Genomic DNA, 461373 nt, shown 5'->3' with positions numbered 1-461373 from the left:
TCACATTTGAACCCACAGGTACTCTGTTTAGTATCATGTTTTTAGCAGGCATAAACCGATGACCGCGACTGCGCAGCAGCTTGAATATCTCAAAAACAGCATTAAAAGCGTTCCTGATTACCCAAAACCAGGAATTCTGTTCCGTGACGTGACCAGCTTGCTGGAAGATCCGAAAGCATATGCCACCAGCATTGCGCTGTTAGTTTCTCGTTTCAAAGACGCCGGGATCACCAAAGTGGTGGGTACCGAAGCGCGTGGCTTCCTGTTTGGCGCCCCGGTTGCGCTGGAGCTGGGCGTTGGGTTCATCCCGGTGCGTAAACCACGGAAACTGCCGCGTGAAACCATCGCCGAAAGCTACGAGCTGGAATACGGCACCGACAGCCTTGAAATCCACGTAGATGCCATCAAACCGGGCGATAAAGTGCTGGTGGTGGACGATCTGCTGGCAACCGGCGGCACCATTGAAGCGACGGTGAAACTGATTCGTCGTCTCGGCGGTGAAGTGACCGATGCCGCTTTCGTTATCAACCTGTTTGACCTTGGCGGCGAGCAGCGCCTGGAAAACATGGGCGTGAAAAGCTTCTGCCTTGTGCCTTTCCCGGGCCACTAAGTTCACCTCTATTGCCATACAGTGACAAGCCTCGCTCGCCTATCGAGCCGGGCTTTCGTTCAGAGACAAACGCCCAAAAAACGTGGTTTTTAGGCGTTGGGGCAAGTTAAAAGTTCATATCCTTTGTCTTTTTAAAGCGAAGAGAATGCTTTTAAAGCGCCAATCTACAGTCAGATATCACAGGCCTCGCCCATCGGGCGGGGCTTATGTTAGCATTACCCCCTCGATTCACCTTTCCCGCGAACCAGAGCCTAACTCCAGATGAGCTACCAGGTCTTAGCCCGCAAATGGCGCCCACAAACTTTTGCTGATGTTGTCGGCCAGCAACACGTACTGACCGCGCTGGCTAATGGTTTGTCGCTGGGCCGCATCCACCATGCGTACCTTTTTTCCGGCACCCGAGGTGTGGGGAAAACCTCAATCGCTCGTCTGCTGGCGAAAGGACTGAATTGTGAAACCGGTATTACCGCAACCCCGTGTGGCGTCTGCGATAACTGCCGTGAAATAGAACAGGGCCGCTTTGTCGACCTGATTGAGATAGACGCCGCCTCGCGCACCAAAGTAGAAGATACCCGCGATCTGCTGGACAACGTGCAGTACGCCCCCGCGCGTGGCCGCTTTAAAGTCTACCTTATCGACGAAGTACACATGCTCTCGCGCCACAGCTTTAACGCGCTGCTTAAGACGCTGGAAGAGCCGCCTCCGCACGTAAAATTCCTGCTGGCCACCACCGATCCGCAAAAGCTGCCGGTGACCATTCTTTCCCGCTGCCTGCAATTCCACCTGAAAGCGCTGGATGTCGAACAGATCCGCCATCAGTTGGAGCACATTCTTGGTGAAGAAAAGGTCGTGAGCGAACCCCGAGCGCTGCAGCTGTTAGCCCGCGCGGCGGACGGCAGCCTGCGCGATGCGCTAAGCCTGACCGACCAGGCGATTGCCAGCGGCGACGGGCAGGTTACCACTGCGGCAGTCAGTGCGATGCTTGGCACCCTTGATGATGACCAGGCGCTGTCGCTAATTGAAGCTGTCGTTCAGGCCGACGGCCAGCGCGTAATGGCGTTGTTGAACGACGCGGCCTCGCGTGGCGTGGAGTGGGAAGCGCTGTTGGTAGAAATGTCCGCCCTGCTGCACCGCGTGGCGATGGTGCAGCTTTCTCCGTCTGCCCTTGGCAGCGATATGGCGGCCATCGAACAGCGTATGCGCGAGCTTGCCCGCGTTGTTCCGCCTGCCGACGTGCAGCTTTATTACCAGACGCTGTTGATTGGCCGCAAAGAGCTGCCGTGGGCGCCGGATCGCCGAATGGGCGTAGAAATGACGCTGCTGCGCGCGCTGGCTTTCCATCCGCGCAAGCCGCTGCCTGAGCCGGAAGTGCCCCGCCAGGCGGCAAGCATTCCGGTGGTGAATCCGGTTTCGCACCCGCCAGCAGCAAGGCCGCAGCAGGCGGCCCCGCCGCCGGACAGGGAAGCCCCTCCGCTGCCGGACGCCACCAGCCAAATCCTTCAGGCGCGCAGCCAACTGATGCGCCAGCAGGAGGCTGATAAAGCAAAAAAGAATGAGCCGGCAGCGCAACGACTAGCGCGGCCGGCAAAAAGCTCCGCGCTGGAACGTTTGGCCTCGGTGACCGAACGCGTTCAGGCGCGCCCTGCGCCATCGGCGCTGGAAAAACCGGCGAAGCCTGAAGCTTATCGCTGGAAGGCACAAAATCCGACGGAAGTCGCCCCTGAGCCGGTAGCTACGCCCAAGGCGCTGAAAAAAGCGCTCGAGCATGAAAAAACGCCAGAGCTGGCGCAGAAACTGGCCGAAGAGGCTATTGAGCGCGACGAATGGGCGGCGGAAATCAATCAACTGGTGCTGCCAAAACTGGTGCAACAGCTGGCGCTTAACGCCTGGAAAGAGGTGGACGGCAATCGGGTTTGTCTGCATTTGCGTCCGGGTCAGCGTCACCTGAATTCGCCCTCGGCGCAAAAAACGCTGTCAGATGCCATGAGTTCGCGCCATGGCGAAGCGATAGAACTGACTATTATTGAAGATGAGAATCTGGCGCGCCGCACGCCGCTTGAGTGGCGTCAGGCTATCTACGAAGAGAAGCTGGCACAGGCGCGCGAGGCGATGAGCAACGACAGCAATATTCAGACTCTGCAAAGGTTCTTTGATGCAGAGCTGGATGAAGATAGTATTCGCCCTGTTTGATATGCCTCGTTTTGCGCGGCATAGTGTGAAACCCTGATAGCCACTCTCGCATTCTGCGAGGGCTGGCCCGATGAAAGAGAGAAGATTATGTTTGGAAAAGGCGGTCTGGGTAACCTGATGAAGCAGGCCCAGCAGATGCAGGAAAAAATGGCCCAGGCTCAGGAAGAAATCGCCAACATGGAAGTCACCGGCGAGTCCGGCGCGGGCCTGGTGAAAGTGACCATCAACGGGGCACACAACTGCCGCCGTGTCGAAATCGACCCAAGCCTGATGGAAGACGACAAAGAGATGGTTGAAGACCTGGTTGCCGCAGCCTTCAACGATGCCGCTCGCCGTATCGGTGAAGCGCAGAAAGAAAAAATGGCCGGCGTCTCCAGCGGTATGCAGCTGCCACCGGGCTTTAAAATGCCATTCTGATGCTTTCCCGCCTTCTCCCTCCCGGGAGAAGGCCGTTTTACTCCTCTTCGTCCAGCGCCTGATAGCTCTCCGCCAGAAAATCAATCAACGCCCGCACCGCCGGTAATTGCCCTCGCCGTGAAGGGAAGACCACATGCACAATCTCCATTCTGGCTCGCCATTCAGGCAGAACGTGAACCAGCTTTCCCAGCGCCAGCGCGTCATTAAGCATTAGCTTCGGGAGCTGCACGACGCCAATACCGTTAAGCGCCGCGGTGCGCAGGGCTATCATATCCGTCGTAACAAAACGGGGCCTGTGGTGAACGATCACTTCTTGCTGTTCGGGGCCAAACAGACACCAGCGGTAGGTTTGCTGCGGCTTGTCCAGCGCCAGGCTTGGCCAGTGAGCAAGATCTGTGGGGGCCCCAGGCATACCCTGGCGGGCGACCAGGTCCGGGCTGGCAACCAGACACATGCTGCGGGTGGCCAGCTTGCGCATCACCAGATCGCTGTCTTCCAGCGGTAAAGGCCGCACGCGAATTGCCAGATCAACGTTTTCGTTCAGCACATCCACGCGGCGGTTGGTTTCCTCGAGCTGAATAACAATCTGCGGATAAAGGCGCATAAAGCGCGCCAGCATATCGCCCACATGGACATGCAGCAGCGCTATCGGGCAGGTGAGGCGGATCAGCCCTCTCGGCTCTGACTTTAGCGTGTCGATGGCTTCCTGCGCCGCTTCAGCTTCGATCATCATCGCTTTGCAGTGGCGGTAGAAGATCTGCCCGGCTTCGGTCACCGTGAAGCTGCGAGTCGAGCGCTGCAGCAGGCGGGTTTCAAGCCGTTCTTCCAGCAGCGCAATGCGGCGGCTCAGGCGGGATTTTGGAATACCGACAACCCGGCTGGCGGGTGAAAAACCACCATTGTCCACCACCTGCACGAAGTACCACAGGTCGTTCAAGTCCTGCATTTGTATTGTCCTGTTTATGGAACACTGAGTCTACTTTAGCACTCTACCGGGCTGAGCGTCTGACGGGTAAGCTTTATCCCATCAGAAACATCCCTTTTGGAGAGGATCATGAAATCAATTCTTGGCGTTTATACCGCACCGGCTTCCCACTGGGTGGGGGATGGTTTCCCGGTTCGTTCGCTGTTTTCGTACTCAAAATTTGCCGAGCAGCTTAGCCCGTTCCTGCTGCTGGACTATGCGGGTCCGGCGGAATTTAAGCCGAGCAATAAAGGCCAGCGCGGCGTGGATCAGCACCCGCATCGCGGCTTTGAAACCGTCACCATCGTCTACAAAGGCGAAGTCGCCCACCGCGATAATGCAGGCAACGGCGGCGTTATTGGCCCGGGGGACGTGCAGTGGATGACCGCCGGGAGCGGGATCCTGCATGAGGAATATCATTCTCCTGCATTTAGCGAAGCGGGCGGCAGCCTGGAGATGGTACAGCTGTGGGTCAACCTGCCTGCAAAAGACAAAATGACCGCGCCTGGCTACCAGCCGATTACCGACGCTGATATTCCGGTGGCCGATTTGCCGGACAATGCCGGTAAGGTTCGGGTGATTGCCGGTGAGTTTAACGGGACCAAAGGCCCGGCCCGGACTTTCTCGCCTATGAGCATCTGGGATATGCGTCTGACCCCGCAGGGCGTCACTCAGCTGGCGGTGAAAGACGGCTGGAACACGGCGCTGGTTGTGCTGAAAGGCACGGTACTGGTCAACGGTGAAGAGGTGGCGCGCGAAGCGCAGCTGGTGGTGCTGGATGCTAAAGGCGACAGCGTGACCCTTGAGGCCAATAATGACGCGGTGGTTCTGCTGCTTAGCGGCGAGCCTCTGAATGAGCCGGTGGTTGGTCACGGCCCGTTCGTGATGAACACCAAAGAGGAAATTCATCAGGCCATCGATGATTTTAATCAGGGCCGTTTCGGCAAAGACATCGCGTAAACTTTTCCCCCGGCGAGCCATCGTGCGGGGGATATCTTTTCCTATACCCATCCGCAGGGCTAATGTTAGGCTATAGCCCACTTTTTTCTCACAAGCCCGAGCGATGCAAACCAGTCCTTTACTCTCAGCCCTTATGGAATCCCTGCGCTGCCTGCCCGGCGTTGGCCCGAAATCTGCCCAGCGTATGGCGTTTGCCCTGCTGCAGCGCGACCGCAGCGGCGGTATGCGTCTGGCTCAGGCGCTGACCCGCGCCATGTCCGAGATTGGCCACTGTGCGGATTGCCGTACCTTCACCGAGCAGGAAGTTTGCTCCATTTGCTCCAACCCACGTCGCCAGGAAAACGGCCAGATTTGCGTGGTGGAAAGCCCGGCGGATATTCACGCCATCGAGCAAACCGGCCAGTTCTCAGGCCGCTATTTTGTGCTGATGGGGCACCTGTCGCCGCTGGACGGCATCGGCCCGAACGACATCGGGCTCGATCGCCTTGAACACCGTCTTGCCAGCGAGCCGATGAAAGAAGTTATTCTCGCCACCAACCCAACGGTGGAGGGCGAGGCTACGGCGAACTACATTGCCGAACTCTGTGCCCAGTACGGCGTTGAAGCCAGCCGTATCGCTCACGGTGTTCCGGTGGGCGGCGAGCTGGAAATGGTGGATGGCACCACGCTCTCGCACTCGCTGGTCGGCCGCCATAAGATTAATTTTTAATCGTCCGGAGGAGGTTTTTGCCTCCTCCGCTTGAAAAGGCACAAATCGCTACCATATCCCCCTCAACGCTTTCTTCATCCCGTATGATTTTGTTGAGGTATCAATGACCATGAAAGGACAAGAGACCCGCGGTTTTCAGTCAGAGGTAAAACAGCTTCTGCACCTGATGATCCACTCTCTGTATTCAAACAAAGAAATCTTCCTGCGTGAGCTGATCTCCAACGCCTCCGATGCGGCAGACAAGCTGCGCTTCCGCGCCCTGTCTAATGCCAGCCTTTACGAAGGTGACGGTGAACTGCGCGTTCGTGTCTCTTTTGATAAAGATAATCGCACCCTGACCATCGCCGATAACGGCATCGGGATGACCCGCGATGAAGTTATCGAGCATCTGGGCACCATTGCTAAATCCGGTACCAAGGCTTTCCTCGAGTCTATGGGCTCTGACCAGGCTAAAGACAGCCAGCTGATTGGCCAGTTCGGCGTAGGCTTCTACTCCGCGTTTATCGTGGCGGACAAAGTCACCGTTCGCACCCGCGCCGCCGGTGCCAGTGCAGAGCAGGGCGTGTTTTGGGAATCTGAAGGCGCGGGTGAATACACCGTGGCCGACATCGAGAAAGCCGATCGCGGCACCGAAATCACGCTGCACCTGCGTGAAGGTGAAGATGAGTTCCTGGACGACTGGCGCGTTCGTTCCATCATCAGCAAATATTCTGACCATATCGCTCTGCCGGTTGAGATTGAACAGCAAGAAGAAAAAGACGGTGAAACCATCGTTAGCTGGGAAAAAATCAACAAAGCTCAGGCGCTGTGGACCCGCAGCAAATCAGAAGTCAGCGACGACGAATACAAAGAGTTCTACAAGCACATCGCCCACGACTTTACCGACCCTATTTCCTGGAGTCACAACCGCGTGGAAGGTAAGCAGGAGTACACCAGCCTGCTGTACATCCCTTCCCAGGCACCGTGGGATATGTGGAACCGTGACCACAAGCATGGGCTGAAACTCTACGTACAGCGCGTGTTTATCATGGACGATGCCGAGCAGTTCATGCCGAACTACCTGCGCTTCGTCCGCGGCCTGATAGATTCTAACGATCTGCCGCTGAACGTGTCCCGTGAAATCCTGCAGGACAGCCGAGTGACCCAGAACCTGCGTAGCGCGCTGACCAAACGCGTGCTGCAGATGCTGGACAAACTGGCGAAAGACGACGCCGAGAAGTACCAGACCTTCTGGAAAAACTTTGGCCTCGTGCTGAAAGAGGGCCCGGCGGAGGATAACGCGAACCAGGAAGCTATCGCTAAACTGCTGCGCTTCGCGACCACGCACAACGACTCCTCCGCACAGACCGTGTCGCTGGAAGAGTATGTCTCCCGCATGAAAGAAGGCCAGGAGAAGATTTACTACATCACCGCAGACAGCTACGCGGCGGCGAAGAGCAGCCCGCACCTGGAATTGCTGCGTAAGAAAGGCATCGAAGTTCTGCTGCTTTCCGATCGCATCGACGAATGGATGATGAGCTACCTGACCGAATTCGACGGCAAAGCGTTCCAGTCAGTCAGCAAGACCGACGAGTCGCTGGATAAACTGACGGACGAAGAGACCGAAGAAGCGAAAGAAGCCGAGAAAGCCCTGGAGCCGTTTGTGGATCGCGTGAAAACCCTGCTGGGCGAGCGCGTGAAGGAAGTACGTCTTACTCACCGCCTGACAGATACGCCGGCGATCGTGACCACCGACAGCAACGACATGAGCACCCAGATGGCGAAATTGTTTGCCGCTGCGGGCCAGGAAGTGCCGGAAGTGAAATACATCTTCGAGCTTAACCCTGAGCATGCGCTGGTGAAACGCGCGGCGGACACGCAGGATGACGCGCAGTTCGGCGAGTGGGTTGAACTGCTGCTTGACCAGGCGCTGTTAGCCGAACGCGGTCAACTGGAAGATCCTAACCAGTTCATCCGCCGCATGAACCAGCTGCTGGTTTCTTAAGTCGGGTTGACTATCTGACAAAAACCACCTGCCTCGGCAGGTGGTTTTTTTGTTGGGATTAAAGCCCGACGCTTATGCGTACCCCGGTTCCGGAGTGCTCAAAATCATAAGTCGACCACGGGTCGGTTTGTGCCCGTCGGCTAAGAGGATCGGCTTTCCCGAACATGTCCGGCAAATGTTTATTTTCGCTCGAACCCACGCATACCTTGCCGTAGCAAAGCTTATTATCCTGAGTGGAAAACGGTGAATCACTGCTTGTTAATCCGGAAATATCTGCCGCCATCAGCGGGGTTGATATTAAAAAGATTGAGAGAATGAGTCGGATTAATTTGCGTAACAGGGTGGTGAACATGAATACTCCAGGCATAATGTGTCTCCATAAATAATTATTAACAGTCCTTTCCCGAAGCGATCGGGAATGCCTTTGCTCACGAATGACAGGCAGGGGGGCTCCCCCGAAGAGTGAACGGTGTAAGCGGATTATTATGATTTTAAATTTAATTCAGCGGCCTGCGCTCGCAGGCTAGTACCACTGCAGTTTGCTTTCCCAGCCTTTAAGTTCCATACACTGATAAAACAGGCTATCCCGGCTGTCGTGATTGACATCCATGACGTAGCTTTCAATCTCTGGTCTTTTCACTGCCTTTGTTTTCTCCCCCCCGCAGTCCTCTTTTTTACCGCATGTCTCGTAATATGTGGTGTACTTGGTTCGCTGCGCTACCTCATTTCTCACCGGGTATTTCTGCTCGGCCTGAGTCTCACAGCTGGCTCTGGCGGTGGTGTATTCCTCGGCATTGCCGCGCGTTTTTACCCACTGTGAAGCACAACCACTCAACAGCACACAACACATCAGGATTGGGGTAAATTTGTTCATGACTCGTGCTCTTCCTCATAGCGAAATAGATCTCCTGGTTGACAGTCCAGCGCCTTACAAAGCCGCTCAACGGTATCGAGCTTGATGCCTTTAATTTTGCCATTTTTCATCAATGACAAATTGGCTTCGGTAATATCAATGGCGGCGGCCAGTTCCTTTGAACGTATTTTTCTTTTGGCCATCATGACATCAAGCGTAATTACAATTGCCACATAAAAACCTTAAATGTAGAGCGCGTTTTCTTCGTGGATCTTAATGGATTCGCGAATCATCCAGGCGAAAGCACAGAGAATGATTCCAACGACCACTTCATAAACGCCGTTAGTTGAGAGCCCCAGAGAGAAGACAAATATTTTTTCCCCTGATGGCAAATCCAGTGACACAGCCAGGCTCTGCAATGTCCAGCTCAGCTGGTACACAAAGGGACTGACGATGTTCAGTATACCTGCCGCCCACAACAGCTTGAAGTTGCGTGCGGTCCAGAGCTCATTTCGCGATAAGCGCAGGAAAAAGAGACCGGTGAGAAGCCAAACCAGCGCGGTGATGAGAATCGGCAGCAGGTTAAGCAGAAACAGCAGGGCGACAGGAAGGGTTGAAAGTTTAAAGCCCGGGTCGGCCAGCAGCGGTTGGCTGTCCGAAAGCGCCTGTAGGATCCCGTTCAGCAAAACCTCGCGGTGAAAGAGCCACATGTAGAGTTCGCCCACGGCGTAGGCAAGGCACAGCCCCCAGGCAAGTATCGCCGTACTCTTGCCGACATAGCTAAGGCGAGTCAATGAACGTTGCTGATGTTTGGCGGTGGGTTGTTTCATATTTAGTTGTCCTTAACAAAATGAGATTTCCTGCATAGTATGTCAGCTAAAATTATCGCAATACAATAATTTTTTTCTGTTGTAAGTAAAGTTATTGCCGTTGCTGTCCTTTGAACTGGAGGGGGGAAGGTTTGTAGCTGAAGCGATTCTGAAGCACAGAACGAGTGAAAAATCGTCCGTAATGAGCAGGGCAAATCGGCCTGACAGGACCGCCATCCCAGCCGTTTCCTTGTGATGATACCGCCTTTAGTGGTATGGTTTTCGCCTCAAATTCGATTGAATAATTAAATGTATGGGGAATTACGCAATGCGTATCATTCTGCTCGGCGCGCCGGGCGCAGGTAAAGGGACTCAGGCTCAGTTCATCATGGAGAAATACGGTATTCCGCAAATCTCCACCGGTGATATGCTGCGTGCCGCGGTCAAATCTGGTTCAGAACTGGGTAAACAGGCCAAAGACATCATGGATGCTGGCAAGCTGGTGACCGATGAACTGGTTATCGCCCTGGTTAAAGAGCGCATTGCGCAGGAAGACTGCCGTAACGGTTTCCTGCTGGACGGTTTTCCACGCACTATCCCGCAGGCAGATGCCATGAAAGAAGCGGGTATCAAGGTTGACTTCGTGCTGGAGTTCGACGTACCGGACGAACTGATCGTTGACCGTATCGTTGGTCGCCGTGTACACGCTGCTTCCGGCCGCGTTTACCACATCAAATTCAACCCGCCTAAGGTTGAAGGTAAAGACGACGTGACCGGCGAAGAGCTGACCACCCGTAAAGACGATCAGGAAGAAACCGTGCGTAAGCGCCTGGTGGAATACCATCAGATGACCGCGCCGCTGATCGGCTACTACTCTAAAGAAGCGCAGGCGGGTAACACCCAATACGCTAAAGTTGACGGCACCCAGGCCGTGGCTGACGTTCGCGCAGAGCTGGAAAAAATCCTCGGATAATTTCCCGTAGCGATAATAAATACCAGGGCATGCCCTGGTATTTTTTTGCCCATATTTTCCCCTTTCACTGTAATCGGTTCTCGTTTCACTCTTTTACGTTACAATTGACGGCAATTTATAGATAAGGGGTGGGAATGAATCAGGAAAAAATTGGCATCTTACTGGCTAACCTTGGTACGCCGAGCGCCCCGACGCCGGCGGCGGTCAACCGCTATCTTCGTCAGTTCCTGAGCGATAAGCGCGTGGTGGATACGCCCCGCCTGCTGTGGTGGCCACTGCTGCGCGGCGTCATTTTGCCGCTGCGTTCACCGCGGGTGGCCAAACTCTATCAGTCCATCTGGATGGAAGAAGGCTCGCCTTTGATGGTGTACAGCCGTCGGCAGGAAAAAGCGCTGGCACAGCAGCTGCCGGATACGCCGGTTGCGCTGGGGATGAGCTACGGCGAACCATCGCTGAAAAGCGCCGTGGACGATCTTCTGGCGCAGAACGTGACGCACATCGTGGTGCTGCCGCTTTATCCTCAGTTTTCCTGCTCAACCGTTGCGGCGGTATGGGACGAGCTGGGGCGGATCTTTGCCGATTATCGCAGCCTGCCTTCTATCTCCCTGATTCGCGACTACGCGACAGAGCCTGCGTATATCAACGCGCTGGCGGCCTCAGTCAAACGCTCTTTTGCCGAACACGGTGAGCCGGACGTGCTGCTGCTGTCCTATCACGGTATTCCGCAGCGCTACGCCAATGAAGGTGATGATTACCCGCAGCGCTGCCGCGACACCACTCGCGAGCTGCTGAGTGCCCTTGAACTGCCGCCGGAAAAGGTGATGATGACGTACCAGTCGCGTTTTGGCCGCGAACCGTGGCTGATGCCGTACACCGACGAAACGTTGAAAATGCTGGCCGAAAAGGGCGTGAAGCACATTCAGGTGATGTGTCCGGGCTTCTCCGCTGACTGCCTGGAAACGCTGGAAGAGATGGCGGTGCAGAACCGGGAAGTGTTTATCGAAGCGGGCGGCACAAAATACGAGTACATTCCTGCGCTGAACGACGATCCGGCCCATATCGCGATGATGATGAGTCTGGTAGAGCGGTATCGCAAATAGAATCCTGAGGCGGGGAATGCTACTATTCTCCGCCTCATTATCCAGCCCGTAACGACACCATGAAATTTCCCGGTAAACGCAAATCCAAACACTACTTCCCCGTCAGCGCCCGTGACCCGCTCTTACAGCAAACTCAGCCTGAAACCGAAAGCGGTTCCTCCTGGGTGGTCGGCATCGATCAAACGCTGGTGGATATTGAAGCCAAAGTGGACGATGAATTTGTACGGCGCTACGGGCTGAGTTTTGGTCATTCTCTGGTGATTGAGGATGATGTGGCCGATGCGCTCTACAAAGAACTGGCCGATAACAACCTGATTACCCACCAGTTTGCCGGGGGCACCATCGGCAATACTATGCACAATTACTCGGTGCTGGCCGATGACCGCTCGGTGCTGCTCGGCGTGATGTGCCGTAATGTCGAGATCGGCAGCTACGCCTACCGCTACCTCTGCAATACCTCCAGCCGGACCGATCTTAACTATTTGCAGGGCGTGGACGGCCCGATTGGCCGCTGCTTTACGCTGATTGGTGACCAGGGGGAGCGTACTTTTGCCATCAGCCCGGGCCACATGAACCAGCTGCGTGCAGAAAGCATTCCGGAAGAGGTGATTGCCGGGGCGTCCGCCCTGGTGTTGACCTCTTATCTGGTGCGCTGCAAGCCGGGCGAGCCGATGCCGGATGCCACCATGCAGGCCATTGCCTGGGCGAAGAAACACAACGTGCCGGTGGTGCTGACCCTGGGCACTAAATACGTGATTGCCGAGAACCCGGCCTGGTGGCAGGCCTTCCTGAGCGAGCATGTTTCCATCCTGGCGATGAATGAAGAAGAAGGTGAAGCCTTAACCGGTGAAAGCGATCCGCTGCTGGCCGCCGACAAGGCGCTGGACTGGGTTGATCTGGTGCTTTGTACTGCCGGGCCGGTAGGCCTTTATATGGCTGGCTATACCGAAGAAACCGCGAAGCGCAAAACCCAGCATCCACTTCTGCCAGGCGCGATTGCCGAATTCAACCAGTTTGAATTTAGCCGCGCGATGCGCCTGAAAGACTGCGCTGAACCGCTGCGAATCTACTCCCACATCGCGCCATACATGGGCGGCCCGGAGAAGATCATGAACACCAACGGCGCAGGGGACGGGGCGCTTGCTGCGCTGCTGCACGATATCACCGCAAACAATTACCACCGCAGTAACGTGCCTAACTCCAGCAAGCATAAGCTGACCTGGCTGACATATTCCTCGCTGGCCCAGGTGTGCAAATATGCTAACCGCGTAAGCTATCAGGTATTAAATCAGCATTCTCCACGACTGACGCGCGGCCTGCCCGAGCGGGAAGACAGCCTCGAAGAGTCTTACTGGGAACGTTGATTTTTGCGTAAGATGTTATCGAAAGCCGGAAGCATAGCTTCCGGCTTTTTTATACGCTAGTGCGGGTAAAACTGATTTTATACGCTAGTGCCGGTAAGGTTTATTTTACACGCTAGTGCCGGTAAAAATCAGTGAGGTACATAATGAAAATTACTTCCCCCGAACAATTGGCTATTTTCCTGAAGGACGCTCGCAAACAGGGAAAACAAACACAGGCGTCGGTGGCAGAGAAAGTCGGTTTACGCCAGGATACTGTCTCAAAATTTGAGAACAACCCAGCCAAAACTCAAATTGATACGTTATTTAAAATACTATCGTCTATGAATATGGAATTTCATATTGAGACGAAATCCAGCCAGGGGAGCTCTGAAGTCTGGAAAGAGGAGTGGTAAATGAAATGTTTATCTGTGTATATGAATGGGTATCTGGTGGGGCAATTAGTACAAGAGAATAGCGGTTCTAATATTTTCCAGTAAGATCCTCAGTGGGTTAAGACGCCAGGCGCGCGTCCAATATCACTTTCCATGCCGTTACGCATAGCAGAATATACAGGTGAAGTCGTTTTTAACTTTTTCGACAATTTGCTGCCGGATAATCGTGAAATTCGCGAGCGGATCGCCAGTCGTTATCAGACTGGTTCTCTGCAGCCCTTCGACTTACTTTATGAAGTGGGCCGTGACTGTGTCGGGGCATTAATATTACAGCCACCGGAAGATGCCATTCAGGACATAGAACAGATAAACAGTGAAACGCTTGATGCGGAAAAGCTGGACGCCATTCTGATGGGTTATTTAAATCCTTCCCGACATCTTCAGCAAGAAATGTATGATTTTCGTATTTCAATCGCGGGTGCACAGGAAAAGACGGCACTGCTGCGTTATCAGAACGATTGGCAATTGCCTAAAGGCATCACTCCCACCACCCACATATTTAAGTTACCTGTTGGCGAAATTCAGGGGCACAGTTTTACGCTGGATCTTCTTGATAGCGTGGAGAATGAATGGCTTTGCATGCAACTGGCAGGGTTGTATGGTCTGAAAGTTCCAACATGCGAAATCATCACAACCCGTAATATTAAGGCGCTGGCCGTGGAGCGTTTCGATCGCCGTTTTGTGGATAATAATCGCTGGATTGCCCGTCTTCCACAGGAAGATATTTGCCAGGCTTTAGGCTTTCCATCGACGAAAAAATATGAAAGCGACGGCGGGCCAGGCATTGAATCTATTATGAAATTTCTGCTGGGTTCAGATAATGCGGAGCAGGATCGAGATAATTTTATGCGCAGTCATATTCTTTTCTGGCTGCTGGCGGCAAGTGATGGTCATGCCAAAAACTATTCTGTTGCGATTATGCCCGGTGGTGGGTATAGCCTGACGCCGCTATATGACATTATGTCCTGTTATCCACTTATTGGCGGGCGTGGGCTTGCGAAGCAGGATATAAAAATGGCGATGTCTCTGGCATCCACTGACAAAGGCAGAAAATATGAGTGGGATACTATTTTTCCCCGCAACTTTCTTGCTACGGCTAAAAAATGTGGTTTTAGTGAAGCGAGAATGTCGGCGCTTATCGACGAGTTTTATCAAAAAACGCCAGCAGTTCTGAGTAAAGCAAGAGCATTATTGCCAAAAAACTTTCCAAAGCCTATCAGCGATGCCATCTTCAATGGTTTGGAAAACGCCGCCCGACGACTGGCATTATAGAGAACAGGGTGGCGTGATATCGCCACCCTGATATTGATTAACCTGTCACTACTTCCTGTGCCACCGGCGGCACCAGCAGCCCCAGCATGGTATTGGCAATCTCCCTTTCTCCCATGACGACCTGATTAGCCCCACGCTCGGTGATGTAATCCACTTCGTCGTCGTAGTGCGCGCGGGCGATGATTTCGATATCCGGGCATTTTGCTCTGGCCATCGCGACGATTTCACCCGCCTCGTAGCCGTTAGGGATAGTCAGCAGCAGCCAGCGGGCGCAGTCCAGATGCGCCAGATTCATGATCTCTTCGTTAGCGGCATTGCCCAGCACGGCGCGGATACCGCGCTCGCGCAGGTCGTCAACGCGGCTGCGGGAGGTTTCAATCACGACCAATGGTATGCCTTCGGCAAGCAGCTTTTCGCCAAGCAGGCTGCCGACGCGGCCATAGCCGACCAGCAGCGCGTGGTTGCAGATATCCACCGGGATTTGCTTCTCTTCCTCGATAGCCTCTTCCAGCGTCTGCTCGTCCAGGGTTTCTGTTTTCTCAAGGTAGCGCTCAAGGATGGCAAACAGAATCGGGTTCAGCATAATCGACAGGATTGCGCCCGCCAGCACCAGATTTTGCCCGGTTTGTGGCAGCAGGTTGAGCGCCATGCCGAGGCCGGCCAGGATAAAGGCGAACTCACCGATTTGCGCGAGGCTGGTGGCGATGGTCAGCGCGGTACGCTGGGAGTGGCCAAACATGCGCACCAGCAGGAACGCGGCCAGCGATTTACCGAAGATGATGATGGCCAGCGTGCCCAGCACCGCCAGCGGTTCCTGAATCAGAATCAGCGGATCAAACAGCATGCCGACGGAAACAAAGAACAGCACTGCAAAGGCGTCTCGCAGCGGCAACGTGTCGTGCGCCGCGCGGTGGCTCAGCTCGGACTCATTCAACACCATACCGGCAAAGAAGGCGCCCAGCGCAAAGGAGACGTCAAATAATTCAACCGCGCCAAAGGCGATACCCAGCGCCAGCGCCAGCACGGAGAGGGTGAACAGTTCACGGGAGCCTGTCGCTGCGCTACGTGCCAGAATCCACGGCACCAGGCGGCGGCCAACCAGCATCATCAGAGCGATAAACGCCGCGACCTTCCCGATGGTGATTGCCATATCCAGGCTGAGGGAAACCAGCCCGACGTTGCCTTTTTCCATCATGCCGGCGACGGCGGGCAGCAGCACCAGGGTAAGCACCATCACCAGATCTTCGACAATCAGCCAGCCGATGGCAATTTGCCCTCGCTGGGTATCAATTAGCTGCCTTTCTTCAAGGGCGCGCAGCAGCACGACGGTACTTGCCGTCGACAAACAAAGCCCGAAGACGATACCGGTCATCAACGACCAGCCCATCAGCCAGGAGAGCGCCATGCCCAGCAGCGTCGCGACGCCAATCTGCGCGATTGCACCGGGGATGGCGATGGCCTTTACCGCCATCAAATCCTTCAATGAAAAATGCAGCCCGACGCCGAACATCAGCAGAATCACGCCTAATTCCGCCAGCTCAGGGGCAAGTTTGGTATCAGCAACAAAACCTGGAGTGAAAGGTCCAGCCAGCACGCCAGCTAATAAATAGCCCACCAGCGGAGATATGCGCAGCTTGTTAGCCAGCATACCCAGTAAAAAAGCGAGCACGAGACCACCAACAATGGTGGTGATAAGCGGTGTGGCGTGATGCATTCCGTCTCCTTTGGTTGGCCGATGTTCCAAAACGTTCTGTTACACAGTTTATGACAATTTCTTTATCGACGTTTATGAATAATTGTTGAATTTTTAATAAAAAACGCATTTCGATAAAAAAAACGTCCTGAGTAGCATTTAAGTCAGTTATGTGGGGTGACAACCAGAAGGATATGGCGACAGGAGGCGGCCAAAGCAATACTTTGGCCGCTAAAATCTACGCTTTGTGGCGATTATCGGGCAGGAATATTGTCATAATGCCGAGTAACGGCAGGAAGGCACATATTTTGTAGACCAACTCGATGCTTGTATGGTCAGCAATTAACCCGAGCACGGCGGCGCCAAGGCCACCCATCCCAAAGGCAAATCCGAAAAAGAGCCCTGAAACCATACCGATACGGCCAGGAAGTAGCTCCTGGGCATACACCAGGATAGCCGAGAAAGCGGAGGCCAAAATAAAGCCAATGATGACCGTCAGGACGCCCGTCCAGTAAAGTGATGCGTAGGGTAAAACAAGCGTAAATGGCGCAACGCCGAGGATAGAGCCCCAAATCACGTATTTTCTGCCAATTTTATCCCCCACGGGACCGCCGATCACCGTCCCCGCCGCGACGGCAAACAGGAAGGCGAACAGGTGGAACTGGGCATTTTGTACGGATAATCCGAATTTTTGCATCAGGTAGAAGGTGAAGTAGCTGCTGATGCTCGCCATATAGAAGTATTTAGAGAAGATCAGCAGCAGCAAAATAGAGACCGCCAGAATAACTTTGTTGCGCGGCAGTGGGTTGACCACCGGCGCGGCAGGGCGGCTTTTTGCGATTTTATGCTGAGCGGCGTACCAGCGGCTAATTTGTAGCAGAACCACGATAGCCAGCAGGGCTGCGAGCACGAACCAGGCCACGTTACCTTTGCCGTAAGGCGCGATAATAATCGCTGCCAGCAATGGCCCGAGAGAACTGCCGAAGTTGCCGCCTACCTGGAAGAGCGACTGCGCAAGCCCGTGGCGGCCACCGGATGCCATACGCGCCACGCGCGAGGACTCAGGGTGGAATACTGACGAGCCGGTGCCTACCAGCGCCGCTGCTACCAGCACTGCGGGGAAGCTGCCCGCCAGCGCCAGCAGCACCAGCCCGCAAAGGGTAAAGCACATGCCTACCGGCAGCGACCACGGCATCGGGTATTTATCGGTGTAGTAGCCCACCAGCGGCTGCAGCAACGATGAAGAGAGCTGGAAGGTCAGGGTTATCATCCCGATTTGCATAAAGCTCAGGGAAAACTCGGCCTGTAGCAGCGGGTAGATAGCCAGAATCAGCGACTGAATCATGTCGTTGAGCAGGTGGGAGAGGCTTATAGCGCCGAGGATCCCAAATGCGGTGCGCGCTTTTTTTTGCTCCGGGGGCGTGCCCGGCTGGGTGAGGGTTTGAGAGCTTGCCATAATTACCTGTACGAACGGTTATTGTTTTTAGAGCGGGCGACGCAGGAAATCGTCCGGAAGAAATTCTTACCCTGCTAACATACTCGCGCAGGGGATTTGAAGAAAGTCGCATTTCGGAAAAGATAGCTGTCTATCCTGATGGCTATCTGTTATTTCTGCGCAGTTACATTTTGACATGGAGATTTGCAATGCGGTTTGCTGCTAAAACAATAACCACGGCGCTGCTGGTGGCATTGAGTTTAACCAGCGCTTCAGCGCTGGCCTGGGAAAAAGACAAGACCTATAAAATTACCATTCTTCACACTAACGATCATCACGGCCACTTCTGGCGCAACGAGTACTCGGAGTACGGCCTGGCGGCGCAAAAAACGCTGGTCGACAGCGTGCGTAAAGAGGTCGCAGCCGAGGGCGGCAGCGTGTTATTGCTGTCAGGCGGTGATATCAACACCGGCGTGCCGGAATCCGACCTGCAGGATGCAGAACCGGACTTTCGCGGCATGAGCCTGATTGGCTATGACGCCATGGCCGTCGGTAACCATGAGTTCGACAACCCGCTATCCGTGCTGCGTCAGCAGGAAAAATGGGCGAAGTTCCCGCTGCTGTCCGCCAACATTTATCAAAAAAGCACCGGCGAGCGCCTGTTTAAGCCCTACGCGATTTTTAAACCTCAGGGTATCAAAGTGGCGGTTATCGGTCTGACCACTGACGACACGGCCAAAATCGGTAACCCGGAATATTTCACCGATATCGAATTCCGTAAGCCTGCGGATGAAGCCAAACTGGTGATTCAGGAACTGCAGGGCACCGAAAAACCTGACGTGATTATTGCCGCGACCCATATGGGCCACTACGACGACGGCAACCACGGCTCAAATGCGCCGGGGGATGTCGAAATGGCAAGAAGCCTGCCTGCCGGGGCGCTGACGATGATTGTGGGTGGTCACTCACAGGATCCGGTCTGCATGGCGCAGGAAAATCAGAAGCAGAAAGATTATGTGCCGGGCACGCCTTGCGCGCCGGACAGGCAAAACGGCACCTGGATTGTGCAGGCGCATGAGTGGGGGAAATACGTCGGACGGGCGGACTTTGAGTTCCGCAACGGCGAGATGAAACTGGTGCACTATCAGTTGATCCCGATTAACCTGAAAAAGAAAATCACCTACGACAACGGGCAAAGTGAGCGCGTACTTTACACGCCAGAAATCGCTGAAAATCAGCAGATGCTCTCCCTGCTGACGCCGTTCCAGAACAAAGGCCAGGCCGCGCTGAAGGTGAAAGTGGGCAGCGTGAACGGGTATCTGGAAGGAGACCGCAGCAAAGTACGCTTTGTGCAGACTAACCTGGCGCGCGTATTGCTGGCGGCACAGATGGCGCGAACCAACGCGGACTTTGCGGTAATGAGCGGCGGCGGCGTGCGTGATTCCATCGAAGCCGGGAATATTACCTATAAAGATGTGCTAAAGGTGCAGCCGTTCGGTAATACCGTGGTTTATATCGACATGAACGGCAAAGACGTTGAGGAATACCTGACGGCGGTGGCGCAGAAAACCCCGGACTCTGGCGCTTACCCGCAGTTCTCTAACGTCAGCTTCACCTCAACCGGCGGCAAGCTGAGCAACCTGAAAATCAAAGACCAGCCGATTGATCCGGCCAAAACCTACCGCATGGCCACGCTGAGCTTCAACGGCACCGGCGGCGACGGTTACCCGGAAATCGATAAAAAGCCGGGGTACGTCAACACCGGTTTTGTGGATGCGGAAGTCCTGAAACAGTACATCGAACAGAACTCCCCGCTGGACGTAAATGCTTACCAACCTAAGGGCGAGGTAAGCTGGAACTAAGCGTTAATCGCGGCGGGCGATATCGGCGAAGCTGGCATCCAGCAGCTTCGCCAGGTCGTTTGCCGCGAGTTCAATATCCAGCCCGCGCTTGCCCCCGGAAATGTAGATGCTGGCGAACGCCTGGGCCGGCGCATCAATCACCGTTGGCAGGCGCTTTTTCTGCCCCAGCGGGCTGATGCCGCCCACCAGATAACCGGTGATCCGCTGCGCCACCATCGGGTCCGCCATTTCAACTTTCTTCACGCCCAGCGCTTTCGCGACCTTTTTCAGATCGAGTTGCCCGGCTACCGGCGTCACCGCCACGGCCAGGTGTTTCATGTCGCCATTGAGCGCGACCAGCAGCGTTTTATACACCTGGTCGGCATTCAGCCCCAGCTTACGGACCACTTCGTCCCCAAAGTTGGTTTCCAGCGGATCGTGCTCATAGGCATGAATTTGAAAGCTGATTTTGTTTTTTTCGAGGAGTTTTACCGCGGGAGTCATGGTTTCCTTCTTTATTCGTTGTTTTGAAAACGCACAAAATAGTAATCATAGTGATATACTTGACGAGTAATATAGCGCTACACAATAGTGATGGCGTTAACCATCACATTGAGCGACAATTCAGCTTCGGTTGCTTCGGCAGCCGGGATAAACAGAATAATAAATGAAATTCCTCTTTGACGGGCCAATAGAAATATTGGCCATTTTTTTACCCTTTTTTTAGCATTTCCGGCAGGTTACCTTCGCCGTACAGGTGCAATGCCCCGACGGCAACCACGTAGCGCCCGGCGGGCAGCTGTTGGAGAAACGCCTGCCACTGGCGGTTTCGCCGATGCATTAACACGTCATATAGCTCGTCGCCAAAGGTGTTGGGTAACGCAATGTTGCCCTGCTGCGGCGGCGTTTCCAGCCACCAGCCAATCATTATCTGCAGCAGCCGGGCGTTGGTGTGCCAGTGCTCCAGCGTGTCATTCAGCAGCGGCAGCCCGCCCTCAGGCAACCCCTTCAGCAGATCTATCTGACTTTGTGCGCCTTCCAGCTCGGTGACCGGCACGCCATAGCGCTGTGCGGCTTCCAGCAGCTGATAGTCGATGCCGTAGTCAGGGCGAAGGCCAAGGCGCTGCGCCTGGTGGGCCTGTAAAATCAACGCCACCTGCCATGCCGGCTGGTGTTCAATGCTGCCCGGCGAAATACCTAACTCGCCGCACAGGCTCAGCACCTGCTGGTAATCACCCGGCGCCATACGTGATTCCAGGGCAATGTCTTCAGCAATTTCACTGAACGGCGAATCGCCTGAGCGGATGTCCGCCTCGACGATCAGCGCATCTGCCGCGCGAAGTTTGTCCACCAGGCGGGCGGAAAGCGGAGCCATGTCCCGGGTGCCCATATGAATGCTGCCCACGAGGTGCAAATGGCGCTTGCCGGGGAGCGTGATATCAAGGGCAGGCCAGGGATAAGTGGAGGCGGTCAGGCTGGAAAGCAGTGCGCTAAGACGTTGGAACAAACCCATATCGCGATTCCCTGGCTAAAAAGCCATGCTAACGCCCTGGGCTGGAAGGGGAAAGTAAAAAGTCGGCCTTCCGCTCAAAAGGAGAAGAAGGCCGCAGAAAGGTTAGTCTTTCGGTTTAAAGCGCAGCAGGCGGTTGGCGTTACTGACCACGGTGATGGAAGACAGCGCCATCGCAGCGCCGGCCACCACCGGGTTGAGCAGCGTGCCGGTCAGCGGGTAGAGCACGCCGGCGGCAATTGGAATGCCAAGCGAGTTGTACACGAACGCCCCCATCAGGTTTTGCTTCATGTTCCGCAGCGTGGCTTTGGAAATGGCCAGCGCGTCGGCAACGCCCATCAGGCTATGGCGCATCAGGGTAATGGCGGCAGTTTCAATGGCGACGTCACTGCCGCCGCCCATGGCAATCCCCACCTCGGCCTGAGCCAGCGCCGGGGCATCGTTAATGCCGTCGCCGACCATCGCCACCTGGCGGCCCTGCAGCTGTAGCTGTTTGATGGCGTCAGCTTTGCCGTCCGGCAGCACGCCCGCAATCACCTCATCAATGCCAACCTCTTTGGCGATAGCGTTGGCGGTCACCGGGTTATCGCCGGTGAGCATGACCAGGCGATAGCCGTTGCGGTGCAGGCGCTGGAGCGCCCTGACGCTGTCGCTGCGAAGCGGGTCGCGTATGGCCAACAGCGCCATGAGCTGGCCGTCTACCGCCAGCAGGACCGGGGTTGCGCCCAGGCGAGCCTGAGCATCAATGCTGTCGGCAAGCGACCGGGTGTCCACCCCCTGCTCGTCGAGCAACGCTTTGTTGCCCAGCAGCAGTTTGTGCCCGTCCACGTCACCGCTGACGCCAAGCCCACGCAAAGTACGGAACGACGTCACTTCCGGCAGCGTTGAACTGCCTGCTTTTTCAATAATGGCGCGAGCCAGCGGGTGGCTTGAACCCTGCTCAAGCGCGGCTGCCAGACGTATAGCCTGCGCTTCATCCACCCCGGCGCGGGTTTCCACGGCAACCACCTGCGGTTTGCCTTCGGTCAGCGTGCCGGTTTTGTCAAAGACCACGGTATCCAGCGTGCTGGCGCGCTGCAGGGCATCGGCATCACGAACCAAAACGCCAAACTCGGCGGCACGGCCCACGCCTGAAATAATCGACATCGGCGTGGCAAGGCCCAGGGCGCAAGGGCAGGCGATAATCAGCACCGTGGTGGCAATGACCAGGGTGTAAACAATTTGCGGGGCAGGGCCGACGAAGTACCAAATGGCGGCGCTGATCAGCGCGATAGCGACGACGACCGGCACAAACACGGCAGAAATTTTATCCGCAAGCTGGCCAATCTCCGGCTTGCTGCTCTGCGCCTGTCGAACCATGCGGATAATGCGCGACAGCGTGGTATGGCTCCCGGTTGCGGTGGCGGTGAACAGCACGCTGCCGTCCTGCACCACGGTACCGGCATGAACACCGTCGCCGTTCGATTTTTGCATCGGGACCGGTTCGCCGGTGAGCATGGCTTCATCGAACCAGGCCTCACCCTGGGTGATTTCCCCGTCAACCGGCACGCGGTCGCCGGTGGTCAGGCGCAGCGTCATTCCGGCGGTGACTTCCGCCAGCGGTAAAGTTTTCTCGCCTTCTTCCGTCACCACTCGCGCGGTCGGCGGCGTCAGGTCCAGCAGGCGTTCAAGGGCTTTAGAAGAGCGCTGACGTGCGCGCTGCTCCAGCATATGGCCGAGGTTTATCAGGCCGATGATCATCGCGCTGGCCTCGTAGTAGAGGTGGCGGGCTTCCATCGGGAAGTGCTGCGGCCAGATATTCACGGTAATCGAGTAGAGCCAGGCCGCGCCGGTGCCGAGGGCGACGAGGGTATCCATGGTGGCAGCACGGTTCATCAGGCTGCGCCAGGCGCTACGGTAAAAATGGCCGCCGGCAAAAACCATCACCGCAAGGGTAATGATGCCGATGGTCAGCCACAGGGAGCGGTTGCTCTCGGTGACCATCATGTTGTCGCCGAGCATGCCCCAGACCATCACCGGGATCCCGACGGCGAGGGCGACAATCGCCTGCCAGCGGAAGCGTTTCATGGCGGCGTTCGCCGTTTCTTGCTGGCGCTCGCGGCGTTTCCTGTCGTCTTCAATCGCTTCGGCACCGTAGCCGGCATTTTCCACGGCTTTGACCAGCGATTCAGCGGAGGCGGTGCCCATCACCAGCGCACTGCGCTCCGCAAGGTTAACCCGTGCCTGGCTGACGCCCGGTACATTTTGTAAGGCATTTTGCACCCGGGAGACGCAGCTGGCGCAGCTCATACCGCCGATCAGCAACTGCTGGCTGTCATCGTCGGTAGACGCTGCCGGAAGCGAAGGGGCGACCGCTGTCAGTGCTTCCGACGGAGTTGATGACTCTGCCAGCGGTTCAGCCTTTGGGTGGCTGGCGACTTCTGCGCCGTATCCCGCTTGTTGGACGGTTTCCACTAACGCTTCCGGCGTAGCGCTGCCGGTGACGCGGGCGTGGGTTTGGGTGACTTCAGCCTGTTCAACGTCTGCACGCTGTTCGAGGCTCTCTTTGACGCGTTTAACACAGTGGCCGCAGGTCAGGCCATCCAGATTCAGATCCACAATGTGTGACATCGCGAGACTCCTGTATGATGGTGAGGTGAAATATTGACCGAAAGGATGATTCGGTTAACTATGAGAGAGGTTAAACCTTCCATCAAGGGGAAGGTCAAGGAGCAAAAATGAATATTAGCGATGTGGCGAAAAAAACCGGGCTAACCAGCAAGGCGATTCGTTTTTACGAAGAGAAAGGGCTGGTCACGCCGCCGTTTCGCGCCGACAACGGCTACCGCAGCTATACGCAAAAGCATCTCGATGAGCTGACGCTGCTGCGCCAGGCCCGTCAGGTCGGGTTTAATCTGGAAGAGTGCAAAGAACTGGTGAGCCTGTTTAACGATCCGGCCAGGCACAGCGCGGACGTGAAAGCGCGTACCTTGCAGAAAGTCGCGGATATCGAGCGGCACATTATTGAGCTGCAGAATATGCGCCAGCATTTGCTCACCCTGGCAGATGCCTGCCCGGGCGATGACAGCGCCGATTGCCCGATCATCGACAATCTTGCCGGCTGCTGCCATCGCCACGAGATAAACTAAACCGCTTTAATTTTTAGCGTAATGCCTTCCACGGCCAGCACCACAACCTCACAGCCCGCCGGTAAATCTTCATCGGCGGTCACTGGCCAGCTGCTGTCGGCCACGCGCACATGTCCCCGGCCGTTGACCAGCGCCGCTTCCAGGCGGAAACGGCGGCCAACCAGCTGCTGACCACGTTGGTTGAGCACTTCACCCGGAATTTGCTGCTTGCGGCTGGACAGCCAGCGCCACCAGAGAAAGGCGGCGACCAGCGTCAGCAGGGCAAAACAGACGCCCTGCGTTTCCCAGCCGAGGGGCAGCAGCCAGACCAGCAGGCCGGTGATGACCGCCGCCACGCCGCTCCACAGCAAATAGCCGCTGGCGCCGAGCATCTCCGCCGCCAGCAGCAGTCCGCCAAGCGCAAGCCAGAAGACGTGTGGGTGCGCGAGAATGCTGTCGATCATTTTTTACGCTCGGTACCGCTCTGGGCGATAAGTTCGCTGATCCCGGCGATGGAGCCCATCAGGCTGGAGGCATCCAGCGGCATCAGTACCACTTTGCTGTTATTGGCCGACCCGATTTGCTGCAGCGCGTCGGTGTATTTCTGGGCGACGAAGTAGTTCACCGCCTGAATATCCCCTTTCGCGATAGCTTCGGACACCATCTGCGTGGCGCGGGCTTCTGCCTCAGCGCTACGCTCGCGGGCTTCCGCCTCGAGGAAGGCAGACTGACGCTCACCTTCGGCTTTCAGGATCTTCGACTGCTTCTCACCTTCAGCTTTGACGATCTCCGCCTGACGGATCCCTTCGGCTTCAAGAATGTAGGCGCGCTTGGTTCGTTCGGCTTTCATCTGGGCGTTCATGGCATCAATCAGCTCGGCCGGTGGCCGCACGTCGCGGATTTCGATACGGGTGATTTTAATGCCCCACGGGTTGGTGGCTTCATCCACAATGTGCAGCAGGCGGGTGTTGATGTTGTCGCGCTGGGACAACATCTCATCCAGCTCCATCGAGCCGAGCACGGTACGGATGTTGGTCATCGTCAGGTTGATTATCGCCAGCTCAAGGTTGCTGACTTCATAGGCGGCGCGCGGGGCGTCAACCACCTGAATAAAGCACACGGCGTCAATGGCGACGTTGGCGTTATCTTTAGAAATGACTTCCTGGGAAGGGATGTCGAGCACCTGTTCCATCATGTTGATCTTGCGGCCCACGCGATCCATAAACGGCACCACAAGATTCAGGCCTGGCATCAGGGTTTTGGTATAGCGGCCAAAGCGTTCGACGGTCCATTGAAAGCCCTGGGGCACGATTTTTACCCCGGCCGCCACAATCACCAGCGCCACGAGAATTAATACGGGGATCACGATAAGCATCAAAAACACCTCCTGTTTGTTTTGTACTCAGTCTAACTGCTTAACCTGAAACATTCAGCAACATACCTGTGCCCGATGAGAATTAATTGCTGCTTTCCTTTTTATCATTCCTTAATGGAATGATTTTCATGGAGTAAGTTCATTTCACGCATGGTGTTCGCAGGCGTAGTATCGAATGCTTCGGCAGCCCGCGTTATCAGGCGGGCGGTATTTGGCAAGAACACTTATCCCGGTGAGGAAGCAATGGGGACAATAATAGCTGAGCAGCATCAGGCGAATAACAGCCACTGGCAGAAAATCGTGGAAGAATTAATTTCACCCATGGCGATTGATATTGACGGCAACGGCCCGGCAGATATTCGGGTGAACAATCCAGACTTCTTCAAGCGAATATTACAGGAAGGTTCTCTCGGCCTGGGGGAAAGCTATATGGACGGCTGGTGGGACTGCGACCGGCTGGATATTTTATTTACCCATATTTTGCGCCACGGTCTGGACAGCAAAATGCCGAAGCATGTCTCCGACCTGCTGCGTATCGCCGGGGCCAGAGTGTTTAATTTGCAGTCCCGTAAGCGGGCCTGGATAGTCGGCAAAGAGCATTACGATATTGGTAACGATCTGTTTGCCGCGATGCTCGATCCCTATATGCAATATTCCTGCGGTTACTGGAAAGAGGCGGGCAATCTGGCAGAGGCCCAGCGTAACAAGCTGCATATGATCTGCGAAAAACTGCAGCTAAAAGCGGGCATGAAGCTGCTGGATATCGGCTGCGGCTGGGGCGGCCTGGCGCAATATGCGGCGCAGGAATATGGCGTCTCCGTCGTCGGCGTGACCATTTCGGCGGAACAGCAAAAAATGGCGCAGGATCGCTGCCGGGGTCTGGACGTGGAGATCCTGCTGCAGGACTATCGCGACCTCAACAGCAAATTTGATCGCATTGTTTCCGTCGGCATGTTCGAGCACGTCGGACCGAAAAACTACAACACCTATTTTGCAGTCGCTGCGCGTAATTTAAAACCTGATGGCCTTTTCCTGCTGCATACCATTGGTTCAAATGAAACGGATTTAAACGTCGACCCGTGGATCAATAAGTACATATTCCCTAACGGCTGTTTACCCTCGGTGCGCCATATCGCCAGCGCCAGTGAAAAACATTTTATTATGGAAGACTGGCACAATATCGGGGCGGATTACGACAGAACGCTGATGGCCTGGTACGATAATTTTCTCCGCTGCTGGCCTAATATCTCGCGTAATTATGACGAGCGTTTCAAACGGATGTTTACCTATTATCTGAACGCCTGTGCCGGCGCATTTCGCGCGCGGAATATTCAGCTTTGGCAGGTGCTGCTGAGCCCGAACGGCGTGGACGGCGGGATCCGCGTTTACCGATAAAAAAAGGCCGGAATATCCGGCCTTTTGTTTTTAGCAGATTAATACATCAACGCATAAATCTGGCGGCGATATTTGGATGCCAGCGCGTCACCGGTGCCCAGCGCGGCCAGAATCTCCATCATCATCTTGCGCGCCTGGCCGTCGGCGGCACCCAGGTCTTTTTTCAGATGGGTATAAAGCAGCTCCAGCGCTTCTTCATTCCGGCCAACCTGATGAAGCTGCAGCGCTAGCTGACTGGCGAGCTGGGCGTTGTCCGGCTCGTTTTGTACCTGCTGCTGCAACTGCTGAATTTCCGGCGTGTCGGCAGCCTGTTTCAGCAGCTCAATCTGGGAAACCAGCGCCTGATAGCGGGTGTCCTGGTCCTGCAGAGGCACGGTTTTCAGCACCGCTTCGGCGTCTTCGCTGCGGTTCAGGGCAATCTGTACTTCCGCCAGCAGCAGGCCAATTTCGCTATTCTGGCCGGACAGCTGCCACGCATCTTTCAGCAGCGGCAGGGCTTCGGCGTGTTTGCCTTCCTGCATCAGTTCTACGGCCTGCTGGGCTTTCAGCTCTTCTTCCCGCGGCAGCACTTTGTCGAGCAGGGCGCGAATCGCTTCTTCCGGCTGCGGCCCCTGGAAGCCGTCTACCGGCTGACCATTCTGGAAGAGGTATACGGTAGGAATAGAGCGCAGGCCAAACTGCGAGGCCACCATCTGCTCGGCGTCACAGTCAACTTTGGCGAGAATAAACTGGCCGCTGTATTGGGCGGCGAGCTTGTCCAGTACCGGCGTTAACTGCTCGCAATGCTGGCTGCGGGCAGACCAGAAATAAAACAGCACGGGTTTAGCCATGGACTGTTCCAGCGTCTGGTGCAGGTTCGCTTCAGTAATGTTGATAATGTTTTCTGCGGACATGGGCGATTCTCTGTTAAGCATTTGTTTTTTTACATGGGGGCTGAGGCCGGGACTTCAACTCAGCTCCGTAAAATTTTGTCCATTACGCACGCTGGCAGCAGGCGGCGCAGCACGGTTATAACGTGGGTCACCACGGTCACCGGATAGCGCAACTTCGGCCTTGGGCTTTCAAAAGCATGGCGCACTTTGGCCACCACCGCCTCCGGGCCGAGGGTAAACCGGGCGGCGATGCCGGGGTTCTCTACCGGCTTGTCGCTCTGGGTTTGATTGACGTTATCGGTGAAGCGGGTGCGGATTGGCCCCGGCTCAATCAGGCTGACTTTAATCCCGCTGTGGCGAAGCTCCATGCGCAGCGCGTCCGACCAGGCTTCCAGCGCATATTTACTGGCGGCGTAGGCTCCGCGCCCCGGCGTGGAAATCAGCCCCATTACCGAACTGGTCATCACGATGCGGCCTTCCTGATGAGGCTGCATGGCCGGCAGCAGCAGCATGGTGAGCTGGTGCGTGCCGAAGAAGTTGGTGGAGAACTGCTGCTCAAGCTGTTCACGGGAGATGGCGTTCAGCGGGCCATACACGCCGTAACCGCCGTTATTAAACAGCCCGTACAGGCGGTTGCCGGTGATGGCAATCACTTCGGCGGCGGCGCGTTTGACGCTTTCCGGATCATCAAGATCGAGCTGAATGCCGGTAAACCCAAGCTGATTCATACGCTCTACGTCTGCCGGTTTGCGGCAGGCGGCGAGAATGTTATAGCCAAGCTTCTGTAACTCCTGCGCGCTGGCTAAGCCAATCCCGCTGGAGCAGCCTGTAATTAAAACAGATTTTTGCATAACTTTACCCGAAGGGCGCCCCGATTATTTATCAGTCGTGTTTAACTATCTCGTCATGCCTGACGCTGCGACGCCGATTATTTAGAGAGTAACGGAGTCAGCCGCGTCGCCATCCAGTCGGCGATAAACGGCTGAGCATCCCGATTAGGGTGAATGCCGTCATCCTGCATCCATTGCGGTTTCAGATAGACCTCCTCCATAAAGAACGGGAGCAAAGGAATATCAAACTCTTTGGCAAGCTGCGGATAAATAGCGCTAAACGCCTCATTATAGCGGCGTCCGTAGTTGGCGGGCAGGCGAATTTGCATCAGCAGCGGTTGGGCATTGGCGGCCTTCACATCGGTGATGACCTGGTTAAGGGTTTTTTCTACCTCTTGAGGCTGGAACCCCCGCAGGCCATCGTTGCCGCCAAGCTCCACCAGCACCCAGCGGGGCTGATGCTGTTTTAGCAGCGCCGGCAGGCGAGCCAGGCCCTGCGCCGCGGTATCACCGCTGATGCTCGCATTCACGACTTTTGTACCCTGCGGCTGCCATTTGGCATCCAGCAGTGCGGGCCAGGCGCTGGTGGCCGCCATACGGTAACCGGCGCTCAGACTATCGCCTAAAATCAATAACGTGTCCGCCGCAGCGGCGCGGAAAGTCATCAAAGCCAGAAACAGGAAGGGCAAATGCCAGCGGAAAACATTGTTGAAGTTCATCATCTTAGTAAGTCCGTGGGTCAGGGTGAACACGAGCTTTCCATCCTTACCGGAGTTGAGCTGGTTGTCAAACCGGCCGAAACCATCGCCCTGATTGGCGAGTCGGGATCGGGCAAGTCCACGCTGCTGGCGATTCTGGCCGGGCTCGATGACGGCACGGACGGCGAAGTCCACCTTTGCGGGCAGCCGCTGCACAGCATGGATGAAGAGGCGAGGGCGGCGCTGCGCGCCAGTAACGTCGGGTTTGTATTTCAGTCCTTTATGCTGGTGCCCACCCTTAATGCCCTGGAAAACGTGGAGCTTCCCTCGCTGCTGCGCGGTGAAAACAGTTCGTCCAGCCGCGCGCAGGCTAAAGCGCTGCTGGAACAACTGGGCTTAGGCAAACGGCTGGATCACTTGCCGGCACAACTCTCCGGGGGCGAGCAGCAGCGCGTGGCGCTGGCTCGGGCGTTTAACGGCAAACCGGGCGTGCTGTTTGCCGACGAGCCCACCGGCAACCTCGACAGGCAAACCGGGGACCGCATCGCAGACCTGCTGTTTTCCCTCAACCGTGATTTCGCCACCACGCTTATCCTGGTCACCCACGACGAGCAGCTTGCGGCCCGCTGTGACCGCCGGTTGAGGCTGCGCGAAGGCAAATTGTGGGAGGAAGCATGATAGCCCGCTGGTTCTGGCGCGAGTGGCGCTCCCCCTCGCTGCTGATTGTCTGGCTGGCGCTGAGCCTGGCGGTGGCCTGCGTGCTGGCGCTCGGCAGCATCAGCGACAGAATGGAAAAAGGCCTCAGCCAGCAAAGCCGCGAGTATATGGCGGGCGATCGGACGTTGCGTAGCGCGCGTGCCGTACCGGACGAGTGGCTGACCCAGGCCCAAAGCGATGGCTTAAAGGTCGGCAAACAGCTGAGCTTCGCCACCATGACCTTTGCCGGTGACACGCCGCAGTTGGCCGATGTGAAAGCGGTGGATGGCGTTTACCCGATGTACGGCGAGCTGGAAACCAACCCGCCGGGCCTGAAGCCCGAGCCGGGTACCGCGCTCCTTGCGCCTCGCCTGCTGGCGTTGCTCAACCTGAAAGTGGGCGACAATATTGACGTGGGCGATGCCACGCTGCGCATTGCCGGGCAGGTGATTCAGGAGCCGGACGCCGGGTTTAACCCGTTCCAGATTGCGCCCCGCCTGATGATGAACCTGGCCGACGTTGAGAAGACCGGGGCGGTGCAGCCCGGGAGCCGCATCAGCTGGCGCTACAAATTTGGCGGCAACCCGCAGCAGCTAGCGCAGTACGAAAATTTTCTGCTGCCGAAGCTGAAGCCGGAGCAGCGCTGGATTGGCATGGAGCAGGACGAAGGCGCCCTGGGCAAATCCCTGGAACGTTCTCAGCAGTTCCTGCTGCTTTCCGCTCTGCTGACGCTGCTGCTGGCCGTGGCGGCGATTGCCGTGGCGATGAGCCACTACTGCCGCAGCCGCTACGATCTGGTGGCTATTCTGAAAACCCTGGGGGCGGGCAGGGCGGCGCTGCGGAAGCTGATTATCGGCCAGTGGCTGATGGTGCTGGTGCTCTCGGCGATTGCCGGGGGAGCCGTCGGGTTGCTGTTTGAAGCCGCGCTGATGCAGCTGTTGAAGCCGGTGTTGCCTGCCGCGTTGCCGCCGGCGAGCCTCTGGCCGTGGGTGTGGGCTGTCGGGGCCATGGTCACTATTTCGGTGCTGGTGGGGCTGCGGCCGTACCGGCTGCTGCTGGCCACTCAGCCACTGCGCGTGCTGCGCCGTGACGCCGTGGCCAACGTCTGGCCGCTGAAGATTTATCTGCCGGTGATAAGCGTCGTAGTGGTGCTGCTGCTGGCGTTGCTCATGGGCGGCAGTGCGCTGCTGTGGGCGGTGCTGGCGGGTACGCTGGTGCTGGCGGCGCTGTGCGGCCTCGTCGGCTGGGGCGTCCTGAAGCTGCTTAAGAAACTGACGCTAAAAAACCTGGCCCTGCGCCTGGCGGTCAACCGCCTGCTGCGCCAGCCGTGGGCGACGCTCAGCCAGCTGGCGGCGTTCTCGCTGTCGTTTATGCTGCTGGCGCTGCTGCTCGTGCTGCGGGGCGATTTGCTGGACAGATGGCAGCAGCAGCTGCCGCCGGAAAGCCCGAACTACTTCCTGGTGAACATTGCCCCGGAGCAGGTTCAGCCGGTGAAAACCTTCCTTGCCGACCATCAGGTGATCCCGGATTCGTTCTACCCCATCGTGCGGGCGCGGATGACGGCGATTAACGGCCAGTCCACCGAGGGTAACCCGGACGAGGCGCTGAACCGCGAGCTGAATCTGACCTGGCAGAGCCAGAGGCCGGATCATAACCCGATCCTGGCGGGAAGCTGGCCGCCGAAGGCCGGGGAAGTGTCAATGGACGACGGCGTGGCGAAGCGGCTGAACATCAGGCTCGGCGACAGCGTGACCTTCATGGGAGATACCCAGGACTTCACCGCGAAGGTGACCAGCCTGCGCAAAGTGGACTGGGAAAGCCTGCGGCCAAACTTCTACTTCATTTTCCCGCCGGGGGCGCTGGACGGGCAGCCGCAGAGCTGGCTCACCAGCTTCCGCTGGGAGGGGAGTAATGGCCTGCTGACCCAGCTTAACCGTGAGTTCCCGACCGTCAGCCTGCTGGATATCGGGGCTATCCTGAAACAAATCGACCAGGTGCTGGAGCAGGTCAGCCGCGCGCTTGAGGTGATGGTAGTGCTGGTGACCGCCTGCGGCCTCCTGCTGCTTCTGGCTCAGGTGCAGGTTGGCATGCGCCAGCGTCATCAGGAACTGGTGGTTTACCGGACGCTGGGGGCGGGGAAAAAACTGCTCAGAACCACGCTGTGGTGTGAGTTTGCCGTGCTGGGGCTGGTATCCGGCCTGGTGGCGGCCATCGGCGCTGAAACGGCACTTGGCGTGCTGCAAACGCGGGTGTTCGACTTCCCCTGGGAGCCTGATTTGCGTCTGTGGGTAGTGCTGCCGGTGACCGGGGCGATATTGCTGTCGCTGTGTGGCGGCTGGCTGGGCGTTCGTTTACTGAAAGGCAAGGCGCTTTTCCGCCAGTTTGTCGTCTGAGAAAGCCGGGCAGGGACGCCCGGCTACCGCTATAAAATTGTTTATATTTCGCTGTTTATTGCGTTAGAACATATTTTCTGCATTTATTGCTGTTTTTTTAATATCTATTAAGAAAAGACTGATGGATAACCGCACGAATTAATAAAAATCCCTCAGAAATCGGACTTAATAAGCGTTAATATGCCCGCGCTTATAATAAATACGGTTACTAAGGATCCACATGAAAGCAAATTTGCGCGCTTTACCATTACTGATTGGGGCCGGCCTGCTTGCAGGTATGGCGTCGTTCGCTGCTAACGCAGAAATCACCGTCCTGAAGCAAGATCCGCAGGCCGGGAACCCGCTCAGCCGCCTCAATTTCACCGTGGGCGGCAGTATTCGTCCACAGTTTAATATGATGTCCGGCGACGGCGATAAAGGCTCCTATAAGCGTAATGGCTTTGACGGCGGCACCCGTTTCCGCTTCGCGGCTGATTATTATCTGTTCGATGATATTAGCTGGATCAGCTATTACGAGCTGGGCGTAAATATTCCGGCGGTATTTGAGTGGGACAACCACTATGCAGAAGGCGCGAACAATACCACTCGCCGTATGCTGTACACCGGCCTGAAAAGCAAAACCTGGGGTCAGCTGACCTACGGCCAGCAAAACAGCATCTACTATGATGTGGTTGGCGCGAAAACCGATATCTGGGACTACGACATGATCGGTCAGGCTCCGGGTAACGGCATGAACGGCGACTACGACGGCTCTTACCGTTCCCGCAACATGCTGAAGTACAAAAATACCTTCGGCGATGCGGACGTGTACGCTTCTTACCTGTTTGAAGATCACGACATCCGTGCTACCACCGGCATGCGCTACAAGCGTAAAGGCGGCGGCTCTCTGGGCGTGGATTACCACATCACCAAAGACCTGACCTGGGGTACCGCATGGAACTACACCCGGGCCGATATGCGTAACCCGACCGACGGGGATAGCAAGTCTTACAACCAGAACATCTACGGGACTGCGCTGAGCTGGAAACCGGACAACTGGACGTTTAGCTTCGGCGGCGGCTGGTATCAGAACTTCCTGACCACCAAGCTGAAAGACGTCAACAACTACTTCTCCGGCGACGCGTGGGGCATCGAGTACTTTGCGGGTTACACCATCCCGGTTGGCCAGTACGCGGTTAAATCCGTGCAGCCATACTTCATGGGTGACCGTCTGCAGTACGTCACCGGCCGCAGCTACCAGCGCATCGACAACGGTGTGGGCGTGAGCTTCAAGCTGGATTACGGCTTCCAGGTGGACTACGAGCACGTCTTCACCTCCAGCACCGACAACCTGGGCGACATGAACCTGGTGCGTCTGCGCTACGATTTCTAATCGTGCCTCTGGCGGGTGGCAGCGCTGCTGCCCGCCTCATTCAGCGTTTCCTGCCTTATTTTTTACCTATTCAGAAACGGGTATGCATGTTCGGGCCTTGAAGGTCTTGCGCCACTGTGTGGGCGTGGTTTTAAAGCGCAGCCGGAAGTGATGCCGGAGCGTTTCCGCTGAGCCAAATCCAGACTGTTCTGCAACCTGATCAATGCTGAGTTTCTCGCTTTCCAGCAGCGCACAAGCTTTTTCCAGCCGGAGGCTGAGCATCCACTCGCCCGGCGTGGTGCCGGTGGTATCTTTGAACCGGCGGATAAAGGTCCGGCGGCTCATGCCCGCTTGCCTGGCCAGCTGCTCGATCACCATGGGCGCATTGAGATGGTGGCGCAAGTCGTCCAGCAAGGGCGCCAGGCTGTTGGTGCGGCGTTTAGGGACGGGCTGCTGAACCCACTGTGCCTGGCTGCCTTCCCGTAGCGGGGGCGTAATCATGCGGCGTGCAGTCCGGTTGGCGATTTCAATCCCGTAATCACGACGAATAAGATGCAGACACAGGTCAACCCCGGCGGCGCCGCCCGCGGAGGTGATCAGACTGCCCTCATCGACATAGATCATGCTGTGTTCCACCTGCACCGCAGGGAACCTGTCCGCGAGGATCTCGGTGCTGTTCCAGTGGGCGGTGGCTCGCTTGCCGTTCAGTAATCCTGTTTCGCAGAGAATAAAACTGCCGGCGCAAATCGACACTATCCGGGCCCCGTTTTGGTGGGCACTTTGCAAGGCGGCAATCAGCGGCTCCGGGGCCGGTTCAAAAACATTTCGCCAGCCGGGAATGACAATCGTCCCGGCATCGGCCAGCAGCTCCAGTCCGCCATCCACCACTAAACGCACCCCGCCCTGGGCGTCAAAGACGCCATTTTCTAACGACGCGACGCGCAAATCATAGAGAGGCTGGCCGAGCTCTTCATCCACGCGGCCAAAAGCTTCGACGGCAATCCCGAACTCAAAGGTGCAGAGACACTGATAGGCCAGCACAACCAGCCGTCTATTTTTCGGTGTAAAAGCGGGGGAGTGAACCTGAGAGAGGATTGGCATGGCTGTCCTGTCGCTGAAAATGGCACGATCTTGACGATAACTGACCTGGGCGTCGATTTCTACTCCCCCCTGAATCTTTCATGCTGGCATCTTCTTAACGTTTTGCAGGAAATCAGTATGAAAAATAGTTTAGCGCTGATGGCGGTCTGTTTGGCCGCGTTGATGTCGGGCCTGGAGATATCCAGCGTCCCGGTTATCTTGCCGGTGCTGGAAAAGCAGATGCAGGCCAATTTTCGCGAACTGCAGTGGATTATGAACGCTTATACCCTCTCCTGTACGGCGGTATTAATGGCCACGGGAACATTGGCGGATAAATATGGCCGCAAGCGTATTTTTATTATCAGCATTATTGGGTTTGGCCTGACGTCGGTTCTCTGTGGCCTGGCCCGGACGCCGGAATGGCTTATTGTGGGGCGCTTTTTGCAGGGACTGAGCGGCGGGGCGATGTTAACCAGCCTGATTGCCATCCTGTCGGTTCAGTTTCCGGCGGGAAAAGCGCGCAGCCGGGCGTTTTCCGCCTGGGGGATCACATTTGGTTTTGGCCTGGGCTTTGGCCCCGTCATCGGCGGCGTGCTGGAGGCGTGGTTTAGCTGGCAATGGGTATTTCTGATCCACGGCGTTATCGCGCTGCTCACCCTGGCTCTGACCCTGAAAAATGTTATCGAGTCGCGGGAAAACACCACGAAACCGCTGGATGTCGCTGGCCTGATGACGTTGAGCATAGGAGTGGTGGGGGCGACATGGCTCATCACCCAGGGCGGGAATATCGGGTGGACCAGCCGTGAAGCCCAGTTAACCATGCTGGGCACTTTTATCAGCCTGGGGCTGTTCGTCATCATTGAGCTTCGCCACCCGCATCCTATGTTTGATTTCTCCGTCTTTCGGATCAGACCTTTTTCCGGCGCGCTGATGGGGTCTGTGGGGATGAATTTCAGTTTCTGGCCGCTGATGATTTATCTGCCGGTTTATTATCAGATTGGGAAAGGCTACAGCATTATGGAGACCGGTATGGCGCTGCTGGCCTACACCCTGCCCACATTGTTAATGCCGCCCGTCGGTGAGAGGCTGGTACTGCGCTTTGGCGCCGCACGCCTCATCCCGCTGGGACTGGCTTCCATCGGCCTGGGATTTGTGCTGATGAGACTGGCCGTCATCTATCACGTCAGTTTGCTCCCCGGCGCAATACTTTCGGGCATGGCGCTGGGGTTAATCAATACCCCGGTCACCAACACCACCACGAGTTCCGTGGCCGCTAACCGCGTGGGCATGGCTTCCGGGATTGATATCAGTTCGCGCTTAATTACCCTCGCCATCAATATTGCGCTAATGGGGAGCCTGCTGGTGGCGGGGATAGCCGAAAGTTTGCAGAGCCAGATCGACAGCGTGAGCGAAAGGTATGCCCTGGCAGAGCAAATCGCCGGCGGCACCAGAGCCACGCTCGACAGCGAGCTTATTATTCAGGCGCTGAATGACGGTTTTTCTGGCGTGCTGGCCTACGGCGCCGTGGGCGTGGGCTGTTTGTCTCTGGCAAGTTATTTGCTGTTCAACGTCAAAACAAACGTGAAGCGCAAACGGGCGGCATCCTGCCCTGAGTAAGCCCATCCCAAAGCAAAGCGGGTTTTCCGCTTTGCTTTGTCGTGATTCGCAAAAGCTCAGCCCATGCCCGCCGCGCCTTCTCCCGTGGGCAAGATGAAATATTTTCAATTACCCCTGCTGGCGGAATGTGCCATCTTATTCTGTCCAGTTGGATCAACGACTTAGTAAGCGGCCCGTGAAAGAGGCTCGCCTCAGGACACCACACATCATTCTGTAAGGGAGAATACCCATGGGAAATCGTTTCGGCTGGCGCGTGGCGACCGGCGCTTTACTTCTGGCCAGCGGCCTGCAGTTTGCTCAGGCCAACAGCGACCCGCATACCATCGTCTTCGGCGTGGCGCCGGGGCCTTACGGCGACATGGTCAAACAGGCCATCGCCCCGTCGCTAAAAGAGAAAGGCTATAAAGTCGTGGTGCGTGAGTTCAGCGACTACGTGCAGCCCAACATGGCGCTGGCCAACGGCAGCATCGACGCCAACCTGTTCCAGCACTCGCTGTACTTCGACAAATTCACCGCCGACAAAAACCTCAAGCTGGCGAAGCTGATTACCGTGCCAACCGCCGGGATGGGCATTTATTCCCATAAGGTCAAAAGCCTGGCCGAGCTGAAGCAGGGCGACATTGTCACCCTGTCTAACGACCCGACCAACCTCGCCCGTGGCCTGCGCTTCCTGCAGTCGATGGAGCTAATCACCATCAAAGAGAACATTGACCCGACCAAAGCCTCCGAGCGCGACATCGCCACCAACCCGAAAGGCCTGGTATTTAAATCGCTGGAAGCCGCACAGCTGCCGCGCACGCTGGACAGCGCCAGCGCCGCGCTGGTCAACGGTAACTTTGCCATTGCGGCCGGGCTAAAACTCTCCTCTGCGCTCAAACAGGAACACCTGGACGAGAACCTCAAAAACATCATCGCGGTGCGTGCCGAAGATGCGGATAAACCGTTCGCCAAAGATATCGTGGAAACCGTGCAGTCCCCGGCCTACGAAAAAGCGATCGACGATCCGCAGAATATTTTCAACGCCTTCCAGAAACCTGACTGGATGGTTGCCGCCGATAAAAAGTAACCAGAGCAAAGCGGGCAGGCGGGATGCCTGCCTTTTGTCGCTGATTTGAGGTTGTCATGATTGAGATTGAAAAGGTCTGCGTGGACTTCCCCACGGGCCGGAACCAGACCAGCCGGGCGGTGAACGATGTTTCGCTGCACATTGGCGCCGGTGAGATTTTTGGCATTGTTGGCACCAGCGGCGCCGGGAAAAGTACCTTATTGCGTACCCTGAATGCGCTCCAGCGCCCGAGTGAGGGTAGCGTAAAAATTGCTGGCACTGAGGTAACCGCGCTGCAGGGGGCCGAACTGCGCAAAGCGCGGCAGCGCATTGGCATGATTTTCCAGCACTTTAATCTGATGCACACCCGGACGGTCAGGCAGAACGTGGCGTTCAGCCTCAAAGCTGCGGGCTGGGAGCGCAGTAAAATCGGCCCCCGCGTGGCCGAAATTCTTGAGCTGGTGGGCCTGGCCGACAAAGCGAACCGCTACCCGGTGCAGCTGAGCGGCGGGCAGAAACAGCGCGTGGGTATTGCGCGCGCCATCGCTAACCATCCGGATGTTTTGCTCTGCGATGAACCGACCTCCGCGCTGGATCTGGAAACCTCCGCCACCATTCTGGCGCTGCTGAAAAAGATCAACCAGCAGCTGGGGATCACCATCGTGCTGATCACCCACGAGATGAACGTGATCAAAACGATATGCGACCGCGTAGCGGTGATGTCCGGCGGAGAAGTGGTGGAGTCCGGCGAGGTGTTCGACATCTTCGCGCATCCGCAGCATGAATTTACCCGCCAGCTGGTGTCCCACACGCTGAACCTGACGCTGCCGGTGCGCCTGCTGGACAACATGCGCGGCGCGCTGCTGAAAATCATGTTCGTCGGCGACTCGGCCGAACAGCCGGTGCTCTCCTTCGCGGCGGTGAAATACGGCGTGGCGGTGAACATTCTGCACGGCAAAATTGAGTACATCAGCGACCGGGCGCTGGGCATTCTGGTGGTGGCGATCACCGCCCCCGGCAACCCGGCTGCGGTGGGGGATGCCATCGACCATATTCGGAAACATACGGCCTGTGTGGAGGTGCTGAATGGATGATTTAGTCGCGGACCTGACGATTGCCTTTGGCGAAACCTTCCAGATGCTGGGCATTTCCACGCTGCTGGCGATTATCGGCGGCCTGCCGCTGGGCTTTTTGATCTTCGTCACCGACCGCCACCTGTTCTGGCAGAACCGCACGCTGAACATCATCAGCTCGGTGCTGGTGAACATCGTCCGCTCGGTGCCGTTCGTCATTCTATTGGTGCTGCTGTTGCCGCTGACGCAGTTCCTGCTCGGCAACACCATCGGGCCGATAGCGGCCTCCGTGCCGCTGTCGGTGGCGGCGATTGCGTTTTATGCCCGCCTGGTGGACGGCGCGCTGCGGGATGTGGACAAAGGCATTATTGAGGCGGCGGAGGCCTTTGGCGCCAGCCCGATGCGCATCATCTGCACCGTGCTGCTGCCGGAAGCCAGCGCCGGGTTGCTGCGCGGGTTAACCATAACCCTGGTCAGCCTGATCGGTTACTCGGCGATGGCGGGGATTGTCGGTGGCGGCGGCGTGGGTGACCTTGCGATCCGCTTCGGCTATTACCGCTACGAAACCCAGGTCATGGTGGTCACGGTTGTGGCGCTGATTGTGCTGGTACAGATCGTGCAAATGTTTGGCGACTATCTCGCCAAACGCGCGGACAAGCGCGACAGGCATTAACCTTCTTTCTGGCCGGGCATCCGTCCGGCCTGCATGATTTTTAGCTGCCGGAGAGGTTCTGTTCCCGGCGGTTTTCTTGCTGAGAAGCCCCCAAACTGCAATTCCCCAACGCGTTTCATTTTCCTGCGAGTCGCCTCGAAGTTTGCATATTTGTCCAATTTTTCAGCTATATGGCTGTGTGGTCATCCAGTATGCTTGGGGATATGAACAAGTGATGAGTCCGGTGAAGGCCGGAGGAAGAAGCGCCCCCGAATGGTGGTGAGACACCAGACGGGGGCTAACCACAACCGTTAAAAGGAGTAACAGTATGGCTAACGAAGATAGTACCACACAGGCAAGCCCGGAAATCACTTCTCACGATCCGGCATTTGCGGGCGATATCGCAACCCTGCTAGAAAAGCCGCAGGGTGCGGCGATGGATCTTTTCCAGGTGCTGGATATCTGCGAGCAGTACGCCGAGCATTTGCTTGAAAACAAAAATCAAACGGAACGCATGGCGCTCTGCGGCCGGCTGCTCGCCGGGCTGGAAGTATTAAAAAGCGCGCTACAAGCCCCGCTGCCGGACTACCTGATAGAGAAGCTGACGCTCAAAGAGAGCGAGGCCAGCATCTGTTACAACCCGATAGCCACCGACTCCGAAACGCTCCGCGAGTACTGCGCGGCGTTAACCATCGTCCTGCTGAACCACCAGGAATCCCCGGAGCAAAGGCAGCAGATGGCCGGGATCCTGTATGAGCTTATTACCGTGCTGGCAGAGGATTTAAAAGCCCCGAGGTTTGTTCGCTCCCTGGACGGGGGTTTGAATATGATCCAGGGCGGGGCTTTGAATTTGGTTCATTGAGTTTTTGGGTTTAATGGCAGCCTTCCCCCAGAGGGGGAGGGCGGTGTCCGCTTTGAGTGAAAAGCGGGCGCAGCACTTTCACTCAATTCTCGTCACATTAACTCACGTAATATAATGTATATGGAGCTTGGGGGCTACTTTCCGTACTTCACCCAATATTTCATAATGTGGTTCAAGGTCAGTAATAAGATGAACACTAACATTTGATCCAAAATTATTTGCTGCAGCTATTCCATCCAAGAATAGACTTAAGTGTTCGGAACCATAGAATGATCTGTAGTCAAAAGTATCTATTTTTTCAACATGAATGGCATTCCCTTTTAGCCATATTACCTCGTTTAATGCGCCCAGTGTTTTATGAAGATTATTAATGTATTCATCAGGTTTAACGGATGTCTTTAACATACTTTGTGAGCCATCAACTACAAGCACTATTTGACGCGGTTCTTCTACCGTAGAAAACTCATTGAGTATTGAGGTAAGTGACTTTCCTAAGGAGCTGGTATTTTGTGGTTTAAAATTATCAAGAAGTGTATAGCTTCTAGTAAACTTAACCTCATCGTAATTTAACAGCACCAACTGACCATTGGGGCCGATGGAATCATTATAAGCTTCAGCAACACCATCGAAATGTCTTTTATGAGAGAACAAAAACTCCTCATTGCCCATCTTACGCTGTTTGCACTCAACTATGGCACGAACTATATTCGGTGTGAGAGCATCTGTGTGTCCCTGAACAACCACAATGTCAGGATGAACATTTTTTCCTGATGTGCTGATATATGTAGGTTGGTAAATAATCTGCCCCAGTGGTTTAGAATTTCTTTCCGCAACCACTACTTTTGTCCCCAGTTCAAGCAAGGAAGCGCCGTCTGAGGACTGAGCTAGTGTAAATCCACGAGACTCAAATAGTTGAAGGGTAATTATCAAACACCACAGTTCGTAAATTTGCCAGCGGAATTTCCAGAATGGTAAAGACAGAATATCTTCTAGCTTTATACGGTTATCAAATTCATCTACTAATGGTTTTAACTCTGCAAAGTCTCCTTGTTGCCAAAGGTTTTTATTCTGTATGGCAGATAGAGAAGGAATTGCGTCTGTAGCTCCATAGTATCCATCATGAATTGATCCATCTTCCTTGACGTGCTTACACATATCATGAATTCTCGATGCAACACTTTCGGGGTCTGCATTTTTAGGTTTGGGGGGCATGGGGGCATCCCTAATATAACCTTTTCCATCATTATGTTCACGACAGGCATTAGCAAATTCATTACACAAATTGTTAAATTTAAATTTATCAAAGGTCTTGCCTATCAGCTTTTTATATTTCCTGAATGCATCAGGGTTTATTGCTATTGGCTGCCCATTCATATTAAAGTTCCATTCGATATCGAGGGCATGCTTTGATGTTCTAATCAATGTACGTTCGCAATACGTCCAAATATCTTGGAACATTTGAGACAGTGGTTCCATTGTCTCAAGCATAGCTGTCAGATATTCCTGAGCTGTGATTTTTTTACTCTCGTCGGAATTGATAAATTTCTCGTCTGGTATACCTAGTTTATTTGCAAGTACAACTAGCAATTCACGATCTCGTGGAGAAGGGCCATACCCCTGTGCTACTCCAAGGTTCTCTGTGTACCACAGTTGTCTATGGATTTCTGCGCATTCTTTTATTGCCATGGTTACCCTCATAATTTTCAATTAAGCTCGATGAAGCTGAAGATTTTTTCTAATTTATCTTAATGTTTAACTTGATCATTATCTGGAGCGAAAAGCCACCTGATCTGGAATGACACCCGCTTACATAAACATTCCATGTATCCACTACGAAGCCTTTTCGAAGGCCCTAGAACTGAAACTCTCTTTCATTTTCTCCAGCGTTCAATAACTTGTGCAAAAGCCACGTCGCGCCAGAGTGATTTCCACTCATTATGAACTTTCACACTTTGGGAGTGGGGTTCTGGCGCAGGTAGTGGCATCTTAATCACCGCTGGAAGTAAAACCGCATCACCAACTACTACACATTCCCCTGGAGCCAAGTTTGGCAAAAGTTCGGTGATACCATTGGCATTATCAGGGAACAGGCGTCGCACGTAGGACTGATCGGCATCATTAGTCAGCCGTAGCGAAATGAAGTTATTGCATTGAGCAAAAATTGTTTCTGAGACTTCTGATGGACGCTGACTTACTACCATCAGGCTCAAGCCATATTTTCTGCCTTCTTTTGCTATGCGTTCAATAGATTTCCTTGATGCCCTATAGGATGCATGCCCGTCCCGAGGTACATAATTGTGTGCTTCTTCGCAAACTAACATAACCGGGATGTCATTGAGCTTGCCGATGGCATGCTGTAGCTTTGAATAATGGAAGCAAAAGTCGAAAATCAGACGAGAGATAAGACTGACCGTAACGCTAAGAACTTCAAATGGTACCCCGCTTAAGTCAATGACAGTGACGTTCGATTTATCTAGGTAGCCAATGAATTGCTTCATCAGCGTCTCGAAATCCTCTGTAACATGTGCATTCCCGTTAACTTTCTTGGCATCCAACAGGAACCGGAGACGTTTATCTGTAAGCTTGGAATCTAGACGCGAAGCAAACCTGTTGAATTCGCCACTAAAAGGCCCGACGGTTGCCTTAGTTGCTCCTGCAGATGAGGTTGCGATAAAATTGTGAATTTTGTCAAAATAAATCGTTCGATCGGTAACTAGAGTTCCATCAGCCAGCTTAGGTTTATCCTCACCAACCTGCCGACCAATGACCTCTCGATTTAGGTTTTCAATATAGTAGTAGACTTCCTTCATCGAGAAATAGACGGGCGTATCATATGTTACTTCTGGAACTGTCGGGTTATGTTTTTCTTTATTTAATACAACCGCATGCTTGAACTGACTTACCTGATTATGAGAGTTATTCTCATTACTTTCGATGAACATGCTTTCAAGTTCTTCGGAGTTCATTAGCCAGTATGGCAGTTGGAGGGAGTCAATATCAAGCCGGGTCAGAGTGAAGGACTCTTCGTCATTTAAGCTGAACGCTGCAGAATATTCATCGTGAATATCAAATATAACTATATGAGAGTTATTTTGACGACCCTTATTGCTGTTTTTATTCTCAGCTATTCCAACAATCCTCTGTAAGACACTCGCAACGGTGCATGACTTGCCGGTGCCCGTAGATCCTACGATGGCAATATGCTTACTGAAAAATCTGTTACCACAGATCATGAGATCGGTATCTTTATTCATAGAAAGCTTGCCGAGTGGGAAATCATGCTCGCTATCAGCAGAGAATATTTTGTCTAAGGTACCATTGTCTGCGATAAAAGCATGCTCTGTGGGTACCGGTAATAGGAGGCTACTGCGGTCAAAATTTTTATCATCCAATAGAGTTCCGATTGCTTGGCACTCAATCTGAAAGCTCCAAGCCGGCTTACCTTCCGGCGTTGTGGTGTTAGTACCTTTGATATTACGGATAGTGACAATAGTAAAATCATGATTACCCTGAGAAATTTTTAAAAGGCGTCCAACCTGAAGATGTTCTTTACTCGTTTCAAATACCTCCAGACTATCAACAGCAACGACAACAGCTTCTGGCGCGCATGACAGTACAGATCCAATTTTAGTAAGCATTACTAATCCCCATCATATATTTTATTTCATCAAATTTTTCGGCACCCAAAGCCTCAAGATTTACATCCCGAAGATCTAGGCACGATACATCTCCATCTCCGATTACAAAAAAGTCATCTGCCTTAATTTTTAGCTGTAGTTTTCTGTAATCGTCCCAACGAATAAAGCGCAGGACAAACTCTTTTTTATCTCGGGTAACAATAGGTTCGCTGAAAAATCTCTTCTCTGAGAATGTATTAACGGGGCGTCCGAGATTTGGGATCACATCCTTACCTACTAACCGTTCTGCTATTTCATCAAATATGGATTGAGAAACATCCAGCACGAAGATGGGAGTATGTGTATGCGTCTGTTTAAAGTGGTATTTATCAATAAAGGATTTTATAAACAGGACTATTTGGGCATCAAAATCTTCCAGGAGAGCTGGAAAAATAATTAGAAAACGCAGGCGGGAATTTATATTCAGATTCTCTTTTAACTGTTTACGTCTCGAATCCAAAATTTTTTGTCGCGATTTTAATGCAAGTGTCCATTGAGATACCGCTGTAGTTCGAATTCGGCGTAATTCTTCCAAAAAAGATTTTTTGGTGATTTTCCTCAATGTTTCATCATGTTTGATACTCAGGTCACCAATTATCTGAATAGCATTTGGGTAGAATAATGTTTCTACTTCGTTCTGGCTGAAGCCCAAGGCAACAAGCAGTTTTATATTTTCCTCCACCAAATCATCATACTTTGGTGTAATCGTGATGCAAAATACGTCCAGAAAGGCATTAACATCGACATCCGCAGCATCTTCTGTCAGTTTTTTTAGTTCTTTATTATTTGAATTCAGAGCATTATTCAGATCTTCGGCAGAGATAAGGACTGAGGCTGTGTTTGGGAGGTGCGCGAAAAGATGATAGTTTATTCTAGCGGTTGGATTTGACTTAAAGTGTTTCATCATTTGAAGTAGAGGATCATACAGCATACTTGGCGTATACTTAGATTGCGCCTCATGATATTTACACTGTATGGCTTTTATACCCGTGAAGGTAGCCACCTCAATATCTTCAACGATTCCTTCAATTGTAATTTCTGCTTCGTCTGCAGCCTTAAGCAGTTCAGCGATTGTCATATTAAACTGATACAGAAATCCTTGGATAGTGTAATCGGCCGAACGTCCCATTTTGACCCCTGTAAGTTAACAACTATAGATGCAAGCGGTATATTTACATTGCGTAACACTACAATTTCAAAACTAAAATTCGGCTAGATTGGTAAACCAGCATTCGATGGCTTGGCACAGGTAGATGTTAACAACGTCTGTTCCTAGCACTAAGTTGGCTAAAAAATTTATCCAGAAGTAAACGTTAACCCCTCAGCAAATTCCCCAAACACAAAACTACCCCAATTCCCCAACCCACCACTAGCCCCCAAAACTCACAGTTGCCCTTTCTCAAACGATTGGCTAGTATCGCTCCAGCTTCTCGCCAGCCGTAAACGTTAACGTTATCCAACGTACATATTCTCCCCGGCATTCGGGGTAATTGTACTTGGGTAATATCATGGCACTGTTTGCATCCCCCCTTGTTTCGTACCGCAGGCCCCACGTTCTGGGCTTTATCCTCTATTTCATTGTCGGCCTGGTTGACGGCGCGATTGTGCCGTTTTTCCCGCTGTGGGCGCAGCAGTCTGCCGCTATTCCGGTGGAGTTTATTGGCCTGCTGTTCGGCTGCTATGCCGGGGGCGAACTGCTGGCCGCGCCGTTTATCGGCGGCATTGCCGATCGCGTGGGCAGAAGGCCCGTTTTGATTATTTCGGCGACCGGCGTTGGGGCGGGCTTTATCGCGCTGTTCTTTGCTCACGGCGTCTTTGCGGCTGCCGCAGTGCTGATCGTCATTGGCCTGTTTGAGTCGGTGCTGCACCCGACTATCTACACCATTGTGGCCGACGCCACGCCCGCGGCGGAGCACCGCCGCCAGTTCAGCATCATGCGCGTGTGTTCCGGGGCGGGCGCCATTGCCGGGCCGCTGTTGGGCACGGGGCTGGTGCAGGAGGGACTGGGCTACGTCTTCCTGGCCGGAGGTTCGGTGATGGTGGCCGGCGGTCTGATGCTGGCGGTTTGCCTGTCGGAAACACGTTCGTTAGCCGCTGATGCGGAAGATGAGGCCGACGAAGAAGAGGGGCTCAGCGCGCTGCTGCCCGCGTTCCGGGACCGCCGTCTGGCCGTCCTGCTGATATGGGTGCTGCTGCTGGGCGTGGCCGGGAGCTGGGTGGAGGCCGTTATGCCGCTGTATGCCAGCAATCAGATGGGGATGAGTGCGGCCAGTATCGGTTATCTGTTCGCGTTTGGGGCGGGGATTAACACGGTCGGCCAGCTCGCCTTAACGAAGCTGTTTGCCCGCCGCTCGCCGTTATTTATCACCCTCAGCGCAGGCTCGGCGCTGATTACTGCCTTTGTTTTGCTATTGGCACATCCACACGTCGTCACGCTGGGGATGGTGGTCTGCCTCTATTCGCTGTCCCAGATGATGACCGGCCCGCTGATCCCGACGGCGGTGAATAAGTTAGCCCCGGCGCGGCTCCGCGCGACGTACATGGCGGCGCTTTCGGTGGTGAGCGATCTGCAGGGCTCGGTGGGGCCAGCCACCGGCACGGCACTGTTTGCGCTGGCGTTTACGTTGCCGTGGGCGGTGGGTATTCCGCTGGTCGGGCTGGCGGTGACTGGACTAGGGCTGACGCTCGCCGCCGGGGAAAAATCGGCTACTCGTTAACGCTGCGCAGCCAGGACTCGACCTGCTGATAATCACCCCGGAAGACGATCTGGTCGGCCTTCTGGCTGAGCTGATAGCGGTACATCGGGTCGTAATACTCTTTCAGCAGCGGCGACAGCCAGGCCAGATGGCCTTCGCAGGAGCCGGTTTTCCGCTGGGTTAACAAGGCTTCGTCCAGCCTGGCGGTGAACTGCTGGAAGCGTTCCATGCCCAGGCGGCGGCGGATGGCAAACAGGCCGTGGTGCAGGTACTCGGCGTAATCACGCCAGGCGGTTTCTTCCTCGCTGACGGATAAAAACGCCTCGCTCATCTGCCGGAAGTATTCGTTTTTGAGGCGCTCCAGCCGCAGCTCGAACGGATCGTCGATGGCCACAATTGGCGAGCGCAGCATCTGTTCCCTGAAGGCTTCGGGAATATGGCGGGAGCCAATCATCCGGCCTTCATCCTCCACAACCAGCGTTTGGGGCTCGGTCGGGCTGATTTTCAGCAGGGTGACGGCGAGGTTGTTTTCGAAGCTGGCCTGAGAAGGCTGGGCCACAATCGTGCGGCCGAACGACGACCCGCGATGGTGCGCCAGGCCTTCAAGGTCAACGCCCGTCGGCAGCGAGCGGATCAGGATGGTTTTGCCGCAGCCGGTGTTGCCGCTGACGATAATCATCGGCCACTGAGAACGGGTGTCGATCACCTGCATGGCGCGCTGGCGCAGGGCTTTGTAGCCGCCGGTGACCAGCGGGTACTCGAGGCCGCTCTCCCGCAGCCACTGCTGCACGATGTGGCTGCGCATCCCGCCCCGGGCGCAGCACAAATAGCCCTCGGGCTGCCGGCGGCAGCTCTCCAGCCAGCGTTCGATTCGGCTGGCTTTTCGCTCGCCGCTAACCAGCCGGTGCCCCAGGTCGACGGCGGCCTGCTGGCCCTGCTGCTTATAGCATGTCCCGACCTGCGCGCGTTCCTCGTCCAGCATCAGCGGTAAGTTATGCGCGGCGGGCATTGAACCCTGAGCGAACTCTACCGGGGCGCGAACGTCTATCAGCGGGATGTCATTGCACAGCAGGCGGTCGTAGTCCTGCGTGTTGGGGCGTTTTTCCATGGCATAACCTTAGAGCCTTTCCCATCAGGCTATTTTATTTGCCATTTTGGCCATGGGCAGGGTTCAAAATCCTCACGTACTGCGTGTACGCTCCGGTTTTTCCACGCTGTCCATATCCAAACTGGCGGCAACAATGGACGCCTACTGGGATAGGCTCTGAGTCTCAAGCGGCGAAACGGGGGGATTGTGCGCTTCTGGTCGGGCAAAGAAAAGGGGCAGGGGGAAATGGGTCTGACCCTCTAATGTCAAACAGAGGGTCATACGAGGTGCGATTTTACTTCACCAGCTTGCTCTGCGCCCAGGCAATGCCGCTGGCGTATTCCGCCGGCAGCAGGGGAACCAGGGCTTCCAGCGAGGCGCTCAGGCGGCCGGTATCGCTGTCGTTCAGGTTGAGGTGCCCGACTTTGCGGCCCGGACGAACCTCTTTGTCGTACCAGTGCAGGTGCACCAGCGGCAGCTTGAGCCAGGCGTAGTTCAGGTCGGTGCCGATCAGGTTCACCATCACCGACGGCGCATTCACCACCGGCTGCGGCAGCGGCAAATCCACGATGGCGCGCAGGTGCAGCTCGAACTGGCTGATGGAGGCGCCGTTTTGCGTCCAGTGCCCGCTGTTGTGCACGCGCGGAGCCAGCTCGTTGATCAGCAGGCCGGCAGGGGTGACGAAGCACTCCATCGCCATCACGCCGACGTAGCCCAGCTCGTGCATGATGGCGGTAAGCATGGTTTCGGCCTGGCGCTGCTGCTCGGCGTTGGCCTGCGGGAAGGCGACGCTGGTGCGCAGAATGCCGTCCTGGTGCAGGTTATGGGTCAGCGGGTAGAACACCGTGCTGCCGTCGTGGCCGCGGGCGCCCACCAGAGACACTTCACCGGAGAAGTTGATGCCCTGCTCGACGATGCATTCGCCGTAGCACTCTTCCGGCAGCTGGTCGGTTTCATCGGCACGTAAGCGCCACTGGCCGCGGCCGTCGTAGCCCCCCACCCGGCGTTTCACAATCGCCAGAGAGCCCAGCTGGCTGAATACCTCAGGCCATTCGTGGCTGCCGGCAAGCAGCTGCCACGGGGCGGTGGCCAGGCCGAGCTTATCGAACAGCTGCTTTTGCGTCAGGCGGTCGGCGATGATCGGGAAGATATCGCGGTTAACGAAGGCGTTATGGCGCGCCAGTTCGCGGGTGAGCGCGGTTTCCGGCCAGCGCTCAATCTCGGCGGTGATCACGCTCTGAGCGAACGGCACGGCTTCCGGCTCGGCGTCCAGCCCGACAGGGTAAACGGCGATGCCCAGCGGTTCACCGGCCTGGCGGAGCATACGTCCCAGTTGACCGTTACCTAATACACAAACGCGTTTCATGCTTCGCTCCGTGGGTCCGGATTATCGAGCACTTCGTCGGTCTGGGTTTGACGCCAGGTCGCCAGGCGCTGGCTCAGTTCGGCATCATGCAGGGCCAGAATCTGCGCGGCCAGCAGGGCGGCGTTGGCGGCCCCGGCTTTACCGATGGCCAGCGTGCCGACCGGAATGCCGCGCGGCATCTGGACGATAGAATACAGGCTGTCCACGCCGCTAAGGGCGGCGCTTTGGACCGGCACACCCAGCACCGGGACCAGGGTTTTCGCGGCCAGCATACCCGGCAGGTGCGCTGCGCCCCCGGCTCCGGCGATAATAACCTGGTAGCCATTGGCTTCGGCCTGCTCGGCGAAGCTGAAAAGCTTGTCCGGCGTGCGGTGGGCGGAGACGACTTCGACATGGTGAGGGACATTCAGGGCGGTAAGGATTTCCGCGGCGAACTGCATGGTGGCCCAGTCACTTTTGGAACCCATAACAATGGCGATACGCGCCGGGGTGTGCTCAGAAGACATGCGTCTCAAAACTCCTGTGGGTGTGCAGACATCATCGGGCGTCGGGCGCCCGTTCAGAAGGGCTCAGAGAATAGCACGAACTTCCGGCAAGGAAAACGGTTGCGTGGTTAACGAATCGGCAAAAAAGCGGGCTTTGTTATCAGAAAGGAAAGTGGATCAGCTCGACGTTTTCCGCCGTCACTTTGATCATCGACCCTGCTTCATGCCATGCGCCTAATACGCAGCGGAAAGCGGGGTGCCCGTTAGCCTCGAGTTCGTGAATCGCCGGGCGGTGCGTGTGCCCGTGAATCAGCCATTGAACCTGGTGACGGGTGAGGGTGTCGACCACGGCCTGCGGATTAACGTCCATAATGGCCATCGACTTGCTGCTGTTGGCGGCCTTGCTGCCGGCGCGCATCCGGGCGGCAATGCGTTTGCGGATAAACAGGGGGAAGGCAAGAAACAGCGCCTGAAGCCAGGGCTGGTGAACCTTACGGCGAAACGCCTGGTAGCCTTCGTCGTCGGTACACAGCGTGTCGCCGTGCATGATCAGCACTTTGCGGCCATACAGGTCGAGCAGCTTCTCTTCGGGTAGCAGCGTCATGCCGCTGGCTTTGGCAAAGCGTTTGCCGAGCAGGAAGTCGCGGTTGCCGTGAATGAAGTAGCAGGGCACGCCTGAATCAACCAGGGCTTTGATCGCGGCGGCGATTTGCGAGTGCAGCGGTTCCGGGTCGTCATCGCCAATCCAGGCTTCAAACAGGTCGCCGAGGATGTAAAGCGCATCTGCCCGACGGGCTTCCCCGGCCAAAAAACGCAGAAAACCGGCGGTAATCGCCGGTTCTTCTGAGCAGAGGTGTAAATCTGCAATAAACAGCGTCGACATTATTCGCTTACGGTTACGCTTTCGATAATAACGTCTTCTTTCGGTACATCCTGGTGCATACCGCTGCGGCCGGTGGAAACGCCTTTGATTTTCTCAACCACGTCCATACCTTCAACCACTTCTGCGAACACGCAGTAGCCCCAACCCTGCAGGCTTTCGCCGCTGAAGTTCAGGAAGTCGTTATCGGCCACGTTGATGAAGAACTGTGCGGTTGCAGAGTGCGGAGCCTGGGTACGAGCCATTGCCAGCGTACCACGGGTGTTTTTCAGGCCGTTATTCGCTTCGTTCTGAATGGTGTCTTTGGTCGCTTTCTGCTTCATACCCGGTTCGAAACCGCCGCCCTGGATCATAAAGCCGTTGATCACACGGTGGAAAATGGTGTTGTTGTAGAAGCCTTCGCGGCAGTAGTCCAGGAAGTTTTTAACGGTAACAGGCGCTTTATCATCAAAAGTTTTGATGACGATGTCGCCGTGATTAGTGTGAAAAGTAACCATGCTTGCATCCTATGAGTGTCAGAGAGTACGGCGGCAAACGGTGCCGTCGTACCAGCACGCTGTTATAGCATAACGCTACATCATAGTCAGTAATGCAAAGCAGACTGCCGTCGGGGAAAATAATCGGGTAAGATAACCGGGAGTATTCTTCCACACGCTTACATGGAATCCCCTGATGTTAAAAATATTTAATACACTGACTCGCCAAAAAGAGGAATTCAAACCTATTCATGCCGGAAAGGTAGGCATGTACGTGTGTGGTATCACCGTTTACGATCTCTGTCACATCGGCCATGGCCGTACTTTTGTTGCGTTTGACGTGGTGGCGCGCTACCTGCGTTCCCTGGGCTATGAGCTGAACTACGTGCGTAACATCACCGACATTGACGATAAAATCATTAAGCGCGCCCATGAAAATGGCGAAGACTTTGTAGCGCTGGTCGACCGCATGGTCGTGGAAATGCACAAAGATTTCGACGCGCTGAACATTTTACGCCCGAACAGCGAGCCGCGTGCGACCAAACACATTCCGGAAATCATCGAAATTGTTGAACAGCTGCTGGCCCGCGATCACGCCTATGTGGCGGAAAACGGCGACGTGATGTTCTCGGTGCTAACCGACCCGAATTACGGCCTGCTGTCTCGCCAGGATCTGGAGCAGCTTCAGGCCGGCGCGCGCGTGGACGTGGTTGACGTGAAGCGCAACCCGATGGACTTCGTGCTGTGGAAAATGTCCAAGCCGGGCGAGCCGGCGTGGACTTCTCCGTGGGGTGAAGGCCGTCCGGGCTGGCACATCGAATGTTCCGCCATGAACTGCAAAGAACTGGGCAACCACTTTGACATTCACGGCGGCGGCTCTGACCTGATGTTCCCGCACCACGAGAACGAAATCGCGCAGTCTACCTGTGCCCATGACGGCGAGTACGTTAACACCTGGATGCACTCCGGGATGGTGATGGTTGACCGCGAGAAGATGTCCAAATCCCTGGGCAACTTCTTCACCGTGCGTGACGTGCTGAAGTATTACGACGCGGAAACCGTGCGTTACTTCCTGATGTCCGGCCACTACCGCAGCCAGCTCAACTACAGCGAAGAGAACCTGAAACAGGCCCGCTCGGCGCTGGAGCGTCTGTACACCTCGCTGCGCGGGACCGACAGCAGAGTGGCGCCAGCCGGGGGCGAAGCCTTCGAGGCCCGCTTCCGTGAAGCGATGGACGATGACTTCAACACCCCGGAAGCCTACTCCGTGCTGTTCGATATGGCTCGCGAAGTGAACCGCCTGAAAGCGGAAGATCTGGCGGCGGCAAACGGACTGGCAGCGGCGCTGCGTAAGCTCTCCGCAATTCTGGGCCTGCTGGAGCAGGATCCGGAACAGTTCCTGCAGGGCGGCGCGCAGGCGGACGACGGCGAAGTGGCGGAAATCGAAGCGCTGATCAAGCAGCGTAACGATGCGCGTCAGTCGAAAGACTGGGCGCTGGCGGACCAGGCGCGTGACCGTCTGAACGAGATGGGCATCGTGCTGGAAGACGGCGCGGCCGGCACGACCTGGCGCCGTAAGTAAGATTCAGAACGTGAAAAAGCGGCTCAGTGAGCCGCTTTTTTTTTGATAACACAGAGGGAAAAGCGTGGTTTTCCCTCTGTGTGGTTATCAGCCGAAAATCATCAAAATGATTTTCCTTATTACTGAATTTAATTCCTATGGCAATGCTGCGTTTGTCTGGGATTTCTCGATACCATGAAGCGGCTCAGTGAGCCGCTTTTTTATGGCTGGCCGCTGTGGCGCGGCCTTTTTGGCAGGTGCTTTATTCCGGGGCTGAGGTGCGAATCAGGTAATCAAACGCGCTCAGGGAAGCTTTCGCGCCTTCACCGGTGGCGATGATGATCTGTTTGTAAGGCACGGTGGTGCAGTCGCCCGCGGCGAACACGCCTTTCACGGTGGTTTCGCATTTCGCGTCGATGATGATTTCACCCATGCGGTTGCGCTCCACGCTGCCTTCCAGCCAGGTGGTGTTCGGCAGCAGGCCGATTTGCACGAAGATACCGGCCAGGGCAACGTCATGCACGCTTTCGGTCACGCGGTCTTTATACTGCAGGCCGGTCACTTTGCTGCCGTCGCCTTTCACTTCCAGCGTCTGGGCGTTCAGCACGATGTCGACGTTTTTCAGGCTGCGCACTTTGTTCTGCAGCACCTGGTCGGCCTTCATTTCCGGGGCAAATTCCAGCAGGGTAACGTGCTCGACGATGCCCGCCAGGTCAATGGCCGCTTCCACGCCGGAGTTCCCGCCGCCGATCACCGCCACGCGCTTGCCTTTAAACAGCGGGCCGTCGCAGTGCGGGCAGTAGGTCACGCCCTTGGTGCGGTACTGATCTTCACCCGGCACGTTCATGTTGCGCCATTTGGCGCCGGTTGCCACGATGATGCTGCGGGCTTTCAGCGTTGCGCCTGATGCGGTTTGGATCTGGTGCAGGCCGCCTTCGGTTTTGGCCGGGATCAGCTTGCTGGCGCTTTGGGTGTCAATCACGTCCACATCGTAATCGTCAACGTGGGCTTTCAGCGCCCCCGCCAGCTTCTGGCCTTCAGTTTTTGGTACGGAAATGTAGTTTTCGATATCCACGGTATCCAGCACCTGGCCGCCGAAGCGCTCGCCCATCAGGCCGGTACGGATGCCTTTACGCGCCGCATATACCGCCGCCGCCGCGCCCGCAGGGCCGCTGCCGACGATCAGTACGTCATAAGCTTCACGCTGGTTCAGCGCGTCCGCCGCGCGTTTTTCCGCGCCAGTGTCAATTTTGCCCACAATTTCAGCCAGCGTCATGCGGCCCTGGCCAAACTCTTTGCCGTTCAGGTAGACGGCAGGCACGCCCATCACGTTGCGTTCCTGAATTTCATTCTGGTAAACGCCGCCGTCGATAGCGGTGTGGGTGATGCGCGGGTTCAACACGCTCATCAGGTTCAGCGCCTGCACAACGTCCGGGCAATTGTGGCAGGAGAGGGAATAATAGGTTTCGAAGTGGAAGTCGCCGTCGATCTCACGGATTTGCGCCAGCAGCTCCTGAGATTCTTTGGACGGGTGACCGCCGACCTGGAGCAGTGCCAGCACCAGGGAAGTGAATTCGTGACCCAGCGGGGAGCCTGCAAAGCGCGGGCCCTGGCTTGAGCCTGGATTAGTGATCAAAAACGACGGCTTGCGCACCGGCAGGTCGTTATTAATGCTGAAAGAAACTTTGTCGGATAACTCAGCGATTTCTGCCAGCAGTTCTTTTACTTCAGATGATTTCGCGCCGTCGTCCAGCGTGGCAATCAACTCAACAGGTTTCGTTAGTCTCTCAAGATAGGCTTTGAGCTGGGTTTTCATTGTTGTGTCGAGCATGGTCAATCTCCCTGGTAGCGAGAAAAAACGGCTACCTGGGTAGCCGAAACATTGCTGAGAAAGCGGGAAAAAGCGTGGGTTTCCCGCTTTGTGGTTATCAGCCGAAAACCAATAAATTGATTTCCTTGTTTATTGGTTATTGCTCTCTTTTATCTCTTCTTTTGCGGCAGTATTAGCAAAAGCCTGAGCGGCTGCCGGAGCAGCCGTAATAAAAGAGGGAACGCGGGTAAAACTTAGATTTTGCCGACCAGGTCCAGAGATGGTGCCAGAGTCGCTTCGCCTTCTTTCCATTTAGCCGGGCAAACTTCACCTGGGTGAGAAGCTACGTACTGAGCAGCTTTCACTTTGCGCAGCAGGTCAGAAGCGTCACGGCCAATACCTTCGGCAGTCACTTCGATAGCCTGGATGATGCCCTGTGGGTCAACAACGAAGGTTGCGCGGTCTGCCAGACCTTCGTCTTCACGCATGTTTTCGAAGTTACGGGTCAGCGCGCCGGTTGGGTCGCCGATCATCGCGTATTTGATTTTGGCGATGGTTTCAGAGCTGGCGTGCCACGCTTTGTGGGTGAAGTGGGTGTCGGTAGAAACGGAATACACGTCTACGCCCAGTTTCTGCAGTTCTTCGTAGTGGTCAGCCACGTCGCCCAGCTCGGTCGGGCAGACAAAAGTAAAGTCAGCCGGGTAGAAGAAGAAAATGCTCCAGCGGCCTTCGGTATCTTTTTCCGTGACTTCAACGAATTCACCGTTTTTAAAAGCCTGGTTTTTGAATGGTTTGATTTTGGTATTAATTAATGACATCTAAACTTCCTCCGTTTTGTGATGGGAGAAAGGTACCGAATTTTAGCCACGGGCTCTAATGGGTAGGTTTAATTGAATCAAGAGGTATTTCCTAACATCTTTGCCGCGGGCATAAAAAAGGCCACCCGTTGCGAGGGTGGCCGGTGTTGCGCGTTACAATTCCACTTTAAAAAATTATAACAGCGGCGAAATTACAGCACTTAAGCGCTAAAAAGGTCAATTCCCCGGTTCGTTGTAGTAGCGATGGTTGTAATCGTTAGAAACTATTAAAGGCCTTCAGTCCTAAAATGCAGGGCTATTGTCGAAAGTACGACATCAAGCGCAAAGTAATGTCAGATGAATTGCAGCCATGTGACGGTGAGGTTAAATTACCGGCTGTTATTTTTCTGCATGAATAATCGCGCCAGGCTGCGCGATAGTTGAGGTATTGGCGTTGTCCGAATTGCTTTCTTTGGTGCTGTTTTTGGCGGCTATTGCCGTGTATGCGGTAAAGGCCGGCCGAAATATCTGGTGGCTGTCGGTAATCTTACTGATGCTCGGTCTGTTTATCGTACTCAACGTGACGCTGCTGGCCAGTAATTATTTTACCGGCGAAGGCATTAACGACGCGGTGCTCTATACGCTCACCAGCAGCATGACCGGCGCGGGCGTCGGCAAATACATTCTGCCCGGGCTGGGGCTCGCCGTCGGGTTGATTGTGATTTTTGGCGGTCTGACCTGGATTTTACGCCGAAAGAACCATCCTCATCATTTGGGTTACAGCGTCCTGGCGCTGTCTCTGGCCCTGTTTTCGATAAAAACTACGCCCGCTTACCAGCAGGTGGTGTCGCTGATTAAATCCCAGACCCGTACCGGCACCTCTGACTTTGCCGACTGGTATAAAGTGCCGGAAGGCACCATTAAGCAGCCAAAACTCAACCTGGTGTATATCTACGGCGAAAGTCTGGAGCGCACTTATTTTGATGAGCAGGCGTTTCCCGGCCTGGCGCCAGAGCTGAACGCCCTGAAAAGCCAGGCGATAGATTTCAGCCACAGCGGCCAGATGCCGGGAATGGACTACACGATTGCGGGCATTGTGGCCTCGCAGTGTGGGATCCCGCTGTTTGCGCCTTTCGAGGGGAACTCCTCGGCGTCGATGTCGAGCTTCTTCCCGAAGAACATCTGCCTCGGCGATATTCTCAAAGCGTCCGGCTATCAAAACTACTTTATCCAGGGCGCAGACCTGCGCTTTGCGGGTAAAGACATTTTCTTGCAGTCCCACGGCTTCGAGCATATGTACGGCGCGCAGGAGCTGAAGGGGATGGTGGCCGACCCGAACTACCGGAATAACTGGGGCTTTTACGACGATACGGTGCTGGACGAAGCTTATGACAAATTTATCGAGCTTTCTAAGGCCGGGAAACGCTTCTCGCTGTTTACCCTGACCGTCGACACCCATCACCCGGACGGCTTTATCTCGCGGACCTGTAACCGTCGCAGCTACAGCTTCGATGGCAAAGAAAACCGTTCTTTTAGCGCCGTGGCCTGCAGCCAGGAACATATCGCGGCGCTGATAGAAAAAATTAAAGCCTCGCCGTATTTCCGTCACACCGTGATCGTAGTTTCGTCCGATCACCTGGCGATGAATAACACCGCGTATAAGTACTTGACCAAACAGGACAGGCAGAACCTGTTCTTTGTCATTCGCGGCGATAAACCGCAGGCGGAAATAAAAGCCGTGAAGCGCAATACGATGGATAACGGCGCGACGGTGCTGGATATTCTCGGCGGCGGGAACTACATCGGCCTGGGGCGCAGTAGCCTGTCCGGCGAGTCGCTGTCGATGGTCTTTACCAACCTGAAAGAAAAGGTTACTGAATGGAAGCCGGACGTGATCGATCTGTGGAACTTCCCGAAAACCATCAGCCGGTACAGCATCGATCAGAAGAAGAACACCTTCAGCTATTCCGGGGCGCACTTCAAACTGCCGCTGTTGCTGAAAATCGGCAAAGGCAAAATTGAACCGCTGCCGGAAAGCGAATATTCCGCGCCGCTCCGCTACCAGCTGGCGGATTTTAAAAACGACGACCGGTTTATCTGGGCCGACCGCTGCTACAAAATGGCGCGCCTGTGGGAACCGCAGCTCGCGCTTTCAACCGGGCTGTGCGTGGCCCAGGGGCAGCTTGGCGGGGAGCCAACGGTGCGGCTGGTGGACAAACCGCTGGACGAGTACAACGTACAGTTTGACGGGCAAACGCTGAGTAATGAGCGTTTCAAAAATAACGTGGCTCTGCTGAAGGCGGATGAAAACAGCATTCGCTACCGGGCGGACAGCTTTATCTTTAACGTGGCCGGGGCGCCGCAGAGCGTGAAGCAGTTCAGCGGTATTTCGCGCCCGGAAGCCTGGGGCCGCTGGTCAAACGCCAACATGGCACCGGTGGTGACCATTGAGTATCAGGCTCCGCTGCCGACAACGTTCGATTTGGTCCTGGTGGCCAAAGCCTTTGGGCCAAACGTCGGCGAGCCGGTTTCGGTTAAGGTCGGTGATGAAGAGCAGACCATCACCTTCGGGGACCAGCTTTCCACCGTCACGCTGCGCTTTGATAACCCGGCTGGCAGCAAGGTGCTGACCATTGCGCCGCCGCAGCCGCAGCTGTCCAACGAAGGCAATATTCTGGGGCATGAGCCGCGTAAGCTTGGCGTGGGGCTGGCAGAGCTGAAAATTGTGCCGGTGGGCGGCTAACCCGTTCCCGGGCAGGGAACGGGCGGGGCAGGTCAGAGAATGTCGAGAACCTGTTCAGGCGGGCGGCCAAGGCGGGCTTTCCCGTTGGCAAGCACGATTGGGCGTTCGATAAGTTTCGGGTGCTCAATCATCGCCTGGATGAGCGCTTCTTCGCTGAGGCTGGTGTCGTCCAGCTTTAGCTCTTTGTAAAGGTCTTCTTTGCGGCGCATCAGTTCCCGCGCGCTGGCAAAGCCCAGTTTCTTCAGCAGCGATTTGACGGTGGCTGCGTCCGGGGGCGTTTCCAGATAGAGCACCACGTCTGGCTCAACCCCCTTTTCCTTGAGCAGGTTCAGCGTTTCACGGCTCTTTGAGCAGCGTGGGTTGTGATAAATTTCGACCTTCGTGGACATACGAACTCCTGTTACATCTTCATATAAGGTTTAAAGCGCTGCTGTAGCTGGCGCAACTGATCGATCCGGGCGTCATACCTGGCCTGTTGCAGACTGCCGAGTTTCACCTGCGAGCTGGCGCTGCTGAGCAGTGAGATAGCCTGGTCCAGGCGGCCATTGAGCTCCATGACTTCGGCTCGGGCGGCCAGCTCCTGATCGCGGTTGCCTGATTTCCCCTGCGCCTGCGCCAGTAAATCCCAGCCGTTGGTATCGTCAGGGTGGGCGAAGGTGTAGCGGTTCAACTGTGTGATTGCCGCCGCTGTTTGCCCGCCTTCAAGGTAAGCGTTGGCGAGGTTCAACTGCAGCACCGGGTTATTCTTCAGGTCCGGGGCGTTTTTCAGCCGATTGATAGCGTCATTGGCTTTGTGCTGGCCGAGGTCGATATCGGTGGCGAGATCGAGATACCACGGGTTAGCCGGCTGGGCGCTAATCAGCGGTTGAAGTGCTTTTCTGGCCTCATCATACTTATCCGCCTGCAAGGCCTGCAGCGCACGACCATACTGGGCTGCATTTTGCTCCCGCACGTTGCCTTTCGACCAGGCATCCAGCAGATCCGGGGTCAGCTGATTGCGGCCCGAGTTATACATCCCCAGGGTGCGAACCTTCGCCATATAGAAATTCTCTGAGGACTGCACAACCACCGGACGCATTTGGTTGGCGCGGTTGCGGGCATCCGCGAGGCGGCTTTCCGGCAGCGGGTGGGTGAGCAGAATTTCCGGTGGACGAGAAGAGTAGCGCGCCTGATCGAGCAATTTTTCGAGGAAGCCTGGCATCGCCTGAGGATCAAAGCCCGAGCGCTGCAGCACCTGAATACCGATGCGGTCGGCTTCCTGCTCATTCTGCTGCGTAAAGCTGATCATGCCTTGCTGAGTCCCGGCCAGCGTCCCGGACAAGGCAGCCATCCCGGCCTGCGGGCTGGCCATCGCCAGCAGGATTGAGCCTAAGGCACCCACCCAGGTGAGCGGCGCGTTTTTCTTTTGATCTTCCATCGCACGCGCCAGGTGGCGCTGGGTTACGTGGGAGATTTCGTGTGCCATAACAGAGGCCAGCTGGCTTTCCGTATCGGCATAACGGAACAGCGCCGAGTGCAGCACCACATTGCCGCCAAAGAAGGCGAAGGCGTTAATTTCGTCGTTGTTGATTAAGAAGAAGTGGAACGGGGTCTTCACCGAGTTGGCGTGGCTAACCAGCCGCATGCCCAGCGAATTAATGTATTGCGTAAGCAGCGGATCGTTAATCAGCGGTGCGCTGCCGCGCAGCTGACGGACGTAAAAATCGCCCATCTGCATTTCCTGCGCGATAGACAGCGTGCTGCCTGCGGATGTCCCCATGTCGGGAAGCTGGTCAGTCACATCCGCGCTTACAGGGAGCGCGCTTCCCGCCAGCAGTGCGGCCGTAAGTGTTGCAATCAGGGTCTTTTTCAACTGCCTAACCATAACTACTGTCCCGTTTAGTCGTTGTCAGATTTTGACACGATGAGTACAAGTTTGTTCGCTTAAAGAAGTGTACTGTAGGGCGTTGAAGCTGCGAAGATTTTATTTGGTGGATTATCCCTTTGTAATCCGCCGTAAAAAGCAAAGTCTTTACGGTGACATTTCGATACAATTCGGCATCAAAAAAAACTTCACGGAAGGGATGTATGCTCGACATGTTGTTGCAGTGGTATCGCCGTCGCTTCAGCGACCCGGAGGCGATTGCCCTGTTGGTTATTCTGGTGGCGGGTTTTTGCATCCTGTTCTTCCTGCACGGTCTGTTGGCTCCTCTGCTGGTGGCCATCGTTCTGGCCTATTTGCTTGAGTGGCCGACGGTACGTCTCGAGCGTATCGGCTGTTCCCGAACATGGGCCACCACCATCGTGCTGGTGCTGTTTGTCGGCATTTTGCTGCTGATGGTGCTGTTTGTGGCACCTGTAGCCTGGCAGCAGGGCATCAACCTGATTCGCGATATGCCAGGGATGCTCAACAAGCTCTCTGATTTTGCGGCAACGCTGCCTAAGCGTTATCCGGCGCTGGTGGATGCGGGCATTATTGATGCCATGGCCGAGAACGTGCGCGGTCGGCTGTCAGGCATGGGCGATCAGGTGGTGAAATTCTCGCTGGCATCGCTGGTTGGGCTGCTGACGCTGGCGATTTACCTGATCCTGGTGCCGCTGATGGTGTTCTTCCTGGTGAAGGACAAAGAGCAGATGCTGAATGCCGTGCGTCGTGTTTTGCCGCGTAACCGCGGGCTGGCCGGGCAAGTCTGGCTGGAGATGAACCAGCAAATTACCAACTATATCCGCGGCAAAGTGCTGGAGATGATCGTCGTAGGCGTGGCGACCTATATCGGCTTTATTGTCTTCGGGCTGAATTATTCGCTGCTGCTGGCGGTGCTGGTTGGCTTCTCGGTGCTGATTCCCTACATCGGCGCGTTTGTGGTCACTATTCCGGTTATCGGTGTGGCGCTGTTCCAGTTTGGTCTGGGCACCGAATTTTGGACGCTGTTTGGCGTGTACCTGATTATTCAGGCGCTGGACGGCAACCTGCTGGTGCCGGTGCTGTTCTCAGAGGCGGTGAATCTTCATCCGCTGGTGATTATTCTGTCGGTGGTGATTTTCGGTGGGCTGTGGGGATTCTGGGGCGTGTTTTTCGCTATCCCGCTGGCAACGCTGATTAAAGCCGTGGTTCACGCCTGGCCGGATGCTTCGGTGGTAGATGACGTCGTGAGCAGGGAATAACCGCCAGAAAAAAGCCGACTGAAATGTCGGCTTTTTTATCTGTTCTTAGGCGTTTTCAGTTAGCCAGTTCACAACGATGTCGTGGTGGTTGCTGGTTTTGAAATCGTCAAACACCTTTTCCACTTTACCGTCGCCGTCCAGCAGGAAGCTGATACGGTGAATGCCGTCATAGGTTTTGCCCATAAAAGATTTCTCGCCCCACACGCCAAACCGATCGCAGACCTGATGGTCTTCATCAGAAAGCAGGGTGAAGTTAAGCAGCTCTTTCTCGGCAAAACGGGAAAGTTTTTCCGGCTTGTCGGTGCTGATACCCAGCACTTCCACGCCACGCTTTTTCAACTCATCCATGTTGTCGCGCAAACCACATGCCTGCACGGTGCAGCCTGGTGTCATCGCTTTTGGATAGAAATAAACCAGAACTCTCTGTCCCTGGAAGTCGGTTAAATTTACTTGTTCGCCGTCCTGATCGGGCAAGCTAAATTTCGGTGCAATATCACCGGCTTTCAGTGGGCTCATCAGTACTCTCCGTCTTTAATCATCTTGCTGTGGGTTAACCACGTTAATAGTGCCTTCTGCTTTCAATTCTGTACATAGGGCTTTAAACGCTTGCTCGATAATTGTCGCATCCTGTGAACCTGGACTGTGGGCGGTTATCTGAATATACAGGCGCGGTCCCACGCCGTTTTCAGCAGGCTGAGTGCGGGAGACAAGCTCGGCAATGTTCATCTGATGGGTATCAAACAGGTGGGTAAATCGCTCAATCAGGTGCGGCGAGTCCGCCACTTCAACCTGCACCCAAACCGTGGCGGGCGTGGCCGGCCTTTCCTGGGCGGTTGTGCGTTTCATCACAATTAACAGATCGAGTTCCGCGCCCTTTAGCGGCAGGGTCGATTCGATCAGGGTTATCGCGTTCCAGGTGCCTGAAAGCAGCATGATAAAAGTGAACTCTTCACCCAGCATAGCCAGACGGCTGTCTTCGATATTACAGCCGCAGCTGCTTACGTGGCGGGTAATAGTATTGACGATACCTGGACGGTCCGCCCCCAGGGCGGTGATAACCAAATAATGGTGTGATGAGGGTGTCAAGCGTGTTCTTCCTGTCAATCGGTGAGATTCACATTAGGAAAGCATAAAAAAAGTAAGCTGCCAACCGCTTAGCGCCTTCTGGCGGCTTGCTTTTGCTATGGCACCAAACGTAACATTGGAGAACATGTTTGCACAGAGGGTGGCTAATGTTTACGGGAAGTGTTGTCGCGATAATTACGCCGATGGATGAGAAAGGTAATGTCTGCCGGTCCAGCCTGAAAAAACTGATTGATTACCATGTCGCCAGCGGAACTTCGGCGATTGTCTCGGTAGGGACTACCGGCGAATCGGCTACCTTAAGCCACGACGAACACGTCGACGTAGTGAAGCTTACCGTGGAACTGGCTGACGGGCGTATCCCGATTATTGCCGGTACCGGGGCTAACGCCACCTCCGAAGCGATTTCCCTGACACATCACCTGCAGGACAGCGGCATTGTGGGCTGCCTGACGGTCACCCCGTATTACAACCGTCCTACTCAGGAAGGGCTATTCCAGCACTTTAAAGCGATCGCTGAAAGCACCCATCTGCCGCAGATGCTGTATAACGTGCCGTCTCGTACCGGCTGTGACATGCTGCCGGAAACCGTTGGCCGCCTGGCGAAAATCAAAAATATTATTGGTATCAAAGAAGCCACCGGGAACTTAAGCCGCGTAAACCAGATCAAAGAGCTGGTTGAAGATGACTTCATCCTGGTGAGCGGGGATGACGCCAGCGCGCTGGACTTTATTCAACTTGGTGGACACGGTGTAATTTCCGTAACCGCAAACGTAGCCGCGCGTGAAATGGCGGAAATGTGTAAACTGGCCACCTCAGGGCAATTTGCACAGGCTCGCGAAATTAATCAGCGTCTGATGCCGCTGCACCATAAATTGTTTGTAGAACCCAACCCTATTCCGGTGAAATGGGCCGCGAGGGAGTTGGGTCTTGTGGCAACCGATACCTTACGCCTGCCGATGACGCCGCTGACCGACGCCAGTCGCCCGGTGATTATCAGTGCGCTTAAGCATGCCGGTCTGCTGTAAAGCTTAGGGAGATTTGATGGCTTACTCAGTACAGAAGTCGACGGTGGCAAAAGTTGCTGTTGTTTCGCTCGCCATGCTGTTAGCGGCGTGCAGTTCCGATCAGCGTTACAAGCGTCAGGTTAGCGGCGATGAGTCCTACCTGGATGCGACCCCACTTGCGGAAATCCACTCTCCGGCCGGGATGATCCTGCCGATTCAGAATGGCGACTACAACATTCCGGTCACCAACGGCAGCGGTGCTGTAGGCAAGCAGCTGGATATTCGTCCGCCGGCGCAGGCGCTGGCATTGGTGAACGGGGCTCGCACTCAGTTCACCGGTGATACCGCTACGCTGCAGGTGGAAGCCAATAAGGCGAGCGGGCTGTGGCCTCAGGTGGTGAGCATTCTGCAATCTGAGAACTACGCTATCGCTCAGCGCAACGATGCCAGCCAAACCCTGACAACCGATTGGGTTCAGTGGAACCGCGCTGACGAAGATGTGCAGTACCGCGGCCGTTACCAGATTAGCGTGCAGCCTCAGGGCTACCAGCAGTCCGTTGTAGTTAAACTGCTGAACCTGGAGCAGGGCGGCAAGCCGGTGGCGGATGCTTCATCTCTGCAGCGCTACAGCGCGCAAATGCTGAACATCATCAGTGCGGGTCTCGATAAGTCTGAAACCACGCGCCAGAATGCACAGGACAACCGCAGCTCCGCGCAGCTTGATGTGCAAAGCGCGGCGGATGATACCGGGCTGCCAATGCTGGTCGTCCGTGCGCCGTTCAACGTGGTGTGGAACCGCCTGCCGGCTGCGCTTGAGAAAGCGGGCATGAAAGTTACCGATACCACCCGTTCTCAGGGCAATATCGCGGTAACTTATAAAGCGCTGTCTGACAGCAGCTGGAGTGACCTGGGGGCGAAAGATCCTGGGTTGACCAACGGCGACTATAAGCTGCAGGTTGGCGACCTCGATAACCGCAGCAGCCTGCAGTTCATCGACCCGAAAGGGCACCCGCTGACGCAGTCTCAGAATGATGCCCTGGTAGCCGTATTCCAGGCCGCATTCAGCAAGTAACACAGCAGGGCCGGTTAATTCCGGCCCTTCTTATTTAGGCCTATGTAGATACCCCAAATAATTCGAGCTGCAGGAAGGCGCCACCAACGCACATGCAGCTTGAAGTATGACGGGTAAACCCCTCCGATTGCGCAAGCGATCGCTATACCTGGAGTAAGAAAGATGCAAAAGCAAGCTGAGTTGTATCGCGGCAAAGCGAAGACCGTTTACAGTACGGAAAACCCGGATCTGTTGGTGCTCGAATTCCGTAACGATACGTCAGCAGGTGACGGTGCACGCATCGAGCAGTTCGATCGTAAAGGCATGGTAAACAACAAGTTTAACCATTTCATTATGGCCAAACTGGAAGAAGCGGGTATCCCGACCCAGATGGAAGCGCTGCTTTCTGATAACGAAGTGCTGGTGAAGAAGCTCGACATGGTGCCGGTGGAATGCGTGATTCGTAACCGCGCTGCGGGTTCACTGGTGAAGCGCCTTGGTATTGAAGAAGGTATTGAGCTGAACCCACCGCTGTTCGATCTGTTCCTGAAAAACGACGCCATGCATGACCCGATGGTCAATGAATCTTACTGCGAAACCTTTGGTTGGGTGAGCAAAGAGAATCTGGCCCGCATGCGCGAGCTGAGCTACAAAGCCAACGACGTGCTGAGCAAGCTGTTTGACGACGCTGGCCTGATCCTCGTTGACTTCAAGCTGGAGTTTGGCCTGTTCAAAGGTGAAGTGGTGCTGGGCGACGAATTCTCCCCGGACGGCAGCCGCCTGTGGGACAAGCAAACGCTTGATAAAATGGATAAAGACCGTTTCCGCCAGAGCCTGGGTGGCCTGATTGAAGCGTATGAGGAAGTTGCTCACCGTCTCGGCGTAAAATTAGACTAACCACGCAATCGTTTACGTTGCGCAATAGGGTGCGTTTTTGCGCACCCTGTTTTTTCGCTGCCAGTTCTTATGGTAATCCTGCCGGTAACCACCTACGATCTATACTCTAAATAATTCAAGTTGCAGGAAGGCGGCAAGGCCGTGAGTCCTCAGGAGCATAGCTAACTATGTGACTGAGGTGAACGGATGCGGCCAACGCACCTGCGGCTTGAAGTATGACGAGTATTTCATTACATGTTGTGAATGAGGGTGAACGTATGCGTTGGCAAGGACGTCGCGAAAGCGACAACGTAGAAGACAGGCGCAATGACGCCTCCGGCCCGGGTATGAGCATGGGCGGCGGTGGTTTTCGCATCCCACGCGGGAAAGGTGGCCTGGTGCTGCTGGTCGTGGTCATTGTGGCAAGCTATTACGGCGTCGATCTTACTTCCTTCCTGTCCGGCGAGCCGCCGGCTTCTCAGCAGTCTTCTCAGCAGCGCACTATTAGCCCGAAAGATGATGAAGCCGCAAAATTCACCTCGGTAATTTTGGCCACGACCGAAGATACCTGGGGAGAGATTTTTCAGAAAATGGGGCGCACCTACCAGCAGCCTAAACTGGTGATGTATCGCGGGGCAACGCGTACCGGTTGCGGGACCGGTCAGTCCGTGATGGGGCCGTTCTATTGCCCGGCGGACAGTACCGTTTATATCGACCTCTCTTTCTACGATGATATGCGCAACAAGCTTGGTGCGGGTGGGGATTTCGCCCAGGGCTACGTCATTGCTCACGAAGTCGGCCACCATGTGCAGAAGCTGCTGGGCATTGAGCCAAAAGTTCGCCAGCTCCAGCAGAATGCTTCTCAGGCCGAAGGTAACCGCCTGTCAGTGAAAATGGAACTTCAGGCCGACTGCTTCGCCGGCGTCTGGGGGAACAGCATGCAGAAACAGCAGGTGCTCGATGCGGGCGATCTTCAGGAAGCGCTCAATGCCGCCGAAGCTATTGGCGACGACCGCCTGCAGCAGCAAAGCCAGGGCCGGGTGGTGCCGGACAGCTTTACCCACGGCACCTCAGAGCAGCGCTATACCTGGTTCAAGCGTGGATTCGACAGCGGCGATCCGGCCCAGTGCAACACGTTTGGCAATGCGCTTCGCTAATCGATGACCGCAGGGACATTTATAGCGTCGATAGAGCAGGCCACAGCGCACATGCAGCAGACGGGCATCCGTAGGTTGTTGGTGCTGGCCGGGGAGAGTCAATGGAGCAGCCAGCAGGTTGCCAGGCTGTCGACTTCTTTACCCGGAGACTGGCTGTGGGTTGGCCCTTCGCCTGAGCTGCCTTTCCACTGCGCGCCCTCGGCGGTGCGCAGCATGCTGGGGCGTGAGTTTCAGCATGCCGTTTTTGATGCAAGGCGCGGGCTGGACGCCGCCGCCCTGGCTGCGCTGTCCGGTATGCTAAAAGCGGGCAGCTGGCTGCTGTTGCTGACGCCGGACTGGTCGCGCTGGGCTTCGCTAGCGGATGAAGATTCCAGCCGCTGGAGCGATGCCCCTCAGGCTATCCCGACCCCCCATTTTGTTTCCCACCTCCAGCGCTGCATAAAGCAGGACGCAGAAGCCGGACTGTGGCAGCAGCATGAACCGTTTACCCTTAATCGCTTTGCTTTTCGTCCTTCCTGGCAGCCCGCCAGCGGCGCGCCGGAGCAGGAGCAGGCTGTCATCCTCGATAATTTGTCCGGGATGGGGCGCGGCGTGGCGGTGGTGACGGCGGCCAGGGGCCGGGGTAAATCGGCCCTGGCAGGTATGCTGGTCAAGCGGATTTCGGGCGCTTGCCTGGTGACGGCTCCGGCGAAGGCTGCCACCGACGTGCTGGCAAGCTATGCCGGGGAAAGCTTTCATTTTATGGCCCCGGACGCGCTGGCCGCAGAGTGTGAATTACCGGCGTATGACTGGCTGATTGTGGACGAGGCGGCCGCTATTCCGGCCCCGCTGTTACGCCAGCTAATAGAGCGCTTTCCCCGCGTTTTGCTCACCACCACGGTGCAAGGGTACGAGGGAACCGGGCGCGGCTTTGTACTGAAATTCTGCGCGGCGTTTCCGGCACTCAAGCGCTTCACGCTGAACACGCCGATCCGCTGGGCGCGAAACGATCCCCTGGAGCAGGTCATTGACAGGATCATGCTGTTCGATGAGCCGGATCTTGAACAATTCCCGCCGGGGGATCCTGTTTTACAGGTTGTTGAGCCGGCAGACTGGCCGCGCCAATCTGAGCAGTTAGAGCAGATGTACCGGCTGCTTTCGGGGGCGCATTACCGCACCTCGCCGCTCGACTGGCGGCGGATGCTCGACGCGCCCGGCCAGCATTTTATCGCGGCCAATATCAAAGCGCAGTGCGCAGGGGCCTTGTGGATGGTTGCAGAGGGCGGGCTCGATGAAAATCTCAGCCGCAGCGTGTGGGCCGGGTTCCGGCGCCCCAGGGGTAATCTGGTGGCGCAGTCGCTGGCGGCACACGGTGGAAGCCCGCTGGCCGCTACGCTTCGCGGGCTGCGTATCAGCCGCATTGCGGTTCACCCTCTGCGCCAGCGCGAGCATATTGGTGCCAGCATGATTGAGCGCGCGCGGCAGGCGGTGAATCTTCGATATGATTATCTCTCGGTCAGCTTCGGCTATACCGATGAACTGTGGCGCTTCTGGCAGCGCTGTGGTTTTGAGCTGGTTCGAATAGGTGCTCACCGGGAGGCCAGCAGCGGCTGCTACAGCGCCATGGCGCTATTGCCGCTCACGCCGGAAGGCCGGTCGCTGATGGAAAATGAACGGCAGAGGCTGCGGCGAGACTGGCCGTGGCAGAAAGCCTGGCTGGAATTGTCTTTGCCCTTGCCCGAGGCTTCCTCGTCGGCTTTGCTCCCTGAAGACTGGACGGAGTTATCCGGTTTTGCCTTTGCCCATCGTCCACTGGAGGCTTGCCTGGGGGCGTTGAATCGCCTTTTGCTGGCGTCTGGTTTATCACTCCATGCGCTGCGTGGACGTTTGCAGCAGCGGGAGAGCAGCGAGAGACTTAGCCAGCGGCTGGGGCTTTCGGGCAAGAAAGCGCTGCTGACGCTGATGCGTGAGGAAACCCGACACGCGCTGGAAGACCTTGACTCATCGCGCGCGACTGAGCTGCACAGCGGCATTATGCAATTGCAAAAATTCCACTAACTTGTTCAATGAAACGGCATGGTCATCCCCATGCAGCGGCGTATAGTTGTCTCCATTAACCAGGAGAAAGCCATGAAACATGACCATTTTGTTGTCCAGAGTCCCGCGGCACCGGCCAGCCAGCTGATACTGCTGTGCCACGGCGTAGGCGACACGGCCAAAGCCATGGGGGAAATTGGGAGCTGGTTTGCGCCAGAGTTTCCTGACGCCCTGGTGGTCAGTCTTAGCGGCCCGGCTGAAAGCGGCGCTGGCCGGGAGTGGTTTTCCGTGGCAGGCGTGACGGAAGAAAACCGCCAGCAGCGCGTGGATGCTGTGATGCCAGCTTTTATTGAAACCGTGCGTTACTGGCAGCAGCAAAGCGGCGTGCCGCCCACGGCCACCGCGCTGATCGGCTTTTCGCAAGGGGCCATCATGGCGCTGGAAAGTATCAAGGCGCAGCCAGGTCTTGCGGCGCGGGTCATTGCCTTTAGCGGGCGCTATGCGGTGCTGCCGCAGCAGGCCTCCACCAGCACCACTATCCACCTGATCCACGGGGATAACGACAAAGTCATCCATGCGACGCATGCGGTGGATGCTGCCGAGAAGTTACTTAGCCTGGGTGGGGACGTCACGCTGGATCTGATTGACTCCCTGGGGCATGCCATCGATGACCGCAGCATGAAGGCGGCGCTGGATCACCTGCGTTACACCGTGCCGAAGCACTATTTTGATGAGGCTCTGAGCGGTGGGGCACCGAAAGATGATGATCTGATTGAGCTGCTGTAAATGATTGACCCTCACGCCGGAATCGCCCGGCGTGAGGGCTGCGGTTATTTCTTCTTAGGCCAGTCGTCCTCGTCGTCCCACTTATCGTTAAAATCACGGTGTGGCGGAAGCTCAGGCTTGTCTGCCATGTACTTCTTCGGGTCGATTCGGCTCAGGTCTTTAATGACGTTAATAAAAATCCCCAGTAATAACACCAGGACGATAATCCACCAGTAATGCGATAGCCATTCCATGCTGATACCTCTTCAGTTGGCTGCCCGTCAGGCGACAAGCTGTTCCATAATGCGCTGATACATCCGGGCCAGTAGCTGCAGGTCGGCGGCGTTGACGCATTCATTGATTTTATGAATGGTGGCATTCACCGGCCCCAGTTCAACGACCTGAGCCCCCATGCGGGCGATAAAGCGCCCGTCCGATGTACCGCCCGTGGTTAACAGCTGCGGTTTAATTTCATTATAGTGCTCAACGGCGTTCACTACCGCATCGACCAGCTTACCGCGTGAGGTCAGGAACGGCTGGCCGGAGAGCCACCACTCGACGGTATAGCGTAGTTCGTACTTATCCAGCAGGGCGATAACGCGCTGCTTGATGTCTTCGTCGGTCAGCTCGGTGCTGAAGCGGAAGTTAAACTGAACAAACATGTCGCCCGGAATAACGTTGTTGCTGCCGGTCCCGGCCTTCACGTTGGCGATTTGCATGCTGGTGGCCGGGAAGAACTCGTTGCCTTTATCCCATTCAATTCCCGTCAGCTCTGCGAGCATTGGGGCCGCGCGATGTACCGGGTTATCTGCCAGATGCGGGTATGCAACGTGGCCCTGTACGCCGTGGATGGTCAGGTTACAGGTCAGAGAGCCGCGGCGGCCATTTTTCACCACGTCGCCAACGACTTCGGTACTGGATGGTTCACCAACCAGGCAGTAATCCAGACGCTCACGGCGCGCCATCAGCGCTTCAACAACCTTCACGGTGCCGTTGGTTGCGCTGGCTTCTTCATCGGATGTGATCAGGAACGCCAGGCGGCCCTTATGATTTGGATGCTGGGCCACAAAACGTTCAGCCGCAACGACCATCGCCGCCAGCGAACCTTTCATGTCCGCCGCACCGCGGCCAAACAGCATACCGTCGCGAATGGTGGGTTCAAACGGCGGGTTGATCCAGCGATCAGCATCCCCTGACGGCACCACATCGGTGTGCCCGGCAAACGCCAGCGTCTCACCCTGCCCACGCCAGGCCCAGAAGTTCTGGGTATCGCCAAAATCCATGTGTTCAACGGTAAAACCAATCGCGCGCAGGCGCTCAATCAGCAGCGCCTGGCAACCGGCATCATCGGGGCTCAGGGAAGGACGACGAATAAGCTGTTGCGTCAGCTCAATAACCGGGCAGGACATAAGACTATACCTCGTTGATAAACTGCTGATAATGAGTTTCGTTGAAACCCAGCAGCATAGGCTGACCGGGCGCGCAGAGCAATGGGCGTTTGATGATTGCCGGCATCTCCAGCATCAGTGCCGCTGCGCTTTGTGCGTCGTTAATAGACGCACGGTGGGCTTCATCCAGCTTGCGCCATGTTGTGCCGCGAGTATTTAACAGCGCTTCCCAGCCGAGCTCTGCGATAAAGCCGTTCAACAGCGCGGCGTCCAGCCCGTCAGCACGATAGTCGTGAAACTGGTAATCCACCCCCTGAGCGTCTAAAAAGCGGCGGGCCTTTTTGATGGTGTCGCAGTTTTTAATGCCGTACATGGTTATCATAGTGGCAGTCGGTTCCGTTTTAGCTTTTCAAAGTGCAACCATTTTGCCGCAGGTGAAGGTAATTATCGAGCCAGGATTCAGCGGTAAACCATTATTCTGCTAACGATATATTTGTGATATTGCTCAACAGTTGAGCGCTCAAAAAAGGTTCAACTGCATGATATATCCGCGTATACTTGCGCCAACATCAAGAGAGGCGGTTATGATCGAGCACGAATTAGGGCAGTGGAAAGACTTCATCGAAGATATGTTGCGCAAATAAGCGTTCCGGCATAAAAAGCAGCGGCGCGATATCCTGGGACTGAATACTCTGCGAACATCAACAAAAAGGCGACCCGTAAAAGGTCGCCTTTTTTGTGGCTTAATGCACGCGGCGTTTAGTCGTGATGCTCTTTGAGCGGGAAGCGTCTGCGCACCAGGACAAAGAACAACGGTACAAAGAAAATGGCCAGAACGGTAGCGGAGATCATTCCGCCCATTACGCCCGTACCTACCGCATGCTGGCTGCCGGAGCCCGCCCCGGTGCTGGTCGCCATCGGCAGCACCCCGAAAATAAACGCCAGGGATGTCATCAATATCGGGCGCAGTCGCTGCCGGCAGGCCTCAAGTGTGGCGGCGACAAGATCCTGTCCTTTGGCGTTCAGGTCGTTGGCAAATTCGACAATCAAAATGGCGTTTTTCGCCGAAAGGCCGATCACCGTCAGCAGCCCAACCTGGAAGTAAACATCATTTTCAAGACCCCGCATCCAGGTGGCGAGCAGGGCGCCGATCACCCCCAGCGGCACCACCAGCATGACGGAGAACGGCACTGACCAGCTCTCGTACAGCGCCGCAAGGCACAGGAACACCACCAGCAGCGAAATGGCATACAGCGCTGGGGCCTGCGCACCGGAGAGGCGTTCCTGGTAGGACATACCCGTCCACTCAAGGCCGAAGCCGTTTGGCAGTTGGCTGACCAGCTGTTCCATAATGTCCATTGCCGTGCCGGTGCTTAGCCCCGGCGCGGCTTCACCCACGATTTCCAGGGCTGAATAGCCGTTGTAGCGCTCAAGTCGAGGTGAGCCGGTTTCCCAGCGGGATGTCGCGAAGGCGGAGAACGGCACCATCCCGCCGGTTTTATTGCGCACATACCAGCTGTTGATGTCGTCCGGCAGCATGCGGTATTTCGCCGCCGCCTGGACGTACACTTTCTTCACGCGCCCGCGATCCATAAAGTCATTCACATAGCTTGAGCCCCAGGCGGTTTGCAGGGTGTTGTTGATGTCGTCAATTGAGACACCCAGCGCCTGGGCCTTACGCTGGTCGATATCAATTTGCAGCTGCGGGCTGTCGTCGAGGCCGTTGTGGCGAACTCGCGTGAGCTGCGGGTTGTTGCCGGCCATCTCTAATAGCTGGTCACGGGCTTGCATTAGCGCATCGTGCCCCGCGCCGCCGTGATCTTGTAGCTCCATATCAAAACCTGCGGCGTTGCCGAGGCCGTTAATCGCAGGCGGGCTGCTGGCAATGACTCGCGCTTCTTTGATCTTATTGAAGGCTTTGGTTGCTCGTTCGATGATGGCAAACGAACTGCCGTCTGTGCTGCGTTCGTCCCAGTCCTTCAGGCGAATAAACATCCGCGCCACGTTTTGCCCGTTCCCGCCGGGGCCCGCGCCAATGGTGGAAAACACCGAAACGACGTTGTCTTTCTCTTCGGTGAGGTAGTACTTCTCCACCTGCTGCACCACTTTGCTCGTCTGCTGCTGAGTTGCGCCGCTGGGAAGCTGCACTGAAGTGGTGAACACGCCTCGATCTTCCTGAGGCAGGAATGACGTCGGCAGTTTAAGGAACAGGAACACCATGCCGCCAAGCAGCAGGGCATAAATCATCATCCAGCGCAGGCTGCGGGCGAGGATTCTGGCCACGCCGTTTTCGTAGCGTTCGGCGCTGCGGTTAAAGGTACGGTTAAACCAGCCAAAGAAGCCTTTCTGGCCGTGATGTTCGCCTTTGTGCAGCGGCTTAAGAATGGTTGCACACAGGGCTGGCGTGAGGATCATCGCGACCAGCACCGACAGCACCATGGCGGCAACGATAGTGACCGAGAACTGGCGGTAAATAGCTCCGGTAGTGCCGCCAAAGAAGGCCATCGGCACAAACACGGCGGACAGCACCATGGCGATGCCGACCAGCGCCCCCTGGATTTGGCCCATTGATTTGCGGGTAGCCTCCCGGGGGGAGAGACCTTCCTCGCTCATAATTCGCTCGACGTTTTCTACCACCACGATGGCGTCATCAACCAGCAGGCCGATGGCCAGCACGGTAGCAAACATTGTCAGCGTATTAATGCTGTAGCCGAAGACATACAGCACGGCAAAGGTTCCGAGCAGCACCACGGGGACGGCAATGGTTGGGATCAGCGTGGCGCGGAAGTTTTGCAGGAACAGATACATGACCAGGAACACCAGCAAAATGGCTTCCAGCAGCGTTTTTACCACATCGGTAATCGAGGCTTTAACAAACGGGGAAGTTTCGTAGGCGATTTTTGCTTCCAGACCGTGGGGGAAAAACTGCGAAAGCTCTTCGATTTTGGCGCGGGCCAGCTTGTCGGTTTCCATTTCGTTGGCACCGGAAGCCAGCTTAATGCCCAGGCCTGAAGCTGGCTGCCCGTTATAGGTGCTCAGGAAATCATACTTCTCTGCCCCCATTTCAACGTCTGCCACATTCCCCAGCGTCACCAGGGAGCCATCCTGATTCACTCTCAGCGTGATGTCTTTGAACTGCTGCGGCGTTTGCAGGAGCGACTGCGCGTTGATGGTGGCGTTTAGCGCCTGTTTGTCCAGCGCCGGGGTGCCGCCAAGCTGGCCGACGGCAATCTGAGCATTCTGGGATTTGATGGCGGTGACCACGTCCTGGGTCGTCATCTGATAGTTAGTGAGCTTATTTGGATCGAGCCAGATACGCATGGAGTACTGCGAACCGTAGGCATCCACGCTGCCGACGCCGTTCACGCGGCTCATCGGGTCCTGCACGTTACTGGCGACGTAGTCGGCGATGTCCTGCTTATCCATGCTGCCGTCGGTGGAAACAAACGCCACCATCAGGATGTTGGTATCACCGGTTTTATTTACCGTGACGCCCTGGGTCTGTACGTCCTGTGGAAGCTTTCTCACCGCTGACTGTAGCTGGTTTTGTACCTGCTGTACCGCTGAGTCCGGGTCGGTCCCGGCCTTAAAGCTCAGGGTAATGGTTGCCTGACCGGCGCTGCTGCTTTGGGACGACATATACATCATGTTGTCCAGGCCGGTCATGCTTTGCTCTATGACCTGGGTAACCGTGTTCTCCAGGGTTTGTGCGGAAGCGCCAGGGTAGTTCGCGGTGATCCTTACGTTAGGCGGCGCGAGGTCGGGATATTGCTCGACGGGTAGCGAAAAAATAGCCAACGCCCCGGTCAGGCAAAGCAGAATTGCAAGCACCCAGGCAAAAATGGGGCGAGAAATGAAAAAATTCGCCATGCGGTCAGGACCCCTTAAAAGCTTCTAATTGTTATCAATAACCGCATCACTGTAGCTTTAACCGCTTAGTCAAACGTGGAGAAATTTAGGAGATAGTGTAAATATGCTTTGGAATTGGCAGGATTTGTAACCGTACCTTTTATTGGGTCGTTTTAACCCCGATTTTCCAAAAAAAGTACGGTTGCCGCTACGCGAGACCTGACCTGCAGCTTACGAAGCAGGTTGCGGATATGCACTTTTACCGTCTCTTCTGAAATATGCAGGCCGCTGGCGATTTGCTTGTTTGACAGGCCGCGAGCCACCTCAGACAACACATCCAGTTCGCGCTCAGTGAGGATAGCAAAGGGATCGCTACTCTGCCGCTCGCTGCCGCGGTTATTCAGGTACTCGCGAACCTGGTCGCTGAACGCCTTTTCCCCCTTCAGGCATTGGTGGATTTCCTGCAGCAAAGTCTCCGGATCGCTGTCTTTCAGCAGGTAGCCATCGGCCCCGGCATCAATCAGCGTAAAGATATCGCTGCGGGCGTCGGAAACGGTGAGGATCACCACGCGAGCGCTGATGCCGTCCCTGCGCAGGGCGTTGAGCGTATCCAGGCCACTCAGCCCTTTCATATTCAGGTCAAGCAGAATGAGGTCCGGTGCCAGCCGGTTAGCTAAACTGATGGCTTCTGCGCCGCTACTGGCTTCTCCCACCACGGCAAAAGTGTTGTCCAGCTCAAGAAGCTGGCGGATCCCGCGTCGCATCAGCGGGTGATCGTCCACGATTAAAACCTGGTATCTCGTTTTCTCTGACATTACTAACTCCTGAATAAAGCTAATTATTGTTATGGTTCCCGGCGTCAGCCGGAGTCGGGGAGGTAAAGTGAACCTCTACTCGCGTTCCGCCCTCTGGCGGGCGGGATATTGTCAGCTGGCCGCCAAGTCGACCTGCGCGTTCGTGCATGATATTTAGCCCGTAGTGGCCTTCGGGTTCTTCAAGGCTGGCGATGCCGTACCCGTTGTCACACACTGAGGCGTAATGCTCGCCGCTGTTTTCCGAGCGGCAAATAACCTCAATATGGCTCGCATTCGCGTGCTTAATCGCATTCAGTACCGCCTCACGGATGATTTGCAGCAGATGGATTTGCCGGGAAGCGTCCAGCACCTGCGTGGGCAGGCTGCACTTCAGGCTAATTTCTCCCTGAGTTTGCTCGCGCAGTGGTTCGAGCAGCTCCTGTAGCGCGGCGGGCAAATCTGCCTGCTGCAGCGTCAGGCGGAAGGTGGTGAGCAGCTCGCGTAGCTGGCGGTAGGCGTCATTTAAGGCCTGGGAAAAATCCCCGACAATCCGCTGTGCGGGCTGATTTTCCTCAGGAACCGCGCGCTTGAGCAGCGTCAGCTGGATACGAAGATAAGAGAGGACCTGTGCCAGAGAGTCATGCAGCTCCCGGGCAATCGTGGCTCGCTCTTCCATCAGCAGCAGTTGCTGGTAGTGTTTCTGCGCCTGATTAAAGTACACGCCTCGTCCCAGCATGGTGGCAACGCTTTTCATCAGCTGCGGGGAAGGGGCTTTACCCGGTGATTGCCAGCGCAGCGTACCAAAAGCGCTGTCCTGCTGAACCAGCGGCAGGGTATGCCATTTTTCTTCCGGCACCGGGGAGCCTTCCGTCAGGCACCAGTTTTCACCGACCTGCATTTCCAGGGCGCTAACCCCTTCATGTTGGTGGATTATTTGCAGGATCTGCACGAAGCAGTCGCGGTTGATGGTGCTGACGTTCAGCGCCTGGGAGCAACTGTAAAGCACTTCGAGCATACGGTTGGCTTCCTGCAGCCGCACGGTCTTTTGCGCCACCTGTTCTTCTAAAGAGCGGTAGAGTTTTTGCAGCTCATCCGCCATGCGGATAAAAGCCTGGGCCAGTGAACCCAGCTCATTGGGTAATGAGCGGTCGAGATTGGGCGGCGTAAACTCGCCGCGCTCAATGGCTTTACTCGCCTCCACCATGGTATTTAGCGGCATGACAACCTGCTGGCGGATGCGGCGCAAAGTAAAGAACACCAGGGTAAAAATGGCGATAAAACCGACCACCGAAGCCGAGACCACCTGCATCATTTTTCGCTCGGCATAATGCTGTAGCGCCAGCACAAACAGGTCGATTTGTTCAACGTAGGCGGCAATGTTGTAGCGGTACCAGTCGATGTCTTCGTTCAGAATATGCTGCTGCATTTGCTGCCAGGCAAGTTGCAGCGCGTTATAGCGGGTTTTCACCTCATCAGGCACCCAAAACCGGTTGAGCTGCTGCAATGTCGGGGAGTCCAGCGACTGCTGATACTGCTGTAAATGCGCCGCAATAGCCCTGGGGTTACTTTGAAGATCGTAACCCAGACGGTAGCTCTGCATCCGCAGCGAGCCCGCAATATTCACCGCTTCCGCATCTTTCAGGCTGCTGGCGAGCGTCAGCATCGCGATGCCGGTTGACAGCAACGACAGCAAAACAATCGAAAAGAAAGCACGGGCAAGGCTGGTGGAGACCGAGCGTTTGACTGTCACTGGGTAATAACCCTTTAAAGTATACGGTGGAGCGAAACCTACCAGAATCTGCCCTATACGCAAACGTCTGACGGTGACTTTTGCACCCCAGCGCGAAAAATGCTGCCGTATTTAACGCGAGCTTTGCCACATCATAACCTCTGTCTTACATCTGCTGATTCGTCCCCGTTGGGCCTAAACCGTTCACCTCTTTGATCCGACAACGGTATTTACCCCTTTAGGGGGATGCTCTTGTAACCCCTCGTCACATACCTTAAGTACCGTAAAAACCGCAGAAATCACGCGGATAAAAAGAAAGACATTTTTACCCGGTGACGACCTGGCCGGGCATTTTGAGCAAGGATCTGCCCAATGGCTAAACTGACCCGTCGCGGCCTGCTGACCGGGGGCTGGCACAGTTCTACTCCCACCATTCGCCCTCCCTGGAGCGGCGATGAAAACCATTTTCTTCTGGACTGCACGCGCTGCGACAGCTGCATTACCGCCTGTCACAGCCGGGTGCTTCGCCGTGGCCAGGGCGGCTACCCTGAAATCGACTTTCGCCGGGGCGAGTGTACCTTCTGCTATGCGTGCGCGGACGCCTGCCCCCAGCGGCTTTTTGCCCCGCAATCTGTGCAACCCTGGTCACTGACATTACAGCTCAGCGAAACCTGCCTGGCCTGGCATCAGGTGGAATGTCGCAGCTGTGAAGATGCCTGTGAGCCGCAGGCCATCCGGTTCTTACCCACTCTTCAGGACGTTTCCCGCCCACAGATTTCTTCGTCTGCCTGTCACGGCTGCGGCGCTTGTGTGGCCGGTTGCCCGACGTCAGCCATAACCCTGAGGCCACAAAATGCACACTGACTGGCACGTATGCGGCCTGGTGGTTCAGGCCAAACCTGAACATGTTGCTGCCGTACGCAGCGCGATCAACGCCCTGCCGGGTAGCGAGGTTGCGGTTGACGATATCGACAGCGGCAAACTTGCGGTGGTTATCGAGGCAGCCCAAAGCAGCACGCTGCTGGAACAAATTGAGCGGGCACGCAATATCTCCGGCGTGCTGGCGGTGTCGCTGGTTTATCACCAGCAGAACGAACAAGGTGAGGAAGCACCATGAAACTCAGTCGTCGTAGCTTTATGAAAGCGAATGCCGTTGCCGCAGCTGCCGCGGCGGCGGGCCTAAGCGTACCGGGCGTGGCTCGTGCGGTGGTAGGCAAATCCGATGCCATTAAATGGGACAAAGCCCCGTGCCGCTTCTGCGGTACCGGCTGCGGCGTGCTGGTGGGGACCCAAAATGGCCGCGTCGTCGCAAGCCAGGGCGATCCGGAAGCGCCGGTCAACCGTGGTCTGAACTGCATTAAGGGCTACTTCCTGTCAAAAATCATGTACGGGAAAGATCGCCTCACCCAGCCGCTGCTGCGCATGAAAGACGGGCAGTACCACAAAGAGGGCGAATTCCAGCCAATAAGCTGGGAAAAAGCCTTCGACGTAATGGAAGAGAAATTCAAGGCCACCCTGAAAGATAAAGGCCCGGACGGCATAGGTATGTTTGGCTCCGGCCAGTGGACGGTGTGGGAAGGCTACGCTGCGGCAAAGCTTTTTAAGGCTGGCTTCCGTTCCAACAACATCGATCCGAACGCGCGCCACTGTATGGCATCTGCGGTTGTGGGCTTTATGCGCACTTTTGGCATGGATGAGCCGATGGGCTGCTATGACGATATCGAGCAGGCGGATGCCTTTGTGCTTTGGGGCTCCAACATGGCGGAAATGCACCCGGTTCTCTGGTCGCGAATTGCTAACCGCCGCCTGTCCGATGAAAACGTCAATGTCGCCGTACTGTCGACCTTCCAGCACCGCAGTTTTGAGCTGGCGGACAATGGCATGGTTTTCACACCGCAAAGCGATCTGGTTATCCTGAACTACATCGCCAACTACATCATTCAGAACAATGCGGTTAACGAGTCGTTCTTCAAGCAGCACGTTAATCTGCGCCGGGGCGTGACGGATATTGGCTATGGGCTGCGCCCGACGCATCCGCTGGAAAAAGCCGCGAAGAATCCGGGCTCTGACGCCTCAGAACCCATGAGCTTCGACGAGTACAAAGCGTTTGTCGCCGAGTACACGCTGGAGAAAACCGCTGAAATGAGCGGAGTGCCGAAAGACCAGCTTGAAGCGCTCGCGAAGCTCTATGCCGACCCGAATAAGAAAGTTATTTCCTATTGGACGATGGGCTTTAACCAGCACACGCGCGGCGTCTGGGCCAATAACCTGGTTTACAACCTGCACTTGCTGACCGGGAAAATTTCTCAGCCGGGCTGCGGGCCGTTCTCGCTGACCGGCCAGCCGTCCGCCTGCGGCACCGCGCGTGAAGTGGGTACATTTGCCCACCGCTTACCGGCAGACATGGTCGTCACCAACGAAAAACACCGGGAAATCGTCGAAAAAACGTGGCGGCTACCCGCCGGCACTATTCCATCAAAAGTGGGTTTACACGCCGTTGCGCAGGACCGGGCGCTGAAAGACGGCAAGCTCAACGTGTACTGGGTGATGTGCAACAACAACATGCAGGCCGGGCCGAATATCACCGAGGAGCGTATGCCGGGCTGGCGCGACCCGCGTAACTTTATCATCGTCTCAGATCCTTACCCGACCATCAGCGCGTTAACGGCTGACCTGATCCTGCCGACGGCAATGTGGGTGGAAAAAGAGGGGGCCTACGGCAACGCGGAGCGCCGCACCCAGTTCTGGCGTCAGCAAGTGAGCGCGCCGGGAGAGGCGAAGTCCGATCTCTGGCAGCTGGTGACCTTCGCTAAACGCTTCAAGGTAGAGGATGTCTGGCCTGCCGAACTGGTAGATCAGAAACCTGAGTATCGAGGCAAAACCCTGTTCGACGTACTGTTCGCCAGTGATGCAGTGCGCCAATACCCGCTGACCGAACTGGCGGCTGAGCAGTTAAACGACGAATCCCGCGAGCTGGGCTTCTACCTGCAAAAAGGCCTGTTTGAGGAGTATGCCAGCTTTGGCCGCGGGCACGGGCACGATCTGGCCCCGTTTGACGATTACCACAAAGCCCGGGGTTTACGCTGGCCGGTGGTCGACGGGAAAGAAACCCAGTGGCGCTACAGCGAGGGCCACGATCCGTACGTTAAGGCCGGGGAAGGCTACAGGTTTTACGGCAAACCGGACGGGAAAGCGGTGATCTTTGCGCTGCCGTTCGAGCCAGCGGCGGAAGCACCGGACCAGGAGTACGACCTGTGGCTTTCTACTGGCCGTGTGCTCGAACACTGGCACACCGGCAGCATGACGCGCCGCGTGCCGGAGCTGCACCGTGCCTTCCCGGAGGCCGTCACGTTTGTGCATCCGTTGGATGCGCAGGAGCGTGGTCTGCGCCGTGGCGACAAAGTGAAGGTGATTTCTCGCCGCGGCGAAGTGGTTTCCATCGTCGAAACCCGTGGCCGCAACAAGCCGCCTCGGGGCCTGGTCTACATGCCGTTCTTCGACGCCGCGCAGCTGGTGAATAACCTGACGCTCGACGCCACCGACCCGCTCTCCAAAGAGGCGGATTTCAAGAAGTGCGCCGTGAAGCTGGCGAAGGTGTAACGCGCAATGTCCCGCGCCGACAAAACTCAACCGGCCCGCCGCCGCTTTTTGCGTGATGTTGCGCGAGCGGCGGGGGGGCTGGCGGCCGTCGCCGTGGTTCTGGGTTTGCAGCAGCGAACTTCCCGCGCGCAGGGCGTGCGGCTGCGTCCGCCGGGCGCGCTGGATGAAGAGGCATTTTCACGCGCCTGTGTCCGCTGCGGGCAGTGCCTGCAGGCTTGCCCTTACGACACCCTGAAGCTGGCAACGCTTGCTTCCGGGCTGGCGGCGGGCACGCCGTACTTTGTCGCGCGGGACGTGCCCTGCGAGATGTGCGAAGACGTTCCCTGCGCCAAAGTTTGCCCAAGCGGCGCGCTGGACGCAGATATCGCCTCCATCGACGACGCGCGAATGGGGCTGGCGGTTCTGCTGGATCACGAAAATTGCCTGAACTATCAGGGTCTGCGCTGCGATGTTTGCTACCGCGTTTGTCCGTCTATCGACCGGGCCATCACCCTTGAGATGGAGCGCAACATGCGTACCGGCAAACACGCTCGATTCTTGCCAACGGTGCACAGCGACGCTTGCACCGGCTGCGGGAAATGTGAGCAGGCCTGCGTGCTGGACCAGGCGGCAATCAAAGTGCTGCCGCGCTCGCTGGCCAGAGGGGAGGCAGGGAAGCATTACCGCTTTGGCTGGCTGGAGTCGAGCAATGGCAAACCATAAGCAGGATGCTGGGCGCGATGCCGCAGCGAAAAAGGGCTGGTGGCACAGCCGCAAATGGCTGCTGATGCGCCGTTTTTCACAGGCCTTGGTTTTAAGTTTGTTTCTCTGCGGCCCGCTTTTCGGCGTATGGGTTCTGCACGGGAACTACAGCAGCAGCCTGCTGCTGGACAGGGTGCCGCTGAGCGATCCCCTGATGGTGCTGCAAAGCCTGCTGAGCGGCCACTTGCCTTCGGCCGTGGCGCTGAGTGGCGCAGGAATTGTGCTGGTCGGGTACGCGCTGCTGGGCAAGCGGATTTTTTGCGGATGGGTCTGTCCACTCAATCCGTTAACGGACTTGGCTGCGTGGCTGCGGCGGAAAACGGGCTTTAACGCTTCGGCTTCACTGCCGCGCTGGCTGCGCTACCTGCTGCTGGCGATAGTGCTGGCAGGCAGCGCCTTGACCGGCACGCTCATCTGGGAATGGGTTAACCCTGTTTCACTGATGGGGCGAGGGCTGATCTTTGGCTTTGGGGCGGGTATCTGGCTGCTGATCGCGCTGTTTCTCTTCGATTTATTGCTGGTTGAACACGGCTGGTGTGGCCATCTCTGCCCGCTTGGGGCGCTGTATGGTGCAGTCGGCAGCAAAGGTGCACTTGAAGTTAGCACCGGCGGGCGTGAGCGCTGCACCCGCTGTATGGATTGTTTTCACGTTTGCCCGGAGCCGCAGGTGATGCGCGCCCCGGTACTGGATAAGCACAGCCCGGCGCGGATCTCGAGCCGCGACTGCCTGAACTGCGGTCGCTGCATCGACATCTGCCCCGAGGATGTTTTCAAAATAACAATACGATGGAGCTCGGGAGTTAAATCATGAAAAGCCATGGCCTGACAAAGGCGTTGTTTCAGTGTGGAGCGGCATTAACTCTGGTGGTCAGCGGCGCACTTTGGGCGGCAAGCAGCGTGGATCTCAATCAATCGCCAGAGGTGTCCGGCACGCCGGAAGGCGCCGTGCTAATGCCAAAGCAGCAGCCGCGGATGGCGCTGAACTATGTTAATCAACCGCCGATGATCCCGCACAGCGTTGACGGCTACCAGGTCACGACGACCAGCAACCGCTGCCTGCAGTGTCACGGCGTTGAGAGCTACCGTATCACGGGGGCACCGCGCGTCAGCCCAACGCACTTTATGGATAGCGACGGTAAAGTGCTGTCGAATGTAGCGCCTCGCCGCTATTTCTGCCTGCAATGCCATGTGCCTCAGGCGGATGTCGCCCCGATTGTTGGAAATACCTTCGAGCCATCCAAAGGGTTTGGGAAATAAGTTATGGATAAATCAACTCGTAAACCCGGCATCATTAAGCGCGTGTGGCAGTGGTGGCGCAGACCGAGCCGGTTAGCGCTCGGCACATTGCTGCTTATCGGCTTTGCCGCCGGGATACTCTTTTGGGGCGGTTTCAACACCGGGATGGAAATGTCCAACCGCGAAGAGTTCTGCATCGGCTGCCACGAAATGCGCAATAACGTGTATGAGGAATACATGGGCACGGTGCATTACAACAACCGCAGCGGCGTACGCGCGACTTGCCCGGATTGCCATGTGCCGCACGAATGGGTGCCAAAAATGATCCGTAAAATTCAGGCCAGCAAGGAGCTGTACGCCAAGGCCTTTGGGCTGATAGACACGCCTCAGAAATTTTACGATCACCGTCTGGCGATGGCGCAAAACGAGTGGCGGCGGATGAAAAACAATAACTCTCAGGAGTGTCGAAACTGCCATAACTTCGACTATATGGATTTCAGCGCGCAGAAAACCGTGGCGGCCAAAATGCACGATGAGGCAATCAAAGATGGCAAAACCTGCATTGATTGCCATAAGGGGATAGCGCATAAACTGCCGGATATGCGAGAGGTTGAGGCGGGGTATTGAGAAAACTGAGGCGATTTAAGCCGGAACCGTGCTGTGCTTTATGTCCCGCACTAACTTAAGCCGCAGAATCGTTTCTGTTTTTTTACCCTCTCCCTGGAAGGGAGAGGGAATAAAAAACGCTCCGTCACCTGTTTTCTCCCAGAGGGAGAGGGGATAAAGAATATTTCCGCTATCTGTTTTCTCCCTCTCCTCTTTGGGGAGAGGGCCGGGGTGAGGGAGAACTGAACGATAAGTGAACGGAACCACCATCTGGTCAACATAAAGAAAATCACACCCAAAAAACACACCTAACGTAACGCGACAACGCTCACAGAACGGCATATCATTATCGGCTCCCTTACCGCCTTGTGGAGACCCTATGTCGTTACGTATTGACGTCATCAAAGATAAAGTCCTGTCTGATAACTACTTCATCCTGCGCAATATTACCTATGACCTGTCTCGCAATGGGGCCGAAAGCGTGCGCCATAAACGCGAGGTGTATGATCGGGGCAACGGCGCAACCATCCTGCTCTATAACCGTGAAAAGAAAAGCGTGGTGTTAACGCGCCAGTTCCGCGTCGCGACTTGGGTTAACGGGAATGAAGATGGCATGCTGATAGAAGCCTGCGCCGGGCTGCTGGATGCCGACGAGCCAGAGGTTTGTGCCCGCAAAGAGGCCATGGAAGAAACGGGTTTTCAGGTGGGGGAAGTGGAGAAAGTCTTTGAACTGTATATGTCTCCCGGCGGCGTGACCGAAATCGTCTATTTCTATCTGGCGGAATACAGCGAGGCGCAGCGAGAAGGGGCCGGCGGCGGCGTGGAGGATGAAGATATCGACGTGCTGGAAATCCCTTTCAGCCAGGCAATGGCGATGGTGAATAACGGTGAAATTCGCGACGGAAAGACGGTGATACTGCTGCAACAGCTGCAGTTGCGCAATATCATGGGGTAAAGTTCCATAAAATCAGGTTATTGTGATTTTTAATATTGCGATAAATCTATCCGACAAATCCGATTGAGCAGGCTGTCTCGTGAGCCGAAGATACGTCGCACCATCGTACGTTTTTCACGCTTCGCTTCTTAGGGCAGCCTTCAATGTTCAATCGGATATCCTCTTTACTCATGCTTGCACTGCTGGTGGCTAAGGCTGCGTTCGCGGCGCCGGCACAAAAGCAGTTTTCCGACTGGCAGGTGACCTGCAATAACCAGAACTTTTGCAGTGCCCGTAATACCGGGCTGCATCAGGGGCTGGTGATGACGATTACTCGAGGGGCCGGGGCCCGCACTGACGCCAGTTTGCGCATCGACCTGGGGAATATGGAGAGCGTGGACGTCAAAGTCCCGCCTGTGGCGCCGCGGCTGCGGCTCGACGACACGCCTGTTGTTATCCAGCCCAACGAATGGAAAGTGTCGCCTCATCATCTGATGACCAATAACCCGGAAGCGATTAACGGCCTGTTAAACGCCATTGTGAACGGCGATAAAATCACCCTTGCCGAAGGAATGGGCGTCATTTCACTCAGTGGGCTCAAAGCGGCGCTGCTGTTTATCGACAGCCAGCAAAAACGCATTGGCAGTGAAACCGCATGGATTAAAAAAGGTGACGGGCCTCCTCTGAGCGTGCCCCCGGCCCCGCCGCTAAAAGACGTGGCCGCAGCAGCAGCAGCATCAACGCCGCTTTCACACGATGAACTGAACGATCTGCTGGATTATGGCACATGGCGGATGAATAACAGCCAGTGTTCGCTTGATCCTCTGCGCCGTGAAGTGCGCGTTTTCCCTCTGACCGACGACAAGGCTCTGATGCTGACCAGCTGTGAGGCGGGAGCCTATAACGTGGTGTCCCTGGCCTGGGTGATTTCCCGGCAAAAGCCGTTTGTTGCCAGGACGATTCACCTGCGCTTGCCCTTTATGCCGGACAGCGGCAGCGCCGAGCTGGAGCTAATGAACGCGGGATTCGATGAGTCCGGCAAAGAGTTAACGACTTTGGCGAAGGGGCGTGGGCCGGGTGATTGCGGGGTAGCCACGCGCTGGCGCTATGACGGGCAGCGTTTTCGACTGGTTCGCTATGCAGAAGAGCCTGCCTGCGACGACTGGCATAAAGCGGGCGGCTGGCCCACGCTGTGGGTCACTAAGTAGGTTGGATTCATTGAGGTAAACGAGCACCCTCCCCCCGCAAGGAGAGGGCTGGATGACAGGAACTATTTCTTGCCGAGCGTTTTTTTCGCCGTTGCCACGATGTTCTCCACCGTAAAGCCAAAGAACGGGAACAACTTCCCGGCAGGGGCGGACTCCCCGAAGGTTGTCATGCCCACAATCCCGCCTTTGAGGCCGACATATTTGTACCAGTAATCGGCGATACCGGCTTCTACCGCCACGCGAGCGCGGACTGCATAAGGCAGGACGGACTCCTGATACTCCTCATCCTGGGCATCGAAAACGTCGGTGGACGGCATCGACACCACGCGCACCTTATGCCCTTCTTTGCTCAATGCTGCCGCGGCCTCGACGGTGATTTCAATCTCCGAGCCCGTGGCAATCAGGATGAGATCCGGCTTGCCGTCGCTGTCCTTCAGAATATACCCGCCGCGGCCGATGGCTTTCAGTTGCTCAGGGGTACGATCCATCTGAGCAAGATTCTGGCGAGACAGGATCAGCGCAGTTGGGCCGGTCTGGCGCTCAAGCGCGGATTTCCAGGCTACCGCGGCCTCGACCTGGTCACAGGGACGCCAGGTGCTGAAGTTTGGCGTCAGGCGCAGGCTGGCTAATTGCTCGACGGCCTGATGGGTTGGGCCATCTTCCCCAAGCCCGATGGAATCATGGGTATAAACCATGATCTGCCGGGCCTTCATCAGCGCCGCCATACGCGCCGCATTCCGGGCGTACTCCACAAACATCAGGAAGGTGGCGGTGTAAGGGATAAAGCCACCGTGCAGGGCGATGCCGTTGGCGATGGCGGTCATGCCGAATTCGCGCACGCCGTAGTGGATATAATTCCCTGCGGTGTCTTCTTTAATCGACTTCGAGCCTTTCCAGATGGTCAGGTTACTTGGGGCGAGGTCGGCGGAGCCGCCAAGCAGTTCCGGCAGCGACGGGCCGAAGGCGTTAAGGGCATTCTGAGACGCTTTGCGGGTCGCGATTTTGTCCGGGTTAGCCTGCAGTTGCTCAATATAGTGCTGGGCGGTTTTTTGCCAGCTATCCGGCAATTTGCCTTCGGTACGGCGCTTGAATTCGGCGCTTAGGGTAGGGTGCGCCTTGGCGTAGGCGGCGAATTTTTCTTTCCATGCGACTTCCGCTTTTTCACCCGCTTCTTTCGCGTCCCAGGCGCGGTAAACGTCTGTCGGGATCTCAAACGGTGGGTATTTCCAGCCGAGTTGCTTACGTGCCAGGGCGACTTCTTCTTCACCTAACGGAGCGCCGTGCGCTTCTTCTTTGCCCGCTTTGTTTGGTGAGCCAAAGCCAATCACGGTACGGCAAATGATCAAGGACGGTTTGTCCTTCACGCTCTGGGCTTCTTTAATGGCTTTGCTCAACGCTGCCGGGTCGTGGCCGTCTATCTCATGGATAACGTGCCAGTGATAGGCTTCAAAGCGTTTGGCCGTGTCGTCGGTAAACCAGCCGTCGGTTTCCCCGTCGATGGAAATCCCATTGTGGTCGTAGAAACCAATCAGCTTGCCCAGGCCCAGCGTTCCGGCAAGAGAAGAGACTTCATGAGAAATCCCTTCCATCAGGCAACCGTCGCCCATAAACACATAGGTGTAGTGGTCGACGATGTCATGCCCGGGTTGGTTGAACTGCGCGGCCAGCGTGCGTTCGGCAATGGCCATCCCCACGGCGTTGGCTAACCCCTGGCCCAGCGGGCCGGTGGTGGTTTCAACGCCGGGGGTATAGCCCACTTCCGGGTGGCCCGGCGTTTTGGAGTGAAGCTGGCGGAAGTTTTTCAACTCATCCAGCGGCAGGTCATAGCCGCTCAGGTGCAGCAGGCTGTAAAGCAGCATCGACGCATGGCCGTTCGACAGCACAAAGCGGTCGCGGTTGGCCCAGTGCGGGTTAGACGGGTTGTGGCTGAGGAAGTCATTCCACAGCACCTCGGCGATATCGGCCATGCCCATCGGTGCACCGGGGTGGCCGGAGTTGGCTTTCTGTACCGCATCCATACTGAGGGCGCGAATGGCGTTGGCAAGCTCTTTACGTGATGACATGTTTCACTCCAGGTCTTGTTAAAGTTTGGCGGCGAGCAGGTCTTCCAGTTTGCGTTGATCTATGGCGAACAGGCGGATCCCTTCGGCCAGTTTTTCTACGGCCATAGCATCCTGGCTATGTTCCCAACGGAATTCCGCTTCGCTCATTGGCGCCGGGCGGCGGAAGCCCTGTGAGAAGGGGATCAGCTTGCGGACAACTTCTTCTTCGCTGTCCTGCAGCTGCTGCAGCAGGTTGGGGGCGATGGTCAGTCGGTCGCAGCCCGCCAGCGCGAGGATTTGTTCCTTACGACGGAAGCTGGCGCCCATGACGATGGTTTCATAGTTATGTTGCTTGAAGTAGTCGTAGATATTGCGCACGGATTTCACGCCCGGATCTTCTTCGACGATATACGGATCCATCGGTTTACGGGCTTGATACCAGTCGTAAATACGCCCCACAAACGGGGAAATCAGGAAGACGCCCGCTTCGGCGCAGGCGCGCGCCTGAGCAAAAGAGAACAGCAGCGTCAGGTTGCAGTTGATACCTTCTTTCTGCAACTCTTCCGCCGCCCGGATCCCTTCCCAGGTTGACGCCAGCTTGATAAGAATGCGGGATTGATCGATCCCTTGCTCGGCGTACAGCTCTACCAGGCGACGGGCCTTGCTGATGCTCTTCTCTTTGTCATAGGACAAACGCGCATCCACTTCGGTGGACACGCGCCCCGGAATGCTTTTCAGAATTTCCGCACCGACATTGACCGCCAGTTTGTCACTGGCTTCGGCCACTATCTGTTCCCTGTTGCCGCCACGCTGTTTGCCATAGGCCAGGGCGTCATCAATAAGCGGCTGATATTGCTCAAGCTCTGCGGCTTTTAACAACAGTGAAGGGTTGGTGGTGGCGTCTTCAGGCTGGTAGTGGCGAATAGAGTCGATATCACCGCTGTCGGCAACTACGGTGGTGTACTGCTTAATGCTGTCTAGCTGATTCATTACTATCTCCTTGAAAAAGCAACGTCTTACCTGAGCGTTCCGTGTCGCTCGCCGTGAAAATTTGCGCTTTGCATAACCCAAGAGCATAGCAGATGGGGGCGATGACGGGGCGGCCGCTAACATTGCTTCTATAGTTAGCTAACAATAATCACGCCTAATCTTAATAGTATGGCTACCTTCAAAGTTTGCGAAACGTGCCCGCGTGATACTAGGCGGCTAACGTAACAATAAAGAAGACCCAAAAAGGAACGATGCAATGGATGAACAACTGAAGCAAAGTGCCCTCGATTTCCATGAGTTTCCAGTCCCGGGGAAAATCCAGGTTTCTCCGACCAAACCCCTGGCAACCCAGCGCGATCTGGCACTGGCGTATTCGCCGGGCGTAGCGGCGCCCTGTCTTGAAATTGAAAAGGATCCCCTCGCTGCTTACAAGTACACCGCGCGCGGCAATCTTGTGGGCGTGGTCTCTAACGGTACTGCGGTCCTTGGGCTGGGCAATATTGGCGCACTGGCCGGTAAACCGGTGATGGAAGGCAAGGGCGTGCTGTTTAAAAAATTCGCCGGTATTGACGTCTTCGACATCGAAATTGATGAGATGGATCCGGACAAGCTTATCGACGTGGTCGCCGCACTGGAGCCGACTTTCGGCGGTATTAACCTGGAAGATATCAAGGCGCCGGAGTGTTTCTACATCGAGCAAAAACTGCGCGAACGTATGAATATTCCTGTCTTCCATGATGACCAGCACGGTACCGCTATCATTTGTACCGCCGCGGTGCTGAACGGCCTGCGAGTGGTTGAAAAGAATATTTCCGATGTGCGTCTGGTGGTGTCTGGGGCGGGAGCCTCGGCCATTGCCTGTATGAATCTGCTGGTCGCGCTGGGCATGCAGAAACACAACATTGTGGTTTGTGACTCGAAGGGCGTTATCTATAAAGGCCGCGAAGAGAACATGGCGGAAACCAAAGCCGCCTATGCCGTGGAGGACAGCGGTAAGCGGACCCTGGACGATGTGATTGAGGGCGCGGACATCTTCCTTGGCTGTTCCGGCCCGAAAGTGCTGACCCAGGACATGGTGAAGAAGATGGGCAAGGCACCGCTGATTCTGGCGCTGGCCAACCCTGAACCGGAAATTCTGCCGCCGCTGGCAAAAGCCGTGCGTCCTGAGGCTATTATCTGTACCGGCCGCTCGGACTACCCGAACCAGGTGAACAACGTGCTGTGTTTCCCGTTCATCTTCCGTGGCGCGCTGGACGTAGGCGCCACGGCGATTAACGAAGAGATGAAACTGGCTGCGGTACATGCCATTGCGGAACTGGCTCACGCCGAACAAAGCGACGTGGTGGCCTCCGCCTACGGTGAACAGGAACTGACGTTCGGTCCGGAATACATTATTCCTAAGCCATTTGACCCGCGTCTGATCGTGAAAATTGCCCCCGCGGTAGCTAAGGCGGCGATGGACTCCGGCGTGGCCACTCGCCCGATTCAGGATTTCAATGCCTACAGCGAGAAGCTGGAGGAGTTTGTCTACAAAACTAACCTGTTTATGAAGCCGATCTTCTCCCAGGCGCGTAAAGAGCCGAAGCGCGTGGTGTTGAGCGAAGGGGAGGAGGCGCGTGTCCTGCATGCCACGCAGGAGCTGATTACTTTGGGGCTGGCGAAGCCTATTCTGATTGGTCGCCCAAGCGTCATCGAAATGCGCATCAAAAAGCTGGGCCTGCAAATTCAGCCGGGCAAAGATTTTGAGATAGTGAATAACGAATCCGATCCGCGTTTTAAAGAGTACTGGCACGAGTACTACAACATTATGAAGCGCCGGGGGATCACCCAGGAGCAGGCACAGCGGGCGGTGATCAGCAACACCACGGTGATTGGGGCTATCATGGTGCATCGTGGGGAAGCTGATGCGCTGATATGCGGGACAATTGGCGAATACCACGAGCACTTTGATGTGGTAGAGAAGCTGTTTGGCTACCGCGAAGGCGTCAAGGCTGCCGGGGCGATGAACGCGCTGCTGCTGCCGAGCGGCAACACCTTTATCGCTGATACCTATGTGAACGACGACCCAACGCCGGAAGAGCTGACGGAAATCACGCTGCTGGCGGCGGAAACGGTGCGCCGCTTCGGCATTGAGCCGAAAGTCGCGCTACTGTCCCACTCCAACTACGGTTCATCCAACAGCAAAGCGGCCTGCAAAATGCGTAAAACGCTGGAGCTGGTGCGCGAGCGTGCGCCTGACCTGGAAATTGACGGGGAGATGCATGGGGACGCCGCGTTGGTCGAAAGTATTCGCCATGAGCGTATGCCGGACAGCCCGTTGAAAGGCTCTGCCAACATCCTGATCATGCCGAACGTTGAGGCGGCGCGTATTAGCTATAACCTGCTGCGCGTGTCGAGTTCTGAAGGGGTGACCGTTGGGCCAGTGCTTATGGGCGTGGCGAAGCCGGTTCATGTGTTGACGCCGATTGCCTCTGTGCGCCGGATTGTGAATATGGTGGCGCTGGCGGTTGTGGAGGCGCAAACAGCGCCGCTGTGATTGAACGCCCCCTCACCCTGGCGGGGGAGGGGGAAACCGAGTCAAGGGAGCACTAAACATCCCCTCTTCCTTGCAGGGAGAGGGTTAGGGTGAAGGTAAAAAAGCGAAAGCTACACCCACTCCTTCACCGGCAGGAAATCACTATACAGGGCAGCCTCCGGGCTGCCTTCTTCTGGCTGGTAGTCATACTCCCAGCGCACCAGCGGCGGCATCGACATTAAAATCGATTCGGTTCGCCCGCCGGTTTGCAGGCCAAACAGCGTGCCGCGATCCCACACCAGATTAAACTCTACGTAGCGCCCGCGGCGATAAAGCTGGAAGTCCCGCTCTCGCTCGCCGAACGGAATATCTTTGCGACGTTCAACAATCGGAAGATACGCGTCCAGATACCCCTGCCCAACGGCCTGAATAAAGCGGAAGCCGTAATCGAAATCGGGCTTATTCAAATCGTCGAAGAATAAGCCGCCGATACCGCGCTGCTCATTGCGGTGTTTGATAAAGAAGTAGTCGTCACACCATTTTTTGTAGCGGGGGAAAACGTCGTCACCAAACGGCTGACACAGGTCATACGCCGTGCGATGCCAGTGCACCGCATCCTCTTCAAAGCCGTAGTAAGGCGTTAAGTCGAAGCCGCCGCCAAACCACCAGACCGGATCGGAGCCCGGTTTTTCAGCAATAAAGAAGCGCACGTTGGCATGGCTGGTCGGCACATAAGGATTGTTCGGGTGTACTACCAGCGAAACGCCCATGGCCTGAAAACTTCTGCCCGCCAGTTCCGGGCGGTGGGCCGTGGCCGATGCCGGCATGGCGTCGCCGTGAACGTGAGAAAAGTTAACGCCTGCCTGTTCAAACACCGCGCCGCCGCGCAGAACCCGACTGCGCCCGCCGCCGCCGCCTTCTCGCTGCCAGTTGTCTTCCTGGAAGACGGCGCCATCAAGGGCGGAAAGCTGCTGACATATAGTGTCCTGCAGGGAGAGCAGGAATTGTTTTACGGCGTGGATATCGGGCTCAGTCATAAAAATTAACGCTTCTTACCGTGGACTTTATGGTTATCAAACCAGTTGAAATAGCTCATCACGCCGGAGGCAATGGCGGTGGCAATTTTCTGGCGGAAGGCGGTAGTGCCGAGTAGCTTTTCTTCGCCCGGGTTGGTGATAAACGACGTTTCTACCAGCACGGACGGAATAGACGGCGACTTCAGCACCACAAAGGCGGCCTGTTCGGTGTTGCGGCTGTGCAGCTTATGCACCGGCTTAATCTGTTTCAGAATATGCGAGCCGAGCGTGAGGCTGTTTTTGATGGTGTCGGTCTGCACTAAATCGAACAGCACCTGCTGCAGGTAGTGGTCTTTGTCTTTAACTTTGCTGCCCGCGACGTCATCCGCGGCGTTCTCTCTGTCCGAAAGATATTTCGCCATGGCGCTACTTGCGCCGCGGTTGGAAAGGGCGAATACCGAAGCGCCTGCCGCTGTTGGGCTGGTGAAACCGTCTGCGTGGATCGACATAAACAGATCTGCGCCGTGCTGGTGAGCTATTTCAACGCGATCGTACAGAGGAATAAATTCGTCCGTTGTGCGGGTCAGCCTTGCGTCGATCCCCTTGCTGCGCAGGATGCTGCGCACATTTTTAGCAATGGCCAGGACCACATGCTTTTCTTTCGACCCGTTGTGGCCGATAGCGCCGGTATCAATCCCGCCGTGGCCCGGGTCGAGCATAACGATGCGCTTTGCCCCGGATTTTTTAGCCACTTTGCTGTGGGAATTAGAGGTTTTAAGCGATGTGGCCTCTTCCTTTGCCAGCGCTTTGTTCATGCCGGTTAGCGTCAACGCCGCTAAACCTGTGAGCAGGACCTGGCGGCGCGTCGTAAGTTGCTTTAGCGATTTAATTTTGCTCATGCGGATGAATTATTTATCTTATGGAGTCCAGATGGGAAGTTATAACGTATCGGCATCATGCAAACGACACTCTGGCGTCAGAAATGTATATCCATTCGTTTCATTTCGTGACTGGTCGGAGATTATGCCATTTTTTTCGCGCTTTTGCGGCAGTTATTGGCTTAACGGACGATTAACGCCATAATCAAACTTTTACGGCTTAAGGTGGCTAATACCATGGAAATTCGCGTTTTTCGCCAGGAAGATTTCGAAGAGGTCATTACCCTTTGGGAGCGCTGCGATTTACTGCGCCCATGGAATGACCCGGAAATGGACATTGAACGTAAGTTGCACCACGATGCGGACCTGTTTTTAGTCGCTGAGGTGGGCGGTGAGATCGTCGGTTCGTTGATGGGCGGCTATGACGGCCATCGGGGGTCAGCCTATTACCTGGGCGTGCACCCGGAGTTTCGGGGCCGTGGCATTGCTAACGCCTTGCTGAACCGGCTGGAAAAGAAGCTGATTGCCCGCGGCTGCCCGAAGATTCATATCATGGTGCGCGAAGAGAACGATCTGGTTATCGGCCTCTATGAAAAGCTCGATTACGAGCACCAGGACACCATTTTGCTCGGCAAGCGGCTGATAGAAGATCAGGAATATTAATTTTCAAATGTGTCTATGCCATGTATTTGCCTGCTGATTATGATTCACAGGGCAATTTAAAAGCACCGCTGCTGTTCTGGGCGGTGTTGTTGTTACAGGCCCGCACCTGGGGTTTGCTGGTGCTGGCGGGGGCCTCTCGCCAGCAGGGCGATGCGCTGCTGGGCCTGTTTTATCCCGATCGAGATAATTTCTGGCTGGGGCTGATCCCCGGTATTCCTGCCGCGCTGGCCTTTTTGCTCAGCGGGCGGCGCCATCTTTGGCCTCGATTCTGGCGGGCGTTTCGCTGGGTCTTGATTGCGGCTCAGGTCGGACTGCTGGTGTGGCAGGTTGTACTGCTAACCGGTGACGAAACGCTGTCCGGCACCACCATTGTTTTGCTGACGGCCGATCTGTTCGCGCTTTGGTGGCTGGTGGCTAACCGCCGGCTGCGGGATTACTTTGCCCTGAAAAACGAGTTAAGCGGCACTTTTTGACATCCCCGTACTCCAAAGGCCGTTACCATTTTTTGAAAAGGAATGATCAATGAAATCTCTGCGCCTGATGCTGTTAGGCCTGCCGCTGGTTCTGAGCGGGTGTTCCACGCTTTCTTCCGTTAACTGGTCTGCCGCTTATCCGTGGAACTGGTTTGGCTCTTCCGTTGAGGTGAGCGAGCAGGGCGTGGGAAAACTGACCTCTGCCAGCGCAATGGATGAGAAGACCGTGAGCGAGGGATTGAATGACAATTATCGCCTGCGCAGCGGCATGAAAACCGAAAACGGCACCATTGTGCGCTACTTTGAGGCGATGAAGGACAAAGACGTGAAGCTGGTGGTGAACGGTGAAAAAGGCACCGTGAGCCGCGTGGATGTGATGGATAATGACATTAAAACCGCCAGCGGGGTGAAGATTGGCACGCCTTTCAGCGATCTGTATGACAAGGCGTTTGGGGTCTGTGAAAAAGGCACCGGCGACGATGCGGAAAGCGTTATCTGTCAGGCGCCGAACAGCCAGCACATCAGCTACCTGTTTAAAGGCGAGTGGCACGGGCCGGAAGGGCTGATGCCGTCGGATGATACGCTAAAGAAATGGACGCTTAACAAAATTATCTGGCGTCGATAAAATCTGCGCCAGGTTTGCGCCGCCGCAAGTCGGCGTGAATGAATCAGGTTAGAATAGCCCGATAAATGCCACCTCCGGTGGTACGTAACTATGATGCCACCCTGGGTGGCATTTTTTCAGGAGGAATCATGTCTCGGGTTCAAAGCGGCATTCTGCCGGAACATTGTCGTGCCGCCGTTTGGTTGGAAGCTTCTGTCCAGGGCGACTTCAGCGCGATTAGCGCAGGGTGCAAAACCTTTATTGAGGCGTTGAACGCTTTCCAGGAAAAATTCCCTGACGCGATGCTGGGGGCAACCGTCGGCTTCGGGTACGATCTGTGGCGCGACCTCAGCAAGGGCGAAGGTGCTGCCGAGCTGAAAAACTTTACGCCATTAGGTAAAGGCCTGGCGCCTGCAACCCAGCACGATGTGATGATCCACATTCTTTCTCTGCGCCATGACGTCAACTTCTCCGTGGCTCAGGCTGCGCTGGCTGCGTTTGGCGATGCGCTTAAAATTGAAGAAGAAATTCACGGCTTCCGCTGGGTGGAAGAGCGCGATCTCAGCGGCTTCGTTGATGGAACGGAAAACCCGCAGGGCGAGGAGAATCGGCGCCAGGTGGCGGTTATCAATGAAGGCGTGGATGCGGGCGGCAGCTACGTGCTGGTACAGCGCTGGGAACACAACCTCAAGCAGCTTAACCGCCTGAGCGTTCACGACCAGGAGATGATCTTCGGCCGTACCAAACAGGAAAACGAAGAGATTGACGGCGAAGCACGGCCGGCAACGTCTCACCTGAGCCGGGTCGATCTGAAAGAAGACGGCAAGGGGCTGAAGATTGTGCGTCAGAGCCTGCCTTACGGCACCGCCAGCGGCGTTCACGGTCTCTATTTCATCGCCTATTGCGCGCGTTTGCATAACATTGAGCAGCAACTGCTGAGCATGTTTGGCGACACCGACGGTAAACGTGACGGTATGCTGCGCTTCACTAAGCCGGTCACCGGCGGCTATTACTTCGCGCCGTCGCTCGATAAATTACTGAGCCTGTAATCTCCCCCGGCGTAGCGTTTGCTACGCCGTTTTCTTATATCCCTTTCTTCTTGTAAATCGCCAAACGGTATATAAAAGCGTTACAGCTTTATCGCTCGTTATAAATACACTGACTGTCATGACATTTATGGCATTCATCACATTTATAAGGGCGAAGCATGGCAATCAGGTCTGTTAAAAAAGTATGGAACGCGCTCGCTGTCTCTTTGCTGCTGGCAGGCTCTGCCCATGCAACAGAGCTGCTGAATAGCTCTTATGATGTGTCCCGTGAGCTGTTTGCCGCACTGAATCCGCCGTTTGAAAAACAGTGGGCGCAGGAGAATAACGGCGACAAACTGACGATAAAACAATCTCATGCCGGGTCATCAAAACAGGCGCTGGCAATTTTACAGGGCTTAAAAGCTGACGTTGTAACTTATAACCAGGTGACCGATGTGCAGATCCTGCACGATAAAGGCAACCTGATCCCGGCAGACTGGCAGAGCCGTCTGGGGAACAACAGCTCACCTTTCTATTCCACCATGGCTTTCCTGGTGCGCAAGGGCAATCCGAAGAACATCCACGACTGGAGCGACCTGGTGCGCCCGGACGTGAAGCTCATTTTCCCAAATCCGAAAACCTCGGGCAACGCCCGCTATACCTATCTGGCGGCCTGGGGCGCGGCAGACAAAGCTGACGGCGGCGATAAAGCCAAAACCGAGCAATTCATGACGCAATTTCTGAAAAACGTCGAGGTGTTCGATACGGGCGGCCGCGGGGCGACAACGTCATTTGTCGAACGTGGGCTGGGCGACGTGCTGATCTCTTTCGAGTCAGAAGTGAATAACATCCGTAACCAGTACGCTAAAGACGGTTATGAAGTGGTGGTGCCGAAGGTCAACATTCTGGCCGAATTCCCCGTCGCATGGGTGGATAAAAACGTGAAGGCCAACGGCACGGAGAAAGCAGCCAAAGCCTATCTGAACTATCTCTACAGCCCTCAGGCGCAGACGATCATCACTGATTACTACTACCGCGTGAATAACCCGCAGGTGATGGACAAGCTGAAAGACAAATTCCCGCAGACCGAACTGTTCCGCGTTGAAGATGCATTCGGCGGCTGGCCTGAAGTGATGAAAACGCATTTTGCGACCGGCGGGGAGCTGGATAAGCTGTTAGCGGCGGGGCGTAGTTGATGTTTGCCAGCCGTTCAAAACGCGTGTTGCCGGGGTTTACGCTTAGCCTCGGCACCAGCCTGCTGTTTGTTTGCCTGATTCTGCTGCTGCCGCTCAGCGCGCTGGTCATGCAGCTTGCACAAATGTCGTTCTCCCAGTACTGGGACGTTATCACCAACCCGCAGGTGGTTGCGGCCTATAAAGTCACGCTGCTTTCCGCCGCGCTGGCCTCGGTGTTTAACGGTGTGTTTGGTTTATTAATGGCGTGGATCCTGACTCGCTACCAGTTTCCGGGCCGTAGCCTGCTTGATGCGCTGATGGATTTACCTTTTGCGCTGCCCACTGCGGTGGCGGGTTTAACCCTCGCCGGGCTGTTCTCCGTAAACGGTTGGTACGGCGAGTGGCTGGCGCAGTTTGGCATTAAAGTGACCTATACCTGGCTGGGGATCGCGGTGGCGATGGCGTTTACCAGTATTCCGTTTGTGGTGCGGACCGTGCAGCCCGTGCTGGAAGAGCTGGGGCCAGAGTACGAAGAAGCCGCAGAAACGCTCGGCGCTACCCGCTGGCAGAGCTTTCGCCGCGTGGTGCTGCCGGAGCTTTCTCCGGCGCTGATGGCGGGTGTGGCGCTCTCCTTCACCCGTAGCCTGGGTGAGTTTGGCGCAGTTATATTCATCGCCGGGAACATCGCCTGGAAGACGGAAGTCACCTCGCTGATGATCTTCGTGCGCCTGCAGGAATTTGATTACCCGGCGGCCAGCGCCATTGCGTCAGTGATTCTGGCGGCGTCGCTGCTTCTGCTGTTCACCATTAATACGCTGCAGAGTCGCTTTGGTCGACGCGTGGTAGGTCACTGATGACGGACGTAACCGCTTTGAAAAGCTATAACCGTCCCCGCATTAACTGGGGAAAATGGACGCTGATCGCCATCGGCGTGCTGGTCTCTTTCTTGATTCTGGTGGTGCCGGTCGCCTCTATCTTTGCTGAGGCCTTTTCCAAAGGGCTGATGCCTGCGCTGCAAAATATCGCCAACCCGGACATGCTGCACGCCATCTGGCTGACGGTGATGATTGCGCTGATTACCGTGCCGGTGAACCTGGTGTTCGGTACGCTGCTGGCCTGGCTGGTGACGCGCTTTAACTTCCCTGGCCGCCAGCTGTTGCTGACGCTGCTGGATATTCCGTTTGCCGTTTCCCCGGTTGTTGCGGGGCTGGTTTACCTGCTGTTTTATGGCTCTAACGGCCCGCTGGCGGGGTTCCTGGACGCCCATAACCTGCAAATCATGTTTGCCTGGCCGGGGATGGTACTGGTGACTATCTTCGTGACCTGCCCGTTTGTGGTACGTGAACTGGTGCCGGTGATGTTGAGCCAGGGCAGCCAGGAGGATGAAGCCGCGATTTTACTGGGCGCTTCCGGCTGGCAGATGTTCCGCCGCGTGACGCTGCCCAATATCCGCTGGGCGCTGCTTTATGGCGTGGTGCTGACCAACGCCCGAGCCATCGGTGAATTTGGTGCGGTGTCGGTGGTGTCTGGTTCGATTCGCGGTGAGACCTTCTCACTGCCGTTACAGATTGAGTTACTGCAGCAGGATTACAACACCGTCGGCTCGTTTACCGCTGCCGCTTTGTTGACCCTGATGGCAGTGCTGACCTTGTTCTTAAAGAGTGCGGTGCAGTGGCGCCTGAATAATCAGGAAAAGCGCCTGAAGCAGGAGGAAAATCATGAGCATTGATATTGCCAATATTAAGAAGTCATTTGGACGCACCCAGGTGCTGAACGATATCTCGCTGGATATCCCTTCTGGTCAGATGGTGGCGCTGCTCGGGCCGTCCGGCTCCGGTAAAACCACGCTGCTGCGTATCATTGCCGGGCTGGAGCATCAGAACAGCGGGCATATTAGCTTCCACGGTACCGATGTCAGCCGTATGCATGCCCGTGACCGCAAAGTCGGCTTTGTGTTTCAGCACTATGCGCTGTTCCGCCACATGTCGGTATTTGACAACATTGCCTTTGGCTTAACGGTGCTGCCGCGTCGCGAACGCCCATCTGCCGCCGCGATCAAACAGAAAGTGACGAAACTGCTGGAGATGGTGCAGCTTTCCCATCTTGCTGACCGCTACCCGGCGCAGCTGTCTGGCGGGCAAAAGCAGCGTGTTGCCCTGGCGCGTGCGCTGGCGGTGGAGCCGCAAATCCTGTTACTGGACGAACCCTTTGGCGCCCTGGATGCTCAGGTCCGAAAAGAGCTGCGCCGCTGGCTGCGTGAGCTGCACGAAGAGTTAAAGTTCACCAGCGTGTTTGTGACTCACGATCAGGAAGAGGCGATGGAAGTTGCCGACCGCGTGGTGGTGATGAGCCAGGGCAATATTGAGCAAGTCGATACGCCTGATCAGGTCTGGCGTGAGCCCGCGACCCGCTTCGTACTGGAGTTCCTCGGCGAGGTTAATCGCCTGAAGGGCGTGATTCGAGGGAGCCAGTTCCACGTCGGCGCCCACCGCTGGCCGCTGGGGTTCACTCCGGCGCACCAGGGGGAAGTTGATTTGTTCCTGCGGCCGTGGGAAGTGGACGTCAGCCGCCGCACGAATCTTGATTCACCTCTGCCGGTGCAGGTGCTGGAAGTCAGCCCACGCGGACATTACATGCAGCTAGTCGTACAGCCGCTGGGCTGGTATGACGAACCGCTAACGGTGGTTTTGAAGGAGCAGCAAATTCCGCAGCGCGGCGAGCGCCTGTTTGTGGGATTACAAAACGCGCGCCTGTACGAAGGGGCCAACCGTATTCAGGGTGTAGACCTGGCGCAGTCTGCCTGATAATTTACCCCGACAGGACACGCACTAGCGGCCCACTGAGGCCGCTTTTTCATTTATTGCGGGCAGGCAAGTGATCACTTTAGAAAGCACAATTGGCAATACCCCTCTGGTTCGGCTGCAGCGCAGCGGGCTGACGAACGGCAGCGAAATTTGGGTCAAGCTCGAGGGCAACAACCCTGCTGGCTCGGTAAAAGACCGCGCGGCGCTGTCGATGATTGTTCAGGCGGAAAAGCGCGGGGAAATTCAACCCGGCGATACGCTGATTGAGGCAACCAGCGGCAATACCGGCATTGCGCTGGCGATGATTGCCGCGCTCAAAGGCTACCGCATGAAGCTGCTGATGCCGGACAACATGAGTATGGAGCGCAAGGCGGCGATGCAGGCCTATGGCGCCGAGCTGATTCTGGTCAGCAAAGCACAGGGCATGGAGGGCGCGCGTGAGCTGGCTCAGCAAATGGCCGATCGCGGCGAAGGTAAAATCCTCGACCAGTTTAATAACCCGGATAACCCGCTGGCGCATTACACGACTACCGGGCCAGAGATCTGGCGCCAGACCGAAGGGCGAATCACGCACTTTGTTTCCAGCATGGGCACCACGGGCACGATTACCGGCGTGAGCCGCTTTATGCGCGAGCAAAGCAGGCCGGTGAAAATTGTCGGGCTACAGCCGGAAGAGGGCAGCAGCATTCCGGGCATCCGCCGCTGGCCAGAAGAGTGGTTGCCGAAGATCTTCAACCCGACGCTGGTGGATGAGGTCATCGATATGGCGCAGACGGAAGCCGAGCAGACTATGCGCCGCCTGGCGATTGAAGAGGGGATTTTCTGCGGCGTGAGCTCCGGCGGGGCGGTGGCAGGTGCGCTGCGCGTAGCCAAAGCGAACCCTGGTTCCGTGGTGGTGGCTATTATTTGTGACAGAGGCGATCGCTATCTTTCTACCGGCGTGTTCGGGGAAGAGAGTTACGTTCAGGGCGCGGGGATCTGATGCTGTAAGCCAGGAAAAGGTCGCCTGAGGCGATCTTTTCCTGATAGCCGGCTACTTCACAACCGGGTTTTTATGCAGGCTCAATGCCTTCATAAACGCATCATCAAGCTGCAAATGCTGTTTTACCAGCTCAGGCGGCGTGCTGGCCAGCCACTGGTTGAGCGAAATATCCGCGTAATAGTCGCTTTTAAACAGCTCGAGGAAGCGCAGGGTCGTGGAGCCGGTGTTCTCGATATAGTGGCCCATAGCAAAGGGGACGTAGCCCACATCACCGGCGCGATAATCGAATGTTCTGGCCTGGCCCGAAGAGGCGAACACGCCCATTCTGCCTTCCCCTTCAAGATAGTACTGCCATTCATCGTTATTCGGGTGCCAGTGAAGTTCACGCAGCCCGCCGGGCTCTATTTCCACCAGCGCTGCCGCGATAGTTTTCGACACCGGGAAATTAGATGAATCGGTTATTCTGACGGTGCCGCCGGGAGCTTTGATGGGATCCTGCGCCAGCATATGGTGGGTGAAATTAATCTCTGATTTAGCCGCGCCATTAATACTGTCTGAGGTAAGGCTGCCCGGAACTGTACCCGCAAAAATATATTCATCGGCAGGTGAAGGCAGTTTTGAAAATGTGGAAACGGGAACCTGGAAGTTTTTCGCCAGTATCTCCGGTGGAATATGTTTAAACCAGTCGGATAACAGGAATGTACTGTCTTCATCAAATCCACCGTCGTCAAAGGCCAAAAGAAATTCACAGCCGTCAGGCCCGATACCTTGAATGGAGTGAGGAATACCCGGCGGGAAATACCATAAATCACCGACGCCAATATCGTCCACAAACCAGCCACCTTTTGCATCGAACGCCGTCACCCGCGCGTTGCCGTAGGTCATATAGGCCCATTCACCCTCTTTATGCCAGTGAAGTTCCCGGATGCCTCCGGCGTTCAGGCGCATGTCTACGCCGGCGATAGTGGTGGAAATGCCCAGCTCCCGCTTGGTGACCTGTCGGGTCCAGCCGCCGGTGCCTTTTCTGACATGGGCGTCGCTGAAGGAATAGCGCAGATTTGGCAGCGTGCCGCTGTCGGTAGAAGGAGGATTGACGATATCAGGGTTTTCAGCTTCCCGGATGGGGTCATGAGGGCCGGGATCTCGTACGCTTGCCGGGTAGGATTTTACTTTGTCATCGTGGGCATGGGCCTGCCCTGTCGCTAATACAACGGTGCCGCCTGCGGCAAAGGCCATGAAGCTTCTTCTGGATATATCTTTCATATAATCGCTTCCTTATATTCATGCAGAGTGAGGTTTATTCTCCGGAAGGAAATTTTGTTATAGGTGACGTTATGAGATTTGACCTGATCAAATTGTAAAATTGACTGGAGGAGATAATGTAAATAAAGGGCGTTGAGGATATATTCTTGACGGCTAAGGGGCGAATTGTTGATGGAGTGTTTAAGTGAGCGTTATTGATAAATGGCTAACCAGCACTAATCGGTAATAATGTTTTATTCATCACTCGGTTTATATATTTTAAAAAATGTAACGTCAGAAAGAAAATATTACTTTTGCCGTTGATTCGATAAATTTGAATGATGGCAGCTGCATACCTGTTATTGCCTGAATAAAGAAGCCGGTACTTACCCTGGTTGTGCTGCCCGGGTCTGGCTATAATGGCCGCTCAGCAATTCAGACCTCAGCGGTCTGGCGGGCAAGGGGAAAAAATGAGTCAGGATAACGATATTCAGTCGGTATTGTTTCAGGATGCAGGCAGGGCGTTACAGGCAGATATTGTGGCGGTACAGTCCCAGGTGGTGTACGGCAGCGTCGGTAACAGTATCGCGGTACCGGCTATTCAGCAGCATGGCTGGCGGGTCATGGCCGTTCCTACGGTGTTGTTCAGCAATACGCCGCACTACGATACGTTTTATGGCGGCGTGATCCCGGCCGACTGGTTTAGCGGTTATCTGCGAGCGCTCGAAGAACGCGATGCGTTACGCGAACTGAAGGCGGTGACGACAGGGTATATGGGCAGCGCGGAACAAATCCAGCTGCTGGCAGAATGGCTGCGCCAAAGGCGTGAAAGCCATCCTGAGCTGTTGATTCTTGTCGATCCGGTGATGGGGGACACTGACAGCGGTATTTACGTCAAGGCCGGTATTCCTGAAGCCTATCGCACGGCGCTGCTGCCCCATGCACAGGGGATAACGCCCAATCTCTTTGAACTGCATATCCTGACCGGGATGCCCTGCGATACGCTGGAGCAGGCCGTGATGGCCGCCCGAAGCCTTCTCTCAGACACGTTACGCTGGGTGGTAATAACCAGCGCGCCGGGAAACAGCGTTGATACGATTTCTGTGGTGACCGTGACCGCAAATGAGGTCGATGTGACCAGCCATGCGCGCGTAGTGACCGACCTGAAAGGAACCGGGGATTTGTTCTGCGCCGAGCTGGTAAGCCGAATTCTCGAAGGCAAGCCGGTGGCGATTGCCGCGGGAGAAGCTGCGCACCGGGTGTTTGAAGTGATGATCTGGACTCAGGCGCAGCAGTCAGATGAGCTGATTCTACCTCGCTGAATAGCGGCCAATAAAAAAGGCACCCAAAGGTGCCTTTTTCTCTGCATGAATCTTACTTCTTGATGCGGATAACCGGGGTTTCGCCCACGGTCACGCTACCCGTCAGTTTGATCAGCTCTTTGATTTCGTCCATGTTGGAGATAACAACCGGAGTCAGGGTAGACTTGGCTTTCTCTTCCAGCAGCGGCAGGTCGAACTCAATAACCACGTCGCCTTTCTTCACGCGCTGGCCTTCTTCCGCGATGCGCTTGAAGCCTTCGCCTTTCAGCTCAACGGTGTCGATACCAAAGTGAACAAACAGCTCAATGCCGCTATCGGATTCGATAGAGAAGGCATGGTTGGTTTCGAAGATTTTACCGATGGTGCCGTCAACCGGAGCAACCATTTTGTTGCCGGTTGGTTTGATAGCGATCCCATCACCAACGATTTTTTCAGCAAACACGACGTCCGGCACGTCTTCAATGTTAACAATTTCGCCAGACAGTGGAGCAACGATCTCAATGGTTCCGGTGTCGCTATTGCCTTTGTCACCGAACAGTTTACTAAATAACCCCATTAGCCTTCTCTCCTAAGCAGTAATTTGGGCAGCATCTCGTGAATTAGCAGATTGTTTTTTCTTCAATGAACTTGTTAACCAGCGTCATTAACTCGTCCGTTGTCGGTTGAGCAAGAGCCTGCTCTGCTAACACTTTCGCATCTTCGAAGTTCGTGTTACGAATAATCTTCTTGATACGTGGGATAGAAATGGCGCTCATACTGAATTCGTCCAGGCCCATCCCTAGCAACAGAAGTGTAGCACGTTCGTCGCCCGCAAGCTCACCACACATACCGGTCCATTTACCTTCTGCATGAGAAGCATCAATAACTTGCTTAATCAGAGTCAGTACGGACGGTGACATCGGCTGGTAAAGATGTGAAATCATATCATTACCGCGGTCAACTGCCAGGGTGTACTGAGTTAAATCGTTGGTGCCGATGCTGAAGAAGTCGACTTCTTTGGCCAGATGACGAGCAATCGTCGCGGCTGCAGGGGTTTCGACCATCACACCGATTTCGATAGATTCATCGAACGCTTTGCCTTCGTCACGCAGTTCCTGCTTGAAGATCTCAATTTCTTTTCTCAGTGCACGCACTTCTTCAACGGAGATGATCATCGGGAACATGATGCGCAGCTTGCCAAAAGCAGAGGCGCGAAGAATGGCGCGAACCTGGTCACGCAGGATCTCTTTGCGATCCATGGCGATACGAATGGCACGCCAGCCCAGGAACGGGTTCTCTTCTTTAGGGAAGTTCATGTACGGCAGCTCTTTGTCGCCGCCGATGTCCATGGTACGGACGATAACCGCCTGGGAGCCACAGGCTTCAGCCACGGCTTTGTAGGCAGCAAACTGCTCTTCTTCAGTTGGCAGTGAGTCACGATCCATAAACAGGAATTCGGTACGGTACAGACCTACACCTTCTGCGCCGTTACGCTCAGCGCCGTCGATGTCACGAACGGTACCAATGTTGGCACACACTTCGACCTGGTGACCGTCGAGGGTGATAGCTGGCAGATCTTTCAGCTTAGCCAGCTCTGCTTTTTCAGAGGCAACCTGCTGTTGAACGGCGCGCAGCTCTTCGATCTGTTCGTTGGTTGGGTTAACGTAAACTTTGTTGTTAACCGCATCGAGGATCAGATAGTCGTCGTTTTTCACGTCGGAGGTCACGCTACCGGTGCCCACAATCGCTGGCAGCTCAAGGGAGCGGGCCATGATGGAGGTGTGGGAGGTGCGTCCGCCGATGTCGGTGATGAAACCCAGCACCTTTTTCAGGTTCAGCTGTGCGGTTTCAGACGGCGTCAGATCTTTGGCAACCAGGATAACTTCATCCTTAATTGCGCTTAAATCGATAATGTTCAGGCCGAGAATGTTCTGCAACAGACGTTTACCGATATCACGCACGTCAGCCGCACGCTCTTTCAGGTATTCGTCATCCAGCTCTTCCAGAGCTGTTGCCTGGCCTTCAATCACTTCGTATGCCGCAGCATCTGCAGTGACCAGCTTGTCTTTGATAAGGGCTATGATTTCCTGCTCGAGCTCTTCGTCTTCCAGCAACATAATGTGGCCTTCGAAGATAGCTTCCTTTTCTTCACCGAAGGTCTCGCCAGCTTTAATTTTGATCGCTTCTAACTGCTCGGATGCTTTGGCGCGCCCGCTGAGGAAACGTTCAACTTCCTGCTCAACTTTGTCGGCAGAAATTTTCTTCCGGTCGATGACAATTTCATCTTCTTTCAGCAAAAGTGCTTTGCCGAAAGCGATACCCGGGGATGCTAAAATGCCTGAAATCATAACCCTACCTTACTTGTGACTGATATTTACGAAGAACCCAGAACTTACTCGAGTTCAGCCATCAGTTTTACTAAATGCTCAACGGCTTTCTGCTCATCTTCACCTTCGGCGGAGAGAGTCACTACGGTACCCTGAGTCAGGCCCAGAGTTTGCAGTTTGAACAGGCTCTTAGCGCTGGCGCTTTTGCCGTTGGAAGTCACAGTGATTTCGGAAGTGAAGCCTTTAGCTTCTTTAACAAACTGAGCAGCAGGGCGGGTATGCAGACCGTTCGGAGCGGTAATAGTTACTTCTTGCTGGAACATTGTATTTCCCCAACTTATAGGTTTAGTGTTGTGGAACTAAAGTCTAGCCTGGCGGCCACACTTTAGCCTGTAACGTTAGCGCCATCGTAAGATGAAACGAGGCACTGGATGCATGGGAACCGTGAAAAAAACGCCAACAGCGTTTCACAGATTCTTCATCATTATGCCGTGAAAAGCAGATAGGCACCAAATCGTTAAATCGATTCAGCAGGTGCATCTCACAGCTTGATTAATTTCGCGCATCAAAATAATTGCTGGTTAAATACCAGACCTGCGGGGGTAAGCGCAATGCCGATGAGGGTGAAAGTTTGATGTATGCCACAAAAAAGCACCCTCGCGGGTGCTTTTTTAAGCATATATCAAATACTGGCATTACTGTTGCAGTTCTTTCTCAGTGAACAGATCGGCAAACAAAGCAGTACTCAAATAGCGCTCCCCGGAGGACGGAAGGATAACCACAATATTCTTATTGGTAAAGGCTTCGTCTTCCTGAAGTTTTAGCGCAGCGGCAACGGCGGCGCCGGAGGAGATCCCCGCGAGGATCCCTTCTTCGTCCATCAGGCGGCGAGCGGTAGCAATGGCTTCATCGTTGCTGATGGTAACCACTTTGTCGATAAGTTTAAGGTCGAGGTTGCCAGGGATAAAACCGGCCCCGATGCCCTGAATTTTATGCGGCCCAGGCTTCAGCTCTTCACCCGCCAGCGCCTGGGTAATGACCGGGGAATCCGTCGGCTCTACAGCCACGCTAATCAGCGAGGTTTTACCTTTGGTGTTCTTGATGTAGCGGCTCACGCCCGTCAGCGTACCACCGGTACCGACGCCGGCGATAAACACATCCACTTCACCGTCGGTATCTTCCCAGATTTCCGGGCCGGTGGTTTTTTCGTGAATTTCCGGGTTAGCTGGGTTGCTGAACTGCTGAAGCAGCAGGTATTTAGCCGGATCGCTGGCGACAATATCTTCGGCTTTCTGGATGGCGCCTTTCATGCCTTTAGCGCCTTCGGTCAGCACCAGGTTTGCGCCCAGCGCTTTTAACAGCTTACGGCGTTCAATGCTCATGGTTTCCGGCATGGTCAGCGTGAGCTTGTAACCGCGCGCTGCCGCAACGTAGGCCAGAGCGATACCGGTGTTACCACTGGTAGGTTCGACTAACTCCACGCCAGGTTTCAGCACGCCGCGTTTTTCGGCATCCCAAATCATGTTGGCACCAATACGGCATTTGACGCTAAAGCTTGGGTTACGGGACTCCACCTTAGCCAGAATGCGTCCGTTGCCGATACGGTTCAGGCGAACCAGCGGCGTATGGCCGATTGTCAGGGAGTTGTCTTCATAAATTTTGCTCATGGCTCGTCCTTAACTGTCTGAATTTTGGGATACCGGTTCAGCATACCCGCTCAGGAAATATGCGGAAGTAAGGAAATAGCATATCTATATGTGGAAGGGAAATAAGCCAATGCAACATGGAATAAGCAATGGCATAAGCGGCTTCCCCTTCCCGAGGATGTTACTTCCACATGGCGTGTTTTGCCCGGTAGCAGTCCACCCACATGGCTGTCGCGCCGCAGACGGCAACCGGCATGATAAACAGGTTCAGGACAGGGATTAGCGTGAACAGGCTCACCAGCGCACCAAACTGCATGTTGACTATCTTTTTCTCTCGAAGCGCTATGCGCATCTGTTTGAACGGCACCTTATGGTTATCAAAAGGGTAGTCGCAGTATTGAATAGCCAGCATCCAGGCGCTGAACAGGAACCACAATACCGGGGCGAGGGTTTGACCAATACCGGGAATAAAGTAAAGCAGGAGCAGGACTACCGCGCGCGGCAGATACCAGGCCAGCTTTTGCCACTCGCGCTTCATGATGCGCGGCAGATCTTTCATTATGTCGAGCACGCCCGTATCCGGAGGCGTGCCCCCCGTGAGGCGAGCCTCAAGCTGCTCAGCCAGCAGACCGCTAAACGGTGCGGCAATCAGGTTCGCGATTGTCGAAAAGAAGTAGCCAAACACCAATAGCACAGAGAGCGTTACCAGCGGCCAGAGCACGTAACTCAGCCATTGGAGCCAGTCCGGGACGTGGCCCATCATCGCCGGGATCCAGACGTCAAGGCGCGTGAACAGCCACCAAAAAGCGCCGCCGAGCAAGATGATATTGACCAGCAGTGGCAACAGAACATAGCGCTTGATGCCCGGTTCGCGAACCAGTTTCCAGCCCTGGGAAAAATAATAAACGCCACTACGAGGCGTGGTTCCGGAAGATGAAACCATAATCTGAGCAGACTCCTTATCAGGTCAATGCAGTTAGCTGCTTCGCTATCATAACTGACTGCATTCAGAAAAACTCGCCAGGAATTGGTCGAAAAATCAGCAAAAAGGTGCGCTTAGGCTATCTTTATGGTGAGAAAACCGTGCTCGCACTTGCACTTGAGCAGATGGGCAAATACTCTTAGTGAGTAAATGTTTGCCGCGGTGGCAAGGTGTTAGAACAACAGAGAATATAATGATGCAGGATTTGCGTCTGATATTAATCATTGTTGGCGCAATCGCCATAATAGCCTTACTGGTACACGGTCTGTGGACCAGTCGTAAGGAACGCTCGTCCGTGTTCCGCGATCGCCCTTTGAAACGTATGAAGTCGAAGCGTGACGAATACGAAGAAGAGGACGATGAGGAAGAGGAAGGCGTCGGTGAAGTGCGCGTGCGTCGTACTACGCCTGTGCCGGAGTCTGCCTCCCGTGAAACGAGTGCGCCACGTCAGCCTCAGGCTCCTCAGCACAACTATGAGCCGCCGTATGCGTCAGCAGAACCTCGTCCTGCCCCGCAGCCGCGTCAGCCTGAGCCGGTCACCCCGCGCCACGTTGAGCCTGCTCCTCAGCATGTTGAACCCGTACGCCCTGTAGCGGCTCCTGCGCCAGCCCCGGCGGCAGTGCCTGAGCAACCGCCTGTTGCCCCAGTTCAGCCCGCGCCACAGTTCACTGCAGAACCTGCGCCAGAACCTGTCGTGGCTGAACCCGCCCCACAGCCTGCGCCGGTGAAGAAAGAGACGGTGATTGTCATGAACGTGGCCGCCCATGCGGGCACGATGCTGAACGGCGAATTGCTGTTAAACAGCATTCAGCAGGCCGGTTTCAAGTTTGGTGAGATGAATATTTTCCACCGCCATCTCAGCCCTGATGGCAGCGGTCCGGTACTGTTTAGCCTTGCGAACATGGTTAAACCTGGATCCTTCGATCCTGAGAATATGGCCGACTTCGCCACGCCGGGCGTGACCATCTTTATGCAGGTGCCGTCCTACGGCAACGCCGCACAAAACTTTAAGCTGATGCTGCAGTCTGCGCAGCACATCGCCGATGAGGTCGGTGGCGTGGTGCTCGACGATCAGCGTCGCATGATGACTCCGCAAAAACTGCGCGAGTACCAGGACAGGATCCGCGAGGTTGTTGAAGCCAACGCCTGAATCCTGGCCTGAATTTTCCTCCTAAACCCCCGCCTGTCGGGGGTTTTTTATCATTGATGGTGCGATATGGACTCAATCGAACAACAACTTAATCACCTGCGAACCACGCTTCGCCATCATGAATATCTGTACCATGTGCAGGATAATCCCGAAATTCCCGATGCGGAATATGACCGGCTGATGCGCGAACTCCGTGCGCTTGAAGAAGCGCACCCGGAACTCATTACCCAGGATTCACCGACCCAGCGAGTCGGGGCGGCGCCGCTGAGTGAGTTTACCCAGGTGCGGCATGAAGTGCCGATGCTATCCCTTGATAACGTTTTCGACGAAGCCAGCTACCTGGCGTTTAACAAACGCGTGCTGGACAGGCTGAAAAGCAGCGATGCCCTGACGTTTTGCTGTGAACTAAAACTGGATGGCCTGGCGGTAAGTCTCCTGTATGAAGACGGGGTTCTGGTGCGGGCCGCGACCCGAGGGGATGGCACAACGGGTGAAAACATCACTGCTAACGTCCGGACCATTCGCGCAATACCTCTCAAACTTCAGGGGGACAATATTCCTCGTCGTCTTGAAGTGCGGGGCGAAGTCTTCTTGCCGCAGGCAGGTTTCGAAAAAATTAACGAAGAGGCGCGCCGCACCGGCGGGAAAGTATTTGCTAACCCGCGCAATGCTGCGGCTGGTTCGCTGCGCCAGCTAGATCCCCGTATTACCGCTAAGCGCCCGCTGACCTTCTTCTGCTACGGCGTGGGGCTGCTGGAGGGCGGTGAACTGCCAGCCAGCCACATGGCGCGTTTGCAACAGTTTAAGGCCTGGGGATTGCCGGTCAGCGACCGCATTCGCCTGTGCAGCACGCCGGAAGAGGTGCTGGCGTTTTATCATCAGGTAGAAGCCGATCGCCCAACGCTGGGCTTCGATATTGACGGCGTGGTTATCAAAGTTGACTCGCTTGCGCTGCAGGAAACGCTGGGTTTTGTCGCGAGAGCGCCGCGCTGGGCCGTTGCGTTCAAGTTCCCGGCACAGGAACAGATGACCACGGTGCGTGACGTGGAGTTCCAGGTAGGACGTACTGGCGCAATCACGCCCGTAGCTCGCCTGGAGCCGGTGCAGGTCGCCGGGGTGCTGGTGAGTAATGCGACGTTGCACAACGCCGATGAAATAGAGCGTCTTGGCCTGCGCATAGGCGACAGAGTGGTTATCCGTCGGGCCGGGGATGTTATCCCGCAGGTTGTTGGCGTGGTGGAAACGGAGCGCCCGGAGAATACTCAGGAAATCATCTTCCCGACGCATTGCCCGGTTTGTGGTTCAGACGTTGAGCGAGTAGAAGGTGAGGCCGTCGCCCGCTGTACCGGGGGCCTGATTTGCGGTGCCCAGCGCAAAGAGGCGCTGAAACACTTTGTGTCCCGCCGGGCGATGGACGTTGACGGCATGGGAGACAAAATCATCGATCAACTGGTGGAAAAAGAGTATGTCGCCACCCCAGCCGATCTGTTTACGCTGTCGGCGGGCAAGCTCACCGGGCTGGATCGTATGGGGCCTAAATCTGCGCAAAACGTTGTTGATGCGTTGGAAAAAGCCAAAGAGACGACTTTTGCACGCTTCCTGTATGCCTTAGGCATCCGTGAAGTCGGAGAAGCCACCGCCGCAGGGCTGGCAGCGCACTTCGGTACGCTGGATGCGCTTATCTCGGCCAGCATTGAGGAACTGCAAAAAGTGCCGGATGTCGGCATTGTTGTGGCGACGCACACCTTTAACTTCTTTGCTGAAGAGAGCAACCGGGATGTTATCCGCCAGCTTACCGAAGAAGCCGGGGTTCACTGGCCCGCGCCTGTGGTTGTCAAAGCGGAAGAAATCGATAGCCCGTTTGCTGGAAAAACCGTGGTGCTTACCGGCTCGCTGAGTATTCTTTCCCGCGACGAAGCCAAAGACCGGCTGACGGCGCTGGGCGCAAAAGTAGCCGGCAGCGTGTCGAAAAAAACCGATCTGGTTATTGCCGGAGAAGCGGCGGGCTCCAAGCTTGTTAAGGCGCAGGAGCTGGGTATTACGGTTATCGATGAAGCGGAAATGATTCGTTTACTGGGTGACTAATGGACAAAGAACAGCTTATTGAGATAGCCAACACGGCGATGCCGTTTGGTAAATACAAAGGCCGGATGCTGATTGATTTACCGGAGGAGTATTTGCTGTGGTTTTCCCGCAAAGGGGAGTTTCCGGCGGGGCATCTCGGTGAGCTGATGGCTCTGACGCTGCTGATTAAAGTTGAAGGGCTGGACAACCTGGTCCGGCCCCTCAAGCGGCACTAGGTTCTGATGGCTGCAGTCTGCTTTTCACCGGCTGCAGCCGCTTTTCTTTGGTAACGCCGGGCCATACCGGCGCACACCATCAGCTGGATCTGGTGGAAGATCATCAGCGGCAGCACCATCATCCCTACGGCAGCGACCGGAAACAGAATGTTGGCCATGGGGATGCCGTTGGCCAGGCTCTTTTTCGACCCGCAGAAAACAATCGTAATTTCATCCGCTTTGCTAAAGCCAAAGCGCCGCGCCACAAAGATATTCACCGTTATCACAATGGCCAGCAGCACGAGGCTGGACACCACGATAAACAACAACGAACCAGCCCCAACCTTATGCCAGATGCCGTGCGTTACGGCTTCACTGAAGGCGGAATAGACCACCAGAAGAATGGAAGTCTGGTCGGTTTTGCCGATCCATTTCTTATTCTTCGCCACCCAGGCGCCAATCCAGGGCCGCATCAGGTGCCCGGCGACGAACGGCACCAAAAGTTGCAGCATAATACTGCCTACCTGGTGCAGGCTACCGCTTGCGCCCTGAACGTGCATGACCAGACCGACCAGCAACGGCGAAAGAAAAATGCCCAGCAGGCTTGAGGCAGAGGCCGAGCAGATAGCCGCCGCCACGTTGCCTCCGGCAATGGAGGTAAAGGCGATGGCCGACTGCACCGTGGCGGGCAAAATGCAGAGATAAAGGAAACCGCTGTAGAGCTCTGGGCTGACACTGACCGGTTTCCACCAGCTAAACAGCACGCCAAGAACCGGGAACAGGATGAATGTGCTGCACATCACCCACAGATGCAGCCGCCAGTGACTGCCGCCGGAGATCACCGCCTCGCGAGACAGTTTTGCGCCATGCATAAAGAACAACAGGGCGATGGCGGCGGTGGTCAGCCCTTCAAAGAAGCCGACAAAGCTGCCCTTCGCCGGGAAAAAAGAGGCCAGCAGCACGGTGCAAACCAGCGTCAAAGTAAAGGGGTCGACAATGCGGAGCAATTTCATAGCCATTCCTCAAAGGTGAAGGGCGCTATTGTGTTTCCGCTAATTTCAGAAATAAAATTGATTTATTAAATGCATTGATGAAGAAAATAGATGAATTATTCTTTGCGTCAGCTTCGCGTGTTCGTTGCGGTAGCCCATGCCGGCAGTTTCAGCCGGGCAGGGGAGAGCATTGGGCTGAGCCAGTCGGCCGTCAGCCACAGCCTGAAAGAGCTGGAGGCCGAGCTGGGTGTTAAGCTGCTTGACCGTACGACCCGGGAAGTGGTGCTCACCCCTGCGGGAGAGTTGCTGGCTCCTCGCCTGGAGCGGCTGCTGGAGGAGCTGACCACAACGCTGCTGGATGCGCGGGTGGTGGGGCATCAGCTTAGCGGCACGGTTCGTGTGGCTGCCAGCCAGACGTTATCCGCGCACCTCATGCCGCAATCTATCGCCGCCAGTGCAGAAGCTTATCCGAATATTCGATTTATGCTGCATGATGCTTCACAGCAGTGGGTTCTGCAGAGTATCCGCCAGGGGGAAGTTGATTTTGGCGTGGTTATCGACCCGGTGCAGGCCAGCGATCTGGAGTGTGAAACGGTGCTGTCTGAGCCTTTTCTCCTGCTGTGCCGCAGCGATCATCCGTTCGCTAAGGCGGAGCAGGTAGGCTGGTCCGCGCTGCAGGGCCAAAACCTGGTGCTGCAAGATTATGCCTCGGGCAGCCGGCCATTGATTGATGAGGCTTTTGTCCGCCAGGGGATCGAGGTGAACGTTGTTCAGCAGATTGGGCACCCCGCAACGCTGTATCCGATGGTAGAAGCGGGCATCGGCCTAAGCGTCTTGCCCGCGCTGGCGCTGCCTTTGCCTGAAGGGAGGCCGCTTACCGTCAAGCGGTTAACGCCGGTAATAAACCGACAGCTGATGCTGGTCAGGCGAAAGAACCGCTCGCTTTCTCGTGCGGCGGAAGCTATCTGGAAAGAGGTGCGGGAGCAGGCCAGGCTGTTAACCCTGGCCCGAATTGGCGATCCGCTCTTTATGGACGACTAGATATAAATATCGATCTGGTGGTCGTCGGAAGGCTTGTTCACGCCCGTGGCTTTGATCTGCTGCTGCTCTTGTTTTTGCTGGGCTTCTTCAGCCTGTTTGCGCTGAAGCTGGGCCAACTGAGTCTGCAGCATTTTAATCTCGGCCTGAAGGAGCTCGACTTGTTTTTTCTTCTCTTCAGGAGTGCGATCCTGCGTGATGGACGCTTCTTTGAGCTTGTTCGTCAGATCGCTAATTTTTTTCGTGATTTGAGCGATTTGCGCTGCGGTGCTGTTATCTGAGCTGCCGGAGGCGCTGCTGCCGCTGACATCACTAGACTGAATGCCTACCGGAGCGGAACTGCTGATGGTTGTCATTATAATGCCTTCAGAGTAATAGAATAGGTGAAGCCTATATCGGCCTGGTGGCGAAGAAGTTGAAGGTTTTTTCGAAAGGAATAAATCGCAGATAGCAAAAAGGCGCCTTTAGGGCGCCTTTCTACATTGGTGGGTCGTGCAGGATGACTCGCTGTGCTCGCCCTTCGGGCCGTCGCCGCAAACGGCTCCGTTGTCTCACTACGTTCGACTCGAACCTGCTGCATGCTCGAACCCTGCCCGAATCGCAGATAGCAAAAAGGCGCCTTTAGGGCGCCTTTCTACATTGGTGGGTCGTGCAGGATGACTCGCTGTGCTCGCCCTTCGGGCCGTCGTCGCAAACGGCTCCGTTGTCTCACTACGTTCGACTCGAACCTGCTGCAGGCTACTCGTCTCGTCCTGAGACTCACCCTTTGGGCCAACGTAGAACGTTGTTCAAAATTGTTCCCGACAATTTTGTCAAACCTTCCGAATCGCAGATAGCAAAAAGGCGCCTTTAGGGCGCCTTTCTACATTGGTGGGTCGTGCAGGATTCGAACCTGCGACCAATTGATTAAAAGTCAACTGCTCTACCAACTGAGCTAACGACCCGATGGTGGGTGATGACGGGCTCGAACCGCCGACCCCCTCCGTGTAAAGGAGGTGCTCTACCAACTGAGCTAATCACCCAAACTTCGGTACTGCTAATTCTGTAAGAGGAGATGGTGGGTGATGACGGGCTCGAACCGCCGACCCCCTCCGTGTAAAGGAGATGCTCTACCAACTGAGCTAATCACCCATCTCTAAATCTCTTACTTTACATTCCAGGTCACTCTTAAAGAGTGGTGGGTGATGACGGGCTCGAACCGCCGACCCCCTCCGTGTAAAGGAGATGCTCTACCAACTGAGCTAATCACCCCCGGTTTGTGGAGTCGCATTATAGGGACAGTTGAAAATGAGTCAACGCATTTTCTAAAGTTTTTATTCGTTCGTCTTAAAATTAAACGATGCGATCAAGAAACAGGCATTGGCGTTTGATTTATCATCAAATTCTCTACTTTCCGGCTATCTACAGGCATCAACATTGAGGAATTAGCGCACAGTGATAGAATGTTGCCTGTTAATTTTCCCTGGCAATTGCCGCTTTGCCGGCAAATATGTGTAACTAAGGCCGTTTAATGAAAATCAAAACTCGCTTTGCGCCAAGCCCAACAGGCTATCTGCACGTTGGCGGTGCCCGTACTGCTCTCTACTCCTGGCTTTTTGCTCGTCATAACAAAGGCGAGTTTGTGCTGCGTATAGAAGACACCGACCTCGAGCGTTCAACCCCGGAAGCCATCGAAGCGATTATGGACGGGATGAACTGGCTGAGCCTGCAGTGGGATGAGGGCCCGTACTATCAGACCAAGCGTTTTGATCGTTACAACCAGGCTATCGACGAAATGCTGGCCGCGGGCACGGCGTATAAGTGCTATTGCTCTAAAGAGCGCCTTGAGGCATTGCGTGAAGAGCAGATGGCCAATAACGAGAAGCCTCGTTATGACGGCCGTTGCCGCCACAGCCACGAGCACCATGCCGATGACGAACCGTGCGTTGTGCGTTTTGCCAACCCACAGGAAGGTTCCGTCATCTTTGATGACCAGATTCGTGGCCCGATCGAATTCAGCAACCAGGAGCTGGACGATCTGATCATTCGCCGTACCGACGGTTCTCCAACCTATAACTTCTGTGTGGTGGTGGACGACTGGGATATGGAGATCACCCACGTTATCCGTGGTGAAGACCATATCAACAACACGCCGCGCCAGATCAATATCCTGAAGGCTTTGAACGCGCCGGTTCCTCTTTATGCTCACGTTTCGATGATCAACGGCGACGACGGTAAAAAACTGTCTAAGCGCCACGGGGCGGTTAGCGTGATGCAGTACCGCGACGACGGCTACCTGCCGGAAGCGCTGCTTAACTATCTGGTGCGTCTGGGCTGGTCCCACGGTGACCAGGAGATCTTCTCTCGTGAAGAGATGATTGAGATGTTCAGCCTGAACGCGGTAAGCAAGTCAGCCAGCGCTTTCAATACTGAAAAACTGCAGTGGCTGAACCACCATTACATCAATACGCTGGAGCCAGAGTACGTGGCAACGCACCTGCAATGGCATATCGAGCAGGAAAACATTGATACGCGCAACGGTCCGCAGCTTTCAGAGCTGGTGAAACTACTGGGCGAGCGCTGTAAAACCCTGAAAGAGATGGCGCAGACCTGCCGCTACTTCTACGAAGACTTCAGCGAGTTTGACGCCGATGCTGCGAAGAAGCACCTGCGCCCGGTTGCGCGTCAGCCGCTGGAAGTGGTGCGTGACAAACTGGCCGCGCTGAGCGACTGGAACGCAGAAAACGTTCACCACGCTATTCAGGCCACAGCCGATGAGCTGGAAGTCGGGATGGGGAAAGTTGGGATGCCGCTGCGTGTCGCCGTGACCGGCGCTGGCCAGTCTCCTGGCCTTGATGTGACCGTGCATGCGATTGGTAAACAGCGTTCCGTGGCCCGCATCAACAAAGCCCTCGATTTTATCAGCGAGCGTGAAGCTCAGCAGTAAGCGTCGCAGAAAGCAAAAAGCCGGGGCTGAGTCACCGGCTTTTTTATTTATTCATCCTTTTGGATGCCGAGGCGTTTTAGCAGACCTTCGCTTCCTTCACGCTCAAGAATCGCGGTCATTTTTTTCTGTTCTTCTTTGGATAAAGTACGCAGGGCGTTCAGCATCAGCTGTTCCAGCGGCGTTCGCAGGACGCTATACGATGCCGCTCTCTCACTCATTTTGCGGGTGTTGTAGATAAACGTTTTCACCTGCTCTGAGATATAAATAAATCTTGCTTTACCGCCCGGGACGCCACGTTTATCAGAGGTTTCCCAGTTATGCTTCAGTACCCATTTGTTGATCGTCTGGCGAGTGTAACCCGTCATTTCCGCCAGTTCGTCGGCGGTCATTTTTTCCTTGAACATCTGCAATCCTTTATTTTCCCTGGCGTCGACAGGAAATCGCCGGGCAATTACTCGTTATCGCGGATACCCAGGCGCGTAAGTAAACCGGCAATTCCGTCTCGCAGCAGCATGGCAGACATCTTTTTCTGCTCGCTGTCGGACATTTGCTGGACTGAGTTAATCAGCAGATTTTCCAGTGAGGCGTCCGTTGTGCCATAGCGGGGGGTATTATCCGTCACTCGCCGGGTGCTGTTGATAAACTCCCTGACCTGCTCATCGATATGGATCAGCCGCGCCTTGCCGCCCTGAACGCCGGGCTTAGGTGAGGTCTCCCAATTTTCTTTACGAACCCACTTATTGATGGTCTGGCGGCTGTAGCCGGTGATAACGGCCAGTTCTTCAGGTGTCATTCTTTCCTTGAGCACAGTGATTCCTTTTCATTGCGGCCGAAACGGCTTTATTAGTGGTTCATTTTATTGAACTGACTAACGTGAAACTGTGACAGAATTAACCACATCGGGATGATATGCAACCTGGAATTGCCTGAGGCGATGGCTTTTTAGGCGATTGATCGCGGAAGAACAAATTGCCGTTGACACGCTATGTGGGGTTTCATATTATGCCGCCCGTCAACACGACAAGGTCTTTACGGTTTGGGGCTATAGCTCAGCTGGGAGAGCGCTTGCATGGCATGCAAGAGGTCAGCGGTTCGATCCCGCTTAGCTCCACCAAATCTTCACCAGCAGATTGGTACCGTAAAATCAGCACCTGTCAGTGGGGCTATAGCTCAGCTGGGAGAGCGCTTGCATGGCATGCAAGAGGTCAGCGGTTCGATCCCGCTTAGCTCCACCAAAATTTAAAACCCTCGCTTCGGCGGGGGTTTTTGCTTTTCAGGCTAAAAAATTCTTGCTTTTAACTTCCCCTCGGTAAAAAACGCTCTACTTATGTCGGCTTGTTCTATTATTTCTGCAGTACGGTAAGATTGCTTTTTACACATGCCTTAAACTTGATTCGCTCAATAAATAAACGTACCCTAACCAGCGAAAAACACTGTTTCAACAACTACATAAAGTTAACACCAGGGCCTATGATTATTTACAAGACGATAAGAAAAATAGCGATTTCCCTGGCGTTGTGTTTGCTCCTTATTCCATTTTCTCGTTATATTTCACCCACAACCCTCGTGGATGGACATAAAACCTATCTCGCCTATCTGCCGTTAAGTTTTATAATGGCAATGATTATTATTTATGGGCGACATGCTGTTTTTCCGTTAACGCTAGGGTCGTTGATTATTTACAGTTGGCTGCTGGATTTATCGCTTGGGCCGCTGGTTGCTTTTATTTTCTGTCTGCTATTTCCTTTACTGCTTGCCGGTTTAATTACCCGCTACTACGTGGGGCGACGCTGGCGTTTCGGGCTACCCAATAAAGGGATGGGGCAGCGTATTTTCTGGCTTGGTTTTGCTGCGCCGTTCACCATTAAGCTGCTGATGTACCTCATGGGTAAAGCCATTGCGTATCCGCCTGAGCTGGCGCCCTTCTTTGGCGGCGGTTCGGTAATCTATATGATTGTCGATGTGCTGAATCTTGTCGTGGCCTCGCTTATCTTCACGCCGCTTTTCTATTACCCTCTACGTATGGTGCTGAACCCACATTTTGCAGCCGGATTCTGGCGGCGCTGCGTGCGGCACTACAGGCAGGATAAGCACCGATTTTATACACCATGCTGGCTGGTTGCCTGGGCACTGTACCTGGTACTGATGTGCTCGCCGTGGCAAAGTGAGCTGATTTCCGGCTATCTGGTCCCGGTTATCTTTGTGCTGTTTACCCTCGGGATACGTCGCCTTGACGCAAGGCTGGTGTCGCTGCTGTGGGGTATTTCGGCGTGGGTGTTATTAACTTACAACACCAGTTTTTTGCAGGGCGTAAATACGCAATATGCGCTGTCCTTTATTCTGTCAGTCTTTATCTCCTTTACCGTATGCCTTTTGTATATGGCTATTTCCTATCATAAAAATGAATGGATGAAGCGCGTTTATCACCTGCAAGCACAGACCGATCCCTTAACAAAATTACCTAATTTACGCGCGCTGGAGGAACATATCCTCACCTATCCAACCGGCGCACTTTGCTGCCTGCGAATGGCGAACTTTGAGTTCCTTAGCCGACATTACGGCATGATGATGCGTATTTACTGCAAGAAAACCATTGCCAGAGAATTACAACCCTGGCTGCTGGAAGGGGAGAAGATATTTCAGCTGCCGGGCAGTGAGCTGCTTTTGTTTTTGCAAGAAGAGGAAACAGAAGCCCGTCTGACCTATTTTGTTGAGCAACTGAACAATAAAAAAATCCCCTGGCACAATACTTCCCTTGAAATTGAATACGGGGCTTCCTGGGGGATCGTTGATTCCCCGAAAGAACTGCAGCGTATGTTGGGGCAATTAAGTTATCTGGCAGAAAAAGCCAGCGACACCCAGCGCGTGCTGGGGCTTGATTCAAGACTGCAGGCTGTCTCCGGGCAGACAACCGAGCGGGTATTGCTGCTACAAAAGATTAAGCGAGCCATCGATGAAGAAGCCTTCCAGCTCTTCGCGCAGCCGATTGTCAACCGCGAGGGGAAAGGCTATCACGAAATTCTCAGCCGACTGTTGATTGACGGCCAGAACATCACTCCGGATAAATTTATTCCGATTGTCGCCGAATTTAACCTCAGCACCCGTTTTGACATGATGGTGATGAAGATGTTGCTGGCCTGGCTTGCAAATCACCCGGGCGACATGCTGCAGACGCGTTTTTCGGTCAACTTGATGCCGCTAACGCTAATGCAAAAAGAGATTGCCCAGCAGATTGTCGACCTGTTTGAGGCTTACAAGGTGCCGACCAGTGCGGTAGTGATTGAAGTCACCGAAGAGCAGGCGTTTTCAAACTCGGAGACATCTAACCAAAATATCGCGCTGCTGCGTGAGAAAGGTTTTAAGATCGCTATCGATGATTTTGGAACAGGCTACGCTAACTATGAACGCCTGAAGAACCTGCAGGCGGATATCATTAAAATAGATGGCTGCTTTGTTCGCGACATCACCAGCGATGTGATGGACAAACTGATAGTGAAGTCCATTTGCAAACTGGCCGCGGCCAGGTCGCTTAGCGTCGTCGCAGAGTATGTTGAAACGGAAGAGCAGCGCGACGTCCTGCTGCAGCTTGGCGTCCAGTTCCTGCAGGGGTATCTGGTGGGGAAACCCGAGCCTCTGCAGCAGTTGAAGCACTGACGCTCTCCCTGGCACCATAAAAAGGAATCACCGTGAGCACGTCGTTGATTAGCCATGTCCGTTTGCCGATGGTAAAAACACTGCGCATTACCCATGTGTGTTTTCTGTCGCTCTTTCTGCTGATCACTTTTCTTTTCTGGCAGCAGGGCGAGCTGTTCAACCACGGTTATCGCACCAGCCAGCTCAGCCACCTCGAAAGCGTTATCGCCAGACTTGAAAGTAAATCTCAATATCAGATGGACAACCTGCGTTATCTGCGGCGGATGTTCATTGAAACGCTGAATGAACCGCAGTTCACTCCGCTATCGCAGCTGGCTTCCCGGGCCAGCAATAAAGAGATGCTGTCGCCGCTGCATATACAAAGCCTGCCGATCCCCGATAGCGTTCAGCCTTTCAAAAACAAGCCAAAAGAAGAGAGGGAAAAAATCACGCAGCGGGAATATCAGGCTCTGCGTGATATTCAGGATCTCTTTCCGCTGGCTGGCGGGAGCAACCGTCTTTCGTCCAGCATTTACTACATGTCGCGATCCGGCGCATTTATTGCGTCTCTCTCTCCTGATGTGAATAAACTGCTTATCGACAGCGCTAACCCGCTGGCAATGCAGGGGTCGTTTGTTCTCGGCTCGCCGCTGTTAAACCCGCGGCGTGAGCCATTCTGGACGCGGCAAAATATTGCCGATACCGGCAAAACGCTGATTAATGGCTCCCTTCCGGTGGATTTTGACGATCGATGGATTGGGCTGTTTGGTATCGCGGTCACGACCGAAACGCTTCGACTGTATCTCTCCAGCGCCTTGCCGGACGACACGCAAAGCGCTTATCTGCTTTTTGATGAACAGATGAACCCGCTGACCAGCCCCGTTGGCTCGCAAAATGGCTATCGCCTCAGCGAGCCGCAGCGACAGGCGATTCTTGAAAAGCTGACCGATGAATCCCGGGGCACTTTACGCTTTGGCTACGCCTATGCCACTTTCGGGCGTGTCACAGGGACCGGGGCAATTCTTGTCAGCATCCAGACTATCCGGCAGGGGCTGCACGAGGATTTTGGGCGGTTTAGCGTTCTGCTGGTGGTGATGTGGTTGACCGTCATTCTTATTCTGCTTGGCTCACACCGGATGATTTGTCGGCTGATTCGCAACATGGGCCATTTACAGCAGGAAATGCACCGGCACGCGCTGCACGATGACCTGACCGGCGTATTAAATCGGCGTGGTTTCTTTGAGACAACCGGTCGCATCAGCCCGCAATATGTGGATTACTCCCTGATTCAGCTGGATCTCGACCATTTCAAAAAAGTGAATGACCGCTTTGGGCATCAGGTCGGCGACCGGGTGCTTATCCATGCCACGCGCTGCATCCAGCAGGCGATCCGCACCCAGGATATCGTCGGGCGTATCGGCGGCGAAGAGTTTTGTATTTACCTGCCTAACACCGATCTGCATGCGGCGATTGCCGTGGCGCAGCGGGTTCGCAAGATGCTGGTGAACACACCTCTTAAGCTGGAGGACAGCTCTTCGCTATTGGTGACGGCCTCGCTGGGTGTCGCTTCCCATGAAGAAGCTCCTGAGGGGAGCCTGGAACACATTCAGAGCCAGGCGGATATTCGTCTGTACATGGCGAAACAGCAGGGGCGCAACAGAGTGTGCTGGGGCGATGAGGCTGAATCGCAGGCATAAAAAAAGCCGGTGACCCGCACCGGCTTTTTGATAGGCAATAATCAGATAACCAGCGCGGCTATCGATGCCGACAGGATACTCACCAGCGTAGAGCCGTAAACCAGCTTCAGGCCGAAGCGGGAAACCACGTTGCCTTGCTCTTCGTTCAGGCCTTTAATTGCCCCGGCGATAATACCGATAGAAGAGAAGTTAGCGAAGGAAACCAGGAACACGGACAGGATGCCTTCGGCGCGTGGAGACAGGGTGCTGGCAATCTTCTGCAGATCCATCATGGCAACGAATTCGTTGGAAACCAGTTTGGTTGCCATGATACTGCCGACCTGCAGCGCTTCGCCTGATGGCACGCCCATTACCCAGGCTACCGGGTAGAAAATGTAGCCCAGAATACCCTGGAAGGAGATACCCAGCACGGCTGCGAACAGCGCGTTCAGGCCAGAAATCAGAGCGATGAAGCCAATCAGCATCGCGGCAACGATAATCGCCACCTTGAAACCTGCCAGAATGTACTCGCCGAGCATTTCGAAGAAGCTTTGACCTTCGTGCAGGTTAGACATCTGCAGGTTTTCTTCTTTCTCATCCACGCGGTACGGGTTAATCAGCGACAGCACGATAAAGGTACTGAACATGTTCAGCACCAGCGCGGCAACCACGTATTTTGGCTGCAGCATGGTCATGTACGCACCCACAATTGACATGGACACGGTAGACATAGCGGTTGCCGCCATGGTGTACATGCGGTTGCGCGACATCTTGCCGAGAATATCCTTATAGGCGATGAAGTTTTCTGACTGTCCCAGAATCAGCGAGCTTACGGCGTTAAAGGATTCCAGCTTACCCATACCGTTGACTTTAGAAAGCACGGTACCGATGGCGCGGATAACAATCGGCAGAATACGAATGTGCTGCAGAATACCGATCAGCGCAGAAATAAAGACGATAGGGCACAGCACCTTCAGGAAGAAGAAAGCCAGGCCTTCGTCGTTCATTTTGCCGAAGACAAAGTTTGTCCCTTCGTTAGCGAAGCCGAGCAGTTTCTCGAACATCTCGGAGAAACCTTTTACGAAGCCCAGGCCGACGTCGGAGGTCAGGAAGAACCAGGCCAGTAACACTTCGATCACTAACAGTTGAATGACAAAGCGAATACGAATTTGCTTGCGGTTAGGGCTAACCAGCAAAGCCAGCAGCGCGACCACAGCAAGCGCTAAAACAAAGTGCAAAACGCGGGACATATTTGCTCCAAATATGAGGCAGGTTTAATTTCGTTGCACATTCTATGTAACAAGCAATAAGAAAACGAGATCAATTCCACACTATAGTGATGACCTGTGACGGAACGCAAAAATAGTGATCCACTATACATTTCTGCTATGTTAAGTAAAGAAGCTAAAAGTTACGTTAAGATGGCTTGTCGTCAGTTTACACGTTGGCCAAATGTTAATCCGTTAACCGGCATCCAGATTCACCATCTCACGCCTCCTGCATATCGTTTTCGGCTATCAGAGAAATCAATTTCCCCGCACTAAATGAACTTGATAACCATTCTCACTTTGATAGCATGAAACATAGCAAAGGCTATATCTCAGAGGCAGAAGATGACAAGCAGTCGCATTGACAGCAATACCGGACGCACCGCGCGCAAGCTGCGATTGGCGTTGATGGGGCCGGCGTTTATCGCCGCTATCGGCTACATCGATCCCGGTAACTTCGCCACCAATATCCAGGCCGGGGCGAGCTATGGCTATCAACTGCTGTGGGTGGTGGTATGGGCAAACCTGATGGCGGCGCTGATTCAGGTACTCTCGGCCAAACTGGGGATCGCCACCGGCAAGAACCTCGCGGAGCAAATTCGCGATCATTACCCTCGTCCTCTGGTGTGGATTTACTGGGTTCAGGCAGAAATCATCGCCATGGCGACGGATCTCGCGGAGTTTATCGGGGCGGCTATTGGCTTTAAGCTGATTCTGGGCGTCTCTTTGTTACAGGGGGCGGTACTGACCGGGATAGCCACTTTCCTGATTTTGATGCTGCAAAGTCGCGGGCAAAAGCCGCTGGAAAAAGTCATTGGCGGGCTGCTGCTGTTTGTGGCCGCGGCCTACATCGTTGAGCTGGTTTTCTCCCAGCCGAAGGTTGCGGCGCTGGGCAAAGGGATGCTTATCCCAAGTCTGCCGACCTCTGAGGCGGTCTATCTTGCCGCCGGCGTTCTGGGGGCGACTATCATGCCGCATGTGATTTATCTGCACTCTTCCCTGACTCAGCACCTGCACGCGGGCAACCGGGCTGAGCGCTATTCCGCCACTAAATGGGACGTGGCGATAGCGATGACGATTGCCGGCTTCGTCAACCTGGCGATGATGGCAACTGCCGCAGCGGCGTTTCACTTCACCGGGCATACCGGCGTTGCCGAGCTGGAAGATGCCTATAAAACGCTGGAACCGCTGCTGAGCCATGCCGCTGCTACGATTTTCGGACTTAGCCTTGTGGCGGCCGGTTTGTCATCCACGGTGGTCGGGACGCTTGCCGGGCAGGTGGTCATGCAGGGGTTTGTGCGGTTCTACATCCCGCTGTGGGTACGTCGGGCTATTACCATGGCGCCGTCTTTCGTGGTGATCATGATGGGGCTCGACCCAACGCGCATTCTGGTCATGAGTCAGGTTCTGCTGAGCTTCGGCATTGCCCTGGCGCTGGTGCCGCTGCTGGTGTTTACCAGCGACAAAAAGCTGATGGGTGACCTGGTTAACGTGCGCTGGGTGAAGCTGGTCGGCTGGGCGATAGTGGCGGTGGTGGTGACGCTCAACCTGTGGTTAATTTTCGGGACGCTGTTTGGCAACTAATCTTGCCAAATAAAGAGAAAAGGGCTGGATTATCCAGCCCTTTTTGTCAGTGGTGGTGACCGTGGCCCCGGCCTCTGCCGCGATGATCATCGCGGTCGTTCCAGCCTTCACGGTAGCCGCGTTCGTAGCTACTCCGACCGCGGTCCCAGCCTCGATCCCAGCCACGGTGATGGTGCCAGCCGCGATCGCGCCATTCATAGTTCCGGTGCCAGTAGTCGCGGTCGCGCCATCTGCCGCCATCCCAGTAGTTACCGCGATAATCGCGATCGCCAATCTGTAATTTAACCGACGGCAGCAGGGTGATTTCACCCGCGTTAGCCACCATCGGCGCCGCGGCCAGTAAGGCAAGGGCAAGCATTAGTGACCTGAACATACTTTCTCTCCCTGGTTCTCAGAGCCGTGTTGCGGCTTGTTAACACAATATTACAAACCGACAAACGGGCCGATGAACTACACAATTCCTAAATCGTGTGACGCAGCATTTTTTGCACAAATACCGGCGTGAACCCGGGAGGGAGGGTAAGCGTTTACACTAAAATTTCCTCGATTTCGGCTCGTTCCTGCTCGCTGAAATGCCGTTGGCTTAACATGCCAACGGCGTCCTCTATCTGGCTGGTTTTACTCGCGCCAATAAGTACCGAAGTCACCTTGTCATCACGCAGCACCCAGGCCAGCGCCATTTGCGACAGCTTCTGCCCGCGTTTCTCTGCCAGGGCATTCAGCCGGCGCACTTTTGCCAGCTTCTCTTCCGTAATCTGATCGGGATTCAGGAAACGACTGCCGCTGGCGGCGCGTGAATCTACGGGGATACCGCCCAGATAGCGGTCGGTAAGCTGACCACCGGCGAGCGGGGAAAAAGCGATACTGCCGACGCCTTTTTCCTGCAGCAGATCCAGCAGGCCGCCTTCAACCCAGCGCTCAAACAGGGAATAGCGTGGCTGGTGGATAAGGCACGGAGTTCCGAGCTCGTTCAGGATATTAATGGCTTGCTCCGCCCGATCTGCCGGATAGTTAGAGATCCCGACATACAGCGCTTTGCCCTGACGAACCACATGGTCGAGGGCGCGCATGGTCTCTTCCAGCGGCGTTTCAGGATCCGGGCGGTGGTGATAGAAGATATCGACATACTCAAGCCCCAGACGTTTCAGGCTCTGATCGAGACTCGAAATCAGATATTTGCGCGAACCCCAGTCGCCGTAAGGCCCGTCCCACATGGTGTAGCCCGCTTTGGTTGAGATAATCAGCTCGTCGCGCCAGGCCTGAAAGTCTTCCCGTAGAATGCGCCCAAAATTCGCCTCAGCCGAACCGGGCGGTGGCCCGTAATTATTGGCAAGATCAAAGTGAGTAATGCCAAGATCAAAGGCCTTTCTCAGCAGTTGACGGCTGGTTTCCAGCAGCGTTTCGTCGCCAAAATTGTGCCAAAGGCCAAGGGAAATTGCGGGCAGTTTCAGGCCGCTGCGACCGCAGCGGCGGTACTCCATAGACGTATAGCGTTCGGGGTTGGGCTGCCAGGTCATTGTTATCATCCTTTCGGGTAGCAGAGCATTGAGTGTATGCGTTTTCACAACGTCAATGTGCATCAGAGTCCGCAGTAATGCACTGTAAATTCCGCGTGCCACCCCTTAAATCGGATATATTCTCGACACCGATCCCGGTTACTCAATACTCACAGCAAGCCCTCATAGAAGGAAAATCCTATGCGCTACTGTGTGGCAGACTATCTTGTTGACCGGCTTAACGAAGGTGGGATCGATTATCTCTTCGGCGTCCCCGGTGACTACAACCTTGTTTTCCTGGATCACGTTATTGCGCATCCGAGGCTTGCCTGGGTGGGCTGCGCTAATGAGCTGAACGCCGCCTACGCCGCAGACGGTTATGCCCGCTGCAAAGGCGCTGCGGCGCTGCTTACCACGTTTGGCGTGGGGGAACTGAGCGCGCTTAACGGCGTGGCGGGCAGCTATGCCGAGCACCTGCCCATCATTCATATCGTTGGCGCCCCCAATAGCCGCGCCCAGCAGCGCGGCGAACTGCTTCATCACACCTTAGGTGACGGAGATTTTCGTCACTTTCTGCGTATTGCCGAAGAAGTCTCTGTCGCACAGGCTTCGCTCACGCCCGCCAATGCCTGTAGCGAAATTGACCGTGTAATACTCGAAGCCCTGAGGCAGCAGCGTCCTGGTTACCTGTTACTGCCGAGCGACGTCGCGGAGGCGCCGGCAACGCGCCCCTCAACGCGGCTGATTGCCAGTGAAACGGCGGCTGAACCGGCAGTTCTGGAAGCGTTCCGCCAGTGTGCGCAGGCAAAAATTGCCGAAAGCCGAAGCGTGGCGCTGCTGGCCGACTTTCTCGCCCTGCGTTACGGGCAGCAAAAAACGCTCCAGCAGTGGATGGCGAGCGCGCCCATCCCTCACGCTACGCTGCTGATGGGGAAGGGGCTGTTCGATGAAAGTCAGCCCGGTTTTCTGGGCACCTACAGCGGGGCGGCCAGCCCGCCGCAGGTGAAGCAGGGGATTGAAAGCGCGGGGCTGGTTATCTGTGTGGGCGTGAAATTCACCGATACCATCACCGCCGGTTTCAGCCAGAAGTTAAGCCAGCAGCAGACGATCGAGGTTCAGCCGGAGTCGGTGCGGGTCGGTGAGCGCTGGTTTAGCGGAATCTCCATGGCGCAGGCCATCGCCATTTTGCAGCCGCTGTGTGCTAAGCAGTCGGCTTCCTGGCCCGAGGCCACGCAAAGGCCACCGCGGCTTCCAGCCTGCGACAGTGACTGGCTGGACCAGCACGCTTTCTGGCAAACCCTGCAAGACGCCTTACAGCCTGGCGATATCATTCTGGCCGACCAGGGCACGGCGGCGTTTGGTGCCGCAGCCTTAACCCTGCCGGCGGGCGTGACGTTCATCGTCCAGCCGCTGTGGGGATCGATCGGTTTTACGCTACCTGCGGCGTTTGGGGCGCAAACCGCATGGCCGAACAGGCGCGTGCTTCTGCTGATAGGCGACGGTTCAGCCCAACTGACTATTCAGGAGCTGGGCAGCATGCAGCGCGACGGCCAGAAGCCGGTCATCCTGTTGTTGAATAACGATGGTTACACGGTTGAGCGGGCGATCCATGGCCCGGAACAGCGCTACAACGATATCGCCGCGTGGGACTGGACGCGCCTGCCGCAGGCGATGAACGTGGATAGCCTGGCCGAATGCTGGCGGGTCACCGAAACGTCTCAGCTTGCTGCAGTGCTGGAGAAACTGGCCAGCCCGGAGAGGCTGGCGCTGGTGGAAGTGGTTCTGCCGAAGCAGGACATTCCCGAGCTGCTTAGGGCTGTCACCACCTCACTGGGTAAACGCAACTCGGAAATGGAGCATTAGCGGTTTGGCCGCCCGGCCATCATCAACGGTTTACCCGCCAGCAGGAGCCAGGCGGGTAACATCACGATGCACAGCAAGGGCAGGAGTTTAACGTCCGGCACTACGGCCATCGCCATAAACAGGCTCAGCCAGCCGTCACGCGTCACCACAAGTACCATGCCAAGGACGGCACAGGAGAGCGTAATCGCGGCGGGAACCGCCTCAACGTGCTGGTGCAGCATCATCCCCAACGCCACGCCCACAAAAACAGCCGGGAAGATACGTCCGCCCCGAAAACCGCTGGCGGCGGCGATAACCAGCGCGGCCAGTTTCACTACGGCAAACAGCAGCAGCGACGATACTGAAAAACCGGAGATAGCCAACTGCCGCATCTCATCCAGGCCTTTAAACATCGTGATTTCGCCGCCGATTATCCCCAGCAGACCCAGCAAAAATCCGCCAGCGCCGAGAATAAGCACCGGATTTTTTAGCTGGTGCATCAGACGGTGCAGCCTCGGCAGGCACCAGACGCCGACCATGCCCATCGCAATGGCGATAGCCGCGACAACCGCGCCGCTGAATAGATCTTCAATGTGCATTTCGGGGTAGCTGGCAACCGGCAGGGCAAAGTGCGGTTGAAAGAAAATGCTGGTGGTTAAGGCGCCCGCCGACGCGGCCATCAGCGGCGCGAACAGTCTGTCCCAAAGCGGGACTTCATTATTTCCCCCCAGGGTTTGCGAAAAGATAAGCGCGGCGGCGACCGGCGTGCCGAATAATGCGCCAACGGTGCCTGCCGCGGCGAGGATAGTCCAGTCCAGCGGGCTAACCTTCGGCAAAACGCGGGCGCCAAGCGCCACCGCGAGTGCAATATTCACCGCCATAATCGGGTGCTCTGGCCCCAGGCTTACGCCGCCGGCAAGGCCTATCACCAGGGCCATAATCAGGCCCGGAATGGCCATTGTCGGCACGGGCGCCCCGATAAGCGGTTCGGTAGCCGGATCTGGCCCGCCGTGGCCCGGCAAAAACCGGATAACCAGCCCGACCGCGACGCCGGTCAGGGTTAAAATAAGCAGTATCCAAAATGGGGATTGAGGATCGTACCCGCGCCCGGCCGGCAGCGTCACCCACAGGTACTCCTGCAGCACAGCGGCGACCTTCATGATGACAATTAACACCAGGCTGGATAAGACGCCAATAATCAGAGCCGGAATGGAAAGTACCAGCATTGTTCTGGCTCGCGGATGGAGCATAGTCAATCCTTACAATAGGGAGTCGCACGGCGCAAAAACGGAAAGTCTTAAGCCGCATTGCAAATAGGGCTGAAACGGTAAAGCCAGAATGTGACCTGGTTCAACAATCGCGCCGCACCTGGATGATGGTCGTTGTTGTTTCGGCTGGCTAATTTTACAGTGTTGCCAGAACTTATTCTGACTTTAGCGGAGCTGTTTGAGAATGACAAAATATGCTTTGGTGGGAGATGTCGGCGGCACCAATGCACGTCTGGCGCTATGCGATTTGAACACGGGCGATATTTCACAGGCCAGGACTTACTCCGGCCTGGATTTTCCAAGCCTGGAAGCGGTGATTCAGCACTATCTCAAAGAACATAACATCAGCGTGCAGTCAGGCTGTGTGGCAATTGCCTGCCCGGTAAACGGGGACTGGGTGGAAATGACCAACCACACCTGGGCGTTTTCCACCGCCGAAATGAAGCAAAACCTGGGCTTCGATCATCTGGAAATTATCAACGACTTTACCGGCGTTTCCATGGCGATTCCGGCGCTGAAAAAAGAGCATCTGATCCAGTTCGGCGGCGGCGAGCCTGTGGCAGGCAAACCGGTTGTGGTTTACGGCGCGGGCACCGGGCTGGGCGTGTCTCACCTGGTTCACGTCGACAAACGCTGGATCAGCCTGCCGGGCGAAGGTGGACACTCAGATTTCGCGGCGAACAGCGAAGAAGAGGGCATTATTCTGGAGCAGCTGCGCAACGAACTTGGGCACGTCTCCAACGAGCGCATTCTCTCCGGACCGGGCCTGCTCAACCTCTATCGCGCCATTGTTAAGGCCGACGGTCGCGAACCGGAAAACTACCAGCCGAAGGACATTACCGAAAAAGCGGTGGACGACACCTGCACCGACTGCCGTCGCGCGCTGTCGCTGTTCTGCGTGATCCTGGGGCGTTTCGGCGGTAACCTGGCGCTGAACATGAGCACTTTTGGCGGCGTGTATATCGCCGGCGGTATCGTGCCGCGCTTCCTGGAGTTCTTTAAGGCTTCCGGCTTCCGCGGTGGGTTTGAAGACAAAGGCCGCTTCAAAGAGTTCGTGAAGGATATTCCCGTTTATCTCATCGTTCACGATAAGCCAGGGCTGCTGGGCGCCGGGGCACACCTGCGCCAGACGCTGGGGCACGTCCTGTAATAGCTTGCGGGCGCATTGCGCCCGCAAGATTCCCTTCTCTACAGACGCATCAACTGCCTGAACTCTTTCACCTTGCTGCGGCTCACCGGTACCTGAAAATCCAGGTCACGCAGGCGCAGAATATAGGTATTGTTAAACCACGGCTCTATTTCACGGATTTTGCTCAGGTTCACTACATAAGAGCGATGGCAGCGGAAGAAGTGGCTCTCCGGCAGGCGGCTGCAAAATTCGGTGATGTTCATCGGCATGACGTAAGACTCGCGGCGCGTATAGACGAAGGTCATCTTCTCGTGGGCTTCCGCGTAGTAAATGTCGTTGATGTCGGTAACGATAATTCGCTCGTCCTTGATCAGGTTTATCGTCGTGGCATCGCGGTTTTCGTGGTTTGCGGCAGGCTGTGAGGTTTGCTGCTGATAAGCGGCCTCAAGCTTCTGCAGCATGCCAATAATACGCGACTCCTGATAAGGCTTCAGAATGTAGTCAAACGCTTCCAGCTCAAAGGCTTCCACCGCATGCTCTTTCCAGGCGGTAATAAACACGATGAACGGCCTGTGGGCAAATTTGCTGATGTTCTGCGCCAGCAGCACGCCGTCCAGCGACGGAATATTGATGTCGAGGAAAATGGCGTCAACTTCGTGATGCTGCAGATACTTCAGCACGTCCATACCATCGTCGAAAGAGGCGACAATCTCCATTTCGCTGTGGTTTTTAATAAGCCAGCTCAGCTCCTGCTGCGCCAGAAACTCGTCTTCTACGATAATGACCTTCATGCTTCTCTCCCTTCCAGTGGGCGGGGCGCGGCGGTAGGAATAAAGCGCGGCACGTAAAAGGCGATTTCAGTACCGGGCTCCAGACGGCGGATGATCAGCCCTTCGCCGTAGAGTAACTGCACTCGGTGATGTACGTTCAGCAGGCCAATTTTGTTCCCCGGCATCTCGTTATTCTCCACGCGCTCGACCACTTTAGGATCGATCCCGTGGCCGGTATCGCGCACGGCAATGCGCACCCGGTTGCCGCTCTCTTCAATACTTATCGTCACCACGCCCTTACCTTTACAGGGCTGAATGCCGTGAACAATGGCATTTTCTACCAGCGGCTGGATAAGCAGGCTTGGAATGCGGCAATTGACCTCTTCATCAATGTTATAAATCACCGTCAGCTTGTCGCCAAAGCGCGCCTGCTCAATGGCAATGTAATCCTTGATTTGATAAAGCTCCTTGCGGATATCAATCAGCTCGTCGTCGTTCAGTTCGATGTTATAGCGCAGGTAGCGTGACAGGTTGACGATAAGCTGGCGCGCGGTGTCCGGATTCATACGGATTGAGGAGGATATCGCATTCAGCGCATTGAACAAGAAATGCGGGTTTATCTTGCTTTGCAGCGCCCTGAGTTCGGCTTTGTTGGCCATTTCGCGCAGCTGCTCCGCGCGGGAAACCTCAAGCTGCGTAGAGATAATCTGCGACAGGCCAACGGCCATTTCCTGAAGCGTGGATGTGATCTGGTGGGCGTGGCGGTAATAGATTTTCAGGGTGCCGGTCACCACGCCTTTCTCCCACAGCGGGATGATGATTAAGGAGTGAATTTCCGGCGTGCGCCAGGCTTCATCATCGTTGCGAATGATTATGCGCCCCTCTTTCAATGCCTGACGGGTGCGAGGGCTGAAAGCCTGGTCGTTCTGGTGGTAGTTATTTTCCCCCAGCCCGACATAGGCCAGCACTTTTTCGGTATCGGTGATGGCGACCGCATCCGCATCGATGTCGTGACGGATGATCTGGCAAACCTGGCGCAGCGACTCGCTGTTAACCTTGCGGAACAGCGGCAGCGTTTTGTTGGCGATGTCCAGCGCCAGTTTGGCCTGGCGAGCGGCGCTGGCCTCTTTCTCGCCCTCAACGCTTTGCACCAGCAGGATAATAAAACCGATAGACACCGTGCCGAGGATCATCGGCACGCCGATTTTGGAGACGATATCGAGGCCGAGGGCGGTGCTTGGCGCCCAGAGCACAACCAGAATCATGGTCATCGTTTCACACAGCATGCCGCCGATGATCCCCACCCGCCAGTGCTTCTCTTTCGGCACCTTGCGGTTGATCCAGCCTGAGATAATCCCGGCCAGAATACTGGTGATAAAGCAGGGGATAGCGGTGATGCCGCCGATATCGATCAGGTAGCGGTGCGTCCCGGCGATAAGCCCGGTAATAATGCCCACCCAGGGGCCAAACAGGATCCCGCCGGACATCACCGCGATAATACGCACGTTGACCAGCGAACCTTCAACGGGCACGCCTGACCAGGTACTGAACAAGGCAAACATTGAGAAAATAGCGGTGACCGCCAGCAGCTCTTTAGGCGTATGGGCGCTTTTGTGCAGTAATTCGCGGAACAGACGAATGCGAATCAGGAAGAAAAGGCAAATAAGCATCAGCGCCGCGCGATCGAACACCGCCAGCAGCATAGTAAAAATTTCGTGCACGGGTCACTCGCGTGGCTCAGAAGGGAAGCGCCAATGATAAGGAAATTTGGCGGGGGTTTCCAGTTGAGGGCCGGTCTCAGCCTGAATCGTCGGCTTATTTCGTCCAGTAACATCCGCAATTACGCAGGGGCGGATTAGGTTCCGCTCACCCGGCCTGAGGGGGCCGGGTTTTCTGGCGGGTGGGTTTAATCTTCGAAGTACCAGTATCCCTGGTTAATCAGCCCCGTCAGCTAGCGGATGAATTCGTTATCCTCAGCGGCTGCACCCAGTTCCGTTTTTGTCAGCCGGGTATAGCGGCACATTGCCACGGCCGCAGCCCGATCGGTGACTTCCAGCGGTTCGCTATTGACGAAGAAATGCTCGCCAACCTGTAGTACCCGAAGCCCGCTCAGGCGAACCAGCTCTTCTCCGCCAGCCAGCGCGGCGGCCACTTCCTCCGGCTCGTAAGGCGGCTCTGCGGAGGCAATATCCAGCTCATGTCGCGGCGTGGTCACAAAACTGCCGAACCACTGATTGAACGCTTCCGGCTGGCTAATCAACGCCGTCATCATGCTGCGCAGGCGTTCCAGCTCATAACTTTCAACCTTGCCCGGGTTTGCCCGGCAGGTCAGATCCGGGTCGCTGTAGTGATCGCCGCCGAGGTCATTTTCCAGCACATAATCGGCAAAACTGCTGATTAAATCGCGGCTGTTCGGCCCGCGGAAGCCCACTGAATAGTTCAGGGCAGTTTCATGGGTAAAGCCGTCGTGCGGGAAGCCCGGTGGAATGTAGAGGATATCTCCGGGGGCTAAATCTTCGTCGATAATCGGCGTGAACGGCTCAACGTGCAGCAGCGCCGGGTGCGGGCAAAACTGCTTCAGCGGCAGTTTATCACCCACGCGCCAGCGGCGGCTGCCCATGCCCTGGATAATAAACACGTCATAGTTGTCAATATGCGGGCCAACGCCGCCCCCCGGTACGGAAAACGAGATCATCAGGTCGTCTAAACGCCAGTCCGGCAACACGCGGAAAGGGCGCACCAGCGCGGCGGCGGGTTCGTGCCAGTGGTTAACGGCCTGGGCCAGCAGCGACCAGCCGGTGTCGCCGAGATTATCAAAGTGTTCGAAGGGGCCGTTACTGGCGTGCCACTTCCCGTCTTTAAAACTGACCAGCCTGCTGTCGACTTCGTTCTCCATCGCCAGACCGGCAAGCTCGTCGGGCGTAATAGGATCGACAAAGTTAGGCAGCGCGTTTTTGAGCACCACCGGCTTTTTCTGCCAGTAAGTTTCCATAAACTCTGGCCAGTTGAAATTGAGTTGATAATCCACGGTTATTTACCCCTGTGCGGAAGGAGGCCGATTATAGAGAGCGACGCCTTTCGCCGACCTTGTCATGGGTCAATCTGCCGCGACATTCCCGCTTTTTCTCCAGCCTTAAAACGGCGGGGCTATCGGTTTTTTCTGATTTTATTTTAACGGTAAAATGGCTTGTAGCCCTTGCTGCGTCTGGTTTTATCAGGTTTTACACAGGGTTAAAGAAAATTTAGCCTGGAACCGGAACCGAATTCCTGCCACTGACTAAGCGGAGAACGTGTTTGACTGTTAAGGGGTAACAGCATGGGATTAGGAATATCGGCTTTTATCAAGCCAGGGCGAGCTATCAGCGACCGTGAAATTACCGATTTACAGCAGGGGCGGTCACGCGCCTCAGCGATAAAACAAGGCAAGGCTCCACCCACGCAAACCGCGTCAGGATCGCTGCACGCCGAGTCTGGCGCTACGCCGGCCCCCGGTGGGCTAAGGCAAAGTGCGGCAAACACGCAGACCTCGCAAAAAGGGATGTTCAGCCGTTTTTTAGGGCGGCACCGCGGCGGACAAGACGCCGCGCAAATTACGGTTCCCGTCACGGCAAGTGCATCGCGCGCCAGCAGCCCGAGTCTCTATAGTCAGGCCAGCGCGAATGCTTCACGCGCCACCAGTCCAAGCCTCTACAGCCAGCCCAGCGCCAGCTCCGCCAGCGTTTACAGCCAGCCGGATGTTTCTGACCCGAACGCCATCCCCAGTAATGAGGTGGGGACGCCCGGTAGCCACTTTGCCGAACTGCCGCCGGAGATTGAGCCTGAAAAGAACATGCTGCTGGAAACCCGGCTGTCGCTCGATAAAAAAGGGCGTCTCGACATTGAGACGCCCGCCACGTCCGCACCTCTGCACGCCCTGATGGAAAAAACTATCGGTCACGATCGCCTGCGTTACCAAAACCATCTGGCCAGCGACGACGGCCATCAGCATGTATTGCTGGATAAAGAGGGGCGACTGATGACGCTGCGCAGCCAGCCCGGCGCTTTTATCGCCATCAGCCACAGCCAGCAAAAAATAGAGTGGCGAGAAGTACACCAGCCCCATCGGGGATTTATGCGCCGCCAAAGCCTGGAGCCTGCCGGGCAGCATCTTTCCTGGCACGATCGCCAGACCGTCGATATTGGCGGGGAGAAAGTACGCCTGCCGGAAACGGGTATCCGCGACCGCCTGACGGACAGCGTCACCGACGGCGACGGCACGCGCTACCGCCTGCACGACAAAAAACTCTACAGTTTTGACAGCGCCGCCAATGCCTGGCAATCGCTTTCCGGCGAGGACGACAAGCTCTCCTCCCTGTCGCGCCAGAGCGACGGCATGCTATGGCGGGTGAATGACGACAAACAGCTTGGCAGCGCCGTCGGCGACACGATCAAAGTCAATTTTGAGCACAAAATCGACCACTATGCGGTGGGCCCGAAGCGCGATGCCCTGGTGTTGATGAGTGATGATGAGAAGAAGCCGCAGGTGGCCTGGGTCGCCAACCTGGCGGCGACCGATCCTCAGCCCAGGACGCTGACGCTGCCTGAAAACATGACGCTGAAAAAAACGGCCCTGCATGGCCCGCTGCTGTTTGCCCTGGACAACAATGGCCGGCTGCTCTGCGGTGACAAACCCGACGAACACAGCACGGGGCTAACCTTCGGGGATGCGCGGCATAAACCGCTGCTGGATAACATCACGCAATACGTTACCGCGACGGTTGAGGAAGATGCGAAAATTGAAGATATGCTGGCCGACGAAACCGACCGGCTGCACCTTATCGTCAAGGATAAGTACGACCAAAAGCACGCCATCACCTTCCACTGGCACGGCGGCGATCTGAAGCCGCAAAGCAGCTGGAACCTTAGCGACAGCATGGTGCTGGACTACCAAAAAGGCCTGCCGCAGGTCACGCCTGCCGCCCAGGATGTGGTGGATCTCGGGCGGCTCGGCAAGCTGGCTTTGCACGACGGAAAAGTGCATTACTTCAACGAAACCACCGGCCTGTGGGCCGCTTCCGACGAAAAAGCAGACAAGCTGCAGTGCGGCCTCGACGGCCAGCCGTGGCTGATGAAAGATGGTGAACTCAAGCGCCTCAAGGTGAACCTGAGCAGCAACAAAGTCGACCACGGCAGCAACGTTTTTGCGCTGCCACAGGTGATCAAAAGCGTCAGCGCCGATCTGGCCACGGCCGGGCTGGACAAAGCGGAAAAGGCGCAGGCGTTTACGGTGATCGACAGCCGCCGCTATCTGGCGGTGAACGAAAAAGGCGATATCGGCTTCCACCACATAGACACCACCACTCGCCGCAATCAACGTGCCACCCAGACCCTAAGCCAGGCAGCCTTGCGGGAGAAAATTGAGACGCTGGTGCCCGGCAGCGCGGGGAAAGAAGATGCGGCAAAAGTCAGCGATCTCGCCCTCGGGGAAGACAAACAGCTTTGGCTGTTAAGCAAAGAGGGGAGCCTGTTTAGCCTGCCGGAAAATCACTGGAACAGCGGCAAAACCGACGGATTAGCGAAGGCCGTTTTGCCGGCAAATGAGGACGGCAGCCAGCCTGAGCTCAGCGCGCTACAAACCTCGGCGAAAGGGCAAGTCAGCGCGCTGGATAAGCAGGGCAACACGTTTATCTTCAAGGCCGGGGCCTGGGAAAAAGGCGAACCGGCGACTGCGCCGGCGGCGGAGCCCAACATGGCGCGACAGAATTACGAGCGCCTGACTAAAGCGTCAAAAGACTGGCGTTTACCGGGCACCGGGATCACCTTCAAACGCGAAGTTAACTTCCTTGGCCAGACCGGACAGGACGGCAAACAGGTTCGAACCTCGTTCCGCACCCGCCTGAGCACGTTTGCCTTCCGCCCCTCGCTGGAATGGCCGCGCCCGATAAAAACCGCCGCTTACTCTATTCAGCACCGCTACGCCGGGCGTGAAGGACTGAAGGACGTTTACCAGCAGCAGGGGGATTTGACCCAGCGGCTGAAGGCGCTCTCCCGGCAACCGGCCAGAGCTGCCCCACGCCCTGGCCTAAGCCAGCGCCTCGAGACCATGAGCGGGGAAGCGGCGCGCCAGTGGCAGCCGCAGGAAAAGGCGCTGCTGGAAGAGATGAGCAGCTTTGCACGCCAGTTGTCGGACAGCAGCACGCATTACTGTGAGCAGATAGGCCAGCACTATGGCGTACGCGATGAACGTCGGCAGGGGGCGACACCGTCTCGCTTTGGCCTGAACAATAGCCACAGCGGGGCGCTGAACCCGTCTAGCAGCCGCCAGGATAACCTTACCGGGCAACTGGGCGAACTGCTGCGGCGCTTCCCTGCGGATAAAAGCAACCACGCGGGGGCGATTATTGCCGAGCTGGAGGCCCGGCAAATCACCCTTAACCATCAGAAAGAACAGGTGCCGATGGGGCGCCAGCGCGATATCCATGACGATATCGGGCTGGTGAAATCCAGGGTGATGCTGGACGTGCTGGCGCTGAAATCCCTGCATGATTCGGTGGATGATCTGCAGCAGGCCACGCTGCTGAGCGAGCCTCAGCGGTCGGCCAAAATGGCGGAAATTGCCGCCAACGTTGCCCGGCTGAGGGACAGCGAATGGGGCGGGAACGTGATTAAAACGGTGACCACCCAGGGCTTCGGCAACCACAAATCGCTGGAGGCCAACTACGACGCCATCAAGGCGATGACGAAGGCGTTCAGTAAAGAAAACCACGGCGTCAACATCAACACCAAAACCGTGATGCAGGCGGAAAGCCAGCGCGAAATGCAGGACAAAATGGTTTCCACCGTGCTCTCTCTGGAGAGCGGCGAAAACCTGGCATTCAGCCGTACCTATGGGGCTTCCGCGACTGCGACGGTGGCGCCGGGTACTCAGGTTGTGGCGGGCGTTGGCGGCAAAGTGGGGGCTGACCGTGGCTACACCATGAGTTTTTCTCGCGGCGATACGGGGATTAACGTTAGCTTCGGACGAACCGGTGCCGTCTCGGCAACCGGCATCGTGGGCGTCGGTTACAACGTCCTGACTGACTACAACAAAACCCACAAAGTCTACCTCGATGGCGACCATAAACACCCGCTGTCACAGGGGGTTCGCCTGGGCGGTGGCGTCACGCTGGGTGGGCAGCTTCAGTCCCAGCACGGCGTCTCGTTTGAACTGGCAGAACACGAAATTCCTGGTTTCATCGAACAACTGGGCAGCGGCACGCTGGATCCGCTGGAGTTTCTGAACCGGGGGGCCAACCACAGCGTGAAGAGCGGCGCGACCCAGAGCTTCAGCGTGGACATCAACGCGGCCGCGCTGGCGAGCGTCGGCTTTCCGTTTACCGACAGCCACGAGAAAGATTTCCCTACCAGCGCCCGCCTGGGCGGCGGTGTTTATGCCAACACTAACCTGCTGGCAGGCAGCCGCGAGCGGACCGACTCCCGCAACGCCGAAGGGCAGGGCGTCAGCCACAGCGACCATCGCCTGAGGGCGTTTAACCAGATGAACGCCGGGGCCAACATTGCCATTCCGGTCAGCACCACCATTCAGCCGAAGCACAAAGATCCCTTCTCGGTGGGCGTCGGGGTAGGAGCCAGCGTGCAGCTGTCGATCAATAACCGGACGACGCACAGTCTTACCGTTGATTTAAAAAATGCGCAACCGGTGGAAGGCGTTCACCTGGAAAAACTGATGACCACGCTGGGCAAACAGTTTACCGACAGCGCCTCCACGCAGCTGCTGGCCAAACTCAAAGAGGAGCCGAAAGAAGGGGAACTGCCGATGTCCGTGGCCGACAAACTCAGCCAACTGGATGCTCATTTCACCCGCTGGTATCCGCCTGCAGATAACGCAAAGGCGCGCCGCCCGCTGCTTGATACGCTGCAGCAGCTTACCGCCCGGCAGCAGCAGGCCGACTCGCTTTCCGTGCAGAATACGCTGCCGGAACCGAGCAATGCCGAAGTGGATGCGCTTATCACCGGGCTACGCGGCGAGTTTACCGATCTCCCCAGCCGCCAGTTGCTGGATGAGCTCACGCCGGTGGAGGGGGCCCCGCGCTTGCCGATGTCCGCAGGAGAGCGGCTGGGTAAACTGGAAAGCCACTTTGCCCGCTTTATTCCGCCGTCTCGGCACCATGAGCTCACGGGGAACGGCCCCCAGGCGGCGCTGCAGTCGCTACAGCAAACCGTGCGTCAGCAAAATGCCGTGCTTAACCAGCAGCAACTGGTGAATAAGGCGGAGTACCAGTCAACCTATAAGAACCTTTCGCGCATCGACAGTAACGGTTTGTTCCACTTTGTTCGCCACTTTATGGAAGGCGAGTTTTCGCCGAGTAACGCCGATCGCATTACCCAGATGATGGGCGAGGATTACCGACTGAAAGCGCTTCTGCGGGGGCTGCAGGATAACAGCAGTGCCCAGGCGGTGGTCTCTCTTGAGCTGAAAACCAAGCCGCGGGAGAAGCTAGCCGACCAGTGGGCAAACCACGCGGTCACTCAGGACTCGATTGTCGACCTGCTTAAGGACCGCGACAAGCTGCGCCTGAAATCTATCGCCTTTACCAAAACGCAGAGTAAATCCGATGGGTTCTCCACGCCGTCATTTTTACTCGGCGGCTCTAACGGCGTATCGCTGTCGATGAATGAAAACCTGGGCACCATCAACTTCAGCTACGGCGACGACGACAGCGCGCCGCTCAGCTACACCGTGGACGGTGGCGTCGCTCAGGCAGAAAAAGAGGTGAAATCGGCGCTGAAAGATGCCGCTGAGGCAGGATTTATGGTGAAAGGAGGATAAGGAAATGACGATGCAGCAACGACTTCAACAGTGGCTTGATGCCTGGGGAAAACAACAAAAGATCTCGCTTCGCCTTGAAGAGGGGGTTTGCCTGCTGACGGATTCGCAGCAGCAAGAGGCCGCGGTGATTGAACTGCCGCCAGAGAGCAGCGCGGTGGTGCTGCACTGCCGGGTAGGGGAACTGACCGGGCAGGATGCGGCGCTGCTGCCGAACCTGCTGGCGATGAACTTTGAAATGAACGCGATGCGCGGCTGCTGGCTGGCGCTCGATGGCAACAACGCGGTGCGCCTGTGTACCCAGTGTGAGATGTCCGTCCTCGACGCAGAGCGGTTTGTGGCCTGGCTAAACGCATTTATCAGCCAGAGTGGGGAGGTCAGGGCATTTATTACCGAACTGCCTTCGCTGCTGGAGACGGCAGCGCCGCGTTAAAATGGGCTGAAATAAAAAACCGGGAAATATCCCGGTTTTTTATTGGCCAGCAGCTGTGTTGCTGGCGAAAAGATCCTCTTCGCGCCGCGCGGGCTGCTGCTTTTGCAGAATTTTGTATATGCGCTGAACGTCATCGGCATACCGCTGGCGAAGCTGATGACGCTTTTCCGACGGGCCGGTATTGTACATGCCGACGGTGTTCCAGGAGCGGCCATACTGGCGGAACAGCCCGTGTAAAACCCACGCGCCGGTAGCGATGCAGGTACAGGGGTCGTGCAGCAGATTGTCGCGCGTCACGCCCAGCTGCTTCAGCCGACCAAAATGCACGCTGTTCACCTGCATCATGCACACGTCTTCGGTGTGGTTTGAGTTGGCGGCGTTTACCGAAGAGAGGCTAAATTTTGACTCTTTCCAGGCGATGGCCTCCAGCAATGCCGGGGATATCCCAAAGGCATGTCCCACGCGGGTAAAGCATTCGGCCTGCGCGAGAGCCGGGAGGCTAAGCAGCAAAAGCCCCCAGCGCCACTGTTTAGTCTGCATCGCGTTATCTCCTTTCATTCTAACTGGCAATGTGTGGCGAAAAACGCGCCTGGGTTCCCCATTTTTTGCCACATCAGGAACTCTTTGACCCTGCCTCTCACTCAGTTGAACATCCCGGACGTGGGCGAAACTGAGCGTCATTGCGAGGTTAAGAGACGGCCGGTTATTGCTACTGGGTATCACTTAGGGGAGTGTGTTGTATGCAGATATCATCAGGACCGGGTGGGTTCTCACCTCTTTTGCCGGAAAACCATTTTCCAGGCCTGGACGGGGCGTCACCGGACTCGCAGAACGGCAGTAACAGCGTTACCGCCAAACTGCTGCTGAATAACGGCGGGAACACGCTGGCGATTCCGCTGGCGCTGAATTTTGCCAATGCGGGGGCGGCGGACAAGCCGTCGGCGATCAACTTTGGCGACTCACCGGCCAATAACAACAGCCCGGCAACTAACCCGGCGAACGCTTCGTCAAGCGGCAGCAGCGGTTCCGCCGACAGCATGATGCAGGAGCTTCAGCAGATGCTGCAGCAGTTCCTGAAAGAGCTGATGCAGCTTTTCCACATGAATACCGGGCAAAGTAAGGGGGATGACGATTCCTCTTCGCCGGCGAGCGGCATTGGTTCCGGCTCCGGCTCAGGTTCTGGCATGGGCAGCAGCGGCAGCGATGGTGCCGGAGATGCTGGCCGCCCGTTGAACAACTTCGCAGCAGCGCCTTCTGGCGGGCCGGCGGGTGCGTCGGGGCCGTCTGCGGATAGCCTGCCGCCCGGCGACACTAGCCTGAAAACCAGCGATCCTACGCTGCAAAAAATCGTTTCCCAGTTCGGGGGGGAATATGAAAAAGCTTCCGCAGAAACCGGCGTTCCGGCCAAACTTTTAGCCGCGCTGACGATGCAGGAGTCCGGTGGCGACGTGAATGCGAAATCCACCAACCCGGGCAACGGCCTGACCGACAGCGGCATGAACCAGATCAACCCGGACACTTACCGGGCGATGCAAAGCAAATACCCGGACAAACTCGGCAGCGACATGAACTCCCCGGCTAACCAGATCATGTGCTCGGCGTTGATGCTCAAAGAGGGTAAAGAGAAATTCGGCAGCTATGATGCCGCGCTTCGCGCCTATAACTCCGGCGACGATCAGGTGAACCTCCACAACTTATCCAGCGTCTCCTTGGGTGACCCTAACTACGTTAACGAAGTGAACAGCCACATGGCGAAATTTGCCTGATAGCCATGCCTTAATTTTATCCGTTACTTTACAAAACGGAGTAATTCTGCGGCCACTTCTTTAAAAAGAGGTGGCTGCATTTTAGTTACAAAGCAGTTTATTTCTTTGACAAGCTAAAAAGGCGTGATTAATCGCAATAACTACGACCAGGAATGTTCCCAATTAAACATAAATACTAAAAGTGAAATATATTTCAAAAAGAAAAGGGTGTTTCTGTTAAGGTGCTTCAGTGTAAATAATCGTAAATATATATTATCGACTTTGCCGATTGTGAGGAAATGCTGTCGGAGAATCCGTCGGTCGCCATACGCCTGCCGGGCAAAACTTCATTTTTTTGGCTGGACATGAGTAAAATCCAGAGTCTTGTCTGTTTTTAATTAATTTATTCTTATAAATCATTTATTTAATTTATTAATAAAATATTTGGATTCTTATTAATACATTTAGACATATATAGCAAAACCCACATTTTTTTTCAGTCGGCTTCACGAAATTAACCTCAGTAAGCAACATTCCCTGAGGTTTTTTTCACGACAAAAATGGCCTGCTATCCAGACATCGGAACAGTTAAACCTGTATTCCGTTGTAGGGATATCCCTACGCGGGGCTAAAATTTTGTCTGATTGTGAAACCGCAGCTCGGTGATAGGTTATCCCTGCTTCTCATAAACAAAACTCATTCATTTAGCGTGCCACCGTATTTTCTCACGGCGGCAGGCGGCAATCATTTTATGGTTCACGTTTATGGTTCATAAGTGGGACTCATACGCCAGACCTTGAATAAGCCAGGCAGCGGGGGATTTATGAAAGAAAACAGTTCGAATCATTGGGAGATAAAGCATATTCCTGTCGATATCGACTTGAATATGCCGCGGTCGGCAGCCGCATTACCCGCGTCTGAAAACGTGCACGACGGGCTGGATATTTGGCTGCAAACGTTAGCCCCTCTAAAGGTTGATTTGGTGCTGGAAGGCGAAACGGGCACCGGCAAAGACACCTTTGCCCGCCGTATTTACGACCATTCTGGCTGTCGTGGCGCTTTTGTACCGATTAACTGCGCGGCGATCCCCGAAACGCTGGCCGAAAGCGAACTGTTCGGCGTGACGGCGGGGGCCTACACCGGCGCGACCCACTCCCGTGCCGGCTACATAGAAAGCGCCAATAATGGCGTACTGTTTCTGGATGAAATTGACAGCATGTCGTTGAGCCTGCAGGCCAAGCTGCTGCGGGTATTAGAAACCCGCACCGTTGGGCGCCTGGGCAGCACGCAGTCTATTTCGCTTAACCTGCGGGTGATTGTGGCCTCGCAAAAACCTCTTGCTCAGCTCATGGAGCAAAAACTGTTCCGCCAGGATCTCTTCTTCCGCCTGACGACGGTCAAAATTTCGCTTCCGGCGCTGCGTGAGCGTGTGGAATGCATTATCCCGCTGTTCCGCCGGTTTGCGCAGGAATCGGCGGTTCGGCTGAATCGTGCGCTGCCGCCGATGTCGCAGCACCTTAGCGAAGCGCTGCTGATGCACCGCTGGCCGGGGAATATTCGTGAATTAAAAGGCGCGGCCGAACGGTTTGTGCTGGGGCTGCCGGCCCTGGGACAGGTTTCGCACCCGGAGATGCGTTCCGTGCGGCTGCGAGAGCGGCTGCGGCGGATCGAATACAGCCTGATAGAAGATTGCCTATCCCGGCATGAAAATCGGGTTGTGAGCGCCGCACATGAACTGGGCATTCCAAGAAGAACGCTCTATCAAAGAATTAAATCATTGACTGAAAAGGAAAATTAATTTTTTAAGTTTTTTTGGAACTGCCGCTTACGCCGCGCCACTTAATCCGTGAATGACACAACATTTGCTGTTTAATTAACGAGGAGTAAACATCATGCCATCAGTAAACACCGGTAACAACGCAGGCGCAAGCAGCAGCCTGGCAGATAGCTTCCAGTCTCAGATGGACTCTATCGAAAACAAATCAATGCAGGATTCTCTGGACAAAGCTGAACGTGACCGTAAGAACGCCTACGTGTCCGGCTACCAGAACTCCGCCACCACTATGATCAGTTCTCTGGCACAGAACAAAATTTCCTTCTAATGCTAATCAGGGATTCGCCCCGGCGTGGATCCCTGATCTTTTCTTTTGCTGGCGGAAACTCTCATATGCACATTCTTAATCCTGCGACAGGTATGCCTTTGCCAGAACCCGACTCTTTGGGCGTTGCATCCGGCCCGGCCGCTCAGTCTTCCATCCCGTTCGGTAACAACGTCGCGACCCAAAGCGATGCCGCTTTCTTTTCAGCCGCGTTGCAACAGCCGGAAGCGGCCTCGGCTATGGGTGGCGTGGGGGGGAAACCTGCCGCGATGTTTGAAAAAGCCTCCGGCATGTTCAAACAAATGGAAGGCGACCAGAAACAGATGAATAACGTGCTGCGTAAAGCCGCGCGTTCCACCGATCCACTGGTGCTTAACCAGGTGGATGACCAGCTCTCTAACTATTACCTGGAGAGCATGATGAACGCCAAGATAGTCTCGAAGAGCATTTCGGGGCTCGATAAACTGACCAATCTGCAGTAATCCATCATGCAACGACGCTGGCGAAAAATCCTGCAGCCCTGGCTGCTGGTCCTGCTGCTGGCAGGCTGCGACTCACAGGTCATTCTGAACACTGGCCTGACGGAAAATGATGCCAATGACATCATTTCTGAACTGTCGAAATACAAAATTGAAGCCGACAAGCAAATTGATAAAACCGGCGTGACCGTGCTGGTGGCTCAGGACAATATTGAACGCTCCGTCCGCATTCTTAACGCCAATGGTTTACCGCATAAAGCGCGAACTAACCTGGGCGAGGTATTCCAGAAAAACGGCATTATTTCCAGCCCGCTCGAAGAGCGCGCTCGCTATATTTATGCGCTTTCTCAGGAGCTGGAATCTACGCTTTCACAAATTGATGGCGTGGTGGTGGCTCGAGTGAACGTTGTCCTGCCTGAACGCGTGGCGCCCGGTGAGCCGGTGCAGCCCGCCTCGGCGTCGGTGTTTATTAAATACACCCCGGAGATGGATCCCGACAGCATTGAGCCGAGAATTCGCCGGCTGGTAGCCGCGAGTATTCCCGGGCTTTCGGGGAAAAATGACGGTGCGCTGTCCGTGGTATTTGTCCCCGCTGCGGCCTATCACGACCGCGTGGAACTGGTGACCTTAGGGCCTTTCCAGCTGACGCTGTCGCAGTATGCCACGGTCAGAACCCTGTTCTTCTCGCTGATGGGTCTGTTACTGCTGCTCGGCGGTATTTTCACCCTTTTACCGAAATTAAAGGCGATGAAGCGCGGCAAAAATTCAGGCTCGACTGAACTGGCCGTCGTGCCCCCAGAGCGTCGGTAACGCCGGTGGTTACCTGGGATCGTGCGCTGACGGCGAACTGGCTCCGCTGGTGGCTGGAGGGATTCTGGCGGCAGGCGGATGCCAGTTGGTTCGGGTTGCCCTGGTTCAGCCTCGACGAGGCGAGGCGTCAGAGCCTGATGCTCAAGTCGCCGCAGGCCCTACCGGCCATGCTGGTGCTGGAGGAATGCCTGCCGGAAACGCCTGACACGCGCCTGTTGGCCCTGGTTACGCTTGACTTAGCCCAGCGTGAAACGCTTTTTGCGCTGGTGGCCGAAGTTTGCCAGCGAGGGAGCGGGGCAGGGCAGCTCACTGAACCTCAGCGGGTGTGGTGCGAACGTCTGACCCGAGGTTTACGCCCCGGCGTCTGGTTGCCCGCAAGTCTTAGTTTTAGCGAAGAGCCAAACCTCGCGGTGCTCTGCCTGCTGCGTCCGATTATAACGCCTGCGGCGTGGCAGCGGCTGCGGTTTAGTTTTCCTCAGGCCGTCATCGCGCGATGTGAAGCGATGCTTGTGGATGAAACGGTGCCGCCGCTAAATCGCCTGCAGGCGCTGTGGGACGGTGCGATCTGGCAGGCTCAACAGCCCCGAACGCCAGCGCTGAACGATTTTTCACGGGAGCAATAAAGCATGTGGATTGGCCGTAAACTCGCCTTAGAAGAGGACAGCCAGGTTATTGAAGGCGTTCTGCTGCCTCACTCCGCTTTGCAGGCCCAGCGGCAGGCGCAGAGCCTGGTGGAACAGGCTATGCTCAAGAGTGAAGCCCTGCTGGAGGAAGCCCGCCTACGGGCTGAACAGATGCTCGCCGAGGCGCAGGCCGACGCCGAACGCCTGGCCGCCAGCCGCTGTGAAGAAGTCGAACGTGATTTCTGGCTGCGGGCCGAACCCTTTTTTAGCGACTGGCAGGCCGAGCGGGAGGCGCAAAGTGCCGAGATTGTCAGCCAGGCGCAGGCGCTCATTACGGCCGTTTTTGAACAGCTGTTTGGCGGCCTGAGCGAACAGCAAAAACTCACGGCGTTGCTGACTCAGCTCCAGAATTCGAGCGCCCGAGCAACGGACGTCACGCTTTTTCACCCCTCACAGTATGAAGCCCCGCTGGCAAGCTGGCTGGCCGCACGCCCTCAGTTAGGCTGGACGCGCTGCGCCGACGACGCCCTGGCGGCCGAAACGCTGCTGCTGCAAACCGCCCAGGGCGAATTCAGCATTAGCTGGGCTTCGCTCCAGCAGCATTTGCTGCGCCTCGCCAGCTAAACCGTCGCAAAAACGTCCCCGCCTGGAAGTTAATTTTCCCGCGACGGGAACCGTCGCCTTTCTGCCGCCACTTATCATGCGATTTCAACGCGAGGAGAAACGTATGAGCAATTCCTTTGATATTCAGCGCAATCTCGACAGCCAACTGTCCCGTCTGCACCACTCGGTTGCCGAGCTGGCGCAGAGCACGCTCGGCCAGCCCGCGCCAAGCATGGGTGACATGGTGGAATTTAAAAACGCCCTGATGAAAGAGGCGGCAGCAACCTTCACCGACAGCCAACTGGGGTCGCTCAAGCATAGCCTGAGCAAGGAGATTATCGACTCTATCAACTAGTTATGCCGTCGACGGCTTATTCGTAAGCCGTTGTTTAACGCAGTTTGTCCCCCTGGCGGCTACCTCATTTGGCCGTCGATTACAGGAGAGTGAGTCGTTGAATCAGCACGTTCGTTTACTACGCTCAGCCATGTTCGTCCTGGCCGCAACCGCCGGCTGCTACAGCGCAGCCGTGAGCGCCCAAACGCCTGCCGACTGGCAAAATGGCGCCTATGCCTATTCTGCCCAGGGCACGCCGCTGCGCACCGTCTTGCAGGATTTCGCCAGCAGCCACGGCGTGAACCTGCGTTTAGGAGATGTGCCCGACAGCGTGGTGGACGGACGCCTGCGTTCCGACAGCGGCGTGGCCTTCCTCGACCGCCTGGCGCTGCAGTACCGCTTCCAGTGGTTTGTCTATAACGGCTCGCTGTTCGTCAGCCCGCAGTCGGCAGAAACCTCGAAGCGCATCAGCGTTTCGGCCGATGCCGCGCCGGATCTCAAGCAGGCGCTGCGTGATGTCGGGCTGCTGGAAGATAAATTCGGCTACGGCGAGCTGCCGGACGACGGCGTGGTGATTGTCACCGGGCCGCCGGAGTACGTCGCGCTGGTGGCGGATTTTAGCGCCAAAGATAAAGACAAAAAGCAGAACAAAGAGATGATGGCGTTCCCGCTGAAGTACGCCTCGGTAGCCGACCGCGAAATTAAATACCGTGAGAAAACGCTGCTGGTGCCCGGGGTGGCAACCATCCTCAACGAATTACTGGGCAAGAAGAGCACCCGCTCTTCGCAAGGGATTGTCCCCGGCGGAGAAGGCAGCTCGCGTGAAGCCCTGAACAAATCATTCCAGGAACAATCGGACAACATTCTCTCCGGGCTGATTCAGGGCCAGGACAGCCGTATGCGTGGCGCAGGCGGCGATGACGAAGGGGAAATGAACCCGCTGGTCTCGGCCGATGTGCGCAACAACGCCCTGCTGGTCCGGGACGATCCTAAACGCCGCGAGCAGTATCAGGCGCTGATCTCTCAGATTGACGTGCCGCAAAAGCTGGTGGAAATCGACGCCATGATTATTGATGTCGACCGCCACGCGTTTTCAAAGTTCTCCAGCAACCTCAGCGGCACATTCGGCAATATCACCGCGGGCTCTTCCATGCTGCAGGGGGCGGGCACGCTATTCGTGACCGACTACAGCCGCTTCTTTGCCCAGATCCAGGCGATGGAAGGCGAGGGCAACGCCTCCATCGTTGCCAACCCGTCGATTCTGACGCTGGAAAACCAGCCCGCAGTGATCGACATGAGCGATACCGCTTTTATTACCGCGACCGGTGAACGCGTGGCGACCATTGAACCCGTGACCGCCGGAACCAGCCTGCAGGTGGTGCCGCGCGCCATTGGCAATGGGCCAACCAGTACGGTGCAGTTAGTGGTGGATGTGGAAGACGGCAAAGTCCAGGTCAACGATGACGGCGTGGCAACCGGCGCGAAGCGCGCCACGGTCAGCACTCAGGCGCTGGTTCAGCAGAACGGCTCGCTGGTGATGGGCGGCTTCCACTCCCGCGAAACCGGTGACACCGACCACCGCATTCCTCTGCTCGGCGACATTCCTTACCTGGGGAAATTCTTCTCTTACACCAGCCACGAGACGTCGCAGCGCGAGCGCTTGTTCATCATCACCCCGCACCTGGTGGGTGACCAGGTGGACCCGACGCGCTACATCGACGAGCAGGATCGCCAGCAACTCTCGGCGGCGATGAATGAGGTCCAGCTCCGTCAGCGCTACAGCTCGATGAAAGGTGATATCGAAAACGCTATGCGGGATCTGGCGGAAGACAAAGTGCCTACGGGGTTCCAGGCGGGCGGTGAAGGTATGGGCATTGGCCAACTGTGCAACGTGGGGCCGGGGCTTTCATCAGACAGTTCCCACAGCCAGTGGTACAGCAATGCGTCGATACAAATCAGCGTCGGGCTGATCCGCAATATCAGCGGCAAGCCGCAGCGCTTTGACGAGTCCAGCTGCCGCGATGATGACGTGCTGGCCGTGGCCGCATGGCCGGGTGGAAACCTTGCGCCAGGCCAGTCGGCAGAAGTGTATATCGCCTATCGCACGCGGGGAGAAGGGCGTCGTAGCCGCCAGTCGCTGCTGACCTCTTCATCGTCGTTGCCGGTGAACGCATCAAGATCGCGCAGCTATCTCCTGCCGCCGCGCCCAGTACTGCACTAAGGAGTCACGATGAAACCTTCGATTTTATTACTGCTGGCGCTGGCGTTTGTCCTCAGCGGCTGCGCTACCCGCAATGATAACGGCTGTGACAGCGTGGCGTGCCGCCCGCTGTCGGACAGCCACCACCTGACCATCTGGTGGCCGAACGATATGCGTAACGGTGTGCAGGATTACACGCAGATGCCGGTGCGTTGAGTGCGCTCGCGGGCGTGGCTGTTTCACGCCTGCTTTTGAAAAAAGCATTTTTTTCCTGATGTCAGGCAGTTTTGTGGAACCGAAGCCGGTTTCTTTTCACTTAACAGGCGTCTTAATACTGCGACCCAGCAGGGCTGGTCGCCTGTATCAACCCCGAAGTCATGTTGAGGTAATCTAATGAGTACGATTGGAAATATGCTAAATCTGGCCACTGCATTACCGCAGATGGCGCTGAACGCAACCCCAGAAGGTATGGCCGCTAACCTGTTGAAAAACGTTGGCGATCAGATGGTGAACGACATTGCCTCCAGGCTGACCAACCTGCTGTTCTCCGGCGGCATGAACGGAAACAATAACAACACCTTTATGTCTCCGCAGAGTCAGGGCGGCGCGAGCATGGGCAACACGCTGGCGATGAGCAATATGCAGCAGATGCTCCAGCAGGTTATCCAGCAAATGGGCGTGAATTCACAGAACACGCCGTTCAACAGCCTGGCGGGGGCGGGCAACATGAACGCTTTCAACAGCGGCATGAGCAACGGCCTGCAGTCACCTTCTACCGGCATTGGCCTGGTTCAGCTGCCGATCTCCACCACCAGCGCGAACAGCGCAAACAGCTTCAACCAACTGGGTAACAGTATGGGCAGCCAGCTGGGCAGCAAAATGGGCCTGCAGGCGCTGGATGACGTGAAGTCAGACACCAGCGGCCTGAGCGCCATGTTGGGCGGCGGCGGTAAAGTTGACGGCGGCTCGAAAGAGACCCGCGCTGAAATCGGTAAATTTATGGATCAGCACCCGGAAATTTACGGCAAGCCGCAGAGCGCGGGTGCCGGTATGCCGGGCCTGGTGCACATCGGGAAAGGCCCATCCAGCTGGGAAGACGCGCTGAAAAACAGCAAACCGCTGAGCGGCGATTCGCTGAAAGCCTTCCAGTCCGCGAAAAACGATCTGAAAACCTCCATGGTGGGGGGCTCTATTCCTGGCTCCGCTACGACACCGGGCAACGGCTCTTCCAGCCTGCTGATGAACGCCGATGCGCAGCTGTTTAACGGCAATATCATCAAGGACGCCTTGAAGCATCACCACGGCGCGCTGATGAACCTGGCAAGCGCCGCGCTGGCCTAAGGGATTGTGTAGTCATCCACAGATGTTCTTTTTGACGCGTGGTGCAGGCTAACTTCACCCCGCGTGTTTCGCGAAACTCTTCTTCGCCCTCTGTTTGACCGGTTTTTCTGCGTTAATCGCGTGGAGGCCGGTCTTTTTTTGTCTCGATCATGCTCGCGCATACGAGTGCAGAAAAATTATTCGACTCTCACTTTAAGAGCTGTCTCTTAGTCACAAATACGTTCAATTATGTTGATATGGGTGGGGTTCCGTTCACCTTAAGTACAAGTTCATATGTTGACATCGGACACGGTGAACGTGTCAGGTGGCATTACGCCATGCCCCCTGACCACCCCCGGCGCCCGGCAAGCTCATCGCCGCTGAAGCGGTAAACCCACCGGCTATCACCCAAACATTCGGGGTCGTTCGCGATTCGTTCCCGACGATCGCTCTCTTTCGCTGTTCCCGACAGCTCAACCCCGCCTGAGTTGGGTCATAGCCGGGGGCGATGAGAGCCGGGAACAAGGGCGTGGCTGTAAGTCTTGAAGCGGCTATAACGTTCCGTGTGGCTGCGGGTTAAAAGCGAGGCATGGTTCCGGCTTAAATCGCCTCCGTTTTCTCTCCGACTGGCCAGGGTCCGGACGTCGGGAACGGCCGGAGGCTGAGAGCGTAGGGAACGCATCTCAGCCGACCCAGGACTGGGAGATAAAACGGAGGTCTGCCGCTTCAGCGGTCGATTTATTTGGCCGGGAGTCCGGGTTCTTAGGGGAGCGACGGTGGCTCCCCTGAGACGTTCACCGGTTCGGTGGTGACATATGATACAGGGCTGGAAGTGAACGGAGTCTTAGCCGGGCTTGGCATAATCGAGGGTATTCGCCGACAGGCGATCCCCCCGTTACTCCTCAAACTCAATCGTCTCGCCCTTCAGGCGGCCCTCAAGCTTGCGCAGCAGGCGGTAAATAGCGGCCACCGCTTTTAGCGTATCGCGTGGGATATAGGCGCCTTCTTCGGTGGTGCGGTAAAGATTACGGGTGAGCCAGACGTAGCGAACCACCGGGATATTGGCGGCATGGGCCAGTTTGATCAGCGCTTTGGCGTCTTCGTCCTGCGCTTTAAACAGCAGCACCGGCAGCGGTGTTTCGTCCGGGAGATAGCGCAGCCCCACGGCGAAGTGCGTCGGGTTCACCAGCAGAACATCGGCTTTTTCCATCTCCTGCGGGGTCACTTTTTTTGCCGGTGCATTGAGAATTTCATGGGCGACGTGTTTGCGGTGGCCCTTGGTGTGTGGGTCCCCCTCCATCTGCTTATACTCGTTTTTTACGTCCTCGTGGCTCATGCGGTTCTGCTTGAGGAAGAAGTATTTCTGCAGCGCAAAGTCGGCCACCGAAAATACCAGCATCACGCCAACGATGGTGTGGGCGAGGGTTTCCAGGATCGCTACGCCCGCATGCCAGAAGCCGTCCAGCGTGCCGCCTGAAAGATTGGCCATTTGCGACAGGCGAGGCTTGATCAGCAGCCAGAACACCACCGAAAGGGTGATGGCCTTCAGCAGGCTGTTGAGGATCTGAATAAACTGCTTCACCGAAAACATCTCTTTGAATTTATTCAGCGGGTTTAGCGCCTCAAGCTTCGGGGCCAGCGCGGCGATGGCAAACAGCGGGCCAAACTGGATCCAGCCGGCGGCGATGCGCAGCAGAATGACGGTGCCAACCGTCATCATAAAAAACACCCCGACAGTGAGCAGCGCGGCACCGCCAACTTCCCCTAACGCCTGGTTGAAGGGGCTGCTGAGGCGCATCAGCGGCAGCAGCATCAGCGCCTGCAGCTTCGCCATGCTGGCTTCCATCATGGAAAAAATAAGCTGCAAAACGCCAAACATAATCAGCAGTTTGGGAATGTCCTGGCTTTGGCTGACTTGGCCTTTTTTGCGGGCCTCCTGAAGTTTATGGGGGCTGGCCTTCTCTGTTTTTTCACTCACGGCTTGGCACCCTCCGAAGCGGCGTTACCAGGTGGTTTGACGGGCGGGCAGAATATCCGCCAGGTGCGGGATCAAATCGCGCAGGCTGCTGAACTGGTGGCCGGCGAAATACTCCAGCGTGGGCAGGTAAAAGATAAAGAACAGCAGCCCGGCGATGCACTTCAGCGGCACGGTCAGCACCGTGGCCTGCAGCTGCGGGCTGTAGATGCTGAGCACGCCGACGGCGAAATCGAGGAACAGCAGGAGCAACACCAGCGGGCCGGCGTACAGAATGGTGTCGATAAACATCTGCTTCACCTGGCCGAGGAACACAAGGAACCCCTGCTCGCGGAAGTCGGGCAGCCAGCTGTCCACCGGCCACAGCCGGTAGCTGTCCCAGATAACCTGGGTGGCCAGGGAAAGGCCAAAGTTAACTACCAGCACCATTATCGACCACTGCAAAAGCATGTAGCCGAGCGGCGTTTCGTCTGCGCCCAGCGCCGGGTTAAGCTGGCCGCCGCTGAGCGCCCCGCGTTGGTTATCAAACAGCACGCCCACCGACTCAAACAGCCAGAAGGGAAGCGCCAACAGGTAACCAAGAAAAATCCCCAGCACCACTTCTTTCAGCATCATGGCGACAATCCCCCACGGGGTATGGGGGGCATGGCTCAGCATGGGCACAATGGTTGGCGTGACAAACAGCGCCAGCGGGACAACAACCGCCGTGCGGATCATGCCTTTCAGAGCAGAGAACGCAAACAGCGGCGTCAGCAGCACGCACGGGTATATGCGGGCTATCGCCAGCCCGAGCCCCAGCATACCGTTGAATATCGGCGTCAGTTCGGCGGCAATCATCGCAGGGTTCCGGAGGCGGCCATCATGGTAAAGGCCGACTGCGCCAGCTCCACCATTTGCAGGCCAATCCAGCGGCCGCTCAGCGCCAGCGTGGTGCCAACCGCGACCAGTTTGATGGCAAAGGGCAGGGTCTGATCCTGGAGCTGAAACACCGCCTGCAGCAGGGACACCACAATGCCCACCAGCACGGCCACCACCAGCGGCGGGGCGGAGAGCACAACCACCATCAGTACCGCCTGCTTAAACATGTAGATCATGTCCATAACGTCCTCACATATAGCTGTAGAAAAGGCCGTCCAGCAGGCGCGTCCAGCCGCTCACCATGACAAAAAGCAGAATTTTAAGCGGCAAAGAGATGGTCATCGGCGACACCATCTGCATCCCCAGCGCCAGCAGCACGTTGGAGACGATCAGGTCCACCACCAGGAAAGGGATAAAAATTAAAAAGGCGATCTTAAAGCCGTTTTGCAGCTCGGACAGTACGAACGCCGGGATCAGGATCAGCAGGTTGTCGCGCTGGTGGACTATCTTCTCCGACAGATCCTTCGGCCACATGCGCTGGCTGTTTTCCATCAGGTGGGTTTCCAGATCCGGGTCGCTGTTGCGCAGCATGAAGTCAGTCAGCGGCTTAATGCCGTACTGCAGGCTGTTTTCTAAGCGCTCGGCGCTGGTGGTATCGAGAGGCTTCTCCTTGAAGCGGGTTTGCATCCCGTCAAACACCGGCGCCATTACGAACAGCGTGGCGGCCAGCGCGATGCCGTAAAGCGCCATGTTGGGCGGCGTTTGCTGCACCCCGATGGCGTTACGCGTCAGCATCAGCACCATGGAAATCTTGAGAAAGCTGGTGGTTATCATCAGTAGCAGGGGCAGCAGCGAAATAGCGCCCAGCAGGATGGCCAGCGCCAAGGGATTAAATGAGCTGATATTCTCGGCCATCACACGGGTTCCATGGCCGTACCCGTCTGGCGCAGCATGCGGGTTATCTGGAAGCCGAGCGTGCCGTTAACATCCACCAGTTCACCTTTTGCCAGCAGGCTGTTGCCGTGGCACAACAGTGCCTCACCCGGCGTGACGTGCTGCACTAAGACCGTTGACCCCGCGTCCAGCTGCTGTAGCTCGCCGAGCGTCAGCTGCAAGTTGCCGCAGCGGATGGTCAAATCCAGCGACAAGTCGTCGAAACTCCCCCGTGTTGTTTGCCATTCCCCGGCGGGTACCACTTCTTCGCCGTCCTGCTGATCGTCGTACTCCAGGGGGGCGTTCGGGTAAGTCATGGTTAGCTCCTCGCTAAACGTAATGTGTAGTAAGTCTCTGTGAGTCGTTTCGCTCGCCAGTTCCAGGTGAACCTGAAATTGTCGTCGCGCCAGCGGCATCACGCCGCGCCCTTCCGGCGAAAAGAAAGTCTCGGCGGGCAGAAGTAAATCCCCGCCAGCCAGGCGGCGGGCGGCGCCTGCGGAAAGCCGGAGCTTGCCAACGGTCAGCGGTAACTGAAGCGGAAGTTCAGGGTTAAGCGGGGCCATCAGCCGCTGCCAGGCCGGGTGCTGAGCAAGCTGATGCAGCGTGGCCCAGGAGAGCGACAGCAGCGTGCTGGCATAGGCTTCGCCGAGGAATACCTCGAGGCGAAGCGTAAGGTCAGGCTTTGCTTGTTCGTCTGCAGGCTGCAGAAACGCAAATAGCCCGGCCAGCTGAGGGCTGAGCTGCTGGCTGAAGTAGGGCCAGTACCAGGCACTGTCCTCGGTGGAAACGCCAGGCAACGCCGGGCAATCGGCCATCAGTCCCAGCACCGGCAGCGGATCGCTAAAAAACAGCGTGCCTGCGGCACAGCGGAAGGCTTCAGGCTGTGTCCCGGGCTAAGTCTGCGTTCGGAAGGGCAGGAGGCGGAGTTCGCCGGCCATTTCCTCCCTGAAGAACGGGAGCCGCCAGCCGCTGCCGATCCAGCGCCGCAGGCGGGCTTCATCCGACGACTGAGCGGCAATCAGCAGACGTTTCATACCGCCTCCCGCCGCTTGAAGCGGAGGCGAACTTTTTTCCCAAGACGGCCGCTGAGCGCGCCTTGTCCGTCCTGTTCAAAGCCGCGAACTTTGTCCCAGGCATGAGCAGAAAAACCGAGTGCAATATCCAGCCCATCGCCACTGGCCGGGGTAATTTGCGCCACCACTTCGCCTAAATCTGGCAGCAGCAGGCTAAAGCGGGCGGGCAGGCTTTCCTGCTGTTCAATGCCCTGCACCAGGTGCGATTCCAGCATGGCCTGCAGGGCAGAAGCCTGGGGCTCACTGGCCTGCTGCGGCTGTTCGGTACCGCCGAGGGAGCCGTCAAACAGGTTGAGCGACAGGATAGGCATCACCGGGGCTGGCTCATCGTCGGACAGGAGGTCGCTAAACTCTTTTTCATCCCGCGACAGCTTCTGGCGATCGCTGGCCCGGCTAAAGGAGGAGGCACTTCGGGCAGGCATTGGCGGCATTGTGGGCATGCTATTTACCGGCGTGCGCGGTGCGCGAGGGGCTGGCGTTTGCGGTGCGTTCTCCGGCTGGTGATGCGGCTGCGGGGCCGGGTGAGACTGCTGCCAAAGCTTCGGCTGCGGGTGAGCGTTTTTTAGCGCGTGGTGAATCATAAAGCGTTCCCCTGATTTTGGTTGAGCAAATACTCCATTTTTTCTATTTCCCGCTGGCAGCGCTGCACGGCCGACTGCGCGGCGGTCAGGCGTGCCTGCTGCTGCTGCACTTCTTCGTGCAGCTGGTGTATTTGCTGAATGTGTTGGATAACGCCCGCGCGGGTGGATTTCTCCACATCCAGCGTTTCCCGCAGGTCGTTAAGCGGCTGCGTGACGCCGGCGTGCCGGGGCACGAAATCATTGCGCAGCTGCAAATAGCCGATTTTCTGCTCTGCCAGCTGCCGTTCACCCTGTTCGACGGCTTCCTGGCAGTGCCGAAGCTGCTGCTCATGCTGACGTTGTTCGCTTTCACTGCGGCGTAAGCGCCGCCGCCTGATGGGCAGCAGAAGCGTCAGTACCTGCTCGAGGGCAACCTGCTGCGGATCGGGTGCAAGCGGGGTTTCTACCTCACTATGACGGCGCATATGCAATGACCTCCTGCAGCTGCTGGCGGGTGTCGGTAAAGTCGCTTGGGGCATGGTTGGCCTGGCGTAAAAACGCGTTGATTGCCGACTGAGACTGCACCGCGGCGTCGGTCATCGGGTCATTTCCCGGCTGGTATTCACCAAGGCGGATGAGCATTTCGACCTGCTGGTAAGCCGACATCATCTGGCGCAGCGTGCTGGCTTCGGCAATGTGTTCGCGAGGGACGACGTTGCTCATGGTTCGGCTCAGGCTGGCCAGCACGTCCACGGCAGGGTAGTGCCCGCGCTCCGCCAGGCGGCGGGTTAAGACAATGTGGCCGTCTATCAGCGAGCGGACTTCGTCGGCCACGGGATCGTTCATCGAGTCCTGTTCAATCAGCACTGAGTAAAGGGCGGTGATAGAGCCGCGCGAGGTTTTCCCGGCGCGTTCGAGCAGCCCCGGTAGCAGGGTATAGACCGACGGTGGCAGGCCGCCCCGGCCGGGCGGTTCCCCGAGCGCCAGGCCAATTTCACGCTGTGCGCGGGCAAAACGCGTCAGCGAGTCGATAATCAGCAGGACGTTTTTACCTTTGTTACGGAACGCTTCGGCAATGGCCGTGGCGGTAAACGCCGCGCGGGCGCGTTCCATGCTGCTGCGGTCAGAGGTGGAGCAAACCAGCACGGTGCGTGACCGCAGCTCGGCGTCCAGCTCGTGGTCGAGGAATTCGCGAAGTTCGCGGCCACGTTCGCCAATCAGGCCAAACACAATGGCATCGCACGGCGTGTTACGCGCCATTTCGGCCAGAAGGGTTGTTTTACCGCAGCCAGCGCCGGCGAAGACGCCCACGCGCTGGCCCACGCCAATCGTCAGCACGCCATCGATGGAGCGAATCCCCGTCGGCAGCGGAGTATCAATTCGCGGCCTGTCCGTGGGCGGAGGAGCATCACCGAGCACGCCACGGGCGTCCGGTGTCTCGCTGGCCAGCGCAAAAGCGGAAAGGCTATCTTCGTCAATGGCGCGGCCAAAGCCGTCCAGCACGCTGCCAAATAAGCTGTCCGACACGCTAATAGAGTGGGGCTGGAACAGCGGCGTGACGCGAGCGCCCTGGGCGATGCCGTCCAGCGGCCCCAGGGCGGAAAGCAAAGTGTGGCGAGGGTTAAAGCCGACAACTTCGGCCATCACTTCGGTGTCGCCGCTGCGGCTGATAAGACACAGGTCGCCGATGCGCGCCTGCGGCAAGCTGCTTTCCAGCAGAATTCCGCTGATGCCGGTGATGCGGCCATAAGCGCTGACGGCGGAAAGCTGGCTCAGGCTGCTATGGCGCTGGGCAAACCAGGCGTTGAGGTCGGTCTGATAGCGCACCATTACCATTTCACCGCGATGTTTTCCTTGCCGCCGAACTGTACGCTGTCGGCGGTAATGCCGGTCAGGCGCAGGCCGTTGCGTTCGTCTCCCACAAACAGGCGCTGCCCGTCCTCGGTCACGATGTTGGCGTGCGGCCCGGCGGTAATTTGCACGATATGGAAAGGCAGCACGGCCTCGCGCACTTTCGTCTGATTAGTGAGCGCCACCTTGAGCTGATAATCGCCGCGGATGCTGTCCACCATGCGGCTGACAATCGGCAGCTGGTTTTCCTGCAGGTCACCGGTGAGCGTAATGCCCTGCGGCGTACTGGCCAGCTGTACTTTGTTATAGAGCTCGCGCTCGCGCAGATCCTGCTCCACCACGCTGCGCAGCTCGTTGCTATTGGTAATGGCTGGCTTAATTTGCGGCTCCTCGTCGCTGTTCTGCTGGGCGATGCCGGGCTGGAGCACCCAACTGAAGATGGTAAAGGTCAGCAGCATCAGGCTGGACAGCGTGAAGATTTGCGCCCAGCGAGGCAGGATCCTTGCCAGCAGTGAACGACGAGCCGCCGGAGCCGGCTTGCTTTGCATCCCGCCGATAGGTTCGCGCAGGGTGGGGGCCGGTTCGTCCGGGCTGGTCACAGGCAACGGCGGCGGCGGGCGGTTATCCCACTCGTCGTCAGCGGCAGCGAGCGTCAGCCAGACGCCGCCGACGGCGAAGATTTCACCGGGCTGCCAGAGTTGCTGTGCGCTCAGGCGTTCACCGTGGCGGTGGCAAACGGTGCCCTCCATCGGCGTGAGCATCCAGCCTTCGGCGCTGCGGCTTAACAGGGCGTGGCTGGCTTTAATGCCGCCATCATTGAGCTGCAAATCGCTGTCGGCGGCGTTGCCCAACTGCCAGCGTTCGCCGCTTAACGGCAGCGCCGCGCCTTCATGTAATCCGTTTAATACTCTCAGCTCATACATGGCAGCACCCTTTATGCAGTGAAGGCGTCAAGCGCGTTTTCGTGAATATCGATGCGCCCCAGCACGTTGACCGGCAGGTTGAATTGCAGCTCGGCGAACGACAGCACGGGAACGTGGTGGAATTCGTCCTGGATAAGCAGGCGCAACGGGCTACGTAAATCCTGGGCGGACAGCAGCACGCTGGTTTGCCGCTGGAACAGGGGGAATACTTCCCGCAGCTGTTCCAGCAGCAGGGCGTGCTTGTCCTGACTGAGGGCGAAGAAGGTTTCGTTCTGCGTCTGACGCAGGCTGTCGCGCAGGATCTCTTCGGTTTCCGGCGTCAGCAGCCATACCTGGATGCCGCCGTCGTGGCTGTACTGGTGGCAAATGTGTTCTTTGATATCGATCCGAACCTGGTCGACCAGCAGGCCCACATCGCGCTCGTGCTGGCCATGAACAATCAGCGATTCGGTAATGCTTCGTACCGAACGTAGCGAAATACGTTCGGCTACCAGACGCTGGAGTACGGCGCTCAGGCGGGTGATCGGGAAGATGCGCTGGAACTCCTGCGCCAGCTCCGGCAGATCCATCTCCAGCCAGGAGATAATGGCGCGGGTCTCCTGTAGGCCGATAAAGCGCGGGCCGCTGGCGAAGAGCGCCTCTTCCATGCGGGCCAGCAGCAGCTGGTGCGAACTCCAGGACTCCATCTGGAATTTATCCAGCAGCGGATCGTTTTCTTCCAGCCACGCCCAGCCTTTTTCCTGAGGATAGGTTTCGGTGCTGAGTTCGGTGCCGGTCTCTTCCTGGGCCAGCAAACGGTAGTCCAGCGCCCGCTTACCTGAGGTAAAGGTGCCAATCACTTTAGGCACTTCATACACCAGAAAACGAAATTCATCGTTGGGCTGGTACGGCGAAAAATCGATGTTGAAGACCGGCAGCGTGAAGCCGTACTGGTTCACAATCCGGTTGCGCAGGCGGCGAATGTCTTCGATAAGCGCCATTGCCTCCGGATCACCGGCGCGAGCGGATGAGAAGCTGAGGACAAACAGGCGGCTGGGGTTGAAGGTACGGATATCTTCTTCGCCGTTGGCTTCCGGGGCGACAATTTCACCCCCGGTGCCGGAGGCCGCCGCGCGTTTGGCACGCCACAGCTGGAACAGCCCCGAACCCAGGGTAATTATTCCGAGCACGATAAACACCGCCGTCGGCATCCCCGGCAGCAGGCTGAAGCAGAACATGCCTATGGCGGACATGATCCATGCCTTGGGCTGGTTGGTTAGCTGGTCGCTTATTTCGCGGCCAATGTTGTTGTTGGGGATGTCCTCGTTGGCCGACACGCGGGTGATCATCATCCCGGCGGTCAGAGAGATGAGCATCGCCGGGATCTGGTCAATCAGGCCGTCGCCGATGGTCAGAATTGAGTAGACATTGGCGGCGTCGCCCGCGGCCATGCCGAGCTGCAGCACGCCAATACAAAAGCCGCCCACCATGTTGATGCTGAGGATCACAATCCCGGCGATGGCATCGCCTTTCACAAACTTCATGGCGCCGTCCATCGCCCCGAAAAGCTGGCTCTCTTTCGCCAGGTCTTCACGTTTACTTTTTGCCTGCTGGACGTTAATCAGCCCGGCGCGCAGGTCGCTGTCGATAGACATCTGCTTGCCCGGCATGGCATCGAGGGTAAAGCGGGCGGCAACTTCGGCGATACGCTCCGATCCTTTGGTGATAACCAGGAAGTTCACCACCGTCAGGATCAGGAACACCACCAGCCCTACCGCGAGATTGCCGCCGACCACAAAGTTGCCGAAGGCGGTGACGATGTGCCCGGCGTTTTGCTGCAGCAGAATTTGGCGCGTGGTGGAGATAGACAGCCCCAGGCGGAACATCGTGGTCAGCAGCAGCACCGCCGGAAACGTGGTGAACGCCAGCGGTTTAGGCAGGTACATCGCCGTCATGATAAGCAGGCACGACACGCTGATGTTGACCGCAATCAATACGTCAATCAGCCCCAGCGGCAGCGGGATGATCAGCATGAACACCACCGCCAGCGCGATGAAAGCCCCGACCACTTCGGAGCGTTGCATGGCGGTTATTGCCAGCCGGTTAAGAAGGTTAAACAAAGCGTTCATGGGCTATTCAATCCTGGTGAAGTCCGTTTACTGCGCGAGCTGGCTGCGTTTTTCCCAGGCGGCGTATTCGCCGTTCAGGGTGCGCAGCAGAAGCAGGGCGTTGCTGCGGGTTTCATCGTTCCCGCCCCAAATTTTCTCCGGCAGCGCCTGAAGCAGCGTCAGCAGACCGTTGAAAAAGAGCGACTGCTGCAAGGGTTTTTCGCCCACCACCTGAAGACCAAGCTGGGTCAGATCCCGGGAATAGAATCCGTTGCGGCACATGCTGAGCAAAGAGCGCGTCATGACATCGGCACCCATTGTGACGTGGGAATATTTGCTCTTCAGGCGGTCGAGGAACTGGGCCACTTCCGACAGCGTGTGCGTAATCGCGCGGGTATCGTTCAGCCCGGAAAGCAGGCGGCGCAGGGCCGTCGGCGGGGCGGAAGGCGCCAGGGCGGCGATGTCATCGGACAGTGCGCGCTGCAAGGTGCGCAGGGCGGGCACGAAGCCGTCGACGCCAAATTTATCCAACAGCACGTCCATGATGTTGTCGGCGGACTGCTGGTTGATAACACCGCTGTAATAGAGCTGGCGCATTTCGCGCTTCTGCGCCGGATCGCTGCTGAACGCGGCAATCGCCGGGGCGGTATTCACCCCAGCGTTAATTTTTTCCGGGTGCTGCTGCTGCAGGTCGGCAAGCATTTGCTCGACCCGTGCCGCCAGCGCCGGGTTGCTGCCGTTGCGCAGACGCATCGCCATCAGGCTGAGGGTCACAAACGCAGAGGCGGGGTCGTGATTGGCCTGTTCCAGCAAATCATCCAGCGTCGGGGCCTTCCCTTCGGCACCCGACAACATGCGTTCAAAGGCGGATTCTTGCTCGGCCTGCTCCTTACCTGACGGGCTTTCCAGCAGGCGGCCAAGCTCAACAAGATGAGTGACCTTGATAGCCGCCACGGAGATGCGGCGCAGCTGGGTCGCTTGCGTGCGCTGCTCTTCATGCTTGATTTTTTGTTCGATGCTTTCCGCAAAAGTTGACGCCATCGACTCCTGGGCTGCACCGGGCCGCTGTGGCGCGGGCGCTGCACGAGTGGCGGACGATGAACTGCTCGCCGCGCTCTTGTCATTGTTAGTGTCGCTGATTAGCTCATCGACCAGCGCGTCCGCCTGTTCGGTTTCAAGACGCAGGTTGTGGTGATGGTGGTGCTGGGGGATTCTCATGTTCATTGCGGTGTGCCTTACCCGATTCGCCTGTCAGTGTGTGGGTTAAGGCCTGGGGCGGTTCCCGGGAAAATAAAAAAATTCCTCCGCCAGGACATGTGTAAAAAGTTGCACAAACCGGTTTTCAGACTGTGTGTGTTTTTGCTCATATTAATCTGATTTTTAAAATTTAGTTGTTAATAATCAGTGTGTTGAGTTGGTGTTTTTCGCTGGCATGGCGCTTGCTATAGGACGAACTCCTGAATCTATTCAATAAAAAGGTGTTCACTATGTCAGCGATGTTTGATTTCGAATCACAGGTTTTCCCGGATGCGCAGTCTGCTTTTGAGTCCAACGTCGTGCAGGGCGAGTTTCCGGTGGTTAACTGGGAGCGCGTAATGCGCGACAACGAACAGAGGCTGTACAATTTTATTCGTAAACGCGTGGCAAACTTTGCCGATATAGAAGACCTCGTGCAGAACACCTGGTATGAGGTGATTCGCAATAAGCACAAGTTTTGCGGCACGTCTCGCCCGGAAACCTGGATGTTCGGGATTGCGGTAAATCTGGTGAAAAATCACTATAAATCCGTCAAAGTGAGCTACCTGCACGATGAGTTAAACGATGATGTGCTCGGTACGCTGCTGCATTCGGAGCAGCCGGAAGGGGTGACTGAGGGTAAGGACATCCTGTCGAAAGTGTTGCAGCGTATTGCGCAACTCCCTGAAGATTATCAGCAATTATTACAGCTGATCGTGGATCACGATATCAGTTACCAGGAAGCGGCTGACCGGATGACTATTCCTATTGGCACCGTGCGTTCCCGTCTTTCCCGTCTCCGACAGTCTTTGAAACAGGATCTGGGGTGGGACAGCCTGAACTGAGCGAGCGGTGCTTCGTTACTCCCTGAACGAGAAGAATCACACTCTATGAAACAAGACGGCGGGCCGCACCCTCGGCCCAATGACACTCAGGAATTGCTGAGCGCCGCTTTCAATAGCATGCGCGAGCTGGTTTTCATTGTTGACAGGGATTTCAATATTGTTTTTGCCAACCACAAGGCGCTCAGTCTTTGCCTGCCGGAAAATGCCGGTCAGGCAAGGGCCGGGCAGCTTGTGGGCGAAAATATTTTTACCCGGCTGCGCGGCTATGGCGATCTGCCGCTGCTGGCGGTGGTTGAGCAGCAGCTGGAGCAGCCGGAACATTCGCAATACGGCGATAAGATTAACGCCCGGTTTCAGGCGGCAACGCAGGCTATTCCGGTTGAAGTTTGCCCGAGCCGCTTCGAGTTTCAGCGGCAGAGCTGGGTGATGATGGTGGTATGCGATACTCGCTATCGCAACGATATTCATCGTTTTTACTACGACCGTGAAAACGAACTTCGCGACATTCTGGACAATATGCCGGATGCGATTCTGCGCGTGGACAGCGAACAGCGGCTGCTCTATGCCAACGAAACGGCGCTGCAGTGTATGCCCAAGAGCGCCGCGGCTATCGGGCTGAAGATGAATTCGCTTATCGGCGATTCCACGTTAATGGAGCAGATCAGCTGGTCGCTCCAGCTGGTGCTTCGCAAGCATATTCAGCTGGAGGCCGTGCTGCACGGCGTGCGCTCGGACTTGCGGGTGTCGAGGATCTACCAGGCGCGTTTTATTCCTGAGTTTACGCTGCAGCAGACGCTGAAGTCCGTGCTGGTGATAGCTCGCCCTGCCTCCCGGCAATATTTTGCCGAACAGCAGGTGCGGCAGACGCACGATCAACTGCGGCAGATGACCCAAAAGCTGCAAAGCAGCGTTGAAAACGAACGCAAGCATATGGCGCGGGAGATCCACGATGAGCTGGGGCAGCATCTGACTTCACTACGGGTGGGGATATCACTGCTGGGCCAGAACCATCCTGCGTTGCAGCATGAAGTCGAACCGCTGACGCAGCTGGTGGATGGCACCATCAAAGTGGTACGGGATATCGCCACCCAACTGCGCCCGGCGGTGCTGAACATGGGGCTAAAGCCCGCGCTTATCTGGCTGCGGGACCAATTCAACAAGCACCGTTCCGGCGTGTGTACTCTGACTATTCAGCCGCTGCCGGTGTCGCTATGTGACGATGAGGTGACCGCCATTTTTCGCGTGGTACAGGAGTCGCTCACTAACGTTCAGCGGCATGCAAAAGCGCGGGAAGTGGAGGTGAAAGTCCTGACGCGGGGCAAAGTCGTGCTGATTTGTATTAATGATGACGGGCAAGGATTTGACCCCGGCCAGGTATCCGACGGGGCCTTTGGATTATTGAGTATGCGGGAACGCTGCATGATGAAAGGCTGGACGTTTAACATCCACAGTGCGCCGGGCAAAGGGAGCTGCGTGCATATCGAGATCCCTTACGCCCTGCCGGCACCGGCTAAAGTTTATGATAGCGAATAGCAAACTTGATGATGTCGGCGTTGTTGTCGAACTGCATTTTTTCCATCATCCGGGTCTTGTGGGTGCTGACCGTTTTGTTGCTGATGCTCAGCGCTTCCGCAATCCCGTTGATATTTTCGCCGCTGCTCAGCAGGCGGAGGATCTGTTTCTCTCGCTGGGATAGCGTGGCGTAGCGGCGAAGCTGGTCGTTTTCCTGAGTTGAAAAGACGATGGCTTCCGCCAGCGAGGGGTCGATGTAGCGCTGGCGGGAGGCGACGCGATGGATAGCGTGCAGCAGCGTTTGCGGCGCCTGGTCTTTAGTAATGAACCCGTGGGCGCCGCTGGCGAGGACCATTTGGGCGATCTGTGGCTCGTTGTGCATGCTCAGTACCAGCACCGGTAGCATCGGCCACAGGCGGGTGATTTGCTGGACCAGCTCCGGCCCGGAGTCGCCGGGCATGGAGAGATCCAGCAGCAGCACATCTACGTCGATTTCCGTTAGCAGCGATAGCACCGTTTTGCCACAGCCCGCTTCCGCCACCACTTTGATTTTCTTATCCAGTGAAAAAATCTGTTTCAGGCCCTCGCGCATCAAAATGTGATCGTCCGCGAGGAGGAGTCTGATTGCCATACCGTCTGTCATCCATAATTTATAGTTATTAAATCGTTCTTTTTTATAAAAATAATTATCACGCACGAATTGCAAAGACGTGTCTTAAATGAACATAGCAGCCTCGCTGCGGCGAATCTAGCTTTGCCGGGGGCGATAAGGTTGCAGCTTGTTACAAGTTCTCCCCGGAACCCGCTTCGTCTGCCGGCCACTCACGCCCCATGTTCCTGACTGAGACAGGTGAAAATCATGGTGATTGCTGAGCAGCTCTACCACAAACTCCAGCCGCTGTTTAACCAGCTGAATATTCCCGGAATTGTTTTCAACGCCCGGGGCTACTACTCGTTAACGCTCGACGATGGCCAGACGGTTTTTCTGGAACTGACGGAAAACATGACGCTGGCGATGGTGGGGCTGCTTGCGCTGCCGGACAACCCCGGCGAGGCGCTGCTTCTCGAGCTATTACAGGCCAACCTGAACATTGATCGGCAGCCGGCCATCACCGTTGCCGCCGATAAAGACCGTGCGCAGTTGGTAGTCTGGGCGGCGTTGCCGCTGGACGAGCTGCATCTCGACACGCTGCTTCCCTTGTTTGAGCGTTTGAGCTGGACGCTGTCGGTGATTGGCCGCTGGTGCCAGCCTGCCGCGCCGCGCGAACGGCAGGCTACGCCGGAGGCAGAAAAAGACCGGCTTCAGCGCCGTCAGGTTGAAGCGCTGCTGCTGCGACGTTAACGTTATACAAAGGGGAAAAGATGAGTACTATCTCTGCCAGCCATGTGGCGCCACATATCGCCATTGAATATCACCGCCCGGAAGACTACCTCGCCGCTGAAAGCGCGTTGCGAAAGCTACTCAGTCGGCCTAATGGCAGGAGCCTGGTGGATGAACTACGTAACCTCAGCACCCAGGGTCGCTACGTTAAAGTGAAGGTGACGGCGATGGCGAATACGGTTGCCCGCCCGGTGCTGACCGAGTTTCAGGTTCGCCGGTTTCACCTTTCCAGCAGCGAATACGATAAGGCGCACAATAAAAAAGCGACGCACCTGGCCCAAAAACAGCCGCTCGGTAAGAAAGGCGAGGGGACCAGCGTCAGCGTCGACTGGAACCCGCGGCAGTCCGTGGCTATCGACGCCCACGGCCGCCCAAGCCTGCTGGACGATACCTCGTTGGCCTTTGTGTCGCTTGCCCATGAACTGGTTCACGGCTACCGCATGATGAAGGGGACATACACCGGGGGGACGTCGGACCGCTACGATACAGGCTCTCCGGCCGGGCAGGAGGAGTCCCGCGCGGTGGGCATCGGCAAGTATGCGGGTGAAGCGCTGTCCGAAAACGGTATTCGCCAGGAGCACGGCCTGCCGCTGCGCGGGCAGTACGCCGCAGGGTAAATTCTTTCGCGGCAGGAACCACCGCGCCACTCTCCCCACTTAACCTTTTGACTCAACAACTAAAGTGGGGAGATATCATGCCGTTAAACAACGTTGATACCAGCCTGCGGGTCGATCCCGGCCTGATAAGCGGTAACTCAAACCGACGGGTATCCATGCGCATCGCGCTGGAGCCTGACAACCCTCAGCATTTCGATTGCACCGTGAACGTGTCGTCGCGCCGGGCAGACGCGCTCTATTACGCCAATAAGGCGATAGATGATACCTGGCGCATTCTGGACATGGGGTCGGGCAACCAAAAGAACCACGTTCGCGCCACGATGGCCGAATCCTATAAGCGAACGCTTCTGTCGCAGAAGGGAACGGGCAACGGGGATTACACCGTGCGCGCCTGGGAGGCCGCTAAGTTTCGGGCGGGCAACTGCGGCGAAATGGCGGCGGTGAATGCGCTATTGCTGGCGAACTCCCGCGTCAAACAGCCGGTTTCCGTGGTGCACAATCGCGACGTAGACCACGCCTTTGTTATCATCGGCGATCCGCGCGCAAATGGGAGATCGGTGGTGTCAGATCCCTGGCCGGAATTTGGCCGAGCCATGCGAATAGAAGACGCGAAATTCGGTGATAGTTACCACGTACTGCATACGTATCCTGTTGGCCACAGGGATGATGATGTCCGTGAGAAGCTGCTCCGGGGCGAAAAAGCGACGCAGGCGGAAGTGGATAAAGCGTTCCGCAAGGCGGCGCCAAAACTCGCCAAGCTTAGCCCGGAACAGCTGCGGGATTCGGTGGTGGCGGGGCCAGGATACGTGCAGCGCCACGCCTCCAATAACCTGGGCATTCAGTACGATGGCGCCGACAGCCGCGGCGTTGTGCAGCATTTTGACCAGTCGCTGTCCGTCGGGCAGATGCGTTCCAGAATGAACGGGCCTCAGGCGGCGGCAGAAGCCCAGCAGCGCGCAACGCCTGCGCCCACCTTCACCAGTAACGATAGGCCTCGCCAGCGTACGGAATCGTTCGCCGCGGAATCTTCTTCCCGAGGGCGCCGTCCGAGAACGGCATCCAATGCGGTACCACCCACTGCGCCTCGCCGCCGGGCAAACTCCGTCGATATTCGCCCGGCCCCGATGCCCATTTATGCCCCACCGCCTCCCGCTCCGGGAGGGATGTACAGCACCGTTCCCTTGCCGGCTCATGGTCCCGCGTTCAACTCCGGCCCGCCACCTGCAGCCGCGCCGGTATACAGCTACGGCCCGCCGCCCGCAGCCGCGCCGGTATACAGCTATGGCCCACCGCCGATGCACGCCCACGCGCCGATGCACGCCATGGCAAGCCGACCGGCTTACCGTGAACCGCCGGTTATTCCGCCAGACGTCTACGGCACCGCCCCGGCCCCGGCCCGAACGCGGCCTCGTTCTAACTCCGTCACGGCCGCATTCCGGCGAATTTTAGGGAACTAATAATGCCTGCACCTTCAAAACTAGCGCAAATTTTGCAGCCGCTGCTGACCGATGAGCTGGGGCAGAGAGCCGAGCTTGAGAGCGCGGAAGGCTATTCCGTTGAGCTTGGCGAGGGCGTGACGCTGGAGATCAGCGAATCTCCGGTTGGGCACCTGTTGCTGAGCTGTGTGCTGCCCACGCAGCCAACCCGGCTGAGCGACACCGACACGCTCAGGGTGCTGCTGCAGGCCAATCTGCTGGGGATGGACTATCCGCCGGTACTCACCGGGCTGCTGCCCGATCGGCAGCAGGTTGTGCAGTGGAGCAGCCTGCCGTTTCATCAGCTGGAGCCGGAAGTGCTTCAACGGCTGTTTAACCGTTTTGCGCTACAGGCCGAAAAGCTGGCCGCGTGGTTGGTTTAAAAACAATCCTCACGTTTTAACCGCCCTGAGGCGGTTAAAACGTTTTCCTGAATACACTTCCCGGAAGAGGAAAAGCACCGGGGGCAGCGGGATAAAAGTAAAACAATAGTGGCTGTTTATACAGTATCTCGTCATAATTCGAGCCACAGACGCAGGTCTGTGACTTAAATTATTCAGAGAAAGAAGTGAAGTTATGGCTTTGTCGTCGGCGCAAAAAGCGCAAATCGGTGCCTGGTATAAGGCGTTACAGCAGCAGATCCCGGATTTTATTCCGCGAGCGCCTCAGCGGCAGATGATAGCCGAGGTGGCGAAGACCCTTGCCGGTGAAGAAGGGCGGCATCTGGCTATCGAAGCGCCGACCGGCGTCGGCAAAACCCTCTCTTACCTGATCCCCGGCATTGCTATTGCCAGAGGGGATCAAAAAACCCTGGTGGTCAGCACCGCCAACGTGGCGCTGCAGGACCAGATTTTCAGTAAAGACCTGCCGCTGCTGCGCAAAATCATTCCCGACCTGAAGTTTACCGCCGCCTTTGGCCGTGGGCGTTACGTGTGCCCGCGGAACCTGGCCGCGCTGGCGACAGATAACTTTACGCAGGGCGATCTGCTGGCGTTTCTGGACGATGAGATGTCGCCGACCAGCAAAGCCGAACAGCAGCGCTGCGCCAAACTTAAAGCCAGCCTCGACGGCTATAAATGGGATGGGCTGCGGGATCATACCGATGAGGCGATTGACGACGATCTCTGGCGGCGGCTGAGCACCGACAAAGCCAGCTGCCTGGGGAGAAACTGCCACTGGTATAAAGAGTGCCCGTTCTTTGTGGCGCGCCGGGAAATCGACGAGGCGGAAGTGGTCGTGGCTAACCACGCGCTGGTTATGGCGGCGCTGGAAAGTGATGCGGTGCTGCCGGAAGCGAAAAATCTGCTGCTGGTGCTGGACGAAGGCCATCATCTGGCGGACGTTGCCCGCGACGCGCTGGAGATGAGCGCGGAGGTAACGCCGGGCTACAGTCGTCTGCAGCTCGACCTGTTCAGTAAGCTGGTAGAAACCTGCATGGCGCAGTTCCGCCCTAAAAGCCCGCCGCCGCTGACCGCGCCTGAACGTCTGACCAATCACTGTGACGAAGTGTACGAGCTGCTGCAGTCGTTCAGCACGATTGTTAGCCTTTGGCTGCCGGGAGAGCGAGAAGGCGAACACCGCTTTGAAATGGGCGTCCTGCCCGAAGAAGTGATGGCCATTTGCCAGCGCCTGGCGAAGCTGATGGAGGCGCTGCGCGGCCTGTCGGAAGCGCTGCTAAACGATCTGAGCGAAAAAACCGCCAGCCACGACATCGTGCGTCTGCATCGGGCGCTGCTGCAAATGAACCGGGCGTTAGGCTTTTTTGAAGCGCAGAGCAAGCTGTGGAAGCTGGCGGCGATGGAACAGGCCTCCGGTGCGCCGGTGTCCAAGTGGGTGACGCGTGAAATTCGCGAGGGGCAGCCGCATCTGTTCTTCCACTGCGTGGGGATCCGCGTCAGCGATCAGCTGGAGAAAATGCTGTGGCGCAAGGTGCCGCACGTTATCGTCACCTCCGCCACGCTGCGCTCGCTCAACCGCTTTGACCGCCTGCAGGAGATGAGCGGCCTGCGTGAGAAAGCGGGAGATCGGTTTATCCATCTGGACTCGCCGTTTAATCATATTGAGCAGGGGAAAATCGTGATCCCCAAAATGCGCTTTGAGCCGCTGATGGAGCATGAGGCGCAGCACATTGCCGAGATGGCAGCCTTCTTCCGGGCGCAGCTGGCACAGGGCGAGCACAAAGCGATGCTGGTGCTGTTTGCCAGCGGCCGCGCTATGCAGCAGTTTTTAACCCACGTCACCGACCTGCGGCTGATGCTACTGGTGCAGGGCGATCAGCCCCGGTACCGTCTGGTTGAGCTGCATCGCCAGCGCGTTCAGGCCGGGGAAACCAGCGTGCTTATTGGCCTGCAATCTTTTGCCGAAGGGCTGGATCTGAAAGGCGAGCTACTGACCCAGGTGCATATTCATAAGATTGCTTTCCCGCCGGTAGACAGCCCGGTGGTCGTCACCGAGGGAGAGTGGCTGAAAAGCCTCAACCGCTATCCTTTTGAAGTACAGAGTTTACCCAGCGCCTCTTTTAACCTGATTCAACAAGTTGGGCGTTTAATTCGCAGCCACGCCTGCTATGGTGAGATAGTCATTTACGACCGCCGCCTGCTGAGTAAACGCTACGGCGAGCGTCTGCTGGCCGCGCTGCCGGTATTCCCGATTGAACAGCCGGAAGCGCCGGAAGCCAAAGTGATAATAACGACGCCGAAACACACTGTACGGCGCAAACGTGTGAGCAAGAAATAGCAAGGAGAGTCTGAATGGACTATCGCAAAATCATTAAAGAAATTGGCCGTGGGAAAAACCATGCCAGAGATCTCGATTTTGATACCGCACGCGGGTTGTATAGCCATATGCTGAAGGGCGAAGTGCCCGATCTTGAGCTGGGTGGGGTGCTGATTGCCCTGCGTATTAAGGGCGAAGGCGAAGCGGAAATGCTCGGTTTTTATCAGGCGATGAAGCAGCATGTGATTACACTCACGCCGCCGGCCGACAAGCCGATGCCGATTGTCATTCCTTCCTATAACGGCGCCCGCAAGCAGGCTAATCTCACGCCGCTGCTGGCGCTTTTGCTCAACAAGCTTGGCTACCCGGTGGTAGTCCATGGCGTGAGCGAAGATCCCACCCGAGTGCTGACGGAAACCATTTTTACGCTGTTGGGCATTGAACCGACCCGCCACGCCGGACAGGCGCAGGCGAAGCTTGAGTCCCACCATCCCGTCTATCTGCCGATTAGTGCGCTATGCCCGCCGATGGAAAATCAGCTGGCAATGCGCTGGCGCATGGGCGTGCGTAACAGCGCACACACGCTGGCGAAGCTGGCCACGCCGTTTGAGGAGGATGCTGCGCTGCGTCTGGCCAGCGTTTCTCACCCGGAATATGTGCCGAAAGTGGCAAAGTTTTTTGCCGATATCGGCGGGCGGGGGCTATTAATGCACGGTACGGAAGGCGAGGTGTATGCCAACCCGCAGCGCTGCCCGCAGTTAACGCTGATTGATGGCCAGGGCACCCGCATCGTGAGCGAGCGGCAAACCGAACATGAAGGCGTCGTGCTGCCGGCAGGCAAAGATCCTGAAGTAACCGCCCGCTGGATTGAGCGCTGTGTCGCCGGGGTTGAGCCGGTGCCGCAGTCGCTGAAAATTCAGATGGCCTGCTGCCTGGTAGCCACCGGTGAGGCTACAACGCTTGAGGCCGGCCTGGCCCGGGTTGCCGACGTTTTCTGAGTGCGGAACAAAAAAAAGCCCGCGACAGGCATCGCGGGCAAACAAGGGTAACATCAGGGTTAAACAAGGGTAGTGCTATCAAGGCCGATGAGGGTACCAGCCTTGATGAGGGTATTACTTGAACGCGGGATTATTTGTAGATAACCGCGGTGCCGCTCATGTGGCCTTCGGTGTTAGCAGAAGTAATCGCGTAAGAGCTTGCGCCAGCGGCGTCCGCTTTAGCTGCCAGTTTTGCTTCCAGTCCGTCCAGAGTCGTTGCGCCAGTCACGGATACAACGCCAATTTTATTCAGGTTCTGCGCCTGGGCTTCGTTAACGGATTGGGCAGCGAAAGCACCGAAAGACAGAGTAGAAAGAGCAATTGCAGCTACAGCATATTTGATGGTTTTCATGGCTAAATTCTCGCAGGTTGTTCTGTTAAGGTGACGTTGTTCCGTCGATGTGATTATGGTCACACTTTTCTGCGGAAGAATAAATCGAAGAGAATTGACGACCTTAATCAAAAAAATTGAATTAGTTATAACTCATTGAAATAAAGGGTGATTGCCGGGTAAATAGTTTCGATGCGTGACGTTAACCCAGGAAACACTTAGTTTGCGCACATTTTGCTACTCTTTTTACCAACGCTGGTCTTACCTGACGGGCAATCGCTTGCGCCTCTTTTTCAGCATGACTTTGATTATTTGCGCAGTAAGCAGGCGGGGAAGCTTTTATACTGTGGTCTTTCCTTTTTAACCCGATGGATGAGGTTCGATGGAGATAAAGCTGCACTCCAACGCCACAACAACGCCACGTACGCGAAAGTACATTCAGGAGTCCGCGAAAACGGACGGCGAGCTGGCGGAGGAACTGAACATTTCGGTCGATACCGTTCGGCGCTGGCGCAAGCGAGACGACTGTTATGATAAATCTCACCGGCCGAATACGATTCATCGTGCGTTAAGTCACGAGCAAGAATCGATGCTGGTGTTCCTGCGTGTGCGCCTTGCGCTTTCCCTGGACGAACTTCTCGAAGCCGCCCGTTTACTGATTCAGCAGGGGATTTCCCGCGCAAGCATCAGCCGTATGCTGCAAAACTGGCAGCAGTCGCGCATGACCAAGCCGGCGCTTAGCCAGGCTCCGGGCCATTTTATGCTGGATGTCTTCTCGCTGCCGGAGACGATGAGTCATAAGCAAGGTGAGCTGCTGGTGTTCAGCGAGCGAACCTCTGGCTATATGGCCGTTGCGCTGCGTGAACGCGGCTGTGAAGAGGTGCCTGAGCCGCTGGTGGGGTTTTTACGGGAAGGATTGCCGCTCTCCGTACTTTCTTTAACGGCGAAGCCCTGTTCGTTTACGCAGAAGCTTGCCGGGGCGCTTGCCGTGCCTTTACATGCTGCGGCGCAGGAAGACTGGCTGGAAAAAGCCGGGCAGGGCAATTACCACCAGGCACTGGAGACGCTGCTGAACGGCGAGCGTTTTGATAAGCGGCTGGGGCTGGGGGCGGTGCTGCTGGAGTTTGAAGATCTGCTCAATAAAAGGATTATCCGCAGCCGGCTGAAAAACCTGACGCCCGAGGCGTGGCTTCGACAGCGTTAGCCAGGCAATAAATAGACAGCGCCCCTTCGGGCGCTTTTTCATGGCAATGTTATTTCCCCTCACACAGCGACAGGAAATACTGCGTCAGCAAATGCGCCGGTCGGCCGCTGGCCTGGGTAAATTTCCCTCGCGACAGCGCGGTGCCGCTGACATCCAGGTGTGCCCATGGGCGCTGGTGACAGAACTTACTGAGGAACTGCGCGGCGGAAACAGCAATGGCGGCGTTGTTGGGCGGCGTGTTGGTGTAGTCGGCAATTGTGCTTTTAACCTGGCCGTCAAAGCTTTCGTCCAGCGGCAGAGGCCAGACGCGGTCCTGCGTCAGGCTGCCTGCCTGCTGCAGGCGCTGGCTGAGTGCTTCATTGTTACTCATTAATCCCGAAATATCGTAACCCAGCGCTTTGACCACCGCGCCGGTCAGCGTGGCGACGTCGATGATTTCCGCGGGCTTAAAACGCTCTGCGACGTAGCTGAGTGCGTCCGCGAGAACCAGCCGGCCTTCGGCGTCGGTGTTAATGATTTCCACGCTTGCCCCCGCATGGGAACGTACAACGTCCCCCGGCATCATCGCCGTGCTGCCAGGCATGTTTTCCGCCAGCGCCATGACCGCCACGACGTTGACGGGCAGGTTAAGGCGCTTCACCGTTTCCATCATGCCAAACACCACCGCCGCACCGCACATGTCATATTTCATGGTGCGCATGCCTTCGCCTTCTTTCAGCCACATTCCGCCGGTATCGAAGGTGATCCCTTTGCCGACGAGGGCATATACCGGCGCCTCTTCGCTGGCACCAGCCCAGTACAGCGTTACCAGCCGGGGAGGGTTGACGCTGCCTTTTCCGGTGGCGTGCAGGCAGCCGAGGCCGTGGTCAAAAATGGCCTGCTCATCCAGAGTCTCACAGCGGGTTTGTGGGTGTTGGCGGGCCCAGGTTTCCGCTTGCTGCGCCACATCCTGTGGGCGGCAATCCAGCGCGGGCAAATCCGCTAACTGGCGAGAGAGCAACATGCCCTGCGCGATGGCCTCGGCCTGGGAAGCCAGACGGCGAGCCAGCGCATTGTTGGGTTCGGTAATCAGCCACAGTTCACCGTGGCTTTGCAGCTCGTCCTCTCGATAGCCCAACTGCGGCAACTGATAGAAGCGGTTGAGGAGGGCAATAAGCAGCGTGCGCAGGCGAATAAACGTGGTTTCATCTGCCAGGTTAAAGCCCGCGAGATCCAGCGCGACGGGCTGCAAAACGGGGGAAGGTAACAGTGTTTCAACGGCAGAAAGCAGCTGGCGAAGTACGGCTGGCTGAGCGATTTCTGCGGAGGGCAGCAGCGACAGACGCTCGCAGACCCCCTGTAAGCCGAAGGTGGTTGTTTGCGGCTCATCGTGGGTGGACATCTCTGCCAGCAAGGGCTGAAGTGCGTTTGGCCAGCGGCTTAGTGAGGTATCCCACAAGACCAGGTGAGCATTATTAAAGGCAGCCTCGGGTGAAACAAGCAGACATTTCATTGGATAACCTCCGCGGTGATGCGCTGCTGGTAGGCGTCCAGCCATTCGCGGTCTGCCGGGCGGATGACCGTGCGGTTGCCGTCCCGGGCGGTGAGAAACACCTGGGCCGGCTGCGCCGGGGTGGCAACAGAGAAAGAGAAGTTGTCGATGGTTGTTGCCGCGCCGTATTCGCCCCGGTTGTTCATGCAGACGACGGACAGGTCGCCCGCCCGGCCATAGCGGGCAATCAGCCTGGCTTCAAGGTCGTAAACGGCGGACTCAGCCGCACGCTGGGGTGACATGCCCCGCGCCATGCGGCTGACTATCTCATAGCTTATACAGCCTTTCATCAGGTCTTCTCCCAGACCCGTGGCTGTCGCGGCCCCGACTTCGCTATCGGCGTAGAAACCGGAGCCGGAGACAGGCGAATCGCCCACCCGGCCAGGGCGTTTCATAAACAGGCCGCTGGTGGAGGTGGCGACTGACATTCTTTGCTGGGCGTCAAGGGCGATAACCCCCACGGTGTCGTGCCCGGTATACGGGCTTAATCCGCGATCGAGTGTTTCTCGTTTACGCTTCAGGTAATGGTTGTACGCGCGCTCGGTCAGCATAGTTTTGCTTTCAAAGCCCCGGTCTTTGGCCCAGGCTTCGGCCCCCTGGCCGACCATAAAACTGTTGAAACGCTCTTCGCTCAGTGCTTTGGCTACCAGAATAGGGTTGGCGATGTTTTTTACCCCAGCCACGGCACCGAGCGCGAGGCTGGTGCCATCCATAAACGCGGCGTCAAGTTCGACTTCGCCTTGTTCATTCGGCAGGCCGCCAAAACCGACCGATTTATAGAAGGGGTAATCTTCCACACATTTAACCGCGTGCACGACGGCATCGTTCGCCGAACTGCCTCGCTGCAGCCGGTCGGCGGCTTCACCTATCCCTTCCCATGCCATACGCCAGGTGGCGATCGTTCCCCAGTTTGCTGATAACGTCATGTTTAACTACTCCGTGGCGGGTTTACGTTCAGTCACTTGAGCCGGTGATTCATTGGCCCGATATTGCCGGTCGACAACTTTCAGGAACGGCAGATAAATCAGCGCCCCGATGCACAGGTTAATCAATTGGATTACCGCGCCGCTCAGGTGGCCGGTGACGATGAATCCGCTTAATACCGGCGGCAGCGTCCAGGGAATGTAGACCCCGGTGGTAGTGGCCACCATGCCGATGGACATCGCGATGTACTGCACGGTGACCAGCACGAGCGGCACAAGGTTGAAAGGGATCAGCATGATGGGGTTCATGATGACCGGCAGGCCAAACAGCACCGGCTCATTAATGTTGAAGATGGAGGAGCCGACGGCCAGGCGCGACACGTTTTTGATGTGCTGACTGCGGGCGAACAGCAGCATAGCAATCACCAGAGACAATGTTGCGCCCGCGCCACCCATCCAGATCATGTCGTAAAACTGTTCCGTCACAACGTGCGGGGGCGGCATTCCGGCCTGCGTCGCGGCCAGATTATCCATTTGGTTTTCCATCCAGAACGGACGGAGGATGCCGTTGACCATTGAACCGGAGTTGATCCCCACCGACCACAGGCTGGTAATGCTGAAGCAGGTAAACAGCGCGCCAATATAAGAGGTGCCGAAGTGGCGGATAGGCGTCGCCAGCACTTCATAAACGAACTGGTGAATGGTGTGGTAGTCAGTTTTGGCAAACAGCACGCGAACCGCCAGGGCCACAATCAGAATCAGCAGCGAAGGGATGAGTGCGGCGAAAGATTTTTGCACCGCGGGTGGTACGCCGTCCGGCATTTTTATCACCCAGTTCTGGCGCAGCATCCAGGCAAAAAGCTCCGTACTTGCCAGCGCGCCCAGCATCGCTACAAACAGCCCCTTCGATCCCAGCCATTCCATTGGAATAAGGTTGCCGACGTCCGGGTGCTTAGCGAAAGGCGTGAGGATCAGAAAGCAGGAGAGGGACAAAATGCCCGATGACATCCTGTCAATGTCGTAGCGCTCCGCCAGCCGGTAGGCCACCAGAAAACTGATAAACACCGCCATCGTAGAGAAGATGGCGTTAAAGGGAATTTCAACGGTGGCGGACCACCCCTCGCCAAAAACAGAAGCCATAAACTGCTGATAATGGGTGCTTGGGAAGGATGAGATCACCAGCAGAATGGAACCAACGATAATAAACGGCATGAACGAGATATAGGCGTCGCGGATGGCGCCGAGGTGGCGCTGCTGCGCCATTTTGGCAGCCAGGGGCATCAGCCGGGCTTCTAATGCGGCCATCAGGTTTTTCATTTTACCGCTCCGAAAGTAATCACAAGAGACAATTCTTGCGTGCATCTACCTTAGTGGTTGTTCAGAGCTAATAAAGTGAGTTGATTCACAGATGAGTCATATAAGTATCATATGATTGCTTAAAGTATTTTCCGCGCGAGGAAATGAAAATGCCCCGCAGAGCAGGGCATTATGTAGGCCGTAAAGCAGACTATTTGTAGATAGTGGCGGTGCCGTACAGGCGGTTATCACCGCCAGCGGAGTTAATCACGAAGCCGGTTGCACCCTGTTCTTTCGCTTTTTCCGCCAGTTTGGCCTGGAGGTCGTCAAGGTTAGACGCTTTAGCGGTGACGGTACCAAAAGGTTGCATCTGTCCGACGTTTGCGTTACTCATTTCCTGGGCTGCCATGGAGGCAAAAGGCAGTGCAGCAAGAGAGATAACCGCAGAGAAATACAGCAGTTTTTTCATCTTTACATCCTCTTGAGCGTTGAGAGCAAAACACCTTTTTGTTGTCTGACAATTACAGTCTAGTTCCCCTTCAGGCAGATAATGACGCAAAAAATTGATGGACTTGTGCGTGTTTTTTGAACGATAAAACCTGACCAAATGCTGACAAAAAAGCCACAAATAGGTGGCTGATTTTCTTTATTAAATGCACTGGTCTTAAAATGAGCGCTTTGTTCGAAAAAGCAGTGAAGGGGATGTACTGGTTTGATCAAAACAGCCGAAACCACGTTTTTCGGCTGTTTTTATAGCGTTAAGCCACAAATAGGTGGCTGATTTTTATGTTTTTTATTTGCGTTAGCGGGCGTCGGGACGAACCAGGTCAAAACGCTGCGATTCATCAACAGTGTAATAAGCGGTTGGCCCCCCGGCCCGCAGCACGGGCTGCGCCAGCGCGGTCTGGTAGACTCCGTCGATAAGCAACGCTTCATCAATGTGCACGGCAATCACTTCACCCAGCACCAGCCAGCTGTTCAGCGCTTCCCCGTCGGCAGAGGTCAGGCGAATGCACTGCGACAGGCGGCATTCAAAGTTGACCGGGCTTTCGGCGACCAGGCTTGCGCTGACCTTTGTGCCCGCCACCGGGGTCAGGCCCGCGCGCTGAAACTCATCCTCTCCTCTGGGGAGCGTCACGGAGGTTTCATTCATCTGTTCTGCCAGCGGGCGCGTGGCCAGGTTCCAGACGAATTCTTTGGTGTCGAGGATGTTCTGGACGCTGTCTTTCCAGCCGGTGCTGGAGAAACCAATGATCGGTGGTCGATAGTTAAAGCAGTTAAAAAAGCTGTAGGGCGCGAGATTGCGCTGGCCCTGCAGGTTGCAGGAGGAGATCCAGCCGATAGGACGTGGCCCGACAATGGCATTCAGCGGATCGTGTGGTAAACCGTGGCCTTCCGAGGGCTCGTAGTAATAACGTTTTTTACTCATTACGCACCTGAATTCGTATTGGAAAGGTCAAATCGTCAGCGATGTATTTACCCGACGCGGAGAGCAGAGTATCTTACGCGGCCACATAAGGAGAAGCCCCCAATGAAAACCCCAGCCGACACCAAACCTGGTTTGCATCCGCGTAACCGTCACCGCAGTCGCTATGACTTTGCCGCATTAACCGCGAGCTGCCCGGCACTGGCCGAGTTTTTGCGCCCAGGGCCGCACGGTGACACGACCGTTGATTTTGCGGATCCGCTGGCGGTGAAGGCGCTGAACCAGGCGCTGTTGGCCCATTTTTATCAGGTGAAGCAGTGGGATATTCCGGACGGTTTTCTTTGCCCCCCGGTGCCGGGGCGCGCGGATTATATTCATCATCTGGCCGATCTGCTGGCAGAGGGGAACGGCGGCGTTGTGCCAGCTCAGGCTTCCGTGCTGGATATCGGCGTGGGCGCCAACTGCATTTATCCGCTGATTGGTCAGCATGAATACGGCTGGCGCTTTACCGGTTCAGAGCTGGACGGCGACGCATTTCGCAGCGCCCAGCAAATTGTGGATGGCAATGCCGGGCTTAGCCGCATGATTCGCCTGCGCCGCCAAAAAAATGCCGCCTGCATTCTGGACGGCATTATCCACAAAAATGAAACCTATGACGCCACGCTGTGCAATCCTCCGTTCCATGATTCGGTCGAGGCGGCCCGCAGCGGCAGCGAGCGTAAGCGCCGCAATCTTGGCCAGGGCGCAGGGGCCGCGCTGAATTTTGGTGGTCGCGAGCAGGAACTGTGGTGCGAGGGGGGTGAAGTTGCCTTCGTCAGCCAGATGATCAAAGAAAGTAAGGCGTTTGGCCGCCAGGTGCTGTGGTTCACTTCGCTGGTTTCAAAAGGCGAAAACTTGCCCGCGCTATACCGCGTGATGCAGGAAACCGGCGTGGTAAAAGTGGTGAAAAAAGAGATGGCTCAGGGGCAAAAGCAGAGCCGTTTCATCGCCTGGAGCTTTATGGATGATGCCCAGCGCGCACGCTGGGCGAAAACCCGCGGTAAATAGTTAGCGGGTTGGGCTGGCGGGCGGTAGCGCGCCGGCCGCCGCATCCGAGGCCTGTAGCGCCTGCACAGCATCGGCACCCGGCTGCATAACCTGCACGGTTTGCACCGGAGGCCTGATACCCGCTTCATCAAAATGTTTTTTGACCATTCCGTCGAGCGCGTAGCGCACCGTCCACTGTTTTAGCGGCAGGGTGGTAAAGGTCACGCGTACCGTGAAGGCCTGATTCGTCAGCCCCACAATGCCCGAGAACAACGGCTCGCCAATCACTAACATACGAATATCTTCCTGGCTCATTAGCGCTTCCACAGCTTCTTTCAGCACGCGGTTAGCGTTGTCCACGTCCTCCTGCCTGTCGACGTCGTAGTTCGCCACGAAAGAGCCAATCCCGCGGACGAAGTTGGCGAAGGTCGTTATCGATGACCACGGAATGATGTGGTAAGCCCCCGTATCCTGACGAACGCCCACCGAGCGGATCGACATTTTTTCGACGGTGCCGGTAATTGCGCCGATGGTGACGTAGTCGCCAGTATTCATCCCATTTTCAAACTGAATGAATATCCCGGTAATAATATCCTTCACCAGTGTTTGCGAACCAAAGCTTATCGCTAGCCCCAGCGCCCCCGCGCCGGCCAGCAGAGGTGCGATGTTCACGCCAATTTCAGAAAGCAGGATCATGATGGTGATGGTGCTGATCACCACGGCCAGCGCGTTACGGAACAGCGTCAGCAGCGTGCGGGCTCGCGCGCTTGGCATTGGGCGGCCGTGGATATCCGACGCAAGGCGGTTTTCGATCAGGCTTGCCAGCAGCGTCCAGCCTACCGCTGAGAAGAAAAGGATAAGCACGATGCGGATCAGGATGTCGACGGTTTTTTCTCCGGCGCCCTGAGTGAGCCATTGCCAGGCATCGAAAAGCCCCCAGGCGTCCAGCAGCAGCATGACTGCGACGCAAACGGTAAGAATACGCGCCAGTTTCAGCGAGACGGAGATCCAGCCGTTAAGACGCTTTTGCAGCTCGGGGTAATTACGCTGCACCTGTGGAGAAAGGGTGATGGTTTTTGCTATCCAGCGTGAAAGCATGCCGGAGATAAACGCCGCCACGCCAATGATGGTCAGGCTGTGCAGCGAGGCGCCCATCATAAATTTCAGGCTGTTGCCCGGATCGAAGAGCGAAAGGAAAAACAGCACCACAAAATAGAGGCAGGCGAGCCAGTGCCAGACGAGCGCAAAGGCACGAATAAACAGGCTAAAGAAGCTCATTGAACGGTCTGCCAGGTGAATCAGACTTTGCTGGATGGCGCGTTTGTTGTGAAAAATCAGATATAGCGCCCAGACGGTGATCAGCAGCATCACCACTACGTTAACCATAGCGCTGATCTGGGCGTTGACCTGATTGGCGAGAATCGGCACCACCACCAATAGCCCGTAGCCGATAATCGTACTCAGCCAGGAAAGGCGAAGGCTCCAGTAGCGGGCGCCCTGGTCACCGATGGGGAAAGGGCGCAGCGCCGGGAAACGCGGGCTGAAAATGAGGCGCAGAACGGCCTTGAAGAACTCGATAAGCCCGAAGGCATTAAGGAACAGCCCCTGCTGCCGGGCGATAGTGGCGTTGCCTGCGTTCATTTTGTCGCTGAGAAGCTGCCCGACGAACAGCGTTAGCGCCAGCAGCAGGATGTCCACCGCAAAGGCGCCGAGGATGGTCATCGGCAGGTGAAGCCAGTTGGTATGGTCGCGGTTTTTTCTTCGTCCCCAGTCGCCCATTTTGGCCCATAGCGGCCTGACGCAGGCGCGAAGCAGGAAATAGAACACAAAAACGGCGCTGGCGAGCATCGCGAAGTGACTCAGTGCATTGAAGAAAGTCCGCTGGTTAAAGGCTTTCCTCGGTGCGCTGGCGATATTTTGCTGGAGCAGCTCAAAGCGCTGCGTGAGCTCTCCCCCGTAGCGGCGGCTGACGTCGGTGACGTTTTCGAGCACGGTTTTATCTTCAGGGAGCGCATCGGGTGGTGCGATGGCCGGCACGGTTGGCGAGGTATCGTCAGCGGCGACTTTGCGAAGCTGCTCGATGAGTTCACCGCGGGACTTTGGGTTGTCCAGCACGTCGGCGAGCGCCGAGTACGCTTTTTTCTTTTCTTCTACGCTGGGTTCTGCTGGTGGTGCGGTGCTGCCCTGGGATGTTGAGGCGGCAACGGCTGCGGCGGGTAAGGTGACTGCATGGCCGGGCAGGCTCATCAGGCTAAACAGTAATATCAGGATCCATCGCACAGCGCTCCTCCGGACTGAGAAAATCTGACAAAGGAGTAAGTATAGTGGCTGTGATTTTAGCGAGGAGAAAAGCGGGATAATTCCAGAAAAATCAGGGCGACTGAGATTAGTCGCCCTGAATCAGGCGTTATGCGACGTGCTGCAGGAACTCGCGCAGGCGCGGGCTCGGTGGGTTGTCGATAAGCTCCTGCGGGTTACCGTCTTCCGCCACACGACCTTTATCGATAAAGATCAGGCGGGAGGCCACTTTGGCGGCAAAGCCGACTTCGTGGGTAACGATAACCATGGTCATGCCTTCTTCGGCCAGGTCCTGCATCACTTTCAGCACTTCGTGACGCAGCTCCGGGTCGAGGGCTGAGGTTGGCTCATCAAACAGCATCATCTTCGGCTTAACGGCAAGGGCGCGAGCAATGGCCACGCGCTGCTGCTGGCCGCCAGAAAGCTCTGACGGATAATGATGCGCACGTTCCGCCAGACCAACCTTCGCCAGTAGCTCTTTCGCCAGCTTCTCAGCCGCGTCTTTTTTCATGCCGCGGACACGAATTGGGCCGAAGGCAACGTTTTCCAGCGCGGTCAGGTGCGGGAACAGATAGAACTGCTGGAACACCATGCCGGCTTCCTGACGGATCAGGCGATCGTCTACCTTCGGATCGTTCACTTTCAGGCCGTCAACAATCAGGTCGCCGCTGGTGATCTCTTCCAGCTTGTTGATGCAGCGCAGCAGGGTCGATTTACCGGAGCCGCTTGGGCCGATAATTACCACTACTTCACCCTGTTTGATGTTCAGGTCAATATTGTGCAGCACCTGGGTTTGGCCAAAGTGCTTGGAGACGTTTTTAAATTCAATCACAGGATTTTCATCCTTCTTTCAAGGCGACGCAGCACGAAGCTCAGCACCAGGGTAATAATCAGATAGAAGACCGCAACGGCGCTCCAAATCTCCAGCGCGCGGAAGTTACCGGCGATAATTTCCTGACCCTGACGAGTCAGTTCTGCTACACCGATAACGATGAACAGCGAGGTATCTTTGATGCTGATGATCCACTGGTTACCCAGCGGCGGCAGCATACGGCGCAACGCCAGGGGCATAATAACGTGACGGATGGTTTCACGTTTTGACAGCCCAAGCGCAAGGCCCGCTTCCTGGAAGCCTTTATGAATAGAGAGCACTGCACCGCGGGTGATTTCTGCGATGTAAGCTCCGGAGTTGATCATGATGGTGACGACCGCGGCGCTAAACGGATCGATACGCAGATCGGTAAAGGCCATTGGCAGGGCGAAGTAGATAAACATCACCTGCACCACAATTGGCGTGCCGCGAATCACTTCGATGAAAACAAGGGCTACGTGGTTGGCAATCCAACCGCCGTAGGTACGAGCAAAGCCCGCCACTAAACCAATTACTAAACCGCCGCAAAGACCCAGGATTGAAATCCATAGGGTCATCTTAGCGCCTTCAAACAAGATGGGAATTGCAGGCCAAATGGCGCTCCAGTCAAACTGCATGATGTGTTCCTGTTGTCTACCGTGATTCACCTCTTTGGGCTTCAGGCCGGGGCCTGGCAGCGTGGGAGGCGTTTAATAATAAGAGGGGCGAAAGGCGCCCCTCAGATGTTACTCATTTTTAGAATTATTATTTAGGCTCGGTACCGAACCATTTTTTGTAGATTTCGTTGTAAGTGCCGTTCTCTTTCAGGGTTTTCAGCGCGCCGTTGATTTTGGTGCGCAGTTCGTCGCTGCCTTTAGGCAGGGCGATACCGTACTGCTGGGCTTCCAGAGACTCACCTACAGCTTTGAACTGACCGTTACCGGCTGTTTTGATGAAATACAGGATGTTTGGCGTGTCGTGCAGAACCGCGTCAGCGCGGTTGGTGCCCAGTTCCATGTAGGCGTTATCGATGTTCGGGAACTGACGCAGGTCTTTGGTTTTGATGTTGGCTTTCGCGTAATCAACGGAACCCGTGCCGCCTTTAACCGCAACAACTTTACCGTCCAGATCTTTCACGCTTTTGATGTCGTTGTTATTGGCTTTGACCATCACCAGCAGGCCGCTTTTGTAGTAGCCGTCGGAGAAGTCGATCGCTTTTTCGCGCTCAGGGGTGATGGTGATCCCGGCCAGCGCCAGGTCAACGTTTTTCGTTTGCAGAGCAGGGATGATGCCGCTGAAATCCATTGGCTTCAGGGTGTAGTCCAGCTTCAATTCTTTGGCGATAGCAGCCCACAGATCCACGTCAAAGCCAACATACTGGTCGCCTTGTTTAAATTCGAAAGGAACGAACGCGGTGTCGGTCGCAACGACCAGTTTTTTATCAGCGGCATGGGAAGATACAGCGAAAGCCAGGGTAAGTGCAGCCAGTGAAACTTTCAAAATCGACTTCATAGCATTTCCTTTGTTAATCCACGGGGCGATCCCCTGCGTCAGCGGCGACTCATGAAAGAATCGTGCCAAATTTGCAACTTACTGTTTTTGCAAGGATGTGATTATTTAACATTGCACATTGAGCGTTGCAAGCTGGTCATAACGCACCGTTATGGTGCACCATTTTGGTGCGCAAAATGAGCCGGCAGGGTAGGGGTTAGTTTTACCGCGAAATCAGTGGACAAAACAATCATTCGTTAACGATTGTGTGAGGTGATTATTACATTTGATTAACTTTGGGCTATGAATTAAGCGATGGTCTGCTCTGTTTTGGTGCAGACCCCGCCCCCTGGCGGAGGAGGAGCCATAGGAAATTGCTCTGGTTACTCGATGTTGGACTCAATGAACCACAAGAATTTATCAAGATCGCGGGAAGCGGCGGTCAAAATATCTGCGGTATCTTCGTCTTTTGCTTCACCGACGGCTTTACGCACATCGTTGGCGACGATGGCATAGCGATCGGCCAGCTCTTTCAGGTGTTCCTGTACGGTGTGAATATCCAGCGGGTAGCTTTTCAGCGGGGTTTTGCTGTTGATCACCTGAGTGGTGCCCAACGCCACGCCGCCAAGCTGCACGGCACGTTCTGCCATGGTGTCGAGGTGCTCGGTTAACGCCGTGCGGAAGCCATCCAGCATTTCGTGTACGGCAATAAAGTTAGCCCCGCGCATATTCCAGTGAGCCTGTTTGGTAATCAGCGACAAGTCGATGAACTGGACGACCTGGCGATTCAGTAGCTCGATGGTGGCCTTTTTCTCGCTGTCTTTCACATCATTGCGGGTATATAGCAGGTTTGTAGATTTAGTTTTTACCAGTTTAGCGGTACTCATAATCTTTCATCCTCTTGATGTTGGTGTCCCAATGAATTACCGGCAATAAGTATAGCACCGACTTTTTACTTTGCTGGCTAGGGTAATACCTATCAAACCGATAGTAAGCGCAAGGTGGAAAATAGTAATTTGTTTATTAACAGGTGGTTATATGGTTTTTATGATTTATGTCAAAAAGAGTGAGTAAATATGACGGTGAAAAGAAAATAATTCTTATTGCGTATTACAGCTGGCGGTGAATATAAGTCCTCGCCGGCGGGTAACGCATTTAATGCGGTAATTATTACCGCATTAAATACAGGGAGACAGATTAATTTATTTCAACGTTTTTAATCTGTGCTTCGCGCTTCATGGTCAGGGTTGATCCCACCGATGCCGCGATGATGGAGAGCAGCGCTAACCACTGTATCAACGTCAGATGCTCGCCGAGAAACAGCATGCCTGACAATGCCGCAAGGCCCGGCTCAAGGCTCATTAGCGTGCCAAAGGTGCGGGTGGGGAGGCGGGTTAACGCAATCATTTCCAGCGAGTAAGGCAGCGCCGTTGAAAGCACGGCAATCGCCAGGCCGACAGGCAGCAGCGACCACTGCAACAGCGAGCTGCTGGCTTCCCAGGCGCCGAGAGGCACAAAGATAATGGCCGCAATTAATGAACCAAACGCGACCGTGGCCGGGCCGTGCTCAGCGCCCGCCTTCTGCCCGGCAATAATGTAGATGGCCCAGCAGGCACCGGCACCCAGTGCGCAGGCTGCACCGGCCAGATCTACGTGGGAGATGTCCTGGCCCAGGGGAAGCAGGAACCACAGCCCGGCAACTGCCAGCACCACCCAGATAAAGTCCACGGCCCGGCGTGAGGCAAAAAGCGCCACGGCGAGCGGCCCGGTAAATTCTAACGCCACCGCAATGCCCAGCGGCACTGTACGCAGAGAGACATAAAAGAGGTAATTCATGCTGCCCAGCGCCAGCCCATAAAACAGTAAAGGCAGTCGCTGCTCTGGCTTAAAACGCAGTCGCCAGGGTTTAAAAATCACCGCGAGAATGAGAGTGCCCAGGAACAGGCGCAGCGAAGTCACGCCCTGAGGACCGATTAGCGGGAATAATGATTTTGCCAGCGAAGCGCCGCTTTGAATCGATGTCATGGCGATAAGCAAAACCACGATCGGCAGCCAGCGCGGCATATTACGGGAAGTTTGCGGCATCCTGTACCTTGTCAGTATTTGTTTATGTTTGGTCAAGAAAATAAAAGCCTGCCCAGTCTAAAGGATTAAGTTATGGCTGGTTGAACTTTCATTAAGAAAAATTCTCATGGCGTGGAGTACGATCGAGGGACTTTTGTCAGTTTGTGTCAGAAATAATTCCAGAATTATCTGAATGACGATGTTGTTAAAGGGATTAAAATTTGCCCTCGCGAAGCGGCATTTTCCTGATTTTTTAGTAATTTAGCATGTAGTGGAAATGTTATGTTACAGGAAAAAGATCGTTAGACAACACAATTGGCGAAGAGTTTCTGTCATGGTTTTGTTATATTTAAAACTTAGGACTTACTTGAAGCACATTTGAGGTGGATATTATGAAAAAAATTGCATGTCTTTCAGCTCTGGCCTGTGTTCTGGCCGTCTCCGTAGGTACCGCATCTGCAGCAACCAGCACCGTTACCGGTGGTTACGCGCAGAGCGATATGCAGGGCGTTGCTAACAAAGCTGGCGGTTTCAACCTGAAATACCGTTACGAAAATGATACCCCGCTGGGCTACATCGGCTCCTTCACCTACACCCAGAAAAGCGACACTTCTGACGGCGTGTACACTAAAGGCCAGTACTACGGCATCACCGCTGGTCCTGCTTACCGCATCAACGACTGGGCAAGCATCTACGGTGTAGTAGGTGTTGGCTACGGTAAATTCCAGGCGACCGAATTCCCAGCTGCTCACGATTCCGTTAGCGACTACGGCTTCTCCTACGGTGCTGGTCTGCAGTTCAACCCAATCGAAAACGTTGCTCTGGACTTCTCCTACGAGCAGAGCCGTATTCGTAGCGTTGACGTTGGCACCTGGATCGCTGGCGTAGGCTACCGCTTCTAATATCCCTTCCGGGATAGCAATAAAAAATCCGCCCAAGTGGCGGATTTTTTTTATCGCTAAACCGGCAGAAATTAACGCGTCCTGGTCTCAAACATATCCGTCTGCAGATGAGTATAGTCGACTTTCTTCAAATTGAAGTTGGTTATCCAGACCGGGCCGGCTTTTTGCTCGGAAATAAACTTGTACTTCGGCGTCAGTTCTTTCGCCTTTATCCCCGTCCATGCAGAGAAGAAGTTGAGAAAGTCATTGGCGCTGCGGCGGGCTTTAATCAGCCGGTGCGTGGTGTCATCGCTCGACAGCACCATAAACGGCACCTGGAAATTCTGCTGGAACTTATCGTCGTGCGCCAGATATTGTACGTCGGTACCGCGCTCTTTAAAGGCCAATCCGTGGTCAGAAAAATAGACCATTGAGAAGCTATTGCCGGTGTTTTGCAGCTGCAAATAGAGCTGTTTTAGCAAGTCGTCCGTTTGCGTCATGCTGTAGAGGTAGCAGGATGTCTCTTTAGACTGCACAAAATCTTTGTATTTCCCCTGAGTACGATCGCAGGCCTGCGGGTGTGAGCCCATTAAATGCAGCACAATCAGCTGAGGCGTGGTGCGCTGAGTGGCAAAAACCTGTGCGGTCATTTTTAACAGGGCTTCATCCCGCGTGTTTTTGTCCGCTTCAAAATCACCATTTTTCAGGAACTGCACTTCGTCCGCGCGTTTAGCGATGCTGGCGATGGCGGTATCGTATTCGCCGATTTGCCCCTGGTTTGAGAACCACCAAGTCTGGAAGCCCGCGCGGTTTGCCAGGGTAACAAAATTGTCCTGATACTGCGGCTTACCGTCCACGACGCGGTTCAGCGTCAGCCCCAGTGATTTTTGCGTTGAGCCGCTGGCGGAGACGTAGTCCATAAACAGGCTGCCTTTCACCTGGCTTGCGAAGGGCGTATTGTCCCAATGGCCACCAAAGGCACCCAGCGCATCGCGGCGGGCGCTTTCGCCTATTACAACGACATAAGTGTGATATTTAGGCTGCACTGAGAGCACGTTCCAGGAGTCTTTTTGCTGTGAAAGCTCCTTCATCCGGGCCTGCTCCTCGACGACTTCGTGGTTGTTGACCACGACATCTTTCACAAAGCGCACCACCGGGTAACCTGTATCTTTAAATTTGAACACCCCACCGTAGGCGAGGTTGGTCACCGGCGTAACAAAAAAACAGACCACGCTTACGGCCAGACATAAGCTATCGAAATGACCCCAGGGACGTTTTTCTTCACGTTTGCGGCGCAGCGCCATGACGCCAAGGACGAGAATAAAGAGAGAAACCACGTAGCTGTACCATGGGAAGATGGTCATGATTTCCGTGGATTCTTCAAAGTTGGTTGAGTGCAGCGCCAGCAGGGTATTGAAGTTTGGCGAACCGTAAGCCTGGCCGAACGGGAAGTACATTGCCGCCACGGCACTACACAGCCCAAGCAGGATTTTCTGGGCGCGTGGAGCGGTGCGCCACAGCAGCATAAGTATGCAGCTAAAGGCAATGGCGTAAAGCAGGCTGAAGGCATAGCCCAGCGCAAAGTTGATCAGCAGAGACTGCAAAAAATAGAAACCAGCCCACGGATTCAGCACGATTCCGCGCACAGTCAGGGTATCTTTAACCGTTACATTCATCTTTATTATGGTCTTGCAAAACGCCATGCGGTGACCCTGGCGATAAGGGTAGAGCCTGCCTGACAGACGGAAACGAAGGGGAATTGCACCGCATCTGCGAGCCGCTTCATGTGCAGGGCTGCAAGAAGATAGAGCCGTAAGATAAGAATATCAACTGATAACCGACCGCGGTTTTGCGAAGCTGATTGCAAATCCGACAAATGATGGGGTTAAAGCTCGGCCAGATTAGCCATTAACGGGGATTTTGCAGGGGGATTGTGACAAAAGAATGACTGTTAACCAGAAACGTTAACAAAAGTCGCCAGGCGGCGGGGCCTGGCGTTATTGTTGTTTTTCTTCTTTCTGCTGGGGTTTACCGGCAACCCACTCACAAATCATGTTCAGCAGCATTAAGCGTACCTGGAAGGGAGATTGTGAAAACACGTTGATGCACCTCTTAAATTCGTTCATAGCGTCCTCCTGTTAGCCGTACGACCGTTTTTCCGTAAACGCGCCTGACTGGATTACATACAGGTATAGCACAGGCTATATTTTATAGCCACGGCTATTTCGTTAATTTTTTGTGGATGAGCAATGCTGGTTTACAATAAAGCCTTCCGTCGTCAGATGACGACGCCGCGCCACTGGAAGAGGAAGCACTATGAGCCGTCGGGCAGGGCAAAAGAACAGCGAAAAAGTGACGCCATTACCGAATATTGAAGAGCATGTTGAGGGCTTCAGGCAGGTACGCGAAGCGCACCGCCGTGAGTTAATTGATGATTATGTTGAGCTGATTTCTGATTTGATTCATGAAGTCGGTGAAGTCCGCCAGGTGGATATGGCGGCACGTCTCGGGGTTTCACAGCCGACAGTCGCCAAGATGTTAAAACGCCTGGCGTCCGTTGGGCTGATTGAGCAGATTCCATGGCGCGGCGTCTTTTTAACACCGGAAGGCGAAAAGCTGGCGCAGCAGAGCCGGGAACGGCATCAAATTGTTGAAAACTTCTTCCTCGCACTGGGCATTAGCCCGGAGACTGCGCGCATTGACGCCGAAGGTGTGGAACACCACGTCAGCGAAGAGACACTGGAAGCTTTCCGCAAATTCAGTGCAGAGCGGGGTATCGGCTAAACATGCTGCTGCGTCTGGCGCAGCCGTTTCTGCGCGATCGATTCCTGCATTTATTATTGTTAATCGGCGTCGCCCTGAGCCTGGCGGTGCCTTTCCGCCCGGCTTTATGGCCCGCCGCCATAGACTGGCACACCATTATTACGCTGACCGGGCTGATGATGTTGACCAAAGGCGTTGAACTGAGCGGTTATTTCGACGTGCTGGGCCGCAAGATGGTGGCGCGTTTCGCCAACGAGCGGCAGCTGGCGCTGTTTATGGTCGCGGCGGCGGCGGCGCTGTCGACCTTCCTGACTAACGATGTCGCGCTGTTCATTATTGTGCCTCTGACCATCACGCTGAAAAAACTCTGTTCCGTACCGGCCAGCAAGCTGATTATCTTTGAAGCGCTGGCGGTCAATGCTGGCTCTTTGCTTACGCCCATTGGTAACCCGCAGAACATCTTGCTGTGGGGGCATGCCGGGATCTCTTTCGGCGCTTTCACCTGGCAGATGCTGCCGTTGGCGCTGGCTATGGCCATCAGCCTGCTGGTGCTGGCGTGGGTCTGCTTTAAGCCAAAACCGCTGCGTTACCGCGGAGAGGTGAATGAAAGCCGCTGGCAGCCTAAACTTGTCTGGTGTTGCCTGGCGTTTTATATCGTATTTATTCTTGCGCTGGAGCTAAAGCTTGAGCTTTGGGGGCTGGGGCTGATTGCGCTTGGGTTCCTGATGCTGGCGCGCAAAGTGTTGCTCAGCATCGACTGGAGTCTGCTGGTGGTATTTGTGGTGATGTTTATTGATGTTCACCTGATCACCCAACTGCCGGCGCTGCAGCACTCGCTTCAGGGTGTGGCGCGGCTCTCTTCGGGCGAGTTGTTTGGCCTTGGCATTTTGCTGTCGCAATTCATCAGCAATGTCCCTGCCACCATTTTGCTGCTGAACTACGTGCCTGCCTCGCTGCTGCTGGCCTTCGCGGTCAATATCGGCGGCTTTGGCCTGTTGCCGGGTTCGCTGGCGAACCTGATTGCCCTTCGTATGGCCAACGACCGCCGCATCTGGTGGCGTTTCCATCTCTATTCTCTCCCGATGCTGCTTTGGGCCGCGCTGGTCGGCTACGGTTTATTACTGCTTTTACGTTAGCGCCAACTCAGGCAGAAACAGGCAAGGAATGAGCAGAAATCCCCCATTCCAGAACTGCGCGCGACGCGTATAACTGGCAGTCCGCACTCTTCCTTCCTGAAATCCTGAACATGAGGTACCGCTATGCGTTATAAAAAATTAGGTAATACCGGCCTGTTTGTTTCAGAGCTTTGCCTGGGCACCATGACCTTTGGTGGCGAAGACGGCATCTGGGGAAAAATAGGCCAACTGGCGCAAAATGATGCCGACAAGCTGGTTGGGCGTGCGCTGGAGGCCGGGATTAACTTTATCGATACGGCCAATGTTTATTCCGGCGGACGGTCGGAAATCATCACCGGCCAGGCGCTGAAAAACCTTAACGTGCCGCGTGAGAATGTGGTGGTGGCAACCAAAGCGTTTGGCGAAACCGGCACCGCCGGGCCGAACTCTCGAGGTTCATCGCGTTTTCATCTGCTGAATAGTATCGAGGAGAGCCTGCAGCGGCTGCAGCTCGACTATATCGACCTGTACCAGCTGCACGGCTTTGACCCCGCGACGCCGATAGAGGAAACGCTTAGGGCGCTGGACTCCCTGGTGCAGCAAGGCCTGGTGCGCTACATCGGCGTTTCAAACTGGGCGGCCTGGCAAATCATGAAGGCTCTCGGGATCTCTGAACGTCTGGGGCTTGCACGCTTTGCCTCATTGCAGGCTTATTACACCCTTGCCGGACGCGATCTGGAGCGAGAGCTGGTGCCGATGATGCAAAGTGAAGGCGTCGGTCTGATGGTGTGGAGCCCGCTTGCGGGTGGGCTGCTCAGCGGCAAGTACGATCGCGACGGGAAAGCCGAAACCGGGAGCCGCCGCCTTGAGTTTGACTTCCCGCCGGTCAACAGAGACCGCGCGTTTGACTGCGTGGATGTGATGCGTGACATTGCCGGCGTCAAAGGCGTTTCCGTGGCGCAGATTGCGCTGGCCTGGCTGCTGCATCAGCAGGCGGTGACGACGGTTATCGTTGGCGCAAAACGCATCGAGCAGCTTGATGACAATATCGCCGCGACGGGGGTTCAGTTTAGCGCGGACGAGCTCGAAAGGCTGAATGCGGTGAGTGAGCTGCCGCGCGAATATCCGGGCTGGATGCTCGAGCGGCAGGGCGAGTATCGCCGGGAGCAGCTGAAGCGTCAGTCATAAACCGGGAATAATTCCGCCCTTACCCGGGCTTCTCCCGGAGGGCGCTGTCACTTCGGCACAAATACGTTTGATGTCCGGGACTGATTTCAACTGCAACCTCGCTTCTGGCTTTTACCCTCTCCCTGGAAGGGAGAGGGGATAAACTCTGTCTCCCGCCGCCTGTTTTCTCTCTCTCCCCTTTGGGAAGAAAGAATAAACCCTGTCTCCCGTCGCCTGTTCTCTCTCTCACCCCTTTGGGAAGAAAGAATAAACTCTGTCTCCCGTCGCCTGTTTTCTCCCTCGCCTCTTGGGGAAGGGAGAATAAATCCTGTCTCCCGTCGCCTGTTTTCTCCCTCGCCTCTTTGGGAAGAAAGAATAAACTCTGTCTCCCGTCGCCTGTTTTCTTCCTCGCCTCTTTGGGAAGAAAGAATAAACTCTGTCTCCCGTCGACTGTTTTCTCCCTCGGCTCTTGGGGAAGGGAGAATAAACTCTGTCTCCCGTCGCCTGTTTTCTCCCTCGGCTCTTGGGGAAGGGAGAATAAATCCTGTCTCCCGTCGCCTGTTTTCCCCCTCGCCCCTTTGGGGAGAGGGCCGGGGTGAGGGGGAAGAATTGTGTCAGGCTCTGATCGACCCGGGGATAGCCGATGGGGATGCCCGGCTTCAGCGACGGTGAGCTCGCGGGCGCAGGCTTGTCAGGGCGCGGCGTTATCACCCTGCACATTCACCGGCTCTGAACGTGCAGGGGAAACAGATCTACCGGGGAAAGGAATAACGGCGGGGGAAGACATCCCTCGGAAAAGTTGAAAGAAAATCTGACCAAAAGTTAGCCCTGGGGACGCTATATCACCAGCCAGAGCAAAATCATCACGACGACCAGCGCGATCAACGCCAGGCCGGGTCTCGCGCTCAAGGCTTTTATTGGCTCGATAATCGCGCTGAACATCGGGTTGTAGATCGGTTGAATATCACGCACTTCAATCATGGCCGGCTGGCGCTCGGCACGTCTTAAAAACACCTGATTGAGAATGTCCTGCACCTGCGCGGTCGTCAGCACCGTTTGCGGCGTGGCCTGGAAGCGCTGCTGGCTGTAATCCACCATATCTTTCCACTCCAGCGGCTCAAGAGGCTGCTTCAGTGCGGCCTGCACGCTGTGCAAAGTGGGGGCGGACTGCTGGCTCAGCGTTTGCCTGGCCTGGAGCCAGGTCGTCAGCAAAGCAAAGTGCTTAGCCGGGATGAGCTCGCCGGTTTTAACGCCGGAAAGCTCAAGCATTGACTGCCAGATCTGTTTGCCGGATTCGCCCGTCGCCGCGGCGAGCCTGGTGACCAGCTGGTTCAGGCTGTTGTGTTCGGCGGGCAGCAGCGGGCGGTCTGTGGCCGGGCGCTGCTGCGGCTGAGGAATGGCAAGCTGGTTATTTTGCAGCAGCGTCAGCACGGTTTTGAGCTGGTCTGGCGTGAGCTGGCTCAGGGCGGTCTGGCCAAATTGCTGGCGGATAAAGTCGCTCACCGCCTGGCGGTTGTTGCCCTGGGGCAGCAAATCACTTAACTGCTGAATAATCTGGCGCGTTGCCAGCGTGGTTTGCGCGCTGGTCAGGCGTTGATTCAGGTTTTGCTCGGCGGCCGGGAAATGGCGCGACAGCAGCGGGGCCTCGTTTTTCAGCCCAAGGTCATGCTTAAGGCCGGCCCAAACTTCAGCGCTCTGCTGTTGACTAAGCGCAATGATCCGGGTGATCAAACGCTCCAGCACGGTACGTTGCTGGGTAGAAAGCGGCTGTTCGCCGGCGGCAGAGGGTGCGGAGGGCGGTTCCCCCGGAGGACGCGGCGCGGCGCCCTGAATGGGTTGCATTATAGTGAAATCCTTAAGCTCGCCTTAAACACGAAAAAACATTAAAAAAATAGGCTCTATATAATTCGGGCTGAAGGAAGGCGGCAAGACCGTGAGTCCCCAGGAGCATAGCTAACTATGTGACTGGGGTGAACGGGTGCAGCCAACGCGCCTGCAGCTTGAAGTATGACGAGCATAGTTCGTTATGCCCGGACGTCAGATTATGGCACACTATCCGGCCTTATCTCGACGATTAACAGACAGGTACTCAGGTGAAAATCCTCGTTGATGAAAATATGCCCTATGCCCGCGAACTTTTCAGCCGCCTGGGCGAGGTGACTGCCGTGCCGGGGCGTCCGATTCCGGTGGATACGCTAACGAATGCTGACGCGCTGATGGTGCGTTCGGTCACCAAAGTGAATGCTGAACTGCTGGACGGTAAAGGGATTAAATTTGTCGGGACGGCCACGGCCGGAACCGATCACGTTGATGAAGCATATTTGCAAAGTGCCGGGGTGGCTTTCTCTGCTGCCCCCGGATGCAATGCGATTGCCGTAGTTGAGTATGTGTTCTCTTCCTTATTGATGCTGGCCGAGCGCGATGGTTTTGAACTGAAAGACCGGACCGTCGGGATTGTTGGCGTCGGTAACGTTGGTTCCCGCCTGCAGGCGCGGCTTGAAGCCTGGGGTGTACGCACCTTACTGTGCGATCCGCCGCGTGCCGATCGCGGTGATGAAGGCGATTTCGTTTCGCTGGAAGCGCTGGTGCAGGAAGCCGACATAATCACTTTCCATACGCCGCTGTTTAAATCCGGCACTTACAAAACGCTGCATCTGGCGGACGAGGCGCTGATTAGCCGTCTGAAGCCTGGCGCTATTCTGATTAATGCCTGTCGCGGCCCCGTTGTAGACAACAACGCGTTGCTGAAATGCTTAAAAGCAGGGCAGAATCTTAGCGTGGTGCTGGACGTCTGGGAGCCGGAGCCGGATCTCAACGTCGAGCTACTGGACAAGGTGGACATTGGTACGGCGCACATTGCGGGCTACACGCTTGAAGGTAAGGCTCGCGGCACTACACAGGTGTTTGAAGCCTTTAGCAATTTCATTGGTCAGCCCCGGCAGGTAGCGCTGGATTCATTACTGCCTGCACCGGAATTTGGCCGTATCACGCTGGCAGGCCCGCTCGATCAGCCCACGCTCAAAAGACTGGTGCATCTGGTGTATGATGTGCGCCGCGACGATGCGCCGCTGCGTAAGGTAGCCGCTCAGCCTGGTGAATTCGACAAGCTGCGTAAAAACTACCTGGAACGCCGCGAGTGGTCATCGCTGTATGTGCAGTGTGATGACGCGGCAGCGGCGAACATGCTGCAAAAACTTGGCTTTAGCGCGGCACATCACCCGCTTCGCTAAGCATTATCTTCTGGCTCTCTGAGACGGTGTCTCGGAGAGCATCTGTTTGATTTTCTGGAGTAAACCAACATGTCCGAAGGCTGGAATATTGCCGTTTTAGGCGCCACCGGTGCCGTAGGCTCAGCTTTGCTTGAACTGCTTGCTGAACGTCAGTTCCCGGTTGGTGAATTGTATGCCCTGGCGCGCGGCGAGAGTGCCGGTGAAAGCCTGCGTTATGAAGGCAAAACTGTCCTGGTGCAGGATGCGGCGGAATTCGACTGGACTCAGGCCCAGCTTGCTTTCTTCGTCGCGGGCGCCGAAGCCTCCGCTCGCTATGTAGAAGAAGCAACCAATGCTGGCTGCCTGGTGATCGACTCCAGCGGCCTGTTTGCTATGGAGCCGGATGTGCCGCTGGTGGTGCCGGACGTGAATCCGTTTGTGCTGAGCGATTACCGCAACCGTAATCTGGTTGCCGTGGCGGACAGTCTGACCAGCCAGCTGCTGAGCGCGTTAAAACCGCTGATTGAGCAGGGCGGCCTGTCGCGTATTCAGGTGACCAGCCTGTTGTCTGCCTCCGCGCGTGGCAAAGTGGCCGTAGATGCGCTGGCCGGGCAAAGCGCTCGCTTGCTGAACGGCATTCCTATTGATGAAGAAGATCTGTTTGGCCGCCAGCTGGCGTTCAACATGTTGCCGCTGGTGCCGGACGCCGAAGGCAGCGTGCGGGAGGAGCGTCGCCTGGTAAATGAAGCGCGTAAAGTGCTGCAGGACGACGGTTTAATGATCTCCGCCAGCCTTGTGCAGTCGCCGGTGTTCTACGGCCATGCCCAAATCGTCAACTTTGAAGCTCTGCGCCCGCTGGCGGCAGAAGAAGCTCGCGATGCGTTTGCTCAGGCTGAAGATATTGCGCTGTCTGAAGAGGGCGAGTTCCCGACTCAGGTGGCGGATGCATCCGGCAGCGGTCATCTTTCTATTGGCTGCGTGCACAACGATTACGGTATGCCAGAGCAGATTCAGTTCTGGTCGGTGGCCGATAACGTTCGCTTTGGTGGCGCGCTGATGGCGATAAAAACCGCTGAGAAGCTGGTGCAGGAGTATATGTACTGATGTCTGAAGTGCTAAGCGAAATTCCGCTTCATAAAATCGCGCTCGGCATTGAGTACGACGGCAGTAAATATTACGGCTGGCAGCGCCAGAACGAAGTGCGCAGCGTGCAGGAAAAGCTGGAAAAAGCGCTATCTCAGGTAGCCAATGAGCCGATTAACGTGTTTTGCGCAGGACGCACCGATGCGGGCGTTCACGCCACCGGCCAGGTGGTGCATTTTGAAACCAGCGCCGTACGCAAAGATGCGGCCTGGACGATGGGCGTAAATACGAATTTGCCCGGCGACATTGCCGTGCGCTGGGTGAAAGATGTGCCGTCTGAGTTTCATGCCCGATTCAGCGCCACGGCGCGTCGCTACCGCTACGTGATTTATAATCACCGCTTGCGACCGGCCGTTTTACAGCAAGGCGTCACCCATTTTCACCTGCCTCTGGATGCGGACAAAATGCACCGCGCCGCGCAGAGCCTGCTGGGGGAAAATGACTTTACCTCATTCCGTGCGGTGCAGTGTCAGTCTCGCACCCCATGGCGCAATATGATGCACATTACGGTCGCTCGCTATGGGGCTTACATCGTCGTGGACATTAAAGCCAACGCTTTTGTGCACCACATGGTGCGCAACATCGTCGGCAGCCTGATGGAAGTCGGCTGCGGCAACCAGGCCGAAAGCTGGATGGCCGACCTGCTGGCGTGGAAGGATCGTACTAAAGCTGCCGCTACCGCAAAAGCGGAAGGGCTGTACCTGGTGTCGGTGGATTACCCCGACCATTTTGCGCTGCCACGTCTGCCGATGGGGCCGCTTTTTTTAGCCGATTGATTGCTGCTTAAGAAAGGATACTTTGATGGATTTCATCCGTTTTATCATCGACTTCATTTTGCATATCGACGTGCATTTGGCCGAGCTGGTGGCACAATACGGCGTCTGGGTTTACGCTATCCTGTTCCTGATTTTGTTCTGCGAAACCGGGCTGGTGGTGACGCCGTTTTTACCGGGCGATTCGCTGCTGTTTGTGGCGGGCGCGCTGGCTTCGCTGGAAACCAATGACCTGAACGTGCATTACATGGTCATTTTGATGGTGATTGCTGCCATCATCGGCGATGCGGTGAACTACACTATCGGACGGCTGTTTGGCGAGAAGTTGTTCAGTAACCCAAATTCAAAAATCTTCCGTCGCAGTTATCTTGATAAAACTCACGCTTTTTACGAGCGTCACGGAGGAAAAACGATTATCCTCGCGCGCTTCGTGCCGATAGTGCGAACCTTCGCACCGTTTGTCGCCGGAATGGGGCATATGTCCTATCGCCATTTTGCGATCTACAACGTCGTCGGCGCACTGCTGTGGGTCTTGCTGTTCACCTACGCGGGCTACCTGTTCGGTAACCTGCCGGTAGTACAGGAAAATCTGAAGCTGCTGATTGTGGCAATTATCGTGGTTTCGATACTGCCTGGCGTGGTGGAAGTTATCCGCCACAAACGCGCTGCGTCGCGGCAGTCAAAATAATACGTGGCAGCGGTTCGACCACTTTTTTATCCAAAGTCGCGGGCCGTTGTGTTTTAATGAGCACCATTTATGGTCTGGGGCAGGGAAAACTGCCGCAGAAAAGCTGGTATCGACCAGGTTCAAGCAGAAAGGTCATCAATGAGCTGGATTGAACGAATTCTCAATAAGAGCAATATTACTCCCACCCGCAAGGCGAGCATCCCTGAAGGGGTGTGGACCAAGTGCGACAGCTGCGGCCAGGTCCTGTACCGCGCCGAGCTGGAACGCAACCTTGGCGTCTGCCCTAAGTGCGATCACCACATGCGTATGTCGGCGCGCGATCGCCTGCATAGCCTGTTAGATGAAGGCACAATGGTGGAATTGGGGAGCGAGCTTGAGCCAAAAGATTTGCTGAAGTTCCGTGACTCCAAGAAGTACAAAGATCGTCTGGTTAGCGCACAGAAAGAGACCGGTGAGAAAGACGCACTGGTGGTGATGAAAGGCACTCTGCACGGTATGCCTGTCGTGGCTGCGGCCTTCGAGTTTTCCTTTATGGGCGGTTCGATGGGTTCTGTCGTTGGCGCGCGTTTTGTCCGTGCCGTTGAACAGGCGCTGGAAGATAACTGCCCGATGGTGTGCTTCTCCGCTTCCGGCGGGGCGCGTATGCAGGAAGCGCTGATGTCGCTGATGCAGATGGCGAAAACCAGCGCCGCGCTGGCCAAAATGCAGGAGCGCGGTCTGCCGTATATCTCCGTGCTGACTGACCCAACCATGGGCGGCGTCTCGGCAAGCTTTGCGATGCTGGGTGACCTGAATATCGCCGAACCGAAAGCACTGATCGGTTTTGCTGGCCCACGAGTCATCGAACAGACCGTCCGTGAGAAACTGCCGCCGGGCTTCCAGCGCAGCGAGTTCCTGATCGAAAAAGGCGCTATCGACATGATCGTCCGTCGCCCGGAAATGCGCCTGAAACTGGCGAGCGTTCTGGCGAAGTTTATGAATCTGCCGGCGCCAAATCCGGAAGCCCCGCGTGAACCGATTGTGGTTCCGCCAGCGCCGGAACAGGGTCAAGAGGCCTGATTCGCAACTAAGGGCAGGCCAGCAGGCTCTGCCCTTTTCTTTATGTGCATGTTAAGTGGGCATCATGGACAAAGACCTTATTCCTCAAGCCACGTCGCCCCTGGCCACGTGGCTTTGCTATCTTGAAAACCTTCATTCTACTACTATCGATATGGGCCTTGAGCGGATCAGCAACGTTGCGCTCAAGCTCGATGTACTGAAACCTGCGCCCACTGTCTTCACCGTGGCGGGGACGAATGGTAAGGGCACAACCTGCCGTACGCTTGAAACCGCGCTGATGGCTGACGGTTACCGGGTAGGCGTTTATAGCTCGCCGCACCTGGTGCGCTACACCGAGCGAGTGCGCATTCAGGGGAAAGAGTTACCTGAAGCCCTGCATACCGCCTCGTTTGCCGAAATAGAGGCCGCTCGCGGAGATATTTCCTTAACCTATTTTGAATACGGAACGCTATCTGCCTTGCTATTGTTTAAGCAGCAGGCGGTAGACGTGGTGATTCTTGAAGTGGGTCTTGGCGGGCGCCTTGACGCCACCAATATTGTGGATTCCGACGTGGCCGTGGTGACCAGCATCGCGCTCGATCACACCGACTGGCTGGGCCCGGATCGTGAGAGCATTGGCCGGGAAAAGGCCGGCGTCTTCCGCAGAGATAACCCGGCGGTTGTGGGCGAGCCAGATATGCCACAGACGATTGCCGATGTGGCCCAGGAGAAAGGCGCGCAGCTACTGAGGCGCGGCGCTGACTGGGATTATGAGGTGAGTGCCACAAGCTGGACGTTCCGGGACGCTAGCGGCGAGCTTAAAGACCTGCCGCTGCCGCTGGTTCCTCAGCCCAATGCCGCCACGGCGCTGGCCGCCTTACGTGCCAGCAAACTCAACGTGAGTGAAAATGCGATACGCTATGGCATCGAGCATGCCACGCTGCCCGGGCGCTTCCAGGTCGTGTCTCAGGCGCCTCGCGTGATTCTTGATGTTGCCCATAACCCCCATGCGGCGGCTTACCTTGCCGGTCGCCTGGCGGCGCTGCCTGAACGGGGGCGCGTGTTGGCGGTTATCGGGATGCTGCATGATAAAGACATAGCCGGAACACTTGCCTGTTTGTCGCCCCAGGTCGATAACTGGTATTGTGCTCCCCTGGAAGGGCCACGAGGCGCAAGCGCAGAGCAGCTTATTGCCCATCTTGGTGAAGGCAGGACATTTGCAACCGTGGCGGACGCATGGCACGCAGCCATGGCGTCCGCCACGGCCGAAGATACCGTGCTGGTGTGTGGTTCATTTCACACGGTGGCCCATGTAATGGAAGTACTGGACGCGGGGAGAGCAGGTGGCGAGTAAGTTTCAAAACCGATTAGTCGGAACCATTATTCTGGTAGCGCTGGGCGTCATTGTGCTGCCGGGCCTGCTGGACGGGCAAAAAAAACATTATCAGGATGAATTCGCGGCGATTCCTTTGGTGCCAAAACCGGGAGACAGCGATGAACCTGATATGTTGCCGGCGGCTACCCAGGCTCTGCCGGCGCAGCCGCCAGAAGGCGCAGCTGAAGAGGTAAGGGCGGGGGCTGCCGTGCCGCCGGGGCTGAATAGTGGGGCTATCCCGAATGAAGGCTCTGCGGGCGTTGACGAAGTACCCGTCGCACACGAGCAGCCTAAGCCTCAGCCGGTGCAGGAAAAACCGAAGCCGAAGCCGGTGGAAAAGCCGCAGCCTAAACCTGCCGCCGATAACCAGACTGAGCAGCCGACGAAGACGGAAAAACCAGCCGACAAAGCGCCGACCGGGCAAGCCTATGTGGTGCAGCTTGGCGCATTGAAAAATGCGGACAAAGTAAATGAAATTGTTGGTAAACTGCGCGGGGCCGGGTTCAAAGTTTACACCTCGCCGACAACGCCTGTGCAGGGGAAAATCACCCGTATTCTGGTTGGGCCTGATGCCTCAAAAGATAAGCTGAAGTCCTCGCTGGGCGAGCTGAATTCGCTTTCTGGCCTGAACGGCGTGGTGATGAACTACTCGCCGCGGTAGCGGTGTGTGACCCTCACCCCGGCCCTCTCCCTGGAAGGGAGAGGGGGAAAGCTATGACACCGAGCGGTTCTCTTGCCCTTTGGGGAGAGGGTTAGGGTGAGGGGAAAAATGACGCCATACCGTCACTTCGCCTCTAAAAGGTGAGGGCAAAACAGGCACTTTTTTAATGGCGTTGATGCTTTTTTCAACGCCATTATTTATTTACGCGCGGGAAGGAAATCCCTACGCAAACGTTTTCTTTTTCTGTTAGAATTCGCCCCGAACTGGACGTCAGGGCAATTTATCACGAGATTTTTTCATGGTCTGGATAGATTACGCCATCATTGCGGTTATCGGTTTTTCTTGCCTGGTAAGCGTAATACGTGGGTTTGTGAAGGAAGCGTTATCGCTTGTGACCTGGGGATGTGCTTTCTTTGTCGCCAGTCATTACTACACTTATCTGTCAGTCTGGTTCACTGGCTTTGAAGACGAACTGGTACGTAATGGGATAGCTATCGCGGTGCTGTTTATCGCGACGCTGATTGTCGGTGCGATAGTCAACTATGTGATTAGCGCGCTGGTGCAAAAAACCGGCCTGTCGGGTACAGACAGGGTGTTGGGGATCTGCTTTGGCGCCTTGCGTGGCGTACTGATAGTCTCCGCCATTCTGTTCTTCCTGGATACCTTTACCGGTTTTTCAAAAAGCGATGACTGGCAAAAGTCGCAGCTTATCCCGCAATTCAGTTTCATCATCAGATGGTTCTTTGACTATCTGCAAAGCTCGTCAAGTTTCTTGCCCCGCTAATCGTAGCGGGGGGTGTGGCTTAATGAGGAAAAGACAACATGTGCGGTATTGTCGGTATCGCCGGTTTCATGCCGGTAAACCAGTCGATTTATGATGCGTTAACGGTGCTTCAGCACCGTGGCCAGGATGCCGCAGGCATCGTCACCATCGACGCGTTAAATTGTTTCCGTCTGCGTAAAGCGAATGGCCTGGTGAGCGATGTGTTTGAAGCCCGCCACATGCAGCGTCTGCAGGGGAATATGGGCATTGGCCACGTGCGTTACCCCACCGCCGGCAGTTCAAGCGCTTCTGAAGCCCAGCCTTTCTACGTCAACTCTCCTTACGGGATAACCCTGGCGCATAACGGTAACCTGACCAATGCCCACGAGCTGCGTAAAAAGCTGTTTGAAGAAAAACGCCGCCACATTAACACCACTTCTGATTCTGAAATCCTGCTCAATATCTTTGCCAGCGAGCTGGATAACTTCCGTCATTATCCGCTGGAAGCAGACAACATTTTTGCCGCCATCGCCGCCACTAACCGCCAGATTCGTGGCGCTTACGCCTGTGTGGCGATGATTATCGGCCACGGCATGGTCGCCTTCCGCGACCCGAACGGTATCCGTCCGCTGGTGATCGGCAAGCGCGACCTGGGCGACGGCCGCACCGAATACATGGTGGCCTCCGAGAGCGTAGCCCTGGACACCCTGGGCTTTGAGTTCCTGCGTGATATCGCGCCGGGCGAAGCGGTCTACATTACCGAGAAAGGCCAACTGTTCACCCGCCAGTGCGCCGACAACCCGGTCAGCAATCCGTGTCTGTTCGAGTACGTTTATTTTGCGCGCCCGGACTCCTTCATCGACAAGATCTCCGTCTACAGCGCGCGCGTTGAGATGGGGAAAAAGCTTGGCGAGAAAATTGCCCGCGAATGGGAAGACCTGGATATCGACGTGGTCATTCCGATTCCAGAAACCTCCTGTGATATCGCGCTGGAAATCGCCCGCATTCTTGAGAAACCGTACCGTCAGGGTTTTGTGAAAAACCGCTACGTGGGCCGTACGTTTATCATGCCGGGCCAGCAGCTGCGCCGTAAGTCCGTGCGCCGCAAGCTGAACGCCAACCGCGCTGAATTCCGCGACAAGAACGTGCTGCTGGTGGATGACTCCATCGTGCGCGGTACCACCTCTGAGCAGATTATCGAGATGGCTCGTGAAGCCGGCGCCAAAAAAGTTTATCTGGCCTCCGCCGCACCGGAAATTCGTTTCCCGAACGTGTACGGGATTGACATGCCGAGTGCCAACGAGCTGATTGCTCACGGGCGTGAAGTGGATGAGATTCGCCAGATCATCGGTGCCGACGGCCTGATTTTCCAGGATCTGGACGATCTTATCGAAGCGGTTCGCGTGGAAAACCCGGATATCACCCAGTTCGAATGCTCCGTCTTTAACGGTATCTACGTGACGAAAGACGTTGACCACAAATATCTGCAATATCTCGAATCCCTGCGTAACGACGACTCCAAAGCGCTGGCGCGTCAGAATGAAGTGGAAAACTTAGAGATGCACAACGAAGGCTAACCTGTCTTTGCCTCTCTCCTGAAAAGGGGAGAGGCATGTTCTTCCTTCACCTCCCCGCCCGGCCAGCCTTGCATCCCATCTCATCTTGCGGCAAAGTCAGCCCAGATATTCTTAGGGGCAAATTCAATGAAACGACTGATCGTCGGTATTTCCGGAGCCAGCGGCGCCATTTACGGGGTGCGTTTACTGCAAATCCTGCAGCAGTTACCGGAGGTAGAAAGCCATCTGGTGATGAGCAACGCGGCACGCCAGACGCTTGCGCTGGAAACCGATTACTCGCTGCGCGACGTTCAGGCGCTGGCAGATGTCGTGCATGATTCTCGTGATATTGCCGCCAGCATTTCCTCTGGCTCGTTTAAGACCATGGGGATGGCAGTGCTGCCTTGCTCGATTAAAACGCTGTCCGGCATCGTACACAGCTATACGGACGGGCTGCTGACCCGTGCGGCGGACGTGGTGCTTAAAGAGCGTCGTCCGCTAGTGCTTTGCATTCGTGAGACGCCGCTGCACCTCGGCCACTTGCGCCTGATGACTCAGGCTTCTGAGCTGGGGGCGGTGATTATGCCGCCGGTGCCCGCGTTCTATCATCGCCCGCAAACGCTGCAGGATATTGTCGATCAGACGGTCAACCGGGTGCTGGATCAGTTTGACCTTGAGCTACCTGAAGACCTGTTCATCCGCTGGGGCGAACACAAGTAATGCACTGCTGCGGTGCATCACAAAATGATTGCCTCATAATGGGGCAAATCTGCAACGCCGATCGCTTTTAGAAGATTTAATCCACGAAAACCGCTTTCCCCTCTAGTCCCGCTTCCCAGACCTGCTATCTTTCAAACTAGCGCGAAGTTGCAACGTTTTATTAACATAAATCAGCGACTTTTTCCCACGCAGGGAAAAGTGGCATGAGAACTGCAACTCTCCGTATGCAAAGGCATTACCACACAACAAGACATCACAAATAAGAAAGCCAAACTTGAGGGTATCGTATGAAGAAGTCGGTTCTTGCACTGTCTTTACTGCTCGGTCTGTCCAGCGCAGCCAGCGTGTTTGCAGCGATTCCGCAAAACGTCCGTATTGGTACCGACGCGACCTATGCGCCATTCTCTTCCAAAGACGCGAAAGGGGATTTTGTAGGGTTTGATATCGATCTGGGTAACGAACTTTGCAAGCGCATTCAGACCAAATGTACGTGGGTAGGCAGCGACTTTGACTCCCTGATCCCGTCGCTGAAGGCGAAGAAAATTGATGCCATCATCTCTTCTCTGTCGATCACCGAAAAACGCCAGCAGGAGATCCTCTTCTCCGACAAGCTGTACGCGGCGGACTCTCGGCTGATTGCGGCCAAAGGCTCCCCGATTCAACCGACCCTCGAATCGCTGAAGGGCAAGCACGTTGGGGTGCTGCAGGGCTCAATTCAGGAGACCTACGGCAATGCCGAATGGCGCCCGAAAGGTGTCGATGTGGTGGCCTACGCCAACCAGGATTTGATTTACTCTGACCTCGCGGCCGGGCGTCTGGATGCGGCATTCCAGGACGAAGTTGCCGGTAGCGAAGGCTTCCTGAAACAGCCTGCCGGGAAAGACTATGCCTTTGCCGGTCCGTCGGTGAAGGACAAGAAGTACTTTGGCGACGGGACAGGTATCGGCCTGCGTAAAGATGACACCGAGCTGAAGGCCGCATTCGACAAAGCGCTGGCTGAAATGCGTAAAGACGGGACTTACGACAAACTGGCGAAAAAGTACTTCGACTTTAATGTTTACGGCGAATAAGTTTATCCCGTAGTCTGTAGCCCGGTTTTGAATATATTCTTAGCCGGGCAGGATAACTATGCAGTGGTGCGGCCCCGTTCCGGCTGCACCTTAATGGTGCGAAAACGGCTTTTTCGCAACGTGGTGCCTAAGTTTTCCCTGTTAACGTAGTGGTGTGAGCCTTAAGTAACGGACAGTCTATTGAGGATAATTATGAAAAAGCTGGTTTTGTCTCTTTCTCTGGTGCTGGCGTTTTCCAGCGTGACCACAGCATTCGCTGCCATTCCGAAAAACCTGCGGATTGGCACGGACCCAACCTATGCGCCGTTTGAATCCAAAAATGCTCAGGGCCAGCTGATCGGTTTCGATATCGATTTGGCTAAAGAACTCTGCAAGCGCATTAACACCCAATGTACCTTCGTTGAAAACCCATTGGATGCGCTGATCCCATCGCTGAAAGCGAAGAAGATCGACGCCATTATGTCTTCCCTGTCTATCACCGAGAAGCGCCAGCAGGAAATCGCGTTTACCGACAAGCTGTACGCGGCGGACTCTCGCCTGGTGGTGGCAAAAGGCTCCCCAATTCAACCCACCATTGAGTCGCTGAAAGGCAAACGCGTCGGCGTGCTGCAGGGCACCACGCAGGAAACCTACGGCAATGAGCACTGGGCGCCAAAAGGCATCGAGATTGTCTCCTATCAGGGGCAGGATTCTATTTACGCTGACCTGGCGGCCGGGCGCATTGACGCCGCATTCCAGGATGAGGTCGCCGCCAGCGAAGGCTTCCTTAAGCAGCCTGTTGGCAAAAACTATCAGTTCGGCGGCCCGTCCATAAAAGACGACAAGCTGTTTGGCGTTGGCACCGGTATGGGGCTGCGTAAAGAAGATAACGAACTGCGTGAAGCGCTGAATAAGGCGTTTGCGGAGATGCGCAAAGACGGCACCTACGACAAGTTAGCGAAGCCGTACTTTGATTTTAATGTGTATGGTGAATAAGCCTTACCGGTGACAAAGGCCCCGCGTCAGACGGGGCCCAATAAGTAGCAGCAAACACTGACGACAGGATACGCACCATGTTGTATGGCTTTTCCGAAGTAATTTTTAAAGGGGCTCTGGTTACGCTTGAGCTGGCGCTCGCCTCGGTTGTCCTTTCCGTGCTGATTGGGCTTGCCGGGGCTGGCGCAAAACTGTCCAAAAATCGCCCGCTCGCTTTGCTGTTTGAAGGCTACACCACGCTGATTCGCGGCGTGCCGGACCTGGTGCTGATGCTGTTAATTTTCTACGGTCTGCAGATGCTGCTCAACAGCATTACCGACGCGTTAGGCATGGCGCAGTTTGATATCGACCCAATGATTGCCGGCATCATCACGCTCGGCTTTATCTACGGGGCTTATTTCACCGAAACCTTCCGTGGTGCCTATCTTGCCGTACCGAAAGGCCATATTGAGGCGGCCACCGCCTTTGGCTTTACCGGCTCACAAACTTTCCGCCGTATTTTGTTCCCGGCCATGATGCGCTATGCCCTGCCGGGAATTGGCAACAACTGGCAGGTTATCCTGAAAGCAACCGCGCTGGTTTCTCTGCTTGGGCTGGAAGACGTGGTGAAGGCCACCCAGCTCGCCGGGAAAAGCACCTGGCAGCCGTTCTACTTCGCGATTGTGGCCGGGATTATCTACCTGGTCTTTACAACGGTTTCAAACGGAGTGCTGCTCTGGCTTGAACGCCGCTATTCCGTTGGCGTGAAGAGGGCCGAGCTATGATAGATATTATTCACGACTACTGGCAGTCGCTGCTGTGGACGGACGGCTACCGCTATACGGGCGTAGCCATTACGCTCTGGCTGCTGATTACGTCCGTGGTAATGGGCGGGATTCTGGCGCTGTTCCTCGCCATCGGGCGTGTGTCCAGCAACAAGTTTATTTCGTTCCCTATCTGGCTCTTTACCTACGTGTTTCGCGGCACGCCGCTCTACGTGCAGCTGCTGGTGTTCTATTCCGGGATGTACACGCTGGAGATTGTCAAAGGTACGGAGCTGCTCAACGCTTTCTTCCGCAGCGGCCTAAACTGTACCGTGCTGGCGCTGACGCTGAACACTTGCGCCTACACCACGGAGATTTTCGCTGGCGCCATTCGCTCGGTTCCGCATGGTGACATTGAAGCGGCGCGCGCTTACGGCTTTTCAAAAGTGAAAATGTACCGCTGTATTATTCTGCCTTCCGCGCTGCGTATTGCGCTGCCGGCCTACAGCAACGAAGTGATCCTGATGCTGCACTCTACGGCGCTGGCGTTTACCGCCACGGTGCCGGATCTGCTCAAGATTGCCCGTGATATTAACTCCGCAACCTACCAGCCGTTTACGGCGTTTGGCATCGCGGCCGTGCTGTATTTGATTATCTCTTATGTGCTGATAAGCCTGTTCCGCAAAGCGGAAAAACGCTGGCTGCAGCACGTTAAACCCGCTTCGCACTGAGTGACTTCTGATGGCTGAAATTAAATTAAACGTAACGGATCTGCACAAACGCTACGGCGAACATGAAGTGCTCAAAGGGGTGTCTCTGAAGGCTAATGCCGGGGACGTAATCAGCATTATCGGTTCGTCTGGCTCGGGCAAAAGTACCTTTTTGCGCTGCATTAACTTCCTTGAAAAACCCAGCGAAGGCACGATTGTGGTCAGTAACCAGAACATCAATCTGGTGCGTGACAAAGACGGCCAGCTCAAAGTGGCCGACAAAAACCAGCTGCGCCTGCTGCGTACCCGGCTGACGATGGTGTTCCAGCACTTCAATCTGTGGAGCCACATGACGGTGCTGGAAAACGTGATGGAAGCGCCCATTCAGGTGCTTGGCCTGAGCAAGCAGGAGTCAAAAGAGCGGGCAATTAAGTACCTGGCCAAAGTCGGCATCGATGAGCGTCAGTACGTTAAATACCCGGTGCATTTGTCCGGTGGCCAGCAGCAGCGCGTGTCCATTGCCCGCGCGCTGGCGATGGAGCCGGAAGTGCTGCTGTTTGATGAGCCAACTTCGGCGCTGGATCCGGAGCTGGTGGGTGAAGTGCTGCGTATTATGCAGAAGCTGGCGGAAGAGGGGAAAACCATGGTGGTGGTCACCCACGAGATGGACTTTGCCCGGCACGTCTCAAGCCACGTTATCTTCCTGCATCAGGGGCGTATTGAGGAAGAAGGGCCCCCGGCCGAGCTGTTTGGCAGCCCGAAAAGCGCCCGCCTGCAGCAGTTCCTTTCCGGATCGTTGAAGTAATCCCACATCCTAACCCTCTCCCACTGTGAGAGGGTTAGGGTGAATAACGCATCACGCCTCGCCCAACAACCTCACCGCCGTACTTTCATCCGTCACCAGGCCTGACATCCAGCGGCCAGTCAATGCCGCCCTGATGGCAGCAAATTTCCGCTCTCCGCCGGAGAAGGCGATTATTTTACGCGGGTTATCGCTTTGCAGCGGCACGCTGGTCAGCAGGGCATCCAGCTCGCTGTAAACGCGCTGGCCGTCGTGGTCAAAGAAATGCCCCAGCATTTCACCGGCAACGCCCTGGCCGTGCAGCATGTTGACCTGCTCGTCGGTAATAAAACCCTCGGCGTTCAGCGGGCAGCCGATGTCCACCTCGCCAACGCCGAGAAACGCGACGTTAGCCGCCAGCGCCCGGTCGGTCACACGCTGGTAAACTTTATGCCGGCACCACATGTCGCGGTCTTCTTCACTGTCGGCGTACAGAGGGGCGGGGATGAAATAATATTTGCCCTGCATTTTTTCCGCCATTTTTAGCGGCATGTCGTAGCGCGTACCCGAGTCATCGCGCGCAATCGCCCCAATCATTGATACGCAGTGATGCTGCGGGCGTTCTACCCACGGCAGCACGTCGATGATCGACCGCAGCGTTTTCCCGGAGCCAATGCCGAAGACCTGCGGCTGCTCGTCGGCGATAAACTGTGACATCACCTCAGCACCTTCCACCGCCAGCATCTGCTGGATGGCCTCGTCGCCCAGCCCCTCCGAAGGTACCACGCGGCAGATTTCCAGCCCGAAACGTTCCCGGACCTGCTGCGCCAGCTTCAGGCAGCGGGCGACCGGATGGGCGATTTTCACCGTCACCATACCCTGCTCGCGTGCGGAAGAAACCAGGCGCTGGGCGACCTGGCGGGAAATTCCCAGTTCGCGGGCAATGTCCTGCTGCGTCATTCCCGCCACGTAATACATCCAGGCAACGCGCGCGGCTTGCTCTTGTTTTTTATCTTCTCTGCTCATGGCGACACCTTATGACTCTTTGACACGCATTCTACCCCGCGCGTGCTTCGTTGGTAATTGGGCAAAAGTCATTTTTATGGGCAAATGTTGTCTGTGTGAGTTTGATCTCAGAAAGACGGCGGCTGCCGCAACTAGACTATAACAAACGGGCAAATGCCCTTAAAAATGACAAATGCTTAATTCTGAGGTGAATCATGACGACGAAATCGGTATGGATGCATATTGGCGCAGGCTCTTTTCACCGTGCCCATCAGGCGTGGTATCTCAATCAGCTGCGCCAGCAGGGCGATGACGGGTGGAGTATTTCGCTGGGCAATATCCGGAATGATGCCGGCGAGCTGCTGAGCCAACTGGCGGCGCAGCACGGCGAATATGTGCTGGAAACAGTCACTCCGGAAGGGGCGCGCGCCTACGAAAAGATCGCCTCTATCCGCAAAGTATTGCCGTGGGATAAAGAGATTACTGCCCTGGTTGAAGAGGGGGCCAAAGCCTCGACCCGCGTGATTGCCTTCACCGTCACCGAAGCCGGGTATTACCTGACGCCACAGCACGAGCTGGACGTTAATCAGCCTGATGTCAAAGCCGATCTTGCCGGAGGCATGACCACGCTTTACGGCGCCCTCAGCCGCATTCTGCATCAGCGTATGAGCAATGGCGGTGAGCCGGTAACGCTGCTTAACTGCGATAACCTGCGCCACAACGGTGAACGCTTCCGCCATGGCTTTCTGTCGTTCCTGAAGGCGAAGGGCGACCACGCTCTGTTTGACTGGGTGACCACCCACACCGTGTCGCCTAACACCATGGTGGACCGCATTACCCCTCGCCCTACGGCGGACATTGCCCCGCGGGTGAAAGCCGCTACCGGATTCGACGACAAAGTGCCGGTGATGGGGGAGTCTTTTATTCAGTGGGTTATCGAGGACGACTTTATCAACGGCCGCCCGCCGCTTGAGAACGTTGGCGTCGAAATGGTGGAATCGGTGCTGCCGTATGAAGAGGCAAAAATCCGCATTCTGAACGCCAGCCACAGCTGCATTGCCTGGGCGGGCACGCTTACCGGCCTGAGCTATATTGATGAAAGCACCGTGCAGCAGCCGATTAAGCAGATGGCATGGGACTACGTTACGGAGGATGTTATTCCTTCGCTGTCGCCAAGCCCGCTGGATTTGGCCGGGTATCGCGATGTGGTGCTGGCCCGCTTTAGCAATCCGTATATCAAAGATACCAACCAGCGCGTGGCCGCCGACGGCCTGTCGAAGATCCCAGGCTTTATTACTCCAACGTTGATGGAGTGCTATCAGCGCGGTGAGGAGCCTGCGGCAACGGCGGTGCTGCCCGCACTTTTCTTCCTGTTCCTGCAGCGCTGGGCGCAAGGTCAGCTGCCTTACGAGTATCAGGATGGCGTCATGCAGGACGACGCTGTTCGGGCACTGTTCGCCTCTCCTGAGCCGCTCAAGGCCTTTGTCAGCGATGAAACCTTGTTTGCCGAACTCGCGCATTCCTCCGCTTTCCATGCGCTGATGGTGCGGACGGTCACTCGCCTTGAGGCGTGGATCAAGTCTCCTCGGCAGCCGCTGGCCGCAGCTTAAGGAGGCGCTATGTATCTTGGAATCGATATCGGCACGTCTGAACTAAAGGCTCTGCTCATTGACGGGCAGGGCGAAATTCTGGGCGCCGCGCACGCGGCATTAACCGTTCAGCGCCCGCATCCGCACTGGGCTGAACAGGATCCTGAGGCCTGGTGGCAGGCGACGCAGCAGGTGGTCTCTACGCTGCGCCAGCAAATGCCCGATGCCTGGGCGAAGATCCGCGCTATTGGCTTGTCCGGGCAGATGCACGGCGCGGTGTTGTTGGATGGCCAGGGAAAAGTACTGCGCCCCTGTATTCTGTGGAACGACACGCGCAGCGCCGGGCAGTGCGCCCGGCTCACTGAAGAACACCCTGAATTTCTGACCATCAGCGGCAACCTGGTGATGCCCGGCTTTACCGCCCCGAAGCTACGCTGGGTGGCGGAGCATGAACCGGAGATCTTTTCTCGCGTAGATAAAGTGCTGCTGCCGAAAGATTACCTGCGCTGGCGACTGAGCGGTGAATTTGCCTCTGACCCGTCAGACGCCGCCGGAACGCTGTGGCTGGACGTGGCAAAGCGTGACTGGTCAGACAAACTGCTGGCGGCGACTGGGCTTAGCCGCAGCCAGATGCCGCGCCTGGTGGAGGGCAGCGAAGTCAGCGCTGTTTTACGTTCCGCTCTGGCGACCGAGTGGGGGCTTAGCTCCGCCGTCAAAATCGCCGGTGGCGGGGGTGATAACGCTACTTCGGCAGTAGGCGTTGGCGCGGTGAATAACGGCGATGCGTTTATTTCGCTCGGCACGTCTGGCGTTATTTTCGTGGTAAACGACGAGCTGCAAACCAGCCCTGAATCCGGCGTGCATGCCTTTTGCCACGCTTTACCTCAGCGCTGGCACCAGATGAGCGTGATGCTTAGCGCCGCCAGCTGCCTGCGCTGGGTGTGCAATCTGCTGTCGGTCACCGAAAGCCAGCTCATGGAGGAGATGGCTGGGCTGAGCGACGAGCAGAAAAAGCATGCGCCAGTTTTCCTGCCTTATCTGTCAGGCGAGCGCACGCCGCACAACGATGCTCACGCCATGGGGAGTTTCTTCGCGCTAAATCATGAAACCAATCGCGCTCTACTGGGCTATTCGGTGATTGAGGGCGTGACCTTTGGCCTGGCTGACGGTATGGCAGTGCTGGAGACCTCCCGTAGCCAGATAACCCAATGCAGCCTGACCGGCGGAGGGGCACGCAGCGCTATTTGGGCACAACTTATTGCCGATGTGTTGGATGTGCCGATTGTGACGCACCCGGCCAGCTCTTCCGGTGCGCTCGGTGCAGCCCGTCTTGGCTGGCTGGCCGACGGTGGCGTGGAGGAAGTGGTTTGCCGCAAGCCTTCCGTCGAGCAGCGCTTCACGCCGCGTAAAGCCGCTCAGAGCGTTCTGCAGAAGCGGTTGTCCGTATTCCATCTGCTTTATCAACAACAAAAAGCCGCTCGTAAGCTGCTGCCCTGACTGCCCACCCGGCGGTTTTTCTGCCGCCGGGATCCCTGTACCCGTGAACGAGGAAGAGTGTGATGCAATCTAAACACTACTGGTTTGGTTTACCTAAACATCTGCTGTGGGGATTTATCGCCATCGCTATTTTTATGAGTGGCGATGGTTTCGAGATGGCGTTTTTGTCTAAGCACATTACCGACATGGGCTTTACGCCCGCGCAATCGGCGATGGTCTTTACCCTGTATGGCCTTGCGGCAGGGCTGGCGGCCTGGGCTTCCGGCGTAGTGGCCGAGCTTATCACCCCGCAAAAAGCGATGTTGATTGGTTTTGTGACCTGGGTAGTGATGCACGCCTTGTTTATGACGCTCGGGCTCGGGATGCGTAACTACCCGCTGATGCTGCTGTTCTACGGTATTCGCGGCCTGGCCTACCCGCTGTTTATCTACTCCTTCATGCTGATGCTGGTTCAGGTCGTGCCGCGTGAGAGGCTGGCGGCGGCAACCGGCTGGTTCTGGGCTATGTACTCTATCGGCATCGGTGTGGTGGGGAGCTATCTGCCCAGCCTGACTATCCCCGCGTTTGGAGAAACGGGCACGCTGTGGATGGCTATCGCGTGGGTAACGGGCGGGGGGCTGATTGCCTTTTTCAGTCTGCGCAATGTGCCGGTTGACCGCTCGCGGGTCAATCTGCCGCTGAAAGAGAAGATGACGGAGATGTCGCGGGCGGTGACTATTCTGTTCAGTAACCGTGACGTGTTTTATGCCTGCCTGATCCGCATTATCAACACGCTGTCGCTGTTTGGCTTCGCGATAGTGATGCCGCTGCTGTTTGTGGACCGTCTCGGCTTCACGATTTCTGAATGGCTGCAGATTTGGGCGGTGTTCTTCTTTGTCACCATTTTCACCAATATCTTTTGGGGAATTATGGGGGAGTACATCGGTTGGATCCGCCAGGTGCGCTGGTTCGGCTGTTTGGGCATGGCGATTTCCAGCCTGACGTTTTATTACCTGCCGGTGTGGGTGGGGCATAACTTCTGGGTGGCGATGATCCCGGCGGTTATGCTCGGCACCTTTGTTGCGGCGTTTGTGCCAATGACGGCGGTGTTTCCAACGCTGGAGCCGCACCATCGCGGAGCGGCCATCTCCATCTATAACCTGTCCGCAGGGATGAGCAACTTTGTGGCACCGGCTATCGCCTCGCTGATCCTGCCGTTTTTCGACATCGTGGGGGTGGTGTGGGCGTATACCGGGCTGTATCTGTTTGCGGGCGGGCTGACCTTTATTATCAAAGTCCCACAGCCGAAGCGAGACAAGCACAAAGCCAGCCCGAGGGAGATGAGCCCTGCCGAGCAATAAAACCAGGAGCCGGGCGCTAAACCCGGCTTTTGGCCGCTAGCGAATCACATCCGCCAGCGCCTCGTCTAAGTCGAACCAGCGGAAGCCAAAGCCCGACTCTTCCAGGCGTTTAGGCAACGCCCGCTGCCCGCCGAGCACTAAGACAGAGGATTCCCCCATCAAAAGACGGATTGCCGTGGCCGGGGCGCGAAGAATAGCCGGCCGTTTCAGCGCCTGGCCCAGGGCGTGGGAAAACTGCTCGTTGCGAACCGGGTAAGGGGAAACCATATTAAACGGCCCTCGCAGGTCGTTATCCAGCAGCCAGAGAATGCCGTTCACCATATCGTCGATATGGATCCACGCCAGATATTGTCTGCCATTGCCAATGGGCCCGCCCAGCCCCAGCCGGAACAGCGGCAGCATTTTGGCCAGGATCCCGCCTTTAGGGGCCAACACCACGCCGGTGCGTAACAGGCATACGCGCGTATTTTCACTTTGAGCGCCGCAGGCAATCTGCTCCCAGCGGGCGCAAAGCTTGTGGGTGAATTCGTTGTGGGGTGGTTCGTCTTCGGTGACGACCACTTCGCCAAGGTCGCCGTAATAACCGGTGGCTGAACCGGAAATAAAGACGTTGGGCGGCTGCTGGCTGGCCTTAAACAGGTCGACCAGCCGCTCGGTGATTTGCCAGCGGCTCTGGCACAGACGCTGTTTTTGCTCCTCACTCCAGCGTTTATCGGCAATCGGCTCCCCGGCCAGGTTGATTACCGCGTCGAAGGCGTCAAGATTCTGTAATTCATCCAGCCCCTTGAGAAGCGCCACGCGCTTGTCCAGCCGTTTGCTGGCCTTGTCTGGCGAACGGGTGACGACCGACACCCGATGGTTAAGCTCAAGCAGGCGAGCTGCCAGGTGGCGGCCAATCAGCCCGCTGCCGCCGGTAATCAGGATCTCCATACGTTCCTCCCACCTGGAGGCGCTTATCGCCGCCAGCTCAGGGTCATGGATACCGAGTCGGCATAGCGGAGCGCGTGAAGTTTATCGATCTCTACCTCAGCATATGTCACCCACGGATGGGCGCATGCGATGTTCAGCACATCCTGAGTTAATTTTTCCAGCAGCGAGAAGCGGTTATTCTCAACCAACTGGATTATTTCTTTGGTGACGGTGCGGTAGTTCAGCGCGTCGTTGATGTCTTCGCTCTCCCGTGCTTTGCCCGCGGGGTAGTGGAGGGCGATGTTAATCACGATGTCCTGTCGATTGGCAATTTCTTCTTCTTTGATGCCAATAAAGGTACGCAGGCGCAGATTTTTAATGCGAATAATGGCGTCTGGTTGCATGGATGACATTGCAGGTTCCTTATCAGTCGTTTCCCGCCACAGGATACACCAGCGCGGGAAAAAACCTGAACCGGGGATTATGCCTTCTCGGCCTGCTGATAAGCCTTCACCGTAGCGGGCCGGGTGCGGATCCGCTCAAACCAGTTTCGAACGGCCGGGAAATTAGCCAGGTCAACGCGCTGGCGCTCATGGGACACCACCCAGGGCCAGGTTGCGATGTCCGCAATGCTGTAATCGTGGCCACCAAGCCAGGGGGCTTTCTCAAGCTGCTTATTGAGCACGCCGTACAGGCGCTGGGTTTCGACCTGGTAGCGCTCGATAGCATAAGGGACAGGCTGAGGAGCAAAGTGGTTGAAGTGATGGTTCTGACCCAGCATGGGGCCGAAACCACCGACCTGCCAAAAAAGCCACTGCAGCGTAGCGTTGCGGGCGCGCAGTTCTTTGCTGAGGAGTAACCCGGTTTTATCGGCCAGATAAAGCAATATTTCGCCGGACTCAAAGAGGCTTAGAGGCTCGCCGCCGTCGGCCGGTTTGTTATCCACGATGGCGGGGATTTTGTTATTCGGTGAGATAGCCAGGAAATCCGGGCGAAACTGCTCGCCTTTGCCGATATCGACCCGATGGATTTTGTAATCCAGGCCGGCTTCTTCAAGAAACAGGGTAATTTTATGGCCGTTTGGGGTAGGCGCATAATAAAGTTCGATCATGGTCACTCCAGAGGTTAGCTCATTTTTGGCAAATGTTTCGAGTATAGAAGTTTTTACTATTTCTGCACCGGAACGGTGCGTTATAAGCGGATGACAAAACGCTTTTTTCGCTCTATGTTCAATAACCTGTCGCGCGAATAAGTGAGGATATGATGAGCCAGCCTGCCATTACGTTGTGGACCGATAGCCACTGTTTCAGCCCCTATGCGCTTTCCGTGTTTGTTGCGCTGAAAGAAAAAGGGCTCGCCTTTTCTTTGCAAACAGTCGACCTCGCCAGCGGCCAAAATTTAAAGCCTGGCTGGAAGGGTTTTGAGCTGACTCGTCGCGTGCCGGTACTGGCCGTCGGAGATTTTGCGCTAAGTGAGTCCTCCGCCATTGATGAGTATCTGGAAGAGCGTTTTGCGCCGCCGACGTGGGAACGTATTTATCCCCATGACATTGAAAAACGCGCCCGCGCGCGTCAGGTTCAGGCGTGGTTGCGCAGCGATCTGATGCCCATTCGGGAAGAGCGCTCTACTGCCGTGGTGTTTGCCGGTGAGAAGAAACCTGCGCTAAGCCCTGCCGGTCAACAGGCTGCGGAGAAACTGATCGCCACCGCCGGGCGTTTGCTGCCGGAAGGACAGCAAAATTTATTTGGTGAATGGTCTATCGCCGACACCGACCTGGCGCTGATGCTTAACCGACTGATACTGAACGGGGATGAAGTGCCTGAGCGGCTGAAGGAGTATGCCAGCTTCCAGTGGCAGCGCGCGTCGGTGCAGCTTTGGCTGGCACAGTCGGCCAAAAACGCAGGCTGATAGCGGACGGGGAATTGGTTATCATTGGCCGGTTATCATTACTGGAGCCAGGGATAAATGAAACTGATGTTTGCCTCGGACCTTCACGGTTCGCTACCCGCCACGGAAAAAGTTTTGGAACGCTTCGCGCACAGCGGCGCGAAATGGCTGGTTATTCTTGGCGATTTACTGAATCACGGCCCGCGAAATGCGCTACCTGAAGGCTATAATCCTTCAGCGGTGGCGCAGAGCTTGAATACCGTTGCCGATAAGATTATCGCGGTGCGTGGAAACTGCGACAGTGAAGTGGACCAAATGCTGCTCCAGTTTCCCATTACCGCGCCCTGGCAGCAGGTTTTGCTGGCACAGCAGCGGCTTTTTCTGACTCACGGGCATCTTTATCACCCGGGGCATTTGCCGCCGCTGTCCGCTGGCGATGTTCTGATTTTCGGCCATACGCATCTTCCGGTTGCAGAAAAGCACGAACAGATCTATTTGTTTAATCCAGGCTCTGTCAGCATACCGAAGGGCGGTTTTGAGGCCAGTTACGGGATGCTGGATGATGGCGTTCTGACCGTTCGCACGCTGGAGAGTGATGGGGTTATTGCACAGGTGAGTATTACCCCGTAACGTTGACAGGTTAATCCAACAACGCGCCGTAAGAGCGCCCCTGAATAAGGTTTCCCTGATGGTGGAACAGAGTCATTTTGTCGGCACGGAATGGGTAGATATCGTTAATGAAGACAATGAGGTCATCGCACAGGCAAGCCGCGAGCAAATGCGTGCTCAGCGGCTACGTCATCGCGCGACCTATATTGTTGTGCACGATGGTATGGGCAAAATTCTGGTGCAGCGTCGCACCGAAATTAAAGACTTTATGCCAGGTATGCTGGATGCGACCGCAGGCGGTGTAGTGCAGGCGGATGAACAGATGCTGGAGTCGGCTCGCCGTGAGGCGGAAGAGGAGCTGGGCATTGCCGGCGTACCGTTCGCGGAGCATGGGCAGTTCTACTTCGAAGACGATAGCTGCCGCGTTTGGGGCGGGCTCTTTAGCTGCGTTTCCCACGGGCCTTTTGCGCTGCAGGAAGAAGAAGTCAGCGAAGTGAGCTGGATGTCCCCGGAAGAGATCACCGCCCGCTGCGACGAATTTACCCCTGATTCTCTGAAAGCGCTGGCGCTGTGGATGACCCGCAACGCCAAAAATGAGTCACAAAGCGAAGAAAGCGAGTAATTGTTTACCCTCACCCCGATCCTCTTTCGACCAGGAGGGGACCAGGGTGAGGGAAAATTAGCAACTGTCCCGCATACACAGCGATGACGCGATAGTCGGGCTCCGGTCCCATTGTTCTTCGTTTATTCTTGCCAGCAACGCCCTTCCGGCCTCAATCCCAATCTTACGGTGTGGTACCGCAATCGTGGTCAGTGCAGGCTGACAAACGCGGCTCACGTCGCTGTCACCAAACCCGACAATGGCTAAGTCGTCAGGGACTTTGATGCGCCTGCGCTGGCATTCGTACAGCGCGCCGCAGGCCAGCTCATCTGATACACAGACAAGCGCATCCAGCTCCGGCCAGGCCAGTAAAAACTCGGGTAGCTGTGCGGCTCCGGTGGAAAAATTAGGCGGGGCGGCAGCGTTGATCACTCTGTTGGGTGACATATGGTGGCGCAGCATCGCTTTGTACCAGCCCTGAAGATGCTGCTGGAAAATCCATTGTTCCTGGTTCGCGCACAACAGCCCGATGTTCTGATAGCCGCGGTGGATTAACATTTCCGTCAGTTCAAACATGGCAGCGACGTTATCAATACCGATGTTCATGTCCAGCGGGTCGGCGCGCGTGGCGCCGATCTCCAGCACAGGAATACTGGCGTGCTTCAGCCAGCCTCGTACCGTGTCGCTATGTTCAACGCTGAGTAGAATCGCCGCAGCGATATTGGACGCCAGCAGCGTTTCCAGCAGTTTCTCTTCCTGCTCCAGCCGGTGCTGGGACTCCGCAAGGACTATCTGATATCCCGCCGGTTGCAGCACCTGCTGCAGGCCGGCAAACATTTCGCTGCAGCCGGATTCCGCCAGGCTTGGGACCACCATCGCTATGGTGTATGAGGAGGCGGAGGCCAGCGCGCTTGCCGCAAGGTTGGGCATGTAACCAAGCTCGGAAACCGCCGCTTCTATTTTTTCGCGTAATTTGTCGGAAACCTGCTCCGGGGTTCTTAGCGCTCGCGAAACGGTCATGGTACCGACTCCGGCGAGCTGAGCCACATCTGCAAGCGTCACCTTACCGGTACTTCGCCGCTTTCGGGTTATGGACATTGTGATTCCTGATTCTCGGCCTGAAAAACGCCAGGCTGACGTTGGCCCCTGAAAAAGAAGGGGAAATATCGCTCAAGTATACGCCTGAAATCGTGCGCCTTAATGCGATTTAACACAATGATTGCAATTTGATAGCGCTATCACAAAATCGAGTGATAGTTATTGGTAGCGCTATCTTTGTGATATCAATCACAGTTAAACCCGAAGCCGTTGAATAAAGTTTGCCCATCATCAATGTCGATTTCGAGAGGTTATCGTGCTCAACCAATGGCTGCATGAGCAGACTATTCAGCTTCACGACGAAGTTGCGAGCTGGCAGCAGGCGCTGGAGATTAGCGCCGGGCCGCTGCTGGAGGCGGGCATTATTGCTCCCCATTATCTGACAGCTATCATGCAGCAGCACCAAAAACTCGGCCCGTACTATGTACTGGCGCCGGGTCTGGCGATGCCGCATGCGCGTCCGGAAGAGGGCGCGACCGGACTGGGCCTGTCGCTCCTGAAGCTGAGGCAGGGCGTTAGCTTTCATTCTGAGGGGAACGACCCGGTTGACGTCATTATTATGCTGGCGGCACCGGACAGCCATAGCCACATTGAAATGATTTCCGCGCTCGCTGAGCTATTTTCTAGCGACGAAGATATGGCGTTACTGCATCAGGCCAATAACCTGGAGGAAATACAAAAAATAATTAATCGATTCTAGTTTTTTAATTTAACACCATGGTTTTTTACGTTGCATTGAAAAATGCGATGCGCTCGTACTCTACTAAAAAATATAAGGTAAACACGATGAAGATAATGGCAATCTGCGGTTCCGGCCTGGGCAGTAGTTTTATGGTCGAAATGAATATTAAAAAGGTGCTTAAAAAACTTAATATCGAAGCCGAAGTGGAACATTCGGATTTATCTTCCGCCACGCCGGGCGCAGCGGATGTGTTTGTGATGGCAAAAGATATTGCCGCCAGCGCAAGCCTGCCGGACAGTCAGCTGGTGGTGATCAACAACATCATCGATATCAATGAGCTGGAAAATAAGCTGCGCGCTTATTTTGCTGGTCGTCAATCATAATAATATATAGCCAAAGTAATTCGAATTGTAGACGGCGGCAGGCTCAGGCATCCCTGGCGTTTACATCAGGTAAATCGTCGGCGGGCGTTCAGCCCACGCACCTGTGGTTCGAAATATGACGGATATAAGCGGAGGCGGATATGTTTATCCTTGGCACGCTGAATTTTATCGTTGATATTCTTAAAGTCCCGGCTATTCTCGTCGGGCTGATAGCATTAATTGGTCTGGTGGCGCAAAAGAAGTCATTTTCTGATGTGGTAAAAGGATCAATTAAAACCGTATTAGGATTTATTGTTCTGGGCGGCGGTGCCACCGTATTAGTGGGCTCTTTAAATCCGCTGGGCGGCATGTTCGAGCATGCATTTAATATCCAGGGCATTATTCCGAATAATGAAGCGATCGTTTCAATCGCGCTGGAAAAGTATGGGGCATCCACGGCGCTGATCATGGCCTTCGGGATGGTGGCGAACATTGTTGTGGCCCGCTTTACCCGCCTGAAGTACATCTTCCTGACCGGCCACCATACGTTCTATATGGCATGCATGATCAGCGTCATCCTGACGGTGGCGGGCTTTGAAGGTGTGGCGCTGGTGTTTACCGGCTCGCTGATCCTTGGCCTGATCATGGCGTTCTTCCCGGCTATTGCTCAGCGTTATATGCGCCGTATTACAGGCACCGATGACATCGGCTTTGGCCACTTCGGCACGCTGGGCTACGTTCTGTCCGGCTGGATAGGCAGTAAGTGTGGCAAGGGCTCACGCTCAACGGAAGAGATGAACCTGCCGAAGAACCTGAGCTTCCTGCGCGACAGCTCCATCTCTATCTCCCTGACCATGATCATCATCTACATGATCCTCGCGATTTGCGCGGGCCAGACCTATGTAGAAGAGAAGCTCAGCGGCGGCCAGAACTTCCTGGTTTATTCCATTATTCAGGCGATTACCTTTGCGGCCGGGGTGTTCATTATCCTGCAGGGCGTGCGCTTGATACTGGCGGAAATCGTTCCGGCGTTTACCGGTTTCTCCGAGAAGCTGGTGCCAAACGCTCGTCCGGCGCTGGACTGCCCGGTAGTTTACCCCTACGCACCAAACGCGGTGCTGATTGGCTTCCTGTTCAGCTTCCTCGGCGGCCTGGTGGGCCTGTTCCTGCTGGGGCAAATGAAGCTGGTGCTGATTTTGCCGGGTGTGGTGCCTCACTTCTTTACCGGGGCGACCGCGGGGGTGTTTGGTAACGCTACCGGTGGCCGTCGCGGCGCGATGGTGGGGGCTTTTGCCAACGGCCTGCTGATCACCTTCCTACCGGTCTTGCTGCTGCCTGTCCTGGGGGCGCTGGGCTTTGCCAACACAACCTTCTCCGACGCTGATTTCGGCGTGGTGGGCATTATCCTTGGCAACCTCGCACGCTTCCTGTCGCCTGCGGCGATCACTGCGGTGGTGGTGGCGGTCTTTGCGGTGCTGGTCGGCTTCAATTATCTGGGCAAAGGAAAAGGCACTCGTGCCGCACACACTGAAGACAATACGGGGGCTAAATAATGAATGAGCTGGCAGACGTCACGCGGTTTGCGCGCGACATCCGGGTAGAGACGCTGAAAGCGCTCACCCAACTGGGGTTCGGCCACTACGGCGGCAGCATGTCGGTGGTCGAGACTCTGGCGGTGCTGTATGGCGATGTTATGAATATTGATCCAGGCGATCCTGACTGGGCGGAGCGCGACTACTTTGTGTTGTCGAAGGGGCATGCTGGCCCGGCGCTGTACAGCACCCTGGCGCTGAAAGGCTATTTTCCGGTCGAGCAGCTGGCCACGCTGAACCAGAACGGAACCAGCCTGCCCAGCCATCCTGACCGCCTGAAAACTCGCGGTGTGGATGCGACCACTGGCTCGCTGGGGCAGGGGATCTCGATTGCCGCAGGTATTGCGTTGTCCCACAAGCTGGCGCAGCGTCGCAACAGGGTGTTCAGCATTGTTGGTGACGGCGAGTTGAACGAGGGGCAGTGCTGGGAGGCTTTCCAGTTTATTGCTCATCACCGCCTCAACAACCTGACGGTTTTTGTCGACTGGAACAAGCAGCAGCTGGACGGCGAGCTGGATGAAATCATCTGTGCCTTCGATCTGGCAGAGAAGTTTAGCGCCTTCGGTTTTGACGTGGTGAAGGTGAAAGGCGATGACATTGCCGGTTTGCTGGCGGCGGTAAAACCCGTTCGCAGCGGCGAACAGCGCCCCCTGCTGGTGATCCTCGATAGCATTAAAGGGCAAGGGGTGCCGTACCTTGAGCAACTGGGAAACTCCCACCATCTCCGCCTGACGGAGCAGTCAAAACAGGCGCTTGAGCAGGCCATCGCGCAACTGGAGGCGGCACATGATTAAGGTAAGTCAGACCGGCGGCCAGGACGCCGTTGAAATGCGTAAAGTCTACGCCGGGTTTGTTCAGCAGCAGATTCAGGAAGGCAGCGGAATTATCGCGCTGGAAGCTGATCTGATGAGTTCGATGGCGATGGATGGCGTACAGCGCGACAACCCCCAGGATGTGATTAACTGCGGCATCATGGAAGCTAACGTGATTGGCGTGGCGGCGGGGCTGTCGCTGACCGGACGCAAGCCGTTCGTCCATACCTTCACTGCCTTTGCCAGCCGTCGCTGCTTTGACCAGCTGTTTATGTCGCTGGACTACCAGCGGAATAACGTCAAGGTCATCGCCTCCGACGCCGGTGTGACGGCCTGCCACAACGGCGGTACCCATATGTCGTTTGAAGATATGGGGATTGTCCGGGGGCTGGCGAACTCCATCGTGCTCGAAGTGACTGACGCGGTGATGTTTAAAGACATTCTGCGCCAGCTGATCGAGCTGGAAGGGTTCTACTGGGTGCGTACTATTCGCAAACAGGCGGCCACGGTTTATGAGGCAGGCTCAACCTTCACCATCGGCAAAGGCAACGTGCTGCGTGAAGGGACGGACATTACGCTGATAGCCAACGGAATAATGGTGGCAGAAGCGCTCAAAGCGGCTCAGCTCCTGGCGCAGGAAGGGGTCAGCGCGGCGGTAATCGATATGTTTACCCTCAAGCCTATCGACCGCATGCTGGTGAAGAACTACGCCGAAAAAACGGGGCGTATCGTGACCTGTGAAAATCACAGCATTCACAATGGGCTAGGGTCGGCGGTGGCGGAAGTGCTGGTGGAAAGCTGCCCGGTGCCGATGCGCAGAGTGGGCGTGAAGGAGCGTTACGGCCAGGTCGGAACCCAGGACTTCCTGCAGCAGGAGTATGGCCTGACGGCGAGCGATATCGTGAAGGCGGCGAAAGAGCTACTGTAGCGGGTCAAAGCAATAAAAAAGGCAGCCAGGTGGCTGCCTTTTTACGTCTCAGCGGGCTTAGGCTTGCTGAGCGGACTGAATCGCGGTCAGCGCGATGGTGTAGACGATATCGTCAACCAGTGCGCCACGAGACAGGTCGTTAACCGGCTTGCGCATACCCTGCAGCATTGGCCCGATGGAGATCAGGTCTGCAGAACGCTGTACCGCTTTATAGGTGGTGTTACCGGTGTTCAGGTCTGGGAAGATGAACACGGTCGCACGGCCCGCAACAGGAGAGTTTGGTGCTTTAGACTTAGCCACGTCCGCCATGACCGCAGCGTCGTACTGCAGTGGGCCGTCGATGACCAGGTCAGGGCGTTTTTCCTGAGCGATACGGGTGGCTTCACGGACTTTCTCAACGTCGCTACCCGCGCCGGAGTTACCGGTGGAATAGGAGAGCATTGCAACGCGTGGGTCGATACCGAAAGCGGCCGCGGAGTCAGCGGACTGAATCGCGATTTCTGCCAGCTGTTCTGCGGTTGGATCCGGGTTGATCGCACAGTCGCCGTAAACGTAAACCTGTTCAGGCAGCAGCATGAAGAACACGGAAGACACCAGAGAACTGCCCGGTGCGGTTTTGATCAGCTGCAGCGGCGGACGGATGGTGTTCGCGGTAGTGTGAACGGCGCCGGAAACCAGGCCGTCAACTTCGTCCTGCTCGAGCATCAGGGTGCCCAGCACAACGTTGTCTTCCAGCTGCTCGCGGGCAACGGCTTCGGTCATGCCTTTGCTCTTACGCAGCTCAACCAGGCGGGCCACGTAGCTTTCGCGAACCACTTCTGGATCAACGATTTCGATGCCTGCGCCCAGCTCAACGCCCTGCGCCGCAGCAACACGGGTGATTTCATCCGGGTTACCCAGCAGCACACAGGTCGCGATACCACGTTCAGCACAGATAGCTGCCGCTTTAACGGTACGCGGTTCGTCGCCTTCCGGCAGCACAACGCGTTTACCGGCTTTACGAGCCAGTTCGGTCAGCTGGTAGCGGAACGCTGGAGGAGACAGACGACGGCTGCGCTCGGAGGTCGCGGTCAGGGATTCGATCCAGTTAGCATCGATGTGGCTGGCCACATATTCCTGCACTTTCTCGATACGCTGGTGGTCGTCGGTTGGGACTTCCAGGTTGAAGCTCTGCAGGCTCAGAGAGGTCTGCCAGGTGTTGGTTTCAACCATGAACAGCGGCAGGCCGGTGGCGAATGCACGCTCGCACAGCTTGCTGATACGCGGGTCCATTTCGTAACCACCGGTCAGCAGGATAGCGCCGATTTCCACGCCGTTCATGGCGGCCAGGCAGGCGGCAACCAGCACGTCCGGGCGATCTGCAGAGGTGACCAGCAGAGAACCTGGGCGGAAGTGTTCGAGCATGTGCGGGATACTGCGCGCACAGAAGGTTACGGACTTCACGCGGCGGGTGTTGATGTCGCCTTCGTTAACGATAGTCGCGTTCAGGTGGCGAGCCATGTCGATTGCACGGGTAGCAATCAGCTCGAAGCTCCACGGCACGCAGCCCAGAACCGGCAGCGGGCTGTCGGCAAACAGTTGCTTAGGATCGATGTTCGCGATGCTCGCTTTGCTGGAGTCATCGAAGATCTCAGACAGATCCGGACGGGTGCGGCCCTGCTCATCAACCGGGGCGTTCAGTTTGTTAATGATAACGCCGGTGATGTTGGTATTTTTGCTGCCGCCGAAGCTGCTGCGGGTCAGTTCGATACGCTCTTTCAACTGCTCCGGAGAGTCGTTGCCCAGAGACATCACGAAGACGATTTCCGCATTCAGTGTTTTGGCGATTTCGTAGTTCAGCGCCTGAGCAAACTGGTGTTTGCGGGTTGGCACCAGGCCTTCAACCAGCACAACTTCAGCATCTTTGCTGGTGGCATGGTAGTTGGCGATAATCTCTTCCATCAGCACGTCCTGCTGATTGCTGGACAGCAGGGACTCTACGTGGCCCATGTTCAGCGGCTCGGCGGCCGGGATGGTGGAGTTAGCGCGGATGATGCTGGTGGTCTGGTCCGGGCTATCGCCACCGGTACGCGGCTGGGCGATAGGTTTGAAGACGCTCAGGCGAACGCCTTTTTGTTCCATAGCACGGATAACGCCGAGGCTTACGCTGGTAAGGCCGACGCTGGTTCCGGTAGGGATCAGCATAATAGTACGGGACACGGTATAACCTCTTTCGTTTTCGCGAGCAGGGATGCTCACTCGACTCAGAAAACAACACCGCCAGCTAAGGCTGGCGGTGAGGGAATCAGGCGGTCAGGCGGGATGCATCCTGAGCGATGACCAGCTCTTCGTTGGTGGTGATAACCACCGCTGGACGGGTGCCTTCCTTGTTAATGAAGCCAGACTTGCCAAAGCGAGCAGCCAGGTTGCGCTCGTGGTCAACGTCGAAGCCCAGAACGCCCAGTTTGCCCAGGGACAGCTCGCGAACCATAGCGGCGTTTTCACCGATACCACCGGTGAAGACCACGGCGTCCAGACGGCCATCCATCAGCGCAGTGTAGGAGCCGATGTATTTCGCCAGACGGTGGCAGTAAACGTCCATTGCACGTTTAGCGTCTTCTTTCGTTGCGTAGTTGTCTTCAACGTAGCGGCAGTCGCTGGTGACTTCGGTCAGACCCAGCAGGCCGGACTCTTTGGTCAGCATTTTGTTGATGTCTTCTACGCTCATGCCCAGGGCATCGTGCAGGTGGAAGATGATAGCCGGGTCGATGTCGCCGGAGCGGGTACCCATCACCAGACCTTCCAGCGGGGTCAGACCCATGGAGGTATCAACGCATTTGCCGTTACGGATTGCAGAAACGGAACCGCCGTTGCCAAGGTGGCAGGTGATGATGTTCAGTTCATCAACCGGCTTGTTCAGCATTTTTGCGGCTTCCTGAGTCACATAGAAGTGGCTGGTGCCGTGTGCGCCGTAGCGACGCACGCCGTGCTCTTTGTACAGTTTGTACGGCAGAGCGTAGAGGAAAGATTCTTCCGGCATAGTCTGATGGAACGCGGTGTCGAAGACAGCGACGTTTTTATCAGCCAGTTTAGGGAAGGATTTCAGGGCTTCAGCGATGCCGATCAGGTGTGCAGGGTTATGCAGCGGTGCAAAAGAGGCTGAATCTTTGATACCCTGAATCACAGAATCATCGATAACAACGGAGCTGGTGTATTTTTCACCGCCGTGTACGATACGGTGACCGATTGCGGTCAACTGAGCGGACAATTCTGGTTTTTCTGCCAGAATCTTATTAACGATGAAGTTAAGAGCTTCGCTGTGAGCGGCACCTGCACCCAGAGCCGCTTCTTGTTTAGCGCCGTCCAGCTTCCACTTGATACGGGCTTCAGGAAGGTGGAAACACTCTGCTAAACCAGAAAGGTACTCTTCACCGTTTACAGCATCGATAATTGCGAATTTCAGTGATGAGCTACCGCAGTTCAGAACCAGTACTAGCTTACTCGACATGGAAGTACCTATTTTTGATACGTGGCTAAAAAAACGTCAGTGAGTCTATCAGCGTAGCGCATGATGACGCGGACATTTATGATTAACGTCATGCCAGAAGCGTTTTTCGGCATGGCGAATAAAATTACTCAGAGTTTACGCCATATCACCCGACGCTGCGGGTCACGGCGATGTAAAAGAATATTTGACAGCGTGTGGTTTCCCCACTACGGCCATCAAGGCCGGCACAGGGTAGCAGATAGAGGCTCGTAAAGACAAAATTTTTTGAACGATGTCATTTAGAGTTGCTGAGTTGCAAAATTATTTTATTTTTTATATGTAGAGTTGAGGTATGAGCCATGTCGACACCCCAGAATAGCCATGTAAGCTGGTTTAGCTTGTTCGGACGTGGGCAGCATTACTCAAAGACCTGGCCGCTGGATAAGCGCCTGTCACCGGTATTTATCGAAAACCGTGTGATTCGTGCCACGCGTTACGCCATTCGCTTTATGCCGCCGCTGGCGGTATTTACCCTGACGTGGCAAATCGCGCTGGGCGGACAGCTTGGCCCAGCGGTAGCGACGGCACTCTTTGCCTGTAGCCTGCCGATGCAAGGGCTGTGGTGGCTGGGCAAGCGTTCGGTCACGCCTTTACCGCCTTCTACATTACAGTGGTTTTATGAAGTTCGTATGAAACTGCAGGAAGCAGGGCAGGCGCTGGCACCCGTGGAGGGCAAGCCGGACTACCAGGCACTGGCGGACGTGCTGAAGCGCGCGTTCAAACAGCTGGATAAAACTTTCCTGGATGATTTGTAATTACCCTACGGTTGCGCATATAAAGGAAGGCATACTTTCTTACAGGTTATCCTCTTCATAACCTGCATTTTTCCATGAACCAAAGGAGCCCGGAAATGGAAATGACCCATGCGCAACGTCTGATTTTATCTAACCAGTATAAGATGATGACGATGATGGACCCGGATAATGCCGAACGCTATCGTCGTCTGCAGACCATCATCGAACGCGGCTATGGCCTACAAATGCGCGAACTGGATCGCGAGTTTGGCGAGCTAAAAGAGGAAACTTGCCGCATCGTCATCGACATCATGGAAATGTATCACGCGATGCATGTTTCCTGGACCAACCTGAAAGACAGCAAGGAAATCGATGAGCGTCGCGTCACTTTTATGGGGTTTGATGCCGCCACCGAAGCCCGCTTCCTCGGCTATGTTCGCTTCATGGTGAATATTGAAGGCCGCTATACCCATTTCGATGCTGGCACCCACGGTTTCAACGCCCAAACCCCGATGTGGGACAAATACCAACGAATGCTGAAGGTGTGGCACGCTTGCCCGCGTCAGTATCACTTAAGCGCCAACGAGATTGCGCAGATTATTAACGCCTGAGGAGAGACGCGTAGTGAAGTGTAAAGGTTTCTTGTTTGATTTGGATGGTACGCTGGTTGACTCCCTTCCAGCCGTCGAGCGCGCGTGGGTCAACTGGGCAAAGCGTTTTAATATTTCTCCGGAAGAAGTATTGGGCTTCATCCACGGCAAGCAGGCGATTACCTCACTGCGCCACTTTATGGCCGGTGCTTCTGAGGAAGACATTCAGCAGGAGTTTCTGCGCCTGGAGAAGCTTGAGTCTGAGGATACTGACGGTATCCAGGCGCTGCCTGGCGCGGCGGAGCTATTGGCTCACCTTAACGAAGCCGGTATTCCGTGGGCTATCGTCACGTCAGGCTCTGTGCCGGTGGCATCTGCTCGCCGCCTGGCGGGTGGGTTGCCTGAGCCGGAAGTGTTTGTGACGGCGGAACGAGTCGCGCGTGGTAAACCTGAGCCGGATGCCTATTTGCTGGGGGCTCAACTGCTCGGCCTGGAGCCGGAAGAGTGCGTGGTCGTTGAAGACGCGCCGGCGGGCGTGCTTTCAGGGCTTGCTGCCGGTTGCCACGTAATAGCGGTTAACGCCCCGGCGGATACACCCCGGCTTGAACATGTGGATTACGTTCTTTCCTCCCTTACCGAACTTCTCGTCCAGAAATCTCCGGACGGTATAGTTGAAGTGTTAAGAAAACACTAATCCCATGATTTAACCCCGCATTTGCGGGGTTTTTTTATGGCATTCTCGTCTACATTCAATTCACCAATAATCAGCCATTCAGGAACTCATTTTGAATTCGGAACTCATTTGGGTGTTGTCGTTACTGGCGGTTGCCGTCCTGCTCTTCGCCACCGGAAAAATGCGTATGGATGCGGTGGCGCTGTTGGTGATTGTCGCTTTTGTGCTTAGCGGAACATTAAGCCTCAGCGAAGCGTTTTCCGGGTTTAGCGATCCCAACGTCATTCTGATTGCTGCGTTGTTCATTATCGGTGACGGACTGGTGCGTACCGGCGTAGCCACTAAGATGGGAAGCTGGCTGGTGGACGTGGCGGGCAGTAGCGAAACCAAAATGCTGGTTCTGCTGATGGTGACGGTAGCCGGGCTGGGGGCATTTATGAGCTCCACCGGCGTGGTGGCCATTTTTATTCCTGTGGTACTCAGCGTCTCCATGCGTATGAAGATCCCGCCTTCCAGGCTGATGATGCCGCTCAGCTTTGCCGGACTGATAAGCGGCATGATGACGCTGGTCGCGACGCCGCCTAATCTGGTCATTAATAGCGAACTGCTGCGAGAAGGGCTGGAAGGCTTCCAGTTCTTTAGCGTGACGCCGATTGGCCTGGCCGTGCTGGTGCTGGGCATCTTTTATATGCTGGTGGCGCGTTTCGCGCTCAAAGGGCGTGGCGAAGAGGCGGGGAAAGAGAGCTGGAAGCGCCGTTCATTCCGCGATCTGATAAAAGAATATCGCCTGACGGGGAGAGCGCGCCGGTTGGCTATTCGCCCAGGCTCGCCGATGGTTGGCCATCGGCTTGACGATTTAAAGCTGCGTGAACGCTACGGTGCGAACGTGATTGGCCTCGAACGCTGGCGTCGTTTCCGCCGGGTGATTGTCAATGTGACCGGGGGAACGGAATTCCGCGCCCGCGATGTGTTGCTGATTGACATGTCGGCTTCTGAGATTGATTTACGTGAGTTTTGCGGCGAGCAAATGCTGGAGCCGATGATCCTTCGCGGAGAGTATTTTTCCGATCAGGCGCTGGATGTGGGGATGGCAGAAGTGTCTCTCCTGCCCGAGTCCGAGCTCACCGGGCAGACTTTGCGAGAGATGGCTTTCCGAACCCGCTACGGACTTAACGTTGTCGGCTTACGGCGGGCGGGTGAAGCCATGGAAGGATTGCTGGTGGATGAACCTATCCAGTTGGGGGACATTATACTGGTGGTCGGCGACTGGAAGCTGATTAACCAGCTTTCGCAGCAGAGCCGTGATTTCCTGGTGCTTAATTTGCCGGTAGAAGAGCGGGATGCTTCCCCGGCCCACAGCCAGGCGCCCCATGCGATTTTCTGCCTGGCGTTGATGGTGGCGCTGATGCTGACCGACGAAATACCGAACCCAATTGCCGCGATTATTGCCTGTTTGTTGATGGGCAAATTCCGCTGTATCGATATGGAAAGCGCCTACAAGGCGATTCATTGGCCGAGCATTATTCTGATTGTCGGGATGATGCCTTTTGCTTTGGCGCTCCAGAAAACCGGCGGGGTGAGTCTGATCGTGCACGGCCTGATGGAGTTTGGCGGCGGTTACGGGCCATACATCATGCTGGTATGCCTGTTTGTGATGTGCGCGGCTATCGGGTTATTTATTTCTAATACCGCAACGGCAGTGTTGATGGCTCCTATCGCACTGGCGGCGGCTAAATCAATGGGCGTGTCGCCTTATCCATTTGCGATGATTGTGGCGATGGCGGCTTCTGCGGCGTTTATGACGCCAGTTTCTTCACCGGTGAACACGCTGGTGCTGGGGCCCGGGAACTATAAGTTCAGCGACTTCGTGAAGCTCGGCGTGCCGTTTACTATCATTGTGATGATCGTGAGCGTTGTGATGGTGCCGATGCTGTTCCCGTTCTGATAGCTCCCCTCGCCCCAAAAGGGGGAGGGGGAAGCCTTTAAAGCGGCGAATCCTGGCTGATTTCATCCAGCGAAAGCTGGAAGCTCGGTACGAAGACCTGCATAAAATAATCCATCTCCGGGCTGTGCCGGTCGGCCAGCGTTTTTTCCAGGCGACTTTTAGCCAGCGAAAACTCATTATTCCCGGCGGAAAGCTCCTCCAGGCATTTCAGGTAAGCGCACAGCGCATCTGCCTGTTTCACCAGCGCTTTTTCTTCTTCACTGTAGCTGTGCTCGTCAATCAGTGGAGCCCAGATATCGCGAAGTTCTTCCGGCACCATTTCGATCAGCTTCTGCTGCGCAATCTTTTCAATGGCTTTGTATTCATGCGCGATTTGCGAATTGAAGTATTTTACCGGCGTGGGTAAATCCCCGGTCAGCACTTCGCTGGCGTCGTGATACATCGCCAGTAGCGCGATACGCTCGGCATTCACGCTGCCGTTAAACTTGCGATTTTTGATGGCGGCGAGCGCGTGGGCAACCATGGCGACCTGCAAACTGTGTTCAGACACGTTCTCGGTGCGGACATTGCGCATCAGCGGCCAGCGGTTGATCAGTTTCAGGCGGGAGAGATGGGCGAAGAAATGACTCTGACTCATGACGTTCTCGCGGTTACAACTCGGTGACGTCATTGTGAGGGGAGAAGGGGGACATTGCAAATGCCCCCGAATGGCTTACTGATGATAGTGGCCGAGGAAACGACCCAGTTTGGCTATCGACATTTCCAGGTCATCAATGCGCGGCAGCGTAACAATACGGACGTGATCCGGCCACGGCCAGTTAAATGCCGTCCCCTGAACCAGAAGCACTTTTTCCTGCAGCAGGAAGTCCAGCACCATTTTCTGGTCGTCATGGATGTTGAAGCGTTTTGCGTCAATTTTCGGGAACATATACAGCGCCCCGCGAGGTTTAACGCAGGAAACACCAGGAATTTCGTTAATCAATTCCCAGGCACGGTTACGCTGCTCGTACAGGCGGCCGCCCGGCACAATAAATTCGCTGATGCTTTGGTAGCCCCCAAGAGCGGTCTGAATAGCATGTTGAGCAGGGACGTTGGCGCACAGGCGCATTGAGGCCAACATCTCCAGACCTTCTATATAGCCTTTCGCATGTTTCTTCGGCCCGTTAAGTACCATCCAACCCTGACGGAAACCGGCCACGCGGTAGGTTTTTGACAGACCGTTAAAGGTAATGGTGAGCAGATCCGGCGCCAGGGCAGCGATCGAGTGATGTTCGGCGTCGTCATAGAGAATTTTGTCGTAGATCTCATCGGCAAAGATTATCAGGTTATGCTGACGCGCAATTTCTACAATCTCTAACAGCAGTTCTTTGGAATAAACGGCGCCGGTAGGGTTGTTCGGATTGATAATCACAATGCCGCGAGTGCGCGGAGTGATTTTAGCGCGGATATCGTCCAGATCCGGGAACCAGTCTGAGCTCTCGTCACACAGATAATGCACCGCTTTACCGCTCGACAAGGAAACCGCGGCTGTCCAAAGCGGGTAGTCCGGCGCGGGAACCAGCATTTCATCCCCGCTGTTAAGCAGCGCCTGCATTGACTGGACAATCAGCTCGGAAACGCCGTTACCGATGTAGATATCTTCCGTAGTGACATCCCGCATCCCACGAGCCTGATAGTGCTGCATGATGGCCTTACGGGCAGAAAACAGCCCTTTAGAATCGCAATATCCCTGGGCTGTCGGAAGATTACGGATCACATCAACAAGGATCTCATCCGGCGCTTCGAAACCGAACGGCGCGGGGTTACCGATGTTGAGTTTAAGCACTTTGTTGCCTTCTTCTTCGAGGCGTTTTGCCTCTTTGAGTACCGGGCCACGGATGTCATAACAGACATTATCAAGTTTGCTGGATTTTTCGATGGGGGACATGAAGCTTCGACCTTTGTTGTTAATTTCGCGTCCTGCCGTGGAAGCGCACCGCCACAATGTACTCCTGCTGCAGCAAGATTTGAAGGATGAGGCTTGAAGAAACGCCATTTATCTTTTCAGCACAATGTATAAGTCGCAATGCGCCCTTAAAAACATTGATAGTGAAATAAACTGCATATTTATTTTATGGAAGATTAAAAATCCACGTTATAGTTTTGGTGTGATGCTATTCTCTGCTTAGTGCTCTGTACTAAGCGAGAGGTTCTGTGGATGTAAAGGTGTTGTCGCTAAACATAAGGAAAAATTAATATTCATGGCCGAAACATTAAGGGATTAATCACGAGGTAGTTAAAGAGATGTATATCAAAAGATTGAGCAATGTAATAGATAAATACCTCGGCAATAATTAAGCGTCTTTTATTATGGCTTGCGGGTGAGTTCAAAAAACGCTGTAAATAATCAACAAGGTGGAAACCACAAAAAGAGAATGAGATCAGATAATTCGTAATAAGTGTTATAAAACATACTGTTTTACTGTAAGATGGACTACGAAAAATGGTAGGTTTTAGAAGTCGATAAGCGCCGCAGTACCGTGGTTTTATCGGTGTTTTAAAATATTTCTATTATTATTCAACTGGTTGCGTGGTTTGGCCGGTTTATGCCTTCCGCTGTGTTTCAACCCGTTAAATAATCATATAAAAGCTTATTAAAAGTCGTTTCTCGAAGCTGATTTAGCTTTATAACTCAGTTTTAAAATAGCTAACTGGTACGATGAGTTAGTGGTTTTTCTCTTATCTTGACCTGCATAATATCCCGATAGGTCATGTTTCAGATAATTGTGACATGTCCGGGAATACAAAAATAACAAACAGAAGCGTCGCTAACGTATGCGGCCACGACTACCGGAGACATTCGGTAAAAGGAATTGCTTTATCTCTTTGATAAATCATAGCAATACAACCAGGGCAGACTCGAAAGAGCAACCTATTAGTGAACAAATTATGATTAACGCAAATCGTCCGATACTGAACCTCGACCTCGATCTGCTGAGGACATTCGTTGCGGTCGCCGATCTCAATACTTTTGCTGCCGCCGCCGCTGCAGTATGCCGCACTCAATCCGCTGTTAGCCAACAGATGCAGCGCCTTGAGCAATTAGTCGGGAAAGAACTTTTTGCCCGACATGGCCGTAATAAACTGCTCACCGAGCACGGCATTCAGCTGCTGGGTTATGCGCGTAAAATCCTTCGCTTCAATGATGAAGCGTGCTCTTCCCTGATGTTTAACAATCTGCAAGGGTCGCTTACTCTTGGCGCCTCTGATGAAACGGCGGACACCATCTTGCCGTTCCTGTTAAATCGCATCAGTTCGGTTTACCCCAAGCTGGCGCTGGACGTCAGGGTCAAACGCAATCCGTTCATGATCGAAATGCTCAATCAGCATGAGGTCGATCTGGTGGTGACGACATCAAACCCCTCTAACTTTGATGCCATTGTCCTGCGCACCTCGCCCACCTTGTGGTACTGCGCCGCTGATTATGTGTTCCAGAGTGGAGAAGCGTTGCCGCTGGTGATGCTGGACGACCCAAGTCCGTACCGCGATATGATGCTAGAACATCTTGATGCCAGCCAGACGCCATGGCGTATTTCTTATGTCGCCTCCACGCTTGCCGCCGTGCGGGCAGCGGTCAAAGCAGGGTTGGGCGTGACTGCCAGACCGGTTGAAATGATGAGCCCGGAGCTTCGTGTCCTGGGAGCTTCCGAAGGGCTGCCGGTGTTACCTGAAACCCAATATCTGCTGTGTAAAAACCCTGAAAGCGGTAATGAGCTGGCACAGGCGATATTCAGCGCACTGGCGACGCCGGAGAATCCTTACCGCTACAACACGGCGGGAACCGAAGGGGACGACACGCTGCTGGTCGAAGGGGATTTTGAGTAGCAGTCGGTTGACTAGTTGGTAACAAAATATTAAAGACTGAAAATGGGCCGTTGGTGGTTTTTTTTACACCAATGGCCCGTTTTTTATACCTGATTTTCATTAAATCACGGTCTCTTCCATCTTTTATAACAAATTCAATGTATTGGCTGTGTATCCAATTTTGTTCGTTTTATGTGCAAAAACTTCGCGCAATGGCCAGGTAATGTTAAAAAACGAATAACAATGTTGCTTCTTTTTGAAGTGGATTAACAAAAGCGTGTCTCAGATCAAGAAAATACTCCCTCTTGGGGGGAGGAATAGTTGTGATTTCCTGCCAAAATATAGGGGCTGTTTATTTTTTCACACGGAACGGACACGATTCACCCTCATCTAAATCTGGTCTTTACGCGAGTGTTGATGAGTTTTAACGCATTAAATGTTAATGAATTGCTGTCGGTGTAAATTAATGTGTGGATACTTTTGTTAAAGTTGACAAAAGGTTATAGAAAGGAGTAAAAAACCCCATCAATTGGCTGCCTACGCATTATTTCCGGTAGTTATTGTACGGTTGATTGTTCCTCCCCATGAATCGATGTGGCGTTCATCTGCCAACAAGAGCAGAGATTTTGGCGTCACTTTTGATGAGTAAGCAATGAGTATGTCAACATCCACTGAAGTTATCGCTCATCACTGGGCGTTCGCTGTCTTTCTTATTGTCGCCATTGGCCTGTGCTGTTTGATGCTTGTCGGGGGCTGGTTCCTTGGCGGAAGAGCTAAGGCACGGCACAAAAACACCCCATTCGAGTCGGGCATCGACTCCGTTGGTACGGCGCGTCTACGTCTCTCCGCCAAGTTTTACCTGGTCGCCATGTTCTTCGTTATCTTTGACGTGGAAGCCTTGTATCTCTACGCGTGGTCAACTTCTATCCGTGAAAGCGGCTGGATTGGCTTCGTCGAGGCCGCAATTTTCATTTTAGTGCTACTGGCTGGTCTGGTTTATCTGGTGCGTATTGGCGCTCTGGATTGGACTCCTGCGCGTTCGCGTCGTGAGAAAATCAACCCGGAAACAGACAGTCTCACTAACCGTCATACGCAGTAATAGCGAGGCAATAAGATGGACTATACGCTCACCCGCATAGACCCCAACGGTGAGAATGACCGTTACCCCCTGCAAAAGCAGGAGATCGTAACCGATCCCCTCGAACAAGAGATTAACCGCAGCGTTTACATGGGCAAGCTCGAGCATGCCATGCATGATGTGGTGAACTGGGGTCGTAAAAACTCAATCTGGCCATACAACTTTGGCCTTTCCTGCTGCTATGTAGAGATGGTGACCTCGTTTACCGCTGTACATGACGTGGCGCGTTTCGGTGCAGAAGTTTTACGTGCTTCTCCTCGTCAGGCTGACCTGATGGTGGTGGCCGGTACCTGCTTCACCAAAATGGCTCCGGTAATTCAGCGCCTTTACGATCAGATGCTGGAACCTAAATGGGTTATTTCCATGGGTGCCTGCGCTAACTCTGGCGGCATGTACGACATCTATTCCGTTGTGCAGGGCGTAGATAAATTTATCCCGGTTGATGTTTACATCCCAGGCTGCCCGCCGCGTCCGGAGGCTTACATGCAGGCGCTGATGCTGCTGCAGGAGTCTATCGGCAAAGAGCGTCGCCCGCTGTCGTGGGTTGTTGGCGATCAGGGCGTTTACCGCGCCAACATGCAGTCCGAGCGTGAGCGTAAGCGCGGCGAGCGTATCGCGGTAACCAACCTGCGGACGCCGGACGAGATTTAATTAGCGCCTGCGATCAGTGAGCGTCTTTGTATATCAATAATATAAAAGCAAAGACACTGAGCGCAGTCACCACAGAACCATTTGCAATGGTGAGAACTATGACCGATTTAACCGCGCAAGACGCCGCTATGCCAGCCTGGCAGACAAGGGATCACCTGGATGATCCGGTCATTGGCGAATTGCGTAACCGTTTTGGGCCGGATGCCTTTACCGTTCAGCCAACCCGCACCGGGGTACCCGTAGTTTGGGTTAAGCGTGAACAGTTACTGGAAGTGGTCGATTTCCTCAAGAAATCACCAAAACCCTACGTTATGCTGTTCGACCTGCATGGCATGGATGAGCGTCTACGCACACACCGCAACGGTTTACCGGCTGCGGATTTTTCCGTTTTCTACCACCTGATTTCCATTGAACGCAATCGCGATATCATGCTCAAGGTGGCGTTGTCTGAAAACGATCTTAATCTGCCGACGCTGACAAAACTCTTCCCGAACGCCAACTGGTACGAGCGTGAAACATGGGAGATGTTTGGCATCACCTTTAATGGCCACCCGCACCTGACGCGCATCATGATGCCGCCGACCTGGGAAGGCCACCCGCTGCGTAAAGACTACCCGGCGCGCGCCACAGAATTCGATCCGTTTATCCTGACTAAACAGAAAGAAGACCTGGAAATGGAGGCGCTGACCTTCAAGCCTGAAGAGTGGGGCATGAAGCGCAGCAGCGAGCATGAAGACTTCATGTTCCTGAACCTGGGGCCAAACCACCCATCCGCACACGGTGCTTTCCGTATCATCCTGCAGCTGGACGGCGAAGAGATAGTCGACTGCGTGCCGGATATCGGCTACCACCACCGTGGCGCTGAAAAAATGGGTGAGCGTCAGTCCTGGCACAGCTACATTCCGTATACTGACCGTATCGAGTACCTCGGCGGCTGCGTCAACGAAATGCCTTACGTGCTGGCGGTTGAAAAGCTGGCTGGCATCGTGGTGCCTGAGCGCGTTGAAGTTATCCGCGTTATGCTTTCCGAGCTGTTCCGCATCAACAGCCACCTGCTTTACATCTCCACCTTTATTCAGGACGTGGGCGCCATGACGCCGGTCTTCTTCGCCTTTACCGATCGCCAAAAAATTTACGATCTGGTGGAAGCGATTACCGGTTTCCGTATGCACCCGGCCTGGTTCCGCATCGGCGGTGTTGCACACGATCTGCCGAAGGGCTGGGAGCGTCTGCTGAAAGAGTTCCTGGAGTGGATGCCGAAGCGCCTGGATTCTTATGAGAAAGCTGCGCTGCGCAACACCATCCTGAAAGGCCGTTCCCAGGGCGTTGCAGCCTATACCGCGAAAGAAGCGCTGGAGTGGGGCACCACCGGTGCTGGCCTGCGTGCCACCGGTATCGACTTCGACGTGCGTAAGGCTCGCCCTTACTCTGGCTACCAGAACTTCGACTTCGAAGTCCCGGTTGGCGGTGGCATCAGCGACTGCTACACCCGAGTCATGCTGAAAGTGGAAGAACTTCGCCAGAGCCTGCGCATTCTTGAGCAGTGCCTGAAAAATATGCCAGCCGGCCCGTTCAAAGCGGATCACCCGCTGACCACGCCGCCGCCGAAAGAGCGCACGCTGCAGCATATCGAAACCCTGATCACTCACTTCCTGCAGGTTTCCTGGGGCCCGGTCATGCCGGCCAACGAATCCTTCCAGATGATTGAGGCAACGAAAGGGATTAACAGTTACTACCTGACCAGTGACGCTAGCACCATGAGCTACCGTACCCGTATTCGTACCCCGAGCTTTGCGCACCTGCAGCAAATTCCGGCGGCGATCCGCGGCAGCCTGGTTTCAGACCTGATTGTCTATCTGGGTAGTATCGATTTTGTAATGTCTGATGTGGATCGCTAACTATGCACGATAACCAACAAAACCAGGCTGAGGCTTTTGAGCTGAGTGCGGCAGAGCGTGAGGCGATTGAGCACGAGAAACACCATTACGAAGATGCCCGTGCGGCCTCTATCGAAGCGCTGAAAATCGTTCAGAAACAGCGCGGCTGGGTGCCAGATGGCGCCATCTACGCGATTGCTGACGTGCTGGGTATCCCGGCGAGCGACGTAGAAGGCGTGGCCACGTTCTATAGCCAAATCTTCCGCCAGCCGGTAGGCCGCCACGTAATTCGCTACTGCGACAGCGTGGTTTGCCATATCACCGGCTACCAGGGCATTCAGTCAGCTATCGAAGCTAAGTTGAACATCAAACCGGGCCAGACCACGTTTGATGGCCGTTTCACCCTGCTGCCTACTTGCTGCCTGGGTAACTGCGACAAAGGGCCGACCATGATGATTGATGAGGATACTCACAGCCATCTGACGCCGGAAGCCATCCCTGACTTGCTGGAGCAGTATAAATGAAGACGATTATTCGTACTGCCGAAACCCATCCGCTGACCTGGCGTCTGCGCGATGACAAACAGCCGGTCTGGCTTGACGAATACCGTAGCAAAAACGGCTATGAAGGCGCGCGTAAGGCGCTGACCGGCATGGCGCCGGACGAAATCGTTAATGCGGTAAAAGACGCTGGCCTGAAAGGGCGCGGCGGCGCGGGCTTCTCCACCGGCCTGAAGTGGAGCCTGATGCCAAAAGACGAGTCCATGAACATCCGTTACCTGCTGTGTAACGCCGATGAAATGGAGCCGGGCACCTATAAAGACCGCCTGCTGATGGAACAGCTGCCGCACCTGCTGGTGGAAGGCATGCTGATTTCTGCTTTTGCGCTGAAAGCTTACCGCGGCTACATCTTCCTGCGCGGTGAGTACATTGAAGCGGCTGTGCATCTGCGCCGCGCAATCGCTGAAGCCACCGAAGCGGGCCTGCTTGGTAAAAACATTCTGGGTTCCGGTTTTGACTTCGAGCTTATCGTGCACACCGGCGCCGGGCGTTATATCTGCGGGGAAGAAACTGCGCTGATTAACTCCCTGGAAGGCCGCCGTGCGAACCCGCGCTCTAAGCCACCGTTCCCGGCATCAAGCGGCGTTTGGGGTAAACCGACCTGTGTAAACAACGTCGAAACCCTGTGTAACGTACCGGCGATTCTGGCTAACGGCGTGGAGTGGTATCAGGGCATTGGCGGCGGCATGAGTAAAGATGCCGGTACCAAGCTGATGGGCTTCTCTGGCCGCGTCAAAAACCCTGGCGTCTGGGAACTGCCGTTTGGCACCACTGCCCGTGAGATCCTGGAAGAATACGCCGGCGGCATGCGCGATGGCCTGAAGTTCAAAGCCTGGCAGCCGGGCGGGGCGGGGACCGACTTCCTGACGGAAGCGCACCTCGACCTGCCGATGGAATTTGAAAGTATTGGTAAAGCAGGCAGCCGTCTCGGTACGGCGCTGGCAATGGCGGTAGACCATGAAATCGGTATGGTGCCGCTGGTGCGTAACCTGGAAGAGTTCTTTGCCCGTGAATCCTGCGGCTGGTGTACACCGTGCCGCGATGGTCTGCCGTGGAGCGTAAAAATCCTGCGCGCGCTTGAGCGTGGCGAAGGACAGCCAGGGGATATTGAAACCCTTGAGCAGCTTTGCCGCCATCTGGGACCGGGTAAAACTTTCTGTGCCCACGCACCGGGTGCCGTTGAGCCATTGCAGAGTGCGATTAAATATTTCCGCGACGAATTCGAAGCAGGCATTGCCAAACAGGATTACGGAAATCTGCGTGCCATTAATGGTATTCAGCCGAACCTGTTAAAAACGCGCTGGTGATATCGCCCCTCACCCCGGCCCTCTCCCCTAAGGGGAGAGGGAGAAAGCGAAAACGGGTGAGGGTGCATTGCACAAGAATTTTTGATTAACGCCTGAAGTTATTCAGGCCAACTGGAAGCATGCTGACTATGGCTACGATTCATGTAGACGGCAAAGAATACGAGGTCAACGGAGCAGACAACTTGCTGGAAGCTTGTCTCTCCCTCGGTCTTGATATTCCTTATTTTTGCTGGCATCCGGCGCTGGGCAGCGTCGGTGCTTGCCGCCAGTGTGCGGTGAAGCAATATCAGAACGCGGAAGATACCCGTGGTCGCCTGGTGATGTCCTGTATGACACCGGCCTCCGATGGGACATTCATCTCTATTGATGATGGCGAAGCGAAACAGTTCCGTGAAAGCGTTGTGGAATGGTTGATGACCAACCACCCACACGACTGTCCGGTCTGTGAAGAAGGCGGCAACTGCCACCTGCAGGATATGACCGTCATGACCGGTCATAGCTTCCGTCGCTATCGCTTTACCAAGCGTACTCACCGCAATCAGGATCTCGGTCCGTTCATCTCTCACGAAATGAACCGCTGTATCGCCTGTTACCGCTGTGTGCGTTACTACAAAGACTATGCAGACGGTAAAGATCTGGGCGTTTACGGCGCGCACGACAACGTCTACTTCGGTCGCCCGGAAGACGGCACGCTGGAAAGCGAGTTCTCCGGTAACCTGGTAGAGATTTGCCCGACCGGCGTATTTACCGACAAAACGCACTCCGAACGCTACAACCGTAAGTGGGATATGCAGTTCGCACCGAGCATCTGCCAGCAGTGCTCGCTGGGCTGTAACACAAGTCCAGGTGAACGTTACGGTGAACTGCGCCGTATCGAAAACCGCTACAACGGCACCGTGAACCACTACTTCCTGTGCGACCGCGGTCGTTTCGGTTACGGCTATGTAAACCTGAAAGACCGTCCGCGTCAGCCTGTTCAACGTCGTGGCGATGACCTGATTACCCTGAACGCCGAGCAGGCTATGCAGGGCGCGGCGGATATCCTGCGTCAGTCGAAGAAAGTGATTGGCATCGGTTCTCCGCGCGCGAGCGTGGAAAGCAACTTCGCTCTGCGCGAGCTGGTTGGGGCCGAAAACTTCTACACCGGTATTGCAGCAGGTGAGCAGGCTCGTCTGCAGCTGATGCTGAAAGTGCTGCGTGACAGCGGCATCCATACTCCTGCGCTGCGTGAAATCGAATCTTACGACGCCGTGCTGATCCTGGGTGAAGATGTTACCCAGACCGGCGCTCGTGCCGCGCTGGCTATCCGCCAGGCGGTGAAAGGGAAGGCGCGTGAAATGGCGGCGGCGCAGAAAGTTGCTGACTGGCAGATCGCCGCAATCCTGAACATCGGGCAGAACGCTAAGCACCCGCTGTTTGTGACCAACGTAGACAGCACCCGCCTGGATGATATCGCCGCATGGACTTACCGTGCCCCGGTTGAAGATCAGGCCCGCCTTGGCTTTGCCATTGCCAATGCGCTGGACAGCAACTCTCCGGCCGTTGAACTGGGAAGGGACCTGAAGAATAAAGTCGACGTTATCGTGCAGGCGTTGGCCGGCGCGAAGAAGCCGTTGATTGTTTCAGGGACTAACGCCGGGAGCGAAGCGGTGATTCAGGCCGCGGCAAACGTGGCTAAAGCGCTGAAAGGCCGTGGTGCAGACGTCGGCGTAACGATGATTGCCCGTGCGGTAAACAGCGTTGGTCTCGGCATGATTGGCGGCGGCTCTCTGGAAGAAGCCTTGAGCGAGCTGGAAAGCGGCGCTGCCGATGCGGTAGTGGTGCTGGAAAACGACCTCCATCGTCATGCTTCCGCCGCCCGCGTAGACGCGGCGCTGAGCAAAGCCCCTCTGGTGATGGTTATTGACCATCAGCGCACGGCCATCATGGATAAAGCACACCTTGTTCTTTCCGCGGCGAGCTTCGCAGAAAGCGATGGGACGGTGATTAACAACGAAGGCCGCGCCCAGCGCTTCTTCCAGGTTTACGATCCGGCTTACTACGACACCAGCGTGACGATGTTCGAAAGCTGGCGCTGGCTGCACTCCCTGCACAGCACCGTGCAGAGCCGTGACGTTGACTGGACGCAGCTTGACCATGTGATTGACGCGTGCGTGAAGGTATTGCCTCAGTTAGCCGGTATTAAAGATGCCGCGCCGGATGCTTCCTTCCGTATCAAAGGCCAGAAGCTGTCCCGTTCTCCAATCCGTTCGAGCGGACGCACCGCAATGCGCGCCAACATCAGCGTGCACGAACCGCGTCAGCCACAGGATAAAGACACCATGTTTGCCTTCTCTATGGAAGGGAACAACAGCCCGCTGGCCGACCGTCAGCAGATTCCGTTTGCCTGGGCACCAGGCTGGAACTCCCCGCAGGCATGGAACAAATTCCAGGCCGAAGTGGGCGGTCATCTGCGCCACGGCGATCCGGGCGTGCGCCTGATCGAAGCTTCTGACACTGGTCTGGACTACTTCACTTCCGTGCCGGACACCTTCCACGCGGAAGAGGGCAAGTGGCGTATCGCGCCGTACTACCACCTGTTTGGTAGCGACGAGATGTCCCAGCGTTCTCCGGTGTTCCAGAAGCGTATGGTTGAGCCTTACATCAAGCTGAATCCGGCCGATGCCGCGAAGCTTGGCGTTAACGCCGGGAGCCTGATCTCCTTCAGCTACGAAGGTCAGACGCTGAGTCTGCCGCTGCAGCTGTCCGAGGGTCTGGTTGCAGGGCAGGTAGGTCTGCCGATGGGTATGCCGGGGATTGCGCCAGTGCTTGCCGGTGCTCGTCTTGAAAATCTGCAGGAGGCTGCGCAATGAGCTGGCTGACACCGGAAGTTATCGACATTCTGCTGAGCATCCTCAAAGCGGTTGTCATTCTGCTGGTCGTGGTGACCTGTGGGGCATTCATGAGCTTCGGCGAACGCCGTCTGCTCGGTCTGTTCCAGAACCGCTACGGACCAAACCGCGTAGGCTGGGGTGGCTCACTCCAGCTGGTTGCGGACATGATCAAGATGTTCTTTAAAGAGGACTGGATCCCTAAGTTCTCGGACCGCGTGATCTTTACGCTGGCGCCGATGATCGCGTTCACCTCGCTGCTGCTGGCCTTTGCCATTGTGCCGGTCAGCCCAAGCTGGGTGGTTGCGGATCTGAACATCGGGATCTTGTTCTTCCTGATGCTGGCGGGCCTGGCGGTGTACGCCGTGCTGTTCGCCGGCTGGTCCAGTAACAACAAATACTCCCTGCTTGGTGCGATGCGTGCTTCCGCGCAGACCCTGAGCTATGAAGTGTTCCTGGGGCTTTCCCTGATGGGCGTGGTGGCGCAGGCCGGTTCCTTTAATATGGCCGACATCGTCAACAACCAGGCGCATCTGTGGAATATCATCCCGCAGTTCTTCGGCTTCGTGACCTTCGCGATTGCCGGCGTTGCGGTTTGCCACCGTCACCCGTTTGACCAACCGGAAGCCGAGCAGGAACTGGCCGACGGTTATCACATCGAATATTCCGGTATGAAGTTCGGTCTGTTCTTCGTCGGGGAATACATCGGCATCGTCACCGTTTCTGCGCTGATCGTGACGCTGTTCTTTGGTGGCTGGCATGGCCCGTGGTTACCGCCGTTCATCTGGTTCGCGCTGAAAACCGCGTTCTTCATGATGATGTTCATTTTGATTCGCGCCGCACTGCCTCGTCCACGTTATGACCAGGTGATGTCCTTTGGCTGGAAAGTTTGCCTGCCGCTGACGCTTATCAACTTGCTGGTGACCGCCGCGGTCATTCTTTACCAGGCACCATAAGGGGTGAAAAAACCATGACATTGAAAGAGTTAGTGGTTGGTTTCGGCACCCAGGTACGCAGTATCTGGATGATCGGCATGCACGCTTTCGCCAAGCGCGAAACCCGCATGTATCCGGAAGAACCAGTGTATCTGCCGCCGCGCTACCGTGGCCGTATCGTGCTGACGCGCGACCCGGACGGTGAAGAGCGCTGCGTTGCCTGTAACCTGTGTGCGGTAGCCTGCCCGGTAGGCTGTATTTCCCTGCAGAAAGCCGAGATGAAAGACGGTCGTTGGTATCCGGAGTTCTTCCGCATCAACTTCTCTCGCTGCATCTTCTGTGGCCTGTGTGAAGAAGCTTGCCCAACCACCGCGATTCAGCTTACCCCGGACTTCGAGCTGGGTGAGTACAAGCGCCAGGATCTGGTGTACGAGAAAGAGGATCTGCTGATCTCCGGTCCGGGCAAATACCCGGAATATAACTTCTACCGGATGGCAGGTATGGCAATCGACGGCAAAGATAAGGGCGAAGCGGAAAACGAAGCCAAGCCTATCGACGTCAAAGGCCTGTTACCTTAAGGAGTCAGGAATGGAATTCGCTTTTTATATCTGCGCCATTGTGGCCGTCCTGACGACCCTTCGGACGATCACTCACACCAATCCGGTGCATGCGCTGCTGTACCTGATCATCTCGCTGCTGGCGATCTCCGGGGTGTTTTTCTCCCTCGGGGCTTACTTCGCCGGTGCACTGGAGATAATCGTGTACGCCGGGGCTATCATGGTGCTGTTCGTCTTCGTGGTAATGATGCTTAACCTCGGTAACGCGGTTCAGCAGCAGGAGCGCGAGTGGCTGAAGCCGCAGCTGTGGATCGGGCCTGGCGTCCTGTCTGCGGTACTGCTGGCGGTACTGATTTACGCAATCCGCACCGTTAACGACCAGGGTATTGATGGCACTTCCATCGATGCGAAACAGGTCGGTATCGCGCTGTTCGGGCCTTATGTACTGGCGGTGGAGCTGGCCTCCATGCTGCTGCTGGCAGGTCTGGTCGTTGCGTTCCACCTGGGTCGTGAAGACCGTGCCGGTGAGGTGCTGAGCAACCGCCCTGCTGACATGGCCGTGAGAAGAAAAACGGAGGAGAACGTATGATCCCGCTGCAACATGGACTGATCCTCGCCGCCATTCTGTTCGTGCTGGGACTGACCGGGCTGGTCATCCGCCGCAACCTGCTGTTCATGCTGATCAGCCTGGAAGTGATGATTAACGCCGCCGCGCTGGCCTTCGTGGTTGCCGGCAGCTACTGGGGCCAGGCTGACGGTCAGGTGATGTATATACTCGCGATTAGCTTAGCTGCTGCCGAAGCCAGTATTGGCCTCGCGCTGTTACTGCAGCTCCATCGTCGTCGCCAGAATCTGAATATCGATTCAGTAAGTGAGATGCGTGGATGAACCTTCTCTGGTTAACCATTGTTTTGCCATTGATTGGCTTTTTACTGTTGGCATTCTCCCGCGGCCGCTGGTCAGAAAACCTGTCCGCCACCATCGGGATGGGCTCTGTAGGTCTGGCGGCGGTTGTGACCGCCATTGCCGGGGTTGATTTCTTCAACAACGGGCAGCAGGCGTTCACTCAGCCGCTGTGGACCTGGATGGCGGTCGGTGACTTTAACATCGGCTTCAACCTGGTGCTGGACGGCCTCTCCCTGACCATGCTTTCCGTGGTCACCGGCGTGGGCTTCCTGATCCACATGTTCGCTTCCTGGTATATGCGCGGTGAAGAGGGTTACTCCCGCTTCTTCGCCTACACCAACCTGTTCATCGCCAGCATGGTGGTTCTGGTCCTTGCCGACAACCTGCTGCTGATGTACCTCGGCTGGGAAGGCGTGGGCCTTTGTTCTTACCTGCTGATCGGCTTCTATTACACCGATCCGAAGAACAACGCGGCGGCAATGAAAGCGTTCGTGGTGACTCGCGTTGGGGACGTGTTCCTGGCCTTCGGCCTGTTCATCCTCTACAACGAGCTGGGTACGCTGAACTTCCGCGAAATGGTCGAGCTGGCGCCGCAGCACTTCGCTGCCGGTAATCAGATGCTGACCTGGGCAACCCTGATGCTGTTAGGTGGTGCGGTCGGTAAATCTGCACAGCTGCCTCTGCAAACGTGGCTTGCAGATGCGATGGCGGGTCCAACCCCTGTTTCTGCGCTGATTCACGCGGCCACCATGGTTACTGCGGGCGTTTATCTGATTGCCCGTACCCATGGCCTGTTCCTGATGACCCCGGAAATTCTGCATCTGGTCGGTATCGTGGGTGCCATTACGCTGGTGCTGGCAGGCTTCGCGGCGCTGGTACAGACCGACATCAAGCGCGTACTCGCTTACTCCACCATGAGCCAGATTGGCTACATGTTCCTGGCGCTGGGCGTGCAGGCGTGGGATGCGGCAATCTTCCACCTGATGACCCACGCGTTCTTCAAAGCGCTGCTGTTCCTGTCATCCGGTTCGGTGATTCTGGCGTGTCACCACGAGCAAAACATCTTCAAGATGGGGGGGCTGCGTAAGTCCATTCCGCTGGTGTATGTCTGCTTCCTGGTCGGGGGCGCGGCGCTGTCCGCTCTGCCGCTGATTACCGCAGGCTTCTTCAGTAAAGATGAGATCCTTGCCGGTGCGATGGCGAATGGCCACATCAACCTGATGGTTGCGGGTCTGGTCGGGGCATTCATGACCTCGCTCTACACCTTCCGCATGATTTTCATTACGTTCCACGGTGAAGAAAAAATTCACGCTCACGCAGGGAAGGGGATTACCCACCACCTGCCGCTGGTTGTTCTGCTGGTGCTGTCCACCTTCGTTGGCGCAATGATTGTGCCACCGCTGCGCGGCGTACTGCCGGAAACCACTGAACTTGCGCACGGCAGCGTGCTGACTCTGGAGATCATCTCCGGCGTCGTCGCCATTGCCGGTATCCTGATTGCCGCCTTCTTGTGGCTGGGCAAACGTACTCTGGTGACGTCGCTTGCGAACAGCGCGCCGGGGCGTTTCTTCGGTACCTGGTGGTTCAATGCCTGGGGCTTCGACTGGCTGTACGACATGATTTTCGTCAAGCCGTTCCTCGGTATTGCGTGGCTGCTGCGCCGTGACCCGCTGAATGCGCTGATGAACATTCCGGCAATTCTCTCCCGCTTCGCTGGCCGCGGCCTGCTGGTGAGTGAGAACGGTTACCTGCGCTGGTATGTTGCGTCCATGAGCATCGGTGCCGTTGTGGTACTGGGCCTGCTGCTGGTTCTGCGTTAACAGGATTTCTTCCATCCCCCTCTCTCGTAAGAGAGAGGGTCGGAGTGAGGCCTAAAACCTCCTCTGGCGCTGGGAAGTGAGCGATGTTTAAGAATTATTTTGACTTAGGGACTCAAACGCCATGCTATTACCCTGGCTAATACTAATCCCCTTTATCGGCGGCTTCTTCTGCTGGCAGACCGAACGCTTTGGCGTGAAAGTGCCTCGCTGGATAGCGCTGATTACCATGGGGCTGACACTGGCACTGTCTCTGCAATTGTGGTTGCAGGGTGGCTATTCTCTGACGCAGTCGGCGGGTTTGCCGCAGTGGCAGTCAGAATTCATTCTGCCGTGGATCCCACGTTTTGGTATTGAGATTCACCTGGCGCTCGACGGTCTGTCGCTGCTGATGGTGGTACTGACCGGCCTGCTTGGCGTGCTGGCGGTACTCTGCTCCTGGAATGAAATCGAAAAATATCAGGGCTTCTTCCACCTCAACCTGATGTGGATCCTCGGTGGCGTTATCGGCGTGTTCCTTGCCATCGACATGTTCCTGTTCTTCTTCTTCTGGGAAATGATGCTGGTGCCGATGTACTTCCTGATTGCGCTGTGGGGCCACAAAGCCTCCGACGGGAAGACGCGTATCACTGCTGCAACCAAGTTCTTCATCTATACACAGGCAAGCGGCCTGGTGATGTTGATTGCCATCCTGGGTCTGGTGTTTGTGCACTACAACGCCACCGGCGTCTGGACCTTCAACTATGAGCTTCTGCTGAAAACGCCGATGTCCCACGGCGTACAGTGGCTGCTGATGCTGGGCTTCTTTATCGCCTTCGCGGTGAAAATGCCGGTGGTTCCTCTTCACGGCTGGCTGCCGGATGCGCACTCCCAGGCACCAACGGCGGGTTCCGTTGACCTGGCGGGTATCTTGCTGAAAACCGCGGCCTATGGCCTGCTGCGTTTCTCTCTGCCGCTGTTCCCTGAGGCGTCTGCAGAGTTTGCGCCAATCGCCATGTGGCTGGGTGTCATCGGTATCTTCTACGGCGCGTGGATGGCCTTTGCTCAGACCGACATTAAACGCCTGATTGCTTATACCTCCGTTTCCCACATGGGCTTCGTGCTGATTGCTATCTACACCGGCAACCAACTGGCATACCAGGGGGCGGTGATTCAGATGATTGCTCACGGTCTGTCCGCTGCGGGTATGTTCATCATCTGTGGTCAGCTTTACGAGCGTCTGCACACCCGTGACATGCGCATGATGGGTGGCCTGTGGAACAAGATTAAATGGCTGCCCGGTCTGTCGATGTTCTTCGCTGTTGCCACCCTGGGTATGCCAGGGACCGGTAACTTCGTCGGTGAATTCATGATCCTGTTCGGCAGCTTCCACGTTGTGCCGGTCATTACCGTGATTTCAACCTTCGGTCTGGTCTTTGCCTCTGTTTACTCCCTGGCGATGCTGCACCGTGCTTACTTCGGGAAAGCTAAGAGCGAAATCAGCGATAAACAACTGCCAGGCATGTCCATGCGCGAGTTCTTTATCATTCTGTTGCTGGTGGTGCTGTTAGTTCTGCTGGGCTTCTTCCCGCAGCCGATTCTGGATACCTCGCATTCTGCGATGAGCAATATTCAGCAGTGGTTTACCAGTTCACTTTCTACTACAAGGCCGTAATTCGCCATGACAATAACTCCTCAACATTTGATCGCGCTGCTACCGCTGTTGATCGTCGGATTGACGGTGGTGGTTGTGATGCTCTCCATTGCGTGGCGACGCGACCATTTTCTGAATGCTACGCTGTCGGTTATCGGCCTTAACGCCGCGCTGATTTCACTGTGGTTTGTCGGTCAGGCAGGGGCGATGGACGTCACCCCGCTGATGCGCGTTGACGGCTACGCCATGCTCTACACCGGGCTGGTGCTGCTGGCGAGCCTGGCAACCTGTACCTTTGCTTACCCGTGGCTTCAGGGCTACACCGACAACCGCGAAGAGTTCTACCTGCTGGTACTGATTGCTGCCCTCGGCGGTATTCTGCTGGCTAACGCGAACCACCTCGCGGCGCTGTTCCTCGGCATTGAGCTTATCTCTCTGCCGCTGTTCGGCCTGGTCGGCTATGCCTTCCGCCAGAAGCGTTCCCTGGAAGCAAGCATCAAGTACACCATTCTGTCAGCGGCGGCATCGTCCTTCCTGCTGTTCGGTATGGCGCTGGTTTACGCTGAGTCCGGTAGCCTGTCGTTTGTTAGCCTCGGTAAGAGCCTGGCGGACAACATGCTGCACGAACCTCTGCTGCTGGCGGGCCTGGGCCTGATGATTGTCGGCCTTGGCTTCAAGCTGTCACTGGTGCCGTTCCACCTGTGGACCCCAGACGTTTACCAGGGCGCACCTGCCCCGGTCTCCACCTTCCTGGCAACCGCCAGCAAAATCGCCATTTTTGGCGTGGTGATGCGTCTGTTCCTCTACGCGCCAGTGGGTGACAGCGAAGCGGTTCGCGTCGTGCTGGGTATTATCGCCTTCGCATCCATCCTGTTCGGTAACCTGATGGCGCTGAACCAGTCCAACATCAAGCGTCTGCTGGGCTATTCTTCCATCGCGCACCTCGGTTACCTGCTGGTGGCGCTGATTGCGCTGCAAAGCGGCAATATGTCAATGGAATCGGTAGGCGTTTATCTGGCGGGTTACCTGTTCAGCAGCCTGGGCGCATTCGGCGTGGTTAGCCTGATGTCCAGCCCATACCGTGGCCCGGATGCTGACTCACTGTTCTCCTACCGTGGTCTGTTCTGGCACAAGCCGGTGCTTTCTGCGGTAATGACCGTGATGATGCTTTCTCTGGCGGGTATTCCAATGACCCTGGGCTTCATCGGTAAGTTCTATATCATTGCCGTAGGCGTTCAGGCCCACCTGTGGTGGCTGACCGGCGCTGTGGTTCTGGGCAGCGCCATCGGCCTGTACTATTACCTGCGTGTGACCGTGAGCCTGTACCTGAGCGCACCTCAGCAGCTTAACCGCGACACCCCGTCTAACTGGGCGTTGACCGCGGGCGGCGTGGTGGTGCTGATCTCCTCCCTGCTGGTGCTGCTGCTGGGTATTTATCCGCAGCCGCTTATCAGCCTGGTACAGCTGGCGCAGCCGCTGATGTAATCGGGTTTATAAAACCGTTCAAAAACCGCCACTTGCTGGCGGTTTTTTTATGGGCTCAGCCTTTGGCCAGTTCAAGAATAAAATCAAGAAAGCAGCGGGTTCGGGCGGCAGGATTGATTCGCGAAGGATAAAAAGCGTAAAGCGGGAAGCGTTCATCCGGCCAGTCGGGAAATAAATCCACCAGCTGTCCTTTCTTCACTAAATCGCCGGAGCCAAACGTCATCATCTGGGCAATAGCGTGCCCGCTCAGGCAGGCCTCATGCAAAGTCCGGGCGTCGTTCAGCGTCAGGCGGCCACTGACCGGGACCTTGAGCACCTCTCCCTGGCGATGAAACTCCCATTCAAACGGCCTGCCGGTTTCCGGATCGCGGAAATGAATACAGGTATGCCCCAGCAGCGCCTGCGGTGTTTCCGGCCTGCCGTGCTGCGCCAGATAGGCGGGGGTGGCGACCGTCATGATACGCGTTTCCAGCAGCTTGCGTGCCACCAGCGTGCTGTTGCGCGGCACACCAAAGCGAATAGCGAGGTCGAAACCGTCGCCAATCATATCCCCCAGCCGATCGCTGGTCACCAGATCCAGTTCGAGGTCGGGGTAGCGGGACATAAACCTCTCCAGTTGAGGCCCCAGGATCAGGCTGGAAAAGAACGGATCGATGTTTACCCGCAGTCTGCCGGTAATCGCCTTCGCGGAAAGTGAGGCGGTGCTGGTTACATCTTCCAGCGCGGCCAGCAGCGGTAGGATCTGACGATAAAATTCTTTGCCTTCTACGGTTAATGCCACCGCGCGGGTCGTGCGGTCGAAAAGGCGGATGCCAAGGCGTTTTTCCAGTCGGGCAATCGCCCGGCTGACTCCGGGTGGGGACATATTGATCACCTCTGCGGCGGCGGCAAACGTGCCGCTTTCTACCACGGCGGTAAACACGGACAGGCCGTCAAATGTTCGATCGTTGAAAATCATATTAGTGCCCCGCAGTCATCAGTGAATTGTCTATGGTGCTATCGATACAACATAGCCGCATCAGCATAATGCCGTCCATCCCTGTGGTGGGATCTCAAACTGGAGAAACATTATGTTCGCAATTACAGGTATTACCGGACAAGTTGGCGGTGCACTGGCGGAAGCTTTGCTTGCTCAGGGACATGAGATTCGGGCTGTCGTCCGCTCTGAAACTAAAGGGCAACTCTGGGCACAGCAGGGCGCTGACATTGCGCTGGCAGAAATGCACGATGGTGAAGCGCTGGCACAAGCCTTCTCCGGGGCTGAAGCCGTCTTTATCCTGCTGCCACCGGTGTTCGATCCTTCAGGGAATATGGCTGAACCAAGAGCCCATATTGCGGCCATCAGACACGCGCTGCTGGCGGCCCGTCCACGGCACGTTGTCTGCCTTTCAACCATTGGGGCACAGGCGACGCAACCAAACCTGCTGAATGCCCTGGGATTAATGGAAAAAGAGCTCACGGATGTTTGTCACTCCGTGGTGTTCCTCCGCGCGGGCTGGTTTATGGAGAATTTCCTCTGGGATGTGGAAAGTGCCAAAGAGACCGGGACTGTCTACAGCCATCTGCAGCCGCTGGCGCGAGCTATCCCGATGATTGCGACAGTCGATATCGGCCTGCTTGCCGCCGAACTGCTGACTCAGCCAGAATCGGGGACCCGGATTGTGGAGCTGGAGGGGCCGCAGCGTTATAGCCCGCATCTGGCAGCCGAAGCGTTCTCTCAGGTTCTGGGGCGACCGGTAACGGTAAAAGCCGTTCCACGAGAAAACTGGGAAGCAGATTTCCTTGCTCAGGGCATGAAAAATCCGCTTCCACGTATGAAAATGCTGGACGGCTTTAACGAAGGCTGGATTGATTTCACCGGCGAAACGGTGAAAGGTGCCACGCCTCTGGAAACTGTGCTAAAACAGTTGCTTGAGCGGCACCAGTAACCCGGCAGGTGGCGCCTGAATCAAAAGGAGTTTTTCAATGCTTAACTGGCAGGATTTACACCATTCTGAACTGAGCGCCACCCACCTTTATGCCCTTTTAGCCCTGCGCTGCGAAGTCTTTATTGTCGAGCAGCGCTGCGCGTATCTGGATGTTGATGGCGAGGATTTAGTGGGAGAAAACCGCCATATTCTCGGCTGGCGGGACGGCAAACTGATTGCCTATGCCCGCATTCTGAAAAGTGATAACGAGCTGGAGCCGGTAGTTATTGGCCGGGTTATTGTCGATGCCTCGGTGCGCGGTGAAAAACTTGGGCAACAGCTCATGACTCAGGCGCTTGCCGCCTGTCAGCGTCAGTGGCCTGAGCGTGCTATTTACCTGGGCGCTCAGGCGCATTTACAGGCATTTTATGCCCAGTTTGGCTTCCACCCGGTCACCGAAGTGTATGACGAAGATGGTATCCCGCATGTGGGGATGGCGAACAGATAGACCGGGCGAAACCGGTTGATGTTGTCTATAGTTAGCGGACGAGAAATTTTTTAACACGGAGAACAGTGATGCAACCGTATGAATCTCGTCTCGATGATGACCTTGCGCTCTTGAGCGACACGCTTGAAGAAGTCCTTCGCGCCTCCGGTGACCCGGCTGACCAAAAGTACATTGAACTGAAGGAAAAGGCCGAACAGGCGCTGAATGACGTCAAAGCGCGTATCAGCAACGCTTCAGACAACTACTATTACCGCACCAAAAAAGCGGTCTACCGCGCCGATGATTACGTGCATGAAAAGCCCTGGCAGGGCATCGGCATCGGGGCTGCGGTCGGGCTGGTGATTGGGCTTTTGCTCCGCCGATAATCTTGACCGCGCCTGCAAATGGCAAATAAAGAATCTTACCCCCTGGGTAGGATTTTTTTTTGTGGTAACGACCACGTATAATCAGGGGTTTTTACGGAACGTGAGGTAAACGTGAATTCAGTAGCCGTAGCACTGCAGCAAATGCAGCAGGAATTAGCAGGGGAATTTGCGGATGAGCCGGGCCTTCAGCGCCTGTGTGTACCGGTCACGCTAAGTGACGCCTCCGATCCTCTGGCCTGGCTAACGGCCCAGTCACGGTATCCCCAATTTTACTGGCAGCAGCGCAACGGGAACGAAGAAGTTGCTGCGCTGGGCGCGTTACTGAGTTTTTCTGCGCTGGAAGACGCCCAGGCTTTTCTGCAGTCCCACCCGGAACAACCTTTTCTGCGCGTCTGGGGATTAAATGCCTTTGATCCGTCCCACGGTTTTCTGTTTCTCTCGCGTCTGGAATGGCGGCGCGTAGGGGGGGAGGCGTTTCTTTGGCTGCATCTGTACAGCGAAACGTCACTGAAGCAGGATGCGATAGCGGCAGCCGCGTTTATTGAGCAGCTTCTGCCGGCGAAACTTCTGCCGCAGCTAAATCTCAAATGCCTCGGTGAAACCCATCTCCCGGAACAGCCTGAGTGGCACCGCCTGGTGGATCAGGTGGTCAGCGCCATCAGCCAGAATGCGCTGGATAAAGTCGTTCTGGCCCGCGCTACCGATCTGGCGTTTTCTTCCCCGGTTTCTGCCGCAGGATTTATGGCCGCCAGCCGCAGGGTCAACCTGAACTGTTACCATTTTCTGATGGCCTTTGATGAGAAAAACGCATTTCTTGGCTCCAGCCCGGAGCGCCTGTGGCGAAGAATCGACGATGCGCTGCGGACTGAAGCCCTGGCCGGGACGGTGGCTAACCACCCCGACGATGCTCAGGCCGCAAAGCTAGGCCAGTGGTTGCTTAAAGATGACAAAAACCAGCGTGAAAATATGCTGGTGGTAGAAGACATTTGCCAGCGTTTACAGGCGGCGGTTGGCGCGCTGGATGTGCTACCGCCGCAGGTGATGCGGCTGCGTAAGGTTCAGCATTTGCGCCGCTGTATCTGGACGCAGCTCAAACGTCAGGATGATGCGCTTTGCCTTAAACAGCTGCAGCCTACCGCCGCGGTGGCGGGTTTACCGCGTGAGCTGGCCCGGGAGTTTATTGCCGCGAACGAGCCTTTTGAGCGTGAATGGTACGCAGGTTCGGCTGGTTATCTGTCCCGCCATCAAACTGAGTTTTGCGTCGCGCTGCGCTCGGCAAAAGTGAGCCATACCGGCGTTCGCCTTTATGCAGGGGCGGGGATTGTCGCCGGTTCGGTTGCCGCCGAAGAGTGGCAGGAAATTGAAAATAAAGCGGCCGGTTTGAAGACGTTGCTGATAGGCAGCGGGAACTGAATAAGCTATTCACGACGCAAATCAATTTAACTCTTGCCATAGTATTTATAATCGATAGTCGAAATTGACTGCGGACAATATTATGTCGATAAGCTCATTTAACCGCCGCTGGGCGGGCGTCATACTCGAAGCATTAACCCGACATGGGGTGCGGCATGTGTGCATTGCCCCCGGCTCCCGCTCCACGCCGCTGACGCTCAGCGCGGCGGATAACCGCAGTTTCATTTGCCATACTCATTTTGATGAACGCGGCCTGGGCCATCTGGCGCTTGGGCTGGCGAAGGCCAGCGGCGAGCCGGTGGCGATCATCGTGACCTCCGGCACCGCCGTGGCCAATCTTTATCCTGCCGTAATAGAAGCCGGACTGACCGGCGAAAAACTGATTTTACTGACGGCGGACCGCCCGCCAGAGCTTATCGACTGCGGCGCAAACCAGGCGATTCGCCAGCCGGGGCTGTTTAGCTCCCATCCTTCCGCCGAACTTAACCTGCCTCGCCCTACGCACGATATTCCCGCCAGCTGGCTGGTGTCCGCGATTGACAGCGCCGTTGGGCAGCTACACGGGGGCGCATTGCATATCAATTGCCCGTTTGCCGAGCCGCTTTATGGCGCGCCTGATGATACCGGCGTGGACTGGCAAAACCAGCTTGGAGACTGGTGGGAAGGAAACGCTCCCTGGCTGCGTGAAGGGCACGAAAATGCGGTGCCGAAGCAAAGAGACTGGTTCTTCTGGCGACAAAAACGCGGCGTGGTGGTGGCAGGAAGGCTCTCTGCCAGTGCGGGTGAGCAGGTCGCGGCCTGGGCGCAAATGCTGGGCTGGCCGCTCATCGGCGATGTGCTTTCTCAAACCGGGCAGCCGCTGCCGTGTGCGGATTTGTGGCTGAGCAATAGCCAGGCCGTTACCTGCCTCGAACAGGCGCAGATAGTCATCCAGTTTGGCGGCAGCCTGACCGGAAAAAGGGTGCTTCAGTGGCAGGCCGCCTGCAGGCCGGAAGAGTACTGGCTGGTGGACAGTCAGCCCGGGCGTCTCGATCCTGCCAACCACCGTGGCCGCCGCCTTGTCGCCCGCGTTGAGGACTGGCTGGAAAAACATCCGGCAGAAAAGCGCCTGCCCTGGGCCGAAACGTTAACGTCTCTTGCCTGGCAGACGCTGGAAAAAGTTGAGCAAGGGACAAGTGAATTTGGCGAGGCGCAGGTTGCCCAGCGTCTGCCGCAGTTGCTGCCAGAGGGTGGTCAGCTATTTGTTGGTAATAGCTTAATTGTCCGGCTGATTGATGCTTTCGCTCAGCTTCCCGTTGGGTATCCGGTTTATAGCAATCGAGGTGCGAGCGGCATTGATGGCCTGCTTTCTACTGCAGCAGGCGTTCAGCGGGCAACGGCGCGTTCAACGCTCGCTATCGTTGGCGATATCTCGGCGCTTTATGACCTTAATGCCCTGGCGCTGCTGCGCCACGCCTCGGCACCGTTTGTATTGCTGGTGGTCAACAATAACGGCGGTCAGATCTTCTCCCTTTTGCCAACGCCAGCCGAAGAGCGTGAGCGCTTTTACTGTATGCCGCAAAACGTGAACTTCTCCCATGCTGCCGCCATGTTTGAGCTGGGCTATCAGAACCCCGACAGCTGGCCGGCGCTCGATGAAGCCGTTCGTCGGGCCTGGCTTCGTCCTGGCGCAACGGTGATTGAAATCACCGTGCCGGAAACCGCCGGCGCACAAACGCTACAGCATCTTCTGGCCCAGGTTAGCCAGGCATGATCCTTCACGCCGTGCCGCATTCGGGCCGCCGTTCAAATCAGCCGTGGATAGTCTGGCTGCACGGCTTCCTCGGCAACCATCGGGAATGGCAGGCGTGTGAGCCGCATTTTCTCGACTGGCCTCAGCTGAGTGTCGATCTCCCCGGCCACGGCGGCTCCGCCGACGTCCCGGTGCGGGATTTTGCCGATGTCGAAGGCGCGTTACGAAATACCCTCAAACATCACGGCATAAATGATTATTGGCTGGTCGGCTACTCCCTGGGCGGACGTATTGCTATGTATCACGCCAGCCGACCGGATGTTCAGGGGCTGCGTGGCCTGGTAGTAGAAGGCAGCCATCCCGGTTTGGTCAGCGAGGCAGAGCGCGAGGCGAGGGCGCTGAACGATGCCCGCTGGGCACAGCGTTTAATGCATGAAAATTTCCAGGCTGTGTTGAACGCCTGGTACCAGCAGCCTGTTTTCCGTTCTCTAAGCCCCGAGCAGCGCGCTGATTTAGTTGCCTTCCGGGCGAAGAACACCCCGAAGGCGCTGGCCGGCATGCTGGAGGCGACGTCGCTTGCCCGGCAGCCCAATTTACGTGAGCCGCTCGGCCAGCTTGCCGCGCCTTTTCATTTTATTTGCGGTGAACGAGACGCAAAGTTTCGCTCCGTTGCCGCGGAGCTGAGCTGTTCTCTGACCCTGATTTCTGGCGCCGGGCATAACGCACATCGGGAAGCTCCCGCTGCGTTTAGCTCCGCGTTGTTAACCCTCTTTCGTCACTATGACCTGTAAGGATCTTTCATGATTTATCCTGATGAACAAATGCTTTACGCCCCGGTTGAATGGCTGGATTGCTCTGAAGGCTACACCGATATTCGCTACCATAAATCCAGCGACGGTATTGCCAAGATCACCATTAACCGCCCGGAAGTGCGTAATGCGTTTCGTCCGCTGACCGTCAAAGAGATGATCAATGCCCTGGCCGACGCTCGCTATGACGACAATATCGGCACCATTATTCTGACCGGCGAAGGTGAAAAAGCCTTCTGTGCTGGCGGCGACCAGAAAGTGCGTGGTGACTACGGCGGCTATCAAGACGCAAGCGGCGTGCACCACCTGAACGTGCTCGACTTCCAGCGCCAAATTCGCACCTGCCCTAAACCGGTTGTGGCGATGGTGGCAGGTTTTTCCATCGGCGGCGGGCATGTGCTGCACATGATGTGTGATCTTACTATCGCGGCTGAAAACGCCGTATTTGGCCAGACTGGCCCGAAAGTCGGTTCTTTCGATGGCGGCTGGGGGGCTTCCTACATGGCGCGTATCGTCGGGCAGAAAAAAGCGCGCGAGATTTGGTTCCTGTGCCGCCAGTACGATGCGAAAGAAGCGCTCGATATGGGCCTTGTTAATACCGTTGTACCGATTGCCGATCTGGAAAAAGAAACCGTGCGCTGGTGCCGAGAAATGCTGCAGAACAGCCCGATGGCGCTGCGTTGCCTGAAAGCGGCACTGAATGCCGACTGCGACGGTCAGGCCGGGCTGCAGGAGCTGGCCGGCAACGCCACGATGCTGTTCTACATGACCGAAGAAGGCCAGGAAGGGCGCAACGCGTTTAATCAGAAGCGCCAGCCGGACTTCAGCAAATTTAAACGGAACCCGTAATGCGCAGCGCGGCGCTATGGCGCTTTCAAATCCCGATGGAGGCGGGCGTTGTGCTCCGCGACCAGCGCCTTAAGTTTAGAGAGGGCCTGCTGGTGCGGCTGACGCTGGGCGATAGCAGCGGATGGGGGGAGATTTCTCCTTTGCCGGGCTTTAGTCGTGAAAGCCTCGCGGAAGCTCAGGGGCAGGCCGAACGCTGGCTTGAACAATGGGTGGCCGATGAATCGGCGCCCTTGCCCGATCTGCCGTCCGTTGCCTTTGGTTTGAGCTGTGCGCTGGCAGAAGCTGAGGGTAGGCTCCCGCAGGCCGCAGACTACCGCGTTGCCCCACTGTGTACCGGCGATCCAGACGAGCTGATCCTTGCGCTGGCGAAGATGTCGGGCGATAAAACCGCGAAGGTTAAAGTGGGGCTGTACGAAGCCGTTCGCGACGGGATGGTGGTTAATTTATTGCTTGAAGCCGTGCCTGAACTTCGTCTGCGTCTCGATGCTAACCGCAGCTGGACGCCCCTCAAGGCGCAACAGTTCGCCAAATACGTTAACCCGGCTCACCGCTCGCGCATCGATTTTATCGAAGAACCGTGCAAAACCCGCGAGCAGTCTCGGGAGTTTAGCCGGGAAACGGGGATTGCGATTGCCTGGGATGAAAGCCTGCGCGAAGTGGATTTCACTTTCTCTGCTGAACCAGGCGTTGCGGCCCTGGTTATCAAGCCGACGCTTACAGGTAGCCTGGAGAAGGTGCGGGAGCAGGTCGCCGCGGCACATAAACTGGGGCTAAAAGCAGTGATCAGCTCCTCCATTGAATCCAGCCTTGGTCTGACCCAACTGGCTCGAATTGCCGCCTGGCTGACGCCGGGAACCTTGCCTGGGCTGGATACTTTGTCCCTGATGCAGTCGCAGGTTGAGCGCAACTGGCCCGGGAGTCCTTTGCCTTGTGTCACCACCGACAGGCTCGAGCGTATTCGATGATCTTTACCGACTGGCCGTGGCGCCACTGGGCCAACGTCCGGGGCGCGGGTGTTGCGCTCCGACTCGACGATGATCTCCTCACCTGGGAAACCCTGTGCCAGCGAGTGGATGCCCTGGCGGGAGGTTTTCGTCAGCAGGGCGTAAAGGAAGGCGATGGTGTTGCGCTTAAAGCAAAAAATGGCCCGCAAACGCTGCTCGTCTGGCTGGCGTTGTGGCAATGCGGGGCGCGCATTCTGCCGCTAAATCCTCAGCTTCCCGATAGTTTACTGGCGCAACTTTTACCGTCGCTGACGCTTAGCTACGGGATAACCCTACCCGGCGATGAGCCTTTCCCGGATGTGGCCCCATTGTCGCTGGTTAGTGCCCCAGCCTGGTGCGAAGCCTGGCTGCCATCGCGTTTCGCCTCTATGACGCTGACCTCTGGTTCAACCGGGTTACCTAAAGCGGCTGTGCATACATGCTCTGCACACCTTGCCAGCGCGGCGGGTGTACTGGCGATGATGAATTACGGCGCCGACGATAGCTGGCTCTTGTCACTGCCGCTGTTTCACGTTTCCGGGCAGGGGATCCTCTGGCGCTGGCTGTATGCGGGCGGCCAGTTAGTGATTTCGTCCGCGCGGTCGATAAACGAGGCGCTACGAGGATGCAGTCACGCTTCTCTGGTGCCAACTCAGCTGTGGCGGCTGCTGGAAAAGCAGGAGCCTCTGGCGCTGCGTGAGGTACTCCTCGGCGGGGCAGCAATCCCCGTGGAACTGACGCAGCAGGCAGAAGCCCGCGGCGTGCGCTGCTGGTGTGGCTATGGCCTCACCGAACTGGCTTCTACGGTTTGTGCAAAACGCGCCGACGGCCAGCCTGATGTGGGTGCCCCGCTGCCAGGCCGGAAGGTGAAAATTGTCGATGAAGAGGTGTGGATACAAGCGGACAGCCTGGCCAGCGGCTACTGGCGCGATGGGTGTCTTATTCCGCTGGGGAATGAACAGGGCTGGTTTGCTACCCGTGACCGGGGCGTTTTGCGTGCTGGCCGCCTGACGATAGTCGGGCGTCTTGATAACCAATTCTTCAGCGGGGGGGAAGGTATTCAGCCGGAAGAGGTGGAGCGGGTTATTGCCGCGCATCCGGCGGTGCAGCAGGTATTTGTGGTGCCGGTTGATGACGCGGAATTTGGACAACGGCCGGTGGCCGTGGTTGAGATAAGTGCAGGCTGCGAGGTTAATGATATCGCCGCCTGGCTTGACGGAAAACTGCCCCGTTTTCAGCGGCCCGTGCGCTGGCTGCCGCTGCCGCAGGCGCTAAAACAGGGCGGGATTAAAATCTCCCGCCGCACCTTGATAGCGTGGGCTGCAGGGGCATAACCCCTGCAGTGTATTATTTATCGTTTTTCAGTGCGTGGAGTGCGTTTGCCACCCCGGCACCGTATTCAGGATGCACCTGGCTAAACAGGCAAATCTGGCGGTTCTGAATACTTTCCGGGACATCTTTCATATCACCCGCAATGCGCACAAACATACGCTGATGCTCTTCTTCGCTGAGCAGGTTATACAGCGCGCGCGGCTGGCTGAAGTAGTCGCTATCTTCCCGGTGGTTCCAGTGATCTGCCGCCCCTTCCAGACTTAGCGGTGGTTCGCTGAAATCCGGCTGCTCCTGGAAAACGTTAAAGCTGTTTGGCTCGTAGGTCGCCCCATTGCCGCTGTTACCGTCCACCCGCATAGCCCCGTCGCGGTGGTAGTTGTGGAACGGGCATTTCGGCGCATTCACCGGAATTTGATGGTGGTTCACGCCCAGGCGATAGCGATGCGCGTCGCCGTAGGAGAACAGGCGGCCCTGGAGCATGCGATCCGGGGAGAAACCAATGCCTGGTACGACGTTGGCCGGGGACATAGCCACCTGTTCAACGTCAGAGAAGTAGTTGTCCGGGTTGCGGTTCAGTTCCAGCACGCCCACCTCTATCAGCGGATAGTCGCCGTGTGGCCAGACTTTGGTCAGATCAAACGGGTTGTACGGTGTTTTTGACGCTTCGGCTTCCGGCATAATTTGCACGAACAACGTCCAGCGAGGGAAGTCCCCGGCCTCAATGGATTCGTACAGATCGCGCTGGGCGCTTTCGCGGTCTTCTGCAATCAGGCGGCCGGCTTCATCATCCATCAGGTTCTCAATACCTTGCTGGGATTTGAGGTGGAATTTCACCCAGAAACGCTGATTATCGCTATTGATAAAGCTGAAGGCGTGGCTGCCAAAACCGTGGATATGCCGGTAAGAGCGCGGCAGGCCGCGGTCGCTGAAATCGATGGTCAACTGATGAAGGGTTTCCGGCAGGTGCGAGAAGAAATCCCATTTATACGTTGGGTTACGCAGGTTGGTGCGCGGGTCGCGTTTGACGACATGGTTCAGGTCCGGGAACTTCAGCGGGTCGCGAAGGTAGAACACCGGGGTGTTGTTGCCCACCAGGTCCCAGTTGCCCTCTTCGGTATAGAACTTCATGGAAAAGCCGCGAATATCTCGCTCGGCGTCCGCCGCGCCGCGTTCACCTGCCACGGTGGAGAAACGGAGGAAAAGTTCGGTTTTTTTGCCGACTTCTGAGAATAATTTTGCCCGGGTATAGCGGGTGATGTCGTGGGTCACGGTGAAATGGCCAAATGCACCGGAACCTTTCGCGTGCATACGGCGCTCAGGGATCACTTCCCGGTCAAAATGGGCGAGTTTTTCAAGAAACCAAACGTCCTGAAGCAACATCGGGCCCCGTGGGCCTGCGGTAGCAACGTTGTTGTTGTTCGCAACGGGAGCGCCTGCGCCGGTTGTTAATCCTTTCTTGCTCATCAATGCCTCCTTGGTGGTCAGGTTTCACATTTAAAAAACGGTTATTTAAAGCCATTTTTAAACTGTGTTTATTATTCACCTGTTCAATGTGTCATCTAGCGCAGCCTGGATTCATTGATCTTGTCACACAAAAAGGCGTCTTTTCATTTTCTTACATTTAACGAAATATTGGCATTTTCTAACGAGTTAATAAGATAATGGCGAGGCCACTCGGTGGCATTTTCAAGGGCTGCCCTTTTTCTTTTTCAGGAACCAAGGAATGAATAAATTACTTTTAGCCGGCGGTGCGGGTTTGCTGCTGGTTTCTGCTGGTGCGAGCGCCATTGGCGTGAGTGCTGAAGTCGGTAAGGAATACACTAATCTCGGCGTGGGTTTTGGCACCGAAAGCAGCGGCATCGCGGTAACTGGTAACTATGCGCATAACGACGACAATGGTGATGCCGTAGGGCTTGGCCTCGGTTTTAATATTCCTCTGGGGCCGATGATGGCAACCGTAGGCGGTCGTGGCGTTTACCTGCATCCAAAAGATCGCAAAGAAGGCTATGCGGTTGCTGCAGGTGGCGGTCTGAGATGGCCAATTACTTCTGATATTGCCGTGTTTGGCGATTACTACTACTCTCCGGATTCTCTGTCCAGCGGCGTGAAGGACTACAAAGAAGCAAGCGCTGGTGCAAGCTGGAACTTTATGCGTCCGTTCTCGGCGCAGGTTGGTTACCGCTATATTAGCCTCGGCGGCAAAGACGGCGATCGTACCGATACCGTTGCCGACGGCCCGTATGTGGGCGTAAGCGCTAGCTTCTAATCCCTCAGCGCGGCTTTTAGCCGCGTTGAAGTTACTGACAAAGAGAGAAAAGCGTGGTTTTTCCCTCTTTGTGGTTATCAGCCGAAAATCAATGAATTGATTTTTCTGTTTTTTTTGACGAATTCTTTGGTTTTTTTCTATCACCAGAGGTTGGTCAGTAGTCTAAGCGCGGCTTTTAGCCGCGTTTTTTGTGTCTGCCGTTCCCCGGAGCCTGCGCTATAGTGGGGCGTTCCCCTGCTGCGGAGTAAAAGATGTTAAAAGTAGAAATGCTGTCAACCGGCGACGAAGTGCTGTACGGGCAAATTACCGATACCAATGCGGCCTGGCTTGCTGACTATTTCTTTAATCAGGGTTTACCCATGTCACGCCGTAATACGGTCGGAGACAGTCTGCCTGACCTGGTTGCCGTGCTGAGAGAGCGTAGCCACGAAGCCGATGTGCTGATTGTGAACGGGGGCCTGGGGCCAACCAGCGACGATTTAAGCGCGCTGGCGGCGGCTACGGCGGCGGGGGTTGAGCTGGTCGAGCATGCGGAATGGTTGACCTATATGGAGCAGTTCTTTGCCGAGCGAGGGCGAGTGATGGCGCCGAGCAACCGCAAACAGGCACAAATCCCTGCCAACAGTGAAATGATCGACAATCCCGTGGGCACCGCCTGCGGCTTTGCTTTGACCTTAAACCGCTGCCTGATGTTTTTCACCCCCGGCGTACCGTCAGAATTTAAGGCCATGGTGGACCAACAGATCATGCCCCGGCTGCGTGAACGTTTTACGCTCCCCGAGCCGCCAGTATGCCTGCGTTTAACCACCTTTGGGCGCTCCGAGAGCGAACTGGCGCAATGTCTTGATCCGCTGGCGCTGCCGGATGGCGTGGTGATGGGCTATCGCTCATCTATGCCGATCATTGAGCTCAAGCTTACCGGCCCGGCCAGCCAGCGTGAAGCGATGGAGGCTGTCTGGCCGGAAGTCCGCCGCGTGGCAGGTGAAAGTCTTATTTTTGAGGATACCGAAGGGCTTCCGGCGCAAATAGCACGCCGCCTGGGCGAACGTGCTCTGACCCTCGCCGTGAGCGAGCAGTTCACCGGGGGCCTGCTGGCGCTGCAGTTAAACCGGGCGCAGGCCGCACTTCGGGCAAGCCGTGTTTTACCGCCGGTGTCTGAAACACTGGCTGAGGCGTTAGCCTCCAGCGCAGAGCTGCGCCTGAACCAACAGAGCAGTCTGGCTCTGGTAATTTCTGGCGAGGAAGAGCAGCAGATCAACTTTGCGCTCTCCACGCCAGATGGCACCTTCGGCCTCGGCGTGAAGTTTGGTGCCCATCGCCACGCGCTGGCAATCCGCCAGGAAGTATGCGCCATGATGGCACTTAACGTGCTGCGCCGCTGGCTCAACGGCCAGCCGCTGGAGAGCGAGCACGGCTGGATTAACGTGGTAGAGTCAGCCAGCCTCTAGGCTTCAGGCGAGCGCCCGTGCCAGCAGCGTAATCGGGTGCTCGCAGCGTTTGCTGGTAGACATTTCTATTTGCCATTTACAGGTTTCGCAGTCCGTCACCACCAGGTCCACGCCGCTCTCTTCAATTTGCTGGAACAGCGGGGCGCCGATGCGCTGAGAAGTCGGGTAATTCTCCTTTTTGAAGCCATAGGTGCCGGCGATGCCGCAGCACCGGGAGTCCAGAATCACCAGCTCCACGCCGGGAATGCGGCGTAGCAGCTCAATGGAATAGAGCGTCCAGCCCATTTTCTCCATATGACACGGCGTATGATAAGCAATGCGCAGCGGCGTGTTGTTTAACGGCAGCGTTCGGCCATCTTCTTCCAGCAGTTTCCAGATATAGCGGGTGGCGAGCTCAAGCCGATCGCGAACTTGCGTGGTGTCTATGCCAAGGATATGCGGGTATTCATCGCGCAGCGTGAAGGTGCAGGTGGACGAGGTTGCAATCACCGGCAGCCCGCGCTGCATCACGGCTTCTTCCAGCGAGCTGGCGTTTACCCTGGCCTGTTTTTTTGCCTTCTCGATAAAGCCGTTGGCGATAAGCGGCACGCCGCAGCATTTTTCTCTTTTCAGCAACTGGACGCCGATGCCCATCGCGTTAAGCACTTTAACCATGTCTTTGCCAAGCTGTGGATGGTTGTAGTTCACAAAGCAGCCGTGGAAGAAAGCGACCTGCTGCGGGAAGCTTGCCTGGCGGGCCGCCTGTCGGCGATACCACTGGCGGAAGGTGCCGAAAGAGTATTTCGGCAGCTCACGGTGGGAATCAATGTTCAGGGTTTTATCCAGCAGTTTACGCACCGGCTTCATGCCGGTAGTCGCGTTGACCAGCGGGGCGAAAGGCGTGGAGAGCGTACCCAGTAAATCGGTATGGCTGAGAATCGCATCGCGCAGGGAAGGCTTATGTGCGCCGTATTTGGCCCGCGCCCGCTGGATGATATCGCCAATGTTGACCCCGGACGGGCAGGAGACTTCGCAGCGCTTGCAGTTGGTGCAGAACTTCAGCGCGTCGTCATACAGCGAGGGATCTTTCAGACGCAGCCTCTCCCCGTCGGGCCCGGCCTGTTTTGGCCCCGGATATTCCGGACGAACGCGGCTTACCGGGCAGGCGGTGGTGCAGACCGTGCATTTAATACAGCTTTCAAAGCTGGTTTCATCAAGCAGGTTCATGGCGAGTCTCCTCGGCAACAAGGATTTGATTGGCAACACAGAGCGCCGTGAGCATCGAAACACCGGCCCCGCATCCCTGCTGAATAGGGTCAAAGCCCCCCAGCACGGAACCGATGGCGTAGAGATTTTTGGTGTATTCACCGTGGTGGAACGGCTGGAAGTGGGTATTTACGGTGAGCCCAAACTGCAGCCAAGGCTGCGGGGTAAAGAAATCAGCCTTACTCCAGGTGTCTCGCTCACCCTGTATGTTCACCTCCAGGCCGAAGATGGGCTCGATAACCTGTTGTCGGGTGGCTTCAAGTCCGCCGCTGAAAAAGCTGCCGCTGGCCAGGATGACATTATGGGTGCGCAGGGGCACCTCACGGTGATTTTTGGTGAACAGAGCATTGATGCGCCCTTGTTCAAGCTGCGCCCCGGTCACGGTATCTCCCGGCATGATAAGCCCACCCAGGGATTGAAAACGACTGCGTAGGGCATTGTGGAGACGCATTCCTGGTACCGAAGGCGGCAGCGTTGGCAGCAGTTTGACCGGCACCTCGAGGGCCTGCTCAACGCTGGCAACCGTCCGGGCTTCCAGACCCATGCAGGCGGGCAGGATCATGGCCTCGCCGCTGCCCAACAGCAGTCTGAGTTCATCCACCAGCGCCGGGAGGTTTTCCGGAAGATCCAGCACTCGGGCGATGTTTACGGCACGAAATTCGCTCGGGTTGTTACGCAAGACATCCAGCACGGGCAGGGTGAGCTCGGCGACGTGCACGCTGCAGCCGCTGGCAGACAGTGAACCGGCCACTAGCTCTGCCTGAAAATCCAGGAAACCGGCAATATTAATCACCGTCACTTTTTGCCAGGGTAACGGCGCCTGCGGTACTTCCGGCGGGCTGAGCCAGCTGGCTCTTTGCTTGCCCAGCGGCGTGATTCTGAGGTGATTCTGGCGGGAATGACCCGTCAGAGGAATACCTGCCCTGGCCAGCAGTTGTTCACTTTCTGCGGCGAGCGCCAGGACGCTTTCTTTGCCCATCAGGCTGTAGGGATGCTGAGGTGCTTGCTCCGCCAGGCTTTCCAGCGCGGCCTCTGGTTCGTGAACAGGCGTGCCGTCCGGCAGCCGCGAAAGTAAATCAAGCGAACCGGAAGAGAAGTGCAGTGCGCTTTGCCCGCGGCTTACGATGGCGCAGCGCTGGCCGTTTTCCGCCAGCTTTATGCCGGCTGTCAACCCGGCCAGGCCGCTGCCGATAACGATGGTGTCAAATTTCATCCCTGTTCTCCGTTGTCCAGGCCACATAGCCCCTGGTAAACCCAGGCGGTAAATTCGCTTTCTCGCAAAGTATTTCCCCAGGCGACAGGGCGAACGCCCTTCCAGCGCTCGTTAAGGAAGTGAGAAAGCTGATCCAGCGATTGCGCAGGCGAAGTGAGCTGGAAGCGCTGGAGCAGGCCGGCCGCGCGGCAGGCGCAGAGTTCTCCCTGGCAGGTGCCCATGCCCACGCGCGTTCTGCGACGTAAATCCCCCAGGTTTTTTACGCCGAGGGCGTCGATGGCATAGCGCACTTCGCCGGTGGTGACGGCTTCGCACTCACAAACCAGGCTATTGCTGAGCCGGCTGTTATTCAGCAGTCGCGTCGCGCGGTCGCCGTGCCGCCAGACGGCGGAGCCGCGAATCGTCGGCGGTAAGGAGATAACTTTGCCCAGCGTTTGCTCCGCTGTCTGTTCGGACCCCGGCAGCGATGCCGAGGCGGTGGAGCAGGGTTTGATGTTCCCCAGGCGCTCGCAAACCAGGTCCGTTGCCCATTCCGCCATCAGGCGGTAGGTCATGAGTTTGCCGCCGGTAATGGTGATAAAGCCGTCCATGCCGTCGCGTTTCGCATGATCCAGCAGCACAATTCCGCGGCTGACGCTGCGCCCGGTAGGATCGTCGTCGCTGGCAACCAGGGGCCTGACGCCGGCATAGGCCCGCAGGATTCGGGTCTGTCCCAGCACCGGGGCCAGCTTTTCTCCTTCATGAATCAGCGTGTCCACTTCACCCGGCGTGACGTACATGTTGTCTATCTGGTCGTAATCGATATGCGTAGAGGTGGTGCCGATCAGCGAAATGGTATCGCCGGGGACCAAAATATCGGCGTCTGCCGGTTTACGACAGCGGTTGATCACCTTGTTATTTATGCGGTGGCCGAGGATCAGCAGCGCCCCTTTTGCCGGGAACATTTTTACGCTGAGATCGGCGTATTCTGCGATCTGTTGTCCCCAGATCCCTGCGGCATTCACGACCATCGGCGCCCGGAACTCTCCGGCTTGTCGGGTGAGATGGTTGAATACGCGCACGCCACAAACGCGTGAGCCTTCACGGATCAGGCCGGTGATTTCGCAGCCAGTGAGAACGTCAGCCCCGTGCTCTTTGGCATCAAGCATATTAGCGGCGGTGAGGCGGAACGGGTCAACCGTGCCATCCGGGACACGAACCGCACCGATGAGTGATGGATTGGCCGACGGCTCCAGCCGCAATGCATCCTTTGGATCTAACGCTTCTGCGGGAATACCCGCCTGGTGGCAGGCGGCGATAAACCCGCTTTGAAACGCCAGGTCATCTTCCGGCAGGGTGATAAACAGGCCGTCCGTGGGCTCGATACAGTGGCGGGCAATACGCCGCAGAATGCGGTTTTCTTCGATGCACTCTTTGGCGGATTCACCGTCGGTGACCGCATAGCGTGCGCCGCTATGCAGCAGACCGTGATTGCGGCCAGTGGCGCCGGTCGCGATGTCGTGACGCTCAAGCAGCAGTACCTTTAGCCCGCGGCGGGCGCAGTCTCGCGCTATCCCGGCGCCGGTAGCCCCTCCGCCGATGATAATCACGTCCGTTTCTCTGCTCACATGGCGCTCCTTTATCCCCTTTTTATTTACCGTTATTCAGCCATAAAGAAAGTGTGGGATGTTCGATTGCGAGCAAATTCGAGCAAGAAACGAAAATTATTAATGAAAATATGCACCATTTCGCCTTTTTGTAATAAAAATGTAACATTGTGTGCGATGTTTCACAGTAAATACGCGCATAGATAACTACCATGCGCTCGCAAAAGAACATTTGGCAGGAGCCGTTTGCTCCCGCCGCAAATCCAGGCCACGGAGGCTCGTATGCTTAGTATCTTTAGACCTGCCGCGCACCAGGCGCGTTTGCCAAAGGAGCAGATAGACCCTGTCTATCGTCGCCTGCGCTGGCAAATCTTCATGGGTATCTTTTTTGGTTATGCCGCTTACTATCTGGTGAGGAAAAACTTTACCCTTGCAATGCCGTATCTGGTGGAGCAAGGTTTCTCGCGAGGCGATCTCGGTTTTGCTCTCTCCGGGATTTCGATCGCCTACGGATTTTCGAAATTCATCATGGGTTCCGTTTCGGACCGCTCGAATCCGCGTGTTTTCCTGCCTGCCGGGCTGATCCTCGCCGCCGCCGTGATGTTGTTTATGGGCTTTGTGCCCTGGGCAACGTCCAGCATCGCAGTTATGTTTGTGCTGCTGTTCCTGTGCGGCTGGTTCCAGGGCATGGGGTGGCCGCCATGTGGGCGTACCATGGTGCACTGGTGGTCGCAGAAAGAGCGTGGTGGAATAGTTTCCGTCTGGAACTGCGCGCATAACGTCGGGGGCGGTATTCCTCCGCTGTTGTTCCTGCTAGGGATGGCGTGGTTTAACGACTGGCATGCGGCGCTGTATATGCCCGCCTTCGCCGCCATTATTGTGGCGATTATCGCCTTTGGCCTGATGCGCGACACGCCTCAATCCTGCGGATTACCGCCGATTGAAGAGTACAAAAACGACTATCCGGACGATTACAGTGAGAAAGCGGAAGAAGAGCTGACGGCTAAGCAGATCTTCATGAAGTACGTCTTCCCGAACCGTCTGCTGTGGTACATCGCCATTGCCAACGTATTTGTCTATTTGCTGCGTTATGGCATCCTGGACTGGTCGCCAACTTATCTGAAAGAAGTGAAGCACTTCGCGCTGGATAAATCCTCGTGGGCCTACTTCCTTTATGAGTACGCAGGTATTCCCGGCACACTGCTGTGCGGCTGGATGTCGGACAAGGTGTTTAAAGGCAACCGCGGCGCGACCGGCGTGTTCTTCATGGTGCTGGTGACGATTGCCACCGTGGTTTACTGGCTTAACCCGCCGGGTAACCCGGGCGTGGATATGGCCTGCATGATTGTTATCGGCTTCCTGATTTATGGCCCGGTGATGCTGATTGGCCTGCATGCGCTTGAGCTTGCACCTAAGAAAGCGGCGGGTACGGCAGCGGGCTTTACCGGTCTGTTTGGTTACCTCGGCGGCTCGGTGGCGGCCAGCGCGATTGTCGGCTACACCGTGGACTTCTTCGGCTGGGACGGCGGCTTTATCGTGATGATAGGCGGCAGTATTTTGGCCGTGCTGTTGCTGATTGTGGTGATGATTGGCGAGCGCAAACATCACGATGAAAAAATGCTGAAAAACGGCTAAGGAGAGCAATATGAAACTGATGGCAAAATCTTTACTGGCAGGAGTAGTGCTGGTGGCAACCAGCAGCGTCTTCGCTCAGACCACGGACAAAATCGTGATTGCCCACCGGGGGGCCAGCGGCTATCTGCCCGAGCACACGCTGCCGGCGAAAGCGATGGCCTATGCCCAGGGTGCAGATTACCTTGAGCAAGACCTGGTGATGACCAAAGACAACAGGCTGGTGGTGCTGCATGACCACTATCTGGACAGGGTGACAGATGTAGCGCAGCGTTTCCCGGACCGCGCGCGTAAAGATGGCCGCTACTATGCCATCGACTTTACGCTGGCGGAAATCAAGTCCCTGAAGTTTACCGAGGGCTTTGACATCGTTGACGGTAAGCAGGTGCAGACCTATCCGGGGCGTTTCCCGATGGGTAAATCTGACTTCCGGGTGCACACGTTTGAAGAAGAGATCGAGTTTGTTCAGGGGCTGAACCATTCCACCGGAAAAAACATCGGCATCTACCCTGAGATAAAAGCGCCGTGGTTCCACCATCAGGAAGGCAAGGATATCGCGGCGAAAACCCTCGAAGTCCTGAAGCAATACGGTTACACCGGCAAGCAGGATAAGGTTTATCTCCAGTGCTTTGACGCCGCCGAGCTTAAGCGCATTAAAAACGAGCTTGAGCCGAAGATGGGCATGAACCTCAAGCTGGTGCAGCTTATCGCCTACACCGACTGGAATGAGACTCAGGAAAAACTGCCGGATGGCAAGTGGGTGAACTACAGCTACGACTGGATGTTTAAGCCAGGCGCGATGAAGCAGATAGCCCAGTATGCGGACGGCATTGGCCCGGACTACCATATGCTGGTGGAGAAGGCGTCGAGCAAAGGCAACGTGAAGCTCACCGATATGGTGACCGACGCGCATGCCAGTAAATTGACCGTGCATCCTTACACGGTGAGGGCGGACGCGCTGCCTGACTACGTGAGCGATGTGAATCAGCTGTATGACGTGCTGTACAACAAAGCCGGCGTGGACGGGCTGTTTACCGACTTCCCGGACAAAGCCGTGCGGTTTCTCAATAAGCCGTAATCGTTAATGAAAAAGGCCGCATTTGCGGCCTTTTTTATATCACTACATTTCGATTTCGATATCGCCCCGCGCTTTACAGCAGCAGGGGAGAATTTCACCGGGCTGGATAAACGCCAGCGGCTCGGTCAGCCACTGCACTTCGCCCGCCAGCAGCCGGGTGCGGCAGGAGCCACAATAGCCTTCCCGGCACTGATACTCTACGCAGACTTTGTGTGACTCCAGCGCCGCCAATAGCGAAGGATGCTCTTCTTCGCTGATTAACTGAGCGCCGGTAATGCTGAGCGTAATGCGGCCCATGTTTACAGCTGGAAGTTACTCAGATCGTCGGTATCGACTTCCGAGTCAATCTGGCCTACCAGGTAGGAGCTAACTTCAACTTCCTGCGGTGCAACCTGCACGTTATCGGACACCAGCCACGCGTTAATCCATGGAATTGGGTTGGAGCGAGTCTGGAACGGCAGGTCAAGGCCCACCGCCTGCATACGGATGTTGGTGATGTACTCCACATACTGGCAGAGGATGTCTTTGTTCAGGCCAATCATCGAGCCATCGCGGAACAAATAGTCGGCCCACTCTTTTTCCTGCTGAGCAGCCAGCACGAACAGGTCGTAGCATTCCTGGCGGCATTCAACGGCGATTTCCGCCATTTCCGCATCGTCTTCACCGCTGCGCATCAGGTTCAGCATGTGCTGGGTGCCGGTCAGGTGCAGGGCTTCGTCACGGGCGATCAGCTTGATGATTTTGGCGTTACCTTCCATCAGCTCGCGCTCGGCGAAGGCGAAGGAACAGGCGAAGCTGACGTAGAAGCGAATCGCTTCCAGGGCGTTAACGCTCATCAGGCAGAGGTACAGCTGCCGCTTCAGCGCACGCAGGTTCACGGTGACGGTTTTGCCGTTCACGTTGTGGGTGCCTTCGCCCAGCAGGTGCCAGTAGCTGGTCATTTCAATCAGGTCGTCGTAGTAGCCAGAGATGTCTTTGGCGCGCTTGAGGATTTCCTGATTGGTGACGATGTCGTCAAAGACGATCGCCGGATCGTTCACGATGTTGCGGATGATGTGGGTGTAAGAGCGAGAGTGAATGGTCTCGCTAAATGCCCAGGTTTCAACCCAGGTTTCCAGCTCTGGAATGGAGATCAGCGGCAGCAGCGCGACGTTCGGGCTGCGGCCCTGGATGGAGTCCAGCAGCGTCTGGTACTTCAGGTTGCTGATGAAGATGTGTTTCTCATGCTCCGGCAGCGCCTGGAAGTCGATGCGGTCGCGGGAGACGTCCACTTCTTCCGGGCGCCAGAAGAAGGAGAGCTGCTTTTCAATCAGCTTTTCGAAGATGTCGTATTTCTGCTGGTCGTAGCGTGCTACGTTTACCGACTGGCCAAAGAACATAGGCTCGGCGAGCTGATCGTTTTTCGTCTGTGAAAAAGTAGTGTAAGCCATTATTTTTATTCCGTTATTTTGTTTCCCCTCACCCCGACCCTCTCCCTGGCGGGAGAGGGGAGTGGCACGGTGCCGGGATAAGCTGAGGTGAGGGGAAAACGAAAATCAGATTTTACATGCGCCGCTTTCGCAGCCATCGTCCTGGATAGAAGGCGCCAGGTCATCCTGAGTGTCTTCCGCGCCGTCACGGGTGTTTTGATAGTACAGGGTCTTCACGCCGAATTTATAGGCGGTGAGCAGATCCTTCAGCAACTGCTGCATCGGCACTTTGCCTGACGGGAAGCGCGTTGGGTCATAGTTGGTGTTGGCAGAGATCGACTGGTCGATAAACTTCTGCATCAGACCAACCAACTGCAGATAACCGTCGTTGCTCGGCATTTCCCACAGCAGCTCGTAGTTATTTTTCAGCGCTTCGTAATCCGGCACAACCTGGCGCAGGATCCCGTCTTTCGACGCTTTAATGCTGATATGACCGCGCGGCGGTTCGATACCGTTGGTGGCGTTGGAGATCTGCGAGGAGGTCTCGGACGGCATCAGGGCAGAAAGCGTGGAGTTGCGCAGGCCGTGCGTTTTGATGGACTCACGCAGGCCTTCCCAGTCCAGATGCAGCGGCTCGTTGCTGATGGCATCCAGGTCTTTCTTGTAGGTGTCGATTGGCAGGATGCCTTTCGCGTAGGTGGTTTCGTTGAACCACGGGCAGGCGCCTTGCTCTTTCGCCAGTTCATTTGAGGCTTTCAGCAGGTAGTACTGAATGGCTTCGAAAGTCTTGTGCGTCAGGTTGTTTGCGCTGCCGTCGGAGTAACGCACGCCGTGCTTCGCCAGATAATAGGCAAAGTTAATCACGCCGATACCCAGGGTACGACGGCCCATCGCGCCGCGTTTTGCCGCCAGAATTGGGTAATCCTGGTAGTCGAGCAGGGCGTCGAGCGCGCGGACTGCCAGCACGGCCATCTCTTCCAGATCGTCCAGGCTCTCAATCACGCCAAGGTTAAACGCGGACAGCGTACACAGGGCGATTTCGCCGTTTTCGTCGTTGACGTCATCCAGCGGTTTGGTCGGCAGGGCGATTTCCAGACACAGGTTGGACTGGCGCACCGGGGCAATCGCCGGGTCGAACGGGCTGTGGGTGTTGCAGTGGTCAACGTTCTGGATGTAGATACGGCCGGTAGAGGCACGTTCCTGCATCATCAGGGAGAAGAGATCCACCGCTTTCACGCGCTGTTTGCGGATGCTGTCGTCTTTCTCGTATTTGGTGTACAGGCGCTCAAATTCATCCTGGTCGGCGAAGAAGGCATCATACAGCCCCGGCACGTCAGACGGGCTGAACAGGGTGATCTCTTCGCCCTTCAGCAGACGGGTGTACATCAGCTTGTTGATCTGCACGCCGTAGTCCATGTGGCGCACGCGGTTACCTTCCACGCCACGGTTGTTTTTCAGCACCAGCAGGCTTTCCACTTCCAGGTGCCACATCGGGTAAAACAGCGTGGCAGCCCCGCCGCGCACGCCGCCCTGGGAGCAGGACTTCACCGCGGTCTGGAAGTGCTTGTAGAACGGAATACAGCCGGTATGGAACGCTTCACCGCCGCGAATCGGGCTGCCCAGTGCACGAATGCGGCCGGCGTTGATGCCGATGCCCGCGCGCTGGGAAACATATTTCACGATAGCGCTGGAGGTGGCGTTGATAGAATCCAGGCTGTCGCCGCACTCGATCAGCACGCAGGAGCTGAACTGACGAGTCGGGGTGCGCACGCCGGACATGATTGGCGTAGGCAGAGAAATCTTGAAGGTGGAAACCGCATCGTAGAAACGTTTCACGTAGCTGAGGCGTGTTTCACGCGGGTAGCCGGAGAACAGGCAGGCGGCGACCAGAATATAGAGGAACTGCGCGCTCTCGTAGATTTCGCCAGAGACGCGGTTCTGCACCAGGTATTTGCCTTCGAGCTGTTTCACCGCCGCGTAGGAGAAGTTCATGTCTCGCCAGTGATCGATGAAATCGTTCATCTGCTCGAACTCTTCTTCCGTGTAGTCTTCCAGCAGGTGACGATCGTATTTACCCATCTCAACCATTTTCACGACCTGATCGTAAAGCTTCGGCGGCTCAAACTGGCCGTAGGCTTTTTTACGCAGGTGGAAAATAGCCAGGCGAGCGGCCAGGTACTGATAATCCGGTGCGTCACGGGAGATCAGGTCGGCTGCAGCCTTGATGATGGTTTCATGAATGTCAGAGGTCTTGATGCCGTCGTAAAACTGGATATGGGAACGCAGTTCAACCTGGGAAACGGAGACGTTGTTCAGCCCCTCAGCGGCCCAGTCGAGTACTCGATGAATTTTATCCAGATTGATGCGCTCTTTGCTGCCATCGCGTTTTGTAACCAGCAGACTCTGATTCATGTGAGTTTTACCTGTCCGTGAGATGAGTTTTCCCCTGATTTATACACATCCGTCAGCCTGTGACTAACTCTGTGGATAAATACTATATATAGGGGGTGGGTGACAAAATGGTCACTAGATGGTGAGTATTCTAGTAAGGAATCCGTTCAGTACAAGTATTGATTTCGTCACTAAAATGAGGTTCGACGGCGTGCTTTTTTCGTAAGTCCACGTCACATAAGGCTTGAGGGAATTGTCAATGGGATGCAAAAAAAATGAAAATTTTGATCGGGTGCTGATTTCTTAAACTTCATCGATAATTGCGCAACGATTCTGGCGCAATTATCGATAATCAATCCTTATACGATATGCCGATTTATGCTTCAGTATGCAGCATATAATTAACATCTACCCCAGGGCCAAGCTTGAATGCGTTGGTGATGGGGTTGAAATGTAATCCGGTCATATGACGCTCGCGCAGCGGGGTTTCATCTACCCAGCGTAAGAGTTCGGCGGGCTTAATAAACTTTTTAACATCGTGCGTGCCCTTCGGCACCATGCGCATCACATATTCTGCGCCGACGACGGCCATCAGCCAGGCTTTGCCGTTGCGGTTAATGGTGGAGAAGAATACGTGGCCGCCGGGTTTAACCAGGCGCGCGCAAGCGTGAACCACCGACTGTGGGTCAGGCACATGCTCCAGCATTTCCATACAGGTCACCACGTCGTACTGCCCGGCGTGTTTGGCGGCATGCTCTTCCACCGTCTCCTGGACATAGTCCACCTTAACGCCGCTTTCCAGCGCGTGAAGTCGGGCAACCTGCAGCGGTTCAAAGCCCATATCCAGGCCGGTAACGTTGGCGCCTTCACGGGCCATGCTCTCCGCAAGAATGCCGCCGCCGCAGCCAACGTCGAGAACGGTTTTACCGAACAGCCCACCGGCGCGCTGGTTGATGTAGCCCAAACGCAGTGGATTGATGCGGTGCAGCGGCTTAAATTCACCTTCCAGATCCCACCAGCGAGAAGCGACAGCTTCAAATTTGGCGATTTCCTCATGGTCGACGTTCTGCGTAACCGGTTGGTTTTCAGCATTCATTACAGCGGTGACTCCTTGCAGATGTTAAGGCAGGCAGTATATCAGGCTAACGGCGTGAATAAAGCGCCGACAATTGCGTTGAGGTTTCCCCACACAGGGCCGGATGTGTTATAATTTGCGACCTTTGAATCCGGGAAAACAGTAGAGGGATAGCGGTTACATGAGCGACCTTGCCAGAGAAATTACGCCGGTCAACATTGAGGAAGAGCTAAAGAGCTCGTATCTGGATTATGCGATGTCGGTAATTGTCGGCCGCGCACTGCCAGATGTCCGCGATGGACTTAAGCCGGTACACCGTCGCGTGCTTTACGCGATGAACGTATTGGGCAATGACTGGAACAAAGCATACAAAAAATCCGCCCGTGTTGTTGGTGACGTTATCGGTAAATATCACCCTCATGGTGATATCGCGGTTTATGACACCATCGTCCGTATGGCACAGCCATTTTCCCTGCGTTACATGCTGGTCGACGGCCAGGGTAACTTCGGTTCCGTAGACGGCGACTCCGCCGCGGCGATGCGTTATACGGAAATCCGTATGTCGAAAATCGCCCACGAGCTGATGGCAGACCTGGAAAAAGAGACGGTTGATTTCGTCGATAACTACGACGGCACCGAAAAAATTCCAGACGTCATGCCAACCAAAATTCCTAACCTGCTGGTAAACGGTTCATCCGGTATCGCAGTCGGGATGGCGACTAACATTCCGCCGCACAACATCACCGAAGTTATCAACGGTTGCCTCGCCTATATCGAAGACGAGAACATCAGCGTTGAAGGCCTGATGGAGCATATCCCTGGCCCGGACTTCCCGACCGCCGCCATCATTAACGGCCGCCGCGGTATTGAAGAAGCCTACCGTACCGGTCGCGGTAAAATCTATATTCGTGCCCGTGCCGAAGTGGAAGCGGACGCAAAAACCGGTCGTGAAACCATCATCGTTCACGAAATTCCGTATCAGGTGAACAAAGCTCGCCTGATAGAGAAAATCGCCGAGCTGGTGAAAGACAAACGTGTGGAAGGCATCAGTGCCCTGCGCGATGAGTCTGACAAAGACGGTATGCGCATTGTTATTGAGATCAAACGTGACGCCGTTGGCGAAGTGGTGCTCAATAACCTGTATTCCCAGACTCAGCTGCAGGTTTCCTTCGGTATCAACATGGTTGCTCTGCACCATGGCCAGCCGAAGATCATGACCCTGAAAGAGATCCTGGCTGCGTTCGTGCGCCACCGCCGTGAAGTGGTGACCCGTCGTACCATCTTTGAACTGCGTAAAGCCCGCGATCGTGCCCATATCCTCGAAGGTCTGGCCATCGCCCTGGCGAATATCGATCCTATCATCGAGCTTATCCGTAACTCGCCAAATGCCGCCGAAGCGAAAGCGAGCCTGGTTGCCCGTTCCTGGGATCTGGGTAACGTTGCGGCGATGCTTGAGCGTGCGGGCGACGATGCCGCCCGTCCTGAGTGGCTGGATCCAGAGTTTGGTATCCGCGACGGCAAATACTTCCTCACCGAGCAGCAGGCTCAGGCGATTCTGGATCTGCGTCTGCAGAAACTGACCGGCCTTGAGCACGAAAAACTGCTCGATGAGTATAAAGAGCTGCTGGAGCAGATTGCTGAACTGCTGCATATCCTGGGCAGCGCAGAGCGCCTGATGGAAGTGATTCGTGAAGAGCTGGAAGCGATGCGCGATCAGTTCGGCGACAACCGTCGCACCGAGATCACGGCTAACACCGCGGATATCAACATTGAAGACCTGATCAACCAGGAAGACGTGGTGGTCACCCTGTCTCACCAGGGCTATGTGAAGTATCAGCCGCTGACCGATTATGAAGCGCAGCGCCGCGGTGGCAAAGGCAAGTCGGCCGCCCGCATTAAAGAAGAAGACTTTATTGACCGCCTGCTGGTGGCTAACACCCACGACACGATCCTGCTGTTCTCCAGCCGGGGTCGCCTGTACTGGATGAAGGTTTACCAGCTGCCAGAAGCAAGCCGTGGTGCCCGTGGTCGCCCAATTGTGAACCTGCTGCCGCTGGAACAGGACGAGCGCATTACCGCGATTCTGCCGGTGCGCGAGTACGCAGAAGGCATCAACGTGTTCATGGCGACCGCAAGCGGTACCGTGAAGAAAACTGCGCTGACTGATTTCAGCCGCCCTCGCTCTGCGGGCATCATCGCCGTTAACCTCAACGAGGGTGACGAACTGATTGGCGTTGATTTAACCAACGGTAGCGACGAAGCCATGCTGTTCTCGGCGGCAGGTAAAGTGGTGCGCTTCAAAGAAGACGCAGTGCGTACCATGGGCCGTACCGCCACGGGCGTTCGCGGTATTAAGCTTGCTGGCGACGATAAAGTTGTTTCCCTGATCATTCCTCGCGGTGACGGTGCGATTCTGACCGTCACGCAGAATGGTTACGGTAAACGAACTGCTGCGGCTGAGTACCCAACCAAATCTCGTGCAACGCAGGGCGTTATCTCCATCAAAGTCACCGAGCGTAACGGCAGCGTCGTTGGGGCAGTGCAGGTGGAAGATACCGACCAGATCATGATGATTACCGATGCCGGTACGCTGGTACGTACCCGCGTGTCTGAAGTCAGCGTGGTCGGGCGTAATACCCAGGGCGTTATTCTCATCCGTACTGCGGAAGACGAAAGCGTTGTGGGCCTGCAGCGCGTTGCTGAGCCTGTGGATGACGAAGAGCTGGACAGCATCGACGGTAGCGTTGCCGAAGGGGACGATGAAATCGCACCTGAAGCGGATACCGATGATGATGATGCCGACGAAGCGGACGAATAATCCGGAATAGTCTGTAAAAAAGGCCGCTTTTGCGGCCTTTTTTGTTTGCCGTTGCGGGACAATGGTTTTGCGGCTACCTTAAGCGCATCTCTGTTCACTCGCTCGCGTACTTTCAGGCCCAATTTGAAATACTTCGTCTCTTTTCGCAGCACCCTTAAAATTTCGCGCTACCTGTTCAGGGCGCTGGCGCTTCTGCTCTGGCTGCTTATCGCGCTGTTTTCCGTGTTTTACATCGTCAACGCGCTGCACGATAAAGAGTCGGAAATTCGTCAGGAATTTAATATCAGCTTTGACCAGGCCCAGCGCTATATCCAGCGTACTTCGGACGTGGTGAAAGAGCTGAAGTATATTGCTGAAAATCGCCTTACCGCGTCCAACGGCGTGCTCCCCCCTCTGGAGCAAAGTGCGGATAAAACGGATGCACCCACGTTCATGCCGCTGTTCCCGGACTCAGACTGTTCGGCGGTGAGCGTTACCTGGCGAAGCTCGCTGCAGTCGCTGTCCTGGTTCCTGCGCTACTGGCGCGATAACTTCTCCGCCGCTTACGATCTCAACCGCGTGTTCCTGATTGGTGGTGATAATCTTTGTATGGCGGATTTTGGCTTACGCGATATGCCGCTGGAGCGGGAGAGCGCTCTGAAAACGCTGCACGAACGCATCATGAAGTACCGCACCGCGCCGCAGGATGAACGCGCCAACAGCATTTACTGGATTGGGCAAGGGCCGCGCCCCGGCATTGGTTACTTCTATACTCTGACGCCGGTCTATCTGGCGAACCGTCTCCAGGCGCTGCTGGGAATTGAGCAAACGGTGCGTATGGAGAACTTCCTGACGCCGGGCACGCTGCCTATCGGCGTCACGATTCTCGATGAAAACGGTCATCCATTAATTTCTCTGACCGGCCCGGAATCGCGTATTGAGCCGGAAAGCCGTTGGATTCAGGATCGTTCCTGGTTCGGCTATACGTCTGGCTTTAAGGCGCTGGTATTGAAGAAAAACCTGCCGCCGTCCTCGCTGAGCGTGATTTACTCTGTGCCTGTCGATCTGGTGCTGGAAAGCATCAGGATGCTGATCCTTAATGCGGTATTACTCAACGTGCTGGTGGGTATTGTGCTGTTTACCCTGGCGCGGATGTATGAGCGCAGGATCTTTATTCCGGCTGAAAGCGATGCCCAACGGCTGGAAGAGCATGAGCAGTTCAACCGGAAGATCGTCGCGTCTGCGCCGGTTGGCATCTGTATTTTGCGCACGCAGGACGGCACAAATATTCTGAGTAACGAACTGGCACACAATTACCTCAATATGCTGACGCATGAGGACAGGCAGAGACTGACGCAGATAATCTGTGGCCAGCAGGTCAATTTTGTCGATGTGATGACCAGTAATCACACCAATCTGCAGATAAGCTTTGTGCATTCACGCTACCGTAATGAAAACGTGGCGATTTGCGTGCTGGTTGACGTCAGCGCCCGCGTGAAGATGGAAGAATCTCTGCAGGAGATGGCTCAGGCCTCGGAGCAGGCGAGCCAGTCGAAATCCATGTTCCTGGCCACCGTCAGCCACGAACTGCGTACGCCGCTGTACGGGATTATCGGCAACCTTGATCTTCTGCAGACCAAAGAGCTGCCGAAGGGCGTGGACAGGCTGGTTACGGCGATGAACAACTCGTCCAGCCTGCTGTTGAAAATTATCAGCGATATCCTCGACTTCTCGAAAATAGAATCAGAACAGCTCAAAATTGAGCCGCGAGAGTTTTCTCCTCGGGAGGTAATGAGCCATATTACCGCCAACTATCTGCCGCTGGTGGTCCGCAAGCAGCTTGGGCTGTACTGCTTTATCGACGACGATGTGCCACTCACGCTGCAGGGCGATCCGATGCGGTTGCAGCAGGTCATCTCGAACCTGCTCAGTAATGCGATTAAGTTCACCGATATTGGCTGTATCATCCTGCATGTTTCAATCAACGGAGATTATCTGAGCTTCCGGGTTCGTGATACCGGGGTAGGGATCCCGACCAAAGAGGTCACCCGACTTTTCGACCCGTTCTTCCAGGTAGGGACTGGCGTGCAGCGCAACTTCCAGGGAACCGGGCTGGGGCTGGCGATTTGCGAAAAGCTAATCAGCATGATGGACGGCGATATTTCGGTGGATACCGAGTCGGGAATGGGCAGCCAGTTTACGGTTCGTATCCCGCTCTATAAGGCACAGTTTGCGCCGAAGAATAATGTTGAAGGGCTGGCGGAAAAGCGCTGCTGGTTGGCTATTCGCAACGATTATTTGAGCAGTTACCTGGAATCCTTGCTGATCAAAAATGGGCTACAGGCACAATCCTGGCAGGGTGAGCCCCCCGGGAGCGATGATATTCTGATTACCGATGATAATCTTGCGGCTCCGTGGGCTGGACGCGCAGCCATTGTCTTCTGCCGACGCCATATTGGTATTCCCGTTGAGTTTGAACCTGGCCGTTGGGTGCACAGCGTCGCAGCCCCACACGAGTTGCTGCCGCTTCTGGGAAGAATTTACAGCATCACCGTCGATGTGCCCGGCAGTTCACCGGCGCTGACGGCGGCGAGTGAGATAAGCGAGCAAAACGATGACATGATGATTCTGGTGGTTGATGACCATCCGATCAACCGTCGCTTACTGGCGGATCAGCTCGGCTCGCTCGGCTATCAGTGCAAAACGGCGAATGACGGGGTCGATGCGCTTAACGTGCTCAGTAAAAATCATATTGATATCGTACTCAGCGACGTCAACATGCCGAACATGGACGGCTATCGCCTGACGCAGCGCATTCGCCAGTTGGGGCTGACGCTGCCGGTGATTGGCGTGACGGCAAACGCGCTGGCGGAAGAGAAGCAGCGCTGCCTGGAGTCGGGTATGGACAGCTGTTTGTCTAAACCGGTGACCCTTGATGTGATTAAACAGACTTTGGCGGTTTATGCCGCCCGGGTGCGAAGTACACGCGATGTTTCATGAATCAAGGCTATAAAAAAAGCCCCGCATCAAGATGCGGGGCTTTTTTTCGGACGGTGACGAAGATTACTCTTTGTCCGCCGGCGTCAGGCTCACTGAAGACAGGTAGTTCAGCAAAGCAATGTCGTTTTCCACGCCCAGTTTCATCATCGCTGATTTCTTTTGGCTACTGATGGTTTTGATGCTGCGGTTCAGCTTGCGGGCAATCTCAGTCACCAGGAAGCCTTCTGCAAACAGGCGGAGGACTTCACTTTCTTTCGGCGAAAGGCGTTTATCGCCATAGCCACCTGCGCTGATTTTTTCCAGCAGGCGGGAAACGCTCTCTGGGGTAAATTTCTTGCCTTTCTGCAGCGCGGCCAGGGCTTTTGGCAGATCGGTTGGTGCGCCTTGTTTCAACACAATCCCTTCAATGTCCAGATCCAGAACCGCGCTAAGGATGGCCGGGTTGTTGTTCATGGTCAGCACGATGATCGACAGGTTAGGGAAGTGGCGCTTGATATATTTAATCAGCGTGATGCCGTCACCGTATTTGTCGCCAGGCATGGACAGATCGGTTATCAGAACGTTGGCTTCAAGCTTTGGTAAGTTATTGATAAGTGCAGTGGAGTCTTCGAATTCACCGACAACATTCACCCATTCGATCTGCTCAAGAGATTTGCGAATACCGAACAGAACAATCGGATGGTCGTCAGCAATAATTACGTTCATGTTGTTCATGTAATAGGCTACCTTGCTACAGCAGACTTTTGACGTAAGCATCAATGTCGCTGATATATTTTTGTATGTTTGAAGCATCACTTTCACGAATGTGATGCTCCAACGTTTCACATAACTGTTTGCCGGGCACCAGATTCAGCATCGCAAACACGCCCTTCAGGCGGTGCGCAGTCTGAGCCAAAGCGGCAAAGTCGCCCGCTGCAGATTCAGTATACAGTCTGGTGACATCTTCCGGTACCGTGTCGACAAACAGCGCGTAATAACCGCTGGCGTGCAGCTGAGCGTTTTCGTCGCCGCCCAGAGGCGAATCAGGTGTGTCTTCTTCCGCCAGCTGGTTTTCAATCAGCTGCAGGACGGCGTCCTGCATCGCGTTGCTGATATTAAAGTTTACCCGGAACTGGCCAGGTGCAATCTTCCGCATCCCGTTTTCATCATCGCTTAAAAGCAAGCCCGAAGCAGTAAGATTAGACGGATTATCAGTGAGGAAGATATCAAAGTCTTGACTCGCGAGTCTTTCGTCCGGGGAAATGCAGTTCGCGCCCCAGTTTTCCAGCATGCGGGTCACAATCGTCCGCACCTCGTTGGAGGTGATATCCAGCATGGCCACAACGTCATCCAGCAGCTTCTCGTCCTGCGAGTCTGCCTGCGGCTCAGCGGTCATTCTGATGTGTAAATTATAGCGTGTGCCAATGTCCGGGCGCGTTTTGATGTTCAGGTGCCCGCCAAGCTTACGCGCAAGGCGATCGCAGAGATAGAATGCCAGCCCGTTGGCCTGTCCATAGCGGTCTTCGCTGGTTTCGTTGAGGAACGGGAAATGCAGATTATCGATTTCACCGCCACCAATGCCGTTGCCGGTATCCAGCACGCGGAACAGTAAGCGATCTGGCCCCGCCTCTTCCTCACTAATATCAAGCGTGATCTTGCCAATTTGCGTAGTGGTCACGGAATAGTGCAGCAGCAGTTCGAGGATCTTACGCAGGACGTCTTTGTCGCCGTGACGTTTTTCATCGGCCGGCAGATTGTTATTGATGAGCAGCTGTAACCCTTTACGTTTGATAATCGGCAGCATCGACAGGGCAACTTCATCAATCAGGGACTGAATAGAAAACTCGCTGGCGCTGGTTTTCCAGCTGTCGGTTTCCAGCATATTGAGGAGCTGGATCTCATCGACCAACCGGACAATGGTTTGGGCGTCGTTCGCCAGCTGCAGATGTTTGCTGTCGTGAATTTCTGCGGCATGTTCCGCCAGTTGCTTCACCGGAAGCTGCAGAGCTTCGCCAATATGCTGCATAAAGGCAGCCCGGCCTTGCTGGTTTTTCTCATAAAGGCGCTGAGCCTGTTTGAGCTTCTTGTTCACCAGAATTTCACGATCCTGGTCCCGGATAACAAAAATCTGCGTGCGCGGGGCTATCTGGCTGCGGAACTGACGAATCTCATACAGCTCGTTGTTGACCGTGGCCTGGATGACCCCCTGGTGCTGATCCGCCATCGAAATAATGTTTTGCAAATTCAGGTGGGGGAGCAGGTGATCGGCAATTTTATTGCTTATCACGGTACGGTTAGCGTCGAGGTCATGTACCAGCAGCCCAAGGGGAAGGATCGCGACAATCTCTTCATTCAGCGCCCGCAGTATTTGCAGCTCGCCATTCCCCGGATTGCTTTCGGCCTGGCGCTGGGGCTGCTGGCGGAAGGTAGCAAAGCCAAAAACGGCCAATCCGAGCAGCGCTATATTCAGCAGCAGCGGCAGCAGAATATTTTGCAGCGTGTCCATCATCAGCGTCCCAAACGGCACTTGCCACACCAACTGGAGCTGCGTTGTTGCTACTGGCGCGGTGATTTCAATACGAGCGCTGTTAAAATTAATGCTGACGCTGTCCGGATCGTCCTTATCCGCTGCCGTCGCCGCTGTTGCCCGCTGGTGCTCGTCAGGATCCAGTTGGAAGCTGTCCAGTGACATGGTCGGCGGGATGAGATCGTTAATCGGCAGATCGAATGCGACCACGGTTGCCAGATGCCCTGGCTGGTTAAACGTGGTTCTCAGCGTGAAATAATGGCCGTTTTGCCAGTTAAGCTTGCGCAGAGGTGAGAAACTTTCCCGTTCGTCGAGGGCATTCGCCTGCTGCAACATCTCTGCACGGCGAGAATCCACGATAGTACCAACGCCGGAATCTTTAAACCCGGAAGAAAGATCTTTGAGCGGCAGCGTTGAGACCAGAATCATGCTGTTGTCCTGGCCATTGAGATAGTACATCGACCATGGGCTACTTTCGGCCCCCCACAGCGTGTCCAGATAGCCGGATATCCGCTGCGTCATTTCCAGCGTAGAACTGTCATGGGAGCCAAAAATTAGCGCTTCGGTTTTGCTGCGCGGTTTGTCGAGGTAATAGACGTCCTGGCGCAGACGAGTTTCCTGCAGGTTTTCACCCGAGGCTGCCGGGGCTGTCGCGATGTTGTCGTAGATTTGCCATGTGGCGTAACGGTAGGTTTCTACCCGCTTATGCAGAGCATGGGTGATGTCGACAATCTGGTAGCTTTTATCCTTTAGCCAGGCATTGACGGCGCTTTGTACCAGGACGCCCATCGAAACAAGCAGGACAATGATCAGCAGCAGAAAGAAGCGGGTAATGTTGCCGGGGAACAGTGAGAACTTATTTAGCGATGTATTTTCAGACTGGCTCATTGTATGTATGCAACCCGGCGAAGCCTCGCCAATCCTGGATGATAGATAGCTCAACTGTTTTAGTGAGCCGTTTCGCCTTAGCGTTTTAGCGCTTGCAGATGCTAAGAATACCTCTATATGGCGGTGCCGTCAGCAATCTGACGCAGTATAGGGGGTTCTCAGATTTTTTTCAGGTGACTGATTATTAGGAAAAATCCTTAAATAAGGATTTGCGTTAAGTCTTGCGGGCAATTTGTACAGTTGAAGAGGATTTGTACAAATATTGATTTCTGACATGTTAGCTGCGATAAATATATTTCTTTAAGAAAAATCCGCATTCGCCATGAAATATGGAGAAAAAAAGAAGATTGATTAATTAACAGGCATTACAAATTGTATCGGTAGCACAGGAATATTAAAGTTGTGTAAAGAAAGGCAAAAAAAAACCGGATGCAAGCATCCGGTGCTAATAGGGGTAAACGGACATTCAGATTCGAATGACGGTAATAAATAAAGTTAATGATGATAGCGAGTATGATTTTATCGTCTAAATTAAGAAAAAAATTATCATTCAGTGCTACTTTTTTGTTTTGCTTGTAAGTAATTGATTTTTATTGATTGTTATTATTTTTTGATTATTGATGCTTATATTTTTAGCTATTCGTGCTAAAAAAAGTTCCCTCATATTTACATTTTGATACATCTATGTCGATAAATGAAACATCTATATAGTTTTAGTATCATATTCTTATTGGATTATTCTGTATTTGTTTTGGACAATGAATTTGCCGACTGATTAGAGGGTTAATCAGCAAGCAGTGGTAAATAAAATAAGGCATATAACAGAGGGTTAATAAGATGAAAGTTAAAGCACTATCCCTTCTGGTACCGGCTCTGCTGGTAGCAGGCGCTGCAAATGCAGCCGAAATTTACAACAAAGACGGCAATAAATTGGACCTGTACGGTAAAGTTGATGGTCTGCACTATTTCTCCAATGATAAAAGCGCTGACGGCGACCAGACCTACGTTCGTTTCGGCTTCAAAGGTGAAACTCAGATCAACGACCAGCTGACCGGCTACGGTCAGTGGGAATACAACGTACAGGCGAACAACACTGAAAACTCCAGCAATCAGTCCTGGACTCGTCTGGGCTTCGCTGGTCTGAAGTTTGGTCAGGCTGGTTCTTTCGACTACGGTCGTAACTACGGCGTTGTTTACGATGTAACTTCCTGGACCGACGTTCTGCCAGAATTCGGTGGCGATACCTACGGTTCTGACAACTTCATGCAGTCTCGTGCAAACGGCGTTGCAACCTACCGTAACACCGACTTCTTCGGTCTGGTTGATGGCCTGAACTTTGCTCTGCAGTATCAGGGTAAAAACGGCAGCGCCAGCGGTGAAGGTCAAACCAACAATGGCCGCGGCCTGTTGCGTCAAAATGGTGACGGTTTCGGCGGTTCTCTGACCTATGCACTGGGTGAAGGTTTCAGCCTGGGTTCAGCAATTTCCAGCTCTAAGCGTACTACCGATCAGAACGCTGCTGGCGTGCTGGGTCACGGTGACGATGCAACCACCTACACCGGCGGCCTGAAATACGACGCGAACAACATCTATCTGGCAACCCAGTACACCCAGACCTACAACGCAACTCGCGCTGGCAGCCTGGGCTTTGCTAACAAAGCACAGAACTTCGAAGTTGTAGCTCAGTACCAGTTCGACTTTGGTCTGCGTCCATCCGTGGCTTACCTGCAGTCTAAAGGCAAAGACCTGGAAAACGGCTACGGCGACCAGGATCTGCTGAAATATGTTGATGTGGGTGCGACTTACTACTTCAACAAAAACATGTCCACCTACGTTGACTACAAAATCAACCTGCTGGACAAAAATACCTTCACTCAGGCAGCGGGCATCGGTACCGATGACATTGTGGGTGTAGGCCTGGTTTACCAGTTCTAATTCTGTTAAAGCAGATAAAGGCGCCGCAAGGCGCCTTTTTTCTATCTCAGGCTATCTGGTGACAGAAAAATACCCAATTGCCCGTTAAAAAACGGGAAAATCAATTCATTGATTTTCAGCTGATAACCACACAGAGAGAAAAACCACGCTTTTCCCTCTTTGTCAGCAACCACTAAAGGCGCCGCAGGGCGCTTTTTTATGTCTCAAACCTCAATGACCCGCCGCTGACCGCCCCTTCATGACGTATTTGCTGTACCCTGAGTCTCCCAAAACTGGAGAATGACACCATGGATTCACGCATTATTCGTCACGGCTGGCTCGCCGTAGCTCTTTTTGCTCTGTCAGCTTGTGATAACGCACAACCTGACGCCACAAAGGCCCTGGTGCTCGAAGGTAAAACCATGGGGACTTACTGGCGCGTGAGCCTGGCTGATGTCGATGATGCGCAGAAAGCCTCTTTGCAGAAAAAAATTCAGAACCAGCTCGATGCCGACGATCGACTGATGTCGACCTGGAAAAAAGACTCGGCGCTTTCCCTGTTTAACCAGTCCACCAGTACTGAGCCGTATCCGGTGAGTGAGGCGATGAGTGATATTGTCACTATGTCACTGCGCATTGGCGCGAAAACCAACGGGGCGATGGATATTACTGTCGGGCCGTTGGTCAACCTGTGGGGCTTCGGGCCAGATAAACAGCCGCTGCACACGCCCAATCAGGCGCAAATCGATGCGGCAAAAGCCTTAACCGGCTTGCAGCACCTCAAGGTGGTCAATGCTGCCGGCAAGCAGTGGTTACAAAAGGATCTGCCCGGGTTGTATGTTGACTTGTCCACGATCGGTGAAGGTTACGCCGCCGATCATCTCGCGCGCCTGATGGAGCAAAATGGCATTAGCCGCTATCTCGTTTCTGTCGGTGGGGCTGTTACCACTCGCGGCACTAATCCGGCGGGGAAAGCCTGGCGCGTGGCTATTCAGAAACCCACCGACCGCGAAAATGCCGTGCAGGCGATGGTTGATGTCAACGGCCACGGCATCAGCACTTCAGGCAGTTACCGCAACTATTACGAGCTGGACGGCAAGCGTATTTCCCACATTATTAACCCGCAGACCGGGCGGCCTATCGAGCACAAGTTAGTTTCCGCCACCGTTATCGCGCCCACGGCGATGGAAGCAGATGGCTGGGACACCGGGCTGATGGTTCTGGGGGAAGAAAAGGCCAAACAGGTTGCTGAGAAAGAAGGCCTGGCCGTTTACCTTATCAGCAAAGAAGGGGACGGCTTCCGAAGCTGGATGTCGCCGCAGTTCAAAACCTTCCTGCTTGACGAAAAAAATTAAAAAGCAAGAACCCGAGTTTTTCATCCTGCCCCGGCTGCCATGATGGTATCGTTAAGTTAAGCATGAGGTTGTGATGATGAAACAGACTAACGGGTATATCACAGAGCAGCAGCGCTGGCAGGCGGTGGAGCAGCGCGATGCACAGGCTGACGGGCAATTCGTGTTTGCCGTCAAAACAACCGGTATTTTCTGCCGGCCCTCCTGCAGCGCCCGCCGCCCGCTACGTGAAAATACGGCCTTCTACGGCACGCCTGAAGAGGCGCTTGCGGCGGGGTTTCGCTCCTGCAAGCGTTGCCAGCCGGACAAGCTTGCCCCCGAGCTTCAGCGAGTGGCGCGCATTGAAGAGGCTTGCCGGATTATTGAAGCCAGTGAGACCCCCCTCACACTCGATGAACTAGCCGGGCGGGTTGCCATGAGCAGCTTTCACTTCCATCGACTCTTTAAAAGTGTGACGGGCCTGACGCCAAACGAATGGCAAAAAGCGCACCGCGCCCGCCGGTTGCGTCAGGGGCTCTCGCAGGGGAAAGGGGTAACAAACGCCATTTTAGATGCGGGTTTTCAGTCAGGGAGCGCGTATTACCACCAGGCCGATGCGGCTTTGGGCATGACGGCAAGCCAGTACCGTAAAGGTGGGGCTCGGGCTCATGTGCAATTTGTGGTCGGTACCTGCCAGCTAGGTGAGTTTTTGGTGGCGGAAAGCGAGCGCGGTATTTGCGCGATTTTATTGGGTGAGAACGCCGAAACCCTCATTGGGGAGCTGGAAACTGAGTTTCCCTCTTCACATCTTACGCCGGGAGATGAGGCCTTTGCCTCGCGCGTGGCGCTGGTGATTAGCTTTATCGAAGCGCCCTCGGCAGAATTTGCGCTGCCGCTGGATATTCGCGGGACGGCATTTCAGCAACAGGTGTGGCAGGCGTTACGAGCCGTTCCGCCTGGGTCTACTGTTAGCTATAGCGAACTGGCAGCACGTATCGGCAAGCCCGCCGCCGTGCGTGCCGTGGCCGGTGCCTGCGCGGCCAACACGCTTGCGGTCGCTATTCCCTGTCACCGGGTGATCCGCAGCGATGGGGGACTGTCCGGCTATCGCTGGGGCGTAGAGCGTAAGCGTCAGCTGCTGGAAAATGAAACGAGAAGGCTGGAAGAATAATGCTGGATTTGTTTGCTGATGACGCCCCATGGGAGGAGCCGCTTGCTGCCGGGGCGACTATCCTGCGGCGCTTTGCGCGGGAGGAGGCCGCCGCGCTGATGGCAGGTGTTCTGCAGGTTTCTCAGCAGGCGCCTTTCCGCCATATGGTGACGCCCGGCGGGCACACCATGTCGGTGGCAATGACCAACTGCGGGGCGTTAGGCTGGAGCACCAACCAGCATGGTTACCTCTACTCGCCTCAGGATCCGCTGACCGGGCAGCGCTGGCCGCTGATTCCTGAGGTATTTCAGTCCATTTGTCATCGGGCCTCAATGGCGGCGGGTTACCAGGATTTTGAACCTGACGCCTGCCTGATCAACCGCTACGCCGCAGGCACAAAGCTCTCTCTGCACCAGGATAAGGATGAGCCGAATCTGCACCAGCCCATTGTTTCTGTCTCGCTGGGTTTACCGGCAATTTTTCAGTTTGGCGGCCTGCAGCGCGGAGATCCCTTACTGCGGGTCATGCTGGAGCATGGTGACGTTGTGGTATGGGGGGGCGCGTCACGGCTTTTTTATCACGGCATTCTGCCTCTCAAACCCGGTTTCCATCCTCTCACCGATCAATTCCGCTACAACCTGACCTTTCGCCGTGCCTCGTAAGGTAAATAAAAATAAGAATTATTCTTGATGTGGGCGGCGAGCCGTTTAAACTGCTCGCTGTTTTATTTTGCAGGTAGGGAATAATGGAGCTACTTCGTGTGGTTTATCGCCAGTACCGCTGGCCTTTTCTTATGGTCATGGCGTTAAGCCTGGCAAGTGCGGCGCTGGGCATCGGCCTGATCGCGTTCATTAACCAGCGTCTGATTGAAACCCCCGACCTTACCCTGGCGGTTTTGCCAGAGTTTCTGGGGTTGCTCCTGTTATTGATGGCGGTGACGCTTGGCTCACAGTTGGCACTTACCACTCTCGGGCACCATTTTGTTTTTCGCCTGCGCAGCGAGTTTATCAAACGCCTGATGGACACCGACGTTGAGCGAGTAGAGCAGTTGGGGAGCTCGGCACTGCTGGCCGGCTTAACCAGCGACGTGCGCAATATTACGATTGCCTTCGTGCGTCTGCCGGAGCTAGTGCAGGGGATTATTCTGGCTATTGGCTCTGCGGCTTATCTCGCCTGGCTGTCGCCCAAAATGCTGGGCGTGACCACAGTATGGCTGGTGATCACCATTGTGGGCGGTTATCTGCTGGTGGCGCGGGTATACAAGCATATGGCCCAGCTTCGTGAAATCGAAGACAAGCTCTACCACGATTATCAAACCGTTATCGAAGGGCGCAAGGAACTTGCCCTGAACCGCGAACGTGCGGAGCGAATTTACGAAGACACCTACACGCCTCACGCCGCCGACTATCGAAACAATATTATCCGCGCAGATACTTATCACCTCAGCGCCGTAAACTGGTCAAACATCATGATGCTGGGCGCGATTGGCCTGGTGTTCTATATGGCCAACAGCCTGGGCTGGTCGGATACCAACGTGGCGGCAACGTTTTCTTTAACGCTGCTATTCCTGCGCACGCCGCTCCTTTCCGCCGTGGGGGCGTTACCGACGTTGTTAAGCGCCCAGGTTGCCTTCAATAAACTGAACAAGTTTCAGCTTGCCCCTTACGAAGCCGCATTTCCCCGTTCGACGGCTGCGGGAAACTGGCAGCAGCTTGAAATGCGCGACGTGGTGTTTCAGTACGGGGATAATATCTTCAGCGTTGGCCCGCTGAACCTCACTATCAAGCGCGGGGAGCTGCTGTTTCTGATTGGCGGTAACGGCAGCGGAAAATCCACTCTGGCCATGCTGCTGACGGGGCTGTATCAGCCCGTCAGCGGGGCGATTTATCTTGATGGTCAACGCATAGAGACGCAGGTGCAGGATGACTATCGCAAGCTGTTTTCCGCGGTGTTCACCGATGTCTGGCTGTTCGATCGTCTGTTAGGGCCACAGGGCAAACCGGCTAATCCTGAGCTGATCAATAGCTGGCTCGATCGTCTGAAAATGAGCAGTAAGCTGGAGCTGGACAACGGTACCATTCTCAACCTCAAGCTTTCGAAGGGGCAGCGCAAGCGCGTAGCCCTGTTGCTGGCGATAGCGGAAGAGCGCGATATCATTCTGCTGGACGAATGGGCCGCAGACCAGGACCCTCATTTCCGCCGCGAGTTCTACCAGGTGTTGCTGCCGTTAATGCAGCAAATGGGGAAGACGGTATTTGCCATCAGCCACGACGACCACTACTTTATTCACGCTGACCGGCTTTTGGAAATGCGACAAGGCAAGCTTAGCGAGTTGACCGGCGATGAGCGGGTGCAAGCCTCGCGCGATGCTGTGGCACGAACGGGTCATTAAGTCAGTGCCGCCTAAACAAAGTAAAAAAACCAGCCAATTAAGGCTGGTTTTTTGTTTTCTTCATCCCGTCAGGCTATAAACTAACTCGTCATTTCCAGGGAACTGCTTATTTATGACCGCCATTCAGAAGTACAGCACCAAAGAGCGTGACCAGGATCGGGCACGCATCCTGCAGATTCTGTTGACCAACAAAGCCGTCGCCAGCGGTATTCTGGCCAAAGAGCCTTTCGCGGAAACGCAAAGCGCCGAGCAGGATATCGCCGAGATAGTGACGCTGGTTGGGCGACTGCCCGCGCCGGATCTCGCCGATGTCCTGGAAGCCTTGCCAACGGAAGAGCGTTTGGCGCTATGGAGCCTCGTCACCGAAGACCGACGCGGTAGCGTGCTGGTTGAGGCTTCAGAGACTGTCTGGGATGACCTGATTGAGGATATGAGCGACAAAGCGCTGCTCAACGCGCTGCGCCCGCTGGATATTGACGATCAGATCTACCTGGCACAGTACCTGCCCCGAGACCTGGTAGGGCGCCTGCTGGCGACGCTGCCGCAGAATGAGCGGACGCAAGTTCGCCAGATCCTGCATTATGACAAGCACAGCGTTGGTGCGATCATGGATTTTGAAGTGATCACCGTGCGCCCGGTCGTCACTCTTGCCGTTGTGCAGCGTTATCTTCGTATTCGCGGCAAAGTGCCGCAGAACACCGATAAACTGTTTGTCACCAGCCGGGATAAAACGCTGCTGGGCGAGCTGGATCTCACGGCGATTCTACTGCATTCCCCGCAGACGCCGGTGCTGAAGGTGATGGACGACAACCCCACCTGCTTTGCGCCGGAAGATCATGACGAACAAGCGGCGCGTACCTTTGAACGTGATGACTTGATCAGCGCCGCTGTGATTGACAGTACCGGTAAGCTGATGGGGCGCTTAACCGTCGATGAAATTGTCGATGTGGTGTACGAGGAAACCGATAACGATCTGCGTCGTATGGGGGGCCTGAGTACTGAAGAGGACGTATTCGCGCCAGTCAGCAAAGCCGTACGTACCCGCTGGGCCTGGCTTGCCATTAACCTCTGTACGGCTTTCGTGGCCTCGCGCGTTATTGGATTATTTGAACATACTATTTCTCAACTGGTGGCTCTGGCATCGCTGATGCCCATCGTGGCGGGCATTGGCGGTAACACCGGTAACCAGACGATCACGATGATTGTCCGTGCGCTGGCGCTGCAGCATATTCAGGCGGGTAACATATCCTTCCTGATGCTGCGTGAGCTTGGTGTGGCGTTGATCAACGGGCTGGTCTGGGGCGGTGTGATGGGAGGGATCACCTGGCTGTTGTATAACGACGCGGCGATGGGCGGCGTAATGACGCTGGCGATGATTCTGAATCTTCTGGTCGCGGCGCTGATGGGCGTGGTGATTCCGATGACCATGACCAAGCTGGGCAAAGATCCTGCCGTTGGTTCAAGCGTGATGATCACGGCGATAACGGATACCGGCGGATTCTTTATCTTCCTGGGGCTGGCTACGCTGTTCCTGTTGTAAGGCTCCGCACAAAGCCGCCAACTCCGGCGGCTTTACTTTAGACTCTCCTGGCAAAATTCAGGCGTAAAAAAACCAGCCGTAAGAGGCTGGTTTTTCATGTTTATTTGGTCGGCACGAGAGGATTTGAACCTCCGACCCCCGACACCCCATGACGGTGCGCTACCAGGCTGCGCTACGTGCCGACGCAGGAGAATAATAGTACATTTTTCCGCGTTGATTGCAAGGAAACCTGAGGCTAACTGTCTTATAAATAAACAATTAGTTAGCGATAAAGCGCTTCTCGTCGGTCAGAACCTGCAGCAGCAAATCAAGCTGCGGCTTAGTTTCATTGATCCGTTTGCCCTGCAGATCGTACATCCGATAGTGGCCATTGTTATTGAGCACCAGCGTCATCTCGGGCGTTGTCACGGCCAGAGTCTGATTGTCTGCGCCAATTACCCAATTATTACGACGCGTCGCGGCAAACAAATCTTCGCCCTGGGAATACTCATTGGCCGCCGTTTTAACGTGCAACAGGCGCTGCATCAGGGTAGTCATCACATCCTGATGATCGGTGAGCTTGGTGATGGTCTGCGCCGGCGTTCCCGGCCAGTGGATCACCAGCGGAACCTGAATGCGTGCGCGTGACCAGGCAAAAGAGTCCCGCTGATCGCCGAGCGGAATACCGTGGCCTGCGGTAATAATCACGACTGTGTTTTTCAGTTTGCCAGCAGCTTCCAGCGCATCCAGTACGCGTTTAATCTGCTCATCAACGTTACCGGCTGCGCGGGAATAGCGTTGCTCAAAGCCCTGTTGGTTACCGTTGTCGTCGATACTGGTGCCGTTAAAGGCGACCCACGAGAACCAACGATTGTCATCAGAAGCGTACTGTTCAAGCCAGCTAATCCACTGTGTGGTCGTCTGGCTGTCAGTTTGGTTTTTAGCCGGACGCAGCGAGAAATCAGAGAGCAGAGCCTGGCGGTACATTGCCGAGTTAAAACCGTCGGATGCGAACAGGCCAAGCTGATATCCCTGCTGATTTAAACCGGTAATCAGCGCGGCAGGGGTGCGGTTTGAAAGCACGCCGTCCATATAGGCAGGGGAGATGCCGTAGAACAGACCGAAGATGCCGCTGTCGGTGTTGTTCCCGGAGCTCATGTGCTGAGTAAAGCGGATATTGTCGGCGGCAAATGCCTTCAGTGCCGGCATATCTTTGCTCACGCTCCCGGCATTCAGCCCGTCAACGGTAATGAGCAGGACATTATTCCCAAGGCCCATATCACGGAATTGCAGGTTGCTCAGCGGGTACTGAACCGACAGCGCTTCCGGGCTGCCTTGCTCAACCAGCCGACGCTGATACTCCTGGGCATCCAGCAGGCCGTGTTTTTCAAGGAAGCGGCGAGCCGTCATCGGATACGAAAGCGGCAGATTCGCCCGCTGCATAGTAATGGGGCGATAGAAGTTAGCATCCGCCCAAATGTACATCAGGTGGCTGCTAAAGAAGGAGATAAAGAACAGAATCACTAAAGGACGCGCGTATTGCCGACGACGCCCAAGGCTGCGCAGTTTCTGCCAGCTCCACGTCGCAAACAGCATCTCAATAAGCAAAATAACCGGCACGCTGATAAACATCAGTTGCCAGTCGCGGGCCATCTCCCCCTGGTCGGGGTTAATCACCAGTTCCCAGACGGTGGGATTCAGGTGGAGGTGGAAACGCGTGAAAACTTCGCTGTCTATCAGCAGCAGCGTCATGCCCGCCGTCGCCAGGGCCGCACTGATGAAGCGCAGCAGGCGCTGCGACATGACGATAAATGTCAGCGGAAATATAAGCAGTAAATAGGCAGCAAATACCAAAAAACTGAAGTGCCCAACGACGCTCAGCCAGGAATAAACCCGCCCTGTCAGCGTCGTTGGCCAGTCGGCGATAAACAGATAGCGGCTACCCAGCAGCATGGCCAGCAGGATATTAAACAGGGCGAACCAGTGTCCCCAACTGACCATCTGGGAAACTTTTTCGCGGTAGCGCTGACGGTTAGTCACCATAACTTGTTACGATAGTTCCTTAGTGGGCTTTATCTTCGCTCACTGAAGCTTGAAGCGCCTCAGCAAAGGAGCGAGCCAAAGGACGACGCTGAGCGGACGCCACGTCGGTGTTTATCAGATTGGTGACCATATTTCCCAATACCATCAGGGAAAGATCGGTAGGCGCGTGGTGTTTTTCCAGCACGGCTGCCAGTTCGGTCAGCATCGCTTCAACTTGTTCGTCACTGTAGCGGGATGTTTGTGGCATAAATTAAAAATCATTCGTATTCGGGAAAGGGCATTATCTTACCGTAGCAGGGACGATTTTTCCGCTTTTTTATCACGACTTGCGTCCCGGTAGCGGCAGTGGTTGAATACCGCCCGGTCTTAAAGGAGAGTTTAACATGAGTCTGGATATCAACCAGATTGCCCTGCATCAACTGATTAAGCGCGATGAGCAGACGCTGGACGTCGTGCTGCGCGACTCGCTGCTGGCAACTGACGGTGCCGTCGAAGAGATGATGGCGGAACTGCATCGCGTATATAGCGCTAAAAATAAAGCTTACGGCCTGTTCAGCGAAGAGAGCGAACTGGCTGAAGCGCTTCGTCTGCAGCGTAATGGCGATGAAGATTTTCTTGCCTTTACCCGTGCGGCGACCGGTCGCCTTCGCGATGAACTGGCAAAATACCCGTTTGCCGACGGCGGTATCGTGCTGTTCTGCCATTATCGTTACCTGGCGGTCGAATATCTGCTGGTGGCGGTGCTGAATAATCTGAGCAGCATGCGCGTTAACGAAGAGCTGGATATCAGCGCGACCCACTACCTCGATATCAACCACGCGGACATCGTGGCGCGTATTGATTTGACCGAATGGGAAACCAACCCGGAATCTACCCGCTACCTGACCTTCCTGAAGGGCAGAGTAGGGCGCAAAGTGGCCGACTTCTTTATGGACTTCCTGGGCGCCAGCGAAGGGTTGAATGCCAAAGCGCAAAATAAAGGTTTGCTGCAGGCGCTGGATGACTTCACTCACGAAGCTCAACTGGACAAAAACGAACGCCAGGCGGCGCGACAGCAGGTTTACGCTTACTGCAATGAACAGCTTCAGGCGGGGGAGGAGATAGAACTCTCTTCTCTGGCGGATGAACTGCCGTGGGCGGTAGACGATAAAAACTTCCAGCAGTTCACCGCTGAGAAAGGCTATGAGCTGGAAGAGAGCTTCCCGGCCGATCGCGGCACGCTGCGCCAGCTGACGAAATACGCCGGTAGCGGCGGCGGGCTGACGATTAACTTCGACGCCATGCTGCTGGGCGAACGTATTTTCTGGGATCCGGCCACCGACACCTTAACTATTAAAGGGACACCGCCGAATCTGCGCGATCAGCTTCAGCGCCGTACCTCAGGCAAATAACCTGCTAACACGGCCCGTGTTTTCAGCCGGGCCGTATCAAAATGCTAACGTTTACGGCGAAACCGTAGGGGAAGTATTCGGGATGTACTCTGGTTCCGGACCTTCGCTTTCGGGCAGGCGCTGCAAATGGCGGATCTCCAGCTTTTGCCCCATCCAGACTGCGTGATCGGTATGATCGGCCCTGGGCTGCCCGGTGTTGGGATGCAGCAGCACGGTTAACCCACAGCGGTTCAGCATCAGCCACGGCGCAAATCGCGCAAACTCCTCCGGCATAAAAGCGACCTGGTACATCGGCAGCGCATGAGGGCCAACGGGTACATCGTGCCAGCGCCCGAGAAGTACTGAAAAACGCAGCGCAATCTCTGCCCGGATCCGCTCGGCAATCAGCCTTTGCTGAGGCGTCTCGAAATAGATATGGGCGTGGTAGCTTTGTATCGTCCTGATAGCCTGGATATCCTTCTCTACGGCGGGTATCAACGATGCACCCGCAGGGATTTTTTCAACCATGGAATTTGTCTCTTTTGGCCAGGCGTGGCGTCGGGAATGCTTATATAACAAAAAACCCCGCCGAAGCGGGGTTTTTTTCGAACTTAACTCGCGATTATGCGCGAACGAAGTCGATGTGAGTCAGTTTTGGCTTGAACGGGTGACGCTGAACAGCCTGAACTTTCACTTTTACTTCTTTACCGTCGATAGACAGGGTCAGAACTTCTTCGTAGAAACCAGGTTTAGCCTGCTGGTTCATTACGGAGTCGTGATCCAGTTCGATGGATACAGGAGCTTCCGCGCCACCATAAACGATAGCCGGGAATTTGTTTGCTGCACGCAGGCGGCGGCTCGCACCCTTGCCATGCTCTTTACGTTCTACTGCATTGATAGTAAACATTGACTGTTTCTCTTTAAATAAGCCTGCTACAGGCGACCCAGCAGCAGGTAAAGTTTTCTGCTTTGCGGATGCAAAAGCGGGCGGCATTATAGCCGTATCTGACTCTGTCGGCAATGAAAAGTACCGGCTAACCCCGTAATTCATTGGCCCGGCGGAAGCGCCCCTGGTAGTCGAAAACCTTTTCACGCACGTTCCAGAACTGGCCATTTTTACGGGCTACCACAAAATCTGGGTGGCGTAGCAGCGGCTGTTGAGCCACAACATCGGCAACGGTAATCCAGCGTAACGGCACGCCGGGCGCCCGGGAGTGTGGGCGAATAAAAAGCTGTTCGAACGCCATACGCTGGGCCGGCGTCTGGAGACGGAAGCGCTCGCTAACGTCTGCCCCATCTTCGTCGTAATAGGTGATTTTTAACCAGTCGCCTTTTGCGTCTGCGCCGGACTGTAGCGTCATGCCGCTGCAGCGCAGCACCAGCGCATCTTTCAGCTTCAGCGCAGCCTTAAGCATATCGTCCGGATCCACCAGGACGTGATCGCACTGATGGCAGCGGCGGGCGGCGATATCATTTTCAGCATTACAGTTCGGGCAGTTTTTGAAGCGGAAGCGGTAGTCGCACTGCTCGCGCAGGCCATCGTCGTCTTCAAACCAGCCCTGGCAGCGGCGGCCAAAGTGTTCAATCACCTTGCCGTCCGCCGTGGTTTTTCCCCAGAACGTATTGGCAAAACCGCAGGAAGGGCAAAAAACCTGCACCGGCACGTTATCGCTCTTCCCTTTGGCGCTGCCCACTTCCGGCGTGAATAAGTCGTGCGGGTTTCCGGCATAGTCGAGAATCAAGCAGTCTTTTTTCCCCGGTGAGAGTCGCAGGCCGCGGCCAACGATTTGTTGGTAAAGGCTAACGGACTCTGTAGGGCGCAGAATGGCTATCAGATCAACGTGCGGCGCGTCAAAACCGGTGGTCAGTACCGCAACGTTTACCAAAAAGCGGAACTGCTGATTTTTGAAAGCATCGATGAGCGTGTCGCGCACGGAGCCTGGCGTGTCGGCAGTAATCAGGGCCGCATCGCTGGCGGGCAGGAGGGCGGTTATCTCTTTCGCGTGCTCTACCGTGGCGGCAAAGATCATCACGCCGCGCCGGTCTGCGGCAAACTCGACTATCTGGCTGATGATGTGGGGGGTGATGCGTTTTTGTTGTTTCAGCTCGCGGTTAAGATCCGCCTCGCTAAACAGCCCGTTGGACTGCGCCTGCAGACGGCTGAAATCGTACTGCACCACCGGCATATCCAGCCTTTCCGGTGGCGTCAGGTAACCATGTTTAATCATATAGCGCAGCGGCAGCTCGTAAATGCAGTCGCGAAACAGCGCTTTTTCATCGCCGCGAACCATGCCGTGGTAATGAAACTGATAAATCCAGCCTTTGCCGAGGCGGAAGGGCGTAGCGGTCAGCCCCAGCAGTCGCAGCCTGGGATTATTGCCTCGCAGATGCGCCAGGATTTGCTGATACTGACTTTCGTCGCTGTCGCCGATGCGGTGGCACTCATCGACAATCAGCAGGGAAAATTCACCGTGAAAATGTTCGAGATTGCGGGCAACGGATTGAACGCTGCCAAACACCACTTTGCCCTGACTTTCTTTGCGCTGCAGGCCAGCGGCGAAAATATCCGCTTCCAGTCCGAGGGAGACATACTTCGCATGGTTTTGCGCCACAAGTTCTTTCACATGGGCCAGCACCAGCACGCGTCCGCGAGCCACTCTTGCCAGCTCCGCAATCACCAGGCTTTTACCCGCCCCGGTAGGTAAAACGATGACGGCAGGTTCAGGGTGCGTGCGGAAGTAGCTGAGGGTGGCATCCACCGCTTCTTGCTGGTATGGGCGTAACGTAAAAGACATGGCAGGGCGGTTTTACAACCTTGTTATCAAATGACTGCAACGATTATGCCATAAAGCACGGTTTTACCTTGAGAGAGTTTTTGATGTCGCTATACTGGCAAACTAATTATCAGGCAAACCAATTTTCACCTGAATTTGGGCTTCAGCCCCTGCCGCACGCTCGTTTGTCGGCACCTTCATGAAACAGGCAATACACTAATGCGACTCGATAAATTTATCTCTCAGCAGCTCGGTATCAGCCGCGCTATTTCTGGCCGTGAAATTCGTGCTAACCGTGTCACCATTGACGGTGAAGTTGTGCGCGACGCCTCCTTTAAACTGCTGCCGGAACATCAGGTAGCGTTTGACGATAATCCTCTGACCCAGCAGCACGGCCCGCGTTACTTCATGCTAAACAAGCCGCAGGGCTATGTCTGTTCTACAGACGATCCCGATCATCCGACCGTGCTTTACTTCCTCGACGTGCCGGTGGCGCACAAGCTGCATGCCGCGGGTCGCCTGGATATTGACACCACCGGTCTGGTGCTGATGACGGACGACGGCCAGTGGTCGCACCGGATTACCTCTCCGCGCCATCACTGTGAGAAAACTTATCTGGTTACGCTGGAATCACCGGTTGAAGAAGGCACGGCGGAACACTTCGCCAAAGGCGTTCAACTGCATAATGAAAAAGATCTCACCAAACCCGCCGTACTGGAAGTCATCACGCCGACGGAAGTCCGCTTAACCATCAGCGAAGGCCGCTACCACCAGGTCAAACGTATGTTTGCTGCGGTTGGCAATCATGTTGTTGGCCTGCACCGTGAGCGCATTGGTGACATCGCCCTGGATCCTGAACTGGCGCCTGGGGAGTATCGCCCGTTAACCGAACAGGAAATTGCCAGCGTTGGCATGCCCTAATCACCGGAGTCACTTTTGAGCCGTAAACAGAACTCTTCTGTCGGTATTATCGTTATCCTTGGCCTGCTGGCGATGCTGATGCCGCTGTCCATTGATATGTACTTACCGGCGCTGCCGATGATAGCCCAGGGCTTTAATGTCCCGGCGGGCAGCGCACAAATGACCCTCAGCACCTATATTTTGGGCTTTGCCATCGGGCAGATCTTCTACGGGCCAATGGCGGATAGCCTGGGACGTAAGCCAGTGGTGCTGGGTGGTACGCTGGTATTTGCGCTGGCGGCTATCGCCTGCGCGCTTTCACAGACCATCGACCAGCTAATTTGGATGCGTTTTTTGCATGGCCTTGCGGCGGCTGCGGCGAGCGTGGTCATCAACGCCCTGATGCGGGATATCTACCCGAAAGAAGAGTTCTCCCGGATGATGTCCTTCGTGATGTTGATTACCACCATTGCGCCGCTGGTGGCGCCAATGATCGGGGGGGCGGTGCTGGTGTGGTACAGCTGGCACACGATCTTCTGGATTCTGGCCGCCGCCGCGCTGCTCGCCTCGGCGATGATTTTCTTCTTTATTCACGAAACTCTCGCCCCTGAAATGCGGCAGAAGTTTAACCTGCGCACCACGGCAGGTAATTTTGCCACACTGTTCCGCCATAAGCGGGTGCTTAGCTATATGCTGGCCAGCGGCTTCAGCTTTGCCGGGATGTTCTCGTTCCTCAGCGCCGGGCCGTTTGTCTACATCGAATTAAACCATGTTTCGCCGCAGCACTTTGGTTACTACTTTGCGCTGAACGTTGTGTTCCTGTTCTTCATGACCATGATCAACAGCCGCTTTGTGCGCCGGGTTGGGGCCATTAACATGTTCCGTGCCGGGCTGTACATTCAGTTTGCGATGGCTGTGTGGCTGGTGGTCAGCAGCCAGCTGGACTTCGGCTTCTGGGCGATGGTGCTTGGCGTGGCGGTGTTTATCAGCTGCGTGTCGCTGGTGTCATCCAATGCGATGGCGGTCATTTTGGATGAATTTCCGCATATGGCTGGCACAGCATCTTCACTGGCCGGGACATTCCGCTTTGGCATCGGCGCGTTAACAGGGGCGCTTCTCTCGGTGGCAACCTTTAACACCGCGTGGCCGATGATCTGGTCTATTGCTATTTGTGCGACGGCCTCCGTGTTGTTCTACTTTTACGCCAGTAAAACCCGCCACACGAAAGCCTGAAAACCCGCGGGCGTTTTTGTTCAGAAACGCCCGTTTTCTTCCCAAAAAATCCCCTACAATCCCGGTCAATACAGGATATATGTTTCGCATATGTAAAAGGCTCAACTGTAAAAAGTCACAACTTTGTAGTTAAAAAGGTTGAGTTAGATCTCAGAAAGCGATACATATAGCGCCGAAACGCGTGCCATAGCACAAAAATAAAGCGTTAGTTTTGAAATCTCTATATTGGATGTGAGCCGTTTTCATGCTCGTTTAAACGCAATTTATCAACATTGTGTTAACCTTTGTGTAAAGAGTTTGAGATAAATTGCCGATTGGAACTTCCGGGGAAATGAAATTGAACACCATACAACTGTCCATCGTGCATCGTCTGCCGCAGAGCTATCGCTGGCTGACGGGTTTTGCAGGCTCCAAAGTTGAACCGATTCCGCAAAATGCGCAACACGACGACGATTGCCTGATTGGCCTGAAGCTGCTTAGCCCGGACGGGGAAAAAGCGTGGCCGATCATGGATACGCTCAGCCAGGCGTTAAGCGATATCGAAGTGGATAGCTCAGTCGTGGAGTGTGAAGGCGAGCCGTGCCTTTTTGTTAACCTGCAGGACGAGCTGGCCGCAACCTGCCGCCTGAAAAACGTCGGCGTCGCTATCGCCGAGTCTTTTTCCAGCCATAATCCTTTCTGAATTTCAGGCTAGCGCCAGAAGCTGACGCGTGTAGTCGCTTTGTGGGGCGCTAAATATCTGCCTGCAGTCTCCCTGCTCGACAACTTCCCCCTGACGCAGTACCACCATCTGATGGCAAAGCGCTTTCACTACCTGTAAATCATGGCTGATAAAGATATAAGCCAGCTGATGTTTTTCCTGCAGGGATTTTAGCAGTGCCAGAATCTGGGCCTGAACTGAGCGGTCGAGCGAAGAGGTGGGTTCATCCAGCACAATTAGCTGTGGCTGTAAAATCAAAGCCCTGGCAATAGCGATACGCTGGCGCTGGCCGCCGGAAAACTCAGCCGGATAGCGGTGGAGCATATCCGCCTGCAGCCCGACCTCTTCCAGCGCCTGAATCACTTTAGCTTTACGTTCTGCGGCGCTGAACGACGGATGGTGCACCCGCAGGCCTTCCTCAACGATCTGCAGCACATCAAGGCGTGGGTTCAGCGAGGAATTGGGATCCTGGAATACCACCTGCACCCGGCGGCGCAGCGGCAGTAGCTGCTTGCGGCTAAGCTGGTGGAGCGGCTGGCCGTCGAACCAGATGGCGCCGGTGGAATGAATTAAGCGCAGCAGCGCCAACCCGGTGGTACTTTTGCCCGATCCTGACTCCCCGACCAGCCCCAGGCTCTCTCCTGGACGCAGCTCAAAACTGAGATTTTTAAGCCCGTAGTGGTGTCCGACCGTTCTTTTCAGCAGCCCCCGACGAACAGGAAACGCGACCTGCAGATCCTCGACTTTGAGCAGGGGATTAACGTCTCCTGCAACTGGCACTGGCTCGCCTGACGGCTCAGCGTTCAGCAGCTGTTGGGTATAGGGATGCCGGGGATGAATGAACAGGCCGGGAGTGGGTTGTTGCTCCACGCACTTGCCGTGGCGCATGACCGCGACGTTGTCCGCCAGCTTTTTCACAATACTCAGGTTATGGGTAATAAAAAGCAGGCCCATGTTCAGTTCCTGCTTCAGCTCTTGCAGCAGTTGCAGGATTTGCGCCTGGACTGAAACGTCCAGCGCCGTTGTCGGTTCATCGGCAATCAGCAATTCAGGGCGAGTCAGCAGCGCCATCGCAATCATCACGCGCTGGCGTTCGCCACCGGACAGCAGGTGAGGGTAGTCCTGAAGCCGGGTCGCAGGGTTGCGAATGCCAACGCGATCGAGACTGGAGAGGATTTCCGCCCGCGCGGCCTCTGGTCGCATTCCCCGGTGCAGGGAGAGCACTTCATACAGCTGTTTTTCGATAGTGTGTAAGGGGTTCAGCGACACCATCGGTTCCTGAAAGATCATCGCAATTTTGTTGCCACGTACGCCCCGGAGCGTCTTTTCCGGCGCGTTTAACAGGTCTTTGCCGTGGAACAGAATTTCTCCGGAGGGATAAACCACGGGCGGTGACGGCAGCAGGCGCAGCACGGAAAGCGCCGTCACGCTCTTGCCTGAGCCGGACTCACCGACCAGCGCCAGCGTTTCACCGGCTTCCACCTGCAGCGAAACTGAGTCCACCACCTGATGCAGAGTTTTTCCCTGCTGGAAGGCAATCGAAAGATGGTTAATGGCGAGAAGCGGAGTCGTCATGGTCAGCGCGCCTTAGAAGGATCAAAGGCGTCACGAACCGCTTCGCCAATAAAAATTAACAGGGAGAGCAAAATGGCCAGAGATAAGAAGGCGGAGATGCCCAGCCACGGCGCCTGAAGGTTGTTTTTGCCCTGCAGCACCAGTTCACCCAGAGAGGGAGACCCGAGCGGCAGACCAAAGCCGAGGAAATCCAGTGAGGTCAGGGTCGTTATCGACGCGCACAGAATGAACGGCAGGAAGGTCAGGGTAGCCACCATGGCATTGGGCAACATATGCCGGGTCATGATAGACCAGTCGCTAACGCCCATCGCCCGCGCCGCGCGAATATAGTCGAAGTTTCGGGTGCGCAAAAACTCTGCCCGCACAACGCCCACCAGTCCCATCCAGCCAAACAACACGGTAATGCCCAACAGCCACCAAAAATTAGGCTGAACCACGCTGGAAAGCATGATGATCAAAAACAGCGTCGGCATGCCGGACCAGACTTCAATCAACCGCTGCCCCCACAGGTCAATGCGTCCGCCGTAATAGCCCTGTACCGCCCCGGCCAGAACGCCAATAATGCTGGAAAAAAAGGTCAGCAGCAGGCCGAAGAGCACGGAAATACGCGTCCCGTAGAGGATCCTCGCCAGCACATCACTGCCGTTGGCGTCGGTGCCAAACCAGTTTTGTGCGCTGGGTGGCGAAGGAAAAGGTACGTTGCTGGCGTAGTTGATGGTGTTGCTGCTAAAGCGTATCGGTGCCCAGAGGATCCAGCCTTTTTCGTTCAGGCGCTCCGTCAGCCAAGGATCCTGGTAGTCCGCGGGGGTTGCGAGCGGGCCGCCAAAATCACTTTCGCTGTAGTTTTTCAGCGACGGGAACCAGAGCTTGCCTTCGTAGCTCACCACCAGCGGGCGCTCGTTGGCGACCAGTTCGGCCCCCATGCTCAAAACAAAAATCAGCGCAAAGATCCACAGCGACCAGTAGCCGCGGCGGTTCTGACGAAAGCGCGCCCAACGCGCCTGGTTTACCGGGCTTAATCGGCTCATCCTCGTCCCTCAAAATCGATACGGGGATCGACCAGCGTGTAGGTGACATCGCTGATGATGTTGGTCAGCAGACCAATCAAACTAAAAATATAAAGGGTGCCAAAAATCACCGGATAGTCGCGCGAAATCGTGGCTTCGTAGCCCAGCAGCCCCAGCCCGTTAAGTGAGAACATCACCTCAATAAGCAGTGAACCGGTGAAGAACATGCTGATAAACGTCGCCGGGAAACCGGCAATCACCAGCAGCATTGCGTTTCGAAACACATGGCGATAGAGAATTTTTTTCTCATCCAGCCCTTTGGCCCGCGCCGTTACCACATACTGCTTGCGAATCTCATCGAGGAAGGAGTTTTTCGTCAGCATTGTTAACGTGGCAAAGCCGCCGATGACCGTCGCCAGCACCGGCAGCGTGATGTGCCACAGGTAGTCGGTGACTTTGCCGTACCAGGGTAGGGTATCAAAATTGGCCGACGTCAGCCCCCGAAGCGGGAACCAGTCGAGATAGGTGCCGCCGGCGAACAGCACAATCAGCAGGATGGCAAACAAAAATGCCGGAATGGCGTAGCCGATAATAATAAAAATGCTGCTCCAGATATCAAAACTGCTGCCATTGCTGACCGCCTTACGGATCCCAAGCGGGATCGACACCAGATAGATAATCAGCGTGCTCCACAGCCCGATGGAAATGGAGACCGGCAGACTGTCTTTTATCAGCTTAATCACCGAGGAACTGCGGAACAGGCTGTTGCCGAAGTCGAAACGTAAATAGTCGCCTAGCATATTGAAATAGCGTTCGTGCAGCGGTTTGTCGAACCCGTAGCGGTGCACAATATCGGCAATGACTTCCGGGTCAAGGCCGCGACCACCGCGGTACTGGCTGCTGGTGGCGTCGCCTACGCCGGTGCGGGCATGGCCGCTGCCCATGGCGTCGTTGCTCATGCCCGGCATCCCGCTGGTGTGGCCCATTTGTATCGCGGCAATGGCCTGATCCACCGGCCCGCCGGGAGCAATTTGCACGATGAAAAAGTTGATGGTAATTATCGCCCACAGCGTGGGAATGATAAGCAGCAAACGCCGCAGAATGTAAGCGCCCACGTTATTCCCCCTGACGCCGATCGGCGGGCAGCTTCGCCGCTTTATTCACGTCATACCACCAGTTGTCGAAGCCGGTGCTGTAGAGTGGATGGATGGCGGGGCGGGAGAATTTATTCCACCAGGCCAGGCGGTCGGCCGACATATACCACATGGGCAGCATGTAGTTGTTCCAGGTCAGCACTCGGTCGAGGGCACGGCCCAGCGGCAGCAGTTTTTTCTTGTCGCCCTGGTTGGCGATAATCATCTCAATCAGCTTGTCGATCACCGGGCTTTGCACCCCAGGTGCGTTATAGCTGGAATTGATGTATTCCGATGCCCAAATGATTTGCAGACTTGGGCTTGGATAAGGCATTGCGCTGTATAAACTTGGCATCATGTCATAATCGCGGCTGCGCAGGCGGCTTGAAAGCTGCGAGTTATCGACCTGGCGAATATTCATGGTGATGCCCAGGCGCTGTAAGTTGCGCTGGAAGGGAAGGATCCATTGCGTGTTACCGGTCGTGCTGGTGAGCAGTTCAAATACAAACGGCTGGCCGGTGGCCACATTTACCAGTTTCTGGTCCTTCAACTCCCAGCCCGCTTCTTTGAGCAGGTTTAGCGCCCTGAGCAGGTTCTCCCGGTCAAACCCTCTGCCGTCCGATTTAGGCGGATTGTAGATAGAGGTGAAAACCTCCGGCGGGAGATCTTTTTTCATTGGCGCCAGCAGCATCAGCTCGTCGGCATCCGGGTAGCCACGCGCGGCGTATTCCGTATTCTGAAAATAGCTGTTGGCCCGGCTGTAAGCGCCATAAAACAGCGCCTTGTTCATCCACTCAAAATCAAAGGCCAGGCCGATGGCCTCTCTAACCCGGCGGTCGCTGAAAATGGGGCGCTGGATGTTAAACGCCAGCCAGCGGGTATCCTGGGCGGATTCGTTTTTCTGCTCATCTTTGACGATAAAATGGTTACTGAAGTTTTTCCCGGTGTAGCGCGTGGCCCAGTTTTTGGCTGAGACTTCAGTGCGATAATCAAATGCCCCGGCCTTGAACGCCTCAAAAGCAACGTCATCGTCGAGATAGTAGTCGTAGCGGATGGTGTTAAAGTTCCAGCGCCCGCGGTTCACGGGCAGATTTGCCGCCCAGTAGTCCCGCACTCGCGAATAGGTGATGTACTGCCCCATTTTCCAGTCGGTGATTTTATACGGCCCGCTGGAAAGCGGTGGAGAAGAGAGTGGGTCGCTCAGTTTGTGATCTTTCCAGAACTTTTCCGGGAACACCGGGAGCGAGAACAGGCCCAGCATCCGGTCTTTACTCGGCGTAGCAAGCTCAATACGCACGGTGAGCGGCGCAATGGCGCGTACCGACGCGCCTTTGTAAATCAGTCGGAACTGCGGCACGCCTTCGGTCATGAATTTGTTGAAGGTGAACGCCACGTCCTCGGCGGTAATCGGGCTGCCGTCCTGAAAGCGGGCTCGTGGGTTAATGGACACTTCGGCCCAGGCAAAGTTGGCCGGGTAGCGAGCCATCTCGGCAATCAAAGGATAATAGCTGCCGGGCTCGTCATCGGAAGTGGTAAACAGCGGGTCGTATAGCGTGTCCGTGCGAATGCCCGGGTTACCGCGCATGGCAAACCGGTTGAAGTTATCAAAAGTGCCAATCGCTGAGAGTGTGATATTGCCCCCTTTAGGGGCCGCGGGATTGACGTAATCAAACTGTGTGAAGTTGACGGCGTACTTAGGTTCGCCCAGTACGGCAAAAGAATAGCTTTCGTTTATCTCTGCGGCGCGCGGCGTAAGGGAAATGGTGCTCAGGCAAAGCAGCATCAGTGCACGTACAGCTTTAGTCATCTTCATTCCTTGCCCGGTGGGTGGGAAAGCGCAGGCGTAACGCGGCTGCGCCCGGTAAGCCCATGATGGTTAATCATAAGTTAGCCGGTGAAGATTGCGCAATGCCTGTCAGTCTTTCAATTCGTCATAAAGCGTGTGGGATGGATTCCAGCTAACAAGCTGGCTTAGGGTAAGCGGACGGCTGAAATAATACCCCTGCAGGAAGTTACAGCCGCGCTCGATAAGCCATTTCGCCTGCTCCGGCGTTTCTACCCCTTCCGCCACGGTGTTCATGTTCAGGCGCTGGGCAAGCGTCAGGACGGCGTCCAGCACCGGGGCTGTCACCGTTTCCATGCCGATGGAGTTGACGAAGCCGCGGTCGATTTTCAGGTAATCCAGCGTAAAACGTTGCAGGTAAATCAGCGCGCTGTGGCCGGTGCCGAAATCATCAACTGCGATTTCAAACCCCTGTTCGTGCAGCCAGGCGAAAATGCCCATCGCCTCTTTTTCTTTCAGCATGTCGCGTTCGGTTATCTCAAACACTAACTGGAAATGATGCGGCGGCAGGGAAGCAGCAAAAGCCTGAATGTCTTGCTTAAATGTCGGGGAGTGAAGATGGCTTGGGGCCAGATTCACCCCCAGCTTGGATCCGGCAGGCAGGACTTTTTGCAGCGTGGGCGCGTCCTGGGCAATCAATTCAAACAAATGGCGCGTCAGCGGGACAATCAGCTGCTGAGCTTCGGCAAAGCCGATAAACGCGTCCGGGGGGATCATGCCCGCCGTTGGGTGCTCCCAGCGCATCAGCACCTCTATGCCACGCATCTGCAGAGCCTGCGAGTCGACAACGGGCTGGTAAACAACAAAAAATTGCCCCCGCTTGATGCCGGTAAGAATTTCTTTCCCGGCCCGCACTTTCACCGAAAGAAAGTAACCGCACAGCGCGGCGCTCAGCAGACCGGATAATAACCCTGCCAGAATGGCCAGTTGAATGTCCTCGATCGGCCACGGCGTGCCATAAATGTAGAGTTTAATCGGGTAACCGGTAAGGACAGAGATTCTGGTAGGCGAGGGGGGAAGTTCATCGGTATTTATCACGTCCGGTGAATAGGACGTTAACGCTTTATTGCCCACCACCAGCGCCATGGAGCTGATGTCCTGCTGGCGGGAGGTGAAAACCAGGTAGGGGGTAAGATTTACGTTTAGCGTGGTAAAAACGCCGCGCCCCGAAGCCAGCGGGTTGAGAAACCAGGCGGCAATCACCGGCTTGCCCGGCATCATTGGTGTGCCGTTCATAATCGCCAGGTCGACGGTTTTATTGATATTGAGTTCGGGCTCCAGGGTGTCCATCGACATTTCCATATTGCCGGTGGCGGAAGAGCAGTAGGCGATGCCATTTCTTACCAATAAAAACGCGCGAACATTGACATTAAAAGCCGCACGGGACGTCAGTTCGCCGCTGACTCTTTCACACTCGCTCATGGTTAAAGGCTGAATACCGTCTGCGGTGGCGTGAAGTTCTTTAAAGAAGGTATCAAGATAGTTGCTGATGTCGCGAGAGAGGAGGTTATAGGCGGACTCACGCTTTGAATGGAGCGCCAGGCTGGTTAACCCACCGATGAATAATGCGGCACATAATCCCATCAGAAGGCTAAACGCGACTATCTGTTTTGGGGTGCTAAAGTAGCGCGAAAAAATATTCTTATAAGACATGGATGTATGAGTCCCGCAGGGGCAAGCGAATCATCGTTTGTTTTAATGATTTTTTCTGACTATAACCCATAACCAGGAAATTGTTTAATTTGTTTCACAAGGTAACTATTCCATGCTTCATTTTTTGGAGGAAAGAGTAACCGGCTGAATTTCAGGAATAAAAAAACGCTGCATAGGCAGCGTTTTAACGTTGGTGGTTTTGCCGAGTAGCCAAGGGAATAACTCTCAACAAAACATATCTTGCGGCGGCGTTAGCTGCGGCTTAGCACTCTGCGTGCTTCGTTGTAACGCTTCTTCCAGTAAGGTTCATCCATGCTGGAAATCACAACTCCGCTGCTGGTTGAAGCATGTACAAATTGGTTATTCCCAATGTAGATGCCTACATGACGCCCGGTTGAACCGGCACGGAACAGCACTAAATCGCCGGTGCGTAATTTATTACGCGAAACTGATTTACCGGACTCCTGCTGCTCAGACGTTGAACGAGGCAGGGTTAAACCAAACTGCTCCTGGAACGTGCGCTGCACGAATGCAGAACAATCAATACCCGCTCTGCTGCTGCCGCCAAGACGGTAGCGTACACCTTTCCAGCTCGCGTATTGGTCCATAATGCGTGACTTCACGTCAACATTGCGAACCATCTCTTCGAATTCATCCTGAGAGGCTTGCAGTAAAAAACCATCTTTTTCACCGACTGCATGCGTCTCAGAATGCATATTTGCTGTGTTAGTCGAACTACAGGCGGAAAGCATAACTGCTACCGCAATCGCGGGGATAGCCCGCAAGATGTATCTCAAAATAGGCTGTGATTTGACCATTTTGTTTGTTTTCCCTTGATGTCCTTAACGAATAATTCGTTATACAAAAATACCAACGTGACGAGACTAATTACCTAAAAGCCACGAGACAATTATTCATGCACAAAAATGTGGAACATCGCACACTTTTATTCACAGCACAAATAGATCAGCCGTAGACCAAACTTTCCCGAGACTACCCGATAAAACCTGGCTATGCGAGCGTTTTTATTCTTATTTTTATAAGAAATTGTGATGATTCGTCGCGAAAGGTTATTTCGAACAAATGATCGGCGATACTGCTGGTTTTATCGTCAGGTCATTCAAAATGAAGCGGATTTTGTGTGAGTAAATATTCATCTTGTTGTCATAATGATGAAAAAATAAACAGGGCCCGCCCGGGGCCCTGCTGGTTGACTATCTTCTTCACTTATTAACCGTTAGCGGGACGCTTTATATTTTCCCGGGGCGGTGCGATGCAGTATGGAAATTAACCGGTCACTGATTGGGGTCAATAGCACCCAGGGCAGGCCAACCAGGGCAATAGACACTGACCCGACGTAGACATCGGTAAACCAGTGTGCGCCGATCATTATTCTTGGGGAAGAGAAGATAAAGAAGATCGCCAGGGCAATAAGAAAGGCTCGTGGGCCGAAATAACGCAGCATAAAACCGGTGAAGATTAGCAGCATCAGACCGTGATCGCCGGGGAAGCTGTCGCTCGAGGCGTCTTTCGTCGGGAAGTGCAGCAGTTCGCTGACGCGATGGATGTCGTGGAAGTACAGCGTTGGGCTGGCGTGCACGACCGGAATAAGGTGGCCGAGCTGGTTGATAACCACGGCGCACAGCAGCATCACGATGCCCATCAGCACCAGGCGGCGGCGACCCGCGCCGTCTTCACGCAGCCAGAACCAGGAAAACAGCGCGCCCATCGCCAGCAATGAAATGCCGTCGAAGGCCCGGTTATTGGTGATGGCAATCAGCGTTAAAAAGGTATGGCTCTTGACCAGTTCATTATTAAAGAAATGAAACAGCGTGGCGTCAATGTTGAACCAAAATCCATGGTTCTCGGGCAGGTACCAGCTAAAGAACAGGGCAATGCCCAGAACGTTCAGTAACAGGATAAGGGGGAGGCGATTAATCATGATACAGCTTCTAAATCTCATTACGGGGGCGCAAAGGTAGATGCGTTAACTTAAACGTAAGCTCAACAGGCTGGATTGCAAAGCATTCCAGTCGGGCTGAGCCGGGTGTATCAATTCGATGCGGCTATCCAGCGGCGGCGTGGGCTGCGTTTCGATATGCAGGTCGTTGCCCTGTCGGTTGATGCGCACCAGACCTTCGCGAATACGCAGCACACCTTTGACTCGTTCCACCGGCGCGAGACGTGCCCACTCCAGCAGGCCAATGGTATCGAAGACAGTTTCCTCATCGAAAATCCAGCCACAGGCGTAATACCCCTGCCCGCTGTTCAGGCTTCGGCGCCAGCGCTGATGCCCCGGAAGGCTTAGCGCGGCAAGGCCATGGGGGGCCGAGTGGGCATGCTGGTGGTCGGGGCTGGGCGGTAGCTCGCGTTGATTCAGTCTTGGTCTGTCGAGAAGCTCAATGTCAACGACACCTTTTTCCGCATGGATAAGCGTGCGGCTGTCGCCATTATTTTGATACCAGCGCTCTAAAGCGACCTGGCTTTCAGGCGTGACGCGGTCTTGTTTATTCGCCACAATGACGTCCGCCGCGGCAAGTTGGTCACGGAAGTTGTCATTATTCAGAGCCTTTTCATCCAGAAGCTGGCGTGGGTCGAGCAGGCAAAGTGTGGCCCGCAGATCAATCCACGGCTGATAGACGTCGGCTGCGAGCATATCCAGGATTTGCTTTGGATGGCCGAGCCCGGTAGGTTCAATCAGCAGGCGATCCGGCTTGCCCTGGCGCAGCAGCGTATTGAGTCCGACCTGCATCGGCAGGCCGTTAACGCAGCACATACAGCCGCCAGGGATCTCTTTCAGTAGTGCGCCGCTGTCTGCCAGCAATGCGCCATCAATCCCCACTTCGCCAAATTCATTGACCAGCACCGCCCATTTTTCATCGGCAGGCTTATTAGCCAATAAATGCAGAATAGTGGTGGTTTTACCGCTGCCCAGAAAGCCGGTAATTAAATTCGTTTTTGTCACGGTGACTCCGGGGGTTTACTGCCTGTAAACCACGTCAATCTATCAGTGATTATTCATTATTTACGCTGACTATCCTGACGACAACCCGGTGAAAAGAGAAGCCTTAACGCGGCTTACCGCACGGTAAGACCACGTTAAGCGCATTGATTGTTAACTTAAGCGCAAGTTTTCGACCGCTCCGCGTGCGCCGAGGCGGGTGAGTTGCTGCCAGGCTTGTTGAACGTTTTCGACAAACCTTTCGTTTTTTGGCAGGTCATCACCAAAAATTTCGCTCAGGCTGAGGAGGGCACTAACGCGTTCGTTTTCGCCGCTGCCGCTCACCAGAGTCTGGATTTTGTCTCGCAGCGGATCGCGAACGTCAATCGCGTGGCCCTGTTCATCGACGCCGCTAACGTAGCGCATCCAGCCGGCAATCCCGAGCGCCAGGCACGACCAGCGGCTCCCGTTAGCCAGATGCCAGCGCACGCTTTCCAGCCAGCGCTGGGGGAGCTTCTGACTGCCGTCCATGGCGATTTGCCAGGTGCGATGTTTCAGGGCCGGGTTTGCAAACCGCTCGAGCAGGCTGCTGGCGTACTGGTTCAAATCGACGCCCCGAATATTCAGCGTCACCGCCTGCTCCTGCAGCATCAGGTGCCGCGCCGCAAGAGCAAAATACTTATCTGCCATACAATCATTAATGTGCTGATAGCCGGCAAGATAGCCGAGCCAGGCGAGAAACGAATGGCTGCCGTTGAGCATCCGGAGCTTCATTTGCTCAAAGGGCACAACATCGTCAACCATTTCCACGCCGACGGTTTCCCATTCCGGGCGACCGGCCACGAAGTTATCTTCTACTACCCACTGAATAAACGGCTCTGCGGCAATGGCACAGGGGTCTTGTACGCCCAGTATTTCGGCAATTTCCTGTAAAGATTCTTCCGTGGCGGCCGGGACAATGCGGTCCACCATGGTGCTGGGGAAGGTGACTTCTTTGGCAATCCATTCTGCCAGACCGGCGCTTCGTTTTGCGGCCATCTCCAGCACGGCCTGACGAACCAGATGCCCGTTATCAGGAATATTATCGCAGGATAAAACCGTAAACGGGTTTAAGCCTCGCGCCTGACGGCGGCTTAGCGCCTCCACAAGTATGCCCGGCACGGAATGAGGAGCCTGAGGCGATGCCAGATCGTGAATAATTCGCTCATTGGCGATATCGAGTTTTCCGCTGGCGGGATCGATGCAGTAGCCTTTTTCGGTCACGGTCAGAGAGACAATGGCGACCTGCGGTTCACAGAATTTCTCCAGGATAGCTTCCATGCCATCCAGCTTCGCATTCAGGCACTCTTTAACGGCGCCAACGATCCGCGCCTGGTTTCCCGTTGCCCCTTTTTCCAGCACCGTAAAAAGGTGATCCTGCTGCCGCAGATCGCGCATCAGTTTATCGCCGTTAAACAGGCTGATCTCACAGATCCCCCAGTCGCCGCCCAGCTTGTTGAGAACCCGATCGGTAAGCAGGGCCTGATGTGCACGGTGGAAAGCGCCAAACCCAAAATGCACGATGCGCGTCTTAAGCGCGTGGCGGTCGTAGTTTGGCCGTTGAACGGTATCCGGAAGTGAAGCAGTGGCAAGGGTGTCCATAGAGTCGCATCCTGTGAGGGGGAAGTGGGAACCCATGCAGTGTAAAGCTGTATGACAGAAAATAAAATTGGTCTGTATAGTTAATCGCTTTTGTGTGATGAAGGTCTGATAATAAGGCAGTAAAGTCTAATTGGTATAACAACTTTGATGGGGAGATGAAAAAACGTTCCCGAAGAAGCGCTCAGACCAAGATAAATCTCGGCGAGAGAAGAAAGACCAGACGAGCTGTTAAAAACCAGGAAAATCAATTTTTGATTTTCGGCTGATAATGAAAATGAGGGAAAAACCACGTTTTTCCCTCATTTGCAGCAATCATAACGCTCCCGAAGGAGCGTCATGTGTCATCAGTCTGCGCGGCCCATAGAGCGTTTTTCTGCAATATGAATGCGAATTTTTTCCCCGGCAACCATGTATTCCGGCACCTGAATCACCAGGCCAGTGGACAGGGTGGCTGGCTTGGTACGGGAGCTGGCGGAAGCGCCTTTGATGCCCGGTGCCGTTTCGATGATTTCCAGATCCACGGTCTGCGGCAGCTCCAGCGCCAGCAGTTGGCCGTCCCAGGTCAGAACCTGCATATCCGGCATACCGCCTTCAGGAATGAACTGCAGCTCTTCTTCGATCTGGTCTTTGGTGAAGATGTACGGCGTGTAATCTTCTTTATCCATGAATACGTATTCGTTGCCGTCGATATAGGAGAAATCAACGAAGCGACGGGTCAGGGTGATGGTGTCAACGATATCATCACCTTTGAAGCGCTCTTCCACTTTCTGCCCGGTGCGAACATCGGAGAAACGCATCTTATACAGGGTTGCTGCGCCGCGTGCGCTGGGAGCCTGGATATCAATATCTTTAACAATCAGCAGCTTGCCATTGTAATTGAGAACCATGCCTTTTTTGATTTCGTTAGCTCTTGCCATCGGTGTTTCCTGTCAAAAATTGAGATGCGAAAATATTGCGTCAAAGTACTCGTGAGGCGCGTTTCAGGCAAGTGGATTTGATAAAGAAGCACAAAAGTAAGGGGCTTCAGCCAGGCCGTGCCGGCAACGTCCTGCTCTGCCGACACGCCTGGTGTGAAACGCGCCTTAGCCGCGGCCATCCTTGGGCGCTAAGAAATAGAAAGCAAACGGCAGCGAACACAAAATAGTGAACATAATCGTGTAGATAGTGACCCATGCACCCTGCATGATAAACATGTCCAGCGTCCACTGTTCCATTGGCCAGTTGTACTGCTCTTCAACGCCTTCAAAGGTCACCTTTGAAATAAGCGACACGACGATAGTGAAGACGATAACAACCGCGATAAGGAACTTTTTACCTTCTGGCGTACGAAGTTTGGCAAACATATCAGCCTCCTGGCTTTTGAATGATGAAGCGTAATGGCCCCGGCAACCGGGGCCTCGATGATTAAAACGTGACGTTCACTTTGCCCCAGACCGTCCGACCAGGCTCATTGACCGGAGTATTGGACGAATAGCCAAAGCTGCTGTTGCCCGCCAGGTTCAGGTGCTCGCTGTAGGTTTTGTTAAACAGGTTATCGACCCCGGCGCTGAGTTTGATGGCTTTGCTGAGACGATAAGCCGCGTTGGCGGAGAAAATCGCGAAACCGCTGCTCTTATCAAAGTCTTTCCCGACAACATTCCCTTCGTTCAGCGCCACGCGATGCTGGCTGCTGACTACGCGCAGCAGGCCGGTGCTGCTCCAGTCCCCGCGCTCCCAGGTCAGGCCGAAGCGTGTTTCCAGCGGGGCGATTTGCGGCAGCGGCTGACTATCGCTGCTATTTTTCCCCCAGGCATACGCCAGGCTTGCGTCCGCTTTCAATGCTTCGGTCAGCGCATAGCTCATGCCCATTTCGCCTCCCATAATCGTGGCGTCAACGTTATCTGCCTGACTGACGCGGGCGTTATTGGGGTCATAGCGAAACAGGATGAAATCGTTAACCCGGCCAAGGTACGCAGAAACCCAGCTATTGAAGCGCTCGCCGCTGTACTGGGCGCCAATATCTAACTGCGTAGTTTTTTCCGTTTTCAGGTTATCGAAGACATTTTTAGAGCCGTCCGGCCCGTAGGTGGGGGAAAACAGTTCCCAGTAATCCGGGAAACGTTCGGTGTAGCCTACGCCGGCATACAGCATAACGGGAACATCGCTCAGGGTTTGTTCGTAGCGAACAAAGCCTGCCGGTAGCGTTTTGCTGCGCACGCTGGCCCCTACGCCCGTGTCATTATTGACGCGAGTCCGGTCGAGGCGCGTCCCGCCGATAACTTTACTGTTGGCATCAGCATTCCAGGTCAGCTCGCTAAAAATGCCTGCGTCCTGGAAACGGGCATCCTGCTTCCAGCCGGCATCCTGTTTGCTGCGGTGGGTACTTTGCTGCCCGTCTATGCCGCTGCGCAGCTCGTAGTCAGACCAGGTCCAGGTGCCCATCATGCGGCCACCAATCGTGCGGCGATCCAACTGCATTGCCATTGGCATATTCATGCTCATGGACGAACCCATATCCATTAAGCTGCTCATATCCATGGAGGCCATATGCCCGCCGGACATGCCGCTGGACATTGTCCCCGGCGACCGCAGCGAATAGTTGTCCATAATGTGGTTGGCGTAGTTGTAGTAGACGCTGCTTTCGAATTTGTTGAATACCTCGCCGAGGTTCGACATTTCAACGCGCGCCCCGAGGCTGTCGCGCCTGAACTGGGAACCGTCCATACTGCGGCCCGCGTAGCGGGCTTCACCGTTGCCTTTACCCGCCGTCAGCTCAAGTAATGTGTCCTTGTCGGGCGTCCAGCCCAGCGCAACATCCGCGTTCCATTTATCCCATTTTGATGCCACCCGGTTGCCGTCGCCGTCTGCATAATCGCCGGAATGGGACTTATTGCCTATCAGCCGTAAATAGCCATCTTCGCTTCCCAGGCTGACGTCTGCATTGCTATCCCAGCGCTGATTGGAGGCCGTAAGCAGGCTGGCCGTGCCCTGAATACCCGCCTTGTCAAAGCGCGGTGGCTCCCTGTCGAAGCGTACCGTTCCTGCAGAGTTACCCGGCCCCCAAAGCACGCTTTCCGGCCCTTTAATCAGCGTCAGCAGATCAAAACTTTCCGGTGAAATGTAAGAGCTCGGGGCGTCCATTCTGGCCGGGCAAGCTCCCGGCATTTCGCCATTATTGGTAAGAATGCGCAGACGAGAGCCGAACATGCCGCGAAATACCGGATCGCCGTTGGTACCGCCATTGCGGATTTGCGAGAAGCCGGGGATGGTTTTCAGGTAATCAGATCCGTCGCTGGCAGGCACTGGCTGACGCGGCGTTTTGGGGGACGTCACAACCTCCAGCGGCGACGACGCCGGAGAGGTGACTATCATCACGGCGTCGTCCGGCATATTCATCGTTTCATGCGCACCCGCCGCGACGGCTGTGGGAGAAGTAATCGCCAGCAGTATCAAAGATACCAGCGGCTTTAAATGCGTTTTCATCATTGCCTTACTGTCCTTCAGGCGTAACGTGGCCGCTCTTTATGAAAAGAACAAGCCGAGACAGCGCTTCAACGTTGCCTGCAGCGTTACGCAGTTAATTATTGGTGTTTTATGCGAAGTAACAGGCAGCAGAGGGCGGGGCGCGGGCCGGGTGAGGTGACCACGGGCGAGAAACCGTCGCACAGCAGAGCGCGACCACCGGCGTCCGGCGCACGCATATCAACAATAACAGCAGTAAAACGGTGAGGCAGAACTGAATAAAAGGCAGGTGGATCAGTAGCTGGCAATATCCGCAGGCGATCTCCTCTCCCGGCGACATACCCGGGCCGGACATCAGCATGTTGTGCGGCATTGAGGCCTGGGGGCAGGGTTCGGGCATGGGCATGTGATGGTCCATGTCAGACATGTCCATTGTCATCATCATGCTGCTGTGTTCGCAAGCTGAATGGTGCATCAGCGATTTTGAAATAACTGGTGCAATAAACAGCATGGCAACGGCAAGCAGCGCCAGCCAGCAGGCTGTTTGGTGGAAGTGATTGCGCCGTGACAAAACGTTACCGATCCGTAGTCGTTGTGGCGCAAGTGTATCCCGAAAGAAGGAATGATGTTAAATGAATTGTTAGATTGACGCAGACACAGGGTCTGTTATTGTCACGCACCCTTTAACGCTGGTGGAAACGCAAATGGATTGTCGTCCTGACTGCGGCGCTTGCTGTACCGCGCCTTCAATATCAACGCCGATCCCCGGTATGCCAGAGGGGAAGCCGGCCAACACGCCCTGTATTCAGCTGGACGAACGCCTGCGCTGCAAGCTGTTTGGATCGCCTTTACGGCCTAAGGTTTGCGGCGGCCTCCAGCCAGCCAGAGAGATGTGTGGCACCTCACGCCAGCAGGCAATGGCGTACCTGATCCACCTGGAAGCTGCCACGGCGCCTTAAATATCTTTGATGCGAGCCATGCAGTAAATACTGATGGCTATCATTCCCAGCGCAATGAAAAAGACGCTGTGATAGTTCCAGATCTCGGCGACCACCCCGGCGAGCGAACCGGCAATGATCCAACCCACGCGCGTGGTATTGGTGTACAGCGTGGTGGCGGCTCCTGCCTGGCCAGGCATAAGATCCTGAAAATAGATCATACCGATCCCGGCCAAAATCCCAATAAAGATGGCGTTTAACAGCTGCAGCCCCAGCAGCATATATTCATTGGTCAGCGTCACCATCCCGACGTAGAACAGTAGCCCTGCCGCAACGGCAAAGCGCATCAGGAAACGTTTACCGAAGCGTTTGGCGTAGTAGCCCGCAATCAACATCGTCGGGATTTCCAGCCCAGCCGCGGTGCCCATCATTACGCCGGCGAGCTTCTCCGGGAGGTGTAGCTCATTGATGATATACAGCGGCATATTGATGATATAGAGGCTGTTACAGCCCCACATCATGGTACAGGCGGCGAACAGGAGCAGGGCGTCACGGCGGTTGCGGCGCGGAGACTCAAGCCTGGCTTCTGCTTTCGCCAGCGGCTCTTTGCGCATGGAGGGTAAAAAGAGCCAGACCATTGCCCCGCAAATGACGAAGGCAAACGCCGCGCTGAGGTACATCACTTTGAAGCCGAAGCCCATCGCCAGCGCGTAAGCAATTGGTGGCCCAACCACCCAGGCAAGAGACACCTGCGCGCGCAGGATAGAGCTGAACATCACCGCTTCTCGCCCGGTGCTATCGGCATGCTCGCGGGCAAGCGCAAACATTTGCGGGTTGGCGGTGGAGCCGAAACTACTCAGAAACACGCCGACGAACAGCAAAATAAAGTAGTTCCGGTTCCAGGCGAACAGGATACAGCCCAGCGCGCCGAGCAGACAGCAGACAAAAATCAGCGTTTTTCGGTCGCCTTTGCGGTCGGAGCGCCCGGCTAAAAACTGGCTCACCAGAATGCCAATCACCGCGCTGCCGGTGAAGAAAAAACCGACCAGCGCAGGGCGAACGTGGACTTCATCGGTTAAAAACAGGCTTAACGTTGGGGTCTGTAGCGCACCGGCGATACCTGTCAAAAAGGCCACAATCAGAAACGCGGTTGAGGTGAAGTCCAGAGGCTTGCGGGCGGCGGTAACGGGAGCGTTTTGCATACTTTTGGGTGACAGGAAAAAGAATGCGCGAAGTGTACTCTCGTTGCCCTTAAATAGACAGATTTAGCCATAAGCCCCGCCGGGGGACTCGCACAAATCATCCAGGAGAAAATAAAGCGTTAACTGCTCAGGATCGGTGCCCCTTAGCTTCAGCCTCAGCCAGCTCATGAGAGTCCAGCACGTAGTCTGATGAATCGAGCAAACGTTCGACGGTCAAATCGATAAAAGATCGGACTCGTGCCGGCTGCGCCGGTCGGCTGCCGTAGTAGATATGCACGCTCATGTGATCCGTCATATGTCGGGTTAGCAGCGGTATCAACTTGCCTGCGCGAATCAGGGGCGCAGCGGACAAACCGGAAAGCAGGCCTATGACGTGGCCAGATAACACCGCCTGTGTTTCCAGGTGGGCATCATTGGTTGATAACGCGGGGCGCACATTAACGGACGTGACTTCGCCTTCGACATTGAGTAGCCAGGGGAGCACCCGGCCTGAACCGGGATGGCGAAAGGTACTGCACCTGTGTTCAGACAGTTGGGCAATGGATGTTGGGGCGCCACGAGTCGCCAGGTAACCCGGCGAAGCGCAAACGATAAGCTGCATAGCAAAGAGCCGGCGTACAAAAAGCCCTTCCTCAGGAGGGTGGCCTATACGAAAGCCAACATCGGTACGCTCATCCACCCAGCTTCCGATGCGGTCATCAAGCTTTATGTCAGGTTCAATCTCCGGATAGCGGGTACAAAACTCATCAATCAAAGGCCAGAGTAGAGGCAAAAATGCGTATTTTGGGGCAATGATGCGCAAGGGGCCGGCAATGGAGTCTTTGACATTACGGATACGATCTCCTGCTCGTGCCAGAGACGCCAGCGCGGGTTTAGCCTCTTCCAGAAATTGCTGTCCTTCCGTCGTCAGTGCCAGTCGCCGCGTAGTGCGATGAAGCAGCCGCACGCCTAAACGCTGTTCCAGAGCGGAAAGTGCCTGACTTGCCGCCTGTGGGCTAATGCCCTGCATGGCGGCCGCCCGACGAATGCTGCCCAGCTCTATCGCGTTGATGAAGATTTCGATGGCCCGAAGATCGCTGGCTGCCATAAATGTTCCTCGCGTCAATTTGTTTTCAATTATCAATCTGTACTTTCTATTGCGTCAATAAATAGCCCGCTAGTGGGTTGATATTCTTTTGCCTAACATCTGCGTTGAAACCCCTACCTGGAGCGTGTGATGAACAACATTAAAGATAAAGTCATTGTGATAACCGGAGCCAGCAGCGGTCTGGGTCTGGCCGCTGCGCGTCGGCTGAGTGAACAGGGAGCCCATGTCGTGCTGGGGGCTCGTCGGATTGAGCGCTTACGGCAGTTGTCCGATGAGTTAACCAGCGGGGGGCGGCAGGCTCTCGCCGTTGAGACCGACGTGACTGTGCTCGGCGATGTGCAGCGGCTCGTCGGGAGGGCGGTTCATGCCTTCGGTCGGGTTGATGTGATGGTCAATAATGCAGGCTTAATGCCGATCTCGGCGCTTGAACGGCTGAAAGTTGAGGATTGGGAGCGAACTATCGATGTGAACATCAAGGGCGTGCTCTATGGTATTGCGGCGGCCTTGCCGCATATGCAGCGCCAAATGTCCGGACACTTTGTCAATGTCGCGTCGGTGGCCGGGCATAAAATCATGCCTGGCGGAACGGTCTACTCTGCGACGAAATTTGCCGTACGTGCGTTGACGGAAGGCCTGAGACAGGAGGTAAAACCCTGGAATATCCGCACGACAATTCTTTCGCCCGGGGCCGTTGATTCTGAATTGCCGAACAGTATCACCGAAGAAGATGTTGCTCGTGGCATGCAGGGGTTTTATCAGACAACGGCTATTCCGGCCGATTCCTTTGCCCGTGCGATTACCTTCGCCCTTGAACAGCCCGATGAAATGGACGTGAACGAAATCGTCTTCAGGCCAACTCGTCAGCTCGCCTGAGGCCGCTCCACGTCGGTACAACATTTACCGACGTGGTTTCTTTGTATGTTCCAGCCGTCAATTTCCACCGTCGAGTACAACCCCCGCCAACTGCTGTGTGGCCATAGCTGAAATTTGCTGATGCCGGTCCGTAAACGGCCGCCGGTGCGCTGAATTTCCCGTCTGCTAAACTGAAAATGTGCTGAAGCTCTAAATTTCGCAAACAGAAATACGAGAAATGTTGCGTGAAATGCAGCATTAGCGCAACACTCCTTGAAACGTTTCAGCGTCATCTTTTTGCATCCCGCAGCTCGAGATGGCGCATTTTTTCTCAAGCAAGCTGAATCGTTTCAATTCAGCGAGAGAGGCGATCTATGTTCCAGTTATCTGTGCAGGATATTCACCCGGGCGAAGCTGCCGGGAGCAAAGAAGACGCTATCCGCCTGATTGCCGCCGCCCTTGTGCAGGCAGGCAACGTCGGCGAAGGCTACGTCAACGGTATGCTGGCGCGTGAACAGCAAACCACAACCTATTTAGGCAACGGGATTGCTATCCCACACGGCACCACAGACACGCGCGATCTGGTGCTGAAAACCGGCGTTCAGGTTTTCCAGTTCCCGCAGGGGGTGGCGTGGGGTGAGGGGCAGACTGCTTACGTGGCGATTGGTATTGCCGCCAGCTCCGATGAACACCTCGGCCTGCTGCGCCAGTTGACCCATGTGCTGAGTGACGACGACGTTGCTGAACAGCTGAAATCCGCCGCCAGTGCGGAAGAACTCCGCGCGTTGCTGATGGGCGAAAAACAAAGCACCGCGCTGCTGCTGGACAACAGCCTGCTGGCGTTGAATGTTGAGGCCAGCAATCTGATGACGCTGCAGGCGCTGAACGCCGGGCGCCTGAAACAAGCCGGTGCGGTTGATGCTGCTTTTGTCAGCAATGTGATTGCCGGCAACCCGCTTTATCTTGGTCAGGGCATCTGGCTGAACGACAGCGCGGAAGGCAACCTGGCGAGCGCCGTTGCCGTCAGTCGTCCGGCGGCAAGCTTTGAGGCGAACGGGAACCCGGTTTCTTTCCTGATGACCGTGGCCGTGGCCGACGAGCAGCCCTTGCAGGTACTAAACCGCCTGAGCGACATGCTGATTGGCAACCGTGCCGACAGGCTTTTAACCGCAGATGCCCCGGCGTTGCTGACGCTGCTGACCAGCGATGATGCCCCGACGGAAGAAGCGCTGAGCGCCGAATTTACCATACGCAATGAACACGGCCTGCACGCCCGCCCGGGTACGGCGCTGGTCAACACCATAAAACAATTTAATAGCGAAATTACCGTGACAAACCTTGATGGATCCGGGAAACCGGCAAATGGACGCAGTCTGATGAAAGTTGTAGCGCTGGGCGTGAAAAAAGGCCACCGCCTGCGCTTTACCGCACAGGGGCAAGATGCTGAACAGGCGTTGAAAGCGATTGGCGAAGCCATCGCCGAAGGTTTGGGGGAGGGCGCGTAATGACCAGACGTGTAGCGACGATCACCCTAAACCCGGCCTATGACCTGGTGGGCTTTTGCCCGGAAATCGAGCGTGGAGAGGTGAACCTGGTGCGTACCACCGGCCTGCATGCGGCTGGCAAGGGCATCAACGTAGCCAAAGTGCTTAAAGATCTTGGCATTGACGTTACGGTGGGCGGCTTCCTGGGCAAAGACAATCAGGATGGTTTTCAGCAACTGTTCAGCGAGCTGGGGATTGCTAACCGCTTCCAGGTCGTGCAGGGCCGCACCCGCATCAACGTTAAGCTGACCGAAAAAGACGGCGAAGTGACCGATCTGAACTTTTCCGGTTTTGAAGTCACCGGCGCTGACTGGGAACGCTTTGTGGCCGACTCCCTGAGCTGGCTGGGTCAGTTCGACATGGTTTGCGTCAGCGGTAGCCTGCCGGCGGGCGTTTCCCCGGAAGCGTTCACCGACTGGATGACGCGCCTGCGCAGCCAGTGCCCGTGCATCATTTTCGACAGCAGCCGCGAAGCGCTGGTTGCCGGTTTGAAAGCGGCGCCGTGGCTGGTCAAGCCGAACCGCCGTGAGCTGGAAATTTGGGCCGGTCGCAAACTGCCTGAACTGAAGGATGTGATTGAGGCGGCGCATGCGCTGCGTGAGCAGGGGATTGCGCATGTGGTGATTTCTCTCGGCGCTGAAGGTGCGCTGTGGGTTAACGCCTCAGGGGAATGGATTGCCAAACCACCAACGTGTGAAGTTGTTAGTACCGTTGGCGCAGGGGATTCAATGGTCGGCGGCCTCATTTATGGCCTGCTGATGCGCGAGTCCAGCGAACACACGCTGCGCCTTGCTACCGCCGTTGCTGCCCTGGCCGTTAGCCAGAGCAACGTAGGTATTACCGATCGTACACAGCTGGCCGCTATGATGGCTCGTGTCGACCTGAAACCTTTCCACTGACAGCAGGAGACAGGCAATGAAAACGCTGTTAATTATTGAGCCGGGACTTGGGCAGGCGCGCGCGTATCTGGCGAAGACGCTGCTCGGTGCCGCAGCGCCAAAAGCGCACCTCGACATTATTGATAATCCGAACGATGCCGAACTGGCGATTGTGGTTGGCAATGCCATTCCTGCTGACACCTCGTTGAACGGCAAAAAAGTGTTCCTGGGCGATATCGATCGCGCGGTGCAGCACCCAGAACTGTTCCTGAGCGAAGCGAAAGGTAAAGCACATACATACACCGCACCAATAGCTAGCGCATCCGCTCCAGCAAAAGGGCCGAAGCGGATTGTCGCCGTAACCGCCTGCCCAACCGGCGTGGCGCATACCTTTATGGCAGCGGAAGCTATCGAAACCGAAGCGAAAAAACGTGGCTGGTGGGTGAAGGTTGAAACCCGTGGCTCCGTCGGCGCAGGGAACGCGATTACCCCTGAAGAAGTGGCCGAGGCGGATCTGGTGATTGTGGCGGCGGATATTGAAGTGGATCTGGCCAAATTTGCCGGCAAGCCGATGTACCGCACGTCTACCGGCCTGGCGCTGAAGAAAACGGCTCAGGAGCTGGATAAGGCGCTGGTTGAGGCCAAACCTTACGAAGCCGCAGGTAAAGCAAGCGCGGCCCAGGAGTCCGGTAAAAAAGAGAGCGCCGGGGCGTATCGCCACCTGCTGACCGGCGTGTCCTACATGCTGCCGATGGTGGTTGCGGGCGGGCTGTGTATTGCGCTCTCTTTTGCCTTCGGTATCCAGGCCTTTAAAGAGCCGGGCACGCTTGCTGCGGCGCTGATGCAGATTGGTGGTGGCTCAGCGTTTGCGCTGATGGTGCCGGTCCTGGCGGGCTACATTGCATTCTCGATTGCTGACCGCCCAGGTCTGACGCCGGGTCTTATCGGCGGCATGCTGGCAGTTAGCACCGGCTCCGGGTTTATCGGCGGTATTATCGCTGGCTTCCTTGCGGGTTACATTGCGAAACTGATTAGCTCGAAGCTGAAGCTGCCGCCAAGTATGGAAGCGCTGAAGCCGATCTTGATCATTCCGCTGTTCTCAAGCCTGGTTGTTGGCCTGGCAATGATCTATCTGATCGGTACCCCGGTGGCTAAAATTCTCGCGGGTCTGACCCACTGGCTGCAAACTATGGGTACCGCAAACGCGGTCCTGCTGGGCGCTATCCTGGGTGGGATGATGTGTACCGATATGGGCGGCCCGGTGAACAAAGCGGCTTACGCTTTCGGCGTCGGCTTGCTCAGTACCCAGACTTACGCGCCAATGGCGGCTATCATGGCCGCAGGCATGGTGCCACCGCTGGCGCTGGGTCTGGCCACGCTGGTTGCTCGCCGTAAGTTTGATAAGGCGCAGCAAGAAGGGGGCAAAGCGGCACTGGTTCTGGGGCTGTGCTTCATTACCGAAGGCGCGATTCCGTTTGCCGCTCGTGACCCGATGCGCGTGCTGCCTTGCTGCATCATCGGCGGGGCGCTGACGGGCGCTCTGTCCATGGCCGTTGGCGCGAAGCTAATGGCCCCGCACGGCGGCCTGTTTGTCCTGCTGATCCCAGGGGCGATTACCCCGGTGCTGGGTTATCTGCTGGCGATTGTGGCCGGTACGCTGGTGGCTGGCCTGGCCTACGCCTTCCTCAAGCGTCCTGAAACGGAGCTGGCGGCGAAGGCCGCATAATCTCCCGCTCAACGAAAAACGCCTCGCTAATGCGGGGCGTTTTTCTTTCTACTATCAATGTTACTCTCCGACCAATCATGAAAGGCCGCTAACTATTTACCCGGCAGATTAAACAGTTTGCGACAGATGATGAACTGAGTGCGTTGCAAAAGGTTTTAATTGGCCCCCGGAGAAAGGGGACCTGATTCAGGGCACCGGAGGGTTACGGAAAATCAGAATGGCAACCGGCGTCCGGGGTAAAAGCGGGGCGCTCGGGTAATCTATTTTTTGGCAGCGGCAGAGATGATTGGGTTGATCATGGCGTGGCCGAAGCACGTCAAAGACAACCTGACGGCAGTAGAAAAAGCTGAACTCAGGAAGCTGACTAAATTATTAAAAGGTAGCGTAGAAAATGAGCTTCTTTAATGACCTTAAAACCTCGCTTGAAGAGGCGGTGGAAATTAAAAACGTGAGCAACATACCCGCGAAGATCGTGCGTTATGATGTGGCGGATGTTCGGGCGATAAGAGAACAACTGAAGGTTTCGCAAAGTGAAATGGCTGAGGCCTTAGGCACCAGCGTTGACACGATCAAAAGCTGGGAATCAAAACGCCGCAATCCCACCGGGCTAGCGGCCAAGGTACTGGCTACGATTCAGAGCAACCCGGCATTTTATTATGAGCTGGCAGCACACTGAGGTGTGGCTACCAGCAATGACCCTGATGCATACAGTGACAGAATTAAGCCGTGGCTTCCTCGTGCTGCTGCGCCTTAAGCCAGGCTATCTCTTCGGCCCAGATATCCGGGTTGGTGGTTTCCAGAATTAACGGGATACCGTCGAAACGGGCGTCACGCATAATCCAGCTAAACGGCGTGTGGCCTATGTTGCCCAGCCCCAGGCTGTTGTGGCGGTCAACGCGGCTGCCAAATTCACTTTTTGCATCGTTGAGGTGCATCCCGCGCAGGTACCTGAAGCCGACGATACGCTCGAATTCGCTAAAGGTCTGTTCGCAGTCAGCTTCGGTGCGCAGATCGTACCCGGCAGCAAAAGCGTGGCAGGTGTCGATGCAGACGCCGACGCGGGATTTATCTTCCACGCCGTCAATAATTGCCGCGAGATGCTCAAAGCGGAAGCCAAGGTTGCTGCCCTGACCGGCGGTGTTTTCAATTACGGCGGTCACGCCTTCAGACTTCTCCAGCGCAATGTTAATCGACTCCGCAATGCGCTTCAGGCATTCCTCTTCCGGAATTTGCTTCAGGTGGCTACCTGGATGGAAATTCAGCAGCGTCAGCCCCAGTTGCTGGCAGCGAACCATTTCGTCAATAAATGCCTCGCGGGATTTTTCCAGCGCATCCTCAACCGGGTGGCCGAGATTAATCAGGTAGCTGTCGTGAGGGAGGATTTGGCCGGGGCCGTAGTGGTATTTTTCGCAGGCGCTCTTAAAGCTGTCGATGATTTCGCTGGTTAGCGGTGCGGCGCGCCACTGGCGTTGATTCTTGGTGAACAGGGCAAAAGCGGTGGCTTCCAGTTCGTGGGCGCGGATGGCGGCGTTTTCCAGGCCGCCCGAGGCGCTAACGTGCGCTCCAATAAACTTCATCTGTCTTCTCCTGTTTCTTGACGGGCAAAACCCGCTATCGGTAATCCGTCATGATAGCGGGTCAGGAGGCTTTTTTCCGTATTGAATTAAGCTAACAGATGGTGAACCGCCAGGTTAATAGCGCCGCCGCCTACGATTAACCAGATAAACAGCACCAGCGCCATCAACAGCGGGCGAACCCCGGCCTTTTTCAGGGCGCTAACGTGGGTCGTCAGGCCCAGCGCGGCCATCGCCACTGCCAGCAGGAAGGTATCCAGCGTTACCAGCACATTTACCAGCGCCTGCGGCAAGAAGTGGAAGGAGTTAAAAATCGCCACCACGATGAACAGTATCGCAAACCACGGGATGGTAATTTTACCCGTCTGCGCCGCGCCTGCCGGTGCCAGAGATTTCACGCGGGCGGCCAGGAAATCAGGAACGGGGCGAGCATCATCACGCGCAGCATTTTGGCAATGACCGCTGCATTTTCCGTTTCCGGACTAATGGCGTGGCCTGCGGCAACAACCTGGGCAACCTCGTGCATTGTTGACCCGGTGTAGATCCCGAAGGTTTCCGGCGTAAACCAGTGGCTAACCAACGGGTAAATCATCGGGTAGATAAAAATAGCCAGCGTCCCGAAGATAACCACGGTTGCGACGGCAACGGTGACTTTACTGGCTTCGGCTTTCACGACGGGTTCGGTGGCAAGTACCGCTGCCGCGCCGCAAATACTGCTGCCTGCGCCAATCAGCCAGCTGGTTTGCTTATCCAGACCAAACACTTTTTGACCGAGCCAGCAGGCGAGGGCGAAGGTGCTGCACAGCGTGAGCACGTCAATTACCAGGCCGCTGACGCCAACATCGGCAATTTGCGAAAACGTCAGGCGGAAGCCATAAAGAATAATCCCGAGACGCAGAAGGTGTTGCTTGGCGAACAGCACGCCGCCGTCGCATTGCTGCCAGATTTTTGGGTAAACGGTATTGCCGATAATCATGCCGCAAAGAATGGCGAGCGTCAGGGCACTAAGGCCGACGCCGGCTACCGCTGGAATGTTGCCAAGCCATAATGCCAGGCCGGTAATGGCGGCGGAAAGCGCCAGTCCCGGTAAAAAATGCCACAGCGTGTGGCGCTGAGTTTGTACGGTGAGTGCTGTCATAACCTTCTCCTCTGTCACGGCAAAAAGGCTACGCCTGGCTGGCATAAAAATAAAATTGATTATATATTTATAATTAATCTTTATAAGTGGTAAGCGACGCGCTGCCACCACAGGACATCTCTCTTATGCATATCACGCTGCGGCAGTTGGAAGTGTTTGCTGAAGTGCTTAAAAGCGGCTCGACCACGCAGGCATCTCAGATGCTGTCGCTTTCCCAGTCGGCGGTCAGCGCCGCCCTTGCCGACCTCGAAGGTCAGCTTGGGGTTCAGCTTTTTGACCGCGTTGGGAAGCGCCTTGTGGTAAATGAACACGGCAGACTGCTCTACCCGCGAGTCGTGGGGCTGCTGGAGCAGGCCGGTGAAATTGAGCAATTGTTCCGGGAAGATAACGGCGCGATCCGGGTGTATGCCAGCAGCACTATTGGCAACTACATCCTGCCGGAGATGATTGCCCGCTATCGTCGTGACTTTCCAAAACTGCCGCTGGAGCTTAGCGTCGGCAACAGCCAGGATGTGATTAATGCGGTGGCGGATTTTCGCGTGGATATTGGCCTGATCGAAGGGCCTTGCCACATGGCGGAACTGGTAACAGAACCGTGGCTCGACGATGAGCTGGTGGTCTTTGCTTCGCCGGGCAACCCGCTGGTGCACCAGCCGGTGACGCTGGAAAGCCTGGCAAAACAGCCGTGGATCCTGCGCGAGCGCGGCTCAGGCACCCGTGAAATCGTCGACTATTTATTACTTTCGCATCTGCCAGAGTTTCAGTTGGGAATGGAGCTGGGCAATTCTGAGGCGATAAAACATGCGGTACGCCACGGGCTGGGTATTAGCTGCCTGTCCCGCCGGGTGATTGCCGAGCAGCTGGAAAGCGGTTCGTTAGTTGAGGTGGCTATTCCTCTCCCCCGTCTGGTGCGGACCCTGTACCGGATCCACCATCGCCAAAAGCACATCTCTAACGCGCTGCTGCGTTTTCTGCGCTACTGCGAAGCGTAATGCACCAAAATCTTGCAGTTGCACCTGATTGGGGTGTGGCTGCGAGGCAACGTCCTTCCGTTTAATCTCTTTTTCACCTTAATGCTGCAGCGATCTTCGAGCTTCATCCGCGTTGGCACATTAGTTGCAGAATTGAATTCAAAGAATCTTTTGTTTCAATCAGGCGACGAGGCTGCACATGACGATGAAAAAATGGTTGTTCTCTTTAGTTGGCGCAACGGTTCTGCTGGCTCAGGCCGGAGCGGTTATGGCCGATCAACTGCAGGATATTGAAAAACGCGGCGTGCTGCGCGTGGCGGTCCCGCAGGATTTCCCGCCTTTTGGTTCGGTGAATGCTGACCTGAAACCGCAGGGTTACGACATTGATATGGCCGCCTACCTGGCGAAGGGGCTGAAGGTCAAGCTGCAACTTGTGCCGGTCACCAGCGCGAACCGCGTGCCCTATCTGCAGACGGATAAAGTTGATCTGGTCATTTCCAGCCTCGGCAAGAACGCTGAACGTGAAAAAGTCATCGATTTTAGCCGCGCTTATGCCCCGTTCTTCCTCGGCGTGTTCGGGCCTAAAGACGGCCCGGTGGCCGATGCTAAAGCGCTCAGCGGGAAAACCATCGGCGTGACCCGCGGTGCAGTGGAAGACATGGTATTAACCGATCTTGCACCCAAAGACGCCGACGTGAAGCGCTACGAAGACAACAACACCACCATTTCTGCTTATCTTTCAGGCCAGGTGCAGTACATCGCCACCGGTAACCTCGTCGTTGCGGCGATTGCCCGCCAGAGCCCAACCAAAGCCCCCGTCAGCAAATTTATGCTCAAGGACTCGCCTTGCTACATTGGGCTGAAAAAGAATGAACCAGCGCTGAAAGCGAAGGTAGACGAGCTGATTGGTGACGCGCTGAAGGACAACACCCTGAACACCCTGTCGCAGAAATGGATGCAGGCGCCGTTGCCTGCCAATCTCGGCGCTTGAGGAGCCGGGCATGACCACGCAACTTGATTTTGCCGGTCTGCTGCCTTACTGGCCGGAGTTACTCTCCGGCCTGTGGGTGACGCTGGGACTCACTTTTATGTCGACGGTGGGTGGCGTTGCCATCGGCATTACCGGGGCGGCCATTCGCAGTGGCAAATCCGGGCTGTTAAGCCTGGTGTGGGGCGGCTACGTGGAGCTGATTCGCAACACGCCGTTTGTTGTGCAGCTGTTCTTTATTGTGTTTGGGCTACCGGCGCTGGGGCTAAAGCTCAACGCCGGGGAAGCGGCGCTTATCGCGATGCTGATCAATCTCGGGGCTTATAGCACCGAAATTATCCGGGCGGGTATTCAGGTTACGCCCAAAGGGCAGTGGGAAGCGGCTCGTGTGCTGGGGTTAACCCGCAGCCAGACCTTTTTACGCGTGGTGCTGCCCCCTTCGCTGAAGCGTATTTATCCGGCGCTGGTCAGCCAGTGCATTATCGTGATGCTGGGCTCTGCCGTGGTGTCGCAGGTGTCCTGTGAAGATCTTACCTTTGCGGCCAGTCTCATTCAGTCGCGGACCTTCCTCAGCTTTGAGGTCTACCTGGTGACGACCTTAATGTATCTGGTGCTGTCGTTAATTATGCGTCAACTGCTGCTGGCGGCAGGGCGAAAATGGTTGGGGAGTGATGTCGGATGATGACGTTTACCGACTGGGATATCGTGCGCAACCTGCTGCTGGCGGCTCGCTGGACGGTGCTGCTTTCACTGATTGCATTTTTCTGCGGCACGCTGGTGACCTTGCCCTTATTGCTGCTGCGTATTAGCCGCTGGAAGTGGCCAAAACGTTTCATTGCCGCCTACGTGGCGCTGTTTCAGGGCACGCCGCTGCTGATGCAGCTGTTCCTCGCCTTCTTTGGTATCGCGCTGTTCGGTATAGACGTGAGCCCCTGGACGGCGGCCACGCTGGCTCTCACGTTATTTACCAGCGCGTTTCTGCTGGATATCTGGTACGGCAGTATCCGCGCACTGCCGAAAGGCCAGTGGGAGGCCTGTCGCTGCCTCGGTTTGAGCTTTGGGCAGACGCTGTTTCGGGTGATTGCCCCGCAGGCGCTGCGTATCGCCGTGGCGCCAACGGTCGGGTTTTCGGTGCAGGTCATCAAAGGCACTGCCCTGGCCTCGATCATTGGTTTCGTCGAACTGACCAAAGCTGGCACCATGCTTAATAACGTGACATTTGAGCCGTTTAAAGTCTTTGCCCTGGTGGCGCTTGGCTATTTCTTACTTTGCTACCCGCTGTCGCGCTACAGCCGCTATCTGGAGAAAAAATTCCATGCCGCTCATCACCATTAATGACGTACAAAAATATTACGGCGACAACCACGTACTGAAGGGCGTTAGCCTTGATATCGACATGGGCGAAGTGGTGTCGATTATCGGCCGCAGCGGTTCGGGTAAAAGTACTCTGCTGCGCTGCATGAACGGGCTGGAAGGCTACCAGGATGGCAGCATCAAGCTCGGGGGGATGACCATTACCGACCGTGAGTCGCAGGCGCGTGAAATCAGCCGCTCTGTCGGGATGGTGTTTCAGAACTTTAATCTGTTCCCGCACATGACCGCGCTGGAAAACGTGATGCTGGCGCCGCGCCGGGTACTGAATAAAAGCGCCGCTGAATGCCGCGAGCTGGGGCTGGAGATGCTCAACAAAGTCGGCCTGGGTGAACGTGTGGACTACTATCCGGCTAACCTGTCCGGCGGCCAGCAGCAGCGTGTGGCCATTGCCCGCGCGCTGGCGATGAACCCTAAAGTACTGCTGTGCGATGAAATTACCTCGGCACTTGACCCTGAACTGGTAGGGGAGGTGCTGAAGGTGCTGGAACAACTGGCTGCGGAAGGCATGACGCTGATTCTGGTGACCCATGAGATGAACTTTGCCCGTGAAGTCGGCGACCGCGTGGTGTTTATGCATCAGGGCAAAGTGTGGGAGCAGGGGGAGAGCAAGTCGTTCTTCGCCAACCCTCGAACCCAGGAACTGCAGCAGTTTATTTCGTCCGTACGCGGGCTAGGTTAATCTTTGACCGCCGGTCAGTTGACCGCGCCGGCGGTATTTTAATTCCCCTCAACTTATCGGCCTGATAAGTGACTTGCTAATAATCGCCGGGCGATCATGAAGCTCTCTTATAACCCGGGATTTCTGCTATCTGAATAAAGACGTTTTGTTACAATCTTGCCTCATTTTTTGGATAGGCAACAATTTCCTATGGTTTCACAAGATAAAACGACAGAAGCGCCTGGCTTACGCCGCGAATTAAAGGCGCGCCACCTGACGATGATCGCCATCGGCGGATCCATCGGTACGGGGCTTTTCGTTGCCTCTGGGGCGACAATTTCTCAGGCGGGGCCGGGTGGGGCGCTGCTTTCTTATATGCTGATTGGCCTGATGGTGTACTTCCTGATGACCAGCCTGGGTGAACTGGCGGCGTTTATGCCTGTGTCCGGTTCTTTCGCGACCTACGGCCAGAAATACGTTGAAGACGGCTTTGGTTTCGCCCTCGGCTGGAACTACTGGTACAACTGGGCGGTGACCATCGCCGTTGACCTCGTGGCCGCACAGCTGGTAATGAATTACTGGTTCCCGGACACCCCCGGCTGGATCTGGAGCGCGCTGTTCCTGGGTATTATGTTCCTGCTCAACTGGATTTCCGTGAAGGGCTTTGGCGAAGCGGAATACTGGTTCTCGCTGATAAAAGTGACCACCGTCATCATCTTCATCATTGTGGGTGTGATGATGATCGTGGGTATTTTCAAAGGGGCGCAGCCGGTAGGCTGGAGCAACTGGACAACCGGCGATGCGCCGTTTGCCGGGGGCTTTGCCGCAATGATCGGCGTGGCGATGATCGTCGGCTTCTCCTTCCAGGGCACCGAGCTTATCGGGATTGCTGCCGGAGAGTCCGCTGACCCGGAGAAAAACATTCCTCGCGCCGTGCGTCAGGTGTTCTGGCGAATCCTGCTGTTCTATGTCTTCGCTATTCTGATTGTCAGCCTGATAATCCCTTATACCGATCCCAGCCTGCTGCGCAATGACGTGAAAGACATTAGCGTCAGCCCGTTTACCCTGGTGTTCCAGCACGCCGGCCTGCTGTCTGCGGCGGCGGTTATGAACGCCGTTATCCTGACGGCGGTGCTGTCTGCGGGTAACTCCGGGATGTACGCCTCCACGCGTATGCTTTACACCCTGGCCTGCGACGGCAAAGCGCCGCGTATTTTCTCGAAGCTTTCAAAGGGCGGTGTGCCGCGTAATGCACTGTATGCGACCACCGTTATTGCCGCGCTGTGCTTCCTGACGTCTATGTTTGGCAACCAGACCGTTTACCTGTGGCTGCTGAATACCTCGGGGATGACCGGCTTTATTGCGTGGCTCGGGATTGCTATCAGCCACTACCGTTTCCGCCGCGGCTATGTGCTGCAGGGCAACGACATTAACGACCTGCCGTACCGCTCGGGCTTCTTCCCGATTGGGCCTATCTTCGCTTTCGTGCTGTGTCTGATCATCACCCTGGGCCAGAACTACGAAGCGTTCCTGTCTGACACTATCGACTGGGGCGGCGTCGCGGCGACCTATATCGGCATCCCGCTGTTCCTGGCTATCTGGTTTGGTTACAAGATAACGAAGGGCAGCCGTTTTGTGCGCTACAGCGAAATGGAATTCCCAAAATTTCGTGAGAAATAAGCCTTAGCAACAATAAGTTACTCTTTAGAGGGCGTGATTATCACGCCCTTTTTTATTTCGCTCTCGCCAGCAATAATTCCTTCGGGTTATAGTAGAGAACAATTAAATTGATAACCATTATCATTTGCTTTATCGTTAACGACATTCTTTAAGGAACGAAGGAGTGTTAGCGTGAAGCGTATGATTAAACTCAAGAATATTTGTCTGGCTGTGGCATTAACCGCCGCCGGTTTGTCTTCCGCACTGGCCGCGACGGTGACCGATATCGTCGGGCGTGAAGTGACCATCCCGCAGAAGGTTGACCGCATTTTACTGGGGGAAGGGCGCCTGTTTTATGCCCTGGCGCTGCTGGAAGGGCAAAAGCCGATTGACCGTATCGTTGGCTGGCAGGGCGATTTCCGTAAGTTAGATACGCAGACTTACGAGCAATATAAAGCGAAATTCCCGAAAATTGATGACATCCCGCTAATTGGCAGTACTACCGCCGACAGCGTCAGCCCGGAAAAGGTGCTGACTTTGCACCCGGATGTGGCGATTTTTGGCCTCTCTGGCCATGGGCCAGGCCGTCATAGCGAACTGGTCTCTCAGTTAGAGAAAGCGGGCGTCCCGGTGGTCTTCGTTGATTTTCGCACCTCGCCGCTCAAAAATACCTTGCCGAGCATGCGCGTGCTGGGCAAAGTGTTGCATCGCGAGAAACAGGCCGATGATTACATCGCCTTTTATGAAGCAAACCTGAAAAAAATTACCGACGTCACCGGCAAGATGGCGGAAAAAGAGAAGCCATCGGTGTTTATCGAACTGCGCGCTGCGGCCATGGAAGAGTGCTGTGGCTCAGCGGGGAAAGGTAACATGGGCGACTTCATCGACCTGGCGGGCGGCACGAATATTGCCAAAAACTTGCTGCCGGGCGCGCTGGGCACGGTAAACCTGGAAAAAGTGCTTGCCGTTGACCCGCAGGTTTATATTGCCAGCGGCGGTAAAGCACCGGGTTCAACCTCTCCGGGCGTAGTGCTTGGCGCTCAGGCTACTCAAGCCGAAGCGCAGGCTAGCCTGCAGAGCGTGCTGGAGCGTAAAGGCATTGACCAGCTAACGGCGGTCAAAGAGGGTCGCGCCTATGGCGTATGGCATAATTTCTACAATTCGCCGTACAACATCCTGGCGATTCAGGCGATGGCCACCTGGTTCCATCCACAGCAGTTTGCTGAGGTGAACCCGGAACAGACAATGCAGCAACTTTATAAACAGTTCCTGGCGGTCGAGCCAACGGGAACGTACTGGACCGATCTTAAGAAGTAACGAAGGTAAGACTTAATGAGTGCCACCACCGATCCGATGCCAAACGAGGCGCAGCCTGCCACCATTATGGGGCGCTACCAGCAGGTGCTACGCCACCGCTATTTGCTGATGGGGGCGTTGGTCATTGCGATCTTAGCCTCGCTGCTGTTGGACTTTACCCTTGGCCCATCAGGGCTGCCGCTGGATACGCTGTGGCAGACCCTGATTGACCCAGCCAGCGCTAACGCCGGTACGCGGGTGATCGTGTGGGACATTCGTCTGCCTTATGCGCTGATGGCGCTGCTGGTCGGTATGGCGCTGGGCCTGGCGGGGGCGGAGATGCAAACCATCCTCAATAACCCGCTGGCCAGCCCGTTTACCCTCGGCGTCTCCTCCGCTGCGGCCTTTGGTGCCGCGCTGGCGATTATCCTCGGCATCGGTATTCCCGGGGTGCCGGATCAGTGGTTTATCTCCGCTAACGCCTTTGTCTTTGCGCTGTTCGCCGCGCTGATGCTGGACGCCATTACCCGCTGGACTCGAGTCGCGAGTTCCGGCGTGGTGTTGTTTGGTATCGCGCTGGTGTTCACCTTTAACGCCCTGGTGTCGATGCTGCAGTTCATCGCCAGCGAAGACACGCTGCAGGGGCTGGTGTTCTGGACGATGGGCAGCCTGGCGAGAGCCTCCTGGGACAAACTCGGCGTGCTGCTGCTGGCTTTCGCCATCATTATGCCTATCTCCATGCTGAGCTCCTGGAAGCTCACCGCGCTGCGCTTAGGCGAAGATCGCGCCGTCAGTTTTGGCATCGACGTCAAGCGCCTGCGTTTAGGCACGTTGCTGCGCATCAGTATTTTGTCCGCGCTGTCCGTGGCGTTTGTCGGCCCCATCGGCTTTATCGGCCTGGTGGCACCGCACATCGCCCGTATGCTGTTTGGTGAAGATCACCGTTTCTACCTGCCGGGTAGCGTGCTGGTCGGGGCGCTGGTGCTGTCGCTGGCGTCCGTGGCGTCTAAAAATATTATCCCTGGCGTCATTATTCCGGTGGGGATTGTCACCTCGCTGGTGGGCGTGCCGTTCTTCCTGAGTATTATTCTGCGCCATAAGGGGAACGTGTGATGCAGGGCTTAAAGATTGATGCATTCAACGCCGGTTACCCAAAGCGTAAAATTATCGAAAACCTCAGCGTGCCTGCGCTGCCGCGCGGCAAAATTACCGTGCTGCTGGGGCCGAACGGCTGCGGCAAATCGACGCTGCTGCGTTCGTTAGCGGGGCTGAATCGCGCGGAAGGGCAGCTGTATCTGGACGGTGAAGACCTGATGGCTCTGCCGTTTGCCAAACGCGCTGAAAAAGTGGTTTATCTGCCGCAGTCGCTGCCGCAGGGCGTTCATTTGCATGTGCTGGAATCCATTATCGTGGCGCAGCGCGCATCCGGTGGCCGTCACAGCGCCGAAAGCGAAGCTCAGGTTATGGAACTGCTGAAACAGCTGGGGATCTCGCATCTGGCGCTGAGCTATCTCGACCAGCTTTCCGGCGGGCAAAAACAGCTGGTTGGCCTGGCGCAGTCTTTGATTCGCCGTCCGTCCCTGCTGCTGCTCGATGAGCCGCTGAGCGCGCTGGATTTGAATTATCAGTTCCACGTCATGGATTTGGTCGCCCGCGAAACCCGCGAGCGCAATATCGTCACCGTTGTTGTGGTGCATGATATCAATATTGCTTTACGCCATAGCGAGCATGTTCTCATGCTGCGCGACGGCAAACTGGTTGCCAGCGGTGAGCCGGAGGATGTGATTACTCCGCGCAGTCTGGCCCAGGTTTACGGGGTGAAGGGGCGCATTGAACGCTGCTCACAGGGGGTTGCCCAGGTGCTGATCGACGGCCTGGTGGAAACGCCCACCGTATAACAACGCAGTTCAGGAATACTATGGAACACAATATGCAGCCGGCGGCCAATGTAGCCGCTGGCGCATAGTGCAATGTGAGCGCTAAACGGTAGTTTCGTTTGTAATTCACCTCATGGAGAGAAAGAAATGTTAAGGTTGAATCCCATTGTCCGGGGAGGACTTTGTGCGTCTGTACTCAGTCTTGCATTCCCCGTCATCGCTGACGATCGCGAAGAAACCCTCGTTGTCACCGCGTCTGCCACCGAACAAAACCTCAAAGATGCGCCCGCCAGTATCAGCGTGATCACCCGGGACGAACTGCAAAAAAAACCAGTTAACAATCTGAAAGATGTGCTGCAGAACGTGCCCGGCGTCCAGTTGACCAACGAAGGGGATAACCGCCGTGGCGTCAGTCTTCGCGGCCTGGACAGCAGCTATACCCTGATTCTGGTAGACGGTAAACGAGTCAACTCCCGCAATGCGGTATTCCGCCATAACGACTTTGACCTGAACTGGATCCCGGCGGATGCGATTGAGCGCATCGAAGTGGTGCGCGGGCCGATGTCTTCTCTTTATGGCTCAGATGCCCTTGGCGGCGTGGTGAACATCATCACCCGTAAAGTCGGCAAAGCCTGGCATGGCACTTTCACCGTAGATTCCACCGTGCAGGAACACCGCGATCGCGGCGACACCTATAACGGTAACTTCTTCACCAGCGGCCCGTTGATTGACGACGTGCTGGGCGTAAAAGTCTATGGCAGCCTCGGTAAGCGCCAGAAGGATGGCCAGCAGGCATCGACGACGAACGCCAATGGCCTGACGCCGCAGATTGAAGGTTTCACTTCCCGCAATGCCAGCACGGAATTTGCCTGGACACCGGCTGATAATCAGGATGTCACCCTGGGCTACGGCTTTGACCGCCAGGACAGGGAATCAGACTCGCTGGATAAGAATCGTATCGAACGTCAGGATTATTCCCTCGGGCATAACGGGCGCTGGGGCTTCGGCAATACCGAGCTGCGTTTCTACGGCGACAAAATTGATAACCTGAACCCGGGCAACAGCGCGGCTATCACCTCACGCAACAACAGCCTCGACGGTAAGCTGGTACTGCCGCTGAGCGATATCAACCAGTTCCTGACCTTTGGCGGGGAGTGGCGTCACGACAAGCTGAGCGACCCGGTGAATATTACCGGCGGCAATAGCTCGAATACCTCGGCCAGCCAGTACGCCCTGTTTATCGAGGACGAATGGCGCATCTTCGAACCGCTGGCGCTGACCACCGGCATTCGTATGGATGACCATGAAACCTACGGCGACCACTGGAGCCCGCGGGCATATCTCGTCTATAGCGCGACGGATACCCTCACCGTCAAAGGCGGCTGGGCCACGGCATTTAAAGCCCCGTCCCTGCTGCAGCTTAGCCCGGACTGGACCAGCAGATCCTGCCGTGGCGCCTGCCAGATTGTCGGTAGCCCTGACCTGAAACCGGAAACCAGCGAAAGCTTTGAGCTGGGGCTGTATTACGCCGGGGATGAAGGCTTTCTGGACGGGGTGAGCGGCAGCGTGACTGCCTTCCAGAACAACGTTGAGGATATGATTGATATCCAGCGTACTGCGAACCGCAGCGTAGCGCCGTCTTACTCAAACTTTGTGGGCTTTGATAGGAGCGGTAACCCTATCTTCCGCTATTACAACGTGAACAAAGCGCGTATTCGCGGCGTGGAAACCGAGCTGAAAATACCGTTTAACGACCAGTGGAAGCTGTCGCTGAACTACACCTATAACGACGGGCGCGATCTGAGCAACGGTGGCAATAAACCGCTGCAGCAGCAGTCGTTCCACACGGCTAACGGTACCGTTGACTGGGCGCCGCTCGAGGACTGGTCGTTCTATGTTTCTGCAAACTACACCGGCAAACAGCGTGCGGTCTCCGCGACGGATAAAACGCCTGGCGGCTATATCGTGTGGAACACCGGCGGTGCCTGGAAAGCGACGAAGAACGTCAAGGTGCGGGCTGGGGTTCTGAACCTGGGCGACAAAGATCTGAATCGTGATATCTACAGCTATAACGAAGACGGTCGTCGCTACTTTATGGCGCTGGATTATAGTTTCTAAGTTGTTGGGCGCTTTTCCTGTCCTCTAAAAAGGGTCGGCTAAAGTTCCGTTCACCTTAATTCCAGCTTCATATGTGGCCACCGCACCGGTGAACGACTAGGGGAAGTCACCGTCACTTCCCCGAGACCCCGGACTCCCGGCCAAATAAATCGACCGCTAAAGCGGCAGACCTCCGTTTTATCTCCTGGTCCTGGGTCGGCGGAGATGCGTTCCAGACGCTCTCAGCCTCCGGCCGTTCCCGACGTCCGGACCCTGGCCAGTCGGAGAGAAAACGGAGGCGATTTAAGCCGGAACCGTGCCTCGCTTCTTATTTTTACCCTCACCCTGACCCTCACCCTGGAAAGGAGAGGGAGAAAACAAAGTTTCCCATAACTTTTGTTTTCTCCCTCGCCCCTTTGGGGAGAGGGCTGGAGTGAGGGGAAGATTTGCTCCCGGCTCTCATAGCCGGTGGGTTTACCGCTTCAGCGGCGAAGAGCTCGCCGGGCGCCGGGGGGAATGCCACCTGACACGTTCACCGTGCTGCGAACGTGCAGGGGAAATAGATTCTCAGGTGAACGGAAAATAACGGAGTAACAGAGCGCTCACCGCTAAGATTAGGGGGAGGGCAACTCACTAACCCTGCAAATGCTCCGCGTGAAAACGAAGATGATCCTCAACAAACGTCGCAATGAAATAGTAGCTGTGGTCACAGCCCGGCTGAATACGCAGCGCCAGCGGCCAGCCCTTCTCCTGCGCGACTTTTTCAAACTCTTCTGGCCTTAGCTGGTCGGCGAGGAATTGGTCGTCATCCCCCTGGTCGATGAGCATAGGCAATTGTGCCGACTGCGGGGCTTTAGCCAGCAGGCAGCAGCTGTCCCAGTCTTGCCACAAGGACTCATCCGTACCGAGATAGGCTTTAAAGGCTTTTTGCCCCCACGGCACGCGGGTCGGGTTAACAATCGGCGCAAAAGCAGATACCGACCGGAAGCGCCCGGGGTTTTTCAGGGCCATCATTAATGCACCATGCCCGCCCATGGAGTGACCAAAGATCGACGCTTTTTCACTGACGCTAAAATTATCCGCAATCAGCTGCGGTAGTTCGTCGCGCAGGTAATCGTACATGCGGAAGTGCGTAGCCCACGGCTGCTGAGTTGCGTTGAGATAAAAGCCCGCGCCCTGGCCCAGGTCGTAGCCTGCATCGTTAGGAACGTCTTCGCCCCGCGGGCTGGTGTCCGGCATCACCAGCACAATGCCAAGCTCTGCTGCAACGCGCTGCGCGCCCGCTTTGGTCGTGAAGTTTTCATCGTTGCAGGTTAGCCCGGAAAGCCAGTAAACCACCGGCGGTGGCGTGGCGCTTGCCGGAGGTGGGAGAAAAATACTGAACGTCATGGGGCAGTTAAGCACGGTAGACGGGTGGCGCCAGCGCTGCTGCCAGCCTTCGAAACATCGGTGTTCTTCCAGTAATTCCATCCAGAGGATCCTTATCTATTTTCAAGACTTATGAACAACTTTCACTTCACCTGAGTCTAGCCATCCCGCATTATGGCCGCAACGGTATTGTTCTCGGCCGCTCAGGCCATGAACGGTATTTTCGATTTCAATAATTATGCCCGGCACTACTGGATTCTAAGCACGTGCTGCCGCACAATAAGCGGACACTTTGCCTCATGAAGGGCAGAGGTCAGCCACACCTGCAGGAGAAAACAGCATGTCATCACTCTCAAAAGAAGCCGCCCTGGTTCATGAGGCGCTGGTTGCGCGCGGTCTGGAAACACCGCTGCGTCCGCCGTTGCGTGAACTGGATAATGAAACCCGGAAAAGCCAGATTGCCGCCCATATGACGGAAATCATGCAGCTGCTTAATCTCGATTTGAGTGACGACAGCCTGATGGAAACCCCGCATCGCATCGCAAAAATGTATGTCGATGAAATTTTCTCCGGTCTGGATTACGCCAATTTCCCGAAAATCACCGTCATTGAAAACAAAATGAAGGTGGATGAAATGGTCACCGTGCGCGATATCACCCTGACTAGCACCTGCGAGCACCACTTCGTGACTATCGACGGCAAAGCTACCGTGGCGTATATCCCGAAAGAGACCGTCATTGGCTTGTCCAAAATTAACCGCATCGTGCAGTTTTTCGCTCAGCGTCCGCAGGTTCAGGAACGCCTGACCCAGCAGATCCTGATTGCGCTGCAAACGCTGCTGGGCACCAACAACGTCGCGGTTTCCATCGATGCGGTGCATTACTGCGTGAAAGCGCGTGGCGTAAAAGATGCCACCAGTGCGACCACCACCACGTCGCTCGGCGGCCTGTTTAAGTCCAGTCAGAATACGCGTCAGGAGTTCCTGCGCGCAGTACGCCACAATTAATCCCCTCAGGCAGGTATCCGTGGAGAGAAATGTCACCCTGGACTTTGTCCGCGGTACCGCCATTCTGGGCATCCTGCTGCTCAATATTGTCGCCTTTGGCCTGCCGAAGGCGGCTTATCTCAACCCGGCCTGGTATGGCGAGATAACTTCCCGCGACGCCTGGACCTGGGCGGTAATGGACCTGTTTGCCGAAGTTAAATTTCTCACGCTTTTTGCGCTGCTGTTTGGGGCAGGCCTGCAAATACTGCTGGCCCGTGGCTCACGCTGGATCCAGTCGCGGCTGACGCTGCTGGTGCTGCTGGGATTTATTCACACGCTCCTGCTGTGGGACGGTGACATTTTGCTGGCTTACGGCCTGACCGGGCTGGTGTGCTGGCGATTGATTCGTGACGCAACCGGGCAAAAGCAGCTATTTAACACCGGGGCGGTGCTATACCTCATCGGCATTGGCGTGCTGCTGCTGCTGGGCGTTATTTCAGGCAGCGGCGTTAACCGCTCCTGGGTGCCTGACGCCGCTAATCTGCAGTATGAGCAATGGTGGAAGCTCGGCGGCGGCGTGGAGGCTATCAGCAATCGCGCAGATTTACTCTCGTCAAACCTTGTGGCGCTGGGCGCGCAATACGGCTGGCAGCTGGCAGGCATGATGCTGATTGGTGCGGCGCTGATGCGCAGCGGCTGGCTGAAAGGGGAGTTCAGCCTGAAACACTACCGGCGAACCGGAGCCATTTTGATCGCCATCGGCATGGCGATTAACCTGCCGGCGATAGTGGCCCAGTGGCAGTTGAAATGGGATCCCCGCTGGTGTGCGTTGCTGTTACAGGCCCCGCGCGAGCTGAGCGCCCCGTTTCAGGCTATTGGCTACGCCGCGCTGGCCTGGGGATTCTGGCCACAGCTGTCACGCTTCCGGCTGGTGGGCTGGATTGCCTGCGTCGGGCGGATGGCGCTGACCAATTACCTGCTGCAAACAGTTATCTGCACAACCTTGTTCTATCGCTTTGGTTTATATATGAAATTTGACCGCCTCGCGCTGCTGGCCTTTGTGCCTGCCGTGTGGATGGTGAATATTCTGCTGTCGGTCTTCTGGCTGCGCTATTTCCGCCAGGGGCCGGTGGAATGGGTATGGAGACAGTTAACCGCCCGTGCCTCAGGGAATGCATTACGCAAAGCACAGAGATAATGATATTCGTCACAAAGGTTAACGAATTGTATGTAACCGCTTTCATCACTGTGATCAACTTCACGTCGAACCGCCCCCCACTCGCCGCAAAATAGCCACCTTGCCTAAAACAGGGTGCACCTATGAGACCGACTCCCCCAACGCCGATTACCATTCGTGACGTTGCCCGTATCGCCGGGGTTTCAGTAGCGACAGTATCCCGAGTATTAAATAACAGCGCGCTGGTCAGCCCGGAAACGCGCGAAAATGTCATGCTGGCGGTTTCTGAGCTGGGCTACCGTCCAAATGCCAATGCGCAAGCGCTGGCCACTCAGGTGAGCGACACCATTGGTGTGGTAGTGATGGACGTGTCCGACCCCTTCTTCGGGGCGCTGGTGAAAGCCGTGGACGTGGTTGCCCAGCAGCACAATAAATATTTGCTGATCGGCAACAGCTACCACCAGGCAGAGAAAGAACGCCATGCCATAGAAGTGCTCATCCGCCAGCGCTGTAGCGCGCTAATTGTGCACGCAAAGGCGCTGAGCGATGAGGAGCTGGCTAATTTTCTGGAACAGGTGCCCGGCATGGTGCTGATCAATCGCCTGGTGCCCGGCTATGCCCATCGCTGCGTCTGCCTGGACAACGTCAGCGGGGCGGTGATGGCCACGCGGATGCTGCTGAACCAGGGCCACTCGCGCATCGGTTATCTGGCCTCAAGCCATCAGATTGAAGATAACGACCAGCGGCATCAGGGCTGGCTACAGGCGCTGGAAGAGCAGGGGATTTCGCCGCCGGAGGGCTGGGTTGGAATGGGCACGCCGGACATGCAGGGCGGAGAGGCCGCGATGGTTGAGCTGCTGGGTCGTAACCTGCAGCTGAGCGCAGTCTTTTCTTATAACGACAGCATGGCGGCCGGCGCGCTAACGGCGCTAAAAGACAACGGCATCGCCGTACCGCAGCATGTTTCCATCATCGGCTTCGACGATATTCCCATTGCCCGCTACACCGACCCACAGCTGACGACCGTGCGCTATCCGGTGGTTTCTATGGCGCGCCTGGCGACAGAACTGGCGTTACAGGGTGCGGCAGGCCAGCTGAACAGTGATGTAACGCACTGTTTTATGCCGACTTTAGTCCGCCGTCATTCGGTCGCGATAAAACAAAATGTGGCGTCGATCACTCCGCTGTCAAAGAGTTAGATGTAACCGGTTTCAATCTGTGAGTAAATTCACAGTTAATTAACATTGCGCTGACTATTATGTCAGCGTTTTATCAGCTGAAACACTATGTAACGGTGACTGCTCACTTTTAGCATCGTGATAAGGCCACTAGCTATCATAAAAACGCAGTATTGGATTGTTACCGAACACGGAAGTGCACATTTTTTTAGGATAACTTCGGCATTCAGTAACTTTTTCATAACATTACTGTCCTGCCTGGTTTCGAACGCGAACTACCCTGCAAAATAAAAACCGGAGATACCATGAATAAGAAGGTTTTGACTCTGTCCGCCGTGATGTCCTGCATGCTGTTTGGTGCCGCAGCGAACGCCGCTGACCGTATTGGTGTGACGATTTATAAATACGACGACAACTTCATGTCAGTGGTTCGTAAAGCTATCGAGAAAGATGCGAAAGCGTCACCTGACGTACAGCTGCTGATGAACGACTCCCAAAACGACCAGTCCAAACAGAACGACCAGATCGACGTTCTGCTGGCCAAAGGCGTGAAAGCGCTGGCCATCAACCTGGTTGACCCGGCTGCAGCGGGCACCGTAATCGAAAAAGCACGCGCGCAAAACGTGCCGGTTGTGTTCTTCAACAAAGAACCTTCCCGTAAAGCGCTGGATAGCTACGACAAAGCTTACTACGTTGGTACCGACTCCAAAGAGTCCGGCATCATCCAGGGCGACCTGATCGCTAAACACTGGGCGGCTAACCCGGCCTGGGATCTGAACAAAGACGGCCAGATCCAGTTCGTGCTGCTGAAAGGTGAACCGGGCCACCCGGATGCCGAAGCGCGTACCACCTACGTTATCAAAGAGCTGAACGATAAAGGTCTGAAAACTCAGCAACTGCAGCTGGATACCGCCATGTGGGATACCGCTCAGGCTAAAGACAAAATGGATGCGTGGCTTTCCGGCCCGAACGCTAACAAAATCGAAGTGGTTATCGCTAACAACGACGCGATGGCAATGGGTGCAGTAGAAGCGCTGAAAGCGCACAACAAAACCTCTATTCCAGTCTTTGGCGTAGATGCCCTGCCGGAAGCGCTGGCGCTGGTGAAATCCGGTGCAATGGCCGGTACCGTGCTGAACGACGCCAACAACCAGGCAAAAGCCACCTTCGACCTGGCGAAAAACCTGGCCGACGGTAAGCCAGCCGCCGAAGGCACTAACTGGAAGATTGAGAACAAAATCGTACGCGTACCTTATGTAGGCGTGGATAAAGATAATCTCGCACAGTTCATCGGCAAATAAATACCCGTCATCCTTTGAGCCGCAGGGACGTTAACTGCACTCGCTCACCCCAGTGACTTACTTGATGTAAGCGCCTGGGGATCCGTGAGCTTGCTGCGTTACTCGGCAGAGCCTCGCCCCGACGGGGCAAGCGCAATGCGCTGTTCAAAAGACTTGAAAGTCTTTTGTCCTGCAGCTCGAATTATTAAGGGTATAACGTTTTTTTGTTGTATACGGGCGCAGAACCCTGCGCCCGGCTTTAGGCCAGTTACTCAGCGACACAGGTATAATTATGGTCGACAATAACTCAGCTACGCCGACGGAATTTTTGCTGGAAATGACCGGCATTAATAAATCCTTCCCCGGCGTCAAGGCACTGGATAATGTTAATTTAAAAGTGCGTCCACACTCTATTCACGCCCTGATGGGTGAAAACGGTGCGGGCAAATCGACATTATTGAAATGCCTTTTTGGGATCTACAGCAAAGATTCCGGCAGTATCCTTTTTCAGGGAAAAGAGGTGAATTTCAGCAGCACGAAAGAGGCGCTGGAAAACGGTATTTCTATGGTGCATCAGGAGCTTAACCTGGTTCTGCAGCGCACCGTGATGGACAACATGTGGCTTGGGCGCTACCCGACCAAAGGCGTGTTTGTCGATCAGGATAAAATGTACCGCGACACCAAAGAGATATTTGACGAGCTGGATATTGATATCGACCCGCGAGCCCGCGTCGGTACGCTATCTGTTTCTCAAATGCAAATGATTGAAATCGCCAAGGCTTTTTCCTATAACGCCAAAATCGTTATTATGGACGAGCCAACGTCATCGCTGACGGAAAAAGAAGTTAATCATCTTTTTAAAATCATTCGCAAATTAAAAGATCGCGGCTGCGGCATTGTTTATATCTCCCATAAAATGGAAGAAATATTCCAGCTGTGCGATGAAATTACTATTTTGCGCGACGGGCAGTGGATTGCCACCCAGCCGCTGGAAGGGCTGGATATGGACAAAATCATCGCCATGATGGTGGGCCGCTCCCTGAACCAACGCTTCCCGGACAAATCCAACGTGCCGGGCGAAGTTATCCTCGAAGTACGCAACCTGACCTCGCTGCGGCAGCCATCGATTCGCGATATTTCCTTTGATCTGCACAAAGGGGAAATCCTCGGCATTGCCGGCCTGGTCGGCGCGAAGCGTACCGACATTGTGGAAACGCTGTTTGGTATCCGCGAAAAATCTGGCGGCACCATTAAGCTGCACGGCAAAAAGATTAACAACAGCAGCGCGAACGAAGCGATTAATCACGGCTTTGCGCTGGTGACTGAAGAGCGCCGCTCGACCGGGATTTACGCCTACCTGGATATCGGCTTTAACTCACTCATTTCCAATATTCGTAATTACAAAAACAAGGTCGGCCTGCTGGATAACTCCCGCATGAAAAGCGATACCCAGTGGGTTATCGACTCCATGCGCGTGAAAACGCCGGGGCACCGGACCTCCATCGGCTCACTGTCCGGCGGTAACCAGCAAAAAGTCATTATTGGCCGCTGGCTGCTTACTCAACCGGAAATCCTGATGCTGGATGAACCGACGCGCGGCATTGACGTTGGCGCCAAGTTTGAGATTTACCAACTGATTGCCGAACTGGCCAAAAAAGGGAAAGGGATCATTATCATTTCGTCCGAGATGCCGGAATTGTTAGGGATTACAGACCGTATTCTGGTCATGAGCAACGGGCTCGTGGCCGGAATTGTAGACACCAAAACAACAACGCAGAACGAAATCCTCCGTCTTGCGTCTGTGCACCTGTGATGATTTAGGGGCTATTAAAAATGAGTGCGTTAAATAAGAAGAGTTTTCTAACTTATCTAAAAGAGGGCGGCATCTACGTGGTGCTGCTGGTGCTGCTGGCGATCATCATTTTCCAGGATCCGACCTTCTTAAGTCTGCTTAACCTGAGTAACATTCTGACTCAGTCCTCGGTGCGTATTATTATCGCGCTGGGCGTGGCCGGGCTGATTGTGACCCAGGGGACCGACTTGTCCGCGGGGCGTCAGGTTGGGCTGGCGGCGGTTGTCGCGGCAACGCTTTTGCAATCCATGGATAACGTCAACAAGGTGTTCCCGGACATGCACACGATGCCGATTCCGCTGGTGCTGCTGATTGTTTGCGCCGTGGGCGCGGTGATTGGCCTGGTGAACGGGATTATCATTGCCTACCTGAACGTGACGCCGTTTATTACCACCCTGGGCACCATGATCATCGTGTACGGGATCAACTCCCTGTATTACGACTTCGTGGGGGCATCGCCGATTTCCGGTTTTGATTCTCACTTCTCGACCTTCACACAGGGCTTTATTGCGCTGGGCAGCTTCCGCCTGTCCTATATCACGTTCTACGCCCTGTTTGCGGTGCTGTTCGTCTGGGTGCTTTGGAACAAAACCCGCTTCGGGAAAAACATCTTCGCTATCGGGGGCAACCCGGAAGCGGCGAAAGTGTCCGGCGTTAACGTGGCGCTGAACCTGATCATGATTTATGCCCTGTCTGGCGTGTTTTATGCCTTTGGCGGGATGCTGGAAGCGGGGCGTATCGGTTCGGCCACCAACAACCTCGGCTTTATGTATGAGCTGGATGCGATTGCGGCGTGCGTGGTCGGCGGCGTGTCGTTCAGCGGCGGGGTGGGGACGGTACTGGGCGTGGTGACCGGGGTTATCATCTTTACGGTTATCAACTACGGCCTGACCTATATCGGCGTGAACCCTTACTGGCAGTACATTATTAAGGGCGGCATCATCATCTTCGCCGTGGCGCTGGACTCTCTGAAGTACGCGCGTAAGAAATAATTCCTGTGATGTGCAAAAAAGCCCGCCAAACAATGTGCGGGCTTTTTTTGCTCTGCGTTAAAGCAGATCTCATTTCTTCTCTTTTTTCTGTATTTCCAGCAGTTGCTCTGGCGTGACTGCCGGGTAGGCCTGCGCGTCTTCAGGGACTTCCTGCAGGGACGGAATAGGGACTAATGGACCAAGGAAACGCGGCTCGCGTTTGAAGAGATAGAGATCGGCTAATGCGCCCAGGCGGGCACCAAATTCACGCATCCGAACAGTGAGCATGTTTTTTGGGGAAGGTACCGCGTAGCACTGCGCCTGGATCCCCATGTGCAGAGCAATAAACAATGCACGTTCGCAGTGGAAGCGTTGGGTAATGATAATGAAGTCGTTGGTATCAAACACCTTGCGGGTGCGAACGATAGAGTCCAGCGTGCGGAAGCCGGCATAGTCCAGCACGATATCCGCCGGATCAACGCCGCCGGCAATCAAGTCTTTGCGCATGGTCATCGGCTCGTTGTAGCTTTGCTGCGCGTTATCGCCGCTCAGCAGCAGGTAGTTCACCTTGCCGCTGTTGTAGGCATTCAGCGCACCCTGAATGCGGTACAGGTAATACTGATTGATGACGCCGGTACGGTAGTACTTGGCCGTGCCGAGCACTACGCCAACCTGGCGATAGGGCAGGTCCTGCAGTTCATCGTAGACGTAGGGCGCAGTTTTCCAGCTGATCCAGCGGTCGAGCCCGAGCGCAGCGGCCAGCGTTAAGCCGATAACAATAAGCAGGCTGTAAAACACGCGCTTCAACATGAACTTGCAGACTCATTCGCGGGATGAAATTTCATCCAAGGCTACTTTACCCGGCCCTCAAGAGCAAGAAACGCGGGTTCAGTTGGGGCAAATTTCAACAATGCGAGTGTGGGTACACCCGCCCTGAAGAATTATTGAGCAATATTAACGCGCTCAACGGCCTCACAGCCCAGAGCTTTCAGCGTGGCGGAGGTGGCATCCCACTGCAGCAGCGGCGCATCGAATTTTTCTGCCAGCACGGCGCGCTTAATTTGCGGGTAGTCGTAACCATTAAGTGAAAGCAGGTTCAGCGCAGCCTGCAGCGGCGGCAGAGAAGGGTTGAACGCGGCGTTTTCCGCATAACAGCCGGTGAAGATTTTGCCGTCTACCATTTCCAGAGCAACGCCCGCCGGGGCTTTGCTGTATGGCGCATGGCTGCGGTTAGCCGCTGTGATAGCCGCCTGAGTCAGGGCATCACCTTTCAGCGCAAAACCGTGATTTTCTTCATCCAGCAGCAGCGTTTTGATGTCCAGATCGCGCGGGCCAAAGGCATCCGGCAGATACTCACCAAGGGTTGAAGGCTGGCGGCCAGGCAAATGAATACGAAGTGCGGTGCCGCTGTTCAGTTCATTCATAAACTGGCGGCAGTGGCCGCAGGGGGTGTAATTGACCGTGATATCAACCAGGCTTTTTTCGCCGCGCATCCACGCATGGGTAATGGCGCTTTGTTCGGCGTGCACGGTTTGCTGCATGGTGGCACCAAGAAACTCCATATTGCCACCAAAATAGAGATTTCCGCTGACGCCTCGTGCGACGGCACCCACGTTAAAATGCGAGAGGTCCGCGCGGGCGCAGGCAGCGGCCAGCGGCAGCAGGGCGAAAGCCAGGTCATCGTCACCCAGCCCGGTTTGATGTTTTAGCGCTTCAACTTCGGCCGCGGTAAACATAGCCGGGAAGTGTTCGTCGGCAAGCAGGGGTTGCAAAGCGGTTTGCAGCGCGGCGGGGAGTTGCACAACGGCAGCATCAAAACGTGAACGCATGTTAAAGCCTCATAAAGGGTAACGGAAACGTAGTTTACGGATCTGTATAGGCCAAATATGTGATCTACTTCTAATTGTCTGTGCAACTTATGAAAACAAATATGAAAATGCGCGATCTCTCGCAAGTTTTAGCCGAAGAGCTTCAGCAGCACCGGGAATAAGAACGGGGCGATAAGTGAGGTCATGACCCCGCAAATGACCAGCGCCAGCGAGCTAAAAGCCCCTTCCTGAAAATCGAGTTCCGCGCAGCGAGCGGTGCCTAGTGCGTGAGAAGCTGTCCCCATCGCCAGGCCCCGCGAGGCTTTGGTATTGATACGCATCATGTTCAGCAGGGTGTGGCCAAATACGGCGCCAAGAATACCGACGAAGATAACGCAGACGGCGCTGATAGCCGGGATACCGCCAATGCCGCCGCCCACCGCCATCGCAATCGGCGTGGTAACGGATTTCGGCAGAACCGAAGCGGCAATTTCCGGGGAAGCCCCCATCAGCAGCGCAATTGAGGTGCCGGTGGACATCGCTACCATGCTGCCAATAAAGCAGATGGTGATAATGGACTTCCAGCGAGCGCGGATCTGGTGAATCTGCTCATAAAGCGGGAAAGCCAGCGCCACCACCGCCGGCTGCAGCAGGTCGTTGAGCACTTCACTGCCTTTAAAATAGTGGTCGTAAGGAATGCCGGTCACCAATAAAAAAGGAATGATCACCACCATGCAAACCAGCAGCGGGTTGAGCAGTGGGGATTTCAGGCGGGCGGCCAGCTTGCGGGCGGCGAAAAACACCACCAGCGTTAACGGTAAAGACCACCATATAAAGTGCATCATTTTTTCTCTGCCTCGCCTTCACCAATCACTTTTCTTTCGCCGTGCACCAGGTGTGAACTCCAGCTCACGATAACAAGCACCACCAGCGTACTGATTAAACAGGAAACCACCACCGGGCCAAACTGAGCTTTTAGCACGTCGTAATACTGCATAACGCCTACGCCAATGGGCACGAACAGCAGGGCCATATAGCGAATCAGCAAATGGCAGCTGGGTTTTACCCACTTCGCCGGCAGGATTTGCAGCGACAGCAGTACAAACAAAATCAGCATACCGATAATGCTGCCTGGAATGACGATAGGCAGTAAAGAGGCGACAAAAATACCGGCGTATAAGCACAGGTAAATTAAGATAAAAGCGCGAATATACTGCCAGATTATCGTGAACGAGTTACGCATGGAGGTTACCCTTTAAGAAACACATTCATCATACAATTAAACTCAAAGTTGTGCTATCCATCACATCATGAATTATCAGCATAACAAACATTCCCTGCGTGAAGGTTGCCGGACGGATTTCAGGCAATAAAAAAGCGGCCCGGAGGCCGCCTTCATACAATCTGCTTTTACTTAGTTCAGACGAACCGGCATCCCGGAACGATTCTGAATCGCCTGGTCAACAACGGTGGTGTCAACGTCAGACTGAGCAGTCACTTTCTGCACGCTGCTGGTCAGTTTAATCGGCACGATTTCATCGGAGTTAAACTGCGCTTCGGTGGTGGAAAGCGGGTTGTGAACCTCGATGTAGCGGCTGCCGTCCGGTTCGGTGGTGGCTTTTACCGGCTCATCAATAAACTGAACGCGGGTGCCGACCGGCACGTTGTCGAACAGGAACTTGATGTCTTCATTACGCAGACGCACGCAGCCGTGGCTTACGCGCAGGCCGATACCGAAGTTGGCGTTGGTGCCGTGAATTGCATACAGGTTGCCGATATACAGCGCGTACAGGCCCATTGGGTTATCCGGGCCGGCGGGTACAACGGCCGGCAGTGGCGTACCGGCTGCGGCATATTCTGCGTGCATTTTCGCGGTAGGGGTCCAGGTTGGGCCCGCTTTCTTACGCTCTACCTTGGTGGTCCAGTTGATCGGGGTATCTTTCCCCAACTGGCCGATGCCGATTGGCAGCACGATCACGGTATTAGTGCCTTTCGGGTAGTAGTAGAGGCGCATTTCGGCGCTGTTAATCACAATCCCTTCATGCACGGTGTCCGGCAGGATCAGCTGCTGAGGGATGTTCAGGATGGTACCGGCTTTAGGCAGGTACGGGTCAATCCCCGGGTTAGCTTCCAGCATGTTAGACAGTCCCATCTGGTACTGGGAAGCATACTCTTCCAGCGGCGCGGTGCTGCCTTCCGGAATAGTGATAACCTGGTTTTCACCAACCAGGCGGCTGCCGTTAGTCGGTAACGGATAAGTCACGGCGGAAGCTGAGAAAGACGCGACAGCCACAAAAGCCAGTAAGAGCGAGCGTAATTTCATATTCATGTTGTGCGAGATGTTATGCCAGACGGGCCAGCTAGTGAGTGTTCATGGACGATTCAGCCGCGCATTATATGTGCATTACATTCATCTGGGAAATCAGATGTGGATGAAATCACAATTTTTTCACACTGATTAACTATTGTACGGTGAAGATGCGGGGCGAACCTTTATCATAGTTATGGCATAATGTGGCCGAAATCACATTCCAAAATCTCGACAACTTATTTCTCCAGGACATACCAGTGCTTGTATCCAGCAACGTTACCATGCAGTTTGGCAGCAAACCGCTGTTCGAAAATATCTCCGTTAAATTTGGCGGCGGCAACCGTTACGGCCTGATTGGCGCGAACGGAAGCGGCAAATCCACGTTCATGAAAATCCTCGGCGGGGACCTAGAACCTACCCTTGGCAACGTTTCTCTCGACCCAAACGAGCGCATCGGTAAGCTGCGTCAGGATCAGTTCGCCTTCGAGAAATTCACCGTGCTCGACACCGTCATCATGGGCCACGGCGAGCTGTGGGAAGTGAAACAGGAACGCGACCGCATTTATGCCCTGCCGGAAATGAGCGAAGAAGACGGTTACAAAGTTGCCGACCTCGAAGTGAAATACGGCGAGATGGACGGTTACACCGCAGAAGCGCGCGCAGGTGAATTGCTGCTTGGCGTGGGCATTCCGCTGGAGCAGCACTACGGCCCGATGAGCGAAGTGGCACCAGGCTGGAAACTGCGTGTGCTGCTGGCGCAGGCGCTGTTCTCCAACCCGGACATCCTGCTGCTCGACGAACCAACGAACAACCTGGATATCGACACTATCCGCTGGCTGGAGCAGACGCTGAACGAACGCGACAGCACCATGATAATCATCTCGCACGACCGTCACTTCCTGAACATGGTCTGCACCCATATGGCCGATCTGGACTACGGCGAGCTGCGCGTTTACCCGGGCAACTACGACGAGTATATGACGGCGGCAACTCAGGCTCGCGAGCGCCTGCTGGCGGACAACGCGAAGAAGAAAGCGCAGATTGCGGACCTGCAATCCTTCGTGAGCCGCTTCAGCGCCAACGCATCCAAATCTCGCCAGGCAACCTCTCGTGCCCGTCAGATTGATAAAATTAAGCTGGACGAAGTGAAGGCCTCCAGCCGTCAGAACCCGTTCATCCGCTTCGAGCAGGATAAGAAACTGTTCCGTAACGCCCTTGAGGTTGAAGCGCTGACTAAAGGGTTTGAGAACGGCCCGCTGTTTAAAAACTTCAACCTGCTGCTGGAAGTGGGCGAGAAGATTGCCATTCTGGGCGCCAACGGCGTGGGTAAATCCACCATGCTGAAAACCCTCGTCGGCGAGCTGACCCCGGAAAGCGGCAGCGTGAAGTGGTCTGAAAATGCTCAGATTGGTTATTACGCGCAGGATCACGAATACGAGTTCGAAAACGATCTGACCGTCTTCGACTGGATGAGCCAGTGGAAGCAGGAAGGCGACGACGAGCAGGCGGTGCGCAGCATCCTTGGCCGTCTGCTGTTCAGCCAGGACGACATTAAGAAGCCTGCTAAAGTCCTCTCCGGGGGTGAGAAAGGCCGTATGCTGTTCGGCAAGCTGATGATGGAAAAACCAAACATCCTGATCATGGACGAACCGACCAACCACCTGGATATGGAATCCATCGAATCGCTTAACATGGCGCTGGAGATGTATCAGGGGACGCTGATCTTCGTTTCCCACGACCGGGAATTTGTTAGCTCGCTGGCTACTCGCGTGCTGGAAATTACCCCAGAGCGCGTGATTGACTTCACCGGCGGCTACGAAGATTACCTGCGCAGCAAAGGGATCGACGGGTAATTTTACCCTCACCCGAACCCTCTCCCTAAAAGGGAGAGGGGACAGACCGAGATATTTCTCCCTAAAAGGGAGAGGGGACAGACCGAGATATTTCTCCCTAAAAGGGAGAGGGGACAGACCGAGGTATTTCTCCCTAAAAGGGAGAGGAGGCAGATTGAGACATCTACCTCCTGCGGTTTTTCCCCCGAGTTACTTCTGAAGGGATAAACTTCCTGTTTTTTCTCCCTCGCCCCTTTGGGGAGAGGGCCGGGGTGAGGGGCCGCTACAGCTCCCACACCTCGCATTCCACACCGTTCACCAACAGCCGCCGCTGCTCGCCCTCAGGCAGAGACAGCTTAATCTCGCGCCACGCGGGCAGATAATCCCCCTTACGGCTAAAGGCCACGTTGATTGTTTCAGCCGTACCGGTTATTTCCCAGCTAAGCCAGAGCGCGTTGCCATCTTTATAGCCCCAGGATTCTCCGTCATCCTCAAACAGCATGCCGCGGGATACGCCTGCGCCTTGCAGCGGGTAAATCTTCAGTTCACGAACGGTATCGTCCTGTGGGGAAACGTAGCTGATACGTTCGCTGTGAGGCAGAGCCGCACCGGCACGAACCAGCAGAGGCAGACGCTCAAGCGGTGCGGGCAGGGTGATTGTCTGGCCGCCGCTAAACCACTGGCCGGTGTAATAGTCATACCAGCCGTGCTCGTTGTCCGGCAGCCATAAAGCACGCTCGCGCTGCCCCGGCTCTACCACGCTGGCCACTAACAGATCCCGGCCCAGCAGGAATTCATCGCATTCGTCAAATGACTTCACGTCGTGTTCATGGTCGAGGAATGTAGGGCGCAGCATGGGTTCATCATCCGCATGTGCCTGCCACAGCAGCGTGTAGAAATAGGGCAGCAGGCGGTAACGCAGCTCAATGGCGCTGCGGATAGCCGGAGTGACAGCCGGATACATCCACGGCTCGTTAACGGTGTGGTCATCATTCCAGGAATGGATGGTAAAGCGCGGATGCATCACGCCGTTCTGAACCCAGCGCACGAAAAGCTCGGCGTCGGGTTTATCACCCGAAAAACCGCCGACGTCATGCCCAACGTTAAACAGGCCGGACAGGCTCATCCCCACCCCCATCCGCGTGTTGTAGCGCAGCGTCTCCCAACTGGTGCGATTGTCGCCGCTCCACGTCTGGACGTAGCGCTGCATCCCGGCACAGCCGGAACGGGAAATCAGATAGGGGCGCTTTTCCGGGGCAAATTTCTGCTGAGCCTCCATTGAGGCGCGCATCATCAGCAGCGGCATGACCGGGCGAATATGTTTGATGGCTATTGGCTGGCCAAAGCCGTGACAGCGAGCTTCCCCGTCCCACACTTCGTATTCGTTGTTGTCGTTCCAGGTGGAGCCAATGCCCATTTCCAGTAGCTGGGTGGTGACGCCAGCCTGCCACCATTTCACCGTGGCCGGGTTGGTGAAGTCCAGATGAGAGCCTTCATCGTCCCAGAAGCTGGAGCGTTCTGGCGTATCGGATTCCGAATCTTTGATAAACAGCCCGCCTTTGGCGACCTCCTCATAGCGCGGATGATCCTGCAGTAGACAAGGCTTAATGTTGGCCGCAAGGCGGATACCTGCCGCCATAAACGTCTGGCTCATCACCTTCGGCTGCGGCACTTTTTCATAGTTCCAGTTAAACACGTAGCGTTTATTATTGATGGAGGTATAGCCTGACGAAAGCTGGAAAGAGTCACACGGAATCCCATGCTGCTGACTCAGCCGGATAAAGTTCATGAGCTGATTTTGGGCGTCTGGCGCGTCGGTGTAGTGCATCGTTGAGCCGCTGTAGCCGAGGCTCCATTTTGGGCCGAAGAAGGTCTTACCGGTCAGGCGCACGAATGCTTTGGTGACGTCCAGCACGCGCGGGCCGAGAAACAGGTAATAGTCCAGATCGCCGGCTTCCGCCTGCCAGCGGCGGTAGGCCAGGTGATAGTTGTCTATCTCGTTGCCCAGGTCCAGCCAGCAACTGCTCAGATTGTCATAGAACAGGCCAAAGCTGACGTCATCCCGGCGCGTAATGGTAAAGGGGATATGTTTATAGAGCGGGTCGGTAGATTCCGCGTTATAGCCCATGGCATCCAGATTTCGCATCTCATAGCGCCTGCCGGTGCGGTTGAGCGGCCCGGCTTTTTCACCTAGCCCGTAAAAGCGTTCTCCGGCAAAGCGCCGCTGATAGTGAGCCACGCCATCGCCGTGGGCGTTAAGCTGGTAGGCGCTGGTGGGGCGGTCACAGGCGAGAGGCAGCCATTCGCCCCGTTCGGATTTGTATTCCCATTCCAGATACAGCGGCTGATGCACGGTCACGCGCAGGCTTTCGCTACTGATAATGAGGCAATCGGCCTGCTGTACCAGCGTGAAGCCGGGCAGGGTAAACCCGGCGAGGCTTTCGCGGTCTCGCCCCTCCCAGGGGACATCCTGCTGCGGGGCAATGCTCCAGGTGCGGTCAAGCGCCAGGCTCTGCCGCCGCTTGATCAGCACACGAAACAGCTTATCTTCCAGCACAAACAGGTGCAGAGAATGCTTACCGTCGAGAGTCAGGATAACCTGGCTGTCATTCTGGCTGGCGAGCGTCCAGTTCTTAAGTGTTTTCATGAGAGACCATCCATTCAGGTACGTTTTGCGCGACGTTCGGCGATAAACGCCACCAGGAACACCGCACCGATAAGATCAAAAAAGCCCATGGCGATAAACAGCGGGTTAAAGCCAATCTTGTCGGCGGTCACGCCGATAATCAGGGAGAAGATAAAGCTGGCAATCCAGGCCGCGGAGCCGCGCATGCCGTTGACGGTGGCCATCTGGCCTTTATCAAACGAGTCCACCACCAGTGCGCTGAGCATGCAGGAGATAATCTGGTGCCCGAAGCCGCCGATGGAGATAAGCAGGATGGCAATCCAGGGATCTTTGGTGACGGCAACCAGCGCCAGAGAGAGCATCAGAAAAGCGCCGGTGACCGAGCTGGCAACCACGGAGTTTGTGCGCGAGCAGCCGAACAGGCGGGCATAAACTTTGGTCAGATACCCGCTGGCAACGCTGCCAATATCGGCGGCCAGGAACGGGAGCCAGGCGAACATGGCAATTTGCTTAAGATCCATGCCTCGTTCATTAGCCAGGTAAAGGGGAACCCAGAAGCTCAGTACCGCCCAGGCGGGCTCTGCCATAAAGGCCGGAATAGCGATACCGTAAAAACGTTTGTTTTTGGAGACGGTCTTCAGGGCTGTGAAGAAGGGCAGTTTCACGGCGGGCGGCTCGTTATCCTGCTTGATGAACTCCAGCTCTTCCTTGCTCAGGTTCGGGTGCTGCTCCGGGTTGTGATAAAACAGCCACCACAATACAACCCACCCTAACGCCAGCGCACCGCTGAACATAAACGCGCCCTGCCAGCCAAAAAAGCTGTGGGCGAAGTAGATAATAGGCGGAGCCAGCATCGCGCCGATGGAAAAACCTACCCCGGCCCAGCCAGCGGCAATCGGCCGTTCTTTTTTCGGGAACCATTCACCCAGCGTTTTGGCATTGGCGGGCGTGGCCGCAGCCTCCGCCCCACCCATCATGAAGCGCAAAATTGCCAGCTGTAACCAGCTCCCGGCTCCCGCATGAAGCATGCACATCACCGCCCAGATAGTGGCGCAGATCAGAAAGCCGATTTTCAGGCCAATCACGTCTATCAGCCAGCCGCAGATGGGCTGGAACAGGGTATAGGCCAGCTGAAAGGCGCCGACAATCCAGGAGTATTGTTCGGTGGTAATGCCGAGAGAGGTTTTCAGCTCAGGCGCCAGGATCCCCAGCGCATTACGCGTGATGTAGTTCACGGTGACGCCAAGTAAGAACAGAACCAGAACCCACCAGCGCAGATGCCGGAAAATGCGTCCTGCCTTAACGGCGGTTATCGGTTGATCGATGCCATGACTCATAGTTCACTCCACCTTGTAGGGTATTAGTAGAATTGGTATGCCACTATTTTTGGCGATGGGTGTAATTTAATTGTTTGATTTTTATGTGTTTAATTTATTTTTTGTTCTAGATGCGAACCTTATTGGTCAACAAAATGGAGCGTAATTGAGTTATCAACCAACCAATAGCGCAATTTTTGCAAATATTTTCATCATCTGGATCTTGAGCGAAGAAATGGTGCCTTTTTTACGGCACTATGGCGTTGCCGTGGCCATGAAAATTTTTTCATTTCACAAACGGGTGTCGATCACAAAATGAGAAAAACGCTAAAAATCGCCGAAATTGCCGCCCAGACGGGGCTATCAATTAGCACCGTTTCCCGCGTGCTGGCGGGCAAGGGGAATACCAGCGACTCCGCCCGCCGGCAGGTTCTGGCCTGCGCCAAAGAGAAGGGGGTATTGCAGGGAATTGCCGCTGGCAGATTATTGGTCAACAGTCTGGTGGTGTTCGCGCCCCGACGGGCGTTTGATGAGCGGCTGGATGTTTTTTATTACCGGGTGATGCAGGGCATCGGCAAGGCGTTGCTTTCCCACGATGCCAGGCTGCGCTTCTGCGCGCTGGAAGAGAATGACAGTGATACCGGGTTGTTCCTCAGCAAGATGAACGAGCCGGAAACGGAAGCGGCCCTGCTGTTGGGAATTGATGATACGCATATTCATGATTTAGCTGCGGACTTGGGCAAGCCTTGTGTCCTTATCAACTGCCAGGATCGCAAAATGCGTCTTTCAGGCGTGGCGCCGGATCACCTGATGACGGGTCGCTTTGCCGCAAACTACCTGTTCGACATGGGACATAAAGGGGTGCTGACGCTCATGTGTCTGCGTCGCTACACCATGGAGCTGCGCCTCGCCGGGATCCGGGATGCGTGGGACTGTCGTAATTTGTCGTTTGATGAGACCAGACATTTGCTGGTTGCCCAAAGCTTTGGCGCCAAAGAGAGCGAGGCTTTAATCAGTGACTATCTGGCGGCTACGCCTCGACCGGCGTGGCCGAGCGCGCTGTTAGTCGGCGGTGACTTTATGGCAGCAGGCGCCGTTAGCGCTTTGCAAAAAGCCGGGCTGCGCGTGCCGCAGGATATGTCGGTGATGAGCATCGACGGCTTTAACCTGGTCGAAATCCATGATGTGCCATTAACCTCGGTTCATGTTCCCAGGGACGAGCTGGGGGAGGAGGCGGTTCAGCTGCTTCAGCAGCGCCTGATGCGCCCGGAAGCGCCAGTGGTGAATATTCTCCTGGCCGGTACGCTGAAGGTGCAGGAGTCAGTGCGGCGAGTGGGAACCGGTAAAGGGCGTCCGGCGGTGGCCAGTGATAAACTCTACGACTGAGCAGAAAAAAAGCATAAATAAACCCTAAACAGCGCAGGCTCTTTGCCTTGCGCCCGAAGTTTAAATCCCTACTATAGGCCGCGGAAGACTTGCAGTATCTCGTTAGGCGAGGCTCCTGTACAAACATAGGTTGCTGATCTGACGACGTCGAGAGACGCCCAAGATTAGGACAGGCTATATCGAGCGAAGGTATAACCCCAGGTAACTTCCCCCGCTTTTGGGGATACGTTGTACAGTGATAAAACCGAGACATGGAGATAGCGTCAGCACTCTCATATCTTGCTTCGCCCCAGGATGAGGACTGTTTATTTTTAAAACAGTAACCGGGGAAAAATCATGACCTTTTCAACTAATACCTCAGCGCACTCCCTCGCTTCACTGGCCGTGTCCGTCAAACTGCCATCCTCAGACTCACAAAACACCGTGCTGGCTTACCTGAGCCAGGACTATATCGCTTTACCGCCGGGTACGCCGGTGGCACAGGCGCAGGCGTTGTTCTGTTCGGGCATTAAAAATGAGCAGATCCCGTCGCAGATATTTGTGGTGGACGATGATGGCCATCTGTTTGGCCTCGTGCCGGTAAAATCGCTGCTGCAGGCAGACAAAGAGGCGCTGCTGAGCGACTTGATGAGATCCGTTGCGTTCTCATTAACGCCGGAAAAAACGCGCCATGAGGCCTGCGTTGAAATCAAAAAGGCGGGCACTAACTATATTCCCGTGTTGAGCTACGGCAAGCTGAAAGGCGTGCTGGGCCCGCAGGAAATTGCGCAACTGCTTGAGGATGAGAACACGCTGGACAGCCAGCTGCAGGGCGCTTCGTCGCCGCTGGAAACGCCTTACCTGCAAAGCAGCGTCTTTACGCTGTGGCGCAAAAGATCTGTCTGGCTGCTGCTGCTATTCGTGGCCGAGGCTTACACCAGTTCAGTGATTAAATCGTTTGAAGATCAGCTCGAAGCGGCGATTGCGCTGGCGTTCTTTATCCCGTTGCTGATTGGCACCGGCGGGAACACCGGGACGCAGATAACCTCGACGCTGGTCAGGGCGATGGCGCTCGGCGAAGTGGGGCTAAAGGATTTGGGGGCAATCCTGCGTAAGGAGATCTCGGCCTCGGTGCTCATTGCCTTAACGATCGGCACCGCCGGGTTTATTCGGGCGTGGATGCTGGGCGTGGGTATGGAAGTGATGATGGTGGTCAGCCTGACGCTTATCGCTATCACCGTCTGGAGCGCGATTGTTTCATCGATTATTCCCATGCTGCTGCGTAAGGTGAATATCGATCCTGCCGTGGTGTCTGCGCCGTTTATCACTACCTTGATTGATGGCACAGGGCTGCTGATTTACTTCGAAATCGCCAAGGTGATGCTCACCGACCTGGCGGTCTAAAAAAAAACGGGGATAGCAATATCCCCGTTTATGTTTCTACCCGCAGACTTCACACTGCGGGTTACGTGCCAGCTTCATCTCCCTGAACTGGCAGGTCATCGCATCGTAAAGCACTATTTTCCCACGGGCCGGCGTGCCGTAGTTTGCCAGCAGCTTGATGGCTTCCATCGCCTCGAGTGAGCCGATAATCCCGACCAGCGGCGCCATGACGCCCGCCTCCACGCAGCTCAGCGTACTTTCGCCAAACAGACGGCTCAAGCAGCGATAGCAGGGCTCGTTAGCCTGATACGTGAACACGCTTATCTGCCCTTCCATACGAATCGCCGCCCCGGAAACCAGCGGCGTCCTGTGCCGGTGGCAGCAGCGGTTAAGCTGATTGCGAATGGTTACATTATCTGTGCAGTCCAGGACGGCATCATGCTTTGCTACCAGCTCATCAAGCTGCGGCTCTTCAAGCAGGGCATTGACCGTCTCAATCTGGATGTGCGGATTAATCGCCGCCAGTGCGTCACGAGCGGAATCCACCTTTGGTTTCCCAAGGGTGGCGTCGCGGTGCAGCGTTTGCCGCTGAAGGTTCGACCGCGAAACGGTATCGAAATCGAGCAGCGTGAGATGACCCACGCCCGCCGCCGCCAGATACTGGGCCGCAGCGCAGCCCAGCCCGCCCAGTCCGACGATGAGAGCTCGCGAAGCTTTCAGCTTCTCCTGGCCCTCAAAGTCAAAGCCGCGCAGCACAATCTGGCGGTTGTAGCGCAGCATTTCCTCATCGCTAAGCTCGACCATTTCAGCCTCCGAACAGCGGGTTAAACGGTTCGACCTCAACCCATTCTCCGGCCTCTACATCGCCGCGCTCGCGCTCCAGCACCACAAAACAGTTGGCCTGGCTGAAGGAGCTGAAGATATGCGAGCCCTGATGCCCGGTGCTCAACACTTCAAGGTCGCCTTGCTCATTGCGGCGGAGAATGCCGCGCTGGAAGTCGAGGCGGCCAGGGGATTTCTTCAACTTGCCGACGGTGCGTACGCGCATGCGCGGCGGCAGAGGGCTACCGAGTTGGCCGCTCAGTTTGGCCAGCAGCGGCTGTACTAACTGGTAGAAGGTCAGCGCGGCGGAAACCGGATTGCCCGGCAGGCCGCAGAACCAACTGTTTTTCAGGCGTCCGAAGGCAAACGGTTTGCCCGGCTTGATTGCCAGCTTCCAGAAGCCGACTTCGCCCAGCTCTTCGAGAATTTGTTTGGTGTAATCGGCTTCGCCTACGGAAACGCCACCGCTGCTGATGACGACGTCGGCGCGGCTGTCTGCTTCGTTAAACACCGCGCGAAGGGCATCCTGGTCATCACGCACGATGCCGAGGTCGATGACTTCGCAGCCCAGTTTATCCAGCATGATGTGAACCGCCAGACGGTTGGTATCGTAGATTTGACCTTCGGCCAGCGGCTGGCCCGGAAGCTGGAGTTCGTCTCCGGTCGAGAACACCGCGGCACGCACTTTGCGGTAAACCTTAACGTCCGGGATGCCCAGAGAAGCAATCAGCGGCAGTTCGGCGGCGGTCAGCTGCACGCCTGCGGCCAGCACGCTGGCACCCTGGTGGATATCCTCGCCGCGGCGGCGAATATTCTGGCCGTTCTTCACGCTGGCGTTAAAACGTACGCCACTTTCGGTGACTTCCGTCTCTTCTTGCATAACAACGGCTTCGGCACCCACGGGAATAGGCGCGCCGGTCATGATACGCACGCAGGTGCCCGCCGGCCATTCGTCGCTAAAAGGTTGCCCGGCAAACGCTTTGCCGGCGACGGGCAGGGCGCCACCGGCTTTGATATCCGCCAGCCGTACCGCATAGCCGTCCATCGCTGAGTTATCGAAACCCGGGACATCGAGCGGGGAGACCACCGGGGCGGCCGTGACGCGGCCTGTTGCCTGCAGCAGCGGCAGGGTTTCTGTTTCAGACAATGGATGAATACGGGACAGCATCTGTTCTAGCGCGGTTTCAAGCGGGATCAGCCCGGCGGTAAATTCCATTCATGACTCCAGGGGCAGGGGCAAAATAAGGGCTTAGTATGGCAGAAAACGTCGCCTGGCGGCATGCCCGGGATCAGCAAAAACGGTTCACCAGTGGTCGGACATGCGTTACATCACGTTGTCACGTTTCTGCATTACGCTTGGCCTGCGCGTCAATCGCCATTGGCTATAGTCATTGTGGCTAATACAAAACCTGCAAGGAAGAACCGATGATAAGCAAACAAAATGCATTCAAATTCAGTATCCTGGCCGTCGCGGTGAGTTTCACCTCATCAGCATTTGCTTTTGATTCCCTTACCGTTTTTGGCGACAGCCTCAGCGATACCGGCAACAACGGGCGCTGGACCTGGAACAACAGCCAGAACAAACTCTATGACGAACAGCTCGCCGAGCATTATGGCCTGGCGCTGACCCCCTCCCGCGAGGGCGGGAGCAACTATGCCGCAGGTGGTGCAACCTCGGTGCCCACGCTAAATCCGGCGGATAATACCCAAAACCAGGTTCAGCGTTATCTAAGTCAGACCGGTGGCCGAGCGGACGGAAACGGCTTATACATTCACTGGATCGGTGGCAATGACCTTGCCGCGGCCGCCACTCAGCCGGCGCTGGCGCAGGGTATTGCCGCCAACAGTGCGACCAACGCCGCCGCGCAGGTCGGGGCCTTGCTTGATGCGGGGGCAGGGCTGGTGGTGGTGCCTAACGTCCCGAATATCGGCGCGACGCCTACGCTAATGGAACTGGTTCTTAGCACCGGGCTTGGCGCTGCGGCCACGCCAGCTATTCAGGCCGCCTATACCTCTTTGGACGCGGCGCAAACGCCGGATCTGGCGAGCCGCCAGCAGGCCATTCATCAGGCGCTGCGGGCGGCGGCTTCCGTCGTCAGCCCTGATCCACTTATTCAGCAAGGCGTGGCCGCTCAGTTGATAGCCGCCTACGATCAGGCCGTGCAGCAGGCTGCTTTGCTCACCACGTTCTACAACAGCGCTGAGGATCAGGCCTTGCTTCAGCATGGTGGCAATATCGCCCGGGCGGATATCAACGGCGTCTTCCAGGAAATTCTGGCCAACCCTCAGGCATTCGGCCTGACAAATACCGCCGGAATGGCCTGCCCGGCCGGCGTGGCGGCGACCGACTGCACCAGCTCCACGCCTGGATTTAACGCTGCTCAGGCTTATCTGTTTGCCGATCATTTCCACCCGAGCCCTCAGGTTCACAGCATTATTGCCCAGTATATTGAGTCGATTATCGTCGCGCCTGTGCAGGTCACTAGCCTGAATCAAGGCACGCAGGCGATGGTCCGCGGCAGCAGGGCAACGCTTGATAGCCGCTACCAGCAGCTGCGCCAGGGCAATAACGCCGCTGGTTCACTGGGCGTGTTTGGCGGTTACAGCGGTGGCTATCAGCGGTACAGCGGTACTGGTGAAACCGGCGCCGGCAAAGGAAACACCAATAACCTGACCCTGGGCCTCGACTACCAGCTGAATGAAAAGGTGGTACTGGGCGGGCTGCTCGCCGGTTCGCTGGATAATCAGCGCCCTGACCACAGCTACCGCTACGACACCCGAGGTTTTCAGGCCGCGCTCTTTGGCCAGCTTCGTGCGGGCCAGGCCTGGCTTAACGGGGATGTACATTATCTCTCTGCCGACTTCACTAATATCCAGCGCGACATCACCCTGGGGCAGCTCACCCGTACGGAAAAAGGCGATACTGACGGCAAACTTTATGGCGCCAGGTTTACGGCTGGCTACGATATCCCCGTCACAAGCTGGCTGACCACGGGGCCTGTACTGCAATATGCCTGGGATTACAGCCATGTGAACGGCTACAGCGAAAACGGCAGTAGCAGCACCGCTATGCGCTTTGGTGACCAGAATGGTCATTCGCAAATCGGCAGCGCGGGCTGGCGCGTGGACACGAAGCTGGGCGCCATTAATCCCTGGGCACAGGCCAGCTACCGACATCAGTTTGGCGATGACAGTTACCGGGCGAGCGGTGGCCTAAAATCCACGGCGCTGACCTTCAGCCGCAGCGGTGCAGAGCTGGATAAAAACTGGGTTGATATCGCTGTTGGGGCCGATATGCCGCTCTCGGATACCGTGTCAGCCTTTGCGGCGGTTGCACAAACGGCAGGCTTAAGCGACGGGAACCAGACCAGCTACAACGTGGGGATTAGCGCGAAGTTCTAAGATTTTGTTATTGCCATTTTCAGACGGGTGGCAAATCGCTGACGAGAGGAAAAACACCCGACGGTTCGTTAAAAAAATATGAAAATCAATTCGTTGATTTTCGGCTGAGGAACACAAGAGGGAACAATCACGCTTTTTCCCTCTTTGTCAGCAACCTTAAAATGGCGACTTTAGTTTCGTAAGTCGCCATTTCCTCTCCCTTTCAGGACGGTTCTGGCCTCACAGGGTAAAGTCAATTTTCTTTACAACACTTTTACGTCTTTCTATATTCAAAAATCGTATCAATGTTTGGCAACGATTCTGATATTTATAGAAAAAACGCTGCCAGATATCACTTTCTACAGGCAATGCCGAATGACCAAAGCCGTTATCGCTATTCATGGCGGGGCCGGAGCCCTGACCCGCGCCCACCTGACGCCGGAAAAAGAGCTGCAATTTATTAGCGCACTTTCCGGCATTGTTGAAGTCGGGCAGCAGATCCTTGAACGCGGCGGCAGCGCGCTGGACGCGGTGACCGAAGCGGTACGTTTGCTGGAAGAGTGCCCGCTGTTCAACGCCGGAATAGGGTCGGTGTTTACCCGCGAAGGTAAACATGAACTTGATGCCTGTGTGATGGACGGCAACAGCCTGGATGCCGGGGCGGTGGCGGGCGTGAGCCATATTCGCAACCCGATTCTGGCGGCAAGACTGGTGCTGGAAAACAGTCCCCATGTGCTGATGATTGGCGAAGGAGCCGAGCGTTTTGCCGCTCTGCACGGGCTTGAGCCGGTGGATGAAACACTTTTTTCTACCGAAGAACGCTATCAGCAACTGCTGCGCGCCCGTGAAAGCCAGCAGATGCGGCTGGATCATGACGGGGCTGAGCCGATTGATGCCGATAAAAAATTTGGCACGGTAGGCGCAGTGGCGCTGGATAAACGAGGGAATCTGGCGGCGGCAACCTCCACCGGCGGAATGACCAATAAACTGCCGGGTCGGGTAGGGGATTCTCCCTTAGTTGGCGCGGGCTGCTATGCCAACAACGCCAACGTCGCCGTGTCCTGCACCGGTACGGGCGAAGTCTTTATACGCACGCTGGCGGCCTACGATATTGCGGCCCTGATGGAGTATGCCGGGCTAAGCCTGCAGCAGGCCGTTGACCGCGTGGTGATGGAGAAACTGCCCGCGCTGGGCGGCAGCGGCGGCATGATTGCTATCGACAATCAGGGGAACGTCGCGCTGCCATTTAACAGCGAGGGGATGTACCGCGGCTTTGGCTTTGTCGGCGATGCCCCGAATGTAGGAATTTATCGTGACCAGGAGAGTTAATGCCGCACAGTCATGAGCTACCGGACGAGCAGGTGCTTGCCGTTAGCGACCTCAATATTCGCTTTCGCCAACAGCAGCAGGTCACCGACGCGGTGCGTCACCTGTCCCTGACCCTTAATCGAGGTGAAACGCTGGCCATCGTTGGCGAGTCGGGTTCCGGTAAGTCGGTCACGGCGATGGCGCTGATGCGCCTGCTGGAGCAGGGCGGCGGGCAGGTTAGCTGCGACAAGCTGCTGCTGCGCCGGCGCAATAATGAGGTACTAAATCTGCCCGAACTGAGCCACGCCCAGATGCGTCGCGTGCGCGGGGCGGATGTGGCGATGATTTTCCAGGAGCCGATGACCTCGCTTAATCCGGTGTTCACCGTGGGCGAGCAAATCGCTGAATCCATCCGTTTACACCAAAAGCTGGACGGCCGCGCGGCGCTGGCGGAAGCGAAGCGTATGCTGGAACGCGTGCGCATTCCTGAAGCTCAGGCCATCCTGAATCGCTACCCGCACCAGCTTTCCGGCGGGATGCGCCAGCGAGTGATGATTGCCATGGCACTCTCCTGCCGCCCGGCGGTGCTGATAGCCGATGAGCCGACGACCGCTCTCGACGTGACTATCCAGGCACAGATCCTGCAGCTTATTCGCGTCCTGCAGGATGAAATGCAGATGGGCGTAATATTTATCACCCACGATATGGGCGTGGTGGCCGACATCGCCGACCGGGTACTGGTGATGTACCGGGGCGAAGCGGTTGAAACCGGCACCGTTGAGCAAGTATTCCAAAACCCGCAGCACGCTTACACGCAGGCTTTACTGGCAGCCGTCCCGCGGCTGGGCGCCATGAACGGCAGCGATTTACCGCGTAAATTTCCACTTATTGTGCCAGGGCAGTCGACTCAGCAAGAGCCCGAAACTGAGCAGGACACGATTCCCCAGGGCGCGAAGCCGGTGCTGGAAGTTCGGGATTTAGTGACTCGTTTCCCGCTGCGCAGCGGAATATTCAACCGGGTGACGCGCCAGGTGCATGCTGTTGAAAAGGTGAGTTTTGATTTACTGCCCGGCGAAACGCTGGCGCTGGTGGGGGAGTCCGGCTGTGGTAAGTCGACCACCGGGCGCTCACTGCTGCGGCTGGTGGAAACCCAGGGCGGCACGATCACCTTCAACGGCCAGCGTATTGATAATTTGCCTAACGGCGAGCTGCAGCACGTCCGGAAAGATATTCAGTTTATTTTCCAGGATCCGTATGCCTCGCTGGATCCGCGCCAGACGGTGGGCTACTCCATTATGGAACCACTGCTGGTGCACCAGGCGATGTCCAAAGAACAGGCACAGCAGCGCGTTGCCTGGCTGCTTGAACGCGTAGGGCTGCAGCCGGAACACGCCTGGCGATATCCGCACGAATTCTCGGGTGGCCAGAGGCAACGGGTTTGTATTGCCCGTGCGCTGGCGCTGAATCCGAAGGTGGTGATTGCCGATGAGTCCGTCTCGGCGCTGGATGTCTCTATTCGGGCGCAAATCGTTAACCTGCTGCTCGATCTGCAGCGTGAGTTTGGCATCGCTTTCCTGTTTATTTCCCACGACATGGCCGTCGTGGAACGTATCAGCCATCGCGTGGCGGTGATGTATCTGGGCCAGATCGTTGAGATTGGCCCACGCCGCGCCGTGTTTGAAAACCCTCAGCATCCATACACCCGCAAACTTATGGCGGCGGTGCCGGTGGCTGACCCAACCCGTAAGGGACGCAAGCCTGTTTTAGTGTCTGATGAGATCCCCAGCGCCACACGCAGCCTGGGGGATGAACCGCACGTAGCACCGCTGGTTGCGGTGGGGCCGGGGCATTTTGTTGCCCGTCACTCCATCGGCAGCAGTGAAAATCGCCTATAAAGGAAAACAATAATGACAGCTAACACAACGCAAAAATGGCTTCTGGCGGCGGGACTTGCCTCCGCCGTTATCGCCACGCCCGCTTTCGCTGCTAAAGATGTCGTCGTAGCGGTGGCCTCAAACTTCACCACGCTCGATCCTTACGACGCGAATGACACGCTGTCCCAGGCCGTAGCCAAATCTTTCTATCAGGGGCTGTTCGGGCTTGATAAAGATATGAAGCTGCAAAACGTGCTGGCAGAAAGCTACAAAGTGTCTGACGATGGCCTGGTGTACACCATCAAGCTGCGCACTGGCGTGAAATTCCAGGACGGCACCGACTTTAACGCCGAGGCGGTAAAAGCCAACCTCGACCGCGCCAGCAATCCGGACAATCACCTCAAGCGCTACAACCTGTATAAAACCATTGCCAAAACGGAAGCGATCGATCCCTCCACGGTCAAAATCACCTTAAAAGAGCCGTTCTCGGCGTTTATCAACATTCTGGCCCACCCGGCGACGGCGATGATCTCCCCGGCTGCGCTGCAGAAATACGGCAAAGATATCGGTTTCCACCCGGTGGGGACCGGCCCGTACCAGCTGGATACCTGGAACCAGACCGATTTTGTGAAGGTGAAGAAATTCGCCGGTTACTGGCAGCAAGGCCTGCCGAAGCTGGACAGCATTACCTGGCGCCCGGTAGTGGATAACAACACCCGGGCGGCGATGCTGCAAACCGGGGAGGCTCAGTTCGCGTTCCCGATCCCTTACGAGCAGGCTGGCGTGCTGGAGAAAAACAGTAAGCTTGAGCTGGTTGCCTCGCCGTCTATCATGCAGCGCTATATCAGCATGAATGTCACCCAGAAGCCGTTTGATAACCCGAAAGTCCGCGAAGCCATCAACTACGCGATTAACCGCCAGGCGCTGGTGAAAGTTGCGTTCTCCGGCTTTGCTACGCCGGCAGAAGGCGTGGTGCCACCGGCGCTCGCCTATGCTGAGAAATTCAAACCCTGGCCTTACGATCCGGCCAAAGCCAAAGCGTTGCTGAAAGAGGCAGGCTTCCCGAACGGCTTTGAAACCACGCTTTGGTCATCCCACAACCACAGCACCGCGCAGAAAGTGCTGCAGTTTACCCAGCAGCAACTGGCACAGGTCGGCATTAAGGTGAAAGTGACGGCGATGGATGCCGGGCAGCGTGCGGCCGAAGTGGAGGCGAAAGGGCAGAAAGAGAGCGGCGTAAGAATGTTCTACACCGGCTGGTCGGCGTCTACCGGTGAGGCTGACTGGGCGCTGTCGCCGCTGTTTGCTTCCCAGAACTGGCCGCCAACGCTGTTTAATACCGCGTTTTACAGCAATCCTCAGGTGGATAAAGACCTGACCGATGCGCTGAAAACCACCCAGCCGGCAGAGAAAGCGAAGCTGTATAAAGATGCCCAGGACACTATCTGGAAAGAATCTCCGTGGGTGCCGCTGGTGGTGGAAAAACTGGTTTCTGCACACAGCAAAAATCTCACCGGGTTCTACGTGATGCCGGATACCGGGTTTAGTTTTGATAATGCGGATCTGAAGTAGCGTGATAATGACCCTCACCCCGGCCCTCTCTCTAAATGGGAGAGGGGGAAAACAAAGCCTTTTCTCTTTATGCCCTCTCCTCTCCGGGGAGAGGGGCTTTATGCCCTGTTTTTTTATCTCCTCGCCCCTCAGGGGCGAGGGTTAGGGTGAGGGGCCGCGATGTTTAACTATTTCCTCAAACGCCTCTTTGGCCTGATCCCGACGCTGTTCATCGTCGCGGTGCTGGTGTTCCTGTTTGTGCATCTGTTGCCCGGCGACCCGGCTCGTCTGATCGCCGGGCCGGAAGCTGATGCCACGGTCATCGAACTTGTTCGTAAACAGCTGGGATTGGATCAACCTTTATGGCGGCAATTCCTGCATTACATCACTCACGTTGTGCAGGGTGACTTTGGCACCTCGCTGGTTTCACGCCGCCCTGTCTCGGAAGAGATTGCCAGCCGCTTTATGCCCACCATGTGGCTGACGCTGACCAGCATGGCATGGGCAACGTTGTTTGGCCTGGCGACCGGAATTGTGGCGGCCGTCTGGCGTAATCGCTGGCCGGATCGCCTGAGTATGACGATTGCCGTGTCCGGCATTTCATTCCCTGCCTTCGCGCTGGGAATGCTTCTGATGCAGGTCTTCTCGGTTGAACTGGGCTGGCTTCCTACGGTGGGTGCCGATAGCTGGCAGCATTATATACTGCCGTCCATAACCCTTGGTGCGGCGGTGGCGGCCGTAATGGCCAGATTCACCCGCGCGTCCTTTGTGGATGTGCTGCACGAAGACTACATGCGTACCGCCAGGGCGAAAGGCGTGAGCGAAACGCTGATCGTGGTAAAACACGGCCTGCGTAACGCCATGATCCCGGTGGTTACTATGATGGGACTGCAGTTCGGTTTTCTGCTCGGCGGCTCGATTGTGGTGGAAAAAGTATTTAACTGGCCGGGATTAGGGCGCCTGCTGGTGGATTCGGTGGAGATGCGTGATTACCCGGTTATTCAGGCTGAGGTTCTGCTGTTTTCGCTGGAGTTTATTGTGATCAACTTAGTGGTGGATCTGCTGTATGCCGCCATTAACCCGGCCATCAGGTACAAATAAGGATGCGACTTTTAAACTGGCGACGCCAGGCCATAGTCAACGCGATGCCCGTGGTGCGTGCCGGGCAAATTCGCACCCCGTGGAGTGAATTTCTGCGGCGTTTTCGCCAGCAGCCCGTGGCGATGGCCGCCGGGCTGTTCGTGCTTTTGTTGATAGTGATTGCGTTAATTGCCCCGTGGATTGCCCCTTTTGATGCGGAAAACTACTTCGATTACGACCGGCTGAACGACGGCCCGTCGATGCTGCACTGGTTTGGCGTTGATTCGTTGGGGCGCGATATTTTTAGCCGCGTGCTGGTCGGGGCGCAAATTTCGCTGGCCGCCGGGGTCTTTTCGGTACTGATTGGGGCGCTGATTGGCACTTTCTTTGGCCTGCTGGCGGGCTATTACGAAGGCTGGTGGGACCGCATCATCATGCGAATATGCGACGTGCTGTTCGCCTTTCCCGGTATTCTGCTGGCGATAGCGGTGGTGGCGGTGATGGGCAGCGGCATGACCAACGTGATTATTGCGGTGGCGATTTTCAGTATTCCGGCCTTTGCCCGCCTTGTTCGCGGCAATACTCTGGTGCTGAAACAGCAAACTTTTATTGAGTCTGCGCGTAGCATTGGCGCCCCGGATGCGACTATTATCTTCCGGCATATTCTGCCCGGAACCGTTTCGTCGATTGTGGTGTATTTCACGATGCGTATCGGGACCTCGATTATCTCCGCCGCCAGCCTGTCATTTCTCGGCCTGGGGGCTCAGCCACCCACGCCGGAGTGGGGGGCTATGCTGAACGAGGCGAGGGCAGATATGGTGATTGCCCCGCATGTGGCTATTTTCCCTAGCCTCGCCATCTTTTTGACCGTGCTGGCATTCAACCTGTTGGGGGATGGGCTGCGGGACGCGCTGGATCCCAAAATTAAAGGCTAAGCTGAGGCAGTAGATTCGTTGCCCTGGAGTGAAGAAATGAGAAAGATAACCGGGGCACTTCTGCTCAGCCCATTGCTGATTACCACTGCCTGCCCGGCGGCCAACTGGTCGCTAGGCGCGCAGGGTGGCCTGTATCAAACCCCTTATCAAACGCGTCACCAGCTTCGCTGGGCGCTGCCCTACGTCGGCTACGACGGCAAAACCTGGTATCTCGACGGCACCGAAGCTGGCTATAACTTCATTAACACCGACACGCTGCTGCTGCGCGCAAAAGTCTATTACTACGACACCCTGTATCGGGCGGATACCGGGCAAACGCCCGCGCTGCGGGGGCTGAATAACCGCCACAGCACCATGATGGGCGGCATGACGATGCAGTACACCACGCCGATAGGCGCGTTCAGCGCCACGCTTGCGGGCGACACCCTGGGCGTCAGCAACGGAGTGACGGCGAACTCGGCATATATTGCTCTGGCGCAGTGGGGGGATTTCACCCTGGTGCCTGAAGCCGGAATGGACTTTTCTAATGCGCAAAATACACGCTACTACTATGGCGTCTCAGAGAAAGAGTCGGCCAAAACGGGTCTCGCGACATGGCGCCCGCAGGGCAGCATAGTGCCTTATGCGCAGCTGGCGATGAATTACGCCTGGACGCCGCTATGGAACACCTGGGCGCAGTTCACCCAGCGTTTTTATCCGAGTGCTATCAGCGACAGCCCAATGGTGAATAAGAATAACCTGCGGGAGTTGACGGTGGGGATGAGTTATACGTTTTAACGTGTGCTCACTGGTGATTTCGTATTTACACATGTCCTCTTTGGAGGGCTGGATAAGGTTCCGTTCACTTCCAGTACAGTTTCATATGCTGCCCCGCACCGGTGAACGTGTCCGGGGGATAACGCCATCCCCCGAACAGCCCCGGCGCCCGGCGAGCTCATCGCCGCTGAAGCGGTAAACCCACCGGCTATCACCCAAACAGTCGGGGTCGTTCGCGATCCGTTCCCGACGATCGCTCTCTTTCGCTGTTCCCGACAGCTCAACCCCGCCTGAGTTGGGTCATAACCGGGGGCGATGAGAGCCGGGAACAAGGGCGTGGCTGTAAGTCTTGAAGCGACAGTGATGTTCAGTGTGGTTGCGGATTTGAAGCGAGGTACGGTTCCGGCTTAAATCGCCTCCGTTTTCTCTCCGACTGGCCAGGGTCCGGCCGTCGGGAACGGCCGGAGGCTGAGAGCGTCGGGAACGCATCTCAGCCGACCCAGGACTGGGAGATAAAACGGAGGTTTACCGCTTGCGGCGATTTATTTGGCCGGGAGTCCGGGGTCTCGGGGAAGTGACGGTGACTTCCCCGAGTCGTTCACAAGTTCTGTGGTGGCATGTGAAACAGGGCTGGAAGTGAACGGAACCTTAACTGAGCCCTCATAGAAGGTTTGCGGTCACGGTTCCGACGGGCAGAAAAAATTAAACCACCGATCCCCACAGATCGTACTCATCCGCGTTTTCAACTTTCACCCGGACAACGTCGCCTGGTTTCAGCTTCGTTTCGCCATTCAGGTAAACTGCGCCGTCGATTTCTGGTGCATCCGCCATGCTGCGGCCAATGGCACCTTCTTCGTCCACTTCATCAACCATGACCAGAATCTCGCGGCCCACTTTTTCCTGCAGGCGCTCGGCAGAGATCTTCTGCTGCAGCTGCATAAAGCGGTTCCAGCGCTCTTCTTTCACTTCTTCCGGCACCTGGTCCGGCAGTTCGTTGGCGGTCGCGCCGTCCACCGGGCTGTATTTGAAGCAGCCCACGCGATCCAGACGCGCTTCTTTCAGGAAATCGAGCAGCATCTCGAAGTCTTCTTCGGTTTCACCCGGGAAGCCGACGATAAAGGTCGAACGCAGGGTCAGATCCGGGCAGATTTCACGCCACTGCTTGATGCGCTGCAGCTGGCGATCCGCAGAGCCAGGACGCTTCATCAGCTTCAGAATGCGCGGGCTGGCGTGCTGCAGCGGGATATCGAGGTACGGCAGAATCTTGCCTTCCGCCATCAGCGGGATCACATCGTCAACGTGCGGGTACGGGTAAACGTAATGCAGGCGCGTCCAGACGCCCAGTTTAGCCAACTGCTCACACAGGCTCACCATGCTGGTTTTGACCGGGGCACCGTTCCAGAAACCGGTGCGGTGCTTGACGTCCACGCCGTAAGCGGACGTATCCTGGGAGATCACCAGCAGCTCTTTCACGCCCGCTTCAACCAAACGTTTTGCCTCTGCCAGCACGTCGCCGATTGGGCGGCTGTCCAGATCGCCACGCATGGACGGGATAATGCAGAAGGTGCAGCGATGGTTGCAGCCTTCGGAAATTTTCAGATACGCGTAATGGCGCGGCGTCAGCTTCACGCCCTGTTCCGGCACCAGGCTCAGGAACGGGTTGTGCTGAGGTTTTGGCACGTAGTGATGAACGTGCTGCAGAACCTGCTCATAGCTGTGCGGGCCGGTGATTTCCAGCACCTTCGGATGTACTTCACGGATCTGATCTTCTTTTGCGCCCAGGCAACCGGTGACAATCACCTTACCGTTTTCGTTCAGCGCTTCGCCGATGGCTTCCAGCGATTCCTGTACGGCGCTGTCGATAAAGCCGCAGGTGTTGACGATAACCATGTCGGCGTCGTCATAGCTTGGCACCACGTCATAACCTTCGGTGCGCAGTTCAGTCAGGATGCGTTCGGAGTCCACGAGGTTTTTCGGGCAGCCGAGGGAGACAAACCCGATACGGGGCTGTTGGGTCACATTGCTCATAGCTTAAAAAGTGTTCGATTATTAGAAAGATTAGGGCAGGGATTCTACAGAGGTTGGGCGGGAATTTGTACTGGAGAATTGCAGTTTGCGTTTTAGGTGATTTATTCCACTTCGGTTTAACCACTGCGCGCTGCGGCTGGCCCACGAAACAGCACCAAATGCGAAAGATAATGGCCGCGAAACCTTGGTCTTTTGACCATACTTTGGCTGTGGATTAACGATTAGCCCACGAGGAGGATGCACTATGTCCGGACGAACACTCAAAAACGACCTGCTGCAAAAACTGAAGGTCGCGAAGGGAGAGATCGCCGCCTATCTGGCGTTGAGAAAGGCCAAAGGGTACATGTCTGTCAGCGAAAGCGAACTGCTGCGGGGTCGCTTGCTTGATGTCTGCCATCGGAGCCACGACGCCGCCTTTATGCTGCAGGCGAGCCTGCCAGATGATGAAAAAGATGATTTCCGCCATGCCGTTGAAGCCTGTTCATCCGCGGCACTTTGCCTGATGAGCGGGCGCAAAGACTGCCCGCAATACATCGCGGTTGATGCGGCGAAGCTTGAGGCCAGCCTGATGCTGCTCTCCCGGAGCCTGAATGCGCTGGCGGCACGCGGGAAGGCCATCGAAGCCTGAACCGGGCGCGGGGAGCCTGTTTCGCTCCCCGTTCTTAATGTTATGTAAAACCGGGCATTAGATTATCTCCGGCGGCTACCCTTAACGGATAGCCTAAACCAGGAGATTACCATGCCGCCGTTCCCGTCCCGCACGCTTATTGCCGCCACGCTGCTTTTCTCTGCCTCTTTTACGCTGGCCGCCAAAACCAACGTTGAGGTATTGCAAACCGATCTGCCTCATCCGTGGGCGCTGGATTTTTTACCTGATAACCAGGGGATGTTGATTACCCTGCGCGGCGGGGAGCTGCATCTGTGGCAGCAGGACAAAGGCTTATCTGCGCCCATTAGCGGCGTGCCCGTGGTCTGGGCTCACGGACAGGGTGGTTTGCTGGACGTTGTGCTGGCCCCGGATTTTGCCAGTAGCCGCCGCGTATGGCTTAGCTTTGCCGAAGGCGGCAGCGACAATAAAGCCGGTACCGCAGTCGGGTATGGGACGTTAAGCCAGGATCTGAAACGGCTGGAAAACTTCAAGGTCGTGTTCCGCCAGACGCCAAAACTCTCCACCGGCAATCATTTCGGCGGGCGCATGGCGTTTGACGGGCAAGGTCATGTGTTTATCGCGCTGGGAGAGAACAACGAGCGCGCCACGGCCCAGGACCTCGATAAGCTGCAGGGCAAAGTGGTGCGGCTTAATGCCGAGGGGGGCATACCTCAGGACAACCCATTTGTGGGCAAGCCGGGCGCCCGGCCTGAAATTTGGTCTTACGGGCACCGTAACCCGCAGGGATTAGCCATTAATCCAGCCAACGGCGAGCTGTGGTTAAATGAGCACGGGCCGAGAGGTGGCGATGAGATCAATATCCCGGCAGCCGGGAAAAACTACGGCTGGCCGCTGGCGACCTGGGGCGTTAACTACAGCGGACTGAAGATCCCTGAGGCTAAAGGGGGAGAGGTTGAAGGCACCGAGCAGCCGATACATTACTGGAAAGTCTCTCCTGCAATAAGCGGCATGGCGTTTTATTCCGCTGACACCTTCCCGCAATGGAAGGGTAAGCTGTTTATCGGCGCGCTTAAAGAAAAGAATCTGATTGAGCTGACGCTGGACGGCGACAAGGTGACGGGTGAGCAGCGGCTGCTGGGCGATCGTAAGAAGCGTATTCGCGATGTGCGCGTCGGCCCGGACGGCTATCTGTATGTCCTGACCGACGAATCTGACGGCGAGCTGCTAAAAATTAGCCCGACGGAAAGCTAAATCAGGTGAGCGGGATCATCACAATTTTCTTGAACGCCGGGCGCTGGGTCAGCTGCTGATACCAGCGCTGGAGGTTTGGCACCGCATCCCATGGAATATCGAGATTGAGCAGGCTGTAGATTTGCGGGCCAAATGCGAGGTCGCCCAGGCCAAAGGCTTCGCCACCCAACCACGGTTGTTTAGCCAATTCTGCATCCGCAATGGCAAACAGCTTGTTGCAGGCCGCAATGCTTTGCTCAATCAGCTTACTATCTCGCTCTTCCGGTGGGGTTCTGACCAGGCTGGCGTATACGCCGCGGTAAGGGCCGGACACCGCCGTGGCGGACCAGTCCATCCATTTTTCCCCTTTGGCCCGCTCTGCCGGAGCATTCACCCACAGCGAGTCACGGCCATATTCTGCCGCCAGGTAACGGACGATGGTATTGGATTCCCACAGCGTCAGCCCGTATGCGTCATCGTGAATGCACGGCACCAGGCCATTCGGGTTCATCGCCAGGTAATCGGCATCGTGCGTCAGGCCAAATTTCCCCCCCGCAGGAACGGAGCGGTACGGCAGTTGCAGCTCTTCCAGACACCACAGCACTTTTTTTACATTGGTGGAGTTATCTCTGCCCCAAACGGTAATCATGGTGGTTCCTTTTTTTGCAGGTGGACATCGAGTATGCCCGGCTCCGGTCACGAAAACACCACTGTTTCTCAACCGAAGCTAAAAAAAATGGCGTGACGGCGGCAACTCGTGCAGATATCGAATAAACTTAAAAAACTTTACCAACTCTATGTTTCTTTAAGTGGATTCGTGCGTTATTACTCACATCCTGACTTTTGGGTGGCGGTGCGCGCCGTGAATTTTTTAAGAATGGATACTCAGGTGGTTTTATGAAGAGCTTGCAAATGCCGGCAACACTACGTGGTTTAGTCGCAGGGACAACCCTGCTGCTGATAGCGGCTCCTGCGCTGAGCGCTGAGCAGACCGCAGATGCACCCCAGGTTGATGCAAAAGCCTGGATTTTAATGGATTACGCCAGTGGCAAGGTGCTGGCGGAAGGAAATGCCGACGACAAGCTCGATCCGGCAAGTCTGACCAAGCTGATGACCAGCTACGTGGTAGGGCAGGCGCTAAAAGCAGGCAAAATTCACCTGACGGATATGGTGACTATCGGGAAAGATGCCTGGGCTACCGGCAACCCGGTGCTGCGCGGCTCTTCGCTGATGTTCCTGAAACCGGGCGACAAAGTTTCAGTGGAAGACCTGAACAAAGGCGTCATTATTCAGTCCGGAAACGACGCCAGCATTGCAATTGCCGACTATGTGGCGGGCAGTCAGGACTCGTTTGTCAGCCTGATGAACAACTACGCGCAAAAGCTCAAACTCACCAACACCACCTTTAAAACCGTTCACGGCCTGGATGCACCAGGGCAGTACAGCACCGCGCGCGACATGGCGCTGCTGGGCCAGGCGCTGATCCATGACGTACCGGAAGAGTACGCGGTGCATAAAGAGAAAGAGTTCACCTTTAACAATATCAAGCAGCCGAACCGTAACCGCCTGCTGTGGAGCTCTAACCTCAACGTTGATGGTATGAAGACCGGTACCACCGAAGGGGCGGGCTACAACCTGGTCGCGTCGGCAACCTCCGGCGATATGCGCCTGATTTCCGTCGTGTTGGGAACGAAAACCGACCGAATTCGCTTTAACGAAAGCGAAAAGCTGCTGACCTGGGGCTTCCGCTTCTTCGAAACCGTGACGCCAATTAAGCCTGACGCGACTTTCGTGACTCAGCGCGTCTGGTTTGGCGATAAGAGTGAAGTCAATCTTGGTGCCGGTGAGGGTGGCTCGGTGACGATTCCTCGTGGCCAGTTGAAGAACCTGAAAGCCAGCTTTACGCTGAATGAACCACAGCTCACCGCCCCGCTGAAAAAAGGCCAGGCGGTCGGCACCATCGACTTCCAGCTTAACGGTAAATCCATTGAACAGCGTCCGCTGCTGGTGATGGAGCCGGTAGAAGAGGGCGGTTTCTTAAGCCGCATGTGGGACTTTGTGCTGATGAAGCTCCACGGCTGGTTTGGCAGCTGGTTCTCCTAAGCGCCTACCACTCTAACGTCAGGTTTTCCGCCGCGGCAAAGTCTATAAACTCCGCGGCGGGAGGCCGGTTGGTAATAAGAGTATCAAACGCCGTCAGCGGCCCCATGCAGGCGGGGCGTACCTTGCCAAACTTAGTATCGTCCACCACCAAAATTTTACGCTGGGCCATGCTCAGCGCCCAATGTTTAACCGCCAGTTCATTCAGATTAAAGCAAGTCGCGCCGTAGCGCAGATGGACGCCTGCCGCCGATAAAAACGCAATATCCGGGCAGATATTCCCCAGACATTCCTGAAAGCTAATCGGATTAAAAATCGCGTTGCTGGCGTGAAACTCACCCCCGCTCAAGATTACCCGACAATTCGGCTTATCCTGCAGGGCCAAAAAGGTGTTGAGGGAATAGCACAGGCCGGTGAAAGGCAGATCGTCGTCAAGGGCATCGATGATGTAAGGCGTGGTGGTTCCGCAGTCGAAGAACACCGTCTGGCGCGGTCGAACATGTTGCGCAGCGAGCCTGGCGGCGTGACGCTTCTCTTCAACCTGACGCGTTTTTTCATCGCTCAGCAGATAGTGGCTGGCCCCGGCGCTGCGAGGCTCCAGCACCACATATCCCCCCAGCAGAACCACCTGACCCGGCTCGCTGTTAATATCGCGGCGGATGGTCATTTCGGAGACGCCCAGCAGCTGAGCGGCTTCTTTTAGATGAATTTTGTCGCTGCGCTTCAGCGCCTGTACCAGGCGGGTGATGCGTTCGTCACGGCGGGTTTCCATAGGCCTTTCTGCGTTTTATCCCCTCGCCCCTGCGGGGGAGAGGGTTAGGGTGAGGGGAAATAAAGTTAACGCATTTTACCTGTGGTGAACCGCTTAGTCACGCACCCAGCCTTTACGGATGGGCAGCGCGAAGCAGTAGCGGTAGATTTGGTGCAGGCGCTGATGGATTTGTGGCCCGCGCAGGTTCCAGACTATCTGCGATAGCAGGCAGGCGCTCATCCCGACCAGCAGGCCGCCGAGCATATCCAGCGGCCAGTGCACGCCGAGGTAGACGCGGGACCAGGCAATCGCACAGCCGATAGCAAACAGCATCACGCCGGACCAGATGCGGTGCCAGCACAAAAATGCCAGGGCAAAGGTGAAAATTACCGTGCCGTGATCGCTAGGGAAAGAGTCATCCGGCGCATGGTGCAGGAAGTTGTAGCCCAGCCCGACCACAAAAGGGCGAGGGTGCGGGAACAGGTGGCCGATGATCCACGACAGCACCACGCTGATAACCAGCGCCATACCGGTTTTGATCACCACCTGGCGCTGGGCCGGCATCTGCTTGCGCTGGCCCCACAGCCAGAGCACGACGATCAGCAGCGGGACGATACTGATCAGATCCCGGGCGAGGAATATTGCCAGCTTTATCATCCACTCCGGCGACGACGGGGTGGCATTAATGAGCAAAAACAGATTCTGGTTGAGCATTTCCATCATGACTTGTCCTGTGCTTTAACTGACCAGGTGGATATCGCGCCATAAAGCACCACCTGGGTTAACCATACCCACCAACCTGCCCACAGGTTGTGGCTGAAAAAGTGCGCGCCGCGCATCACCTGGCCGTATCCCATGCTCAAGCCGAGAAACACGCCAAGGCCGAGGAAAAACCACGCCAGGCGCGGACGTTCACGGTAAAACAAGAAAAACAGTGCCATCACGCCAAAGCCGCTGGAGGCATGGCCGCCTGGAAAACATCTCCCAGGCCCGCTGTCAGCCGGTGCCATGCCGAAAAGCGGATACGAGGCTGCATTCCCGCCGTATTCCACCAGACTCCACGGGCAGGAGTGGTGGCTAAAGCCTTTCAGGACGCCGACCGTTAATGCCCCAAGCCCGATGAGCAAAGCCACCACGACCAGCCGCGGCTGACGGCGCCAGACCCCCCACAACAGCGCGATAACGCCGCCGGCAATCACCAGGTCCTTTAACAGACGGTGGTTGAGCAAATCCATCAGCCGATCGTTTTGCAGCGGGAAACTGCGGCTGGCTGCATCAAACCAGAGCCCCGTTAGCCAGCGATCCAGTCCTTCATCCCTGGAGAGCCAGCTAAAAACTGCAGCCAGTATTATCAGGATGCAAAGTTGGAAAAGATAGAAGCGGGGCGGTAGACGGTAAAGCAGTTTTGTCTTATTTACCGTTGGTTTAGGAAAACATTTCATCTTGTATTTGGTAAAGACCGGGCTGACCTGAGATTCATGGCAGCAGAATATTCATCACAGATTAAGAAATCCTTAATAGAATTGAGGTATGATGTGCGCGGCTTTACACCCCGTGCTATTTGTCAGCCGTTGACTACCGCTGGCACGGGCAATTGAATACACTCTGCGCGTTTCTTTATCTTCTGAGTTCCGAATGCAACATAATACGATAGCTAACAAATCGTTAGGCCGTCAGGCGCTACTGTTCCCGCTTTGCCTGGTGCTCTACGAATTCTCAACTTATATCGGCAATGACATGATCCAGCCGGGGATGCTGGCCGTAGTGGATCAGTTCCAGGCGGGCGTGGAATGGGTGCCGACCTCAATGACGGCTTACCTGGCGGGCGGTATGTTCCTGCAGTGGCTGCTGGGGCCGCTGTCTGACCGTATTGGCCGCCGCCCGGTGATGCTCACCGGCGTGGTATGGTTTATCGTCACCTGCCTCGCGACGCTGCTGGCCCAGGATATTCAGCAGTTCACCTTCCTGCGCTTTCTGCAGGGCGTCAGCCTGTGCTTTATTGGAGCGGTGGGCTACGCCGCTATTCAGGAGTCCTTTGAAGAGTCGGTTTGCATCAAGATAACCGCGCTGATGGCGAACGTTGCGCTGATTGCGCCCCTGCTTGGGCCGCTGGTGGGCGCCGCGTGGATCCACGTTGCTCCCTGGGAAACCATGTTCGTTCTGTTTGCGCTGCTGGCGGCCATCTCTTTCTTTGGGCTGCACAAGGCGATGCCGGAAACGGCGACCCGCCTCGGCGAGAAGCTTTCCCTGAAAGAGCTTGGCCACGACTACAAACTGGTGCTGAAAAACCTGCGTTTTGTTTCTGGGGCGCTGGCGACGGGCTTTGTAAGCCTGCCGCTGCTGGCGTGGATTGCCCAGTCGCCGGTGATCATCATCAGCGGGGAGAATCTCAGCAGCTATGAATACGGCCTGCTGCAGGTGCCTATTTTCGGCGCGCTGATCCTCGGTAACCTGGTCCTGGCGAAGCTGACGTCACGCCGCAGCGTGCGCAGCCTGATTATCATGGGCGGCTGGTGGATTGTGCCCGGCCTGATTGTCGCGGCGGTGGCCACGGTAGCCTCTTCTCATGCTTATCTATGGATGACGGCTGGCCTGAGCCTGTATGCCTTTGGTATCGGCCTGGCGAATGCCGGCCTGGTGCGCCTGACGCTGTTCGCCAGCGAGATGAGTAAAGGCACGGTGTCGGCGGCGATGGGGATGCTGCAGATGCTGATCTTTACCGTCGGCATTGAGCTGAGCAAGCACGCCTACCAGTTCGGCGGTAACGGTCTGTTCAGCCTGTTTAACCTGCTGGGCGGGCTGATTTGGCTGGGTCTGATGGTGTTGTTCCTGAAGGACAAAACTGTCGGGCAGGCACGAGACGCCTGATTTTTACCCTCACCCTAACCCTCTCCCTAAAAGGGAGAGGGGATAAGGCTGGGCGGTTCGATTGTTTTTCGCCTCTCCCTAAAAGAGATAGGGTTAAGACAGGGCGGTTCGATTGTTTTGCGCCCTCTCCCTCCAAGGGGTAGGGATAAGACAAGGCAGTTCGATTGTTTTGCACCCTCTCCCTCAAGGAGCAGGAATCAGACAGGGCGGCTCGATTGTTTTTCGCCTCTCCCTAAAAGAGATAGGGTTAAGACAGGGCAGTTCGATTGTTTTTCGCCTCTCCCTAAAAGGGATAGGGGATAAGACAGGGCAGTTCGACTGTTTTGCAGTCCGTCCCTGAACGGGAGTGGAGAGAAAGCGGGATAAATCCGTTTTTGCACCCTCTCCCCGGGGGGGAGAGGGCTGGGGTGAAGGGCTTACTTAACCGCCATACCAGGCTGAGCACCGCTGTCCGGGCTCAGCAGGAAGATGTCTTTCCCGCCGGGACCTGCGGCCATCACCATCCCTTCCGACACGCCAAAGCGCATCTTCCGCGGTGCGAGGTTGGCCACCATCACGGTCAGGCGACCTTCCAGCTTAGACGGATCCGGGTAGGCTGTACGAATGCCGGAGAAGACATTGCGTTTCTCACCGCCAAGATCCAGCGTCAGACGCAGCAGCTTGTCGGAGCCGTCCACGAATTCTGCTTTCTCAATCAGCGCAATGCGCATATCCACTTTCGCGAAGTCATCAAAGGTGATGGTCTCCTGAATCGGATCGTCCGCCAGCGGGCCGGTTACCGGCGTAGAATTCAGCGCCTTCACTTCTTCTTTAGATGCTTCCACCAGAGCTTCCACCTGTTTGGTTTCAATGCGGTTATACAGCGCCTTGAAGCTGTTCACTTTGTGGTTCAGCAGCGGCGTAGCGATGCTATCCCAGCTTAGTTCGGCATTCAGGAATGCTTCCGCGCGTTCGGTGAGCGACGGCAGAACCGGCTTCAGGTAAGTCATCAGCACGCGGAACAGGTTAATGCCCATGGAGCAAATGGCCTGCAGATCGGCGTCGCGGCCTTCCTGTTTAGCCACCACCCACGGAGCCTGCTCGTCCACGTAGCGGTTAGCGATATCCGCCAGCGCCATAATTTCGCGGATTGCACGGCCAAATTCGCGGCTGTCCCACGCTTCGCCGATGCTTTCTGCGGCATCGGTGAAGGTTTTGTACAGCTCTGCGTCGGCAATGTCTGCGGCCAACACGCCGTCAAAACGCTTGGCAATAAAGCCGGCGTTACGCGACGCAAGGTTAACCACTTTGTTGACGATGTCGCTGTTCACGCGCTGCACGAAGTCTTCCAGGTTAAGGTCGATATCGTCGATACGGGAAGAGAGCTTCGCCGTGTAGTAGTAGCGCAGGCTGTCGGCATCGAAGTGCTTCAGCCAGGTGCTGGCTTTGATAAAGGTCCCGCGAGATTTGGACATCTTCGCGCCGTTAACCGTCACATAACCGTGAACAAACAGGTTGGTTGGCTTGCGGAAGTTGCTGCCTTCCAGCATGGCCGGCCAGAACAGGCTGTGGAAGTAAACGATGTCTTTGCCGATGAAGTGATACAGCTCGGTCGTGGAGTCTTTCTTCCAGTACTCGTCGAAGCTGGTGGTGTCGCCGCGTTTGTCGCACAGGTTCTTAAAGGAACCCATGTAGCCGATTGGCGCATCCAGCCAGACGTAGAAGTACTTGCCCGGTGCATTCGGGATTTCGAAGCCGAAGTAAGGCGCATCGCGGGAAATATCCCACTGTTGCAGACCGGACTCGAACCATTCCTGCATCTTGTTAGCAACCTGCTCCTGCAGCGCGCCGCTGCGGGTCCAGGCCTGCAGCATTTCGCTGAAGGACGGCAGGTCGAAGAAGAAGTGCTCGGAATCACGCATCTCAGGCGTGGCGCCGGACACCACGGATTTCGGATCGATAAGTTCGGTTGGGCTATAGGTTGAACCGCATACTTCGCAGTTATCGCCGTACTGATCCGGGGCTTTACATTTCGGGCAGGTGCCTTTGACAAAACGGTCCGGCAGGAACATGCCTTTTTCCGGATCGTAGAGCTGAGAAATAGTGCGGTTTTTAATAAAACCGTTCTCTTTCAGGCGGCCATAAATCAGCTCCGACAGCTCACGGTTTTCGTCGCTGTGGGTAGAGTGGTAGTTATCATAGCTGATGTTAAAGCCTGCAAAATCAGTCTGATGCTCCTGACTCATTTCGGCAATCATCTGCTCCGGGGTAATCCCCAGCTGCTGAGCTTTCAGCATAATAGGCGTGCCGTGGGCATCGTCTGCGCAGATGAAGTTAACCTCGTTGCCGCGCATTCGTTGGTAACGGACCCAGACATCAGCCTGAATATGCTCCAGCATGTGACCGAGGTGGATTGAGCCGTTTGCGTACGGCAGGGCGCACGTTACCAATATTTTTTTCGCGGGTTGAGTCATAGTGGGAATTGCATCTTCTGATTTAAAAAAGGGGATTTGATATTACCGGATTGGCAATTGTTTAGTAACCCCAAAGCCCGCAATAACCGCACATGAATAGGCGGCGTGGTTTCTGGTATGCTTAGCGGATTGCAATGTCCGATAAAAACATAAGGAGTCGGGATGAATTCGCAATCCCCGTCCAGCAAGTCCCCGGAACAGCTACGCGCGATGGTCGCCGGGACCCTGGCCAATTTTCAGCACCCTACCTTGAAGCACAATCTTACCGCGTTGAAAGCGCTGCACCATGTGGCCATGCTTGACGACACGCTGCACGTTGAACTGCAGATGCCGTTCGCCTGGCAAAGCGGGTTTGACGCCTTAAAAGAGACATGTAGCTCTGACCTGCTGCGGATAACCGGCGCAAAAGCGGTGGACTGGAAGCTAAGTCATCACATTGCCACGCTGAAACGGGTGAAAAACCAGCCCGGCATTAACGGCGTCAAAAACATCATTGCCGTTAGCTCCGGCAAAGGCGGGGTGGGTAAATCGACCACCGCGGTAAACATGGCGCTGGCGCTGGCGGCCGAAGGGGCCAAAGTCGGTATTCTGGATGCCGATATTTACGGCCCGTCGATCCCCACCATGCTGGGCGCTGAACATGAACGCCCAACGTCGCCGGACGGCAAGCACATGGCGCCAATCGTGGCACACGGCCTGGCGACTAACTCGATTGGCTACCTGGTCACCGACGAAAACGCCATGGTATGGCGTGGCCCGATGGCCAGTAAAGCGCTGATGCAGATGCTGCAGGAAACCCTGTGGCCTGACCTGGATTACCTGGTGATCGATATGCCTCCGGGCACCGGAGACATCCAGCTGACGCTGGCGCAAAACATTCCGGTCACCGGAGCGATGGTCGTGACGACGCCGCAGGACATCGCGCTGATCGACGCCCGTAAAGGGATCGTGATGTTCGAGAAAGTTGAGGTGCCGGTGGTGGGCATAGTTGAGAATATGAGCATTCATATTTGCAGCAACTGCGGCCATCAGGAGCCTATCTTTGGCACGGGCGGCGCCGAAAAATTAGCGCAGCAGTACCACACCACGCTGCTGGGGCAGTTGCCGCTGCACATCACGCTGCGCGAGGACCTGGATGCCGGTAAACCGACGGTGATCAACCGCCCGGAAAGCGATATCACCACGCTGTACCGCGAGCTGGCGGGGCGCGTGGCGGCTCAGCTTTACTGGAATGGCGATGTGATCCCAAGCGAGATCGCCTTCAGAGCGGTGTAAAGATTTAATCTCTCTTCCCTGGTTGCAACATTGCTTCTTATTTCACCCTCGCCCCTTTGGGGAGAGGGATGGGGTGAGGGGAGGAGAGATTATTTTCAGGAGGTGAGGCGCTACCTCAACACAAAATGCATTAAATAGTATTCCCCGTCCGGCCCGTCTCCCGGTGCTTCAATATGCCAGCCGTTACGCCGATAAAACTCAATCGCGTGTTCATTTTTTGCCAGGCACTTTAGCGAACCCGTGCCGGTAAATTCACCCTGTACTTTCTCCAGAAGCGCCTTTCCCGCCCCCGTTCGCTGATATTCCGGGCTGACGAACAGGTTGTGCAAAAAGTTATCCTGTACCCAAACGGAAGCGAAGCCGATACGGTGACCGTTTTCTTCTGCTACCCAGATGCGTTCATCCTGCGTCGCGCTGTCAAAGTCTTCGAGCTGCCAGGCGCCGCCGTCGAGCCAGGGCCAGGCCTTACGGCGAGCTTGAAGATAAAGGGTACGTAAGAAGGGACGATCTGATTCTTGCCAAAGTCGTAGTATCAAAGGGGAACCTTTTAGGATCAAAGTTAGCCCATTGAGTCTACCCTTAAGCCTGAAGAGTGCCAATTCACCGCCAGCAAATTTGGCTCTGGCGGACAAATCCGCGCGGTTTTTGTTACAACGCGGTCGCTTCTCTATATACTGCCCGCTTTTGGCTCCTGAGATTGTCCCATGTTGAATAATGATGTACTGCTTAGCGTTCGCTACATGCTGAACCTGAATAACGATGGAATCGTTAAGATCCTTGCCCTGACCGGCACCGACGTCCCCGCTGAACAAATCGTTCCGTGGCTGAAAAAAGAGGACGAAGAAGGCTTTAAAGCCTGCCCGGATCTGATCATGGCAAACTTTCTTAACGGTCTGATCTACTTCAAACGCGGCAAAGATGAAAGCAAGCCGGAGCCGAAGCTCGAGCGCCGGATGACCAACAACATTATTCTGAAAAAGCTGCGTATCGCTTTTGAGCTGAAGTCTGACGACGTGCTGGAGATCCTCACCGCCCAGCAGTTCCGCATCTCTATGCCGGAAATTACCGCCATGATGCGCAACCCCGATCATAAAAACTACCGCGAGTGCGGCGATCAGTTCCTGCGTTACTTCCTGCGCGGTCTGACCCAGCGCCTGAAGCCTGCCAAAGCGGAATAAGATGCTGTGCGGGTGAGGCCCTCTCACCCGCCGAACGGAAGCCTTGAGGCATCACTTTTCTGCCGGAATAATTTCCCCGTGGGCCCGGTGTTTACCCGTCCAACTGACGGAAGGACTGCCGTCCGGCATCACGGCAATCGATAACACCACGCCCTGGCCGCGCGCCTCATAGAAGCTGTCGTTGACCTTCTTCAGCGCCATTTGCTTGCCGTTAAGATAGACCGGCCCCCCGTTATCGATATGTACCTCGCCCGGCGCACCCTGTCCATTGAACAGCGGCAGGGCAGCGCTTGCCAGGCCACTGACCAGGCCCAGCGACAGGACCAACATTTTCAGCTTGCTCATCAGTCATTCACTCATCTGTCATTATTAATGGTTAATTTCTGTTCGGGATAATATAAATTCTATTATTCGCGGGTGGGTATCTTGCGCTTTCCGTGGGCCGTCACGTTGACCTATATCAACCCCCCGCAATGCCGGGAGATGAATTATTTGCCCCATCGATGGGGCAGGTGAAGGCAAAAGGGGATAACTCTCGTACCCCCAAATGCCGGGCTGGACTCAGTTCAGATGAGCGCGTAGTTCCCCTGCGGCCTGCGCAATGGCGGTACGGACGGTGGGTTCTCCGCTGATAGCATTCAATAAACCGTAGTCGTGGATCATGCCGTTATAGCGGGTCACTGTCACCGGCACGCCCGCCGCGTCGAGCTTACGGCCAAAAGCTTCGCCTTCATCGCGCAGCACGTCCAGTTCCGCCGTCTGAATCAATGTTGGCGGCAGGCCTTTCAGCTGCTCGCGGCTGGCCTCCAGCGGTGAAGCCAGGATGTTGCGGCGGTCGCTCTCGTTCGTGGTGTAGTTATCCCAGAACCATTTCATCATGTTCTTGCTGAGGAAATAGCCGTTTGAGAACTGGTTATAAGATCCGGTATCAAAGCGCGCGTCGGTCACCGGCCAAAGCATGACCTGGTAGCGAATCGCCGGGGTATGCTGCGCTTTGGCCTGCAGGGCGACGGCGGCAACCATATTCCCACCCACGCTGTTCCCGGCCAGCGCCAGGCGGCTGCCGTCCACGCCAATTTCGCTGCCGTGTTCGGCAACCCAGCGGGTGGCTTCATAGGCCTGGTTGATGGCGACAGGGAAGTGCGCTTCCGGCGACGGGGTGTAGTTAACGAACACCGCCGCAGCGCCCGATTCGACCACTAAATCACGCACCAGGCGTTCATGGGTCTGGAAGTCGCCCAGCACCCAGCCGCCGCCGTGGAAGAACATAAACACCGGCAGCGTGCCGCTGGCGTTTTTCGGCTTAACGATGGTCAGCGTCAGCGGCTTGCCGCCCACGGTAATCGTCTTTTCAGAGACCTCGGCGGCGGGCAGGGTTGCCCCTTTCTGGGCGCCGATCAGTACCTGCCGCGCAGCCTGCGGGGAGAGCTGCTCGATGGGTTTACCGCCTCCGCTGTTTAAAGCGGAAAGGAATTTACTCACGCCAACCGTCGGGACAGGCACATCGGCGGCATAAGCAGAGGCAAGGCTGGAAGCGGTTAAACCCATGGCGAGTAGTAATGAGCGTGACATATTATCTCCTTTGCGATTGTATCGCGTGCTATTTAATTGGAAGTGGCTCGCCTGATGCGGCGGTGACTGCGGGTGAATTTAAATAGTGCACTATGTTATTGCAAGCTATTTAAATTCAATGGCGCATGAATGAAGGTTTACTTATTGATTATTAATATGAAATATTTTTAGTACAGCGTGGCCTCACGCATCATCTCGATAAGCCTTCTTAAGCCGGGATGAAGCTGCCTGCGGCTGGGGTAATACATTACCATGGGCTCATCTTCACAAACCCATTCCGGAATCGCCTGCACCAGTTGCCCGCTTTCCAGCAGAGGGCGCACTCGCACATCCAGGCAATACGCCAGCCCGAAGCCGTTTAAGGCGGTATCAATGATCATTTCGCTCTCATTGAGAATCAGCGAGCCTGGCACATCCAGTGCCAGCGCCTCTTTGCCCCGGTTAAGCTCCCATTTGTACAGCGTGCCGTTGCCGAGTCGCATACGGATGCACTGGTGCTGGAAGAGATCGTCCGGTTTTTCCAGCGGGAGGTGCGCGGTATTGGTTAAATACTGAGGTGAGGCAACCACTATCCACCTCAGCTTGCGCGTCACCGGCATCGCAATCATGTCTTTGGGGACGCTCTCCCCGTAGCGAATCCCGGCGTCATAGCCGCTGCCGATAATATCAACCAGCGTGTTATCGACGGTAATCTCCATCTGCAGCCGCGGATACATAGCCATAAACTTTGCCAGCACTGGCGCAAACAGCAGCTGAGCGGCATCTCGCGGAATGTTGATCCGCAATCGCCCGACCGGGGACTCGCGGTAGTGATCCAGCTCATCGAGCGCCATACGGATATGGGAAAAGCCGGTTTCCAGATGCCCAAGCAGCGCTTCACCGGCGTCGGTGGGTACCACGGAACGGCTGGTGCGGTTTAACAGGCGAACGCCGAGCCTCTCCTCCAGCCCGCGCATAGTATGGCTTAGCGCAGAAGTAGACACACCCAGCTCAGAGGCCGCCAGGCGGAAGCTTTTGCGGCGACAGATAGTTAAAAAAACGTTGAGATCGGCGAGTTCACCGCGGACCGGAGCGGGCATAAAAGGGGCCTCTGTCATCAAGGGTTCGTTGAAATAAATTCAACTTAACATGAGTTATTATAAGTTCACAGAACAGACAGGGGTAAATCATGGCAATCGAAACGATTCACATCGCGGGCATCTCTGAGCCGGTCAGCCGTATCGGCCTGGGAACGTGGGCCATTGGCGGCAGTATGTGGGGCGGCAGTAACGACGAGCAATCGATAGCGACGCTGCATGCAGCGCTGGAATGCGGCATCAACCTTATCGACACCGCGCCAGTTTACGGCTTCGGGCACTCAGAAGAGGTAGTGGGCAAAGCGCTGGTCGGTCGTCGGGACAAGGCGATTATTGCCACCAAAGTGGCGCTGGACTGGGACGACGCCGGGCGGGTTACGCGTAATTCCACGCCGCAGCGCATTCGCCAGGAAATTGAAGACTCGCTTCGCCGCCTGCAAACGGATTACATTGACCTCTACCAGGTTCACTGGCCGGACGATTTAGTGGCTATAGACGAAACCGCGCGCGTGCTGGAAACGCTGCATCAGCAGGGGAAATTCCGCGCCCTCGGCGTGAGCAACTATTCGCCAGCACAGATGGACAGATTCCGCAGCGCCGCGCCGTTGGCAACCATGCAGCCGCCGCTCAACCTGTTTGAACGCGGTGCAACCGAAACAGATCTGCTGCCGTATGCGAAATACCACCAGATGGTCGTGCTGGCCTACGGTGCGATTTGCCGTGGCCTGCTGTCCGGCCGCATGACGCCGGAAACTGTGTTTGGTGAAGGTGACCTGCGCAGTTTCGATCCTAAATTCCAGCCGCCGCGCTTTGCACAGTATCTGGCCGCGGTCGAAACGTTGAAAGCGTTTGCCGCAGAGCGTTACGGCAAGAGCGTGATGGCTCTGGCGCTGCGCTGGGTGCTTGATGCCGGGCCTACCATCGCGCTGTGGGGCGCTCGCCGTCCTGAACAATTAAGCGGGGTGGAAGACGTTTCCGGCTGGACATTGACCGCTGAAGATAAACACGACATCGACCTGATATTAGACAAACACATTAGCACCCCGCTGGGGGCCGAATTTATGGCACCTCCGCACCGGAAAACATCGCTTTAGTACTCTCGCGCCCCGACGAACCGCGCCGGGGCGTATTTTGTTGTTCACCTGCACAAGTCAAAAAACTATGTCATCACCTAATGAACAAGCCCTTGAACAAGGGGCTGAGACAGTTTCCCTGTCGCGATCGGGGCTGCTGAAAGCGCTGTTTGCGCTCGGCATGGGCGGTTTCGCCATCGGTACCGGCGAGTTCGTCATCATGGGATTGCTGCCCGATGCCGCAAACGGGCTGCACGTCTCGATCCCCTCCGCGGGCCACCTGATCAGCATTTATGCGCTGGGCGTGGTGGTCGGGGCTCCGCTGCTGGCGGTGCTGGGCGCCCGCATGGCGCGGCGTGATTTTCTGATTGCCCTGATGGCGATGTTTGCCGTTGGTAACCTGCTGAGCGCTTTTGCGCCAGGGTACTACTCCATGATGCTGGCGCGCTTCCTGGCCGGTTTCCCGCATGGCACCTTCTTCGGCGTAGCGGCTCTGCTGGCCGCAAGCCTCGTTGAACGCTCGAAGCGCGCGCAGGCGGTGTCGATGGTGCTGCTGGGCCTGACGATAGCCAACTTGCTCGGCGTGCCTGCGGTGGCGGCCATTGGGCAACTGTTCGGCTGGCGCAGCGCGTTTGCCATCGTCGGTGGCCTGGCGGTATTGACGCTGATTCTGGTTCGGGCCTGGGTGCCGTGGCGGGCCGGAGATAAAGACGCCAGCCCGCTGCGTGAGCTGACCGCCCTGACGCGTAAGCAGGTGCTGCTGACGCTGGCTATTGGCGCTATTGGCAGCGGCGGAATGTTCTCCGTCTTCAGCTACGTGAAGCCCACCATGCTGGAGCTGGCGCATCAGTCGGTGGGGATGATCCCGGTGATCCTGTCGATGTTCGGTCTGGGTATGATTGTCGGCAATATCGTAGGGGGTCGGCTGGCAGATCGCGGGCTGGAGAAAACCGTCCGCCTGCTGCTGATTTGGGCGATCCTGGTACTCAGTGCCTATGTTTACACCTCACATTATCCGTGGCTGGGCGCTGTCACCGTGATGCTGGTGGGCACGATGGTGTCGCTTTCTTCGGTGCTGCAAATCCGCCTGATGGACGTCGCCGGAGATGCACAAACTATGGCGGCGGCGATGAATCATTCGGCGTTTAACATCGCCAACGCGTTAGGCGCCTGGCTTGGCGGGGTGACTATTTCCGCGGGCTTTGGCTGGGAGTCCACCGGCTGGGTGGGCGCAATTCTGGCGGTCTTCGGCCTGCTGATCCACACCTGGGCGGTGGTTGACGCCAAAAAACGTCCCCCGTTAGCACATTGAGGTTTTCATCGTGACAGTCAGTTTAGTTCTTGCAGAAGCGCTGATCGCCCGCGTAAAAACGGCGGTGGAGATCCACAGTTTCCCCCCGGTTTCTGTCGTGGTGCTGGACAGCGGCGGCCATTTAACGGCCTTTGCCCGCATGGACGGCACATTCCTGGCCACCATTGATATCGCGATGCGTAAAGCGCGTACGGCGGTGCTATTCCAGGCCAACAGCGAAGATGTCGGCGTTAATTTGCATCCAAACGGCCCGGCGTATTCGCTGGAAAACAGTAACGGCGGGCTGGTGGGCATTGACGGCGGTATCCCGCTGCGTAACGCCGAGGGGGCGGTTATTGGCGCGATTGGGGTTTCGGGCGCCACTAAAGAGCAGGATGGACAAATCGCTGCCTTTGCCGTGGAAGCGGTGTTCGGGAGTGGTGATTAAATGAGAAAAAGGAGCGTAGTTCGCTCCTTATGGTTGCTGACAAAGAGGGAAAAAGCGTGGTATTTCCCTCTTTGTGATTATCAGCCGAAAATCAATGAATTGATTTTCCAGTTTTATTGCCGAATTGCCTGGCATTTCTTCTTACGGCAGGAGGGGGCAGCCGTCTGAAGGAGCGTAGTTCGCTCCTTTTTCTTTTGCCTTATTTTTGCTGAAAATGAGGCCCTTTTGCCACAGAACTCCGCACAATCATCTCAGAACTGTACAGGTTATCTCTTGAGAAATAGCCGCCGTCCAGCATCGCCGTCAGGCGGTTAATCACTTCATGAATCATCTCACTCACCGGCTCCTTCACGCTCGACAGCGGCGGGGAGAGAAAAGCCCCGGTCGGGATATTATCAAAGCCGATAACGGACACATCGCCCGGCACCGACAGACCGGCCTGACCGAGCCTGCTGATAGCGCCGATAGCCATATCATCATTACTGGCAACCAGGGCGCTGAAGTTCAGTTTCGCACTGAGCAGGCTTTCGACTGCGGCAGAACCGCTGGCCGGCGTCCATTTTCCGGTGGCAATCAGTTCGTCCCTTACCCGTAGTCCTGCCTGCTCCAGTGCTTCCCGGTAGCCAGACAGGCGCTCTCTGGCCGTGGGAGAGTCGAGGACGCCGGTAATAAAGGCGATATCCCGGTGGCCCTGGTCAATCAGGTAGCGGGTGGCCTTAAAGCTGGAGCCTTTGTGGTCGCAGCAAATGCAGTGGCTCTGGTGTTTGCGCAGCTTACGATTCATTACCATGATCGGCTGCTTGTGCTGCTCAATCAGCGCGTCCATCTCATCCACGCTTAAAAAACGCGGGTAAATGATCACCGCGTCACAGTGCAAATCGAGCAGGAACTGCACGGCGGCCTGCTCTTCCTGGGCGCTATGTTTGCCGTCGACCAGAATCAGTTGGCGCCCGCTGGCTTCCAGCTTTAGCGCGGCCTGGGAAAGCAGTTCGCTAAAATAGTTCCCGCTGTACAGCGTGTTGGTCACCACCAGTCCAATATAGCCTGACTTGCTGGTGGCCAGATTACGGGCCAGCAAATTGGGGCGATACCCCGTTTCCTGTATGGCCTGGTACACCTGCGTTTTAGTGGCCTCGCTCACGTAGCCTTTACCAGACAACACGCGCGAAACGGTCGCCTTCGATACGCCTGCTTTTTTCGCTACTTCCTGCATTGTCGACATAAAGGCTTCTCGTAAGTTCGTCATTTCTGACCATTTTACACTTTTCACGGTCAGGGCGCAGCGTAGCCTGTATTTCGAGGTGAATCACAAAAATCGATCTCAATAAAAATAATCATTGTTATATGTTTTTTAACTACACATGATTATGTGGAACCGGTTACCTACGAAATCATAACAAGAGAGTTTCACCTCATGGCTAACAAGTACGAGGCAGTATCCCGACAGATTATTGAGGCTTTAGGCGGCGCGGAAAACGTAGTGGCGGTAACCCATTGCATGACGCGTTTGCGCTTTGTATTACAGGATGATGCAGGCGTCGATAGCGCCCGACTGAAGGCAATTTCCGGCGTGCTGGGCGTGGTTAAAAATGACCAGCAGTGCCAGGTCATTATTGGTAACACGGTGTCTCAGGCCTACGCTGAAGTACTGAAACATCTCCCCGAAGGAACAGGGGGCAGGCCGCAGACGGCGGCAAAAGGCAAACTGACCCTGAAGCGCATCGGGGCGGGTATTCTGGATGCGTTGATTGGCACTATGTCGCCGCTTATCCCGGCCATCATCGGCGGCTCGATGGTGAAGCTGCTGGCGATGATCCTCGCGATGACCGGGTTATTTGAAACAACCTCCTCGACGCTGATTATTCTTAACCTCATCGGTGACGGCGCTTTCTTCTTCCTGCCGGTGATGGTGGCAGCCTCTGCTGCCGTGAAATTTAAAACCAACATGTCGCTGGCGATTGCTATCGCCGGGGTGCTGGTGCATCCGGCCTTTATTGACCTGATGGCCAAGGCGTCTCAGGGGCAGGCGGTTGATTTTATGGGCGTGCCCGTTACCGCCGTGAAATACACCTATACCGTTATTCCGGCGCTGGTGATGACCTGGCTGCTGTCGTATATCGAACAGTGGATTGATCGCATCACGCCTGCGGTGACGAAAAACTTCCTCAAGCCGATGCTTATCGTGCTGGTTTCCGCGCCGATAGCGATTTTGCTGATTGGGCCATTAGGCATTTGGATAGGCAGCGGGATTTCTTCCCTGGTTTACACCGTGCACGGTTACCTGGGCTGGCTTTCCGTCGCCATCATGGGGGCTATCTGGCCGCTGCTGGTGATGACCGGGATGCACCGCGTGTTTACGCCGACAATTATCCAGACCATCGCCGAAACCGGCAAAGAAGGCATGGTTATGCCGTCGGAAATTGGCGCTAACCTGTCTCTCGGGGGGTCATCTTTGGCCGTCGCCTGGCGGACAAAGAATCCGGAACTGCGTCAGACGGCGCTCGCCGCTGCCGCGTCGGCAATCGTGGCCGGTATTTCAGAACCTGCGCTTTACGGCGTAGCGGTGCGGCTGAAACGCCCGTTGATCGCCTGCCTTATCAGCGGTTTTATTTGCGGTGCCGTCGCCGGTATTGGCGGGCTTGCCAGCCATTCCATGGCCTCACCGGGGCTTTTCACCAGCGTGCAGTTCTTCGACCCCGCCAACCCGATGAGCATCGTTTGGGTTGTGGCGGTGATGATTCTGGCCGTGGTGCTCTCGTTTATTACTACGCTTATTCTCGGGTTTGAAGATATTCCCGTTGAGGAGGCTAAAGCCAAAGAGCAGGGCGGCGGCGCAGAATTTGTACGACAAGATAATGCAGTAAAAACACTTTAATCAGAGGTAGACATGGCTGAGACAGTTTTTCCAAAAGGATTTTTATGGGGCGGCGCAATTGCGGCTAATCAGGCAGAAGGTGCGTATCAGGCCGGCGGCAAGGGGCTAAGCACCGTCGATATGATCCCGCATGGTGACAACCGCTTTGGAGTAAAACTCGGCGTGGAAAAGCGGTTTGTGCTGCGGGACGATGAGTTTTACCCCAGCCACGAGGCCATAGATTTTTACCATCGCTATAAAGAGGACATCGCGCTGATGGCCGAAATGGGGTTCACCGTTTTCCGAACCTCTATTGCGTGGAGCCGTATTTTCCCCAAAGGGGATGAAACGACGCCTAACCCGGAAGGGATCGCGTTCTATCGTGACCTGTTTGCCGAGTGCCAGAAATACAACATCGAACCGCTGGTGACGCTCTGCCATTTCGATGTGCCAATGCACCTGGTCCAGGAATACGGTTCCTGGCGTAACCGTAAAATGGTGGCGTTTTTCAGCCACTACGCGCGAACCTGTTTTGAGGCGTTCGACGGTCTGGTGAAATATTGGCTGACCTTCAATGAAATCAATATTATGTTGCACAGCCCGTTCTCCGGCGCCGGGCTGGTCTTTGAAGAAGGGGATAACAAAGAGCAGGTGATGTATCAGGCCGCGCACCACGAGCTGGTTGCTAGCGCGCTGGTCACCAAAATTGCTCATGAAGTTAACCCGGCAAATCAGGTCGGCTGTATGCTGGCCGGCGGCAATTTCTATCCGTACAGCTGCAAGCCTGAGGACGTTTGGGCGGCGCTGGAGAAAGACCGTGAGAACCTGTTCTTTATTGACGTGCAGGCGCGCGGGGCTTATCCGGCTTATGCGGCGCGGATGTTTCGTGAGAAAGGGGTTGAAATTGTCACCGAGCCCGGTGACGACGAGATCCTGAAGAACACCGTCGATTTTGTCTCCTTCAGCTATTACGCCTCACGCTGTGCTTCGGCCGACATGAATGAAGGCAATACCAACCCGGCGAATATCATTAAATCGCTCAAAAATCCGCACATAACCTTCAGCCAGTGGGGCTGGGGCATCGACCCGCTTGGCCTGCGCATTACCATGAACATGATGTACGACCGCTACCAGAAGCCGCTGTTCCTGGTTGAAAACGGGCTGGGCGCGAAGGATGAGGTCAACGCCGACGGGGAAATCAATGATGACTATAGGATAGGCTACCTGCGGGAACACATTAAAGCGATGGGCGAGGCGATTGAGGACGGTATTCCGGTTATGGGCTACACCTCCTGGGGCTGCATTGATCTTGTTTCAGCTTCAACCGGCGAGATGAGCAAACGCTACGGTTTTGTGTATGTCGATCGTGATGATCAAGGGCAGGGGACGCTGGCGCGCACGCCGAAGAAGTCGTTCTACTGGTATAAGAAGGTGATTGCCAGCAACGGCGGGGATCTGGCGTAATTTCTCCTCACCCCAGCCCTCTCCCCAAAGGGGAGAAAGCATAAGAAAACCCTTTTATCCCCTCTCCCTTGTAGGGAGAGGGTGAGGGTCTTTATCAGAACGCCAGAGAACCCTGCACGAAGAAGGTGCGCGGCTCGCCTACGTATTTCCCGGAGTTATTGTCGTTTGAACGCGTGTAATAACGCTGATCGAACAGGTTCTTAATCCCGGCACCCAGCTTCAGGTGAGACAGCGACGGCCCGAAGTCGTACTCGCCGCGCATATTCCACACCATATAGCCTGCGATATTACCAAACTGCCCGTCCGCGCTTTCGTCGGTGATGTAGTTCGGCCCGGTACCCGGAGAGCTCTGTTTAGACTGCGCAAAGCTGTCCAGATTCCATACCCAGTTGCCTGTCGCGTAGCGGGTGCCCACGGTGTAAACCTGGCGAGAGTAGAACGGCAGATCTTTACCGGCGAAGTCACCTTTGTCGCTGGTGGCTTTGGTGTAGGTGTACGTGCTGTACACGCTCACGCCATCCAGCGCACGGTTCACTTCGCTCAGATCGTAATTCAGCGCCAGTTCAAGACCCTGATGCTTGGTTGCGCCCAGGTTCGTCCAGCCCACAATGTTGTTGATGTACTGCAGCTGATCGTTGAAGTCGATGTAGAACAGCGTAGCTTCGGCTTTCAGCGTGGTGTCGTCATAGCGGGTACCGAACTCATAGGTATGCGCTTTTTCCGGCGTCAGGCCCGCTGCCGGCTGATTACCGCTGCCGCCGCGGGTCAGCTGGAAGTACTGCATGCTGCCGAAGGATGTGCTGGCGTTGGCAAACAGTTTCCAGGCATCAGACATGTGGTACATCACGCTAATAGAAGGCAGCGGTTCGCTGTAGGTCTTCTCGCGGTCGATGTTCTGGAAGGAATCGCTGGTGTGCGTTTTGATGCTTTCATAGCGCAGACCTGGCGTGATAGTCCAGTTGCTGACGTTAATGGCGTCATCAATGTAGAAAGCGTTGGCTGCCGTACCACCGGAGCTGTGCTGGTAGTACTCGCTCATGTCCGGTTTAGTGTAGGTGGTGGCAGGATCATACGCTTTTGGCGTGCGGTAACCCTTCTCGTCCGACGTTTCGTTCAGGTAGCGGTAGCCCAGGGTGACCTCATGAGACATCTCCCAGAAACGGAACAGCTGGGAATAGGTTGGCTCAATCGCCCAGGTGGAGTAGTTACGCGGCGCTGAGTTCAGGGTGCGTTTGTTGCCCTTGAAGTACTCTAGATCGCTGCTGCGGTAGCTGTCGGTAAAGTAGGTCAGGACCTCCAGCTTTTTATCGTCTTCGGTGTGCTTATATTTGAAGGACATGTCTTTCCGGCGGCCTTCAAAGCTATCCCAGCGGCGGTCAGACTGGAACGGATCTTTCGCATACTGGGCGGTAGTCAGGCCACCCGGCATACCGGACTGGGCTTCGTAGTAATGGAAGTTTGCCTGCAGCTCATCGCGATCGGTGAAGTTGTACTTGGTCTTCAGCATGAAATCGTCGATGTCGGTATTGTCGTTGCTCTCGCGGTAGCCCTGGCCGTGCAGGCCGGAGTAGAGCAGTTCTGCGCCAAAGCCGTTATCCGCCGTGCCGCCAACGGACGCGCTGGTCAGCGTCTTCAGGCCGCCGTGGCTGGCACCCTGAGTCTGCGCGCTGACGGTGCCGCCAAACTCTTTCGGAATGTCGCGGGTCACAAAGTTAATCACGCCGCCGACGTTTTGTGGTCCATAGCGCACGGCGCCGCCGCCGCGAACCACGTCAACGGACTGAATGTTGCCCATGCCCAATGGCGCCATGGAAAGCTGCGGCTGGCCGTAAGGGGCAACCGCCAGCGGAACGCCATCCATGAGAATTGTGGAGCGCGGGGACAGACGAGAAGTCAGGCCGCGGATACCCACGTTGAGAGAAATGTCGCTGCCGCCGGTGCCGTTGCTGTCGCGCACCTGCACGCCCGGAATGCCCTTCAGCGCATCGGCAAGCGTCTCTGAACCCTGTTCATGAAGCTGCTGCTCGGTCACTATCGAGCGCGCACCTGGGTGGTTAAGCAGCACGGTGCTGGTGTCCGGGTTATCCAGCCAGTTGCCAACCACGGTAATATCGTCGGCTTTTTTGTCTGCGGGAGTTTTATTTGTTGGAGTGTTATCTGCAGCGAGTGCTGGCAACGCGAATGCTATAGCACTTGCCAGAAGAGAGACACGAAAAAGGGGGCGCATCATCATTCCTTTACAACGTTGGTTTGCTGTTATGTGTATTTTTTGGAAATGACAATCTTAATGATAATTATTTTCAAGTAAATAGTTTTATTACGGAATAATTCGGAATAAGACAAAAAGTAAGCAAAAAAAAGCCGAGCGATTAGTTTCCCGCTCGGCAGAACAGATGGCCTGGCTAATGGTTTAGTCCAGCCCGTTTTAATTTATGGGGTAACCCAGAAGACGCCGCTGTAATCCAGCGCGGTGAACTGCTTGTGAACCTGCTCAATGTCGGCCTGCGGATCGATGTCTTTGAACAGGTCCGGGTGCAGGAATTTCGCGATGGCCTCTACCGCAATATAGTTCAGCGGAGAATCGTAGAACTGATGGTAAATAGCCATAACGCGCTTCTCTTTCACCGCCGTCAGCACGTTAATGCCGGTGCGGTTCATCAGCCCCTTCAGCTTTTGCTCGGCCACGGCTTTGTCGGCCATATAACCCAGCGGTACCGCTTTAGGCGCGCGGTTGCCGCGGTTCCAGTCGGCGCCGGTCATCAGGTAGAAGTCCGGGTTGCTGGTGATCACCTGCTCGGTATTCACCTGGCCGCTCATTTCCGGGAACAGCTTGCTGCCGATATTATTGCCGCCAGCGGTATCAATAAACTGGCCGTAGCTGCCCTTGCCGAAGGTCTGGCAGCATTCATCGCCGCGGATGCCCGCCGCGCGCTCAATAAACACGCTCGGGCGCTGCTCTGGTTTCAGCGTAGCCACGCGCTCGCGCACCAGATTCATCCGCTGCTGGTAGTGCTGAATAAACGCATCGGCGTTTTTCTGCTCATCAAACACTTTACCCAGCAGCTCGATGCTGGGCAGGGTGTTGGTCAACGGCTGCTGACGGAAGTCGATAATCAGCACCGGAATGCCTACTTTTTCCAGTTGGCTTAGCACGCCGCTGTTCTTCAGCTTGGCCAGCACGCCGATGTCAAAGATGATCAGGTCAGGCTGTAGCGTGACCGCTTTTTCGACGCTGAAATCCGTGTAGTACGGGTTCTCAAACATCGTAATTTTGCTCACCTGCGGGAATTTTCGCGCATAGGCATCCGCCAGATCGGGCGCTTTGGTCTTCAGCGAGTTATCCCAGGCAATAATGTTTTCCAGCGGGTCCTTCGGGTGAATAATATTCAGCGCCAGCAGGGCTCGCGCATCGGCCAGCATCACGCGTTTTGCCGGATGGGGCAGCGTCACTTCCCGGCCCGCTACGTCGGTAACAACAATCGGTGCGGCCTGGGCGGCGAAGCTCAACAAGGCAACGGCAGCAAGCAGCCAGCGAGCTTTGGCGGTAAACACTGTGAACATGGATGACCTTCAGAACGGGAAAATTTAGGAAGGGAATGATAATCGATCTCATAGCGTTTGGAATGGGGCCGCGGGAATTTTTCTGGTTACGAAAGGTGCCAGGGCAAGGCCGACGGGAACCTGCGGGCTGCTATTGCCACTCAAGGGCTTTCTACAGCGCGGTGAAGAACCGCACAGGAGAGTCCACTATGTATACCGTTGCTAACCATGCAGCCCAGGGGCGACATTTGCCCGCTTCGAATGTTCAGGCACCGGGGACGGCGTTTCAGGATGTGCCGTCGCTGGGGCAGAAAATCGGCGCGGGAAGTCAAAAAGATGTCTTTCACTCGCGGCAGGATCCACGCAAGTGCGTGTGTCTGTTCAGGCCGGGCACCACCGGCACCATTTCGGCGGAACAGTACGCTTTGAAAGAGCTTGAAACCACGAAACAGCTTAAGCACCTCGGCTTTCCCGTTGTGGATGCGCATGCCCTGGTCAAACACGGCGGCAACGTCGGCGTGGAGAAAGACTACATCCACAACGCGTTTGATTCCGAAGACATCGTGAATAATAAGAAAAGCCTGCCGGATGATAAGAAGTTCAATCAAAACGTGCTGGCGGACTGTAATGCCATTATTAACAAGCTGAAAAACCATGAATTGCATATCGACGATCTGCAATTTTTAGTCGATAGTCATGGCCGCGTGCTGATTAACGATCCGCGCGATGTGATCCGTTCCTCGCCGGAAAAAAGCATCAGTAAAGTCAATGAACTGCGGGCCCATGCTTTAAATAACCTGCTGGATATTGATAGCGATTAATAGTTGACTTAATAGGGGGGATAACCGTGCTACGAATAATGTTGGTGACGCCAGATAACAAAGGCTTTGCTTCACTCAAAGCGCAAAGCGTCGAGGAACATTACAATATGCTGCGCCGTCTTGAAGCCAACTGGCTTAGCGGAGACAACCGTTTCTCCTCCCCTGGAGAAAAACTACTGGGTATCTTTGCCGGTGAAGAACTGGTCGGTATTGGCGGGCTTAATCGCGACCCGTTTTCAGGAGATGAGCGCGCGGGGCGTATTCGGCACCTGTACCTTAGCCCGGCCTGGCGCGGGAAAGGGGCAGGGCAGCAACTGCTGCAGGCCATACTCGCCGGCGGAGACGACTGGTTTGATTTTTATAACACCCATGCGCCGGAACACGCCTTTCGTTTTTATGAAGCCGCCGGGTTTCAGGCCGTTTCCGGTGAGGAGAGGGTGACTCACCGGTTGGTTACTCGCCGCTAGTTTTGGGTAAACCGGCGGCCAGTTTTGCCGGGCAGAGGTTTTTAAGCCGCTCAATCAGCCAGCGTCCGGCGGGGCCGGGCGGGGAGGCAATCGGGTAGACGCCAAACATCGGCAGCGCGAGTCCGCCGGGCGGGACGTCCTCAATGTTCAGCCGTACCAGCCGCCCTTCGCGAATATCCCGCTCGACAACGTGTGACGGCATGCTGCCCCAGCCCAGACCATCGAGCAAAAAGGCGTGCTTGGCCAGCAAGTCGCCCAGCCGCCAGGTGGAGGGTGACATCACGCCAAACTCTTTCCCTTTGGAAAGCTCTGAGCGGTCGGTCAGCACCAGCTGAACGTGTTTAGTCAGTTCTGACTTTGGTACCATGCCTTCGAACTGCGCCAGCGGATGATCGGGAGAGGCGACCATCACCAGCGAAACGCCTGTCAGGCGCTCCCCGGTCAACGAGGCCGGCATATCCGGCAGCGAGCCAAGGATGCCAATCCCGGCGCTGCCGTTGAGCACCGGTTTGTAACCGCCGCCCAGTGCCTCAACAAACAGGCGCAGAGGTGTGCCTGGAAACTGCTCGCGGAAGGCTTTTGCCGCGGAAGTCATCGCTTCCAGCGGAAAGAAAACGTCCACCACCACCGAGAGTTCCGACTCCAGTCCCGACGACATGCCGCGCGCTCGTGCCTTCATAAAATCAACGCGAGAAACAATGCCGCGGGCATCGGCCAGCAGCACTTCACCCTCGGGCGTGAGCTTTGGATAGCGGCCGGAACGATCAAACAACTGCACGCCAATCTGGGCCTCCAGCCCCCTGATCAAATCGCTAATCACCGACTGGGCGCGGTACATCTTGCGAGCGGCCGCGGAAAAGCTGCCTTCGTCGACGGCGGCAATAAACGTGCGAAGTTGGTCCAGCGAAATACCGTCCAGCATTGTGGTTCCTGCCTGGCAGTGAAGGGGTGAAGCGCAATATAGCCCTTCGGCATGGCTTTGTCATTGGCGATGATGTATCGGGCATGGCGATGGATTGCATCGAAATATAACGGCTATTCGGGTGGGAAAGGCAGTGGCATAGTGGCAGCCATGTTCAGCGAATCTTAAAGATTGAGCACATCTATGTTAACGGCTTTAAAAAAACTCTTAACGCGCTTATCCCCTAAACAAAGCTCTATTTCCGAGGCTAAAACTATGTCGACTATCCTGCATATTGATACCAGTGTTTTGGGCGGTTATTCCGTCAGCCGCCAGCTGTCGGCGGAGATTGTTGCCCGTCAGAAAACGCTGCACCCCGGCGCCACGGTGATTTACCGTGACCTGGTGCAGTCCCCGGCTCAGCATCTGTCAGACAAACACATTGCCGCTTTCCAGGGCGCGGAAGTGACCGACGCGGCGCTGGGCGCAGACCTCGCTGCCGGCGGCGCGTTTATTGACGATCTGTTCGCCGCGGACGTGATTGTGATTGGCGTGCCGATGTACAACTTCTCTATTCCATCCCAGCTTAAGGCGTGGATCGACCGCGTTTGTGTGGCCGGGCGTACCTTCCAGTACGGCGCAAACGGCCCGGAAGGCCTGCTGCCAAAAGGTAAAAAAGTGTTTATCGCTTCCTCTCGCGGCGGCCAGTACACCGGTGACAGCCCGGCGGCTTTCCTGGAGCACCAGGAATCCTATCTGAAAGCGGTGCTGGGCTTTATCGGCCTGACCGATGTGACCGTCATCCGCGCAGAAAACCTGAGCCGTGGCGACGAAGCGAAAAGTGCCGCGCTCGCCGATGCGAAAAACCAGATTGCGTCGCTGGCCTGATAACGGCCGCGCACCAGTGAATTTAACGGGAAATCCGAATGGACAGATACGCTACTAATTTCGCGACCGTGGGTCGCATCGTGATTGCCGCGATTTTTATCGTCAGCGGGCTGGGAAAAATTGCTGCGCCTGAGGCGACTCAGGGCTATATCGCTTCGGTAGGGCTGCCATTCCCGTTACTTGGGTACCTTATTGCGCTGGCGGCTGAGGTGGGGGGCGGCGTTCTGCTGCTGGTGGGCTACCGTACCCGGCTGATTGCGGCACTGCTGGCCGTGTTCACCGTGGCGACGGCGGTGTTTTTCCACCACAACTTTGCCGACCAGAACACCGTGCTGCACTTCCTGAAGAACCTGATGATTGCTTCGGGCCTGCTGCAAATCTCAGCGCTGGGGGCAACTTCCCTGAGTTTTGATACGCGCCGCCTGCAGCGCCAGCTGCGGTAACCTGTTGGACGTAAGGCCTCTGATTAGAGGCCTTATTTTTTGCTTAAAACGCCCGCCAGATAAGCACGGCAATCCCGCCGAACAGGATCCATTTCACAATGTAGTACACCGTCTTATTCCAGCTTTTAAGCTTCTTCCCGACGATACGAATCTGATAGATGTAGCGGAAAGCGCGGTTGATCCCACCGATGCGGTCGTTTTCATCGTTAGGTGCCGACGCGGCGCTCATCAGATTACGCCCCAGCCAGTGGTTGACCGCCTGGGCCCAGCGGTAGCGCATGGGTCGTTCCACATCGCAAAACAGGATCAGGCGATTCTCGCCGCTGGTATTTTCCGCGTAGTGAATATAGGTCTCGTCAAACAGGACGCCTTCGCCGTCCCGCCAGCTATAGCGTTTCCCGTCCACTTCAATAAAACAGCGATCGTCATTAGGGGTCGCCAGCCCCAGGTGAAAACGCAGTGAGCCAGCATAAGGGTCGCGGTGCCGCGGCAGGCGGCTGCCGTCGGGGAGGGTGGCGAACATCGCCGCTTTGATGGACGGAATGGTGCGCAGCAGTTCGGTCGTTTTCGGGCACAGCAGGCTGGCTGACGGGTGGGCGTTTTCATACCACTTCAGGTAAAAACGCTTCCAGCCTGTTTTAAAGAAGGAGTTAAAACCGGCATCGTTAAATTTATCTGCGGCTTTTATTTGCTCCAGCTTCTGCAGGTGAATCCCTTCGTCGCGAATAACCTGCCAGTTATCCCGCAGCGTTGCCAGTTCGGGAAAGGTTTCCGGCGTTAAATAGGGCGTATTCGGCACCCTGGAGAAAAGATACATAAAACCGTTAAGCGGGGCGGTAAACGTTGAATGGTCTGATAGCTGCCGCCAGAAACGAAAACGAATCTTGCCGCGGTAATGCACATAGACCACTGAAATAATAATGATGAGTAAAATAATATATTTCATATTGTTATCTGACCACTGTGTTTTTTGCTCATTCCCTGCCGGGCCAAAGCCCCGACTGCCAAAAATGCGCCTTTGGAAAGGCGCTGAAATAGAGCTTAGCAGTGGTTTTAGCGAAGTAAATGTCACCCCTTAGCAACTACCAGCCAACAGACAAGCCCGCGCCGTAGCCCACATCGTTTTCTGTATCATCACTGACGGTGGCTTTTACAACAACAGAATTACCGACGCGAGCAGAGGCCCCCACGGCTAAAGCATTTTCGCCTTCATAGCCGCCAATACCCGCCCCGATAGCAACGGTTTGATTATTCATAACCTGGGGGATATTGCTCATTGCCATCGCGCCAGAGATACCTGCGTTGGCCTCTTTTTGGTTATTGTTAACTTCATCTTTTAATGCAGAGAATGCATTATTTAATGTGTCGATCGACTGGCTGTTGTGTTGAATCATGCGGGTATTATTCTCAGCAAGTTCGGTATTTAACAGAATGTGATTACTGTTACTGGCGACGCGTGCCTGAGCCGCCGTATCCAGTTTAATATTGGTGGTAGTCACGCCATTTTTACCATCAACACCGTTTTTTATCTGAGACTGAACGTATTCGATCATCGCTTTATCTTTGGCGGCCTGTTGGTCTGCATCCGTCACCGGACTGTCGAGGTGCGAGCTATTATCGACAATCTTCGTTGCAGGGGTAAGTGTGCTGGCGACGATAGAATGGGGGGCATCGAGATGGGGCGTAACAGGCTCTGAATGGTTTCCATCCAGATGAGGTGTGGTAGTAATGCCACTCACAAAATCGTTCGTGTAGTTTGTATGGTGGGCGTGGTCATAATCTCGTATAGCCTGTTGTTGCGTTGGATCCATACTTTCAAAACTGGCCCTGGCTTCCTGCCAGGTAATAGATTTATTCACCATACTATTATAGAAGTCACTCACTATATCGGCCCTGGCTGAAGCCGATATCACTAAAAGGCCAAGCGCCACGGCTATTGATTTACAAACGTTAACGGATTTCATTTTTCTCTCGCCATAAATAATTAATTTAAACGCGCCAGTACATTATTTGTCGTACTGGTAACGGCGATGAACTATCCCGGAATGTGATAATGTAATCCTTGATCTGAATCATAAGAAAATTCTTAGTCTAGGGGGTTTAAAAACGATAAAACATCCAGTTCACATTCACCCTTTGTGTTGGTGCCAGGGCGCTCACACGGCTGTTACAATCGAGGTGAAAAGGGGCGGGATGACTTACGTTTGAAAGTGTTGCCACGCCCAAGGTTATGTGATGAAAAGATAGCGCAGGGCAGTTAAGTTCGACGGGATGATTCCTTCATCAAATCACCCGCCGGGTAAGCAAATACACATACCCCCCGGCAGGTACAATCCGTAAAGCGCCGCTTTTGCCGTTTACAAGACTTCCCGCTGGCATTACCATCCTCTGCACGGATTAATGACCAGCATTAATCACAACATATTGATGTAAATGACTCGGGGTGCCCTTCCTTGTGAAGGCTGAGAAATACCCGTACCACCTGATCTGGATAATGCCAGCGTAGGGAAGTCAGATGCCTGTCCGGCGTCCCTTCTTTCACGCCGGACAGGAGCCTTACCGTTATGCAACCTGACCTGCTACCCGGCGCGACCGCCGCCTCTGTTTTACACCACCTCCGCCAGCATTCTCCGCTGGTTCACTGCATGACCAATGACGTAGTGCAAACCTTTACCGCTAACGTGCTGCTGGCGCTGGGTGCTGCCCCGGCAATGGTGATCGAAGCCGAAGAAGCGGCACAGTTCAGCGGGTTGGCGAGCGCGCTGCTGATCAACCTCGGGACGCTGACCTCAGAGCAGGCGACCGCGATGCGGGCCGCAATTCACGCCGCCAATAGCGCCGGAACGCCGTGGGCGCTCGACCCGGTCGCCGTAGGGGGGTTGGCTTTCCGCACGCGTTTTGCTCGCGACATTGTCCAACTGAAGCCGGCCGCCATTCGTGGCAATGCGTCTGAGATCCTGGCGCTGGCGGGGGAGCAGGCCGGGGGGCGCGGCGTGGACAGCACTGATGATGCACTTTCGGCGCTCCCGGCGGCGCAAAAGCTGGCGCGCGAAACCGGCGCGGTGGTTGCCGTGACCGGCGAAATTGATTACGTCACTGATGGAGAGCGAACGCTTGCCGTGGCCGGCGGCGGAGAGCTGATGACGCGTGTGGTCGGCACCGGCTGCGCGCTTTCCGCAGTGGTCGCTGCGTGCTGCGCTTTACCGGGGAACCGGCTGGACAACGTCGCCGCCGCCTGCCGCTTTATGTCGCTGGCCGGCGAGCAGGCTATCGCCGCCAGCCGCGGGCCGGGCAGTTTCACTCCAGCGTTCCTCGACGCCCTTTATCTGCTTCACGCGGAGGCTCTGGCATGAAACGTATCAACGCCTTAACCATCGCCGGAACCGATCCAAGCGGCGGGGCGGGGATCCAGGCCGATCTGAAAACCTTCTCCGCGCTCGGCGCCTACGGCACGAGCGTGATCACCGCCCTGGTGGCGCAAAATACCCGTGGCGTGCAGTCCGTTTACCGTATTGAGCCTGAGTTTGTGGCGGCGCAGCTGGATTCGGTATTGAGCGACGTGCGCATCGACACCACAAAAATCGGCATGCTGGCTGAGGCCGATATCGTCGAAGCCGTTGCGGAGCGACTGGCGTTCTATCAGGCGCAGAACGTGGTACTGGACACGGTGATGCTGGCGAAAAGCGGCGATCCGCTGCTGGCCCCGTCGGCGGTCGAAAGTTTACGTCGAAAGCTATTGCCGCATGTCGCGCTGATCACGCCCAATCTCCCGGAAGCGGCAGCGCTATTGGGGGCGCCCCATGCGCGGAGTGAAAAGGAGATGCGTGAACAGGGCGAAGCCCTGCTGGCGATGGGCTGTGAAGCGGTGCTGATGAAGGGCGGGCACCTCGACGACGCAGAAAGCCCTGACTGGCTGTTTACCCGCCACGATGTGAAGCGCTTCACCGCGCCGCGCGTACAGACGAAAAACACTCACGGCACCGGCTGTACTTTGTCTGCCGCTCTGGCTGCGCTGCGTCCTCGCCATGATGACTGGACGCAAACCGTGGCCGCCGCGAAAATTTGGTTATCGAAGGCGCTGGCGCAGGCGGATTCCCTGGAAGTCGGGCACGGCATTGGCCCGGTGCATCATTTTCACGAATGGTGGTAACTGTCGGTTAAAAGAGAAGTTTTTAGCCAGCGTAATACCAGTGGTACTATACTGGCTTCATCTTCCTTGCCGGACAATTGCGTACCATGGAACAGGCTCATCACCAGTTAGTTGAACAGCTTAAACAGCGCTTTGCCGCCCCGGATAACGCTCCTCTGTACCTCAAGTTTGTTGAAACGGTGAAAAATGCCGTGCGCGCCGGGCTGTTGCCGCAGGGCAATATCCTGCCGGGGGAGCGCGATCTCAGCCAGCTCACGGGCGTGTCGCGTATTACCGTGCGAAAGGCGATGCAGGCGCTGGAAGATGAAGGCGTGGTCACGCGTTCGCGTGGTTACGGCACGCAGATTAACGCGACGTTTGAGTATTCGCTGAAAGAGGCCAGAGGGTTTTCGCAGCAGGTTGTACTCCGGGGGAAAAAACCGGACACGCTGTGGGTTAACAAACGCGTGGTGAAATGCCCGGCAGACGTGGCAGAACAGCTCGCGATCCCGGCGGAAAGCGAGGTTTTCCTGCTCAAGCGCATTCGCTATGTGGATGAGGATGCGGTGTCTATCGAAGAGTCTTACGTACCGACCGGGCTGATTGCCGACCCGGATGAAATCGGCGTTTCGCTTTATGACTATTTCCGCAGCCAGAACATTATTCCGCAGCGCACGCGCAGCCGGGTGAGCGCCAGAATGCCGGACAGCGAATTCCAGTCGCACATCAAGCTGGAAACGCCGGTGCCGGTTTTGGTTATCAAACAGGTGGCGTTCGATCCGCAAAACCGGCCCATTGAGTACAGCATCAGCCACTGCCGCAGCGATTTATACGTTTTCGTCTGCGAGGAGTAGGGCTTGCTCAAGCTGCGCACGTTTTGGCGCGCAGTCCCCGCCCCGGTGGCCAACCACATAGCTGGCCACCGCATTACCGAGACTCACCGCTTCTTCCAGACGCCAGCCCGCCGCCAGACCTGCCAGCGTACCGCCCGCATGGCTGTCGCCGGCGCCGATGGTATCAACGACGGAGGTCGGGAAGGGCGCAGCGATCCCCACACCACCGCTGTCCGCAAACCAGGCGCCGTCCTTATCTAAACGAACGATCAGCGGGCTCCCGTAGCGGGCGAGCCATGCGCGGCAAATCGCTTCAATATTTTCAGGATCAACGTCAAGCCATTCGGCAACGATCGCCGCTTCCTGGCGATTCAGCGAAACAATCGGTTTGCAGGCCATGATCCTCGCCAGCAGTGGCTGGGGAATATCGGCAATGCGCGGGCCAAAGTCGATAAACGGCGTGATGTTGGGAAGCGATTCCAGCCAGCGGACAAGTAGCTCTGCGCCCGGCCCGGCGAGCTGATAGCCGGAAAGCGACAGCAGCGTGCCGGGCGCGATAACCAGGGCATCAAGCCAGGCCTGATTCCACTGATGCTCAACGCCGCGGAACGACATAAAGGTACGTTCTCCGTCGGGCTCAACCAGCGCCAGACACCAGCCGTTATCCCCGGCATCGGTATGAATTTCACTGCGGATTTGCTGTTTTTCGAGGCTGTTGCGAATAATATCAGCCCAGGTACCCTGACCAATCGGCAGCGCGTTCTGCGAGTCTATGCCCAGGCGTGAAAGCGTGATGGCGATGTTCAGCGCGCAGCCGCCGATGTTAACGCCCTGCTGATGCAGTTCAATATCACAGCCCCGCCACGGCAGGGCGTAGGCGTCGGCGATGACGTCAATCACCGCCGAACCGAGCACGCAAACCGGGCGCTGAGCCTTAAGCTGGGGTAGCTTGCTTAGCAGCTCATTTGGCTTCATAGCTGGCCTCTCTTTGCTGGCGGTAAGCCATAAAGATGCGGCTGTAGCGCGTGAAGTCGAGCTGGTTCTCTTCATCCAGCTCCTGTTTTAACGCCGGGTCGATGCTTTCTACCCCATTAAGGGCACCGCAGATGGCGGTAGCCATCGCGCCGATGGTGTCGGTATCTCCCCCGAGGTTAGCGCACAGGATGGCGCAGCGGTTAGGGTCAGTTTTCGCCAGTTCGACCATCGCAATGGCGGCCGGCACGGACTCAACGGTGCTGGTGCCGGTGCCGACCAGCTGATAAATCTCCTCCATGGCGGATTCGGTACCACGGGCCTTCCGGGCTACACCCAGCGCAAGTTCCAGGCGTGCAGCCAGGGAAGCACTAAACGTCGTGATGCGTTTTTCCTGAGCATGGCGGGCAACGGAAGGCAGTTCATCGCAAATCGTTGCCCAGCTTGCCCCGTCTATTGCGCGGGAAATGGCCCAGGAGATCACTACTGCACCGGCGATGGCTAAGTCCGATTTGTGCGTCGGGCTTGAGGCCAGCGCCACTTCGGCCACAAACTCATCGAGGTTGGCCGTTGGCAGCAGGCAGCCAAGCGGGGAGGCGCGCATCGCCGCCCCGTTGGTTACCCCATTGTTTTCCAGCTCACTTACCGGTGTACCTTGTTTGATCGCATTCAGGGCTATTTTTGATGTCGGCCCAAGCACGTTTTTGTTAAACGCATCGAACCCTTCTGCCCAGGCCAGAATATGGCGGCCAATGGTATCCGGGTTGATAGCACCGTGGTGCTCGATAATAGCGTCCGCCAGCGCCAGCGCCATTGAGGTGTCATCGGTAAACTTAGCGCGGGCAAAGTAACAGGCGGCATTGTTTTCTGCCGGCCCCGGCAGGAACCGGTCTATCCAGCCGAAGTGGGCCTTCACCCGCGAGCGCGGCCACAGTTCGGACGGCATCCCCATCGCATCACCTAACATCTGGCCGTAAAAGGCTCCCAGAATACGATTTTCCATTGTTACGCTTCCTTTAGTACTTTTTCAGATTCATCACCGGCAACGGCGATGGCAGCAATCTCTTTGTCCGACTCGCGGAAGAAGACCATGAACAGCACGGCGATGACGGCAATCATTATCGCGCCAAAGCCCCACATCCCCGCCCAGTTAAAGGTCTGGCCGTTTACCGGCGAAGAGTAAGCAAACATTTTTTCCATCATTTTGCCGCCGAGGCTGTAGCCCAGCAGGCTGCCGAAACCCTGACAGCAAAGGGTGATCAGCCCCTGCGCCGCGGTGCGCATATACACCGGGGATTTCTTGTCTACGTAAATGTAGGCGGTGACGTAGTAGAAGTCGTAGCTCACGCCGTGCAGCAGGATGCCGAGGAACAGCAGGCCATAGGTGAACAGGTGCGACGCGTCGCCGTAAACAAAGAAGCCGTAGCGAATGGCGGCGGTGATCAGGCCAAGCAGCAGAACCTTTTTAATACCAAAACGCTTAGTAAAGAACGGCAGCGCCAGCATAAAGAAGATTTCCGAGAACTGGCCGAGCGTCATCCAGCCCGTGGCGTTGTGCATCCCGACTTCGGTCAGATAGCCGTTGGCGAAGATGTAGTAAAACGCCAGCGGCATAGCAAACAGGAACGAACAGAAGAAGAAGACCAGGAAGTTTTTGTCCTTCAGCAGGACGATGGCGTCGAGGCCCAGCATCACCTTCAGGCTCAGTTTGCCGGTACTTTTCGGCGGGGTGTTCGGCAGGAAGAACGCGAACCCGCCTAGAACAACCGAACTTATGGCGGTGATCAGCAGCGGCACGTTGGTTGGCGAGATATCGCTAAAGCCCAGCATCTGCGGCAGGAAGCCGCACACGATCCCGGAGGCAATCCAGCCGATGGTGCCCATCACGCGAATACGCGGGAAATCACGTTCCACGTCATCGACGTTGGAAAACGCGATGCTGTTGGTCAGCGCAATCGTCGGCATATAGGTGAGCGAGTAGGCCAGCAGCAGCGGGAAGAAATAGACAAACTCCGTTTGCTGTGCGGCGAGATACATCAGCCCGGCGCCAACAAACATCAGCAGCGCCAGCACTTTTTGAGCGGCAAAGAAGCGGTCGGTCAGCGAGCCGACCAGGATGGGGGACAGAATAGCAGCGATGGCGGTGCAGGCGTAGGACCAGCCGATTTCACCGGCGGTAAAACCACTTTTGTTGAGGAACAGCCACAGGGGCACAAACCAGGCGCCCCAGATAAACCATTCCATAAACATCATGAACGAAAGGCTAATCGTTGTACGTTTCATGCTCAGGACCTTCATGACAGGTGTAGGGTGTGCCTTAACCATACCAATGAATAATACCTTTTAAATACCTTTGCGTCGATTCTATGATCGCCATTGCAAAAATAGCCGGGGTGGCCACCTGGCTTTACTCCTGGAAAGGAGGCAAAAGTGCCTTCGAACTGGCAAATCCACGCCGTCGGTACCAGGCTTAGTGCGGCCGGTTTTTTTGACCCGGCAGAACAGGATTCTTTATGCACAGCGGGCAGGGTGCTCGCTGCCTTTACGGGAGCGTATTATGACTGATATTGCGCAGTTGCTTGGCAAAGATGCCGACGGCTTGTTACAGCATCGTTGTATGACTATTCCGGCAGACCAGCTTTATCTGCCCGGCTCGGACTATGTTGACAGGGTGATGGTGGATAATAATCGCCCGCCAGCGGTACTGCGAAACATGCAGACGCTGTACAACACCGGGCGTCTGGCCGGCACCGGCTACCTCTCTATTCTTCCCGTCGACCAGGGCGTTGAACACTCGGCGGGGGCTTCTTTCGCCGCGAACCCGCTCTACTTCGATCCGAAAAATATCGTTGAGCTGGCCATCGAAGCGGGCTGTAACTGCGTGGCGTCAACCTACGGCGTGCTGGCTTCGGTTTCTCGCCGCTATGCCCACCGTATTCCCTTCCTGGTGAAGCTTAACCACAATGAAACGCTGAGTTACCCGACCACCTACGATCAGACGCTGTACGCCAGCGTTGAGCAGGCCTTCAACATGGGCGCAGTTGCTGTCGGGGCCACGATTTACTTTGGCTCGCCGGAATCCCGCCGCCAGATTGAAGAGATCTCCGCCGCCTTTGAGCGTGCGCACGAACTTGGCCTGGTCACCGTGCTGTGGGCCTATCTGCGTAACTCCGCGTTTAAAAAAGACGGGGTGGATTATCACGTCAGCGCCGACTTAACCGGCCAGGCTAACCACCTGGCGGCGACCATCGGGGCCGATATCGTGAAGCAGAAAATGGCGGAGAATAACGGCGGTTACAAAGCGGTAAACTTTGGCTACACCGACGAAAAAGTTTACAGCAAACTGACCACCGACAACCCTATCGACCTGGTGCGTTACCAGTTGGCTAACTGCTACATGGGCCGCGCGGGCCTTATCAACTCCGGCGGGGCAGCAGGCGGTGAAACGGATCTGGCCGACGCGGTACGCACGGCGGTTATTAACAAACGTGCGGGCGGCATGGGGCTGATTCTGGGACGTAAAGCGTTCAAGAAATCGATGACCGACGGCGTGAAGCTTATCAACGCCGTGCAGGATGTTTATCTGAATGAGAAAGTGAGCATCGCTTAAGCTCTGCTGAGTAAGGTTATAAAGCCCTCTTTTTGAGGGCTTTTTTATGCGGAGTTTTTGCCCGGGGCGTTATTACCCTAACCCTCTCCCTGGAAGGGAGAGGGGATAAAATATTGCCAGTGCTTGTTTATTCCCTGTCCCTTTGAAGGAGAGGGAAAATCATATTCCCTGTCATCTGTTTTCCCCCTCTCCCCTTTGGGGAGAGGGCCGGGGTGAGGGGGAAACAAGCTGCACCTTGCAGGTTTACCCCAGCAGCGGGCAATTGGGGGGTAAACGACAGGCCAGCGCATTCGGATGCACTTCAATTCGGAATTGCCGTCCGCTCAGCGGCTCGCCGTCGAGGTTAAAGGTAATATCGTGCGGGGCTGAAATCTCAAACCAGGCCGATTTCCCTTCAATGATGTTAGGGTTTTCATCCGGGCGCGTCAGGGTTGTCAACAGCGCGGGAAGCAGGTCTTCGCCGGTGAAAATGCGTAGCTCAAGCAGCCCGTCGTTGATCAACGCCTCCGGGCAAAGCTGCTGCCCGCCGCCGGCCTGCCGACCGTTGCCGATGCCTATCACCAGCGCATCTCCCTGCCAGCTAAAGCCCTCCCCACGAATATCGCAGCGATCCGGCTTCAGCATATCCATGCGCATTAAACCGTGAATGAAATAAGAGACGCCGCCGAGCGCCGCTTTAAGTTTTTCCGGCGTTTCGGTGGTGATGCGCGTGCCAAATCCGCCGGTTGCCATATTGATGAAGAAGGCTTCTTCGTTGACCTGCACCAGGTCTATGTTGGCGGCTTTGCCGAACAGCGCGAGGCGCAGCGCTTTTTCAAATTCCTCAGGAATGCCGGCGCTGGTGGCAAAGTCGTTGGCCGTCCCCAGCGGTAGAATGCCTAATGCCGGGCGACGGTCAGGCGAAAGTTTTGCGAGACAGGTGGCAATCTCATTAATTGTGCCGTCCCCGCCCCCGGCAACCACGGTATCTGCGCCGAGACTCAGGGCTTCCTCAATGTAGCGTTCTGCATCACCTTTTTCCCAGGTCACCCTGATGTGCAATACGTAACCTTCCTCACGTAGCGTATGCACGGCCTCGCGCAGCTGTGGGTTACCGGCGCCTTTGCCGTTCAGAATTAAAAATGAATGCGGGGATCTCTCCATGACTTACCTCAGAAAAGTGAGCATTATCAAAGTGTAGAGCAAAGTGGGCGCAGAGGAGTAAGAACTGGCTGAATCAGCGGAAAAAAGAAAGCCTGCGCAAGGGAGATTGCGCAGGCCAAGGAGGTGGTTCCTGGTACAGCTAGCATTTATGGGTTATGTTTTTCAGCTTGCGGATAATAACGTTATCTTGTGTAACCGTATGTGATCGGTTTCTAAGAATGGTCTTAGCGCGAAAAATAACCCTAATTCACTAGTTTGCGTGCGGTTTACGGGTTGTCTGACCAGAGAGATTGCGCATCAGCAGAGCATAATCCAGCGCTATCTCCTGGGGTACAGGCATCCATACGGTATGACCGTCGCCCGGGGCAACGTCTATCGGCTGGGCCTTACCGTTTTCCAGGGTTTCCAGGGTAAAGGTGATGTTGCCCTGCGGGGTCATCATTTCCAGGCTGTCGCCCAGCAGGAATTTGTTTTTCACCGCCACGGCCGCCAGGTCACCCCGTCGTTCACCGGTAAACTCGCCCACAAACTGCTGGCTCTCAGAAATGGAGTGACCGTATTCGTAATTCTGGTGGCTGTCGTGGGTATGACGGCGCAGGAAACCTTCGGTATAGCCGCGGTGTGCCAGGCCTTCCAGCGTTTGCAGCAGCGTAGGGTCAAACGGCTTGCCCGCTGCGGCGTCATCAATGGCGCGACGATACACCTGGGCGGTACGCGCGCAGTAGTAGTAGGACTTGGTGCGGCCTTCGATTTTCAGCGAGTGGACGCCCATTTTGGTCAGACGCTCAACGTGTTCAATGGCGCGTAAATCCTTCGAGTTCATGATGTAGGTGCCGTGCTCGTCTTCAAAGGCGGTCATGTACTCGCCCGGACGTTTGGCTTCTTCCACCATAAACACTTTGTCCGTTGGGGCGCCGACGCCCAGCGTAGGCTCGACGTTTTGCACCGGAATAGGCTCGTGTACGTGAACGATGTTGCCGATGTCGTCCTCTTTGCCTTCCTGAACCTTATATTCCCAGCGGCAGGCGTTGGTGCAGGTCCCCTGGTTAGGGTCGCGCTTGTTGATATAACCGGAGAGCAGGCAGCGGCCGGAATACGCCATGCACAGCGCGCCGTGAACGAAGATCTCCAGCTCCATTTCAGGAACCTGTTCGCGAATTTCGGCGATTTCTTCCAGGGAAAGCTCGCGGGAAAGGATGACGCGCGTCAGCCCCATTTGCTTCCAGAACTTCACCGTCGCCCAGTTAACGGCGTTAGCCTGCACGGAGAGGTGAATATCCATCGCCGGGAATGCTTCTCGCACCATCATGATAAGCCCTGGGTCGGACATAATCAGCGCATCCGGGCCCATATCGATAACCGGCTTAAGGTCGCGAATAAAGGTTTTCAGCTTGGCGTTGTGCGGGGCGATGTTCACCACCACGTAGAATTTTTTACCCAGCGCATGGGCTTCGTTTATCCCGAGCTGGAGGTTTTCGTGGTTGAATTCGTTATTGCGTACGCGCAGTGAGTAGCGAGGCTGGCCCGCGTAGACGGCGTCTGCGCCGTAGGCGAAAGCGTAACGCATATTCTTCAGCGTTCCCGCCGGGGAGAGGAGTTCTGGTTTAAACATGAAAGTCTCGGTCTGATATCAGGTCAGAACCGCTCCACCTGGTGAAGCGGCTAAAGTCGAGTGGATTACCACAATTTTAGGGCGGGAATTGTAGCGCCGTGAGGCTGGGGAGTAAACCATCTTACGGATTCAGAAAAGAAACCGCCCTCCGTTAAAGAGCAGTGATGAAAAGGCGATATCCTTCGCGTAATCCTCCAGCGCTTCAGTGTTTTCTTTGAAATGAGTCAGGTATCGTTCCATGGCGTCAGCTTCATCCGTAGCGCGCGTTTCAAAACCTATTCTTTGATACCCCTCTTTGCTCAGGCGCTGTTTTTCTTCAGAAGTCAGTGACGCTTTCGGATAGATGTTGACGGAGATATCTTTGCTATAGAAAACATACTTTTCCATGATGACCACCTTTAGCTGTCACTTTAAAAACCGCTCATTTATTTTCATTATTTGCCCGGGTCACGGCCTAATCTTGCTCACGCCAGAGCTGATGTTTGCATTTGCGGCAAATAATGGTGCGACGAAAATCTGTAAATCTTGCCAGACCAACATCGAGCGTTTCTGAAGAATGACAGTGAAAGCACTGCGGGCTGCCGTTGGGCGCAATATCGTCGGGGTGGGCCTGAAGATATTCCCGCCTGGTCGGCAATGTTGACCACAGCCCGGTAATAGGGGATTTCCCCGTCGGAACAAAGCACAGGTAAAGCACAACCAGTGCCAGCAATACAGCCAACATAATAAGAATTGTCGACACAGCCTCTCCTTAAACTGACGTCCACGCATTGTTGGTAACAGTCTGAAAGATAGCTGGTTAAAGAAAATTTGACCAGATGTCGTGACGCCTGGTTTAAATCACCCGCCCGGCGTCGGCCTCCCAGCGATAACCCACCCCGTAAACGGCGCGGATAAACGACTGATCGGTATCCAGCGCTTCAAGCTTGCGGCGCAGGTTTTTAATGTGGCTGTCGATGGTGCGGTCGGTGACCACGCGGTAATCGTCATAGAGATGGTTCAGCAGCATTTCGCGCGAGAACACTTTGCCCGGTTCGTGGGACAAGGTTTTTAGCAGACGGAATTCTGCGGGGGTGAGATCCAGCAGTTTACCGCGCCAGATAGCCTGGAAGCGGCCTTCATCAATCACCAGCGGGCTTTCTTCCGACCCGGCGGAAATGGCCATCTGGCGCTTGCAGCGGCGCAGGATCGTTTTCACGCGGGCAACGACTTCGCGCGGGCTGTAAGGTTTGCAAATGTAGTCGTCGGCGCCAATTTCCAGCCCCAGCAGGCGGTCAATTTCCTCTATCTTCGCGGTCACCATCACGATGGGCACTTCGGAGAAACGTCGAATTTCTTTGCACAGCGTCAGGCCGTCCGTCCCGGGGAGCATCAAATCCAGCAAAATGAGGTCCGGCGGCGTGTGGCGAACATACGGCAGCACCTGATCGCCATGGGTCAGCAGAGTAGGGGCATAGCTTGCCGCGCGGAGGTAGTCGATGAGCAACTGCCCAAGCTTAGGTTCATCTTCTACGATCAAAATACGTGGCGTACTGTCGTCAATTGGTAGCTCGGTCATAGTGTCCTCGACGTTTCTGTTTCCAGAGGAAGTTCAACGGTAATACTAACGCCGCCAAAGCGTGAATGGGAGGCGGTTAGCGTTCCGCCATGGGCGGTCACAATATTCTGGCAGATAGACAGGCCCAGCCCTGAGCCGCCGCTGGCGCGGTTGCGGGAGCCTTCAGCGCGATAAAAACGGTCAAACAGCTGGCTGAGCTGCTCGTCCGAGACGCCGGGTTCGCTGTCATCAAAGCTCATCACAAACTGCTGATTTATAATTTTAGCGCTGATAACCAGTTGCCCACCGCTGTCGGTATAGCGGAGGCTGTTTTCCAGCAGGTTGTTGAACAGCTGCATCAGGCGGTCTCCGTCACCGAAAATGATGGCGGTATCGGGTAACGCGAGGCGTATTGTCAGGCCGCGTGAATCAAAACGGGATCGGAATGCTCCGGCAACCACTTCCAGCAACGCAATAATATCCAGCGATTTTTTCTGGTAGGCCAGCGCGCCTTCATCGGACATGGAAAGCTGGTGCAGGTCGTCGACCAGCTTGGTCAGGGTGGCGACTTCCATCTGCAGTGAGGTGACGGATTCCGGCGTAAACTTGCGTACACCGTCCTGAATCGCCTCCAGTTCACCGCGTAAAACGGCAAGCGGTGTACGCAGCTCGTGAGAAATATCCGCCATGTAAGCCCGGCGCATTTTATGGTTTTTTTCCAGGGTGCTGGCGAGCTGGTTAAAGTCCTGGGCCAGCCGCCCCAGTTCATCCTGACTGCCGACTGCGACCCGGGTGGAAAAATCTCCGGCGGCGAGCTTGTGTGTCCCTTCAACCAGGCGTTTCACCGGGGCCAGAAGGCCGCGAGCGAGCAGGAACGTAGCTGCCGCTGCAAGCAGGCTGGACAAAGCAACGATGATCCAGCTCGTGCGCCGCTGCTGACGATCGAAGTTAATATCGGTATTGCGGGTCAGGCGCTCAATTGGCGAGGCAACCACCCAGCCAACGTCCTGCCCATTGACGTTAATCGATTTGCGCATCCCGTCCCGCGGGAGTTTCTCTCTGGGGCCAACCAATACCTGGTAGTTCTGATCGACCACCCAAAACTTGGTCCGCCAGCCGTGCGGGGGTAAGCCCCGGCCTTCGTCGCCTTCCCGCTCAAATGAACGCAGAATCTGAAACACAAACCGATCATTGTGCAGCAGGAAGCGCCAGTTGCCGTGAAGGGCATATTGTTCGCCCAGGGCGTCACTCAACATCTCAATGCGTTGGGCATTGCCGCGCTTGATGTAGTCGATAAAGCCGCGTTCAAAGCTTAATCTCACGCCCCAGTGCATGATGGCCAGCACCAGCAGGCAGGTGGAAAAAATGGCGAGGAATAATTTCCCGGTGATCCCGGAGCGCCAGAGTTTCATGTTTCGCTCCTTTTACGACGGCTAATCACCGCGTTTTCCGAACGTTCATTAGGGACACGGGCGAACAGCAATGCCGGAAGGGCAATCACCAGCGCCATGCAGAAATAGGTGTACATAAAGGTGCTGTGAGCCTGCTCCCCGCCGGCCGGGAGCTGCTGGTGGCCAAACATGCCCAGCAGCAGGCCGGCGACGGTCACGCCGATACTCATGGAAAGCTGCATCACCATTGAGAGCATGCTGTTGCCGCCGCTGGCGAGGTCATCCGGCAGGTCTTTTAGCGTCAGGGTATTCATGGAAGAGAAGCGCATGGAGTTGACCATGCCCTGCACAAACAGGACCACCGGCAGCAGCCAGAACCAGCCCATCAGGGCGGTGGCCATAAACATCAGCGTGATAAGCGCCAGGCCGAGCGTGGCGGCGACCAGCACGTTGCGATAGCCGAAGCGGTTGACGACCTGCACAACAATACGCTTCATGCCCATGCTGCCAAGCACCATCGGGACCATCATCAGCCCGGCATGGAACGGTGAGAAACCAAGCCCAATCTGCAGAAATACCGGCGTCATAAACGGCAGCATGCCGCTGCCGATGCGCCCGCACAGGCTGCCCAGCAGGCCAAGCGAAAAGGTTTTAGTGCTGAATAAATTGAGATTGAACAGCGCATTATCGTTGTCGCGCGCATGCCACAGGTACAGCAGAATGGCGATAACGCCGCCGAGGATCAACAGCCCGAGGGTTTCACTGGAAATGCCCAGACCCTTTTGTCCGTCCAGAGCAATCGTCAGCGCCGCCATGCCGAACGCCAGCAGCAGGAAGCCGGAAATATCAAAGCGGCGGGTTTGCATGGTGTAGTTAGGCATCAGCCAGAGGGTGGCTATGGCCCCGACGATACCGACCGGAATGTTTATCAGGAAAATCCAGTGCCAGGAGGCGTACTCCACCAGCACGCCTCCGAGCGCGGGGCCGAGCAGTGGGCCTACCTGGCCTGGGATCGTCACGAAGGTCATCGCCGCCATATACTGCGCACGCGGTACGATTTTCATCACCGTGAGGCGCCCCACCGGTACCATCATGGCGCCGCCAATACCCTGAACGACGCGGGCCAGGACAAGCTCATTGAGCGTTGAGGCATTCGAGCAAAACAAGGACCCGAGGGTAAAAAGAACGATCGCCGTAAAGAAGATGTTACGTACACCCACCCTGTCCGCCAGCCAGCCGCTTGCCGGGAGCATGACCGCAACCGTTAACACGTAGGCCACCACCACGGAGTGCATGTGCAGCGGGCTTACGCCCAGACTATGCGCCATCGAGGGGAGGGCGGTGTTAACAATTGTGGTGTCCAGCGCCTGCATAAAGAAGCCAAAAGCGACAATCCATAACTGCCAGCGAACGGCGGTGGGCAAATCAGTCATACGGACAGAGCCTTACTTTCACGGGGCTTGCGGCTAAAGCGCAATCTCAGTCGATCAAAGAACAGGTAAACCACCGGCGTGGTGTAAAGCGTCAGCAGCTGGCTCATAACCAGCCCGCCGACGATGGTGATCCCCAGCGGCTGACGCAGTTCTGCGCCATCACCGCTGGTCAGCACCAGCGGTAATGCGCCAAACAGGGCGGCCAGCGTGGTCATCATAATTGGGCGGAAACGCAGCAGACAGGCCTGGAAAATCGCCTCTTCCGGCGTTAAATCACCCTTCCGCTGCGCCTCTATCGCGAAGTCCACCATCATGATGGCGTTCTTCTTCACGATGCCTATCAGCAGCATGATACCGATTAGCGCAATCAGGCTGAAGGGAGCGCTGAAAAGTTCCAGCGCCAGCAGCGCCCCGACGCCTGCGGAAGGCAGCGTCGAGAGGATTGTCAGCGGGTGAACGTAGCTTTCATACAATACGCCCAGCACGATATACACCGTGGCAATGGCCGCCAGAATCAGGATCACCTGCGAGTTCATCGTCTGCTGGAATACCTGTGCCGTCCCGGCGTAGCTGCCGCGCACGGTAGACGGCACGCCCAACGAGGTCATGGTTCTGTCGATGGCGTCGCTGGCTTCGGAAAGTGACACGCCGTCAGGCAAGTTGAACGAGATGGTGGAGGCGGCAGACAGCCCCTGATGGTTGACCGACAGTGGGGCGTTCGCTGGCTGCCATTTGGCAAAGTAGGAGAGGGGGATCGACTTCCCTTCGCTGTTTATGACGAACATCTGGTTGAGCGAACTGATGTCCTGGGTGTAACGCGGGTCAACTTCCATCACCACTTTGTACTGGTTCAGCGGCTGGTAGATGGTGGAGATCTGACGCTGACCAAAGGCGTTGTTCAGCAAGTTGTTGGCATCCGAGACGCTGATCCCCAGCCGGGACATGGTTTCACGGTCGTAAATCAGGTCCATTTCAGAGCCGTTATCCTGCTGGTCAGAGTTAACATCCGCCAGTTCAGGCAGGGCCGCCAGCGCTTTACGGATTTTTGGCTCCCACTCTCGCAGGGCGCTTAAGTCATCCGACAGTAGGGTGTACTGATAGCTGGCGTTAGCCTGACGACCACCGACGCGAATATCCTGCACCGCCATTAAATAGAGGTTGGCACCGGGCTCTTTGGCCAGCTTGGCCCGCAGCCGGTCAATCACCTGCTGAGCGGTTTCGCTGCGTTCGCTCAGTGGTTTAAGGGAGATAAACATCATGCCGCTGTTCACCCGGGAGCCGCCGGTAAAGCCGGTGACGTTGTCCACCGCCGGATCTTCACGAATGATCTTCATAAAGTCCTGCAGCTTGCCGCGCATGGCCTGGAAAGAGATGCTCTGATCGGCCTGAATATTACCCATCAGCCTGCCGGTGTCCTGCTCCGGGAAGAAGGTTTTCGGGATAGCGATATAGAGCCAAACGCTCAGGGCTATCGTACCCAGAAGTACCACGCCCACCAGCCGCGTGTGGTTAAGCACCCATTTCAGCGAGCGCGCGTAGCCACCCTGCATGGCAATCAGCAGGCGGCCAAATCCACGGTTTTTGTTTCTCTTTTCCGGCGGGCGGTTTTTCAACAGCCAGCCGCACATCATCGGCGTGAGCGTGAGCGACACCACCAACGAAATCCCGATAGCCACCGAAAGCGTGACCGCAAACTCGCGGAATAACCGCCCGGGCAGCCCGCCCATCAGCAGCAGTGGCAGGAAGACTGCGACCAGCGACAGGCTCATGGACAGCACGGTAAAGCCCACTTCCCGCACGCCCTGAAGCGCCGCCTGCATTGGCTTCACTCCCGCTTCCAGATGGCGGGAAATGTTCTCCAGTACCACGATGGCGTCATCGACAACGAAGCCGGTGGCAATCGTCAGCGCCATTAGCGACAGGTTATTGAGGCTAAAGCCGCACAGATACATGGCGGCAAAAGTCCCGATCAGCGACACCGGCACGGCCACCGCCGGAATAAAGGTGGCGCGCCCTGAACGAAGGAACAGGAATACCACCAAAATGACCAGCGATACGGAGATCACCAGCGATTGTTCTACTTCCGCCAGCGAGGCACGAATAGTGGGCGAACGGTCCTGGGCCACCTGAAGGTCGATGGACGCCGGAATGGTTTCTCGTAATTCGGGAATTTTGGCGCGGATGCGGTCCACGGTTTCGATGATGTTTGCTTCCTGCGATTTGCGAATCATCAGCAAAATGGCCGGTTTGGCGTTGGTCATCCCGGCGTTACGCACGTCCTGCACGCTGTCGGTGACGTGGGCGACATCCTGCAGCCGCACGGCCGAACCGTTATTGTAATGCACGATAAGCGGCATGTAGTTCGCCGCTTTTTTTAGCTCGTCGTTGGTCTGAATTTGCCAGCGGCGTGTGCTGTCCTCTACCGAGCCGAGAGGACGACGAACGTTGGCGTTGCTTATTGCGGTCCGGACGGCATCAAGCGATACGCCCTGGTTAAACAGTGCCTGAGGATTGAGGTCCACGCGCACCGCTGGCAGAGAGCTCCCGCCCACGTCCACATCGCCCACGCCGTCGATTTGCGACACGGTTTGCGCCAGCTGCGTGGAGGCAAAATCATATAGCTCGCCCTGCGACAGAGTGTCGGAGGTGAGCGTCAGGATCATGATGGGCGCATCGGACGGGTTGGCCTTGCGGTATGTTGGGCGCCCAGGCATTCCGCTGGGCAGCAGGCTTTGAGCGGCGTTGATCGCCGCCTGTACGTCACGCGCGGCGCCGTTAATATCACGGTCGAAATTAAACTCCAGAATGATGCGGGTGCTGCCCAGAGAGCTGGACGAGGTCATTTCGTTGACCCCGGCGATGCGGCTAAGGGAACGCTCCAGCGGCGTTGCTACGGACGACGCCATGGTTTCCGGTGAAGCGCCCGGCAGGGAAGCGCTGATCATGATCACCGGGAAATCGACCTGCGGGAGCGGGGCCACCGGCAACAGGCGGAAGCCCAGCACGCCGCACAGCGTAATGGCGACGGTCAATAAAATCGTCGCCACCGGGCGGTAAATGAAGAGGGCAAAAAACTTCACTTACGCCTCCTCGTGCTGTCGGCCAAAGCGGCGACGCGTGTAGTGCGACAGGCGGTCGAACAGCAGGTAAATCACCGGCGTGGTAAATAGCGTCAGGACCTGGCTGAGCAGCAGGCCACCTACCATGCCAATACCCAGCGGACGGCGAAGCTCCGCGCCAACGCCGGTTGAAAGCATCAGCGGCAGCGCCCCCAGCAGCGCGGCGAGCGTGGTCATCAGAATCGGTCGGAAGCGCAGCAGGCAGGCCTGGTAAATCGCTTCGTATGGCGCCATTCCCTGTTCACGCTCCGCGGCCAGCGCAAAGTCGATCATCATGATCGCGTTCTTCTTCACGATACCAATGAGCAGGATGATCCCGATAATGGCGATAACGTCCAGTTCTGCGCCCGCCAGCATCAGCGCAAGCAGCGCGCCAACGCCCGCCGTGGGCAGCGTCGACAGAATAGTGATTGGGTGAATAAAGCTTTCATACAGCACGCCCAGCACGATGTACATCGCCACCACCGAGGCAACAATCAGCCAGATGGTGCTGCCCAGCGCGGCCTGGAAGGCGAGGGTGCTGCCCTGGAACTGCGTTGTGATATCAGACGGCATGGCCAGCTCTTTTTCCGCCGAGGTAATGGCGGTCACCGCGTCGCCCAGCGATTGCCCTTCCGGCACGTTAAAGGAGAACGTAGTGGACGGGAACTGGTCGAGGTGGTTGATCGACAGCGGGGCAAACCGCTGCTCTACCTTCGCAATCGCGCTTAACGGAATGCTGCCGCCGTTGCTGCTGGTGAGACGAATGTTGTCGAGCGCGCTCAGCCCAGGCGTGGTGCTGGTGTCATGTTCGAGTACCACGCGATACTGGTTGGCCTGGGTATAAATGGTTGAAATCAGACGCTGGCCGAATGCGTTATACAGGGCGCTGGTCACCGACGACATGGTGATACCGAGCCGGCTGGCGCTGTCGCGGTCAACGTTGACATAGGCCATCAGCCCCTGATCCTGCCAGTCGCTGCTGATATCCGCGAGCTGAGGCAGCGTTTTTAGTTTGTTTTCCAGCTGCGGCACCCAGGTGCTCAGTTCATCCAGCGACGTCGCCTGTAAGGTGAACTGGTATTGGGTACGGCTCACCGTGGTGTCGATGGTCAGATCCTGAATCGGCTGCAAATAAAGCTGCACGCCCGGGACGCTGGCGACATTCTGCTGCAGTCTGTCGATAACCGCCGGGATGCGGTCATCACGGTCGCTCAGCGGCTTGAGGTTAATTTGCAGGCGGGCGCTGTTTAATGAGGGGTTGGTGCCGTCCACGCCGATAAACGAGGTCAGGCTTTCCACCGCCGGATCTTTCAGTATCACGTCCGCTACCTGCTGCTGGCGCTGGGCCATGCTGGCGAAGGAGACCGACTGCGGAGCCTGCAGCGTACCCTGGATAATGCCGTTATCCTGAATCGGGAAGAAGCCTTTGGGAATAAAGATCCACAGCACAATGGTCAGCGCCAATGTGCCAAAAGCGACGCTCAGCGTCAGCCAGGGATGGTTCAGCACCTTGCTCAGCAGGCGGCCATAGGCGGCAATAATGTTATCAAACATTTTCTCGCTGGCGCGGGAGAAGCGGTTCTGCTTGCGCAATGATTCGTGGCTCAGCATTCTCGCACACATCATCGGGGTGAGCGTCAGCGAAACCACCGCGGAGATCAAAATAGAAATTGCCAGCGTGACCGCAAACTCGCGGAACAGACGGCCCACGATATCGCCCATAAACAACAGCGGGATCAGCACGGCGATAAGCGAGAAGGTCAGGGAAATAATAGTAAAGCCGATTTCACCGGCGCCTTTTAGCGCAGCGGCGAGCGGTTTCTCGCCTTTTTCGATATAGCGTGAAATGTTCTCGATAACCACGATGGCATCATCCACCACGAACCCGGTGGCGATGGTCAGCGCCATCAGCGTCAGGTTATTGATGGAGAAACCAAGGAATACCATCACTGCAAATGTGCCAACCAGCGACAGCGGCACGGCGACGGCAGGAATGATCGTGGCCGGGACGTTGCGCAGGAACAGGTAAATGATCATCACCACCAGCGCGATGGCCAGCATCAGCTCGTGCTGGGTATCGGTCACGGAGGCGCGGATGTTGGTAGTGCGGTCGCTCAGCAGCTTCACTTCAACTGACTTCGGCAGGCTTTGGGTCAGCGTCGGCAGCATCTGGCGGATACTGTCTGCCGTCTCGATGATGTTGGCCCCAGGCTGACGCTGGACGTTCATCACGATGGCCTGCTGCTTGTTCGCCCAGGCGCCAAGCCAGCTGTTTTCAGCCCCTTGCTCAACGGTGGCGATATCCCCCAGGCGGATTGGCGCCCCGTTCTGATAAGCGATGATTAAATCGCGGTACTCCTGGGCTGACTTCATCTGATCGTTGGCGGAGAGCGTGACGGCGCGTGCCGGGCCGTCAAGGCTGCCTTTGGCTGAGTTAACGTTGGCGTTGGTGATGGCGGTGCGAATGGTTTCGCTGGTCAGGCCAAGTGCGGCAATTGCCGGCGCGTTCAGCTTAACGCGAACGGCGGGGCGCTGGCCGCCCGCCAGCGTAACCAGGCCTACGCCAGAAACCTGGGAAATTTTCTGGGCTACGCGGGTTTCAACCATATCTTCCACCTGCGTCATCGGCAGGGCGGTTGAGGTCACGGCCAGCGTCATGATAGGTGGATCTGCCGGGTTGACCTTGCTGTAAACCGGTGGGTTTGGCAGATCGGTCGGCAGGAGGTTGGTGGCGGCGTTGATTGCCGCCTGGACTTCTTGCTCAGCAACGTCAAGCGCCAGCGTCAGCTGGAACTGAAGGGTGATAACTGACGCCCCCCCGGCACTTTGCGATGACATCTGTTTCAGGCCAGACATCTGTCCAAACTGGCGCTCGAGCGGGGCAGTGATCGCCGAGGTAATCACATCCGGGCTGGCGCCAGGATAGAGCGTGACCACCTGAATGGTAGGGTAGTCCACCTCCGGTAGTGCCGACACAGGGAGAAAGCGATAGCCAATAATCCCCGCCAGCAGGATAGCCACCATCAATAGCGTGGTGGCCACCGGACGGAGAATAAACAGGCGGGACGGGCCGCCCGTTGAGCCAGGAGGTAACACCTGCATCAGGAGCGCGCTCCGTTATGTTTATGGCCGGATTTTGCCTGCGTGGCAGGCCTGGCTTTATCGTCAGCCGCGGTGTGCGGTTCGACAACCTCAACCTGGGCGCCTTCCGTCAGGCGGTCAATGCCATCGGTCACCACGCGGTCGCCCGTGGAAACGCCGGCGGTAATCACGACTTTCTGGCTGTCCTGGATCCCCGGCGTGACCAGATGTTTACTGACTTTGTTATCGCCGTTCAGTACCCAGACGAAATGACCTTCATTACCCATTTGCAACGCACCCGCCGGGATAACCACGGCATTCTGCTGGGTGTCCACCAGCATACGGGCATTCACAAACTGATTCGGGAACAGAGCATCATCCAGATTATCAAAGCGGGCTTTAAGCTTGATGGTACCGGTGGTGGTATCGATTTGGTTATCAAGGCTCAGCAGTTTACCGCCGCTGAGTTTTGTGGTGTTGGTGCGGTCCCAGGCTTCAACGCTCAGGGTTTCACCGGCTTTCTGCGCTTTAATCACCGTGGCGATATCGTTTTCCGGCAGGGTGAAAACCAGGTCAATTGGGTGCGTCTGCGTCAGCACGACAATACCGTTAGTATCGCTGGTGGAAATCTGGTTGCCGATATCAACCTGCTTCAGGCCAACCCGGCCGTCGATAGGGGCGGTAACGCGGCTCCAGCCGAGCTGCAGCTGGGCGCTGGCCACGGCTGCTTCATCAGCTTTAACGGTGCCGAGCGAAGAAGCTACAAGCGATTGCTGAGTATCAAGATCCTGGCGAGAGACTAAATTAGTTTTGACCAGCTGTTGATAGCGGGCGAGGTCGCGGCGAGCATTCGCCAGGGTGGCCTGATCCTTAGCCAACTGCCCCTGGGCCTGAGCCAGCGCGACTTTAAACTGGCTGGGGTCTATTTCTGCCAGTAAATCACCGGCTTTTACCTGCTGACCTTCCTGGAAATGAATGGCCAATAACTGCCCGTCAACGCGGCTGCGCACGGTCACGGTGTTGGCCGCGGTGATAGTGCCCAGGCCGGTTAAGTAATGGGGCACGGCTTCACTGGTTGCCGTTGCGGCCTGAACCGGAGCTAACGCCCCGCCTCGCATTCCGCGATGGCCTGCCTGTTGTGTCTGGCCGGATTTAGCCTGAGGCTGAGCTCCTGATGATGCATTATGGCTGCGCCAGAACCAGACGGCGGCAATTACCACGAGAATAAAGGCTGTAATCCACAACCAGCGAGAAGTCTGCGTGCCTTTCATAGATGACGTGTTCTCTTCCTGAAACGATTTTAGGCGTAATGTTACTAGTTTAGTAACGGATAGCCCCGTAATGATGGAGGAAATATGAAGTACTGTCAGATTAGCAACATATAGCAAGTAAGTGATGTTTTAGTGGCCAAATAATTTCATTCACCTCGATACTTTTTTCGAGGTGTTGCGTAAAAGATAGCTGCCTCTTCGAATGAAAAATAAACTGTAGTTTATGTGAAAAGTATAATCTATAGTTTATGAGGTGAATGATGACATGGAGCGTAATTTTTACCGACAATTTCTATTTTTGGTATCAGGCGCAGCCTTTGGATCTCCGCCAACGGCTTGCGGCAGCCTTCGGAAATCTTGAGTTCTGGGGCCTGCGTTGAGCCGTCCGCAGGCTGATACGCAGTTGGCGAACCACCTTGCAGACCTGGAGAGTGAATATGAAAACCTTAACTGAAGTGATGGCCGGGTTCTCGTCGGAAGACCAGGCAGAGATCCGCAAAATGACCGAAGTCTTAATTCTGGAAACGGGCCTGCAGCTGGTGCGTGAAGAGCAGGGACTTTCTCAAAAGCAAGTGGCGCAAAAAATGGGCATTTCGCAGCCGGCGATAGCCGCCATCGAACAGCGCGGTAACGACCTTAAGGTTCTTACCCTCAAGCGCTACGTTGAGGCTCTGGGCGGCAAACTTTCGCTGCATCTGGAATTTCCGGACAGGAACAGACGTTTTCAGATATAAAAAACCGCAGGAGGCCTGCGGTTTAGTTGATGAATCGAGTTTTGAGACGATTATTTGAACACGACGTCTGACCAGCGAGCAAGGCCCTGGGTTACTGAGCCAAAGTCATCCCCCCCGGTAATCGGAATATCAGGCAATTGCCGGGCGAGCGCATGACGCAGCAGCGGAGAACGGGCGCTGCCACCGGTCAGGTAGATAACTTCGGGTTTAGCATTGCTGTTTTCCATTGCCAGCGTAACCTGCTCCATGATGCGATGCAGCGGCTGACTGATGGCTGTTTCCAGCGCTTCCTGGCTGATGTCGCAGCCCACTTCGCTGGCAATAAACGGCAATAGAGTTGCAACCTGCCGGCTGTTGGAAAGCGCAATCTTGCTCTCTTCCGCCGCGCGGACGAGGCGGTAGCTCAGGCGCTGACGCCAGACTTTCTGCAGGTAAGCCACTTTTTCCGGCTCGCGAGCATCCCGTACCAGCTCGTTGAGCGAGCGGCCGTTCGCCACGCTGTAGAAGTCATGTTGTGCCGGGACGTCGTTGATTGCGACGGCATTCCACCAGGGTAATACCGGCAACGCGATGCCTTTTTCCGTCTGGCCGCCCATACCAAGCAGCGGAGCCAACTGCTTAAACGCCAGCATGATATCCAGATCGTTCCCGCCCACGCGGCAGCCGCTGTGGCCGAGCAGGCTTTGTTCACGGTCGCGACGCTGGTGCCAGTCAGGCCCCATCAGCAGTACCGAGCAGTCGGTGGTGCCCCCGCCGATATCGACAACGAGAACCTGCTTTTCTTCCTGAAGCGTGGCTTCAAAATCCAGCCCTGCGGCAACGGGTTCAAACTGAAACACCACGTCGCGGAAGCCTGCCCGATGCGCGGCGCGTTCCAGAATACCCTGTGCCTGCTGGTTGGCATCTTCCCCGCCCAGACCCTGGAAGTTAATCGGCCGGCCAATCACGGCCTGATCGATTGTGCCGTCCAGCTGACTTTCCGCCTGTTTGCGAATGTGCAGCATCATGGCGCAGACCAGATCTTCAAAGAGCGCAACCTGCTGTGGTTTCAGACCGGTGGCGCCGAGGAAGGATTTTGGCGATTTAACGAAGTAAACTTCTTCCGGATCTTCGATGTACTGGCTAAGCGAACTTAAGCCAAACTTTACGCTGCCGGGCAGCACGTCAATGTCTTCTTCGCGGTTGTAGCTCACCGCGCGGCGCAGCAGCGCCTGTGTTTCACTTCCCGTAGCCGGAACTTCGTGGTGACGGAATAGCCACTCGCTCACCGCTTCCCGCGTCGGAGCACAGAGCATAGAAGGCAGCAGCGATGAGCCATTCTCCATCTCCAGTAGCTGTGGTGTTCCATCACGCATGATGGCGACAGAACAGTTCGCCGTGCCGTAGTCAAAACCGATTTTCATTTTCGTTGATTATCCCCATGCCAGTGAGAAGGGGGGCGACTTTAGCGGAATGACGGGCCGTGGGCAACTGAATATGAAAGCAAGGCAGAAATCCGCATTTGACGGTATGCTAAATAAGCAATGTTGCCCGCCTAATATCCTCATTATCTTCAGGATTATTTATGTATACCCTTAGCTATCAACCACCTTATGACTGGCCCTGGATACTCGGTTTCTTACGGGGGCGTGCCGTTGAGGGCGTGGAAGTTGTTGCCGACAATCGCTACCAGCGCAGCTTCTCGCTGGGGGAACATGCCGGACTGGTTACGCTTGAGCCCGACGAAAAAAATCTGTGCCTTAACGTAACGCTCAGCGACGGTCTTGAACCCGTGGCGGACGCAGTTTTGCAGCGTGTTAAGAACTTACTGGATTTAGACCGGGACCCACACCAGGTGTTGAACAGTCTGGGATCGCTGGCCGCAGCCCGGCCCGGCCTGCGGCTGCCGGGATGCATGGACCCGTTCGAGCAGGCCATTCGGGCCATTCTTGGGCAATTGGTCAGCGTCGCCATGGCGGCAAAATTGACCGGTAAAGTAGCCAGAGCCTACGGAACAAAGCTTGAAGGATTCGATGACTGGTATCTTTTCCCGAGTGCTGGAGTACTGGCAAACGTTGATATTCAGCAACTGAAATCTTTGGGAATGTCGCTTAAGCGTGCGGAGGCCATCGTGCATCTGGCCGGAGAGGTGGTTACAGGGCAGTTTCCGCTGCAGTTGCCTGATGACCTTGCCGGGGGAATAAAAAACCTGATTGCCCTGCCGGGCATTGGGCGCTGGACCGCCAACTATTTCGCCCTGCGTGGCTGGCAGGCCAGGGACGTTTTCCTGCCGGATGATTACCTGATTAAACAGCGCTTTCCCGATATGACGACTGCGCAGATCCGCCGCTATGCTGAACGCTGGCAGCCGTGGCGCTCCTATGCGCTGTTACACATCTGGTATAGCGACGGCTGGGCGCCAGTCAGTTAATCCCGAAATAGCTGTGGGCCAGCAGCAGCTCCAGCGGCTGTGGCTGGGTGATGGTTTCCCCATAGATTAAATCAATCCCGATGCCGGACAGCGTATCCATCACCAGAGGCATGTCCGCCGGGCCGGCGATAGTTTGCAGCGTCATGCGTTGGGCATGGCCATGTACAATCGTCACCATCATTTCGTCCATCAGGTTACAGTGCACGTTGAGGATCAGGTCAGGATCTAACATCACGTAGTCAAACAGATGATGGCTCAGCGTATTAAACAGTTCCAAATCCCGCCCAACGTGGCTCAGCACCATGCGGCAACCGGCCTTGCGCAGCCGCTTCAGGTTGGCATAAGCGCGCTGTGGCTCGGTAAGCAGATCGCTGCTTTGAATCGTCAAATGCAGCAGACGAGCAGGCATCCGGCTGGTGGATAGCTGTTCCAGCAGTTCGTTGATAAAGGTATCGCTGACCAGGCCCGCACCGGAAACAGGCAGCGCGACGCCAAAGCCTTTCATTGCGACCTGAGCGGCGTATTTCTCGAAGAACTCGCTAAATACGCGGCGATCCAGCGCATGATGAAGTGCCGGATCGGCCAGGCCTGAACGGAATGCCGGTTCATTGATAACGTCGCCTTCACTGCCCCAGAAACGAAGGGTAAGCAGGTAGAAACAAGTGGACTCCGGGATACGCGGCGGCGCAATCGCCATCGCTATCATCAGGATTGGGTTGTCTTTGATCACCTGCCACTGCTCGTCGAGCGGCATGGTGTCTCGCCCCTGTTCCATGTAGTGGCGGTGTGGCTCATAAACCGTGACCTGGCCACGGCCGTTGTTTTTAGAGGCGTAGCAGGCGATATCGGCCTGGGAAAGCACCTCGGACGCGATGGCGTTATCCCCGTCAATATGGGTGACCCCGGCGCTCGCGCCAATGCGGTGCAGGCGGCCATCCCACATAAAGTGGTAATCGTTGATGCTGCGAATGATACGCTCAGAAATGTAGCGTGCGTTTTCAGTGGAGCAGTCCGGCAGCAGCAAACCAAACTCGTCGCCGCCGAGGCGGGCAAGGAAATCCCCCGTGCGCAGCATGCTTAGCATCATCGCCGCCAGCTCACGCAGAAGGGCATCACCTGCGGCATGGCCCGCAGAGTCATTGACGGCTTTGAAGCGGTCTAGATCGATAAACACCAGCGCGTGACGCTGGCGGTGTTCAATCGCGCCCTGCAGCAAACGCTTCAGGTGGTTCTCAAAGCTTACCCGGTTGGCCAGGTGAGTCAGGCTATCGTGCGAGGCGCTGTAGCTCAGTTGCTTGAGCATCTTCCGGGACTCAGTGACATCCTGGATTAACAGTACGGAGCCAATGCTTTGGCCGTCCAGCGTGGTCAGCGGCGTAATGGTGTAGTGGATGTCGTAGCTGCCGCCGTTGCGGCAGTGCAGCACGACGTCCTGCTCGATAGCGCTACGAGAAAAATCACCGCTGTGTATGTTTTCCATTACCGGGCCGTTATCGCCAAACGTAATGCGCAGAATCGCCAGAATGTGCTGGCCGATAGCCGTTTCCTGCGCCCAGCCGCTGAGTTTTTCGGCGATGGGGTTCATAAAGGTGACGTTCATGTCGACATCGGTACAAATCACGGCTTCACCGATAGAGTCCAGCGTGATGTGCAGCCGTTCTTTTTCCTGGTACAGCGCTTCGTTGAGCTGCTTAACCTCGGTCATGTCCATATTGATACCCAGCAGCCGCTCTACGTCGCCGTTTTTATTCAGCACGCGGTTGGCCAGGGAGCGAATATGGCGAATACCGTCTTTTACATGGATACGAAATTCAAGCTTGAACGGCAGGCGGTTTTTTAACGACTCGCGAATGACCGCTTCTGAATGGGGGAGATCTTCTTTTACCAGTCTGTCCAGCCATAGCTGGTAAGTAGGTTTGGTATGCGGCGGCACATCGTAAAGCTCAAACATCCGCTTATCCCAACTGATGACATCGTTGGTCAGATCCCACTCCCAGATACCGATGCCGCCGGCTTCGTTGGCAAGCGTAATCCGCTCCATCAGCCGCTTGTTGATCCACTCGGTATGTTTGAGGTCGTTAATGTCTTCAATCTGTGCGATGTAATAGAGCGGCGTGCCGTCGGTATGACGCACAACGGAGACTGTGAGCATGGCCCACACCACATTGCCCGCACTGGTGTAATAGCGTTTTTCCATCGAATAGCTATTGATGTGGCCGGCAGAGAGCTTGCTCAGATGTTGCAGGTCGAGATTCAAATCTTCGGGCCAGGTAATTTGCTGGAAGGTGAGTTCGCTCAACTCTTCGCTGGAGTAACCGAGGAATTTGCACAGTGACTTATTCACCTGTAACCATTTGCCTTCGGTGGAAACCAGCGCCATACCGATAGCCGAATACTCCATCGCATTACGAAAGCGCGTTTCGCTTTCGGTGATGTGTTTCCGCTCTTTGCGGGAGGAGTACATCACCATGGTTATCACGTTGGCCGGCAGCAGGATCAGCAGGAACGGTAGCCACGGGGCATACTCCAGCACGCGAGGGTGGGGCGTAGACATCGGGAATTTACCGGTGGCTATCATCGCGGACACCATCATCAGCGTGGCAAGGAAGATAATGAAGGCTTCCAGGCGCGGCAGCCTGATGGCGCTCCACATCAGAATGACGATGATAAAAGTGAACGGCCAGGGCAGATAAATTAATGAAAAGTAGCTTAGCGCCAGCGTAACGGCGAAGGTCGCCACGGTTTCAAACAGCAAAGCGGCTTTGCGGTGACGGAGCAAATAATAAGGCTTAAACAGCAGCCCAGCCGGCATTAGCGCCAGCGCCCCGATAGACTCGGACAGCACCCAGATAAAGAACGTTTTCAGGGCGGAGGAGTCAATCGGTATCGGCAATAGCGTCACCAGCAGGCCGCCAACCAGCGGTGGGATCGCCGCACTGCACACGGCAAGTCGAGCCCAGTTATTGAGGTTCTGTAAGGGATTTTTCCGCGGCAAAAAGCGGCGTAACAGCAGCGCTTCAACCAGGTTTATCGCCGTTAACGAGAGATTCAGCCAGTTAAAAGGAAAAATAGCGACGCTGGCTGCGACGCTACCCAGCGCACAGGCGGCGGCAATCAACGGCCACAGACGAACGGGCATACGGAAAAATGCCGCCATTATCACCGAGGTGGTAAACCAGATAGGCACCAAATCGGTGCCTTTTAACGTCAGCTCCATGGAGTAGAGGGTGAAAATAAAGCTGAGTAACCCTAAGCCAGCCAGCAGTATCAATGAATGGATGGCGGCTTCTGTTTGTCTGTTTTTTATAATCATTACCGCAAATCCGCTTGGACACTGCCGCCAGGAGCCATGCCCGGATGCATATAAATAAAGAATCGGTTTATGCTAGTACAAACAATTTACAATTCCTATGCTCGCTTGTCAGAATTTACCTACAGAGCGTCAGAAATTGCGTAGCCAAATCACGTAATTAAATAATTCCACCTTAACCTGTTGCCTGACGCTGGCGCGCCGTCATGCGGCCGTCACTTTGTCGCCCTCTTGCCGCGTAATTTCGCGATTGCAGGGGGTAAGAGACTGGTATCAAACGGCGGTTGTCCCTATAATTGCCGCGTTTGACGCCTTCGCGTCGTCCTTCCAACACTTTTCGTATTCAGGCCGTAAATAATATGACCGATCAGTCTCATCAATGCGTCATCATCGGGATAGCCGGCGCATCGGCTTCAGGGAAAAGCCTCATTGCCAGCACGTTGTATCGTGAACTGCGCGAGCAAGTCGGCGATGAACACATTGGTGTCATTCCAGAAGACAGTTATTACAAAGATCAAAGCCATCTGTCGATGGAAGAACGTGTTAAAACCAACTACGATCACCCCAGCGCCATGGACCACAACCTGCTTTTCCAGCATCTGCAGACGCTGAAGTCTGGTAAAGCTATCGAACTGCCGGTTTACAGCTATGTGGAGCATACCCGCACTGACCAGACGGTGCATCTGGTCCCCAAAAAGGTGATCATCCTGGAAGGCATCCTGTTGCTGACCGATGCCCGCCTGCGCCAGGAAATGAATTTCTCCATTTTTGTCGACACGCCGCTGGATATTTGTCTGATGCGCCGTATGAAGCGTGACGTTAACGAGCGCGGTCGTTCAATGGATTCCGTGATGGCGCAGTATCAAAAAACGGTACGCCCAATGTTCCTGCAATTTATTGAGCCTTCCAAACAATACGCCGATATTATCGTGCCGCGCGGGGGCAAGAACCGCATCGCAATCGATATTCTGAAAGCCAAAATCAGTCAGTTCTTTGAATAAAGACCTTTGCGAGCGCGCGTAAGCCGCTCGCTTTTACTTTGCATCCCTCATCCATTGCCAATTGGCTATCGTCGGCACTCTGTGGCAGTGTGTGTAAAACTGAGATTGATAAGGAGAATCTGCGATGCGCCTTTGCGATCGTGATATCGAAGCCTGGCTGGATGATGGCCGTTTAGCGATTACCCCCCGTCCTCCGGTTGAACGCATTAACGGTGCAACCGTGGATGTTCGCCTCGGCAATAAATTCCGCACTTTTAGCGGTCATACCGCACCTTTTATCGATCTCAGCGGCCCTAAAGATGAAGTCACCGAAGCGTTAGAACGCGTGATGAGTGATGAGATTGTGCTGGATGAGGGCGATGCTTTCTTTTTACATCCGGGAGAGCTGGCGCTGGCGGTGACGCTGGAGTCCGTTACGCTGCCCGATGACCTGGTGGGCTGGCTGGATGGGCGTTCCTCGTTAGCGCGCCTGGGCTTGATGGTACACGTCACTGCGCACCGTATCGATCCGGGCTGGCATGGCTGTATCGTGCTTGAGTTCTACAATTCAGGGAAACTGCCGCTGGCGCTGCGTCCGGGCATGATGATTGGCGCGTTGAGCTTTGAACCCCTCTCCGGGCCTGCCGCGCGCCCTTACAACCGCCGTCAGGACGCAAAGTACCGCGATCAGCAGGGCGCGGTAGCAAGCCGTATCGATAAAGACTGAATCGCCGTGAGTTGTTCGCTCTCTGGCGAATGATATGGAGAATGTGATGAGACGACTTTTAACCACGTTGATGATTCTGCTGGTTGTGCTGGTAGCCGGCCTGACCTCACTTGTGTTGTTGGTTAATCCTAACGACTTCCGTGGTTATATGGTTCGTCAGGTGGAGGCCCGCAGCGGTTATCATCTTGAGCTGGAAGGGCCGCTGCGCTGGCATGTCTGGCCGCAGCTAAGTATTTTGTCTGGCCGGATGTCGCTGACGGCGCCAGGCGCCAGTCAGCCGATGGTCAGTGCGGAAAATATGCGCCTGGATGTGGCGCTGATCCCACTGCTATCTCACCAGCTTCAGGTTCGCCAGGTGATGCTGAAAAGCGCGGTGTTCCAACTGACGCCGCAGGCTGAAGCGAAGCTCTCGGCTAACGCTCCGGTAGGTCCAAAAGGCACCGTTAGTGAACCAGATACCGGACGTGGCTGGTCCTTTGATGTCGCGAAGCTTAAGGTGGTCGACAGCGTGCTGGTCTTCCAGCATATCAATGACGAACAGATCACCGTCCGCAATATTAACCTGCATATGACGCAGGATGATAAGCGCCAGGCGCATATTGAACTCAGCAGCCAAATCAACCGCGACCAGCGGGATTTAGCGCTTTCGGTCACCGCAGATGTCGATCTCAATGACTATCCACAGCAGATAAGCGCCACGTTAAGCCAAATGGACTACCAGCTGCAGGGTGCCGATCTTCCTGCCGGCGGAATCAGCGGTTCGGGTTCGCTGCAGCTTGGCTGGAAAAACGCGGGCAGTCAGCTTTCGCTTACAAATATGCAGCTTACGGCTAACGACAGTGATTTGCAGGGCAATGTCAGCCTGGTGTTACTGGATAAGCCACGCTGGACGGTAGATTTGCATTCTCGGCTGCTTAATCTCGACAAGCTGGTGGCCAATGCACCGGTCGCGGATACCGTGATTAACCAACAGGCTCAGCAGGCTCAGCAGCAGTCCCGTCCTGGCCCAGTGATTGCCGAAGAACAGGGTGAGACGAACTACCACAGCCTGCGTAATTTTAATGCCGAAGTGAACATCAATGCCGGTGAAGTTCGCTGGCGTGGCCTGGCGTTCAGCGATGTACAGACCGCGCTGGTGAACCAGGATGGCAAGCTCAGTATTAACCAGCTCAACGGCAAGCTGGGGCAGGGCACGCTCTCGCTGCCTGGCGTCCTGGACGCCAGCGGTCAGACGCCTGAACTTGCCTTCCAGCCCCAGGTGAAAAATATTGAGATAGGCAAAATTCTGACCGCCTTTGATTACCCGATTGCGCTGACCGGGCAGTTCTCTATGACTGGCGATTTTAGCGGTGAGCATCTGGATGCGGAAGATTTCCGCACCAACTGGCAGGGGGATGCCCAGCTTGAGTTGGCCCATTCCCGCCTTGAGGGGATGAACTTCCAGCAGCTTATTCAGCAGGCTGTCAGCCGGAATAACGAGGGCGTGGATGCGCAGCAAAATGTGCAGAACGTCACCGAGCTTGACCACTTCTCTGCGTCGGCGTCGCTGGATAACGGGCTTTTGACGATGACGAAGATGGTCGGCGAGTCCAGCGTACTGTCCCTGACCGGCGAAGGCACGATGGATTTGGTGAAAGAAGTCTGCGATACCAACTTTGCAATTAAAGTCAGCGGCGGCTGGCAGGGCAGCAACAGCAAGCTGATTGAAGCGCTAAAAACAACGGCCGTTCCGCTCCGCGTTTATGGCCCGTGGCAGCAGTTGAATTACACGCTTCAGGTTGACCAGGTGCTGCGCAAGCAGCTGCAGGATGAAGCTAAGCGTCGGCTCAATGACTGGCTGGATAAGCATAAAGAGAGCGACAAGTCGAAAGACGTTCAGCAGTTACTGAATAAGCTCTAACGACTAAAAAAACCGGCGAAAGCCGGTTTTTTTATACCTCATAATCAAGGAAATTATCCTCCCGCTCACGCGGGATGATTTGCACTTTGTTCACCCTGTGGTTCACCACCTGCAGCGTTTTAAGCAAATATCCCCCGACTTCAACGCTTTCTCCTTCGGCCGGGATGTGCTGCAAATGCTCCATCAGCAGCCCGGCGATGGTGTGGTATTCCCGCTTCTCATCCAGGGGAAGGGGGACGTACTGTACCAGGTCGTCCAGAGGCATGTGGCCGTTAGCCGTCCAGCTGCCATCCTGATTTTTCTGGATATCGTGGCGGGCATCTATCTCTTCCACTTCGTTCGGAAGATTGCCGGCGATGGTTTCCATCACGTCGCTCAGGGTAACAATGCCTTCCACTGAGCCAAATTCATCCACGACAAACGCAAAATGAGTTCGCGCGTTGCGGAACTGTTCTAGCGCCTGCAGTAGCGGCAGGGTTTCAGGGAAAACCAGCGGCTGGCGAATCAACTGCGCAATATTCAGCGCTTCACCGTGCAGCGACTGCTGCAATAAATCGATAACGTGTACGATGCCGAGAATATCGTCTTCATTGTCCGTGACCACGATGCGGGTGTGCTGGTTTTTATCCAGCAGTTCGCGAACCTGCGCTTCCGGGGCGGTAATGTCCAGATGTTCGACGTCGTGGCGGGAGGTCATGATACTGCTGACGCTGCGCTGATTGAGGTGCAGCACGCGCTCGATCATTCGCGTTTCCTGCGGGTTAAAAACATCGCTGTTTATACCACTGTCGGCAATGAGCGATGCGGTTTGGGCATCCAGTTCCGCGTCTTCTTTCTTGCCATTCAACAGTCGTAACACGGCCTCGGCAGTGCGCTCACGCAGCGACTGGTTCGCAGAAAGAAAGCGTCGGCGGTTAAAAATAGCCAACTGATTGAGCGATTCAATCATCACCGAGAAGCCGATGGCGGCGTAGAGATAGCCTTTCGGGATTTGATAGCCAAAACCGTCGGCCACCAGGCTAAAACCAATCATTAGCAGGAAACTCAGGCACAAAATGACGATGGTTGGGTGGCTGTTCACAAACAGCGTTAAAGACTTACTGGCCAGCACCATCAGCCCGATAGCGATAATAACCGCGGCCATCATTACCGCAAGGTGGTCGACCATGCCGACGGCGGTCACAACCGAATCGAGGGAAAACACAGCGTCAAGAATAACGATTTGCGCCACGACGGGCCAGAATTTGGCGCCCCGTTTTTGCGTGTGGTGCTCGCTGTCTTTGCCCTCCAGCCGTTCATTTAGCTCCATCGTGGCCTTAAACAGCAAGAACATGCCGCCAAGCAGCATAATCAGATCCCGGGCGCTAAAGCTAAGATCGTGGAACGTAAAAAGCGGTCGGGTAAGCGTCACCAGCCATGAAATAGAGGCCAACAGCAGCAAACGCATAACCATCGCCAACAGCAAGCCCGTGACGCGGGCACGGTCACGCAGTTTGGGGGGCAACTTTTCGGCGAGGATGGCAATAAAAACAAGGTTATCAATGCCCAAAACCAATTCGAGAACGACCAGGGTAACTAACCCGGCCCAGATTGAGGGGTCGGCAATCCATTCCATACGAGGTTTACAGCCTTTCACTTACGGGCAAATGCCACACGGAAATGATGGATAATTGTCGGACAAAAAGCAATGTTTGCCTGAGATTAATCCGTAATGACTTATAGGATTACCATCATTAAATGAATATCCGGCAAGTCATTATGGGCAATATTTAAAGAAGTATTCTGGTTGTATATTTTATATTGCCATGAACCTCTATGAGATAGTTCCGCATATTATCGGAGTAATTATCCGATTATTATCGTTGTCAATATAAAGAAAATCCTAAAACGTTATTATTGCGTAGTTCATATTATTCTTAAAAGTCCGGTTGCGGCCTTTTGTCTCCTTGCCTGCTGGGTTTTAAGCTGCAACAATCTTTATCGATGATGAGAAATGAATGTGTTTTTTATACATTGGTTAATAGTTCGCCCCAGCATTTTCATAAAACCTGATTCTCTGATTTCAATATCTTATTGGATATTTGAGTGCCGCGGATTATTAGGGTTATTTACCGTTTTCAGTAGGTTGGTGACTGTGAGCCAGGGGCGGTAGCGTGCCCGGATGCGGCCAGATAACAGCAAGCTATGGAGCCATCAGGATGTCGGGAAATAAGCTTATTTTAGGAATAATGCCAGTTCTCTCACTCTCTGAATATGTTCCATTCTGTACTTCATGCTCACGACTAATTGCTTGCCTGTTTTATTCGCTCAGGATAATTACTCTGCCATAGTGATAAATATTCAATGATAAAATACAAACTTAAGTTGGTGCCATTATTGGTGTCAGTCACCCTGATGAGCGGCTGTACGATATTTCCCGGTAGCAATATGTCTGCTTCAGGAAAAGACGTCATCAAACAACAGGATGCTGATTTCGACCTTGACCGAATGGTCAATGTTTATCCTTTAACACCGCGACTGGTGGAACAACTGCGGCCTCGTCAGGTGGTTGCCCAGCCGAATGCCAGTCTGGATAAAGATATCGCCAATTATCAGTACCGCGTCGGGCCGGGGGATGTATTAAATGTCACGGTTTGGGATCACCCTGAGCTGACCACGCCAGCGGGTCAGTATCGTAGCTCAAGCGACACCGGTAACTGGGTACAGCCCGATGGCACAATGTTCTACCCGTATGTCGGCAAAATCAGCGTGACCGGCAAAACGCTTGCAGAAATTCGCAGCGATATTACCAGCCGCCTTGCGCAGTACATTGCCCAGCCGCAGGTGGACGTTAATATTGCTGCTTTCCGCTCGCAAAAAGCCTATATCTCCGGGCAGGTCAATAAATCCGGCCAGCAGCCCATCACTAACGTACCGCTGACCATCCTTGACGCAATCAATGCCGCAGGCGGTTTAACCGAAGTGGCCGACTGGCGTAACGTCGTCCTGACCCATAACGGCCAGGAAAAACGTATTTCTCTGCAGGCGCTGATGCAAAACGGCGACCTCAGCCAAAACCATTTGCTGTACCCCGGCGACATTCTGTTTGTGCCGCGTAATGACGATCTGAAAGTGTTCGTGATGGGGGAAGTGAAGAAGCAAACCACCCTCAAAATGGACTTCAGCGGCATGACGCTCACCGAAGCGCTTGGCCAGGCCGAAGGTATCGATCTCACTTCTTCAAACGCCAGCGGCATCTTCGTTATCCGTCCGCTCAAAGGTCAGACGCAACAAAATGGCAAGATCGCCAATATTTATCAGCTTGATATGTCCGACGCGACCTCGCTGGTAATGGGCACTGAATTCCAGCTGCAGCCTTATGACGTGGTGTATGTGACAACCGCTCCGGTTTCTCGCTGGAATCGCCTGATCAACCAGCTTCTGCCAACCATCAGCGGCGTTCGTTACATGACCGATACCGCCAAAGATATCCACACCTGGTAACGCGCTATGTTCAACAAAATACTTGTGGTTTGCGTGGGGAACATCTGCCGTTCCCCCACGGCTGAACGGTTGCTCAAACGCTACCACCCGGAACTTAGCGTCAGCTCTGCTGGGCTGGGGGCGCTTGTTGGGAAGGGCGCTGATGCCGGTGCCATCGACGTTGCCGGACGGCATAACCTTTCCCTCGAAGGGCATTTAGCCCGGCAGGTTTCTGGCCGCCTTTGCCGGGAGCACGATCTGATTCTGGCGATGGAAAAACGCCACATCACCACGCTGTGTGAAATGGCACCCGAGATGCGCGGTAAAGTGATGCTGTTTGGCCATTGGGATGCCGGCAGAGAAATCCCCGATCCTTATCGAAAAAGCCGCGACGCCTTTGAAGCGGTCTACAGCATGCTCGACCTTTCTGCCCAAAAGTGGGCTAACGCACTCAACGCTCATCAGGGATAACAATGACAGAGAAAGTACGCCGTTCGAGCGCCCCGACCGAGGGCAATGACGAAATTGATATTGGCCGTTTGTTTGGCACCGTGCTGGAGGCTCGCTGGTGGGTTATCGGCATCACAGGGCTGTTTGCCTTGCTGGCCGCAGTGTATGCGCTGTTTGCCACGCCGGTGTACAAGGCAGACGCGCTGGTGCAAATCGAACAAAATGCCGGCAACACGCTGGTGAACGATATCAGCTCCGCGCTCAGCAATAAGCCGCCGGCTTCTGCCGCAGAAATTCAGCTGATCCAGTCCCGCATGGTGCTGGGGAAAACCGTTGATGACCTGAATCTGGATATCTCGGTGACCAAGAACACCTTCTGGCTGTTCGGCGCCGGCTGGGACAGACTGCAAGGGCACCAGAACGATACGGTGAATGTCACCACCTTCACACTTCCTGCGGCGATGAATAAAGACACCTTTACCGTCGAAGTGTTGAACAACAAGCAGTATCAACTGACCAGCGATAATGGCTTTAGCGCCAAAGGTGAAGTAGACAAACTGCTGAGTAAATCGGGTGTCACGCTGCAGGTTGACGGCATCCAGGCGCAACCTGGCGACAGCTTCACGGTCGTGAAGTATTCCACGCTGGGGATGATCAATCAGCTGCTGGGTAACCTGACGGTGACCGAGAACGGCAAAGATACCGGTGTGCTTAGCCTGTCTTATACCGGGGAAGATAAAGATCAGATCCGCGCCATTCTCGACAGTATCACCCGTAACTATCTGGCTCAGAACGTACAGCGTAAATCTGAAGAGGCCGCTAAAAGCCTGAAATTCCTGGCCGAGCAGTTGCCTGAGGTGCGCCGCAACCTGGATACCGCAGAGAACAAGCTGAACGCCTATCGTCAGCGCCAGGATTCGGTGGATCTTTCTCTGGAGGCGAAATCGCTGCTGGATTCCGTGGTCAACATTGATGCCCAGCTCAACCAGTTGACCTTCAAAGAGGCTGAAATTTCCAAGCTCTACACTAAAGCGCACCCGTCTTACCGCACGTTGCTGGAACAGCGCAAAACGCTTGAAGATCAGAAAGCCCGCCTGACCAACAGCATCGCCGCGATGCCTAAAACCCAGCAGGAAATCGTACGCCTGACCCGCGATGTGGAATCCGGGCAGCAGGTTTACATGCAACTGTTGAACAAGCAGCAGGAGCTGAAAATTACCGAAGCCAGTACGGTGGGTGACGTGCGCATCGTTGACCCGGCTATTACGCAGCCGGGGATGGTTAAACCGCAGCGCCTGCTGGTGATACTGGGCAGCATTATTCTGGGCCTGATTGTGTCGGTGATCGGCGTACTGCTGCGCTCACTGTTTAACGGCGGGATTGAAAGTCCGACCGTGCTGGAAGAGGCGGGGCTTAGCGTCTATGCGAGCATCCCGCTCTCTGAATGGCAGAAAACCCGCGACCAGGCCAACCTGCGCAACGCCAAAGGGACAAAGCGCTTCAAACAGAGCCAATTGCTGGCGGTGGGTAACCCGACCGACCTGGCGATTGAGGCCATTCGCAGTCTGCGAACCAGCCTGCATTTCGCCATGATGCAGGCCTCTAACAATGTGTTGATGCTGACCGGCGTTAGCCCGTCCATCGGTAAAACCTTTGTGTGTGCCAACCTCGCGGCGGTGATTAGCCAGACCAACAAGCGCGTACTGCTGATGGACTGCGACATGCGCAAAGGCTATACCCACGAACTGCTGGGTACCACCAACGTTAACGGGCTGTCCGACGTGCTTTCAGGCCAGGGGGATATTACCCGCTGTGCGCAGAAAACGTCCGTACCAAACTTTGATCTCATCCCTCGCGGGCAGGTCCCGGCTAACCCGTCAGAGCTACTGATGAACGAACGCTTCTCTCAACTTGTGAAGTGGGCCAGCGAAAATTATGACCTGGTGCTGATTGATACTCCGCCAATTCTGGCCGTCACGGACGCGGCGATTGTGGGTCGCCATGCGGGAACCACGCTGATGGTGGCCCGCTACGCGGTGAACACGCTGAAAGAAGTGGAAACCAGCCTGAGCCGCTTTGAGCAAAACGGCATTGCCGTGCGCGGTGTGATCCTCAACTCGATTTTCCGCAGAGCCACGGGCTACCAGGACTACGGGTATTACGAATACGAATATAAGTCGGATGCTAAATAAGGTGATGGCCATGAACAGCAGCGCAACTCGCCCGCTTATCTCTATTTATATGCCGACGTGGAATCGTCAACAGCTGGCTATTCGCGCCATCAACTCGGTGCTGCGCCAGGATTATGACCACTGGGAAATGATTATCGTCGATGACTGCTCCGCCAACTTCCAGCAGTTGCAGCAGTTTGTGGCGGATCTCGGCGACCCCCGGGTGCGTTACATTCACAACGACGTGAACAGCGGCGCCTGCGCGGTGCGTAACCAGGCCATTGGGCTGGCGAAGGGGCGGTTTATCACCGGCATTGATGATGATGACGAATGGACGCCAAACCGACTGTCGGTGTTTCTGTCCCACCAGCATCAGTTGGTTACTCACGCGTTCTTATATGCAAACGACTATCTGTGTGAAGGGCAGGTCTACTCGCAGCCGGCCAGTTTGCCGCTGTACCCCAAGTCGCCGTACTCCCTGAAGCTGTTCTACAAGCGCAATATCATCGGCAATCAGGTGTTTACCTACGCCGAGCGCTTTAAGAAAAGCCTGTTTGATACCGAGCTGAAAGCGGCGCAGGACTACGACATCTTCCTGCGCATGGTGGTGGCGTTCGGGCAGCCGTGGAAGGTGGAAGAGGCGACCCAAATTCTGCACGTTAATCACGGCGAAATGCAGATAACCAAATCCCCGAAGAAATTTGCCGGTTATTTCCACTTCTACCGCAAACACAAAGACAAGTTCGACCGGGCCAGCAAGAAATATCAGCTGTATACGCTCTACCAGATCCGCAATAAGCGCATGTCGTTGCGCACGCTGTTAGCCCTGCTGACGGTGCGCAATGGCAAACGCCTTGCCGATAGCCTGCGGGGGAGGTAAGCGTGCTGGAAGATATTCGTGCCAATAGCTGGAGCCTGCGCCCGTGCTGCATGGTGCTGGCCTATCGGCTGGCCCATTTCTGCTCGGTGTGGCGCAAGAAAAGCGTCATCAACAACCTTTGGGCCGCGCCGGTGCTGTTGGCCTACCGATTTATTACCGAATGCCTGTTTGGCTATGAAATTCAGGCCGGGGCCACCATCGGCCGCCGGTTCACGATTCATCATGGCTATGGGGTGGTTATCAATAAGTTTGTCATCGCCGGGGATGATTTCACCATCCGCCACGGCGTCACCATTGGTAACCGGGGTAACAGTCTCGCCTGCCCGGTGATTGGCAACGGCGTCGAGCTGGGAGCCAACGTGATAATCGTGGGTGATATCACTCTCGGCAATAACGTGTCGGTAGGCGCGGGCAGCGTGGTGCTGGACAGCGTGCCGGACAACGCGCTGGTGGTGGGTGAAAAAGCGCGGGTGAAGGTGATCAAATGAATATCATGCAATTCAATGTGCGCCTGGCAGAGGGCGGTGCGGCGGGTGTTGCGCTCGATCTTCACCAGCGTGCACGTCTGGCCGGGCTGTCTTCACGTTTTATCTACGGCTATGGCAAAGGCGGCAAGAAAAGCGCCAGCCACGACATTTATCCTGACGTTGAAAAACACACGCCTCGGCTGGTGTCTGTCGCCAATATCGCGCTGTTTCGTTTCCTGAATCGCGACCCGTTCGGCAACCTGAACAAGCTCTACCGCCGGGTCACCCGCAGCCCGCAGCCGGTTGTGCTGCATTTCCATGTGGTGCACAGCTACTGGTTGAACCTGGATGAAATGGTGTCGTTTTGCCAGCGGGTGAAGGCGCACAAGCCGGATGTCACTTTTGTCTGGACGCTGCATGACCACTGGAGCATCACCGGGCGCTGCGCCTTTCTGGACGGCTGTGAAGGCTGGAAAACAGGCTGCGTAAAATGCCCGACGCTGAACAACTATCCGCCGGTCAAAGTGGATAAAGCGCATCAGCAGGTGGAGGGCAAACGCCAGCTGTTTCGCGAGATGCTGGCGCTGGGCTGCAAGTTTATTTCCCCCAGCCAGCACGTCGCAGACGCTTTTAATCAGCTGTATGGCGCCGGACGCTGCAGCATCATCAACAATGGTATTGACGTCGCAACCGAGGCGATTCTGGCGGAGCTGCCGGAAAGCGGCGTCGCGACGGCCAAACCCCGCGTGGCTATTGTCGCCCACGACCTGCGTTATGACGGCAAAACTAACCAGAAGCTGGTGCAGGCGATGATGGCGCTGGGCGATAAAATCGAGCTGCATACCTTCGGCAAGTTTTCGCCGTTCGAAGGCGCTAACGTGGTGAACCACGGTTATATGACCGATAAACGCGCGCTGATGAGTGAGCTGAATACGATGGACAGCCTGGTGTTCAGTTCCCGGGTGGATAACTATCCGCTGATTCTGTGTGAAGCCCTGTCTATCGGTGTTCCTGTGCTGGCAACAAGCAGCGAAGCGGCAGACGAAGTTCTGCGCAAGGTTGGCGGAAAGACGTTCACGCCTGAGCAGGTTCTGGCGCTGGTGCAGCTCAAAAAAACCGAGCTGGCGGAACAGGTCTTCGCCACCGATTTAGCGACTTTCCGCGCGGCCAGCCGTCAGGCCTACAGTGGCAAACAGATGCTGGAGGAATATGTCTCGTTCTATCAGGGTCTGTAGCTATCTGCTGCTGCCGTTCATCTACCTGGTGGTGAATATCAAGCTTGCCTCGCTGGGAGAGAGTTTTCCGATAACGATCGTGACCTTCCTGCCGGCAATACTGTTCTTGTATATCGAGCGCATCAACCTTAAAAAGCTGATGATTGCGCTTGGCGTGGGGGCGGGGCTGACGGCATTTAACTACATTTTTGGTCAGTCGCTCGATCCTGCCAAATACGTCACCTCGATGATGCTGTTTGTCTATATTGTGCTGATACTGGGGATGACATGGAGCTGTCGCTTCAAAACGATTTCACAGCGCAATCACCGGAAGATATTGCGGTTTTTCTACTGTGTGGTGGGCATCATTGTGGCGCTGGCGGCGGCGGAAATGGCTCAGATTATTCTGACCGGCGGCAGTAGCCTGATTGAGAAAATTTCGAAGTTTCTTATCTACAGTAACAGCTACGTGCTCAACTTTATTAGCTTTGGCGGGCGGCGCACCACGGCGCTCTATTTTGAACCTGCTTTCTTCGCCCTGGCATTAATCTCAATTTGGCTCAGCATCAAACAGTTTGGTATCAAAACGCCGAAAACTGATGTTATGATTCTTTTAGGGATAATCCTTTCAGGATCTTTCTCTGGGGTAATGACGTTTATTTTGTTCTATCTGCTGGAGTGGGCGTTTCAATACCTTAATAAAAGCGCCATTAAAAAGAAGTTGCCGTTGGCGATTATTTCACTGGCTGTTTTTTTAATCGGTTTGGTATTTGCCTTCCCTTATATCGCTACCCGTGTTGGTGATTTGGGAACCGAAGGTTCTTCATCGTATTATCGTATAATCGGTCCGTTAGCCATGGTTGGGTATTCACTGGCGAACGTTGATGGTGTAGTTCGTTTTGGTTCTCTCTATGAATATGTTGCATCATTCGGAATATTTAACGGTGCGGATGTAGGTAAAACCGTGGACAATGGACTGTATCTGCTGATTATTTATTTCTCATGGTTTGCGGTGTTAATGACCGCTGGCTATATGTGGCGAGTCATGAAAATGATGCGTAATGCATTTGGCAATAATGAGAATTATCGTGTTCAGCTTTGGTTGTTTATGCCTGTATCTTTGTTCTTTACGGGTTCCATTTTTAGCCCGGAATATGCATTTTTAATTGTTTGCCCATTTATTTTGCGTAAAGCAATTAATCATTCGCTGCCAGGAGGTGCGCAATAATGTTCCTAAGTATTATTACAGTCGCATGGCGTAACTATGACGGGGTAGTGAAAACCTGGCAATCACTGGCGCATCTGGCACAGGCAAAAGATATTGCGTTCGAATGGATTGTTGTGGATGGCAACTCTCCGGACGGCACGGCTGAGTTTCTTGCCGGCCTGCAAGGTCAGTACAACCTGCGCTTTGTCAGCGAAAAAGACAACGGCATTTACGACGCGATGAACAAAGGCATAGCCATGGCACAGGGGCGCTATGCGCTCTTTCTGAACTCCGGTGATGCCTTTCACCCCGATATTGCCAGCGTGATCTATCAATTGGCGGCAGTGGGCGAGCGTGATGACGCGATGGTAATTGGCGACGCGCTGCTGGACTTTGGCGACGGCAATAAGATTCGTCGCAGCGCCAAGCGTGGCTGGTATATCTATCACAGCCTACCGGCGAGCCATCAGGCGATCTTTTTCCCACTTTCCGGTCTGCGAAAATATCCCTACGACCTGCAATATAAAGTCTCATCCGATTATGCGCTGGCGGCAAAAATGTATAAAAGCGGCTATGCCTTTAAGCGTATTAAAGGACTGGTGTCGGAATTCTCAATGGGTGGGGTGTCCACCTCCAACAATATTGAATTATGCCGCGACGCGAGAAAAGTACAGCGCAAAATATTACGCGTGCCGGGTTTTATCGCTGAGATATCGTTTCGACTGCGGCTAAAAACAACCGGTAAGGCAAAAGCGCTTTATAACAAAGCCTAAAGCACACGGGAAATATTATGCAGGAATTAAGCGGCTTCAGTGTACCGAGGGGATTTCGCGGCGCGAGCGGCATTAAAGTGCAATTGTGGTGGTTGGTTCAGGCCACATTATTTGCCTGGTCGCCGCAGGTTTTATATTCGTGGCGTGCTTTTTTGTTGCGTCTTTTTGGGGCGAAAGTGGGTAAGAAGGTTGTTATTCGCCCCTCGGTGAAAATTACCTATCCGTGGAAGTTAACGCTTGGTGATTATGCCTGGGTGGGCGATGACGCAGTACTGTATACCCTCGGCGAAATTAGCATCGGCGCTAATTCCGTGGTGTCGCAAAAGTGTTATTTGTGCACCGGCAGTCACGATTATATGAGCAAGCATTTCGATATTACACAGTCCCCGATTTCGATCGGCGAAAAATGCTGGCTGGCTACGGATGTCTTTGTTTCCCCTGGCGTCACCATCGGTGATGGCTGCGTCGTTGGGGCTCGGAGCAGTGTTTATAAATCATTACCGGCGAATGCCGTTTGCCGGGGAAACCCGGCCGTAAAAATACGCGACCGCGCGTAATTCTTTTCACCTTCACTCTGTGTATTAACGGTTCTCTCTCCCTCTGGGTGAGGGGGATGGAGTGAGGGGTAAGGGCCAATAAAAATGTTCACAGAGGATAAATTATCATGACTAAAGTAGCTCTCATTACGGGTGTCACCGGACAAGACGGCTCTTACCTGGCGGAGTTCCTGCTGGAAAAAGGCTATGAAGTTCACGGTATCAAGCGTCGCGCATCGTCGTTCAACACCGAGCGCGTGGATCACATCTATCAGGATCCGCACGCGGGCAATCCGAAATTCCATCTGCACTACGGCGACCTGACCGACACCTCCAACCTGACCCGCATCCTGTCTGAAGTGCAGCCGGATGAAGTGTACAACCTCGGCGCAATGAGCCATGTAGCGGTCTCTTTTGAGTCACCGGAATACACCGCCGATGTGGATGCGATGGGCACCCTGCGCCTGCTGGAAGCCATTCGCTTCCTCGGCCTCGAAAAGAAAACCCGTTTCTACCAGGCTTCTACCTCCGAACTGTATGGCCTGGTGCAGGAAATTCCACAGAAAGAAACCACCCCTTTCTACCCGCGCTCTCCGTACGCGGTGGCTAAGCTTTATGCGTACTGGATCACCGTCAACTACCGCGAATCCTACGGCATGTATGCCTGTAACGGCATTCTGTTCAACCACGAATCTCCGCGCCGCGGCGAAACTTTCGTGACCCGTAAAATTACCCGCGCTATCGCCAACATTGCTCAGGGCCTGGAGAAGTGCCTGTACCTCGGCAACATGGACTCCCTGCGCGACTGGGGGCATGCCAAAGACTACGTGAAAATGCAGTGGATGATGCTGCAGCAAGAGAAGCCGGAAGACTTCGTGATCGCCACCGGCGTGCAGTACTCCGTGCGTCAGTTTGTGGAAATGGCTGCGGCTCAGCTTGGCATCAAACTGCGCTTTGAAGGCCAGGGCGTGGAAGAGAAGGGCATTGTGGTTTCCGTCACGGGGCACGATGCACCGGGCGTGAAGCCAGGCGATGTTATCGTCTCCGTTGACCCGCGCTACTTCCGTCCTGCTGAAGTGGAAACCCTGCTGGGTGACCCAACCAAAGCGCACGAAACCCTGGGCTGGAAGCCGGAAATCACCCTGCAGGAGATGGTCGGCGAGATGGTGGCCAAAGACCTGGAAGCGGCGAAGAAACACTCCCTGCTGAAGTCCCATGGGTATGAGGTTGCCATCGCGCTGGAGTCCTGAGTATGAATAAGAAACGTATCTTTGTTGCCGGTCACCGTGGGATGGTCGGCTCGGCCATCGTCCGCCAGCTCGGGCAGCGTGATGACGTTGAACTGGTGCTGCGCGGGCGCGATGAGCTGAACCTGCTGGACGCGGGTGAAGTCGATGCCTTCTTCGCCAGGGAGAAAATTGACCAGGTGTACCTGGCTGCGGCAAAAGTGGGCGGCATCGTCGCCAATAACACCTTCCCGGCAGAGTTCATCTACGAGAACATGATGATCGAAAGCAACATCATTCATGCCGCGCACACGCACGGCGTGAACAAACTGTTGTTCCTCGGCTCATCTTGTATCTATCCGAAGATGGCGAAGCAGCCGATGGCCGAAAGCGAGCTGTTGCAGGGCACGCTGGAGACCACGAACGAGCCGTATGCGATTGCCAAGATTGCGGGTATCAAGCTGTGCGAGTCCTACAACCGCCAGTACGGACGGGATTACCGCTCGGTGATGCCGACCAATCTGTACGGGCCAAACGACAACTTCCACCCGAGCAACTCCCACGTTATTCCGGCCCTGCTGCGCCGCTTCCATGAAGCCGCGCAGGAGAATGCCCCGGACGTGGTGGTGTGGGGCAGCGGCACGCCGATGCGCGAGTTCTTGCATGTGGACGACATGGCCGCAGCCAGCATTCATGTGATGGAGCTGGACCAGGAGGTGTGGCAGGAAAACACCGACCCGATGCTGTCGCACATTAACGTCGGCACCGGCGTGGACTGCACCATTCGTGAACTGGCGCAGACGCTGGCGAAAGTCACCGGCTACCGTGGCCGGGTGGTATTTGACGCCACGAAGCCGGACGGCACGCCGCGCAAGCTGCTGGACGTTTCCCGTCTGCATCGCCTCGGCTGGTATCACGAGATTTCCCTGGAGGCGGGCCTCGCCAGTACCTACCAGTGGTTCCTCGAAAACCAGCAGCGGTTCCGGGGGTAAGCATGTTTTTGAGCGCAGAAGATTTTGCCACCGTGGTGAGTGCTACACCGCTTATTTCCATCGATCTTATCGTCGAAAACCAGGCGGGCGAGTTCCTGCTGGGTTTGCGAACCAATCGCCCCGCAAAGGGCTTTTGGTTTGTGCCCGGGGGGAGGGTGCTGAAGAACGAAACGCTGGCGAATGCCTTCATTCGGCTGACGGAGGCCGAACTGGGCAAATCGTTCAGCCTGATGGACGGGGAGTTCTACGGCGTCTGGCAGCACTTCTACGGCGATAACTTCTCTGGAAAAGATTTTTCGACGCATTACGTGGTGCTGGGCTTCCGGCTGCGGGTGGACGACAAACAGCTCAATTTGCCGGCCGAACAGCACAAAGCTTACTGCTGGCTGACGCCGGAAGCGCTGCTTAAGCGTGAAGACGTGCACGACAACAGCCGCGCTTACTTCATCACCCAGGGTAATGGGAAGGTACCGGGCTTATGAAAATTCTGGTCTACGGCATTAACTATTCACCGGAACTGACCGGCATCGGCAAGTACACCGGTGAGATGGTGGAGTGGATGACCAGCCGGGGCCATGAGGTGCGGGTCATCACCGCGCCTCCCTATTATCCGGTCTGGCGCGTTCACCCGGAATACTCGGCGTGGAAATACAAAAAAGAGCAGGGGAAAGCAACCGTCTGGCGCTGCCCGCTGTATGTACCGAAGCAGCCTTCGACGCTGAAACGTCTGATCCATTTAGGCAGCTTCGCGCTGAGTTCATTTTTCCCGCTTCTGGCGCAGCGTAGCTGGAAGCCAGATCGCGTCATTGGCGTCGTACCGACGCTGTTTTGTGTGCCGGGGATGCGTCTGCTGGCAAAACTGAGCGGCGCCCGCACGCTGCTGCATATTCAGGACTACGAGGTGGACGCGATGCTCGGCCTCGGTATGGCCGGTAAAACGCCGGGCAAAATTGCTCGCCTGGCACAGCGCTTTGAAAAAAGCGGGCTGCATAACGTCGATAACGTCTCAACCATTTCGCGCTCGATGATGAATAAAGCCACCGAGAAAGGGGTCGACCCACAGCGGGTGATTTTCTTTCCTAACTGGTCGGAAGTGGCGCGATTTCGCGATGTAGCCCCCGAACAAATCCAGGCCGTTCGTAAGGCGCTTAGCCTGCCGGAAGATAAAAAAATCATTCTCTACTCCGGCAACATCGGTGAAAAACAGGGGCTGGAAACGGTCATTGAAGTGGCGGGCCGATTCTCTGAGAGCCCGTATCTGTTCGTGATTGTTGGCCAGGGTGGGGGCAAAGAGCGACTTGAGAAACTGGTGCACGTTCACGGGCTGAGTAACGTGGTGTTCCACCCGCTTCAGTCTTACGAAGCGCTGCCCGCGCTGCTCAGTCTGGCTGATTGCCACCTGGTTATTCAGCGCCGGGGAGCGGCAGACGCCGTGCTGCCGTCAAAACTCACCAATATCCTGGCCGTCGGCGGAAATGCGGTGATTACCGCCGAGCCTGAAACAGAACTGGGCCAGCTTTGCGAGGCGTATCCGGACATTGCGGTTTGCGTGATGCCTGAATCCGCCGATGCGCTGGCGGCGGGCATTGAACGCTGCCTGCAGCTTCCTCAACACAACACGGTGGCACGTGAATATGCCGAACGCACGCTCGAAAAAGAGAACGTGTTAAGCCAATTTATTGCTGACATTCGGGGATAAATGATGAGTCAGTCACAACTCTATCCGGTGATCATGGCGGGCGGAAACGGCAGTCGTCTTTGGCCGCTGTCCCGCGTGCTGTACCCCAAGCAGTTCCTCTGCCTGAAAGGGGATCTGACCATGCTGCAAACCACCATCAATCGCCTGAACGGGGTAGAGTGCGAAAGTCCGGTGGTGATTTGCAATGAGGAACACCGCTTTATTGTGGCCGAGCAGCTGCGCCAGCTAAGTAAATTGACCGAAAATATCGTGCTGGAACCTGCCGGGCGCAACACGGCCCCTGCCATTGCGCTGGCCGCCCTGGCCGCGCTGCGTAACCAGCCGCAGCAGGACCCGCTGATGCTGATCCTCGCCGCCGATCACGTCATTCAGAATGAAGAGGCTTTCCGCGAGGCGGTGCGCTGCGCGATGCCTTATGCGGAAGCCGGCAAGCTGGTGACCTTTGGGATCGTCCCCGACCTGCCGGAAACGGGCTACGGCTATATTCGCCGTGGCGCAGTGGCTACCCCGGAAAACGGCGCCGATGCACTGGCCTTTAGCGTGGCACAGTTCGTCGAAAAACCCGATCTCTCCACCGCCCAGGCCTATGTCGCCTGCGGAGAATACTACTGGAACAGCGGCATGTTCCTGTTCCGCGCCGGTCGCTACCTGGAAGAGCTGGCGAAGTTCCGCCCCGACATTCTGGCCGCCTGCGAAAAAGCCATGGCGGGCGTTGACCCGGATCTGGATTTTGTCCGCGTGGATGAGCAGGCGTTCCTGGCCTGCCCGGATGAGTCTATCGACTATGCGGTAATGGAAAAAACCGCCGATGCGGTGGTGGTGCCGATGGACGCCGGCTGGAGCGATGTGGGCTCGTGGTCCTCGCTGTGGGAAATCAGTGCCAAGAGCCCGGAAGGGAACGTCCATCACGGGGATGTTATCAGTCACGAAACCGAAAACAGCTACATCTATGCCGAATCCGGCCTGGTCACTACCGTGGGGGTGAAAGACCTGGTTGTGGTGCAAACCAAAGATGCGGTGCTGATTGCCGACCGTGACCATGTCCAGAACGTGAAGAAAGTGGTGGAGCGCATCAAAGGTGAGGGCCGCCACGAGCATCATAATCACCGCGAGGTTTACCGCCCGTGGGGGAAATATGACTCCATCGACGCCGGGGAGCGTTACCAGGTGAAGCGCATCACCGTCAAGCCGGGCGAAGGTCTTTCGCTGCAAATGCACCATCACCGCGCCGAGCACTGGATTGTGGTGGCGGGCACCGCGAAGGTCACGCTGGGGGATGAGGTCAAACTGCTGGGCGAAAACGAATCTATTTATATCCCGCTCGGCATGACCCACTGCCTGGAAAACCCCGGCAAAATTCCACTCGACCTGATTGAGGTTCGCTCCGGTACCTATCTGGAAGAAGACGACATTGTCCGCTTCCAGGACCGCTACGGACGTATTTAATCCCTGACTAAAAAACATGCTCCACGGGCCAGACACCCGTGGGTTGGGTAACTGTTGCCCGAAGGAGCGAAATCATGCAGCAACTGACCTGTTTTAAAGCTTACGACATCCGTGGCCGCCTGGGCGACGAGCTAAATGAAGACATTGCCTGGCGCATCGGTCGCGCCTACGGCGAGTACCTGAAGCCGAAAACTATCGTTCTCGGGGGCGACGTTCGCTTGACCAGCGAAGCGCTGAAACAGGCGCTGGCGCGTGGCCTGCAGGATGCGGGCGTGGACGTGCTGGATATCGGCCTGTCCGGTACCGAAGAGATTTACTTTGCCACCTGGCATCTGAACGTGGACGGCGGTATTGAAGTGACCGCCAGCCACAACCCGATGGACTATAACGGCATGAAGCTGGTGCGCGAGGGCGCCCGCCCAATCAGCGGCGATACCGGCCTGCGCGACGTGCAGCGCCTGGCGGAAGCCAATGACTTCCCGCCGGTGAAAGCCTCGGCGCGCGGCAGCTATCAGAAAGTGTCGGTGCTGGAAGCCTACCTGGACCATCTGTTCTCCTACATCAACGTCAGCCACATCAAACCGCTGAAGCTGGTGGTCAACTCCGGCAACGGCGCCGCAGGCCCGATTGTGGACGCCATCGAAGCCCGCTTTAAGGCGCTCAACGTGCCGCTGACCTTTGTGAAGGTGCATAACACCCCGGACGGCAATTTCCCGAACGGTATTCCCAACCCGCTGCTGCCTGAGTGCCGGGCCGATACCCGCGACGCGGTGATTGCCCACGGGGCGGATATGGGCATCGCTTTTGACGGTGATTTTGACCGCTGCTTCCTGTTCGATGAGAAAGGGCAGTTCATCGAGGGCTATTACATCGTGGGCCTGCTGGCGGCGGCGTTCCTCGAAAAACAGCCGGGCGCGAAAATCATTCACGACCCGCGCCTGTCCTGGAACACGGTCGATATCGTCGAGCGTGCGGGGGGGAAACCGGTGATGTCCAAAACCGGGCACGCGTTTATTAAAGAACGCATGCGTGAAGAGGACGCCATTTACGGCGGTGAGATGAGCGCGCATCACTATTTCCGTGACTTTGCCTACTGCGACAGCGGGATGATCCCGTGGCTGCTGGTGACCGAGCTGCTGTGCCTGAAGGGCAAAACCCTGGGCGAGCTGGTAGAGGATCGCATGGCGGCCTGGCCGGCAAGCGGGGAAATCAACAGCAAGCTGGAGACACCTGCGGCGGCGATTGAGCGGGTACGCGCGCATTTCGGCCCGCACGCGGCAGAGATTGACCATACGGATGGGATCAGCATGGCGTTTGGCGACTGGCGCTTCAACCTGCGCAGCTCTAACACCGAGCCGGTGGTTCGCCTGAACGTGGAGTCTCGCGGCGACGAGACGCTGATGCAGGCGCGAACGCAGGAAATTATGGCGTTGCTGAATCAGTAACCTGGCGCATTGAGGTGTTTAACCCTCACCCTGACCCTCTCCCTGGAAGGGAGAGGGAGTAAATAGTCAGGTACCCGCTTTTCTCCCGCTCCCCGTGGGGAGAGGGCTGGGGTGAGGGGGAAGAACACAAATGCGACAACTTTCAAAGGTAAAACGATGACAAATCTAAAAAAGCGTGAGCTGCCAAAAACCAACGCATCGTTGATCTCTATGGTGCAACGTTTTTCTGACATCAGCATCATGTTTGCCGGGCTATGGATGGTTTGCAAGGCTAACGCTTTGCCCTTTCTCTATATGCATTTGCTGATGGCTTTATTGACCCTCGTTGTGTTTCAGATGATCGGTGGGATGACGGATTTTTACCGCTCATGGCGCGGGGTGAAAATCTCCAGCGAGCTATTCCTGTTGCTGCAGAACTGGACGCTGAGCGTGGTTTTCAGCGCCGGACTGCTGGCCTTTAACAGCGATTTTGATGGTTCTTTCTGGGTGTACCTGGCCTGGTATGTTTTAACCGGTGCCGGGATGGTTATCTGCCGGTCATGGATCCGTTTTGCTGCGGGCTGGCTGCGTAACAAAGGCTTTAATACGCGCCGCGTTGCCATCGCAGGCTCTCTGCCCGTTGGGCAGGTGCTGGCGCAAAGCTTCAAGAATGAACCATGGCTTGGCTTTAACGTGCTTGGCGTCTATGACGATGAGCCGCCAGCAGGGGCGCTGGTGAGCTATATTGGCAACTTCAATACGCTGGTGACTGACGCCCGTAACGGCCAGATTGATAAAGTCTACATCGCGATGGAGATGAGCCACGAGTCCAGGATTAAAAAGCTGGTGAGTGAACTGGCGGATACCACCTGTTCCGTGCTGCTGATCCCCGATGTATTCACCTTCAATATCCTCAATGCCCGTACCGAAGAGGTCAACGGTGTGCCGGTTGTGCCGCTGTTTGAAACGCCCCTGAGCGGCTTTAACAGCGTGCTTAAACGGCTGGAAGATATCGTGCTGTCCTCTTTTATTCTGCTGCTGATTTCCCCGGTTCTGCTTTGTATCAGCCTGGCGGTGAAGCTGACTTCCCCCGGGCCGGTTATTTTCCGCCAGACGCGCTACGGCATGGATGGCAAACCCATCAAGGTGTGGAAATTCCGTTCCATGAAGGTGATGGAAAACGACGCGGTGGTTGTGCAGGCCACGAAAGGGGATTCACGCATCACCCCGGTGGGGAGTTTCCTGCGCCGCACCTCTCTCGACGAACTGCCGCAGTTTATCAACGTGCTGCTTGGCGGCATGTCCATCGTCGGCCCTCGTCCCCATGCCGTGGCTCATAACGAGCAATACCGCGCGTTAATTGAAGGCTACATGCTGCGCCATAAGGTTAAACCCGGTATTACCGGCTGGGCGCAAATTAATGGCTGGCGTGGGGAAACGGACACGCTCGATAAGATGGAAAAGCGCGTGGAGTTCGACCTGGAATACATTCGTGAATGGAGCCTCTGGTTCGACATCAAGATTGTTTTCCTGACCGTTTTCAAAGGCTTTGTTAACAAAGCGGCATACTGACCGGAACCCAACATGAGCCTGAGAGAAAAAACCATCAGCGGCGCAAAGTGGTCCGCGATTGCAACGGTGATCATTATTGGTTTAGGGCTGGCACAGATGACCATTCTGGCCAGAACCATTGATAACCACCAGTTTGGCCTGCTGACCGTATCGCTGGTGATCATTGCCCTGGCCGATACGCTGTCTGATTTTGGTATCGCCAACTCGATTATTCAGCGCAAAGAGATAAGCCAGCTGGAGCTAACCACGCTCTACTGGCTGAACGTCGGTCTGGGCGTGCTGGTGTGCATCGTGGTGTTTTTATTAAGCGGCGTGATTGCCGGTGTGCTGCATAACCCGGACTTGTCACCGCTGATTAAAACGCTGGCCTTTGCGTTTATTGTTATCCCGCACGGGCAGCAGTTCCGCGCCCTGATGCAAAAGGAGCTGGAATTTTCGAAAATCGGCTCAATTGAGACGGTGTCCGTGCTGGTGGGATTCAGCGTTACCGTCGCGGCAGCAATGTATTATCCGTTCGCCATCACGGCAATCATTGGTTATCTGGTGAACACCGTGGTGCGCACCATGCTGTTTGGCTTCTTTGGACGCAAGATTTACCGCCCGGGCTTCCATTTTTCTCTGAAATCGGTCAATTCAAACCTGAAGTTTGGCGCGTGGCTGACCGCAGACAGCGTGATCAACTACGTCAACACCAACCTTTCAACGCTGGTGCTGGCGCGTATTCTCGGCGCCAGCGTCGCCGGTGGCTATAACCTGGCTTATAACGTGGCCGTTGTGCCGCCGATGAAGCTCAACCCGATCATCACCCGCGTGCTTTTCCCGGCGTTTGCCAAGATTCAGGACGACACCGCGAAGCTCCGGGTGAATTTTTATAAGCTGCTGTCGATTGTGGGCATCATTAACTTCCCGGCGCTGCTGGGGTTGATGGTGGTCTCCAATAACTTCGTCCCGCTGGTGTTTGGGGAAAAATGGCAGTTCATTACGCCTATCCTGCAGTTGCTGTGCGTGGTCGGCCTGCTGCGTTCCATTGGGAACCCGATCGGATCACTGCTGATGGCCAAGGCGCGCGTGGACATTAGCTTCAAGTTTAACGTTTTTAAAACCTGCCTGTTTATTCCGGCGATTATTGTCGGCGGCCAGATCGGCGGCGCGCTCGGCGTCACGCTCGGCTTTCTTTTTGTTCAGGTGGTTAACACCGTCCTCAGCTATTTCATCATGATTAAACCGGTACTGGGCTCCAGCTACCGGGAGTACATCCTCAGCATCTGGCTGCCTTTTTACCTCTCTCTCCCCACGCTGATTGTCAGCGCCGGGCTTGGCATGGCGCTGAACGGGCATTTGCCGCTGGCGGCCATGTTAGGCGTACAGGTAGCGGCCGGGGCTGCGGCTTTTATTGTGATGATTATTTTGTCCCGCAATGCGCTGATTGTTGAGCTGAAGCGACAGTTTTGTCGAAGCGAACGTTTGAAAGCGCTGCTCCGCGCTGGCTAATAACAACGCAGCGGGAAAACCACTTTTTTACCGCGTCGTCATAAATTTAGAGGTCGATATGAAGTTACTTATTCTTGGCAACCATACTTGCGGTAACCGCGGTGATAGCGCCATTTTGCGCGGGTTGATTGACGCCATTACCACGCTGGATGACAGCATCCATGTCGATGTGATGAGCCGTTACCCGGTGAGTTCAGCCTGGCTGCTTGGGCGTCCGGTTCTGGGCGACGGGCTCTACAAGCAAATGAAGCAGTATAACAACGCGGCCGGGCTGGTGGGGCGGGTGAAGAAAGTCCTGCGCCGGAAATATCAGCACCATGTGCTGGTGGCCAAGGCAACCAACACCGGACGGTTGCGTAATATTGCCATCCCGCAGGGGTTCATTGATTTTGTAAAATCACTGCAGGAGTACGACGCGATTATTCAGGTAGGCGGCTCTTTCTTTGTCGATCTTTATGGCGTCACGCAGTTTGAGCATGCGCTGTGCAGCTTTATGGCGCGTAAGCCGGTTTATATGGTCGGGCACAGCGTTGGTCCGTTCCAGGAGCCGCAGTTTAACCAACTGGCGAACTATGTCTTCGGCCACGCCAGGTCCCTTATTCTGCGTGAAACGGTGAGTCTGGAGTTAATGAAACAAAGTCAAATCGACACCAGCAAAGTTGAACAAGGGGTCGATACGGCGTGGCTGGTGGCCCAGCATGAAGAGGATTTTGTGCCGGGCTATGCGGTTAAGCACTGGCTCGGCGTGGTGGCAGGGAAGAAAACCGTGGCCATTACGCTGCGTGAACTTGCGCCGTTCGATAAACGGTTGGGCACCACGCAGGAGGCTTATGAGAAGGCCTTTGCCGACGTGGTGAACCGTACCATTGAGCAGGGTTACCAGGTCCTGGCGCTATCCACCTGCACCGGCATCGACAGCTATAACAAAGACGACCGCATGGTGGCGCTCAATATTCGGCAGTACATCAGGCAGCCCGATGACTATCACGTGGTGATGGATGAGCTTAACGATTTAGAGATGGGCAAAATCTTCGCCGCCTGCGAGTTGACGGTGGGGACTCGCCTGCACTCGGCGATTATCTCGATGAACTTCGGCACGCCGGCCATCGCCATCAACTACGAACACAAATCCGCAGGCATCATGCAGCAGCTCGGCATGCCAGAAATGGCCATCGATATTCGCCAACTGCTGGACGGTTCTTTGCAGGGTGTAGTCGCTGATGTGCTTGGACAATTACCGTCGATTAACCAGCGGCTTGCGACGGCGGTGAGCGCCGAGCGTGCCAACGGCATGAAAATGGTGGAATCGGTACTTGAGCGAGTCAAGGAGGGGACATGAAGGTTGGTTTCTTCCTGCTCAAGTTTCCGCTGGCCTCGGAAACCTTTGTGCTGAATCAGATTACCGCTTTTATCGACATGGGTTACGAAGTTGAGATTGTTGCTCTGCAAAAAGGCGATCTGACCAATACTCATGCGACGTTTAAAAGCTACGGACTTTCAGAAAAAACCGTCTGGTTGCTCGATGAACCGGAAGGTAAAGTCGCCAAACTGCAAAGCCGTGCGCTGAATACGCTCCGCGGCGGCCTGAGAGGCAGAACCTGGCGTGCCTTAAGCCGCGCTCGCTACGGCGATGAAGCCCGTAATCTGATCCTTTCATCTATTTGCGGGCGGCAGAAACAGCCGCTGGAGGCCGACGTTTTTATCGCGCATTTTGGCCCGGCTGGCGTCACGGCAGCCAAGCTCAAGGAGCTTGGTTTGCTTAAAGGCAAAATTGCTACCGTATTCCACGGCATCGATATTTCCCACCGGGATGCGCTGGCGCACTACACGCCTGAATACCGGCAGCTGTTTGAGCGCGGGGATTTAATGCTGCCCATCAGCAATCTCTGGGCAAACCGCCTGAAGCAAATGGGCTGCCCGGAGAGCAAAATTGCGGTATCCCGGATGGGTGTGGATATGGAGAAGTTTTCTTTAAGGCCCATGAAAACGCCGGGTACGACGCTGGAGATTGTTTCAGTGGCGCGCCTGACGGAAAAAAAAGGGTTACATATTGCCATTGAAGCCTGCCGGCTCTTGAAGGCGCGCGGCGTGGCATTTCGCTACAACATTCTAGGCATTGGCCCCTGGGAGCGCCGTCTGAAGACGCTGATTGAGCAACTGCAGCTGGAGGACGTGGTCTTTATGCCCGGCTTCAAGCCCAGCCATGAGGTGAAAGCGATGCTCGACAGGGCCGACCTGTTCCTGCTTCCCTCCGTCACAGGGGAAGATGGAGACATGGAAGGGATCCCGGTCGCGCTTATGGAGGCGATGGCCGTTGGGATCCCCGTCGTGTCGACCGTGCATAGCGGCATTCCTGAGCTTATCGACGCCGATAAGTCGGGCTGGCTGGTACCGGAAAAGGACGCATTTGCACTCGCCGATAAGCTGCAGGCCTCGACCTCCGTGTCGGAAAACGACCTGCAACTGATGCTGTCACGCGCCAGGGAGAAAGTCGCCAGTCAGTTCAATCAGCAGGTTATCTACCAGCAGCTTGCCCGTCAGCTTCAGACGCTGTAAATCACCGAATCCTATGATGAGGACGTATGTCGAAAAGCAATCCACTGAAGCACCCCCCTTTCTCCGCGTCTCGCCGTAAGCTTCTCGCGGCAGGCTCTGCCCTGGCGGCGACATCTCTTATTCCCGGCACGGTAAAAGCCATCGGCCGGGGAACACAGGTCAACGTCAAAGATTTCTATCAAAACGACTGGATAGCTGCCTTCAGGCAGGCATTTGCCGAGGCTGATGTTGTGCAGGTGCCGGCAGATTTAGTCTGCGACAATATCAATACCGCCATTTTCATGCCGCAGGGGAAAACGCTACTCGTGGCCGGCGGGCTGAAGGGCAACGGCAAAGGGCGCTTTGTGCTGCAGGATGGCTGCCAGATTGCCGGCGAGGGAAAGGGGCGGTTTAACAATATCACGCTGGATGTGCGGGGTTCGGACTGCACTATCAAAGGCATTGATATGAGCGGGTTTGTCAATGTGGCGCAGATTTACATTGGCGGGAAAGATAACCGGACAATGCGTAACTTCACCATCGACAGTATCACCGTACATGATGCCAACTACGCGATTCTGCGGCAGGGATTTCACAACCGGATGGAGAACG

The 461373-nt window shown here is 55.7% G+C and carries 400 protein-coding genes, 7 tRNA genes and 4 pseudogenes (1 of these 411 only partly in view); 237 read left to right on the top strand and 174 right to left on the bottom strand.

From position 1 onward, the window contains the following. Positions 1-58: 58 nt before the first annotated feature. The 3 genes from VW41_16730 to VW41_16720 all read left to right on the top strand — a co-directional run bounded on the left by VW41_16730 (position 59) and on the right by VW41_16720 (position 3217). Positions 59-610, top strand: coding sequence for an adenine phosphoribosyltransferase (locus tag VW41_16730; GenBank protein AJZ90551.1), 552 nt, complete (start codon positions 59-61; stop codon positions 608-610). 261 nt (positions 611-871) lie between these two features. Then, entirely contained in the window at positions 872-2800 is a 1929-nt protein-coding gene (locus VW41_16725) for a DNA polymerase III subunits gamma and tau (GenBank protein AJZ90550.1), read from the top strand. An 87-nt stretch (positions 2801-2887) separates the two neighbouring features. After that, positions 2888-3217 (top strand): hypothetical protein, encoded by a 330-nt coding sequence (locus VW41_16720; protein AJZ90549.1) that lies wholly within the window; start codon positions 2888-2890, stop codon positions 3215-3217. A 37-nt stretch (positions 3218-3254) separates the two neighbouring features. Here VW41_16720 and VW41_16715 read toward each other — a convergent pair whose 3' ends face one another. After that, entirely contained in the window at positions 3255-4163 is a 909-nt protein-coding gene (locus VW41_16715; GenBank protein AJZ90548.1) for a LysR family transcriptional regulator, read from the bottom strand. Positions 4164-4271: 108 nt separating this feature from the next. Here VW41_16715 and VW41_16710 point away from each other — a divergent pair, with 108 nt between their 5' ends. The 3 genes from VW41_16710 to VW41_16700 all read left to right on the top strand — a co-directional run bounded on the left by VW41_16710 (position 4272) and on the right by VW41_16700 (position 7834). Continuing rightward, positions 4272-5141, top strand: a complete 870-nt coding sequence (locus VW41_16710) for a quercetin 2,3-dioxygenase (GenBank protein AJZ90547.1) — start codon at positions 4272-4274, stop codon at positions 5139-5141. A gap of 103 nt (positions 5142-5244) precedes the next feature. Then, complete coding sequence (gene recR / locus VW41_16705; GenBank protein ID AJZ90546.1) at positions 5245-5850, top strand: recombination protein RecR; 606 nt, start codon at positions 5245-5247, stop codon at positions 5848-5850. A 109-nt stretch (positions 5851-5959) separates the two neighbouring features. Next, positions 5960-7834: a heat shock protein 90 gene (locus VW41_16700; GenBank protein ID AJZ92009.1), complete on the top strand. Its 1875-nt coding sequence runs from the start codon at positions 5960-5962 to the stop codon at positions 7832-7834. A 58-nt stretch (positions 7835-7892) separates the two neighbouring features. On the opposite strand, the gene VW41_16695 is transcribed toward VW41_16700, so the two are convergent. From VW41_16695 to VW41_16680, 4 genes are all read right to left on the bottom strand, one after another. Further along, complete coding sequence (locus VW41_16695) at positions 7893-8201, bottom strand: hypothetical protein (GenBank protein AJZ90545.1); 309 nt, start codon at positions 8199-8201, stop codon at positions 7893-7895. A gap of 156 nt (positions 8202-8357) precedes the next feature. After that, a complete protein-coding gene (locus VW41_16690; GenBank protein ID AJZ90544.1) occupies positions 8358-8708 on the bottom strand; it encodes a hypothetical protein in 351 nt (116 codons plus the stop codon). Beyond that, a complete protein-coding gene (locus VW41_16685) occupies positions 8705-8920 on the bottom strand; it encodes a hypothetical protein (protein AJZ90543.1) in 216 nt (71 codons plus the stop codon). The genes VW41_16690 and VW41_16685 overlap by 4 nt, the downstream gene beginning before the upstream one ends. Before the next feature lie 9 nt (positions 8921-8929). Further along, the gene (locus VW41_16680) at positions 8930-9517 is read right to left on the bottom strand and encodes a hypothetical protein (GenBank protein ID AJZ90542.1); all 588 of its coding nucleotides are present in this window, start codon (positions 9515-9517) and stop codon (positions 8930-8932) included. A 307-nt stretch (positions 9518-9824) separates the two neighbouring features. On the opposite strand from VW41_16680, the gene adk reads away from it, so the two are divergent. From adk to VW41_16655, 5 genes and pseudogenes are all read left to right on the top strand, one after another. Next, entirely contained in the window at positions 9825-10469 is a 645-nt protein-coding gene (gene adk, locus VW41_16675; protein AJZ90541.1) for an adenylate kinase, read from the top strand. A 134-nt stretch (positions 10470-10603) separates the two neighbouring features. Then, positions 10604-11569, top strand: coding sequence for a ferrochelatase (locus VW41_16670; GenBank protein ID AJZ90540.1), 966 nt, complete (start codon positions 10604-10606; stop codon positions 11567-11569). Between the two features lie 59 nt (positions 11570-11628). Beyond that, positions 11629-12933, top strand: a complete 1305-nt coding sequence (locus tag VW41_16665; GenBank protein ID AJZ90539.1) for a guanosine kinase — start codon at positions 11629-11631, stop codon at positions 12931-12933. 143 nt (positions 12934-13076) lie between these two features. Further along, a complete protein-coding gene (locus tag VW41_16660) occupies positions 13077-13325 on the top strand; it encodes an XRE family transcriptional regulator (protein ID AJZ90538.1) in 249 nt (82 codons plus the stop codon). After that, positions 13326-14636, top strand: a pseudogene (locus VW41_16655) (serine/threonine protein kinase). A gap of 37 nt (positions 14637-14673) precedes the next feature. Here VW41_16655 and VW41_16650 read toward each other — a convergent pair. Then, complete coding sequence (locus VW41_16650; protein AJZ90537.1) at positions 14674-16350, bottom strand: cation:proton antiport protein; 1677 nt, start codon at positions 16348-16350, stop codon at positions 14674-14676. 217 nt (positions 16351-16567) lie between these two features. Beyond that, entirely contained in the window at positions 16568-17785 is a 1218-nt protein-coding gene (locus VW41_16645) for a Fosmidomycin resistance protein (GenBank protein ID AJZ90536.1), read from the bottom strand. Positions 17786-17973: 188 nt separating this feature from the next. Here VW41_16645 and ushA point away from each other — a divergent pair, with 188 nt between their 5' ends. After that, positions 17974-19626 carry a 5'-nucleotidase gene (ushA, locus tag VW41_16640; protein AJZ90535.1) on the top strand — a complete coding sequence of 551 codons (1653 nt, stop codon included), beginning with the start codon at positions 17974-17976 and terminating at the stop codon, positions 19624-19626. Positions 19627-19629: 3 nt separating this feature from the next. Here the strand turns inward: ushA and VW41_16635 are convergent, their stop codons facing one another. The 3 genes from VW41_16635 to copA all read right to left on the bottom strand — a co-directional run bounded on the left by VW41_16635 (position 19630) and on the right by copA (position 23725). Further along, entirely contained in the window at positions 19630-20109 is a 480-nt protein-coding gene (locus VW41_16635) for a hypothetical protein (protein ID AJZ90534.1), read from the bottom strand. Positions 20110-20317: 208 nt separating this feature from the next. Further along, positions 20318-21118: a conjugal transfer protein TraB gene (locus VW41_16630; GenBank protein AJZ90533.1), complete on the bottom strand. Its 801-nt coding sequence runs from the start codon at positions 21116-21118 to the stop codon at positions 20318-20320. A gap of 102 nt (positions 21119-21220) precedes the next feature. Then, positions 21221-23725 carry a copper-transporting ATPase gene (gene copA, locus VW41_16625; protein AJZ90532.1) on the bottom strand — a complete coding sequence of 835 codons (2505 nt, stop codon included), beginning with the start codon at positions 23723-23725 and terminating at the stop codon, positions 21221-21223. Between the two features lie 107 nt (positions 23726-23832). On the opposite strand from copA, the gene VW41_16620 reads away from it, so the two are divergent. Continuing rightward, the gene (locus VW41_16620; protein AJZ90531.1) at positions 23833-24243 is read left to right on the top strand and encodes a transcriptional regulator; all 411 of its coding nucleotides are present in this window, start codon (positions 23833-23835) and stop codon (positions 24241-24243) included. Here the strand turns inward: VW41_16620 and VW41_16615 are convergent. Together VW41_16615 and VW41_16610 are read right to left on the bottom strand one after the other, a co-directional pair. Next, on the bottom strand, positions 24240-24686 hold the full coding sequence (locus VW41_16615; protein AJZ90530.1) for a membrane protein: 447 nt from the start codon (positions 24684-24686) through the stop codon (positions 24240-24242). The genes VW41_16620 and VW41_16615 overlap by 4 nt on opposite strands. Next, positions 24683-25597: a protease gene (locus VW41_16610; protein ID AJZ90529.1), complete on the bottom strand. Its 915-nt coding sequence runs from the start codon at positions 25595-25597 to the stop codon at positions 24683-24685. The genes VW41_16615 and VW41_16610 overlap by 4 nt, the downstream gene beginning before the upstream one ends. Before the next feature lie 243 nt (positions 25598-25840). Between VW41_16610 and VW41_16605 the strand changes: the two genes are divergently transcribed. Further along, positions 25841-26992 (top strand): cyclopropane fatty acyl phospholipid synthase, encoded by a 1152-nt coding sequence (locus VW41_16605; GenBank protein ID AJZ90528.1) that lies wholly within the window; start codon positions 25841-25843, stop codon positions 26990-26992. A 38-nt stretch (positions 26993-27030) separates the two neighbouring features. On the opposite strand, the gene VW41_16600 is transcribed toward VW41_16605, so the two are convergent. From VW41_16600 to VW41_16590, 3 genes are all read right to left on the bottom strand, one after another. Further along, positions 27031-27885, bottom strand: a complete 855-nt coding sequence (locus tag VW41_16600; GenBank protein AJZ90527.1) for a hypothetical protein — start codon at positions 27883-27885, stop codon at positions 27031-27033. A 59-nt stretch (positions 27886-27944) separates the two neighbouring features. Then, positions 27945-28715 carry an oxidoreductase gene (locus VW41_16595; protein ID AJZ90526.1) on the bottom strand — a complete coding sequence of 257 codons (771 nt, stop codon included), beginning with the start codon at positions 28713-28715 and terminating at the stop codon, positions 27945-27947. Positions 28716-28792: 77 nt separating this feature from the next. Then, positions 28793-29416, bottom strand: a complete 624-nt coding sequence (locus VW41_16590; protein AJZ92008.1) for an acyl-CoA thioesterase — start codon at positions 29414-29416, stop codon at positions 28793-28795. Here VW41_16590 and VW41_16585 point away from each other — a divergent pair. The 3 genes from VW41_16585 (at position 29384) to VW41_16575 (ending at position 33853) form a co-directional block, all read left to right on the top strand. After that, positions 29384-30070, top strand: a complete 687-nt coding sequence (locus VW41_16585; protein ID AJZ90525.1) for an ABC transporter ATP-binding protein — start codon at positions 29384-29386, stop codon at positions 30068-30070. The two genes, VW41_16590 and VW41_16585, sit on opposite strands and share 33 nt — an antisense overlap. Then, entirely contained in the window at positions 30067-32481 is a 2415-nt protein-coding gene (locus VW41_16580) for a sugar ABC transporter permease (GenBank protein ID AJZ90524.1), read from the top strand. The genes VW41_16585 and VW41_16580 overlap by 4 nt, the downstream gene beginning before the upstream one ends. Positions 32482-32701: 220 nt before the next feature. Continuing rightward, on the top strand, positions 32702-33853 hold the full coding sequence (locus VW41_16575) for a membrane protein (GenBank protein ID AJZ90523.1): 1152 nt from the start codon (positions 32702-32704) through the stop codon (positions 33851-33853). A gap of 66 nt (positions 33854-33919) precedes the next feature. Here VW41_16575 and VW41_16570 read toward each other — a convergent pair whose 3' ends face one another. Continuing rightward, the gene (locus VW41_16570) at positions 33920-34933 is read right to left on the bottom strand and encodes a transcriptional regulator (GenBank protein ID AJZ90522.1); all 1014 of its coding nucleotides are present in this window, start codon (positions 34931-34933) and stop codon (positions 33920-33922) included. Between the two features lie 117 nt (positions 34934-35050). Here VW41_16570 and VW41_16565 point away from each other — a divergent pair, with 117 nt between their 5' ends. The 5 genes from VW41_16565 (at position 35051) to VW41_16545 (ending at position 40161) form a co-directional block, all read left to right on the top strand. Further along, on the top strand, positions 35051-36529 hold the full coding sequence (locus VW41_16565) for an MFS transporter (protein ID AJZ90521.1): 1479 nt from the start codon (positions 35051-35053) through the stop codon (positions 36527-36529). 229 nt (positions 36530-36758) lie between these two features. After that, on the top strand, positions 36759-37595 hold the full coding sequence (locus VW41_16560; protein AJZ90520.1) for a methionine ABC transporter ATPase: 837 nt from the start codon (positions 36759-36761) through the stop codon (positions 37593-37595). Between the two features lie 56 nt (positions 37596-37651). After that, positions 37652-38668: a methionine ABC transporter ATP-binding protein gene (locus VW41_16555; GenBank protein AJZ90519.1), complete on the top strand. Its 1017-nt coding sequence runs from the start codon at positions 37652-37654 to the stop codon at positions 38666-38668. Then, positions 38661-39320, top strand: coding sequence for a methionine ABC transporter permease (locus tag VW41_16550; GenBank protein AJZ90518.1), 660 nt, complete (start codon positions 38661-38663; stop codon positions 39318-39320). The genes VW41_16555 and VW41_16550 overlap by 8 nt, the downstream gene beginning before the upstream one ends. Before the next feature lie 307 nt (positions 39321-39627). Further along, positions 39628-40161 carry a hypothetical protein gene (locus tag VW41_16545; GenBank protein AJZ90517.1) on the top strand — a complete coding sequence of 178 codons (534 nt, stop codon included), beginning with the start codon at positions 39628-39630 and terminating at the stop codon, positions 40159-40161. Positions 40162-40263: 102 nt separating this feature from the next. On the opposite strand, the gene VW41_16540 is transcribed toward VW41_16545, so the two are convergent. The 3 genes from VW41_16540 to VW41_16530 all read right to left on the bottom strand — a co-directional run bounded on the left by VW41_16540 (position 40264) and on the right by VW41_16530 (position 44967). Next, entirely contained in the window at positions 40264-41847 is a 1584-nt protein-coding gene (locus tag VW41_16540) for a hypothetical protein (protein ID AJZ90516.1), read from the bottom strand. A gap of 185 nt (positions 41848-42032) precedes the next feature. Next, complete coding sequence (locus VW41_16535; protein AJZ90515.1) at positions 42033-43799, bottom strand: ATPase; 1767 nt, start codon at positions 43797-43799, stop codon at positions 42033-42035. Continuing rightward, entirely contained in the window at positions 43789-44967 is a 1179-nt protein-coding gene (locus VW41_16530; protein AJZ90514.1) for a hypothetical protein, read from the bottom strand. The genes VW41_16535 and VW41_16530 overlap by 11 nt, the downstream gene beginning before the upstream one ends. Before the next feature lie 379 nt (positions 44968-45346). On the opposite strand from VW41_16530, the gene VW41_16525 reads away from it, so the two are divergent. Then, positions 45347-46555: a transporter, major facilitator family protein gene (locus VW41_16525; GenBank protein AJZ90513.1), complete on the top strand. Its 1209-nt coding sequence runs from the start codon at positions 45347-45349 to the stop codon at positions 46553-46555. On the opposite strand, the gene VW41_16520 is transcribed toward VW41_16525, so the two are convergent. The 5 genes from VW41_16520 to VW41_16500 all read right to left on the bottom strand — a co-directional run bounded on the left by VW41_16520 (position 46545) and on the right by VW41_16500 (position 50849). Continuing rightward, the gene (locus VW41_16520) at positions 46545-47642 is read right to left on the bottom strand and encodes a tRNA 2-selenouridine synthase (GenBank protein AJZ90512.1); all 1098 of its coding nucleotides are present in this window, start codon (positions 47640-47642) and stop codon (positions 46545-46547) included. The two genes, VW41_16525 and VW41_16520, sit on opposite strands and share 11 nt — an antisense overlap. Positions 47643-47916: 274 nt before the next feature. After that, positions 47917-48987, bottom strand: coding sequence for a phosphoribosylaminoimidazole carboxylase (locus tag VW41_16515; protein ID AJZ90511.1), 1071 nt, complete (start codon positions 48985-48987; stop codon positions 47917-47919). Beyond that, the gene (gene purE, locus VW41_16510) at positions 48984-49493 is read right to left on the bottom strand and encodes a N5-carboxyaminoimidazole ribonucleotide mutase (protein ID AJZ90510.1); all 510 of its coding nucleotides are present in this window, start codon (positions 49491-49493) and stop codon (positions 48984-48986) included. The genes VW41_16515 and purE overlap by 4 nt, the downstream gene beginning before the upstream one ends. 139 nt (positions 49494-49632) lie before the next feature. Continuing rightward, positions 49633-50355, bottom strand: a complete 723-nt coding sequence (locus tag VW41_16505; GenBank protein AJZ90509.1) for a UDP-2,3-diacylglucosamine hydrolase — start codon at positions 50353-50355, stop codon at positions 49633-49635. Beyond that, positions 50355-50849 carry a peptidylprolyl isomerase gene (locus tag VW41_16500; GenBank protein ID AJZ90508.1) on the bottom strand — a complete coding sequence of 165 codons (495 nt, stop codon included), beginning with the start codon at positions 50847-50849 and terminating at the stop codon, positions 50355-50357. The genes VW41_16505 and VW41_16500 overlap by 1 nt, the downstream gene beginning before the upstream one ends. A gap of 175 nt (positions 50850-51024) precedes the next feature. Between VW41_16500 and cysS the strand changes: the two genes are divergently transcribed. Beyond that, positions 51025-52410: a cysteine--tRNA ligase gene (cysS, locus tag VW41_16495; GenBank protein AJZ90507.1), complete on the top strand. Its 1386-nt coding sequence runs from the start codon at positions 51025-51027 to the stop codon at positions 52408-52410. A gap of 241 nt (positions 52411-52651) precedes the next feature. Here cysS and VW41_16490 read toward each other — a convergent pair whose 3' ends face one another. Together VW41_16490 and VW41_16485 are read right to left on the bottom strand one after the other, a co-directional pair. Next, positions 52652-54220: an alkyl hydroperoxide reductase gene (locus VW41_16490; GenBank protein ID AJZ90506.1), complete on the bottom strand. Its 1569-nt coding sequence runs from the start codon at positions 54218-54220 to the stop codon at positions 52652-52654. Between the two features lie 233 nt (positions 54221-54453). Beyond that, positions 54454-55017, bottom strand: a complete 564-nt coding sequence (locus tag VW41_16485) for an alkyl hydroperoxide reductase (GenBank protein ID AJZ90505.1) — start codon at positions 55015-55017, stop codon at positions 54454-54456. Between the two features lie 433 nt (positions 55018-55450). Here VW41_16485 and VW41_16480 point away from each other — a divergent pair, with 433 nt between their 5' ends. Continuing rightward, the gene (locus VW41_16480) at positions 55451-57739 is read left to right on the top strand and encodes a phosphoglycerol transferase I (GenBank protein ID AJZ90504.1); all 2289 of its coding nucleotides are present in this window, start codon (positions 55451-55453) and stop codon (positions 57737-57739) included. Between the two features lie 32 nt (positions 57740-57771). Here VW41_16480 and VW41_16475 read toward each other — a convergent pair whose 3' ends face one another. Both VW41_16475 and VW41_16470 read right to left on the bottom strand, forming a co-directional pair. Further along, positions 57772-58128, bottom strand: a complete 357-nt coding sequence (locus VW41_16475; GenBank protein ID AJZ90503.1) for an arsenate reductase — start codon at positions 58126-58128, stop codon at positions 57772-57774. Positions 58129-58139: 11 nt separating this feature from the next. Continuing rightward, positions 58140-59603 carry a hypothetical protein gene (locus tag VW41_16470; GenBank protein ID AJZ90502.1) on the bottom strand — a complete coding sequence of 488 codons (1464 nt, stop codon included), beginning with the start codon at positions 59601-59603 and terminating at the stop codon, positions 58140-58142. Positions 59604-59806: 203 nt separating this feature from the next. Here VW41_16470 and VW41_16465 point away from each other — a divergent pair, with 203 nt between their 5' ends. Then, the gene (locus VW41_16465) at positions 59807-60883 is read left to right on the top strand and encodes a permase (protein AJZ90501.1); all 1077 of its coding nucleotides are present in this window, start codon (positions 59807-59809) and stop codon (positions 60881-60883) included. 45 nt (positions 60884-60928) lie between these two features. Here VW41_16465 and bcp read toward each other — a convergent pair whose 3' ends face one another. Both bcp and gcvR read right to left on the bottom strand, forming a co-directional pair. Next, positions 60929-61399 carry a thiol peroxidase gene (gene bcp / locus VW41_16460; GenBank protein ID AJZ90500.1) on the bottom strand — a complete coding sequence of 157 codons (471 nt, stop codon included), beginning with the start codon at positions 61397-61399 and terminating at the stop codon, positions 60929-60931. A gap of 15 nt (positions 61400-61414) precedes the next feature. Further along, entirely contained in the window at positions 61415-61969 is a 555-nt protein-coding gene (gcvR, locus tag VW41_16455; protein AJZ90499.1) for a glycine cleavage system transcriptional repressor, read from the bottom strand. Positions 61970-62115: 146 nt separating this feature from the next. On the opposite strand from gcvR, the gene VW41_16450 reads away from it, so the two are divergent. From VW41_16450 to VW41_16425, 6 genes are all read left to right on the top strand, one after another. Next, positions 62116-62994 carry a dihydrodipicolinate synthase gene (locus VW41_16450; protein ID AJZ90498.1) on the top strand — a complete coding sequence of 293 codons (879 nt, stop codon included), beginning with the start codon at positions 62116-62118 and terminating at the stop codon, positions 62992-62994. Between the two features lie 16 nt (positions 62995-63010). Further along, a complete protein-coding gene (locus VW41_16445; protein ID AJZ90497.1) occupies positions 63011-64045 on the top strand; it encodes a lipoprotein in 1035 nt (344 codons plus the stop codon). A gap of 162 nt (positions 64046-64207) precedes the next feature. Further along, positions 64208-64921: a phosphoribosylaminoimidazole-succinocarboxamide synthase gene (locus VW41_16440; protein AJZ90496.1), complete on the top strand. Its 714-nt coding sequence runs from the start codon at positions 64208-64210 to the stop codon at positions 64919-64921. A 257-nt stretch (positions 64922-65178) separates the two neighbouring features. Next, the gene (locus VW41_16435) at positions 65179-66057 is read left to right on the top strand and encodes a hypothetical protein (GenBank protein AJZ90495.1); all 879 of its coding nucleotides are present in this window, start codon (positions 65179-65181) and stop codon (positions 66055-66057) included. Positions 66058-66108: 51 nt separating this feature from the next. Further along, positions 66109-68094: a methionine tRNA cytidine acetyltransferase gene (locus tag VW41_16430; GenBank protein AJZ90494.1), complete on the top strand. Its 1986-nt coding sequence runs from the start codon at positions 66109-66111 to the stop codon at positions 68092-68094. A 72-nt stretch (positions 68095-68166) separates the two neighbouring features. Continuing rightward, complete coding sequence (locus VW41_16425; protein ID AJZ90493.1) at positions 68167-68859, top strand: hydrolase; 693 nt, start codon at positions 68167-68169, stop codon at positions 68857-68859. A 44-nt stretch (positions 68860-68903) separates the two neighbouring features. On the opposite strand, the gene VW41_16420 is transcribed toward VW41_16425, so the two are convergent. The 6 genes from VW41_16420 to VW41_16395 all read right to left on the bottom strand — a co-directional run bounded on the left by VW41_16420 (position 68904) and on the right by VW41_16395 (position 76619). Further along, positions 68904-69092, bottom strand: a complete 189-nt coding sequence (locus VW41_16420; protein AJZ90492.1) for a hypothetical protein — start codon at positions 69090-69092, stop codon at positions 68904-68906. A gap of 27 nt (positions 69093-69119) precedes the next feature. Next, positions 69120-70247 (bottom strand): succinyl-diaminopimelate desuccinylase, encoded by a 1128-nt coding sequence (locus VW41_16415; GenBank protein AJZ90491.1) that lies wholly within the window; start codon positions 70245-70247, stop codon positions 69120-69122. Positions 70248-70251: 4 nt separating this feature from the next. Continuing rightward, the gene (locus VW41_16410; protein AJZ90490.1) at positions 70252-70608 is read right to left on the bottom strand and encodes a reductase; all 357 of its coding nucleotides are present in this window, start codon (positions 70606-70608) and stop codon (positions 70252-70254) included. Positions 70609-70985: 377 nt separating this feature from the next. After that, complete coding sequence (locus tag VW41_16405; GenBank protein AJZ90489.1) at positions 70986-74096, bottom strand: multidrug transporter; 3111 nt, start codon at positions 74094-74096, stop codon at positions 70986-70988. Positions 74097-74248: 152 nt separating this feature from the next. After that, positions 74249-74890, bottom strand: coding sequence for a transcriptional regulator NarP (locus VW41_16400; protein ID AJZ90488.1), 642 nt, complete (start codon positions 74888-74890; stop codon positions 74249-74251). 19 nt (positions 74891-74909) lie between these two features. Then, on the bottom strand, positions 74910-76619 hold the full coding sequence (locus VW41_16395; GenBank protein ID AJZ90487.1) for a nitrate/nitrite sensor protein NarQ: 1710 nt from the start codon (positions 76617-76619) through the stop codon (positions 74910-74912). 351 nt (positions 76620-76970) lie between these two features. On the opposite strand from VW41_16395, the gene VW41_16390 reads away from it, so the two are divergent. From VW41_16390 to VW41_16360, 7 genes are read left to right on the top strand one after another with little or no spacing between them, the layout of a single operon-like run. Continuing rightward, complete coding sequence (locus VW41_16390) at positions 76971-77462, top strand: ferredoxin (GenBank protein AJZ90486.1); 492 nt, start codon at positions 76971-76973, stop codon at positions 77460-77462. Further along, positions 77452-77715, top strand: a complete 264-nt coding sequence (locus VW41_16385; protein AJZ90485.1) for a nitrate reductase — start codon at positions 77452-77454, stop codon at positions 77713-77715. Before VW41_16390 ends, VW41_16385 begins: the two co-directional genes overlap by 11 nt. Beyond that, positions 77712-80198, top strand: coding sequence for a nitrate reductase (locus VW41_16380; protein ID AJZ90484.1), 2487 nt, complete (start codon positions 77712-77714; stop codon positions 80196-80198). The genes VW41_16385 and VW41_16380 overlap by 4 nt, the downstream gene beginning before the upstream one ends. Before the next feature lie 6 nt (positions 80199-80204). Next, positions 80205-80900 (top strand): quinol dehydrogenase, encoded by a 696-nt coding sequence (gene napG, locus VW41_16375; protein AJZ90483.1) that lies wholly within the window; start codon positions 80205-80207, stop codon positions 80898-80900. Beyond that, complete coding sequence (gene napH / locus VW41_16370; GenBank protein AJZ90482.1) at positions 80887-81750, top strand: quinol dehydrogenase; 864 nt, start codon at positions 80887-80889, stop codon at positions 81748-81750. The genes napG and napH overlap by 14 nt, the downstream gene beginning before the upstream one ends. Further along, positions 81747-82196: a nitrate reductase gene (gene napB / locus VW41_16365; protein ID AJZ90481.1), complete on the top strand. Its 450-nt coding sequence runs from the start codon at positions 81747-81749 to the stop codon at positions 82194-82196. The genes napH and napB overlap by 4 nt, the downstream gene beginning before the upstream one ends. 3 nt (positions 82197-82199) lie before the next feature. Then, positions 82200-82802: a cytochrome C gene (locus VW41_16360; protein AJZ90480.1), complete on the top strand. Its 603-nt coding sequence runs from the start codon at positions 82200-82202 to the stop codon at positions 82800-82802. A gap of 15 nt (positions 82803-82817) precedes the next feature. Here the strand turns inward: VW41_16360 and VW41_16355 are convergent, their stop codons facing one another. Further along, positions 82818-83123, bottom strand: coding sequence for a hypothetical protein (locus VW41_16355; protein AJZ90479.1), 306 nt, complete (start codon positions 83121-83123; stop codon positions 82818-82820). Between the two features lie 37 nt (positions 83124-83160). On the opposite strand from VW41_16355, the gene VW41_16350 reads away from it, so the two are divergent. Continuing rightward, positions 83161-83736 carry a GDP-mannose pyrophosphatase gene (locus tag VW41_16350; GenBank protein ID AJZ90478.1) on the top strand — a complete coding sequence of 192 codons (576 nt, stop codon included), beginning with the start codon at positions 83161-83163 and terminating at the stop codon, positions 83734-83736. Positions 83737-83879: 143 nt separating this feature from the next. Then, positions 83880-84923 carry a hypothetical protein gene (locus tag VW41_16345; protein AJZ90477.1) on the top strand — a complete coding sequence of 348 codons (1044 nt, stop codon included), beginning with the start codon at positions 83880-83882 and terminating at the stop codon, positions 84921-84923. Between the two features lie 62 nt (positions 84924-84985). Here VW41_16345 and VW41_16340 read toward each other — a convergent pair whose 3' ends face one another. After that, positions 84986-86986, bottom strand: a complete 2001-nt coding sequence (locus VW41_16340; protein AJZ90476.1) for a transketolase — start codon at positions 86984-86986, stop codon at positions 84986-84988. A gap of 18 nt (positions 86987-87004) precedes the next feature. Further along, on the bottom strand, positions 87005-87955 hold the full coding sequence (locus tag VW41_16335; GenBank protein AJZ90475.1) for a transaldolase: 951 nt from the start codon (positions 87953-87955) through the stop codon (positions 87005-87007). A 256-nt stretch (positions 87956-88211) separates the two neighbouring features. Here VW41_16335 and VW41_16330 point away from each other — a divergent pair, with 256 nt between their 5' ends. Beyond that, positions 88212-90491, top strand: coding sequence for a malic enzyme (locus tag VW41_16330; protein ID AJZ90474.1), 2280 nt, complete (start codon positions 88212-88214; stop codon positions 90489-90491). A gap of 110 nt (positions 90492-90601) precedes the next feature. On the opposite strand, the gene VW41_16325 is transcribed toward VW41_16330, so the two are convergent. Together VW41_16325 and VW41_16320 are read right to left on the bottom strand one after the other, a co-directional pair. Then, on the bottom strand, positions 90602-91507 hold the full coding sequence (locus tag VW41_16325) for a coproporphyrinogen III oxidase (protein ID AJZ90473.1): 906 nt from the start codon (positions 91505-91507) through the stop codon (positions 90602-90604). A gap of 5 nt (positions 91508-91512) precedes the next feature. Beyond that, positions 91513-92385, bottom strand: coding sequence for an N-acetylmuramoyl-l-alanine amidase I (locus tag VW41_16320; GenBank protein AJZ90472.1), 873 nt, complete (start codon positions 92383-92385; stop codon positions 91513-91515). A gap of 216 nt (positions 92386-92601) precedes the next feature. Between VW41_16320 and VW41_16315 the strand changes: the two genes are divergently transcribed. The 9 genes from VW41_16315 to cysM all read left to right on the top strand — a co-directional run bounded on the left by VW41_16315 (position 92602) and on the right by cysM (position 100093). Further along, positions 92602-93027: an acetyltransferase gene (locus VW41_16315; GenBank protein ID AJZ90471.1), complete on the top strand. Its 426-nt coding sequence runs from the start codon at positions 92602-92604 to the stop codon at positions 93025-93027. 20 nt (positions 93028-93047) lie between these two features. Further along, entirely contained in the window at positions 93048-93500 is a 453-nt protein-coding gene (locus VW41_16310) for a membrane protein (protein AJZ90470.1), read from the top strand. 49 nt (positions 93501-93549) lie between these two features. Continuing rightward, a complete protein-coding gene (locus VW41_16305) occupies positions 93550-94125 on the top strand; it encodes an RpoE-regulated lipoprotein (GenBank protein AJZ90469.1) in 576 nt (191 codons plus the stop codon). Between the two features lie 128 nt (positions 94126-94253). Continuing rightward, positions 94254-95153 (top strand): peroxidase, encoded by a 900-nt coding sequence (locus VW41_16300; GenBank protein AJZ90468.1) that lies wholly within the window; start codon positions 94254-94256, stop codon positions 95151-95153. Positions 95154-95311: 158 nt separating this feature from the next. Next, positions 95312-96328, top strand: a complete 1017-nt coding sequence (locus tag VW41_16295; protein ID AJZ90467.1) for a thiosulfate transporter subunit — start codon at positions 95312-95314, stop codon at positions 96326-96328. After that, on the top strand, positions 96328-97161 hold the full coding sequence (locus VW41_16290) for a sulfate/thiosulfate transporter subunit (GenBank protein AJZ90466.1): 834 nt from the start codon (positions 96328-96330) through the stop codon (positions 97159-97161). Before VW41_16295 ends, VW41_16290 begins: the two co-directional genes overlap by 1 nt. Continuing rightward, complete coding sequence (cysW, locus tag VW41_16285) at positions 97161-98036, top strand: sulfate/thiosulfate transporter permease subunit (protein AJZ90465.1); 876 nt, start codon at positions 97161-97163, stop codon at positions 98034-98036. Before VW41_16290 ends, cysW begins: the two co-directional genes overlap by 1 nt. Further along, complete coding sequence (locus VW41_16280) at positions 98026-99111, top strand: sulfate/thiosulfate transporter subunit (protein ID AJZ90464.1); 1086 nt, start codon at positions 98026-98028, stop codon at positions 99109-99111. Before cysW ends, VW41_16280 begins: the two co-directional genes overlap by 11 nt. Before the next feature lie 70 nt (positions 99112-99181). After that, positions 99182-100093: a cysteine synthase gene (gene cysM / locus VW41_16275; protein AJZ90463.1), complete on the top strand. Its 912-nt coding sequence runs from the start codon at positions 99182-99184 to the stop codon at positions 100091-100093. Positions 100094-100144: 51 nt separating this feature from the next. Here the strand turns inward: cysM and VW41_16270 are convergent, their stop codons facing one another. Beyond that, the gene (locus tag VW41_16270) at positions 100145-101356 is read right to left on the bottom strand and encodes an oxalate decarboxylase (GenBank protein ID AJZ90462.1); all 1212 of its coding nucleotides are present in this window, start codon (positions 101354-101356) and stop codon (positions 100145-100147) included. A gap of 449 nt (positions 101357-101805) precedes the next feature. Between VW41_16270 and pdxK the strand changes: the two genes are divergently transcribed. Next, positions 101806-102657: a pyridoxal kinase gene (gene pdxK, locus VW41_16265; GenBank protein AJZ90461.1), complete on the top strand. Its 852-nt coding sequence runs from the start codon at positions 101806-101808 to the stop codon at positions 102655-102657. Between the two features lie 52 nt (positions 102658-102709). On the opposite strand, the gene VW41_16260 is transcribed toward pdxK, so the two are convergent. From VW41_16260 to VW41_16240, 5 genes are all read right to left on the bottom strand, one after another. Further along, positions 102710-103213 (bottom strand): PTS system glucose-specific transporter subunit IIA, encoded by a 504-nt coding sequence (locus VW41_16260; GenBank protein ID AJZ90460.1) that lies wholly within the window; start codon positions 103211-103213, stop codon positions 102710-102712. A gap of 43 nt (positions 103214-103256) precedes the next feature. Further along, positions 103257-104984 (bottom strand): phosphoenolpyruvate-protein phosphotransferase, encoded by a 1728-nt coding sequence (locus VW41_16255; GenBank protein AJZ90459.1) that lies wholly within the window; start codon positions 104982-104984, stop codon positions 103257-103259. Positions 104985-105028: 44 nt separating this feature from the next. After that, the gene (locus VW41_16250; protein ID AJZ90458.1) at positions 105029-105286 is read right to left on the bottom strand and encodes a PTS sugar transporter; all 258 of its coding nucleotides are present in this window, start codon (positions 105284-105286) and stop codon (positions 105029-105031) included. A gap of 372 nt (positions 105287-105658) precedes the next feature. Continuing rightward, on the bottom strand, positions 105659-106630 hold the full coding sequence (locus tag VW41_16245) for a cysteine synthase (protein ID AJZ90457.1): 972 nt from the start codon (positions 106628-106630) through the stop codon (positions 105659-105661). A gap of 160 nt (positions 106631-106790) precedes the next feature. Continuing rightward, positions 106791-107552: a sulfate transporter gene (locus VW41_16240; GenBank protein AJZ90456.1), complete on the bottom strand. Its 762-nt coding sequence runs from the start codon at positions 107550-107552 to the stop codon at positions 106791-106793. A gap of 232 nt (positions 107553-107784) precedes the next feature. On the opposite strand from VW41_16240, the gene VW41_16235 reads away from it, so the two are divergent. The 3 genes from VW41_16235 to VW41_16225 all read left to right on the top strand — a co-directional run bounded on the left by VW41_16235 (position 107785) and on the right by VW41_16225 (position 111041). After that, entirely contained in the window at positions 107785-108741 is a 957-nt protein-coding gene (locus VW41_16235; protein AJZ90455.1) for a cell division protein ZipA, read from the top strand. Between the two features lie 66 nt (positions 108742-108807). Then, the gene (ligA, locus tag VW41_16230; GenBank protein ID AJZ90454.1) at positions 108808-110826 is read left to right on the top strand and encodes an NAD-dependent DNA ligase LigA; all 2019 of its coding nucleotides are present in this window, start codon (positions 108808-108810) and stop codon (positions 110824-110826) included. Continuing rightward, positions 110826-111041 (top strand): cytoplasmic protein, encoded by a 216-nt coding sequence (locus VW41_16225; GenBank protein AJZ90453.1) that lies wholly within the window; start codon positions 110826-110828, stop codon positions 111039-111041. The genes ligA and VW41_16225 overlap by 1 nt, the downstream gene beginning before the upstream one ends. Here the strand turns inward: VW41_16225 and VW41_16220 are convergent. Next, positions 111038-112033 (bottom strand): hypothetical protein, encoded by a 996-nt coding sequence (locus tag VW41_16220; GenBank protein ID AJZ90452.1) that lies wholly within the window; start codon positions 112031-112033, stop codon positions 111038-111040. The genes VW41_16225 and VW41_16220 overlap by 4 nt on opposite strands. A gap of 90 nt (positions 112034-112123) precedes the next feature. On the opposite strand from VW41_16220, the gene VW41_16215 reads away from it, so the two are divergent. Further along, positions 112124-113053, top strand: a complete 930-nt coding sequence (locus VW41_16215) for a LysR family transcriptional regulator (protein ID AJZ90451.1) — start codon at positions 112124-112126, stop codon at positions 113051-113053. On the opposite strand, the gene VW41_16210 is transcribed toward VW41_16215, so the two are convergent. From VW41_16210 to VW41_16190, 5 genes are all read right to left on the bottom strand, one after another. Then, positions 113050-113406: a flxA-like family protein gene (locus tag VW41_16210; protein ID AJZ90450.1), complete on the bottom strand. Its 357-nt coding sequence runs from the start codon at positions 113404-113406 to the stop codon at positions 113050-113052. The genes VW41_16215 and VW41_16210 overlap by 4 nt on opposite strands. A 512-nt stretch (positions 113407-113918) precedes the next feature. Continuing rightward, a tRNA-Lys gene (locus VW41_16205) sits at positions 113919-113994 on the bottom strand. A 2-nt stretch (positions 113995-113996) separates the two neighbouring features. Further along, positions 113997-114072: transfer RNA gene (locus tag VW41_16200), tRNA-Val, on the bottom strand. 33 nt (positions 114073-114105) lie between these two features. After that, positions 114106-114181 (bottom strand) — tRNA-Val (locus VW41_16195). A gap of 44 nt (positions 114182-114225) precedes the next feature. Beyond that, positions 114226-114301, bottom strand: a tRNA-Val gene (locus tag VW41_16190). A 259-nt stretch (positions 114302-114560) separates the two neighbouring features. On the opposite strand from VW41_16190, the gene gltX reads away from it, so the two are divergent. Then, positions 114561-115976 (top strand): glutamyl-tRNA ligase, encoded by a 1416-nt coding sequence (gene gltX / locus VW41_16185; GenBank protein AJZ90449.1) that lies wholly within the window; start codon positions 114561-114563, stop codon positions 115974-115976. Between the two features lie 47 nt (positions 115977-116023). On the opposite strand, the gene VW41_16180 is transcribed toward gltX, so the two are convergent. Next, complete coding sequence (locus tag VW41_16180; protein AJZ90448.1) at positions 116024-116380, bottom strand: hypothetical protein; 357 nt, start codon at positions 116378-116380, stop codon at positions 116024-116026. Between the two features lie 47 nt (positions 116381-116427). Continuing rightward, positions 116428-116784: a hypothetical protein gene (locus tag VW41_16175; GenBank protein AJZ90447.1), complete on the bottom strand. Its 357-nt coding sequence runs from the start codon at positions 116782-116784 to the stop codon at positions 116428-116430. Between the two features lie 230 nt (positions 116785-117014). On the opposite strand from VW41_16175, the gene VW41_16170 reads away from it, so the two are divergent. The 4 genes from VW41_16170 (at position 117015) to VW41_16155 (ending at position 121306) form a co-directional block, all read left to right on the top strand. Then, positions 117015-117090, top strand: a tRNA-Ala gene (locus tag VW41_16170). 45 nt (positions 117091-117135) lie between these two features. Continuing rightward, positions 117136-117211, top strand: a tRNA-Ala gene (locus VW41_16165). A 235-nt stretch (positions 117212-117446) separates the two neighbouring features. After that, positions 117447-119630 carry a hypothetical protein gene (locus VW41_16160; GenBank protein AJZ90446.1) on the top strand — a complete coding sequence of 728 codons (2184 nt, stop codon included), beginning with the start codon at positions 117447-117449 and terminating at the stop codon, positions 119628-119630. Between the two features lie 32 nt (positions 119631-119662). Continuing rightward, on the top strand, positions 119663-121306 hold the full coding sequence (locus tag VW41_16155; GenBank protein AJZ90445.1) for a diguanylate cyclase: 1644 nt from the start codon (positions 119663-119665) through the stop codon (positions 121304-121306). A gap of 41 nt (positions 121307-121347) precedes the next feature. On the opposite strand, the gene VW41_16150 is transcribed toward VW41_16155, so the two are convergent. Then, complete coding sequence (locus tag VW41_16150) at positions 121348-122535, bottom strand: nucleoside permease (protein AJZ90444.1); 1188 nt, start codon at positions 122533-122535, stop codon at positions 121348-121350. Positions 122536-122898: 363 nt separating this feature from the next. Between VW41_16150 and VW41_16145 the strand changes: the two genes are divergently transcribed. Further along, entirely contained in the window at positions 122899-124137 is a 1239-nt protein-coding gene (locus VW41_16145; GenBank protein ID AJZ90443.1) for a manganese transport protein MntH, read from the top strand. Between the two features lie 46 nt (positions 124138-124183). On the opposite strand, the gene VW41_16140 is transcribed toward VW41_16145, so the two are convergent. Both VW41_16140 and VW41_16135 read right to left on the bottom strand, forming a co-directional pair. Continuing rightward, entirely contained in the window at positions 124184-124510 is a 327-nt protein-coding gene (locus VW41_16140) for a hypothetical protein (protein ID AJZ90442.1), read from the bottom strand. A gap of 154 nt (positions 124511-124664) precedes the next feature. Further along, positions 124665-125654: an L-glyceraldehyde 3-phosphate reductase gene (locus tag VW41_16135; GenBank protein ID AJZ90441.1), complete on the bottom strand. Its 990-nt coding sequence runs from the start codon at positions 125652-125654 to the stop codon at positions 124665-124667. A gap of 180 nt (positions 125655-125834) precedes the next feature. On the opposite strand from VW41_16135, the gene VW41_16130 reads away from it, so the two are divergent. Next, positions 125835-127496: an indolepyruvate decarboxylase gene (locus VW41_16130; GenBank protein ID AJZ90440.1), complete on the top strand. Its 1662-nt coding sequence runs from the start codon at positions 125835-125837 to the stop codon at positions 127494-127496. Here the strand turns inward: VW41_16130 and VW41_16125 are convergent. Continuing rightward, positions 127493-128725, bottom strand: a complete 1233-nt coding sequence (locus VW41_16125; protein AJZ90439.1) for an ion channel protein — start codon at positions 128723-128725, stop codon at positions 127493-127495. The two genes, VW41_16130 and VW41_16125, sit on opposite strands and share 4 nt — an antisense overlap. Before the next feature lie 202 nt (positions 128726-128927). Between VW41_16125 and glk the strand changes: the two genes are divergently transcribed. Continuing rightward, positions 128928-129893, top strand: a complete 966-nt coding sequence (gene glk / locus VW41_16120) for a glucokinase (GenBank protein ID AJZ90438.1) — start codon at positions 128928-128930, stop codon at positions 129891-129893. Between the two features lie 38 nt (positions 129894-129931). Here the strand turns inward: glk and VW41_16115 are convergent, their stop codons facing one another. The 3 genes from VW41_16115 to VW41_16105 all read right to left on the bottom strand — a co-directional run bounded on the left by VW41_16115 (position 129932) and on the right by VW41_16105 (position 133670). Beyond that, on the bottom strand, positions 129932-130663 hold the full coding sequence (locus tag VW41_16115; protein AJZ90437.1) for a LytTR family transcriptional regulator: 732 nt from the start codon (positions 130661-130663) through the stop codon (positions 129932-129934). Further along, the gene (locus VW41_16110; GenBank protein AJZ90436.1) at positions 130660-132363 is read right to left on the bottom strand and encodes a membrane protein; all 1704 of its coding nucleotides are present in this window, start codon (positions 132361-132363) and stop codon (positions 130660-130662) included. The genes VW41_16115 and VW41_16110 overlap by 4 nt, the downstream gene beginning before the upstream one ends. 230 nt (positions 132364-132593) lie before the next feature. Continuing rightward, entirely contained in the window at positions 132594-133670 is a 1077-nt protein-coding gene (locus VW41_16105) for a 50S ribosomal protein L16 arginine hydroxylase (GenBank protein ID AJZ90435.1), read from the bottom strand. Between the two features lie 510 nt (positions 133671-134180). Here VW41_16105 and VW41_16100 point away from each other — a divergent pair. Both VW41_16100 and VW41_16095 read left to right on the top strand, forming a co-directional pair. Next, positions 134181-139451: a type III effector protein gene (locus VW41_16100; GenBank protein AJZ90434.1), complete on the top strand. Its 5271-nt coding sequence runs from the start codon at positions 134181-134183 to the stop codon at positions 139449-139451. A 4-nt stretch (positions 139452-139455) separates the two neighbouring features. Beyond that, on the top strand, positions 139456-139881 hold the full coding sequence (locus tag VW41_16095) for a DspF/AvrF protein (GenBank protein ID AJZ90433.1): 426 nt from the start codon (positions 139456-139458) through the stop codon (positions 139879-139881). A 39-nt stretch (positions 139882-139920) separates the two neighbouring features. Here the strand turns inward: VW41_16095 and VW41_16090 are convergent, their stop codons facing one another. Then, positions 139921-140421, bottom strand: a complete 501-nt coding sequence (locus tag VW41_16090) for a lytic transglycosylase (protein AJZ90432.1) — start codon at positions 140419-140421, stop codon at positions 139921-139923. Positions 140422-140621: 200 nt separating this feature from the next. Between VW41_16090 and VW41_16085 the strand changes: the two genes are divergently transcribed. The 11 genes from VW41_16085 to VW41_16035 all read left to right on the top strand — a co-directional run bounded on the left by VW41_16085 (position 140622) and on the right by VW41_16035 (position 150115). Next, positions 140622-141647, top strand: a complete 1026-nt coding sequence (locus VW41_16085) for a transglycosylase SLT domain protein (protein AJZ90431.1) — start codon at positions 140622-140624, stop codon at positions 141645-141647. A gap of 802 nt (positions 141648-142449) precedes the next feature. Further along, on the top strand, positions 142450-143424 hold the full coding sequence (locus VW41_16080; GenBank protein AJZ90430.1) for an ATPase AAA: 975 nt from the start codon (positions 142450-142452) through the stop codon (positions 143422-143424). Positions 143425-143518: 94 nt separating this feature from the next. After that, positions 143519-143728 (top strand): hypothetical protein, encoded by a 210-nt coding sequence (locus VW41_16075; protein AJZ90429.1) that lies wholly within the window; start codon positions 143519-143521, stop codon positions 143726-143728. A 152-nt stretch (positions 143729-143880) separates the two neighbouring features. Then, positions 143881-144207: a type III secretion system protein gene (locus VW41_16070; GenBank protein ID AJZ92007.1), complete on the top strand. Its 327-nt coding sequence runs from the start codon at positions 143881-143883 to the stop codon at positions 144205-144207. Between the two features lie 6 nt (positions 144208-144213). After that, entirely contained in the window at positions 144214-145014 is an 801-nt protein-coding gene (locus VW41_16065) for a type III secretion protein (GenBank protein ID AJZ90428.1), read from the top strand. Between the two features lie 5 nt (positions 145015-145019). Then, entirely contained in the window at positions 145020-145637 is a 618-nt protein-coding gene (locus VW41_16060; GenBank protein AJZ90427.1) for a type III secretion protein HrpD, read from the top strand. Between the two features lie 3 nt (positions 145638-145640). Continuing rightward, positions 145641-146261: a type III secretion protein HrpE gene (locus VW41_16055; GenBank protein AJZ90426.1), complete on the top strand. Its 621-nt coding sequence runs from the start codon at positions 145641-145643 to the stop codon at positions 146259-146261. Positions 146262-146364: 103 nt separating this feature from the next. After that, complete coding sequence (locus VW41_16050) at positions 146365-146595, top strand: type III secretion protein HrpF (GenBank protein ID AJZ90425.1); 231 nt, start codon at positions 146365-146367, stop codon at positions 146593-146595. A gap of 130 nt (positions 146596-146725) precedes the next feature. Continuing rightward, the gene (locus tag VW41_16045) at positions 146726-148795 is read left to right on the top strand and encodes a secretin (protein ID AJZ92006.1); all 2070 of its coding nucleotides are present in this window, start codon (positions 146726-146728) and stop codon (positions 148793-148795) included. Between the two features lie 9 nt (positions 148796-148804). Continuing rightward, positions 148805-148990: a type III secretion protein HrpT gene (locus tag VW41_16040; protein ID AJZ90424.1), complete on the top strand. Its 186-nt coding sequence runs from the start codon at positions 148805-148807 to the stop codon at positions 148988-148990. 177 nt (positions 148991-149167) lie between these two features. After that, positions 149168-150115 carry a type III secretion protein gene (locus VW41_16035; GenBank protein AJZ90423.1) on the top strand — a complete coding sequence of 316 codons (948 nt, stop codon included), beginning with the start codon at positions 149168-149170 and terminating at the stop codon, positions 150113-150115. Between the two features lie 874 nt (positions 150116-150989). Here the strand turns inward: VW41_16035 and VW41_16030 are convergent. The 11 genes and pseudogenes from VW41_16030 to VW41_15980 all read right to left on the bottom strand — a co-directional run bounded on the left by VW41_16030 (position 150990) and on the right by VW41_15980 (position 161578). Further along, the gene (locus VW41_16030) at positions 150990-152072 is read right to left on the bottom strand and encodes a type III secretion system protein (GenBank protein ID AJZ90422.1); all 1083 of its coding nucleotides are present in this window, start codon (positions 152070-152072) and stop codon (positions 150990-150992) included. A gap of 24 nt (positions 152073-152096) precedes the next feature. Then, positions 152097-152903, bottom strand: coding sequence for a type III secretion system protein (locus VW41_16025; GenBank protein AJZ92005.1), 807 nt, complete (start codon positions 152901-152903; stop codon positions 152097-152099). After that, complete coding sequence (locus VW41_16020; protein ID AJZ90421.1) at positions 152903-153169, bottom strand: type III secretory protein EscS; 267 nt, start codon at positions 153167-153169, stop codon at positions 152903-152905. Before VW41_16020 ends, VW41_16025 begins: the two co-directional genes overlap by 1 nt. Positions 153170-153176: 7 nt before the next feature. Further along, positions 153177-153842, bottom strand: coding sequence for a type III secretion system protein SsaR (ssaR, locus tag VW41_16015; protein AJZ90420.1), 666 nt, complete (start codon positions 153840-153842; stop codon positions 153177-153179). Continuing rightward, positions 153842-154753: pseudogene (locus VW41_16010) on the bottom strand (protein HrcQ). Before VW41_16010 ends, ssaR begins: the two are co-directional and overlap by 1 nt. A gap of 137 nt (positions 154754-154890) precedes the next feature. Next, complete coding sequence (locus VW41_16005; protein ID AJZ90419.1) at positions 154891-155514, bottom strand: type III secretion protein; 624 nt, start codon at positions 155512-155514, stop codon at positions 154891-154893. Beyond that, a complete protein-coding gene (locus tag VW41_16000) occupies positions 155511-155978 on the bottom strand; it encodes a type III secretion protein (GenBank protein ID AJZ90418.1) in 468 nt (155 codons plus the stop codon). The genes VW41_16005 and VW41_16000 overlap by 4 nt, the downstream gene beginning before the upstream one ends. Beyond that, positions 155965-157329, bottom strand: coding sequence for an ATP synthase (fliI, locus tag VW41_15995; GenBank protein ID AJZ90417.1), 1365 nt, complete (start codon positions 157327-157329; stop codon positions 155965-155967). Before fliI ends, VW41_16000 begins: the two co-directional genes overlap by 14 nt. Further along, the gene (locus VW41_15990; protein AJZ90416.1) at positions 157323-158267 is read right to left on the bottom strand and encodes a type III secretion protein HrpQ; all 945 of its coding nucleotides are present in this window, start codon (positions 158265-158267) and stop codon (positions 157323-157325) included. The genes fliI and VW41_15990 overlap by 7 nt, the downstream gene beginning before the upstream one ends. A gap of 11 nt (positions 158268-158278) precedes the next feature. Beyond that, complete coding sequence (locus VW41_15985) at positions 158279-160375, bottom strand: type III secretion protein HrpI (GenBank protein AJZ90415.1); 2097 nt, start codon at positions 160373-160375, stop codon at positions 158279-158281. Positions 160376-160402: 27 nt separating this feature from the next. Then, entirely contained in the window at positions 160403-161578 is a 1176-nt protein-coding gene (locus VW41_15980) for a type III secretion regulator YopN/LcrE/InvE/MxiC (protein AJZ90414.1), read from the bottom strand. A 263-nt stretch (positions 161579-161841) separates the two neighbouring features. Here VW41_15980 and VW41_15975 point away from each other — a divergent pair, with 263 nt between their 5' ends. Further along, on the top strand, positions 161842-162435 hold the full coding sequence (locus VW41_15975) for an RNA polymerase sigma factor (protein ID AJZ90413.1): 594 nt from the start codon (positions 161842-161844) through the stop codon (positions 162433-162435). A 45-nt stretch (positions 162436-162480) separates the two neighbouring features. Beyond that, complete coding sequence (locus tag VW41_15970; protein ID AJZ90412.1) at positions 162481-163968, top strand: histidine kinase; 1488 nt, start codon at positions 162481-162483, stop codon at positions 163966-163968. On the opposite strand, the gene VW41_15965 is transcribed toward VW41_15970, so the two are convergent. Beyond that, positions 163946-164578, bottom strand: a complete 633-nt coding sequence (locus tag VW41_15965) for a LuxR family transcriptional regulator (GenBank protein ID AJZ92004.1) — start codon at positions 164576-164578, stop codon at positions 163946-163948. The genes VW41_15970 and VW41_15965 overlap by 23 nt on opposite strands. 228 nt (positions 164579-164806) lie before the next feature. On the opposite strand from VW41_15965, the gene VW41_15960 reads away from it, so the two are divergent. The 6 genes from VW41_15960 (at position 164807) to VW41_15935 (ending at position 171133) form a co-directional block, all read left to right on the top strand. Then, positions 164807-165289 carry a hypothetical protein gene (locus tag VW41_15960; protein AJZ90411.1) on the top strand — a complete coding sequence of 161 codons (483 nt, stop codon included), beginning with the start codon at positions 164807-164809 and terminating at the stop codon, positions 165287-165289. Positions 165290-165309: 20 nt separating this feature from the next. Continuing rightward, positions 165310-165945: a hypothetical protein gene (locus VW41_15955; protein ID AJZ90410.1), complete on the top strand. Its 636-nt coding sequence runs from the start codon at positions 165310-165312 to the stop codon at positions 165943-165945. 77 nt (positions 165946-166022) lie between these two features. Then, positions 166023-167402 (top strand): hypothetical protein, encoded by a 1380-nt coding sequence (locus VW41_15950; protein AJZ90409.1) that lies wholly within the window; start codon positions 166023-166025, stop codon positions 167400-167402. A gap of 2 nt (positions 167403-167404) precedes the next feature. Beyond that, the gene (locus VW41_15945) at positions 167405-167803 is read left to right on the top strand and encodes a type III secretion chaperone CesT (protein ID AJZ90408.1); all 399 of its coding nucleotides are present in this window, start codon (positions 167405-167407) and stop codon (positions 167801-167803) included. Positions 167804-167996: 193 nt separating this feature from the next. After that, positions 167997-170156: an ATP-dependent DNA helicase DinG gene (gene dinG, locus VW41_15940; protein AJZ90407.1), complete on the top strand. Its 2160-nt coding sequence runs from the start codon at positions 167997-167999 to the stop codon at positions 170154-170156. 14 nt (positions 170157-170170) lie between these two features. Then, the gene (locus VW41_15935; GenBank protein AJZ90406.1) at positions 170171-171133 is read left to right on the top strand and encodes a glycosyl transferase; all 963 of its coding nucleotides are present in this window, start codon (positions 170171-170173) and stop codon (positions 171131-171133) included. A 130-nt stretch (positions 171134-171263) separates the two neighbouring features. Here VW41_15935 and VW41_15930 read toward each other — a convergent pair whose 3' ends face one another. Beyond that, the gene (locus VW41_15930; GenBank protein ID AJZ90405.1) at positions 171264-171524 is read right to left on the bottom strand and encodes a hypothetical protein; all 261 of its coding nucleotides are present in this window, start codon (positions 171522-171524) and stop codon (positions 171264-171266) included. A gap of 361 nt (positions 171525-171885) precedes the next feature. Here VW41_15930 and VW41_15925 point away from each other — a divergent pair, with 361 nt between their 5' ends. After that, the gene (locus VW41_15925) at positions 171886-172707 is read left to right on the top strand and encodes a hypothetical protein (protein ID AJZ90404.1); all 822 of its coding nucleotides are present in this window, start codon (positions 171886-171888) and stop codon (positions 172705-172707) included. Between the two features lie 49 nt (positions 172708-172756). On the opposite strand, the gene VW41_15920 is transcribed toward VW41_15925, so the two are convergent. From VW41_15920 to VW41_15900, 5 genes are all read right to left on the bottom strand, one after another. After that, complete coding sequence (locus tag VW41_15920; GenBank protein AJZ90403.1) at positions 172757-174199, bottom strand: leucyl aminopeptidase; 1443 nt, start codon at positions 174197-174199, stop codon at positions 172757-172759. Then, entirely contained in the window at positions 174196-175164 is a 969-nt protein-coding gene (locus tag VW41_15915; GenBank protein AJZ90402.1) for a N(4)-(beta-N-acetylglucosaminyl)-L-asparaginase, read from the bottom strand. Before VW41_15915 ends, VW41_15920 begins: the two co-directional genes overlap by 4 nt. Positions 175165-175170: 6 nt before the next feature. After that, a complete protein-coding gene (locus VW41_15910) occupies positions 175171-176478 on the bottom strand; it encodes a PTS lactose transporter subunit IIC (protein AJZ90401.1) in 1308 nt (435 codons plus the stop codon). Between the two features lie 190 nt (positions 176479-176668). Further along, positions 176669-176926 carry a hypothetical protein gene (locus tag VW41_15905; protein ID AJZ90400.1) on the bottom strand — a complete coding sequence of 86 codons (258 nt, stop codon included), beginning with the start codon at positions 176924-176926 and terminating at the stop codon, positions 176669-176671. Positions 176927-177259: 333 nt separating this feature from the next. Next, on the bottom strand, positions 177260-177886 hold the full coding sequence (locus VW41_15900; GenBank protein AJZ90399.1) for an Asp/Glu/hydantoin racemase: 627 nt from the start codon (positions 177884-177886) through the stop codon (positions 177260-177262). A gap of 102 nt (positions 177887-177988) precedes the next feature. Here VW41_15900 and VW41_15895 point away from each other — a divergent pair, with 102 nt between their 5' ends. Further along, positions 177989-178930 (top strand): 23S rRNA methyltransferase, encoded by a 942-nt coding sequence (locus VW41_15895; protein ID AJZ90398.1) that lies wholly within the window; start codon positions 177989-177991, stop codon positions 178928-178930. Here VW41_15895 and VW41_15890 read toward each other — a convergent pair whose 3' ends face one another. The 6 genes from VW41_15890 to VW41_15865 form a co-directional block, all read right to left on the bottom strand. Next, a complete protein-coding gene (locus VW41_15890; GenBank protein ID AJZ90397.1) occupies positions 178931-181189 on the bottom strand; it encodes a mechanosensitive channel protein in 2259 nt (752 codons plus the stop codon). A gap of 127 nt (positions 181190-181316) precedes the next feature. Continuing rightward, positions 181317-182039, bottom strand: coding sequence for a glutamine ABC transporter ATP-binding protein (glnQ, locus tag VW41_15885; GenBank protein ID AJZ90396.1), 723 nt, complete (start codon positions 182037-182039; stop codon positions 181317-181319). Further along, complete coding sequence (gene glnP, locus VW41_15880) at positions 182036-182695, bottom strand: glutamine ABC transporter permease (GenBank protein AJZ90395.1); 660 nt, start codon at positions 182693-182695, stop codon at positions 182036-182038. Before glnP ends, glnQ begins: the two co-directional genes overlap by 4 nt. A 127-nt stretch (positions 182696-182822) precedes the next feature. Continuing rightward, complete coding sequence (gene glnH, locus VW41_15875; protein AJZ90394.1) at positions 182823-183569, bottom strand: glutamine ABC transporter substrate-bindnig protein; 747 nt, start codon at positions 183567-183569, stop codon at positions 182823-182825. Between the two features lie 362 nt (positions 183570-183931). Further along, entirely contained in the window at positions 183932-184435 is a 504-nt protein-coding gene (locus VW41_15870; GenBank protein ID AJZ90393.1) for a DNA starvation/stationary phase protection protein Dps, read from the bottom strand. Between the two features lie 310 nt (positions 184436-184745). Continuing rightward, positions 184746-185633: a threonine transporter gene (locus VW41_15865; protein ID AJZ90392.1), complete on the bottom strand. Its 888-nt coding sequence runs from the start codon at positions 185631-185633 to the stop codon at positions 184746-184748. A 371-nt stretch (positions 185634-186004) separates the two neighbouring features. On the opposite strand from VW41_15865, the gene ompX reads away from it, so the two are divergent. Next, entirely contained in the window at positions 186005-186514 is a 510-nt protein-coding gene (ompX, locus tag VW41_15860) for a membrane protein (protein ID AJZ90391.1), read from the top strand. Between the two features lie 71 nt (positions 186515-186585). On the opposite strand, the gene VW41_15855 is transcribed toward ompX, so the two are convergent. After that, the gene (locus VW41_15855; GenBank protein AJZ90390.1) at positions 186586-188169 is read right to left on the bottom strand and encodes a phosphoethanolamine transferase; all 1584 of its coding nucleotides are present in this window, start codon (positions 188167-188169) and stop codon (positions 186586-186588) included. A gap of 321 nt (positions 188170-188490) precedes the next feature. After that, the gene (locus tag VW41_15850; protein AJZ90389.1) at positions 188491-188619 is read right to left on the bottom strand and encodes a small protein MntS; all 129 of its coding nucleotides are present in this window, start codon (positions 188617-188619) and stop codon (positions 188491-188493) included. Positions 188620-188809: 190 nt separating this feature from the next. Here VW41_15850 and VW41_15845 point away from each other — a divergent pair, with 190 nt between their 5' ends. The 3 genes from VW41_15845 (at position 188810) to VW41_15835 (ending at position 191559) form a co-directional block, all read left to right on the top strand. Next, positions 188810-189277 (top strand): manganese transport regulator MntR, encoded by a 468-nt coding sequence (locus VW41_15845; GenBank protein ID AJZ90388.1) that lies wholly within the window; start codon positions 188810-188812, stop codon positions 189275-189277. Positions 189278-189279: 2 nt separating this feature from the next. Continuing rightward, a complete protein-coding gene (locus VW41_15840; protein ID AJZ90387.1) occupies positions 189280-190392 on the top strand; it encodes a membrane protein in 1113 nt (370 codons plus the stop codon). 123 nt (positions 190393-190515) lie between these two features. Further along, on the top strand, positions 190516-191559 hold the full coding sequence (locus tag VW41_15835; protein AJZ90386.1) for an aldo/keto reductase: 1044 nt from the start codon (positions 190516-190518) through the stop codon (positions 191557-191559). 816 nt (positions 191560-192375) lie between these two features. Here VW41_15835 and flk read toward each other — a convergent pair. Next, positions 192376-193380, bottom strand: coding sequence for a flagella biosynthesis regulator (gene flk, locus VW41_15830; protein ID AJZ90385.1), 1005 nt, complete (start codon positions 193378-193380; stop codon positions 192376-192378). Positions 193381-193631: 251 nt separating this feature from the next. Here flk and VW41_15825 point away from each other — a divergent pair, with 251 nt between their 5' ends. The 15 genes from VW41_15825 (at position 193632) to VW41_15755 (ending at position 207767) form a co-directional block, all read left to right on the top strand. Further along, positions 193632-194768 carry an erythronate-4-phosphate dehydrogenase gene (locus VW41_15825; GenBank protein AJZ90384.1) on the top strand — a complete coding sequence of 379 codons (1137 nt, stop codon included), beginning with the start codon at positions 193632-193634 and terminating at the stop codon, positions 194766-194768. 69 nt (positions 194769-194837) lie between these two features. Then, the gene (locus VW41_15820; GenBank protein ID AJZ90383.1) at positions 194838-195851 is read left to right on the top strand and encodes a semialdehyde dehydrogenase; all 1014 of its coding nucleotides are present in this window, start codon (positions 194838-194840) and stop codon (positions 195849-195851) included. After that, on the top strand, positions 195851-196666 hold the full coding sequence (gene truA / locus VW41_15815) for a tRNA pseudouridine synthase A (GenBank protein AJZ90382.1): 816 nt from the start codon (positions 195851-195853) through the stop codon (positions 196664-196666). The genes VW41_15820 and truA overlap by 1 nt, the downstream gene beginning before the upstream one ends. 25 nt (positions 196667-196691) lie before the next feature. Further along, a complete protein-coding gene (locus VW41_15810; GenBank protein ID AJZ90381.1) occupies positions 196692-197351 on the top strand; it encodes a hypothetical protein in 660 nt (219 codons plus the stop codon). Between the two features lie 138 nt (positions 197352-197489). Then, entirely contained in the window at positions 197490-198410 is a 921-nt protein-coding gene (locus VW41_15805; GenBank protein ID AJZ90380.1) for an acetyl-CoA carboxylase subunit beta, read from the top strand. 64 nt (positions 198411-198474) lie between these two features. Further along, the gene (locus VW41_15800; GenBank protein ID AJZ92003.1) at positions 198475-199743 is read left to right on the top strand and encodes a bifunctional folylpolyglutamate synthase/ dihydrofolate synthase; all 1269 of its coding nucleotides are present in this window, start codon (positions 198475-198477) and stop codon (positions 199741-199743) included. Beyond that, on the top strand, positions 199733-200425 hold the full coding sequence (locus VW41_15795; protein AJZ90379.1) for a cell division protein DedD: 693 nt from the start codon (positions 199733-199735) through the stop codon (positions 200423-200425). Before VW41_15800 ends, VW41_15795 begins: the two co-directional genes overlap by 11 nt. Before the next feature lie 298 nt (positions 200426-200723). Beyond that, the gene (locus VW41_15790; protein ID AJZ90378.1) at positions 200724-201209 is read left to right on the top strand and encodes a colicin V production protein; all 486 of its coding nucleotides are present in this window, start codon (positions 200724-200726) and stop codon (positions 201207-201209) included. A gap of 38 nt (positions 201210-201247) precedes the next feature. Next, the gene (locus tag VW41_15785) at positions 201248-202765 is read left to right on the top strand and encodes an amidophosphoribosyltransferase (protein ID AJZ90377.1); all 1518 of its coding nucleotides are present in this window, start codon (positions 201248-201250) and stop codon (positions 202763-202765) included. Positions 202766-202891: 126 nt separating this feature from the next. Beyond that, positions 202892-203464 (top strand): 3-octaprenyl-4-hydroxybenzoate carboxy-lyase, encoded by a 573-nt coding sequence (locus tag VW41_15780; protein AJZ90376.1) that lies wholly within the window; start codon positions 202892-202894, stop codon positions 203462-203464. Positions 203465-203751: 287 nt separating this feature from the next. After that, complete coding sequence (locus tag VW41_15775) at positions 203752-204534, top strand: histidine ABC transporter substrate-binding protein HisJ (protein ID AJZ90375.1); 783 nt, start codon at positions 203752-203754, stop codon at positions 204532-204534. Positions 204535-204726: 192 nt separating this feature from the next. After that, positions 204727-205509, top strand: coding sequence for a histidine ABC transporter substrate-binding protein HisJ (locus tag VW41_15770; protein AJZ90374.1), 783 nt, complete (start codon positions 204727-204729; stop codon positions 205507-205509). Positions 205510-205586: 77 nt separating this feature from the next. Then, positions 205587-206273: an amino acid ABC transporter permease gene (locus tag VW41_15765; GenBank protein AJZ90373.1), complete on the top strand. Its 687-nt coding sequence runs from the start codon at positions 205587-205589 to the stop codon at positions 206271-206273. Beyond that, positions 206270-206983 (top strand): amino acid ABC transporter permease, encoded by a 714-nt coding sequence (locus VW41_15760; protein ID AJZ90372.1) that lies wholly within the window; start codon positions 206270-206272, stop codon positions 206981-206983. The genes VW41_15765 and VW41_15760 overlap by 4 nt, the downstream gene beginning before the upstream one ends. Before the next feature lie 10 nt (positions 206984-206993). Then, positions 206994-207767 (top strand): amino acid transporter, encoded by a 774-nt coding sequence (locus VW41_15755; GenBank protein AJZ90371.1) that lies wholly within the window; start codon positions 206994-206996, stop codon positions 207765-207767. 51 nt (positions 207768-207818) lie between these two features. On the opposite strand, the gene VW41_15750 is transcribed toward VW41_15755, so the two are convergent. After that, positions 207819-208769, bottom strand: a complete 951-nt coding sequence (locus tag VW41_15750; protein AJZ90370.1) for a DeoR faimly transcriptional regulator — start codon at positions 208767-208769, stop codon at positions 207819-207821. A 194-nt stretch (positions 208770-208963) separates the two neighbouring features. Here VW41_15750 and VW41_15745 point away from each other — a divergent pair, with 194 nt between their 5' ends. The 3 genes from VW41_15745 to VW41_15735 all read left to right on the top strand — a co-directional run bounded on the left by VW41_15745 (position 208964) and on the right by VW41_15735 (position 213174). Further along, positions 208964-210358, top strand: a complete 1395-nt coding sequence (locus VW41_15745; GenBank protein ID AJZ90369.1) for a D-arabinitol 4-dehydrogenase — start codon at positions 208964-208966, stop codon at positions 210356-210358. Positions 210359-210367: 9 nt separating this feature from the next. Beyond that, the gene (locus VW41_15740; GenBank protein AJZ90368.1) at positions 210368-211834 is read left to right on the top strand and encodes a xylulose kinase; all 1467 of its coding nucleotides are present in this window, start codon (positions 210368-210370) and stop codon (positions 211832-211834) included. 62 nt (positions 211835-211896) lie between these two features. After that, positions 211897-213174, top strand: a complete 1278-nt coding sequence (locus VW41_15735) for a cytochrome C biogenesis protein CcdA (GenBank protein AJZ90367.1) — start codon at positions 211897-211899, stop codon at positions 213172-213174. Between the two features lie 36 nt (positions 213175-213210). On the opposite strand, the gene VW41_15730 is transcribed toward VW41_15735, so the two are convergent. The 3 genes from VW41_15730 to VW41_15720 form a co-directional block, all read right to left on the bottom strand. Beyond that, on the bottom strand, positions 213211-214104 hold the full coding sequence (locus VW41_15730) for an epimerase (protein ID AJZ90366.1): 894 nt from the start codon (positions 214102-214104) through the stop codon (positions 213211-213213). A gap of 23 nt (positions 214105-214127) precedes the next feature. Continuing rightward, positions 214128-214496: a D-erythro-7,8-dihydroneopterin triphosphate epimerase gene (folX, locus tag VW41_15725; GenBank protein ID AJZ90365.1), complete on the bottom strand. Its 369-nt coding sequence runs from the start codon at positions 214494-214496 to the stop codon at positions 214128-214130. 68 nt (positions 214497-214564) lie between these two features. Continuing rightward, positions 214565-215194 carry a GSH-dependent disulfide bond oxidoreductase gene (locus tag VW41_15720; protein ID AJZ90364.1) on the bottom strand — a complete coding sequence of 210 codons (630 nt, stop codon included), beginning with the start codon at positions 215192-215194 and terminating at the stop codon, positions 214565-214567. 152 nt (positions 215195-215346) lie between these two features. On the opposite strand from VW41_15720, the gene VW41_15715 reads away from it, so the two are divergent. The 3 genes from VW41_15715 to VW41_15705 are packed head-to-tail and all read left to right on the top strand — an operon-like array spanning position 215347 to position 217201. Next, the gene (locus tag VW41_15715) at positions 215347-215991 is read left to right on the top strand and encodes a glutathione S-transferase (protein ID AJZ90363.1); all 645 of its coding nucleotides are present in this window, start codon (positions 215347-215349) and stop codon (positions 215989-215991) included. A gap of 57 nt (positions 215992-216048) precedes the next feature. Continuing rightward, a complete protein-coding gene (locus tag VW41_15710) occupies positions 216049-216600 on the top strand; it encodes a phosphodiesterase (protein AJZ90362.1) in 552 nt (183 codons plus the stop codon). 58 nt (positions 216601-216658) lie between these two features. Next, positions 216659-217201 (top strand): NUDIX hydrolase, encoded by a 543-nt coding sequence (locus VW41_15705; protein AJZ90361.1) that lies wholly within the window; start codon positions 216659-216661, stop codon positions 217199-217201. A gap of 57 nt (positions 217202-217258) precedes the next feature. On the opposite strand, the gene VW41_15700 is transcribed toward VW41_15705, so the two are convergent. Beyond that, positions 217259-218278 (bottom strand): LacI family transcriptional regulator, encoded by a 1020-nt coding sequence (locus VW41_15700; protein AJZ90360.1) that lies wholly within the window; start codon positions 218276-218278, stop codon positions 217259-217261. Positions 218279-218534: 256 nt separating this feature from the next. Between VW41_15700 and VW41_15695 the strand changes: the two genes are divergently transcribed. The 5 genes from VW41_15695 to VW41_15675 all read left to right on the top strand — a co-directional run bounded on the left by VW41_15695 (position 218535) and on the right by VW41_15675 (position 222654). Further along, entirely contained in the window at positions 218535-218978 is a 444-nt protein-coding gene (locus VW41_15695; protein ID AJZ90359.1) for a PTS ascorbate transporter subunit IIA, read from the top strand. Positions 218979-219064: 86 nt separating this feature from the next. Then, the gene (locus tag VW41_15690; GenBank protein ID AJZ90358.1) at positions 219065-219343 is read left to right on the top strand and encodes a PTS mannitol transporter subunit IIB; all 279 of its coding nucleotides are present in this window, start codon (positions 219065-219067) and stop codon (positions 219341-219343) included. Positions 219344-219483: 140 nt separating this feature from the next. Continuing rightward, the gene (locus VW41_15685; protein AJZ90357.1) at positions 219484-220875 is read left to right on the top strand and encodes a PTS ascorbate transporter subunit IIC; all 1392 of its coding nucleotides are present in this window, start codon (positions 219484-219486) and stop codon (positions 220873-220875) included. Continuing rightward, positions 220875-221708, top strand: coding sequence for a carbohydrate degradation protein (locus tag VW41_15680; GenBank protein AJZ90356.1), 834 nt, complete (start codon positions 220875-220877; stop codon positions 221706-221708). The genes VW41_15685 and VW41_15680 overlap by 1 nt, the downstream gene beginning before the upstream one ends. Continuing rightward, positions 221701-222654 (top strand): transketolase, encoded by a 954-nt coding sequence (locus VW41_15675; protein AJZ90355.1) that lies wholly within the window; start codon positions 221701-221703, stop codon positions 222652-222654. The genes VW41_15680 and VW41_15675 overlap by 8 nt, the downstream gene beginning before the upstream one ends. A gap of 57 nt (positions 222655-222711) precedes the next feature. Here the strand turns inward: VW41_15675 and VW41_15670 are convergent, their stop codons facing one another. Together VW41_15670 and VW41_15665 are read right to left on the bottom strand one after the other, a co-directional pair. Continuing rightward, on the bottom strand, positions 222712-224853 hold the full coding sequence (locus VW41_15670; GenBank protein ID AJZ92002.1) for a phosphate acetyltransferase: 2142 nt from the start codon (positions 224851-224853) through the stop codon (positions 222712-222714). An 85-nt stretch (positions 224854-224938) separates the two neighbouring features. Further along, positions 224939-226141: an acetate kinase gene (locus VW41_15665; protein ID AJZ90354.1), complete on the bottom strand. Its 1203-nt coding sequence runs from the start codon at positions 226139-226141 to the stop codon at positions 224939-224941. A gap of 338 nt (positions 226142-226479) precedes the next feature. On the opposite strand from VW41_15665, the gene VW41_15660 reads away from it, so the two are divergent. From VW41_15660 to VW41_15645, 4 genes are all read left to right on the top strand, one after another. After that, complete coding sequence (locus VW41_15660; GenBank protein ID AJZ90353.1) at positions 226480-226935, top strand: hypothetical protein; 456 nt, start codon at positions 226480-226482, stop codon at positions 226933-226935. Positions 226936-227030: 95 nt separating this feature from the next. After that, on the top strand, positions 227031-227525 hold the full coding sequence (locus tag VW41_15655) for a hypothetical protein (protein ID AJZ90352.1): 495 nt from the start codon (positions 227031-227033) through the stop codon (positions 227523-227525). 13 nt (positions 227526-227538) lie between these two features. After that, positions 227539-228198: a phosphatase gene (locus VW41_15650; protein AJZ90351.1), complete on the top strand. Its 660-nt coding sequence runs from the start codon at positions 227539-227541 to the stop codon at positions 228196-228198. A gap of 91 nt (positions 228199-228289) precedes the next feature. Then, on the top strand, positions 228290-230122 hold the full coding sequence (locus tag VW41_15645; GenBank protein AJZ90350.1) for a citrate transporter: 1833 nt from the start codon (positions 228290-228292) through the stop codon (positions 230120-230122). Positions 230123-230159: 37 nt separating this feature from the next. Here the strand turns inward: VW41_15645 and VW41_15640 are convergent, their stop codons facing one another. Next, complete coding sequence (locus VW41_15640) at positions 230160-230759, bottom strand: 5'-nucleotidase (GenBank protein ID AJZ90349.1); 600 nt, start codon at positions 230757-230759, stop codon at positions 230160-230162. A gap of 75 nt (positions 230760-230834) precedes the next feature. Beyond that, positions 230835-232049, bottom strand: a complete 1215-nt coding sequence (locus VW41_15635; GenBank protein ID AJZ90348.1) for an aminotransferase — start codon at positions 232047-232049, stop codon at positions 230835-230837. 1001 nt (positions 232050-233050) lie between these two features. On the opposite strand from VW41_15635, the gene VW41_15630 reads away from it, so the two are divergent. The 14 genes from VW41_15630 to VW41_15565 all read left to right on the top strand — a co-directional run bounded on the left by VW41_15630 (position 233051) and on the right by VW41_15565 (position 249701). Then, on the top strand, positions 233051-233986 hold the full coding sequence (locus VW41_15630; GenBank protein ID AJZ90347.1) for a transcriptional regulator: 936 nt from the start codon (positions 233051-233053) through the stop codon (positions 233984-233986). A 631-nt stretch (positions 233987-234617) separates the two neighbouring features. After that, positions 234618-235064, top strand: a complete 447-nt coding sequence (locus tag VW41_15625; protein AJZ90346.1) for an NADH:ubiquinone oxidoreductase subunit A — start codon at positions 234618-234620, stop codon at positions 235062-235064. A 15-nt stretch (positions 235065-235079) separates the two neighbouring features. After that, positions 235080-235754 (top strand): NADH dehydrogenase, encoded by a 675-nt coding sequence (locus VW41_15620; protein AJZ90345.1) that lies wholly within the window; start codon positions 235080-235082, stop codon positions 235752-235754. Positions 235755-235852: 98 nt separating this feature from the next. Beyond that, a complete protein-coding gene (locus VW41_15615; GenBank protein AJZ90344.1) occupies positions 235853-237652 on the top strand; it encodes an NADH:ubiquinone oxidoreductase in 1800 nt (599 codons plus the stop codon). 2 nt (positions 237653-237654) lie between these two features. Further along, positions 237655-238155 carry an NADH dehydrogenase gene (locus VW41_15610; GenBank protein ID AJZ90343.1) on the top strand — a complete coding sequence of 167 codons (501 nt, stop codon included), beginning with the start codon at positions 237655-237657 and terminating at the stop codon, positions 238153-238155. Next, positions 238152-239498, top strand: a complete 1347-nt coding sequence (locus VW41_15605; GenBank protein ID AJZ90342.1) for an NADH dehydrogenase — start codon at positions 238152-238154, stop codon at positions 239496-239498. Before VW41_15610 ends, VW41_15605 begins: the two co-directional genes overlap by 4 nt. A 128-nt stretch (positions 239499-239626) precedes the next feature. Beyond that, positions 239627-242350 (top strand): NADH dehydrogenase, encoded by a 2724-nt coding sequence (locus tag VW41_15600; protein AJZ92001.1) that lies wholly within the window; start codon positions 239627-239629, stop codon positions 242348-242350. Beyond that, positions 242347-243324 carry an NADH:ubiquinone oxidoreductase gene (locus VW41_15595; GenBank protein ID AJZ90341.1) on the top strand — a complete coding sequence of 326 codons (978 nt, stop codon included), beginning with the start codon at positions 242347-242349 and terminating at the stop codon, positions 243322-243324. The genes VW41_15600 and VW41_15595 overlap by 4 nt, the downstream gene beginning before the upstream one ends. Positions 243325-243338: 14 nt before the next feature. Then, complete coding sequence (locus VW41_15590) at positions 243339-243881, top strand: NADH dehydrogenase (protein AJZ90340.1); 543 nt, start codon at positions 243339-243341, stop codon at positions 243879-243881. A 10-nt stretch (positions 243882-243891) separates the two neighbouring features. Further along, a complete protein-coding gene (locus VW41_15585) occupies positions 243892-244449 on the top strand; it encodes an NADH:ubiquinone oxidoreductase subunit J (GenBank protein ID AJZ90339.1) in 558 nt (185 codons plus the stop codon). Next, positions 244446-244748, top strand: coding sequence for an NADH:ubiquinone oxidoreductase subunit K (locus VW41_15580; protein ID AJZ90338.1), 303 nt, complete (start codon positions 244446-244448; stop codon positions 244746-244748). Before VW41_15585 ends, VW41_15580 begins: the two co-directional genes overlap by 4 nt. Then, a complete protein-coding gene (locus tag VW41_15575; protein AJZ90337.1) occupies positions 244745-246586 on the top strand; it encodes an NADH:ubiquinone oxidoreductase subunit L in 1842 nt (613 codons plus the stop codon). The genes VW41_15580 and VW41_15575 overlap by 4 nt, the downstream gene beginning before the upstream one ends. 121 nt (positions 246587-246707) lie before the next feature. Next, a complete protein-coding gene (locus VW41_15570) occupies positions 246708-248237 on the top strand; it encodes an NADH:ubiquinone oxidoreductase subunit M (protein AJZ90336.1) in 1530 nt (509 codons plus the stop codon). Positions 248238-248243: 6 nt separating this feature from the next. Continuing rightward, complete coding sequence (locus VW41_15565; GenBank protein ID AJZ90335.1) at positions 248244-249701, top strand: NADH:ubiquinone oxidoreductase subunit N; 1458 nt, start codon at positions 248244-248246, stop codon at positions 249699-249701. A 55-nt stretch (positions 249702-249756) separates the two neighbouring features. On the opposite strand, the gene VW41_15560 is transcribed toward VW41_15565, so the two are convergent. Beyond that, on the bottom strand, positions 249757-250659 hold the full coding sequence (locus VW41_15560; GenBank protein ID AJZ90334.1) for a LysR family transcriptional regulator: 903 nt from the start codon (positions 250657-250659) through the stop codon (positions 249757-249759). A gap of 112 nt (positions 250660-250771) precedes the next feature. Here VW41_15560 and VW41_15555 point away from each other — a divergent pair, with 112 nt between their 5' ends. The 9 genes from VW41_15555 (at position 250772) to VW41_15515 (ending at position 259601) form a co-directional block, all read left to right on the top strand. Continuing rightward, the gene (locus tag VW41_15555; protein ID AJZ90333.1) at positions 250772-251629 is read left to right on the top strand and encodes an NmrA family transcriptional regulator; all 858 of its coding nucleotides are present in this window, start codon (positions 250772-250774) and stop codon (positions 251627-251629) included. A 37-nt stretch (positions 251630-251666) separates the two neighbouring features. Continuing rightward, positions 251667-252116, top strand: coding sequence for an acyltransferase (locus tag VW41_15550; protein ID AJZ90332.1), 450 nt, complete (start codon positions 251667-251669; stop codon positions 252114-252116). A gap of 68 nt (positions 252117-252184) precedes the next feature. Next, positions 252185-252481, top strand: coding sequence for a protein ElaB (locus VW41_15545; protein ID AJZ90331.1), 297 nt, complete (start codon positions 252185-252187; stop codon positions 252479-252481). 111 nt (positions 252482-252592) lie between these two features. After that, positions 252593-253894, top strand: a complete 1302-nt coding sequence (locus VW41_15540; protein AJZ90330.1) for an isochorismate synthase — start codon at positions 252593-252595, stop codon at positions 253892-253894. 82 nt (positions 253895-253976) lie between these two features. Further along, positions 253977-255647, top strand: a complete 1671-nt coding sequence (locus tag VW41_15535) for a 2-succinyl-5-enolpyruvyl-6-hydroxy-3-cyclohexene-1-carboxylate synthase (protein ID AJZ90329.1) — start codon at positions 253977-253979, stop codon at positions 255645-255647. After that, positions 255644-256417: a 2-succinyl-6-hydroxy-2,4-cyclohexadiene-1-carboxylate synthase gene (locus VW41_15530; protein ID AJZ90328.1), complete on the top strand. Its 774-nt coding sequence runs from the start codon at positions 255644-255646 to the stop codon at positions 256415-256417. Before VW41_15535 ends, VW41_15530 begins: the two co-directional genes overlap by 4 nt. Positions 256418-256426: 9 nt before the next feature. After that, positions 256427-257284: a dihydroxynaphthoic acid synthetase gene (locus VW41_15525; protein AJZ90327.1), complete on the top strand. Its 858-nt coding sequence runs from the start codon at positions 256427-256429 to the stop codon at positions 257282-257284. Beyond that, positions 257284-258249 carry an O-succinylbenzoate synthase gene (locus VW41_15520; protein AJZ90326.1) on the top strand — a complete coding sequence of 322 codons (966 nt, stop codon included), beginning with the start codon at positions 257284-257286 and terminating at the stop codon, positions 258247-258249. Before VW41_15525 ends, VW41_15520 begins: the two co-directional genes overlap by 1 nt. Continuing rightward, positions 258246-259601, top strand: a complete 1356-nt coding sequence (locus VW41_15515; protein AJZ90325.1) for an O-succinylbenzoic acid--CoA ligase — start codon at positions 258246-258248, stop codon at positions 259599-259601. Before VW41_15520 ends, VW41_15515 begins: the two co-directional genes overlap by 4 nt. A gap of 13 nt (positions 259602-259614) precedes the next feature. Here VW41_15515 and VW41_15510 read toward each other — a convergent pair whose 3' ends face one another. After that, the gene (locus tag VW41_15510; GenBank protein AJZ90324.1) at positions 259615-261063 is read right to left on the bottom strand and encodes a catalase; all 1449 of its coding nucleotides are present in this window, start codon (positions 261061-261063) and stop codon (positions 259615-259617) included. A 259-nt stretch (positions 261064-261322) separates the two neighbouring features. Here VW41_15510 and VW41_15505 point away from each other — a divergent pair, with 259 nt between their 5' ends. Both VW41_15505 and VW41_15500 read left to right on the top strand, forming a co-directional pair. After that, complete coding sequence (locus tag VW41_15505; protein AJZ90323.1) at positions 261323-261865, top strand: membrane protein; 543 nt, start codon at positions 261323-261325, stop codon at positions 261863-261865. Positions 261866-262116: 251 nt separating this feature from the next. Continuing rightward, positions 262117-263313, top strand: a complete 1197-nt coding sequence (locus VW41_15500; GenBank protein ID AJZ90322.1) for a hypothetical protein — start codon at positions 262117-262119, stop codon at positions 263311-263313. A 3-nt stretch (positions 263314-263316) separates the two neighbouring features. On the opposite strand, the gene glpC is transcribed toward VW41_15500, so the two are convergent. From glpC to VW41_15485, 3 genes are read right to left on the bottom strand one after another with little or no spacing between them, the layout of a single operon-like run. Then, a complete protein-coding gene (gene glpC / locus VW41_15495; protein AJZ90321.1) occupies positions 263317-264519 on the bottom strand; it encodes a glycerol-3-phosphate dehydrogenase in 1203 nt (400 codons plus the stop codon). Beyond that, on the bottom strand, positions 264506-265771 hold the full coding sequence (locus tag VW41_15490) for a glycerol-3-phosphate dehydrogenase (protein ID AJZ90320.1): 1266 nt from the start codon (positions 265769-265771) through the stop codon (positions 264506-264508). Before VW41_15490 ends, glpC begins: the two co-directional genes overlap by 14 nt. Further along, entirely contained in the window at positions 265768-267378 is a 1611-nt protein-coding gene (locus VW41_15485; protein ID AJZ90319.1) for a glycerol-3-phosphate dehydrogenase, read from the bottom strand. The genes VW41_15490 and VW41_15485 overlap by 4 nt, the downstream gene beginning before the upstream one ends. A gap of 261 nt (positions 267379-267639) precedes the next feature. Between VW41_15485 and glpT the strand changes: the two genes are divergently transcribed. After that, positions 267640-268992 (top strand): sn-glycerol-3-phosphate transporter, encoded by a 1353-nt coding sequence (glpT, locus tag VW41_15480; protein ID AJZ92000.1) that lies wholly within the window; start codon positions 267640-267642, stop codon positions 268990-268992. Positions 268993-269002: 10 nt separating this feature from the next. After that, positions 269003-270067, top strand: coding sequence for a glycerophosphodiester phosphodiesterase (gene glpQ, locus VW41_15475; GenBank protein AJZ90318.1), 1065 nt, complete (start codon positions 269003-269005; stop codon positions 270065-270067). A gap of 42 nt (positions 270068-270109) precedes the next feature. Here the strand turns inward: glpQ and VW41_15470 are convergent, their stop codons facing one another. From VW41_15470 to VW41_15455, 4 genes are all read right to left on the bottom strand, one after another. Beyond that, positions 270110-270364, bottom strand: coding sequence for a 2Fe-2S ferredoxin (locus VW41_15470; GenBank protein ID AJZ90317.1), 255 nt, complete (start codon positions 270362-270364; stop codon positions 270110-270112). Between the two features lie 2 nt (positions 270365-270366). Further along, entirely contained in the window at positions 270367-271497 is a 1131-nt protein-coding gene (locus VW41_15465) for a ribonucleotide-diphosphate reductase subunit beta (protein ID AJZ90316.1), read from the bottom strand. Positions 271498-271602: 105 nt separating this feature from the next. Further along, positions 271603-273888 (bottom strand): ribonucleotide-diphosphate reductase subunit alpha, encoded by a 2286-nt coding sequence (locus tag VW41_15460; GenBank protein ID AJZ90315.1) that lies wholly within the window; start codon positions 273886-273888, stop codon positions 271603-271605. Positions 273889-274243: 355 nt separating this feature from the next. Further along, the gene (locus VW41_15455) at positions 274244-274963 is read right to left on the bottom strand and encodes a 3-demethylubiquinone-9 3-methyltransferase (GenBank protein AJZ90314.1); all 720 of its coding nucleotides are present in this window, start codon (positions 274961-274963) and stop codon (positions 274244-274246) included. A gap of 160 nt (positions 274964-275123) precedes the next feature. Here VW41_15455 and VW41_15450 point away from each other — a divergent pair, with 160 nt between their 5' ends. Together VW41_15450 and VW41_15445 are read left to right on the top strand one after the other, a co-directional pair. Further along, on the top strand, positions 275124-277760 hold the full coding sequence (locus VW41_15450) for a DNA gyrase subunit A (GenBank protein AJZ90313.1): 2637 nt from the start codon (positions 275124-275126) through the stop codon (positions 277758-277760). A 123-nt stretch (positions 277761-277883) separates the two neighbouring features. Beyond that, a complete protein-coding gene (locus VW41_15445) occupies positions 277884-280739 on the top strand; it encodes a histidine kinase (protein AJZ90312.1) in 2856 nt (951 codons plus the stop codon). A 63-nt stretch (positions 280740-280802) separates the two neighbouring features. On the opposite strand, the gene VW41_15440 is transcribed toward VW41_15445, so the two are convergent. Further along, the gene (locus VW41_15440; protein ID AJZ90311.1) at positions 280803-281453 is read right to left on the bottom strand and encodes a transcriptional regulator; all 651 of its coding nucleotides are present in this window, start codon (positions 281451-281453) and stop codon (positions 280803-280805) included. A 16-nt stretch (positions 281454-281469) separates the two neighbouring features. Then, positions 281470-284133: a phosphotransfer intermediate protein in two-component regulatory system with RcsBC gene (locus tag VW41_15435; GenBank protein AJZ90310.1), complete on the bottom strand. Its 2664-nt coding sequence runs from the start codon at positions 284131-284133 to the stop codon at positions 281470-281472. Between the two features lie 837 nt (positions 284134-284970). On the opposite strand from VW41_15435, the gene VW41_15430 reads away from it, so the two are divergent. From VW41_15430 to VW41_15405, 6 genes are all read left to right on the top strand, one after another. Next, complete coding sequence (locus VW41_15430) at positions 284971-286068, top strand: membrane protein (protein AJZ90309.1); 1098 nt, start codon at positions 284971-284973, stop codon at positions 286066-286068. 287 nt (positions 286069-286355) lie between these two features. Further along, positions 286356-287402, top strand: coding sequence for a thiamine biosynthesis protein ApbE (locus VW41_15425; protein ID AJZ90308.1), 1047 nt, complete (start codon positions 286356-286358; stop codon positions 287400-287402). A 76-nt stretch (positions 287403-287478) separates the two neighbouring features. Continuing rightward, positions 287479-288549 (top strand): 6-O-methylguanine DNA methyltransferase, encoded by a 1071-nt coding sequence (locus VW41_15420; GenBank protein AJZ91999.1) that lies wholly within the window; start codon positions 287479-287481, stop codon positions 288547-288549. Next, entirely contained in the window at positions 288549-289190 is a 642-nt protein-coding gene (locus VW41_15415) for an alpha-ketoglutarate-dependent dioxygenase (GenBank protein AJZ90307.1), read from the top strand. The genes VW41_15420 and VW41_15415 overlap by 1 nt, the downstream gene beginning before the upstream one ends. A gap of 83 nt (positions 289191-289273) precedes the next feature. Then, positions 289274-290920, top strand: a complete 1647-nt coding sequence (locus tag VW41_15410) for a multidrug transporter membrane component/ATP-binding component (protein AJZ90306.1) — start codon at positions 289274-289276, stop codon at positions 290918-290920. A 112-nt stretch (positions 290921-291032) separates the two neighbouring features. Continuing rightward, the gene (locus VW41_15405; protein ID AJZ90305.1) at positions 291033-292460 is read left to right on the top strand and encodes a dihydroorotate dehydrogenase; all 1428 of its coding nucleotides are present in this window, start codon (positions 291033-291035) and stop codon (positions 292458-292460) included. Positions 292461-292565: 105 nt separating this feature from the next. On the opposite strand, the gene VW41_15400 is transcribed toward VW41_15405, so the two are convergent. The 3 genes from VW41_15400 to VW41_15390 all read right to left on the bottom strand — a co-directional run bounded on the left by VW41_15400 (position 292566) and on the right by VW41_15390 (position 294729). Beyond that, positions 292566-292642 (bottom strand) — tRNA-Pro (locus VW41_15400). A gap of 76 nt (positions 292643-292718) precedes the next feature. Beyond that, the gene (locus VW41_15395) at positions 292719-294482 is read right to left on the bottom strand and encodes a membrane protein (protein ID AJZ90304.1); all 1764 of its coding nucleotides are present in this window, start codon (positions 294480-294482) and stop codon (positions 292719-292721) included. A 19-nt stretch (positions 294483-294501) separates the two neighbouring features. Continuing rightward, positions 294502-294729, bottom strand: coding sequence for a hypothetical protein (locus tag VW41_15390; protein AJZ90303.1), 228 nt, complete (start codon positions 294727-294729; stop codon positions 294502-294504). Between the two features lie 136 nt (positions 294730-294865). Here VW41_15390 and VW41_15385 point away from each other — a divergent pair, with 136 nt between their 5' ends. Then, positions 294866-295873 (top strand): nucleoid-associated protein NdpA, encoded by a 1008-nt coding sequence (locus tag VW41_15385; GenBank protein ID AJZ90302.1) that lies wholly within the window; start codon positions 294866-294868, stop codon positions 295871-295873. Positions 295874-295924: 51 nt separating this feature from the next. Here the strand turns inward: VW41_15385 and VW41_15380 are convergent, their stop codons facing one another. From VW41_15380 to VW41_15370, 3 genes are all read right to left on the bottom strand, one after another. Next, positions 295925-296380: a dioxygenase gene (locus VW41_15380; GenBank protein AJZ90301.1), complete on the bottom strand. Its 456-nt coding sequence runs from the start codon at positions 296378-296380 to the stop codon at positions 295925-295927. Between the two features lie 94 nt (positions 296381-296474). Beyond that, positions 296475-296759, bottom strand: coding sequence for a 50S ribosomal protein L25 (locus VW41_15375; GenBank protein ID AJZ90300.1), 285 nt, complete (start codon positions 296757-296759; stop codon positions 296475-296477). Positions 296760-296886: 127 nt separating this feature from the next. Continuing rightward, positions 296887-298647 carry a hypothetical protein gene (locus VW41_15370; GenBank protein AJZ90299.1) on the bottom strand — a complete coding sequence of 587 codons (1761 nt, stop codon included), beginning with the start codon at positions 298645-298647 and terminating at the stop codon, positions 296887-296889. Positions 298648-298845: 198 nt separating this feature from the next. Between VW41_15370 and VW41_15365 the strand changes: the two genes are divergently transcribed. The 3 genes from VW41_15365 to VW41_15355 all read left to right on the top strand — a co-directional run bounded on the left by VW41_15365 (position 298846) and on the right by VW41_15355 (position 301441). Further along, positions 298846-299547 (top strand): 16S rRNA pseudouridylate synthase, encoded by a 702-nt coding sequence (locus VW41_15365; GenBank protein ID AJZ90298.1) that lies wholly within the window; start codon positions 298846-298848, stop codon positions 299545-299547. A 15-nt stretch (positions 299548-299562) separates the two neighbouring features. After that, positions 299563-300759 carry a bicyclomycin/multidrug efflux system gene (locus VW41_15360; protein AJZ90297.1) on the top strand — a complete coding sequence of 399 codons (1197 nt, stop codon included), beginning with the start codon at positions 299563-299565 and terminating at the stop codon, positions 300757-300759. 337 nt (positions 300760-301096) lie between these two features. Then, positions 301097-301441 carry a hypothetical protein gene (locus tag VW41_15355; protein AJZ91998.1) on the top strand — a complete coding sequence of 115 codons (345 nt, stop codon included), beginning with the start codon at positions 301097-301099 and terminating at the stop codon, positions 301439-301441. Positions 301442-301444: 3 nt separating this feature from the next. Here VW41_15355 and VW41_15350 read toward each other — a convergent pair whose 3' ends face one another. The 13 genes from VW41_15350 to VW41_15290 all read right to left on the bottom strand — a co-directional run bounded on the left by VW41_15350 (position 301445) and on the right by VW41_15290 (position 317204). Further along, the gene (locus VW41_15350) at positions 301445-303034 is read right to left on the bottom strand and encodes a microcin ABC transporter ATP-binding protein (protein ID AJZ90296.1); all 1590 of its coding nucleotides are present in this window, start codon (positions 303032-303034) and stop codon (positions 301445-301447) included. A gap of 2 nt (positions 303035-303036) precedes the next feature. After that, a complete protein-coding gene (locus VW41_15345) occupies positions 303037-304062 on the bottom strand; it encodes a microcin ABC transporter permease (protein AJZ90295.1) in 1026 nt (341 codons plus the stop codon). Further along, positions 304059-305156: a microcin ABC transporter permease gene (locus VW41_15340; GenBank protein ID AJZ90294.1), complete on the bottom strand. Its 1098-nt coding sequence runs from the start codon at positions 305154-305156 to the stop codon at positions 304059-304061. Before VW41_15340 ends, VW41_15345 begins: the two co-directional genes overlap by 4 nt. Before the next feature lies 1 nt (position 305157). Then, positions 305158-306981, bottom strand: coding sequence for an antibiotic ABC transporter substrate-binding protein (locus tag VW41_15335; protein AJZ90293.1), 1824 nt, complete (start codon positions 306979-306981; stop codon positions 305158-305160). Between the two features lie 108 nt (positions 306982-307089). After that, positions 307090-308670, bottom strand: coding sequence for a phage resistance protein (locus VW41_15330; GenBank protein ID AJZ90292.1), 1581 nt, complete (start codon positions 308668-308670; stop codon positions 307090-307092). A 251-nt stretch (positions 308671-308921) separates the two neighbouring features. Continuing rightward, positions 308922-309488 carry a membrane protein gene (gene spr / locus VW41_15325; protein ID AJZ90291.1) on the bottom strand — a complete coding sequence of 189 codons (567 nt, stop codon included), beginning with the start codon at positions 309486-309488 and terminating at the stop codon, positions 308922-308924. Positions 309489-309907: 419 nt separating this feature from the next. Beyond that, the gene (locus tag VW41_15320) at positions 309908-310612 is read right to left on the bottom strand and encodes a membrane protein (GenBank protein ID AJZ90290.1); all 705 of its coding nucleotides are present in this window, start codon (positions 310610-310612) and stop codon (positions 309908-309910) included. A gap of 45 nt (positions 310613-310657) precedes the next feature. Continuing rightward, on the bottom strand, positions 310658-311635 hold the full coding sequence (locus VW41_15315) for a hypothetical protein (GenBank protein ID AJZ90289.1): 978 nt from the start codon (positions 311633-311635) through the stop codon (positions 310658-310660). Between the two features lie 150 nt (positions 311636-311785). Continuing rightward, entirely contained in the window at positions 311786-313252 is a 1467-nt protein-coding gene (locus VW41_15310; protein ID AJZ90288.1) for a D-mannonate oxidoreductase, read from the bottom strand. A gap of 344 nt (positions 313253-313596) precedes the next feature. After that, complete coding sequence (locus VW41_15305) at positions 313597-314169, bottom strand: elongation factor P (GenBank protein AJZ90287.1); 573 nt, start codon at positions 314167-314169, stop codon at positions 313597-313599. A 165-nt stretch (positions 314170-314334) separates the two neighbouring features. Then, on the bottom strand, positions 314335-314595 hold the full coding sequence (locus VW41_15300; GenBank protein AJZ90286.1) for a membrane protein: 261 nt from the start codon (positions 314593-314595) through the stop codon (positions 314335-314337). Between the two features lie 61 nt (positions 314596-314656). Next, complete coding sequence (locus tag VW41_15295; protein ID AJZ90285.1) at positions 314657-316717, bottom strand: TonB-dependent receptor; 2061 nt, start codon at positions 316715-316717, stop codon at positions 314657-314659. A gap of 106 nt (positions 316718-316823) precedes the next feature. Then, a complete protein-coding gene (locus VW41_15290) occupies positions 316824-317204 on the bottom strand; it encodes a hypothetical protein (GenBank protein ID AJZ91997.1) in 381 nt (126 codons plus the stop codon). 193 nt (positions 317205-317397) lie between these two features. On the opposite strand from VW41_15290, the gene VW41_15285 reads away from it, so the two are divergent. After that, on the top strand, positions 317398-317652 hold the full coding sequence (locus VW41_15285; protein AJZ90284.1) for a hypothetical protein: 255 nt from the start codon (positions 317398-317400) through the stop codon (positions 317650-317652). Here the strand turns inward: VW41_15285 and VW41_15280 are convergent. Continuing rightward, on the bottom strand, positions 317649-318833 hold the full coding sequence (locus tag VW41_15280) for a sugar transporter (GenBank protein AJZ90283.1): 1185 nt from the start codon (positions 318831-318833) through the stop codon (positions 317649-317651). The genes VW41_15285 and VW41_15280 overlap by 4 nt on opposite strands. A 127-nt stretch (positions 318834-318960) precedes the next feature. Next, positions 318961-319920 (bottom strand): LysR family transcriptional regulator, encoded by a 960-nt coding sequence (locus tag VW41_15275; GenBank protein AJZ90282.1) that lies wholly within the window; start codon positions 319918-319920, stop codon positions 318961-318963. Positions 319921-320049: 129 nt separating this feature from the next. Here VW41_15275 and VW41_15270 point away from each other — a divergent pair, with 129 nt between their 5' ends. From VW41_15270 to VW41_15245, 6 genes and pseudogenes are all read left to right on the top strand, one after another. Beyond that, the gene (locus tag VW41_15270) at positions 320050-320793 is read left to right on the top strand and encodes an oxidoreductase (GenBank protein AJZ90281.1); all 744 of its coding nucleotides are present in this window, start codon (positions 320050-320052) and stop codon (positions 320791-320793) included. 353 nt (positions 320794-321146) lie between these two features. Beyond that, the gene (locus VW41_15265) at positions 321147-322277 is read left to right on the top strand and encodes a bifunctional PTS system fructose-specific transporter subunit IIA/HPr protein (GenBank protein ID AJZ90280.1); all 1131 of its coding nucleotides are present in this window, start codon (positions 321147-321149) and stop codon (positions 322275-322277) included. Continuing rightward, positions 322277-323215 (top strand): 1-phosphofructokinase, encoded by a 939-nt coding sequence (fruK, locus tag VW41_15260; protein ID AJZ90279.1) that lies wholly within the window; start codon positions 322277-322279, stop codon positions 323213-323215. The genes VW41_15265 and fruK overlap by 1 nt, the downstream gene beginning before the upstream one ends. A gap of 16 nt (positions 323216-323231) precedes the next feature. Further along, a complete protein-coding gene (locus VW41_15255) occupies positions 323232-324920 on the top strand; it encodes a PTS system fructose-specific transporter subunits IIBC (protein AJZ90278.1) in 1689 nt (562 codons plus the stop codon). 107 nt (positions 324921-325027) lie between these two features. After that, positions 325028-325325 (top strand): annotated as a pseudogene (locus VW41_15250) (toxin RelE). Further along, complete coding sequence (locus tag VW41_15245; GenBank protein ID AJZ90277.1) at positions 325312-325596, top strand: transcriptional regulator; 285 nt, start codon at positions 325312-325314, stop codon at positions 325594-325596. The pseudogene VW41_15250 and the gene VW41_15245 overlap by 14 nt, the downstream one beginning before the upstream one ends. A gap of 43 nt (positions 325597-325639) precedes the next feature. Here the strand turns inward: VW41_15245 and VW41_15240 are convergent, their stop codons facing one another. Beyond that, entirely contained in the window at positions 325640-326497 is an 858-nt protein-coding gene (locus VW41_15240; protein AJZ90276.1) for an endonuclease IV, read from the bottom strand. An 86-nt stretch (positions 326498-326583) separates the two neighbouring features. After that, positions 326584-327632: pseudogene (locus VW41_15235) on the bottom strand (membrane protein). Between the two features lie 125 nt (positions 327633-327757). Here VW41_15235 and VW41_15230 point away from each other — a divergent pair. The 10 genes from VW41_15230 to VW41_15185 all read left to right on the top strand — a co-directional run bounded on the left by VW41_15230 (position 327758) and on the right by VW41_15185 (position 338573). Then, a complete protein-coding gene (locus VW41_15230) occupies positions 327758-328624 on the top strand; it encodes a transcriptional regulator (protein AJZ90275.1) in 867 nt (288 codons plus the stop codon). 184 nt (positions 328625-328808) lie between these two features. After that, positions 328809-329594, top strand: a complete 786-nt coding sequence (locus tag VW41_15225; protein ID AJZ91996.1) for an amino acid ABC transporter substrate-binding protein — start codon at positions 328809-328811, stop codon at positions 329592-329594. A 10-nt stretch (positions 329595-329604) separates the two neighbouring features. Beyond that, a complete protein-coding gene (locus VW41_15220; protein ID AJZ90274.1) occupies positions 329605-330273 on the top strand; it encodes a polar amino acid ABC transporter permease in 669 nt (222 codons plus the stop codon). After that, positions 330270-330926 carry an amino acid ABC transporter permease gene (locus VW41_15215; protein ID AJZ90273.1) on the top strand — a complete coding sequence of 219 codons (657 nt, stop codon included), beginning with the start codon at positions 330270-330272 and terminating at the stop codon, positions 330924-330926. Before VW41_15220 ends, VW41_15215 begins: the two co-directional genes overlap by 4 nt. Then, complete coding sequence (locus VW41_15210) at positions 330907-331644, top strand: amino acid ABC transporter ATP-binding protein (GenBank protein ID AJZ90272.1); 738 nt, start codon at positions 330907-330909, stop codon at positions 331642-331644. Before VW41_15215 ends, VW41_15210 begins: the two co-directional genes overlap by 20 nt. 189 nt (positions 331645-331833) lie before the next feature. Beyond that, positions 331834-333303 (top strand): lysine transporter, encoded by a 1470-nt coding sequence (locus tag VW41_15205; GenBank protein AJZ90271.1) that lies wholly within the window; start codon positions 331834-331836, stop codon positions 333301-333303. A 180-nt stretch (positions 333304-333483) separates the two neighbouring features. Next, positions 333484-334599: an iron ABC transporter substrate-binding protein gene (locus VW41_15200; GenBank protein ID AJZ91995.1), complete on the top strand. Its 1116-nt coding sequence runs from the start codon at positions 333484-333486 to the stop codon at positions 334597-334599. A gap of 15 nt (positions 334600-334614) precedes the next feature. Then, a complete protein-coding gene (locus VW41_15195) occupies positions 334615-335691 on the top strand; it encodes an iron-siderophore ABC transporter permease (protein ID AJZ90270.1) in 1077 nt (358 codons plus the stop codon). Next, positions 335691-336476 carry an iron ABC transporter ATP-binding protein gene (locus VW41_15190; protein ID AJZ90269.1) on the top strand — a complete coding sequence of 262 codons (786 nt, stop codon included), beginning with the start codon at positions 335691-335693 and terminating at the stop codon, positions 336474-336476. Before VW41_15195 ends, VW41_15190 begins: the two co-directional genes overlap by 1 nt. 126 nt (positions 336477-336602) lie before the next feature. Next, on the top strand, positions 336603-338573 hold the full coding sequence (locus tag VW41_15185) for a catecholate siderophore receptor CirA (GenBank protein AJZ90268.1): 1971 nt from the start codon (positions 336603-336605) through the stop codon (positions 338571-338573). Between the two features lie 612 nt (positions 338574-339185). Here VW41_15185 and VW41_15180 read toward each other — a convergent pair. Next, on the bottom strand, positions 339186-340022 hold the full coding sequence (locus tag VW41_15180) for an S-formylglutathione hydrolase (GenBank protein AJZ90267.1): 837 nt from the start codon (positions 340020-340022) through the stop codon (positions 339186-339188). Positions 340023-340260: 238 nt separating this feature from the next. Here VW41_15180 and folE point away from each other — a divergent pair, with 238 nt between their 5' ends. The 6 genes from folE to mglC all read left to right on the top strand — a co-directional run bounded on the left by folE (position 340261) and on the right by mglC (position 347384). Further along, positions 340261-340926, top strand: a complete 666-nt coding sequence (gene folE / locus VW41_15175; protein AJZ90266.1) for a GTP cyclohydrolase — start codon at positions 340261-340263, stop codon at positions 340924-340926. A 19-nt stretch (positions 340927-340945) separates the two neighbouring features. Further along, positions 340946-342103 (top strand): hypothetical protein, encoded by a 1158-nt coding sequence (locus tag VW41_15170; GenBank protein ID AJZ90265.1) that lies wholly within the window; start codon positions 340946-340948, stop codon positions 342101-342103. Between the two features lie 122 nt (positions 342104-342225). Beyond that, positions 342226-343281 carry a transcriptional regulator gene (locus tag VW41_15165; GenBank protein ID AJZ90264.1) on the top strand — a complete coding sequence of 352 codons (1056 nt, stop codon included), beginning with the start codon at positions 342226-342228 and terminating at the stop codon, positions 343279-343281. A gap of 284 nt (positions 343282-343565) precedes the next feature. Continuing rightward, positions 343566-344561: a sugar ABC transporter substrate-binding protein gene (locus tag VW41_15160; GenBank protein ID AJZ90263.1), complete on the top strand. Its 996-nt coding sequence runs from the start codon at positions 343566-343568 to the stop codon at positions 344559-344561. A gap of 271 nt (positions 344562-344832) precedes the next feature. After that, positions 344833-346353, top strand: coding sequence for a sugar ABC transporter ATP-binding protein (locus VW41_15155; GenBank protein ID AJZ90262.1), 1521 nt, complete (start codon positions 344833-344835; stop codon positions 346351-346353). 20 nt (positions 346354-346373) lie between these two features. Further along, a complete protein-coding gene (gene mglC, locus VW41_15150; protein ID AJZ90261.1) occupies positions 346374-347384 on the top strand; it encodes a beta-methylgalactoside transporter permease in 1011 nt (336 codons plus the stop codon). A gap of 69 nt (positions 347385-347453) precedes the next feature. Here the strand turns inward: mglC and VW41_15145 are convergent, their stop codons facing one another. The 5 genes from VW41_15145 to VW41_15125 form a co-directional block, all read right to left on the bottom strand. Continuing rightward, a complete protein-coding gene (locus VW41_15145; GenBank protein ID AJZ90260.1) occupies positions 347454-348173 on the bottom strand; it encodes a vancomycin high temperature exclusion protein in 720 nt (239 codons plus the stop codon). Between the two features lie 131 nt (positions 348174-348304). Continuing rightward, on the bottom strand, positions 348305-349192 hold the full coding sequence (locus VW41_15140; protein AJZ90259.1) for a cytidine deaminase: 888 nt from the start codon (positions 349190-349192) through the stop codon (positions 348305-348307). 128 nt (positions 349193-349320) lie between these two features. Beyond that, positions 349321-350016: a hypothetical protein gene (locus VW41_15135; GenBank protein ID AJZ90258.1), complete on the bottom strand. Its 696-nt coding sequence runs from the start codon at positions 350014-350016 to the stop codon at positions 349321-349323. Next, the gene (locus VW41_15130) at positions 350013-350414 is read right to left on the bottom strand and encodes a hypothetical protein (GenBank protein AJZ90257.1); all 402 of its coding nucleotides are present in this window, start codon (positions 350412-350414) and stop codon (positions 350013-350015) included. The genes VW41_15135 and VW41_15130 overlap by 4 nt, the downstream gene beginning before the upstream one ends. A 171-nt stretch (positions 350415-350585) precedes the next feature. Next, on the bottom strand, positions 350586-351500 hold the full coding sequence (locus VW41_15125) for a L,D-transpeptidase (GenBank protein AJZ90256.1): 915 nt from the start codon (positions 351498-351500) through the stop codon (positions 350586-350588). Positions 351501-351739: 239 nt separating this feature from the next. Between VW41_15125 and VW41_15120 the strand changes: the two genes are divergently transcribed. Then, the gene (locus tag VW41_15120) at positions 351740-353335 is read left to right on the top strand and encodes an ABC transporter ATP-binding protein (GenBank protein ID AJZ90255.1); all 1596 of its coding nucleotides are present in this window, start codon (positions 351740-351742) and stop codon (positions 353333-353335) included. Positions 353336-353597: 262 nt separating this feature from the next. On the opposite strand, the gene VW41_15115 is transcribed toward VW41_15120, so the two are convergent. Beyond that, a complete protein-coding gene (locus VW41_15115) occupies positions 353598-355961 on the bottom strand; it encodes an alpha-glucosidase (GenBank protein ID AJZ90254.1) in 2364 nt (787 codons plus the stop codon). Between the two features lie 14 nt (positions 355962-355975). Continuing rightward, positions 355976-357277, bottom strand: coding sequence for a hexuronate transporter (locus tag VW41_15110; GenBank protein ID AJZ90253.1), 1302 nt, complete (start codon positions 357275-357277; stop codon positions 355976-355978). 294 nt (positions 357278-357571) lie between these two features. Here VW41_15110 and VW41_15105 point away from each other — a divergent pair, with 294 nt between their 5' ends. After that, positions 357572-358642 carry a cytochrome C peroxidase gene (locus VW41_15105; GenBank protein ID AJZ90252.1) on the top strand — a complete coding sequence of 357 codons (1071 nt, stop codon included), beginning with the start codon at positions 357572-357574 and terminating at the stop codon, positions 358640-358642. Positions 358643-358978: 336 nt separating this feature from the next. Further along, on the top strand, positions 358979-360025 hold the full coding sequence (locus tag VW41_15100) for a magnesium transporter (protein AJZ90251.1): 1047 nt from the start codon (positions 358979-358981) through the stop codon (positions 360023-360025). A gap of 36 nt (positions 360026-360061) precedes the next feature. On the opposite strand, the gene VW41_15095 is transcribed toward VW41_15100, so the two are convergent. Beyond that, complete coding sequence (locus VW41_15095; protein AJZ90250.1) at positions 360062-360808, bottom strand: molybdopterin-synthase adenylyltransferase; 747 nt, start codon at positions 360806-360808, stop codon at positions 360062-360064. A 1-nt stretch (position 360809) separates the two neighbouring features. After that, on the bottom strand, positions 360810-362042 hold the full coding sequence (locus VW41_15090; protein ID AJZ90249.1) for a molybdopterin biosynthesis protein MoeA: 1233 nt from the start codon (positions 362040-362042) through the stop codon (positions 360810-360812). A 209-nt stretch (positions 362043-362251) separates the two neighbouring features. On the opposite strand from VW41_15090, the gene VW41_15085 reads away from it, so the two are divergent. From VW41_15085 to VW41_15055, 7 genes are all read left to right on the top strand, one after another. After that, positions 362252-364228 carry a lipase gene (locus tag VW41_15085; GenBank protein AJZ90248.1) on the top strand — a complete coding sequence of 659 codons (1977 nt, stop codon included), beginning with the start codon at positions 362252-362254 and terminating at the stop codon, positions 364226-364228. A gap of 354 nt (positions 364229-364582) precedes the next feature. Beyond that, entirely contained in the window at positions 364583-365536 is a 954-nt protein-coding gene (locus VW41_15080; protein ID AJZ90247.1) for an isoaspartyl peptidase, read from the top strand. After that, positions 365536-367410 (top strand): glutathione ABC transporter ATP-binding protein, encoded by a 1875-nt coding sequence (locus VW41_15075; protein ID AJZ90246.1) that lies wholly within the window; start codon positions 365536-365538, stop codon positions 367408-367410. Before VW41_15080 ends, VW41_15075 begins: the two co-directional genes overlap by 1 nt. A 12-nt stretch (positions 367411-367422) precedes the next feature. Further along, the gene (locus VW41_15070) at positions 367423-368961 is read left to right on the top strand and encodes a glutathione ABC transporter substrate-binding protein (GenBank protein AJZ90245.1); all 1539 of its coding nucleotides are present in this window, start codon (positions 367423-367425) and stop codon (positions 368959-368961) included. Between the two features lie 159 nt (positions 368962-369120). Further along, complete coding sequence (locus tag VW41_15065) at positions 369121-370041, top strand: glutathione ABC transporter permease (protein ID AJZ90244.1); 921 nt, start codon at positions 369121-369123, stop codon at positions 370039-370041. 2 nt (positions 370042-370043) lie between these two features. Continuing rightward, on the top strand, positions 370044-370955 hold the full coding sequence (locus VW41_15060; GenBank protein ID AJZ90243.1) for a glutathione ABC transporter permease: 912 nt from the start codon (positions 370044-370046) through the stop codon (positions 370953-370955). A 36-nt stretch (positions 370956-370991) separates the two neighbouring features. Then, positions 370992-371732 (top strand): structural protein MipA, encoded by a 741-nt coding sequence (locus tag VW41_15055; protein AJZ90242.1) that lies wholly within the window; start codon positions 370992-370994, stop codon positions 371730-371732. 681 nt (positions 371733-372413) lie between these two features. On the opposite strand, the gene rimO is transcribed toward VW41_15055, so the two are convergent. Then, positions 372414-373739, bottom strand: a complete 1326-nt coding sequence (gene rimO, locus VW41_15050) for a ribosomal protein S12 methylthiotransferase (protein AJZ90241.1) — start codon at positions 373737-373739, stop codon at positions 372414-372416. A 244-nt stretch (positions 373740-373983) separates the two neighbouring features. Between rimO and VW41_15045 the strand changes: the two genes are divergently transcribed. Both VW41_15045 and VW41_15040 read left to right on the top strand, forming a co-directional pair. Continuing rightward, on the top strand, positions 373984-374367 hold the full coding sequence (locus VW41_15045; GenBank protein ID AJZ90240.1) for a hypothetical protein: 384 nt from the start codon (positions 373984-373986) through the stop codon (positions 374365-374367). Positions 374368-374478: 111 nt separating this feature from the next. Beyond that, entirely contained in the window at positions 374479-375600 is a 1122-nt protein-coding gene (locus tag VW41_15040; GenBank protein ID AJZ90239.1) for an oxidoreductase, read from the top strand. A 1-nt stretch (position 375601) separates the two neighbouring features. Here the strand turns inward: VW41_15040 and VW41_15035 are convergent, their stop codons facing one another. After that, entirely contained in the window at positions 375602-376228 is a 627-nt protein-coding gene (locus VW41_15035) for a glutathione S-transferase (GenBank protein ID AJZ90238.1), read from the bottom strand. A 248-nt stretch (positions 376229-376476) separates the two neighbouring features. Here VW41_15035 and VW41_15030 point away from each other — a divergent pair, with 248 nt between their 5' ends. Continuing rightward, positions 376477-377682 carry a peptidase M15 gene (locus VW41_15030; GenBank protein ID AJZ90237.1) on the top strand — a complete coding sequence of 402 codons (1206 nt, stop codon included), beginning with the start codon at positions 376477-376479 and terminating at the stop codon, positions 377680-377682. A gap of 4 nt (positions 377683-377686) precedes the next feature. Here VW41_15030 and VW41_15025 read toward each other — a convergent pair whose 3' ends face one another. From VW41_15025 to VW41_15015, 3 genes are all read right to left on the bottom strand, one after another. After that, entirely contained in the window at positions 377687-378451 is a 765-nt protein-coding gene (locus VW41_15025) for a DeoR faimly transcriptional regulator (protein AJZ90236.1), read from the bottom strand. A 93-nt stretch (positions 378452-378544) separates the two neighbouring features. Next, complete coding sequence (locus VW41_15020; GenBank protein ID AJZ90235.1) at positions 378545-379153, bottom strand: UDP pyrophosphate phosphatase; 609 nt, start codon at positions 379151-379153, stop codon at positions 378545-378547. After that, complete coding sequence (locus VW41_15015; GenBank protein ID AJZ90234.1) at positions 379150-379872, bottom strand: phosphoesterase; 723 nt, start codon at positions 379870-379872, stop codon at positions 379150-379152. Before VW41_15015 ends, VW41_15020 begins: the two co-directional genes overlap by 4 nt. A gap of 193 nt (positions 379873-380065) precedes the next feature. Here VW41_15015 and VW41_15010 point away from each other — a divergent pair, with 193 nt between their 5' ends. Then, entirely contained in the window at positions 380066-381298 is a 1233-nt protein-coding gene (locus tag VW41_15010; protein AJZ90233.1) for a multidrug transporter, read from the top strand. Between the two features lie 416 nt (positions 381299-381714). On the opposite strand, the gene metG is transcribed toward VW41_15010, so the two are convergent. Further along, on the bottom strand, positions 381715-383751 hold the full coding sequence (metG, locus tag VW41_15005) for a methionine--tRNA ligase (GenBank protein AJZ90232.1): 2037 nt from the start codon (positions 383749-383751) through the stop codon (positions 381715-381717). Positions 383752-383913: 162 nt separating this feature from the next. Between metG and VW41_15000 the strand changes: the two genes are divergently transcribed. Then, positions 383914-385026 (top strand): antiporter, encoded by a 1113-nt coding sequence (locus VW41_15000; protein AJZ90231.1) that lies wholly within the window; start codon positions 383914-383916, stop codon positions 385024-385026. Between the two features lie 110 nt (positions 385027-385136). Here VW41_15000 and VW41_14995 read toward each other — a convergent pair whose 3' ends face one another. After that, entirely contained in the window at positions 385137-385562 is a 426-nt protein-coding gene (locus VW41_14995) for a GCN5 family acetyltransferase (protein ID AJZ90230.1), read from the bottom strand. A 168-nt stretch (positions 385563-385730) separates the two neighbouring features. Between VW41_14995 and VW41_14990 the strand changes: the two genes are divergently transcribed. Further along, positions 385731-386204 carry a hypothetical protein gene (locus VW41_14990; GenBank protein ID AJZ90229.1) on the top strand — a complete coding sequence of 158 codons (474 nt, stop codon included), beginning with the start codon at positions 385731-385733 and terminating at the stop codon, positions 386202-386204. 51 nt (positions 386205-386255) lie between these two features. Here the strand turns inward: VW41_14990 and VW41_14985 are convergent, their stop codons facing one another. From VW41_14985 to VW41_14975, 3 genes are all read right to left on the bottom strand, one after another. Beyond that, positions 386256-386540 carry a hypothetical protein gene (locus VW41_14985; protein ID AJZ91994.1) on the bottom strand — a complete coding sequence of 95 codons (285 nt, stop codon included), beginning with the start codon at positions 386538-386540 and terminating at the stop codon, positions 386256-386258. A gap of 225 nt (positions 386541-386765) precedes the next feature. Next, positions 386766-387776: an alpha/beta hydrolase gene (locus VW41_14980; protein ID AJZ90228.1), complete on the bottom strand. Its 1011-nt coding sequence runs from the start codon at positions 387774-387776 to the stop codon at positions 386766-386768. Positions 387777-387943: 167 nt separating this feature from the next. Further along, the gene (locus tag VW41_14975) at positions 387944-388855 is read right to left on the bottom strand and encodes a LysR family transcriptional regulator (GenBank protein AJZ90227.1); all 912 of its coding nucleotides are present in this window, start codon (positions 388853-388855) and stop codon (positions 387944-387946) included. A gap of 89 nt (positions 388856-388944) precedes the next feature. Between VW41_14975 and VW41_14970 the strand changes: the two genes are divergently transcribed. The 3 genes from VW41_14970 (at position 388945) to VW41_14960 (ending at position 391664) form a co-directional block, all read left to right on the top strand. Next, a complete protein-coding gene (locus VW41_14970; protein ID AJZ90226.1) occupies positions 388945-389946 on the top strand; it encodes a general stress protein in 1002 nt (333 codons plus the stop codon). Positions 389947-390013: 67 nt separating this feature from the next. Continuing rightward, on the top strand, positions 390014-391237 hold the full coding sequence (locus VW41_14965; GenBank protein AJZ90225.1) for an MFS transporter: 1224 nt from the start codon (positions 390014-390016) through the stop codon (positions 391235-391237). Positions 391238-391247: 10 nt separating this feature from the next. Further along, a complete protein-coding gene (locus VW41_14960) occupies positions 391248-391664 on the top strand; it encodes a hypothetical protein (GenBank protein ID AJZ90224.1) in 417 nt (138 codons plus the stop codon). A gap of 199 nt (positions 391665-391863) precedes the next feature. Here VW41_14960 and VW41_14955 read toward each other — a convergent pair whose 3' ends face one another. Next, entirely contained in the window at positions 391864-392886 is a 1023-nt protein-coding gene (locus VW41_14955; protein ID AJZ90223.1) for a transcriptional regulator, read from the bottom strand. Positions 392887-393078: 192 nt separating this feature from the next. Here VW41_14955 and VW41_14950 point away from each other — a divergent pair, with 192 nt between their 5' ends. Then, on the top strand, positions 393079-394539 hold the full coding sequence (locus tag VW41_14950; GenBank protein ID AJZ90222.1) for a PTS system cellobiose/arbutin/salicin-specific transporter subunits IIBC: 1461 nt from the start codon (positions 393079-393081) through the stop codon (positions 394537-394539). Positions 394540-394551: 12 nt separating this feature from the next. Then, positions 394552-395982, top strand: coding sequence for a 6-phospho-beta-glucosidase (locus tag VW41_14945; GenBank protein ID AJZ90221.1), 1431 nt, complete (start codon positions 394552-394554; stop codon positions 395980-395982). A gap of 94 nt (positions 395983-396076) precedes the next feature. Here VW41_14945 and VW41_14940 read toward each other — a convergent pair whose 3' ends face one another. Next, a complete protein-coding gene (locus VW41_14940) occupies positions 396077-398209 on the bottom strand; it encodes an amino acid ABC transporter substrate-binding protein (GenBank protein AJZ90220.1) in 2133 nt (710 codons plus the stop codon). A gap of 203 nt (positions 398210-398412) precedes the next feature. Continuing rightward, entirely contained in the window at positions 398413-399543 is a 1131-nt protein-coding gene (locus VW41_14935; protein ID AJZ90219.1) for an iron transporter, read from the bottom strand. 188 nt (positions 399544-399731) lie between these two features. On the opposite strand from VW41_14935, the gene VW41_14930 reads away from it, so the two are divergent. Both VW41_14930 and VW41_14925 read left to right on the top strand, forming a co-directional pair. Then, the gene (locus tag VW41_14930; GenBank protein ID AJZ90218.1) at positions 399732-400343 is read left to right on the top strand and encodes a type III effector HopBF1; all 612 of its coding nucleotides are present in this window, start codon (positions 399732-399734) and stop codon (positions 400341-400343) included. 20 nt (positions 400344-400363) lie between these two features. After that, the gene (locus VW41_14925) at positions 400364-400810 is read left to right on the top strand and encodes a GCN5 family acetyltransferase (GenBank protein ID AJZ90217.1); all 447 of its coding nucleotides are present in this window, start codon (positions 400364-400366) and stop codon (positions 400808-400810) included. On the opposite strand, the gene VW41_14920 is transcribed toward VW41_14925, so the two are convergent. Continuing rightward, positions 400797-401732, bottom strand: a complete 936-nt coding sequence (locus VW41_14920) for a LysR family transcriptional regulator (GenBank protein ID AJZ90216.1) — start codon at positions 401730-401732, stop codon at positions 400797-400799. The two genes, VW41_14925 and VW41_14920, sit on opposite strands and share 14 nt — an antisense overlap. A gap of 183 nt (positions 401733-401915) precedes the next feature. On the opposite strand from VW41_14920, the gene VW41_14915 reads away from it, so the two are divergent. Next, a complete protein-coding gene (locus tag VW41_14915; protein AJZ90215.1) occupies positions 401916-402599 on the top strand; it encodes an FMN-dependent NADH-azoreductase in 684 nt (227 codons plus the stop codon). Between the two features lie 38 nt (positions 402600-402637). Continuing rightward, entirely contained in the window at positions 402638-403042 is a 405-nt protein-coding gene (locus VW41_14910; protein ID AJZ90214.1) for a LysR family transcriptional regulator, read from the top strand. Positions 403043-403085: 43 nt separating this feature from the next. Here the strand turns inward: VW41_14910 and VW41_14905 are convergent, their stop codons facing one another. Both VW41_14905 and VW41_14900 read right to left on the bottom strand, forming a co-directional pair. Further along, the gene (locus VW41_14905; GenBank protein AJZ90213.1) at positions 403086-403988 is read right to left on the bottom strand and encodes an aspartyl beta-hydroxylase; all 903 of its coding nucleotides are present in this window, start codon (positions 403986-403988) and stop codon (positions 403086-403088) included. A gap of 136 nt (positions 403989-404124) precedes the next feature. After that, on the bottom strand, positions 404125-404595 hold the full coding sequence (locus VW41_14900) for a hypothetical protein (protein ID AJZ91993.1): 471 nt from the start codon (positions 404593-404595) through the stop codon (positions 404125-404127). Between the two features lie 1011 nt (positions 404596-405606). On the opposite strand from VW41_14900, the gene VW41_14895 reads away from it, so the two are divergent. From VW41_14895 to VW41_14885, 3 genes are all read left to right on the top strand, one after another. Continuing rightward, positions 405607-406395 (top strand): hydroxyethylthiazole kinase, encoded by a 789-nt coding sequence (locus tag VW41_14895; protein AJZ90212.1) that lies wholly within the window; start codon positions 405607-405609, stop codon positions 406393-406395. Next, on the top strand, positions 406392-407192 hold the full coding sequence (locus VW41_14890; GenBank protein AJZ90211.1) for a hydroxymethylpyrimidine kinase: 801 nt from the start codon (positions 406392-406394) through the stop codon (positions 407190-407192). Before VW41_14895 ends, VW41_14890 begins: the two co-directional genes overlap by 4 nt. An 86-nt stretch (positions 407193-407278) precedes the next feature. Next, a complete protein-coding gene (locus VW41_14885; GenBank protein AJZ90210.1) occupies positions 407279-408025 on the top strand; it encodes a GntR family transcriptional regulator in 747 nt (248 codons plus the stop codon). On the opposite strand, the gene VW41_14880 is transcribed toward VW41_14885, so the two are convergent. Genes VW41_14880 through VW41_14870 form a run of 3 tightly spaced genes read right to left on the bottom strand, consistent with a single transcriptional unit; the run spans position 407999 to position 411274 of the window. Then, positions 407999-408979 (bottom strand): sugar kinase, encoded by a 981-nt coding sequence (locus tag VW41_14880; GenBank protein ID AJZ90209.1) that lies wholly within the window; start codon positions 408977-408979, stop codon positions 407999-408001. The two genes, VW41_14885 and VW41_14880, sit on opposite strands and share 27 nt — an antisense overlap. Next, positions 408966-409979 carry a hypothetical protein gene (locus VW41_14875; GenBank protein AJZ90208.1) on the bottom strand — a complete coding sequence of 338 codons (1014 nt, stop codon included), beginning with the start codon at positions 409977-409979 and terminating at the stop codon, positions 408966-408968. Before VW41_14875 ends, VW41_14880 begins: the two co-directional genes overlap by 14 nt. A gap of 2 nt (positions 409980-409981) precedes the next feature. After that, positions 409982-411274: a nucleoside transporter gene (locus VW41_14870; protein ID AJZ90207.1), complete on the bottom strand. Its 1293-nt coding sequence runs from the start codon at positions 411272-411274 to the stop codon at positions 409982-409984. A 259-nt stretch (positions 411275-411533) separates the two neighbouring features. Here VW41_14870 and VW41_14865 point away from each other — a divergent pair, with 259 nt between their 5' ends. Next, positions 411534-412586, top strand: a complete 1053-nt coding sequence (locus VW41_14865; GenBank protein ID AJZ90206.1) for a fructose-bisphosphate aldolase — start codon at positions 411534-411536, stop codon at positions 412584-412586. A gap of 243 nt (positions 412587-412829) precedes the next feature. Here the strand turns inward: VW41_14865 and VW41_14860 are convergent, their stop codons facing one another. From VW41_14860 to VW41_14820, 9 genes are all read right to left on the bottom strand, one after another. Beyond that, positions 412830-413729 carry a lipid kinase gene (locus VW41_14860; GenBank protein ID AJZ90205.1) on the bottom strand — a complete coding sequence of 300 codons (900 nt, stop codon included), beginning with the start codon at positions 413727-413729 and terminating at the stop codon, positions 412830-412832. A gap of 250 nt (positions 413730-413979) precedes the next feature. Next, on the bottom strand, positions 413980-415341 hold the full coding sequence (locus VW41_14855) for a protease (protein AJZ90204.1): 1362 nt from the start codon (positions 415339-415341) through the stop codon (positions 413980-413982). A gap of 129 nt (positions 415342-415470) precedes the next feature. Beyond that, positions 415471-415728 carry a hypothetical protein gene (locus tag VW41_14850; GenBank protein ID AJZ90203.1) on the bottom strand — a complete coding sequence of 86 codons (258 nt, stop codon included), beginning with the start codon at positions 415726-415728 and terminating at the stop codon, positions 415471-415473. Between the two features lie 448 nt (positions 415729-416176). Further along, positions 416177-416899: a transcriptional regulator gene (locus VW41_14845; GenBank protein ID AJZ90202.1), complete on the bottom strand. Its 723-nt coding sequence runs from the start codon at positions 416897-416899 to the stop codon at positions 416177-416179. After that, positions 416896-418290, bottom strand: coding sequence for a histidine kinase (locus VW41_14840; protein ID AJZ90201.1), 1395 nt, complete (start codon positions 418288-418290; stop codon positions 416896-416898). Before VW41_14840 ends, VW41_14845 begins: the two co-directional genes overlap by 4 nt. Beyond that, positions 418287-419702: a transporter gene (locus tag VW41_14835; protein AJZ90200.1), complete on the bottom strand. Its 1416-nt coding sequence runs from the start codon at positions 419700-419702 to the stop codon at positions 418287-418289. The genes VW41_14840 and VW41_14835 overlap by 4 nt, the downstream gene beginning before the upstream one ends. Then, entirely contained in the window at positions 419699-422782 is a 3084-nt protein-coding gene (locus tag VW41_14830; protein AJZ90199.1) for a multidrug transporter, read from the bottom strand. Before VW41_14830 ends, VW41_14835 begins: the two co-directional genes overlap by 4 nt. Continuing rightward, entirely contained in the window at positions 422783-425905 is a 3123-nt protein-coding gene (locus VW41_14825; GenBank protein AJZ90198.1) for a multidrug transporter, read from the bottom strand. Further along, positions 425905-427155 carry a multidrug transporter gene (locus VW41_14820; GenBank protein AJZ90197.1) on the bottom strand — a complete coding sequence of 417 codons (1251 nt, stop codon included), beginning with the start codon at positions 427153-427155 and terminating at the stop codon, positions 425905-425907. The genes VW41_14825 and VW41_14820 overlap by 1 nt, the downstream gene beginning before the upstream one ends. Positions 427156-427592: 437 nt before the next feature. Here VW41_14820 and VW41_14815 point away from each other — a divergent pair, with 437 nt between their 5' ends. Beyond that, positions 427593-427889 carry a transcriptional regulator gene (locus VW41_14815; GenBank protein ID AJZ90196.1) on the top strand — a complete coding sequence of 99 codons (297 nt, stop codon included), beginning with the start codon at positions 427593-427595 and terminating at the stop codon, positions 427887-427889. A 50-nt stretch (positions 427890-427939) separates the two neighbouring features. Here the strand turns inward: VW41_14815 and VW41_14810 are convergent, their stop codons facing one another. Then, positions 427940-429292, bottom strand: coding sequence for a chaperone (locus VW41_14810; GenBank protein AJZ90195.1), 1353 nt, complete (start codon positions 429290-429292; stop codon positions 427940-427942). Between the two features lie 161 nt (positions 429293-429453). On the opposite strand from VW41_14810, the gene VW41_14805 reads away from it, so the two are divergent. Further along, a complete protein-coding gene (locus VW41_14805; protein ID AJZ90194.1) occupies positions 429454-430299 on the top strand; it encodes a 3-methyladenine DNA glycosylase in 846 nt (281 codons plus the stop codon). Here VW41_14805 and VW41_14800 read toward each other — a convergent pair. Next, positions 430292-433612, bottom strand: coding sequence for a diguanylate cyclase (locus tag VW41_14800; protein ID AJZ90193.1), 3321 nt, complete (start codon positions 433610-433612; stop codon positions 430292-430294). The two genes, VW41_14805 and VW41_14800, sit on opposite strands and share 8 nt — an antisense overlap. A 356-nt stretch (positions 433613-433968) precedes the next feature. Between VW41_14800 and VW41_14795 the strand changes: the two genes are divergently transcribed. From VW41_14795 to VW41_14785, 3 genes are all read left to right on the top strand, one after another. Further along, entirely contained in the window at positions 433969-434610 is a 642-nt protein-coding gene (locus VW41_14795; GenBank protein ID AJZ90192.1) for a uridine kinase, read from the top strand. 124 nt (positions 434611-434734) lie between these two features. Further along, positions 434735-435316, top strand: a complete 582-nt coding sequence (locus VW41_14790) for a deoxycytidine triphosphate deaminase (GenBank protein AJZ90191.1) — start codon at positions 434735-434737, stop codon at positions 435314-435316. 46 nt (positions 435317-435362) lie between these two features. Continuing rightward, positions 435363-437216 carry an assembly protein gene (locus VW41_14785; GenBank protein ID AJZ90190.1) on the top strand — a complete coding sequence of 618 codons (1854 nt, stop codon included), beginning with the start codon at positions 435363-435365 and terminating at the stop codon, positions 437214-437216. 31 nt (positions 437217-437247) lie between these two features. On the opposite strand, the gene VW41_14780 is transcribed toward VW41_14785, so the two are convergent. Further along, the gene (locus tag VW41_14780) at positions 437248-438831 is read right to left on the bottom strand and encodes a membrane protein (GenBank protein ID AJZ90189.1); all 1584 of its coding nucleotides are present in this window, start codon (positions 438829-438831) and stop codon (positions 437248-437250) included. Between the two features lie 728 nt (positions 438832-439559). Here VW41_14780 and VW41_14775 point away from each other — a divergent pair. The 20 genes from VW41_14775 to wcaM form a co-directional block, all read left to right on the top strand. Next, positions 439560-440699 carry a polysaccharide export protein Wza gene (locus VW41_14775; GenBank protein AJZ90188.1) on the top strand — a complete coding sequence of 380 codons (1140 nt, stop codon included), beginning with the start codon at positions 439560-439562 and terminating at the stop codon, positions 440697-440699. Between the two features lie 6 nt (positions 440700-440705). After that, positions 440706-441149 (top strand): protein tyrosine phosphatase, encoded by a 444-nt coding sequence (locus VW41_14770; GenBank protein AJZ90187.1) that lies wholly within the window; start codon positions 440706-440708, stop codon positions 441147-441149. Between the two features lie 2 nt (positions 441150-441151). Continuing rightward, complete coding sequence (locus VW41_14765; GenBank protein AJZ90186.1) at positions 441152-443320, top strand: tyrosine protein kinase; 2169 nt, start codon at positions 441152-441154, stop codon at positions 443318-443320. A 10-nt stretch (positions 443321-443330) separates the two neighbouring features. Further along, complete coding sequence (locus VW41_14760) at positions 443331-444179, top strand: glycosyl transferase (GenBank protein ID AJZ91992.1); 849 nt, start codon at positions 443331-443333, stop codon at positions 444177-444179. Positions 444180-444181: 2 nt separating this feature from the next. Further along, on the top strand, positions 444182-444667 hold the full coding sequence (locus tag VW41_14755) for an acyl transferase (GenBank protein AJZ90185.1): 486 nt from the start codon (positions 444182-444184) through the stop codon (positions 444665-444667). Beyond that, a complete protein-coding gene (locus VW41_14750; protein AJZ90184.1) occupies positions 444664-445881 on the top strand; it encodes a glycosyl transferase in 1218 nt (405 codons plus the stop codon). The genes VW41_14755 and VW41_14750 overlap by 4 nt, the downstream gene beginning before the upstream one ends. Then, positions 445856-447088, top strand: coding sequence for a colanic acid biosynthesis protein (gene wcaD, locus VW41_14745; protein ID AJZ90183.1), 1233 nt, complete (start codon positions 445856-445858; stop codon positions 447086-447088). The genes VW41_14750 and wcaD overlap by 26 nt, the downstream gene beginning before the upstream one ends. After that, positions 447088-447840 carry a colanic acid biosynthesis glycosyl transferase gene (locus tag VW41_14740; GenBank protein ID AJZ90182.1) on the top strand — a complete coding sequence of 251 codons (753 nt, stop codon included), beginning with the start codon at positions 447088-447090 and terminating at the stop codon, positions 447838-447840. Before wcaD ends, VW41_14740 begins: the two co-directional genes overlap by 1 nt. Positions 447841-447857: 17 nt before the next feature. Continuing rightward, the gene (locus VW41_14735; protein ID AJZ90181.1) at positions 447858-448397 is read left to right on the top strand and encodes an acyl transferase; all 540 of its coding nucleotides are present in this window, start codon (positions 447858-447860) and stop codon (positions 448395-448397) included. A 107-nt stretch (positions 448398-448504) separates the two neighbouring features. Further along, on the top strand, positions 448505-449626 hold the full coding sequence (locus VW41_14730) for a GDP-mannose 4,6-dehydratase (GenBank protein AJZ90180.1): 1122 nt from the start codon (positions 448505-448507) through the stop codon (positions 449624-449626). Positions 449627-449628: 2 nt separating this feature from the next. Then, a complete protein-coding gene (locus VW41_14725) occupies positions 449629-450594 on the top strand; it encodes a GDP-fucose synthetase (GenBank protein ID AJZ90179.1) in 966 nt (321 codons plus the stop codon). A 2-nt stretch (positions 450595-450596) separates the two neighbouring features. Then, positions 450597-451076 carry a GDP-mannose mannosyl hydrolase gene (locus tag VW41_14720; GenBank protein AJZ90178.1) on the top strand — a complete coding sequence of 160 codons (480 nt, stop codon included), beginning with the start codon at positions 450597-450599 and terminating at the stop codon, positions 451074-451076. Then, entirely contained in the window at positions 451073-452293 is a 1221-nt protein-coding gene (locus tag VW41_14715) for a glycosyl transferase (GenBank protein ID AJZ90177.1), read from the top strand. Before VW41_14720 ends, VW41_14715 begins: the two co-directional genes overlap by 4 nt. Before the next feature lie 3 nt (positions 452294-452296). Then, the gene (gene cpsB, locus VW41_14710) at positions 452297-453739 is read left to right on the top strand and encodes a mannose-1-phosphate guanyltransferase (GenBank protein ID AJZ90176.1); all 1443 of its coding nucleotides are present in this window, start codon (positions 452297-452299) and stop codon (positions 453737-453739) included. Between the two features lie 74 nt (positions 453740-453813). Further along, on the top strand, positions 453814-455184 hold the full coding sequence (locus VW41_14705) for a phosphomannomutase (GenBank protein AJZ90175.1): 1371 nt from the start codon (positions 453814-453816) through the stop codon (positions 455182-455184). Positions 455185-455340: 156 nt separating this feature from the next. Further along, entirely contained in the window at positions 455341-456735 is a 1395-nt protein-coding gene (locus VW41_14700; GenBank protein ID AJZ90174.1) for a UDP-glucose lipid carrier transferase, read from the top strand. 12 nt (positions 456736-456747) lie between these two features. Then, complete coding sequence (locus VW41_14695) at positions 456748-458226, top strand: colanic acid exporter (GenBank protein ID AJZ90173.1); 1479 nt, start codon at positions 456748-456750, stop codon at positions 458224-458226. 58 nt (positions 458227-458284) lie between these two features. Further along, positions 458285-459565, top strand: a complete 1281-nt coding sequence (locus tag VW41_14690; protein AJZ90172.1) for a colanic acid biosynthesis protein — start codon at positions 458285-458287, stop codon at positions 459563-459565. Continuing rightward, entirely contained in the window at positions 459562-460782 is a 1221-nt protein-coding gene (locus VW41_14685) for a colanic acid biosynthesis glycosyltransferase WcaL (protein ID AJZ90171.1), read from the top strand. The genes VW41_14690 and VW41_14685 overlap by 4 nt, the downstream gene beginning before the upstream one ends. A 26-nt stretch (positions 460783-460808) precedes the next feature. After that, positions 460809-461373: the 5' portion of a colanic acid biosynthesis protein gene (gene wcaM / locus VW41_14680; protein ID AJZ90170.1), read on the top strand. It continues 860 nt past the right edge of the window; the window shows 565 of its 1425 coding nt (coding positions 1-565); it begins with the start codon at positions 460809-460811; its stop codon lies beyond the right edge, outside the window.

It is taken from the genome of Klebsiella michiganensis (genome assembly GCA_000963575.1).
Taxonomy (GTDB): Bacteria; Pseudomonadota; Gammaproteobacteria; order Enterobacterales; family Enterobacteriaceae; genus Cedecea; species Cedecea michiganensis_A.
This window is presented reverse-complemented; position numbering and strand designations above follow the sequence as displayed.

Bases quoted from the DNA above. Each gene is read 5' to 3' on its own strand.
- VW41_15180 (AJZ90267.1), bottom strand. From the start codon at position 340,022: ATGGAATTACTGGAAGAACACCGATGTTTCGAAGGCTGGCAGCAGCGC.
- VW41_14855 (AJZ90204.1), bottom strand. From the start codon at position 415,341: ATGTTTAAACCAGAACTCCTCTCCCCGGCGGGAACGCTGAAGAATATG.
- ushA (AJZ90535.1), top strand. From the start codon at position 17,974: ATGCGGTTTGCTGCTAAAACAATAACCACGGCGCTGCTGGTGGCATTG.
- VW41_15090 (AJZ90249.1), bottom strand. From the start codon at position 362,042: ATGGAATTTACCGCCGGGCTGATCCCGCTTGAAACCGCGCTAGAACAG.
- VW41_15970 (AJZ90412.1), top strand. From the start codon at position 162,481: ATGAAACAAGACGGCGGGCCGCACCCTCGGCCCAATGACACTCAGGAA.
- VW41_15295 (AJZ90285.1), bottom strand. From the start codon at position 316,717: ATGATGAAAACGCATTTAAAGCCGCTGGTATCTTTGATACTGCTGGCG.
- VW41_15780 (AJZ90376.1), top strand. From the start codon at position 202,892: ATGAAACGACTGATCGTCGGTATTTCCGGAGCCAGCGGCGCCATTTAC.
- VW41_14810 (AJZ90195.1), bottom strand. From the start codon at position 429,292: ATGAAAATCGGTTTTGACTACGGCACGGCGAACTGTTCTGTCGCCATC.
- VW41_15390 (AJZ90303.1), bottom strand. From the start codon at position 294,729: ATGCCACAAACATCCCGCTACAGTGACGAACAAGTTGAAGCGATGCTG.
- VW41_16360 (AJZ90480.1), top strand. From the start codon at position 82,200: ATGGATAAATCAACTCGTAAACCCGGCATCATTAAGCGCGTGTGGCAG.
- glnP (AJZ90395.1), bottom strand. From the start codon at position 182,695: ATGCAGTTTGACTGGAGCGCCATTTGGCCTGCAATTCCCATCTTGTTT.
- VW41_15865 (AJZ90392.1), bottom strand. From the start codon at position 185,633: ATGCCGCAAACTTCCCGTAATATGCCGCGCTGGCTGCCGATCGTGGTT.
- VW41_16380 (AJZ90484.1), top strand. From the start codon at position 77,712: ATGAAACTCAGTCGTCGTAGCTTTATGAAAGCGAATGCCGTTGCCGCA.
- VW41_15655 (AJZ90352.1), top strand. From the start codon at position 227,031: ATGGAAATGACCCATGCGCAACGTCTGATTTTATCTAACCAGTATAAG.
- VW41_16295 (AJZ90467.1), top strand. From the start codon at position 95,312: ATGGCAATCAGGTCTGTTAAAAAAGTATGGAACGCGCTCGCTGTCTCT.
- VW41_15450 (AJZ90313.1), top strand. From the start codon at position 275,124: ATGAGCGACCTTGCCAGAGAAATTACGCCGGTCAACATTGAGGAAGAG.
- VW41_15240 (AJZ90276.1), bottom strand. From the start codon at position 326,497: ATGAAGTTTATTGGAGCGCACGTTAGCGCCTCGGGCGGCCTGGAAAAC.
- VW41_15680 (AJZ90356.1), top strand. From the start codon at position 220,875: ATGAATGAGCTGGCAGACGTCACGCGGTTTGCGCGCGACATCCGGGTA.
- VW41_15630 (AJZ90347.1), top strand. From the start codon at position 233,051: ATGATTAACGCAAATCGTCCGATACTGAACCTCGACCTCGATCTGCTG.
- VW41_16695 (AJZ90545.1), bottom strand. From the start codon at position 8,201: ATGCCTGGAGTATTCATGTTCACCACCCTGTTACGCAAATTAATCCGA.
- VW41_15905 (AJZ90400.1), bottom strand. From the start codon at position 176,926: ATGAAAAAACTGCTGTATTTCTCTGCGGTTATCTCTCTTGCTGCACTG.
- VW41_14805 (AJZ90194.1), top strand. From the start codon at position 429,454: ATGTATACCCTTAGCTATCAACCACCTTATGACTGGCCCTGGATACTC.
- VW41_16150 (AJZ90444.1), bottom strand. From the start codon at position 122,535: ATGTCCCGCGTTTTGCACTTTGTTTTAGCGCTTGCTGTGGTCGCGCTG.
- VW41_14690 (AJZ90172.1), top strand. From the start codon at position 458,285: ATGAAGTTACTTATTCTTGGCAACCATACTTGCGGTAACCGCGGTGAT.
- VW41_16415 (AJZ90491.1), bottom strand. From the start codon at position 70,247: ATGTCCTGCCCGGTTATTGAGCTGACGCAACAGCTTATTCGTCGTCCT.
- VW41_16515 (AJZ90511.1), bottom strand. From the start codon at position 48,987: ATGAAACGCGTTTGTGTATTAGGTAACGGTCAACTGGGACGTATGCTC.
- VW41_15560 (AJZ90334.1), bottom strand. From the start codon at position 250,659: ATGATTTTCAACGATCGAACATTTGACGGCCTGTCCGTGTTTACCGCC.
- VW41_15850 (AJZ90389.1), bottom strand. From the start codon at position 188,619: ATGAACGAATTTAAGAGGTGCATCAACGTGTTTTCACAATCTCCCTTC.
- VW41_16020 (AJZ90421.1), bottom strand. From the start codon at position 153,169: ATGGACATGATCTACATGTTTAAGCAGGCGGTACTGATGGTGGTTGTG.
- VW41_15305 (AJZ90287.1), bottom strand. From the start codon at position 314,169: ATGGCAAGAGCTAACGAAATCAAAAAAGGCATGGTTCTCAATTACAAT.
- VW41_14725 (AJZ90179.1), top strand. From the start codon at position 449,629: ATGAATAAGAAACGTATCTTTGTTGCCGGTCACCGTGGGATGGTCGGC.
- VW41_15275 (AJZ90282.1), bottom strand. From the start codon at position 319,920: ATGGCAGCCAGCGATCTTCGGGCCATCGAAATCTTCATCAACGCGATA.
- VW41_16270 (AJZ90462.1), bottom strand. From the start codon at position 101,356: ATGAAAGATATATCCAGAAGAAGCTTCATGGCCTTTGCCGCAGGCGGC.
- VW41_15610 (AJZ90343.1), top strand. From the start codon at position 237,655: ATGCACGATAACCAACAAAACCAGGCTGAGGCTTTTGAGCTGAGTGCG.
- VW41_15155 (AJZ90262.1), top strand. From the start codon at position 344,833: ATGGTCGACAATAACTCAGCTACGCCGACGGAATTTTTGCTGGAAATG.
- VW41_15685 (AJZ90357.1), top strand. From the start codon at position 219,484: ATGTTTATCCTTGGCACGCTGAATTTTATCGTTGATATTCTTAAAGTC.
- VW41_15095 (AJZ90250.1), bottom strand. From the start codon at position 360,808: ATGGTCGAGCTTAGCGATGAGGAAATGCTGCGCTACAACCGCCAGATT.
- VW41_15690 (AJZ90358.1), top strand. From the start codon at position 219,065: ATGAAGATAATGGCAATCTGCGGTTCCGGCCTGGGCAGTAGTTTTATG.
- VW41_15410 (AJZ90306.1), top strand. From the start codon at position 289,274: ATGGAGCTACTTCGTGTGGTTTATCGCCAGTACCGCTGGCCTTTTCTT.
- VW41_15565 (AJZ90335.1), top strand. From the start codon at position 248,244: ATGACAATAACTCCTCAACATTTGATCGCGCTGCTACCGCTGTTGATC.
- VW41_14705 (AJZ90175.1), top strand. From the start codon at position 453,814: ATGCAGCAACTGACCTGTTTTAAAGCTTACGACATCCGTGGCCGCCTG.
- VW41_14965 (AJZ90225.1), top strand. From the start codon at position 390,014: ATGTCATCACCTAATGAACAAGCCCTTGAACAAGGGGCTGAGACAGTT.
- VW41_15570 (AJZ90336.1), top strand. From the start codon at position 246,708: ATGCTATTACCCTGGCTAATACTAATCCCCTTTATCGGCGGCTTCTTC.
- adk (AJZ90541.1), top strand. From the start codon at position 9,825: ATGCGTATCATTCTGCTCGGCGCGCCGGGCGCAGGTAAAGGGACTCAG.
- glpT (AJZ92000.1), top strand. From the start codon at position 267,640: ATGCTTAGTATCTTTAGACCTGCCGCGCACCAGGCGCGTTTGCCAAAG.
- VW41_14865 (AJZ90206.1), top strand. From the start codon at position 411,534: ATGACTGATATTGCGCAGTTGCTTGGCAAAGATGCCGACGGCTTGTTA.
- VW41_15505 (AJZ90323.1), top strand. From the start codon at position 261,323: ATGAATAAATTACTTTTAGCCGGCGGTGCGGGTTTGCTGCTGGTTTCT.
- VW41_15430 (AJZ90309.1), top strand. From the start codon at position 284,971: ATGAAAGTTAAAGCACTATCCCTTCTGGTACCGGCTCTGCTGGTAGCA.
- VW41_16450 (AJZ90498.1), top strand. From the start codon at position 62,116: ATGTTTACGGGAAGTGTTGTCGCGATAATTACGCCGATGGATGAGAAA.
- VW41_15105 (AJZ90252.1), top strand. From the start codon at position 357,572: ATGAGAAAAACGCTAAAAATCGCCGAAATTGCCGCCCAGACGGGGCTA.
- VW41_16470 (AJZ90502.1), bottom strand. From the start codon at position 59,603: ATGGTTAGGCAGTTGAAAAAGACCCTGATTGCAACACTTACGGCCGCA.
- VW41_16490 (AJZ90506.1), bottom strand. From the start codon at position 54,220: ATGCTCGACACAACAATGAAAACCCAGCTCAAAGCCTATCTTGAGAGA.
- gltX (AJZ90449.1), top strand. From the start codon at position 114,561: ATGAAAATCAAAACTCGCTTTGCGCCAAGCCCAACAGGCTATCTGCAC.
- folX (AJZ90365.1), bottom strand. From the start codon at position 214,496: ATGTCATCCATGCAACCAGACGCCATTATTCGCATTAAAAATCTGCGC.
- VW41_16600 (AJZ90527.1), bottom strand. From the start codon at position 27,885: ATGTCCGCAGAAAACATTATCAACATTACTGAAGCGAACCTGCACCAG.
- VW41_15125 (AJZ90256.1), bottom strand. From the start codon at position 351,500: ATGAATATGAAATTACGCTCGCTCTTACTGGCTTTTGTGGCTGTCGCG.
- VW41_16085 (AJZ90431.1), top strand. From the start codon at position 140,622: ATGCAGATATCATCAGGACCGGGTGGGTTCTCACCTCTTTTGCCGGAA.
- VW41_15405 (AJZ90305.1), top strand. From the start codon at position 291,033: ATGACCGCCATTCAGAAGTACAGCACCAAAGAGCGTGACCAGGATCGG.
- VW41_14890 (AJZ90211.1), top strand. From the start codon at position 406,392: ATGAAACGTATCAACGCCTTAACCATCGCCGGAACCGATCCAAGCGGC.
- VW41_16310 (AJZ90470.1), top strand. From the start codon at position 93,048: ATGTATTTGCCTGCTGATTATGATTCACAGGGCAATTTAAAAGCACCG.
- VW41_15965 (AJZ92004.1), bottom strand. From the start codon at position 164,578: ATGGCAATCAGACTCCTCCTCGCGGACGATCACATTTTGATGCGCGAG.
- VW41_15440 (AJZ90311.1), bottom strand. From the start codon at position 281,453: ATGAACAACATGAACGTAATTATTGCTGACGACCATCCGATTGTTCTG.
- VW41_15190 (AJZ90269.1), top strand. From the start codon at position 335,691: ATGCAGGGCTTAAAGATTGATGCATTCAACGCCGGTTACCCAAAGCGT.
- VW41_15990 (AJZ90416.1), bottom strand. From the start codon at position 158,267: ATGTATGAGCTGAGAGTATTAAACGGATTACATGAAGGCGCGGCGCTG.
- VW41_14735 (AJZ90181.1), top strand. From the start codon at position 447,858: ATGCAGGAATTAAGCGGCTTCAGTGTACCGAGGGGATTTCGCGGCGCG.
- VW41_16400 (AJZ90488.1), bottom strand. From the start codon at position 74,890: ATGTCAGAGAAAACGAGATACCAGGTTTTAATCGTGGACGATCACCCG.
- napH (AJZ90482.1), top strand. From the start codon at position 80,887: ATGGCAAACCATAAGCAGGATGCTGGGCGCGATGCCGCAGCGAAAAAG.
- VW41_16560 (AJZ90520.1), top strand. From the start codon at position 36,759: ATGGGAAATCGTTTCGGCTGGCGCGTGGCGACCGGCGCTTTACTTCTG.
- fruK (AJZ90279.1), top strand. From the start codon at position 322,277: ATGACCAGACGTGTAGCGACGATCACCCTAAACCCGGCCTATGACCTG.
- VW41_15980 (AJZ90414.1), bottom strand. From the start codon at position 161,578: ATGAACATGAGAATCCCCCAGCACCACCATCACCACAACCTGCGTCTT.
- VW41_16670 (AJZ90540.1), top strand. From the start codon at position 10,604: ATGAATCAGGAAAAAATTGGCATCTTACTGGCTAACCTTGGTACGCCG.
- VW41_15800 (AJZ92003.1), top strand. From the start codon at position 198,475: ATGGACAAAGACCTTATTCCTCAAGCCACGTCGCCCCTGGCCACGTGG.
- VW41_16595 (AJZ90526.1), bottom strand. From the start codon at position 28,715: ATGCAAAAATCTGTTTTAATTACAGGCTGCTCCAGCGGGATTGGCTTA.
- VW41_15985 (AJZ90415.1), bottom strand. From the start codon at position 160,375: ATGAACGCTTTGTTTAACCTTCTTAACCGGCTGGCAATAACCGCCATG.
- truA (AJZ90382.1), top strand. From the start codon at position 195,851: ATGTCTGAAGTGCTAAGCGAAATTCCGCTTCATAAAATCGCGCTCGGC.
- VW41_16665 (AJZ90539.1), top strand. From the start codon at position 11,629: ATGAAATTTCCCGGTAAACGCAAATCCAAACACTACTTCCCCGTCAGC.
- VW41_16350 (AJZ90478.1), top strand. From the start codon at position 83,161: ATGTCGTTACGTATTGACGTCATCAAAGATAAAGTCCTGTCTGATAAC.
- VW41_16690 (AJZ90544.1), bottom strand. From the start codon at position 8,708: ATGAACAAATTTACCCCAATCCTGATGTGTTGTGTGCTGTTGAGTGGT.
- VW41_15760 (AJZ90372.1), top strand. From the start codon at position 206,270: ATGATAGATATTATTCACGACTACTGGCAGTCGCTGCTGTGGACGGAC.
- VW41_15915 (AJZ90402.1), bottom strand. From the start codon at position 175,164: ATGACGTTATCAGCAAACTGGGGAACGATCGCCACCTGGCGTATGGCA.
- VW41_15555 (AJZ90333.1), top strand. From the start codon at position 250,772: ATGTTCGCAATTACAGGTATTACCGGACAAGTTGGCGGTGCACTGGCG.
- VW41_15290 (AJZ91997.1), bottom strand. From the start codon at position 317,204: ATGCTGTTTATTGCACCAGTTATTTCAAAATCGCTGATGCACCATTCA.
- VW41_15365 (AJZ90298.1), top strand. From the start codon at position 298,846: ATGCGACTCGATAAATTTATCTCTCAGCAGCTCGGTATCAGCCGCGCT.
- VW41_15580 (AJZ90338.1), top strand. From the start codon at position 244,446: ATGATCCCGCTGCAACATGGACTGATCCTCGCCGCCATTCTGTTCGTG.
- VW41_15590 (AJZ90340.1), top strand. From the start codon at position 243,339: ATGACATTGAAAGAGTTAGTGGTTGGTTTCGGCACCCAGGTACGCAGT.
- VW41_14905 (AJZ90213.1), bottom strand. From the start codon at position 403,988: ATGAAATATATTATTTTACTCATCATTATTATTTCAGTGGTCTATGTG.
- VW41_16440 (AJZ90496.1), top strand. From the start codon at position 64,208: ATGCAAAAGCAAGCTGAGTTGTATCGCGGCAAAGCGAAGACCGTTTAC.
- VW41_16250 (AJZ90458.1), bottom strand. From the start codon at position 105,286: ATGTTCCAGCAAGAAGTAACTATTACCGCTCCGAACGGTCTGCATACC.
- VW41_15300 (AJZ90286.1), bottom strand. From the start codon at position 314,595: ATGTTTGCCAAACTTCGTACGCCAGAAGGTAAAAAGTTCCTTATCGCG.
- VW41_16540 (AJZ90516.1), bottom strand. From the start codon at position 41,847: ATGGCAATAAAAGAATGCGCAGAAATCCATAGACAACTGTGGTACACA.
- cysS (AJZ90507.1), top strand. From the start codon at position 51,025: ATGTTAAAAATATTTAATACACTGACTCGCCAAAAAGAGGAATTCAAA.
- VW41_15640 (AJZ90349.1), bottom strand. From the start codon at position 230,759: ATGAGTCAGAGTCATTTCTTCGCCCATCTCTCCCGCCTGAAACTGATC.
- VW41_15265 (AJZ90280.1), top strand. From the start codon at position 321,147: ATGTTCCAGTTATCTGTGCAGGATATTCACCCGGGCGAAGCTGCCGGG.
- VW41_16405 (AJZ90489.1), bottom strand. From the start codon at position 74,096: ATGGCGAATTTTTTCATTTCTCGCCCCATTTTTGCCTGGGTGCTTGCA.
- VW41_14775 (AJZ90188.1), top strand. From the start codon at position 439,560: ATGATAAAATACAAACTTAAGTTGGTGCCATTATTGGTGTCAGTCACC.
- VW41_15425 (AJZ90308.1), top strand. From the start codon at position 286,356: ATGGATTCACGCATTATTCGTCACGGCTGGCTCGCCGTAGCTCTTTTT.
- VW41_16475 (AJZ90503.1), bottom strand. From the start codon at position 58,128: ATGTCCACGAAGGTCGAAATTTATCACAACCCACGCTGCTCAAAGAGC.
- VW41_16505 (AJZ90509.1), bottom strand. From the start codon at position 50,355: ATGTCGACGCTGTTTATTGCAGATTTACACCTCTGCTCAGAAGAACCG.
- VW41_14880 (AJZ90209.1), bottom strand. From the start codon at position 408,979: ATGAAGCCAAATGAGCTGCTAAGCAAGCTACCCCAGCTTAAGGCTCAG.
- ssaR (AJZ90420.1), bottom strand. From the start codon at position 153,842: ATGGCCGAGAATATCAGCTCATTTAATCCCTTGGCGCTGGCCATCCTG.
- VW41_15810 (AJZ90381.1), top strand. From the start codon at position 196,692: ATGGATTTCATCCGTTTTATCATCGACTTCATTTTGCATATCGACGTG.
- VW41_15070 (AJZ90245.1), top strand. From the start codon at position 367,423: ATGACAGCTAACACAACGCAAAAATGGCTTCTGGCGGCGGGACTTGCC.
- VW41_14780 (AJZ90189.1), bottom strand. From the start codon at position 438,831: ATGGAATGGATTGCCGACCCCTCAATCTGGGCCGGGTTAGTTACCCTG.
- VW41_15075 (AJZ90246.1), top strand. From the start codon at position 365,536: ATGCCGCACAGTCATGAGCTACCGGACGAGCAGGTGCTTGCCGTTAGC.
- VW41_15790 (AJZ90378.1), top strand. From the start codon at position 200,724: ATGGTCTGGATAGATTACGCCATCATTGCGGTTATCGGTTTTTCTTGC.
- VW41_14700 (AJZ90174.1), top strand. From the start codon at position 455,341: ATGACAAATCTAAAAAAGCGTGAGCTGCCAAAAACCAACGCATCGTTG.
- VW41_16280 (AJZ90464.1), top strand. From the start codon at position 98,026: ATGAGCATTGATATTGCCAATATTAAGAAGTCATTTGGACGCACCCAG.
- VW41_15160 (AJZ90263.1), top strand. From the start codon at position 343,566: ATGAATAAGAAGGTTTTGACTCTGTCCGCCGTGATGTCCTGCATGCTG.
- VW41_15660 (AJZ90353.1), top strand. From the start codon at position 226,480: ATGTCGACACCCCAGAATAGCCATGTAAGCTGGTTTAGCTTGTTCGGA.
- VW41_14800 (AJZ90193.1), bottom strand. From the start codon at position 433,612: ATGATTATAAAAAACAGACAAACAGAAGCCGCCATCCATTCATTGATA.
- VW41_15635 (AJZ90348.1), bottom strand. From the start codon at position 232,049: ATGTCCCCCATCGAAAAATCCAGCAAACTTGATAATGTCTGTTATGAC.
- VW41_15110 (AJZ90253.1), bottom strand. From the start codon at position 357,277: ATGAGTCATGGCATCGATCAACCGATAACCGCCGTTAAGGCAGGACGC.
- VW41_14790 (AJZ90191.1), top strand. From the start codon at position 434,735: ATGCGCCTTTGCGATCGTGATATCGAAGCCTGGCTGGATGATGGCCGT.
- VW41_16565 (AJZ90521.1), top strand. From the start codon at position 35,051: ATGAAAAATAGTTTAGCGCTGATGGCGGTCTGTTTGGCCGCGTTGATG.
- VW41_16535 (AJZ90515.1), bottom strand. From the start codon at position 43,799: ATGCTTACTAAAATTGGATCTGTACTGTCATGCGCGCCAGAAGCTGTT.
- VW41_16570 (AJZ90522.1), bottom strand. From the start codon at position 34,933: ATGCCAATCCTCTCTCAGGTTCACTCCCCCGCTTTTACACCGAAAAAT.
- VW41_15620 (AJZ90345.1), top strand. From the start codon at position 235,080: ATGGACTATACGCTCACCCGCATAGACCCCAACGGTGAGAATGACCGT.
- VW41_15470 (AJZ90317.1), bottom strand. From the start codon at position 270,364: ATGGGCCGCATTACGCTCAGCATTACCGGCGCTCAGTTAATCAGCGAA.
- VW41_16725 (AJZ90550.1), top strand. From the start codon at position 872: ATGAGCTACCAGGTCTTAGCCCGCAAATGGCGCCCACAAACTTTTGCT.
- VW41_15595 (AJZ90341.1), top strand. From the start codon at position 242,347: ATGAGCTGGCTGACACCGGAAGTTATCGACATTCTGCTGAGCATCCTC.
- VW41_15955 (AJZ90410.1), top strand. From the start codon at position 165,310: ATGAGTACTATCTCTGCCAGCCATGTGGCGCCACATATCGCCATTGAA.
- VW41_15460 (AJZ90315.1), bottom strand. From the start codon at position 273,888: ATGAATCAGAGTCTGCTGGTTACAAAACGCGATGGCAGCAAAGAGCGC.
- VW41_15510 (AJZ90324.1), bottom strand. From the start codon at position 261,063: ATGAGCAAGAAAGGATTAACAACCGGCGCAGGCGCTCCCGTTGCGAAC.
- VW41_15140 (AJZ90259.1), bottom strand. From the start codon at position 349,192: ATGCGTTCACGTTTTGATGCTGCCGTTGTGCAACTCCCCGCCGCGCTG.
- VW41_15950 (AJZ90409.1), top strand. From the start codon at position 166,023: ATGCCGTTAAACAACGTTGATACCAGCCTGCGGGTCGATCCCGGCCTG.
- VW41_14935 (AJZ90219.1), bottom strand. From the start codon at position 399,543: ATGTTCACAGTGTTTACCGCCAAAGCTCGCTGGCTGCTTGCTGCCGTT.
- VW41_16130 (AJZ90440.1), top strand. From the start codon at position 125,835: ATGCGCTACTGTGTGGCAGACTATCTTGTTGACCGGCTTAACGAAGGT.
- VW41_16140 (AJZ90442.1), bottom strand. From the start codon at position 124,510: ATGTTCAGGTCACTAATGCTTGCCCTTGCCTTACTGGCCGCGGCGCCG.
- bcp (AJZ90500.1), bottom strand. From the start codon at position 61,399: ATGAGCCCACTGAAAGCCGGTGATATTGCACCGAAATTTAGCTTGCCC.
- VW41_16700 (AJZ92009.1), top strand. From the start codon at position 5,960: ATGAAAGGACAAGAGACCCGCGGTTTTCAGTCAGAGGTAAAACAGCTT.
- VW41_15785 (AJZ90377.1), top strand. From the start codon at position 201,248: ATGTGCGGTATTGTCGGTATCGCCGGTTTCATGCCGGTAAACCAGTCG.
- VW41_16430 (AJZ90494.1), top strand. From the start codon at position 66,109: ATGCAGCAGACGGGCATCCGTAGGTTGTTGGTGCTGGCCGGGGAGAGT.
- VW41_14785 (AJZ90190.1), top strand. From the start codon at position 435,363: ATGAGACGACTTTTAACCACGTTGATGATTCTGCTGGTTGTGCTGGTA.
- VW41_16160 (AJZ90446.1), top strand. From the start codon at position 117,447: ATGATTATTTACAAGACGATAAGAAAAATAGCGATTTCCCTGGCGTTG.
- VW41_16355 (AJZ90479.1), bottom strand. From the start codon at position 83,123: ATGCCGTTCTGTGAGCGTTGTCGCGTTACGTTAGGTGTGTTTTTTGGG.
- VW41_15735 (AJZ90367.1), top strand. From the start codon at position 211,897: ATGCAATCTAAACACTACTGGTTTGGTTTACCTAAACATCTGCTGTGG.
- VW41_14730 (AJZ90180.1), top strand. From the start codon at position 448,505: ATGACTAAAGTAGCTCTCATTACGGGTGTCACCGGACAAGACGGCTCT.
- VW41_16320 (AJZ90472.1), bottom strand. From the start codon at position 92,385: ATGAGCAAAATTAAATCGCTAAAGCAACTTACGACGCGCCGCCAGGTC.
- VW41_15605 (AJZ90342.1), top strand. From the start codon at position 238,152: ATGAAGACGATTATTCGTACTGCCGAAACCCATCCGCTGACCTGGCGT.
- VW41_16650 (AJZ90537.1), bottom strand. From the start codon at position 16,350: ATGCATCACGCCACACCGCTTATCACCACCATTGTTGGTGGTCTCGTG.
- VW41_15100 (AJZ90251.1), top strand. From the start codon at position 358,979: ATGACCTTTTCAACTAATACCTCAGCGCACTCCCTCGCTTCACTGGCC.
- VW41_15215 (AJZ90273.1), top strand. From the start codon at position 330,270: ATGATGACGTTTACCGACTGGGATATCGTGCGCAACCTGCTGCTGGCG.
- VW41_15045 (AJZ90240.1), top strand. From the start codon at position 373,984: ATGTCCGGACGAACACTCAAAAACGACCTGCTGCAAAAACTGAAGGTC.
- VW41_15535 (AJZ90329.1), top strand. From the start codon at position 253,977: ATGTCGATAAGCTCATTTAACCGCCGCTGGGCGGGCGTCATACTCGAA.
- VW41_16525 (AJZ90513.1), top strand. From the start codon at position 45,347: ATGGCACTGTTTGCATCCCCCCTTGTTTCGTACCGCAGGCCCCACGTT.
- VW41_15255 (AJZ90278.1), top strand. From the start codon at position 323,232: ATGAAAACGCTGTTAATTATTGAGCCGGGACTTGGGCAGGCGCGCGCG.
- folE (AJZ90266.1), top strand. From the start codon at position 340,261: ATGTCATCACTCTCAAAAGAAGCCGCCCTGGTTCATGAGGCGCTGGTT.
- VW41_15740 (AJZ90368.1), top strand. From the start codon at position 210,368: ATGTATCTTGGAATCGATATCGGCACGTCTGAACTAAAGGCTCTGCTC.
- VW41_15910 (AJZ90401.1), bottom strand. From the start codon at position 176,478: ATGAAAAACCTGATGGCCGCATTAGAAGCCCGGCTGATGCCCCTGGCT.
- VW41_15765 (AJZ90373.1), top strand. From the start codon at position 205,587: ATGTTGTATGGCTTTTCCGAAGTAATTTTTAAAGGGGCTCTGGTTACG.
- VW41_14720 (AJZ90178.1), top strand. From the start codon at position 450,597: ATGTTTTTGAGCGCAGAAGATTTTGCCACCGTGGTGAGTGCTACACCG.
- VW41_15415 (AJZ90307.1), top strand. From the start codon at position 288,549: ATGCTGGATTTGTTTGCTGATGACGCCCCATGGGAGGAGCCGCTTGCT.
- VW41_14795 (AJZ90192.1), top strand. From the start codon at position 433,969: ATGACCGATCAGTCTCATCAATGCGTCATCATCGGGATAGCCGGCGCA.
- VW41_16050 (AJZ90425.1), top strand. From the start codon at position 146,365: ATGAGCAATTCCTTTGATATTCAGCGCAATCTCGACAGCCAACTGTCC.
- VW41_15310 (AJZ90288.1), bottom strand. From the start codon at position 313,252: ATGGACACCCTTGCCACTGCTTCACTTCCGGATACCGTTCAACGGCCA.
- VW41_15370 (AJZ90299.1), bottom strand. From the start codon at position 298,647: ATGTCTTTTACGTTACGCCCATACCAGCAAGAAGCGGTGGATGCCACC.
- VW41_14835 (AJZ90200.1), bottom strand. From the start codon at position 419,702: ATGACTGATTTGCCCACCGCCGTTCGCTGGCAGTTATGGATTGTCGCT.
- VW41_15320 (AJZ90290.1), bottom strand. From the start codon at position 310,612: ATGATTAATCGCCTCCCCCTTATCCTGTTACTGAACGTTCTGGGCATT.
- VW41_16635 (AJZ90534.1), bottom strand. From the start codon at position 20,109: ATGACTCCCGCGGTAAAACTCCTCGAAAAAAACAAAATCAGCTTTCAA.
- VW41_16345 (AJZ90477.1), top strand. From the start codon at position 83,880: ATGTTCAATCGGATATCCTCTTTACTCATGCTTGCACTGCTGGTGGCT.
- VW41_14980 (AJZ90228.1), bottom strand. From the start codon at position 387,776: ATGTCACGCTCATTACTACTCGCCATGGGTTTAACCGCTTCCAGCCTT.
- VW41_15025 (AJZ90236.1), bottom strand. From the start codon at position 378,451: ATGGAAACCCGCCGTGACGAACGCATCACCCGCCTGGTACAGGCGCTG.
- VW41_15030 (AJZ90237.1), top strand. From the start codon at position 376,477: ATGAAGAGCTTGCAAATGCCGGCAACACTACGTGGTTTAGTCGCAGGG.
- VW41_15820 (AJZ90383.1), top strand. From the start codon at position 194,838: ATGTCCGAAGGCTGGAATATTGCCGTTTTAGGCGCCACCGGTGCCGTA.
- spr (AJZ90291.1), bottom strand. From the start codon at position 309,488: ATGGTCAAATCACAGCCTATTTTGAGATACATCTTGCGGGCTATCCCC.
- napB (AJZ90481.1), top strand. From the start codon at position 81,747: ATGAAAAGCCATGGCCTGACAAAGGCGTTGTTTCAGTGTGGAGCGGCA.
- VW41_14885 (AJZ90210.1), top strand. From the start codon at position 407,279: ATGGAACAGGCTCATCACCAGTTAGTTGAACAGCTTAAACAGCGCTTT.
- mglC (AJZ90261.1), top strand. From the start codon at position 346,374: ATGAGTGCGTTAAATAAGAAGAGTTTTCTAACTTATCTAAAAGAGGGC.
- VW41_15145 (AJZ90260.1), bottom strand. From the start codon at position 348,173: ATGTTGAAGCGCGTGTTTTACAGCCTGCTTATTGTTATCGGCTTAACG.
- VW41_15245 (AJZ90277.1), top strand. From the start codon at position 325,312: ATGAGCTTCTTTAATGACCTTAAAACCTCGCTTGAAGAGGCGGTGGAA.
- VW41_15750 (AJZ90370.1), bottom strand. From the start codon at position 208,769: ATGAGCAGAGAAGATAAAAAACAAGAGCAAGCCGCGCGCGTTGCCTGG.
- VW41_15920 (AJZ90403.1), bottom strand. From the start codon at position 174,199: ATGAAATGTCTGCTTGTTTCACCCGAGGCTGCCTTTAATAATGCTCAC.
- VW41_15285 (AJZ90284.1), top strand. From the start codon at position 317,398: ATGGATTGTCGTCCTGACTGCGGCGCTTGCTGTACCGCGCCTTCAATA.
- VW41_15525 (AJZ90327.1), top strand. From the start codon at position 256,427: ATGATTTATCCTGATGAACAAATGCTTTACGCCCCGGTTGAATGGCTG.
- VW41_15945 (AJZ90408.1), top strand. From the start codon at position 167,405: ATGCCTGCACCTTCAAAACTAGCGCAAATTTTGCAGCCGCTGCTGACC.
- VW41_16615 (AJZ90530.1), bottom strand. From the start codon at position 24,686: ATGATCGACAGCATTCTCGCGCACCCACACGTCTTCTGGCTTGCGCTT.
- VW41_15345 (AJZ90295.1), bottom strand. From the start codon at position 304,062: ATGAGCCGATTAAGCCCGGTAAACCAGGCGCGTTGGGCGCGCTTTCGT.
- VW41_16580 (AJZ90524.1), top strand. From the start codon at position 30,067: ATGATAGCCCGCTGGTTCTGGCGCGAGTGGCGCTCCCCCTCGCTGCTG.
- VW41_15585 (AJZ90339.1), top strand. From the start codon at position 243,892: ATGGAATTCGCTTTTTATATCTGCGCCATTGTGGCCGTCCTGACGACC.
- VW41_16610 (AJZ90529.1), bottom strand. From the start codon at position 25,597: ATGCTTATCGTGATCCCCGTATTAATTCTCGTGGCGCTGGTGATTGTG.
- VW41_16325 (AJZ90473.1), bottom strand. From the start codon at position 91,507: ATGACTGAGCCCGATATCCACGCCGTAAAACAATTCCTGCTCTCCCTG.
- VW41_16645 (AJZ90536.1), bottom strand. From the start codon at position 17,785: ATGGCAAGCTCTCAAACCCTCACCCAGCCGGGCACGCCCCCGGAGCAA.
- VW41_16340 (AJZ90476.1), bottom strand. From the start codon at position 86,986: ATGTCATCACGTAAAGAGCTTGCCAACGCCATTCGCGCCCTCAGTATG.
- VW41_16035 (AJZ90423.1), top strand. From the start codon at position 149,168: ATGAGTACGATTGGAAATATGCTAAATCTGGCCACTGCATTACCGCAG.
- VW41_14765 (AJZ90186.1), top strand. From the start codon at position 441,152: ATGACAGAGAAAGTACGCCGTTCGAGCGCCCCGACCGAGGGCAATGAC.
- VW41_16145 (AJZ90443.1), top strand. From the start codon at position 122,899: ATGACAAGCAGTCGCATTGACAGCAATACCGGACGCACCGCGCGCAAG.
- VW41_15615 (AJZ90344.1), top strand. From the start codon at position 235,853: ATGACCGATTTAACCGCGCAAGACGCCGCTATGCCAGCCTGGCAGACA.
- VW41_16730 (AJZ90551.1), top strand. From the start codon at position 59: ATGACCGCGACTGCGCAGCAGCTTGAATATCTCAAAAACAGCATTAAA.
- VW41_14685 (AJZ90171.1), top strand. From the start codon at position 459,562: ATGAAGGTTGGTTTCTTCCTGCTCAAGTTTCCGCTGGCCTCGGAAACC.
- VW41_16435 (AJZ90495.1), top strand. From the start codon at position 65,179: ATGCGTTGGCAAGGACGTCGCGAAAGCGACAACGTAGAAGACAGGCGC.
- VW41_16000 (AJZ90418.1), bottom strand. From the start codon at position 155,978: ATGCGCCGTCATAGTGAGGTAGAAACCCCGCTTGCACCCGATCCGCAG.
- VW41_16135 (AJZ90441.1), bottom strand. From the start codon at position 125,654: ATGACCTGGCAGCCCAACCCCGAACGCTATACGTCTATGGAGTACCGC.
- VW41_16225 (AJZ90453.1), top strand. From the start codon at position 110,826: ATGGACAAAGAACAGCTTATTGAGATAGCCAACACGGCGATGCCGTTT.
- VW41_16465 (AJZ90501.1), top strand. From the start codon at position 59,807: ATGCTCGACATGTTGTTGCAGTGGTATCGCCGTCGCTTCAGCGACCCG.
- VW41_15195 (AJZ90270.1), top strand. From the start codon at position 334,615: ATGAGTGCCACCACCGATCCGATGCCAAACGAGGCGCAGCCTGCCACC.
- VW41_15975 (AJZ90413.1), top strand. From the start codon at position 161,842: ATGTCAGCGATGTTTGATTTCGAATCACAGGTTTTCCCGGATGCGCAG.
- VW41_15270 (AJZ90281.1), top strand. From the start codon at position 320,050: ATGAACAACATTAAAGATAAAGTCATTGTGATAACCGGAGCCAGCAGC.
- VW41_15625 (AJZ90346.1), top strand. From the start codon at position 234,618: ATGAGTATGTCAACATCCACTGAAGTTATCGCTCATCACTGGGCGTTC.
- VW41_16090 (AJZ90432.1), bottom strand. From the start codon at position 140,421: ATGCAGACTAAACAGTGGCGCTGGGGGCTTTTGCTGCTTAGCCTCCCG.
- VW41_16680 (AJZ90542.1), bottom strand. From the start codon at position 9,517: ATGAAACAACCCACCGCCAAACATCAGCAACGTTCATTGACTCGCCTT.
- VW41_16585 (AJZ90525.1), top strand. From the start codon at position 29,384: ATGCCAGCGGAAAACATTGTTGAAGTTCATCATCTTAGTAAGTCCGTG.
- VW41_14895 (AJZ90212.1), top strand. From the start codon at position 405,607: ATGCAACCTGACCTGCTACCCGGCGCGACCGCCGCCTCTGTTTTACAC.
- VW41_15065 (AJZ90244.1), top strand. From the start codon at position 369,121: ATGTTTAACTATTTCCTCAAACGCCTCTTTGGCCTGATCCCGACGCTG.
- VW41_14845 (AJZ90202.1), bottom strand. From the start codon at position 416,899: ATGACCGAGCTACCAATTGACGACAGTACGCCACGTATTTTGATCGTA.
- VW41_15220 (AJZ90274.1), top strand. From the start codon at position 329,605: ATGACCACGCAACTTGATTTTGCCGGTCTGCTGCCTTACTGGCCGGAG.
- VW41_16590 (AJZ92008.1), bottom strand. From the start codon at position 29,416: ATGATGAACTTCAACAATGTTTTCCGCTGGCATTTGCCCTTCCTGTTT.
- glnH (AJZ90394.1), bottom strand. From the start codon at position 183,569: ATGAAGTCGATTTTGAAAGTTTCACTGGCTGCACTTACCCTGGCTTTC.
- VW41_15435 (AJZ90310.1), bottom strand. From the start codon at position 284,133: ATGAGCCAGTCTGAAAATACATCGCTAAATAAGTTCTCACTGTTCCCC.
- VW41_15960 (AJZ90411.1), top strand. From the start codon at position 164,807: ATGGTGATTGCTGAGCAGCTCTACCACAAACTCCAGCCGCTGTTTAAC.
- fliI (AJZ90417.1), bottom strand. From the start codon at position 157,329: ATGGTAATGGTGCGCTATCAGACCGACCTCAACGCCTGGTTTGCCCAG.
- VW41_15230 (AJZ90275.1), top strand. From the start codon at position 327,758: ATGCATATCACGCTGCGGCAGTTGGAAGTGTTTGCTGAAGTGCTTAAA.
- VW41_14870 (AJZ90207.1), bottom strand. From the start codon at position 411,274: ATGAAGGTCCTGAGCATGAAACGTACAACGATTAGCCTTTCGTTCATG.
- VW41_15855 (AJZ90390.1), bottom strand. From the start codon at position 188,169: ATGAATGTAACGGTTAAAGATACCCTGACTGTGCGCGGAATCGTGCTG.
- VW41_15185 (AJZ90268.1), top strand. From the start codon at position 336,603: ATGTTAAGGTTGAATCCCATTGTCCGGGGAGGACTTTGTGCGTCTGTA.
- VW41_15225 (AJZ91996.1), top strand. From the start codon at position 328,809: ATGAAAAAATGGTTGTTCTCTTTAGTTGGCGCAACGGTTCTGCTGGCT.
- VW41_16500 (AJZ90508.1), bottom strand. From the start codon at position 50,849: ATGGTTACTTTTCACACTAATCACGGCGACATCGTCATCAAAACTTTT.
- VW41_14760 (AJZ91992.1), top strand. From the start codon at position 443,331: ATGAACAGCAGCGCAACTCGCCCGCTTATCTCTATTTATATGCCGACG.
- VW41_15895 (AJZ90398.1), top strand. From the start codon at position 177,989: ATGAAAACCCCAGCCGACACCAAACCTGGTTTGCATCCGCGTAACCGT.
- VW41_16300 (AJZ90468.1), top strand. From the start codon at position 94,254: ATGTCTCGGGTTCAAAGCGGCATTCTGCCGGAACATTGTCGTGCCGCC.
- VW41_15700 (AJZ90360.1), bottom strand. From the start codon at position 218,278: ATGTCCATAACCCGAAAGCGGCGAAGTACCGGTAAGGTGACGCTTGCA.
- VW41_15280 (AJZ90283.1), bottom strand. From the start codon at position 318,833: ATGCAAAACGCTCCCGTTACCGCCGCCCGCAAGCCTCTGGACTTCACC.
- VW41_14860 (AJZ90205.1), bottom strand. From the start codon at position 413,729: ATGGAGAGATCCCCGCATTCATTTTTAATTCTGAACGGCAAAGGCGCC.
- VW41_15455 (AJZ90314.1), bottom strand. From the start codon at position 274,963: ATGAATGCTGAAAACCAACCGGTTACGCAGAACGTCGACCATGAGGAA.
- VW41_15515 (AJZ90325.1), top strand. From the start codon at position 258,246: ATGATCTTTACCGACTGGCCGTGGCGCCACTGGGCCAACGTCCGGGGC.
- VW41_15375 (AJZ90300.1), bottom strand. From the start codon at position 296,759: ATGTTTACTATCAATGCAGTAGAACGTAAAGAGCATGGCAAGGGTGCG.
- VW41_14950 (AJZ90222.1), top strand. From the start codon at position 393,079: ATGGCTAACAAGTACGAGGCAGTATCCCGACAGATTATTGAGGCTTTA.
- VW41_16215 (AJZ90451.1), top strand. From the start codon at position 112,124: ATGAATTATTCTTTGCGTCAGCTTCGCGTGTTCGTTGCGGTAGCCCAT.
- VW41_15035 (AJZ90238.1), bottom strand. From the start codon at position 376,228: ATGATTACCGTTTGGGGCAGAGATAACTCCACCAATGTAAAAAAAGTG.
- VW41_16485 (AJZ90505.1), bottom strand. From the start codon at position 55,017: ATGTCATTAATTAATACCAAAATCAAACCATTCAAAAACCAGGCTTTT.
- VW41_16210 (AJZ90450.1), bottom strand. From the start codon at position 113,406: ATGACAACCATCAGCAGTTCCGCTCCGGTAGGCATTCAGTCTAGTGAT.
- VW41_16045 (AJZ92006.1), top strand. From the start codon at position 146,726: ATGTTCGTCCTGGCCGCAACCGCCGGCTGCTACAGCGCAGCCGTGAGC.
- VW41_15925 (AJZ90404.1), top strand. From the start codon at position 171,886: ATGGAGATAAAGCTGCACTCCAACGCCACAACAACGCCACGTACGCGA.
- VW41_16575 (AJZ90523.1), top strand. From the start codon at position 32,702: ATGAAAGCAAATTTGCGCGCTTTACCATTACTGATTGGGGCCGGCCTG.
- VW41_15055 (AJZ90242.1), top strand. From the start codon at position 370,992: ATGAGAAAGATAACCGGGGCACTTCTGCTCAGCCCATTGCTGATTACC.
- VW41_14940 (AJZ90220.1), bottom strand. From the start codon at position 398,209: ATGCGCCCCCTTTTTCGTGTCTCTCTTCTGGCAAGTGCTATAGCATTC.
- ligA (AJZ90454.1), top strand. From the start codon at position 108,808: ATGGACTCAATCGAACAACAACTTAATCACCTGCGAACCACGCTTCGC.
- VW41_15775 (AJZ90375.1), top strand. From the start codon at position 203,752: ATGAAGAAGTCGGTTCTTGCACTGTCTTTACTGCTCGGTCTGTCCAGC.
- VW41_15550 (AJZ90332.1), top strand. From the start codon at position 251,667: ATGCTTAACTGGCAGGATTTACACCATTCTGAACTGAGCGCCACCCAC.
- VW41_16660 (AJZ90538.1), top strand. From the start codon at position 13,077: ATGAAAATTACTTCCCCCGAACAATTGGCTATTTTCCTGAAGGACGCT.
- VW41_15900 (AJZ90399.1), bottom strand. From the start codon at position 177,886: ATGAGTAAAAAACGTTATTACTACGAGCCCTCGGAAGGCCACGGTTTA.
- VW41_16180 (AJZ90448.1), bottom strand. From the start codon at position 116,380: ATGTTCAAGGAAAAAATGACCGCCGACGAACTGGCGGAAATGACGGGT.
- wcaD (AJZ90183.1), top strand. From the start codon at position 445,856: ATGTCTCGTTCTATCAGGGTCTGTAGCTATCTGCTGCTGCCGTTCATC.
- cpsB (AJZ90176.1), top strand. From the start codon at position 452,297: ATGAGTCAGTCACAACTCTATCCGGTGATCATGGCGGGCGGAAACGGC.
- VW41_14770 (AJZ90187.1), top strand. From the start codon at position 440,706: ATGTTCAACAAAATACTTGTGGTTTGCGTGGGGAACATCTGCCGTTCC.
- VW41_15040 (AJZ90239.1), top strand. From the start codon at position 374,479: ATGCCGCCGTTCCCGTCCCGCACGCTTATTGCCGCCACGCTGCTTTTC.
- VW41_15545 (AJZ90331.1), top strand. From the start codon at position 252,185: ATGCAACCGTATGAATCTCGTCTCGATGATGACCTTGCGCTCTTGAGC.
- VW41_15835 (AJZ90386.1), top strand. From the start codon at position 190,516: ATGCGTTATAAAAAATTAGGTAATACCGGCCTGTTTGTTTCAGAGCTT.
- VW41_14970 (AJZ90226.1), top strand. From the start codon at position 388,945: ATGGCAATCGAAACGATTCACATCGCGGGCATCTCTGAGCCGGTCAGC.
- VW41_15165 (AJZ90264.1), top strand. From the start codon at position 342,226: ATGAGACCGACTCCCCCAACGCCGATTACCATTCGTGACGTTGCCCGT.
- VW41_15205 (AJZ90271.1), top strand. From the start codon at position 331,834: ATGGTTTCACAAGATAAAACGACAGAAGCGCCTGGCTTACGCCGCGAA.
- VW41_14910 (AJZ90214.1), top strand. From the start codon at position 402,638: ATGGACAGATACGCTACTAATTTCGCGACCGTGGGTCGCATCGTGATT.
- VW41_15715 (AJZ90363.1), top strand. From the start codon at position 215,347: ATGAGCCAGCCTGCCATTACGTTGTGGACCGATAGCCACTGTTTCAGC.
- VW41_15710 (AJZ90362.1), top strand. From the start codon at position 216,049: ATGAAACTGATGTTTGCCTCGGACCTTCACGGTTCGCTACCCGCCACG.
- VW41_15395 (AJZ90304.1), bottom strand. From the start codon at position 294,482: ATGGTGACTAACCGTCAGCGCTACCGCGAAAAAGTTTCCCAGATGGTC.
- VW41_16240 (AJZ90456.1), bottom strand. From the start codon at position 107,552: ATGGTTTCATCTTCCGGAACCACGCCTCGTAGTGGCGTTTATTATTTT.
- VW41_16255 (AJZ90459.1), bottom strand. From the start codon at position 104,984: ATGATTTCAGGCATTTTAGCATCCCCGGGTATCGCTTTCGGCAAAGCA.
- VW41_14815 (AJZ90196.1), top strand. From the start codon at position 427,593: ATGAAAACCTTAACTGAAGTGATGGCCGGGTTCTCGTCGGAAGACCAG.
- VW41_15490 (AJZ90320.1), bottom strand. From the start codon at position 265,771: ATGAAATTTGACACCATCGTTATCGGCAGCGGCCTGGCCGGGTTGACA.
- VW41_15730 (AJZ90366.1), bottom strand. From the start codon at position 214,104: ATGGAGATCCTGATTACCGGCGGCAGCGGGCTGATTGGCCGCCACCTG.
- VW41_16080 (AJZ90430.1), top strand. From the start codon at position 142,450: ATGAAAGAAAACAGTTCGAATCATTGGGAGATAAAGCATATTCCTGTC.
- VW41_15500 (AJZ90322.1), top strand. From the start codon at position 262,117: ATGTTAAAAGTAGAAATGCTGTCAACCGGCGACGAAGTGCTGTACGGG.
- VW41_14900 (AJZ91993.1), bottom strand. From the start codon at position 404,595: ATGATCGAATACGTTCAGTCTCAGATAAAAAACGGTGTTGATGGTAAA.
- VW41_16055 (AJZ90426.1), top strand. From the start codon at position 145,641: ATGTGGATTGGCCGTAAACTCGCCTTAGAAGAGGACAGCCAGGTTATT.
- VW41_15745 (AJZ90369.1), top strand. From the start codon at position 208,964: ATGACGACGAAATCGGTATGGATGCATATTGGCGCAGGCTCTTTTCAC.
- VW41_15840 (AJZ90387.1), top strand. From the start codon at position 189,280: ATGCTGCTGCGTCTGGCGCAGCCGTTTCTGCGCGATCGATTCCTGCAT.
- VW41_15130 (AJZ90257.1), bottom strand. From the start codon at position 350,414: ATGCGTAACTCGTTCACGATAATCTGGCAGTATATTCGCGCTTTTATC.
- VW41_15530 (AJZ90328.1), top strand. From the start codon at position 255,644: ATGATCCTTCACGCCGTGCCGCATTCGGGCCGCCGTTCAAATCAGCCG.
- flk (AJZ90385.1), bottom strand. From the start codon at position 193,380: ATGCAACCCATTCAGGGCGCCGCGCCGCGTCCTCCGGGGGAACCGCCC.
- VW41_14850 (AJZ90203.1), bottom strand. From the start codon at position 415,728: ATGGAAAAGTATGTTTTCTATAGCAAAGATATCTCCGTCAACATCTAT.
- VW41_14750 (AJZ90184.1), top strand. From the start codon at position 444,664: ATGAATATCATGCAATTCAATGTGCGCCTGGCAGAGGGCGGTGCGGCG.
- VW41_16335 (AJZ90475.1), bottom strand. From the start codon at position 87,955: ATGAATCAGCTAGACAGCATTAAGCAGTACACCACCGTAGTTGCCGAC.
- VW41_15080 (AJZ90247.1), top strand. From the start codon at position 364,583: ATGACCAAAGCCGTTATCGCTATTCATGGCGGGGCCGGAGCCCTGACC.
- purE (AJZ90510.1), bottom strand. From the start codon at position 49,493: ATGTCTTCTGAGCACACCCCGGCGCGTATCGCCATTGTTATGGGTTCC.
- glpC (AJZ90321.1), bottom strand. From the start codon at position 264,519: ATGAACCTGCTTGATGAAACCAGCTTTGAAAGCTGTATTAAATGCACG.
- VW41_15870 (AJZ90393.1), bottom strand. From the start codon at position 184,435: ATGAGTACCGCTAAACTGGTAAAAACTAAATCTACAAACCTGCTATAT.
- VW41_16005 (AJZ90419.1), bottom strand. From the start codon at position 155,514: ATGATTCACCACGCGCTAAAAAACGCTCACCCGCAGCCGAAGCTTTGG.
- VW41_16420 (AJZ90492.1), bottom strand. From the start codon at position 69,092: ATGGAATGGCTATCGCATTACTGGTGGATTATCGTCCTGGTGTTATTA.
- dinG (AJZ90407.1), top strand. From the start codon at position 167,997: ATGGCTTTGTCGTCGGCGCAAAAAGCGCAAATCGGTGCCTGGTATAAG.
- VW41_14825 (AJZ90198.1), bottom strand. From the start codon at position 425,905: ATGCAGGTGTTACCTCCTGGCTCAACGGGCGGCCCGTCCCGCCTGTTT.
- VW41_15380 (AJZ90301.1), bottom strand. From the start codon at position 296,380: ATGGTTGAAAAAATCCCTGCGGGTGCATCGTTGATACCCGCCGTAGAG.
- VW41_16305 (AJZ90469.1), top strand. From the start codon at position 93,550: ATGAAATCTCTGCGCCTGATGCTGTTAGGCCTGCCGCTGGTTCTGAGC.
- VW41_15935 (AJZ90406.1), top strand. From the start codon at position 170,171: ATGGACTATCGCAAAATCATTAAAGAAATTGGCCGTGGGAAAAACCAT.
- VW41_15675 (AJZ90355.1), top strand. From the start codon at position 221,701: ATGATTAAGGTAAGTCAGACCGGCGGCCAGGACGCCGTTGAAATGCGT.
- VW41_14930 (AJZ90218.1), top strand. From the start codon at position 399,732: ATGTATACCGTTGCTAACCATGCAGCCCAGGGGCGACATTTGCCCGCT.
- VW41_16720 (AJZ90549.1), top strand. From the start codon at position 2,888: ATGTTTGGAAAAGGCGGTCTGGGTAACCTGATGAAGCAGGCCCAGCAG.
- glk (AJZ90438.1), top strand. From the start codon at position 128,928: ATGACAAAATATGCTTTGGTGGGAGATGTCGGCGGCACCAATGCACGT.
- metG (AJZ90232.1), bottom strand. From the start codon at position 383,751: ATGACTCAACCCGCGAAAAAAATATTGGTAACGTGCGCCCTGCCGTAC.
- VW41_16125 (AJZ90439.1), bottom strand. From the start codon at position 128,725: ATGCTCCATCCGCGAGCCAGAACAATGCTGGTACTTTCCATTCCGGCT.
- VW41_15385 (AJZ90302.1), top strand. From the start codon at position 294,866: ATGAGTCTGGATATCAACCAGATTGCCCTGCATCAACTGATTAAGCGC.
- VW41_15755 (AJZ90371.1), top strand. From the start codon at position 206,994: ATGGCTGAAATTAAATTAAACGTAACGGATCTGCACAAACGCTACGGC.
- VW41_15200 (AJZ91995.1), top strand. From the start codon at position 333,484: ATGATTAAACTCAAGAATATTTGTCTGGCTGTGGCATTAACCGCCGCC.
- VW41_14715 (AJZ90177.1), top strand. From the start codon at position 451,073: ATGAAAATTCTGGTCTACGGCATTAACTATTCACCGGAACTGACCGGC.
- VW41_16245 (AJZ90457.1), bottom strand. From the start codon at position 106,630: ATGAGCAAAATTTATGAAGACAACTCCCTGACAATCGGCCATACGCCG.
- recR (AJZ90546.1), top strand. From the start codon at position 5,245: ATGCAAACCAGTCCTTTACTCTCAGCCCTTATGGAATCCCTGCGCTGC.
- VW41_16100 (AJZ90434.1), top strand. From the start codon at position 134,181: ATGTTCAGCCGTTTTTTAGGGCGGCACCGCGGCGGACAAGACGCCGCG.
- VW41_14840 (AJZ90201.1), bottom strand. From the start codon at position 418,290: ATGAAACTCTGGCGCTCCGGGATCACCGGGAAATTATTCCTCGCCATT.
- VW41_15335 (AJZ90293.1), bottom strand. From the start codon at position 306,981: ATGACTAAAGCTGTACGTGCACTGATGCTGCTTTGCCTGAGCACCATT.
- VW41_16445 (AJZ90497.1), top strand. From the start codon at position 63,011: ATGGCTTACTCAGTACAGAAGTCGACGGTGGCAAAAGTTGCTGTTGTT.
- VW41_15770 (AJZ90374.1), top strand. From the start codon at position 204,727: ATGAAAAAGCTGGTTTTGTCTCTTTCTCTGGTGCTGGCGTTTTCCAGC.
- VW41_15665 (AJZ90354.1), bottom strand. From the start codon at position 226,141: ATGTCGAGTAAGCTAGTACTGGTTCTGAACTGCGGTAGCTCATCACTG.
- VW41_16260 (AJZ90460.1), bottom strand. From the start codon at position 103,213: ATGGGGTTATTTAGTAAACTGTTCGGTGACAAAGGCAATAGCGACACC.
- VW41_15845 (AJZ90388.1), top strand. From the start codon at position 188,810: ATGAGCCGTCGGGCAGGGCAAAAGAACAGCGAAAAAGTGACGCCATTA.
- VW41_16040 (AJZ90424.1), top strand. From the start codon at position 148,805: ATGAAACCTTCGATTTTATTACTGCTGGCGCTGGCGTTTGTCCTCAGC.
- VW41_14955 (AJZ90223.1), bottom strand. From the start codon at position 392,886: ATGTCGACAATGCAGGAAGTAGCGAAAAAAGCAGGCGTATCGAAGGCG.
- VW41_16620 (AJZ90531.1), top strand. From the start codon at position 23,833: ATGAATATTAGCGATGTGGCGAAAAAAACCGGGCTAACCAGCAAGGCG.
- VW41_15465 (AJZ90316.1), bottom strand. From the start codon at position 271,497: ATGGCTTACACTACTTTTTCACAGACGAAAAACGATCAGCTCGCCGAG.
- copA (AJZ90532.1), bottom strand. From the start codon at position 23,725: ATGTCACACATTGTGGATCTGAATCTGGATGGCCTGACCTGCGGCCAC.
- VW41_16220 (AJZ90452.1), bottom strand. From the start codon at position 112,033: ATGAAATTGCTCCGCATTGTCGACCCCTTTACTTTGACGCTGGTTTGC.
- VW41_14875 (AJZ90208.1), bottom strand. From the start codon at position 409,979: ATGGAAAATCGTATTCTGGGAGCCTTTTACGGCCAGATGTTAGGTGAT.
- VW41_16065 (AJZ90428.1), top strand. From the start codon at position 144,214: ATGCAACGACGCTGGCGAAAAATCCTGCAGCCCTGGCTGCTGGTCCTG.
- VW41_16555 (AJZ90519.1), top strand. From the start codon at position 37,652: ATGATTGAGATTGAAAAGGTCTGCGTGGACTTCCCCACGGGCCGGAAC.
- VW41_14915 (AJZ90215.1), top strand. From the start codon at position 401,916: ATGTTAACGGCTTTAAAAAAACTCTTAACGCGCTTATCCCCTAAACAA.
- cysW (AJZ90465.1), top strand. From the start codon at position 97,161: ATGACGGACGTAACCGCTTTGAAAAGCTATAACCGTCCCCGCATTAAC.
- VW41_14820 (AJZ90197.1), bottom strand. From the start codon at position 427,155: ATGAAAGGCACGCAGACTTCTCGCTGGTTGTGGATTACAGCCTTTATT.
- VW41_15350 (AJZ90296.1), bottom strand. From the start codon at position 303,034: ATGACGACTCCGCTTCTCGCCATTAACCATCTTTCGATTGCCTTCCAG.
- VW41_16115 (AJZ90437.1), bottom strand. From the start codon at position 130,663: ATGAAGGTCATTATCGTAGAAGACGAGTTTCTGGCGCAGCAGGAGCTG.
- VW41_14975 (AJZ90227.1), bottom strand. From the start codon at position 388,855: ATGCCCGCTCCGGTCCGCGGTGAACTCGCCGATCTCAACGTTTTTTTA.
- pdxK (AJZ90461.1), top strand. From the start codon at position 101,806: ATGAGTCAGGATAACGATATTCAGTCGGTATTGTTTCAGGATGCAGGC.
- VW41_15010 (AJZ90233.1), top strand. From the start codon at position 380,066: ATGCAACATAATACGATAGCTAACAAATCGTTAGGCCGTCAGGCGCTA.
- VW41_16315 (AJZ90471.1), top strand. From the start codon at position 92,602: ATGGAAATTCGCGTTTTTCGCCAGGAAGATTTCGAAGAGGTCATTACC.
- VW41_16710 (AJZ90547.1), top strand. From the start codon at position 4,272: ATGAAATCAATTCTTGGCGTTTATACCGCACCGGCTTCCCACTGGGTG.
- VW41_15330 (AJZ90292.1), bottom strand. From the start codon at position 308,670: ATGTCTTATAAGAATATTTTTTCGCGCTACTTTAGCACCCCAAAACAG.
- VW41_15135 (AJZ90258.1), bottom strand. From the start codon at position 350,016: ATGATGCACTTTATATGGTGGTCTTTACCGTTAACGCTGGTGGTGTTT.
- napG (AJZ90483.1), top strand. From the start codon at position 80,205: ATGTCCCGCGCCGACAAAACTCAACCGGCCCGCCGCCGCTTTTTGCGT.
- VW41_15020 (AJZ90235.1), bottom strand. From the start codon at position 379,153: ATGATGGAAATGCTCAACCAGAATCTGTTTTTGCTCATTAATGCCACC.
- VW41_15000 (AJZ90231.1), top strand. From the start codon at position 383,914: ATGAATTCGCAATCCCCGTCCAGCAAGTCCCCGGAACAGCTACGCGCG.
- glpQ (AJZ90318.1), top strand. From the start codon at position 269,003: ATGAAACTGATGGCAAAATCTTTACTGGCAGGAGTAGTGCTGGTGGCA.
- ompX (AJZ90391.1), top strand. From the start codon at position 186,005: ATGAAAAAAATTGCATGTCTTTCAGCTCTGGCCTGTGTTCTGGCCGTC.
- VW41_15720 (AJZ90364.1), bottom strand. From the start codon at position 215,194: ATGATCGAACTTTATTATGCGCCTACCCCAAACGGCCATAAAATTACC.
- VW41_15805 (AJZ90380.1), top strand. From the start codon at position 197,490: ATGAGCTGGATTGAACGAATTCTCAATAAGAGCAATATTACTCCCACC.
- VW41_15210 (AJZ90272.1), top strand. From the start codon at position 330,907: ATGCCGCTCATCACCATTAATGACGTACAAAAATATTACGGCGACAAC.
- VW41_15115 (AJZ90254.1), bottom strand. From the start codon at position 355,961: ATGAAAACACTTAAGAACTGGACGCTCGCCAGCCAGAATGACAGCCAG.
- VW41_16385 (AJZ90485.1), top strand. From the start codon at position 77,452: ATGCACACTGACTGGCACGTATGCGGCCTGGTGGTTCAGGCCAAACCT.
- VW41_15015 (AJZ90234.1), bottom strand. From the start codon at position 379,872: ATGAAATGTTTTCCTAAACCAACGGTAAATAAGACAAAACTGCTTTAC.
- VW41_15575 (AJZ90337.1), top strand. From the start codon at position 244,745: ATGAACCTTCTCTGGTTAACCATTGTTTTGCCATTGATTGGCTTTTTA.
- VW41_15420 (AJZ91999.1), top strand. From the start codon at position 287,479: ATGAAACAGACTAACGGGTATATCACAGAGCAGCAGCGCTGGCAGGCG.
- VW41_15930 (AJZ90405.1), bottom strand. From the start codon at position 171,524: ATGAAAACCATCAAATATGCTGTAGCTGCAATTGCTCTTTCTACTCTG.
- VW41_16530 (AJZ90514.1), bottom strand. From the start codon at position 44,967: ATGGGACGTTCGGCCGATTACACTATCCAAGGATTTCTGTATCAGTTT.
- VW41_15060 (AJZ90243.1), top strand. From the start codon at position 370,044: ATGCGACTTTTAAACTGGCGACGCCAGGCCATAGTCAACGCGATGCCC.
- VW41_16390 (AJZ90486.1), top strand. From the start codon at position 76,971: ATGGCTAAACTGACCCGTCGCGGCCTGCTGACCGGGGGCTGGCACAGT.
- VW41_14920 (AJZ90216.1), bottom strand. From the start codon at position 401,732: ATGCTGGACGGTATTTCGCTGGACCAACTTCGCACGTTTATTGCCGCC.
- VW41_16290 (AJZ90466.1), top strand. From the start codon at position 96,328: ATGTTTGCCAGCCGTTCAAAACGCGTGTTGCCGGGGTTTACGCTTAGC.
- VW41_14990 (AJZ90229.1), top strand. From the start codon at position 385,731: ATGTTGAATAATGATGTACTGCTTAGCGTTCGCTACATGCTGAACCTG.
- VW41_14740 (AJZ90182.1), top strand. From the start codon at position 447,088: ATGTTCCTAAGTATTATTACAGTCGCATGGCGTAACTATGACGGGGTA.
- rimO (AJZ90241.1), bottom strand. From the start codon at position 373,739: ATGAGCAATGTGACCCAACAGCCCCGTATCGGGTTTGTCTCCCTCGGC.
- VW41_16075 (AJZ90429.1), top strand. From the start codon at position 143,519: ATGCCATCAGTAAACACCGGTAACAACGCAGGCGCAAGCAGCAGCCTG.
- VW41_14695 (AJZ90173.1), top strand. From the start codon at position 456,748: ATGAGCCTGAGAGAAAAAACCATCAGCGGCGCAAAGTGGTCCGCGATT.
- VW41_16605 (AJZ90528.1), top strand. From the start codon at position 25,841: ATGGGGACAATAATAGCTGAGCAGCATCAGGCGAATAACAGCCACTGG.
- VW41_16630 (AJZ90533.1), bottom strand. From the start codon at position 21,118: ATGGGTTTGTTCCAACGTCTTAGCGCACTGCTTTCCAGCCTGACCGCC.
- VW41_16330 (AJZ90474.1), top strand. From the start codon at position 88,212: ATGGATGAACAACTGAAGCAAAGTGCCCTCGATTTCCATGAGTTTCCA.
- VW41_16550 (AJZ90518.1), top strand. From the start codon at position 38,661: ATGGATGATTTAGTCGCGGACCTGACGATTGCCTTTGGCGAAACCTTC.
- VW41_16425 (AJZ90493.1), top strand. From the start codon at position 68,167: ATGAAACATGACCATTTTGTTGTCCAGAGTCCCGCGGCACCGGCCAGC.
- VW41_16235 (AJZ90455.1), top strand. From the start codon at position 107,785: ATGATGCAGGATTTGCGTCTGATATTAATCATTGTTGGCGCAATCGCC.
- VW41_16410 (AJZ90490.1), bottom strand. From the start codon at position 70,608: ATGATAACCATGTACGGCATTAAAAACTGCGACACCATCAAAAAGGCC.
- VW41_16715 (AJZ90548.1), bottom strand. From the start codon at position 4,163: ATGCAGGACTTGAACGACCTGTGGTACTTCGTGCAGGTGGTGGACAAT.
- VW41_15520 (AJZ90326.1), top strand. From the start codon at position 257,284: ATGCGCAGCGCGGCGCTATGGCGCTTTCAAATCCCGATGGAGGCGGGC.
- VW41_15705 (AJZ90361.1), top strand. From the start codon at position 216,659: ATGGTGGAACAGAGTCATTTTGTCGGCACGGAATGGGTAGATATCGTT.
- VW41_16545 (AJZ90517.1), top strand. From the start codon at position 39,628: ATGGCTAACGAAGATAGTACCACACAGGCAAGCCCGGAAATCACTTCT.
- VW41_14945 (AJZ90221.1), top strand. From the start codon at position 394,552: ATGGCTGAGACAGTTTTTCCAAAAGGATTTTTATGGGGCGGCGCAATT.
- VW41_16520 (AJZ90512.1), bottom strand. From the start codon at position 47,642: ATGGAAAAACGCCCCAACACGCAGGACTACGACCGCCTGCTGTGCAAT.
- VW41_15600 (AJZ92001.1), top strand. From the start codon at position 239,627: ATGGCTACGATTCATGTAGACGGCAAAGAATACGAGGTCAACGGAGCA.
- VW41_15085 (AJZ90248.1), top strand. From the start codon at position 362,252: ATGATAAGCAAACAAAATGCATTCAAATTCAGTATCCTGGCCGTCGCG.
- VW41_16095 (AJZ90433.1), top strand. From the start codon at position 139,456: ATGACGATGCAGCAACGACTTCAACAGTGGCTTGATGCCTGGGGAAAA.